Raw genomic sequence first — 461373 nt, forward strand, 5'->3', positions numbered from 1 at the left:
GCCGGCAACTGGCGGGCGTTCAGCCCCGTGAAGTATGTGCGCATTGTCGCAATGGCAATGGGAAAGCGCATTGTAGTGCGCGTCCGTAGCGGGCGAAGCAAAACATGCTTCGCCATGATGCATCGATGCCCGGCCACGATCTGCCTGCGGCAGGCGTTCCGCAAACAATGATCATCGGCCAGCATCCCGCTTCCGTCGCGGGCGTGGGCACGCGTGGATCAAGCGGCTCAGGCGGCTGACCGCTCCGCGGCGGCCAGTTGCCGTCCCAGCCGCCGGCCCAGGCACAGCAGCGTGAGCGTGGGCGGCAAGCCCCAGGGCGCCGGCAGCACGGCGGCGTCGCACACATACAGGCCCGGCGTGCGGGTTTGCAGGCCGGTGTCGACCACGGTGCCGATCGGCGCGGTGCCGCCCGGGTGCGCGGCGAAGTGATGGCTGCTGAACACGTGCTTCGCACCGGCATGCCGCAGGACGTCGCGCGCGATGTCCACGCCGCGGCGCAGCTTTGCCTTGTCGGCCGCCGTCAGCGTCTTGTCCACCCAGCGCGGGCCCACGGCACCGCCGGCATCGTCGGCGATCTTGACCATGATCGACAGCGTGCGCGCGTGGGCGTGCAGCCGGTCGATACGGCCGACCTGCGCGGCAAAGGCGCTGTACATGGGCCGCGGCAGCGTGAGGTCGGCGAACGCGATGCCTTCGCCTGGCAGGGCCATCCCGGCGGCCATCGGCACTTCGGCGCCACCATCGAGATCGCCCACGCTGCCCATCACGGCCACCACCGGATCGCTGAAGAACGGCATCGTTTGCGGCGCCAGCCCCGAGTTGTGCAGCAGGCGCGGACTGCCGATGCCACCCGCGGCCAGCACCACGACCGGCGCGCGCACCGTGTGCGCCACGCCATCCACCGTGACTTCCACGCCGGCGGCGCTGCCCTGTTCCACGAGTACCCGTTCCACGCGGGCGTCCGCCACCATGTGCGCACCGTGCCGGCAGGCTTCGTCCAGGAAGTCGCGCGCGGTCCACTTGGCGCCGAACGGGCAGCCATACACGCAACGCCAGCAACCGGTGCGGCAGATGGCCGGCCGGATCATCTTGTCCAGCTTGTGCCAGCCCAGGCCGGCGCCCAGCGCGGCCGCCATGATGCGCTGCGCCATCGGCCCGATGAGCTCGTCGGGCAGGGGGCCGAGCGGCAACTCGGCGCGCAGTGCCCGTTCATCGTCGGCCAGGTCGATGCCGAGCTGGGCGATCGATGGGGGCGGCGACGCGGCGGTGGCGAAGTTGATCGTGGAACTGCCGCCCGCCGTGATGCCGCGCACCAGCAGCGATGCGTCGCGATGGAAGAACGCGCCCTTGCCGGGAACGGCCGCCATCGCCGCCATCTGCGTGAGCGTGCCGGCGACGGGCGCGGCGCCACCCCGTTCCAGAATCAGCACGCGCGCCCCGGCCGCGGCGAGCGTGCGCGCCGTGCTGGCGCCGCCGGGGCCGCTGCCGACGACGATTGCATCACAGCTTGCAGGTATGGTGGGAGGCATGGAGGGGTCCGGGAAAAGGACCGTCATGGTAGCACCCGCTGATAATGGTGGCTATTACCACAACGGCAATTTAAATTTCCTGTTGGTATATGATGGCGCCTGACAGGAGCAGCCCCATCATGAACCAGACCCTTCCGTTTCTGCAGCGGCTCGGCGTGGACGCCACGACCGACGAGCGTGCCATTCGCCGTGCCTATGCACGCGCACTGAAGCAGATCGACCAGGAACGCGATATCGAAGGATTCCAGCAATTACGCGAATCCTACGAGGCCGCGCTGGATTGGATCCGGCAGCCACATACCGCGCCCGAAGCACCAGACCCGTCTGTCCGGCCCAGTTACGGGCCGGTGCCGGTCGCCGTCGTCCAGCGCATGCCGCAGTCCGCCGCGCCGGATGAGGTACCGGCTGCGCTGTCATGCTTCGATACCGCTTTCGACCGCCTGTGCGCGGCCGGCATGCCGGTGCTCGAGGCCGTCGTCGACCTGTTGCGCGGCAGCCTCGCGGACGAGGCGCTTGAAAGCCTGGCGGCGCGCGATCGCTTCGAAGGGCACATGGTGCGCCGGCTGGCGGCAGGCTGGCAGTCCGGCCATGAAGTGTTGTTCCCCGCCGCGTGCACGGTGTTCGGCTGGTCCGGCGATCCCGGCCGGCTGCGCCAGTTCGGAAACGAGGGACGTTTCCTGGATCAGGCCATCGAACAGCGCATGGCGTTCGACACACAGGATACGGTGGCCATTCGCACCCAGCGCCAGCTCATCGCGCGCATGCGCGAGCCTGGGTTGCCGGACAAGACCGATATGCTGCATTTCTTCGCCAGCTTCGAGCGCCTGTCGTTCTATCTGCCAGCGTGGCTGCATATCGTGGCACCGCGCGACAGCGTGCCGCGCTGGCGTCAGTGTTACGACAGCCTGGGCAGGGAGCCTGGCAGCTCGTTCGCCATCGAACCGCGTATCGATGGCGTCAAGAAGAGCAGTTTCAGCTGGCTGTGGCTGCTGCTGGTGCCGGTACTGATCAAGATATTCATGGGGATGCTGGCGCCGGAGAGATACGAGGCACCGTTCGCCGCGCCGCCGTTCGCCGCGTCGGGCACCCGGTCGGACACCCGGCTGGACGACGATTTCAGGGAGCGGATCCGCCAGCGCATCGATTACCACGTGCGGCCCGGTACGGTGCCGGTGTCCTTCGACGTCCACCTCGATGGCTTGGGCCGGGTGCGCAGGATCAGCATCATCCAGGCATCGGGCGATCCCGGATTCGACCACGCCGCCGAACAGGCGATCCACGATACGCCGCCATTCCCTGCCGGCGTCGCATCACCCGCCTACGTGTTCCTGGAGCCTCCAGCGCCCGTCCGGGGCAAACGGCCCGGTGGGTGACGCGGGCTCGGGCGCCTGCTAATATCCGCGTTCCCGCCCGCCATCCGACCGGCGTTCCCGCAACGAAGCCGGCGACGATCTCGCCGGCGGCGACCGGTTATTCGAAAGAGGATATGACCCCACCACGAATGCTCGTTCTCGCGGCCAGCCTTGCGCTGGCCCTCATCCCCGCAGTGCACGCCGCGCCGGCCGCGCAAGCCGCCGCTCCCGAGGTGACCACGATGAATCCCCTGCTCAAAGCCAGCACGCTGCCGCTGCACTATCCACGGTTCGACCAGATCCGCAACGAGCATTTCCTGCCCGCGTTCCAGGCCGGCATGGCCGAACAGTTGAAGGAAATCGACCGCATCGCCGGCAACAAGGCGGCCCCCACGTTCGAGAACACGATCGTGGCGATGGAAAAGAGCGGCCAGCTGCTGCACCGCGTGCACAGCACGTTCTCGAACCTGGTGGGTGCGAACACGAACGACACGCTCGATGCCGTCGACCGCGAAATGTCACCGAAACTGGCCGCGCACAGCGATGCGATCCACCTGAACCCGCAACTGTTCAAGCGTGTCGACACCCTGTACGCGCAGCGCGGCAAGCTGGGCCTGGACGCCGAATCGACCTACCTGGTCGAGCGCTATCACGAGGACTTCGTGCTGGCCGGCGCGAAGCTGTCGGCGCAGGACAAGGAAAAACTGAAACGCCTGAATGGCGAGATCGCCTCGTTGCAGACAACGTTCACGCAGAACGTGCTGAAGGAAATCAACGCTTCCGCACTGGTGGTCGATACGCGCGAGGAACTGGCGGGCATGTCGGAAGCGGCCATCAATGCCGCCGCCAAGGCCGCTGAAGAGAAGGGCCACAAGGGCAAATTCCTGCTGGCGCTGCAGAACACCACCGGCCAGGCGCAACTGGCCGAGCTGACGAATCCGCAAGTGCGCGCACGCCTGATGGCGGCATCGCTGGCGCGCGGCAGCCGCGGCGGCGAGTTCGACAACCGCGAAGTCGTCAAGAAACTGGCCCGCCTGCGCGCCGAACAGGCCCGCCTGCTGGGCTATGAGAACTTTGCCGCCTATTCGCTGGCGAACCAGACGGCCAAGAACACGGCCAACGTCAACAAGCTGCTGGCCGAGCTGGCGAAACCGGCCGTCGACAACGCGCGCCGCGAAGGCGCCGACCTGGCGGCGATCGCCGGCACGTCCGTCACTGCCGCCGACTGGGATTTCTATACCGATAAAGTGCGCGCCCAGCGCTTTGCCTTCGACGAAAAACAGCTCAAGCCCTATTTCGAGCTGAACAGCGTGCTGGTCAACGGCGTGTTCCATGCGGCCACGAAGCTGTATGGCATCACGTTCAAGGAACGCAAGGACCTGCCCGTATATGACCCGGACGTGCGCGTGTTCGACGTGATCGATGCCGACGGCAAGCCGCTGGCGATCTTCCTGGCCGACCTGTATGCCCGCCCCAACAAGCAGGGTGGCGCTTGGATGAACGAATACGTGTCGCAATCGTCGCTGCTGGGCGAAAAGCCGGTGGTGGGCAACCACCAGAGCATTCCCAAGCCGCCGGCCGGCGAACCGACGCTGCTGACGTTCGACGAAGTAACGACGCTGTTCCACGAATTCGGCCATGCGCTGCACGGCATGTTCTCGAACGTGAAATACCCGCGCTTCTCGGGCACCAGCGTGCCGCGCGACTTCGTCGAATACCCGTCGCAGGTCAACGAGATGTGGGCCGTGTGGCCGGAAATCCTGGCCAACTACGCGAAGCACCACGAGACCGGCGCGGCGATGCCGAAGCAATTGCTGGACAAGATCACCGCGTCGCGCAAGTTCAACAAGGGCTTTGCCACCACCGAATACCTGGCCGCTTCGCTGCTGGACCAGAAATGGCACCAGTTGCAGCCCGACCAGGTGCCGGACGACGTGCTTGCGTTCGAAGCGGCCGCGCTGAAGGAAGCCGGCGTCGATTACGCCCTGGTCCCGCCGCGCTACCGCACCACCTACTTCTCGCACAGCTTCTCCGGCGGTTATTCGGCCGGCTACTACGCCTACCTTTGGGCCGAAAAGCTCGATGCCGAAAGCGTGTTGTGGTTCAAGGAAAACGGTGGCCTGCTGCGCAAGAACGGCGACTGGTTCCGCAAGACGCTGCTGTCGCGCGGCGGTACCGCCGATGCGATGGAACTGTTCCGTAACTTCCGCGGCCGCGATGCCGCCATCGGCCCGCTGCTGGAACGCCGCGGCCTGAATGTCCAGCCAACCAAGGAATGATGTTGAACTATCCGAAAATGATGATCTTGGCTGCGAGCCTCGCGGTCGCCGGCCTGGCACAGGCCGCGCTGCCTGCCACGAACCCGTTCGCCGCACCGAGCCCGCTGCCGCTGCATTACCCGCCATTCGACAGGATCGGCGACGCCGACTACGCGCCGGCGTTCGACGAGGGCATGAAGGAGCAGGCCGCCGAGATCGAAAGGATCGCCAGCAACAAGGCCGCGCCCACGTTCGAGAACACGATCGTGGCGATGGAGCGCACCGGCCGCCTGCTCAATCGCGTGTCGACCGTGTTCTACAGCCTGAACGGCGCGAACACGAACGACACGCTGCAGGCACTGGACCGTACGCTGGCACCGAAGCTTGCCGCCCACAGCGACGCAATGCTGTTGAACGCGAGAATGTACGCGCGCATCAAGGCGCTGTACGACAAGCGCGACAAGCTGAAACTCGACCCGGAATCGAAGTACCTGCTCGAGCGTTACCACACCGACTATGTGCGCGCCGGCGCGAAACTGTCGGCGGCGGACAAGGAAAAGCTCAAGGCGTACAACGCGAAGCTGGCCGGACTGCAGACGGCGTTTGCCCAGAACGTGCTGAAGGAAATGAACGCTTCCGCGCTCGTCGTCGACACGAAGGAAGAGCTGGACGGCATGTCCGACGCGGCCATCGTCAAGGCGGCCAATGACGCGAAGGCGCGCGGACTGGAAGGCAAGTACGCGATCCCGGTCGTGAACACCACCGGCCAGGCGCCGCTGTCGGTGCTGAAGAACCGCACCACGCGCGAGCGCCTGCTGGCCGCGTCGATGGCGCGCGGCAGCCGCGGCGGCGATTTCGACAACCGCGACCTGGTGCTGCAACTGGCGAAACTGCGCGCCGAACGGGCCGCGCTGCTGGGCTACGCCAGCCATGCCGCCTACCACCTGGAAGACCAGACGGCCAAGGACACCACGGCCGTGAATGCGCTGCTGGCCGAGTTCGCGCAGCCGGCGGTGCGCAACGCGCGCCGCGAAGCGGCCGACATCCAGAAGGTGATCGACGCTGAGCAGAAAGATAAGGACGGAGGCGGGTTCCAGCTGGCCGCGCACGACTGGCAGTTCTACGCGGACAAGGTCAGCAAGGAGCGCTATGCCTTCGACCAGAACGAGCTGAAACCGTATTTCGAGTTGAACAGCGTGCTGGAAAACGGCGTGTTCTTTGCCGCCAACAAGGTGTTCGGGCTGACGTTCAAGGAACGCAAGGACCTGCCCGTGTACCAGGCGGACGTGCGCGTGTGGGACGTGTTCGATGCCGACGGCAAGCAGCTCGCCATCTTCATCGGCGACTTCTATGCCCGCGGCAACAAACGCGGCGGCGCATGGATGAATGCCTATGTGGGCCAGAACAAGCTGCTCGGCACGCAGCCGGTCGTGGCCAACCACCTGAACATTCCCAAGCCGGCCAATGGCGAACCCACGCTGCTCACGTACGACGAGGTGCGCACGGCGTTCCATGAATTCGGCCACGCGCTGCATGGCATGTTCTCGAACGTGAAATACCCGCGCTTCTCGGGCACCCGCGTGCCGCGCGACTTCGTGGAATTCCCGTCGCAGGTCAACGAGATGTGGGCCACCTGGCCGGACATCCTGAACAACTACGCGCGGCACTACCAGAGCGGCGCGCCGATGCCGAAGGAATTGCTGGACAAGGTGCTGGCGGCGCAGAAGTTCAACGAAGGCCACCGCACCACCGAGTACCTGGCGGCTGCGATCCTCGACCAGAAATGGCACCAGCTGCAAGCCGGCCAGGTGCCCGCCGACGTGCTGGCGTTCGAAGCCCAGGCGCTCAAGGATGCCGGCGTCGACTTCGCCCCGGTGCCGCCGCGCTACCGTACCACGTACTTCTCGCACGTGTTCTCGGGCGGCTATTCGGCCGGCTACTACGGCTACCTGTGGGCCGAAAAGCTCGACGCCGACACCGTGAACTGGTTCAAGGAAAACGGCGGCCTGTCGCGCAAGAACGGCGACTGGTTCCGCCAGAAGCTGCTGTCGAAAGGCGGCACCATGGACGCGATGCAGATGTTCCGCGAATTCCGCGGCCGCGACGCGAAAGTCGAGCCGCTGCTCGAACGGCGCGGCCTGAACGACTAATCCCCAACGAAAACCGCGCCTCTCCAGCGCGGTTTTTTACGTCCTCTGCAACTGCTGAGCTGGTCGCTTTACAACACCTGTCAACCCAGGGACTGTCCCCTTTTTTGGGCAACTTTTCCCGGAAACGAGAGGCGCTCAATGCCGCGTGCCTTATCGCAGCACCAGACCATCTCATTTTCGGGAAGTGTTGCCAAAAAACGGGGACAGTCCCCGAATTTTGGCAACACCGAACTTCGGCAACACTTATGGGCCGGTGTCAGCCGGCCACGATCTTCCGGTTCGCGGCGCCCGGCAGCATGCGCAGGACCTTGCCGACCGATGCCGAATATGTCTTCGACTTGATGGTGTCGACGTAGCGGTATTCGGCGCGGGTTTCGGTGGGCGTGACCGTCAGTACCACGAAGCCGCGCGAGGCCGTTTCGGCGTATTGCAATGGGCCGATCAGCTGTTCCATGCCGGCGGCCACCATGGCCGGGGCGGCGGTGGGGAAGTAGCCCTCGAAGCCCGGCGACGTGACGGATGGCACGCCGAATTCCACGCCGACCGCCTGGCCGGTTGCATCGGCCAGGTCGCTGGCCCAGGCGTTGTGCGTGTCGCCAGCCAGCACGACAAGGTTCTTGTTCAGCGACCGCGCCATGTTCAATACGGTTTCGCGCGCGGCAGCGTAGCCGTCCCACGCGTCGAGGTTGTAGGGTACCGGCGCGGCGGCGAGCTGCTGCTGTTCCGTTTCGGAGAGCGCCACGCCGGCCTGCACCTTGGCTGCGATGGCGAAGTAGGCGGCGTAGCCCACGGTGCCCAGCACCATCGGGGCCGGCAGCATCATCCGCGCCATCAGCACCTGCTGGCCGAGGATTTGCCAGGTCGCCGTCGATTTCGACAGCTGGCCCTGCAGCCACGCGGTCTGCTCGGTGCCCATCAGCTGGCGCGCCGGATTCGTCACGTCCGCCGTGAACGCGGCACTGTTGAAGCTGCGGTCGGTGCCCACGTAGCCGGCATAGGCCAGCTGCTTGTCGCGGCCGATCACGCGCGTGTCGAGCATGTGCAGCGACAGCAGGTTGCCGAAGTCGAACGAGCGGTAGATGCGCTCGGGCCGTGCCGCGTCCGGCTGGCGGATCGGCATCCACTCGTGGTAAGCCTGGATCGCCATCTGGCGCCGCGCGGCCCACAGGCCCTCGGTGGCCGGATCGTGGTTTTCCGCACCGTCGCGCCACGTGTCGTTGGTCAGCTCATGGTCGTCCCACACGGTGATGAAGGGCATCTGCGCGTGCACGGCCTGCAGGTCCGGATCGGTGCGGTATTGCTGGTAGCGGCGGCGGTAATCGGTGAGGGTGATGATCTCGGTGGCCGGCTGCGACACGCGGCCCATCGCGGCGGCGTTCTGCGACGCATAACCGCCGGCCGCGTATTCGTAGATGTAGTCGCCCAGGTGCAGCCCCACGTCGATGTCGTCGAACTTCGCCGCGTCGCCGTAGACGTTGAAATAGCCGGCCGGGTAGTTCGAGCAGCTGAACACGGCGAATCGCGCCTGCGTGACGGAACCGGTCGGCAGCGTCTTCGTGCGGCCCACCGGCGAATCGATGCCCTGGCAGCGGAAGCGATAGTAATAGCGGCGGTTGGCGGACAGGCCTGTCGCGTCCACTTTCACCGTGAAGTCGCGCGCCGCGCCAGTGCGCGCGGTGCCGGACGCCACGACCTTCGCGAAGTCGCTGTCTTCCGCCACGGTCCAGCCCACGTCCAGGTCGTCCGCGCCGGCAGGCGCCGAGATACGCGTCCACAGGATCACGCGGTCGGTCAGCGGATCGCCGCTGGCCACGCCATGCGCATAGGTAATGCCCTCATGGGACGGATCGTCGTCGCCGCCACAGGCGCTCAGCGGGATGGCGGACAGGGCAATGGAGAAATTGCGGATGAACTTGCGACGTGCATTCGATTGGGTCATGGATGGCCATTGCCGAAAGTGAAAGACGGCGCATCTTAATTTGACAACATTACCCTCTCATGACATGCGATGTGCATGGCGGTGCGTACGGCTGAGCGGACGGTGTAGCGGCGGAAGAGCGAAACAGTGTATAAGTTCGCATCAGCGTCATTCGAGGAGAGAGGCATGGACAACAACCTGAAAGCATCGCTGCGCGAAGTGCATGCGGCCCTGGCAAGCGGGGCACCGGTGGACGAGGAGTTGCAGGACTTGCTGCGCCAGCTCGACGGCGATATCGAGCGCGTGCTGGAACAGCGCGCGGCGGACGGCGCCGTCAGCGACGAAGGCACTACCACCTACGGCCTGGCCGAGCGCACGCAGGAAATTTCGGCGAAGTTCGCGGCACGACACCCGGCGCTCGAGCCGACATTGCGCGAGCTCGGCCGTATCCTGGGCAATATGGGGATCTGACGGATCGACGGGGGATGAAACCCGGGCCCACTAGTGGGCCCGGGCAGGCAACGTTACGGAAACGCCACCATGGGCGGCTCTTCGCCGCCAAAATTGAAGTCGGGGTGCCGGTCGGCGATCATCGCTTCGACTTCGCGCACGCGCCGCACGGGCACGTCGACGATCATGAGCACCTGCCCCTGCTGCACGCGGTCCGTGAACTGTTCCAGGCGCTTGTTCGGGATCGCGCAACCATTCATGCCGGAAGCCCAGGCGCCGAACAGCGCGCCGCCCAGTGCCATCAGCAGGATCGTGGCCGTTCGCATCGACAATCCTTCCGGGGGCATCAGCACGAGGATGATGCCGGCCACGAGGCCGACGATGCCGCCGATCAGCGTGCCCACCTGCGCACCGTGGACCAGATCGGTTTTCAACATGAAATTGCAGCCGGGCATATCGTCCGGCAAGGCGCCCTCGCGGGCCAGGAAACGGATGTGCCGCTCCTCGATGCGTGCCAGCAGGAGTTCATCGAGCATCGCACGTGCGGATGGCATGTCGGGCAGCATGTAGTAGAGACGTCTTCGCATATTTTTCCTCCTCCTCACTGCTCCTTTCGTTATAGGCCGCTGCGGACGCATTGCAATGGCACACCGGATACTTTCCCGATAATTCCCTCTCTTACAACACAAGTTATTGAATAATAAAAGCTTTTTCAGTTTGAAATAATGGCGTGGTGCGCGCTGCGGCACGCTTTTTGGTACAATCCCGCCTTATGAACGCCCCCATGAACCTCTTCGCGACCGTGCCCAAGCGGTCTGCCCGCGCCCCTGTCGCGCCTTTCCTGCCCATGACCCGCGCCGAAATGGACAAGCTGGGCTGGGACGAGTGCGACGTCATCCTCGTCACGGGCGACGCCTATATCGACCACCCCAGCTTCGGCATGGCCCTGGTTGGCCGGCTGCTGGAAGCCCAGGGATTCCGGGTAGGCATCATCAGCCAGCCGGACTGGCAATCGGCCGATGCGTTCCGCGCGCTGGGCAAGCCACGCCTGTATTTCGGCATCACGGCCGGCAACATGGATTCGATGGTCAACCGCTACACGTCCGACCGCAAGATCCGTTCGGACGACGCGTACACGCCGAATGGCGAGCCGAACAAGCGCCCGGACCGTGCGGTGAGCGTGTATGCGCACCGCGCCCGCGAAGCGTTCCCCGGCACGCCGGTGATCATCGGCAGCATCGAGGCTTCGCTGCGCCGCATCGCCCACTACGACTACTGGTCGGACAAGGTGCGCAAGTCGGTGCTGATCGATTCGAAGGCCGACCTGCTGATCTTCGGTAACGCCGAGCGCGCGCTGGTGGACCTCACGCACCGCATGGCGGCGGGCGAGGACATCAAGTCGATCAAGGACCTGCGCGGCACCGCGTTCCTGGTGCCGCAGGGCTGGCTGCCGTCGGAGGACTGGGGCGTGCACAACTCGACCCGCGTGGACGTGCCCGGCCGGATCGATGCGCATCCCGATCCGTATGCGATGGCCAAGGAAGACAAGGAAGCGTGCGCCACCGAGAACGCGGCGCCCGAACCCACCGTCAAGCCGATCCGCATCATGAGCCGCGAAGAGCGCCAGGCCATGGCGAAGGAAAAGCACAACCGCACCGTGGTGCGGCTGCCGTCGTACGACACCGTGAGCACCGATCCGGTGATGTACGCGCACGCGTCGCGCGTGTTCCACCTGGAGTCGAATCCCGGCAACGCCCGCGCGCTGGTCCAGCAGCACGGCGACCGGGATGTGTGGATCAACCCGCCGCCGCTGCCGCTGGCGATGGACGAAATGGACGGCGTGTACGACATGAACTACGCCCGTGCGCCGCACCCGGCCTACGGCAATGCCCGCATCCCCGCCTGGGAAATGATCCGCTTCTCCGTGAACATCATGCGCGGCTGCTTCGGCGGGTGCACGTTCTGCTCGATCACGGAACACGAAGGCCGCATCATCCAGAGCCGTTCGGAACCGTCGATCCTGCGCGAGATCGAGCACATCCGCGACAAGACCAAGGGCTTCACGGGCACCATTTCCGACCTGGGCGGCCCCACGGCGAACATGTACCGGCTCGCCTGCAAGGAAAAGACGATCGAGGAATCGTGCCGCCGCCTGTCGTGCGTGTATCCGTCGATCTGTTCCAACCTGGGCACCGACCACAGCAAGCTGATCCAGCTGTACCGCAAGGCGCGCGCGATTCCCGGCGTGAAGAAGATCCTGATCGGGTCCGGCCTGCGCTATGACCTGGCCGTGCGCTCGCCCGAATACGTGAAAGAGCTCGTCACGCACCACGTCGGCGGCCTGCTGAAGATCGCGCCGGAGCACACGGAAACGAACGTGCTGTCGAAGATGATGAAGCCGGGCATCGGCGCCTACGACGAATTCAAGGCGATGTTCGAGAAGTTCTCGCTCGAAGCGGGCAAGAAGCAGTACCTGATCCCGTATTTCATCGCTGCCCACCCCGGCACGTCGGACGAGGACATGCTGAACCTGGCGCTGTGGCTGAAGAAGAACAACTTCCGCCTCGACCAGGTGCAGACGTTCATGCCCACGCCGATGGCGATGGCCACCACCATGTACCACAGCCGCCGCAATCCGCTGAAGAAAGTCACCGACACGTCGGAAGTGGTGGAAACGCCGCGCACGGCCAAGGTGCGCAAGGCGCACAAGGCGTTCCTGCGGTATTACGACCCCGCCAACTGGCCGATCCTGCGCGAAACGCTGAAGGCGATGGGCCGCGGCGACCTGATCGGCAATGGCGAAAAGCACCTGATCCCGGCATGGACGCCGGGCGAGGAAAACATGACGGCGGCACCGGAAGGCAAGCGCGCAATGCCCACGCTGGCGCCCGGTGCGCAGCGTGGCGCACGGCCGGGTCAGCCGGGCGCCGGCCGTTCCGCCGCCCCGCGTGGCGGCCGCCCGAATGCGCTCACCGGTTCGATGACGGCGCGCGAAACCGTCGAAACAAAGGCGCGGCCGTCGATCCTCGACACCATCAAGGTCAAGCCGAAGGCCGCCGCGAAGCCGGCACCCAAGGGCCGCCGATAGGCAGCCATCAAGTCGTCGCCGGGTAGTCCTGGTGTAGCCTCTCGCCCGGCCGGCTGGCAGTTCCGACAACTTGTTGTCGGCTCGATCAGCCGGCCGGCGCAATTGCGGCGCGGATACCACACCTGTGCCATCGCGCGCTTGCTCAGCCATGGAGTGCGCGGTCAACGGCGTTACAATCGGGCAGTCCAGCGGCCACGGGCCGCCCCTTGAATGTAGTGCGACTGTACTGCGACCGCCCGTGTTCTCCGCCCTCATCCTGTTCCTTCCTGCCCGTCGCGCCTGTGCCAGCCTTCTGCTGGCGCTGGGTGCCGTCACGCTGGGTCTCGTCACGCCCTTCGTGCAGGCCGAGGACCGGGTGGTGCTCCAGCTGAAGCATACCCACCAGTTCCAGTTTGCCGGCTATTACGCGGCGGTGGAAAAAGGCTATTACCGCGATGCGGGGCTCGACGTGCAGATCGTCGAAGGCAGCGATGGCGAAGCGCCGCTGCGCGAAGTGCTGGCCGGCCGCGCCCAGTACGGCACCGGCAGCAGTTCCCTGCTGCTGGCGCGGCTGTCCGGCAAACCCGTGGTCGTGCTCGGCGTGATCTTCCAGCATTCGCCGTATGCGCTGGCGATGCGGCAGCAGGGCGCCACACCCGATATCCGCCGCCTGGCCGGCAAGCGTGTGATGCTGGGGCCGCTCTCGGCACCGCTGAACCATGCCGATGAACTGTCCGCCTACCTGAAGCGTGAAGGGGTGTTGCCGGACCAGCTGCAACGCGTGGAGCATACCTATGATCCGGGTGACCTGATCAACGGCCGCGTCGAGGCCATGTCGATCCACACGACGAATGAAACGGATTACCTCGACCGCGCCGGCTTCCCGTACGACATCCACAACCCGCGCGCCGCCGGTGTGGATTTCTATGGCGACAACCTGTTCACCAGCGAGCACGAGCTCAACGGCAATCCGGAGCGTGTAAAAGCGTTCCGCGCCGCCAGCCTGCGCGGCTGGCAATACGCGATGAGCCACCAGGAAGAGATCGCCGACCTGATCCTGGCAAAGTATTCACGCCGGCACGACCGCCAGCACCTGCTCTACGAAGCGCGCCAGATGGTGCCGCTCGTGCAGCCGGTGCTGGTCGAGATCGGCTACATGAACCCGGAGCGCTGGCAGCACATTGCCGATGTCTATACCGACCTCGGCTTGCTGCCGAAGGGCGTCACGTTCCATGGTTTCCTGTACAACGCCGAGCCGGGCACCAACCTGGCATGGTTGTACCGCATCGGCGGTGCCGCGGCGGCCCTGCTGCTGCTGGGCGCCGCGATCCACTTCGCGCTGCTGGCGCGCGAACGGCGCCGCTCCGCCGATGCGATCCGTGCCGGCGAGGAACGCTTCCGCACGATGTTCGAAGCCTCGCCGATGGGCATTGCGCTGATCGATGGGGTCAGCGGCGCCTTTTCCGACGTCAATCCGCGCTATCGTGAAATCGCCGGCCGCTCGGAAGATGCGTTCGCCTCGCACAGCTGGCTCGATTTCGTGCACCCCGACGACGTGGCCGGGTGGACGCTGCAAATGGCGCGCCTGGCGGCCGGTGAAGTACCGGAACTGAGCACCACGCTGCGCCTGGTGCGTTCGGACGGCTCGGTCGTGTGGGTGGAGGCGTCCGTGGTGCCCTTGCAGGCCGGCGCGCACCTGAAGCTGTGCATGATCGAGGATGTCACCGACAAGAAGAAGAGCGAGGCGCTGATCTGGCAGCAGGCCAATTTCGATCCGCTCACGCAGTTGCCGAACCGCCGCATGTTCCTCGACCGGCTGCGCCACGACGTGGTCAAGAGCCGGCGCGACGGCAGCCGCATCGCGATCCTGTTCATCGACCTCGACCACTTCAAGGAAGTCAACGACACGCTGGGCCACGACCAGGGCGATGTGCTGCTCGTGGAGGCGGCGCGCCGCATCATCGGCTGCGTGCGCGAATCCGACACGGTGGCACGCCTGGGCGGCGACGAATTCACGGTGATCCTGACCGAGCTGCAACTGACCGACCGGGTCGATGCGATCGCGCAGAACATCATCGACAGCCTGCTGGCGCCATTCCCGCTGGGCCAGGAACAGGCATTCATTTCCGCCAGCATCGGCATCACGCTGTACCCGGACGACGCGGCCAGCGTGGAAGACCTGCTCAAGCACGCCGACCAGGCGATGTACGCGGCGAAGGGCGCCGGCCGCAACCGCTTCAGCTACTTCACGCCGGCGCTGCAGGTGGCGGCGCTGAACCGCATGCGCCTGACGAACGACCTGCGCAGCGCCATCAAGGGCGACCAGCTGAAGCTGTATTTCCAGCCGATCGTGCACCTGAAGACGGGCCGCATCGTCAAGGCCGAGGCGCTGCTGCGCTGGCAGCACCCGCAGCGCGGCCTCGTCAGCCCGCTGGAATTCATTCCACTGGCGGAAAGCTCGGGCCTGATCGTCGACATCGGCCAGTGGGTGTTCAATGAATCGATCCGCTGGGTGCAGCGCTGGCGCCGCGGCGTGCATCCTGAATTCCAGGTGAGCCTGAACCAGTCGCCGGTCGAATTCCAGCGCGAGGGCGGCAGCTACGACGTGTGGCTGCGCGCACTGCGCCAGCTGGACGTGCCGGGCCAGGCCATCGTGGTCGAGATCACCGAAGGCCTGCTGCTCGATGCCAGCACGATGGTCACCGACAAGCTGCTGCAGCTGCGCGACGCGGGCATCCAGGTGGCGCTGGACGATTTCGGCACCGGCTATTCGTCGCTGTCGTACCTGAACAAGTTCGACATCGATTACCTGAAGATCGACCGCAGCTTCGTGCGCAACCTGGCGCCGGATTCAAGCGACATGGCGCTGTCCGAAGCCATCATCGTGATGGCCCACAAGCTGGGCCTGCACGTGATCGCCGAAGGCGTGGAAACGGCGCAGCAGCGCGACCTGCTGGCTGCCGCCGGCTGCGATTACGGCCAGGGCTACCTGTTCGACAAGCCGCTGCCGGCCGAGGAATTCGATGCGCTGCTGCACGCCCGGTCGGCCGTGCTGGCGGTGCAGTAGGCGCGCGCACCTGGCCGACGCAATCGGGTTTTCAGCACGTGCAGCAGGCATGAAGGCAGGATCACTCAAGCCATCCCACGCCGGTAACAAAGCGCATACATGACCCATTCCACTTTCAACCATCATTTCGGACCGAACCAGATCTGGGGAGCCATTGGATTAGGCGCAATCACGGTGTGCAGCGGCGCGGTCATCGGGCTCGAGTCGATGGGGGAAGAGGTAGCATGGATGTCCTTTTATGCTGGCGCAGCCTCGCTGGCTGCCGGTGTCATCGGTATGGGGATCCTGCAAAGCTGGGCACGGCGGCGGGCATTCGTCTATCCACTGCATACGGCCCTCGTCTGGTGCCTCCTCATCGTCACGGTCCCGCTCTCCTTGCTGGGCCCTCTCTTCCTGTGGCCGAGCAGCGGTTCCATCATTGGATGGATACTGCTGGAATATTTCATCGTGGCCTTGGGTTACCAGATGTGGAACACCTGGCGCTTTTTTAATGCCCAGTGGAGCAGCCGCCAGGATGCACTCCTGGCACGATGCTTCGACCCGGACAGGTCAATGCTGGCAGTAACGACATTAGCGCGCGACCTTGACGTGCACGAGTCGTTATTTTTTCCGTACTGGCACGAACGTGCGGTGGCGGGGATGTCGGTTTTGCTGATTGCCGCAATGATTCTGGCCTTCATCCTGTATGGCATCTTTTTCGAGTTTGCCTTGCTGGCCGGGGGGATCGTGACGCTGACTTGTATTACCTATCTCGTCCAGTCCAGTTTCGCTTCGCTGCTGCTTGCCTTCAAGGTCCGCCAGCTGGAGCGTTCGCACGGCTGCCGGATCGGTCTCATGGATGATGCCGGTGTCGATCGTATCAAGGCTGCCCACCGCCGGGCGAAGCGGCGCAGCAAGCGATAACATCCGATGCAGCGGTGCTCCCTGTCCTCTGGTGGCTGACGGGCTCGAACACCCATGGAACCCGATCGATCCTCCTCTACCTTGGTCTGCACCGCGCCATTGCGGTCTAGTCAATCTTCACGATTTGGCAGGAACGACGATAATACCGGGTCTCGTCACGCTGTACCGATAGCTAGATTCAATCGAAAGTATTGGCACAATCAATTTTTCATATAGACGAGATCTCGCTAAACTAGCATCTCATTGATTCACAACCCTCACGAGGAAAACGCAAATGTCTCTGATCAACACCCAAGTCAAACCGTTCAAGGCAACTGCTTACCACAATGGCAAGTTCGTTGATCTGACCGAAGAATCCCTGAAGGGCAAGTGGTCGGTATTCGTGTTCTACCCGGCCGACTTCACCTTCGTCTGCCCGACCGAACTGGAAGACCTGGCTGACAACTACGCAGAATTCTCGAAGCTGGGCGTGGAAGTGTACGGTATCTCCACCGACACCCACTTCGCGCACAAGGCATGGCACGACACGTCGGACGCCATCAAGAAAGTGAACTACCCGCTGATCGGCGACCCGACCGGCCTGCTGTCCCGTAACTTCCAGGTCATGATCGAAGAAGAAGGCCTGGCACTGCGCGGCACCTTCGTGATCAATCCGGAAGGCTTCATCAAGGTGCTGGAAGTCCATGACAACGGCATCGGCCGCGACGCATCGGAACTGCTGCGCAAAGTGAAGGCTGCCCAGTACGTTGCTTCCCACCCGGGCGAAGTGTGCCCGGCCAAGTGGTCCGAAGGCGCCGCAACCCTGACCCCGTCGCTGGACCTGGTCGGCAAAATCTAAGCAGTAAGCAGTCATTGAGCAGTACCGCTGCCGGGCATGTGCCCGGCAGCGAACAAGAAAGGAAAACGTCATGCTGGATGCAAATCTCAAAACCCAACTGAAAGCCTATCTGGAAAAAGTGGTGCAGCCGATTGAGATCGTCGCATCGCTGGATGACTCCGCGAAAGCGCGGGAAATGAAGGAACTGCTCGCCGATATCGATGGCTTGAGCGACAAGATTACCCTGGTCGAGGACAACGCCGCCAACGTGCGCAAGCCGTCGTTCTCGATCAACCGTGCCGGCACCGACATTGGCGTGCGTTTCGCCGGCATCCCGATGGGCCATGAATTCACCTCGCTGGTGCTGGCCCTGCTGCAGGTGGGCGGCCACACGATCAAGCTCGACGAAGCCGTGATCGAACAGATCCGCAACCTGGAAGGCGATTTCGAATTCGAGACCTTCATCTCGCTGTCGTGCCATAACTGCCCGGAAGTGGTGCAGGCACTGAACGCGATGGCGGTCATCAACCCGCGCATCAAGGTCACCACGATCGATGGCGGCGTGTTCCAGAAAGAAGTCGAAGAGCGCCAGATCATGGCGGTACCGATGATGTTCCTGAACGGCCAGCACTTCGGCCAGGGCCGCACGAACGTGGAAGAAATCCTCGCCAAGCTGGACACCAATGCCGGTGCCCGCCAGGCGGCTGAACTGAACAAGAAAGACGTGTTCGACGTGCTCGTCGTCGGTGGTGGCCCCGCCGGTGCGGCGTCGGCGATCTACGCGGCCCGCAAGGGTATCCAGACCGGCGTGCTGGCCGAGCGTTTCGGTGGCCAGGTGCTCGATACGCTGTCGATCGAGAACTTCATCTCGATCAAGGAAACCGACGGCCCGAAATTCGCCGTGGCGCTGGAGCAGCACGTCAAGGAATACGAAGTCGACATCATGAACACCCAGCGCGCCGTGAAACTGGTGCCGGGCAAGCTGACCGAAGTGCATACCGCCACCGGCGCGGTGCTGAAGGCCAAGACCGTGATCCTGTCGACGGGTGCCCGCTGGCGCGAGATCAACGTGCCGGGCGAGAAGGAATACCGGAACCACGGCGTGGCGTACTGCCCGCACTGCGATGGCCCGCTGTTCAAGGGCAAGCGCGTGTCGGTGATCGGTGGCGGCAACTCCGGCGTGGAAGCGGCGATCGACCTGGCCGGCATCGTGCAGCACGTCACGCTGATCGAATTCGGCAATGAACTGCGTGCGGACGCGGTCCTGCAGCGCAAGCTGCGCTCGCTGCCGAACGTGAAGATCATCCTGTCGGCGCAGACGACCGAGATCCATGGCGACGGCAAGAAGGTGAACGGTCTGTCGTACAAGGACCGCAACACGAACGAGCTGCACCGCGTGGACCTGGAAGGCGTGTTCGTGCAGATCGGCCTGGTGCCGAACACGGAGTGGCTGAAGGGCACCGTGGCACTGTCGAAGCATGGCGAGATCGAGATCGATGCGAAGGGCCAGACGTCGGTGCCGGGCGTGTTCGCCGCCGGCGACGTGACCACCGTGCCGTACAAGCAGATCGTGATCGCCGTGGGTGCCGGCGCAACGGCCGCGCTGTCCGCCTTCGACCACCTGATCCGCTCGGGCGACGATGAGGTGGAAGCCGAGCAGGCCGCCATCGCCGCTGTCGCATAAGGCATCGCATCAGCCAACAAGAAAGGGAGCTTCGGCTCCCTTTTTTGTTTCCAGAAAAATCCGGGACGGACCCTGTTTTTGAGGAAATTTCTTTGAAAACAGGGTCCGTCCCTATTTATTTCGTCCCTATTTATTTCAAATCGATGCTGGCCTGTTTGACCCGCAGGGAGCGGGCGTAGCGGTGCCGGGCTTGCAGACGGGCGTCGGTGATCAGCACGCCGATGGTTTCGCCGACCACCATCACCACGCCCAGCAGCGGCAGCACGAGCATCAGGCCGGTCACGCCGGCCAGCGCGCCGCCCACGAACAGCATCACCACCGTGACCAGCGGGTGCATGCGCAGGCTGCGGCCCAGTGTCATCGGCATGAAGATGAAGTCGTCCAGCAGGCGGGCGATGATGAACACGAACATGGCGCTGTAGGCCGCGGCGTTGTTGTCCGGCGCATCGGCCGAGGCTACCAGCACCACCAGCAGGCAGCCGGCGATCGAGCCCACGTAAGGCACCCACGCCAGCATGGCGGCGATGAAGCCGAGCAGCAGCGGCGATGGCAGGCCGATCGCCCACAGGCCGAATGCCAGCACGACGGTATCGATGGCGGTGAGCTTGAGCATGCCGTGGAAGTAGCGGCGCGCGGTCTGGTCGACTTCATGCAGCAGGAACAGCGTTTTTTCAAAGAACGCGTTCGGCACGGCGCGGGCCAGGAAGCGCTTGAAGCGGCGGCCGTCGCGCAGGAAGAAGAAGGCCAGGAACGGCGCCAGCAGCAGCGACGGTACCCAGGCGGCAGTCGTGACCAGCACGCCGCCCAGGTGGCGCTGGAAGAATTCGCGCGAGTACTCGGCCAGGTTCAGGTTCACCGAATCGCCCAGGCGGGCCGGCCGCAGGAACGGGAATTGCCGTTCCAGCGCACTCAGCATGTTGCGCAGGAAGCGTATGCCCGCGTCGAGGTAGCGGGCCGGCATGTCCTGCCAGTCGGTGGCCGGCGCGGGTATCCACACGAAGGCCACCAGGAAGGCAAGCAGCATGCTCAGCACGAACGCGGCGCCGACCAGCATGGCTGCCGTGTTGCGCGTGAAGCCCATGCGCAGCAGGCGCTGGAACGGCGACAGCAGCACGTAATACAGGATGATCGCGAGCAGGAAGGGAATCGACAGCCACAGCACGCGCTGCAACAGGTACAACAGCACGCAGGTCGCGGCGATGATGCCGCACCAGACGATGGGCCCGGACTGCTGCCGGTCGGCCATCACAGTACCTCGACGTGCGGCGAATCGATCGACATCCGCTCGCGCAGCCGGGCGCCGATATGGCGCGCCAGCGCCAGCGAGATCTTGTAGCCGATGACGGCATCCGTTTCCATCAGGCTCATGAAATCGGCGCGGAAGAACACCGCCAGTTCGCAGTCGTCCCAGGCCCGGGCCTGCGCGGTGCGGGGCGAGTTGTCCAGCAGCGCCAGGTCGCCGAAGAATGCGCCGGGGGACAGCTCGGTAATGATCTCGGGCATGCCGTTGATGTTACGGTTGATTTGCACGTGGCCCGATGTGATCAGGTAGAGCGCCTGGCCTTCCTCGCCTTCGTCGAAAATGATCTCGCCCGCCAGGTAGCGCCGTTCATGCATCAGGCCGTCCACGATCTTCAGTTCCAGCGGCGTCAGCGAATTGAGGAGGACGGTTTCGCGCAGCCTGGCCAGGCGTGGCGAGAGGGCGGGCGGCTTCAGAAAACCGAAAATCACGTAGGGCTCCAGGGAAGGGGTGGTTGCGCTGTCATTGTCGCCGGTTTTGTGGGGGCGGTGGTGTTGTGGGACGCACACAGCGGAGAGAAAGCGGAAAAGCGCGGCGGAGCGTGTTTTTTGGGATGCTGCCTGTGCAGATGGGGGAGAGTTGCGCGTGGAGGGGGGATTTCGGCGAAGCGGGGGGCGGAGTAGAAGGGCTGCGGGGATTTCAAGCGAAGCAGCGCTTCGCGCGTGCCGTGCCTTTGCAAGGCACGGCGGAATAATGAGCTGGCAGTGAAAAGCCCGGCGAGCCGGGCCGATTTTCACTGGCAGCTTCGGAGCGGACGGGCTCGCCGACATCCTGCCGGCCGCGGAATCGCTGGTAGGCGATTCCCTTCGATCCCCGCCGTGCTTCCCGCAGGGGAAGCACTCCGCTGCGCCAGCATCAGACGCAAAAAAGCCCGGCAAGCCGGGCTTTTTTACTGATGCTGGCGGAGCGGACGGGGCTCGAACCCGCGACCCCCGGCGTGACAGGCCGGTATTCTAACCAACTGAACTACCGCTCCAATCAGCGCTTGCGTAAGCAAGTACTGAAAAAAACTGCGTCGCTGCTGCGACAAGAAAAAAGCCCGGTATGTCGGGCTCTCTTCAGAATCCTGGCGGAGCGGACGGGGCTCGAACCCGCGACCCCCGGCGTGACAGGCCGGTATTCTAACCAACTGAACTACCGCTCCAGGTCTTCAACATCGACTGCGTGGTGGGCGCTGAGAGGCTCGAACTCCCGACCTAATCCTTGTAAGGGATCCGCTCTACCAACTGAGCTAAGCGCCCTCATCATCACCTTCGATGCTTCGAACGTTTGTCACAACGTTCAGAAGAGGCCGTATTCTACTGCGCAGTTTTGAGATTTCGCAAGGACTTTCGCGAAAATATTTCCAGCCGGCCTCGTCTCGTGGGCACCGGCGATGCTACGCTGCGGTTTTTCCAGCCGGGGAGAGCCGATGAACGCCAGCGCCACTGCGCTCGATGCACTGTATGGGCGCGTCAGCCGCCGCCTGCTGCCGTTCCTGTTCCTGTGCTACGTGGCCGCCTACCTGGACCGCGTCAACGTCGGCTTCGCCAAGCTGCAGATGCAGGCCGACCTGGCACTGTCCGACACGGTCTATGGCATCGGTGCCGGTATCTTCTTCGTCGGTTATTTCCTGTTCGAGGTGCCGTCGAACCTGCTGATGGAACGGGTGGGCGCGCGGCGCTGGATCGCGCGCATCATGATCAGCTGGGGGCTGGTCTCGGCGGCCACCATGTTCGCCACCGGCCCTGTCAGCTTCTACGTGCTGCGCTTCCTGCTCGGGGTGGCCGAGGCAGGCTTCTTTCCGGGCGTGGTGCTGTACCTCACCTACTGGTATCCGGCGCATCGGCGCGCTCGCATCGTGGCGCTGTTCATGAGCGGCGTTGCCGTGGCGGGCGTGCTGGGCGGGCCGCTGTCGGGCGCGATCATGGCGGCGTTCGCCGGCCAGGCGGGGCTGCATGGCTGGCAGTGGCTGTTCCTGCTGGAAGGCATTCCATCCGTCGCGCTCGGCATCTGGACATTGTTCTACCTGGACGACGGCATCCGCGCCGCGCGGTGGCTGGGGGACGCCGACAAGGCGGTGCTGGAACGCGAGCTGGCCGCGGAAGCGGCGTCGAAGCGTCACCTGCCGCTGCGGCAGGTGTTCGCCAGCGGCACCGTATGGCTGCTGGCTCTCGTATACTTCCTGTTCGTGATGGGCCTGTATGGCGTGAGCTTCTGGCTGCCGCAACTGGTGAAGAACAGCGGCGTGCAGGACGTGTTCCATATCGGCCTGCTGACGGCGATCCCGTATGGCGTGGCCGCCGTCGTCATGGTGCTGGCGGCGCGCCATTCGGACCGCACCGGCGAGCGGCGCTGGCATGCGGCCATTGCCGGTTTCGCCGGCGCCGCCGGCCTCGTGGCGGCCACCGTATGGGCGGACGATACCGTGCTGGCCCTGGCCGCGCTGTCCCTCGCCACGGCCGGCATCCTGACCACGTTTCCCATCTTCTGGAGCCTGCCGACGGCGCTGCTGGGCGGCTCCGCAGCGGCGGCGGGCATTGCGCTGATCAACTCGGTCGGCAACCTGGCCGGCTTCGCGAGCCCTTATCTCGTGGGCGCGATCCGCGATGCCACCGGCAGCACGGCCATCGGCATCTCGCTGCTTGCGGCCAGCCTGGTGCTGGGCGGCCTGCTCGTGCTGGCACGCGGGCGATTACCCGCGTAGCGCAGCACCTGGCTTAAAACTCTTCCCAGTCGTCGCCTTCGGGCGCCTTCTTGGCAGGCGGCGTCTTGGACGTGCTCTTGCCAGCGGCTGCCCGCGCCTGCACCGGTGGCTTGCTGGCCAGCTTGGGATAAGGCGGGTGCGCCACGGCGGAAGCCGGCGGGACCGTCGGCCGCACCGGTGGGGAAACGGCGGGCACGGGGAAGGCCGGCGCGATGGCCCGGTCGTCGATGCGGAATGTGGAGATCGCGGCGACCAGGCGCTGCGCCTGCTCGCGCATGCTGGCCGCCGCAGCGGCCGCTTCCTCGACCAGCGCGGCATTCTGCTGCGTGGCGGTATCCATCGTGGTGATCGTGGTGTTCACCTGGGCGATGCCGGAACTCTGTTCCTGGCTGGCGGACGCGATCTCGTTCATGATGTCCGCCACCTGCTGCACCGACGTCACGATGCGGTCCATCGTGGTGCCGGCCTGGTCCACCAGGCGGCTGCCCGCATCGACCTTGTCGACCGAATTGTTGATCAGTTCCTTGATCTCCCGCGCGGCGCTGGCCGAGCGTTGCGCCAGGTTGCGCACCTCCGATGCCACCACCGCGAAACCGCGGCCCTGCTCGCCGGCGCGTGCCGCTTCCACCGCGGCGTTCAGTGCCAGGATATTGGTCTGGAACGCAATGCCGTCGATGACACCGATGATGTCGACGATCTTCGACGAGCTTTCCTTGATCGAGCCCATCGTCTCGACGACCTGGCTGACGACCTGGCCGCCTTCGTTCGCATGGCTGGCGGCCGAGACCACCAGCTGGTTCGCCTGGCGCGCGTTTTCCGCGTTCGCCTGCACGGTGGACGTGAGTTCCTCCATCGACGATGCGGTTTCCTCGAGGCTGGCCGCTTGCTGCTCGGTGCGGTTGGACAGGTCCATGTTGCCGGCGGCAATCTCGGCCGCCGCCGTGTTGATCGTGTCCGTACTGTCGCGCACGGTGCGCACGGTGCCGGTCAGCGCCGTCGTCATGTCGCGCAGGGCGCCCAGCAGGCGGCCCATCTCATCCTTGCGCGTGGTAACGATCTGCGCCGTCAGGTCGCCCGCCGCCACCGTTTCGGCGATCTGCACGGCTTCGCTGACAGGGCCGGTAACGGAGCGCGTGATCAGCCACCCGATCACGGCAGACACGATCGTCGCCACCACCAGCAGCACGATCATCAGCGTGGTCGCCGATTTCGCCGCCGCGGTCGCGTTTTCGGCATCGTTCGCCATCAGTTCGCGCTGTTTCTTCAACAGCTCGTCGAGATGGCGGAAATACACCGTCTGCGCCGGGATGACCTGGCCGAACAAGGCTTGTACGGCACCTTCGCGGTCGCCGCCACGGTATTGCGCGATCGCCTTGTCGAGCAGTTCCTTGTAGGCGTAGTACGCGGTGTTCTGCTGGTCGAACACGGCGCGCACGTCGGGCGTCAGGTCCGATTTATGCATTTTTGCGGCCGATACGCCGCCGGCTTCGTCAGCCGCGGCCATCTGGCGCAGGAATTCCTGCGTCTGCGCCGGGTCCGGCGTCAGCATCGCGTTGCGCACCGCCTGCGCGCCGCGGTTGACCTGGCTGCGCATGTCGTTGAGGAGCGTGACCTTGACGTACCGGTCATTGACGAGCTGGTCGGTACGCGCGGCCACTTCCTGGATGCGGCTGATGCCGACGAGCGACATGATGAACATGATGACGATGGTCACCGCGAAACCGAGGGCGAGACGGGCGCCGATGCGCATATTGGAGAGGTTCACGATCGATTTCCTTCGGTCAGAATGAGTGGCGCACGCCGAGGCCATGGCTCATGGCGGACGGCAGCGTGGTGATGCAGTCGCCATGCAGCGTCGTCGGCGTGATATCGCCGCTGTTTGTCATCGAGCCCACGAAGGCATCGACACCGCCCGTGAGCGTGACCGACGTTTGCGCCGCGGCGGGCAGGGCGCAGGCAAGAAGTGGAACCCAGCAATAAAAACGGAGTTTGGCTGCCATGTTCGCGCAAGTGGTTGAAAGATCCGATGGTACGCGCCTTTCTCTCGCGCACGATACTTGTGCGCTGCTACTGTTGCGTAAAAACGATGGATAAAAAAGCACTAAGTAATTGAAAAATAAAACAATTAATGCAACGCGCCGGGCGCTGGCGGAGCCTGCTGCACACTGGATATAATCACAGTGCCCGCATTTTTTCATTTTGAATACAAGCCTGCCGACAAGCCATGGTTCCGCCGCGCCGCATTGCCCACCTCGACATGGATGCGTTTTTCGCATCGGTGGAATTGCTGCGCTATCCCGAGCTGCGTGGCCTGCCCGTGGTGGTCGGCGGCGGCTCGCGGCACCAGCCGGTGCTGCAGCCGGACGGCACGCGCCGTTTCTCGAAACTGCGCGACTACGCGGGCCGCGGCGTGGTCACCACGTCCACCTACGAAGCGCGCGCACTCGGCGTGTTTTCGGCGATGGGCACGATGAAGGCGGCGGCGCTGGCTCCCGAGGCGATCCTGCTGCCGACCGATTTCGAGTCCTACAAGCGTTATTCACGCCTGTTCAAGGCGGCCGTGGCGGAGATCGTGCCCGACATCGAAGACCGCGGCATCGACGAGATCTACCTCGACCTCACGGACCACCCGGAAGAAACGCGGGCCCTCGGCATGCGGCTGAAGGAGGCCGTGAAGGCGGCGACCGGGCTGACGTGCTCGATCGGCATCGCGCCCAACAAGCTGCTGGCGAAGATCAGCTCGGACCTGGACAAGCCCGATGGCCTCACCATCGTGTCGCTGGAGGACGTGCCGGCGCGTATCTGGCCGCTGTCGGCAAAGAAGATCAACGGAATCGGCCCGAAAGCCTATGCGAAGCTCACGTCGCTCGGCATCGAAACGGTGGGCCAGCTCGCGCAGGCGGACCCGAAGCTGCTGCAGGAACACTTCGGCCTCAATTCCGCCGAGTGGCTGCACCGCGTGGCGCACGGGCATGACGAGCGCGAAGTCGTCACGCGTTCCGATCCGAAAGGCGTGAGCCGCGAAACCACGTTCGAGCGCGACCTGCACGCGAAGCATGACCGCGACACGCTGTCCGAAATCTTCACGCGGCTGTGCACGCGGCTGTCGGAAGACCTGCACCGCAAGCGCTATGCCGGCCGCACCGTGGGTATCAAGCTGCGCTATGCCGACTTCCGTACCGTGACGCGCGACGTCACGCTGCCGTCGCCCACGGCCGATGCCGCCATGATCCGGCGCGCCGCCGGTGAATGCCTGCGGCGCGTGCCGCTGGAGCAGCGCTTGCGCCTGCTGGGCGTGCGGGTCAGCGCGCTGGTGCCGCTTGACGAGGCCGAGCGGTACAGGGCGGGGGAGCAGGGGGAATTGTTCCCGGGGTGAGCCGGCGGCGGATGCGCCGGCTTGCGCCACCGGGCTGTGGTGTTGCACGCCGCAGGGGGGCACTGCCGCGCACAAAAACACGCTCCCCGGCAGGCGCCGTTTCAACAAGATCGCGGTGGCCCGGCTGCTGAGCCGGGTGTAGAATGATGGGCTTTGCAACGCGTAAGAACAAGGGTCTTCCAGCATGTGGTTCAAGAATCTACAGATCTACCGACTGCCCGCGCCATGGGCATTTGCTCCCGAAAAACTCGATGAAGCCCTGCGCCCCGCGGCGTTCACGCCGGCCAGCAGCAACGAGATGCTGCGCCAGGGCTGGGACTCGCCGCGCGGTAACGAATCGCTCGTGCACGTGGTGAACGGGCAGATGCTGCTGCTGCTCGGCACCGAGAAGAAACTGCTGCCGTCGACGGTGGTCAACCAGGTGGCCAAGGCCCGTGCCGCCGAGATGGAAGAACAGCAAGGTTTCGCTCCGGGCAAGAAGGCGATGAAGGAATTGAAGGAGCGCGTGCACGACGAACTGCTGCCACGCGCGTTCACGATCCGCAGCAATGTGTGGACGTGGATCGACCCCGTCAACGGCTGGCTGGTCGTCGACGCGGCCAGCCCGGCCAAGGCGGACGACGTGATCAAGCTGCTGCTGAAGGCGGTCGACCGCATGCCGCTGGAAAGCTTGCGCGTGCAGCGCTCGCCGGTGGGCGTGATGACGGCCTGGCTGCAGGAAGATGAAGCACCGGCCGGCTTCACCGTCGACATGGATACCGAACTGCGCGCCACCGGCGAAAGCAAGGCGGCCGTGCGCTATGTGCGCCACACGCTGGAACCCGAGGAAGTGCGCCGCCACATTGCCGCCGGCAAGCAGTGCACGCGCCTGGCGATGACGTGGGAAAGCAAGATCTCGTTCGTGCTGACCGAATCGCTGGCGATCAAGAGTGTGAAGCCGCTCGACGTGCTGAAGGAAAACGATGCCGTCACCCGTAACGACGACGAACGTTTCGACGGCGACTTCATGCTGATGACGGGCGAGCTGTCGCTGCTGCTGCGGGACATCGTCGAAGCCCTGGGCGGCGAAGCCACCGCCTGATCCTCACGGATCGCCGGCGGCGGAGGGGCGCCAGTATGTGCGGCCCCGTTCCGCCGCGCAGTGACTAACCGACGGCGCCCAGCCGTGCCAGCAGCGGCAATGTCTTGTCGCGGAACTCCAGGGCCCGGCTTACCAGCCTGTCCAGCTGGTGCCCGTCCGTTTCCGCCGGTTTGCCGTCGATCATCAGGCGCTGGCCCTGGCGTACCAGGACCTGGTGCGCGAAGCTGGCCCATGCTTCCGGCTCCCTCGCTCCCCGCATTCGCGCAAGCAGGAACAGCAGGTGGAACCGGTCGGCGGGGAATGCACCGCCGGTGCCTGGCAGTGCCAGCCATTGCAGCTCCGTATTCGACATGGCCAGCTCGCATAGGCGCTGGTTCAGCCTGCGCGCTTGGGGGCCCGCGTGGGCGATCACGGCCTCTTCCTGCAGCGTCGCCACGTGGCCCATCCCCACCAGCATCGTGACCGCCTGGACCACCTGCGGTGACGTCAGGCCATGGCGCTCGCGGGCAACTTCGAGGAACGCACCGATCGTGTGCGCTTCCTGGTCCGCCAGGAAATCGAGCAGCGGTTCATACACTTTCGCCTGCAGCCGCACTTCGCCGGCCCTGCCTGCAGCCTTCATCGGTACGTCGGCGCGCGGCGTCGTCAGGACGATACGCGTGCGCAGCAGCTGTTCATCGCGCTCGATGGCTCCCAGCCGGCGCGCACCCTTCACCCAATAATCGCGCCGGAACGACTGGTTCACCATGTAGTCGCGTACCGTCTGGGCAAACACGGGATCGGCGATCTCGCCCAGCAACTGGCGCTGCTCCGCAGTCAGGTTGATGGGGTCGATGTTGTCCAGGTAATGGGCGGAACACGCGTAGTCGAGCTTGGCCGGTTCCAGCCAGCCGGCCATCTGCGAAAACGAGTAGGGCATCCAGTCGCGGTTGAAGTATTCATGGGCCAGGTAAGCGTGGTTCTGGTCCTTGAGCTTGGCGAAGCGGGAGGCAACGCGCGGGTTCGCCGTGAGGAACGTGGGGGCGGTGGCGAACAGGCGCTCGGCGAATGCGATGCTCTGGCCTACCCTCCCGGCGGAACCGGCGCCGGCCGGCGTCATGGTGGTGGCGTACTCGTTGAGCAGGTCGCGCACCGGTGCCATCGCAGCCCACCCGGGCTGGGTGTTGTAGCTGATGTAGAGCACGCCGCCGACCTTCAGTTTGCGCCGGATGAAGTCGACGACGACGCGGCGGTTTTCGTCCGAGATCCAGCTGAAGATGCCGTGTAGCCCGATGAAGTCGAACTCGGGCAGGTCGGTGCGCGAGCAGAATTGCGCGAAGGCTTCGTCATGCAGGGCCACATCGGCACCGGAAGCGGCGGCCAGTTCCTGGGCGAATCCCGCCTGGGCCGGGTTGAAATCCGTGCCATGCCACGCCACGTTCGAGGCGGCTGCGTGGATGTTGACGGAAAGGCCCTGGCCAAAGCCCAGCTCGCATGCGGTGGTCACCGCCGGCGGTGTCAGCCGCGCCGACAGGAAGGCCAGACGCAGCCGGTGGGGATTCAGTTCGGGGTAGGTTCCGTAGGTATATCCGATGTCGGCGACATAGCCGGCAGACCATTCGGGCATTGACGTTCCTTTCGTTGGTGTTACATCGGTTGGAAGACCCCGGCCGCACGATTCTTCTGCACGTTGTCCCATGCGAAAATCTGGCCGTTCATCGCCACATACACGCCCACCGGCAGCGCCTGTGCGACGCCGCAGGCAAAGCCCAGGTTGAAGAAGGCATCGGAACCGGCGATTTGATAGGGAATCATTGCGCCGGTGAACACGATGGTCTTGTCCAGCGCGGCGGGACCCAGCACGGCGGCCGTTTCCTTCATCGTGTCGGTGCCATGCACGATGACGATGGCGCGCTCCGGTGCCGCCTGGCACGAAGCCAGCACGCGTGCCCGGTCGGCATCCTGCATGTCCAGCGAGTCGAGCAGCGGCAGCAATTCGAGTTCAACGGGCGCGGTCATGCGGGCGCGGGCGATGGCCTCGGGCAGGTGACTTTCGGCAAACCCCAATGTGCCGTTCAGTTCGTTGTAATGCTTGTCGAAGGTGCCGCCCGTGGCGATGATGCGCAAGGTCATGGTGTTTCAGAAAAGGTTGCAGGAATCTTCAATGATAGCCCGCGCCGGCATTGCGCCGTCAACAAAAAACTTTGTTTGCACTCGTCTGGCATGTTGTCACGTCGTTGAGTACACTAGCGAAGCGCTGATGTCTTCGTGGTGGCGATCTTGGCCACGAGAAAAAGCGCTTAGCTGCGTTGCAAATGGCCGTCATGCCCGGTATGGCGGCGACTGCCGCCTTGCTGACCATTTGTCGTGACCGATCTCATCCACCAAATCAGCGCTTCGCCAGGTTTTCTGCCCTTTACGCCATGACCGCGAAAACGCCCGCTCCGGGAACCGTCATCTTCCATCGCCATCGCGGCTATGGGGTGATCACGGCTGTCAACCTGCTGACCGGCTGGATCTCCGCCCGTTTCGGCAGCGAGTCGCGCACGCTCGACCTGAACCTTTCCACCGACGAAGTGCAATACGCCGACGGTGAAGCGATCCTGTTCCGCCGCGCGCCACCGGACCGCATGCCGCATGCGCGGCTGATGGCAATGGTGCGCGCCTTGCACCTGGCCGGCTACCAGAAGCTCTACCTGTATGCATGGCCAAAGCCTTCCGGCCTGCACTGGCGCTGGCACCTGTTCACCGGCCAGCGCGACTGGATGCAGCGTTCCTGGCGCGAGGGGTGGTATGGCTCGGGGGCCGACTACAATGTCAATCCCGTGATGGGGTGGGGCGATTCTCCCGGTGCCACGACCGAGGAACTGATCCACGCGCTGGCGAAATTCGATCCGCAGGGCCTGGCGCAGGCGCTGGGCAAGGATGAAGACCACACGGCCTGGTTCGCCGGCGTGTGCGATGCGCTGTTGCCCGGCTATATGTACAGCCTGGACATGCAGCGCCCGGCCGGCGCGCCGCTGACGGACATGCCGCCAGTGCCCGTCGTCCCCGTGCGTGCCGGGCTCGCGCCTTACAGCGGCCCCGCCATCGGCTGGCCGCCCGGCTGGGCCGGGCTGTGGTCGAAGGTACACGCGATGTCGGCACCGCGCATCAACCTCACCGGCATTCCGGAAGCCTGATTTCTCCAAGGTTCGACCGTAGGGTTCAACCGTAATTGCGCAAGTGATTCCGGTAGTCGGGGTTGAGGATCGTCTTGCACTGCCCATCGAAGAAATCGACGAGGTTCTGGAACGCGTGGCGGAAGTACAGCTCGTAGCTGTCCTTCTCCACGTAGCCCAGGTGCGGCGTGGCCAGCACGTGCGGCATGCGCAGCAGGACGGAGTCGGCCGGGAGAGGTTCGTTTTCAAACACGTCCAATGCCGCGGCGCCGGGGCGTCCAGCCCGGAGTGCTGCCTCCAGCGCCCCCTCGGCCACCAGTTCGGCACGGCTGGTGTTCACGAACAACGCCGTTGGCTGCATCCGCGCCAGGTCTTCCGCGCCAACGATGCCGCGCGTTGCGTCCGCCAGTCGCAGGTGCAGGGTCAGCACGTCCGCCTGCTCGAAGAAGGCTTCGCGTGACGGTGCCGCCGTGTGGCCGTCGGCCACGGCGGCCGCGCGGCTGGCATCGCTGCCCCACACCATGACTTCCATGCCGAACGCCTTGCCATAGCCGGCAACAAGCTTGCCGATCTTGCCGTAGCCCCAGATGGCCAGCGTGCGGCCCCGCAGTACCGTGCCGATCGTATTGAATGGCTGGCTGGTCGACACAGTCTGCCATGTGCCTTCCTTGAGGTTGGCGGCATAGGGCACGATCTTGCGCTGGGCGGCCATGATCAGCGCCCAGGTCAGCTCGGCCGGCGCGACCGGTGACCCCACGCCTTCCGCGATCGCGATGCCCAGGTCCGTGGCGGAGGCCACGTCGATATGCCCGCTCACCTTGCCTGTTTGCGATATCAATTTCAGGTTCGGCAACCTGGCCAGCAAGGCCCGGTTCAGCGACGTGCGTTCGCGGATCAGCACCAGCGCATCGAATGGCGCCAGCCGGGCCGCCAGCTGGCCGAGCCCCCGGGTCGAGTGATTGAATACTTTTACGTCATGACTGTCGATAAGTGAAAAGCAGTCCAGTTCACGTACCGCATCCTGGTAATCGTCGAGTATGGCAATTTTCATGGGAGTTAGATGAAATTCCTTCTTAATTGGTAGCTAGTTAACGAGATTGTGAATATCTCAAATAGCTTACTACTTTAGTCAACCATTTTTCCTACATTTTTGTCGGAAAGCTTTTGGGGCAGGTGTACAATCGGTCAAGCCGTTGAGCGCTGCAGTGCGCTCCAGCAATTACTCGTTCCAACTACTCGTTCCAACTCCTGTTGTAGCGCTCACAATAGCGCCGGGAGCGCGCCCTTGATCTTGCTATCGGGCGCACCGACAGACCGCCGTATCGCCGATGCATTTTCCATGCACTTCCGCGCGCAAGCCAAAAGCTGACGACGATCCTGCCACCCGAACGACACACGGGGCAATGCACGTGAAGACAGCGCGGAACGAGACAGGATTCTTTATTGCATTGGAGGTAGTACCATGAACCAACCCATGATGGAGGGCGTTGCCGCGATGAACGCGCCAGCTTACATCAAACATCAAAAGCTGATCAATTGGGTGGCCGAGGTGGCCGCGTTGACCAAGCCTGATCGCATCTACTGGTGCGATGGCTCGCAGGAAGAGTATGACCGCCTGTGCGCCGAGATGGTGGCAGCCGGCACGATGAAGAAGCTGAACGCGGAAAAGCGCCCGAATTCCTACCTGGCCTGCTCCGACCCCACCGATGTGGCGCGCGTGGAAGACCGCACGTTCATCTGCTCGGCAAAGAAGGAAGAAGCCGGCCCCACCAACAACTGGATCGACCCCACCGAGATGCGCGGCACGTTGAACGGCCTGTTCGACGGCGCCATGGTCGGCCGCACGCTGTACGTGGTGCCGTTCTCGATGGGCCCGCTGGGTTCGCCGATCGCGCACATCGGCGTGGAACTGTCCGACTCGCCGTACGTGGCCGTCAACATGCGCATGATGACGCGCATGGGCAAGGCCGTGTACGACGTGCTGGGCGAGAACGGCGACTTCGTGCCCTGCGTGCATACCGTGGGCGCACCGCTGGCCGCCGGCCAGAACGACGTGCCATGGCCTTGCAACAAGACCAAGTACATCGTGCATTTCCCGGAAACCCGTGAAATCTGGTCCTACGGTTCCGGCTACGGCGGCAATGCGCTGCTGGGCAAGAAGTGCTTTGCGCTGCGCATTGCGTCGAACATGGGTTACCAGGAAGCGCAGCAGGGCGGCGCCGGCTGGCTGGCCGAGCACATGCTGATCCTGGGCGTGGAATCGCCGGAAGGCAAGAAGCACTACGTGGCAGCGGCCTTCCCGTCCGCCTGCGGCAAGACCAACTTCGCCATGCTGATCCCGCCCGCATCGTTCAAGGGCTGGAAGATCACCACGATCGGCGACGACATCGCCTGGATCAAGCCGGGTGCCGATGGCCGCCTGTATGCGATCAACCCGGAAGCGGGCTACTTCGGCGTAGCCCCGGGCACGAACGAAAAAACCAATTCCAACTGCATGGCTTCGCTGAAGGAAAACGTCATCTTCACGAACGTGGCGCTGACCGACGACGGCGACGTGTGGTGGGAAGGCATGACGAAGGAAGCGCCGGCGCACCTGATCGACTGGCAAGGCAAGGACTGGACGCCGACGTCCGGCACCAAGGCCGCGCATCCGAACGCACGCTTCACCGTGTCCGCCGTGCAGAACCCGGTGATCGACCCGGCCTGGGACGATCCGGCCGGCGTGCCGATCTCGGCCTTCATCTTCGGCGGCCGCCGCTCCACCACGGTGCCGCTGGCAACCGAGGCGCGCGACTGGGTCGAAGGCGTGTACATGGCCGCCACGATGGGTTCGGAAACCACCGCTGCCGCCGCAGGCCAGATGGGTGTGGTGCGCCGTGATCCGTTCGCGATGCTGCCGTTCATCGGCTACAACATGAGCGAGTACTTCCAGCACTGGCTGGACTTGGGCAAGAAAGTGCAGGCCGCCAACCCGGCCGCGCTGCCGAAGATCTTCTGCGTCAACTGGTTCCGCACCGACGAGCACGGCCACTTTGTATGGCCTGGCTTCGGCGACAATATGCGCGTGCTGAAGTGGATGCTGGAACGCATCGAAGGGACCGCCGGCGGTATCGAAACGCTGTTCGGCACCACGCCGCGCTACGGCGACCTGCATTGGGACGGCATCCCGTTCTCGCCGGAAGAATTCGAGACGATCACGTCGATCGACAAGGATGCCTGGCGTGAAGAGCTGAAGCTGCACGCCGAACTGTTCGACAAACTGGCCTACCGCCTGCCGCAGGAACTGCTGGCCAACAAGGCCAAGCTGGAGCAGCGCCTGGGCTGATCCGGCTTCGGGTGATAGACAGCAGGCGCGCACCGCAAGGTGCGCGCTTTTTTTACGTCCGGCGCAACTGCCGCCGGCACGGTATGCTGTGGCCTGCCGAACCACAGGAGCATTGCATGAACCATCCCGATCCCAGCCAGCTCGACGACGACACCCTCGCATTCGCCCGCAAGGTCTTCCAGATGGCGCGCGGCGGCGAAACGGACGCGCTGGCCACGCTGCTGGCGCAGGGCATGCCGGCCAACCTGCGCAACGAACGGGGCGACAGTTTGCTGATGCTGGCCAGTTACAACGGGCACCCTGACACGACCAGGGTGCTGCTCGAGCGCGGCGCCGACCCGGAACTGCAGAACGACGCCGGCCAGAGCCCGCTGATGGGCGCCGCGTTCAAGGGCGACCTGGCGATCGCCACGCTGCTGCTCGACCATGGCGCCCAGGCCGACGGCCCGGGCCGCGACGGCAAGACGCCGCTGATGTTCGCCGCCATGTTCAACCGCGTCGACATCGCGCGCCTGCTGATCGCGCGGGGCGCCGACCCCTTCGCCGTCGATGCCGCCGGGGTGTCGATCCTGGAGGCTGCGCGCAGGATGGGCGCTGCCGATACCGCGGCGCTGCTGGAATCGCTGCCGCCGCGCTGATGGCCGGAAGTCTGGGTTCCACCCCTGTCAGGACAGTCAGGCCCCGCCCAGCTTCGACAGCGCGAACGCGGACAGGAAGCCTGCCACGGTGATCAGGCCGGCATAGTCATGCGCTTCCTCGAACGCTTCGGGGATCATCGTGTCGACCAGCATCGCCAGGATCGCGCCGGCCGCCACGGCGGTGGTGGCCGCGATCACGGCTGGTGAAAAGCGCTGGAACAACGAATAACCGACCAGCGCCGCAGCGCCCGATGCCAGCGCGATGCCGCCCCAGATGCCGAAGATATACCGCACCGAACGGCCCGCCCGTTTCATGCCGGCGGCGCTGGAAAGCCCTTCTGGAATATTCGACAGGAAGATCGCCGCCACGGTCACCGTGCTGACGGCACCGCCTTTCAGCAGCGACAGGCCGATGACGATCGATTCCGGTATCCCGTCCATCAACGCGCCGATCGCAAGCGCGGTGCCATTGCCTTCATCGACCTGCCGCCCGCTGGAGCGCTTGCGGTGCTTTGCACCGAATGACGCCAATATCCGGTTGGCCGCCGTGAAGAGGATCGCCCCGCCGAGGAAGCCGATCGCGGTGGCATTGAACCCGCCCTGGCGGAACGCTTCGTCCATCAGGTCGAACGACAGTGCCGAGATCAGCACGCCGCTGCCGAACGCCATGATGGCGGCGATCACGCGCTGCGGCACCGGCATCCAGTAGCCCACGGCCGCGCCCAGCAGCAGGGCCGAACCCGCCACGACACCCCAGAAGCCGGCCTGGGCCCACAATGCAATTCCTCCCATATTCCTCCCTTGCGCCACGCGGCATGGCGCAATTGTCCAGCCATTCAGCCGCAAGTGGCGTCCGCCAGAAAGAACGGGTTCGCGGCCCCGCGCGAAATCGCTTGCTGTTTCGCACACGTGTGCTAAAGTTCGTGCATGAATACCACTGCGAAAAGCGAAACCACCTATGCCACGATCATCGCCGCGGCTATGGACATGGCGGCGGCCGAAGGCATTGGCAAGCTGTCGCTGGGCGAGCTCGCCAAACGCACGGGCATCAGCAAGAGCGGCGTGTTTTCGCGGGTCGGGTCGCTCGAGGCCTTGCAGGGCGCGGTGCTGGACGAGTACGACCGCCGCTTCGCCGACGAGGTATTCATGCCGTCGATGGCGGCGGCGAAAGGCTTGCCGCGGCTCGTGATGCAGGTGAACCTGTGGCTGAAGAAGATCAGCAGCGAGGCGACCCGCGGCGCATGCCTTTACACGGCGGGCGCTTTTGAATTCGACGACCTGGCCGGTCCGCTGCGCGACCGGATCGAACAGGGCGTGGCGCGCTGGCGGGCGTCGTTGCGCAAGACGGTATTGCAGGCGATGGAGGCGGGCCACTTGCGCCCGGATACCGATCCCGAACAGCTCGTCTTCGAAATCTACAGCCTGGTCATCGGCGTGATGCACGACGTGCGCTTCCTGCGCGACGACACGGCGCCGAAGCGGATGGCGCGGGCCTTCAACCGCCTGATCTCGACCTACAAGAGTTTCAACGAAGTGGAATAGCTGCCTGGCGGACGGGCCATGCCCGCCCTTTTTCATTCATATTTCGCACACCTGTGCGAAATTAACCGATCGAGGAGGCTGTCATGGCCGCTTTATGGTTGCTGGTGCTGCCCGTCGCCGGGCTGGCGTGGTATGTCGTGGTCGATGCCCTGCGCGGAATCCCCCGGTGCAACGAGGACTTCACGTTCTACTGAGAAAAACTGGGGACGGACCCCTGTTTCCAGGAAACGTCCAGCGCCGCGAAATCGGAAACATGCCCAGCCGGTGTCTTGCAGGCGCTTTCAGTGCCGGTATTTCTCCTAAACAGGGGTACGTCCCCAGTTTGTTTGCCTGGCAATAGGGGGCGAAAAAAAGCCGGCTCGCTGGAAGCCGGCTCGTGGGGCAGTGCGGAGGATTACTTCTTCAGCAGCGGCACCAGGTATTTACCGGTCACGCTTTCCGGGTTCTTCGCCACATCTTCCGGCGTGCCGGTGGCGATGATGCGCCCGCCACCCGCGCCGCCTTCGGGACCCAGGTCGACGAGCCAGTCGGCGGTCTTGATCACGTCCAGGTTGTGCTCGATGATGACGAGCGTATTGCCCTGGTCGCGCAGTCGGTGGATCACCTTCAGCAGCAGGTCGATGTCGTGGAAGTGCAGGCCTGTCGTCGGTTCATCGAGGATGTACAGCGTGCGGCCCGTGTCGCGCTTGGACAGTTCCAGCGACAGCTTCACGCGCTGCGCCTCGCCACCGGACAGCGTGGTGGCGCTCTGCCCCAGCTTGATGTAGCCGAGACCTACGTCGAGCAGCGTGTGCAGCTTGCGGGCGATCGTCGGCACGGGCTTGAAGAACTCGTGCGCATCTTCCACCGTCATGTCCAGCACTTCGGTGATGCTCTTGCCCTTGTAATGCACTTCCAGCGTTTCGCGGTTGTAGCGCTTGCCATGGCACACGTCGCATGGCACGTACACGTCCGGCAGGAAGTGCATTTCGACTTTCAGCACGCCGTCGCCCTGGCATGCTTCGCAGCGGCCGCCCTTCACGTTGAACGAGAAACGGCCCGCGGTGTAGCCGCGTTCCTTTGCCGTGGGCACCGTGGAGAACAGGTCGCGGATCGGCGTGAACACGCCCGTGTAGGTTGCCGGATTCGAACGCGGCGTGCGGCCGATCGGCGCCTGGTCGACAGAGATGACCTTGTCGAAATGTTCCAGGCCGCTGATCGATTCGTGCTCCGCCGGCTCGCTCTGCGAACCATACAGGTGGCGCGACAGGGCAGGGTACAGCGTGTCGTTGACCAGCGTCGATTTGCCCGAACCGGAAACACCCGTCACGCAGGTCAGCAGGCCCACCGGCACGGACAGGGTCTGGTTCTTCAGGTTGTTGCCCTTGGCGCCCGTGATCACCAGCTGGCGGTTCGGGTCTGCCGGATGGCGTTTCGCCGGCACGGCGATTTTCTTCGTCCCGTTCAGATACTGCGCCGTCAGCGATTCCTTGTTCTTCAGGATATCCTTCAGCGAGCCGGCCGCGATCACGTCGCCGCCATGCACGCCGGCGCCCTTGCCCATGTCGACGATGTAGTCGGCGGTGCGGATCGCATCCTCGTCGTGCTCCACCACCAGCACGCTGTTGCCGATGTCGCGCAGGTGCTTCAGCGTGTCGATCAGGCGGTCGTTGTCGCGCTGGTGCAGGCCGATCGACGGCTCGTCGAGCACGTACATCACGCCCGTCAGGCCGGAACCGATCTGCGACGCCAGGCGGATGCGCTGGGCTTCACCGCCGGACAGCGTGTCGGCGGAACGGTCCAGCGACAGGTAATCGAGGCCCACGTTGTTCAGGAACGAGAGGCGCGACACGATTTCTTTGACGATGCGGTCGGCGATATCGCGCTTGGCACCCTTCAGCTTCAGCTGTTCGAAGAACGACAGCGTGTCGCGCAGCGGCTTCTCGGCGATCTCGTAGATCGCCTTTTCCTGCTTGCCGGTGCCCACTTTCACGTGGCGCGCTTCCACGCGCAGGCGCGCACCTTCGCACGTGGGGCACTTCTTCTCGTTGATGAACTTGGCCAGCTCTTCCTTGACGGCCATCGAATCCGTTTCGCGGTAGCGGCGCGCCAGGTTGTTCACCACGCCTTCGAACGTGTGCTCCTTGACCACGGCGCGGCCACGTTCGTTGACATAGGAGAAGGCGATCTCGGTCTTGCCCGAGCCGTGCAGCACGGCATTCTGCGCGGTGGCGTTCAGTTTCTCGAACGGCGCATCGAGGTCGAAACCATAATGGTTCGCCAGGCTTTGCAGCATCGAGAAATAGAATTGATTGCGGCGGTCCCAGCCCTTCACGGCACCCGAGGCCAGCGACAGGTTCGGGAAGGCCACGATGCGTTTCGGATCGAAGAACTCGATGTGGCCCAGGCCATCGCACTCGGGGCAGGCCCCCATCGGGTTATTGAACGAGAACAGGCGCGGCTCTAGTTCCTGCAGCGAATAGCCGCAGCTGGTGCAGGCGAACTTGTTCGAATACACATGCTCGGTGCCCGCATCCATGTCATAGGCGACCGCGCGGCCATCGGCCAGGCGCAGCGCCGTCTCGAAGCTTTCGGCCAGGCGCTGCTTGATGTCCGGATTCACCTTGATGCGGTCGATGACGACGTCGATCGTGTGCTTTTCCGTTTTCTTCAGCTTCGGCAGGTCGTCCACTTCGTAGATCTTCGCCTCGTGCGTGCCGCTCTGCACGCGGAAGCGCACGAAACCCTGGGCCTGCATCTGCCCGAACAGGTCCACGTGTTCGCCCTTGCGGTTCGCCACCACGGGCGCCATGATCATCAGCTTGGTACCTTCCGGCATGGCCAGTACGGCATCGACCATCTGCGACACCGATTGCGCCGACAGCGCATGGTCCGGGTGGTTGATGCAATACGGCGTGCCAACGCGGGCATACAGCAGGCGCAGGTAATCGTGGATTTCCGTCACCGTGCCAACCGTCGAGCGCGGGTTGTGCGACGTGGCCTTCTGCTCGATCGAGATGGCCGGCGACAGGCCCTCGATCATGTCCACGTCCGGCTTTTCCATCAGCTGCAGGAACTGGCGCGCATACGCCGACAGCGATTCGACGTAGCGGCGCTGGCCTTCGGCGTACAGCGTGTCGAACGCCAGCGACGACTTGCCGGAACCGGACAGCCCGGTGATCACGATCAGCTTGTTGCGGGGCAGGTCGAGGTTGATGTTCTTCAGGTTATGGGTACGCGCGCCGCGAATGCGGATTTCTTCCATGTATGTATGTGCCTTGAGTAAGCGAGGAAACGACAGGAGACGGCCCACCTGGAACGATTGCCCGCTGATGACTGACAATAAAAATGTGCAATAAAATGCGGCGTCCGGAGACCAAACCTAGCCACTATGCTGGCGTTCGATTCGATTTCAAGGTCTGCGGACGATTTTGATACGGATCAGACAGGAACAAACCCTGGTCAGTGAATACTGTATATAATACCAGTATTCAAATTCCGCTGCGCACGTCACGCGGAAAGCCTCAGGAATTGGCATCAAAAATTCGTCAATCGCGTGGTATGTCGTCCACAGGCGCTGTCTTATAATGTTCGTTTGGTAAAAATTCACGCAGGAGTACTACATGGCATCTGTCAACAAAGTCATCATCGTCGGCAACCTGGGCCGCGATCCGGAGATCCGCTACATGCCGAGCGGCGATGCCATCGCCAACATTGCCGTCGCCACGTCGTTCAAGTCGAAGGACCGCAACACGGGCGAGCAAAAGGAAATCACCGAGTGGCACCGCATCTCGTTCTTCGGCCGCCTGGCGGAAATCGTGGGCCAGTACCTGAAGAAGGGTTCGTCGGTCTACGTCGAAGGCCGCCTGCAAACCCGCAAGTACACGGACAAGGATGGCGTTGAAAAATACGCGACCGACATCATCGCGCAGGAAATGCAGATGCTCGGCGGCCGCCAGGGCATGGGTGGCGATGCGATGGGTGGCGATGACATGGGCGGCGGCTACGATGCTCCGCCAAGCCGCCCGGCACCGCGCCCGCAGGCTGCCGCGCCGGCACCGCGCCCGGCACCGAAGCCGGCGCCGAACTTCTCGGACATGGATGACGATATTCCATTCTGATCGTACCGGGAGTCTTGTACTGATCGCAGCCCGCTGTTCGAAAGAACAGCGGGCTTTTTGTTATCGACATGGATCTTTCAGCATCTTCTGATGACGACCAACGCATCTTCTTCCTCGCCGCTCGATGTCCTGCACGCCGCGGGCATCATCACCGCCGAGCATCACAGGCAAGCCCTGGCCCATCCCACTTTTGGCGAATTCTCGCGAAACCCGAGCCTGACCGACCACCTGCTGTGGATGCGAATCGACAACATCATCGATGAAGACGTGCTGGAACAAGCCGAAGCGCACGTGGCAGCCACCTTCACGGGCGATGAGCGGGCGCGCTACCTGGCGGCGATCGAGGGAGCGCTCGGCCTGGTGCTGGAAATCGATGAACTGCACAAGGTCTGCCTTCGCCAGCTGCTGAAGGCGGATTGGATTACCCGGGATGAGTGCGACCGTGCGCTGGCGGCGATCGGGCTCGGGGAATCCAGTGTGACAGGGCCAGGTGGAATGCTCGCATGGATGGCTGGTCAAGGCATCATCGGCCCGGACCGCCTGACAGCGATCCGGGCCGCGGGCAATCCCGCCGGCGATCTGAAGAAGGCTCGCATGCTGGACAACCTGGAATGGGTCCTGGGTCAACCTGCGCGGCAGCGGCGCAAGTGGATCTTCAGGATCGTTGGGCTGCTCGCGGCGGGCCTGGTGGCATGGGCAATGTTTCGGCCGGCACCGATACCCGACTGCTCTACTGGTGGTACCAGGCACACCATCGAGCAGGAGAGGGCCATTCGCTGTGCAGGCCGCCATTCGCCGTAAGTCAACCATCGGCCACAGGCCGCATCGTGCTGATGCCAGCCATTTCCTGACAGTCTCCGAACCACCGTCGTTCGCTGGGCCCCCATTCAGCTGCTGTGCCATAGCCGCATTTTCGACTGTGCACAGAGCGTATTCCTCAAGCGTCCATGCCAGCCTGCTGGGCTCAGTCTTGTTGTCATTATTGACAACAATGTTTATTTCGGTGCAACTCCCTGAAATTTTTTACTTTCCCCTTGAAACCCGCGCCATTACTGGCTTTCAGCACATCCGTGCTGTTCTGGAATATTGCCAAAACATCGAGTTGCCGGCACAACACAGAGGCATCGAAAACAGTTCCCCACGGCAAAAACTCAGATATACTGGCGGTCAAGTTGCCTCACGGCACCATTTTGTTGGCTGCTTAGTATCGATTTCGCGAGCCGAAAAAGTTTACTTAAGCAGCGTGCCCGACTAGTCGCCTTGCCTGTAGGAAAGGGCGACTTGGCCGTCAAGAACAGATGACATGCGGTTCAGGTTGCAAAAAATTCGCTGGCACAACGTCTGAATTTTTCTCGGGGTCTGTCGAAGTTTCCCTAAGTAAACCAGTTTTGTTGTCGTTAAGCATGATATCAGTCCGCACAAAAAGCGGAAAACAGAGAAATACGGCGTCTTGCCAGGGTAGAGAGTTGGAGCCAGGCTCCAGTGTTCCGTCAGTGTGGGCAGTGCCCCTAGGAGAAATAAATGAGTATCGTCACCAGTATGACAACCGCGCAGATCGCTGGTCTGACCACTGCGCAAATCGCAGCGTTGGCCACGGCAGATATTGCCGGACTCAACTCAGATCAGTTCCAGGCGCTGACCACCACGCAGATCGGGGCCTTCACGACCGCGCAGGTGCCGGCATTCACGACGGCCCAGGTGGCGAGCTACATCACGACCAACCAGGTCGTTGCGCTGACGTCGACCCAGGCTGGCGCGCTGACGACGAACCAGGCCGCCAATCTGTCCACCAGCGCGATCGCCGCCCTGGAAACGGCGGATCTCGCCGCCCTGCGCACTTCCAGCATCGCCGCGCTGCGCACCCAGCAGGTCGCCGCGCTGACGACGAACCAGGTCGGCGCGCTCGGCACGCAGCAGGTAGCCGCACTCTCCACGAACAACCTCGCCAACGCGCTGACGACCAACCAGGTCGTGGCGCTGAAGTCGGATCAGCTCGGCGCATTCACGACCGCGCAATTCGGTGCACTGTCCACCAACAGCGTGGCAGCGATCGAAACGGCCGACCTCGGCGGCCTGAAGACGAACGTGATCGCGTCGCTGAAGTCCACGCAAGTCGGCGCCCTGACCACGAACCAGATCGCTGCCCTGGGCACGACCCAGGTAGTCGCGCTGAGCACTGCCGGCCTGCAAGGCCTGACGACGAACCAGATCGTTGCGCTGACGAGCAACCAGGCATCCGTGCTGAGCTCCAGCCAGGTCGGTACCCTGTCCACCACCTCGATCGCCGCCATTGAAACGGCCGACATGGCCGCACTGAAGACGGCCACTGTCGCCGGCCTGAAATCGGCGCAGGTGGCTGCGCTGACGACCAACCAGGTCGTGGCGCTGTCGACCGCGCAAGCCAATGCGCTGAGCTCCGCACAGATTGCCGGCCTGACGACCAATGGCGTCGCCGCCATGGAAACGGCCGACATGGCCGCGTTGAAGACGTCCACCATCGCCGGCCTGTCGACCACGCAAGTCGCCGCAATGACCACCAACCAGGTCGGCAACCTGGCCACGACGCAGATCGCCGCGCTGACCACCAACCAGATGGCCAATGGCCTGACCACGAACCAGGTGGTGGCACTGACGTCGAACCAGCTGGGCGCGCTGTCCACCAACCAGTTCAATGCCCTGTCGACCAACAGCATCGCCGCCATCGAAACGGCTGACATCGGCGGCCTGAAGACCAGTACCATCGCTGCACTGAAATCCACGCAGGTTGGCGCATTGACGACCAACCAGGTCGGTGCCCTGGGCACGAACCAGGTAGCCGTGCTGAGCACCGCCGCCCTGCAAGGCCTGACCACGAACCAGGTCGTCGCCCTGTCGAGCAACCAGGCATCCGTGCTGACCTCGGCACAAGTGTCGAGCCTGTCGACCGCTTCGCTTGCCGCAATGGAAACGGCCGACCTGGCCGCACTGAAGACGTCGAGCATCGCTGGCCTGAAGTCGGCACAGCTGGCCGCCCTGACCACCAACCAGGTCGTGGCACTGTCGACCGCGCAAGCCAACGCGCTGAGCTCGGCCCAGATCGCCGGCCTGTCCACCAGTGGCGTTGCCGCCATGGAAACGGCTGACCTGGCTGCGCTGAAGACCTCGACCATCGCCGGCCTGAGCACCACGCAAGTGGCCGCACTGACCACCAACCAGGCCAGCAGCATTGCCACCACCCAGATCGCGGCACTGACCACGAACCAGATCGCCAACGGCCTGACCACGAACCAGATCGTGGCCCTGTCGTCGAACCAGCTGGGCGCGCTGTCGACCGCGCAATTCGGCGCACTGTCGACCACCTCCGTTGCCGCCATCGAAACGGCCGATATCGTCGGCCTGAAGACGAACGTCATCGCAGCGCTGAAGTCGACCCAGGTCGGCGCGCTGACCACGAACCAGATCGTGGCGCTGACCACCACCCAGGCCAATGCGCTGACCACCGTGCAGATCGCCGGCCTGTCCACCAGCGGCATCGCCGTCATGGAAACGGCTGACCTGGCTGCACTGAAGACGTCGAGCATCGCCGGCCTGAGCACCATGCAAATGGCCGCGCTGACGACGAACCAGGTCGGCAACCTGGCCACCGCGCAGATCGCCGCGCTGTCGACGAACAACCTGGCCAACGGCATCACCACGAACCAGATCGTGGCCATGTCGTCGAACCAGCTCGGTGCCCTGTCCACCACGCAGTTCGGCGCACTGTCGAGCAATGCCATCGCCGCCATCGAAACGGCCGATATCGTTGGCCTGAAGACCAACGTGATCGCTTCGCTGAAGTCGACCCAGGTTGGCGCACTGACGACGAACCAGATCGGTGCCCTGGGCACGAACCAGGTCGTCGCCCTGAGCACCGCCGCACTGCAAGGCCTGACCACGAGCCAGGTCGTCGCCCTGTCGAGCAACCAGGCATCCGTGCTGAGCTCGGCACAAGTGTCGAGCCTGTCGACCGCCGCCGTTGCAGCGATCGAAACGGCCGACCTGGCCGCGCTGAAGACGGCAACGATCGGCGGCCTGAAGTCGGCGCAGCTGGCGGCGCTGACCACCAACCAGGTCGTCGCCCTGACCACCGCGCAAGCCAACGCCCTGAACTCGGCCCAGATCGCCGGCCTGTCCACCAGCGGCATCGCCGCCATGGAAACGGCTGACCTGGCTGCACTGAAGACGTCGAGCATCGCCGGCCTGAGCACCATGCAGATGGCCGCGCTGACGACGAACCAGGTCGGCAACATGGCGACCGCGCAGATCGCCGCGCTGACGACGAACAACCTGGCCAACGGCATCACCACGAACCAGATCGTGGCCCTGTCGTCGAACCAGCTGGGCGCGCTGTCTACCGCGCAGTTCGGTGCACTGTCGACCAGCGGTGTCGCCGCCATCGAAACGGCGGACATCGTCGGCCTGAAAACCAACGTGATCGCTTCGCTGAAGTCGACCCAGGTTGGCGCATTGACCACGAACCAGATCGGCGCACTGGGCACGAACCAGGTCGGCGCGCTGACCACGGCAGCCCTGCAAGGCCTGACCACGAGCCAAGTCGTCGCCCTGTCGAGCAACCAGGCATCCGTGCTGAGCTCGGCACAAGTGTCGAGCCTGTCGACCGCCGCTGTCGCAGCGATCGAAACGGCTGACCTGGCCGCCCTGAAGACGGCAACGATCGGCGGCCTGAAGTCGGCACAGCTGGCCGCGCTGACTACCAACCAGGTTGTCGCCCTGACCACCGCGCAAGCCAACGCCCTGAACTCGGCCCAGATCGCCGGCCTGTCCACCAGCGGCATCGCCGCCATGGAAACGGCTGACCTGGCCGCCCTGAAGACGTCGAGCATCGCCGGCCTGAGCACCATGCAGATGGCGGCGCTGACGACGAACCAGGTCGGTAACATGGCCACTGCGCAGATCGCCGCGCTGACGACGAGCAACCTGGCCTACGGCATCACCACGAACCAGATCGTGGCCCTGTCGTCGAACCAGCTGGGCGCGCTGTCCACCGTGCAGTTCGGTGCACTGTCGACCAGCGGTGTCGCCGCCATTGAAACGGCCGACATCGTTGGCCTGAAGACCAGCGTCATCGCGTCGCTGAAGTCCTCGCAAGTCGGCGCACTGACGACGAACCAGGTCGGCGCCCTCGGCACGAACCAGGTCGGCGCGCTGACCACGGCGGGCCTGCAAGGCCTGACCACGAGCCAGGTCGCCGCCCTGTCGAGCAACCAGGCGTCCGTGCTGAGCTCGGCACAAGTGTCGAGCCTGTCGACCGAAGCGGTCGCTGCCATCGAAACGGCTGACCTGGCCGCACTGAAGACGGCAACGATCGCCGGCCTGAAGTCCTCCCAACTGGCCGCCCTGACGACGAACCAGGTCGTGGCGCTGTCGACCGCGCAAGCCAATGCCCTGAGCTCGGTCCAGATCGCCGGCTTGTCCACCAACGGCATCGCCGCCATGGAAACGGCTGACCTGGCCGCACTGAAGACGTCGAGCATCGCCGGCCTGAGCACCATGCAGATGGCTGCGCTGACGACGAACCAGGTCGGTAACATGGCGACCGCGCAGATCGCCGCGCTGACGACGAACAACCTGGCCAACGGCATCACCACGAACCAGATCGTGGCCCTGTCGTCGAACCAGCTGGGCGCACTGTCCACCGCGCAATTCGGTGCACTGTCGACCAATGCCGTCGCCGCCATCGAAACGGCCGATATCGTCGGCCTGAAGACCAACGTGATCGCTTCGCTGAAGTCGACCCAGGTTGGCGCACTGACGACGAACCAGATCGGCGCCCTGGGCACGAACCAGGTCGGCGCGCTGACCACGGCGGCCCTGCAAGGCCTGACCACGAGCCAGGTCGTCGCCCTGTCGAGCAACCAGGCATCCGTGCTGAGCTCGGCACAAGTGTCGAGCCTGGCGACCGCCTCGCTTGCCGCGATGGAAACGGCCGACCTGGCCGCGCTGAAGACGGCAACGATTGGCGGCCTGAAGTCGGCACAGCTGGCCGCGCTGACCACCAACCAGGTCGTCGCCCTGACCACTGCGCAAGCCAATGCGCTGAGCTCGGCCCAGATCGCCGGCCTGTCCACCAGCGGCATCGCCGCCATGGAAACGGCTGACCTGGCCGCACTGAAGACGTCGAGCATCGCCGGCCTGAGCACCATGCAAATGGCTGCGCTGACGACGAACCAGGTCGGCAACATGGCGACCACGCAGATCGCCGCGTTGACGACGAACAACCTGGCCAACGGCATCACCACGAACCAGATCGTGGCCCTGTCGTCGAACCAGCTGGGCGCACTGTCCACCGCGCAGTTCGGTGCACTGTCGACCAGCGGTGTCGCCGCCATCGAAACGGCCGATATCGTCGGCCTGAAAACCAGCGTGATCGCTTCGCTGAAGTCGACCCAGGTTGGCGCACTGACGACGAACCAGATCGGTGCCCTGGGCACGAACCAGGTAGCCGCCCTGAGCACTGCCGCGCTGCAAGGCCTGACCACGAGCCAGGTTGTCGCCCTGTCGAGCAACCAGGCATCCGTGCTGACTTCGGCACAAGTGTCGAGCCTGGCGACCGCCTCGCTTGCCGCAATGGAAACGGCCGACCTGGCCGCGCTGAAGACGTCGAGCATCGCTGGCCTGAAGTCGGCACAGCTGGCCGCGTTGACCACCAACCAGGTCGTCGCGCTGACCACCACGCAAGCCAACGCGCTGAGCTCGGCCCAGATCGCCGGCCTGTCCACCAGCGGCATCGCCGCCATGGAAACGGCTGACCTGACCGCATTGAAGACGTCGAGCATCGCCGGCCTGAGCACCATGCAGATGGCTGCGCTGACGACGAACCAGATCGGCAACATGGCGACCACGCAGATCGCCGCGCTGACGACGAACAACCTGGCCAACGGCATCACCACGAACCAGATCGTGGCCCTGTCGTCGAACCAGCTGGGCGCACTGTCCACCGCGCAGTTCGGTGCACTGTCGACCAGCGGTGTCGCAGCGATCGAAACGGCCGACATCGGCGGCCTGAAGACCAGTGTCATCGCGGCATTGAAGACGACGCATGTCGCCGCGCTGACGACCGGCCAGCTCGCTGCGCTGGGCACGGGGCAGATCGCCGCCCTGAGCACGGCCAACGTGGCAAACGGCCTGACGACCGCCCAGGTGGCATCGCTGACGACCACCCAGGCCAACGCGCTGACCTCGGCGCAGGTTGGAGCGTTGACGACCAGCCAGATCGTTGCACTGACCACCAACGGCATCGTGGCGTTGAAGACCTCGACGATCTCTGCCCTGAAGAGCGAGCAGGTGGCGGCGCTGTCGACGGCGCAGCTGACGTCGATCGAAACGTCCGACCTGGCCGCGCTGAAGACCGGCGCGATCAAGGGCCTGACCACCACGCAGGTGGCGGCACTGACGACGAACCAGGTCAAGGCACTGACCAGCGCGCAGATCTGCGCCTTGACCTCGACGCAGGTGCAGGCACTGACTTCCTCGCAGATCGGTGCGATGGGCAACCCGGGCTTCTACAGCCCGGTGATCCTGGACCTGAACGGCAACGGCATCGAAACGCTGTCCCAGTCCGCAGGCGTGCAGTTCGACCTGCTGGGCAACGGCGAGACGCTGGACACCGGCTGGGTGGGTGGCGGCGATGGCCTGCTGGTCCTGGACCGTAACGGCGATGGCGCCATCAACGACGGCTCCGAGCTGTTCGGCGAAGGCACCACGCTGTCCAACGGCCAGAAGGCCAGCGACGGCTACCAGGCGATGGCCGAACTGGATACGGATGGCGACGGTGCCCTGACGGCCGGCGACTCCGCGTTCAGCAAGCTGAAGGTGTGGGTGGATGGCAATGCCGACGGTGTCAGCGATGCGGGCGAACTGAAATCGCTGGCCGAGCTGAACATCACGAAGCTGAGCCTGGAGACGCAGGCCACCGCGACGATCAACAACGGCAACATCGTTGGCCTGACGTCGAGCTACGAGACGGCCGATGGCCAGACGCACGCAGCGGCCGACGTGTGGTTTGCGGCAAGCAAGTCCACGACCGGCAACACCAGCCTGTCGGCGGCCATCGCTTCCTACGGCAGCACGTCGCCGGTCCCGGCCAGCGGCGCGACGAAGCTGGACGTGTCGGCGGCAACCAACCTGTCGGCCAGCGTGGCCAGCATGGCGGCATCGCTGAAATCGTTCGATGACGCCACGAAGCTGCGCACCGGCGCCGAATCGATGGCCTCGACCGACGACACGCTGCGCCTGAAGGCCCTGCAGGGCGCCAGCGCACACGGCTTCCTGGCCAGCCCGAACAAGTAATCGGGCACCTCCGACGGCCGGCGATCCCGGCCGAAGTGAGCGAAACGGCAAGACATGCGTCTTGCCGTTTTTTTTTATTGTTCTCCATCCCGACTTTCACCCCGCTGTTCGAGGTTTTGAGTGGCGCCTGAACCGCCATGCCTGGGGTAGAATCCTTTGGCGAAAACATTGCGTCAAAGCACAATGCCCGAAAAATTTGCCCATACCGCCATCCAGTGCCTGACCGCCGTCGCTCAACACCACGGGCTGCAGATCAACCCCGAGCGTTTGATCGACGAGTATGCGCTGGGCGCGGAGGAGCCGAATGACGGGGCGTTGCTGCGCATTGCCGGCGACATCGGCCTGAAAGCAAAGGCGGACAAGCTCACGTGGCAGCGCCTGCTGCACCAGCAGGGCGTGTATCCGCTGCTGGCGCGCCTCGATGAAGGCAATATGGTCATCATCGTCGGCAGCGAAGGCGAAGGTGCAGATGGCAAGGTGGCCGTGCTGAACCCGGCCGCCAACAATGGCCAGGTCGTGCTGGTGGGGCATGACGATTTCATGCGCCACTGGTCGGGCCAGGTGCTGTTCGTCAAGCGCCAGCACAAGATGACGGACCCGGCGCAGCCGTTCGGCCTGAAGTGGTTCATACCCGAACTGCTGAAGCAGAAGACGGCATTCCGCGACATCCTGATCGCCGCCATCGTGATGCAGGTGCTTGCATTGGCGTCGCCGATCTTCTTCCAGCTCGTGATCGACAAGGTGCTGACGCACCAGAGCTATAGCACGCTGTGGGTGCTGACTGCCGGCATCGTGCTGGCCCTCGTGTTCGACGCGCTGTTCGGCTACCTGCGCCAGGTGCTGATCCTGGCGGCCACCAACAAGATCGACATGCGGCTCACGCGCCGCGTGTTCTCGCACCTGCTGTCGCTGCCGATCGATTATTTCGAGACCACCACGGCCGGCATCATCACGCAGCACATGCAGCAGCTGGAAAAGATCCGCAACTTCCTTACCGGCCGGCTGTTCTTCACCGGTCTGGACCTGCTGTCGCTGCTGGTCTTCCTGCCGATCCTGTTCTCTTATTCGTTCAAGCTGACGATGGTCGTGCTGCTGTTCGCGGCGCTGATCGCCGGGGTGGTGATGGCGATGATCCCCACGTTCCAGCGCCGGCTCAAGGCGCTCTACACGGCCGAAGGCATGCGCCAGGCAATGCTGGTGGAGACCATCCACGGCATGCGCACCGTGAAGGCGCTGGCGATCGAACCTTCGCAGCGCCGCGACTGGGACCAGCGCTCGGCCGAGGCGATCACGATGCATTTCCGGGTGGGCCAGATCTCCATCACCGGTAACGCCGTCACGGATTTCCTGGGCAAGCTGCTGCCGGTGGTGCTGATCGTGCTGGGCGCGCAGGGCGTGTTCGACGGCACGCTGACGATCGGCGCGCTGATCGCGTTCCAGATGCTGTCGCAGCGTGTGACCTCGCCACTCATCTCGATCGTGGGCCTGGTCAACGAATACCAGGAAACGGCGCTATCCGTGAAAATGATGGGCGAGGTGATGAACCGCGCGCCGGAAGGCCGCGCGGGCGCGGGCGGCCTGCGCCCCATCCTGGAGGGAGAAATCAAGTTCGAGGATGTCACGTTCCGCTACCCGGGCAGCCAGACCAATGCGCTCGACCGCACCAGCTTCACGATCACGCCCGGCACCGTGGTCGGCATCGTCGGTCGCAGCGGCTCGGGCAAGACCACGCTGACAAAAGTGATCCAGGGCCTGTATGCGGTGCAGGAAGGGATCGTGCGCTTCGACGGCTTCGATGCGCGCGAGATCGAACTGGCGCACCTGCGCCGCCAGATCGGCGTGGTCCTGCAGGAGAACTTCCTGTTCCGCGGCACGATCCGCGAAAACCTGCTGATCACCAAGCCCGACGCCACGTTCGAGGAAATCAACGAAGCGGCCGCCGCCGCTGGCGCCGACGAATTCATCGAGCGCATGCCGATGGGCTATGACACGATGCTGGAAGAGAACGCCTCGAATCTCTCCGGCGGCCAGAAGCAGCGGCTGTCGATCGCCCGTTCGCTGCTGGCCAAGCCGCGCATCCTGATCCTCGACGAAGCCGCTTCCGCGCTCGACCCTGAAAGCGAGGCGATCTTCATCCGCAACCTGTCGAAGATCGCCGTCGGCCGCACGGTCGTGATGATCTCGCACCGCCTGTCCACCCTCGTCAACGCGGATGCGATCCTCGTCATGCAGCGGGGCCGCCTGGTCGACGCCGGCCGCCACGAAGAACTGCTCACGCGCAGCGATACCTACCAGCACCTATGGAACCAGCAAACAAGCCACCTGTGATGGGCGAACGCCGCTCGGCCGCCCGCCGCATGGGCGAGGAGACCGAGGTCGAGTTCCTGCCCGACGCGGACGCGATCGAACGCATGCCGCTGCCGCGCTACATCCGGCTGACGCTGCACCTGCTTGTACTGGCCCTCCTGCTATTCATCCTGTGGGCCAGCTTCTCGAAGATGGAAACGGTCGTCACCGCCCATGGCCGGCTCGTGAATCCCACGGCGAACATCGTCGTGCAGCCGCTGGAAACTTCGATCATCCAGCGTGTCCACGTGCGCGCGGGCCAGGTGGTGAAGCAGGGCGATGTACTCGCCGAGCTGGACCCCACGTTCACGCAGGCCGACGAACAGCAGCTGCGCAATCGCCTGTCCAGCCTGGATACGCAGGTGGCGAGCCTGCAGGCCGAGCTGGCCGGTACGCGCCCGCCGTCCGGTGCCGGCGGCGGTGCCGACAACGCGCTGCAGGCGCAGCTGTCCGGCGAACGCCAGGCCAATCTCGATGCGCAGAAACGCCGGCTGGAAGAAAACGTGCAGCGCCTGCGCGCCACCATCGAAACCAACCGGCGCGACCAGACCGTGCTTGCCGAGCGCCTGAAGTCGCTGCAGCAGATCGAGTCGATGCAGGAGCAACTGGTCGCGGAAAACTTCGGCGCCAAGATGCAGTTGCTGGAAGCACGCGACCGTCGCCTCGAAGTGGAGCGCAGCCTGATCAACGGCCGCAGCCGCGACCTGGAACTGGCCAAGGAACTGGCCGCCGCCGAAGCCGAGCGTGCCGCGCTGAACCGCGGCTGGCGGCAAAAGACACTGGAAGACCTGCTGAACGTGACGCGCGAGCGCGACAGCATCAACGAGCAACTGGCCAAGGCCGACAAGCGGCGCCAGATGGTGCGCGTGGCGGCGCCGGTCGACGCGGTGGTGCTGGAAATGGGCAAGCTCTCGCAAGGCTCGATCGTGCGCGAGGCGGAAGCGATGTTCACACTGGTACCGCTGGGCGCGGAGCTGGAAGCGGAAGTGGAAATCGATTCGGCCGACATCGGCTACATCAAGGCGAATGCGCCCGTGCACCTGAAGCTCGATGCGTTCCCGTTCCAGAAGCACGGCGCCCTGGACGGCAAGCTGCGCACCGTCAGCTCCGATTCGTTCAAGCGCGAGCAGGTAACGCCGGGGCAGGGCACGGATGCGTACTACCTGGCGCGCGTCGACTACGGCAATGCCGGCCTGCGCCGGATGGAGGCAGGCACGCGCCTGCTGCCGGGGATGACGGTGACGGCGGAAATCGTTACCGGCGAGCGCACGATCATGTCTTATCTGCTGTGGCCGCTGACGAAGGCAATGGACGAATCGATCCGCGAGCCGTGAAACCGGCGGCCGGTACCGGGACCGATGACAGGCACCTGTTCATTTGCAACGGATGGTGCTGGCAAACCCATATCTGTGACCGGTTCTGCAAGCGATATTGTGGTCCGGGTCGCAATGAGAAGCGTCATGCGATGGCGCGGTATCCGCTGAGCAGTGACTGGTTGCTCCATAAATAATCCCATTCGCCAAAGCGGCCGCAGGTTGCGATGCCGGCGCCCGCGGCCCAGTCGCGCACGGTGGCGCGGTGCGCTTCCATGCCCCGTTCGAAGATCACGTTGCCGTACGGGAGACGGCGGTGGTCGAGCACGACGATGTCGCCAGGCTGCGCGATGCCCATCTTGCCCAGTGCGTACACCGTGTTGTCCTTCAGCTTTTCCGCATCATGTGCGGTACCGGTGCCGTAGTTGTAGATCTCGAACTGCAGCGAGCTGCAGCCGGGTGGCGCATTGTCGGGCGATTTCACGGAGGGCGAGTAGGCGCGGGCGGCGAGGATGTCTTCGTCGTAGATGTAGAACCACAGGTCCTTCACGATCGGCTTGTCGAAGCCCACCGAGACAAGGTCGATCGACGTGGCGTGCAGCCGCGTGCCGGCTTCGCGCACTTCGCCGGGCGCATCCGCCACCAGTTGCACGAGCACGGGCAGCGGCAGCGTGCTGACCAGCGTGCCATACGCCACCTGCCGGCCGTTCGCGAAATGTACCGTGCGGGAGGTGGTATCGATCGAGGTCACCCTGTGGCCTGTGCGGATGTCGGACTGCGCGATCAGCGGTTCGATGAAGGCCTTGTAGCCGCCTTCGCGCGGGTAGCGCATCTCCTTCGTGTAGTACGTGTTCGGCGTGTCGCCGGTCAGCGCGCCGAACAGGATTTCGTCCAGCTCGGCGCGGCGCATCCGGTTGCCAACCCATTCGGTCGACAGGTGGGAGGCCGGCACGGCCCAGTACTTGACGGTGTAGCGCAACGGATAACGTTCGGCGATCGCGTCGCCATACTGGTGCCGCAGCCAGCTGTCGTAATCGTCGCCGGCCAGCACGTTCGGGCGCGCCAGGAACGACTTGATCAGCGCCACCCGCTCTTCGGGCGGCAGCGGGAACAGGTTGTTCTGCACCGGGTGCTTCAGCCAGTAACCGTTGTCCCAGCAGTAGGAGTCGGCCGGGTGCGTCAGGTAGGGCGTACTGTCGAAGATCGCCCGCACTTCGGGCTCGCTGGCGAACGACAGGTGCACCGCATGGTCGAAGCGGAACCCATCCACGGTGAAGTTGTCCAGCAGGCCGCCGGCGCTGTCGCGCGCCTCGAAGATCACGGCCTGCCGGCCCAGCTCACGGGCCTTCAGGGCCGCGCCCAGGCCGGCGATGCCGCCACCGAGGATGACGATGTCGATGTATTCCATGCTCATTTTCCCGCCGATTCTCCATTGACATGAACGGCGAGTCCCGTCGCCAGGTAGGTGGCGAGACTGTCGCGCCAGTCCGGCATGGGCGGCCAGCCCAGCGTGTCGAATTTCCAGTTCGCCGCCATTTCGTTGTCCGAGACACGTGCCTTGCGGTTGAACGCGGCGGCGCTGGTGGGCTGCACGTCCAGCGGCAGACCGGCGAGGCGCACGATCTCGCTCACGTATTCATGGCGCGAAGCGGTACCGTTATTGACACAGTTGAACGTGCCCGCCAGGCCGGAGGCGGCCAGGTCGAGCATCCGCGCCGCCACGTCGTCGCTCCAGCATGGTATGCCGCGCTGCTGCGTGTTCGAGCCCATGGCCGTGCCGGCGGCCAGCGCGGCACGCGCTTCGTCGATACGGCGCGCCACGAAATTCTTGGGATTCGCAGGCGGTCCCCCGAACAGCCAGCCCGTGCGCACCACGAGGTTGCGCGGGCTGGCGGTAAGCACGCGTTCCTCCGCCAACGCCTTGCTGCGGTGGTGGTGGGTGGTTGGCTGCACGGCATCGTACTCGCAGTAAGGCTCGCTGCCGTGCGCACCATAGACGCCGGTGCTCGAAACGAACAGCATCCTGGCGTTCGCACGCACGGCGCCCGTGGCGATCAGTTCCGTCAACAGCAGGTTGTCGCGGTAGCATGCCGGTGGGTCGGCCTCGCATGCCTCGACATTGGTATTGGCGGCAGCGTGGATGACGAGATCGCATTCGCCGTCGAGCAGGGCGTCCAGCAATGCCGGCAGCTCGGGCAGCGGCGGGCGGGGCATCGGCCGGCATGTCCATCCGCGCGCGGTGGCGGCGGCATTGATGGCGGAGCCCAGCAAACCGCCGGCACCGGTGAGCAGGATCTTCATGGGAGCGGAAAGGTGGACAGGTCCACGTTGCGGGCCTCGGCCGGATCGTGTGCGATGCTGGCCAGGTTGCACACCAGGTTGGTGCCCGCGCCGGTGCCGGTAAACGCCATCCACCAGCCTGGCGGCACCGTCAGGCGCGCATAGTTGCCTTCGCCCAGCGTGTGGCTGGCGGTGCGGCCGGTGCCCGCATCGTGAAGGTGGAACGTGACTTCACCGGCGACCACGACCAGGTTCATCACCATCCGCGTGTGCTGCTTCCATCCCTTCGTCACACCATGGAGCACGGTCGTGAAATAGGCTTCGCCGAAGCCCGCATAACCTTCATCCGTGGCCTTCAGCGCATGGTAGACGTCGCCCTTCGGATGGGCGATGCGTGCCAGCGGTGTCAGCGTGCAGGGCGTCAGCGGGTCCATGCCAGTCCGCGTGCCGCCGCCTGTTCCTCGTACTCGCCGATCTGTGCCATCGTGAGCGCATGCATGTCGGCCTGTTCGCGGTAATAGCGGTAGTACCATTCGCTGACGAGGCGCACACAGTTCGCATAGTCCAGGTTCGCTTCCCAGCGCAGGTGGAACAGTGCCTTGTCGCAGTTCAGCTTCAGCAGGCCCGCTTCATGGAACGGGATGTTCCCGGTCACCTCGTAGGCCTGGTCGGGGCTGGCGAAGTGCCAGTGGCGCGACAGGTCGCCCAGCAGCTCGAGCACGGTGCGGCTCTGCTCCGCACGCGGGCCGAAGTTGAACGCCTCGCCGGACAAGGCGGGATTGCGGGACAGGGCCGCGCCCAGCGTCAGGTAGCCGGACAGCGGCTCGAGCACGTGCTGCCAGGGCCGCGTGGCCTGCGGGCTGCGGATCTCGACCTTCTTTCCCTCCGACCAGTTGCGCATGCAGTCCACCACGATGCGATCCTTCGCCCAGTCGCCACCGCCGATGACGTTGCCGGCGCGCCCGCTGGCCAGGCGCACCTTGCAGTCCGGCGCACGGAAGAACGACCAGTAATACGCATGGATGATGACCTCGGCCGCGCCCTTCGAGCCGCTGTACACGTCGCGGCCGCCGATGTGGTCCGTTTCGCGGTAGCCCCACAGCCATTCGACGTTTTCATAGCACTTGTCGGACGTGATCATCACCGCCACGCATTCGTGGTCCAGCAGGCGCAGCGCCTCGAGCACGTTGGTGGTGCCGATCACGTTCGTCGTGATCGTGTCCACCGGCTCGGCGTACGAGACGGAGACGATCGGCTGCGCCGCCAGGTGGAACACGAAGTCGGGCTGGAACGACGCGATCGCATTCTTGACGGTGTCGAGATCGCGCACGTCGCCGAAATGGTGCTCGATGCGGCCTTCGAGACCGGTCTCCTCGAAGATCGAAGGTTGCGTGGGAATGCAGTCGGACAAGCCTGCCACGCGCGCGCCCAGTCTGAGCAGCCACATCGCCAGCCACGTACCCTTGAACCCCGTATGGCCGGTGACCAGCACCTTCTTGCCGCGGTAGATATCGCCGAACATCGTCACTCCCAGGTTTTCCATGGCGCACGGCCGCTTTTCCACAAATCCTCCAGATGCATCTTGTCGCGCAGTGTATCCATCGGCTGCCAGAAATCGTGGTGGAAAAATGCCTGCATCTGCCCGTCAAGCGCCAGCCGTTCCATGGGCTGCTTTTCCCACGTGGTGGCGTCGCCCTCGACATAGTCGATCGCCTGAGGCGACAGCACGAAGAAGCCGCCATTGATCCAGGCGCCGTCGCCTTGCGGTTTTTCCTGGACGCTGGTGATGCGCTCGCCTTCCAGGTTCAGCGCGCCGAAGCGTCCGGGTGGCTGGATCGCCGTCAGCGTGGCCAGCTTGCCATGCGCGCGGTGGAAGGCGATCAGGTCGGTGATGTTGACGTTCGATACGCCGTCGCCATACGTGAAACAGAAAGCTTCCTCATCCTTGACGTATTCGCGCACGCGCTTCAGGCGCCCGCCGGTCAGCGTTTCGTCGCCGGTGTCGACCAGCGTGACTTTCCATGGCTCGGCGCTGCGCGTATGCACTTCCATGCGGTTGTTCTGCATGTCGAACGTCACGTCGGACGTGTGCAGGAAATAGTTGGCGAAGTACTCCTTGATGACGTAGCCCTTGTAGCCGCAGCAGATCACGAAGTCGTTGACGCCGTGCGCGGAATACCCCTTCAGGATGTGCCACAGGATCGGCTTGCCGCCGATTTCCACCATTGGCTTGGGTTTCAGCGAGGTTTCTTCGCTGATGCGGGTGCCGAGGCCACCCGCGAGGATCACAGCTTTCATGGTTCTTTCCTTAAAGGCGGCCAGTTTCAGTCAGCACGGTCAGTGGGCGCGCGATCACCCGCTCCGGGCCATATGCCAGCACCTTGCGTGTCAGCAGCAGCGAATGCAGCCGTTCACAGCACAGGCCCATGCTGCGTTCGTCATAGCCTTCGCGGCGGATGTAATGGTTGTGCGAGAAGCGTGCAACCACCTTCTCGATGTCGCCCAGGATGTCGACAAACCAGTCGACCGGGATCACCCCCACGTTGCCGGCCGTGATGAACGAATTCCCGCTCAGGAACTGGGCCGCTTCGTCGTTGGTGACCACGCCGCTGTCGATCGCATCGCCGAAGAACATCAGCAGGTCGCGGCCGACCGCGTTGGCGGCATACTGCTGCAGCACCGTGCCGGCGAAGCCGACCGGGACCGAGATGATCGGGGTGGCGCCGTCGGCATAGAAGGCTTCCGGCGCCAGTTGCCGCAGCTGGTCGGGGTGCGCATGGAAATTGAATCCGCGTGCCTCGCCGATTTCCACCGTCAGCGCGTAGCGGCGGTAATGGCAGATGCCGACGAATCCGGTGGCGTGCGCCTCCTCCAGCACACGGCGAATCATGAACAGCGCCGCATACTCTCCCAGCTGATTGTTCTTGAAGGCGAACTGGGGGCAATGGACGCTCATGCCGATGCCGTGTTCCGGCACGTAGCCGCCGGTACCGACGACGGTCATGAACGGCGGCAGCGGCCAGCCGGGATCCTTGTGGCTGATGCAATAGAACGGTGGGGCGGTGGTCATGGTGACTTCCTGTCTGCTTGCCGCGCCGTCAGCGCGGCGCCTCGTTGTAGATTTCCTCGCATTCGGCCTGGATGAAGCGGGCCGTGTCCGCAGCCGGGTCGAATGCCGGCTGGGCCGGGGCTGCCGCGACGGCCGTGCCGTCGTCGGGCGACAGCAGCGTGGCGATCAGGCTGCCCATCACGTGTTCGACGCCACGCTGTGCCACGTCGCGCAGGTCGGACGCCAGATATTGGCCGAACGAAGCGGCGTGGCTGATGATCTCGTACGAAGGGAAATATTGCACATAATCGTAGCGCGGCTCGACGGCGCCGACGGCGGCGCGCAGCACCGATTTCGAATAGCTCGACGCGACCAGCACATTGTCGTTCGTGTACGTCGCCACCAGCGGCACCGGCGATACGGTCAGGATGATCTTCACGGCCAGGTTCACGCCGCGCACCGCCTGCACCAGGGCATCGAGATCGCTCTCGACCTCGGCACAGGTCAGGTTGCGGAACAGGTGGATGGCCGGGTCGAACACGCCTTTCGCGGTGCCCGGGCAGGCCGGATAGGTGTGGCCACCCGCCGCGTGGTACCAGCTTTCGGTCAGTCCCAGCGTAAAGACGAACACTTCGGCCGTCGTGAACATCGTGCGCACGCAGGCCAGGTGAAAGCGCCGGTCGTGCCGCGCTTCGTCCCGTGTGGCGAAGCCGTCCGGCACGGCATTCGGTCGCATCAGGTCGTACCAGCGGCCGTCGTGCTCCGCGTAGTCGTCGATCACGGGCATCTGTCCGAATGCCTGGCGAAACAGTTCGAGCGCCTGGCGCGCCGTGTAGATGTTGCCGTAACGGGCGGTGAACAGTTCGTAGCTAGCCGTTTCGCCGCCGTGCGCCACGGCCAGCGGATGCGGCTGTTCGGCGAGGTAGCGGCCGCAGCCGGCATGGTTCAGGTAGCGCGCGATGTGCTGCGCGAAGCAGCTGCCGGCGGTGGCGATGCGGTCGCTGCGCCGTATCATGAATTTCGGCGTGCCGCACAATTGCAGGTCGCGCCATGGCGTTTTCGCCACGAAGCGGTTCCAGAAGTTCCTGTCGGGCAGGTTGGAATACGGATGCATCATGGCCCCCCGTCGTCGTAAAGCCGTTTCAGCTCGGCGGCCAGCAACGCACCGTATGCGTCGTTGCCGTGCGTCGCGCCGAACGCATATTCCGCCTTCAGTCCGCCGCTGGGCGCCAGCGCCTGGCCCGGCGTTTCCACGAAGTGCACCGACACGCCCATCGCCTGCAGGCCTTCGCGGATGATCCGGTTCGACAAGTGGTAGTACTTCAGCCGCAGCGACAAAGGCGCGATACCGTAGTGGTCGAGGTACTGGCGGAAACCTTCCGGCACGCGGCGGATCTCGTCTTCCGATTCCGTCGGCGGTGGCGCGAACACGTGCACCAGGCGGATCTCCGGCAGCGCCACGCGGGCCAGTGCCAGCGCGGCGACCGTCGATTGCTGGTAGGGGGCGAGCTGGCTGCGGATCACCGCTTCGGCCACCGGCTGCGCACCCTCGATGAAAGGCAGGTCCTCGTGGCCCGGCAGGACAAAGTCGAATGGCTGCGGGTGGCGCACCAGCGACAGCGCCGAATGCGCGCTGCCATGCAGGATCGAGACCAGCATCGCGTCGTGCTGCCGCGGCTGCAATTGCGACAGCAGTTCGATAAAGCCCGGATGGCCCTGCAGCATGCGGCTGCCATCGCCGGCCGGCTGCATCTGGACGATATCGCCCCAGCCCTGGTCCGAAATGATCAGGCTGTTCAGCATGTCGCCTGGCAGCATTCCCGGTTTCGTGGCCACCGGCGTGAAATCGGTGGCCTTGCTGGTGATCCATTCATCCAGCTCAGGTGCCCGGCCCGCGGCGACGGCGCGCAGCAGGCAGACGGTATGGCTCATGCCCATCACGTAAATCATGTCAGTCCTCGTGGGGCGACGTTGGTGGCGGCGCCTCGGCCGGATCCAGGTAGCGGACCAGGCGTGCGGGGTTGCCGGTGACCAGCGCATGCGGCGGCACGTCGCGGGTCACCACGGCGCCCGCACCCACCATCGCATGGTGGCCGATCGTCACGCCCGGCAGGATCACGGCGCCGGCGCCGATCGACGCGTGATGTTCGACCACCGTTTGCGGGAAGGCGTCGGGATACTGCTTCGAGCGCGGATAGCGGTCGTTGGTGAACGTGGCGTTCGGGCCGATGAACACATGGTCGCCTACCCGCAATCCATCCCACAGGTAGACGCCGCACTTGACGGTGACGCTGTCGCCGACGATCACATCGTTCTCGACGAGGCAATGGGCGTTGATGTTGCAGTGGTCGCCGATCACGGCACCCTGCAGCACCACGCAGAATTGCCAGACGGTGGTCGAAGGACCGATCTGCGTGCTGTGCACGTCGGCCAGTGGATGGATTTTCGCCATGGCGTTTCCTACAGCGCCGCCACGGCGGCACGTACGGCCGCGGCCACCTCGTCCACCTGGGCCGGTGTCATGCCGGGCGCGATCGGCAGGCTCAGCACTTCGCGGTGGATCGCCTCGGCGATCGGGAAGGCGCCCTCCTGGTAGCCCAGTTCGGCATATGCCTGCTGCATGTGCGGCGCGATCGGGTAATGGACGATCGTGCCGATACCCGCTTCGGCCAGCTTCGCCGCCAGCGCATCGCGCCGCGCGTGCCGCACCACGTACAGGTGCCACACCGGCTCGGCCCATTCGGGCACGAACGGCAGCGCCAGCCCGTCGATACCGGCCAGCAGTTCGTCGTAGCGTGCGGCGACGGCGCGGCGCGCGGCGTTGTCGGCGTCCAGCGTTGCCAGCTTGACGGACAGGAAGGCCGCCTGCAGCTCGTCCAGCCGCGAGTTGAAGCCCTGCACGAGGTTTTGGTATTTCTTTTGCGAGCCGTAGTTGCGATAAGTGCGCACGATATCGTTCAGTGCCGTATCGTCGGTGACGATGCCACCCCCATCACCCAGCGCGCCCAGGTTCTTGCCCGGATAGAAGCTGAATGCGCCCGCGTGGCCCAGGCTGCCCGTGCGGCGGCCGCGGTAGCGCGCACCGTGCGCCTGCGCGGCATCCTCGATCAGCTTCAGGCCATGCCGGTCGGCCAGTGCGCACAGCGGGTCCATGTCCGCCGGCTGGCCATACAGGTGCACTGCGATGATTGCCCGCGTGCGCGGCGTGATGGCCGCTTCGACCAGTGCCGGATCGAGGTTGTACGTGGCTTCCACGGGTTCGACGGGAATCGGCACGGCGCCGACCTGGCTGACCGCCAGCCAGGTGGCGATGAAGGTATTCGACGGCACGATCACCTCGTCGCCGGGGCCGATGCCGTAACCCTTCAGCACCAGCATGATCGCGTCGAGGCCGTTGGCCACGCCGATGCCGTGCCGCGCCTCGCAGTATGCGGCGAACGATTGTTCGAATTGCTCGACTTCCTTGCCGAGGATGTACCAGCCGGAATCGAGCACGCGCCGGAATGCCGCCTGCAACTGATCGGCATGCGCATGGTTGAGGGCCTTCAGGTCGAGGAATGGAACGCTCATGGCTTGCTTTCCGCTGCGTCGCGACGGCGCACCATCGCCGCAAAATCGTCGTAGTCGTAGTGGTAATCGGCCTTGTCGAACTTGGTCGACGCCAGCACCAGGCACACGCCTCCGGACGAAAAGTTTTCCACTTCGCGCCACATCATCTTCGGAATGTAGAGGCCGTAATAGGACCGGTTCAGGTGGAACTTCTTGCGTTCGTAGCCATCGTCGACGATCACGTCGAAGCTGCCGGACATCGCGATCATCAGCTGCTGCAGCTCGACGTGGCCGTGGCCGGCGCGCGACGAGCCGCCCGGCACGTCATACAGGTAATACACGCGTTCGATGTCGAACGGCACCTGGACGCCGCCTTCGATGACCGACAGGTTGCCGCGCGGGTCGGCGTGCTTCGGCAGGTCGATGATGCGGCAGTGCTCCATCATGCCCATGGTGTCAATCCTTCAACGGTTGGAGATAAGTCTGGTAGCGCTCGTACGAGTCGCCGATCTGGGTGAACACGCCGCGCAGCGATTCCCAGGCGCCGCGCACCTGCTCCTGCGTGGCCAGCAGCTCGTCGTTCGAGATCACACCCGTCGCGTGAGAGGCCAGCAGCAGGTCGAAGTAATCGGAAAAGCAGTAGCCGAAGTTGGGGTTGGCGTTGATGTTCGAATTGGATTGCAGCACCGGGTCGCGGCGGAAATAACTCAGTTCCTCGTCGATATAGAACGCGGTGCCGCCGGCGGCCAGGTTGAAATAGGCGGCCAGGTCGGCCAGGCCGTGCGTGCAGTCGTGCGGGCCGACGACAAACAGTTTGCGGGGGCCGATCTCCCACAACTTGCTGCGGCGGAACAGGATCGTCGAGAACTCGCCGACGAAGTTGCGCATGCCCAGCGTGGAGCTGCGCTGCAGCTCCAGTCCGGTCATGCTGCCGCTGGCCTCGAACGGGCGGCGCGTTTCGGTACGCCCGTTGCGCGCATCGATCACCTGGCTGGCGGAAAACACCAGTTGCACGTCGGGCCGGTCCTGCAGCGCGGCCACCATGCGCTCGATACAGAACGGGTGCAGGATATCGTCGTCGAACAACGGCTTGACCAGTTCGCCCTTGGCGCTGAAGAAGGCCGACAGCACGTTTTCCTCGCGGATCACGCTGTTGCGCTGGTAGATCACGCCGGGAAAACGGGCGCAGATGTCGCGGATCGCCTCGGTCGGGCAATTGTCGCTGACGAGGATCTCCGTGTTCAGGTAAGTCTGCCCGATCGCGGAGCGCAGGCACTGTTCGAAGTGCTCGGCCTTGTACGACGGGATGACGATGGAGACTTTCGGGAATGGCATGCGTTGTCCTCAGACGAGATGGGCCACGATCACGTATTGCCAGGCCAGGGCATCCTGCGCTGCCTGTTCGCCGTCGTTGCCGCTGGCCTGGGCCAGCGCGCGGATCGCGGGCAGGAAGGCATCGCGCCCCGGCTCGTCGCGGATCACCGGCGAGCCGGCCGCGAACTCGAAGCCGGCCTGGCGCAGCGCGTCGAGCACGGTGCCCCGGGTGTACAGGTGCAAGTCGCCGGGCGTCACGATTCCGCCTTCGCGATAGCGCAGGTCGCCGATCGCCAGGCCAGCCTGCACGCTCCAGTGCTGGGCGTTGCGGATCGACAGCACCAGCTTGCCACCGGGGGCGATCAGGCGGCGTATCGTCGCCAGCACGGCGGCCGGGTCGCGGAATTCGCCCAGCACTTCGCCAAGCACCCAGCAATCGGCACCGGCCGCATGGGTCAGCAGCCGTTCGTCGGCCAGTTCCATGTCGGCGTCGAACACGTAGTCACAGTGCGGTCGCGCCAGGTCGGCCTTCGCGCCATCCTTTTCGATGCCGGTATAGCGGCAGATCGGGAAGCGGGCACGGTAGGCTTTCGCGAACGTGCCGTCGCCGCAGCCGATATCGACGATGCGCTGCGCATCCTGCGGCATGAAGTGCAGCAAATGGGCATTCACCTCGCTGCCGGTGGAGGGCAGGTCGTAGTGGTAGCCGCCGGTGCGCAGCACGGTTCCCTGCCATGGGTGCTTGATGTAATGGATCGCTTCGGGCGAATGGAAGTCGTCTTTCACCCAGTCCACGTGGCCGATCAGGTCCCGGTTGCCGCTCTGGTGCAGCGCCAGCATCGTGGTGATCAGCGGCGCGCCGTGCTTGATCGGCAGTGGCCATTGGCGCACCACGTCCATGTTGACCAGCATGCAGGCCGGGTGCAGGTAGGCCACGGGGCCGTCGTCCGGCCGGTCGTAACCCTGTTCGTTGACGAGCTGGATGCCGCCCACGCCCCACATGCCGGGTTGCAGGTGGGACTGCAGCGATTCCAGGAAGCCTGCACGCTTGATTTCCACGTCGGAATCGAGGAACAGGACCTGGCCTTCCAGACCCAGGTTCTCGATCGCCCACGTCATGCCCGGACCGTGGTGGATGTTGTAGCCGAACGGGATGAATTCCACGTTCTCGAAGCGCTGGGTGATGGGGCCGATCTGCGCCGCGATCTCCGGCCGCGAGCCATCGATCACGTACACCTTGTTCGGGTAGAACTGGCGAAACGTGCGCAGCAGCGCCTCGATCAGGTCCGGCGAGTTGTACGACACGGTCACGACCGGAATGTCCTGGACTGGGATGGCGTTGGTTTGCATGATGTGCCTCTTATTTTTACGCGGCGATCGCGCGCACCAGGTATTGATAGGGCAGCGCATCCTGTTCGGCCAGCACCGGATCGGTGCCGGCGGCTTCGGCGAGCTGGCGAATCGCCGCAAGGACCGCGGGCGGTGGCTGGTGCGCATGCACGGCCGTCATTTCGACGACGGCGAACCCGCAATCCTGCAGCAGCGTGGCCACCGAGGCGCGCGTAAACAGGTGCAGGCTGCGGCGGTCCGGCATGCCGCCGGCCTGGTAATGGAAATTGCCGGAGGCGAGCAGCGACTGCACCAGCCAGTTCTGGGCATTGTTCACGCACGCGATCACTTCCACCCGGCCCAGCGCCTCGCGGCGCAGCCGGTGCAGGAAGGCCCATGGGTCGCGCAGCCGCTCGAGCGTTTCCGGGAAGAGCCAGCACTGGGCTGGCGCGGCTTGCTGCCATTGCGCGTCATCCATCGTTTCCGGCTCGGCGCGGATCACGTTCGTGCTCCAGCCGCCGGCTTCAGGGTCCGTCGTGATGGCGGTGAAGTGCGATTTCGCTTCACGCGCGCGCCAGGCCTGGCCCAGCGTGGCGCCGCCCACTTCGACGACGCTGTGCATGCCCGCGCGCATGAGGGCCAGCATGCTGTTCTGCTGCACGCTGAGCTGCCCCGGCGAAGGATCCGGCACCGCGTGGGTACGGATCGGATCCGGTTCGTCCGACAGCGGCAGGCCGGCCGGGCGCTTCACCACCGAGGCCAGCAGGTCTTCATAGTCGCGCACGAAGCGCGGCGTGTCGAACAATGGGCTGGCATCGCGGTTCGCGGCCAGGCGGGCGCGCAGTTGCGCCATCCGTGCCGGATCGGTGGCCAGCGCCACGGCGGTTTCCTCGTAGTCCGCCAGCGAATGCGTGACCAGTTCCGGCAGCCCTACCGCATGCAGCAGGCTGCCCGCCATGCGCGAGCAGAAGGTCTGGCCGGCCCACGTGAGCACCGGCAGGCCGGCCCACAGGGCATCGCTGGCCGTGGTGCCGGCATTGAACGGATTGGTGTCGAGGAACAGGTCCGCCAGGCGGAAGCGGGCCAGGTATTCGGCTGGCGGCACGCGGCCGGCGAACAGCAGGCGGCTGCCATCGACACCGCGGGCTTCGGCTTCGCGCACCAGGTTGTCCCGCGTGGGTTCCGCGTCGGCCACGATCCACAGCACGCTGCCAGGCACCCGCTGCAGGATGCGCATCCACGCGTCGAACACGCTTGGTGTGAACTTGAAGTTGCTGTTGAACGAGCAGAACACGAATGCGCCTTGCGCGCCTTCCGGCAGGCCGCTGGCCGCGCGTTCCGGCGTGGCACCGATGGCGCGCTGGCGGTCGTTGATCTGGAACGTGTGCGGCATGCGCAGCGGCTTTTCGGTGAAGTGCGGCTCGAGCTCGGGCGGCAGCACGAACGCATCCGCCACCACGTAGTCGACGCCGGGGATCGCCGTTGGCCCCGGGAAGCCCAGCCACGTGAGCTGCACGGGCGCCGGCCGCCAGCCGAGGATCCCTGGGCGGGCGCCCAGCGTGAGGCCGTGCAGGTCGACCAGCACGTCGATCTCGTGCGAGCGGATGCAGCGCGCCGCTTCCTCGTCCGTCATGCGGTCGATACGGATGTAGTGGTCCATCGCGCCGACCACGCGGGCGCGCAGCGGCGAATTGTCTTCGCGGCTCCACGAGAAGGCATAGACTTCCACGCGCGAGCGGTCGTGCAACTCATACAGCTCGGCGGTGAGGATCGATACGGCGTGCGAGCACAGGTCCGATGACAGGTAGCCGATGCGCATGCGCTTGTGCGGGTAGCCTTCCGGCGGCGCCAGCGCAGGGCCGGCATCGGCCACCTTCTCGGCGATGAAGTGGCGCGACGCGGCCAGCTGTTCGGCCGGATCGGGCGACGCGCCCAGCATCGCCAGCGCGGAAGTGTGGCGCCGCATCGTCTCCACCGTGATGCCGGCGAACGGCTGGTAGACGGGCCAGCGGCACAGCTTCTGGCGCAGGTGCACCCAGTGCGTGAGCACGTTCGGCTGGTCCGGATTCAGTTCCAGGCTGCGCGCCAGGATCTCCTCGGCTTCCGGCAGGCGCTTGCGGATCTCCAGCAGGCGGCCGAGGTTGTTCAGCGTTTGCACGTGCAGCTTGTGCTGGTCCGCGAGGTCCGGCACTTCGGCCAGCACCGCGTTCCACGTGGCCAGCGCATCGTCCGGCCGCCCCAGGCGTTCGTACAGCGTGCCCAGGTTCAGGCGCGCCTCGATGAAGCGGGGATTCTCGGAAATGGCCTTGATGTAGCCGCGTTCGGCGCTGGTGTCGTTGCCCGTGCCGCTGTAGGCGATCGCCAGGTTGAACCACACCGCATAGGCCAGCGGCGAGCGGGTGTGCTCCAGCCAGGTTTCATAGAGCCGGATCGCCGCATGTGGCGCACCTTCGTCGATCAGCGTTTGCGCCCCCTGGAACAGTTCCCCGAGGGGCAGCACGCCGCGTTCGGCCTGGCGGAACAATGCATCGGGGATCGCGGGTACGCTCATCGGTGGTGGAGTCTCTCGAAGATGTAAGTGAAGCGTAATCATACTCTGTAGACAGTGGCGCCAGCGTGGATTTTGTAGCCTTTGAGCAACTGTGTCGCCTATTCAACGCATGCCGGCGGAACTCGGTAAGATGAGGCACCCGAAGCGCACCGATACCGCCATGCTCCAGACACCCTCCGCATTCACGCCATTGATCGATACCCCGCGCGACGACGCGAAGTCTGCCGCACCGCCGCTGACGTTCATCTTCCATCGCGGCAAGCTCCTGTTGCGCAGTACGGGCCTGGATGGCGCGGAACCGGCGCTGCCCGCCAGCCTTGCCGGGCTGGAGATCCCGCCGGAACGGCTGCACCCGGTCGGCACCTGGCACGGCCGCTATTGCCAGGCCACGTGGGCCGACGATGACGCGCTGCCCGATGGGGACCATGCATGGTACAACCTGCGCGCGCTGTTCGGCATTGCCGACGATGGCTTTCTCGGCCTTGCCGGCCGGGCCAGCCAGATCGCCGAATGGGCGCGCACGCACCGCTATTGCGGCGTGTGCGCGACGCCCATGGCGCGCGCCGCCGGTGAACGCGCCTACAAATGCGCGGCGTGCGGATTGACCGCCTATCCGCAGATCTGCCCGGCCATGATGGTGTTGATCCGCAAGGGCGACCAGGTGCTGCTGGCGCTGCATACCAATACGCCGGTGCGGCGCTACACGGCGCTGGCCGGCTTCCTGGAGGCGGGCGAATCGATCGAGGAAGCGATCCACCGCGAGGTGTACGAGGAAGTGGGACTGCGCGTGCATAACCTGCAGTACTTCAAGAGCCAGTCATGGCCCTTCCCGAATTCGCTGATGATCGCCTTCACCGCCGAGTACCTCGATGGCGAGATCCGCGTCGATCCGGCCGAGATCGAGGACGCCCGCTGGTTCGGGCCGGATGACGAATGGCCGGAGTCGCCGCACGCCGTGTCGATCGCCAGTGCGCTGATGGCGGCGCATCGTCCGGGGCGCCATGGTCGGTGAAAGGTCACTATTTTATGTATACTGGCGGATACCCTTTCATTTGAGCAGCATTCATCATGTCTAAAGACGCATTTTCCGATCACGACTGGCGCCGTTTCCTGACCTCGCTGGGCGAGGACCCGGATCGCCCGGGCCTGGCGGAAACCCCGCACCGCGTGGCCAAGGCCTGGAAGCACTGGACGTCCGGCTATGACCAGGATCCGGTCGAACTGCTGAAGGCGTTCGAGGATGGCGCGGAGGAATACAACGAGCTGATCGTCGTGCGCAACATCCCCGTCTACAGCCATTGCGAACACCACCTGGCGCCGTTCTTCGGCAAGGCCACCGTTGGTTATGTGCCGAATGGCAAGATCGTCGGCCTGTCGAAGCTGACCCGCCTGGTCGACTGCTTCTCCAAGCGGCTGCAGGTGCAGGAGCGCATGACGGTGCAGATCGCCAATACGCTGATGGAAGTGCTGGAACCGAAGGCCGTGGGCGTCGTCGTCAAGTGCCGCCACATGTGCATGGAAAGCCGCGGCATCCGCACGCCGGGCGAGGAAACGATCACGTCGGCCATGCTCGGCGAGCTGCAGCCGAACCTGGCCCTGCGCACCGAGTTCCTGGCGCTGGCCCGGGACTGAGCCAGGATCCGGTATTTTAAGAAATATTGCCGGGAAAATGGGGTACGCCGGAGCGCCGTACCGCCCCATTTTCCCGGCAACTATTTCTCGTTTGCTTCATTGAAGATGATCTGATCGATTTCCGCCCGGAAATCGCCTACCTTCGTTCCCGTTGCCGGTCCTTCCGTGGACACGAGCGAGCATGTCTGTGTCTCCACGTGCCATACCTGGCTGCCGGCGCGCAGCGCCCACTGGTTGTCGCCCTCGCTGAACAGTTCCACGGTCGTGTCTTCCAATGGCAGTTCGGCCAGGTCGATGCGCCGCTGGCACTCCGGCAGGCGCGTAGCCATCAGCACGAAGCGGCCTTCCTCGCTCCAGAAATGGTCTTGCTGGCGCCGCACGGTCAGCGTGTGTTCCTGGGTACTGTCCGCATAGTAGGTGGCGGAATCGTTGTAGCAGCCGGCCAGCAAAAGTGGGGTCAGCAGAATCAGCTTGCGCATCGTGGAGTCCTGGCGGTGGTCGTCTGGTCGATTATAACGAACCACGCACGATTGCCCTGCCGGGCACCACTCGTTGCATTTAGGATAAACTTGTCCTTTTCCCGTCCAGCTCGCGCATATGCCTCACACCCGCATCGACGACCAGAGTTTCCGCCGCATCCTGTTCCGCAACATCACGCTGCCGCTGGCCGCGGGGATCGTCAGCGCCGCCGTTTTCATTGCCGTATTCGCCTACCTGCTCAATGCGCTGACCCTGGTCGAGCATTCCGAGCGGGTGATCGGCAATGCCCAGGAATTGCGCAAGCTGGCCGTGGACATGGAAACCGGCATGCGCGGCTACCTGTTGACCGGCGAGGAATCGTTCCTGGCCCCTTATAAGCTGGCCCGGCCAAAGATCGATACGGCCCTGAACACGCTGACCGAGCTGGTGGAGGACAACCCCGCCCAGGTCGACCGGCTGCGCAATATCCGCGCCCAGCAGAAGCAATGGGAGCGGGCCGCGGAGGAAATGATGAACCTGCGGAAAACCGGCGGCGACTATCTGTCGACGGTGCGGGCACAGCGCGGCAAGATCGAATTCGATGAATTGCGCTCGTTGTTCATTGCGTTCATCTCCACCGAAGAGCGTCTGCGGATGGACCGCAACCGCGATGCGAAGACCGTTACCTACGTCACGGTGGTGGGCTTCCTCACCGTCAGCCTGGTGCTCAGCGGTTTTCTCGCCTGGTTCGGCCGCAAGGAGCTGATGCGCCTTTCCGAAGCCTATAACGAGGCCTTGTCCGAGCAGGGCAAGCATGCCGAACGCGTGCAGCGGCAATCGTGGATGCGTTCCGGCCAGAGCCAGATGGCCGAGCAGGGCATCGGCCAGCTCTCGACCCAGGCCCTGTCGACGACGCTGCTGCATTTCCTGGCCCGTTATCTCGATGTCGTGGTCGGCGCGATGTACGTGCGCGAGCCGGATGGCCTGATGCGTCGCACCGCCGCCTTCGGTTTCTCGGCCGAGGATGAAGAACGCGGGCGCCTGCTGGCACCCGACGAAGGCGTGGTGGGCCAGGCTGCGCAGATGCGCCGCCTGATCCACCTGGAAAACCTGCCGCCGGATTACCTGAAGCTGTCTTCCGCGCTGGGCAGCGCCACGCCCACGCAGGTGCTGGTGCTGCCGGTGGCCAGCGATGGGCGCGTCAATGGCGTGATCGAGCTGGGCTTCCTGCACCCGGTGGGGGAAAAGGAAACGGAATTCCTGAACCTGGTGGCGGACAATATCGGTACCGCGATCGAAGCCACGCTGGCGCGCCAGCGCATGCAGGAGCTGCTGGTGGAAACCCAGCAGCTGAACGAGGAACTGCAGGTGCAGCAGGAAGAGCTGCGCACGGCGAACGAGGAACTGGAAGAGCAGTCGCGCGTGCTGGAGGAATCACAGGCCAGCCTGGAAAACCAGAAGGCGGAACTGGAACAGACCAACGAGCAGCTGGCCGAGCAGGCCGTGGCACTGGACCAGAAAAACACGGCGCTGAACGATGCCCAGTCCCAGCTGGAAGAACGGGCGCGCGACCTGGAACGCGCCAGCCAGTACAAATCGCAGTTCCTGGCCAATATGTCGCACGAGCTGCGCACGCCGCTGAACAGCTCGCTGATCCTGGCCAAGCTGCTGTCCGACAATACGCAGGGCAACCTGAACGAGGAACAGGTGCGTTTCGCGCAAACGATCTACTCGGCCGGCAACGACCTGCTGAACCTGATCAACGACATCCTTGACATCTCGAAAGTGGAAGCCGGCAAGCTGGAGCTCAATCCGGAAGAGCTGCGCCTGCAGCAGGTGATGGAAGGCTTGCGCCGCACGTTCGAACCGCTGGCCCGCCAGAAGGGGCTGGACTTCGCGCTGGTGCTGGCGCCGGGCCTGCCGGACACCGTTTATACGGATTGCCAGCGCCTGGAACAGATCCTGAAGAACCTGCTGTCCAACGCCCTGAAGTTCACCGACGAGGGAGCGGTAACGCTGCGCGTGGAACCGGGATCGAACGGCCAGGTGTGTTTCGCGGTGACGGACACCGGCATCGGCATCCGCGCCGACCAGCACGAGGCGATCTTCGGCGCCTTCCAGCAAGCCGATGGCACCACCAGCCGCAAGTACGGCGGCACGGGCCTGGGCCTGTCGATCTCGCGCGACCTGGCCATGCTGCTGGGCGGTACGATCACGCTGCACAGCACCGTGGGCCAGGGCAGCACCTTCACGCTGACCTTGCCGGTGCAGTGGTCGGCGGCGCCGCACCGCGTGGAATCGTCGCTGGCACCGGCGCCCGCGCCGGCACCGGTGCCCGTACCAGCCACCCCTGCCATGGCCTCGTTCAGCGCAGCACCTGCGGGCGCACCGGCACCTGCGCCCGTGCAGCGTGCATTCGAGGACGACCGCGACCAGCCGGCACCGCCCGAGCGCACCGTGCTCGTGATCGAGGACGAGCCGGCGTTCGCGCGCATCCTGTATGACCTGGCGCACGAGATGGATTACCGCTGCCTGGTCGCGTTCGCGGCGGACGAAGGCCTGCAGATGGCCGAGCAGTACCAGCCGACGGCGATCCTGCTGGACATCCGCCTGCCCGACCGCTCCGGCCTGTCGGTGTTGCAGCTGCTGAAGGATAATCCGCGCACCCGCCACATTCCTGTCCACGTGGTGTCGGCGTCGGACGCGGGCGAGGCGGCGCTGCACATGGGCGCGGTGGGCTTCGCGCTGAAACCCGCTTCGCGCGAGGACCTGCAGGAAGTGTTCGCCCGCCTGGAGCAGAAGTTCACGCAGAAGATCAAGCGCATCCTGCTGGTCGAGGACGACGCGCGCCAGCGCGACAGCGTGGTGCAACTCATTTCGGACGAGGATATCGAGATCGAGGCGGTGGCTTCGGGCGAGGAAGCGCTGGCCCTGCTGCGCACCAATGTCTTCGACTGCATGATCATCGACCTGAAGCTGCCGGACATGCAGGGCAACGAACTGCTGCAGCGCATGTCGCACGAGGAGATCGCCTCGTTCCCGCCGGTCATCGTGTACACGGGTCGCAACCTCACGCGCGCCGAGGAAGCGGACCTGCACAAGTATTCGCGCTCGATCATCATCAAGGGTGCCCGCTCGCCGGAGCGGCTGCTCGACGAGGTGACGCTGTTCCTGCACAAGGTGGAATCCGAGCTGTCGTCCGAGCGGCAGACGATGCTCAAGACGGTGCGCTCGCGCGACCGCGTGTTCGAAGGCCGCCGCATCCTGCTGGTGGACGACGACGTGCGCAACATCTTCGCCCTCACTTCGGCGCTGGAGCAGAAGGGCGCCATCGTGGAGATCGGCCGCAACGGCTTCGAGGCGCTGGAGAAGCTGGAACAGGTGCAGGAGATCGACCTGGTGCTGATGGACGTGATGATGCCGGGCATGGACGGCCTGGAGGCCACCCGCCGCATCCGTGCCGACGGGCGCTGGAACCGGCTGCCGATCATCGCCATCACCGCCAAGGCGATGAAGGATGACCAGGAGCAGTGCCTGGCCGCCGGCGCCAACGATTACCTGGCCAAGCCGATCGACCTGTCGCGCCTGTACTCGCTGCTGCGGGTATGGATGCCGGCCCTGGACCGTATCTGAGATGACGACGATGCAGCCGATCCGTGCCCAGCACAGCGATACCGACATCGAGCTGAAAATGCTGATGGAGGCGATCTACCTGAAATACAGCTACGACTTCCGCGACTACACCGGCGCTTCGCAGAAGCGCCGCGTGGTGCACGCGATGAAGGAGATGCGCTGCGAGACGATCTCGCAGCTGCAATCGCGCGTGCTGCATGAACCGGCTGCGTTTTCCGAGCTGCTGCAATACCTGACGATTCCCGTCACCGAGATGTTCCGCGATCCGACCTACTTTGCCGCGCTGCGCGAGCACGTGATGCCCGTCCTGTCCACCTACCCGTCGCTGAAGATCTGGGTGGCCGGCTGCAGCACCGGCGAGGAAGTGTATTCGCTGGCCATCCTGCTGAAGGAGGAAGGGCTGCTCGAGCGCAGTATCATCTACGCCACGGACATCAATCCGCAGTCGCTGGAAAAGGCAAAAAAGGGGCTGTTCCCGCTGGAGAACATGCGGGCCTACACGGAAAACTACCAGGCCGCGGGCGGGCGGCGCGCCTTCTCGGACTACTACACGGCAGCGTACAATGCCGCTTTGTTCGACCGTTCGCTGGCCGAGAACGTGACGTTCGCGGACCATAGCCTGGCCACCGATGCGGTGTTCGCGGAAACGCAGTTCATCAGCTGCCGCAACGTGATGATCTATTTTAAAAAGAGGCTGCAGGAGCGCGCGCTGGGCTTGTTCCACGAGTCGCTGTGCCATCGCGGTTTCCTGGGCCTGGGCAGCAAGGAGAGTATCGACTTCTCACCCTATGGCCCGTTGTTCGAGCCGATCGTCAAGCGCGAGCGGCTGTTCAGGAAACTGTAATGGATGATGCCACCCTGGCGCTGGCCCTGGCGAAGCGCCGCATCTCCGCGATTGTCATCGGTGCTTCCGCCGGTGGCGTGAATGCGCTGATCGAGATCCTGCCCGGCTTGCCGCGCGCGTTCCCGTACCCGGTGCTGACGGTGCTGCACGTGATGCGCGCGCGCCAGAACCAGCTGGTGGAAGTGTTCAGCCAGCGCCTCGCCTTGCGCGTGGAAGAAGCGGTGGACAAAGGGGAGCCGGTGGCAGGCACGCTGTACTTCGCGCCGGCCGATTACCACCTGTCGATCGAGGCCGATCGCGTGTTTTCGCTGAGCCTCGAACCGCCCGTGCATTTTGCCCGGCCGGCGATCGACATCACGATGGAAACGGCGGCCGACGTGTACGGCCCCGAACTGGTAGGCATCCTGCTCACCGGCGCCAACCACGATGGCGCGGCGGGGCTGGCCGCGATCGGCAGGGCTGGCGGCCTGACGGTGGTGCAGGACCCGGCGGAAGCGCAAGTGAGCGTGATGCCGAATGAAGCGATCCGGCTGCGCGCGCCGGACCTGGTGCTGCCACTGCGGGATATCCGCAGGCTGCTGCAACTGTCGATGGAGAATTTGCAATGAATAATGTGCCCAACAAGGAATGCAGCCTGGGGTTGACGAGCGGCGCACCTGGACACCCCGTCGGCAACGTGACGAAGCTGTTGATTGTCGACGACCTGCCGGAAAACCTGCGCGCGCTGAACGCCATCATCCGGGCGGACAACCGCGCCGTGTACCAGGCGTCGTCCGGCGAGGAAGCGCTGGCGCTGCTGCTCGAACACGATTTCGCGCTGGCCATCCTGGACGTGCAGATGCCGGGCATGGACGGTTTCGAGCTGGCCGAACTGATGCGCGGCACGGACAAGACGCGCCATATCCCGATCGTGTTCGTGAGCGCGGCCGGCAAGGAACTGAATTACGCGTTCAAGGGCTATGAAACGGGGGCCGTCGACTTCCTCTACAAGCCGCTCGATCCCGACGCGGTGCGCAGCAAGGTCAACGTGTTCGTCGACCTGCATTGCCAGCGCATGGAGATCCGCCGCCGGGTCGAAGAGCAGCACACCATGATGAACGAGCTGCGTGCGGCCCAGGAAGAACTGCGCTATGCGCTGCGCGTGCGCGACGAGTTCATGTCGATGGTGGCGCACGAGCTGCGCACGCCGCTGAATACGCTGTTCCTGGGCACGCAGATGCGCAAGATGCAGCTCGAGCGCGGCAACCTCGAAGCGTTCGGCAAGCCGGCGCTGGAAAAGATGGTGGAAGGCGATGGCCGCCAGATCCAGGCCATGATCCGGCTGATCGACGACATGATGGACGTGTCGCGCATCCGCAGCGGCGTGCTGTCGATCCGACCCGCCTGGACCGAATTGCAAGCCATGCTGCGCCGCCTGACGGACGACCTGTCGCGCCAGGCGCAGGATGCCGGCACCACCTTCGAGCTCGAGGCGCCCGAGACCGTGAGCGGCTGGTGGGACGAGTTCCGCATCGAGCAGGTGATCGTCAACCTGCTGACCAATGCGCTGCGCTATGGCGGCGGCAAGCCGGTGCGCATCCGCCTGACGACCAGCGACACGGAGGCGCGGGTGGACGTGATCGACCAGGGCCCCGGGATCGATGAAGCCATGCAGGCGCGCATCTTCCTGCCCTATGAGCGGGTGGCCGGCAACGGCGTGCCTTCCGGGCTGGGCCTGGGCTTGTACATTTCGCGGCAACTGGCCGAGGCGCACCGGGGCACGCTGACGGTGGCCAGCCGGCCAGGCGAGGGTTCCGTGTTTACGCTGGCGCTGCCCCGCCAGGAAAAGCCAGCCGCCTGATCCGCCGGCCGGTTTTCGTGCCATGCTTGCCCGTTTTCCTGCGTTTCGTACAATGCACTGAAGGAGGGCATGCCGTGAAGCGCGATTGGCCCATCGATGGCAGGCGGGAATGGCTGGTGCGGCGCAACTGTTCGCTGACACCACGGCAAACCACGGTCGCATGGGCGGCGTTGCTCTGCCTGTCGCTGGCCATCGGGCTGTTCTTCACCTGGCAGGGCGCCTGGTACGTGCTGGTATTTTCCGCAGTGGAAATGACTGCCGTGACGGCCGCCTTCATCGTCTACAGCCGGCATGCCACCGATAGCGACCGCATCGTGTACGAGGACCATGTCTTGTACGTGCAAAAGGTGCGCGGCGGCCACACCTCCACCATCTCGCTCGACCCCACCTGGCTGCGCATCGTGGCCCCGCAACGGCGCCGCGACCCGATCCTGCTCATCGCGCGCGGCATCACCGTCGACGTCGGCACCTGGCTGCCCGAAGAGCCCCGCCGCGCGCTGGCGCGTGAGCTGCGCAAGGAACTCGCCCAATAACTGCCGGCAAAACTGGGGACGTACCCTGGTTTCCAGGAAATCTTGCCTGAGAACCAGGGTACGTCCCCAGTTTTTCTTTGGCGCATTTGTCTACAGTCGTGATTGGAGCCCTACCTGTACGGCAAAACCTTCTGTAAAAAAATTGATACATGTCCAAAGTTGCCGGGACGAATATAGAAAGGTATAAAACAAGTAATATATTTGCGCTGCGCACCCAAACTCTTCAGGAGACCAGGCATGAAGCTGAACGTGAACGGACAGGTCCGCGAATTCGACGCGGAAGACGATACCCCGCTGCTGTGGGTTCTGCGCGAACAGCTGGGCTTGACCGGCACCAAGTACGGCTGCGGCATCGCCCAGTGCGGCGCCTGCACCGTGCACATCGATGGCGAGGCGATGCGCAGCTGCGTGCGGCCGGTTTCCACGGTGACCGAACAGATGAAGATCGTGACGATCGAGGGCCTGTCGCCGGATGGTTCGCACCCCGTGCAGAAAGCGTGGGCGGCGCTGGACGTGCCGCAATGCGGCTTCTGCCAGAGCGGCATGATCATGGCCGCCACCGCGCTGCTGAAGGAAAAACCAAAACCCACCGATGCCGACATCGACATGGCGATGACGAACATCTGCCGCTGCGGCACCTATAACCGTGTGCGCAAGGCGATCCACGTGGTGGCGCGCGGCGGCGATGCGAAGAGCGCAGGTCTGGCCATCGAACACCGCGAAGGGAGCAAGGCATGAGTAACGTCACCAGCCCGGCGCGCCGCCGTTTCCTGGGCCAGTCCGCCGGCCTCGTCGTCGCGTTCCACATTCCGTTCGCCGCGCAGGCGCAGGCGGCACCAAGCCCCGAAGTCAACGCATGGGTCGTCGTGAAACCGGACGATACCATCGTCATCCGCATCGCGCGCTCCGAGATGGGGCAGGGAACCTTGACGGGCCTGGCGCAGCTGGTGGCGGAAGAGCTGGACGCGGACTGGAGCAAGGTCACCACCGAGTATCCGACTCCGGGCACGAACCTGGCCCGCAAGCGCGTATGGGGCAGTTTTTCCACCGGCGGCAGCAACGGCGTGCGCGGCTCGCATGAGTACGTGCGCAAGGGCGGCGCAGCCGCGCGGATGATGCTGGTGCAGGCCGCGGCGACGCAGTGGGGCGTGCCGGCAACGGAATGCCGCGCCGCGAACAGCGTGATCACGCACGTGCCGAGCGGTCGCACCGTCACGTATGGCAAGGTGGCCGATGCGGCCGGCAAGCTGGAGGCGCCGCAGGAAATCGTGGTAAAGGATCCGAAGGAATGGAAGATCGCCGGCAAGCGCCTCGCGCGCCTCGATACCGTCGACAAGACGACTGGCAAGCAGGTCTACGGCATGGACCTTGCCATGCCCGGCATGCTGAACGCGGCGATCAAGGATTGCCCGGTGTTCGGCGGCAAGGTGAAAAGCTTCAACGCCGACGCGATCAAGGGCAAGCCGGGCGTGAAGAAGGTGCTGCAGGTCGGCGATTCCGCCGTGGCCGTGGTGGCCGATACGTGGTGGCGCGCCAAGACCGCGCTCGATGCGCTGCCGATCGAATGGGACAAGGGGCCGAACGCGAACCTGTCCAGCAAGGACGTGGCGGCAACGCTCAAGGCGGGGCTCGATGCGCCGGAAGCGGCGGTCGGTAACGAGAACGGCGATGTGAAGGCCGCGCTGGCCGGTGCTGCGCGCCGCATCGAGGCCGTATATTCGTATCCGCACCAGAACCACGCGACGATGGAAACGATGAACGCCACCGCGCGCTGGACACCGGAGCGCTGCGAGGTCTGGACGCCCACGCAGAACGGCGAGGCGGCGCTGGCCGCCGCGTCGGAAGCGGCCGGCCTGCCGCAGGATAAATGCGACGTGTACAAGATCCACCTGGGCGGCGGCTTCGGCCGGCGCGGCGCCGTGCACGACTGGGTGCGCCAGACGGTGCAGATCGCCAAGGAAATGCCGGGCACCCCGGTAAAACTGATCTGGACCCGCGAGGAAGACATGTTGCACGGCCGCTATCACCCGGTCACGCAGTGCAAATTGACAGCAGGGCTGGACAAGGCAGGCAATGTGACGGCGCTGCACATGCGCATTTCTGGCCAGTCGATCGTGGCATCGCTCTTCCCCGGCAATATCAAGAACGGCAAGGATGGTGCCGTGTTCCAGGGCCTGAACGCGCCGGGCACGGATGCGTCGATCGGCTATACGGTGCCGAACCTGCTGGTGGACCATGCGATGCGCAACCCGCCCGTGCCGCCGGGCTTCTGGCGCGGCGTGAACCTGAACCAGAATGCCATCTACCTGGAATGCTTCATCGACGAGATCGCGCACGCCACGAAGCAGGACCCGCTGGCCCTGCGCCGCAAGCTGATGAAGGACAGCCCGAAGCACCTGGCGGTGCTGGACGCGGTGGCGGCGCGGATCGGCTGGAACAAGAAGCCGAAGAAGGGCGTCTTCCGAGGCCTGGCGCAAACGCATGGCTTCGGCAGCTACGTGGCCGCGTGTGCCGAAGTCTCCGTGGACAAGGAAGGCAAGCTCAAGATCCACCGCATCGTGGCCGCCACCGACCCGGGCCACGCCGTGAACCCGCAGCAGATCGAGGCGCAGGTGGAAGGCTCTTTCGTCTACGGTCTGTCCGCGGCGCTGTACGGCGAATGCACGGTCAAGGACGGGCAGATGGAGCAATCGAACTTCGACACTTACCAGGTCATGAAGCTGGACGAGATGCCGGCCGTGGAGACGATCATCATTCCATCCGGCGGCTTCTGGGGCGGCGTGGGCGAGCCGACGATCGCCGTCGCGGCACCGGCCGTGCTCAATGCGATCTTCGCCGCCACCGGCAAGCGGATACGCGACCTGCCGCTGAAGAACCACAGCCTGAAAAAGGCTTGAGCAACCATGGCCGGCTGCGAGGGCGGCAGCATAACGATGGCCGAGGGGACTGACCCCGCTACTGTTACCGCTTCCCCGTGGCTGGTAACGGTGGCCAGGGGTCTGTCCCCGGTGATGCTGGCACTGGCATCCCATGCCCATGCGTTCGACGGCATCCCCAACCCGCTCCCCGGCGCCACCGCCGGCGACCCCCAGCGCGGCCGTGCCATCGTGGCCGACCGCCACGTGGGCCTGTGCCTGCTGTGCCACTCGGCCCCGATCACCGAGGAGCGCTTCCAGGGCGACCTGGCGCCAAGCCTGGCCGGCGCCGGCAGTCGCTGGACGATCCCTCAACTGCGCCTGCGCATCGCCGACTCCTCCCGCCTGAATCCGGCCACAATCATGCCGTCGTACTACCGCACCGAAGGGTTGACGCGCGTGGCGCCAGCCCATGCGGGCAAGACGATCCTGAGCGCCCAGCAGATCGAGGATGTCGTAGCCTACCTTGCCACGTTGAAGGACACGCCATGAGTTCGCCGAACCAGCCCCTGAACCACCACTGCCGCCAACTGCTCGCTGCCGGCACACTGCTGGCGCTGGTGCGCCCGGTGGCGGCCACGCCGCAGCAGATGGCGTCCGCGATCTCGGCCTACACCGGCAACCGGCTGCCGCAAACGGGCCGCGTCAAATTCGAGATCGCCCAACTGATCGACAACGGCAATGCCGTGCCCGTGACGATCCGCGTCGAGAGTCCCTTGACCGCCGAAGATCACGTGACCGGTATCGCCATCTTCAACGAGAAGAATCCGGAAACCGATGTGGTGCGCTTCACGCTGGGCCCGCGCGCGGGCAAGGCGGAGGTATCGACCCGCATCCGCCTCGCCACGTCGCAAAAGCTGGTGGCGGTGGCGAAAATGAGCGATGGCAGCTGCTGGCAGCAGACGGTCGACGTGATCGTCACGCTGGCCGCCTGCATCGAGGGAGAGGTGTAATGGCGCGCGCCCTGGTTCACATGCCGAAAACGGCAAAGGCGGGCGAGGTGATCGAGATCCGCGCCCTGATCGCCCACCCGATGGAGTCGGGTTACCGCCCCGGTGCCGATGGCAAGACAGTACCGCAGGACATTATCCGCCAGTTCACGTGCAGCTACGATGGCGAACAGGTGTTTGCCGCCGAGCTGCATCCGGCGATTTCCGCCAACCCGTACATCGCGTTTTTCACCGTGGCAGTAAAAACCGGCACGCTGGAATTCACGTGGGCCGGCGATAACGGTTTTACGCAGACCGAGCGCATGGCGCTCACCATCCTGCCATGAAAGCGGCACTTGCCGGGCTGGTGGTTGTGGCGCTCGCCGCATCGGCGCAGGCACCGGCACCGGCACAATCATCAGCACAAGACATGCGCAAGTCCGGTTCGGCGTTCATGGGCGAATCCACGCGGGCGATGCAGCGCGACGATACGCAAAATCCTGCAATGCTATGGGTAGCGAACGGGGAGGCTGCCTGGCATACGGGGGCGAAAAAAAGCTGCACCGCGTGCCACGGCGATGCAACGAAGAGCATGCGCGGCGTGGCGGCGCGCTTTCCGGCATTCGACAAGAGCGCCGGCAAGGTAATCACGCTCGGCCAGCGCATCGAACAGTGCCGCGTCGGCAAGCAGGGCATGCCGCCATCGAAGCCGGAAGCCGATGAATTGCTGGCGCTGCAGTCCTATATCGCGCTGCAATCGCGCGGCATGCCCGTTGCACCGCCGCGCGATGCCCCGACCAGTGCAGCGGCTGAACGGGGCAGGGCGCTGTTCGCCCAGCGCATCGGGCAATTGAACCTGTCGTGCGCGCAGTGCCATGACGCCAACTGGGGCCGCAAGCTGGCCGGCGCCACGATCCCGCAGGGCCACGCCAATGCCTACCCGATCTACCGGCTCGAATGGCAAGGCATGGGCAGCCTGCAGCGGCGGCTGCGCAATTGCATGACGGGCGTGCGCGCGGCGGTGCCGCCGCCAGATGCGCAAGACCTGATCGATCTCGAAGCATGGCTGGCATTGCGGGCCGAAGGCATGACAATGGAATCTCCGGGAGTTCGTCCATGAAACGCATGACGTTGTCGACGCTGGCGCTGGTACCGGTGCTTGCGCTGGTGTGCACTCCGGCTTTTGCCGCCGAACCGGTCAGTGCCGGCGAGCGCCTGGCCGCCACGTGCACCGCCTGCCACGGCACGCGTGGCAATACCGCCGGCACGGCGCTGCCGCCGCTGGCCGGCCAGTCAAAGGAAACGCTGCTGGCGAACCTGAAGGCGTTCAAGGAGGGCAGCCGTCCCGCCACCATCATGACCCAGCTGGCCAAGGGTTACACGGACGAGCAGCTTGCCCAGATCGCCGCCTGGTTCGCCGCGCAACGCGGAGAAAAGGGAGAAAAGCCATGAAGCGCCGCGACCTGCTGCAAGCGGCCGGCGCGGCAATGGTGCTGGCCGGCTGCGCCGCGGTGGCACCGCGCGCGAAGCCGCACGTGGTCGTCATTGGTGGCGGCTACGGTGGCGCCGCCGCGGCACGCTACGTGCGGCTGTGGAGTGCGGGTGAAGTGGACGTGACACTGGTAGAGCCGAATCCGGCCTTCATCTCGTGCCCGCTGTCGAACCTGGTGCTGGGCGGCTCGCGCCGCATCGGCGACCTGACGCACGGCTACGATGCGCTGGGTACCCGGCATGGCATCCGCATCGTGCGGGACAGCGCTACCGCCATCGATACCGACAAGCGTACGGTGGTGCTGGCAGGCGGTGACCGGCTGGCCTATGACCGCCTGATCGTCTCGCCCGGCATCGAGTTCCTGTTCGGCGAGTTGCCGGGCATGACTGCCGACGGGCCGATCCTGCATGCGTGGAAAGCCGGCGCGCAAACGGTCGCGCTGCGCGCGCAGCTCGAGGCGATGCCGGATGGCGGCGTGTATGCATTGACGGTGCCGCCCGCGCCATACCGCTGCCCGCCCGGCCCCTACGAGCGCGCATGCCAGGTGGCGCACTACTTCAGCCGCCACAAGCCGCGCTCGAAGGTGCTGCTGCTCGATGCCAACGAGGACGTGGTATCGAAGGGGCCGCTGTTCAAGCGGATCTGGAAGGAGCGTTATGACGGCATCGTCGAGTACCGGCCCGGCTTTCGCGCGGTGGAAATCGATACAGCCGGGCGCACTGCGGTGTCGGAACTGGGCGAGAAGGTAAAGGCCGATGTGCTGAACGTGATCCCGCCCCATCGTGCCGGCGCGATCGCCACGAGTGCCGGCCTGGCCAACGTCAACGCGCGCTGGTGCGAGGTCGATTTCATCACGTTCGAATCGAAGCAGGCACCCCATGTGCACGTGATCGGCGACGCGATCCAGACCGCGCCGCTGATGCCCAAGTCAGCCCACATGGCGAACCAGCACGCCAAGGTGTGCGCCGCGGCGGTCGTCGACCTGCTCGCGAACCGCGCACCGAACGCCGCGCCGATGCTGACCAACACGTGCTACAGCTTCGTGTCGGACCGGGACGTGATCCATGTCGCATCGGTGCACGCGTGGGATGCCGCGAAGAAGACACTGCTCGTGGTGCCGGGCTCCGGCGGACTGTCGAAGGAGGCGAATGCGCTGGAGGGGGCGTATGCGCTGAGCTGGGCGGCGACCATCTGGGCCGATACGCTGGGGTGACGGCTTTCATCATCGCGGCCTGGGCATACTTGCCGCTTGCCTGGGTATAATCGCCGGCCGTTTTTCTTTCCCACTTTTCATGTCCATCGACTGGTTCTCGCCGGCGCAATGCGTCGGCTACGTTGCGTTCGTGCTGGGCGTCGGCTCCTTCCTGCAGACCGACGACCGCCGCTTCAAATTGTTCATGGCCGGCGAATGCCTGGCCTACGTGGTGCACTTCACGCTGCTCGGCAACCCGACGGCGGTGGCGAGTTCCACCATGTCCCTGCTGCGCTCCCTGCTCGCGCTGCGCACCCGCTCCGTGTGGGTGGCGCTGGCCGTGGTGGCAATCAATATCTGCCTCGGGCTGTATTTCGCCAAGCAGCCCAGCGACTGGCTGCCGCTCGGCGCATCGTGCCTCGGCACGCTGGCGCTGTTCCTGTTGCAGGGCATTCCCATGCGGCTCGTGATGCTGGTCGGGACCATCTTCTGGATCGCCAACAACGTGATCTCCGGTTCGATCGGTGGCACGGCGCTGGAAGTGGTGATCGCCGTGGTCAATCTGGTGACCATTGCGCGGATGGTGCGGCAAAAGGCGGCGACTCCCACCTGATATCGGGAGATGCTGGTACGGCGTGCCGGATAGTTGTATTTCAGCCCACTTCCATCTCAATACCCTTTCGGGGGACAGTCAAACTGTCCAGCTGGTGCTATTTTTTCCATACCAAGCGAAGCACCCAACCTGAAAGGGCAACGAGTGAAAAACCTGAAACCGGTACGCAGTGTGATGTTCGCCGCCATCGCGGCATGCGCCCTGAGTGGAACCGCCAACGCGGCGGATTTGGTCAAGACGGTCACGCTGTCCGACGTGGCGAGCAACACGTATCTCAGCTGGGAAGGCAATACGATCGTGGAGATCGACCTCGGTGCCAGGGCGCACCTGAACACGATGGCCTGGGATGTAACGCTCACGGCCAACCAGGGCAGCATGCTCAACGAGGCATACATGCAGCTCAGCGACAGCAAGCAGTGGAGCCAGCTCTACTTCCTGCCCAGCTTCCTGGCCGATCCGAACGGGGGCTACCATGCGGGGACCGAGCATTACTCGGGCAGCGTGGACTTCCGTGGCCTGGATACGGATGCGGAGCAAGGGGACTACAGCTTCAGCGTCGGGCCGGACGGCATCCTGCGCCTCGAGTTCGCGGAGAACATCGACAGCCTGCCGGGCGCCGATGCTGTCTGGAATTCGGCCACGTTCACGTTCGGCTATTCGGTTGCCGCCGTGCCGGAGCCGTCCACGTACGCAATGATGCTGCTGGGATTCGGGGCATTGAGTGCCGTGGCGCGCCGTCGCAAGCCTGAAGGCCAGGGGGAGCAATAAAAAAGGGGCCGCAAGGCCCCTTTCGCATTACCAGCGCAAGAACATCAAACGTCGATATTCCCCGCCCGCAGCGCATTCATCTCGATGAAGTTACGACGCGGTTCCACATCGTCACCCATCAGCGTGGTGAAGATCTGGTCTGCCGCGATGGCATCCTCGATCTGCACCTTCAGCAGGCGGCGAACGGTCGGGTCCATCGTGGTTTCCCACAGCTGCTCCGGATTCATCTCGCCCAGCCCTTTGTAGCGCTGCTTCGACACGGTGCGCTCGGCTTCGTCGCGCAGCCATTGCATCGCTTCGTGGAAGTCCCGCACGGCGAATTCCTTGGTGCGCTCGCCTTCGCCACGGCGAATAATGGCACCCTCACCGATCAAACCGGTGAAGGTCGCAGCGGCGGTGGACAAAACGCCGTAATCGGCGCCACTGACGAAGTCCGCGTCGATCGTCGATACGCGCACATTGCCGTGATGGAGGCGCTCGATCCACAGCAGGTGCTTGTCCGACAGGTCGTCCGAGCGCACCGAGACGGTGACTGCCGGATCGTTGACGTTGTCGGCCAGCGCCTGCGCGGAAGCGCGGGCGGCGTCCATCGTGGACAGGTCGAGCTGCACGCCGGTCATGATGGCGGTCAGCGCGGCGCGGTCGATCACGCGGGTCAGGCGCAGCATCACGGCGTTGGCCAGGTTGTACTGGCGGGCCAGTTCGGTCAGCGGCTCGCCGGTGATCGGGTCGGCGCCTTCGCGCGGCGTGAGCACGGCGGTGTTCAGCGCCACCGTCATCATGTAGCTGGCTTCTTCCGTGTCGTCCTTCAGGTAGCGCTCGTCGCGGCCCGACTTCACCTTGTACAGCGGCGGCTGGGCGATGTAGATGTGGCCGCGTTCCACCAGTTGCGGCATCTGGCGGTAGAACAGCGTGAGCAGCAGGGTGCGGATGTGGGCGCCGTCGACGTCCGCGTCGGTCATGATGATGATGCGGTGATAGCGCAGCTTCTCGACGTTGAATTCATCCGGGCCGATCGACGTGCCCAGCGTGGCGATCAGCGTGGTGATCTGCTCGGAGGACAGCATTTTCTCGAAGCGCGCCTTTTCCACGTTCAGCACCTTGCCGCGCAGCGGCAGGATCGCCTGGAACTTGCGGTCGCGGCCCTGCTTGGCGGAGCCGCCTGCGGAGTCACCCTCGACGATGTACAGTTCGGCCAGCGCCGGGTCGCGTTCCTGGCAGTCGGCCAGTTTCGACGACAGGCCCAGGCCATCCATCACGCCCTTGCGGCGCGTCAGGTCGCGGGCCTTGCGGGCCGCTTCGCGGGCGCGTGCCGCTTCCACGATCTTGCCGCAGATGATCTTGGCGTCGTTCGGCTTTTCCGCCAGGAAGTCCGTCAGCGTCTTCGCCACGATTTCCTCGACGGGGCCGCGCACTTCGGAGGACACCAGCTTGTCCTTCGTCTGCGACGAGAACTTCGGTTCCGGCACTTTCACCGACAGCACGCAGGTCAGGCCTTCGCGCATGTCGTCGCCGGAGATTTCCACCTTGGCCTTCTTGGCGAAATCGTGTTCGTCGATGTACTTGTTGATCACGCGCGTCATTGCCGCGCGCAGGCCGGTCAGGTGGGTGCCGCCGTCGCGCTGCGGAATGTTGTTCGTGAAGCAGAGTACCTGTTCATTGAAGGCATCGTTCCACTGCATCGACACGTCCACGGAGATATTCGTGTTCTGGTCGGACATGCGGTCGCCGGTGGCCTGGAACACGGTCGGGTGCAGCACCGTCTTGGCCTTGTTGATGTATTCCACGAAGCCGCGCGTGCCGCCTTCGAACGCGAAAATCTCATCCTTGCCGGTGCGCTGGTCGGACAGCTTGATGTTCACGCCGTTGTTCAGGAACGAAAGTTCGCGAATGCGCTTGGCCAGGATCTCGTAGTGGAATTCCACGTGGCTGAAGATCTCTTCGTCGGCCCAGAAGTGCACGTCGGTGCCGCGCTTGTCGGTTTCGCCGATGACCTTGATCGGGGACACGGCGATGCCGTCGCGGATCTCGATTTCGCGATTCTGCGGCACACCGCGCACGAATTCCATCTGGTGCACCTTGCCGTCGCGGCGCACCGTCACGCGCAGCAGTTTCGACAGCGCGTTCACGCACGACACACCCACGCCGTGCAGGCCGCCGGACACCTTGTACGAGTTCTGGTCGAACTTGCCGCCCGCGTGCAGTTCGGTCAGCACGATCTCGGCGGCGGAGCGCTTCGGTTCGTGCTTGTCGTCCATCTTCAGGCCGACCGGGATGCCGCGGCCGTTGTCGGTGATCGAGATCGAATTGTCCGAGTGGATCGTCACGTGGATTTCGGTGCAGTAGCCGGCCAGCGATTCGTCGATCGAGTTGTCCAGCACTTCGAATACCAGGTGATGCAGGCCGGTGCCGTCCGAGGTGTCACCGATATACATGCCGGGGCGCTTGCGGACTGCTTCCAGGCCTTCCAGGATCTGGATCGAGGAGGCGCCGTAATCCTCGGAGTTGACCTGCACTGGTACTAGGTTTTGGCGTTCGGACATGGACTACTTTCTCAAAAAACGTATTACTGTCGATTTCTCACTGCGTGCGATCGGGCGGGATCAGATCCGCATCGGCATCACGACATACTTGAAGTCGGGATTGTCTGGAATCGAGATCAGGGCGGACGAATTCGAATCGCCCAGCGCCACGTTGACCTGTTCGCATTTCAGGTTGTTCAGCACGTCCAGCAGGTAGGTAACGTTGAAGCCGATGTCGAGGCTGTCGCCGCCGTAGTCGATTTCCAGTTCCTCGACCGCTTCTTCCTGGTCGGCGTTGGTGGACGAGATCTTCAGCGAACCCGGGCTGATGATGCAGCGCACGCCCTTGAACTTGTCGCTGGTCATGATGGCGGCGCGCTGCAGGGAGCGCAGCAGCTCGTCGCGGCCGATCGTGAAGTCGTTCTTGTAGCCCTTCGGGATCACGCGCGTGTAGTCGGGGAACTTGCCCTCGACCAGCTTGGAGATCAGCTCGATGTCGGTGAAGCCCAGTTTGACCTGGTTGGCGGCGATGTCCAGCTGCACCGGTTCATCGTTTTCTTCCAGCAGGCGCTGCAGCTCGATGATGGTCTTGCGCGGGATGATCACTTCCTGGCGCTCGAACGCCTGTTCCGTTTTCACCTGGCAGAAGGCGAGGCGGTGGCCGTCGGTGGCCACGGCGATCACGTTCTCGCCGTCCAGCACCAGCAGCAGGCCGTTCAGGTAGTAGCGGATGTCCTGCTGGGCCATTGAGAAGTGCACCATGTTGAACAGGTGCTTCAGCGTTTTTTGCGGCAGCGTGAACGAGGCGTTGAACGTTTCCGCTTGCTGCACGGTGGGGAATTCCTCGGCGGCCAGCGTTTGCAGTGCAAAGCGCGATTTGCCGCTCTGCACCGTCAGGCGCTTGTTGACCAGCGTGAGCGACACGTCGCCCGATTCCGGCAGCGCGCGCAGGATGTCAAGCAGCTTGCGCGCGGCCACGGTGGTGCCGCTGACTTCGGCGCCGGAGCCGATGTTGGCGTTCGTGGTGATCTGCACTTCCGTATCGGTGGACAGGAACGAAACGGCTTCGCCTTCCTTGCGGATGAGGATATTGGCCAGAATCGGCATCGTATGCCGACGCTCGACAATACCGCTCACGATCTGCAGTGGCCGGAGTAACGTATCTCGGGTGGTTTTGACCAGTTGCATGGATATCCTCGATAAAAGATTAATAACTAGTTTGTAATGCTAAAGGTTGCCGAGCCAGAAGGCAAAGCGGCGCCGCAGGCCGGGTGGTTCGTATTGCAACCAGGGGCGCGCGCCGCATGCCAATACTGGTTCTTCAGCCTTTGAGCGTTTGCTCCAGCACGTGCAACTCATGGTTGCACTCCGGGTTCTTGGTGCGGTCCTGCGCGATCTTGCGCACGGCGTGCAGCACCGTGGTGTGATCGCGGCCGCCGAACAGCTCGCCGATCTCCGGCAGGCTTTTCTGCGTGAGCTCCTTCGCCAGGTACATCGCGATCTGGCGCGGCCGCGCGATGTTGGCCGGGCGGCGCTTCGAATACATGTCGGCGACCTTGATGTTGAAGAAGTCCGCCACCGTTTTCTGGATGTTTTCCACGCTGATCTGGCGGTTCTGCACGGAGAGCAGGTCCTTCAGCGCTTCCTTCACGATGTCGATCGAGATGTCCTTGCCGTGGAAGCGCGAGTAAGCCAGGATCTTGCGCAGCGCGCCTTCCAGCTCGCGCACGTTCGAGCGCAGGTGCTTGGCCACGAAGAAGGCCACGTCGTCGGACAGCGTGACGCCTTCCGACTTCGCCTTCTTCAGCAGGATCGCCACGCGCATTTCCAGTTCCGGCGGCTCGATCGCCACCGTCAGGCCGGAATCGAAGCGGGAGATCAGGCGGTCGTCCATGCCCGTGATCTCTTTCGGATACGTGTCCGACGTGATGATGATCTGCTTCTTCGCGGCGATCAGCGCCTCGAACGCATAGAAGAATTCTTCCTGCGTGCGGCTCTTGCCGCCGAAGAATTGAATATCGTCGATCAGCAGCATGTCCAGCGAGTGGTAGTAATGCTTGAAATCGTCGAAGCCCTTGCGCTGATAGGCGGTCACCACGTCGCGCACGTATTGCTCGGCGTGGATGTAGCGAATGCGCGCTCCCGGTTGATCGGCCATCACCTGGTTGCCGATCGCATGGATCAGGTGGGTTTTACCAAGGCCCACGCCGCCGTAGAAGAACAGCGGGTTGTACGACACGCCCGGATTGTTGGCGACCTGGATCGCGGCGGCGCGCGCCAGCTGGTTGGCCTTACCGGTCACGAAGCTTTCGAACGTGAGGTCGGTGTTGATGCGGCTTTGCTCGCGCCCGCGCTGGTTCGCATATTCATTGCCCGCGGGTGGCGTGACCGGGTCGCCGGTGCGCACGTCCGCCGGATGCATGGCGGGTGCGCCGCCGCCGTTCGGCACACTGGGAACGGTGCTGGTGTTCTCGGTCGGCTTGGCACGCGGCGGGTTCAGCACGGGGTTCAGCACGAACTGCACCTCGGTCGGCGCTTCCCAGTATTGCGATGCCAGGGCGGTGATGCGGCTGGCAAACTGGGATTTCACCCAGTCGAGCTTGAAGCGGTTGGGCGCCGCGATGCGCAGCTTGCCATTCTCGTAATCGAGCGGCACCAGTGGTTTGATCCACGCGCTGAATTGTTGCGGCGTCAGCTCCAGTTCCAGTTGGGCGGAACAGGTCTGCCAGAAATTTTCCATGAATCGTCTATCTGCAAAAGCTTTGGGAGGGCAGCATGTGTCGGCCATGCGGTTCATTGGGAACCGGTTCCAGTGGGAACGGCATGGCAACTGACGCATATGCGCCACACGTAACACGCTATTCTAACTCCGAATCCCACAAGTTATCCACAGGGTTGTGCCGTAAATCGCCGAAAAAACGGCCGGAAAGCGGCTTTGCAAGTCGGTTCCGCTGTTGACAAGGCATGCCTGAATGCTGATAATTCAGGGTTCCCCGCCCGTACTCCGTGTTTTTTCAGTTTACGATCAGCGCGGATCCTTGCGGGCGATGAGATTGGCCAGCTTGTGCCGGACGTGTTGGCATAAGTGCGCGAAATGTCATTGGCACCAATAACTGAAGGGACGAACTGACGCCCGGTCTGACTTGTCAGCGGTGCGGCATCCCGATTTTGCACTTTTTTGCTTCTTTAGCGAGACCAACATGAAACGTACTTACCAACCTTCCGTCGTGCGTCGCAAGCGCACCCACGGTTTCCGTGCACGTATGGCTACCCGTGGTGGCCGTCAAGTTCTGAACGCACGCCGTGCCAAGGGCCGCAAGCGTCTGGCTGTATAAGCCGTCGCTCGTTCGCTGAGCGTGGAAAGCAGTTCCAACGGCTCGACAGGCGAAGGTTCCCACGACTTCGCGCGCGCTCGGCGCATCGTTAAAACGGATGAATTTTCATCCGTTTTTCGTTTGCGCCCGGCCCAGAAAAGCGCGCACTTCGTGCTTTATACCCGCCCGAATCAGCTGCCTCATGCGCGGCTGGGCGTTGTCGTTGCCAAACGCCTCGCACCTCGCGCGGTCACGCGCAATACCATCAAGCGCGTGACGCGCGAACTGTTCCGCACCACGGGCTTGCCGGCCATCGATTGTGTCGTGCGCCTGTCGAAGGCGGTCAACACCAAGGCCGGCCCGGCCACGACTGCAAAGCTGAAGGCCGAGCTGCGCGTCGAGCTGACGCGCCTGTTCGCGGCACAGTCGAAAGAGCGCCGATGAAACCGGCGCTCCTGAAGCTCGTCATGCTCCTGCTGCGTGGCTACCAGATCGTCATCAGCCCGCTGATGCCGCCCAGCTGCCGCTTCTTCCCAAGCTGCTCGAATTACGCGCTCGAAGCGCTGCGCGAGCATGGACCGGCGAAGGGCGGCTGGCTGGCGGTGCGCCGCCTTTGCCGCTGCCACCCGTGGAATGCCGGCGGATTCGATCCCGTTCCGCCAAAGCATTCCTCATCGACCGCTTGCGGTTGCAACCATTCCTGACTTGACCCAATGGATCTCAATAAACGCACAATCCTGTGGATCGTCTTCGCCGTTTCGCTGGTCGCCCTGTGGAACGAGTGGATGATTTACACCGGCCGGCCGTCCATGTTCGCGGCACCGCCGCCGAAGACCGCGCAGGCCGATGCCAAGACCACCCCGGCTGGCGTTCCCGCCGCTGTCGGTACCACCGCCGGCGCTGCCGCCGTGCCGGGTACCGCGGCGCCATTCCAGAGCCAGATCGTGACCATCACCACCGATGTGTTCAAGGTGGACATCGACACGCTGGGTGGCCAGATCAAGCGCCTTGAACTGCTCAAGTTCAAAGACGGCTTCGACCCGACGAAGAACCAGCAGTTGTTCCAGCAGGTGGGCGATCGCGTGTACCTGGCGCAGACCGGCCTGGTGGGCGCGGCCAACCTGCCGAACCACAACACCGGCTTTACGGTTCGCCCGGGCCCGCGTGTGCTCGATAGCGGCAACCAGGTACAACTGGTGATGGATGCGGAGCAGGGCGGCGTGCGCCTGACCAAGACGTTCACCTTCAAGCGCGGCGACTACACGATCGACGTTCGCCACGACGTGACCAATACCGGCACCGCGCCGGTGACACCGGAGCTGTACCTGCAGCTGGTCCACGACGGCAACAAGCCGGAAGGCTCCTCGTGGTTCAACCCGAGCTTCACGGGCCCGACGCTGTACACGGAAGCGGACCACTACCAGAAGCTGTCGTTCGAGAAGGTCGAGAAGGAAGACGTTTCCAAGCGCGAGAACGCAAACTTCGTGCCGGATCATCCGACCAAGGCCGACAATGGCTGGGTGGCGATCTCGCAGCACTTCTTTGTTTCGGCACTGGTGCCGGAACAGAAGCGGATGCACGACATCTTCACGCGCAAGGTTGGTCATAACACCTACTCGATCGGCGTAGTGCAGCCGCTGGGCGCACTGGCGCCGGGCGCCACCGTGTCGAACAGCGCCAAGCTGTATTCCGGCCCGCAGGAAGAAACCGTGCTGGAAAAGCTGTCGCCGGGCCTGGAGCGCGTGAAGGACTACGGCATGCTGACGATCGTCGCCAAGCCGATGTGGTGGGTGATGGAGCATATCCACGCCGCGCTGGGCAACTGGGGCTGGACGATCATCGCCTTCACGATCCTGATCAAGCTGATCTTCTTCCCGCTGTCCGCGGCCAGCTATCGCAGCATGGCGAAGATGAAGCTGGTCACGCCGAAGATGACGTCGATCCGCGAACGCTTCAAAGGCGATCCGACGAAGATGAACCAGGCCATGATGGAGCTGTACAAGACGGAAAAGATCAACCCGCTGGGCGGCTGCCTGCCGATCGTGGTGCAGATGCCGGTCTTCATCGCGCTGTACTGGGTGCTGAACTCGTCCGTCGAAATGCGCGGTGCGCCGTGGCTGGGCTGGATCACCGACCTGACCAAGCCGGATCCGTTCTTCATCCTGCCGGTGCTGTATGCGATCTCGATGTACGTGACGATGAAGCTCAATCCGCAGCCGGCCGATCCGATGCAGGCGAAGATGATGCTGTTCATGCCGCTGGCGTTCTCGGTGATGTTCCTGTTCTTCCCGTCCGGCCTCGTGCTGTACTGGGTCGTCAACAACCTGTTCTCGATTGCCCAGCAGTGGGTGATCACGAAGAAGATGATGCCCGACGCAAAATAAGTGCTAACGGCAGAGCCCGTGTCCACCCTGGGGTCAACCCCATGTTCGGACACGAGCTCGGCAGTGCTAGCGCTTTTTACAGTCGAGCTTGTGTCCGATTTCGGGGTTGACCCCAAGGTGGACACGAACCCGGCAGTAAAAAAACGAAACCCGTGCGCGACACGGGTTTTTTTTCGTTCCATTAAAATCGATCCATGAATCTCGATACCCTCCCCATTGCCGCGATCGCCACCGCCCCGGGCCGCGGCGGCATCGGCGTCGTGCGCGCCTCCGGCAAGAACCTGAAACCGCTGGCGCAGGCGTTGTTCAATGGCGTGGAGCTGAAACCGCGCCATGCCACCTATATCCCATTCAAGCAGGCCGATGGCACGCTGATCGACCAGGGCATCGCGATCTACTTCAAGGGACCCCATTCGTACACGGGTGAGGATGTCCTGGAATTGCAGGGCCATGGCGGCCCCGTGGTGCTGCAGATGCTGCTGCAGCGGGTGCTCGAGGCCGGCCATGATGTCGGCTTGCGCCTGGCCGAGCCGGGCGAGTTCACGCGTCGCGCCTACATGAACGACAAGCTCGACCTGGCCCAGGCCGAAGCAGTGGCCGACCTGATCGACGCGTCCACCGAGGCGGCGGCGAAGTCCGCTTCGCAATCACTGTCCGGCGCATTCTCGCAAGCGATCCACGCGCTGGTCGAACGCGTCACGCACTTGCGGATGCTGGTCGAAGCCACGCTGGACTTTCCGGAAGAGGAGATCGATTTCCTGGAAAAGTCCGATGCCCGCGGCCAGCTGCGTGGCATCGTCGAGTCGGTCGATCACGTGTTCCGGCAAGCGTCCCAGGGTGCGCTGCTGCGCGAAGGGCTGAACGTGGTGCTGGTGGGGCAGCCGAACGTGGGCAAGTCGTCGCTTCTCAATGCGCTGGCAGGGGCGGACGTCGCCATCGTCACGCCGATCGCCGGCACCACGCGCGACAAGGTCAGCGAAACGATCCAGATCGAAGGCATTCCGCTCAATATCATCGACACGGCCGGCATCCGCAGCCATGACGAAGCCGTCGATATCGTCGAGCGCATCGGCATCGAGCGCACGTGGGGCGAAGTAGGCAAGGCGGACGTGATCCTGCACATGCTCGATGCGAACCACGGCCCCACCCGCGCCGACGAATCGATCCTGGCAGCCTTTCCGGCCGGCGTGCCGGTGCTGCGCATCTGGAACAAGATCGACCTTTCCGGCCACAAGCCCTCGATCGATGCGAGCGACGATGCCACGCACATCTATCTGTCGGCACACGATCACACCGGCATCGACCTGCTGCGCAAGGAACTGCTGCGCATCGCTGGCTGGCAGCAGACAGGCGAATCGCTGTACCTGGCTCGCGAGCGGCACCTGATCGCATTGAAGTCCACGGCCCGCCACCTGGATCGCGCCGAAGAGCATGCCGCGCAGACCGACCAGTCGCTCGACCTGTTTGCCGAGGAACTGCGGCTGGCGCAGGTGCAGCTTTCCACGATCACCGGGGCGTTCTCATCGGACGATTTGCTGGGCGTGATCTTCAGCCGGTTCTGTATTGGCAAGTAAGCGGGAAGTAAGCGGGAACTAAGCGGCAAGTAAAGGACCGCATGGATTGCTGGTAACAGGCGGTACATGTCACCGCTTTGATGGCATTGCATGGCGTCGTCCTATCGCCTCGTTCATTTCCATAGAAAAATTTTTAGTCCCTCTTCGCTTTATAGCAACCACGCCGCGATTGACCTCGTTGCGTGCGCTGCCGCACGTAAACGCGCCTGTTGGCCTGTTTTAATGCTGCTATGATTGATTTGAGCAACATAGTCCGGCGCGGCGAGCGACAAGCCTTAAGGTATTGATGTTGGTCACGTCCGCTCACTTCCACTGACGTAATCTTGCTAGCAGTTGATGTGTCTGAAGAGGGGAAGAGCATGGAAACGACCCAGGAACAGGTGGCACCGGATGGCCCGGCGTCGATCTTGCCAACGATGATGCCCGCCATGGCTGCCTCTGCGCAGCTGCGGCGAACCCTGCCGCCGAAGGGTTCCTGCTGGTATTGCGAAAAACCGCTCGACAGCGTGAAGCGCTTCTGCGGCAAGGATTGCGCGTCATCGTTCGACGAAGAAGCCGAATACACCCGTTGATGCACCTGTTTTGGCCGGACAGCTTGCCGTAACCGGCTGTGCCCGGGCATTCACCGCCTGGCGGTTGAACGTGCGCCCTGCAGTGCCACGAGAGCGCGGTCGAAGTCGTAATCCCGCCCCGCTGCCAGGATGGTGTGCCAGGCAGCCGCCCCCAGCGCCTTTTCCAGCACGATTTCATACTTGTCCATGATGTCGATCGCCATGCCGTTGCCCTCGTCGAGCAGCGCGCCAAGGTGGTCGAGCAATTCCTGCACGTCGCGCATCGCGTTCGCCTGCACCGGTTTGATGGGTGTGGCGACTTCCTTCGGCACGGTGACATCGATGCACGCCTGCACACGCTGCAACGCCGCTTCAAGATCGCCCAGCAGTGCATGCACGGTGCTGCCGCTTGCCAGCGCCTTCTCGACTTCCATCGCGATGGCTTGCACTTCGCCGGCGCCCAGCAGCCCGGCCGCCCCCCGCAATGTGTGGACGGTGCGGCAGGCACCGGCATGGTCGCCGGCCGCGATCTGCGCCGTGACAGCGCGTGCGGCACCGAGATGCACGGTGAAGCGCTTCAGGGCGCTGAAATAGATCGTGCTGTTGCCCAGCAATCGCGCGATGCCTGCCTCCACATCGAGTACGGGAATATTCATTCCAGCCGCATGCCCATCATTGCATGGCGAATGGCCAGTTGCGTATTACCGCCGCCACGCCACCACAGTCGGCACGCGCCGCCGCCATCATTCGCGCACGCATGTCAGCCTCCATTTCGTTACCGGCTAGCCCGGCCATTGGGGGATTTTATGCGAAATCGGGTGCCACGAAAGGCCTTGTTACGCCTGTTACCATTCGCGCGGGAACGCGATATGCCCGATGCCGGCGTTACAATAAGGTCTCCCCACCACAGGCCAGCCCAATTGAAAAACACGCGCACCCGGCGCATGCAACGCGCCAAATTTGCCCTGCCCAGTTTCGTGACGCTGCTGTCGATCGGCTGCGGTTTCGGCAGCATCGTGATTTCCGTGGACAATGCGCACATCGGCTTTCCGCAGGATTACCGCCTGGCTGCGGCGTTGCTGGTCCTGGCTGGCATCTTCGATGCGCTCGATGGATTCGTTGCACGCGCCACTGGCACCAGTTCGGAATTCGGCGTGCAGCTCGATTCGATCGCCGATGTGATGAACTTCGGCATCGGGCCGGCGATACTGCTGTATTGCTATGCGTTCGTGCAGATCGGGCCGGCCGATCCCACGCTGCTCCGCGTGGGCGGCCTGGCGGCATTCATCTTCGTGGCCTGCGGCGCGCTGCGCCTGGCCCGCTTCAACGTGAGCGTGGGCCGCACCGATCCGAAATATTTCGTGGGCATGCCGATCACGGCGGGCGCCGCCTGTGTGGCATCGGTGGTGGTGGCGTGGCCGTTCCCGCCGGAGACGAGCCTGCACGGCTGGCTGGTGGTGGGGTTGCTGTTCGTCGTGGGCAGCCTGATGGTGTCCACCATCCGCTTCCCCAGCTCCAAGCAAAAGAAAAGCATGGCCGCGCTGGTGCTGCTGCTGGTGAACGTGGGCTTGCTCGTCTGGCTGCGCTTCTATTATTTCGTGCTGTTCTTCGTGGTGTACATCGCCGGCACGCTGGCACTTAATCTCGCCTGGAAGAGCGGCTGGAAGGGCATTGCCCCGCCGCTCGTCTATGAGGATGAGTGAAACGCGGGACCAGGCCGCGAGAACAATCCCGTAACCGCGATCACGGCACCTCGTGGCCCTGTGCCGCGACCAGGATCTCGAACCATTGGGAGCGCGACAGCTTGAACCGCGTGGCGCGCACCGCCTCTTCGATCGCCTCGATGCGGCCGCTGCCCGTCAGCGGGATCGGTGCCGAAGGCAGCTGCATGATCCAGGCAAAGACCACGCTGCCAAACGGCTGTTCGAGTTCCGCGGCGATGCGCGCGATCGTGGCGCGCAGCGCTTCGGTGGCTGGATCGTCGCGGAACAGGCGGCCGCCGGCCAGCGGCGACCAGATCATCGGCGCCACGCGCAAGTCCTGCAGGCCGTCGAACGTTTCATCGTACAGCGGTGCCGTGTGCAGTGGCGAAAACTCCACCTGGTTGGTGACCAGCGGAATGCGCCGATGCAGGCATTCGAACTGGTGCCGGCTGAAATTCGAGACGCCGAAATGCTTCACCTTGCCCGCCGCGCGCAAGCCCTCGAAGGTTTCGGCGATCTCGTCGAAGTCCATCAGAGGATCGGGGCGATGGATCAGCAGCAGATCAAGGAAATCGGTGTGCAGCGCCTTGAGCGAGTTGTCGACGGAAGCCGTGATGTGCGCCGCCGACGTGTCGTACTGCTTGATCGTGTGCGCCGGGCGTGCCGGCGATACCAGCTGGATGCCGCACTTGCTGATGAGCTGGATCTGCTCGCGCACCGCCGGCCGCAGCGCGAGTGCTTCGCCGAACAGCTCTTCCACGCTGTAATGCCCGTAGATGTCGGCATGGTCGAAGCTCGTCACGCCCAGTTCGATGCAGCGTTCGATCAGCGCCAGTCGCTCCCGTGGCGCCATCTTCCACTCCGCCATGCGCCACATGCCGGCAACGATGCGGGAGAGCGCGGGACCATTTTCGGCAGTACGGACGGCGGGGCAGGAAGTCATGGCGGCCTTCTTTCAATTTGAATGGAACAACGATTATAGAGCCGTGCGGATGAAAAAAGCCCGCCGGGCGGCGGGCTTTTCAAAGGTCAGGAAGCCGGCGAATGGCTTATTTCAGCCACAGGCGCATCGAATCCCATGCGCGGCCGAAGATCGACGCCTGTTCCACCGTTTCCAGCGCAACGACCGGCAGTTCCAGCAGCGGTTTGCCGTCCACCATCATCTTCAGCTTGCCCACGTTGGCGCCCGCAGGCACTGGCGCCACGATAGGATCCTTCCGTTCCAGCACCGGCTTCATCTTGGCAGCCACACCCTTCGGCACGGTCACCAGCACATCCTGGCGGAAGCCGATCTTCATCGTGTTCTGCGCACCCTTCCAGACCTGCAGCGTGTCGACGGCCTGGCCTTTGGCATACAGCTTCACGGTATCGAAATTCTGGAAGCCCCAGTTCAGCAGCTTCTGGCTTTCGGCCGTTCGCGTGGCATCCGAGTTCGTGCCCATCACCACCGAGATCAGGCGGCGTTCCACGTTGCCGCTCGGCCGCTTGGCCGATGCCACCATGCAGTAACCGGCCGATTCCGTGTGGCCGGTCTTCATGCCGTCCACGGTCGGGTCGAGCCACAGCAGGCGGTTGCGGTTCTGCTGCGTGATCTTGTTGTAGGTGAAGCTCTTGACGGAGTCGATCTTGTAGTACTGGGGGAACTCCTGGATCACGTGCTTGGCCAGGATCGACAGGTCGCGCGCGGTGGTGAAGTTGTCCGGGCTGGGCAGGCCGTGCGGATTGGCGAAGCGGGTGTTGGTCATGCCAAGGCGTTTCGCCTCGCGGTTCATCAGCGTGACGAAGGTGGCTTCGTCGCCGGCCACCGCTTCGGCCAGCGCCACGGCGGCGTCGTTGCCCGACTGGACCATCAGGCCGTGCAGCAGGTCGTCGATCGACACCGGCACGGCCGGATCGATGAACATCTTCGAGCTGGAGGAATCGACCTTCCACGCGCGCACGGAAACGTTGACCTTCTGGTTGATGTCGAGCTTCTTGTCGCGCAGTGCCTCGAAGGTGAGGTACGCGGTCATGATCTTGGTCAGCGAAGCCGGCTCGACGCGCATGTTCGGGTCTTGCGCGGCGATCAGCTGGCCACTGGTGGCATCGAGCAGCAGCCAGGACTTGGCGGCGATGGTCGGTGCGGGAATGGTCTGGGCGACGGCGGAAGAAAGTATCAGGACACTGGAAGCCAGTGCCGCGAGCAGTTTTTTCATGGATCTGGAATCTCTATGTGAGGCGCCTAAGAAAGCGTGAAGCTGTGGACCATTTTGTTCAGCAAAAAAATGGCCCGGACATTATAGGCGCTCACGCGTCCTCGGTGTCGTCCCTTTGCTGCGCCTCTTGCGCCCGGCCCAGCCACAATGCGATCACCCAGCTCTTGATGTGATTGAGTTTGCGATGGAAGAAGTGGTCCGCTCCCGGGATCACCAGCACCGGCACGTCCTGCGGCCGGGCCCAGTCGAACACGGCCTGCACGGGGATCGTGTCGTCGTTCTCGCCGTGGATCAGGATCGTGTTCGGCGCGATGTCCGCCATCTGCCACTTGCCGGCCGCGGCGCCCACCAGTACCAGGCCCTCAACGGGTGTGCCGGCGGCGGCGAGGCGCTGGGCGAGCTGCGACTGAACGTAGGTGCCGAACGAGAAGCCGGCCAGCGCCACGGGCAGGTCGGGGAATTTCTCGACCATGTGGCGGTACAGCAGTTCCATGTCGTCCGTCTCGCCGTGGCCGCGGTCATGTTCACCTTCCGACTGGCCTACGCCGCGGAAGTTGATGCGAGCCACCGCATAGTCGAGCGCCACGAAGGCGCGTGCCAGCGTTTGCGTGACCTTGTTTTCCATCGTGCCGCCGTACAGCGGGTGCGGGTGCGCCACCAGCGCGATGCCGCGCGGCTTTTTGCCATCCAGCGGCAGGTCGATCAGGCCTTCCATCAGGCCGGCATTGCCCTGCATGGTGAAGTGCTTGGTGTTCTTGTTCATCATTACTTGATCTTGAGCCTTTCTACCGGTTGGCCACCGACCAGGTGGCTATCGATGATTTCGTCGATGTCGGAAGTGTCCACGTAGGTGTACCACGTGCCTTCGGGGTAAACGACCAGCACGGGACCGTGCTCGCAGCGGTCCAGGCAGCCGGCCTGGTTGATGCGCACGCCGCCCGCGCCATTGATGTCCAGTTGCTTGCAGCGCTTCTTCGCGTGCTTCTGCGCCTGCTCGGCGCCGCGCGGGCCGCAGCTTTCGCGGCCGTCTTCGCGCGCGTTCATGCAGAAGAACACGTGGTGCTTAAAGTAGGGAGTTTCGCTCATGCCTGCCTCGCTGTTGCCTTGCCAATGCTTCGGTTGAAGCCAAGCCGTAATGATACCCGCGATCAGGGTTTGTTGAGTTTATGGGAAGGCAGCCACAGGAACCACAATGCGAAGAAGGGCCACAGCAGCGACAGGAACTGGGCGGCGCCGTTGAAGTTCAGGAATTTTCCTTGCACCCACGTCTGCATTGTGGCGCTGAAGTAGGGATTGACCGGCGTGCTGTTGACCACCAGGATGCCGAGCAGGATGGTGGCGATCGCCAGGCGGCGCTGCGCCACCGGCGGTGCAAAGGCCAGGCCTGCCATCATGATGCCGCCGATGAGGAAACCGCCTTGCGCACCCGGCGTGACCCAGGCGAACGCGTTATCGGGCGTGAACAGCAGGGCCGTGGCCAGTGTTTTCGTCAGCACGGCGGCGGCCAGCAAGACCGCTGCCAGGAGCAGGCGAGGTGCCGGGCGGCGCATGAGGCACAGCAGCGTCAGTGCGCCGCCGACCATGCCGCATGCGGTAATCATCGTTTCGGAGAGCCAGTACTGCTCCACCGTCAGTTCCGGATCGGGGCGCACGTAGGCCAGCAGGTCGATGTCCATTTCCAGCAGGTCGCTCAGCCAGCCCGAGATCGTGGGCAGCACCTGGCCCTGGCCGAACAGGAACGACGTCGGGTAGATCTGTGCCAGTGGCCACAGTGCCACCAGCACCAGGCCCTGGCTCGCATGCAGGGCGAACCAGCGCTGCCGCAACCGGTACAGGTGACTGGTGTCGAGCAGCTTGCGCGCCGTGATCACGCCGATCAGGCCGCCCAGTGCGCAGCCGGCCGTGTTGGTATAGAAATCGAGGTTCGACGAAACGCGGCTGGGCAGGAAGGTCTGCACGGCTTCCATCAGGCCGGACACGAACGCGCCAAGGAAGGCTGTCGCGATGAACGCCAGGATGCCGCGCAATGCCGGGTGCAGCGCATAGGCGATCAGCATGCCGAACGGTACGTAGCCGATCACGTTGATGATGGCGTCGAACTTCGTCCAGTAGCGCGGCATCGCCGTATGCTCGAGGAAGATGAACGGCGACAGCCCCTGGTTGTGCCAGCCGGAGAACGGGTACCAGCTGGCATAGATGATCAGCAGCAGGTAGGCCAGCAGGCTGGCCCGGGACACTGGCGAGCCGCGCTGCGGCCGTGCCTCGGGTGCCGGCCCGCCCTTGGCCGATGCCGGCGCCGGCATGGGTGGCGGAGCAGGCGGCGTGCCCGCTGCTGAACCGGCGCGTTCGTCCCCGCTCATGTTCAGCGCGGCGGCAGCGTGGCCAGCCAGGTGAGGAGATCGGCTGCGATCGCGTCCGACGTGGCGGCCAGCGCACTGGCACCACCGGCCGCGTCGGCACTGGGTGCTTCCGTCGAGCGGGTAAATGTGCGCTGGTCCACGAGCTGGTGGCCGCGGAACAGCGAGGCGCGCAGCGAGATGTTGGCGGTACTTTGCGTGGCGCTGGCAAAGTTTTGCGAGAACTCGTCCATTTCCAGCCGCAGCACCGGCACGCCGCCGGTGGCATCGAGGGTCGACAGCACCTTCACGCCACCCTGCGCGATACGCGCCTTCATCCGCTGGGACAGCAGTTGCAGCGGCGTGGCGGCCCAGCGGTTGTACGCATAGGGCAACGCCTGCTGTGCATTCGCATAGGTGAGGCGGTAGAACATGCGGTCCGTATCGAGCGTGGCCGGTCCGTTCACGTCGGCCACGATCAGCGCGGGAATGGCAGCCGCCGCCGGTGTTGGCGTCACGGGCGCGGCCACCGGGCCGAAATCGAAGCTGGTGGGGGCGGGAGCCTTCGTCGAGGCGCAGCCGGCCAGCAGGGCGGTGCAGGCCGCGACGATGGCGGCGCAGGAGCGGAGGCGGTTGTGGTTCATCGTGTGCTCGTTCATCGGGTGATTGTCACTCGGGCGTCATTTGGCCGGCGCCGCGAAGCCAGGTTCGCCGGGGCCGGGCGCCGCATCCGGTGCGCCGAACAGGATGCTTTGCGGGCGGTCGTTCAGGGTGTTCATCGTGCGGCGCACGGAGCGCATCGACGAGCGTGTTTCGTCGGTCAGCGCCGTGATGCTCGGCAGCGTTTCAAGTTGGGCGCCGGTCGTTACCGCTTCCACGCCGGTTACCGCCCGGTCGACCGAGTCGCCGATGCGGGTCAGCGTGCCCTCCGGGCCGTGCAGGCTTTGCGACAGCGCCGTCACGTCCTGCGCGAGCGTGTTGACGGAATCGATTGCCGTTTCCGCCTTCGCAGCGAGCGCCGGCAGCTTCTCGATCGTGGGGCCCAGCTGGTCCGGCAGTGCCTTGTAACGGTTGACGGTCTCGCTCACGTCCGAGAATGCCGCCAGGATCGTCTTGCGGTTCTCGTCGTTGAGCAGGTCATTGAGTTTTTCCGTTACCTCTTCCGCCTGCGACAGGATCGCGGTGCCGCGCTTTTCCAGCTGGTCGAGCAGGCCGGGGCGCAACGGAATGCGCGCAGGATCATCGGCATTGGTCGTCAGGCGCTGCGAGCCCACCGAGGCATCGTCCAGCTGGATGTAAGCGATGCCGGTCACCCCCTGGTAACCCAGCGTGGCATACGTGGTTTTCGTAATGGGCGTGGCGGGGTCGATCGCCAGGTGGATCAGGATCTGGCCGGCCATCTTCGGATCGAAGTCGATGGCGTCCACCTTGCCCACCTCGAGGCCGCGGTAGCGCACTGCCGCCTGCGGGTTCAGGCCCGGCACGGCGAGCGTGGTGGCCAGCAGGTAGGGATCGTATTCCACGCGGTCGCGATTGAACCAGATGCCGAACAGGACAGCGGCCGTGAGCAGGGCCAGCGTGAAGATGCCGGTCATGAAGGCGTGCGATCGGTTTTCCATGTGTGCTCCTTGTTGTTCCCGGGCCGCTATTGAAGCGCCTCGAGTGCCCGCTTGCCGCGGTCGCCCAGGAAGAATTCCTTGATGAACGGGTGGTCGACGTTGATGACTTCCTTCGTCGGCCCCACCGCGATCACGTGTTTTTCCGCCAGCACGGCGATACGGGTGGACAGCGCGAACAACGTATCGAGGTCGTGCGTGACCATCACCACCGTGAGGCCAAGCTCGCGGTGCAGCGACTTGATCAGCGAAACGAAGCTCTCCGAGCGGTCCGGATCCAGGCCGGCCGTGGGCTCGTCCAGGAACAACAGCTTTGGTTCGAGCGCCAGGGCTCGGGCAAGGGCAACGCGCTTGACCATGCCGCCGGACAGATCGGATGGCATCTTGTTCGCATGCTCCGGCCCCAGGCCCACCATGTTCATCTTCAGCAGCACGGCATCGCGCACCAATGTATCGGGCAGTACGCGCAGTTCCCGCATCGGCTGGGCAATGTTCTCGAACACGGTCAGCGCCGAATACAGTGCGCCTTCCTGGAACAGCATGCCCCAGTGGTTGCGCAGCAGTTGCAGCTGGCCAGGCTTGGCCTGCGTGATGTCCTCGCCAAATATGCGCACGCAGCCTTGCGACGGCCGCTCCAGGCCCAGCATCTGGCGCAGCAGCACCGTCTTGCCGGTGCCGGACCCGCCGACGATGGACATGATCTCGCCGTCCTCGATCGTCAGGTTCAGGTCATTGTGGATGACGGTCTTGCCGAACTTCGTCTGCAGGTTCGAGATCTCGACGACGGGCACGCTGCCGTCCAGCGTCAGTTCGCTTGGCCCGCCGGGGCAACTGCGGTCGATATCCTCGTCCGCCATCAGAACCCTACTCCATTGAAGACGATCGCGAACACGGCATCGGCCAGGATCACGACGGTGATGGCGGTAACGACGGAAGTGGTGGTGCCGCGGCCCAGGCTTTCCGTATTCGGCTGGATGCGCAGGCCGAAGTGGCACGATACGAGTGCGATGAGGATGCCGAACACGGCACCCTTGCCCAGACCGATCATGTAGTTCGCCAGCGGCACCGCGTCCGGCAGCTTCTGGATGAAGTAGCGAGCCGAAAGGTTCAATTCCAGCTTGGCCGATACCATGCCGCCGATCAGGGCCATCGTGTCCGTCCATATCACCAGCAACGGCATTGAAATCGCGAGCGCTACCACTTTTGGCATCACGAGGCGGAAGCCGTGCGAGATACCCATTACAAGCATCGCATCGAGTTCCTCGGTCACCCGCATCACGCCCAGCTGCGCAGTGATCGACGAGCCCGAGCGGCCCGCGACCAGGATCGCCGCCAGCAGCGGGCCGAGTTCGCGGATGATGCTCATGCCGAGCAGGTTGACCAGATAGATGTCGCCGCCGAAGTTGCGCAGCTGCTGCGCCGACAGGAAGGACAGCACCACGCCGATCAGGAAACCCACCAGCGCAGTGATGCCCAGGGCCTGGAACCCGGCGTGGAAGATATTGGCGGAGATTTCTTTCCAGGGACCGCGCTGCGGTGCGGCGATGAAGCGCCACAGGTCCTGCACCACTTGCCCGATCAGGCGCACGAAACCTTGCAGGTGTTCGACGAAATGCAGTACGCCGCCACCGAGCGTGGTAATCCAGTTCATGTGGTGGCCACGGTGGCGAGGCAGCTCCAGCTTGCCCGTGGTTTCCAGCCGCTTGAAGAATTCTTCCTGGCCGGGCGCGAGCTTCAGGGTAGCAGGGCGCTTGTAGCCCCAGGCTTGCCAGAAAAGCTGCGCGCCGATGTGATCCATGCTGTCGATGGCGGAAAGATCCCATTGCGCATCGGGACTGGCGCGATCCAATTGCGTGGAGATGGCCTTGATGGTCTTGCGCTGCGCCAGTGCGTGAACCTGCCATGTGCCATCGGCGGTCACCGTCGCGCCCGACGTGCCGCCGGGGTCAAAACTCAAGGTTGGCTCTTGTGCAATGGGCATGTCGCCAGTGTAAGTGAGATTCGTTTCGTTCGCCACAGCCCCCGGCTCTACCGTGTGTCGGAGGCCGCTTACGCCACCTTATGCCGCAAGGTGCCGGGCCTGGCGCTGCGGCGCCGCCACCGCTGGTGCCGATGCCGTCTTCTGCTTTACCCCATGGCCGTCACGCGCCAGCAATTGGTCCACGCCTTCGATACCTTGCTGACGCAGGTATTTGCCAGCCAGCGCGGCCAGGCGGTCCAGCGCGATACGGTGGGTGGCATCCGTGTTCGCATACAGCCAGTCGGAGAAGGCCATGAAATTCGCGAACGGCCGGGTGCCCAGGAGTACCGGTGTCACGTGCGTGAAGCGGCCCGAATTGGCGACGAGGTCCCAGTAGCGGGCAAAGCGCACCAGCCGCTGCATCGTGGGAAAATCGATGTCCCTGTTCGCCAGGATGGTGTAGGGCGGATGCGGGTCGAACACGAGGCCAAAGGCTTCCGTGTGGCGGATGATCGGTGTGCCGCGCAGGCGTTTCAGGATGCCGAACTGGATTTCGTGCGGGCCCAGGGCCCACAGCTTGTCGAAGCCCTCGGCAAAGCTCTCCACCGTTTCGCCAGGCAGGCCGGCGATCAGGTCCACGTGCATGTGCACGTGCGAATGTTCGCACAGCCAGCGGATGTTGGCGGCGGCCTTCTCGTTATCCTGCTTGCGCGAGATGTTGGCCTGTACTACAGGGTTGAAGCTCTGGATGCCGATTTCGAACTGCAACGCGCCGGGCGGGAATTTGGCGATACCTTCCTTCAGTGCGTCGGGCAGGTGGTCGGGAACCAGTTCGAAATGGGCGTAGACCGGGTCGTCCGGATTCGCCGCCAGCTTGTCGAGGAAGAACTGCATGATCTTCAGGCTGGTCTTGATGTTCAGGTTGAACGTGCGGTCGACGAACTTGAAAACGCGAGCGCCACGCGCATGCAGCCCTTCCATCTCGGCGAGGAAGGTGTCGATGTTGAATGGCCAGGCTGTCTTGTCCAACGCTGACAGGCAGAACTCGCACTTGAACGGACAGCCGCGCGAAGCCTCTACATAGAGTGTGCGGTGGGCGATGTCGTCGTCGCTATACAAGGAATAGGGCAGGTCGATTTCCGCCATGGGTGGCTGCACGCCGGCATGTACTTTCATCAGCGGCTTCGGGCCGCGAAGGATCTCGCCGCACAGCTTGGGGAAAGTGACGTCGCCCCAACCGGTGACGACGTAATCCGCCAGTTGCACGATCTGTTGTTCGTTCGTTTCATGCGACACTTCCGGGCCGCCCAGCACGATCACGATATGCGGCGCCACCCGTTTCAATGTGGCGACCAGTTTCGTGGTTTCTTCCACGTTCCATATATAGACGCCAAAGCCGACGATTTTCGGGGCGTGGGCCAGAATGCGCTCCACCAGCTCGGTTGTCTTCGCACCGATAACGAATTCCTGGATGCGTGTTTCATGCTTGAGCTCGCCCATATTGGCGAGCAGGTAACGCAGGCCCAGCGATGCGTGGGTATAGCGGGCATTGAGGGTGGAAAGCAGGATGGACATGAACTTCTCGGGGCAATCGCTAGGATCGCGCATTTTACCCTTGCGCGACGGCGGGCGTTTCGTTATAGTTCTGTCCCTCGCAGCGAACAACGACGCAGCGAGATGTTGAAAGCGGAGGTGTTGCACACCGAAGCTGACAACTTGGAGGGGTTGACGAGCTGCACGAAACACCGCATAATCTCATCTCTCTGCTGCTGACAAACACAACGATTTGTCGCCGGGTCTGCAAGATCCGCAGCAAGCCTTCAGGGGCAGAATTCTTTAACAATCAACAGTCGATAAGTGTGGGCGTTTGATGCGATGTGCCTCCGGACTTCGGTCCGGAATGCTCAAAATATAGCAACAAACGCTTACACAAGTAATAAACGTAATCATCTTCGGATGATTCGTCAGTTATTTGAGTGAGTGACCATGTCGGAAACGACATAAAACAGAGATTAAACTGAAGAGTTTGATCCTGGCTCAGATTGAACGCTGGCGGCATGCTTTACACATGCAAGTCGAACGGCAGCGCGGGCTTCGGCCTGGCGGCGAGTGGCGAACGGGTGAGTAATATATCGGAACGTGCCCAAGAGTGGGGGATAACGTAGCGAAAGTTACGCTAATACCGCATACGATCTATGGATGAAAGCAGGGGACCGCAAGGCCTTGTGCTCCTGGAGCGGCCGATATCTGATTAGCTAGTTGGTGAGGTAAAGGCTCACCAAGGCGACGATCAGTAGCTGGTCTGAGAGGACGACCAGCCACACTGGAACTGAGACACGGTCCAGACTCCTACGGGAGGCAGCAGTGGGGAATTTTGGACAATGGGGGCAACCCTGATCCAGCAATGCCGCGTGAGTGAAGAAGGCCTTCGGGTTGTAAAGCTCTTTTGTCAGGGAAGAAAAGGGTACGGCTAATATCCGTGCCTCATGACGGTACCTGAAGAATAAGCACCGGCTAACTACGTGCCAGCAGCCGCGGTAATACGTAGGGTGCAAGCGTTAATCGGAATTACTGGGCGTAAAGCGTGCGCAGGCGGTTTTGTAAGTCTGTTGTGAAATCCCCGGGCTTAACCTGGGAATGGCAATGGAGACTGCAAGGCTAGAGTTTGGCAGAGGGGGGTAGAATTCCACGTGTAGCAGTGAAATGCGTAGAGATGTGGAGGAACACCGATGGCGAAGGCAGCCCCCTGGGTCAAGACTGACGCTCATGCACGAAAGCGTGGGGAGCAAACAGGATTAGATACCCTGGTAGTCCACGCCCTAAACGATGTCTACTAGTTGTTGGGTCTTAATTGACTTAGTAACGCAGCTAACGCGTGAAGTAGACCGCCTGGGGAGTACGGTCGCAAGATTAAAACTCAAAGGAATTGACGGGGACCCGCACAAGCGGTGGATGATGTGGATTAATTCGATGCAACGCGAAAAACCTTACCTACCCTTGACATGTCAGGAATCCCGGAGAGATCCGGGAGTGCCCGAAAGGGAACCTGAACACAGGTGCTGCATGGCTGTCGTCAGCTCGTGTCGTGAGATGTTGGGTTAAGTCCCGCAACGAGCGCAACCCTTGTCATTAGTTGCTACGAAAGAGCACTCTAATGAGACTGCCGGTGACAAACCGGAGGAAGGTGGGGATGACGTCAAGTCCTCATGGCCCTTATGGGTAGGGCTTCACACGTCATACAATGGTACATACAGAGGGCCGCCAACCCGCGAGGGGGAGCTAATCCCAGAAAGTGTATCGTAGTCCGGATTGTAGTCTGCAACTCGACTGCATGAAGTTGGAATCGCTAGTAATCGCGGATCAGCATGTCGCGGTGAATACGTTCCCGGGTCTTGTACACACCGCCCGTCACACCATGGGAGCGGGTTTTACCAGAAGTAGGTAGCTTAACCGTAAGGAGGGCGCTTACCACGGTAGGATTCGTGACTGGGGTGAAGTCGTAACAAGGTAGCCGTATCGGAAGGTGCGGCTGGATCACCTCCTTTCTAGAGTCGGCACGGATCGCAAGATCGTGCATCAAACGCTCACACTTATCGACTGTCGAATGAAGAAGAAACAGTAGCACCGCTGGGTACGCAGGTATCAACTACGCGGGTCTGTAGCTCAGCTGGTTAGAGCACCGTGTTGATAACGCGGGGGTCGTTGGTTCGAGCCCAACCAGACCCACCACGTATCAAGCACAAAGTTGTATCCCATGGGGGATTAGCTCAGCTGGGAGAGCACCTGCTTTGCAAGCAGGGGGTCGTCGGTTCGATCCCGTCATCCTCCACCAAAAGCTTAAACGTAAGCGTGACGAGTTCACTTTTATGTTTAGTCTTTTAGAGACTACTGCTGTTTCGTTCTTTAACAATCTGGAAGAAGTAAAGTTTTATTAAGCGTGCGAGACATCGCACACTTAGGGTAGTGTCCGAAAGGACGCATACAAAAAACTCATCAAACACAGTAGTAAATGCTTGTAGCTATAGCCGTCAAGGTTATAGGGACAAGTGAATAAGTGCACATGGTGGATGCCTTGGCGATTACAGGCGATGAAGGACGTAGAAGTCTGCGATAAGCTTCGGGGAGCTGACAAACGAGCATTGATCCGAAGATTTCCGAATGGGGAAACCCGGCCTTATAGGTCATCACTCACTGAATACATAGGTGTGTGAAGCGAACGCGGCGAACTGAAACATCTAAGTAGCTGCAGGAAAAGAAATCAACCGAGATTCCCAAAGTAGTGGCGAGCGAAATGGGAAGAGCCTGCATGTGATAGTCGGACTGGTAGTGGAACGCATTGGAAACTGCGGCCATAGCGGGTGATAGCCCCGTACGCGAAACCAGACCGGTGGTACTAAGCATGCGACAAGTAGGGCGGGACACGAGAAATCCTGTCTGAATATGGGGGGACCATCCTCCAAGGCTAAATACTCGTAATCGACCGATAGTGAACCAGTACCGTGAGGGAAAGGCGAAAAGAACCCCGGGAGGGGAGTGAAATAGATCCTGAAACCGTGTGCATACAAACAGTCGGAGCGGACTTGTTCCGTGACGGCGTACCTTTTGTATAATGGGTCAGCGACTTACATTCAGTAGCGAGGTTAACCATATAGGGGAGCCGCAGAGAAATCGAGTCCGAACAGGGCGCTAGTTGCTGGGTGTAGACCCGAAACCAAGTGATCTATCCATGGCCAGGTTGAAGGTGCGGTAACACGCACTGGAGGACCGAACCCACTAATGTTGAAAAATTAGGGGATGAGCTGTGGATAGGGGTGAAAGGCTAAACAAACTTGGAAATAGCTGGTTCTCTCCGAAAACTATTTAGGTAGTGCCTCAAGTATCACCATCGGGGGTAGAGCACTGTTATGGCTAGGGGGTCATCGCGACTTACCAAACCATTGCAAACTCCGAATACCGATGAGTGCGAGCTTGGGAGACAGACATCGGGTGCTAACGTCCGGTGTCAAGAGGGAAACAACCCAGACCGCCAGCTAAGGTCCCAAAGATTGGCTAAGTGGAAAACGAAGTGGGAAGGCTAAAACAGTCAGGATGTTGGCTTAGAAGCAGCCATCATTTAAAGAAAGCGTAATAGCTCACTGATCGAGTCGTCCTGCGCGGAAGATGTAACGGGGCTAAGCCAGTCACCGAAGCTGCGGATATGCATTTATGCATATGGTAGGAGAGCGTTCTGTAAGCCTGCGAAGGTGTCTTGTAAAGGATGCTGGAGGTATCAGAAGTGCGAATGCTGACATGAGTAGCGATAATGCGGGTGAAAAGCCCGCACGCCGTAAGCCCAAGGTTTCCTGTTCAACGTTCATCGGAGCAGGGTGAGTCGGCCCCTAAGGCGAGGCAGAGATGCGTAGCTGATGGGAAGCAGGTTAATATTCCTGCACCGTCGTATGATGCGATGGGGGGACGGATCGCGGAAGGTTGTCTGACTGTTGGAATAGTCAGTTTCTGGTTCATAGAAAGTGCTTAGGCAAATCCGGGCACATAATTCAAGGGGCTGGGACGAAGGATCATTGATCCTGTAGCAATCGGAAGTGGTTCCAAGAAAAGCCTCTAAGCTTCAGTCATACGAGACCGTACCGCAAACCGACACAGGTGGGCGAGATGAGTATTCTAAGGCGCTTGAGAGAACTCGGGAGAAGGAACTCGGCAAATTGGTACCGTAACTTCGGGAAAAGGTACGCCCCAGTAGCTTGACCACTTTACTGTGGAAGGGTGACAGGGTTGCAATAAAATGGTGGCTGCGACTGTTTAATAAAAACACAGCACTCTGCAAACACGAAAGTGGACGTATAGGGTGTGACGCCTGCCCGGTGCTGGAAGATTAAATGATGGGGTGCAAGCTCTTGATTGAAGTCCCAGTAAACGGCGGCCGTAACTATAACGGTCCTAAGGTAGCGAAATTCCTTGTCGGGTAAGTTCCGACCTGCACGAATGGCGTAACGATGGCCACACTGTCTCCTCCCGAGACTCAGCGAAGTTGAAGTGTTTGTGATGATGCAATCTACCCGCGGCTAGACGGAAAGACCCCATGAACCTTTACTGTAGCTTTGCATTGGACTTTGAACCAATCTGTGTAGGATAGGTGGGAGGCTTTGAAGCGGGGACGCCAGTTCTCGTGGAGCCAACCTTGAAATACCACCCTGGTTTGTTTGAGGTTCTAACCTTGGTCCGTTATCCGGATCGGGGACAGTGCATGGTAGGCAGTTTGACTGGGGCGGTCTCCTCCTAAAGTGTAACGGAGGAGTTCGAAGGTACGCTAGGTACGGTCGGACATCGTGCTAATAGTGCAATGGCATAAGCGTGCTTAACTGCGAGACCGACAAGTCGAGCAGGTACGAAAGTAGGACATAGTGATCCGGTGGTTCTGTATGGAAGGGCCATCGCTCAACGGATAAAAGGTACTCTGGGGATAACAGGCTGATTCCTCCCAAGAGTTCATATCGACGGGGGAGTTTGGCACCTCGATGTCGGCTCATCACATCCTGGGGCTGTAGCCGGTCCCAAGGGTATGGCTGTTCGCCATTTAAAGTGGTACGTGAGCTGGGTTTAAAACGTCGTGAGACAGTTTGGTCCCTATCTGCCGTGGGCGTTGGAAATTTGAAGGGGGCTGCTCCTAGTACGAGAGGACCGGAGTGGACGAACCTCTGGTGTACCGGTTGTCACGCCAGTGGCATTGCCGGGTAGCTAAGTTCGGAAGAGATAACCGCTGAAAGCATCTAAGCGGGAAACTTGCCTTAAGATGAGATTTCCCGGAGCCTTGAGCTCCTTGAAGGGTCGTTCGAGACCAGGACGTTGATAGGTCAGGTGTGGAAGTGCAGTAATGCATTAAGCTAACTGATACTAATTGCCCGTACGGCTTGTCCCTATAACCTTGACGGTTATGAACCAATAATGGTTCCTTGCATTTACTCTTTGATGAGATGTAGTTGAACACTACAACCCAACTTTACTTCTTCCGGATTGAGATCGATTGCTGCTCCATTGAGAGCAATCGATCGTACAAGTCATGCCTGATGACCATAGCAAGTCGGTCCCACCCCTTCCCATCCCGAACAGGACCGTGAAACGACTTTGCGCCGATGATAGTGCTGCAACCAGTGTGAAAGTAGGTTATCGTCAGGCTGTTATTCCGAGAGAAGCCCATTGCGTGAACGCAGTGGGCTTTTTTCATTTGCACTCATGCATTGCAATACGCCGCAGACTTCGCTCCAAGTCCCGGGTTTTTTTGCTCGGCCGGGCACTGCCCGACCTCGCTCCACGAACAGGACCGTGAAACGACTTTGCGCCGATGATAGTGCTGCAACCAGTGTGAAAGTAGGTTATCGTCAGGCTGTTATATAGAAAAACCCCGCTAGCGTGTGCTGGCGGGTTTTTTTGCTTTTGTTGCCATAAAACCGGTGACAGACACCGGTTTTTTGGGAACATTTCTCAAAAACTGGTGCCTATCCCTGATTTCCAGGAAATATTGCCTGAAAATTGGTGCCTGTCACCAGTTTTGAGGTAGCAGCGTCATCGCCTTGTCACGCCACGGCCATAGACTGCCTCTTTTTTCATTCGAAGAGGCCCTCATGAAGCTCCCGCGTCTTTCCCTGTTTTCGCTGGCTGTCATGCTGGCAGCCTGTGGTGGTAGCAACGATCCCCCCGCAGCCACCGTTCCCGCGAAGCCGCAGGTGAGCGGAGTATTGCTCGATGGGGCAGTCGAGGGCGCGGAGTACGTGGCTGGAACGTCTGCGCGGGCGAACACGGGCAGCAAGGGGGAATTTACTTGCGCCCAGGGGGATGCTGTCAACTTCACCCTTGGCGGTATGTCGCTTGGCACTGCGGCGTGCGCCGCGATGATCACGCCGCTGCAACTGGCCGGTACCAATGACATCAAGGACATCAAGGTCATCAACCGCCTGCTCGCGCTGCAGTTGCTGGACGAAGATGGCGATCCTGCGAATGGCATAAGGATCACGGCCACCACCCGAACTGCGCTGGCAGGCAAGAGCCTTGACTTCAATGCCACCACGGCGACCTTCGACAAGTCGCTGGCAACGTTGCTGGCTGCAGCGGGCAAGGAATACGCCGTCCGCACGATCGACGAAACCCGCCGCATGCTGGTACGCGAGCACTTCGAAGACACGCTGGCATCGAAACTCGATGCTCCGGCCGTCGAAAAATTCGCCCAGGGCCCCGTCGAAGTCAGCGTCACCCGCTACCAGATCCAGGCAGACAGCAAGTTCTACATCCCATATGAAGGCAGCAACGGCAAGGTGAAGGGAGACTTCCCGCTCGGCTTCCTGCCGTCATATGGCTCGTCGCTGGCCTTCAAGGGTATCAACGCCAACGGAGACCTGGAATTCTATGGCCTGACCGATCGCGGCCCGAACGGCGATGGACCGAACGTGCCATCGCCCAGCGGTTCAGGAGCGTCAGTCAGCAAGATTTTCCCGTCGCCGTCGTTCGCCCCCTCGATCGGGCTGATCACCGTGGGCAAGTCAGGCGCGGTGCTGAACTCGGCCATGCCGCTCAAGGTTTCCGCCGCAGTCAATGCCACTGGCCTGCCGATTCCGGTAGGCTCGCTCGGCAATTCAGCCGAAACCCCGGTGATGGACGCGATGAAGTTCGATGCCTTCGACAAGGCCAGATTCGATACGAACGGCATCGACAGCGAAGCCGTGGTGTTCGACAAGGCCCGCAATGCACTGTGGATTTCGGACGAGTACGGCCCCTTCATCGTCAAGGTCGATGCGGCCTCCGGCGTCATCCTGAACAAGTATGCCCCTGGCACCGGCTTGCCGAAGATCTTCGCCAAGCGCCGTGCCAATCGGGGAATGGAGGGCTTGACGCTGGATACCGCCACGGACAAGCTGCATGGTTTCCTGCAAAGTCCGCTGACCGATGGCAGCGCCACCTATTCCATCACAGGCAAGAGCGAGCAGGTCGAGCGCTTTGCGCGCTTCAACCGCTGGGTGGAGTTCGACCCGAAAACGGGCGCGACAACGAAGATGTATGCCTACCCGCTCGCTGCCTCCGACTACCAGGATGGCCGTACCGGCAATGCGAAACTGGGCGATGTGGTCGCGCTGGGCAATGGCAAGTTCATCGTCATCGAGCAGGGGGCCGACCATGCGGGCAAGGTCTTCAACAAACTGATGCTGGTTGAAATCGGTACAGCGACCGACATCGCCACCGCCGCGTTCAACGCCGACACGTCCGATCTCGAAAAGAGCTCGATGTCCGGTGCCCCGGTCAACGGCGCGGACTGGTCGAAGGTGGTGCCACTGAAAAAAACGCCGTTGCTCGACCTGAATGCGATCGGCTGGCTGGCCGAGAAGGCCGAAGGTCTTGCGATTGTCGACGGCAACACGCTGGCGATCGCCAACGACAACGACTTCGGCCTGAGAACCCGGATCTTTTCCCCATCCGGCGAAGCCATCGCGGATGCCGATGTCACCAAGTGCAACGTCGATGCTGTCGGCACGATCGTCACCGGCAGCGCACCTGGCTGCAATGCCGCCAATGCGATCCGGGTGGCACGCGGCACCGATGCGGAACGGCCGAGCCGCCTGTGGCTCCTGAAATTCGGCAAGCCGCTCAGCACCTATTAAGCTCGCAGGATACGGCCCGGTGTGTCACCCCGGGCCGTTGCGACCCGGCCGCTGACGCGTCAGGGAAGCACGCTCAGGCTCGGCGCGTTGCCCAGCTGCGTGACAACCACGGTAGTGTCGCCCGCTCTCACCAACGCCATTGGCGTACCTTCGAAGCTCTGCTCTCGCACCAGGTTCAAGTTGGTGTCATACCAGGTGACATTGCTGCGGGCGCCCGTGGCAGCCAGCGTCACCAGCGAACCATCGGCACGCCACTGTGCATCCATGAATGTCTTCCCGAGGTTTTTCACGATCATCAGGTCGACAGGGCTGAGGACGACGCCGCTGCCGATGACGATGCGCCCGCCGCCTCCGGATACCCTGATTGGCCCGCTCGTCCGCAACTCGCCGTGATACGGAGAGTCGCCGGCGCCGGAGATCTGGCCGGTCGCCTGGTCGATGGTTTCGTACATCAAGTCATTCGGCGACGTGTCGTCGCGGAAGAAGTACATCCGGGACTGGTTGGCGTTCCACTCGTAATGCCCCGAGTAGTAGTTCCAGTCTTTCGACGACGCCAGCGTGCCGGCCTTGTCGAACACGTAATGCGTTGCCCATGCGCCGGTTGGATCTTGCGCCAGCAGGTATTTACCGGCTGCCGCCAGGCCACGCACTGCGCCCGCCGTGGAAGCCAGTTTTCTTTCCACGGGATCTCCCGCCAGGTCGACATAGGTGATGCTGCCGGAGTCGTGGCCAAAGTAGAGACGATTGTGATCGGCTGAATAAGCCATCAAGGTCGGGGTTTCCTGCTGCCCCACCACGAGCGGCGCGATATAGGCCTGGCGCGACTTCGACCACCGGTAAACCCGCTTGTTGGCGACGCTCAGCAGGTAGACCGTGTCGCCGTTGTCCGCAAGAACCCGGTCCGGCATATAGGAGGGAATCACTGCCGTGTAATTGCAAGCCGTGCCGTTACCTTCTGCCGCGGCATGGCACGCCGCGTCATGCGGATAGGCGTCCACGGTCAAGCCCGTCGTGCTGTCCGTCGCACCATAGCCATTCAGGAAGGCATCGGGGAACCCATCGTTGTCGCTGTCGACGGCCGCCGTCTTATCCAAAGGGAATTTATCGGCCGTATTCGCATAGCCGTCGCCATCGCTGTCGTTGCTTGGCTTGTAGGCGACGAACGCAAGCTGGTCTGCCAGCCGGGTGACGAGGTAAGTCGTGCCGGCGCTGGCGGCAAGCGCCAGTACTTCGCCGTTGACGGGCAGCTCCTCAAGCTGGGCCAGCGCGCTGTCATAGCGGCGCAGCCGCCGGTCCGCCGTCAGCACCAGCAGTTCGTTATTCCCGATCCAGGCGGCATCGGCGAAAGTCTTGCCGATGTTGGCACTCCAGGTAAGCGATGGCGCGTCGTAGATGTCTCCGGTACCGAGAATGATTTTCGATCCCGCCTCGTTGGCGCGGATGGGGCCCGCGATATCGTATGACCCGTGATACGGCGTCTCGCCAGAGGACGTGATTTTCCCCGTTGCCTGATCGATCACTTCGAACATCAGGTCATTCGGCGTGTGATCCCGGAAGAAATACAGCCGCGCCTGGCCAGGTGCCCACTCGTAATGGCGGGAGTAATAATTCCAGTCCTTGCTGTCGGCCAGGGTGCCACGCTTGTCGAAGCTGGAGTGGGTCGCCCAGGCCCCGCTGCTGTCCTGCACGATCAGGAACTGGCCGGCGGCGGCCATTCCACCGATCGATTCCTTGACGGTGGCGAAGATGGCATTGTCCTGCTGCAGTGACTCGCTGTACGCGCGGATCTTTCCTGCGTCGTCGCCCACATACAGCTTGCCGTGCGCGGGAACGTAGGCATACGCGGCGGGGGTAAATCCTGCCATATCGACACGGCCGAGGAAATGGCGGGTTTTCAAGTCGTAGCTGTAGAGCCGTAGAGCGTCTTCCTCGGCGCTGAAGAATATCTTGCCTTCCGCATTGCCGACGATCCGCAGGCGAGATTTGACCAGTGTTCTCACGTAGCAGACGCCTCCGCTGGCATCCGATGCACTCGCGCATGCGGCATCCGCCGGTGCCACATCGTTTGCGTCCGCCACGCCATCCTTGTCGGTATCGATGATGGGCGCCAAAGGCGGGATAACGGCAGGCGTGCCAGATGCAGTGTCACCGCCCCCGCCGCCGCCACATGCTGCCACCAGGGATATCAAGGCAGCAAGGACGGGAAGTCGAATCAGGTTTTTTCTCATGGACCTAGTTGTGATTTTGTAATGTCATATTTTAAGTTATTGCCAATAAATAATGTTATTTAAGGAAAATTATTGTCTCTTTTCAGAACTTCTTCGCCATTGCAAGCGCATGGGCTGCCTGCATTGAACCGCGTGTGAACTGATCGTGTGCGCCCGTCCTGCGGGATCGCCGATAATGCGGCAGGAGAAAAACCATGATCGACTCGGACTACGACACCATGGACGTGAAGGGCGGCCGCCCCGTCAAGATGTGGACGCACGGCGTGCCGGTGGAGCCAGAGGCAAAGGAGCAGCTGGCGAACACGGCGAAGATGCCCTTTATTTACAAGCACATCGCCGTCATGCCCGATGTCCACCTGGGCAAGGGCTCGACGATCGGCAGCGTCATCCCCACGCTGGGCGCGGTCATTCCCGCCGCCGTGGGCGTCGACATCGGCTGCGGCATGATGGCTGCCAAGACCACGCTGGCCGCCAGTGACCTGCCGGACAACCTGGGCCCGCTGCGCAGTGCGATCGAAAAGGCGATTCCCCACGGCTTGTCGCCGAAGACGCGCGGCTTCAAGGGCCGCGACCAGGGCTCGTGGCAGGACCCGCCCTCCGCGGTGGATGCAGCATGGATGCAGTTGAAGGATGAGTTCGACGTTATCTGCGCCAAGACGCCCAAGCTGCGGCACACCAACAACTACAAGCACCTGGGCACGCTCGGTACCGGTAACCACTTCATTGAGGTCTGCCTCGACGAGGAGGGCGCCGTCTGGCTGATGCTGCACTCCGGTTCGCGCGGCGTAGGCAATGCGATCGGCACGCATTTCATCGAACTGGCGCAGCAGGATATGCGCACCCACCTGGCCAACCTGCCCGATCGCGACCTGGCCTATCTGAAGGAAGGCACGCAGCATTACGACGACTACGTGGAAGCCGTGGGGTGGGCGCAGAAGTTTGCCCGCATGAACCGCGAGGTGATGATGCAGAACCTGGTCAAGGCTGTTCGCACTGTGATCAAAAAGCCGTTCGAGACGCACGTGGAAGCCGTCAATTGCCATCACAACTATGTGCAGAAGGAACGGCACTTCGGCCAGGACGTGCTGGTGACGCGCAAGGGCGCGGTATCGGCCAGGGCCGGCGAACTGGGAATCATCCCCGGGTCGATGGGGGCGCGCAGCTACATCGTGCGCGGCAAGGGCAACGAAGAAAGCTTTACCAGTTGCAGCCACGGGGCTGGCCGTACGATGAGCCGCAGCGAGGCAAAGCGGCGTTTCACGCGCGAAGACCAGGCGCGCGCCACACAGGGTGTCGAGTGCCGCAAGGATGAAGGCGTGGTGGATGAGATCCCGATGGCCTACAAGGATATCGACGCCGTGATGCACGCGCAGCGCGACCTGGTCGAGGTGGTGCATACGTTGAAGCAGGTTGTCTGTGTAAAAGGCTGAGGTGCCACGATGATCGAGCTCGATGGAGGGGCGGGGGAAGGCGGAGGCCAGATCCTGCGGTCGTCGCTGACGCTGTCGATGATCACCGGGCAGCCGTTCAGGATCCGCAATATCCGCGCGAACCGGCCAAAGCCCGGATTGATGCGGCAGCACCTGATGGCGGTGCGCTCCGCCGCCACGATATGCGATGCGGAAGTCACCCACGCTGAAGTCGGCTCCACCGAGCTGGCGTTCACGCCTCGCTGCATCAAGGGAGGCGTCTATGAATTCGCCATCGGCACCGCGGGCAGTGCGACGCTGGTATTGCAGACGCTGATCCCGGCGCTGCTGCATGCGGACGTGCCATCGGTGGTCAAGGTCAGCGGCGGCACCCACAATCCAAAAGCGCCGCCCGCGCACTTTATCGAACATGCCTATGCGCGCATGTTGCGGGAAATGGGCGCCCAGGTCGACTTCGAATTGAAGCGCTTCGGCTTCTATCCGAATGGTGGCGGGGAAGTGTGTGCGGCCATCTGGCCCTGCACGCAATTGCGTCAATTGCATTTGCCCGAGCGCGGCACATTGCGCGAGGGGCGGGCCGAAGCCTACGTTGCCGCGCTCCCGCTATCGGTTGCGCAGCGCGAACTCGAAAGCATCGGCAAGGCGCTGCACTGGCGCGACGACCAGTTGTTCTCGCATCCGCTGGCCAACGATCAGGGGCCGGGCAACGCCGTATTGATCATCCTGGAAAGCGAGCACGTGACGGAAGTGTTTTCATCGGTGGGCGAGAAGCGCCGCCGTGCCGAGGATGTGGCTGGCGACGCGGCGCTGGAGGCCAAGCGTTACCTGGTGTCCGGTGCAGCTGTGGGGGAGCACCTGGGCGACCAGCTGATGCTGCCGCTCGCACTGGCCGGTGGCGGCAGTTATACGGTCGATCATGTGTCGCAGCATGCGATCACCAACGCGGAAGTCATTGCGCAATTCCTGCCTGTGCACGTGACGTTCGAAGCGGCGGAAGGCTACAGCCTGTGCACGATCGCTGCCCGGAAACCACGCTGACCGCGCTTTGCCAGGCTCATGGCCTGCGCCGGATGTCTTCCAGGCCTGTCCCCGGGCCCGCACTATAGCTTGCGCAGCCGGCCAAACGGCGCCCAAGATGCGTGGATGGCTTAGAACAAATACTGGGCGCTGAAGCCGGCCTGCCAATTGCGACCAGGCGCCGCCTCGTAATAGCGCTTGTTCGTGTCCCCGACGATCACTGAACCGACATAGCCCTTGTCGAGCAGGTTGTTCAGGCGGATGAACTCCTTCAAACGCCAGCCGCCGATCGGTTGCATGGCCGTGAAGCGCAGGTTGAGCAAGCCATAGCCCGGTGCCGCTTTTTCCCGGTTCGTGTCTTCGGCATAGACCTTGCCATTGGCGAGTGCTTCGAGCGCCGCGCCATAGCGGCCGCCGTCATCCTTCCAGGCCAGCTCGCCATAAGCCGTGGTGCGTGCGACGCCCGGCAGGCGGCTGCCTTCGGCGACACTGCCGAACGCCTGGTCGTAGACCGCGCGCAAGTTGGTGAGTGCGGCACGGGCCGCGAACCCGCCGGCCCAGGATGCATCGACCGATACTTCGATCCCCTGGCGCAGTGTCTTGCTGGCGTTGCGGTAGCTCGTCCGGCCGCCGCTGGAAGCATCCACCACCACCTCGTCGCGCGTGCGGACTTCGAACAGTGCTACATCCACGCGTGCGTTTTCGGCCAGCCGGATTTTCGTGCCGGCTTCCACGTGCGTGCTGCGCGCGGGGCGCAGGTTGTAGTTGAAGCCGTCGGCTGTGCCGGAGTAGAACAATTCATTCAGCGTTGGCGTTTCAAAACCGCGCGCGGCGCTGACATACACGTTGAGGTCGGGCGTTACCTTGTACAGCGCGCCCAGCACAGGTGTGGTGCGCGTGAACGTGAGGTCGCCGCTGTCATTGCCGTTCGAAAGGTAGCGGTCGTCCACCTCCACTTTTATCTGGCTGTGCCGCACGCCCGCCGTCAGCCGCCATGGGCCGCTCTGCCATTCGGTCTGCACGTATGGATCGACGTTGGAGACCACGTCCTCTTCTTCGCGCCGCAGGGCGCCCTTGACGCCGAACTGGGCGCCCGCAAAGTTCTCATAGCCTTTACGGTCATCCGTCGAGCGGTCGTAATCGAGGCCAATGGTGGTGCGCAGCACGCCCTGGTCGAAACGCCGCACATCGGTCCAGTTGATGGCCGCGCCGTAGAAATCGCGGTCGAAGTCGATGACGCCGCCGGAGTGCGTGGCGGGCGCCTGGAAACCGCGCGAGAAGGATTGGTATTGCACCACTTCGCGATTGCCCCCATATGCCATCAGATGCAGGCGGTTCTCGCCGAAGTACACGTCGTAACTGGCGCCGGCCTGGTTGTGGTCGATGCTTTTGCGGGTGTCGTAGCGCTCCGCATAGGTGCGCTTCGGAGATGCGGTATCGGTCGGGTCGATCTCGCCGGCGCGCGGGTCGCGCTCGTAGGTAGCCCACTGCACGCCGAGCGGATCTTCCGTATCCTTCTGGCGCAGGCTGCTGGCGACCAGTGTCAGCTTGCTGCGGGAATCCGGCGCAACGGTCAGCTTGGCGAATTGCTGGTCGCGGCGCGCGGCACTATGGTCGCGATAGCCGTCGGTATCGAACCGGGAAACATCGACGACATAGCCGATCTGGCCCGCGCGCCCCTGGGTGCTGAGATCGATCTTGCGCTGGCCATCGCTGCCGGCCATCATCGACATCTCGACGGATGCGGGATCGCGGCCTTCTTCGGTGAACAGCTGGATGACGCCACCCGAGTGATTTCCATACAGTGCAGAGAACGGGCCGCGTAGTACTTCGATACGCTGGGCCCGATCCAGGTTGAAGGTGGCTGCCTGACCCTGGCCATCCGGCATGGTTGCTGGAATGCCGTCAGCAATCAGGCGCACCCCACGCACGCCAAATGCGGAACGGGCACCAAAGCCGCGCGAAGAAATCTGCAAATCCTGCGCATAATTCTGACGGTTCTGGACCACCAGTCCCGGTATCGCTACCAGCGATTCGGAAGCGTTGACACGCAATTGGGCATCGCGGATCCGGGCGGCGTCGATGACGTCGATCGCGGCAGGAAGTTCGAAACTGGCATGTTCAATGCGGCTGGCGGTAATGACGACCACGTCGGCCAGCGGTTCGGCCGCGGTAGCGCAGGCGGAATAGGCCGCACACAAGGTGGCGGTGATCTTCAATAAGGAAGGTTTTCGCATGGATGAGCTCGCAATAGTTGTCAGCACTATACCGTGCGGAGAAAAAAAGCGTCGCTGGGCTTGCCGGGCGATTCGCCGTTTGCTATAGTTCTGTCCCTGCCGCAACGTAGAGTGAAAACGAAACGATGCGAAAGGTGGTTTGAATCGCTAGCGAAACATTGCGAAACAAACCGAGGGGTTGACGAGCTGCACGAAACACCGCATAATCTCATCTCTCTGCTGCTGACAAACACAACGATTTGTCGCCGGGTCGAACGAAAGTTCACCGGGTCCGCAGCAAGCCCGAAGTTGAAATACTTGGGCAGAATTCTTTAACAATCAACAGTCGATAAGTGTGGGCGTTTGATGCGATGTGCCTCCGGATTTCGGTCCGGAATGCTCAAAATATAGCAACAAACGCTTACACAAGTAATAAACGTAATCATCTTCGGATGATTCGTCAGTTATTTGAGTGAGTGACCATGTCGGAAACGACATAAAACAGAGATTAAACTGAAGAGTTTGATCCTGGCTCAGATTGAACGCTGGCGGCATGCTTTACACATGCAAGTCGAACGGCAGCACGGGCTTCGGCCTGGTGGCGAGTGGCGAACGGGTGAGTAATATATCGGAACGTGCCCAAGAGTGGGGGATAACGTAGCGAAAGTTACGCTAATACCGCATACGATCTATGGATGAAAGTGGGGGATCGCAAGACCTCATGCTCCTGGAGCGGCCGATATCTGATTAGCTAGTTGGTGAGGTAAAGGCTCACCAAGGCGACGATCAGTAGCTGGTCTGAGAGGACGACCAGCCACACTGGAACTGAGACACGGTCCAGACTCCTACGGGAGGCAGCAGTGGGGAATTTTGGACAATGGGGGCAACCCTGATCCAGCAATGCCGCGTGAGTGAAGAAGGCCTTCGGGTTGTAAAGCTCTTTTGTCAGGGAAGAAAAGGGTACGGCTAATATCCGTGCCTCATGACGGTACCTGAAGAATAAGCACCGGCTAACTACGTGCCAGCAGCCGCGGTAATACGTAGGGTGCAAGCGTTAATCGGAATTACTGGGCGTAAAGCGTGCGCAGGCGGTTTTGTAAGTCTGTTGTGAAATCCCCGGGCTTAACCTGGGAATGGCAATGGAGACTGCAAGGCTAGAGTTTGGCAGAGGGGGGTAGAATTCCACGTGTAGCAGTGAAATGCGTAGAGATGTGGAGGAACACCGATGGCGAAGGCAGCCCCCTGGGTCAAGACTGACGCTCATGCACGAAAGCGTGGGGAGCAAACAGGATTAGATACCCTGGTAGTCCACGCCCTAAACGATGTCTACTAGTTGTTGGGTCTTAATTGACTTAGTAACGCAGCTAACGCGTGAAGTAGACCGCCTGGGGAGTACGGTCGCAAGATTAAAACTCAAAGGAATTGACGGGGACCCGCACAAGCGGTGGATGATGTGGATTAATTCGATGCAACGCGAAAAACCTTACCTACCCTTGACATGTCAGGAATCCTGGAGAGATCCGGGAGTGCCCGAAAGGGAACCTGAACACAGGTGCTGCATGGCTGTCGTCAGCTCGTGTCGTGAGATGTTGGGTTAAGTCCCGCAACGAGCGCAACCCTTGTCATTAGTTGCTACGAAAGAGCACTCTAATGAGACTGCCGGTGACAAACCGGAGGAAGGTGGGGATGACGTCAAGTCCTCATGGCCCTTATGGGTAGGGCTTCACACGTCATACAATGGTACATACAGAGGGCCGCCAACCCGCGAGGGGGAGCTAATCCCAGAAAGTGTATCGTAGTCCGGATTGTAGTCTGCAACTCGACTGCATGAAGTTGGAATCGCTAGTAATCGCGGATCAGCATGTCGCGGTGAATACGTTCCCGGGTCTTGTACACACCGCCCGTCACACCATGGGAGCGGGTTTTACCAGAAGTAGGTAGCTTAACCGCAAGGAGGGCGCTTACCACGGTAGGATTCGTGACTGGGGTGAAGTCGTAACAAGGTAGCCGTATCGGAAGGTGCGGCTGGATCACCTCCTTTCTAGAGTCGGCACGGATCGCAAGATCGTGCATCAAACGCTCACACTTATCGACTGTCGAATGAAGAAGAAACAGTAGCACCGCTAGATACGCAAGTATCAATAATGCGGGTCTGTAGCTCAGCTGGTTAGAGCACCGTGTTGATAACGCGGGGGTCGTTGGTTCGAGCCCAACCAGACCCACCAAGTATCAAGCCCAGGGGGATTAGCTCAGCTGGGAGAGCACCTGCTTTGCAAGCAGGGGGTCGTCGGTTCGATCCCGTCATCCTCCACCAAAAGCTTAAACGTAAGCGTGACGAGTTCACTTTTATGTTTAGTCTTTTAGAGACTACTGCTGTTTCGTTCTTTAACAATCTGGAAGAAGTAAAGTTTTATTAAGCGTGCGAGACATCGCACACTTAGGGTAGTGTCCGAAAGGACGCATACAAAAACTCATCAAACACAGTAGTAAATGCTTGTAGCTATAGCCGTCAAGGTTATAGGGACAAGTGAATAAGTGCACATGGTGGATGCCTTGGCGATTACAGGCGATGAAGGACGTAGAAGTCTGCGATAAGCTTCGGGGAGCTGACAAACGAGCATTGATCCGAAGATTTCCGAATGGGGAAACCCGGCCTTATAGGTCATCACTCACTGAATACATAGGTGTGTGAAGCGAACGCGGCGAACTGAAACATCTAAGTAGCTGCAGGAAAAGAAATCAACCGAGATTCCCAAAGTAGTGGCGAGCGAAATGGGAAGAGCCTGCATGTGATAGTCGGACTGGTAGTGGAACGCATTGGAAACTGCGGCCATAGCGGGTGATAGCCCCGTACGCGAAATCAGACCGGTGGTACTAAGCATGCGACAAGTAGGGCGGGACACGAGAAATCCTGTCTGAATATGGGGGGACCATCCTCCAAGGCTAAATACTCGTAATCGACCGATAGTGAACCAGTACCGTGAGGGAAAGGCGAAAAGAACCCCGGGAGGGGAGTGAAATAGATCCTGAAACCGTGTGCATACAAACAGTCGGAGCGGACTTGTTCCGTGACGGCGTACCTTTTGTATAATGGGTCAGCGACTTACATTCAGTAGCGAGGTTAACCGAATAGGGGAGCCGCAGAGAAATCGAGTCCGAACAGGGCGTTAGTTGCTGGGTGTAGACCCGAAACCAAGTGATCTATCCATGGCCAGGTTGAAGGTGCGGTAACACGCACTGGAGGACCGAACCCACTAATGTTGAAAAATTAGGGGATGAGCTGTGGATAGGGGTGAAAGGCTAAACAAACTTGGAAATAGCTGGTTCTCTCCGAAAACTATTTAGGTAGTGCCTCAAGTATCACCATCGGGGGTAGAGCACTGTTATGGCTAGGGGGTCATCGCGACTTACCAAACCATTGCAAACTCCGAATACCGATGAGTGCGAGCTTGGGAGACAGACATCGGGTGCTAACGTCCGGTGTCAAGAGGGAAACAACCCAGACCGCCAGCTAAGGTCCCAAAGATTGGCTAAGTGGAAAACGAAGTGGGAAGGCTAAAACAGTCAGGATGTTGGCTTAGAAGCAGCCATCATTTAAAGAAAGCGTAATAGCTCACTGATCGAGTCGTCCTGCGCGGAAGATGTAACGGGGCTAAGCCAGTCACCGAAGCTGCGGATATATTTCTCGTAATTTATTACTTGATCTATATGGTAGGAGAGCGTTCTGTAAGCCTGCGAAGGTGTCTTGTAAAGGATGCTGGAGGTATCAGAAGTGCGAATGCTGACATGAGTAGCGATAATGCGGGTGAAAAGCCCGCACGCCGTAAGCCCAAGGTTTCCTGTTCAACGTTCATCGGAGCAGGGTGAGTCGGCCCCTAAGGCGAGGCAGAGATGCGTAGCTGATGGGAAGCAGGTTAATATTCCTGCACCGTCGTATGATGCGATGGGGGGACGGATCGCGGAAGGTTGTCTGACTGTTGGAATAGTCAGTTTCTGGTTCATAGAAGGTGCTTAGGCAAATCCGGGCACATAATTCAAGGGACTGGGACGAAGGATCATTGATCCTGTAGCAATCGGAAGTGGTTCCAAGAAAAGCCTCTAAGCTTCAGTCATACGAGACCGTACCGCAAACCGACACAGGTGGGCGAGATGAGTATTCTAAGGCGCTTGAGAGAACTCGGGAGAAGGAACTCGGCAAATTGGTACCGTAACTTCGGGAAAAGGTACGCCCCAGTAGCTTGACTGCTTTACTGCAGAAGGGTGACAGGGTTGCAATAAAATGGTGGCTGCGACTGTTTAATAAAAACACAGCACTCTGCAAACACGAAAGTGGACGTATAGGGTGTGACGCCTGCCCGGTGCTGGAAGATTAAATGATGGGGTGCAAGCTCTTGATTGAAGTCCCAGTAAACGGCGGCCGTAACTATAACGGTCCTAAGGTAGCGAAATTCCTTGTCGGGTAAGTTCCGACCTGCACGAATGGCGTAACGATGGCCACACTGTCTCCTCCCGAGACTCAGCGAAGTTGAAGTGTTTGTGATGATGCAATCTACCCGCGGCTAGACGGAAAGACCCCATGAACCTTTACTGTAGCTTTGCATTGGACTTTGAACCAATCTGTGTAGGATAGGTGGGAGGCTTTGAAGCGGGGACGCCAGTTCTCGTGGAGCCAACCTTGAAATACCACCCTGGTTTGTTTGAGGTTCTAACCTTGGTCCGTTATCCGGATCGGGGACAGTGCATGGTAGGCAGTTTGACTGGGGCGGTCTCCTCCTAAAGTGTAACGGAGGAGTTCGAAGGTACGCTAGGTACGGTCGGACATCGTGCTAATAGTGCAATGGCATAAGCGTGCTTAACTGCGAGACCGACAAGTCGAGCAGGTACGAAAGTAGGACATAGTGATCCGGTGGTTCTGTATGGAAGGGCCATCGCTCAACGGATAAAAGGTACTCTGGGGATAACAGGCTGATTCCTCCCAAGAGTTCATATCGACGGGGGAGTTTGGCACCTCGATGTCGGCTCATCACATCCTGGGGCTGTAGCCGGTCCCAAGGGTATGGCTGTTCGCCATTTAAAGTGGTACGTGAGCTGGGTTTAAAACGTCGTGAGACAGTTTGGTCCCTATCTGCCGTGGGCGTTGGAAATTTGAAGGGGGCTGCTCCTAGTACGAGAGGACCGGAGTGGACGAACCTCTGGTGTACCGGTTGTCACGCCAGTGGCATTGCCGGGTAGCTAAGTTCGGAAGAGATAACCGCTGAAAGCATCTAAGCGGGAAACTTGCCTTAAGATGAGATTTCCCGGAGCCTTGAGCTCCTTGAAGGGTCGTTCGAGACCAGGACGTTGATAGGTCAGGTGTGGAAGTGCAGTAATGCATTAAGCTAACTGATACTAATTGCCCGTACGGCTTGTCCCTATAACCTTGACGGTTATGAATCAATGATGATTCCTTGCATTTACTCTTTGATGAGATGTAGTTAAACACTACAACCCAACTTTACTTCTTCCGGATTGAGCAGTGGCGTTGCCCCATAGGGAACGGCACTGCGTACAAGTCATGCCTGATGACCATAGCAAGTCGGTCCCACCCCTTCCCATCCCGAACAGGACCGTGAAACGACTTTGCGCCGATGATAGTGCTGCAACCAGTGTGAAAGTAGGTTATCGTCAGGCTGTTATTCCGAGAGAAGCCCATTGCGTGAACGCAGTGGGCTTTTTTCATTTGCGCTCATGCTTTGCAGTACGCCGCAGACTTGGCTCCGGCGCCCTGGTTTTAGTCCTGCGCCGGGCACTGCCAAAGGTAGCGCCGATTGCTCCGCCCAGCACTGCTGGACGTCGCTACTGCATCCAGTGTGAAAGTTGGTTTAATCAGGCTGTTACATAGAAAAACCCCGCTAGCGTGTGCTGGCGGGGTTTTTTGCTTTGGCTGCTCGAAAACACATTACCGATCTGTTGTCGTATTTTTGCCGCCGAACCTTACTTTTCCGCAGATGATGTATAAGATCAATTTCACTGATCTTATTTACGGTAAGCTCTGCTTTTTCCCAAACTGAGGAATCAGCATGGCCCGAAAACTCCTTGCCGCAGCCGCCGCTGTGGTTACATCGTTTGCCTGCGCTGCAGAGTCCACAATGAATGCATCGAGCGCAGGAGTGAAAGGTGCTCTGGAGGCTGAATCCATCGGGCTGTTGTCTGCCGAGAGTATGCTTCTGCGTACCGGAAAATGCGGTGCCTGCACGGTGCCGAAGCAGGGGCTGTGGTATTTCGAAAACGATCTGATTGCCGTACCGGGCAAGGGCGCGGCAGTGTCGGGCTTTAGCCGTGGGGTGGACAGGAAGAGCGATGTCGGCAATTGGGCTGCCGGGCCGGGGGTGGAAAAGCTGGCCTATCCATCATTGGTCTGGATCGGTGCGCCAAGTATCCTCGAGGGGGCGGTGATGCTGCCTGGCGCGGGGCGTGTTCGTACCAATGCCGGCATTGAACTCGACATCAAGCTGGTGCCGAAGATTTCCACGAACCTTTCCTACGCCAACGGTGCTACTGCCGACTATTTTGCAGGGCGCGAGGTGCGCATGCGCGGTGCAATCGAGAGGGCGGGCGAAAAAGAGGTCTTCGTTGCCCGTACGATCTGGCCAAGCGATTTCGCTTTCGAACCAGCCAAACTGCAAAGCAAGCCACTCCGAGAGCCATCGGAGCTGGCTGCGTTCGTGCGTGAACCGATCAAGGAGACACGCGGGATCGAAACGCGCCTGTTATGGGAACGGCATCCCGGCCAGGCTCGCGATTGGAAACAGAAGCCCGTGCTGGGCTTCGTCCTGAATGGTGCCCAGGGCGATGACGATGAATCGCTGGGCGGGCATTTTGCTGTTGCTACCGGCCGTGTCGGTGACCGCGGCGAATGGTCGGACTGGGCCGTCAACAATTTCTATAACCTGGATTCGGTCAGCGAAAAAGGCATCGTGGCGGCAACGCTCCCGATGGACAATTACCTGATGGACCTGAACAGTGGCCAGAAATACTATCGTCCATCCTGGATGCTGGTTGCGGTCCTGAACAACCAGCGTACCGCGGCGGCCTTCCAGGGCGGCGTCCAGCGCGTTTTCAACCAGCTCTACCGCCACGATTTCCTATACCGGCATGCCAGTGCGAACTGTGCCGGTATCAGTGTCGACGTATTTGATTCGCTCGGCTGGAAAATCCCAAAGCGCGGCCCAACGGCACCACTGAAATCGCTTGCGGCCTATGCCTATATCGCGGCCAAGGATGGCAGCTTGCAGAGTGGCCGTAAAATTTACGACTATTTGAATGAGGAGCAAACCCGGCTCTTGCCGGCGGTCGCGTTCGAGGCCGCAGGGCTGGATCTGCTGGAGATCGTTGGCGCCAAAGGTACACAGCGGACCTTGACCGCATACGAGCAGCAACTTCGGAGCGATATCGACGCCATCTTCCTGGTGCGGATTCCGCAAACGCCATCGAGCCGTGTCACCGGTTCAGCGCCGGTATTCTCGTTTGACGAGTTCCAGTCGCGCGTTCCGGAAAACCAGGCCGACTGGAAAATCGTGCCAGTCGCACCCCGCCCATTCCCTGACGCGCTGCGCGACCCCTCCACCGTGGCAGAGCCGGAACCGTCACCAATCCCGTTGCCCATCGCTGCCATTGGCGCTTTCGGCGTACTCGGAACACTCCTCCTGTGGCGGCGCAGGGCAACGTTGAAAGCCGCCCGCAAAAAGGCTGTCCCGGCACCGGAAGAACTGGTGCAATAACTTCCTGTGAAGAACATCGGAAGCATTGACGAGTGAATGTTTCCGATCGGTGGGATTGGCCAGCGCGGTTTCCTGGGGCGTGGTCCAGCCGACAAGAGCGTGCACATCCGCACGAGACGGCTGGCAGTGTGTCCTGCCGGGTTAGATGCTTCGCACAGCATGTACGCGGCGGGAAACTCCGCACATAACTGGCAAGCTCACTCGGCATCGCTGGCTGAAAACTTAAGCCCGCCACGCGGCGCAGCCCGTCCCGATGGCGCGGCGTGAACCTCGACCTGCGCGCAGCCATGCCTTACTGGAATCAGGCCCGCGATCCCGCGCAGTCGCGATACCGCCGCAGGCCAGCTCCTCGAGCCAGGTTTGCAGGTCTGTCAAGCCGGCCGCAATGTTCTCGCCATCCTTCTCCTCGCGCTTGCGTGTCTGCCCGACAATGGCAGCGCGGCTTCCGGTGAACGATCGCTTCTGCCACCCATCGCAGCGCCTCGTCATTGAGGAGCGAGGGCTGGGCTGCGCGCACCAGATAGAACCCCAAGCCATGTTTGCAGGGAACTCATGGTTTGGGCAGGAGCACTCGAAGGCAGGGTTACCAATGTCGATCTGCTCCGGCAGGGCAGCTTGCCGCCGTCTCGGCATTCACCCCCCAGGCGTTGCCGTTCAGGCCGGCCACATCCATTTTGCCGGCCGCAAGTTGCGTCCCTGCTTTGACAGACGCGGCGCCGGAAGAAAGTGCCAGGATCTGTTTGGATTTCAGCGTGAAATGGCTGCACTGTTCTTCGCGCAAGCGGAATCGTTGAGTTGCTCAGCAAAATGTCGTTGAAGAATACCCGCAGTTTTATTGTTAGAAAATCATTCCCATCGATGAACGTAAAATAATCGACCGGGAAGTTCTTGCAGAGCTCGCGGAGCTTTGCTATAGTTCTGTCCCTCGCAGCAACGCGCTGACACGAAAGTGAAGCAAGCAAGTTGAAGCGGGGCAAAAAAGAAGCTTGACGAATCGCACGAAACACTCGATAATCTTGCCTCTCTGCTGCTGACAAACACAACGATTTGTCTACGGGTTGATCCCGAAATGCAGAACCGCTGAAAAGCGAAGAATTCTTTAACAATCAACAGTCGATAAGTGTGGGCGTTTGATGTGATGTGCCTCCCGGACTTCGGTCCGGAATGCTCAAAATATAGCAACAAACGCTTACACAAGAAGTAAACGTAATCATCTTCGGATGATTCGTCAGTATCTTGAGTGAGTGAATTTCTCCCAGTGGGAGGAATTCAAGGCTCCGACCAATTGGTCGGTAAACAGAGATTAAACTGAAGAGTTTGATCCTGGCTCAGATTGAACGCTGGCGGCATGCTTTACACATGCAAGTCGAACGGCAGCACGGGCTTCGGCCTGGTGGCGAGTGGCGAACGGGTGAGTAATATATCGGAACGTGCCCAAGAGTGGGGGATAACGTAGCGAAAGTTACGCTAATACCGCATACGATCTAAGGATGAAAGCAGGGGACCGCAAGGCCTTGTGCTCCTGGAGCGGCCGATATCTGATTAGCTAGTTGGTGAGGTAAAGGCTCACCAAGGCGACGATCAGTAGCTGGTCTGAGAGGACGACCAGCCACACTGGAACTGAGACACGGTCCAGACTCCTACGGGAGGCAGCAGTGGGGAATTTTGGACAATGGGGGCAACCCTGATCCAGCAATGCCGCGTGAGTGAAGAAGGCCTTCGGGTTGTAAAGCTCTTTTGTCAGGGAAGAAAAGGGTACGGCTAATATCCGTGCCTCATGACGGTACCTGAAGAATAAGCACCGGCTAACTACGTGCCAGCAGCCGCGGTAATACGTAGGGTGCAAGCGTTAATCGGAATTACTGGGCGTAAAGCGTGCGCAGGCGGTTTTGTAAGTCTGTTGTGAAATCCCCGGGCTTAACCTGGGAATGGCAATGGAGACTGCAAGGCTAGAGTTTGGCAGAGGGGGGTAGAATTCCACGTGTAGCAGTGAAATGCGTAGAGATGTGGAGGAACACCGATGGCGAAGGCAGCCCCCTGGGTCAAGACTGACGCTCATGCACGAAAGCGTGGGGAGCAAACAGGATTAGATACCCTGGTAGTCCACGCCCTAAACGATGTCTACTAGTTGTTGGGTCTTAATTGACTTAGTAACGCAGCTAACGCGTGAAGTAGACCGCCTGGGGAGTACGGTCGCAAGATTAAAACTCAAAGGAATTGACGGGGACCCGCACAAGCGGTGGATGATGTGGATTAATTCGATGCAACGCGAAAAACCTTACCTACCCTTGACATGTCAGGAATCCCGGAGAGATCTGGGAGTGCCCGAAAGGGAACCTGAACACAGGTGCTGCATGGCTGTCGTCAGCTCGTGTCGTGAGATGTTGGGTTAAGTCCCGCAACGAGCGCAACCCTTGTCATTAGTTGCTACGAAAGAGCACTCTAATGAGACTGCCGGTGACAAACCGGAGGAAGGTGGGGATGACGTCAAGTCCTCATGGCCCTTATGGGTAGGGCTTCACACGTCATACAATGGTACATACAGAGGGCCGCCAACCCGCGAGGGGGAGCTAATCCCAGAAAGTGTATCGTAGTCCGGATTGTAGTCTGCAACTCGACTGCATGAAGTTGGAATCGCTAGTAATCGCGGATCAGCATGTCGCGGTGAATACGTTCCCGGGTCTTGTACACACCGCCCGTCACACCATGGGAGCGGGTTTTACCAGAAGTAGGTAGCTTAACCGCAAGGAGGGCGCTTACCACGGTAGGATTCGTGACTGGGGTGAAGTCGTAACAAGGTAGCCGTATCGGAAGGTGCGGCTGGATCACCTCCTTTCTAGAGTCGGCACGGATCGCAAGATCGTGCATCAAACGCTCACACTTATCGACTGTCGAATGAAGAAGAAACAGTAGCACCGCTAGGTAACAATGCGGGTCTGTAGCTCAGCTGGTTAGAGCACCGTGTTGATAACGCGGGGGTCGTTGGTTCGAGCCCAACCAGACCCACCACGTATCAAGCACAAAGTTGTATCCCATGGGGGATTAGCTCAGCTGGGAGAGCACCTGCTTTGCAAGCAGGGGGTCGTCGGTTCGATCCCGTCATCCTCCACCATAAAGTTTAAACGTAAGCGTGACGAGTTCACTTTTATGTTTAGTCTTTTAGAGACTACTGCTGTTTCGTTCTTTAACAATCTGGAAGAAGTAAAGTTTTATTAAGCGTGCGAGACATCGCACACTTAGGGTAGTGTCCGAAAGGACGCATACAAAAACTCATCAAACACAGTAGTAAATGCTTGTAGCTATAGCCGTCAAGGTTATAGGGACAAGTGAATAAGTGCACATGGTGGATGCCTTGGCGATTACAGGCGATGAAGGACGTAGAAGTCTGCGATAAGCTTCGGGGAGCTGACAAACGAGCATTGATCCGAAGATTTCCGAATGGGGAAACCCGGCCTTATAGGTCATCACTCACTGAATACATAGGTGTGTGAAGCGAACGCGGCGAACTGAAACATCTAAGTAGCTGCAGGAAAAGAAATCAACCGAGATTCCCAAAGTAGTGGCGAGCGAAATGGGAAGAGCCTGCATGTGATAGTCGGACTGGTAGTGGAACGCATTGGAAACTGCGGCCATAGCGGGTGATAGCCCCGTACGCGAAATCAGACCGGTGGTACTAAGCATGCGACAAGTAGGGCGGGACACGAGAAATCCTGTCTGAATATGGGGGGACCATCCTCCAAGGCTAAATACTCGTAATCGACCGATAGTGAACCAGTACCGTGAGGGAAAGGCGAAAAGAACCCCGGGAGGGGAGTGAAATAGATCCTGAAACCGTGTGCATACAAACAGTCGGAGCGGACTTGTTCCGTGACGGCGTACCTTTTGTATAATGGGTCAGCGACTTACATTCAGTAGCGAGGTTAACCATATAGGGGAGCCGCAGAGAAATCGAGTCCGAACAGGGCGCTAGTTGCTGGGTGTAGACCCGAAACCAAGTGATCTATCCATGGCCAGGTTGAAGGTGCGGTAACACGCACTGGAGGACCGAACCCACTAATGTTGAAAAATTAGGGGATGAGCTGTGGATAGGGGTGAAAGGCTAAACAAACTTGGAAATAGCTGGTTCTCTCCGAAAACTATTTAGGTAGTGCCTCAAGTATCACCATCGGGGGTAGAGCACTGTTATGGCTAGGGGGTCATCGCGACTTACCAAACCATTGCAAACTCCGAATACCGATGAGTGCGAGCTTGGGAGACAGACATCGGGTGCTAACGTCCGGTGTCAAGAGGGAAACAACCCAGACCGCCAGCTAAGGTCCCAAAGATTGGCTAAGTGGAAAACGAAGTGGGAAGGCTAAAACAGTCAGGATGTTGGCTTAGAAGCAGCCATCATTTAAAGAAAGCGTAATAGCTCACTGATCGAGTCGTCCTGCGCGGAAGATGTAACGGGGCTAAGCCAGTCACCGAAGCTGCGGATATGCATTTATGCATATGGTAGGAGAGCGTTCTGTAAGCCTGCGAAGGTGTCTTGTAAAGGATGCTGGAGGTATCAGAAGTGCGAATGCTGACATGAGTAGCGATAATGCGGGTGAAAAGCCCGCACGCCGTAAGCCCAAGGTTTCCTGTTCAACGTTCATCGGAGCAGGGTGAGTCGGCCCCTAAGGCGAGGCAGAGATGCGTAGCTGATGGGAAGCAGGTTAATATTCCTGCACCGTCGTATGATGCGATGGGGGGACGGATCGCGGAAGGTTGTCTGACTGTTGGAATAGTCAGTTTCTGGTTCATAGAAAGTGCTTAGGCAAATCCGGGCACATAATTCAAGGGGCTGGGACGAAGGATCATTGATCCTGTAGCAATCGGAAGTGGTTCCAAGAAAAGCCTCTAAGCTTCAGTCATACGAGACCGTACCGCAAACCGACACAGGTGGGCGAGATGAGTATTCTAAGGCGCTTGAGAGAACTCGGGAGAAGGAACTCGGCAAATTGGTACCGTAACTTCGGGAAAAGGTACGCCCCAGTAGCTTGACCACTTTACTGTGGAAGGGTGACAGGGTTGCAATAAAATGGTGGCTGCGACTGTTTAATAAAAACACAGCACTCTGCAAACACGAAAGTGGACGTATAGGGTGTGACGCCTGCCCGGTGCTGGAAGATTAAATGATGGGGTGCAAGCTCTTGATTGAAGTCCCAGTAAACGGCGGCCGTAACTATAACGGTCCTAAGGTAGCGAAATTCCTTGTCGGGTAAGTTCCGACCTGCACGAATGGCGTAACGATGGCCACACTGTCTCCTCCCGAGACTCAGCGAAGTTGAAGTGTTTGTGATGATGCAATCTACCCGCGGCTAGACGGAAAGACCCCATGAACCTTTACTGTAGCTTTGCATTGGACTTTGAACCAATCTGTGTAGGATAGGTGGGAGGCTTTGAAGCGGGGACGCCAGTTCTCGTGGAGCCAACCTTGAAATACCACCCTGGTTTGTTTGAGGTTCTAACCTTGGTCCGTTATCCGGATCGGGGACAGTGCATGGTAGGCAGTTTGACTGGGGCGGTCTCCTCCTAAAGTGTAACGGAGGAGTTCGAAGGTACGCTAGGTACGGTCGGACATCGTGCTAATAGTGCAATGGCATAAGCGTGCTTAACTGCGAGACCGACAAGTCGAGCAGGTACGAAAGTAGGACATAGTGATCCGGTGGTTCTGTATGGAAGGGCCATCGCTCAACGGATAAAAGGTACTCTGGGGATAACAGGCTGATTCCTCCCAAGAGTTCATATCGACGGGGGAGTTTGGCACCTCGATGTCGGCTCATCACATCCTGGGGCTGTAGCCGGTCCCAAGGGTATGGCTGTTCGCCATTTAAAGTGGTACGTGAGCTGGGTTTAAAACGTCGTGAGACAGTTTGGTCCCTATCTGCCGTGGGCGTTGGAAATTTGAAGGGGGCTGCTCCTAGTACGAGAGGACCGGAGTGGACGAACCTCTGGTGTACCGGTTGTCACGCCAGTGGCATTGCCGGGTAGCTAAGTTCGGAAGAGATAACCGCTGAAAGCATCTAAGCGGGAAACTTGCCTTAAGATGAGATTTCCCGGAGCCTTGAGCTCCTTGAAGGGTCGTTCGAGACCAGGACGTTGATAGGTCAGGTGTGGAAGTGCAGTAATGCATTAAGCTAACTGATACTAATTGCCCGTACGGCTTGTCCCTATAACCTTGACGGTTATGAACCAATAATGGTTCCTTGCATTTACTCTTTGATGAGACGTAGTTAAACACTACAACCCAACTTTACTTCTTCCGGATTGAGCAGTGGCGTTGCCCCATAGGGAACGGCACTGCGTACAAGTCATGCCTGATGACCATAGCAAGTCGGTCCCACCCCTTCCCATCCCGAACAGGACCGTGAAACGACTTTGCGCCGATGATAGTGCTGCAACCAGTGTGAAAGTAGGTTATCGTCAGGCTGTTATATAGAAAAACCCCGCTAGCGTGTGCTGGCGGGGTTTTTTGCTTTTGTTGCTCGAAAACCGGTGAAAACCGGTGACAGACACCGGTTTTTTTGAAATATTTCAAAGTAATTGGTGTCTGTCACCGGTTTTGAGGCTCTATAGGTAAAAAACGCTGGCGTGTGCTGGTACGGTTTTTTGCATGGGGCTTCATGCTTGGCAATTAGTCCATCGCCTCTAACGATGGCATACAAGCCAGTGCATGTCTTTATTATAATAAGGCTTGCCATCCATTCTGAGCGATCATGCTCCCCTTCCTGACATCCGGTTCCCAGATCAGCATCGCCATGACGGCGCTGTATGGCCTGCTCGGCATTATCTCCCTGCTTGTGCAGCGCCTGGCGGCGCCCACGGGAACGCTGCGCAACCAGGTCAATGCATGGTGGCGTATCTTCCCGATCGTCACGATCGCACTGCTGTTGTATCCGGCCGGCCCTTGGCTTCTTGCCGGTCTGATCTGCCTGCTCGCAGTCCGTGAACTGGCACCCTATGTTGACGAGCGGCCAGCCGTCTACCGCCGTAACGCGATGCTGGCCATCGCTGCTGTCGCAATCATGGAATGGCTCGTGCCGACACCGCTGCCAGTGCTGATTCCCGCACTCATCGTTGTGCAATTCATCGTCTTTCGAGTCGGGCGCCGTAAATCATCGCTCGTTTATTTGCTCACGTGGTTGACGATTGCGGCGGCCTGGGTGATCGTGCAATTCATCGATATTCCTCCCGGCCCCGCCACCAGCCTTGCATGGCTGTTCTACCTCTTCATCGTTACTGCTCTCAACGATATCGGGCAGTTTGTCGGTGGCAAACTGTTCGGCAATCGCAAGATCGCACCGACGATCAGCCCGAACAAGACATGGCAGGGCCTTGCCGGTGGCGTGATCGTCTCGCAACTGGTTACCCTGGTACTGGCCAGCTACCTCCAGCTTGGATCGCCCGGCACCATGGCCGGATATGCCGTGCTGCTGTCGCTGGGCGGCTTCTTCGGCGACCTCCTGTTTTCGGCGGCAAAACGCTACCTCGGCATCAAGGATTTTTCCCAGCTGATCCCCGGCCACGGCGGTATTCTTGACCGTATCGACAGCCTGGTCGTCACCGCACCGCTGCTGTACATCCTGCTCCTCACCACGGAAGGCATCACCTCATGAAAAGCGAACACCCGGCATCATGGACCACTTCGGAAGCTGGTTTCAACGCCAACGATGGCACCCGGCTGTTCTATCGCGCATGGCAACCAAAGGTGTCGCGCACTGATGGACCGCAGCGTGCACTCGTGTTCCTGCACCGTGGCCACGAACATTCGGGCAGGATCGCGTCGCTGGTCGAGCGCTTCGGCAGCCAGCACGACTGGGCGTTTGCCTATGACTCGCGCGGCCATGGGCATTCGCCGGGGGAACGCGGCGCCGCACCCGGCTTCGCCACGCTGGTCGACGACCTGGATGCCTTCGTCGCCCATGTCGCGCACCGGCATGGCATCGAGCCCCAGAACATAGTGGTGGTCGCGAACAGCGTCGGCGCCGTGGTGGCTGCCACGTGGGTGCATGATTACGCGCCGCGCATCCGGGGGCTCGTCATGGCGGCTGCCGCATTTGCGATCAAGCTCTACGTGCCGCTGGCGAAACCGGCCCTGCGTTTCGCACGCCGCTTCAAGCCCGACCTGTTCGTCACGAGCTATATCCGACCGGGCATGCTCACGCATTCGCGGCAGGAAGCCGATGCCTACGCGGCTGACTCGCTGATTGCAAAGGCCATCTCGGCGCAGATCCTGCTCGAACTTGCCGATACCGCGGAGCGCATCGTGGCCGATGCCGCCGCGATCGACGTGCCCGTGCTGATGCTGGCGGCGGACAAGGATTACGTCGTCCACGAAGGCCCGCAAAAAACCTTCTTCGAGCGGCTGTCGTCGCCGCTGAAACGGTACGTCAGGCTGACCGACTGCTATCACGCCGTGTTCTATGAGCGCGATATCTCCGTCGCGCTGGAGGCGAGCCGCGACTTCATTGCCGCATGCTTTGCCGAGGCACCTCGGTCGCCAGCGTATTACGTGGCGGCAGACAGCAACAGCGCCAGTGCCCGCGCCTACACGGCATTGCAGCGCGACGAATACGGCAGCGCCGTCACGCGCGCATCCCATGCGCTGCAGCGCCGCATGCTCAAGGTGTTCGGGCCACTCAGCGACGGCATGCGCGTGGGCCTGAAACACGGCTTCGATTCGGGGGCATCGCTCGACTACGTCTATCGCAACCAGGCCGGCGGCAAGATGGTGTTCGGCGCAGTGATGGATCGCGGCTACCTCGATGCCGTCGGCTGGCGCGGCATCCGCGTGCGCAAGGTGCAGCTGCAGCAGTTACTGGCCGAGCGCATCGCGGCACATCCGGTACATGAGCCGCTGCGCATCCTCGATATCGCCGCCGGCTCCGCGCGCTATGTGCTTGAAACGGTCAAGCGCTTCCAGGACCGGGACGTCGAAGTCACGCTCTGCGACTATGAGCAGCACAACGTCGACCGGGCGCGCGACCTCGCGGCGCACCTGCAACTGCGGGCGAAAGTGGATTGCCGCCGGCGCGATGCCTTCGATGGCGCCAGCTATGCGGGCGAGGAAGGCAAGTACGATATCGCCATCGTTTCCGGCCTGTATGAGCTGTTCAGCGAAAACGCCATGGTGCTGCGCTCGCTGGAAGGCGTCGTTGCCAGCCTGCGACCGGGCGGGTATCTCATCTACACGGCACAGCCCTGGCATCCCCAGGTGGAGATGATCGCCGGCACGCTGACGAACCACCGCGGCGAACAGTGGCGCATGCGCCCGCGGCCGCAGGCCGAAATGGATGCGCTGGTGCGCGTGGCCGGCGCGGAAAAGAGCGCGACGCTGATCGGTGTCGACGGCATCTTCACCGTGTCGGTGGCGCGGAAAGCCGCAGTGCCTGGCGCAGCCGGTTGAACACCGTCAGCACGCACAGCAGCAGAATCGCCCACAGCAGGCCATTGCTCCATGCCGGCGCGGTGCCGGAACCGATCAGCAAGGCGATCACGCCAAACGCAAAGGCGCGGTCGCTCTTGCCCATCGGTCCGTCGAAACGGCGCGCCACGCCAATGCCCTGGGCAAGCACGCCGGCGAATTCCGCAAGCAGCGCCAGCACTACGACAATGCCGACCAGCGGTGCGGAGATACCGGCCGCCAGCGCGAACGGCAGGTAAAGCACCGCATCGGAGACCTGGTCGCACATCTCGTTGAGCACGGCGCCCAGGCTGGTCTTGTTGCCGGTGGCGGTCGCCAGCATGCCGTCGATGGCGTTCAACGCCATCCGCAGCAGCAGGAATGCCGGCAAGCCGTACCACAGGGCCGCGTTGCCTGGGTCGAGTGCGAGCGCCGCGCCATAAGCGCAGGAAAGGAACATCGCCGCCAGCGTCACCTGGTTCGGCGTGATGCCCGCGCGGGCGAGCGAAGACAGCAAAGGCCGCAGCAGTTGCTGGAAGCGGGGTTTCAATTCGTAGATCGAGAAAGCCATCGTTGGTAATTCCTTGCATGGAGGCGAGCGATGAAACGGCTGCGACTGTAACCCATCGCGCAGTGGATGAAAACGGCACGGCCCTGTTGGCGTTGCGCCGCCACCAGTGCCAGGATGGGCCGTATCTGCGATGGCCGCGGCGCGTGCAGGTCGAGTAACGGCGCATGGTGATAGCGCATGCCTCGCAGGGCAGCGGCTTCGGGCAATTCCGGCGACAGGTCGATCACGCAGCAATCGGCAGGCAGGCGCCGGGCTTCCAGGGCGGACAGGCGACGGCCCACGAACAATCCCGGCGAATGCTGGACGAACGCGTCGCGGCCCCGTTCGCGCACGCGCACCAGCAGCCATGTCAGCCAATAGCCCGCGAGATAAGGCCAGTACAGCAGCCATGCCATGATCGAATGGCGGCCGTCGCGCTTGCCCAGGAACCGGGTATCGCGCCGCGCGTAGGCCAGCGCCACCAGCAGCAGGCATGCCACGGCATACAGGGCGATCCAGCTGCCCAGCACGAACCAGCCCACGTGCAGCGTAACGCCGGCGGCGATCATGTAATAAAAGGCGACCGTCCAGCGCCGGGTTTCACCGGGTTGTACGAGCCACGCCACGGCGGCACCGAGCAGCAGGCCCGCCGCCACGTCGGCCGCATGGTGCTGCCAGGTGAGCAGCGTGCTTGCCGCCACGAGCACCAGCCAGCCCGCCACCAGGATGCGCCGCCAGCCGGCCAGTTGCGCGCGCAAGGCCAGCCAGAACAGCAGGCAGTAGGCCACGTGCAGCGACGGCAGCTGGTTATAGGGCTGGTCCACGATGTCGAGGAAGCCATACGCCGCCGCCAGCAACGGATCATCGAGGGCCGGGCGCGCCAGCGTGAACCGGGCTGGATAGATTGCGAAGATCAATGCCGCCGTCACCGTCGCCAGCATCATGCGCCGGCTCGTCACGCGCAATTGTTCGGCGCCTGGCGCCAGCATGAAGACCAGCACGAAAAAAACCGTCGAGGTGGCATAGGGAACGATCATCCAGGGCCAGAAGGGCACGGCGGCATCGAATGGCAATGCCACGCTGTGCTGCGCCGGCAGGCGCGCGGCGATCACGTGGCTGAGTGGGTAGCACAGGCCGAACACCAGCCAGTTGAGCAGCAGGCGGCCGGCACGGGCCCCGATCGATGGGGCTGTGGCTTGTCGTGGAAATCGCATTTGGGCATTATGCAGGGCATGGAGAACACGCATCAATACGAGCGTTGCCTGGTCATGGCCGGCGGCGGATTCCGCTTCGGCTATTACCTCGGGATCCATGCGGCAGCCGAAGAGACAGGCCATGCGCCGGACCTGCTGCTGGCCAGTTGCGGCGGCGCCGTGGCGGCCGCCGCGATCGCACGCCTGCCGGATGCCCCAGCGCGCAAGGCATGGCTGGCGTCGCGCGAAGTCCACGCGTTCCTCGCCGGCCTGCAATCCACCGCGCGGGCGGCGCCGTTGCCGATGCTGGGCCGCGCGGTGCGGCGCTGGTTGCACCGCGCACCGGTTCCCGCCATTCCCGACCTGTTCGACGATTACCTGTTCGACCTGCCTGCCCGCGCGCCATTGCCGCCCGCATCGGGCCGCCTGGAACCGGCCGTGGCGATCGTCGGCGGCAAGATGCTGTTCGGCCCCGAAGACGTGGGCCAGGCGCGTGGCGCGCGCATGCTGTTCGCGGAAACCGTGTTCGGCGGCGCCCGCGTGGCCAGCCTGCTCGACGGTGCCGCCGCGCCGGCCGCCGATCCGCGCTGGAGCGATGGGGCGATCGCTCCGCTGCTGCAGGTCGACAGTGCGATGCCGCTGGAAGACGCGGTGCGCACTTCGCTGTCGGACATGTTTTATTTCCGCTGCCATCAGCATGCGGGAAGCCATTACACGGGGGGCGTGATCGACCTGTTTCCGATCGAACTGGCGCGGCGCCTGGCCGCCAGCGTGGCAATGGAACGCAAGGGGCATCCCGATCCATGGCTGGTCGCGCCGGCATGGCGCGCGGTGCTGGGTATCGATGGCGCTGCCCGGTTGCGCGCGGTGCACGAGCAGCGCGCCGATGTGTGGATCGATACCTCGGACATGGCACAGGCACTGCGCGGGCAGGGCCTGAAGAAGGCAATCCGCTGGCAGGAAAACCGCCTGTGGCTGGTCGCTCCTTCCAGCTACGACAACTACCGCGCCCAGGTCGACGCGCAGTGGCGGTATGGCTATACGAAAGGCCTTGCCGCCTTCACACAAGGGCAGCGCGCATGAAACGAATCATGATCATCGGCGGCACCCGCGGCATCGGCCTCGCGCTGGCCGAACACTATGCCGGGCAGGGCGCCACACTGGCACTGTGCGGCCGCGATGCGTCGCGCATGGCCGGCCATCCGCTTGCCGGCCACGCGCGGGTGCGCATCGAGGAAGTCGACATCACCGACAGGGCGGCACTCGAACGCGTCATGCGTGACTTCGGTCCGATCGACCTGCTGATCGTCACCGCCGGCCACTACACGGATGCGGCGGCCATCGCCGCCGACCCGGAAGCGACGCTGCCGGTGCTGGGCACGAACGTCGGCGGCCTGTACGACGCGTTCGACATCGGCGGCCGCCACATGCGCCGGCAGGGGCAGGGGCACCTGGTTGCCATCGCTTCCATCGCCGGGCTGCTGAAGGACTATCCCGGCGCCTCGCTGTACAGCGCCAGCAAGCGCGCCGCCATCGCCATCTGCGACACGTTCCGCAAGGCGCTGGCACCGTTCGGCATTGCCGTCACGGTCATCGTGCCCGGTTATGTCGACACGGCCCGCCTGCGCGAACTGAATGGCGGCGATGCGCGCCGCAAGCCATTCCTGCAAACGGAAGCGCAGGCAGTGCGTCACATCGCCGCCGCCATCGCCCGGCGCGATGCGCGCTGCGTCTTCCCGTGGCAACTGCATATGCTGATCCGGCTGTTCAACTGGCTGCCGCGGCCATTGCAAAGCCTGCGCAAAAAATAAAAGCCCGCGCAAGGCGGGCTTCGGCTACGCCGGTAACGGATCAGAACCGGTAGGCCAGTTTCACCACGCCATAATCGACGCCGCTGTTCGGCTTCTTGATGCTGCCATTCGAGAAGTGCTGCATCTTCACCGCCACTTCCCAGTTCTTGTTGAAGACATAGCCCACGCCGATGTGGTCGCCGAACTGGAATGCCGTCGACAGGCGGTCATCGTTGTTGTTATAGGTTTCGGACATCAAGTGCGCGCCAATGCCGATCTCGGCATAGAAACCCAGCTTGTTCTTGTTTTCAAAACGGAAGACCGGGGTGAAGCCGATGTCCACGATGTGCTGCTTGTCGCCCGGCACGTTCTTGTACTGGCGGCCCTGCCAATAGCCGGCGCTCGCGTCCCAATATCCGGTCAGGTGCGTGTTGCCGGAATCGAACCAGCTCCAGTTCGGGTTCCAGTCCTTGGTCACGCCCACGCGCGCCATGCGGATTTTCGAGGCGGTGGCGGCTTCGCCATACACGCCATCGATCAGTTGGCCATCGGCCGCGAATGCGGCTTGCGCCGCCATCAGTGCGGCCACGGCCGCGATCATTTTTTTCATGTTCCTGTTCTCTCAAGTGACATGCTGTATACATAATCGATACGGCAATCCGGCTATTGTAGCGGGCTCGGCAGATTTAAGCTGAAGGGCATCCAAACGGAAAATCGATGTCGGATCGTTATAAAAATGCAAACTACGGAGCAACAATAAACATGGAATTCTTCACGAAAATCGCTTTTCTCGGTATCGGCTTGATGGGAGAGCCCATGGTGCGGCGCCTGCTCGCGGCAGGGCTCCCGGTCAGCGCCTGGAATCGTACCTTCAGCAAGGCCGAGCGGCTTGCATCGGATGGCGCCATTGCCGTGCCGAACCTGGAAGACGCGGTGCGCGACGCCGATATCGTCATCTCGATGCTGGAAGCCGGCCCGGTGGTCGGCGCGGTCATCGATGACGCACTGCCGGCGCTCCGGCAAGGCACGCTGTGGATCGACATGAGTTCCACGCGCCAGTCGGAAGCCCAGGAATTCCATGCCCGCCTGCAGGCGGCCGGCTGCCGCTTCGTCGACGCGCCCGTCTCCGGCGGCGTTGGTGGCGCACAGGCGGGAACGCTGGCGATCATGGCCGGCGGCACCGAGGCCGATATCGAGTATGCCCGGCCCGTGTTCGAAGCGATGGGCCGTGTCACCCGCGTGGGCCCGGCCGGCGCGGGCCAGGTATCGAAGCTGTGCAACCAGCTGATCGTCGGCGGCACGATCAATATCGTGGCGGAGGCGCTGCTGCTGGCGCAGGCCGCGGGTGCCGACCCCACCGCGGTGCGGGCGGCAATCCGAGGCGGTTTTGCCGAGAGCCGCATCCTCGAGGTGCATGGCCAGCGCATGCTCGACCGGAATTTCCTGCCGGGCGGGCAGGTGACGACGCAGTTGAAAGACCAGCACAACATCCTTGCCGCGGCGGCGGCGGCAGGCATCGCGCTGCCCGTCACCAGCCTGGTGACGGAACGCTATGAATCCATCCGGGACGTGTATCCGCAAGCCGATCACTCGGCCGCGCTGCTGGCGCTGGAGCGCCTGAACGACGGCCAGCGCGTGGGCGACGCTCCGGACCAGTTACCGTGAATTTAACGCAAAGGTAACGCCGTTTCCACCAGCCGCACCCAGAAGCTGGCACCGACTGGAAGAAGGTTGTCGTTGAAATCGTAGCTGCCATTGTGCAGCACGCATGGCCCCAGGCCATGGCCGCCCGCGCGGTGGTCGCCATCGCCGTTGCCGATGAAGATGTAACAGCCGGGCTTTTCCTGCAGGAAGAAGGCGAAATCCTCGGCGCCCATCGTCGGCTCGGCGTTGGCATCCACGTTCTGCTCGCCCACCACGGCCTTCATCACGTCGACGGCAAACGCGGTTTCCTTCTCGTGGTTGACGAGCGGCGGATAGTTGCGCTTGAAGTGGAAATCCACTTCGGCCTCGAACGCGGCGGCAATGCCCTCGGCCAGCGTCCGCATGCGCTGCTCGACCAGGTCCAGCACCGGCGTGGTGAACGTGCGCACGGTGCCCACCAGCTGCGCCGTGTCGGGGATCACGTTGGTGGCGCTGCCGGCGTGGATCTGCGTGATCGACAGCACGGCCGTGTCCAGCGGGCTCTTGTTGCGCGTGATGATCGTCTGCCACGCCTGGGCGATCTGTACCGCGATCATCACGGGATCGATGCCCTTGTGCGGCTGGGCCGCATGCGCGCCCTTGCCGCGCACCGTCACGTGGAATTCATTCGACGACGCCATCATTGGCCCCGTGCACACATTCATCGTGCCGGCCGCATAGCCGGGCCAGTTGTGCATGCCGTAGATGGCTTCCATCGGAAAGCGTTCGAACAGGCCGTCCTCGATCATCGCGCGCGCACCGGCACCACCTTCCTCGGCGGGCTGGAACACGAGGTAGACCGTGCCGTCGAAATTGCGCTGCCGCGCCAGGTGCCAGGCCGCGCCCAGCAGCATTGCCGTGTGGCCGTCGTGGCCGCACGCGTGCATCTTGCCGGGGTGGCGCGAGGCGTGCGGGAAGGTGTTCACTTCCTGCATCGGCAGCGCATCCATGTCGGCACGCAGGCCGATCGCGCGGTCCGAGGTGCCGTTCCTGATGATGCCCACGAGGCCCGTCACGCCAAGGCCCCGCACCACGGGGATGCCCCATTCGGCGAGTCTGGCGGCCACCGCGTCGGCGGTGCGCACTTCCTCGTAGGAGAGTTCGGGATGGGCGTGCAGGTCGCGGCGGATTTCCTGCAGCGCGGATTGAAACGCAATGATCGGTTCTACAAGTTTCATTCGGCTCTCCAGTTATTCTTTGCGGCCCCGGGTCGGGGCGTGTACGTCGAAACACGCCAGTAACAAGCCAATGAGCAAAGGAACATTGTAGCCTTTGTAACGGTCCCGCGGCCACCCGTGCGGGGCCGCCGCAAAGGCCCGGCAGATGGTTTACGATAGCGGATTGTTCTTCATTGTCTTGCCTCCCTCCCATGACCGCCACCCAAGTGCGTGCCGCCTGTCCGCACGACTGCCCCGATACCTGCGCCATTCTCGTCACCGTTGAAAACGGCGTCGCCACCGAGATCAAGGGCGATCCCGATCACCCCACCACGGCCGGTGTGCTGTGCACCAAGGTGTCGCGCTATGCCGAACGCACCTATTCGCCGGACCGCCTGCTGTATCCGCTGCGCCGGGTTGGCAAGAAGGGGGAAGGAAAATTCGAGCGCATCAGCTGGAATGACGCCCTGGACGAGATCGCCGCGCGGCTGAAGCCACTGGCGGAGAGCGCGCCGGAAGCCATCCTGCCCTATAGCTATTGCGGCACGATGGGCCTGCTGCAGGGCGAGTCGATGTCGTCGCGCTTCTTCCACCAGCTGGGCGCCTCGCTGCTGGACCGCACGATCTGCGCGATGGCCGGTTTCACCGGTTACAAGTACACGATCGGCGGCTCGATCGGCACCGATCTCGAACAGTTCCAGGATGCGAAAGTGATCCTGATCTGGGGTGGCAACCCGATCGCATCGAACCTGCATTTCTGGATGCGCGCACAGGAAGCAAAGCGGCGCGGCGCGAAACTGGTGGCGATCGATCCCTACCGCTCGCTGACGGCCGAGAAATGCCATCTGCACATCGCGCCGATGCCCGGCACCGATGCCGCGCTGGCGCTGGGCATGATGCACGTGCTGATTGCCGAGAACCTGGTCGACGATGACTACATCGCGCAATACACGCTGGGCTACGAACAGTTGAAGGAGCGCGCAGCCGAGTGGACACCCGCGCGCACGGCGGCCACCTGTGGTATTCCGGAAGAGCAGGTGCTGGAACTGGCGCGCCTGTACGGCCAGACAGCGCGGGCAGGGGAACCGGTGGCGATCCGCGTCAACTACGGCGTGCAGCGGGTGCGCGGCGGCGGCATGGCGGTGCGCAATATCGCCTGCCTGCCGGCGCTCGTTGGCGCATGGCGGCACGCGGCCGGCGGCATCCAGTTGTCCACGTCGGGCTCCTTCCCCACCAACAAGCCGGCGCTCCAGCGCCCGGACCTGCTGAAGAAACTGGTCCGCACGATCAACATGACGACGATCGGCGACGACCTGCTGCGCCCCGCGTCGCCGGCGTTCGGCCCGCGGGTGGATGCCGTCATCGTCTACAACTCGAATCCCGTGGCGGTGGCGCCGGATTCATCGAAAGTCCAGGCGGGTTTCGCGCGTGAAGACCTGTTCACGGTGGTGCTGGAACAGTTCCAGACCGATACCGTGGACTACGCGGACATCGTGCTGCCCGCCACCACGCAACTGGAGCACGCGGACGCCCACCTGGCCTATGGCCACCTGTACATGATGGCCAACAATCCGGCCATCGCGCCGCTGGGCGAGGCAAAGCCGAACACGGAAATCTTCCGCTTGCTGGCCGCCCGCATGGGGTTCACGGACCCCTGCTTTGCCGAGACCGATGATGAATTGGCATCCAAGGCGTTCCGGAAAGATGACGCAAGATCCATTCACTTCGATTGGGAGTCGTTGAAGAAGAAGGGCTGGGAAAAGCTGAACATGCCCGCTGCACCATTTGCCTATGGTAAATTCCCCACACCTTCAGGGAAATGTGAGTTCTTTTCCGCAGCCATGCAGGCAGATGGCCTGGACCCTCTGCCAGCCTATATCGAAAACTACGAATCCGCGTCATCTACCCCTGATCTGGCGGCAAAATACCCGCTGGCGATGATATCTCCACCGGCGCGCAACTTCCTGAACTCCACCTTTGTCAATGTGCAAAGCCTGCGCGCGACGGAGGGGGAACCGCAGCTCGACATCCATCCTGACGATGCAACAACACGTGCCATCAATCACGGCGATATGGTGCGCATCTTCAACGATCGTGGCTCGTTCGTATGCAAGGCCCGGGTCACGGAAAAGGCGCGGAAAGGCCTCGTGGTGGGCCTGTCGATCTGGTGGAAAAAGCTTGCGCGCGATGGCAAGAATGCCAATGAAGTGACCAGCCAGCGCCTGACCGACATGGGCCGCGCGCCGACTTTTTACGATACACTGGTTCAAGTCGAACGTGTCTCATGAGTAGGAAGTATGCGCAAGATTGCCCGTTTAAAAATACGTGCCAAGTACCTCCTGGCAGGGCTTTCGTGTGCGGCCGTGCTGGCCGGTTGCGCCCAGGTCAAGTACTACTTCCAGGCGGCGCAGGGCCAGTATTCGCTCTGGTCCGATTCGCGCTCAGTCGATGACTGGCTGGGCGATCCCAATACCGAACCGAAACTGCGTGCCCGCCTGGAAAAGGCGGTCACGATCCGCAAGTTCGCCGTGCGCGAACTGGGCTTGCCGGATAACGCCAGCTACAAGCAATACGCTGCCCTGAACCGCCCCTTCGTGCTGTGGAACGTGGTTGCCACGCCCGAGCTTTCCCTGCGTCCCATCCAGTGGTGCTTCCCGATCGCCGGCTGCGTGGCCTATCGCGGCTACTACAGCAAGGAAGATGCGATGGCGTATGCCGAAGAACTGCGCAAGGAAGGCGACGACGTGCAGGTCGGCGGCGTTCCCGCCTATTCCACGCTGGGCTGGTTCAGCGATCCGCTGCTGTCCACCTTCATCAATTATTCCGACGCCGAACTGGCCCGCATGGTGTTCCACGAACTGGCCCACCAGGTCGTGTACGTTCCGGGCGATTCCCGCTTCAATGAAGCGTTTGCATCGGCCGTCGAGGAAGCGGGCGTCGACCGCTGGCTCGAGCTGTACGGCAACGAGGCGATGCGCGAAGCGTATGTCCGCTACAGCATGCGCCGCAAGGAATTCCTGGCGCTGCTGGTCAAGCACCGCCAGATGCTCTCCGAGCTGTATGCCAGCAAGGCCAGCACCAAAAAGAAGCGCGAGGAAAAAGCGCGCATCTTTGCCTCCCTGCACAGGGAATATGGCGTGCTCAAGGCGAACTGGGGCGGCTATGCCGGCTACGACCGGTTCTTTGCCGAGAAGCTGACGAATGCCCACCTGGCCGCCGTGGCCACCTATAATGATCTTCTGCCCGGGTTCAAGGCGTTGCTGGCCCAGGAAAAAACGTTCCCGCGCTTTTATGCTGCGGTGCAGCGCATGAGCAACCTGCCATCCGTGGAGCGCAGCGAACGGCTGGCCGAGCTTGCGCGTGCGGCGGCGCCCACTCCGGCCGTGACGGTCGTGGCAGAAAAGCAGGCGGAAACCGCCGGCGGCCACTGACGCCCGTATCCGCTGTAATCCGGCGCACGATGCTGCGCCGCCGCAGGCTGCTTCACCCGTGCGCGGCTTTCCGCGGCCATGGAAAGCCGCAAAAAGCGCTTGCATACGGCCCTGCCTGCCGATAGCATCTTAGCGCGCAGATAGTACGAGCGTTCGTTTTTTGGAAGTCGACACCGCGACAGCCCGCCAGCCCTGTGCAGCCGGCGGCCCATGACAGCGGGGCGAGCCACGATAGCCCTGCAATAAAACGGAGACAAGAGGCACAGCATGGACAAGATCTGGTTGAAGTCGTACCCATCCGGCGTTCCTGCCGAGATCGATCCGAACCAGTACCGCTCGCTGGTACACCTGCTGGAGGAATCGTTCCAGAAGTATGCGGACCGCAAGGCGTTCGTGTGCATGGACAAGCACATCACCTTCGGCGAGCTCGATACGCACTCGAAGCGCATCGGCGCCTGGCTGCAGAGCCGCGGTATGAAGCCGGGCGCGCGCGTGGCGCTGATGATGCCGAACGTGCTGCAATACCCGGTCGCGCTGGCGGCCGTGCTGCGTGCCGGCTATACGGTGGTCAACGTCAATCCGCTGTACACGCCGCGCGAGCTGGAACACCAGTTGGCCGACTCGGGTGCGGAAGCCATCGTCATCCTGGAAAACTTTGCCCACACGCTCGAGCAGGTGGTGGGCCGCACGGCCGTCAAGCACATCATCGTGGCCAGCATGGGCGAGATGCTGGGCATGGCCAAGGGCCTGGTGGTCGATTTCGTCGTGCGCAACGTGAAAAAGCTGGTGCCAGCGTATTCACTGCCGAACGCCGTGCGCTTCAAGGAAGCACTGTCGCACGCATCGGGCATGAAGCTGACGCCGGTGGAAATCACGCATGACGACGTGGCCTTCCTGCAGTACACCGGCGGCACCACCGGTGTCTCGAAAGGCGCCACGCTGACGCACCGGAACGTGATCGCCAACGTGCTGCAGGTGGAGGCGTGGTCGCAACCCGGCCTGGCGAAGGAGCCCCGCGTCGCGGAACTCTCGATCGTGTGCGCGCTGCCGCTGTACCACATCTTCGCGCTGACGGCGTGCGCCATGTGGGGCATGCGCATGGGCGCGCTGAACATCCTGATCCCGAACCCGCGCGACATCGGCGGTTTCATCAAGGAACTGGCCAAGTACAAGTTCAACATGCTGCCGGCCGTGAACACGCTGTACAACGCGCTGGTGAACCATCCCGATTTCCATCATCTCGATTTCTCGGGCCTCAAGATCGCCAACGGCGGTGGCATGGCCGTGCAGCAGGCCGTCAACGACAAGTGGCTGAAGGCGACCGGCGTGGCGATCATCGAGGGCTACGGCCTGTCGGAAACGGCGCCCGTGGCCACCTGCAACCGTTCCGACAGCACCGCGTTTTCCGGCACGATCGGCTTGCCGATTCCGTCGACCGACGTAACGATCCTCGATGACGACGGCAACGAAGTGGCGCTGGGCCAGCCGGGCGAAATCGCCATCCGCGGCCCGCAGGTCATGGTCGGCTACTGGAACCGGCCGGAGGAAACGGCCAAGGTGATGACGGCCGACGGCTACTTCAAATCCGGCGACGTGGGCGTGATGGACGAACGCGGATATGTGAAGATCGTCGACCGCAAGAAGGATATGATCCTGGTCTCGGGCTTCAATGTCTATCCGAACGAGCTCGAAGCCGTGGTGGCCGCGCACCCTGGCGTCCTCGAGGTGGCCTGCGTCGGCGTGCCGGACGCGCACTCCGGCGAGGCGGTCAAGCTGTATGTCGTGCGCAAGGATCCGCAACTGACCGTCGAAGCGCTGATGGCTTATTGCAAGGAAAACCTGACCGGCTACAAGAAGCCGAAATACATCGAGTTCCGCGACGAACTCCCGAAAACGAATGTCGGCAAGATCCTGCGGCGCGTGTTGCGCGACGAGGCCACGGCCGGCACCCGGGAAGTGGCATGACGATGCCCCCGCAAGGCATTCCCGCATAACAAAGACAAGCGAAAGAAGAGGCACCGCATGGAAAAAATCTGGTTGAAATCCTATCCCGAAGGCGTACCCGCCGAGATCGACGTCTCGCAGTACACCTCGGTGACGCATCTGCTGGAGGATTCGTTCCGCAAATACGCCGACGACAAGGCCTACGTCTGCATGGACAAGTTCCTCACCTATGCGCAGGTCGACCAGATGTCCCGCAAGTTCGGCGCCTGGCTGCAGGGCAAGGGGCTGCAGAAGGGCGCCCGCGTGGCGATCATGCTGCCGAACGTGCTGCAGTATCCGGTGGCGATGGCCGGCATCCTGCGCGCCGGCTTCACCGTGGTCAACGTCAATCCGCTGTACACGCCGCGCGAACTGGCGCACCAGCTGAAGGATTCCGGTGCCCAGGCGATCATCGTGCTGGAAAACTTTGCCAACACCGTGCAGCAGGTGCTGCATGAAACGCCGGTCGAGCACGTGATCGTGGCCACGATGGGCGACCTGCTGGGCGCCGTGAAGGGCACGATCGTCAACCTCGTCGTGCGTCACGTGAAGAAGATGGTGCCGGCGTTCTCGCTGCCGCGCGCCGTGCCGTTCAAGCAGGTGCTGGCCGAGGGCGGCCGCATGACGCTGCACCCGGTGAAGATCGGTCACGACGATATCGCCTTCCTGCAATACACGGGCGGCACCACCGGCGTTTCGAAGGGCGCCGTGCTGCTGCACCGGAACGTGGTCGCCAACGTGCTGCAGAACGAGGCATGGCTGCACATGGGGCCGCAGCAGGAGCAGGTGGTGTTCGTGTGCGCGCTGCCGCTGTACCACATCTATTCGCTCACGATCAGCGCCTTCATGGGCATGCGCCTGGGCGGCCTGAACGTGCTGATCCCGAACCCGCGCGACATCCCGGGCTTCGTCAAGGAGCTGGCGAAATACCGCGTGACCGTGCTGCCGGCCGTGAACACGCTGTACAACGCGCTGCTGAACAATCCCGATTTTGCAAAGCTCGACTTCTCCAGCTACAAGGTGTGCAACGGCGGCGGCATGGCCGTGCAGCAAGCCGTGGCCGACAAGTGGCTCAAGCTCACCGGCACGCCGATCATCGAGGGCTACGGCCTGTCCGAAACGTCGCCGGTTGCCACCGCCAACCGCGTGGACATCAAGGAATTCACGGGCACGATCGGCCTGCCGATCCCGTCCACCGAAGTGACGATCCTCGATGACGACGGCAACCCGGTGCCGCTGGGCACCGCCGGCGAAATCGCCATCCGCGGTCCGCAGGTCATGGCCGGCTACTGGCAGCGGCCCGATGAAACGGCCCGCTCGATGACGGCCGACGGTTTCTTCAAGACCGGCGACGTGGGCATCATGGACGAGCGGGGCTACACGAAGATCGTCGACCGCAAGAAGGACATGATCATCGTTTCCGGCTTCAACGTGTACCCGAACGAAGTCGAAGGCGTGGTGGCCGCGCACCCGGGCGTGCTCGAGTGCGCGTGCATCGGCGTGCCGGACAAGAATTCCGGCGAAGCCGTGAAACTGTTCGTGGTGCGCAAGGACCCGAACCTGACCGCGGAATCGCTGATGGAATTCTGCAAGCACGAGCTGACTGCATACAAGAAACCGAAGTACATCGAGTTCCGCGACGACCTGCCGAAAACGAACGTGGGCAAGATCCTGCGGCGGCAGTTGCGGGACGAGAAGCGCGCGGCTTGAGTGTTGGCAAACTTGTTAACCCCACAGGCAACTGCCGGGGTCAGACCGTGGTCTGACCCCAGGGTTACGCCTCTGGGGTAAAGCCTGGAACGTATCTCAGGCGGCAATCACTCCCGCCTTCCCATCCTCCACCGCGAACCTCGCCAGCGTCCGAATCCCGCTGGCCTTGTCCCGCACATCGTCCAATCCCTGGAACAGCACCGAAGTCCGCTCCGGCGTGATCTCCATCAGCATGTAGCCACGCCGGTCGCTGCGCCCATACCTGATGTGCGGGTTCATCTCCACGTACTGCGCGGTGCGTTCCTGCGGCCGTGAGCTCGACGTGATCGAGGTGCCGCAGAACTCCGTGGCCACGACCGGGTTGCCGGCCGCGCGCGGCCGCGTCGGGTCGCGCCGCAGCTCGGCCGCATAGAACGTGTGCACGTCGCCGGACAGCACCAGCGGATTGGCGGCGCCACTCGTGCGTACCGCGTCGAGCAGGCGCTGGCGGGCGGCCGGGTAGCCGTCCCAGCCATCGGTCCAGAAGCGGCCATCGCTGGCGCGGCGGATCGCCACCTGCGACGACTGCGCCATCAGTGTTTGCTGGGCCAGCACGTTCCAGCGCGCCTTCGAGCTCTTCAGTCCTTCGCGCAACCAGGTCTCCTGCGTGGAACCGAGCATCGTGCGCCGGCCGTCGGCCAGCATCGCGCAGGCATTGCGGTAGACGGAATTGGAGCCGCCGCGGTCCGGCCGCGCACAGGCCTGCGGCGAACGGTACTGGCGGTTGTCGAGCACGTGGAATCTCGCCAGCGCGCCCCAGTCGTAACGTCCGTACATGCGCACATCCTCGAATCTGCTCCGGCCTCCTCCAGCCGTGAAGCGCAGCGGCTGGTGCTCGCAATAGGCCTGGTAGGCGGCGGCGCGACGTGCGGCAAAGTCGGGCGTCAGCAATTCGTCCCGCATGCCGCTGTAGTCGTTCGCCACCTCATGGTCGTCCCACGTCATGATCCACGGCGCCGCGTGGTGCGCGGCCTGCAGGTCACGGTCGCTCTTGTACTGCGCGTAACGGGCGCGGTACTGGTCCAGCGTGAAGCTTTCGTCGCGGCGCACGGCCCGCTGCGGATGGTCCAGGCTGTATCGGCCCCACTCGTAGATGTAGTCTCCCAGGAAGGCAACCAGATCGGGTGCGGCTTGCGCGAGGTGGCGCTGGGCGGCGTAATGGCCGAACTCCCAGTGCTGGCACGACGCCACGGCCAGCTTCAGCGCGCGGGGCAGGGTGCCGGGCGCGGGCGCCGTGCGGGTGCGTGCCACGGGGCTCACTGCATTGCCCAGCATGAAGCGGTACCAGTACCAGCGGTCCGGCCGCAAGCCTTTCACGTCGACGTGCACGCTGTGCGCCAGGGCCGGCATGGCGGTGGCCGTGCCGCGGGCGGCAATGGTGCGGAATGCCTCGTCTTCGGCGACTTCCCAGCGCACCGTGAACGCCACTGGCGGCGTGGTGCGGGCATCGAGCGGATCGAACAGGATGCGCGTCCACAGCACCACGCTGTCGGGCAGCGGCGCGCCGGAGGCCACGCCCAGCGTGAAGGGATAGGGCGTGTTGCGCGGCGCGGCCGCGCACGGCAGCACCGGGCCGAGCGCCGCCAGGCCTGCAACCCTGGCACCCGTCAGCAGCAACAGCCGGCGGCCGTGCTCCATCCGCTTACTTGTGCATCAGCGATTCGATCGGCGGTACCGGCCGCGGCTTGCGGTCCGACCCGGTGGCCACGTAGGTCAGCGTGGCTTCCGTGACCTTGACGATGTCCGCCTGCAGGCGGTTGCGTTCCGCATAGACCTCGACGTTGACGGTGATCGACGTGGTGCCCACCCGGACGATATCGGCATAGAACGACAGCAGGTCGCCGACGAACACCGGGTTCTTGAAGACAAAGGAATTGACGGCGATCGTGGCCACGCGCCCATTGGCCCGGCGGGTGGCCGGCAGCGAGCCGGCAATGTCGACCTGGGCCATGATCCAGCCGCCGAACACGTCGCCATACACGTTGGCATCGGCCGGGGCGGGCATCACGCGCAGCTCCGGCATTTTGCCCACAGGCAAGCGATTTGGGGCGAGGGTGGGCGTTACATCGGGCGTAACGGTGGGCGTGGTCATCGTGAAATCTCGTTGAAGGCTACAATTGGGTCCCAGATTCTAACGCCAGCCAGCCCGTCATGCGTCGTTCCGCCTATTCTTCCGAACCGCCCCCGCCCGGCCGCCCTGGCCGCAGCGATCTTGCCACCCTGAAAACGTTGCTCCCTTATTTATGGGTGTACAAGTGGCGGGTCGGCCTTGCCCTGCTGGCGCTGGTCGGCGCCAAGCTGGCCAACGTGGGCGTGCCGATCGTGATGAAGCACCTAGTCGATGCGATGACGCTCAAGCCGGGCGATCCGCGCGCGCTGCTGGTGCTGCCGGTCGGCTTGCTGGTCGTGTACGGCATACTGAGGCTGTCCACCACGCTGTTTACCGAGCTGCGCGAGTTCCTGTTTGCCCGTGTCACGCAGCGCGCCGTGCGCACCATCGCGCTGCAGGTATTCCGGCACCTGCATGCGCTGTCGCTGCGCTTCCACCTGAACCGGCAGACCGGCGGCATGACGCGCGACATCGAGCGGGGCACGCGCGGCGTCGGCTCGCTGATTTCCTACACGCTGTTCAACATCCTGCCAACGCTGGTCGAGATCACGCTGGTGCTGGCCTATCTCGTCACCCACTACGACATCTGGTTCTCGGTGATCACGTTCAGCGCGCTGGTGCTTTATATCGTCTTTACCGTGACCGTCACGAACTGGCGCACGCATTTCCGGCGCACGATGAACGACCTTGACTCGAAGGCCAACACCAAGGCGATCGACTCCTTGCTGAACTATGAGACGGTCAAGTATTTCGGCAACGAGGAATATGAAGCGAAACGCTACGACGAAGGCCTGAAGCACTACGAGTCGGCGGCGGTGCGTTCGCAAACATCGCTGTCCCTGCTGAACACGGGCCAGTCGGCCATCATCGCCACCGCGGTCACGCTGATCATGTGGCGCGCCACGGTCGGCGTGGTCGACGGCACCATGACGCTGGGCGACCTCGTGCTGGTGAACTCCTTCATGATCCAGCTGTATATCCCGCTCAACTTCCTGGGCGTGATCTACCGCGAAATCAAGCAGAGCCTGGCCGACATGGAACGCCTGTTCTCGCTGCTCGATGAAAACCGCGAGGTGGCCGATGCGCCCGATGCGCAGCCGCTGGTCACGCAAGGCGCCCAGGTCAGGTTCTCCCACGTGGAGTTCAGCTACGAGCCGAAGCGGCAGATCCTGTTCGATGTGGACTTCACGATCGCCGCCGGTACCACCACGGCCATCGTCGGCCACAGCGGTTCGGGCAAGTCCACGCTGTCGCGACTGCTGTTCCGCTTCTATGAAGTCGACAGTGGCGCGATCACGATCGACGGCCAGGACCTGCGCGCCGTCACGCAGGACTCGCTGCGCCACGCGATCGGCATCGTGCCGCAGGATACGGTGCTGTTCAACGACACGATCGAGTACAACATCGCCTACGGCAAGCCGGGGGCCACGCATGACGAGATCGTGGCCGTGGCGAAGGCGGCATCGATCCACGAATTCATCGACAGCCTGCCGGACGGCTACCGCACGATGGTGGGAGAGCGCGGGCTGAAACTGTCCGGCGGCGAGAAGCAGCGCGTGGCCATTGCGCGCACCCTGCTGAAGAACCCGGCCATCCTCGTGTTCGACGAGGCCACCTCGGCGCTCGATTCGAAATCCGAGCAGGCGATCCAGGCACAGTTGAAGGAAATCGCCAGGAACCGCACGACGATGGTGATCGCCCACCGCTTGTCCACCGTGGCCGACGCCCACCAGATCCTGGTGCTCGACCATGGCCGCATCGTCGAGCGCGGCAGCCATGCGGCGCTGCTGGCGGCGGACGGCCTGTATGCGCAGATGTGGGCGCGGCAGCAAGCCCGGGCCAATGCACCGGATGAAGCCGCCGCATAAGCGTCGGCATTATTGACAGTATTCCTGTGAATACTGATGACTGCGCAGTAAGCACCTGATACAAAACGGTTTCACTCCCTGGCCCGCAATTTGCCTCCATCAGGACGGGGCCGCAATGCATGCGGCCTGGTCGAGGGAGGTACCGTGCGATCAACACCGGTTGTTGCGCTTGCAGCACTGCTGGCCTGCCTGCCGGCGCGTGCGGTTGACGTCATCGACATCGGCTCCCATGCCCGATTGCCGGCTTATCTGCCGATCCTGCCCATCGGTTTTCCCGCCGAATCATTCGCGCCAGCGCCCATGGTGCTAGCACCCGGCTATTTCCCCGCGCCATTCACCAGCTATTTCCCCGGTTATTTTTCCTATTATTTTCCCGCTGATTTCTCGCCGTATTTCCCTTCTTATCCCCTACCATTCCCGGCCCCGCATCCACCCGTCCACACGCCCGGCGATGAACGGGGCGACGTGCCATCGGCCGCCGCGCTGACCGAGCTGGCCCTGATTGCCGGAGCGCAGGCCGCCACCGCCACGGTTGCCGAGCCCATGCCGGTGCCGGAACCGGTATCGGTGCTGATGCTGGCATGCGGTTTGTTGCTGATGGTCCCTGGCGCCTGGGCCTCGCGCTGGTCGCGCCTGGGCGATACCGATTCATTGCTGCAACGGAGGTTTCCATGAGCGGTTTGACAACCGCCGCGCGCGCGGCACTTGGCGCACCTGGCGTCGACAACGTGGATGGGCAGGTCCACCTGCTGGTGCCCGTGGTGAATGTGGGCGACACGGCCCTGTCCGCACTCGAGGTGCATGGGGTCAAGCTGGGTGGTGCGGTGCGCCTCGGGCCGGTCGCATTTCCTGTCGTGCTGGGCATGCTGGAACGGTGCAGCGCGGCGAGCTTTACCGTGTGCTTCGCCGCCGGCGGACTGGCGCCGGGCCGGCGCTACCTGCTCACGCTGGCGGTCAGGTACGCGGTCGGCGGCGTGGTGCACGGCTTGCAGTTGAACCGCTATGTGCGGATACCGGCACCGACCCCGCGCATGGCCGCGCCGCTGCATGCCCGCGTCACCACCGTGCTGGCGCAAAATACGTGGCGCTACACGCTGCACAACGACGAGGCGCCGGATTCCGGCCTGTACATCGCGTCGCTGGCGCTGATGATTTCCGCGCCGGTGATGATCACGGGCACGCCACCCGGGTGGCGCGGCGAAACGGATGGCATCAGCTATGTCTTCTGGCGCGCCGCCGACTACCTGCTTCCCTATCCGCACCACGTCATGCCCGGGCATGAACTGTCGGGCTTTCGTCTCAACAGCCCGCACACGTCGTCGCAGGCTTCGGCGGCGGCCATATCGAGCTGGAACCACGGCCTCGATGCGATCGGCCCCGTGCTCACCGCCGACGTCGACGCCTGCTACGTGCCCACGCCCTATCGGGGCGCATCCGAACCGGGCCGCAAATAAAAAGGCCGGGCTGTCATGCCCGGCCCCGTTACAGGATTGCGTCGCGGTTCAGGTCGGCGCCATCAAGGTCCGCACCATCAGGCCAGTGGCTCGAGGGCGGGATCCTTATCCTTCGAAGGATGGGTCAATTCGCCTTCCCACTTGGCCACCACGGCGGTCGCGATGCTGTTGCCGATCACGTTCGTGGCGGAACGGGCCATGTCCAGGAAGTGGTCGATCGACAGCAGCAGCACCAATCCCGCCTCCGGGATATTGAACTGCGACAGCGTGGCGGCAATCACCACCAGCGAGGCGCGCGGCACACCGGCCATGCCTTTCGACGTCAGCATCAGCACGGCCATCATCGTCATCTGCGTGCCCAGCGAGAGCTCGATGCCGTAGGCCTGGGCGATGAACACGGCGGCAAACGTGCAGTACATCATCGAGCCATCGAGATTGAACGAGTAGCCGATCGGCAGCACGAACGCGGCGATCCGGTTGCGCACGCCGAAGCGCTCCAGGCCTTCCAGCGTTTTCGGGAATGCCGCCTCGGACGACGCGGTGGAAAACGCGAGGATCGTCGGGCCACGCACTTCGGTCAGCAGCTCGAAGATGCGCTTGCCCAGGAAGACGAAGCCAGCAAGGATCAGCAGGCCCCACAGCACGGCGATGCCGAAGTAGAACTCGGCCATGAAGACACCGTAGGTCTTCAGAACGATCAGGCCTTCCTTGGCGATGATGCCGGAAACGGCGGCGAACACGGCGATCGGCGCGAACTGCATCACGTAGCCCGTGACCTTCAGCATCACGTGGGCCACGCCGTCGATCGCGTCCACCATCGGTTCGGCCTTCTTGCCTACGGCGGCGGCGCCCAGGCCGAAGAACAGCGAGAACACCACGATCTGCAGGATCTCGTTCTTCGCCATGCCATCCACGATCGAGGAGGGGATCAGGTGGGTGATGAAGTCCTTCAGCGTCAGGCTGCTGGTGGCCAGGTTGGTCACGTGGGCCGCAGTGTCCAGCGTGCCTTTCAGCGCGTCGCCGGGGCGGAAGATATTCACGAGCACGAGGCCCAGCGCCAGCGACATCACCGAGGCGCCAAAGAACCAGGCAAGCGACTTGATACCTATGCGGCCAACTTCACTGGCATCACCCATGCGCGCGATGCCCACCACCAGCGTGGAGAACACCAGTGGCGCGATGATCATCTTGATCAGCCGGAGGAACATGGTCGTGATCAGCGACATCGCTTCCGAGTACGATGTCGGCGTCTCCATCGTGGTGTTCAGGATATAGCCAACCACGATCCCCAGTGCCAGTGCCACCAGGATCCAGGTGGTCAGGCGATTCTTTTTCTCCATGAGCGGTGTCTCTCCATGCTGGGCGCGCGGCGGCGGGTTGCGCGCCGGTGCCGGGGTTTGCCGTAAAATGATTAATTATCAGGCATTTGTTAGAAAAGTTTCGCGCAGTATCCTTGGGGCATTCAACACTGTCAAGCAGGCTTTGGGCGCACGAATGGCGATGATCGACATACAAAACATCAGCAAGTGGTACGGGCAGTTCCAGGTGCTCGCCGATTGCACCACGCAGGTGGCAAAGGGCGACGTGATGGTGATCTGCGGCCCGTCCGGCTCCGGCAAATCCACGCTGATCAAGACCGTCAACGGGCTCGAACCGGTCCAGCGCGGCGAGATCGTCGTCGATGGCACCGCGGTCCATGCGCCCGGCACCGACCTGCCGCGCCTGCGCGCCCGCATCGGCATGGTGTTCCAGAATTTCGAGTTGTTTCCCCACTTGTCGGTGCTGCAAAACCTGGCGCTCGGCCAGGTGAAGGTGCTCAAGCGCGCGCGCGACGAGGCCAATGAACGCGGCCTGCAGTACCTCGATCGCGTCGGCCTTCTCGAGCAGCAGGACAAATACCCGAACCAGCTCTCGGGCGGGCAGCAGCAGCGCGTGGCGATCGCCCGCGCACTGGCGATGGACCCGGTGGCGATGTTGTTCGATGAACCCACTTCGGCGCTCGATCCGGAAATGATCAACGAAGTGCTGGACGTGATGGTGGGGCTGGCGCAGGATGGCATGACGATGATGGTCGTCACCCACGAGATGGGTTTTGCGCGCCGCGTGGCCAACCGCGTGGTGTTCATGGATGCGGGCCGCATCGTCGAGGATTGCGGCAAGGATGCGTTCTTTGGCGCGCCCCGGTCGGACCGCGCACGCGAATTCCTGGCCAGGATCATCCACTGACGGACGAGGCGGCAACCCGGTGCCGGCGAGCTCCCGCCGGATGCGGCTTGCAAGGGGGTAGAATATCGCATCCGTTTTTCGAGACTTGCCAATGTCCACCTTCGACGCCCCTTCTTCCCTGACCATCATCCGCCCGGACGACTGGCACCTGCACCTGCGCGACGGCGCCACCATGGCCAGCGTGCTGCCGCACAGCGCGCGCCAGTTCGGCCGCGCCATCGTGATGCCGAACCTGAAGCCGCCCGTGACCACGGTCGCCCAGGCCGCCGCCTACCGCGACCGCATCCTGGCCGCACTGCCGGCCGGGCTGTCGTTCGAACCGCTGATGACGCTTTATCTCACCAACAACACGTCGCCGGACGAGATCCGCCGCGCCGCCGAGTCCGATTTCGTGCATGCCGTGAAGCTGTACCCGGCCGGCGCGACCACCAATTCCGACGCCGGCGTCACCGACCTGGCCAATTGCTACAAGGTGCTCGAAGTGATGCAGGAAACCGGCTTGCCGTTCCTCGTGCACGGCGAAGTCACCGATGGCGACATCGACCTGTTCGACCGCGAAGCCGTGTTCATCGAGCGCGTGATGCGCCCGCTGCGCAAGAATTTCCCGGCGCTGAACGTGGTGTTCGAGCACATCACCACCAAGGACGCCGCGCAGTACGTGGCCGAGGCCGAAGGCCCGATCGCCGCCACGATCACGGCGCACCACTTGCTGTACAACCGCAACGAGATCTTCAAGGGCGGCATCCGCCCCCATTACTACTGCCTGCCCGTGCTCAAGCGCGAGGAACACCGCCTGGCGCTGGTGACGGCCGCCACCAGCGGCGACGAGCGCTTCTTCCTCGGCACCGATTCGGCGCCGCATGCGCAAGGCGCCAAGGAAGCCGCCTGCGGCTGCGCCGGCTGCTACACCGCGCTGCATGCGATGGAGCTGTACACGGAAGCATTCGAACGCGCGGGCGCGCTCGACAAGCTCGAAGCATTCGCCAGCCTGAACGGCCCGGCGTTCTACGGCCTGCCGCCGAACGAAGGCACGATCACGTTGAACCGCGAGCAATGGACGCTCCCGCAAACCCTGCCGCTCGGCGAGCAGGAGGTCGTGCCGCTGAATGCCGGCGAAACCATCAACTGGCGCATGGCGTAATCGGTGCTGCCTCCGGTCGACTGGTCGTGTCCGTGGTATGACGCGGTGCGCCCGGCGGCGCAGTCCGCCGGTGCCACCCATGCGGACGCCGATGTCATCGGTACCTTCAGCGCCCGCGCCGCGGTGCTGGGCCTCGTCAACCACGCCGGCCTGCCGATCCGGTTCGTGCCGCAGGCCGCGCTCCCCGAGGGCGCGGCCTATGAAGAGCACATCGGTGCCACCGGCTGCGTCCCCACGCGCGACAACCTGCACGATTTCTTCAATGGCCTCGTGTGGCTGAGTTTTCCGCTGGTAAAGCGCGAACTGAATGCCCTGCAGGCGGCGCAGATCGCCCGCGACGGCATCCGCGCCGAACGGGGCCCCGCGCGCGATGCGGCCACGCTGTTCGACGAGAACGCCGCGCTGCTCGTGGTACGGGACAATGCGGAAGGCGCGGCGCTGGCCGACGCGCTGCGCAACCACCGCTGGCGCGAGGCGTTCGTCGAGCGCGCCGCCATGTTCGGGGCGCAGGCGCAGGTCTGGCTGTTCGGCCACGCGCTGATGGAAAAGCTGATAGCGCCCTACAAGGCCATCACCGCGCACACCCTGGTCGTGGCCGCGCCGGCAGCGTATTTCGCACTGCCGCGCGGAGAGCAGCAGGCATGGATCGATGCCCATGTTGCTGAGCGGCTGCGCGGGGCAGGGTTGCGCAAGGCCGATTTCACGCCGCTACCGGTACTGGGCATTCCCGGCTGGTGGGCGGCGCAGGACGACGCTTTTTATGACGACACCACCGTGTTCCGTCCCAGGCGGAACGCATCCACTCTGGAGAAACCATGACAGTACGAACGATTCGCTGGGGTATCCTCGGCACGGGCAAGATCGCCAAGGCCTTCGCCACCGCGCTGAAGGAAACGCCGGATGCCGTGCTCGCGGCCGTTGCGTCGCGCAGTGTTGATAGCGCTACCGCGTTTGTCGGCGAACATGGCTCGCACGAATTGACGAAGAGCCACGGCAGCTACCAGGCGCTGGCCGACGATCCGGATGTCGATGCGATCTACATCGCCACACCGCACCCGATGCACCGCGAGAACGCGCTGATGTGCCTGAACGCGGGCAAGCACGTGCTGGTCGAAAAGGCCTTCACCGTGAACCGGCGCGAAGCGCAAGACATCGTGGCGCTGGCGCGTGAGAAAAAACTGTTCGCGATGGAAGCGATGTGGACCCGCTTCCAGCCTGCCGTGCTGGAAGCAAAGCGCATCGTGGCCAGTGGCGAGATCGGCACCGTGGCCACCGTGCAGGGCGATTTCGGTTTCGACGCGCCTGTCGATCCCGAGCACCGCCTGTTCAATCCCGCGCTGGGCGGCGGTTCGCTGCTGGACCTGGGTATCTATCCGCTGTCGATCGCCGCTTACTTCCTCGGCCCCGTGAAGTCGGTACAGGCTGTCGGCCAGCTTGCGCCCACGGGCGTGGATCTGCAATGCACGTTCGCGCTGCAGCACGAGAACGGTGGCCTGGCGGCCTGCACTGCCAGTTTGGCGGCGCGCACCCCGGGCGAATTCACGATCAGCGGCAGCAAGGGCTTCGTGCGCCTGCACGGCCGCTTCCACAACACGGAAGAAGTGACGGTGGAACTCGATGATGGCAATCGCCGCACGGTGCGCAAGCCGCGCATCGGCAATGGCTATGCGCATGAAATCATCGAAGTGAATCGCTGCCTGCGGGCAGGGCTGACGGAAAGCCCGGTGATGCCGCTGGATGAAACGCTGGCGCTGATGGGGGTGCTGGACGAGATCCGGCGGCAGATCGGCGTCGCCTACGACGCCGACCGTTGATCAGCGAACGAGGTTGTCGACGCGGCGCTTGCGGGGCAGCAGCAGGACGCCGGCGCCGACCAGCAGCATCGACCAGCTCGACGTTTCCGTGAGCACTGGTTCGGCCTTGTCGGCGGTCTTCGCGGCCGGGGCGGCAACGCCTTGGCCAACGGAGGCCTCGGTCGATGTGGCGCCCGGTGCCAGGACACTGGTTTGAGCCAATGAACCGGCAACTTCCACCGCGGCGGAAGCCGTCGCGTTTACACCAAATGCAAGAGATGCGATTACGAAATATTTTTTGATATTGATCATGTATTTGCAGAAAAGTCCAGATTGTTTGGCATTCTAATGTTGCTAACGATTCAATACAACGACTTTATTCATTGAAGCTTATACATGTTGCTGCAATGCAGCACATCGCACCTGCGTTACACTGTTCCATCATCCAGAAAGGCCTGCCATGTCCAACCCGGCGCGTACCCTCGACCTGAAAACGATCCTGCTTGCCACCGGTGTCGTCCTGACGCTGGCGATGGGCGTGCGGCACGGTTTCGGTTTCTGGATGCAGCCCATTTCGCAGGCCAACGGCTGGAGCCGCGAAACGTATTCGCTGGCGATGGCGCTGCAAAACCTGTTGTGGGGCGCCTTCGGGCCGTTCGCCGGCATGGTGGCGGACCGCTGGGGCACCATGCGCGTGGTGCTGGTCGGTGCGTTCGCCTACATGGCCGGGCTGGCATGGATGGCCACCGTCACGGACGCCACGCTGTTCATCGCCGGTTCCGGCATCCTGATCGGGCTGGGTCTGGCCTGCACGGGGTTCGGCGCCGTCAGCGGCATCATCGGCCGTGCTGCACCGCCAGAAAAGCGCTCCTGGGCGTTCGGCATTTCCGGCGCCGCCAGCTCGTTTGGCCAGTTCCTGCTGATGCCGATCGAGCAGACGATGATTTCCCAGGCGGGGTGGCAGAACGCGCTGTACCTGCTGGCCGCGATCGTCGTGTTCCTGATGGTGCCGATGGCATTCCGGTTGCGTGAACCGGTGGCCCAGGTGGCCGCCGGCCCGCGGCAGGGCATCCGCGAAGCGCTGGGCGAGGCGCTCGGCAACCGCTCGTTCCTGCTGCTGGTGGCGGGCTACTTCGTGTGCGGCTTCCAGCTCGTGTTCATCGGCGTGCACATGCCGGCTTACCTGAGGGACCAGGGGCTGGCCGATCCCAAGGTGGCCGTCATCGCACTGGCGCTGATCGGCCTGTTCAACATCTTCGGCTCCTACTGGGCGGGCAAGCTGGGCGGCAGGCTGCCGAAGCGCTACCTGCTGTCGGTCATCTACTTTTCCCGCGCGGCCGTGATCGCCCTGTTCCTCGCGGTACCGCTGTCGCCACTGTCGGTGTACCTGTTCGCGGCGGCCATGGGCGTGCTGTGGCTGTCCACGGTGCCGCTGACGAACGGCATCATTGCCGGCGTGTTCGGGCTGTCGCACATGTCGATGCTGGCCGGCGTGGTGTTCTTTTCGCACCAGGTCGGCAGCTTCCTCGGCGTCTGGCTGGCTGGCTACCTGTTCGACCTGCAGGGCAGTTATGACCTCGTGTGGGCCATCGCCATCGGCCTGGGGATCATGGCCGGCCTGGCCAACCTGCCGATCGACGAGCGGGCGCTGGTGCGCCCGCACCTGAAGGTGGCGTAAGGAGGCGGAAATGCGAAACATGCGCTGGCGCCGGTTGCTGCTGTGGTGTCTCGCCGCCCTCGTGCTGGCGGCTTGCTTCGCCGCCTACCTGCGGCCGGATTTCATGTTCGACATGGCGACGCGGATCGTCATGTGCTTCTGACCGGGCCTGCTAGACCTTCAGGAACTCTTCGCGCCCGCCCAGCCACCGTTCCAGGTGCGCTTCGACCACCCGTTCGCTGGCCGGGTCGTGCAGCAGCGCGTGCGCCACGTCGCGCGCCTGGTCGACCAGCCAGCCATCCGTTTCCAGGTCGGCAAAGCGCAGCATCGCCTGGCCGGATTGCCGGGCACCAAGAAATTCACCGGGACCGCGGATTTCCAGGTCGCGCCGGGCGATCTCGAAACCATCGGTGGTCTCGCGCATCGTGGCCAGGCGCTGCTTGGCCACGTGGCCCAGCGGGCTCTGATACAGCAGCAGGCACACGCTGGCCGCCGAGCCGCGCCCCACGCGCCCGCGCAGCTGGTGCAGCTGCGACAGGCCGAAGCGTTCGGCATGCTCGATCACCATCAGCGACGCATTGGGCACGTCCACGCCCACCTCGATCACCGTGGTGGCCACCAGCACGTGCACCCGGGCGGCGGTGAAGGCATCCATCACTTCCTGCTTCTCCGCCGGCTTCATGCGGCCATGCACGAGGCCCACCTGCAGGTCGGGCAACGCCGCGGCCAGTGTTTCGTAGGTTTCCGTGGCGGTCTGCAATTGCAGCGCTTCCGATTCCTCGATCAGCGGGCAGACCCAGTACACCTGGCGGCCATCCAGCGCGGCCGCGTGCACCCGCTCGATCACTTCGTCGCGCCGGTTCTGGTCGATCACGCGCGTGACGATGGGCGTGCGGCCCGGCGGCAGCTCGTCGATCACCGACACTTCCAGGTCGGCGTAATACGTCATCGCCAGCGTGCGGGGGATCGGCGTGGCGGACATCATCAGCTGGTGCGGCACCAGTCCGTCCGCGCCCTTGCCGCGCAGGGTGAGGCGCTGGCCGACACCGAAGCGGTGCTGCTCGTCGACGATGACGAGGCCCAGCCTGGCGAACTGCACGGTGTCCTGGATCAGCGCATGCGTGCCGATCACCAGTTGCGCCTCGCCCGATTCGGCCATGGCCGAAGCGGCCATCTTTTCCTTCTTCTTCAAGCTGCCCGTCAGCCACGCCACCTTCACGCCCAGCGGTTCCATCCACGCGGCGATCTTCCTGAAATGCTGCTCGGCCAGGATTTCGGTGGGCGCCATCAGCGCGGCCTGGAAGCCGCTGTCGATGGCCTGCGTGGCGGCCAGCGCGGCCACCACCGTCTTGCCGCTGCCCACGTCGCCCTGCAGCAGCCGCTGCATCGGGTAAGGCTGGCGCAGGTCGGCGCGCACTTCCTCGAGCACGCGCGCCTGCGCATTCGTGAGCCTGAACGGCAACGCAGCCTGGAATGCCGCGGTCAGCGTGCCCACCGCCTCGAGCGGCGCCGCGCCTTTTTGCCGGCGCGCGTCCTGCGCGCGCTTCAGCGACAGCTGCTGGGCCAGCAGCTCGTCGAACTTCATGCGGATCCACGCCGGATGCGAGCGCTCCGCCAGCGCATGCTCGTCCACCTGTTGCGGCGGATGGTGCAGCAGCTTCACGGCCGGCTCGAAGCCATGCAGCTGCATCTTTTCGACAAGCCTCGGTGGCAACGTGTCGGTCCAGTCCACGCGGCGCATCGCCTCCATGATCGCGCGGCGCAGCACGTGCTGCGACAGGCCTTCGCCGGAAGGGTAGACCGGAGTGAGGGACGTGGGCAGCGGTGCGCCTTCGTTGACCACCTTGTAAGTGGGATGCACCATCTCGGCGCCGAAGAAGCCGTGTTTCAGCTCGCCGCGGGCGCGCACCCGCGTGCCTTCGGCCAGCTGCCTGGTCTGGCTGCCGTAGAAATTCATGAAGCGCAGCATCAGTTCGCCCGTATCGTCGGCGATGTGCACGATCATCTGCTTGCGCGGCTTGTAGGTGATCTCGTTCTTCGTGACGATGCCTTCGACCTGCGATGTCTGCCCGCCGCGCAGGCAGGCCGCGCGGATGTCGGTGACCTCGGTCTCGTCCTCATAGCGCATCGGCAGGTGCAGCACCAGGTCCATGTCGGTGCGCAGCCCGAGCCGGGCCAGCCTGCTTTCGATCGAGGGGGCCGCTTTCTTCACGGGGGGCTTGCTTTGCTTCGTTTCGGCCATGGTCAGGTGATGCTTTTTTTACTCGATTGCGAGCTCTTGTGGGTCGCTCGGCAACTGATCGTGGGTTAAAAGCGTGTATTTCCGCGCCATGCGTCGTTGCAAATGCCCCGGGATAGGTGGCTATCCCGGGGCATTTACGCCTAGCCTGACACGCAAATCCATCGCTTTTACCGCCACGCCGTTGCCGAGCGACCCACTAGCGTACAATAGAAGGTTGCCCAATGCTTTTTCAGCGGAATTGCGCGCACGTCGTCATCCATGCGCGCCACCGCCAGACACACTATGTATTCGCTCTCCGATTTCGATTTTAACTTGCCGCCCGAGCGCATTGCTCAGTTTCCGCTGCCGGACCGCAGCGCGTCCCGCCTGTTGCACGTGGACGGCAGCCGCCTAGTCGACCGAAAATTCACCGATATCCTCGACCTGCTGCAGCCGGGCGACCTGCTGGTGATGAACGACACCCGCGTGCTGAAGGCGCGCTTCTTCGGCATCAAGGACAGCGGCGGCAAGGTCGAGGTACTGGTCGAGCGCGTGCTCGACACGCGCACCGTGCTGGCCCAGGTCCGTGCCTCGAAGTCGCCGGGACCCGGCGTGAAGATCCGCCTGGCCGACGCTTTCGACGTCACGGTGGGCGAGCGCGCCGGCGAATTCTTCACCCTGAAATTCGATGCCGACGTGTTCGACCTGATCGAACAGTACGGCCGCCTGCCGCTGCCGCCGTATATCGAGCACGCGCCCGGCGAGGTGGACGAGACACGCTACCAGACCGTGTTCAACAAGGTGCCGGGCGCCGTGGCGGCCCCCACCGCCGGCCTGCACTTCGATGAAGCGCTGCTGCAAAAGCTGCGCGACAAGGGCGTGAACTTCGCCTATGTCACGCTGCACGTGGGCGCCGGCACGTTCCAGCCGGTGCGCACCGAGAACCTGGCCGAGCACAAGATGCACACCGAGTGGTACACGATGCCACAAGCGACCGTGGATGCGGTGAAGGCCACGCGCGCCGCCGGCCGCGATGTGATCGCCGTCGGCACCACCAGCCTGCGCGCGCTCGAATCGGCGTCCCAGTCGGGCACGATCGAGGCGGGCAGCGCCGACACGGCGCTGTTCATCACGCCGGGCTATGCCTTCAAGTCCGTCACCCGGCTGATCACCAACTTCCACCTGCCGAAGTCCACGCTGCTGATGCTGGTCTCGGCCTTTGCCGGTTTCGACGAGATCCGCGCCGCCTATGCGCACGCGATCGCCAACGAATACCGCTTCTTCAGCTATGGCGATGCCATGCTGCTGACTACGCCCAACCGGGCATAACGGATAACTGACAATGCTGGAATTTAAACTCATCAAGACCGATACGACCGGTCTGACGAAAGCGCGCCGCGGCACGCTGAAACTGAACCATGGCGTGGTGCAGACGCCGATCTTCATGCCTGTCGGTACCTATGGTTCCGTGAAGGCCATGTCGCCGATCGAACTGAAGGAAATCGGCGCCCAGATCATCCTGGGCAATACCTTCCACCTGTGGCTGCGCCCCGGCAATACCGTGATGGCCAAGTTCGGCGGCCTGCACAAGTTCATGGGCTGGGATAAACCCATCCTCACGGATTCCGGCGGTTTCCAGGTATTCTCGCTGGGCGAGATGCGCAAGATCACGGAAGATGGCGTGCATTTCAACTCGCCCATCAACGGCGACAAGCTGTTCCTGTCGCCCGAGATCTCGATGCAGATCCAGCGCGTGCTGAACTCCGACATCGTGATGCAGTTCGACGAGTGCACGCCGTATGAAATCAACGGCCGCCCGGCCACGCTGGAAGAGGCGGCGAAGTCGATGCGCATGTCGCTGCGCTGGGCGCAGCGCTCGATGAACGAATTCAAGGGGGGCGAGAACCCGAATGCGCTGTTCGGCATCGTCCAGGGTGGCATGTTCGAATCGCTGCGCGACGAATCGCTGGCCGGCCTGGAAGAGATCGATTTCCCGGGCCTGGCGATCGGCGGCCTGTCCGTCGGCGAGCCGAAGGAAGACATGATGCGCGTGCTCGAGCACATCGGCCCGCGCCTGCCGGCCAACAAGCCGCACTACCTGATGGGCGTAGGCACACCGGAAGACCTGGTGGCCGGCGTGAGCAACGGCGTGGACATGTTCGACTGCGTGATGCCCACCCGAAATGCCCGCAATGGCTGGATCTTCACCCGCTTCGGCGACATCAAGATCAAGAACGCGCGCTACAAGGAAGACACCGAGCCGTTCGACTCGACCTGCTCGTGCTACGCCTGCCGCAACTTCAGCCGCGCCTACCTGCACCACCTGCACCGCGCGCAGGAAATCCTGGGTGCCCGGCTGAACACGATCCACAACCTGCACTATTACCTGGACATCATGCAGCAGATGCGCGATGCGCTGGATGAAGATCGCTTCCCCGCGTGGGTGAAGCAGTTCCACGCCGACCGTGCCCGCGGAATTTAACTGAGTAAAAACCTGCAGGAACTTCTTGCAATAGTGTAAAAGTCCCCAATCTCTGCGGCTTTGGCCAGTGCTAGAATACAGCGCTGTTTTTTTTAATTACATTGGAGTCACCCGTGTTCATTTCCAACGCTTATGCTCAAACCGCCGGCGCCGCCGATGCGTCGATGATGGGCAACCTGTCGACCTTCGTGCCACTGATCCTGATGTTCGTGGTCATGTATTTCCTGATGATCCGCCCGCAGCAGAAGCGCGCCAAGGAACAGAAAGCCATGATGGACGCGCTCGCCAAGGGCGATGAAGTCGTGACGGTCGGCGGTATCCTGGGCCGGGTGTCCCGCGTGACCGATGCCTTCGTGACGGTGGAAGTGGCACCGAACACGGAAATCGTGGTGCAGAAATCCGCGGTCACCACGCTGCTGCCGAAGGGCACGCTGAAGGGGCTGTAAGACCTCACACAGGAAGCGGGCGGCACCACCGCCCGCTTTTGTTATCGGCCAACCTCGCTGAAGATCATGAATCGTTATCCCATCTGGAAATACATCCTCATTGCCATCGTCGTGCTGCTGGGGGCACTGTACACGGCACCCAACTACATGGGCGAGTCGCCCGCGCTGCAGATCACCAGCGGTAAATCCACGGTGAAGGTGGGTAGCGATATCGTCACCCGCGTCGAGCAATTGCTGGCCGAGGCGAAGCTGCCCACGTCCGGCATCACGTTCGACGCGGGCTCGAGCAGCCCTTCCGTGCGCGCCCGCTTCACCGATATCGACACGCAGTTCAAGGCCAAGCTGGCCCTGGAACGCGGGCTCAATACCGATCCGGAAGATCCCGCCTATATCGTCACCAACAACCTGATGGCCAATACGCCGGCATGGATGCAGAAACTCGGCGCCCACCCGATGTACCTGGGCCTCGACCTGCGCGGTGGCGTCCACTTCCTGATGCAGGTGGATGTCAAGGCCGCGCTGGACAAGCGTATCCAGGGTTTCCAGGCCGCGATCCGCAGCGAACTGCGCGACAAGAACGTGCGCCACGCCGGCATCGAACGCTCGGGCGATGCGATCATCGTGAAATTCCGCGACGACGCCACCCGCCAGGCTGCCCGCAAGGCGCTGGGCGAGATGAACGAACTGCAGTTCGCCGACGGCACCAGCGGCGCCGACCTGACGCTGACCGCGTCGATGAAACCGGCCGCGCTGAAAGCCGCGGTGGACAACGGCGTGAAGCAGAACATCGCCACCCTGTCCAAGCGCGTCAATGAACTGGGTGTCTCCGAACCGATCATCCAGCAGCAGGGCGCGGACCGCATCGTCGTCCAGCTGCCGGGCGTGCAGGACGTGGCACGCGCCAAGTCGATCATCGGCCGTACCGCCACGCTGGAAGTGCGCCTGGTCGACCAGACCGTGCCGCGCGGCACCGAGCTGACGGCCGCGATCCCGTTTGAGTCGGAGCTGTTCACCGCCGGCAAGAACGTCCCGGTCGTCCTGAAGAAGGATGTGATCATCACCGGCGACTTCATCTCGTCCGCTACCGCCACGTTCGACGAGAACCAGCAGCCGGCCGTGTCGCTCGACCTGAACGGCGATGGCGGCCGCCGCATGCGCGAAGCCACCCGCGACAACGTGGGCAAGGGCATGGCCATCGTGCTGTTCGAGAAGAAAAAGCCGGAAGTGCTGTCGGTCGCCACGATCCAGGATGAACTGGGCAGCCGCTTCCGCATCACCGGCATGGGCAGCATCGAGAATTCCACCGAACTGGCGCTGCTGCTGAAGTCCGGCGCGCTGTATGCACCGATGGAAGTCATCGAGGAACGCCTGGTCGGCCCGCAACTGGGCGCCGAGAACATCGCGAAAGGCTTCAATGCCACGATGTACGGTTTCCTCGCGATCGCCGTGTTCATGGTCATCTACTACATGATGTTCGGTGTCTTCTCCGTGCTGGCGCTGGCCGTCAACCTGCTGCTGCTGGTGGCCATCCTGTCGCTGATGGGCATCACGCTGACCTTGCCGGGCATTGCCGCTATCGCGCTGGCGCTGGGCATGGCGATCGATGCGAACGTGCTGATCAACGAGCGGGTGCGCGAGGAGCTGCGCGCCGGCGCTTCGCCGCAGGCCGCGATCTCGGCCGGTTTCGACCGCGCCTGGGCAACCATCTTCGACTCGAACGTGACGACCCTCATCGTGGCGCTGGCGCTGCTGGTGTTCGGTTCGGGCGCCATCCGCGGCTTCGCGATCGTCCACGGCCTGGGCATCCTGACCTCGATGTTCTCCGCCGTCTTCGTGTCGCGCGGCGTGGTCAACCTGTGGTATGGCCGCAAGAAGAAACTGCAGTCGCTGTCGATCGGTACCGTCTGGGTACCGAAAGAAGCGAAGTAACGGCCATCGGTCAATAAGAGGATTTCATGGAATTTTTCCGCATTCATAGAGACATCCCGTTCATGCGCTACGCGACGATCTTCAACGTCGTGTCGGCGCTGACGTTCGTGGCGGCCGTGTTCTTCCTGGCCACCAAGGGCCTGCACCTGTCGATCGAATTCAAGGGCGGCACGCTGGTGGAAGTGAAGTATCCGCAGGCCGCCAACCTGGAACGCATGCGTGAATCGCTGCGCGGCGCGGGCTTCGAGCATCCGGAAGCCAGCACGTTCGGCACCGCCAGCGACGTGCTGATCCGTCTGCCGATCACGGCCGGCACCGGCTCCGACACCACGTCGGTACGTGCCTTCGAAGGCCTGTGCCGCGCCGAGAAGGGCACGGTCAAGCAGTTCGACGAGATATCGCCGCAGGGCGATCACCACGCCCGCACCTCCTGCGTCGACGCGGCCGGCAAGGAGCTCGTGTCGCTGCAGCGCGTGGAATTCGTCGGCCCGATGGTCGGCGAGGAACTGGCGCAGAACGGCATCAACGCGCTGATCATGGTGGTCATCGGCGTGATGATCTACCTGGCCATCCGCTTCGAGTGGAAGTATGCCGTGGCGGCGATCATCGCCAACCTGCACGACGTGATCATCATCATGGGCTTCTTCGCGTTCTTCCAGTGGGAGTTCTCGCTGACGGTGCTGGCGGCGATCCTGGCGGTGCTGGGCTACTCGGTCAACGAATCGGTCGTGATCTTCGACCGGATCCGCGAAAACTTCCGCAAGCAGCGCAAGATGAGCGTGCAGGAAGTGATCGACAACGCCATCACCAGCACGATGTCGCGCACGATCATCACCCACGGCTGCACGGAGATGATGGTGTTGTCGATGCTGTTCTTCGGCGGGCCCACGCTGCACTACTTCGCCGTTGCGCTGACGATCGGCATCCTGTTCGGCATCTACTCCTCCGTGTTCGTCGCGGCCGCCGTCGCCATGAAGCTGGGCGTCAAGCGCGAAGACCTGATCAAGCCGGTCAAGGAAAAGGACGAAACGGACGGCGCCGTCGTTTAATACGGCACTGCTCCCCCAATGCCGCCTCCGGGCGGCATTTTTTTCGCCTCTACAATATTTCCTAAATTCGGGGCCTAACCCTAATCCGTTCAGTTAACGGAATTCGATGCAGTCCGCGACGCCAGCGTACTGGTGTCGGACACCGGCTTTTCGGTGTCGGACACCGGTGTTCGCGTGAACTTGCCGATTTCCTGAGAGGAAAACCAGTGTCCGACACATTTTCCGGATGAAGCGCCCGGAAAAAATGTCCGACACCAGGCACGCAAGCGCCAACTCGAATGGCCACGTCGCCTTAACTGAACGGCATTGGGGTCTGACCCCGGTTTCAGGAAAGATTTCTTAGAATCGGGGTCAGACCCCGGTTTTCGGCAACTTTTCTGCGTCAGACGGGCAGCAGGATGGTGGCGCGCAGGCCGCCGGTGGGGCGGTTCGACAGCGTGACCTTGCCGCCGTGTGCGTCGATGCAGGAGCGGGCGATGGCGAGGCCGAGGCCCGCGCCGCCCAGCTCCGGCTGCCGCGAGGCGTCGAGCCGGTAGAACGGCTTGAACACGTCGTCCAGCCGGGCGGGCGGGATGCCGGGGCCTTCGTCGTCGATCGTGATGCGGATGGCGTCGCGCCCGCCGTCGATCTGCGCGGGCGCCACGTCGAGCCGTGCGCAGCGGCCGTAGCGCACGGCGTTGTCGACGAGGTTCGTCAGCGCGCGGCGGATCGCCAGCGGGCGGCAGCGGCAGGGCAGGGGGGCAAGGCCGGCGGCGCAAGCCAGTGCCACGTCGCGCCCCTGCGCCGCCTGGTCGGCCGCGATCTCGGCCACCAGCGCGCCGACGTCGATGCCGATCGTCGGCTCGTCGTAGGCATCGTCCTTCGAGAAGCGCAGCGTTTCCTCGATCATCGACGCCATGTCGCGCAACGTGCGCTGCATGCCGGTGCGCACTTCGTCGTCGTCGACGAGTTCGGCGCGCAGCCGCAGCGACGTGACCATGGAGCGCAGGTCGTGGCTGATCGAGGCGAGCATGCGCTTGTGGTCTTCCAGGTAGCGCGTCAGCCGCGCCTGCATGATGTTGAACGATGCCGTCACCTCGCGTGCCTCGCGCGGCCCGGTCAGCGCCAGCGGTTCGTATTCCCCGCGGCTCACCCGTTCGGCCCCTTCCGACAGCGCCTTGATCGGCCGCACGATGCGCCGCACGAACACGATGCCGATCACCAGCACCGGCAGCGTGCTGACGGGGATCGAGAAGCGCACCCGCTTCCACCACCACTGGTCGTCGGCAAGCGGCCGCTGGGCGCTGTTGAACCAGCCACCACCCGGCAGGCGCAACGCGATGGCGAGATCGGGGTCCTCGTCAACCCCGGCGCGCAGTGCCAGGGACACGTGCACCGCGTTGGCCGGCAGCTTCAGCTCGCGCTGCAATACCGCCTGCAGCGACCGCTCTTCGTCATCCAGTACGAGGTCGGTTATTGCGCTGCGCGCGCCGATGCGGTGGCGCGACGTGCCGGTGTCCAGCGCGGCCAGCATCGCATTGCCGGACGCGGCATCGCGCTGCACCAGCGCCAGCCGGTAGGCCGACGTGACGTTTTCCATCACGTAGCGGCGCGACATCCGGTGCAGCGTGCCGCTGCCGCTGTTACTGGCCGTAGCCAGCAGCGCGATCAGGTGCGCCGCCAGCAGGCCGCAGATCAGCAGGCCGACCAGCTGGCCCGCCATCGTCTGTGGCAGCAGCCGCGCCAGGAAAGCTTTCACGAAACGGCGAACTGCGTCGCGGGGGAGGCCGTCACGGTGGCGGCAAACAGGTAACCGTTGCCCCATACCGTCTTGAGCAACCCGGGGCGGCGCGGATCGGGTTCCAGCTTCTTGCGCAGGCGGCTCACCTGGCTGTCGATGCTGCGGTCGAACGCCAGCGCGTCGCCGCTGCCGGTCAGGTCCATCAGCCGGTCGCGCGAAAGCACCGTGCCGGGATGCTCGACGAGCACGCGCAGCAGGCGGTACTCGGCGCTCGACAGTGCCGCCGGCTGGCCCTCCGGATCGAACAGTTCGTGCTTGCCCGTGTCGAGGAACCAGCCGTTGAACGCATAACCGTCGGCCGTTGTGACGGCGAACGCGGCAGGGGCGGCGGGGCGGCGCCAGCGGCGCAGCACCGTGCGGATGCGCGCCACCAGTTCCGGCGGGTCGAATGGCTTGACCACGTAATCGTCGGCCCCGCTGTCCAGGCCGGCCACCTTGTCGGCGGACGTGTGCATGGCCGTCAGCAGGATCACCGGCGTGTCGAGCGTGCCGCTGATGCGCCGGCACAGCGACAGGCCATCCTCGCCGGGCATCATCACGTCCAGCACGATCAGGTCGAAGCGTTCCTTCAGCAGCAGCGCGCCGGCCTGGGCGGCATCGGCGGCGGTGCTGACCGCCAGCCCTTGCCGGCGCAGGTAGGCGGCAAGGGAACTGCGGATGTCGGGGTGGTCGTCGACGACGAGGATATGGTCGGCTGCTGTCATCGGGCTGCTCCGTCAATGCGGATGATTCTCATTTACAGGGCGTGATTGTAGCAGCGCCGCCGGCCCCGTGCCATGGCCGGCGAGACCTTACGCCAGCACCCACCCCACTGCGCCCAGCAGCGCCACGGCCGGCGCCGTCCACCGCACTGGCTGCGGCGCATAGGTCATCTGCAATCCGATGGCCAGCGCAGCGAAGGTCAGGAACCCCAGCCAGGCCAGGATGCCGACGGACGTGCCCCACGCCGCGATCGCCGGCACCAGGGCGACGGCCAGCAGCGCCCAGCCGCCGAGCCGCAGCGCCATCGCGGGAAATGCCTTGCCGTACACCTGCTCCTGGTGCCGCGCCATCGACAGCGACACGGCGGCCATTGCCGCATAGCTGAGTGCGAGTACGATCAGCGCTTTCATGGCGTCACCTCCTTCAACGGGGCCGGTACGACCTGCGCAACCGGCCGGTCCTTGCGGACCAGGTGCCGGGCGATCCAGCCGAACAGCGCGGCGATCGCCAGCATCGCGAAATCGAAGCCCACGATGCCGGCCTGGCCGAGCGGAATGCTGGTGAACAGGCCATGCCCGCCTGTGACCGGATTGACGATCGGCAGCAGCACGAACAGCACGACGATCGCGATGCATTGCTCTTTCCACGCCGACCTTGCCGGCCGCAGCGCCGCATGCACGAGCGCAGCCAGCCATGCGAGGAAGAAGCCGTTGATTTCCCACGCGGCCCGTTCCGCCATCTCCACCGGCAGCAGGCGGTTGAGCCAGAAGTAGGCGCCGGTCGCCAGCGCCAGGCCGGTGATGACGCCGATGTTCGTGACTTCCACTACGCGGTGGCCGAACGGCGTGCGGCCCAGTTTCCTGCGCTCCGGCGCCCGCTTGACGACCCACAGCACGAGGCCCGTGGCCACCATCGCGGTACCGACCACGCCGGACAGGAACAGCAGCCAGCGCACGGCGGGTCCGGCGAAGCGGCCCATGTGGGCACTGGCGAACACGTTGCCGACCGCGCTTGCGGCCGATGGCGTCGGCAGCGGCGGGCGTTCCTTGATCTTGCCGGTGGCGGCGTCGAAGACGAGCCGTTCGGAGGCGCCGCGCGTCGTCAGGCTGTCGCTGCCATGCGCGCGCAGCTCCACCGTCGCACCCGGCTTGTTGGGGCGGTTGACCGTGATGCGGCCCACTGCATGCTCCGGCCACGCGTTGCGTGCCTGCGCCATCATCGGGCCGATGGCCGCCGCCAGGTCGACAGGCGCGGCATCGGCGGCACCGCCGCGCGACCGGCCACCGCGGCCTTCACGCCCCTCCTTGCCCTCGCCCTCGCGCTGCTGCTGCGCACCCGCCACCATCCCGCGCCGCTCCATGTTGTAGGCTTGCCGGTCGCCGTCATAGGCGATTTCCGCGCCCCAGGGCATCAGCATCGCCATGAGCAGCAGCAGGCCGGAGAAGGTGATCATGATGTGGAACGGCAGCGCCAGCACGGCCGTCGCATTGTGCGCGTCCAGCCACGAGCGCTGGCCCTTCTTCGGCCGGAACGTGAAGAAATCGGTAAAGATCTTCTTGTGCGTGATGACGCCGCTGATGATCGCCACGAACATGAACATGGTGGCGATGCCCACGATCCAGCGGCCCGTCGCGCGGTCCATGGCGTGCAGCTCGAAGTGGAAGCGGTAGAGGAAATTGCCGCCGCGTGTTTCACGCGCCTCGATCTTTTCGCCGGTGGCGGCATCGAGCTCGGCGCGCTTCGTGCCGGCGCGGCCGGCCGCGGCATTCCTGTCGCGCCAGCTGGCCGACACGGTGGTCTGCCGCTCGTTCGGCATCTCCAGTGTCCACGTATTCGCGGCCGGCGCCAGCTTCTGCATGCCCGCGAGCGCCACCGCCGCCGTCTGCGCGGCATCCGCGCCGGGCACGGAGGCGTGCAGCTCCGGCTTCATCCACAGGTTCACTTCGTCGAGGAAGTAGCTGAGCGTGCCCGTGAAGAACACCGCGTACAGCAGCCAGCCCAGCACGATGCCGGTCCATGTGTGCAGCCACGACATCGACTGGCGGATGCCTTCCGGTTTGCCGTCGGGCCTCATGCCGCACCCCCTGCGCCGGCCCGCGCCAGCCACGTCAATGCCGCCAGCAACGCCGTGGACAACACGATGCCGAGCCACGCACGGCGCGTGCTCGCCACCGCGAATACCCAGAGGGCGGCGCACAGGTGCACCACGAACGACGACATGGTGGCGGTGGTGACGGCGTCCACGCGGGACATGCCGGTCTGTTGCAGCCACAGGCTCATGGACGCGGCCCAGGCGGCCGCCAGCGCATAGCCGCCGAAGATGGCCGCCACGCTGCGCGACGCGACCCGCCACCGGTAGGAGGCGGGCAGGGGAGTGTTCTTGCTCACGATAGTTCTTTCAGGGCGAGGCAGGGTCGATGTGGCATCAGAACGACGAAGTCAGGCTCACGAACAGCGAGCGGCCCGCTTCGTTGTACGAGGCTGCGCCGGACGTGCCATTGGTGCTTTCGCGGAACAGGCGCTCGTCGAACAGGTTGTTGATGCCGGCGCGCAGGCGCAGGTTCTTCGTGAACGCGTAACCGGCGCTCACGCCCCACACGCTGTACGGGTCCAGCGTGTTGAGGGCGTCGCCGGTGGCCGCGGCGCCTTGCGTGGTCAGCTTGCGCGGTTCCTGCTTGCCGTACCAGGTGCCGGTGAACAGCAGCGACACCTTGTCGTTGACCTGCCAGTCGAGCGATGTATTCAATGTGAACTCGGGGATCACCGACAGCGGCTCGCCCGTGGTCTTGTTCTCGTTCTCAATCATGTACGTGAGGTTGTTGATGAACTTCACGCCGCGGCCGAACGGGATCGTCACGTTGCCCTCGACACCCTGCACGACGGCCTTCGGCGCGTTCTCCCACTGGAACAGGCGGCCATTGGCCGACGTGTTGCCGAGCAGGCTGTCCATGCCGCCCACGATCTTGTTGCGGTAATCGTTGTGGAAATAAGTCACGCTGGCACTGTGGCCGGCGTCGCTCCAGCCGATGCCGATTTCCTTGTTGACCGATGTTTCCGCTTCGAGGTTGTCGTTGCCGCGCAGGTAGCAGCCGCCGCCCAAATTCGGGTTGTTGACCGGGCAGCCGTTGCCGCGCGTGTAGTACAGGTAGTTCGGATTCGACTGGTACAGGTTGGGCGCCTTGAACGCCCGCGCGATGCCGCCCTTGATCGTGATGGTCGGCGTCAGCGAGTACGAGGCGTTCAGGCTGGGGCTCCAGTTGGTGCCGAACTGGCTGTGCTTGTCGAAGCGCAGGCCGGGCGTCAGCATCAGGTCATTGGTCACGCCGATATTGTCTTCCACGTACACGGCATAGGTTTCGGCATCGGCCTTGCCGTCGCGGTTCGTCGCGGCGAGGCCGGGGATCGCGGTGGCCGTCTGTGTCATCGAATACGGGTCGTCCAGCTTTTCCTGGCGCACGTCGAAGCCCACCGTCATCATCTGCGACAGGCCGAACAGCTTGCCCGGGATGTTCAGTTCACCGTTCAGGATAGTGTTTTCCAGTTCGGACGTGGACCACGACGTGGCATTTGAAATACTGCCTTCCGGGCCGCCGGCCAGGCCTTCGTTCAGGCGCGTGTTATCGGTATTTTCCCACTGCACCGACAGCTTCGACGTGCCGAAATCCCACTTGCCGCGGTGCGTCAGCGCGGCGGTACGGCGGATCATCACGTTCGTCTCGGCGCCGGCATTGGCCAGTTCGCCCAGCAGCGGCGTGCCCGTGGCATTGACCGCGCGGTCGCCCGCGTAGATATTGCCCTGGCGGGAAAAGCCCGATTCCAGTTCCAGCACCTGCCCCGGCGCCAGGTCCCAGCGCAGCAGGCCGCCCACGTCGCGGTTGCGCACGCCTTCGCGGCCGGCCGGCGGGATCGCGCCATCGGCCGTGTTTTCCGGCGTGGCATTGATCGACAGATCGTCCGCATCGGTCTTGTTCACGTTACCGAACACCCGGAACGAGAACTTGCCGGCCAGCGGACCGGAAAGGTTGAAGCCCAGGCGCTTCGTCGAGCTTTCCTCGCCGTGTTCCGGGGCCAGCGCGTACGCGGTGACGGAGCCGGACAGCTTGTCGCCCGGCGCCTTCGTGATGATGTTGACCACGCCGCCGGCGGCGCCCGAACCGTAGCGCGCGGCGGCCGGGCCGCGCAGCACTTCGATGCGCTCCACCAGTTCGGCCGGCACCCAGTTCGTGTCGCCGCGCGAATTGCGCTCGCCGCTGCGACCCATCCGCACCGAGTTGCGCGACGTGACCGGCTTGCCGTCGACGAGGATCAGCGTGTTTTCCGGGCCCATGCCGCGCAGGTCGATCTGGCGGTTGTTGCCGTACTGGCCCGTCGAGCTGTTGCCGGTGAGATTCACCCCGGGCATCGTGCGGATGATCTCGGAAAGGTCGTTGGCCGGCGGGCGCGCTTCGATATCGGCGGCGGTGATCGTCGATACGCCTGGCGCCTGCTTCAGTTCCTCCTCGGCGGTGGCGGTCACCTGCACTTCGGCCAGTTGCTGTTCGGGAGCAACCTGGGCCGGGGCCGTGCTGGTCGCCCACGCGCATGTTAAAAACGCCACGCGGAGAGCAGTGGCGAGCGGGGTGGGTTGCAGAGTGTGAGTCATTTCCTGGTCCTGTGTTGTAACGGTTCCGCGATCGCTGCCTGCCTCCGAACATGGCTATCGGCAACATCCCGATCGCGCGCAACTGAGAATGATACTCATTTAGTTCCTTAAAAGTTTGTCAAAGTGTGGCAGCCGGCAGGGCAGCGACTGCGGTGCAGTCCGTGCCGTGGCATGGGAAACGTGCCTGGAACGGCTCGGCGGCATTTGGCAATCCCTCGAATGCGGCCGATTTTTTGTTGACTTCGCAAAAAGGCGTGATTACACTATTTGCATCTGTTAGCGCTATCAGAGCCAGGTTGAAAATCACGGGAAACCCGGTCGCGCTGACGAGGACAAGATAACTGTTAGCGCTGCCAGCATGTCCGCGAAGACGGACGACGGCACGATGCAGGAGGAGACGACAATGCTGCACACCAAGCCACCCGCCACCACCGCTGCGGCACGCATGCCGCGCCTGCTGGTGCATCACGCCGGGGCAGCATGACGGAAGGTCCGATGGGCGGACCGGGTTACACTTTCCCGGTCTGTTTTTTCTGTGCGGGTGGACAAATGGTCCGCCCGCGCAGTTTTTTTTCGTGCAGGCCTTCCGAGTGAGAACCCCTTGAACAATCACGTCAACAAGCGCCTGCCCTGGCGCGAAAAGATCAGCTACGGCATCGCCGACATGGGGTTCAATTTCTATTGGACCAATATCGCCACGTTCCTGCTGTTTTTCTATACCGAGGTCTTCGGCATCTCGGCGGCGGCCGCGGCGTCGATGATGTTCTCGATCAAGCTGATCAACGCCTTCACCGATCCGATGATCGGTGCCCTGGCCGACCGCACCACGACCCGCTTCGGCAAGTTCCGGCCTTACCTGGTGTGGATGGCCGTGCCGCTGGGCTGTGCCGCCGTGCTCACCTATACCACGCCCGACCTGGAAGGCAACGGCCGCCTGTATTGGGCCTACGGAACGTATCTGCTGATGATGGTCTGCTACACGGCGATCAACATTCCGTACAACGCGCTGTCCGGCGTCATGTCGGCCGATCCGCAGGAGCGCTCCACCATCAACGGCCTGCGCTTCATCTGCGCGTTCGGCGGCAGCATGCTGGTCACGGCCGCTACCCCGTGGATGGTGGAGGCGTTCGGCAAGGGTAACGACGAGCGGGGCTGGCAGCTGACGATGGCCGCCTGGGCGGTGGCAGCGTGCGTGATGTTCCTGATCGCGTTCTTCAACACGCGCGAACGCATCGCGCCGCCGCCGCAGCAAAAGACCAACGTGATGCAGGATGTGCGCGACCTGTCCCGCAACGGACCCTGGGTGGTGCTGTTCTTCCTGGCGCTGATCATCATGGTCACGATCACGCTGCGCACCACCACCGCCGCCTATTACTTCAAGTATGTCGTGGGCCAGCCGGAGCAGATGGGCACGTTCGTTTCCGTCTACATGTTTGCCGCCGCTGTAGGTGCCGCCGCGTCGCCGCTGATGACACGCTTCATCGACAAGAAGAAGCTGATGATCATCCTGATGAGCACCACGGCCGTGCTGTCCGCCGCCTACTTCTTCATCCCGCCGGACCAGGTGTGGCTGATGTTCGTGCTGCAGGCATGCATGGGCCTCGTGCTGGGGCCGAAATCGCCGCTGGCCTTCTCGATGTATGCCGACACGGCCGACTACAACGAATGGCGCACCGGCCGCCGGGCCACGGCGATGACGTTCGCCGCCGCCACGTTCTCGCAAAAGCTGGGCACGGCGCTGGCCGTGGCCGTGATCGGCGCGCTGTTCACCACGCTGGGCTATGTGCCGAACGCCACGCAAAGCCCCGATTCCACGGCCGGCATCGTGTGGCTGATGTCGCTGATTCCCGCCGCCTTCGCGCTGCTGGCCGTGGGCGTAATGTGCTGCTACCACCTCGACGCGGCCACGCTGCGCACCATCCAGCTTGATCTCGCCGCGCGCAAGCCGGCATCCGATAGTCCAGATTCCGGAGAAGAACCCGATGCATTCCCCACTCCTTCGCCCGTCCGCTGACGGCCAGCGCTACGAACTGCTGTCGCCGACGGCGATGCCGCGCGCGGCGGGCTTCCTGTGGAACCGCAAGATGATGATCCAGGTGAACTGCCGCGGCTATGCCGTGGCCCAGTTCATGCAGCCGGAACCGGCCAAGTACTCGTATGCGCCGAACCTGGAAGCGAAAACGTTCATGCAGCCGGAGCAGGGCTATTACGCGCACCACCCGGGCCGCTTCTTCTACGTGAAGGACGAGGAAACGGGCGAGCTGTTTTCCGCGCCCCACGAACCGGTGCGGGCCGCGCCGGACCGTTTCGAATTCTCGGCCGGGAAGAGCGACATGGCGTGGACGGTCGACGCCCTCGGCATCCGCATCGAACTCGCCATGGGCCTGCCGGTCGACGACGTGGCCGAACTGTGGTCGCTGAAGGTCACGAACCTGTCCGGCCGGCCGCGCCGGCTGTCCGTCTACCCGTACTTCACGATCGGCTACATGAGCTGGATGAACCAGTCGGCCGAGTATCGCGCCGACCTGGGCGGCGTGGTGGCGTCGTGCGTCACGCCCTACCAGAAGGTGGCCGACTACTTCAAGCAGAAGGACTTCAAGGACCGCACGTGCTTCCTGTGCGAGCGGGCGCCCGATGCGTGGGAAGTGGCGCAGGAAGCCTTCGAAGGGGAGGGCGGGCTGCATGCGCCGTCCGCCCTGCAAGGTGAACTGCTGGCCGGCGGCGATGCGCGCTACGAAACGCCGGTGGCCGCCGTGCAGTACCGGCTGGCGCTGGCGGCCGATGCCAGCGAGGAATACCGTTTCCTGTTCGGTCCCGCGTTCGACGATGCGGAAATCGCCGCGTTGCGCGAGCGCTACCTGTCCGCTGCCGGCTTCGCCAGGGCGCGCGGCGAGTATGCGGCCTACATCGCCGCCGGCGCCGGCTGCGTGACGGTATCGACGCCGGACCCGGAGTTCGACAACTTCGTCAACCACTGGCTGCCGCGCCAGGTGTATTACCACGGCGGTTCGAACCGCCTGACGACCGATCCGCAGACGCGCAACTACCTGCAGGACAACATGGGCATGAGCTTCGTGCATCCGCCTGTTGCGCGCGGCGCGTTCGTGCATGCGCTGTCGCAGCAGGAGCCCAGCGGCGCGATGCCGGACGGGATCCTGCTTGTCGAAGGCGCGGAACTGAAATACATCAACCAGGTGCCGCACACCGACCACTGCGTGTGGCTGCCCGTGTGCCTGAAGGCTTACCTGGACGAGACGGCCGACTGGGCGCTGCTCGACGAGGTGGTGACCGACCGCGAAGGGCATGGCCAGACGGTGGCGCAGCGCATTGGCCGCGCGATGGACTGGCTGCTGGCCGAGCGCGACGAACGCGGCCTGTCATACATCGCCCAGGGCGACTGGTGCGACCCGATGAACATGGTCGGCTACAAGGGCAAGGGCGTGTCCGGCTGGCTGACCGTGGCCGCCGCCTATGCGCTGAACCTTTGGGCGGACATGTGCGCGCAGCACAAGGACGAGGAAGGCGCCCGGCACTTCCGCGCGGGCGCCCAGGCGATGAACGATGCGGCCAACGAGCACCTGTGGGATGGCCGCTGGTTCGCCCGCGGCATCACGGACGATGGCGTGGTGTTCGGCGTGGCCGACGACAAGGAGGGGCGCATCTGGCTCAATCCGCAGGCATGGTCGATGCTGTCCGGTGCGGCCAGCGCGGCGCAGCGCGCATCGATGGTCGAGGAAGTGGCGCAGCAGCTGCACACGCCTTATGGCGTGCAGATGTTCGCACCGCCCTTCTCGAAGATGCGCGACGACGTGGGCCGCGTCACGCAGAAGCACCCCGGCTCGGCCGAGAACGGCGCCGTCTACAACCACGCGGCCGCGTTCTACATCTACAGCCTGTACGACGGCGCCGATGGCGAACGGGCATGGGACCTGATGCGCAAGATGATTCCCGGCCCGGACGAAACCGACTACCTGCGGCGCGGCCAGCTGCCCGTGTTCATCCCGAACTACTATCGGGGTGCATGGCGCGAATATCCGCGCACGGCGGGCCGTTCGAGCCACCTGTTCAACACGGGCACCGTGTCGTGGATCTACCGCTGCGTGATCGAGGGCCTGTGCGGCCTGGTGGGCGATGCGGAAGGATTGCGCATCGCGCCCCAGCTGCCAGCCGCGTGGAACGGCATGCGGGCCGTGCGCACGTTCCGTGGCGCGACGTTCGAGGTATCGATCCAGCGTGGCGACGTGCGCGGCGTGCAGGTGCGCTGCGACGGCACGCTGCTGCCAGCGGCGCGCGTTACCGGCATCGAAGCAGGCCGCACCTATCGGCTGGAAGTGACCGTACCCGCGGCGTGACGGTGCCTGCGGCGTGACCTCACGCCGCAGGGAATACGCGCCGCCGCCTCAGGCGGCGTGCGTGATGCGGTCCACCAGTTGCGTCACGCCCTCGGCGATGTCGAGCACGATGCCCGCCTCGTCCGGCTGCAGCGGTTCCAGCGCGGCGAACTGGCTGTCCAGCAGCGACAGTGGCATGTAGTGGCCAACGCGCGCGGACATGCGGGCCTCGATCAGTTCACGGGTGCCGGCCAGGTGCGCGAAACGCAAGCCGGGCACGCCTTCGCGCAGCAGGTCGCGATAGCGGCGCTTCAGCGCCGAGCATGCCACCACGATGCCTTCGCCGCGCGCCATCGCATCGCGGATCTCGCCCTGCAGGCTGGCCAGCCAGTGCAGGCGGTCGCCATCCGTCAGCGGCACGCCGGCGCTCATCTTCGCCACGTTTTCCGGCGAGTGATAGCGGTCGCCTTCCACGTAGCGCACGCCGAGCCGTTCCGCCAGCGCCGCTCCCACCGAACTCTTGCCGCAACCGGCCACACCCATCACCACCCAGCGCGGGGCATCCATATTATTCATCTCGCCCTCTGATAGCGCTAACATAATTTTTCATTGTAATGCACGTGTGAGCGTAGTTCAAGTTCTCCTGCATGAGACCGGATGGCGTCACAGTAATGGCTGGCCGGCGAACACCGGTGTCTGACCGCTGCGGCGGACCGACCATTTTCCAGGGAAAATGGTGTCAGACACCGGTTCTTCACCGCTAACGGCGAGTTCATGCCGCGTCATGCTGCCGGCGTTCGCGCCACTATGCGCTTTCGCGGGCCATCAGCGTAAAGCCCAGGTCGAGGTGGGCATGGGCCGGGCGTTCGCCGCGGATCGTGGCGCGCAGCATCGTGGCGGCCTCGAAGCCGATCTTGTAGCGGGGCGTGCCGACCGTCGTCAATGCCGGCTTCATCCACGCCGAAGCCGGCAGGTCGTTGAAGCCGCAGATGGCCAGCTGCTCGGGCACCGAGATGCCGCGCCGCTGGCACTGGTAGATGGCGCCGTGCGCCAGATCGTCGTTGCAGCAGAAGATCGCGTCGCAATCGGGCACCTGGGCAAGCATGCGGCCCAGCAGTTCGGCGCCCAGCGCGATCGTCGAGGGATCCGGCACCATGATCTCGAGACGCGTATCGGCCAGGCCGGCATCGGCCATGGCCTTGCGGTAGCCTTCGGCACGGCGCAGTGTGCGTTCGTCGAGCTGGGCACCGATGAAGCCAATGCGCTTCTTGCCCTTGCCGATCAGGTAGCGCGTCATCGCCTGGCCGGCCTCCACCTGGGAAAAGCCCACGCACAGCAGGTCCGGATCGGACGACAGGTCCATCATCGACACCACGGGCACGCGCGACGTCTCGAGCATCTGCTGCACGCGAGGACTGTGTGTCAGGCCGGACAGCAGGATACCGTCCGGGTTCGACTGCATGTACACGTTCAGCAGCTTTTCCTCCTCGGCGTCGGAGTAGCGGGTATTGCCGATCAGGAGCTGGTAATTGTCGTCGTCGAGTGCGTCCTGGATCCCCTGCAGGACGGCGGTGAACACGGTATTGGACAGCGAGGGCACGAGCACCACGATGACGTTCGATTGCGCCGAGGCGAGGGCGCGGGCGGCACGGTTCGGCACGTAGCCGAGTTCCTGCACCGCCTGCTCGACGCGCTGGCGCAGCAGCGACGACACGAGGTCGGGCTGGTTGATGGCGCGCGAAGCGGTCATGGGCGCCACGCCGGCACGGGCCGCCACGTCGCTCAGCGTGACGCGGCCGCTGGCGCGGCTGCGGGAAGAGGGGGATTTGCTCATATCTGGAGGGGTTTTTGGGGACCCCGGGAATCCTACTTTGTTTATGTGTTGTTGGGCTGGATTTATCCATAGTTCGGGGATCGATGTCAATCGAAGCTGCGCAGTCGATACCTGGGTGGCATGACCGAAAAGCCCCGGCCGCGGGTCGCCGCCCATGCTAAGCTTGCCGCTTTGGCATCGGAGACCGCATGAGCCGCACCGGCCGCATGTTCCAGCTCATGGATGCGTTGCGTGGCAACCGCCATCCCGTCACGGCGTCCGCGCTGGCCGAAAGGCTGGGCGTATCCGAGCGCACGATCTACCGCGACATCGCGGCACTGGCGGAGCTGGGCGCCCCGGTGCAGGGCTCGGCCGGCGTGGGCTACATGCTCAAGGCCGGTTTTTTCCTGCCGCCGCTGATGTTCTCTGCCGACGAGCTGGAGGCCCTGGTGCTGGGCGCGCGCTGGGTGCGGCGCCAGGGCGACACGGCGCTGGCCGCCGCGGCCGCCAATGCGCTGGCCAAGATCGCCACGGCCACGCCAAAAGACCTGCGCGATGAAATGGCCGAGACCAGCCTGTGGGTACCGATCGCGCCGCCACGGCCGGAAGACGACCTGTTCGTGCGCCCGGCCCGCGAAGCCATCCGGCGCCAGCACAAGCTGCGGATCAGCTACAGCGACGAGCAGGGCCGCCCGTCCGAGCGCACCGTGTGGCCATTCGCCCTGGCCTTCCTCGATGGCTGCCGCCTGCTTGCCGCATGGTGCGAGCTGCGCGCCGCCCAGCGCCATTTTCGTATCGACCGCATTCGCGCCGCCAGCACGCTTGCCGAGCGCTATCCCACGCCGCGGCATGAGCTGATCCGCGACTGGCGCGCCGAGCACGGGATCCGCGACGACTCCTGACAGGAACTGTCAACGCCGGCCAATAACATGCTCTCCATGCAATTTTGCATGTTATGTGAACCAGCGCACAGAACGCAGCAGGGCCGACTAGTACTATGGAACTGTCTCTTTCAGGACATCCCTAGTTTTGGACTTGGCCCGCTTTCGAGCGGGCATTTTTTTTGTCCATCCCCTGCGTGCACTGCGCTCCGCCCAATGGAGCCTTGATGGAGATGGACAACCTGTACGAGATGCTGCTTGGCTGCCCGTGGCCCCCGCAGCAGGCCGATGCCCATGCCACACTAGGCCAGCCCTTCGGCTGGGATGCGGCCGATGGCGCCGGTCCGGACCGCCTGTTCAACCGCTACCGGCGGCTGCGGCTGTCGGCGCGGGACGAACCGGCCGCCGAAGCCGGGCCTACGGCTCGCTGCCCGGCAGCGCCCAGCGCAGGCCGCGCGTGATGACGGCCGGCCCCACGCTCAGGTGGTCTTCCTCGGGAATCACGTCGGCAACGATCTTCAGGCCGGGGTAATTGCGCGACTTCAGCGCCGCCTTGAACGCGCGCACTTCGCGCACCGCGTCGTCGCGCTTGTTGAAGCGGGGGCCCGGCTTGATCGCCTCGTATTCACCCACGGCCAGCAGCACGTTGGCGCGCAGATCCTTGCGGCTGGCCGCGATGGCCTTCTCGCGCTCGAACATCATGCGCCGGCCGAACCACAGCGGCGGGCTGCCCAGCACATAATGCTCGAACATCGGCCGCTCGCCGAACAGCATTTCCAGGCCCAGCAGCGACCCATACGAATGGCCGATGAAGGTCTTGCGGTGCATGTCGGCGCGATAGTGCTTGGTCACGAACGGGAACACGTCGCTGGCGATGAAGCGGGCGAACGCCGCGGCTTCGCCGAACTTCGGTTCGCGGCCCGGCATGTCGGAGCGGATGTCGGCATCGTCGGGCGGGCCCGGCGTGTAATCGCGGCGGCGGCTGTATTCCGGCGTGTCGCCGTTGGCGTACGACAGGCCTACCAGGATGAATTCCTCGATGGCGCGGCCCTTGCGGCCGACGCGGCCGGCGATCGCGCGGGTCAGGGGAAATGCGTAAGTCGCGTCGGTAACGAACACCACCGGATAGCTGCGCCCCGAGCGCGCATACGAGGGCGGCAGGCTCACGTAGATCTGGTAATCGCGCTGCAATTCCCGGGCACGCACGGTGCGCACCTCGGTTCCGTCCAGCACGTACGGCGCACCCTCGAGCGCGATCGAGGCACCCTGGGCCAGCGCGCCGCCGGCCACGAAGCAGCACGCGGCGGCAAGGACGCGGAGATGGTTCTTCATGTTGTCGGCGAAGCAAAAAAATCCGATTATCGCCGAAATGGCCGATCCGGGGGCCGGCATCGGCGCAGTGTCAGCACAGCATGAGCGCGGTACGCAGCGCTTCCACCTCCGCGCGGGATTCGTCGAGGATCGCCTGCAGCGTGCCGTCGCCGACCGCGAAATCGATCGTCCGGGCAGCTTGCGGCGTCGTGGCGCCGGGCCGCGCATGCATCGGGGAGGCAACGGGCGCCAGGTCGTCGGCCAGCAGCAACGTGTCGCCCAGCGTTTCCGGCGGCAGCGCGCGCATGCCGGTCCACATCGCTTCGACGGCGCGCACCACGTGCCCGGGCACCATCAGGGCGCCAAGCACGCTGCGGCCCAGCGTGATTTCCCCATGCGCCAGCCAGTCATCCGGCTCGCCATCGAGCAAGCCGGGAAATTCGCCCGCGCGCGACAGCGCATAGAACGCGCCCACTTCATGCACGATGCCGGCAAACAGCGCCGTGTCGGGATCCACGTGGCTCACGCGGCGGGAAATCACCTGGGCCAGCGCGGCGGTGTGCGCCGTGTGCTCCCACAGCCGTGCCGCCCTTGCGCGCAGGCCCGGGTCGCCCAGCGTGCCACCGAGCTGGCGCACGATCAATGCGGCCACCAGCGATTGCAGCGTGCGTACGCCGAGCCGGTGCACGGCCCCCCGCACGCTGGAAATCGGCGTGCCGGAACGGTTGAAGGCCACGGAGTTGGCGATGGCCACGGTGCGCGCGGCCAGCAGCGGATCGGCGCCGACCAGCCGGGCGGCCAGGTCGACGTGGCAGTCGGGATCGACGAGTGCCTGCTGGAGCCTGACGGAAGCCTCCACGCTGGCGGGAAAAGCAAGCTCGCCGCGGCCGGCCTGGGCCGCGATCATGTTGAAGGCTTCGAATCTGTCCATCGAAAAATTATACCCACAATATTGCCGAGTGGAAATTAAAATCGATGGCGCCGTGCACAGGTGGCGTGCGGCGATGGCGCCCGGACCTTGCGCGACTGCTGCGGTCCGGTTCGTTCGCCGCGATGCGGCTCACTCCTGCCGGAAGATGGCGTCGCAGCCTTCGTGGGTGGTGCCTTCCATGTCCGCCAGTTCGTCCGTCAGCTCCAGGTCTTCCAGCTCCTCGACGGCGTTGGTGAAGCTGTTGTGCTTCGTGGCGCCGATCAGGCGGTAGATGTCGCCATCCTCGTTGCGCACGCCGATCAGGAATTTCTGTGCGCGCACGTCGTCCTCGGGGGCGGTTTCCAGCAGCAGGTTGCCGGAGATCTGGTTGTCAAACTTGGCCGGGGTAAAGCCATCGATCAGGGTAGTTTTCAGCATGTCTTCATTCAGGATGGGGTTGATTCGGGAGAGGCATCGATCACGGACTTCAGGCGCGCAAGCACCCGTTCCAGTTCCGCGTAATCGGCCTCCGTGTAATGGGCGAACACGGCGCCGCCGCGCGAGATCACGCGTGGGAACACGTCGCGAAACGCCTGTTCGCCGCGGGGCGTGAGCCGGATGAACCAGCTGCGCGCATCGAGCGTGCTGCGTTCGCGCATCACCAGGCCCTTTTGCTCCAGGCGTTCGATCACGCCCGTCAGCGTGCCCTTCGTGATCAGCGTCCGCTCGCCCAGCTCCTTGTACGGCATGCCAGGCGTATTGCCCAAAGTGGCGATGATGTCGAACTGGGCATGCGTCAGGCCGCTCTCGCGCACGTGGCGGCCGGACAGACGCTCGAAGGCCTGCATGCATTCCGCCAGCAACCGGATACTTTTCAGATAACGTTCACCCATGGGCGGATTATAGCGGGCGCCTGCCGCGTAGCGTGTCCGCGCAGCTGTTACCATAGCGGGTTCCATTTGTCCTGCTGCACATGCCACCGTCCATGTCCGATGTCCTTCGCTAACCTCGCACGGCTCGGCCGCGAGCAGCCACTGCGCATGCTGCTCGTGAATGCCGGCGATGCCGAGAGCCTGACCTGGTCCGGTCTGGCCCAGCCATTGCGGCTGGCGCAGCGCCTGCTGGGCGATGCCTTCGTGCTCGACATCGGCACGCCAGCCACGGTGGCGGCTGGTGGCGCAGGAGACTGGCACGTGGCGCTGCTGGTCGCGGACGAGCAGCAAGCCGCGCTGCCTTCCCAACTGCTGCACACGGTGCTGGATCGCTGCCGCGGCGCCGCGTGCTGGGGCGGCGTCGGCGCGGCCGTGCTGTGGCTGGCCGCCGCGGGCCACGCCGCCGGCGTGCGCATCGCGCTGCCCTGGGCGCTGTATGGCGACACGGGCGAAATCGCCGAGCAGGCGATCCTCACGCCCCACCTGTTCGAATGCGACGGCCGGCACCTGACCTGCTGCGGCGGGGCGGCCAGCATCGACTTCGCGCTGACCTTGGTCGAACACCTGTTCGGCAGCGGCATCGGCGCCGCCGTCAAGGAAGCGCTGTGCATCGACCGCGTGCGCGGTGCGGATGAACGGCAGCGGGTGGCGCTGCAGGCGCGCTTCGGTGTGCTGCAGCCGAAGCTGTCCGAAGCGGTGACATTGATGGAGGCGAACATAGAGGAACCGCTGACCACCGACGACGTCGCCCAGCTCGTGGGCCTGTCGCGCCGCCAGCTCGAGCGCCTGTTCAAGCAATACCTGGGCAGCCTGCCATCGCGCTACTACCTCGAACTGCGGCTGCAGCGCGCCCGCCAACTGCTGCTGGAAACCAACCATTCGATCGTGCAAGTGGGCCTGATGTGCGGCTTCTCCTCCGGCTCGCACTTTTCCACCGCCTTCGGCGCCCTGTTCGGGAACACGCCCCGCGAAGAGCGGCAACGCAAACTCGCCGCCGCCTGAAAAATTAGGGACGGACCCTGTTTTAGAGGAAATTTCCCAGAAAACAGGGTCCGTCCCTAATTTTGGAAAATTCTTGTCGCTTCTTCAAAAGAGTTTTAGCATGCCCGCTTTTACAATCCGTACTCACCGTGGACTTGCCGCGGCCGTACCTCTTCTTTTCCTGGGGAATGCCAATGAACGCCAAGCTTGATTCGACTGTTACCACTCGCCCTGTCACCAGGCAGACTTACGACGAAGTACTGGTGCCAACCTACGCACCGGCGCAGATGGTACCGGTGCGAGCAGCGGGCCTGGACCTGTGGGACCAGGAAGGCAAGCGCTACCTCGACTTCACGTCCGGCATCGCCGTGGCGGCGCTGGGCCATTGCAACCCCATCGTAGTGGAAGCGCTGGTGCGCCAGGCCAATACGGTCTGGCACCTGGGCAATGGCTACACGAACGAGCCGGTGCTGCGCCTGGGCCTGGCGATCACGGAAGCCACGTTCGCCGACCGCGCGTTCTTCTGCAACTCGGGCGCCGAAGCCAACGAGGCCGCGCTGAAGCTGGCGCGCAAGCATGCGCATGCCAAGTACGGCGAGCACAAGTCGCGCATCGTGTCGTGCCTGAATTCGTTCCACGGCCGCACGCTGTTCACCGTGTCCGTCGGCGGCCAGCCGAAGTACACCGAAGGCTTCGAGCCGCTGCCGCCGTCGATCGACCACATCCCCTACAACGACATCGAAGCGGCGCGTGCCGCGATCGGCGACGACGTGTGCGCGGTGATCGTCGAGCCGGTGCAGGGCGAGGGCGGCGTGATGCCGGGTAACCCGGAATACCTGCAGGAGCTGCGCGCGCTGTGCGACAAGACCGGCGCCCTGCTCATCTTCGACGAAGTGCAGTGCGGCATGGGCCGTACCGGCTCGCTGTTCGCCTACATGGGCTATGGCGTGACGCCGGACGTGCTGACGTCGGCCAAGGCGCTGGGCAACGGCTACCCGGTCGCCGCGATGCTGACGACGGAAGAGCTGGCGAAGAGCCTGGCGGTCGGCACGCACGGCACCACGTACGGCGGCAACCCGCTGGCCGCCACCGTGGCGCTGACCGTGCTGGAAACGATCAACCAGCCGGCCTTCCTGGCGCGTGTGAAGGAAGCGAGCCTGTACCTGATCGGCAAGCTGGAAGAACTGGTGCGCGATTACCCGCAGGTGTTCGGCATCGTGCGCGGCGCCGGCCTGCTGCTGGGTATCGTCGTCACCGACGAGTTCAAGGGCCGCTCGAAGGATATCCAGCGCGCCGTCGAGGCGGAAGGCCTGATGGTGCTCATCGCCGGCCCGGACGTCGTGCGCCTGGCACCGGCGCTGATCGTCACCGACGCGCAGATCGACGAAGCCATGGCGCTGATGCGCAAGGGCCTCGACAAGCTGCTGGCCGCCCGGTAAGCACGTTTCACCAGGCTTCACCGGCGTCGTCTATGCCGCCGGCGCGACACACCCATCGTGCCGGCGGTTTCCATTCAAACCAGGAGTGCCTATGTACGTCGTCCGTCCGGTGGAAACCGCGGATATTCCCGCGCTCGAATCGCTGGCCGCGGTGACGATCCCCGGGTTGCACACGCTGCCGCGCAGCCGCGACAAGATCGTCATGGCCGTCGAGCGCTCGCTGGCGTCGCTGGCGGCCCAGGTCGATATCCCCAGCGAGGAATCGTACCTGTTCGTGCTGGAATCGGTGGAAGAGCGCCGCATCTGCGGCACCGCCGCGATCTTTGCATCCGCCGGTTCCAACGGCACCTATTTCTCGTTCCGTAACGACGTGATCCAGCAGGTCTCGCGCGACCTGAACATCTGCCATAGCGTGCATGCGCTCACGCTGTGCTCGGAGCTCACCGCCTACTCGCAGCTGTCGTCGTTCTACATCGCGCCGGAAGTGCAGCAGGGCCCGGAGGCGGCATTGCTGTCCCGTTCGCGCCTGATGTATGCGGCACAGCACCCGCGGCGCTTCGGCGACCGCTTCTTCGTGCCGCTGGCCGGCGTCACCGACGACGATGGCCAGTCGCCGTTCTGGAATGCCGTGGGCCGCAAGTTCTTCAAGATGGATTTCCTCGATGCCGAGCGCACCATCGGCGGTGCGCGCAACCGCACGCTGATCGTCGAGCTGATGCCGCACTACCCGGTCTACGTGCCGCTGCTGCCGGGCGATGCCCAGGCGGCGATGGGCCAGATCCATCCGTCCGGCGAGCTGGCCTTCAACCTGCTCACGGCCGAAGGCTTCGAGGCCGATGAATACATCGACATCTTCGATGGTGGCCCGATCCTGCAGGCGCACAAGCATGCGCTGCGCACGTTCAACAGCTCGCAGAAGCTGCGCGTGCGCACCGGCGTTGCCCGCACCAGGGAAGGCCCGCTGTTCAACTACGCGGTCGCCAACGGCGACAGCACGGCTTTCCGCGCCGTGACGATTCCCTGCCCGGACCTGGAGGGCTGCGACGCGGTGGCGCTGCCGCCCGAAATCCAGGATATCCTGCGCGTCGCCGAAGGCGACAGCGTGACCTGCGTACGCATCTAGGAGAAGCCCATGCTTGTTGTACGCGCCATCAACGAGGGCGATCTCGGCGGCCTGTTCGACCTGGCTAGCCAGGTCGGCACCGGCATGACCACGCTGAAGCCGGACATGAAGATGCTGGGCGACCGCCTGGCCACCGCCTGCGCCTCGTTCGCCGAAACCATCCCGCCGGAAGAGCGCGATTACCTGTTCGTCATGGAAGACACGGCCAACCACCGGCTGGCCGGCGTCTGCGCGATCAAGGGCGCCGTCGGCCTCACGGAACCGTTCTACAACTACCGGATCGGCACGCTGGTGCATTCGAGCCGCGAGCTGAACGTGTTCACGAAAATGGAAACCCTGTACCTGTCGAACGACCTGACGGGTTCCTCGGAACTGTGTTCGCTGTTCCTGCATCCGGATTACCGGGTCGGCCACAACGGCAAGCTGCTGTCGAAGAGCCGTTTCCTGTTCATCGCCCAGTTCCCGCACCTGTTCACGGAAAAGATCATCGCCGAGATGCGCGGCTACCAGGCAGAGGATGGCAGCTCGCCGTTCTACGAAGGCCTGGGCCGGCATTTCTTCAAGATGGATTTCCACCACGTCGACGACCTGACGGCGCTGGGCAAGAAATCGTTCATCGCCGAGCTGATGCCGCGCCAGCCGCTGTATATCGCCTACCTGCCGCAGGACGCGCAGGATGTCGTCGGCGCCGTGCACAAGTCCACGGCACCGGCACGCCGCCTGCTGGAGCAGGAAGGCATGCACTACGAAGGCTACGTGGACATTTTCGACGCCGGCCCCGTGCTGCAGGCCCGCGTATCGGAACTGCGTGCGCTGCGCGACAGCGAGCTGGCCACCATCGCGCCCGATGAAGACATCGTGCATGCGTGCGCGCCCGCCACCACCGAACCCACGCTCGTCTCGAACACCACGCTGCGCGACTTCCGCATGATCGTCAGCGATGCGGTCAGCGTGAACGGCAGCATCGACCTGTCGTCCGCCGAGCAGCGGCTGCTGCATTGCGGCACCGGCGCCACGGTGCGCACGCTGCCGCTGAACGTCAAGAAAAACCTGTGAGGAACAACATGCCCGACTCCGTACTGTCCAACTTCATCGCAGGCCGCTGGCAAACCGGCAGCGGCGCCGAACTGATCACCGTCGACCCGGCCACCGGCAAGGAAACGTGGCGCGGCAAGGCCGCCGCGCCGGAGGATGTGGCGGCCGCCTGCAGTGCCGCGCGTGCCGCGTTCGAGCCCTGGGCCGAGCGGCCGCTGGAAGAGCGCATCGCCATCGCCAGCCGCTTCCGCGACCTGCTGAAGGAAAACAACGAGGCGCTGGCGGAGCTGATCGCGCAGGAAGTGGGCAAACCCATGTGGGAAGCGCGCACCGAAGTCACGACGATGGCGAACAAGGTCGACATCTCGGTGCAGTCGTACAACGCGCGCACCGGCGAAGTGCACAACAAGGTGGCCGATGGCGCCGCCGTGCTGCGCCACCGCCCGCACGGCGTGTTCGGCGTGTTCGGCCCCTACAACTTCCCTGGCCACCTGCCGAACGGCCATATCGTGCCGGCCCTGATCGCGGGGAACACCGTCGTGTTCAAGCCCAGCGAATACGCGCCGCGCACGGCGATCAAGACCGTGGAACTGTGGGAACAGGCCGGCGTGCCGGCCGGCGTGATCAACCTGGTCAACGGCGGCCGCGACACGGGCGTGGCGCTCGGCCAGAATGCCGACATCGATGGCGTGCTGTTCACCGGCAGCAGCCAGACGGGCGCCGCCCTGCACCGCCAGTTCGGCGGCCAGCCGGGCAAGCTGCTGGCGCTGGAAATGGGCGGCAACAACCCGCTCGTCGTGTGGGACGTGCAGGACATCGACGCCGCCGTGTTCATGGCGATCCAGTCGGCCTTCATCTCGGCTGGCCAGCGCTGCACGTGCGCGCGCCGGCTCGTCGTGCAAAAGGGCGAGAAGGGCGATGCCTTTTTGCGCCGCCTGGTCGACGTGGCCGCGAAGATCCAGGTGGGCGAGTCGCATGCGGAGCCGCAGCCATTCATGGGCCCGGTGGTCTCCGCCGCCGTCGCCGAGAAGCTCTTGCAGGCGCAGGCCGCCATGGTCGCCAAGGGCGGCAAGCTGCTGCTGGAAATGCAGCAGCTGCAGCCGGAAACGGGCTTTGTCTCGGCCGGCATCGTCGACGTGACCGATGCGCAGGGCATCCCCGACGAGGAATGGTTCGGGCCCCTCTTGCAGGTCTACCGCACGGACGATTTCGACACGGCGCTGCGCATCGCCAACAACACCGAGTTCGGCCTGGCCGCGGCCCTGCTGTCGAACGAGGAAGGCCTGTGGAAGAAATTCCAGCTGCGCGCCCGCGCCGGCATCGTCAACTGGAACCGTCCCACGACGGGCGCCGCCAGCACGGCGCCGTTCGGCGGCGTGGGCAAGTCCGGCAACCACCGGCCCAGCGCCTACTACGCGGCCGACTACTGCGCGTATCCAGTCGCATCGATCGAGAACGATGCGCTGGAAATGCCCGCCAAGCTGTCGCCCGGCCTGACGTTCTGAGGATGATCCATGAGTACGCGTGAATTTAACTTCGACGGCCTGGTGGGGCCATCGCACAACTACGCCGGCCTGTCGTTCGGCAACGTGGCTTCGTTCAACAACGTCAAGAGCGCGTCGAACCCGAAGCAGGCCGCCTTGCAGGGCCTGGCCAAGATGCGCGCGCTGGCCGCGCGCGGCTTCGCCCAAGGGATGCTGCCCCCGCAGGCACGGCCGAACTTCCGGCTGCTGCGCAGCCTGGGCTTTACGGGCAGCGATGCCGAGGTGCTGGCGCGGGCATACAAGGAGTCGCCGGTGCTGCTGGCCAGCGCTTACTCCGCGTCGTCGATGTGGACCGCCAACGCGGCCACCGTGAGCCCGTCGCGCGACACGGCGGACGGCAAGGTGCACTTCACGCCGGCCAACCTGAACAACAAGCTGCACCGCTCGCATGAGCACGTGCAGTCGGGCCGTGCGCTGCGCGCCATCTTCCATGACGAGCGCCACTTCGCCGTGCACGAGGCGCTGCCCTCCACGCCGGCCTTCGGCGACGAGGGCGCCGCCAACCATACGCGCCTGTGCCGCGACCACGGGGCGGACGCCGTCGAGCTGTTCGTCTACGGTCGTGTCGAATTCGATCCGGCCGCGCCGGCGCCGGTGCGCTATCCGGCACGGCAAACGCTGGAAGCGTCGGAAGCGGTGGCCCGGTTGCATGGCCTGCAGGAAGCGCGCACCGTGTACGTGCAGCAGAATCCCGCCGTGATCGACCAGGGCGTGTTCCACAACGACGTGATCGCCGTCGGCAATGCCAACGTTCTGTTCTACCACGAGCAGGCCTTCGCCGACGAGCAGGGCACCTTGCTGAAGCTGCGCCAGGCCCTCGATGGCGTCGGGGCGGAGCTGGCGCCGATCCGCGTGGCGACCGGCCAGGTGGCGGTGGCCGACGCGGTGCAGAGCTACCTGTTCAACAGCCAGCTGCTGTCGAAGCCGGACGGCAAGATGGCGCTCGTGATCCCGCGCGAATGCGAGGAAAACGCCGCCGTGGCCAAGTACCTGCAAGGCCTGGTCGCCAGCGGCGGCCCGGTCGACGAGCTGGTGCACTTCGACCTGCGCCAGAGCATGCGCAATGGCGGCGGCCCCGCCTGCCTGCGCCTGCGCGTGGCGCTGACGGACCAGGAAGCGGCGGCGATGCACCAGGGCGTGATCATGACCGAAGCGCTGTACCACACCCTCGTGGCCTGGGTGGACAGGCACTACCGCGACCAGCTCGCGCCGCAGGACCTGGCCGACCCCGCGCTGGCGATCGAGATCGCCGCCGCACTGGAGGAACTCGAGCGGCTTCTCGGGCTGCCCGGGCTGTATGATCTGGGCTAGAACGTAGAGCGTTCTCACGTTTGGCAGATTGAACAATGAGTGGGGCTGGGCGATCCTCGGCCCCATTGCACATTGCGCCAGCCACGAGCCGGCGCGCAGTACCCATCACGCACACTGGAATAACTGGAGAAGCAGATGACAAAGATGCCGCAGCAACTGCGTAGTGAAACCCTGGAACTCGTCAATGGCGGCGTTGCCGGCCATGGCGCCGACGGCACGCCCGTGGGCGCGCTGATCGCGCTCTGGCTGAAGTCCCTCGACGATGAAGACCTGGCCGACACGCTGCCCGCCAGCCTCGCGCCGGTGCTGGTGGAAGGCTTCACCGCCGCGGCCCGCCGCACGGTGCCGGGCGCGCAGATCGCCACGCTGCGCTATGCGGATGGCCGCGGCGGCAATGCCACGGCGCTGCTGATCCTGAACGACGACATGCCCTACCTGGTCGACTCCATCGTGATGGTGCTGCGGCGCCGCAAGGTACAGGTGAACGGCGTGCTCAATGCCGTGCTGCCGGTGACGCGCGACACGAACGGCGCCGTGACGGCGGCCGGCGAACCGGGTGCGAAACTGGAATCCTACGTGCTTTGCCTGCTGGCCGAGGAGCTCGACGACGCCTCGCTGCGCGAGCTGCAAGAAGGCATCGAAACGGTGGCGCGCGATGCCGCCGTCGTCCGGCGCGACCTGCCGACGATGAAGAACCGCTTCACCACCGTGGCCGATTCCGTGCAGGGCCAGGGCGAAGAGGGCGCCGAGGCAGCCGCCTTCCTGCAATGGGCGCGCGACGAAGGCTTTGAAGTGCACGGCTATGCGTACTACCACGTGAAGCCGGGCACGCACGAACTGGAACGCGACCTCCCCAGCCGCATCGGCGTGCTGCAGGATACCGCGCATCCTGTCTACGGCACCTGCCTGGCGAACATCCCGGGCGACCTCGATACGCTGAACCGGCGCGGGCACATCCTCTCGATCGTCAAGGCGGACGTGAGCGGCACGCTGCACCGCGACCAGCAGCTCGATTTCATCGGCGTGCGGGCCGCCGACGCGAGCGGCAACGTGCTGGGCGAGCACTGCTTCATCGGCCTGTTCACGCGCGCCGCGATGCTCACGCCGCTGGCCCGCCTGCCGTTCGCGCGCGGCCGCATCGCCCAGGTCCTGAAGATCGCCAACCTGCGCCAGGAAGGCTTCCGCGCCGAGAAATTCATCGAGATCCTGGAATCGCTGCCGCGCACCGAGGCGCTGGAAGCGGACCCCGAATGGCTGGCCGAAGTCTGCAACGCCGTCGTTTCCCTGTACAAGCAGCCGCGCACCAAGGTGTTCGCGCGGCGCGACGTGTATGCGCGCCACCTGAACGTGCTGGTCTACCTGCCGCGCGAACGCTACAGCGCCAGCGCTGCGCAGGCGCTGGCGCGCGCCCTGCAGGACAGCTCCGGTGCCACGCACGTGAGTTCGCAGACGCTGGTGGCCGATGGCCCGCTGGCGCGCCTGTACCTGATCGCGCACGCCGCACGCTACCCGCTGGACCTGGAAAGCGACGTGCAGCGTCCGCTGCTGTCGATCCTCGATGGCTGGCACGAAGGCTTTTCCGAGCTGGCCGACGCGGTGCCGGACGAACACCGGCGTAACGACCTGCGCCGCCTGTGCGCCACGCTGCCGGTCGACTACGTTGCCGCCACGTCGCCGGCCGTGGCGTTCCATGACCTGGACACGATCCTGCGCAACGGTACGCCGCACCGCGCTACCGTGCGCATCGAGCTGGCTTCGGAGGCCAATCCCGCCACGATCCGCATCTATACGCTGGACAAGACGCCCACGCTGTCGTCGATCCTGCCCGCGCTGCACAATGCCGGCGTGCTGATCGACCGCGAACGCGCGCACACGATCCGCACGGCCGACGGCCAGCGCCACTACGTGACGAGCCTGGCCGTGGATGCCACGTCGGCCGAGAAGCTGGCGCGGCCCGGCGTGGCCGCCGTGGCCGAAGACCTGTTTGCCGCGCTGTTCAACGACGATATCGAGGATGGCCGCCTGAACGGCCTGGTGGTCGAAGGCGGCCTGAATCCGCGGCAGGTGCAACTGGTGCGTGCCTACATGAGCTACTGGCGCCAGACCGGCACGCAGTTCTCGGTGCGCTATATTGCCGAAAGCCTGCGCCGCCAGCCGGCGCTGGTGAAGGAAATCGTCGACGCGTTCGAGCACCGCTTCGATCCGCGGCGCAGCGAGGAAGACCGTGCCGCGGCCCGCGAGCAGCTGGTGGCGCTGAAGGCGCGCGTGCCGCAGGTGAATCACGCCGACCTGGAAGTGATCCTGGCCGCGCTGCTTGACCTGATCCTGGCCACCGTGCGCACCAATTATTTCCAGCCCAGCCCGGAGCTGCAGAATGCCGGCGTGCTCGATGCGCGCGACAAGATCATCTTCAAGTTCGACACCGGCAGGCTGGCGTTCCTGCCGGAGCCGAAACCTTACCGCGAGATCTACGTGTTCTCGCGCCGCTTCGAAGGCGTGCACCTGCGCGGTGGCCCGGTGGCGCGGGGTGGCCTGCGCTGGTCGGACCGCATGGAGGACTACCGCACCGAGGTGCTGGGCCTCGTGAAGGCGCAGATGGTGAAGAACGCGGTCATCGTGCCGGCCGGCGCCAAGGGCGGTTTCGTCTGCAAGCAGATGCCTGCCGGCGCGCCGCGTGAAGTGGTGGCGGCCGAGGGCGAAGCCGTGTACCGCATGTTCATCGCCAGCCTGCTGGAAGTGACGGACAATCGCGTGCTGGGCAAGATCGTGCCGCCGCAGGATACCGTGCGCTACGATGACGACGACCCCTACCTGGTGGTGGCGGCCGACAAGGGCACGGCCTCGTTCTCCGATATCGCCAACAGCATCGCCGTGCAGCGTGGCTTCTGGCTGGGCGACGCGTTCGCCTCCGGCGGTTCGAACGGCTACGACCACAAGAAGCTGGGCATCACCGCCAAGGGCGCGTTCGAAGCCGTCAAGCGCCACTTCTACGAGATGGGCCACGACATGGCCAGCACGCCATTTACCGTGGTCGGCGTGGGTGACATGTCGGGCGACGTGTTCGGCAACGGCATGCTGTTGTCCGACAAGATCCGGCTGCTGGCCGCGTTCGACCACCGCCACATCTTCCTCGACCCGAACCCCGACACCGACCGGTCGTTCGCCGAGCGCCAGCGGCTGTTTGCGCTGCCCCGCTCGTCGTGGGAAGACTACGACAAGGGGCTGATCTCGGAAGGCGGCGGCGTGTATCCGCGCTCGCTGCGCACCATCGAGCTGTCGCCGCAGATCCGCGCGGCGCTCGACATAGCCGAAACCGCGCTGTCGCCCGAGGAACTGATGCACCGCATCCTGCTGGCGCCGGTGGACCTGTTCTACAACGGCGGCATCGGTACCTATATCAAGGCCTCCACGGAAACCAATGCGCAGGTGAAGGACCGCGCCAACGACCAGATCCGCGTCAACGGCAGCGAACTGCGCTGCAAGGTCGTGGGCGAGGGCGGCAACCTGGGTGCCACGCAGGCCGGCCGTATCGAGTTCGCGCTGGCCGGCGGGCGCATCTTCACCGATGCGATCGACAATTCGGCCGGCGTGGATTGCTCCGACCACGAAGTGAATGCCAAGATCTGGCTCGACGTGGAAGTCAACGCGGGCCTGCTGACGGAAGAGCAGCGCAACCGCACGCTGAACGACATGACGGATGATATCGTGCGCCTCGTCCTGCGCGACAACACGCAGCAGACGCGCCTCCTGGTGCGCGAGCTGCAGGCGCAATCGGACATCACGGTGCAGAAGGGCTATGCAGCGCTGATCGCCAGCCTGGAAGAAGAAGGCGCGCTGTCGCGCGAGCTGGAGATGCTGCCTTCCGTGGCCGAACTGGCAAGGCGCAAGGGCGACAACCGCGGGCTGACGACGCCCGAACTGGCTGTCGTCATCGCCAACGTGAAGAACCGCTACAAGCGCCTGCTGGGCGTGTTGCCGCTGACCGAGGAAAGCTGGGCCGAAGCCGTGCTGCGGCCTTACTTCCCCGAACTGCTGGTGGCCACCCGTTCACCGCTGGCGCACCCGCTGGCCAACGCGATCCTGGCCACCGTGCTGGCCAACGAAGCGGTGAACCGCTGCGGCCCGCTGATGCTGCGCAACCTGGCGCAGGAACACGGCGTGGCGGAGACCGACGTGATCCTGGCGTGGGGCCAGGCATGGTCGGCGCTGAACCTGGACCCGGTCTTCAACACGCTCGATGCCGATGCGCTGGCCGTGCCGCGCGAGGTGTCGATGGCCGTCGATGCGCGCAGCCGCTCCGCGCTGCGGGCCGTGCTGGAAGGCGTCCTGGCGGTGCCGAAGGAACAGTTGCGCGGCAGCGGCGGCATCGCCGAACTGGCCCGCCTGTTCGACGAGCCGGACATGGCTGGCCGCCTCGCACCGGACGGCACCACGTTCGAAGCCGACGCAGTGCCCGACACGAAGCCGGAATTCGCCGCGGCGTGGAAGGCACTGGAAGGCATCGAAGGCGTGTCGGCGTTCCTGTTCGCCGCACTGTCGGTGCAGCGGCCGGAAGGCATGGACCTGCCTGCGTTCCTGGCACTGGGCACCACGTTGCGCGCCAGGGCCGGTATCGCCGCGCTAGAGCGTGGCCTGAACCTGCCGGCCACCAGCAAATCGCAGGAACAGTTGCGCAGCTATGCGCAGCAGGCATTGCGGCGTACGCAGCAGCGCCTGCTGGCGCAGGTGCTGGCCCGCGCCGCCGGCCATGGCGCCGGTGCCGTGGATACCGTGATCGCGGCGCTGAACCTGCCAGCGTTCAGCGCACCGGCGGACCTGGAGCAGGCGATGCTGGATGTCTGGACCCTGTCCGAAGCCGTGAACACCGGCGGCTACGGCATGCAGAAGGCGGCCTGAGATGACGCAAGCGTTGCAAGACGGCCTGCCGGCGCCGGTGCGGGCCCTGGCCGAGGCGGATTTCTCGGCCGTCGCGCAGGCATTCGGTGCGGCCGGCTTCGCGGTGGCGGAGCCGGCGGACGGCATCGTGACGATCCGCCGGCCCGGCACGGTCCTGCCGGCGGTGCTGCTGTCGGTCGGCGTGCATGGCGATGAAACGGGCCCGATCGAGCTGACGGCTTACCTGCTCGATGCGCTGGCGCGCGAACCGCAGGCGCTGGCGGTGGATCTGATGGTCTGCGTGGGCAGCATCGGCGCGATCCGGGCCGGCAGGCGCTTCATCGACGCCGACCTGAATCGCATGTTCCGCGCCGAGCGGGGCAGCCTGGCCGGCACCGCCGAAGCGGCGCGGGCGGACGAGATGATCGCCGCCACCGCCGCCTTCTTTGCCGATGCCGGCCCGGAGCGCTGGCATCTCGACCTGCACACGGCCATCCGCGCGTCGCATTACCCCACGTTCGCGATCGTGCCGGAACTGATCGCCACGCCGGCGCGCGAGCGCCTGATCGGCTGGCTGGGCGAAGCGGGCATCGGTGCCGTCATCCTGAACCGGGAAACGGCCGGCACGTACAGCTTCCACACGGCCGAGCACCACGGCGCCGCCGGCAGCACGGTGGAGCTGGGCCGCATCGGCACGCTGGGCCGCAACGACCTGGCGCAATTCGCCGCCGCCTCCGCCGCGCTGGACCGGCTGCTGCGCGGCCAGCCATCGCTGCCCGCCGGGCAGCAACCGCATTTGTTCCGTGTCGCGCAAAACATCCTGAAGCTGTCCGACGGCTTCACCATGGCCTTCGGCAAGGAAACGCAGAACTTCACGCGACTGAAGCAGGGCGACGAGATCGCCCGCGACGGCGACACGGTCTACACGGTGCAGCACCCCGAGGAATTCGTCGTGTTCCCGAATCCCGACGTCCGCATCGGCCTGCGCGCCGGCATGATGGTCGTCCGTCTCGACTGACCACATATGGCACTACAGCTCACCCCGTGTCCACCTTGGGGTCAGGCACAAAAGTGGACACAGCCTCGGCTGTTGAATGGTCGAGCTCGTGTCCGTTTCCGGGCCTGGCCCCAGGGTGGACACGGGCGCGGCTGTGGGGACGTAAAAAAAGCCACCGCGAGGGTGGCTTGTGAGGAGGGAGCTGGTTCAGGCGGAGGCGAACTGCGTGGCCCGCGCCTGGGATTTCTGTTCTCGCACCTTGCGCGTTGCCGGAGCATCCGGCAGGGTGGCCGAGGAGGCTGACGATGCCCGCGCGGTGGCCGGGCCTGGCGGTGTAACGGAAGGTTCACCGGCGCGGCTGTCGTCCGGCAGCCAGCGGACAATCGCCGCGGTCGCCACGACGGAGAGCAGCACGATGCCGGCGGCGGCCACCAGCATCAACGGATCGATGCGCGAAGAAGTGGTCGGGATCTTCTGGTACATCGTCATCTCTTCCTCCTGTCTCGGTGCTATTGGTATGGGACAAGATTAGCCTTATACCAATAGGCGATCTACCCTTTCCCTGTATCAAAAGTAAGCACATGTAACGACGCTCGATAAAAGCAGGATCAGGCGATCTTGGCTACACTCGTCCGTACATCGTTGAAAGGAATTTCATGAGTCAGCTTTTTTCACCGTACACGCTTGGCCAGACGCCCTTGAAGAACCGCATCGCGATCGCGCCGATGTGCCAGTATTCCGCCACCGACGGCCTGCCTGCCGACTGGCACATGATCCACCTCGGCAGCCTGGCCCTGTCCGGCGCCGCGCTGCTGATCCTGGAAGCGACGGCCGTGTCGCCCGAAGGCCGCATTTCGGCGCAGGACCTGGGCCTGTGGTCGGACGAGCACCGCCGGGCGCTGCAACCGATCGTGGCGGCCATCCGCCGGCATTCGCCCATCGTGCTGGCCGTGCAGCTTGCCCATGCCGGCCGCAAGGCATCGTCCGCCGTGCCCTGGGAAGGCGGCGGCAATATCCTTGTGGAAGACGGCGGCTGGCAGACCGTGGCGCCCTCGGCGGTGCCGCATGCCGAAGATGAAACGGTGCCCGTGGCGCTCGATGACGCGGGCCTTGCAAAGGTAAAACAGGATTTCGTCGACGCCGCACGCCGCGTGCATGACCTCGGCATCGAGGCGATCGAACTGCATGGCGCGCACGGCTACCTGCTGCACCAATTCCTCTCGCCGTTGTCCAACCAGCGAACGGACCGCTATGGCGGCTCGCTGGAAAACCGGATGCGTTTCCCGCTTGAAGTCTTTAAAGAAGTGCGTGCCGCGGTACCCCGCAGCGTCGCGGTGGGCATGCGGATCTCGGCATCGGACTGGGTCGAAGGCGGCTGGGATGTGGAACAGAGCGTGGTCTTCGCCAACGAACTGAAAAAGCTCGGCACCGACTTCATGCACGTGTCCAGCGGCGGCTTGTCGCCAAAGCAGAAGATTCCCGTCGGCCCGGGCTACCAGGTCGGTTTTGCCGAGCGCATCCGTCGCGAGACGGGGTTGCCGACCATCGGCGTGGGCCTGATCACCGAGGCGGCGCAGGCCGAAGCCATCGTGGCGCAAGGCCAGGCCGACATGGTGGCACTGGCCCGGGGCATCCTGTACGATCCGCGCTGGCCATGGCATGCGGCCGCGCAACTGGGCGCGCAGGTCGACGCGCCGCCGCAATACTGGCGCTGCCAGCCGCACGACCAGAAACAGCTGTTCGGCGCGCCTCCCGTTACCTCTCGGCTGGGGCAGCGCTGATAACCGAACAAAGGGGAACGATGCGCCATTACGACCTGCTGATCTTTGATTTCGACGGCACGCTGGCCGACAGCTTTCCCTTCTTCCTTGAAGTGTTCGATACCGTGGCGGAAGCGCACAGCTTCCGGCGCCTGGACCCTTCCCGCCTGGACGAACTGCGTGGCGCCGACCTGCCGCAGATCATGCGGCAGCTGGGCATGCCGCGCTGGAAGCTGCTGCCCGTGGCGATGCACTTCCGCACGCTGATGGCGCAAAGCATCGGCCGCATCCGCCTGTTCGACGGCGTGCCCGGCATGCTGCGCAATGCGGCGGCCGATGGCGTGCTGCTGGCCATCGTCAGCTCCAATTCCGAAGCCAACGTGCGTGCCGTGCTGGGCGAGCATGCGCGCCTGTTCTGCCATTTCGAATGCGGCGCGGCGTTGTTCGGCAAGCGCCGCCGCCTGCGCCGCGTGGTGCAGGGCAGCGGGCTGGCCAGCGAGCGCGTGCTGTGCGTGGGCGATGAAGTGCGCGACATCGATGCCGCGCATGCCGAAGGCCTGGATTTCGGCGCGGTAGCCTGGGGCTACGCCAAGCCCGAAGCGCTGCGTGCGCGCGCGCCGAAGCTGATGTTCGGCAGCGTGGCCGACATGGCGGCGCAGCTCGCATGCGGCGAGAAATCGCCCTCCGCAAGTTGAAGTATCTTTATTACCACTTGTTTTTTGCACACAAAATTCTCTTAGGGAAGTCGCGAAACTTGGCCCTATAATCGCGACTTTGCCCGGCGTCACGAGCGCCACGGCCTTGAACACCCTGACAAGGAATCCCCTGTGAGCCAGACGCTGGTCCAGAAAATGACCCGTACCAAACCGGTCGCCGCCACTGCCGACACGAATCCGGAAACAGCCCCTGGCATCGGCATGGAAACGCCACATGCTCCCGGCGGCCTGGCCCGCTCGATGGGCCTGTTCTCGCTGACCATGATCGGCGTTGGCGCCACCATCGGTACCGGCATCTTCTTCACGATGGTCGAGGCGGTGCCGAAGGCCGGCCCCGCCGTGATCCTGTCGTTCCTGCTGGCCGCGCTGACGGCCGGCCTGACGGCGCTGTGCTACGCCGAACTGGCGTTCCGCATCCCCGCCTCCGGTTCCTCTTACTCGTTCGCCTATGCCACGGTCGGCGAATTCCTCGCCTTCATCATGGCCGCCTGCCTGCTGCTCGAATACGGGCTGGCCGCCAGCGCCACGGCGATCGGCTGGTCCGATTACCTGAATAATTTCCTGGGCAATGCCTTCAACTGGCACATACCCACGCTGCTGCGCACGCCGATGATCGTGTCGACACCGGAAGGCGTGGTGTTCAACTGGGGCCACGTCAACCTGCCGCCGATCATCCTGGTGGCGCTGTGCTGCTTCCTGCTTTCGCGCGGCGCCAAGGAATCGGCGCGCACCAATGCCGTCATGGTCATCATCAAGCTGGCGATCCTGCTGTTCTTCGTGGCCATCGCCTTCTCCGGCTTCGATGCCGCCAACTTCACGCCGTTCTTCAAGGGGGAAGGCGAGAAGGGCCTGCTGGGCATGGCCGGCGTGACCGCCGCCGCCGGCACCGTGTTCTTCTCGTTCATCGGACTGGACACCGTGGCCACGGCGGGCGAGGAAGTGCACAACCCGAAGCGCAACGTCCCGCTGGGCATCCTTGCCGCGCTGGGCATCGTCACCGTGTTCTACCTGCTGGTGGCAACGGCCGCGATGGGCGCACAGCCGGCGCACATGTTCGAAGGACAGGAAGCGGGCCTGGCCGTGATCCTGCAGAACGTGACCGGGAAGGCGTGGCCGGCCCTGGTCCTGTCGGCCGGCGCGGTGATTTCCGTGTTTTCCGTGACGCTGGTGACGATCTACGGCCAGACCCGCATCCTGTACGCGATCTCGCGCGACGGCCTGATCTCGAAGGGTTTCCACAAGGTGAACCAGCGCACCGCCACGCCGGTGCTCAACACGATCATCGTCAGCGTCGTGGTGGCTTTCGTGGCCGGCTTCGTCGACGCCACCTTCCTGTGGGACATGGTCAGCATGGGCACGCTGACGGCGTTCATCCTGGTATCCATCGCGGTCCCGGTCATGCGCCGCAAGGAGCGCCGCGCCGGCACCTATACGAAGGGTGGCTTCCGCGTGCCGCTCGGCCCTTACCTCGTGCCCGGCCTGTCGGTCGCGGCATGCCTGTACCTGATGGTGGGCCTGTCGCACACCACACGCGTGATCTTCTCGATCTGGATGGCGGCTGCCGTCGTCACCTATTTCGCCTACGGCATCCGCAACTCCCGCCTCAACAAGATCTGACATGCAACTGAAAGCAATCGCCCTCGCAAGCTTCGTGGCCGCGGCCACCATGTCCGGGGCGGTTGCCCTGGCCGCCGATGCCGCTGCCATGCGCGACTACAAGGCCGTGGCGCTGTCGCCCGCCGGCGAGCGGATCGCCGCGCTGGAATCGGTCGATACCGGCGTGCCGGGCAGGCGGCCGCACGCCATCGTCGTCGTGCGCGATGCCGCCACCGGCAAGATCGTCGATGAGTTCGACCCGTGCAAGGCCTGCGCTTACGACCGCCCGAGCTGGTCGCCGGATGGCAAGAGCGTTGCCTTCATCGGCAGCACGGGCGGCAAGGCCACCTTGTACGTTGGCACGCGCACCCTGGCCAGTGTGGACGGCAATGCCCATTCCGCGCGGTTTTCCCCCGATGGCCGATCGCTGGCGCTGCTGGCCACGGTCGGCGCGCGCAAGGAAACCGGTGCCACCGCGGCCGGTGCCCGCCTCGTGGGCGAGATCGGCGGCAACCACGATGCGCAGCGCATCGCCACTGTGCCGGTTTCCGGCGGCGTCCTGAAACTGCTGTCGCCCGGCGATACCTACATCTACGAATACGACTGGACGCCGGATGGCAAGGGCTTCGTGGCCACGGGCGCGAAGGGCGACGGCGACAACAACTGGTGGGTGGCCAGGCTGGCCTACGTGGACGCGGCCAGCGGCGCGCTTCGCGTGATCGCATCGCCCTCCACCCAATTGAACCTGCCGCGCGTGTCGCCGGACGGAACAACGGTGGCCTACGTGGGCGGCCTGATGAGCGACTTCGGCTCGATCGGCGGCGATGTCTGGACCGTGCCGCTGGCCGGCGGCGAACCGAGGAACATCACACCCGGGTTCCGGGGCACGTTCAACAGCCTCGCCTGGAAGAAGAATGGCCTGGTCGGTTCGGCATTGATGGGCGACCTGCTGGCGGTGCTCACCGTCGATGCGGCGACCGGCCAGGCGAAGAAGCAGTGGTCGGCCCCGGTGACGGCGGCCGGCGGCACGGATGGCCGGCTGTCGTTCAGCGCCGATGGCGCGAAGGTGAGCGGCGCGATCGAGGACTTCACCAGTGCGCCGCGCCTGGTGGCCGGCCCGCTGGCGCAGCCGGCGCAGGTCACCCACGACAACGAGCACATTGGCGCCCAGGTTTCGATGGCGAGCGTGTCGTGGGCAAGCGAAGGGCGAACGATGCAGGGCTGGATCGTCGGGCCGCCGGCCATCGACCCCGGCAAGAAATATCCGACCATCGTCCAGGTGCATGGCGGCCCGGCGTCGGCGGCCACGCCGCGCTTCGTTTCAGGGACGAGCAGCCCGGAAATACTGGCGCTGGTGAAGGCCGGCTACTTGGTCATGATGCCGAATCCCCGCGGCAGCTTCGGCCAGGGCCAGGAATTCGTCCGTGCCAACCGGCGCGATTTCGGCGGCGGCGACCTGCGCGACATTCTCGCCGGCATCGACGTCGCGGCAAGGGTCATGCCGATCGACCTGCGGCGCCTGGGTCTGATGGGTCGTTCGTACGGCGGCTTCATGACGATGTGGGGCGTGACGCACAGCGACCGCTTCAAGGCGGCGGTGGCGGGCGCCGGCGTGGCCAACTGGGTCAGCTACTATGGGCAGAACGGCATCGACCAGTGGATGGTGCCATTCTTCGGCGCCACGATGTACGACGACCCGGACATCTACCGCAAGCTGTCGCCGATCGAATACGTGAAGGCGGCAAAAACGCCGACGCTGATCTATGTGGGCGAGCGCGACGTGGAAACCCCGGCCGCGCAATCGATGGAATTCTGGCACGCGCTGAAAGCGCTGGATGTGCCGACCACGTTCGTGGTGTATGAAGGGGAAGGGCATGCGATCCGCAAGCCGGAACACCAGCAGGACCTGACGAAGCGTATCGTCGACTGGTTCGACAAGTACCTGTGACAGGATGCTGTCAAAACAAAAAAGCCGGCGATGCCGGCTTTTTTTCACAACGTATCGTCAGGCTCAGATTGCGGCGGCACGTGCACGCAGGTTGGCCGCTTCGTGCGGTGCATCCGCTTCGAGTTCGTCGGCCCAGCGCAGCAGGGACATGCGCACGCCGACCTTGTAATACGACGGCACTTCTTCCGGCTGGGACTTGCTGCCCTGGACTTCGGCCAGTGCCGGTGGCGTGGTGCGCAGCATGGAGTGCAGCCAGCCGATCACGGTACGGCCGGTGCTGTCCAGGGAACCTGCGTTGGCGGTAGTAGGGAAGATGGCGGTCGACATGGTGAACTCCTGTGAATTGATCGTTGATGCAGTGCAGTATAGGGCGCGCACAGAAATAAAAAAAATTTTCATTTGTGATGTGGGCCATGCGTGAAACGTATATTGTTGGTTTCCTTGCTACAACTATCTATAACCTGGAACAATATCGGTCCATCACTGAAACGCATAATGGTCGGGCCGGCCATAAAAAAGCCGGCAGTGCCGGCTTGTCTCGAACATGGCGGACGGCCATGCAATCAGTCCAGTTTCCAGGCATAGTCCACGCGGGTCCACGTATCCGCCGGCGCGCCGTCTTTCGTGCCCGGCGCGAACTTGCAGGCGGCGAGCTTGCGCAGCGCGGCATTGTCCAGCACCCGGTAGCCGCTCGACTTGTTGATGCGCGAATCCTTCACCACGCCGCCGGACGACACGAGTACTGACATCGACACAGTGCCTTGTTCCTCGTTGGCGATGGCGGCGCGCGGATAATCCGCCTTGCAGTTGCGGGCGTCCGGTGTGGCGGGCACTTCGATCGCGGATGCGGCTCCCGAGACGAGCAGGGCGGCCAGCAGGCCGAAGCAACGATTTTTTGCGGAGGTATTGATGGACATGGTATTTCCCCTGAAAGTTAATGACAGTTAGCCTTGGCACGCTGCCCAGGCTGTCTCCTGAATTAACGTTGTTGCATGTAGTGTAGGCATGCCGGAGAAATAAACGAACTTTTCATTCGTGATGTGATTCATTCGCCAAGTGAATGATTTATAAGGAAATTCACAGAAATTTACGGAAAATAAAGGTATTTCATCATCCTGGAAAATGACCGGTGCCAGTGGATGATATAAGCCGGAAAACGTGTCGTGAAAATAAAAAAGCCGGCAATGCCGGCTTTTTCATGCGTGTGCGGGAACCGGATCAGTCACGGCCGACCAGGTTGCGCAGTTCCGCGGCCTGGTTCGGCGACGTGATGTCGAAATCCTTGGCGAGGCGCAGGATGGCGCGGCGCTCGCGCAGTGTCGACACTTGCGAAGCACTGCCATGCGATGCGCCGGCGGCGAACGGTGCGAAGGCAAGCATTTTGCCAAAGAAGGCCATGGCGACACGGCCCACGCTGTCCAGATAGCCGCGGGTGGCCGGAGTAGTGATGAGGGCGGTAGACATGTTAGCTCCTGAAATGAGGGTTGTTGCAGTGCAGTATAGGGACGTCCGCATCATAAATAAACTTTTAGTTTGTGATGTCATCCATTCGCAAAACATATAGTTGCTTAAGTGAAAATAGAACCTGTTCGTTTCCGGACAGTAAAAATGTTCGTCTTCGGACGGTTCGCTGACCCCTGCCCGCGGCGCGTATTGGCACAATGCTTGCAGTAGTGACAGCACCAAAATATGGAGGCCCTTATGCACCTGCGTGATTTCCGCATCGGCTGGCGAATGCTGGCCAGGCAGCCCCTGCACACGGCGGCCATGCTGCTCGGCCTGGCGGTCGGACTGGCCGCCGCCTTCCTGCTGCTGGCACTCGTGCATTACTCGTTCAGCTACGACAGTGCCGTGCCGGACAACCGCAACGTCTACGTCTTCAAGCACAAGCTCAAGCTGCTGGCCGAGCCGCTGTGGATCGAGCAGATGCCATTGCCCGCCCGCGACGTGCTGGCCAACAGCGGGCTGCCGCTGACGCTGTGCACCGTGAATCCGCATGCGAGGACGGTCAAGGTGGATGGCCGGCTGCATGAAGTGGTGTTCAACGAGGTCAGCGACACGTTCCCCGCCATGTTCGGCGTGCGCGCCGTGGCGGGCGACCTGGTCGCGACATTGGCCCGGCCGGACGGACTGGCGCTGACACCGCGTGGTGCGCTCGAGCTGTTCGGCACCATGGCGGCGCTGGGGCGCACGCTTGACGTCGACGGCCGCGTGCTGCGCGTGCTGGCGCTGCTGCCCGAGCCGCAGCCCAATACCACGCTGCCCTATACCGCCCTGGTCGGCGAGGGCACGGTGTTGTGGAAGCCGGGCGAGCGCGAACAGCAGCGCCACAACTGGACGGGCCTGGCGGGCAAGCTCTACGCCAGGGCGCCAGGCGTGCAGGCACAGGCGATGGCCGCGCCGGTGCAACTGGAGGCGAATCGCGTGGTGGCGGCAATGCTGGGCGCGAACGAGATGCGCCGTGTCGGCGGCACGATGGTCGAAGTGGCCGTCACGCCACTGGCCGACGCCTATTTCGATACCGACGTCGCGGTCTTCCTCGGCGGCCCGCGTGCGTCGAAGGCGCTCGTGCTGGCGCTGGCCGCGCTGGCATTGCTGATCCTCGCGCTTGCCGCCACCAATTACGTGAACCTGGCCACGGTGCGCGTGCTGGCGCGCGGCCGGGAGATCGCGGTGCGCAAGACGCTGGGCGCCGGTGCCGGCCGGCTGGCGGCGCAGTTCGTGGCCGAATCGGTTGCCGTCGCGCTGGCGGCCGCCAGTCTTGGACTGTTGCTGGCCTGGCTGCTGCTGCCAGTATTCTCGTCGCTGATGGACCGGCCGCTGGCGCACTTCCTGTCGCCGGCATCGCTGCTGGCGGCGCTGGCGATCGGCATCGGAACAGGCCTGGTATGCGGCATCTGGCCGGCCCGGATCGCGCTACGCGTGCTGCCGGCGCGGGCGCTGGCCGGCCGGGCCGGCAGCGAACCGGCCGGCGGCGCATGGCTGCGCCGTGCCTTGACCGTATTCCAGTTCGCCGCCGCGATCAGCCTGTGCGCACTGGCGCTGGCGGTCGGCTGGCAGGCCCGCTTCGCGGCACAGGCCGATCCCGGTTTCGCCGTGGACGAATTCGTGCTGCTGCACCTGCGCCAGGAGGCCAAGGCCGAGACACGGCAGGCGTTCCATGCGGCGCTGGCGCGCGTGCCCGGTGTCGTCGGCGCCACCGCGATCGACCTGCCGTTCGGGCATCCCATGGTGCGCAACAGTACCGCGTTCCGCGGACCGTCCGGCGTGGAGCGGCGTTTTGAAATGACCCTGGTCGACCCCGGCTTTTTCGCGGTGACGGGCATCGCGCCGGTGGCGGGAGTCGGCTTTAACTCGGGCTTTAACTCGGGCTTCAATGCGAGCTTCAATGCGGGCGTCGAAGGCACGCGCCCGTCCGCGCCGCAGAAGAACGACATCATGCTGAACGGGGCCGCCGCGCGGGCCCTCGGCTTCGCTTCCGAAGGCGCCGCCGTGGGCCAGGTGGTCACCATGGGCGACATGTCGCTGCGCGTGGTCGGTATCGCGCCACCGCTGCGGCACCGGGGCTTGCGCTACCCGTCCACGGCCATGGTGTACATGGTGGAGCAGGCCAGGGCGAACGTGATCATGGTGCGCACCACGCTGGATGCCGCGTCGCTGGAACAAACCCTGGCGCCGCTGCTCTCGCGTTATTTCCCGGGGCTGCCGACCAGGGTGCAGCCGGCGCGCGGGGTATTCGAGGAGGGCAGCGCCGACGACTGGCGCATCGCGCGCCTGCTGACCCTGGGGACCGTGGTCGCCACCGGCATCGCCGCGTTCGGCATCTATGTGCTGGCCGCCGGCAGCGTGCAGCGGCGCGGCCGGGAAATCGCGTTGCGCAAGCTGCACGGCGCGGGCCGCCGGGCCATCGGGCTGCTGGTCGGCACCGAGTTCGCCCTGCTGCTGCTCGCGGCGGCGGTGATGGCATTGCCGCCGGCCGGCTTCGTCATCGCCCACTATCTGGCCGGCTTCGCGGTGACGACGACCTACGTCTGGTGGGCGTTGCCGGCAGCGCTGCTCATTGGCGTGCTGACGGCTTGCTGCGCCACGCTGCGCCACGCGATCGCCGCGATGCGGGTGATGCCGGCGGTCGCGTTGCGGCAAGGGGAGTAGGGATGTGGCGGTTCAATCGCAAATGAGAAGTGTTATCATTTACGGTTTGCAAACTTTCCGAGCCGCCCATGTCTTTCCACACCTTCCGCCTGTCCCGCTGCGCCGCCGCCCTCGGCGCCGCCTTTGTCGTTACGCCCGTGCTGGCGCAGGAGGTGGGCGAACCGCTGGAAACGGTCACGGTCACCGGCAACTGGCTCGGCTCGGGCTTGCAGAACAGCGTGAAGAATTTCGCCGGCGCGCGCACCGTCGTGCAGAAGGCAGACATCGACGGTACCGGCGCGGCGAATATCGGCGACGTGCTGCGCCGCATTCCCGGCGTGCAGAGCACGGACAATTCCGGCACCGCCGGCAGTGCCATTTCACTGAACATCGGCGTGCGGGGCCTGTCGGGCCGCTATTCCCCACGCTCCACGGTGCTGCTCGATGGCGTGCCGCTGGCCGTGGCGCCGTATGGCCAGCCGCAGCTGTCGTTTGCGCCGGTCAGCCTGAACAACATCGAAGCGATCGACGTGGTGCGCGGCGGCGGCGCGGTGCGCTATGGTCCGCAGAACGTGGGGGGCATCATCAATTTCACCACCCGCGCCATGCCCGATGCGCCCGGCGTTGCCGGCGACGCGTCGATCCGCTACAACCATTTCGGCGAAGGTGGCCACAGCACGCAGTACAGCGCCTTCCTGGGCAGCCAGCTCGAGAACGGCCTCGGCGTCGCCCTGCTGTATTCGGGCATGGATGGCACGGGCTGGCGCGACGGCAGCGACGAAAAGGTCAACGACTTCGCGCTGAAGTTCCGTTACCTGCTGGGCGCCGGTGCCCAGGTCTACGGCAAGCTGTCGTACTACGACGTGAAGTCGATGACGCCCGGCGGGCTCACCGTGGCACAGTACAACGCCGACCCGTTCCAGAACACGCGGCCCACCGATTACTGGGACGGCGAGCGCAAGGGCATCGACCTCGGTTACCTGAACACGATTTCCGCCACGCAGGAAGCGGAAGTAAAGGTGTATTACAACGAGAGTTCGCGCAGCAGCGCATTGATCAATGCCGGCCGTACTGCGATCACGTACCAGCCGCGCAACTACGAGGTACTGGGCGTGGAGCCGCGCTACACCCAGCGCGTGAAATGGGGGGCCACCACGCATGACGTGACGGCCGGCTACCGCTACCTGCGCGAGCGCGGCGACGACAACAACTACACGGTAACGGTCGCCACCGGCGTGCAGGGGGCCACCGCCACGTTCGACAACGAGACCGATGCGCACGCCTTCTACGTGGACGACCGCATCGCCGTTGGCGCCTGGCGCATCACGCCCGGCGTGCGGTTCGAGAAGATCGATTCGCGGCGCACCGACCGCGCCGGCAGCCGCGCGTTCGACACGTCGAACGACAAGGCGCTGCCGTCGCTGAACGCGGCCTACCTGGTCGATCCGGCGCTCACGGTATTCGCCAACTACGGCACCTCGTTCGGCCCCGTGCAGAACACCCAGCTCAATTCGCAGACGGCGGCCAATCCGTTGAAGCCGGAACTGGCGAAGACCGTGGAGCTGGGCGCGCGCTGGAAGGCGCGCGGCCTGTCGGCCGAAGCCACGCTGTACCGCCTGCGCTTCGACAACCAGATCCTGCAGGTGCCGGGCACCACGCCGGCCACGTTCCGCAACATCGGCGCCACGCGGCACGAAGGCGTCGAATCCGCCGTCGACTACCGCTTCGCCGGGGCGCTGGAAGGCTTGAGCGCCTATGCCAACTGGAACTACACGAAAGCGATCCAGGAATCGGGCGCCACGGCCGGGCTGGACGTGCCGTTCTATGCGCGCCGCACCGGCACGATCGGCGCACGCTACGAGATCGGCGCGTTCTCCGCGGGCCTGTCCGCCACGGCGCAGAGCCGGCAGTTCTCCGACGCGGAAAACACCATGGCCGAAAGCGCCAACGGCGGCGTGGGGAGCATTCCCGGCTTCGGCACCGTCAACGGCCAGCTGGGCTGGAAGCTGGCGGGCAAGCCCGGCGTGCAGCTGCTGGCCGGCGTGAACAACCTGGCCGACAAGCGCTACTACACGCGCAACGTGGACGGCAACCTGGGCCGCATGGTGGGCGCGCCGCGCACCGTGTACGCGCAAGCGCGGATGACTTTCTGATTCGTCGGCGTTCTAACTCGCCAGCGCCGGCTCGGCCAGCGGCGCCAGCCCGTGGGCGCCGCGTGCCTTGGCGCACTCCGGTGTATACGCGGTGAATTCGCGGCACGTGGCCGAGCGCTGCGGATAAATGGTGCACCCGACCTTGCCGCCGACGCTGCCTTCGAGCGCCACGCAGCGCACCGGCGATTGCTCCGTGCCGCGCATGGCGATGCGGTGCGGCGTGATGGGGATGGTCAGGTGGCGCGGCACCGTGCCGCCGGGATGGGCATCGCTTTCACCCCAGTAGAAGGACACGCGGTAGTGTGCGCAGCAGGCACCGCAGTCCTGGCACACGTCGGAAGTGGATTCGGACATCGCTCACGGGTTGGTTGACCGGCCGGATGGTGGCCGGGCCTGGAATGATAGCAAAACGGCCACGGTCCAGCCATGGCCGTCCGCCGCCATCTACACCCGTACCACGTTCCGTTCGATCGCCTCGCTGTGCACGAGGATCTTTTCCGCATCGGCCTGCAGCAGGCGCACCCGGCGCTGCACCACGGGCCAGCCCGGCCAGTCCACGGACCCCGCCGGCGCGATCGTTTCCGACCACGCCAGGTCGTCTTCCAGGCTCGGCACCGGCGCCTTCACGCCGTGCCTGGCCAGCGCATCGGCCAGCGTGCGGCCCACCTGCGCGTGGCTGGCCGCCAGCATCCGGTTCGCTTCGCGCGCCGGGATGTCCTTCACGTGGCGCCGCAGGATCGCGCGCAATGCCGCCACGTGCGCCACCAGCAGGTAGTTCTGCACGATGAACAGGTTGATGTCTTCGGCCGCGCGGCGCTTGCTGGCCGGCTCGTCGAGCATGCGCACCATCGCGGCCGACAGCATCGCCAGCGCGTCCATCAGCCCCTTGCGCTCGATGCGGTAGGGGAAGTCGTTGCGGGACTTGCCCTGCAACAGCTCGAACGCCGCTTCCATGTAGCGCACGTTGGCGGCCAGCACCTGCTGGACCAGCTTGGGCAGGCTCTGGTATTCCCAGCTCGCCAGCACGAAGCTGAACACGGTGGCCACCGCGGCGCCGATGAACGTGTCCACCAGCCGTTCCGTGATCACGTGGATGCTGCCGCCCGCGGCCAGGTTCATCTGCAGCAGGATCATGATCGACACCGCGATCGCCGTGTAGCGGTAGCGCAGGTAGACGAACGTGGGCGTGGCGATCGTGGCCAGCACCAGCGCGGCCAGGATCACGGCCGGGTGGTTGAAGAACAGCAGGATCACGGCCGTGATCACGCAGCCGATCACGGTGCCCACGATGCGGTCGCCGCGGCGCTGCTTCGTCATCGAGAAGCTGGGCCGCAGGATGATCACGATGGTCAGGATGATCCAGTAGCTGTGCGCCGAATAGGGCAGCAGCGTGCCGATGGCCAGGCCCACGGAAATCGCCATCGCCACCCGCAGCGAAAAGCGGAAGATCGGCGAATCCATGCGCAGGTGCGACAGCAGCACGCCCACCTCGTACTTCTGCTGCGACAGGAAGGGCTGCATGTCGGCATCCTGCCAGAACGGCGTGCTGTCGTAGGCCTTCTGGCTGGCGCCATGCAGCTCGCCCACCATGTTGATGATGGCGCGCACCTTGTTGCGCTGCGCGCGCAGCACGGCCAGCGCTTCCTGCGCCGGCTTGCCCGCCGCCACGCGGCGCTGCAGCTCGGCCAGCTCCGCCTCGATGGCGGCCAGCTCCGGCTCGTAGCTGATGGTCTGGAACGATGCCTTCTTGCGCGTGACGGCGTAGGCCACCGATTCGATGTCCCGCGCGCACTTGTAGGCCAGGCCACGCAACGCTTCCAGCGCCGGCGAATCGGCCAAGTGCACGCGCAGCTGCGCGTAGTCGGTATGCGTGGACAGGATCTGCTCGTACAAGTCCAGCATGCACACGTGGATCTGCACCACGATCGCATCCTTGCGGTTCTGGTGCGAACGCAGGATCAGGTCGCGCGAAGCCTGCTGCTTGTCGGCCAGCAGCGCCTGGTGGCGCACCAGGCGGTTGAACTGCTCGGTCAGGTTGTAGCGCGTGTCGTAGAAGTCGGCCTTGATGTCGATGTAGGCGGCCAGCTCGAACAGCGCCTCGGCCAGCACCTGCTGCTTGATGCGGTGGCGCAGCAGCCAGGCGATACCCATCGCGTAGCCGAGGTAGGCGATGCCGCCCAGCGTGAACAGGCCGGCGTGGACCAGCGCCTGCATCGGCGTCAGCAGGTGCTCCATCGACATCGTCATGATGAACAGCGTGGCCAGCTGCAGCGGCATCGACTTCTTGCCGTACACGATCATCATGCTGGCGAAGAACGACAGCAGTATCAGCACCGCGATCAGCAGCCAGAAATGCGGCGCGCACAGGCTCACCAGCAGCGTCACCAGGCTGCACAGCAGGACCGACGCCAGCATCTCGTTGAACTTGTGGCGCAACGGGCTGGGCATGTCCATCAGCGCCGTGCACAGCGCGCCGATGCCGACGGACATGGCCGTCGCCATGTCGGCGAACGCCAGCGTGGCCCACGTGATGCCGATCAGGCCCGCGCCGAAGCGCAGTCCGAGGTGGAAGTAGTGGCTGTGGAAGAAGGTGCGCGGGCTCAGTGCATAATGTAACAAAGGGGACTGGGACATCGGACCCGCCCCCGTTACAGCAGGCCCAGTACCGGATAGCGGCGCCATTCCGGCTCCGCATGCCGCGCGCAGTTGTGCAGGATGAAGTCCAGCACCGCTTCCTGGTTCGCCAGCAAGGCGGGATTGGCCGCCTTCCACGCGTCGAATTTCTCGCGCAGCGCCGGTTCCTCTTCGAGCAGCTGCACGGCCAGGTCCTCGAACACATAGTCGGAGATGGCTTCCTTTTTCTCCAGCACGGAATTGAAGAAGCCCCAGCGGAAGAAGCTGTCGTGTGCCTGCGGTTCCAGCGTTTCGACGGCGTAGCGGGCGTTGTCCTGGTCCAGCGAAACGATCCAGTCGCCCGGGTTCAGCGTGAACGTGCCGGTGCGTGCCTCGACGTCGACCACGTCGTGGAACATGTGGCCTTCGTAGGCGGTGGCGCGGGTCGACAGTTCACCGATCTGGTAGTAACGCGCCTCGACCTGCATCGGCGCGTCGACGCGCGTCATCCGAACGCCGTTCCATTGCAGGCGCTCGACAACTTCACGCCACGCCTGCGGGATGGCATACGCCTTCGGCACCCGCACCACGGTATCGGGCAGGAAGCTGTTGAAGTACGGGATATCCTTCTCGTAGGGCTTGCTGCGGTCGTACGACAGGCGCATGTAGTTGCCCAGCACGCTCGGATGGCGGCGCGCTTCATAGCCCTTGAAGCGGAAGGTGGAGGGCGTGTCCGACATCTTCCACGTGACGGTCCATTCCTGCTGTTCGCGCTGGGCTGCTTTCGCTTCGCGGCGCAGGCGCTGGATCTCGCCGGCATGGCGCACGGTGAATTCACGTGTCACGTCCAGCAGGGTGCGCATCGATTCGTAGCGGTCCTTGAACGGCTTGAGCATGTGCGTCTCCGGCATGAAGCCGATGATGTTGTGCAGCGCCGTGAAACCGGTGGAGAAGCGGGGCACTTCGAGGAATTCGGCGATGCCGTCGTCCGGGGTGTCCTGCACCGGGTTCACGTACGGGCACGTGGGCCAGCCGCGAGTTTCCATCTCCGCGTAGAGATGCGGCAGCATCGTGTCGCGCAGGAAGGGGCCGAGGCCGGAACCCAGCTTGTCGGCCTGGGTATGGATCAGCGTCATCGTGTACGTGTAGTCGGCGCCGTTCGACGTGTGGGTGTCCACCATCACGTCCGGGTCCCATGCGGTGACCAGTTCGTTGAAGAAGCGCGCGTTCAGCGTGTCGCACTTGATGAAGTCGCGGTTCAGGTCCAGGTGGCGGCTGTTGCCGCGAAAGCCGAACAGCTCCGGGCCTTCCTGGTTCGGGCGCGACGTGTTCGTGCGGTTCAGGGCACCGTCCACGTTATAGACCGGCACGAACAGCAGCACGGTGTCGCCCAGCGTGGCCAGTTTCGCGGGGTCGAAGCAGAAGTCGCGCACGATGGCCATGCAGGCATCGATGCCTTCCGGTTCGCCCGGGTGGATGCCGTTGTTGTTGAAGAAAACCGGGCGGCCCGCGGCCTTGATCGCCTCGCGGTCGAACACGCCGTCCGCGCTCACAACACCCACGTGCAGCGGGATGCCGCCATCGGAAACCCCTGCCTGCCCGAAGCGCAATACCTGGGGAAAGCGACGCGCGAGTTCTTCATAGAACGCGATGCAGTCGGTCCACAGCGTGGTCTGGTTCTGGTTGCCTTTTTCATAAGGCGTGGGCATGGGCGTGAGCGATTCGGGGTGCATGGTCTGGATCTCAGGAGCAGTGACGGGAACGGTGGCGCCGGGTAGGCGGCCGCGCCGCGATTGTAGCATCGCAATCCCTGTGGCAAGGGCGCCGCAGCGGCGCGGAAACGTGCGAACGTGACAGCGAAAACCATGCTATCAACGCCCTTTTCTGGAGGGGGCAGCGATGAACCGGATGATGGCTTTTGGCATGAAATTGCTGTGCATCTTGACCCTGGCGCTGGGCGGCGTCGCCACCGCGCAGCAGGCAACCACGGCGCCACGCTTCACCTTGAATATTCCCGCCGCCGCCACGTCGGGCGAGGCCGAACACTCGGTGCAGTTCATCGGCACCGCCACGGTGATGATCCGTTTCGGCGGCATGACGATCCTGACGGACCCGAACTTCCTCCACAAGGGCGACCACGTGCACCTGGGCTATGGCCTCACATCCGAGCGGCAGACGAATCCGGCCATCGAATTCGATGCCTTGCCGCCAATCGACTTCGTGCTGCTGTCCCATTTGCACGACGACCATTTCGACAAGCTGGTGCGCGAAAAGCTGAAGCGCTCCACGCCGATCGTCACCACCGCGTCGGCTTCTGACGACTTGCGCAAGCTGGGCTTCACGTCCGTGATTGGCCTGGGCACCTGGCAGGACGTGCAGGTGACGAAAGGCGACACGACGCTGCGCCTGACGGCGATGCCGGGGCGCCACGGCCCCGTGGCGGCCGCCGCGCTGCTGCCGGCCGTGATGGGATCGATGCTGGACTTCTCGTCCGCCGCCGGCCGCTATCGCATGTATATATCGGGCGATACGATGGTGTACCGCGACATCGAGGAAATCCCGAAGCGCTTCCCGGGCGTGGACCTGGCGCTGCTGCACCTGGGCGGCACGCGCATCCTGGGCATCGTGACGGTGACGATGGATGCCAAGGAGGGCGTCAAGATGCTCAAGCTCATCGCACCGCACCGTGCGATCCCCATCCACTACAACGACTACACCGTGTTCAAGTCGCCACTGTCGGACTTCCAGAAGGCCGTGCAGGAGGCGGGCCTCGCGGAGAAGGTCAGTTACCTGAAGCATGGCGAAACGTACCGCTACGAGCCGAAAAAGTAAGCAGGCAAGGACGATGCACTGACCGCCGGCGATACTTGTCGGCATGGGCCTTTGCGTCAGTTCATCTTTGACTCCGGCGCGGCATGGTAACTGTAGGGTTTCCACGGAGGCCCCATGAAGACGCCGCTCACGCTATGTTCGCCGCTGTTGCCTTTGCTGTTGTCCGCCACGTTGGCCCATGCCGCCGACGTGCCCCGCTACCGGCTCACGATTCCCTCGGGCGCGGCGCGCCAGGATCCCGGCGGCATGGTGCAATTCTTCGGTACCGCCACCGCGCTGCTGCGCGTGCGGGGATTGTCGGTGCTGATCGACCCCGGCACCGATGGTGGCACGCTGCCGCCCGACATGGCCGGTGCCGACCTGGTGCTGCTGTCGAACCCCGACTGGCATGGCGTGGGTGCCGCGGCATGGAGCGCTCGCCCCGTTGTGGCGATGACGGGTACCGCGGAGCGTCTGCGCAGCCACGGCATCCACAGCGTGTATCCGCTCGACACATGGGAAGGCATGACCGTTCGCAAGGGGGACACGCGGCTGCGGGTGACGTCGATGCCCGATCCCGGCGGCACGCGGCCGGCCATGATGGCGGCCATGCTCGATTTCGGGCCATCGTGCCGCGTGCTGGTCAATCACGGCGACCTGTCGGCCTTCGAGATCGGCCTGATCCCGCAGCGATTTCCCGGGGCCCGGCTGGCATTGCTGCGGCAAGCCGGCACGCCGCTGCTGCTGGCAATGGAAAAGAATGGCCGCGAGCCGGTGCCGGAACATCCGGTCGCGCGTGGCGAGCCCTACCGCTTTGGCTCACCGACCTGCCAATAGGCTCGTTTGCCAGCGCTTATTTCTTCGCGTTGGCCTCGACCCACTTCTCGAACGCGGCAACGAACTTGCCGATCAATTCCTTCGTCTGCTCGTTGTTGATGTCGCCGTCCTCGCCCAGGTAGTTGGGCGAGCCGCCGATGTACAGTTCCGGCGCCGGCATGACTGGCACGTTCAGGAACACCACGGCTTGCCGGGTGTTGTGGTTGGCGCCGAAGCCGCCCTGCGCGCCCGGCGACTGCGACACGACGGCGGCCGGCTTGCCATCCCATACGCTCTGGCCCCACGGCCGCGAACCCACGTCGATTGCGTTCTTCAGCGCACCGGAAATCGTGCGGTTGTACTCGGGCGTCAGGAACAGCACGGCGTCGGCGGCCTTCAGCTTGTTGCGGAACGCGGTCCACGCCTCGGCCGGGGTATTGGCATCGTCCAGGTCCTGGTTATACAGCGGCATGTCCAGCTCGACGAGTTCCGCCTCGAGCGACGGCGGCAGCATTTTTGCGATCGCCTGGGCATATTTGCGGGTGATCGATTCCTTGCGCAGGCTGCCGACGAGGACAGCGACTTTCTTTGCCATGCTTTTTCTCCTGAGGTTTGCGGGTTGTTGCGTGTGAAAAAGACAATGTACCGTATGCGGGCGAGATGTGCAGGGAACTTCCCCGTTCGGTACGAACAAGCTTCGCGACGCACATTGCGCAAGGCGGCGCAGGTCCTGGCGCCATTGTGATTCACGGCAGGGGAGAGAGCGAAGATCTTGAATTTGCCTGCCCCGAGAGGCTTTGGGATGCTTCCGCCAGAAGGTAGAAGCAGGAACGCGTGCCGCAGTCGGCCTTGGTGGCATCTTCGCTATCGGTTGGGATACGAGAAGGATTGGAAATCATCTGTCAGCGAATATGGCGGTCATACTGGGGGCGAACCGTTGCTGCGTATGACCGCTTTCGCCTGTGGATTCAACCGGTCGACGCAACATAATCGAAAAAGCGTTGTGCTGGCGTTTCAATTTGACTATCCTCGCCCACCAACTCATGAGCGCCATGTGCTTATCTCAGCTTGAAGAACGGCGAAGATTCAAGGTAAAGAACGAATGAATATAATTTTTCAAAACCCAACATCGGCTTAGGTTTATCCGGTGAAGTCCAGGAGGCAACTACCAGGACCGTTGGCACTCCGCCCAAATCAATACGTTTGAATTGTTCGCGCTAGCTTATCACCAGCAAAAATGGGTAGGTTGCTTCTGTTATTGCTTATGTTTATGTGAAACGCATGGTGGTAGGTTGCATTTTAAGTTGCAAATATGTAACATGTGGCTCTTCTTATAACTAGAGTAGCCATGAAAAAAATAGCACTTATGATTTCGCTTGGGCTTGTATGTTTGCAATCTCAGGCAGCGTTGGTATCGTCCGGAAAAATAGTTGCTAACGGAGCCGAAGTTGCCTACGCGACCGATACAGATACAAATTACCAATGGCTTAGTCTCAACGGCACGCTGGGAATGAGTTACGAATCAGTATTCGCAGCTACCCAGACAGGCGGAATTTTCAGTGGCTTTACGCTTGCGAGTACTGCCCAGGTTCGCCAACTCTTCAATAATGTTGGTGCTAACGTCTGGTACAGCAGCGGCATGGGCGGCTACAGCGATGGTTGCCGAGACTGGACTTGCCATGATTGGTACTCGACATTAGTTGCGGGAATTACCTCTGACGTGGCCGAATTCTCGGGCGTACATCACATAGCGGGAGAGCAATGGGGTTACACCCGCGCTATGGGCTCTTACCATTTTCAAATGTCTGGTAGCCAAAGAGATTCGGAAGGCGACCCAATGCATGGAGCGTTCCTCTTCAGAGACCTGTCTGTCTCACCAGTGCCTGAGCCTGCAACATATGGAATGCTTGGTGCGGGCCTCGCTTTGGTAGGGATGAGGCTGCGCCGTAAGCGCATGTACTGATCAACATCGGTTTTCTTCGTTCCGGGTCTGAATGGTTGTCTGCTTCCAAAAGCAGACGGCCATATTAGCTCGTGTACGCTCTTGTTGCTCTCAGTATAAGCGACCGGTTTTGTCAGCGCTCTTGGCCCTACGGTAAAAAAGCAACCCTCGTAAATCCGGTCCCCCTTTTCCATTGCACGCCCCAGTGCCATGCTCAACGCTAAAACTCAGAAATAAAAAAAGCCACGCCCCTCACGGAACGTGGCTTTTCGATGGAAGCGTAACGCTTACTCGGCGCCCATCTCCTTCAGCAGGTTATCCGCCTTGTCCACATGCTTCATGTTCCACAGCATGTAGCGCAAATCGACCTGGATGTCGCGGGTGTTGGCCTTGTTGAAGTCCCAGTCCGAAATGATCGAATCGAGCGTGCCGTCGAACGCCAGGCCCACCAGTTCGCCCTTCGCGTTCAGCGCGGCCGAACCCGAGTTGCCGCCGGTGATGTCCAGCGTGGCCAGGAAGTTCACCGGTACCGATTTCAGCTTCGGATCGACGTACTTGCCGAAGTCCTTGGCCTTGATCGCGTCCAGCTGCGCTTTCGGCGCATCGAATTCACCCGTGCCGGTGTGCTTGGCCTGCACGCCCTTGACGGTGGTGAACGCGGTCCAGGTGGTGCCGTCGGCACCATGGGCGCGGCCGGCGATGTTGCCGTATGTGACGCGCAGCGTGCTGTTCGCGTCCGGGTACACGGCCTGGCCCTTCGACTTCATGTAGGCGATCTTGGCCTTCATGTAGCTGCCGTAGGCCTGCTGGAGCTTGCCGGCCAGTTCTTCTTCTTCCGCCTCGGCCTTCATGTCGGCTTCGTAGAGGGCGACGGCGGCCTTGACGAAGGCATCGTCGCTGGCCTTGAAGTCGGCTGGCTTCTTGTCCAGCCAGGCGTCGCGCGCCGCGGCGTCGGTCAGCTTCGTGCCGGCGTACAGCTTGTCCAGTGCCGCGGACAATTCCGCATCGCTCATGCCGGCGCGAATGCCCAGTGCCGCATTGAACGCCGTTTTCTGCTCGGCGGCTGGTTGCGCCAGGTAGTTCTTCAGGTGGTGCATGGCGATCGCCTTGTCTACCTTCGGATCGAACGTGCGCACCAGCGATGCCACGCCGGACTTGATGCGCGGCAGGTCGCGCACCTGGTAGCCGGACTTGCGGTCGGCATCCGGCTTTTGCGTTTCATTCGCCAGGCGGTACAGCATGCGTGCCGTCGTCAGCAGGCGCGGCTGGGCATAGCTGTAGTTGAAATCGCGCTTGGCTTCCGCGTCGCGCTCGGCGATCAGGTGCTCGACCTTCGTGATGTCGTTGGCGTATTCGGCCTTGCGCTTGGCATCGGCATCGATCCACTTCTTCAGCTGCTCGTGCTCGGCCGTCTTGCGCTGCAGGAAATCGCTTCCGGCATACGAGTCGATCATGCCCTGGCGGTTCTTGTAGTAGTTGTTGATGCTGGCGACCTGGCCCGCGTATTTCAGCGTCAGGTCCTTGTTGCCCTTGGTCTCGCGGTCGATAATCGCCAGCGTTTCGCCGGATGCCTTGACGAAGGCCGGGTACGAATGGTCGAACGTGAACTGTACTTCGGATGGCAGGCGGTGGCGGTTGGTACGGCCCGGGTAGCCCATGGCCATCACGAAGTCGCCTTCCTTGACGCCTTCCTTGGCCAGCTTCAGGACATGGTTCGGCACATACGGCACGTTGTCCTTGCTGTAGTCGGCGGCCTTGCCGTCCTTGCTCACGTAGGCGCGGTAGAAACCATAGTCGCCCGTGTGGCGCGGCCACATCCAGTTGTCGGTATCGCCGCCGAACTTGCCCACGCCGGCCGGCGGCGCGTGCACCAGGCGCACGTCGCGGATTTCCAGCTGCTTGATCTGGTAGAACTCCAGGCTGCCGTAGAACGACGGCACGGAGCAGCGGTGGCCGGCATCCTGCTCGCAGGCCGCCACCAGTGCCTTCTGGTTCTTCTCGATCGCATCGCTGCGTGCCTTGCCGGACAGCTTGGCCACTTCCGGCGTGACGACCTTGTCGGTCACGTTCAGCACTTCCTTCGTCACGAACACGCGCGTGCCCGGTGCGGCCGGCAATTCCTCGCCCAGCGAGCGGGCCACGAAGCCGTTGGCCAGCAGGTCGCGTTCCGGCGTGGAAGCCTGCGCCACGCTGTTGTAGATGCAGTGGTGGTTGGTGACGACGAGGCCCTGTGGCGATACGAACGACGCCGAGCAGCCGCCCAGGCTGACGATGGCGCCGGCCGGGAATTCGGTCAGCCGCGTCAGGCTGTTCGGATCGAGTTTCAGGCCGGCGGCTTTCAGTTGCTTGGCGATCTGCGGCAGCTGTTGCGGCATCCACATGCCTTCATCGGCATGGGCGGATGTGATGCTCATGATGGCGAGCGCGAGAAGTGATTTTTTCATGCGATGGTATAGGAGTAGTTGTAGGCGTCCCGATCTTTGCCGCGGGTTACGTGGCGCGTGCAAGTATCCGCATCGCATTGCGATTCGTCAATCAGGAATTTCAATGCCAAAACCGCATGAAATTTGGTTTTGGGGAATGAATCCGGGCATGAAAAAAGCCGACCCTTGGGCCGGCTTTCATTGCTATGCCATGTGCTACATGACGTGCCAGATGCGCGGTTAGCGTGCTCGGCCGCGGAAGACCAGGTTGACGATGGCCAGCAGGATCACGGCGCCCAGGAACGAGACCAGCAGCGAAAGTGGGCTGAAGTCGTCGGAATTGATGGTACCAGTGCCGAACAGCGGCGAGAGCAGCCAGCCACCGAGCAATGCCCCGATGATACCGACCACAACGTTGAGGAACATCCCTTGTTGGGCGTCCGTTTTCATGACGAGGCTGGCGAGCCAGCCAATGATGCCGCCGATAACGATCCAGATGATGAAGTTCATGCTCGTTCCCCTATATATCGTTGAGAAAAGAGACCGGGCCGTTTCAGCCCTGCCGTGATCAAAAGTGTAAGAGGGCGGAAGCTGCGCGGTCCGTGCGCCAGCGTACGTTCCCGCGAGGTCGGTGCGCAAACACCGTCTTGGTGCGGAAACGTACAGAGAGGTGGGAGCGGGGAGCATATTGTGGAGCGGTACATCGACTCATATCAAAAGGAGACCCACATGAGCCAATCGAATCAGAATTCCCGCCTTGTCACCGGCCTGTTCAACGATCGCGACAGCGCCGAGCGCGCCTATCAGCATGCGACTTCGCGCGGCTACGGCAAGGATGACATCAATGTGTTGATGTCCGATGAAACCCGCAAACGCTATTTCAGCGGCGATCAGATTGAAACCGAACTGGGCAGCAAGGCTGCCGAAGGCGCGGGCATCGGTGCCGGCGTGGGCGGCGCAATCGGCGCTGCACTGGCGGCCGTGGCGGCCGTGGGCACCACGCTCGTGCTGCCGGGCCTGGGCGTCGTCATCGCCGGCCCGCTGGCAGCTGCGCTGGCCGGCGCCGGCGCGGGCGGCCTGACGGGCGGCCTGCTGGGCGCGCTGATCGGTGCCGGTATCCCGGAAGAGCGCGTGCAGCACTATGAAGAAGGCCTGAAGGGCGGCGGCATCGTGATGGGCGTCAATGCACGCTCCGATGAAGATGCGGCGCATATCGAATCGAGCTGGAAAGATAGTGCTGGCCAGCACGTGATCGGCACGGGCTTGGGCGCGGCGGGTGGCGCGGCGGCAGGTCTGGCAGCCGGTACGCCGGGCGGCCCGATCGGCATGGCGGCTGGAGCTGTTGTCGGCGGCATCGCCGGTGGCCTGGCAGGCAAGGGCGCGGCCGAAGTGGTGAACCCGAAATCGGGCGACGACCTGAGCGACCACCACCTGGCAACGGGCGTGGGAGCCGGTGGCGGCGCAATGGCCGGCATGGCGCTGGGTGCTGCTGCCGGTCCGGTCGGCATGGCGGCCGGTGGTGCGATCGGCGCACTGGCTGGCGGCATGACGGGCAAGGGTGTCGGCGGCCTGGTCAACCCGGCCGAGGAAAAAACCTATTGGGAACAGCAGCACCGCAACGAGTCGTACTACAACCCCGCTTACCAGTACGACGACTACGATCCCGCTTACTCGCTGGGCTACAACGGCCGTGCCAACTACCGCGGCGACTGGAACACCAACGAGTCGAGCCTGCAAACCGACTGGGAACGCACGAAGGGCAATTCCCGCCTGTCGTGGAACGAAGCGAAGAGCGCCACCCGCTCCGCCTGGGACCGTGTCGAGCGTAAGCTGCCGGGCGACTGGGATAAAGACGGCAAATAAGTGAAGTAAACAAGATCGCCATCGCGCGATCTCGATAAAAAGGCCGGGTTTCCCGGCCTTTTCATGTGCCCACGCTGGCGGCTGCCACCCTGCGCCGCGCATTCTTCCATCGCAGCATCGGCTGCTCCACGAGATAGCAGCTCAGCACACTGATGGGCAGCACGATCGCGCATGCAAGGCCCAATTTCAGCCACGGCGACACCGGCGGCAGGTACGCGACCAGCAGCGTCTGCACCGGCCAGCCGTACAGGTAGACGCCATAGGAAATGTCCGGCAGCTTGTTGAACGATTCCGTCAGCCACATCGGGCGGAACGCAAAATAGAACAGCAGGTAGCCGCCGAACGTGGCAAGCCCCAGTTCGACGTAACGGCGTGAAAACATCAATGCCAGCACCACCACGGCTGCGACCAGTGCGCCGCGGCGCGTGAAGCGGTAGCAGTCGCGGTACAGGTAAAAGCAGCCGCCGGCAAAGAACAGTGAACCGAGCCGCACGATGGGGTCGTTCAACAGCAGGCCCAGCGGCGCCCACGGCAGCGGCAGGCCAAAGGAGGCATACAGGTAGGCGGCGAAACCCGCCACCGTCAGCGCCAGCCACACGCCGCGATGCCGGACGCCCCCGGACACGCCTAGCAACAGTACCGCCAGGTAGCAGGCGAATTCCCGCATGATCGTCCACATCGAGCCGTTCACCTGCGGTTCGGGCAGGCCCTCGAACACGGGCGGCGTGATGGGGCCGTGCAGCACGGCGAGGCACAGGGCCACCGTGGTCGTGGACAGTTCCCTGAAGTAGCGCGTGGCATCCGCACCGAGCGGCGCGACGATGTAGACACAGACGAGACTGGCAACGATGAAACCAGGATAGATGCGCAGCACGCGCTTGCGCAGGAATTGCGCCGGCACGGGATCGAGATCCCAGCTTTGCACGATCAGGTAGCCACTCAGCAGGAAAAAGCCATCCACCGCGAGTTCGCCGAACGACAGCGTGTGGAACAGCTGTGTCAGCAACTCGCGGTGGCGGTCGCCATCCTGCAGCTCGGGTGCGTGCGACAGCAGCACAAGCAGTGCAAGCAGCAGGCGCAGCAGGTTGAAATTGTTTTGATGCCGGGCCATCCCCATGAATCCCTCGTAAATTTTAGTTATGGAATTTATATGCCATTTTTATAACCAAATGTACGACGGTAGCGGTTGCCAGGCAAGGCTGGGCAGCGGGGATTGCAACATGAAACAACAAACAGTGACAAAACCGGTGACAAACACCGGTTTTTTCGTAATACACGTTCCATCGAAATCGGTGTCTGTCACCGGTTTTACCGATTTTCCGGCAATTTTTTCCGGCGGCCTGCGCTGATGGCGTTGTAAATGGCCGGGTAAAAGGTCTCTCTAGGCAGCGTGGCGCGACGCCGAGGCAATTTCGGCACGGGCGGCGGCGGCCAGCACCGCGGCATCGGTACCGATCGCCTTCAACGCGCGTGCCGCCGTGCCCTGCGGCCCCGAAGCGACGACCGCCGCCACGTGCGCGCCCGTCAATGCTTCGCCTGCCTCGCGCGGCCAATCCGCCAGCGCCCGCATCACGGCTTCCATCGAGCCCTTCGACCCGTAGACGCCTTTTTTGGGAGATACCGGCGCCTCCCCGGCCACAAGGCCGGGATCGGCACCAACCGCCGCGAGCGCGGCGCCATGGGCGGAGGTGATACCGGCCCGCAACCGGGATGGATCGGCCCCGGCCGTGGCAAAGGCGCGTCGCGCCAGGCCGTCCGGCAGGTCGAGTGCCGCCAGCAGGAAGTGTTCCGGGCCCGGCTCCGTTTCGCCCATCGTGTTCGCGTGCCGCTCGGCGCCCTCGCAAAGGGCCTTGATGGTGCGCATGTCGGCGATGCGCTGTTTCAGTCGCTGCAGCATGATGTTCCTTTCTAGGATTGGATCAATGGGGCCAGGCGCTTGTGCGCCGCCTGTTTCGACACGCCCAGCGCATCGGCCACCTGGCTCCAGGACCAGCCCTGGGCAATGGCGGCCGCCACGGCCGTGCGTTCTAACTTGTCTGCGGCCAGGCGCAGTGCAACGACCGCCGCCAGCGCTTCGGCGGGATCGTCGGGACGGGGGAGGGAGTTCATATCGATCATGCGTCAATATTAGTTGACGACGTCGATATCGTCAACAAAAGATGACGACAGGCGTGATGTTTCCAAAAACCGGGGTCTGACCCCGATTTTAGGAAATATTTCCTCGATTCGGGGTCAGACCCCGGTTTCAGGCAACAAAAAGCCCCGCGCGCGGCGGGGCTGGTGAGGGGAGGTGCAGGGGATTACTCGGCCGCGATCGCCTCGACCTGGATCGCCAGCTTCACTTCGGGGGCAAAGTTCGGGATGCCGAAGTTGATGCCGAAGTCGGTGCGCTTGAACTCGGCGGTGGCGTTGGCGCCGCACACTTCGCGCTTCAGCCGCGCATCCTGCACGCACTTGAAGCGGTCCACCTTCAGTTCCACCGGTTTCGTCACGCCGTTCAGCGTCAGTTCACCGTCCACGCTGGCCAGCTGGTCGCCGTTGAACTTGAACGACTTGCCCTTGTACGTGGCGGTCGGGAATTTTTCGACGTTGAAGATGTCTGGCGCCTTCGCGTGCGTATTCATCTTCTCGTGGCCGAAGTCGATCGACGTCGTGTCGATCGTGATGTCCATGCTGCCGGTCTTGGCGGCGCGGTCCATCGTGATCGTGCCTTTCGTGTTGTTGAACTTGCCGCGCCACAGCGACAGGCCCTTGTGGTCGGCCTCGAAGCTCGGATAGGTGTGGCTCGGGTCGATGTTGTAGGTGGCGGCGTTGGCCAGGCCAGCCATGGCGAGCAGTGCAGCGAACAGCGTGGATTTCATGCGGTCTCCGTCAGGTGGAAAAATGCGGCAAAGGTCATTGGGATACGACGTGGAACTTGATCGTCACTTCATCGGCCACCATGCTCGTGTCCTTCCACTCGCCTTCGCCGATGTTGTAGGCGAGGCGCTTGATCGGCACCGCGCCGTCGAACACCTGCTTGCCGCCTTCCGTCTTCACGGTGACGGGGAAGGTGACGTCGGTGGCCTTGCCCTTGATGGTCAGCTTGCCGGTGACATTGAGCTTGCCGGCGCCGGCGCTCTTGATGGCGGTGGAGACAAAGGTGGCTTTCGGGAACTGGGCGGAATTGAACCATTCCTTCTTGGCCACTTCCTTGTTGTATTCCGGGTCGCCCATGTCCAGGCTGGCCGTTTCCACTTCCACCGTGGCTTTCGAGGCATCGGGCTTCGCGGCGTCGTAGTCGATCACCACGCTGTGCTTCTTGAACTTCGATTCGACCGGCACGTTCATTTGCTTGAACGTGGCCGATACGGAAGTCTTGGCGGGATCGGTCTTCAGCACGGCAGCGCCAGCCGTCAGCGACAGGCCGACGAGGGATGCAATCAGAAGGTGTTTCATATTTGTTTTCATGGACGAGGTCTCTCGGTCAGTTAGGGAAGCATGCGTTTCAGGATATCGTCCCGATCGACGAAATGGTGTTTCAGTGCGGCGGCCACGTGCATGACCACGAGGGCGGCGAGCGCCATGGTCAGCCAGTAGTGCACGGGCTTCAGCGTGGCTTTCAGCGCCGTGTCGGCCTCGAACGCGGCGGGAATCTGCCACAGCCCCAGGTAGACGACAGGCACGCCGGCCGCAGTCGTGTACAGGTAGCCGGACAGCGGCACGGCGAACATCAGGATGTACAGCAGCACGTGCGTCACGTCCGCGGCCCTGGACTGCCATGGCGCGATGCCGGCGACGGGGGCGGGCGGCCGGTTCCGGTGGCGCCACAGCAGGCGCAGCGCGGCCAGCGCCAGCACGGTCACGCCCAGCCACTTGTGCCATGAAAAGTACTTCAGCTTGGTCGGCGTAAAGCCGGGAATATCGACCATCACCAGGCCCATCGTGAAGGCCGCGATGATCAGCAGCGCGATCAGCCAGTGCAGCACCATCGCGGTTCTTGTGTAGCGTTCCATCCTGGGCACCCCTGTTATTTAGTACGTATTAGGACTAACAACTCGTCACTGTAGCAAAGAAACGAAGACGCCGCTGGCAGATGCAAGAACGGCAGCCCTTACCCTACAGGATAAGGAGCTGCCGTCATAGAGGCCGATGATGAGAGGATACTTAAAAGCTTAGATCGCCTTGGCCAGTTGCGCCGCGACGCCCGTGTAGTTCGCCGGGGTCATCGCCAGCAGCAGGTCTTTCGCTTCCTGCGGGATGGCCAGCTTGCCGATGAATTCCTGCAGCGCTTCCTTCGTGATGCCCTTGCCGCGCGTGAGTTCCTTCAGCTGTTCATACGGGTTCTCGATGCCGTAGCGGCGCATCACCGTCTGCACCGGCTCGGCCAGCACTTCCCAGCTCGCGTCCAGGTCGGCGGCCAGGCGGGCCGGGTTCACTTCCAGCTTGTTCAGGCCACGCAGGCAGCTGTCGTAGGCCAGCAGCGTGTAGCCCAGGCCCACGCCGATATTGCGCAGCACGGTGGAATCGGTCAGGTCGCGCTGCATGCGCGAGACCGGCAGCTTTTCGGACAGGTGCTTCAGCACGGCATTGGCCAGGCCCAGGTTGCCTTCCGAGTTCTCGAAGTCGATCGGGTTGACCTTGTGCGGCATCGTCGACGAACCGATCTCGCCGGCCTTCAGCTTCTGCTTGAAGTAGCCCAGCGATACGTAGGTCCAGATATCGCGGTTCAGGTCCAGCAGGATCGTATTGGCGCGCGCGAAGGCGTCGAACAGCTCGGCCATGTAGTCGTGCGGCTCGATCTGGATCGTGTACGGGTTGAACGTCAGGCCCAGGCGCTGCTCGATCACGTTCTTCGAGAACGCCGGCCAGTCGAACGACGGGTAGGCCGACAGATGCGCGTTGTAGTTGCCCACGGCGCCGTTCATCTTGCCCAGGATTTCCACATTGGCGATGCGCACCATGGCACGTTCCAGGCGCGCGATCACGTTGGCGAATTCCTTGCCCAGCGTGGTCGGGCTGGCGGTCTGGCCGTGCGTGCGCGACAGCATCGGCAGCTCGGCGTTGGCGTGGGCGATGTCCTTCAGCTTCGCCACCAGGCCGTTCAGGGCCGGCACCATCACGCCATCGCGCGCGGCCTTGAGCATCATGCCGTGCGACGTGTTGTTGATGTCTTCGGACGTGCAGGCGAAGTGGATGAATTCGGACGCGGCCACCAGTTCCGGCACATCCTTCACCTGTTCCTTCAGCCAGTATTCGACGGCCTTCACGTCATGGTTCGTGACGGCTTCGATTTCCTTGATGCGCGCGGCATCGGCTTCCGAGAAGTCGGCGGCCAGCTTGTCGAGCAGCGCCGTGGCGCTGGCCGGGAATGGCTTGATCTCGGCAAAGCCGGCCTGCGACAGCGCCTGCAGCCACGCGATCTCGACCTTCACGCGGTGGTGCATGAAGCCGGCTTCGGACAGGATCGGGCGCAGCTTGTCGGTCTTGGACGCGTAGCGGCCATCGAGCGGGGAAAGGGCCGACAACGTGGAATATGGAGTGGTCATGGTGAAGAGGGAGGCAGGAAAAAGAGCGATTTTACCATCGTCGTGCCCTTTTTTTGACCACCGGCTTGCCCGGGTGCCTGCCGCCGGGCGGCGCAGAAGGACCACAGGACCACAGGGCCACAGGGCCACAGGGCCACAGGGCCGCGGGACCCGATGCTATACTGGGCCACACTCCCACCCGGTGCCTGCCATGAAACTGATCGGTTCTCTCGCCAGTCCCTATGTGCGCAAGGTGCGCGTCGTGCTTGCGGAAAAAAAGCTCGATTACCAGATGCAGCTCGAGAACGTGTGGGCTGCGGACACCGACATCCATCTCGTCAACCCGCTCGGCAAGGTGCCGTGCCTGGTCATGGAAGACGGCTATGTGATGTACGACTCGCGCGTCATCGTCGAATACCTCGATACGCTCACGCCGGTCTGCAAGCTGCTGCCGCCGAACGGCCGCGAGCGGGCAGACGTGAAGAACTGGGAAGCGCTGGCCGATGGCGTGACCGATGCCGGCGCGGCCGTGCGTGCCGAGCGCACGCAGCGCCCGGCCGAACTGCAAAGCGAGGCGGCGATCGAGCGCCAGATGTCGAAGCTCACGCGCGGCCTGGCATCGCTGTCGGAGCGCCTGGCCGACGCGCCCTGGTGCACCGGCAACCACTATTCGCTGGCGGACGTGGCCGTGGGCTGTACGCTGGGCTGGCTGAGTTTCCGCTTCCCCGAGATCGACTGGCGCGGCACGCATCCGAACCTGGGCCGGCTGGCCAGCAAGCTCCACGAACGGCCATCGTTCCGGGACACGCAACCCCAGGCCTGAGGGCAGCGCTCATCCTCCATGCGCCATGCGCGCGCGTCGGCCCCCAATGCATTGCGCTACACTGTGGCGTCACGATAGAGCGGGGCGGCCATGGATCAACCTGTAGCGATTTTCGGCGAAGCACTGGTGGACGATTTCAGCACCCAGCGGGTGGTTGGCGGCGCGCCGTTCAACCTGGCCCGGCACCTCGCCGGTTTCGGCCTGCCCGTCACGATGGTCACCCGCATCGGCGCCGACGATAACGGCGCGCTGGTCCGCAACGAATTCACGCGCTTCGGCCTGTCCGATACGGGCCTGCAAACGGGCGCCGGCGAGGCCACCGGCAGCGTGCACGTGGAAGTGGGCTCCGACGGCAGCCACCGCTTCACCATCGTGCCCGACCAGGCCTACGACCATATCGACGGCACCGCCGCGCTGGCCGCCGTGCAGGCCGCCCGCCCCGGCATCTTCTGTTTCGGCACGCTGGCCCAGCGCGATCCGGTTTCGCGGGCCGCCCTGCACGGCCTGCTCGAGCAGACGGAAGCGGTGCGCTTCCTCGACCTGAACCTGCGCCCCGGCCACGTGGACGAAGCCATCGTGTTCGATTCGCTGCAGCAGGCCGACATAGTGAAAGTCAACGAAGAGGAATTGCAGCAGCTGTTCAAGTGGTACTGCCACACCTGCCCGGACACGGTGAACATGGAATGCATCTCGGTCGATACGGAATGCCGCGCGATGATGCACAATTTTTCGCTGTCCGCGCTGCTGGTCACGATGGGGGCGCGCGGCGCGCTGTACCTGTCGGCCGATGGCGCGCACCTGGCCGATCACGGCACGGGCAGCAGCGCATGCTTCGTCGATTCGGTGGGGGCGGGGGATGCGTTCAACGCGGTGTTCCTGCTGGGCCGGCTGCGCGGCTGGACGATGGAACGGACACTGGCACGCGCGAATGCGTTCGCGGCGGCTTCCTGCGGCCATGCGGGCGCGGTGCCGCAGGAGCTGTCGAGCTACGCCCGCTGGCTGGAACAGTGGGCGGGCGAGCCCGAGGGGACTTGAAGACCGGCCCAGGCGCCGCCCGGGCCATGCGCGATCAGTGCGCTTCGTCCGCAGGCGCCATCTGCGTCTGCAGGTAGTTCTGGATGCCGACCTTGCCGATCAGGTCCAGCTGCGTTTCCAGGAAGTCGATGTGTTCCTCGGTGTCTTCCAGGATCGTCAACAGCAGGTCGCGCGACACGTAGTCGCCCACTTTTTCCGCCTGGGCGATGCCTTCCACCACGGTCACGTGGGCGCCGCGCTCCAGTTTCAGGTCGGCTTCCAGCATTTCCTGGGTGTTTTCACCGATCAGCAGCTTGTGCAGCGCCTGCAGGTTCGGCAGGCCGTCCAGCATCAGGATGCGGTCGATCAGCTTGTCGGCGTGCTTCATTTCGCCGATCGATTCCTCGTATTCCTTTTTCGCCAGCTTGGCCAGGCCCCAGTGCTTGTACATCCGTGCGTGCAGGAAGTACTGGTTGATCGCGGTGAGTTCGTTCGTCAGCTGTGCGTTCAGCAAACGGATGACGTCTTTATCGCCCTTCATGGGAAAGCCTTTTCTTGATGTTTGTCGATCGTGGCATTTTCTCACACAAAGACAACATCCCCAAGCCAAACCCCTTGCATCCGTGGTCAAAATGGTGTAATGGCGTTGCGAAAGCAAATGAAAACTATTATCATTCACGTTTTATGCCAACGCTACAACAAGGAAAACATGTCGTTCATCAAGAGCCGCAAGCATTCGCCAGCCACGCTCGCCGCACTCGCCACCCTGGCGATGCCGCTCGCCTTGCACGCTGAAACCCGTACCGATCCCGTTGCCCAGCAGGGTGACAACAAGATGCCGGAAGTGACCGTCACCGGCCGCGCCGTCAACAACGAATTCCAGATTCCGCAGCGTTCCGCGTCCGACAAGTTCACGGCGCCGCTGCTCGACACCCCGAAATCGGTGACCGTCGTGCCAAGCGAAGTGATCGCACAGACCGGCGCCACGTCGCTGGTCGACGCGCTGCGCACGGTGCCCGGCATCACGATGGGCGCGGCCGAAGGCGGCAATCCGGTGGGCGACAACCTGTTCATCCGCGGCTACAACGCCCAGACCGACACCTATATCGACGGCATCCGCGACAGTGGTTCGCAATCGCGCGAAGTGTTCGCGATCGAGCAGGTCGAAGTCGTCAAGGGCCCGAACTCCGCCTACGGCGGTCGTTCCTCGGCCGGCGGCGGCGTCAACATCGTCAGCAAGACGGCCAAGCTGGACAACTTCTACAACGGCTCCGTGGGCTTCGGCACCGACAACTACAAGCGCGTGACGGCCGACGTCAACCGCCAGATCGGCACCGATTCCGCGTTCCGCATTGCCGTGATGGGCCATGAGAACGACGTGGCGGGCCGCGGCCCCGTGGGCGGCGACCGCTGGGGCATCGCGCCGACGATCGGCTTTGGCCTGTCGGGTCCGACCCAGGTTAACCTGTCGTACTACCACATGGAGTCGAGCGAGCTGCCCGATACCGGCATCCCGTTCAACAACCCGTTCAGCACTGGTCCCAACGTGGCGAAGAACGGCAACGGCACGCCGCTGTCCGTGCCGCGCGACAGCTTCTGGGGTTTGACGAACCGCGATTTCCGCGACACCGAAACCGATATCGCCACCGTCGACGTCAAGCACGACTTCGGCAACGGCCTGACGCTGCGCAACGTGACGCGCTACGGCAAGACGAGCCAGGATTACGTGTGGACGCAGCCGGACGATTCGAAAGGCAACGTGGTCCTGTACGGCACCGTGTGGCGCCGCGCCAACACGCGCGTGACGGAAACGGAAACGCTGGCCAACAACACCGCGCTGTCCGGCGAAGTGCGCACCGGCACCCTGAAGCACAACTTCAGCACCGGCATCGAGTTCTCGCGCGAGCAGACCGACCGCGGCACCTACCTCTTCACGCCGGGCACTAACAACCCGCTGACGAGGACGTTCACGTGCCCGACCTCGGGCGCCGAGACGCTGTACAACTGCGCCCCGCTGGTCGGCGCCAACCCGGACGACCCATGGGCCTACAACCGCGCGCTGTCGCCGGCAAAAACGGCCGTGCGCACCAACACCCGCGCCGCGTACGCGATCGACACGATCGAGTTCACGCCGCAGTGGCTGCTGAACGTGGGCGTGCGCTGGGACGATTACCGCTCCGTGCTCGATACGCCGCAATACACGCTGAACGGCACCACGACCGCCGCCACGCATGCCGAGGCGAATGCCACGTTCACCAACTACCAGGCCGGCGTGGTGTACAAGCCTGCCGCGAACAGCAGCGTGTACCTGTCGTACGGCACGTCGTCCACGCCACCGGGCAATGATGCCGGCGATGGCCTGGACGGCCTGACCGCCGCCATCCAGTACCTGAAGCCGCAGGAAAGCCGCAACTTCGAGCTGGGCACCAAGTGGGAAGTGCTGGCACGCCGCCTGTCGCTGTCCGCCGCGATCTTCAAGAGCGACATGAACAACGCCCGCGTGACGGCGCCGGACGGCACCACGCAGAACGTGGGCAAGAAGAGCGTGCGCGGCTTCGAGCTGGGCGCCTCGGGCAGCATCACCACCGCCTGGCAGGTGTTCGGCGGCTACACGTGGCTCGACGGCAAGGTCGACGACAATGGCTTCGTCAACACGGGCACCGCCGCCGCGCCGGTCTGGTCGGCTTCGCCGTTCAACGGCAACGTGTTCCCGACCACGCCAAAGCACAGCGCTTCGCTGTGGACCACGTACAAGGTGCTGCCGAACCTGACGGTGGGCGGTGGCCTGAACTCGATGTCGAAGGTGTACGCCAACGTCAACAACAACAAGTGGGCGCCGGGCTACACCCGTTTCGATGCGATGGCGAACTACATCGTCAATCCCAACATCAGCTTGCAGCTGAACGTGCAGAACCTGTCGGACAAGCTGTATTACGACAAGGTCTCCTCGCCGCACTACGCGGGTGTGGCGGCCGGCCGCAGCGCATCGCTGACCGCCAGCTTCAAGTACTGAGGAACCCGGCGTGATCCTGCACATCCCCGGCGTGCTGACGCCCGAGCAGATCCGGCAGTTCCGTGAACGCCTCGCGCAGGCGGACTGGATCGACGGGCGCGCCAGCGTCGGCTCGCAGGGGGCGGCAGTCAAGCGCAATCGCCAACTGGCGGAAGGTTCGCCGCTGGCCGTCGAGCTGGGCGGCATCGTTGCCCGCGCCCTGACGGCCAACCCGCTGTTCTTCGCGGCGGCGCTGCCGCTGCGGATCCTGCCGCCGTACTTCAACGGTTATGCCGGCGGCGAAACGTATGGTGACCACATCGACGGCGCCATCCGCGTGGCGTCGCCCGGCGCGGCACCGCTGCGCGCCGACGTGTCCACCACGGTCTTCCTGTCCGAGCCGGACGAGTACGACGGCGGCGAGCTGATCGTCACCGATGCCTACGGTACGCACGAAGTGAAACTGCCGGCTGGCGACGCGATCCTGTATCCGTCGACAACGGTACACCGGGTAGAACCGGTCACGCGCGGCGAACGCCTCGCCTCGTTCCTGTGGACGCAAAGCATGGTCCGCGACGACTGGCAACGCACGATGCTGTTCGAGCTGGACCAGAACATCCAGTCCGTGCGCGCCGCCCACGGCGACAGCCCGGCCACCGTCGGGCTGACCGGTCACTATCACAACCTGCTGCGGATGTGGGCGGAGACATGAGGGGTCTGGTGTCTGACATTTTTTCTGGGCGCATCATCCAGAAAAAGTGTCAGACACCGGTTTTCTCGTGCTGCAACAATGCAGCGGCCGAACACCGGTGTCCGACACATTTTCTGAACAGCCCAGAAAATATGTCCGACACCAGGCGTGCAGGCGTTACGGAATAAAAAAAGACAGGCCAAAGCCTGTCTTTTTTTTCGTCTGCCGGCCCGTTACGACAGCTTGAAGTTGATCGGCACCAGCACGTACACCGGCACCGGCTTGCCATCTTCCATATAAGGCTTGAACAGGCTGCGCAGCGCGGCCTGGCGGCCGGCTTCGTCCAGGTTCTGGGAACCGGACGTCTTTTGCACCGTCGCCTGTTCCGGCGTGCCTTTCTCGCTGATCAGCACGCGCAGGGTGACGACACCCGTTTCGCCCAGCCGCCGCGAAATCGACGGGTAGACCGGCTGCGGCTGCCGCACGTATTCGACGCCCGTGACCAGTTTCGGCGAAGCGGGCGCCGGCGGGGCGGCGACTGGCGGGGCCGGTGGCGCCGGCGCGGCGGCCACCATGGGCGCAGGCTCGGCCGGCTTGACCGGTGCCGGCGGCACGGTGATCGTGTTTTCGATGACGATCGGCAGTTGCGGGATCACCGGCGTGAAGACGGGCGGCGGCTTGATGGCCACTTCGACCACCTTGGGCGGCGCAGGCGGTGCCGGCGGCGCGGGCGGTGCCACGAACGTCACGTCGACGACCTGCGGCAGCTTTTTCACGGCATCGACCACCATGCTGTTCTGCATGGCCCAGAAACCCACCAGGTGGAGGGCAACGATGGCGGCGATCTTGCCGGACTTGTTGCGGCCACTGCCGAGGGTGAAATCGGGGGGCGCTGAATTGGCCGCCTCAACAGGTGCGGCGGAAGGTTTGGACGTGGATCGGGGCAGGCTCAGAGAATTCAGCCCGAGCCGCGACACGCCTGGCCGGGGAAGGCCGGGCAGCGTTTGCATGGAATTTTTCTCAGGTAGTGAGGGTGGGGCGCTTCAGAACCGTTTCCTGGATCGGCGCGGCCACGTGTTCGTTCAGCACATCAACGGCATAGTCCAGGCAATTGCCGCAGCAGGTGGAAACACCCAGTGCTTCGCGCAGCCCGTCCATGGTGCTGATACCAAGGTCGATGGCTTGACGGATTTCTCGATCGGAGATGTTGTTGCAAACGCAAACGATCATTGAAACACCTTCTGGCTAATAAGACAGGAAAACCGCACAGGGCGGACTCATTACGAGAAAGTTGCCGGGAGCCTGCATTCGCTTCGGGACAGTCCCGAAAAACTTATGGCAAAGCTGCCAACCTTACGACTTTCTTAATGAGAATCATTATCATTACGTTTCCTATTCTGCCGCAACACCGCGTACAATGCAAGCGATACCTGCAAATACAAACCATTCGCATTTGCCTCTATAATGACCAGATTGATTTCCGCGAGAGAATTGCCATGACCGTTGCTCCCTCCTCCATCAGCCTTGACGCGCTTGCAGTCGGCAAAAGCGGCACGGTGGTGCGCGTGGCGCCCGGCAATTCCCCCGATACGGAAGATGGCGCCGACCTCGCGCGCCGCCTGATGGAGCTGGGTTTCGTGCCCGGCGAAAAAATCCGCATGCTCAAGCGCGGCATGCCCGGCGGCGAGCCGCTGGCGATCCGGGTCGGCAACTCGACCTTTGCATTGCGCCGTTTCGAAGCGGCCCTGGTCGCGATCCAGCCTGAATAAAACGAGGTCTTACATAGCATGGGTGTTACCGAGAAAGTGGCGCAGGCCGTGAGCCGTGCGCCGATGATTGCTTTGCTGGGCAATCCGAACTGCGGCAAGACGGCGCTGTTCAACCGCCTGACGGGCGCGCGCCAGAAAGTGGCCAATTACGCGGGCGTGACGATCGACCGCAAGGAAGGCCATTTCACGTCGCCCGCAGGGCATGCGTTCAAGGTGCTGGACCTGCCGGGCGCCTACAGCCTGAAGGCGCACACGCCGGATGAAGAGATCACGCGCGACGTGGTGGCCGGCCTGCGCGCGGGCGAAACCGCGCCCGACCTGGTGGTGTGCGTGGTCGATGCCACCAACCTGCGCCTGAACCTGCGCCTCGCGCTGGAAGTGCAGCGCCTCGGCCTGCCGATGATCCTGTGCCTGAACATGGTGGACGTGGCCCGCAAGCGCGGCATCGAGATCGACGCCGACAGGCTGGCCCGCGAACTGGGCATGACCGTGGTGGAGACGGTGGCGGTGCAAAGCGGCGGCGAAAAATCGCTGCTGCGCGCGCTGGACGAACTGGGCCCGCTGGCGCCCGTGAAGGCGCGGCCACTGGCTGCCATCGACACCGTTTCGGTCGAGGACACGCAGCGCGAGGTGCGCCGCATCCTCTCCGTGGCGACCAACAATATCCAGGGCAGCGAAACGGGCACCGACAAGATCGACAACGTGGTGCTGCACCCCGTCGTCGGCCCGGTGATCCTGGCGGTGCTGATGTTCCTGATCTTCCAGGCCGTGTTCAGCTGGGCCGAAGCACCGATGGAACTGATCGAGGGCACGTTCGGCGCGATCGGCGAAGCCGTGCAGGGCGTGATGGCCGAAGGCGTGCTGCGCAGCCTGCTGGTCGATGGCGTGATCGCCGGCGTTGGTGGTGTGATCGTGTTCCTGCCGCAGATCCTGATCCTGTTCTTCTTCATCCTCGTGCTCGAGGATTGCGGCTACCTGCCGCGCGCCGCCTTCCTGCTCGACCGCCTGATGGGCGGCGTGGGCCTGTCGGGCCGCGCGTTCATTCCGCTGCTGTCGTCGTTCGCCTGCGCGATTCCCGGCGTGATGGCCGCGCGCACGATCCAGAACCCGCGCGACCGCCTGGTGACGATCATGATCGCGCCGCTGATGACATGCTCGGCGCGCCTGCCCGTGTATGCGCTGCTGATCGCCGCGTTCATCCCGGACCGCGAAGTCGGCGGCATCTTCAACCTGCAAGGCCTGGTGCTGTTCGTGCTGTACTTCGCCGGCATCATCTCGGCGATGATCGTGGCCTGGGTCATGAAGCGCACGATGGGCGCGAAGCGCCGCCATGCGCTGATGCTGGAACTGCCGAACTACCACGTGCCGAACCTGCGCAACCTGGCCATCGGCCTGTGGGAGCGCGCCAAGATCTTCCTGCTGCGCGTCGGCACGCTGATCCTCACGCTGACGATCCTGCTGTGGGCGCTGTCGAGCTTCCCCGGCGCGCCGGAAGGCGCTATCCATCCGCCGATCTACTACAGCGTGGCGGGCATTATCGGCCGCGCGCTGGAATTCGTGTTCGCGCCGATCGGCTTCAACTGGCAGATCTGCATCGCGCTGGTACCGGGCATGGCCGCGCGCGAAGTGGCCGTGGGCGCCCTGGGCACCGTGTACGCGCTGTCGCAGACCGGCGACGAAGTGGCCACCGCGCTGGCGCCGCTGCTGGCCAGCACGTGGTCGATGGCCACGGCGCTGTCGCTGCTCACGTGGTACGTGTATGCGCCGCAATGCCTGGCCACGCTGTCGGTGGTCAAGCGCGAAACGGGCCACACCCGCTATGCGCTGATGATGGCCGGCTACATGTTCGGCCTGGCCTACGCCGCCTCGTTCATCGTTTACCAGACCGCCCGCCTGCTGGGGGCTTGAGGAGTTCGCCATGTGGCAGGAACTGATCGTAGCGCTCATCGTCATCGCCGCCCTCGCGCAGGCGTGCCGGAAATTCCTGCCCGCCACGCTGCGGCAGCGGATGGTCTACGCGCTGTCGAAAAAAGGCTTCGACCAGGACAAGCTGGCGAAGCTGTTCAAGGTGCAGTCCGACTGCGGCAGCGGCTGCGGTTCCTGCGGCTCGTGCGACACGACGCCGGCACCCATCGATACCGCGGAAGACAGCGGCACCAAACGGCGCGTGATCATGCTGAACGTGCAGCGCTGACCGCACCATCGTCAAAATAATAGGGACGGACCCTGTTTTTCAGGAAATTTCTTGAAAAACAGGGTCCGTCCCTAATGCCGTTCAGTTAAGCCGACGTGGCCATTCAAGGTGCCGCTAGCGTGCTTGGTGTCGGACATTTTTTCCGGGCGCTTTATCCGGAAAATGTGTCGGACACCGGTTTTCCGCTCCGAAAGTCGGCGACATACGCGAAAACCGGTGTCCGACACCAAGATGCCGGTGTCCGACACCAATACGCTAGCGTCGCGGAGTGCATCGAATTCCGTTAACTGAACGGCATTAGGGTCCGTCCCTATTTTTGCAGCGGTGGCGGTTCCTGCGATTCGTGTGAGGCGACACCAGCCCAACACCGTAGTGCCACCAACGCTCTGGTTGGCGAAGAAGCGGTCAACGAACCCGGGCTTGCCCCGGGTTTTGTTTTGGGTGCACCAGTAGCGATTCGACACCCCACGCGAGCATGAGAACGCCGCCTATCCAGGCTCCATTCGTTCGCAGCAGCGGCCAGGAAGCCATCGCCGCGATGCTGGCGGCCATCACGCACTTGATTATCGTGTCGTTCGAGATGCCGAAAATGCTGTCCGAACCGGGCTCCATGGCGGCGATGCGCCACTCGAACAGCAGGCCGGCAAGGCTGTTGGTGAGGTGCATGAACAGGCCACCGGCCGTCAGCGCCCGCAGGTCGCTGTCCACCGGCAGGAAGAGCAGCGCGGCGATCAGGGCTGCTTCGGCCAGGTAAAACAGGGCACGCTTGCGGGACGTTTTCATCGGCGGCGCCTTCGTGGTGGATTGGTCTTTCATTCCAGCCCCGGTTCGCCGAACCCGGCGCAGATGCGTTCGGACGCCATGGCCCGGTAATCGGCCAGCGGCGGCAACTGCATGCCGGCCCGCCGCGCATCGACTTCCTCAGGCACGCGCAGCGGATGCGGCTCCCATCGAAGCCGTGCCACGCAGCGCCCCTGCGTGCCGTAGAGCTGCGCTTCCCCGGCGCCCACCGCCACACGGTCGGACAGATACGCAAAGCTTTGCGGCACCACTTCGTTTGCCGCCACGAGCGGCTCCATCGCCCGCAGGACGGTGCGCTGCCAGGCGCGATCCTCGTCAGCATGCTGCACCAGCAGCCATGCCGCCTGGCTGGCATCCTTGCCCACCATCGCGATCGTCGGCCAGCCATGCCGGGCGAACACCGATTTCAGTTCCGCCGTGTGACGCCGCTGCACGACCGCCACCATGCCCGGCGATGCGTCGCCCTTCAGTACTGCCTGGTCGATTTCCTGCCAGCGCAGCAGGTCGGCGCGCAAGGCCGGCAAGGCCACGTCGGCCGCATTGGCGGTGGTGGACAGCAGCACAAGTGGCAGCAGCAGGCGCATGGGTCTCCCGTCGAGAAAGCAGCATTGTAGAAGCGGGAACGGCCATGAAATCTCGCCAATGTCCACAGCGCCAAAAAAAAACGCCACCCGAAGGTGGCGCGAAGTCTGAAGGATAAAGCGATGAAACTCTTTACAAGCCTTAGAAGCGGAAGTTCGCCGTCAGGCTGGCCGAGCGCGGGGTGCCCGGCGTGTAGCGGTAGCCGCTCTTGTTGATCGCGGCAACGTATTCCTCATCCGCCAGGTTGTACACGTTCAGGCGCAGGTCGACGTTTTTCGTGAGGGCATACGAAGCCATTGCGTCGGCCACCCAGTAGCTCTTCGCGTAAGCCGGGGTGCCCACGGCGCCATCGGTGCCGCGCAGCAGCTTGCCGTTGTAGCGCACGCCGCCCCCGACCGTCAGGCCGAACGGGAAGCTGTACGTGGTCCAGCTGGTGAACGCATCCTTCGGCGTGTACGTCAGGGCATTCTCGGCGTTGGCGGTCACCAGGCGACCCGCTTCCACGCTGGTCTTCATGTGCGTGTAGCCAGCACTGATCATCCAGTTCGGCGTGATCTGGCCCTGCACGCCCAGCTCGATGCCTTCGACACGTTTCTTGCCGGTCTGGTAGTAACGCGTGGCGTCGGTCGGATCGGCCTCGACTTCGTTTTTCACGTCGGTGATGTAGTAGGCGGCGGTGACGGCCAGTTTCTGGTCCACCAGGTCCCACTTGGTGCCGATTTCCTTGGTCAGCGTTTCCTGCGGATCGAACGCCGCATTGGCCGCACTGCTGGCCGACGTGGACAGGCTGAACGACGCGCCGCCCGGCGGCTGCTTCGAGTTGGCGATGGTGGCGTAGACGCTGCTGTTGGCGGTCGGCTTGTACAGCACCGACAGCTTGCCGGTGGTCAGCGTGTCGCTGTCGGACAGCACGGTCGGCACGAACACGTTGTTGGTCAGCGCGGTGGCGAAGTAGTCGAGGTCATAGTGATCGACGCGCACGCCGCCGTTGACGATCCACTTGTCGCCGATCTTCACGGTATCGAACAGGTACAGCGCCTGCGTATCGGTGCTGCCCTGGGCTCCGGCGCCGGTGCGCACGTTGTTCAGGCCAGTAAGCGTGATGTTGGCCTTCGGCGTATACAGCAGCGTTTCGGTCAGCGTGCCGGCGCCCGTACGGGCATACGTGTTCTGTTTTTCGCTGATGAATTCCAGGCCGCCCACGACGGTGTGCTGCAGCGTGCCAGTCGTCACATCCCACGTCACCGCGGTCTGGTTGGCGACGATGCGGTTTTCCTGATCCTTCAGCGTGCGGGTGGCACGGCGCAGCATCCACGTCGATGGATCGGCCGGGTTCGGCGTGATCAGGGTGGAGGGCGTGACCACGCCCGTAGTGGCATTCGTGCTGGTAGGGCCCATCATGAACGCGGTCAGCAGGTATTGCTGGCTGGTCTTGCCATAGCGCGAGGTGTTCTGCAGGCGCAGGTTCGGCGAGAAATCATGGTCGATGCGGACGGTGGCCATGTCGGCCTTCACGTCGTCGTGATCGCTCACGTGGCCATAGAAGCCTCGCGGGTCGACCATCGGTGCGTTGTTCAGGAATTCGCGGCGCAGGGCAGGGTTCGGATTGCGGCTGTCCGGGCTCGTGTAGCCGGGCAGGCCGATGGTCGGCACGCCGCCGTCGGGGATGTTGTCCTGCTTGATGTGCAGGTAGGACAGGTGCGCACGGGTCTTGCCGCCCAGGCCGAAGGCGATCGTCGGCGCCACGCCCCAGCGCTTGTTCTTCACCACGTCACGCGATGCGCTTTCCGAATCCTGTGCCATCACGTTCAGGCGGAAGGCAATGCCGCTCTCGGCGTTCAGCACGCGATTGATGTCGGCGGTGGCGCGCTTCTGGCTGCCGCTGCCACCGGTGATCGAACCCGAGATCGCGTTTTCCAGGTTGGCCTGCTTCGATTGCAGGTTGACCGAGCCGGTTGGTGCGCCGCGCCCCGTATCGGTGCCGGCCGGGCCTTTCAGCACGTCGATCTGTTCAATGTTGAACACGTCGCGCGAGATCGAGCCGATGTCGCGCACGCCATCCACGTGAATGCTGCCGGACGTGTCGAAGCCGCGCAGGAAGATCGCGTCACCCGTATTGGTGTTGCCGTTTTCACCCAGGAAGAACGTGCCCACGCCCGGCGAATTGCGCAGCGCCTCGGTCAGCGTGGTGGCGTTCTGCTGCTCGAACAGTTCCTTCTTGATCACGGTGATCGTCTGGGCCGTGTTCACCAGCTTTTCCGTGTACTTCGGCGACGATGCGCGTTCCGCCTTGAATTCATTTTCCTTCGTTGCCTCGGCAACGACTTCGGACATCTGCTTTTCCTGCGGCTCGGCTGCGTGCACGGCGGCGGCCGGCAACAGCAGCGTGGCCAGCACGGTGCTCATCTGCAAACGGGTAGGGTGCTTACGACTCTTAATCTGGGTCATTTCTTAACAACTTCCGTGTAAGTTTGTGTAAAGACAGCCACTGTAGCAATTGTGGCAAAGTATGTAAACGAGAATTGTTATCATTCGCATTCTTGGTAGCGCTATTCATCGCCATCTGTGGTAGTCGTGTCACGATAGGGAAGTGCTAAGCTGCGGTTTTCACCAACTTGCGGGTAACCAGGCACCACATGATCACCGTCCATCACTTGAACAATTCCCGTTCGCAGCGCGTGCTGTGGCTGCTGGAAGAATTGGGCCTGCCCTACCAGGTCGTGCGCTACGAGCGCGACAAGCGCACGATGCTGGCGCCGCCCGAGCTGAAGGCCGTGCACCCGCTGGGCAAATCGCCGGTCATCGTGGATGGCGACTGCACCGTGGCCGAATCCGGTGCGATCATCGAATACCTGCTGGATCACTATGACCAGATCGGATTGCGGCCGCCCGTGCGCACGCCGGAAAAACGCCGCTGGACGTATTTCCTGCATTACGCGGAAGGATCGATGATGCCGCCGCTGCTGATGAAGCTGATCTTCGACCGCGTGGAAACGGCGCCGGCGCCTTTCTTCGTGAAGCCGATCGCGCGCGGCATCGCGCAGAAGGTGAAGGCCAATTACATCCTGCCGCAGATCCGCCAGCACCTCGATTACCTGGAAGGAGAACTGGGCCGGCACGCATGGTTCGCCGGCGACGCGTTCAGCGCGGCCGATATCCAGATGAGCTTTCCGCTGGAAGCGGCCGCGTCGCGCGGCGGCCTCGATGCGGCCAGTCATCCGAAGCTGGCGGCCTTCCTGGAACGCATCCATGCGCGGCCGGCCTATGCGCGCGCGCTGGAACAGGGCGGGCCTTACGAACTGCTGCGCTAGGTGCCCGGGCGTGCGGTAGAATCGGCATTTTTGCCATGGGACGCCTGCTAGCCATCGACGGCCTGAACATCGTGCGGCGCGTGTATGAAGCGAGCCCCGAGCCTGACTCGGACCTGAAGGCCGAGATCGCACTGCGCCATGCGCTCAACTCCTTCCGCACGCTGATCAACGGCCATGAACCCACGCACGTGCTGCCCGCCTTCGACTATGGCGGCACGACGTGGCGCCACGCGCTGTACGGTGGCTATCGCGAATCGCGCGCGCCCATGCCGGCACCGTTGCGCGCGGCATTGCCGGGCTTCTACGCAAAGCTGGAAACGTTCGGCCTGCGCCCCGTTTCGCTGCCCGGGGTGGAAGCGGACGACGTGATCGGCACCGTCGTCATGCGCTGGCTGAAACAGGAACGGGGCGAAGCCGTCGTGGCCACCACGGACAAGGACCTGCATTGCCTGATCGCCCATGGCGCCCGCGTGTGGGACCACTTCAAGAGCGAATGGCATGACCAGGCATGGGTCGAGAACAAGTGGGGCGTGCCGGCCGCCCAGCTGCCCGACCTGCTGGCGCTGATGGGCGACGCCACCGACAGCATCCCCGGCGTTTCCAAGGTGGGCCTGAAGACGGCGGCAAAGCTGCTGCGCACCTACGGCTCGCTGGACGCGATCATGGCCGGCGCCGGCATCCTGAAGGACACGGTTGGCGAGGCACTACGAAAAGAGCGGGAGATGCTGTATCTTTCCCGTCAGCTGGTGGAACTGAAGACGGACGTCACGGTGGGCGTGAGCTGGAACATGCTGGCCTGGGAGCGTTGAAGGAGACGCTGTGGGCGCGGCAATGAGGAAAGAACAACGATGCTGAAGGCAGTGATCATCGACGGCAGCGCAGTGGCGCGCGGCCTGCTCAATACGGTGCTGATGGATGGCGGCTACGACGTCGTCGGCCAGGCGCACACCTGCGCGGCCGGCACGGCGCTGCTGATCAAGTTCAACCCGCAGATCGTCTGCATCAACCGCGACCAGCTGGAGCAGGACATCCCCGGCGTCGAGGCGATGCGCCGGCAATGGCCGAAGGCGCTGATCTTCATGGTTTCCAGCGAATTCGACGCCGCCACCGTGCAAAAGGGCCACGCGATGGGCATCAACGGCTACATCGTCAAGCCATTCAACGCGGGCACCGTGCTGAAGACGATCCGCAATACCGTGATCGCGATGGTGAAGCGGCAACAGAAGGCGCTGGAGGATGCGGGCGGCCAGGCGCCGGCGGGGGAAGAATGAAAAAGTAGGCGCCGCTGGTGTCGTACACTTTTTCGAGCCCTGCTCGAAAAGGTGTACGACACCGGTTTTCCGCGAGCCCGGTCGGAAAATCGGGAAAACCGGTGGCTAAAACCGGTGTCAGACACCTTTTTCCGGAAGAAGCGCCCGGAAAAAGGTGTCTGACACCAAGCATGCGGTCTCGGCTACACCCGCTTAGAGCTTAACCCGCGGAGCGTGGCCCGGCGATGATGCCGCCGCCCAGGCACACGTCGCCGTCGTACAGCACGGCCGACTGCCCCGGCGTCACGGCCCACTGCGGGTCCATGAACGACAGCGCGAATTCGCTGGTGCCGGCGGGCGCCACGTCGCAGGCCACGTCGGCCTGGCGGTAGCGCGTCTTGGCGGCGATGCGGCCCGCTTCGGGCGGCACGCCGGCGATCCAGCTGGCCTGGTCGGCGGCCAGGTCCGGCGACAGCAGCCATGGGTGGTCGTGGCCCTGCACCACCCACAGCGTGTTCGTGGCCACGTCCTTGCGCGCCACGTACCACGCGTCGCTGCTGCCGTCTTCCTTCTGGTAGCTCTTCACGCCGCCGATGCCGATGCCCTTGCGCTGGCCCAGCGTGTAGAACGACAGCCCCACGTGTTCGCCGACGGTTTTCCCGTCCGGCGTCTTCATCGGCCCCGGCTTGTACGACAGGTAGCGGTTCAGGAATTCGCGGAACGGCCGCTCGCCGATGAAGCAGATGCCCGTCGAATCCTTTTTCGCGGCATTCGGCAGCTTGAGCTTCTCGGCGATCTTGCGCACTTCCGTCTTCGGGATCTCGCCCAGCGGGAACAGCGTCTTGGACAACTGCGCCTGGTTCAGGCGGTGCAGGAAATAGCTCTGGTCCTTCGTGTGGTCGACGGCCTTGAGCAGTTCGTGCGTGCCGGTCACGGCATTGTGGCGCACGCGCGCATAATGGCCGGTGGCGATCAGGTCGGCGCCCAGCACCATCGCATGGTCGAGGAAGGCCTTGAACTTGATCTCGGCGTTGCACAGCACGTCCGGGTTCGGCGTGCGGCCGGCCTGGTATTCGCGCAGGAATTCGGCGAATACGCGGTCCTTGTATTCGGCGGCGAAGTTCACCGCTTCGATATCCACGCCCACCACGTCGGCCACGCTGGCCGCGTCGATCCAGTCCTGGCGCGTGGAACAGTATTCGGAATCGTCGTCGTCTTCCCAGTTCTTCATGAACAGGCCAACCACTTCATAGCCCTGTTCCTTCAGCAGCCATGCCGACACCGAAGAGTCCACGCCGCCGGACATGCCGATCACGACTTTTTTCTTGCTCATTTCATCAATCCGTGTTGTTCACACTTCCTCGTAGACCGAGACGTGCGTATGCAGCAGTTCAAGCGGCGCGCGCTTGCCTGCCAGGTATTCGTCGACGCACGTCATCAGCAGCGGGCTGCGGTGACGCTCGCGGCACGCGGCGATTTCGTCGCGCGTCAGCCACATCGTGCGCAGGATGCCGTCGTCCAGCGGGCGCTCCGGGTGAAATTCTCCCGGCACGCCGCAGAAGGCAAAGCGCAGGTAAGTCACCAGTTCGCCGGTGCGCGCCGAGCGGTAGCGCGACATGTACATGCCCACCAGCGCCGTCGGCGTGAAGTCGTAGCCGGTTTCCTCCAGCGTTTCGCGCACCACGGCTTCTTCGAGCGATTCGAGTGGGTCGAGGTGGCCGGCCGGCTGGTTCAGGCGGATGCCATCGCTGGTTTCTTCTTCGATCAGCAGGAACTTGCCGTCGCGCTCGATGACGGCGGCAACGGTCACATTGGGTTTCCAGGTACGCGGCATGAAGGTCATCCTTGAAAGAGCCGGTATTTTAGCCTGTTCCGCCCGGACACATGTGACTGCCGCGTGACACCACACATCACTTGTTGTCAGCAAGTCGACGTTGACTTATGAAAAAGATTATTCGACAAGATTTCCGTGCTAGTGTTGAGTCAGTCTCAATTCAACCCTGCAGTCGGTTTCGCACTCTCACTCGATCAATAACATCGGAGGCGTTTCATGAGGATAGGAATACCGGTCGAAACGCGGCCGGGCGAAACACGCGTCGCCGCAACGCCCGAAACAGTCAAGAAACTCGCGGGCAAGCACCAGCTGATTGTGCAATCCGGGGCCGGCATGGCCGCCTCCATTCCCGACGATGCCTATGCCGCCGCCGGCGCCACGATCGCCGGCGCGGCAGAAGCCTATGGCAGCGACATCGTGCTGAAGGTGCGCGCGCCGGATGCCGGGGAGCGCGCACAGATGAAGGCGGGCACGGTGCTGATCGGGATGCTCAACCCGTTCGATAACGACAACATTGCCGCGATGGCCACGGCCGGGCTGTCCGCCTTTGCGCTGGAAGCCGTGCCCCGCATCACGCGGGCGCAATCGATGGACGTGCTGTCGTCCCAGGCCAATATCGCCGGCTACAAGGCCGTGATGGTGGCCGCCAATACTTACCAGCGCTTCATGCCCATGCTGATGACGGCCGCCGGCACCGTGAAGGCGGCGCGCGTGCTGATCATGGGTGTCGGCGTGGCTGGCCTGCAGGCGATCGCCACCGCCAAGCGGCTCGGCGCCGTGATCGAGGCGTCCGACGTGCGACCGCCCGTGAAGGAGCAGGTCGAGTCGCTGGGCGCCAAGTTCATCGACGTGCCGTTCCTCACCGACGAAGAAAAGGAAATCGCCCAGGGCACGGGCGGTTATGCGCGGCCGATGCCCGCGGACTGGATGCGCCGCCAGGCGGAGCTGGTGCACGAGCGGGCGAAACAGGCCGACATCGTCATCACCACCGCGCTGATACCGGGCCGGAAGGCACCGGTGCTGATCTCGGAAGACACCGTGCGGGCCATGAAGCCGGGGTCCGTGATCGTCGACCTGGCAGTGGAGCAGGGCGGCAACTGCCCGCTTTCCGAGCTTGGCCGCACGGTGGTGAAGCACGGCGTCCACATCGTCGGCGAGCCGAACCTCGCTTGCCACGTGGCGGCCGATGCCTCGGCGCTGTATGCCCGCAATGTGCTCGATTTCCTCAAGCTGATCCTCGACAAGGAAGACAAGCTGGTCATCGACCGCGAGGACGAGATCATCAAGGCCACACTGGTGGCGCACGGCGGAGACGCATTAAGAAAGTAAGCCGGAAAACAAGGAGAGCTTCATGAAAGTGAGCCAGACCATCATCGAAACAAGGAGAGCGTTGTGGAAGTGAGTCACACCATCATCAATCTCATCATCTTCGTGCTGGCCATCTATGTGGGCTATCACGTGGTCTGGAACGTGACGCCGGCGCTGCACACGCCGCTGATGGCCGTCACCAACGCCATTTCCGCCATCGTCATCGTCGGTGCCATGCTGGCCGCCGGCCTGACCGAAGGCCTCATCGGCCAGGTCGCCGGTACCGTGGCGGTGGCGCTGGCTGCCGTCAACGTGTTCGGCGGCTTCCTCGTCACGCGCCGCATGCTGGAAATGTTCAGGAAGAAGGAAAAGAAAGAGGGAGGCAAGTGATGGCCTTCATCTCGATGAACCTGGTGACGATGCTGTATCTCGTTGCCTCCGTATGCTTCATCCAGGCGCTGAAGGGCCTGTCGTCGCCGGCCAGCGCGAGGCGCGGCAACGCCTTCGGCATGGCCGGCATGGCGATCGCGGTGGTGACGACGATCGCGCTGATCGCGAAATTGCAGGCCGACAGTGCCAGTACCGGCGCCAGCGGCCACGGCATGGGCTTCGGTCTCGTTGCATTCGGCGTGATCGTCGGCGGCGCCATCGGCGCCTATCTCGCGAAGACCGTCGAGATGACGAAGATGCCCGAGCTGGTGGCGGCCATGCACTCGCTGATCGGCCTTGCCGCCGTCTGCATCGCCGTGGCCGCGGTATCGGAACCGCAGGCGTTCGGCATCGCCGCGCCGGGCGAGCCGCTGCCGCTGGGGAACCGCATCGAGCTGTTCATCGGCACGTTCGTCGGCGCGATCACGTTCTCCGGTTCCGTCATCGCGTTCGGCAAGCTGGCCGGCAAGTACAAATTCCGGCTGTTCCAGGGCGCGCCCGTGGTATTCGCCGGCCAGCACGTGCTGAACCTCGTGCTGGCGCTGGTGATGATCGCGCTGGGGCTGGTATTCGTGTTCGCCGACGGGGTGGCACCGGCCTGGACGCCCTTCGTCGTCATGACCGCGATCGCCTTCGTGCTGGGCGTGCTGATCATCATTCCGATCGGCGGCGCGGACATGCCGGTGGTGGTCTCCATGCTGAACAGCTACTCCGGCTGGGCGGCCGCCGGTATCGGCTTCTCGCTGAACAACTCCATGCTGATCATCGCCGGTTCGCTCGTGGGGTCGTCGGGCGCGATCCTGTCGTACATCATGTGCAAGGCGATGAACCGCTCGTTCTTCAACGTGATCCTGGGCGGCTTTGGCGGCGACGCGGCAGCGGCGGCCACCGGCGGCGCCCAGGTCGCGCGGCCGGTGAAATCCGGCTCGGCCGACGATGCGGCGTTCCTGATGAGTAATGCCGAAACCGTGATCATCGTGCCCGGCTACGGCCTGGCCGTGGCACGCGCCCAGCACGCGCTGAAGGAACTCGTGGAAAAACTCACGGAGCACGGCGTCACCGTCAAGTATGCGATCCACCCGGTGGCGGGCCGCATGCCGGGCCACATGAACGTGCTGCTGGCCGAAGCGGAAGTGCCCTATGACCAGGTGTTCGAGATGGAAGACGTCAACGGCGAGTTCGCGCAAGCCGACGTGGCGCTGATCCTGGGCGCAAACGACGTGGTCAACCCCGCCGCCAAGGACCCGAAATCGCCGATCGCCGGCATGCCGATCCTGGAGGCCTACAAGGCCAAGACGGTCATCGTCAACAAGCGCTCGATGGCATCCGGCTACGCGGGCCTGGACAACGAGCTGTTCTACATGGACAAGACGATGATGGTGTTCGGCGACGCCAAGAAGATCATCGAAGAGATGGTCAAGGCGGTCGACTAGCCATCCCGGCATTAGAAGCGGCCAATACGGCCCAGCTTGTGTCCACTTTGAGGCCTGACCCCAAGGTGGACACAAGCTGGGCCGTCGTCATTTTTCTGCGCCAAAATTTTTCGTGCCAGTTGTCGAATTCCTGTATCATTTCCCGAAAATGGTAACGTTTCCATCGGCATGCCGCCGGGCGGGAACAAGTCAGGAGACAGGCATGGCAGGTTCAGGTTCGGGGCGCTGGCTGGTGGTGTCACTGCTGGCGCCGTTGCTGGCGCTGGGCACCGGTGGCGCAGTGGCGCAGACGGTGCAGGCGTGGGTCACCAGCGGCGACCAGTCGCGGCTGATGCAGCGGGGCGACGATGCGCGGTTCGGGGCCGCCGGCAGCGAGCCCACCATCATCGACGTCGACCCAACCCGCCGCTACCAGCAGATGACGGGCTTCGGCGCCTCGATCACCGATGCCTCCGCCTGGCTGATCCAGCACAGGATGACGGATTCGCAGCGTGAAGCCTTGCTCAACGAGCTGTTCGGCGCGCCGCCCGCCGGTCTGGGCCTGTCGTTCACGCGCCTGACCATCGGCGCCTCCGATTTTTCGCGCACGCACTACAGCTTCGACGACATGCCGCCCGGCGCGACCGATCCGGACCTCGCACACTTCTCGATCGAGCCGAACCGCGCGGACGTGCTGCCTGTGACGAAAGCGGCGCTGGCGATCAACCCGCAACTGAAGGTGATGGCCTCGCCCTGGAGCGCACCTGGCTGGATGAAAAGCACCGACAGCCTCATCCAGGGCACGCTGAAGCCGGAAGCGTTCGCGCCGTTCGCCGCCTACCTGTCGAAATACGTCGCCGCCTACAAGGCCGAGGGCGTGCCGATCTTCGCGCTCACGCTGCAGAACGAGCCCCACTTCGAGCCGAAGAACTATCCCGGCATGCGTGTCGATCCGGGCAAGCGCGCGGCCTTCATCGGCGGCCACCTCGGGCCGCTGCTGGCGAAGGAACATCCCGGCGTGCGCATCCTGGACTGGGACCACAACTGGGACGAACCGGGTTCGCCGGCGGCCGTGCTGCGCGATCCCGCCGCGAACCGCTACGTGGCCGGCGTGGCCTGGCACTGCTACGGCGGCGACGTGCGTGTGCAGGCCGCGCTGCACGATACCTGGCCGGACAAGGAGACGTGGTTCACCGAATGCTCCGGTGGCGGCTGGGCGCCGGGCTGGGCAAACAACCTGCTGTATTTCACGCGCACGCTGGTGATCGGCACCACGCGCGGCTGGGCGAAGGGCGTGCTGCTGTGGAACCTGGCACTGGACGAAAACGGCGGCCCGCACCTGGGCGGCTGCGACAACTGCCGGGGCGTCGTCACCATCGACTCGCGCACCGGCGAGGTCACGCGCAACGTCGAATACTACGCACTGGCCCATGCCAGCCGTTTCGTGCGGCCCGGCGCGCACCGTGTCTGGTCCAGCAGCGGCTATGCGGACCTGGACACGGTGGCTTTCCGCAATACCGACGGCACGCTGGCGCTGCTCGTCACCAATGCGGCCGATGCGCCGCGCCGTTTCGCCGTGCGCCTGGGCGGGCGTGCCTTTACCTACGCGCTGCCGCCGAAGAGCGTGGCAACCTTCGCCTGGAAGTGAGCACTGTGAGCAGGGGCGGCCGATACAGTATGCTTGCGTCATTACAGCACGATAGGAAAACGTAGTGGCAACCATCAAGGACGTGGCCCGGCTGGCGGGCGTGGGACTCGGCACCGCATCGCGCGTGGTCAGCGGCAAGGGCGCGGTGTCGCCGGCCACGCAGGCCAAGGTGCGCGCGGCGATCGACGAGCTGGGGTTCCGGCCATCGCATGCGGCGCGGGCCCTGCTGTCCGGCTATTCGAAGATGATCGGCGTGTACATCCCGATCCTGAAGGGCACGTTCTATACGCCGATCCTGCAGATGATCGACCTCGAGCTGCGCGCCAACGGCCTGCACATGGTGGTGGCGTTCGGCGTGGGCCGGGGCGATGCGCTGCGCCAGGCCGTCGAAGGCATCGAATTCCTGATGGAGCGCGGCTGCGACGGCATCATCTCGATGAGTAACATCCTCGGCGACGAGGATATCGCCGCGCTGGGCGCGCGCGGCGCCAACATCGTGGTCGTCAACAATGCCACCAGCGGCCTTGGCGAGCAGGCCTTCCAGGTCGATCACCGCAAGGGTGGCGCGCTGGCGGCGGACACGCTGCTGGAGCAGGGCCACCGCCAGATTGCCGTGATCGCCGGCCCGTCCGATGCGCCGGACAACGTGGAGCGGGTCGACGGCTTCCTCAAGGCATTAAAGAAGGGCGGCATCGATACCGCCAGCCTGTGGATCGCCGAGAGCGACTTTTCGCCGGAAGGCGGCTTCGCGTGCGCGAAGGAATTGCTGGCCTCGAATTACGGATTCACCGCGCTGTTCTGCGCCAATGACGAAATGGCCGTCGGCGCGCTGTCGCATTTCCAGGAGGCCGGCATTGCCGTGCCGCGCGACGTGTCGGTGCTCGGCTACGACGACACGCCCAGCGCCGAGTTCTCGGCACCGCGCCTCACGTCCGTGCACATTCCCTGGCGCGACGTGGTCAAGGCTGGCCTGAACGCGCTGCTGAACCGCTGCTATGGCGGCGAACGGGCCGTGGCGCGGCGCTATCCGCTCAGCGTCACGCACCGGGCGTCACTGGGCCCCGTATCGGTGGCGAAGGCCCGCAAGCGCGGCAAGTAGCAGTGCAGCGGCGTGCCTGCGGGCGCGCCATTTTTTCGTGGCATAATGGAAAGCTTTCCAGTGCGTTGAGAAACGGAGGAGACGGATGCGGAAACGAATGATGGCGGCATTGATCGCCACGGCCACGCTGATGCAGGCCACGCCTGGTGCCCTGGCGCAGGCACCGCTGCCCATGCTGCATACGGAAGGCACGCGGTGGGTGGACGCCGGTGGCCGGCAGGCGATCCTGCGCGGCACCAACCTGGGAAACTGGCTGATCAACGAATTCTGGATGATGGAGCTCGACAAGGTCAGCGGGGTGGAGGACCAGTGCCAGCTCGAGGCATTGCTCGACCGGCGCTTCGGTCACGCGGAACGGGAGCGGCTGTTCAAGGTATTTCGTGACAACTGGATCACCACGCGCGACTGGGACCTGATGCGGCGGCATGGATTGAACGTGGTGCGGCTGCCGTTCATCCACACCGTCATCGAGGACGAGAAGAAGCCGCGCACGCTGCGCGCCGATGCGTGGCGCTACCTCGACGACGCCATCGACCAAGCCGAGAAGCGTGGCATGTATGTGGTGCTCGACCTGCATGGCGCCGCCGGCAGCCAGGGTGTCGAACACCACAGCGGCTGTGCCAACCGCAACGCCTACTGGTCCGAGCCGGACAACCAGGCACGCACCGAGTGGTTATGGCGGCAGGTCGCTTCGCGCTACAAGGATCGCGGCGCCGTGGCCGGCTACAGCGTGCTGAACGAACCATGGGGCACCGATCCGGACACGATGGCCGCCAATGTGCGCAAGCTGTACCAGGCCATCCGCGCCGTCGATGCGAACCACGTGATCATCCTGCCCGGCCACAGCAAAAACGGCATCGATGCCTATGGCAGGCCGGCGGACCACGGCATGACGAACGTGGCATTCGAGATGCACCCGTATCCCGGCCACTTCGGCTGGGGCAAGCCCGGGCTGAAGGTGCACAGGGACTGGCTCGCTTGTGCACCTGAAGGGGAAAAGACTGAGGGTGACACGGTATGCAAATGGGACGAACGCCTGCGCCGGCTCGATACCGCCTTCTTCGTCGGCGAAATGCAGCCCTGGGCGATGATGGGCCTGGAGCTGGGCGGGCAGGTCGCACGCGCGTCGTTCGATACCTATGCGCGGTACGGCTGGGCCGCCACCGCCTGGTCGTGGAAGGTCGTCACGCGGCAGGGCGGCCAGGGCACCGGGAAATGGGGCATGGTCACGAATGCTGAAAACCTGGCTCCGACAGGCAAGGTGCCGTCCATCGATTTCGCCACCGCGCCGAAGGCCGACATCGAGGCCCTGTTCCGGTCGTTCGGCACGCAGCCCTACGCCTTGCACGAGCCGCTGCTGCGCTGGCTCACTACCCGCCATCCCGTCGACATCCGCAACATCCGAGAGATCCATGACCAATAACGCACCCGATACCGCGCTGTCGCGCGATGGCTTCCCCGCCGGCTTCACCTGGGGCACCTCCACGTCGTCGTACCAGATCGAAGGCGCCCGCCACGAGGATGGCCGCGTCGATTCGATCTGGGACACGTTCAGCGCAAGGCCCGGCCGCATCCGCGACGGTTCGAGCGGCGCCATCGCCTGCGACCACTACCACCGCTGGCCTGGCGACCTGGACATCGCCCGCGCGCTCGGCACCAACGCCTACCGCTTTTCGATCGCCTGGCCGCGCATCTTCGGCGACGGCGTGACGGCGAACGCGAAGGGCCTCGACTTCTATGAACGGCTGGTCGACGGCATGCTGGAGCGCGACCTGCAGCCCTGGCCCACGCTGTACCACTGGGACCTGCCGCAGGCGCTGCAGGACCGCGGCGGCTGGATGGCGCGCGATATCGTCCACCGCTTCACCGACTACGTGGATGCCGTCACGCGCCGGCTGGGCGACCGCGTGGCGCAATGGATCACGCACAATGAACCGTGGTGCACGGCGATGCACGGCCACATGGATGGCATGCACGCGCCGGGCATCCGCGATGTGGCGTCGGCGCTGCAGGCCAGCCACCACGTGCTGCTGTCGCACGGTCTCGCCGTGCCGGTCATCCGCGCCAATGTGCCGGGCGCGCGCGTCGGCGCGGCGCTCAGCCTGCATCCGATCCGTCCCGCCTCCGACAGCCCGGCCGATACCGCCGCCGCGCACCGGCATGACGGGCTGCGCAACCGCTGGTTCCTCGACCCGCTGTTCGGCAAGGGTTACCCGGTCGACGTGCTGGACGCGGTGCGCGATGCCGCGCCGCGTATCGAAGCGGGCGACCTCGAGGCGATCGCCGTGCGAACCGACTTCACGGGCCTCAACTACTACTTCCCCGAAGTGATCGCGGCCGCGCCGGGCGAGGGGCCGCTGCATGCGCGCGTGGTGCATCGCGAAGGCGTGGAACGCACGGCGTTCGGCTGGGAAGTGGCCCCGGAAGGCATGGCGCAGCTGCTCGAGCGCATCCATGCGCAATACGGGCCGCCGGCCATCTATGTGACCGAGAACGGCTCGTGCTACGACGATGTCGTGCAGGACGGCCGGGTGCACGATGCGCAGCGCACGTCCTACCTCGTGCGCCATCTCGCGGCCCTGCGGGACACCATCGAACGGGGCGTGCCGGTGGCCGGCTATTTCGCGTGGAGCCTGCTGGACAACTTCGAGTGGGCCGAAGGCTACACGCGCCGCTTCGGCCTCACGCACGTCGATTTCTCCACGCAGGAGCGCATCCTCAAGGACAGCGGCAAGTGGTACCAGGCCTTCCTCGGCGGCCCGGCGGGCGTGTCGAAATTCCCACAGGTGTGAAGTCCCGTTGACAAAAAAATCAGCCAGTTGCCATAATTGCGGCACAAATTGGTAACGTTTCCAATCGCGCAGCGACATGCGGTTTAAAAACGATATAAACCAATTCCGAAGGCCGCACGGCCGACCGGCCGATAACACAATGGAGACGATGAGATGACACACTTCCCGCAACGGCAGGCGCTCTGCCTGACACCGATCGCCGCGGCAGCGGCACTGCTGTTCGCCACCGGCGCAGGGGCCCAGCAGGCCGAATCCACCGCAGCAGCCGACACTGCGGCGGAGGCCGTGGTGCCGTCAGTGATCGTGACCGGCATGCGCCGCAGCATCGAGAACTCGATCGCCATCAAGCGCGATGCCGATTCGATCGTCGAAGCCGTGACGGCGGAAGACATCGGCAAGCTGCCGGACATGTCGATTGCCGAGTCGATCGCCCGGCTGGCCGGCCTCACCGCCCAGCGTGTGGAAGGCCGTGCGCAGGTGATCTCGATCCGCGGCCTGGCGCCGGACTTTTCCGGCACGCTGCTCAATGGCCGCGAGCAGGTCTCCACCAGCAACAACCGCGGCGCCGAGTATGACCAGTATCCGTCGGAGCTGATCAACGGCGTCACCGTGTACAAGACGCCGGACGTGTCGCTGATGGGGCAGGGCCTGTCCGGCACGGTGGACCTGCAGACGGTGCGCCCGCTGGACATGCCGGGCCGCACGATCGCCATCAACGTGCGCGCCGAAAAGAACTCGAACGGCAAGCTCAACGAAGGCGTATCGGACCGCGGCGGGCGCCTGTCGATTTCCTACGTCGACCAGTTCCTCGGCAATACGGTGGGCGTGGCCGTCGGCTTCGCGCACCTCGATGCGCCGGGCCAGCAGAAGGAGTACAAGTCGTGGTGGTGGGGCGCCGAGAACAACCTGGGGCCGGCCAACCAGGACGTGATCGCGCTGAAAGGCGCCGAGGTCACGGCCACGTCGCGCGAGATGGTGCGCGATGGCCTGATGGCCGTGCTGGAATACAGGCCGGACCGGAACTTCCGTTCCGCGCTGGACCTGTACTACTCGCAGTTCGACCAGAAGACCACGATGCGCGGCGCCATGTGGAACTCGCACCAGTGGAGCAATATCGCCTACCGCGATCCCGTCATCGACACCATCGGCGGTACGCGGCTGCTGACCGGCGGCACGCTGGTGAACCTGGAACCGATCCTGCGCAACGACTACAACGAACGCAAGGACAAGCTGGCCGCCTTCGGCTGGAACAACAAGTACAAGCTGGACCAGTGGTCGTTCGAGGGCGATCTGTCGTACTCGCACGCGAAGCGCCGCGAGCAGGTGCTGGAAACGTACGCGGGCCTTGGTCCGGCCAACTCGGGCATCACCGACAACAATTTCGGGTTCAGCATCCCCGTCGGCGCGGGGCTGCCCGTGTTCACGCCATCCGTCGACTTCACGAACGCGAACCTGATGCGGCTGGCGGACGTGGGCGGCTGGGGCAAGGATGCGGACCTGCACCAGCCGCGCGTGGAGGACAAGCTGGGCGCACTGAAACTGGGCGCGAAGCGCGACCTGGAAGGCTTGCTGCGCTATGTGGAAGGCGGCCTTTACTTCAGCAAGCGGGAAAAGGAACACGGCGACACGAACCACTACTACTTCCTGAAGAATGGCCGTGCGCCGGCCTTCGTGTCGCAAGAGCTGCTGCGGCCGTCGACGTCGCTGGCGTTCGGCGGCATTCCCGCCGTGATCAGCTACGACGTGATGGGCGTGCTGGCGAAGTACTACGACCAGCAGCCGGCACGGCCGGACGACCAGGCCCTGCAGGACTGGGGCGTGACCGAGAAAACGTCGACCGGCTTTGCCAGGGTCGGCATCGATACGGACCTGGGGCCGGTGCCGCTGCGCGGCAATGTCGGCGTGCAGGCCGTGCACGTGAACCAGGAATCGCGCGGCGTTGCCGTCGTGGGCGGGCAGCTCAAGGAGATCAGCGGCGGCGCCAGCTACACGGACTACCTGCCCAGCATGAACCTGATCTTCGACCTGGGCCGCTGGAGCGATGCGTGGACCGTGCGCTTCGGCGCCGCGAAGACACTGGCGCGGCCGCAGATGTCGGACATGCGCGCCGGCGTGGCCGGCGGCGTCAGCCAGACCACGTTCGAGTGGAGCGGCAGCGGCGGCAATCCGCAACTGGAACCGTGGCGCGCCAATTCCTACGACCTGTCGATGGAAAAATACTTCGGCAAGCGCAGCTACATTGCCGGCGCCTACTTCTACAAGAAACTGAAGACGTATATCTACAACCAGCAGACGGCGCATGATTTCACGGGCTTCCCGAACCCGTCCACCGTGGAACCGATCACGAACATCGGCACGCTGAACCGGCCGGCCAACGGCAACGGCGGCATGGTGCGCGGCGTGGAACTTTCCGGTTCGCTGGAAGGCGGCATGTTCTGGGACCCGCTCGATGGCATCGGGCTGATCGCCAGCGTGTCGGGCACGGAAAGCTCGATCCACCCGAACGGCCCGGGTACGAAGGAAAAGCTGCCCGGCCTGTCCGGCGTGGTGCGCAACATCACGCTGTACTACGAAAAGCACGGTTTCTCGACGCGCGTGAGCCAGCGCTACCGTTCCGCCTACCGCGGCGAAGTCACCGGCTTGTTCGCGCAACGGTCGTTCAGTGAGATCCTGGCCGAAAAGCAGATCGACTTCCAGCTCGGCTACGCAATCGAGCAGGGCCCCTACAAGGGCCTGTCCTTCCTGCTTCAGGTGAATAACCTGAACAACGAACCCTACCAGACCCGCCAGGGCGACCCGTTCGCCAGCGGCGCCTATGCGCCGGAACGCTACACCACGTATGGCCGGCAGATGCTGCTTGGCCTGAACTACAAGCTTTGATTTTTTGAAGAACGATACGGAGATCCGATGAAACGACGTTTGACCTTGCTGGCTGCCGCGGCGCAGCTGCTGGCCTTCAATGCCATGGCCGCCCAACTGACCGACTGGCCGCAGCTGAAAAGCGCCGTGGCGCCCGACGCGCAGCTGGAAGCGCGGGTAAAGGAAATCGTGGCCGGCATGACGCTGGAACAGAAGGTCGGCCAGATGACGCAATCCGAGATCAAGACCACGAAACCGGAGGACGTGCGCAAGTACTACCTCGGGTCCGTGCTGAACGGTGGCGGCAGCTGGCCGAAGGGCAGCAAGTACGCCACGCCGGCCGACTGGGTGAAACTGGCCGATGCGTTCTACGACGCGTCGATGTCGACCGACATGAAGCACAAGGTTCCCGTCATCTGGGGCATCGATGCGATGCACGGCAACAGCAACGTGCTGGGCGCCACGCTGTTCCCCCATAACATCGGCCTGGGCGCCGCGCGCGATGCGAAGCGCGTGGGCGAGATGGCCGCGGCGGTCGGCAAGGCCGTGCGTGCCACGGGCATCAACTGGGTGTTCGCACCCACGCTGGCGGTCGTGCGCGATGACCGGTGGGGCCGCACCTACGAAAGCTTCTCGGAAGATCCGAAGATCGTCGCCGACTATGCCGGCGAGTATGTGAAGGGCTTGCAAGGCTCGCTGAAGGATGACGCCGATGTCGTCGCCACCGCCAAGCACTACGTGGGCGATGGCGGTACCGACCAGGGCAAGGACCGCGGCGTCAACCAGTCGACGAAGTCCGAGATGATGAACATCCACATGGCCGGTTACTACCCGGCGCTGGAAGCCGGCGCGCAAACGGTGATGGCCTCCTACAACAGCTGGACCGATGTCGCGGCCGGGAAAACCTACGGCAAGATGCACGGCAACAAGGAGCTGCTGACGGATGTGCTGAAGACCAGGATGGGCTTCGACGGCTTTGTCGTCACCGACTGGAACGGCATCGCCGAAGTGCCGGGCTGCCGCAACGACAGCTGCCCGCAGGCGATCAATGCCGGCATCGACATGGTGATGGTGCCGGACGACTGGAAGAGCTTCATCGCCAATACCGTGCAGCAGGTGAAAGATGGCACGATCCCGATGGCGCGCATCGATGACGCGGTGACCCGCATCCTGCGAGTAAAACTGCGCGCCAACCTGCAAAAGCCTTCCGCCTCAAGCCATGCCGGCAAGATGGAATCGATGCAGGCGCGCGAGCTGGCCCGCAAGCTGGTGCAGGAATCGCTGGTGCTGCTGAAGAACGATGGCAACGTGCTGCCGCTGGCCCGCGACAGGAAGATCCTCGTGGTGGGCAAGAGCGCCGACAACATGGCCAACCAGAGCGGGGGCTGGACGCTGACGTGGCAGGGCACGGACAACAAAAACAGCGATTTCCCGAACGGCGACACGATCCTGGCCGGCCTGAAGGAAGCGGCGCCGAACGTCACGTTCAGCGCCGACGCGGCCGGCGTGAACGTGGCCGACTACGACGTGGTGGTGGCCGTGATCGGCGAAGGGCCTTATGCGGAAGGCGATGGCGACATCGGCCCGGCCGGCAACCTGCGCCACAGTGGCCGCTACCCGGAAGACTTGGCCGTGCTCAAGGCGGTGGCCGGCAAGGGCAAGCCGGTGGTGACCGTGTTCGTCACCGGCCGGCCGCTGTATGCGAACGACCTGCTCAATTTGTCGGACAGCTTCGTGGCCGCGTGGCTGCCGGGCTCCGAGGGCAAGGGCGTGGCGGACGTGCTGCTGCGCGGCGCCGACGGCAAGGTCAACGCGCCATTCTCCGGCAAGCTGTCGTTCTCGTGGCCGAAGAGCCCGTGCCAGGCGCCGCTGAACGTGGGCGACAGGAACTATGCGCCGCTGTTCGCCTACGGCTACGGCCTCGAATACGGCAAGGCGAAGAAGGTGGGCCGGCTGCCGGTCGACGCCAGCACGGCGCCGTGCGGCAAGACCAATGCGTTCCCCGTCTTCAACCAGTCCGACCGCGCCACGTTCCCCCTTTACGTGCAAGGCGGCGGCGAACGCAAGGCATTGGGCGCGGACCTGAACATGACGCACACGCTGCCGACGCTGAAGGTGGAAGTCGCCCAGGTGAACACGCAGCAGGATGCCAGGAAAGTGACGTGGACCGGGCCGGGCACCCTCGAAGCCCGCGCCGCCGCGCCCCGCGCGCTGCCGGCCTACGCGACGAAGGATGGCGCGCTGGTGTTCGACACAATCGTCACGGCCGCGCCGCAGGGGCCGGTGCAGGTGGCGGTCGGCACCGCGTCGGTCAATCTCGGCGCCGAGTTCACGCGGCTGGCGGGGCAGGGCAAGAAGACCGTCAAGATCCCGCTGGCGTGCTTCAAGGGGGCCGACCTGGCGAAGGTGGACACGCCGTTCCGGGTGACGGCGCAGGGCGGGCTGGTTGCGGCGTTCACCAACATCCAGGTCATCGGCGGCGCGGGTGCCGACGCGGATGCCGTGGCTTGCGTAAAATAGACGCCCTTTTCAAAGGGAACACCCGAAGGAGCTGACATGCAACATCATTCCCAGGCGGCGCTCGCGCCCGACACCGGCGGCGCGAACGCCGCCGGCAACAATACGGGGCCGCTGGTCATCGTCACGATCCTGTTCTTCATGTGGGGCCTGCTGACGTCGATGAACGACGTGCTGATCCCCCACCTGAAGGCGGTCTACACACTGACCTATGTGCAGGCGATGCTGGTGCAGTTCTGCTTCTTCGGCGCCTACCTGCTCGTTTCCGTGCCGGCCGGGATGCTGATCCGCCGGCTCGGCTACCAGCGTGGCGCCGTGGCAGGCCTCGTCGTGGCGGCCATCGGCTGCGCGCTGTTCTATCCGGCCGCAACGTCCGGCTATGGCGTGTTCCTGTTCGCGTTCTTCATCCTGGCCGGCGGTATCACGGTGCTGCAGGTGGCCGCGAATCCCTACGTGACGGTGCTGGGCGACCCGCGCACGGCGTCCAGCCGCCTGACGCTGACGCAGGCGTTCAACTCGCTGGGAACCACGGTGGCGCCGCTGCTGGGCGGCATGCTGATCCTGTCCGGCGGCATGCTGGGCGCGGAGCAGCTCGCGGCGCTGCCGGCTGCCGAACAGCTGGCGTACCGCGCCCAGGAAGCGGCCAGCGTGCAAGGGCCGTATCTCGTGCTGGCTGGCGCGCTGCTGCTGCTGGCAGTGCTATTCGCCATGGCGCGGCTGCCGAAGATCGTCGACACTTCGGCCGATGCGGCTGCCGGCGACACGCAGCACGGCCGCTTCCGCGACCTGTTCGCGCACAGGCACCTGATGCTCGGCACACTCGGCATCTTCCTGTACGTGGGTGGCGAGGTGTCGATCGGCAGCTTCCTGATCAACTTCCTGGAAGACCCGAAGATCGGCGGCATGACGGCCGCGCAGGCGGCGCACTACGTGAGCCTGTACTGGGGCGGCGCCATGGTGGGCCGCTTCATCGGCTTCGCCGTGATGCGCAAGGTCAGCCCCGGCAAGGCGCTGGCGTTCAACGCCGCCGCCAGCATCGCGCTGATCGCCATCGCCGTGCTCGGCGGCGGCAAGGTCGCGATGTATGCCATCCTCGCCGTGGGGCTGTGCAACTCGATCATGTTCCCGACGATCTTCAGCATGGCGCTGCACGGGTTGGGCAAGCAGACCGGCCAGGCCTCCGGCCTGCTGTGCATGGCGATCGTCGGCGGCGCGCTCGTGCCCTTCGCACAGGGCGCACTGGCCGATGCGATGGGCGTACAGCTGTCGTTCGTGGTGCCGGCGGCCTGCTATGCGTTCATCCTGTACTTCGGCATGAAGTACGCGAACCTGCACCGTCAATAAGGTAACCCGGAAGCGTAACACTGGGGTCAGACCCGGCGGGTCTGACCCCGGCATCTGCCGTTGGGGTTGATTCTGTCAGCGGCGGCCGTACATCATCAGCTGGGCCAGCACGGAGCGCGCGGGGCTGAGCAGGTCGATGGCGGCCAGCGACAGGCCGAGCGCCGGCTGCAGTGGCGACGTGTTGGCGAAGATGCGGGCCATCGTGTCCGTCAGCCGCACGGTAACGTCGCGGTCCTGCCGGCGCAGCGTGGCGAATTCGGCGAGGGTGTCGGTCGTGGCGTCGCGCGCCAGCAGCCGGGCCAGCACGGTGGCGTCGCGCAGGCCAAGGTTCAGGCCCTGGCCCGCCACGGGGTGCAGCGTTTGCGCCGCGTTGCCGATCGCGGTGGTGCGCGCCGTGCCGGCCACGCCGGCGTTCAGGCCGAGCGGGAACGCGAGGCGGCGCGTGGCGTGCGTGAAGCGGCCCAGCCGTTCGCCGAACGTGGCGTTCAGCCGCGCCAGGAAGGCGGCATCGGCCAGCGACAGCAGTTCCTGCGCGGTTTCCGGCCGCACGCACCAGACCATCGAATAGCCATCGCCCTGCGGCAGCATCGCCAGCGGGCCTTCGTCCGTGAAGCGTTCATAGGCACGGTGCGCGATCGGGGCGCTGGCTTCCACCTGGGCGATGATCGCCGTCTGGCCGTAGTCGCGCGTGGTGTGCTTGTCCGTTTGCGCGCCGAACAGGCCGCCCTCGGCCTGCACGGCGATCGCGGCCGACAATGTCCGGCCATCGTCCAGCGTGAGCCGCACGGCGCTGGCGGTTTCCTCCAGCCCGGTGACGCGCGCGGGTCGCAGCGAGGCGATGCCGAGGCGTTCGGTCACGCCGGCCAGCACGGTCACGAGATCGCCGTAGCGTGTCACGTAGCCCAGCGCCGGCACGCGGTGCTCGTCGCGCGTGATCATGCTGCGGCCGAACGCGCCCTTGCGCGATACGTGGATTTCATGGATGTCGGTGGCGGGCACCGGCCAGGCGCCGACCTGGTCGAGGATCTGGCGGCTGCCCCACGAGAGCGCCAGCGTGCGCGGGTCGTCGCGCGCGGCGTCCAGCGGCTTTGCGTCGATCAGCGCGATGCGTGCGGGTGCCATGCCGCGTTGCACGAGCAGGGCGGCCAGCGCCATGCCGGCCGGGCCGGCGCCGCAAATGGCGACGCTGTAGTCAGTTTCGATGTTGTCGTTCATCGTTCCTCCGCCATCAGCCGTTCGATGTCGTCCACGGTACTCGGCACGTCGTCCGTCAGCACGCGCGGTGCGCCGCCGGCAACGACCACGTCATCCTCGATGCGGATGCCGATGTTCCAGTACTGCTCCGGCGCGCCGGCGCCAGGGCGCACGTAGATGCCCGGTTCCACCGTCAGCACCATGCCTTCGGCCAACGGGCGCGATGGCTTGTCCGGGTGTTCGGTGATGCGGTAGGCGCCCGTGTCGTGCACGTCCATGCCCAGCCAGTGGCTGGTGCCGTGCATGTAGAACGCCGTGTAGGCTTTATTGGCGATCACATCGTCCAGGCTGCCCGCCGTATCGCGGTTCAGCAGGCCCGTATCGAGCATGCCTTGCGCCAGCACGCGCACGGCGGCGTCGTGTGCCGCATGGAACGTGTTCCCCGGCCGGATCGCCTCGAACGCGGCCGCCTGCGCGGCCAGCACGATCTCGTACAGTTCCCGCTGCGGCGCCGTGAAGCGGCCGTTGACGGGGAAGGTGCGCGTGATGTCGGATGCGTAGCCATCGAGTTCGCAGCCGGCATCGATCAGCACCAGGTCGCCGTCGTGCGTTTGCCGGGCATTGGTGTTGTAGTGCAGGATGCAGCTGTTCGCGCCGGAAGCGACGATCGGCGTGTAGGCCGGGAATTGCGCGCCGCTCTTGCGAAACTCGTACAGCAGTTCCGCTTCCAGCTCGTATTCGAACATGCCGGCCCGCGCGGCCCGCATCGCGCGACGGTGCGCCGCCGCCGAGATCTGCCCGGCGCGCAGCATGGTGGCCTGTTCGCCGGCATCCTTGACGACGCGCATTTCCTCGACCAGCGGCATGAGGTCGCGCAGCGCCGGTGGCGCCGTGATGCCGGTGCGGCCCTTGGCCCGCACGGCGTTGAACCAGCGGCGCAACTGCTGGTCCAGTTCCTCGTCGCGAGCCAGGCGGCAGTACAGGACGGGGGCGCCGGCCAGCAGCTCCGCCATCTTTTCATCGAGCAGGCCGACCGGATATGCGGCATCGACGCCGAATCCGGCCTGCGCCGCTTCCGGACCGTGGCGCAGGCCATCCCAGATTTCGCGTTCCGCGTTCTTCTCGCGGCAGAACAGGATGGCGCGCGCCGGCTGCTCGCCGTTCGCGGCCACCAGCACAAGCGCGCTTTCCGGTTCCGGGAAACCCGTCAGGTAATAAAAGCTGCTGTCGTGGCGGTACGGATATTCGCTGTCGCCATTGCGCACGCTTTCCGGCGCCGTCGCCAGGAACGCCACGCTGCCCGGCTCCATGCGCGCAAGTAGGGCGGTACGGCGTGCGGAGAATGACGTGACAGCGGCGTTCATGACAGCTTCGCTCCAAAGGGCGCGTTCAGTTGCTCGAGCTGCGCGGGCGTGCCCACGTTGTCCCAGTCGCCTTCGTAGACTTCGCCGCCCAGCTGGCCCTTGGCGGCAAATTCACGCAGCAGCGGTCCCAGGGCGGCGCGCTCGCCAGGCTGGATGCCGTCGAACATTTCGGCACGATAGACGCCGATGTTCGCGAACGTCCACATCGGGTCGCCGGTATTGGACACGGTGTACAGGTTCAGGCCGAAGTCGCCCTTCGGGTGGAACGACGGGTTTTTCACGAGCCAGATCCAGGCGATGTCGCGCTGCTCGACCGGGTGGGCATTGCCCCACAGGTCCTTGTCGTGCAGGACATCCTTTACTTCGCTGAAATCGAAGTGCGGGCAATAGATGTCGCCGGAGATCGCCAGGAACGGTTCCTCGCCCAGCAGGTGCCGGGCGTTGGCGATGCCGCCCGCCGTTTCCAGCGCCTCTTTCTCGGCCGAGTAGCGGATCGTGGCGCCGAAGCGGCCGCCATCGCCCAGGTGCACCTCGATCATGTGGCCGAGGTGCGCATGGTTGATGACGATCTCCGTGATGCCCGCGCGCACCAGGTTCAGCACGTGCCACTCGATCAGCGGCCGGCCGCGCACCTTCAGCAGCGGCTTGGGGCAGGTGTCCGTCAGCGGGCGCATACGCTCGCCGCGGCCGGCGGCGAAGATCATGGCTTTCATGGCGACCTCAGAACGTGTAGCCGACGGCGGGCTGGCGGTTTTCCAGCGCATCGAGCAACTTGACCAGGGGCTTGAGCTCGCGGTAGCGGTTGGCCGTGCGGCGCACGTACTCCATCACCGTGGGCAGGTCGCCCAGGTACAGCGGCTTGCCGTCGCGATAGTTCAGGCGGCAGAACAGGCCGAGGATCTTCAGGTGGCGCTGCAGGGCCATGTACTCGAAATCCTTGTAGAACGCGTCGAAATCCTTGTTGACGGGCAGGCCGGCGGCTTTCGCGTGCTGCCAGTAGCGGATGATCCAGTCCAGCACCAGTTCCTCGTCCCACGACACGTAGGCATCGCGCAGCAGCGAGGCCGCATCGTAGGTGATGGGGCCGTAGACGGCATCCTGGAAATCGAGGATGCCGGGATTCTTCTCGTCCATCCACATCAGGTTGCGCGAATGGAAGTCGCGGTGCATGAACACCTGCGGCTGCGCCATGCACGTGGCGATGATGTGGTCGAACACCTTTTGCAGTTCGGCCGACTGGGCATCGGTGAGCGTGGTGGCGAGATGCTTGCCGATGTACCACTCGGGGAAGATGTCGAGTTCGCGCTGCATGAAGGCGCGGTCGAACTCGGGCAGCACGCCGGGCTGGCTGCGCAGCTGGATGTTGACGAGCGCGGACAGGGCCTCGGCATACAGCGTGGCGGCATTGTCGTGGTTCAGTGCCTGCAGGTAGGTGGTGGTGCCCAGGTCGGACAGCAGCAGGAAGCCCTGTTCCAGGTCCTGCGCATGGATCGCGGGAACGGAAACGCCGGCTTCGGCCAGCAGTGCGTCCACCTTCACGAACGCTGCGGTATTCTCGCGCTCCGGTGGCGCGTCCATGGCCACCAGGGTGGCACCGTATTGTGCCTGGGCGGCCGGCAATACGTCGACCCGGAAGTAGCGGCGGAAGCTGGCGTCGGCCGACGCGGGGCGCGCCGAGGCGGCGTCCACGATGCCCAGGCCCTGCAGCCAGGTTTTCAATTGAAGCAGGCGCGCGTCGCCGTCGGAAGATAAAGTGTGCAATAAAGACATGAGGGACAGCCCGAGCAAACCGGATGTTGACAAAGGAATCCCATATAATAAGGGATTCAAATCAAAAAATCGCCTGCATGGTGTTCTTTATAGTGCTTCGCGTATCCTCCCTTCCATGAGCCTGGCCCCACCCTTCAAGAAACGTTGGGCGTATGCCATCTCCGCCCTGATCGCCGCCTGCGCGGCACCGACCCATGCCCAGACCCAGAACGGTACCGGCGCGGGTGCGCCCCGTGCCGACGATCCGGATGCGCCGGTCACGATCCGCGCGGAGGAAATCAGCGGGCGGCCCGAGCGGGAACTGATCCTCACCCGCGACGTGGAAGTGGTGCAGGACAAGATGCGCGTGACGGCCGATGCCGCCTGTTACCGCCAGGTGGAATCCGAGCTGGAAGCACAGAGCAACGTGCGCCTGTGGCGCTTCGGCGATTACTACACGGCCGACGAGTTCAAGATCAACACCGAGACCGGCGTGGGCTACATGCTGCAGCCCACCTACAAGCTGGAATTGAACAATGCGCAGGGCAAGGCGCAGCGCATCGACTTTCTTTCCGAAGACCGGGCCAAGGTTGTCAACGGCACCTACAGCACCTGCGAAGGGCCGAACCCGGACTGGTACGTGCGATCGAGCACGCTGACCCTGGACCAGGGCCGCGACGTGGGCGTGGCCGGCGGTACCGTCGTCTATTTCAAGGACGTGCCGCTGATCGGCACGCCGGGCATTTCCTTCTCGCTGTCCGGCGCGCGCCGCTCCGGCTGGCTGCCGGCGGTGCCGGGCTTCTCGTCGCGCGGCGGTGCCGAACTGACGGTGCCGTATTACTTCAATATCGCACCTAACCGGGACCTGACCGTCTCGCCGCACTACATCAGCCGGCGCGGCCTGCAGATGGGGGCAGTGGGGCGCTACATCGGCGAGACGGCGGCCGGCAGCTATGAAGGCCGCACGTGGATCGAGTACCTGCACAACGACAAGGAAAAGGGCATCGACCGCTGGCAGATCCAGTCCTCGCACTCGCAGGCGCTGGCCAAGGACTGGTCGTATGGCTGGAACGTGCGCGCCGCGTCGGACGAGGATTATCCGACCGATTTCTCGAAAACGGTGGCCGGCAGCGCCGAGCGCCAGCTGCTGAAGGAAGCGCGCACCGACTACCGTGGCGAGATCTGGAGCCTGACGGCGCGCGTGCAGAAGTACCAGGTGCTGCAGGATCCGGATACGACGACGGTCACGCCGCGCCCGTACGACCGCCTGCCGGCCGTGAACTTCCACGCCGGCCAATATGACATCGGCGGCTTCGACTGGTCGGTGGACGCCGAGGCGACCCGTTTCCACTACGCGACCGAGACGATCTGCCCCGGTGCCAACATCGGCGGCACCGCCTGCGTCAACGACGCCAGGATCAACGGCGACCGGATCGTGGTGCAGCCGCAGATCAGCTACCCGATCATCAGTCCGAGCTACTTCATCACGCCGAAGCTGATGCTCAATGCGAGCGCCTACCAGCTCGACAGGTTCGGCACCGAGGAAAGCCGTTCGGTCACGAAGGCGATTCCCACGTTCTCGCTGGATTCGGGCCTGGAATTCGAGCGTAGCACCAAGCTGTTCGGCCGTGCCGTCACGCAGACGCTGGAACCGCGCCTGTTCTACGTGTACACGCCTTACCGCGACCAGACCGACATTCCCGTGTTCGACACGGCCGATGCCACGTTCAACTTCACCCAGCTGTTCTCCGAGAACCGCTTCGTGGGTTCGGACCGCGTGGGCGATGCGAACCAGGTGACGGCGGCGATCGTGTCGCGCTTCCTCGAGGAATCCGGCGCCGAACGCCTGCGCCTGGCATTCGGCCAGCGCTTCTACTTCAACGACCAGCGCGTGCAACTGACGAACTCGGAACCGGTCAGCACCGGCCGCTCCGACCTGCTGCTGGCGGCCACCGGCCGCATTTCCGAGTCGTGGGGCGTGGACAGCGCGGTGCAGTACAACCAGGGCGACAAGCGCGTGGTCAGCTCGAACCTGAACGTGCAGTTCCAGCCGGGCCAGCGCAAGGTGTTCAACGCCGGCTACCGCTTCCTGCGCGACAGCTTCAAGAACGTGGACTTTTCCACGCAGTGGCCGATCTCGGACCGCTGGTTCGGCGTGGGGCGCATGAGCTACTCGCTGCAGGACCACCGCATCCTGGAAAGCCTGATCGGCCTCGAGTACAACTGCGACTGCTGGGTGTTCCGCATGGGCGCGCAGCGCTTCGTGACGACCACCAATAAAACGTCGACACAGGTGTTCTTCCAGCTCGAGCTGAACGGCCTGTCCAAGTTCGGCATCGGCAACCCGCTGGAAGTGCTGAAGAACAGCATTCCGGGTTACCAGCAGCTCAACGCGGGATATCGCCGCTGAGGGCTGGTGCCGCCGGCGGCGACGCGAGCGTCACTGCCGGCGGCCTAGGGGCCGCTGACGGCAACCTGTGGACCGTCGTCACTTGCTGTTACACTTTCCGCGCCGCGCACCTGCTATCCTTCATCATTTTCCACCTGACCTGAAAAGCGTTTGCAATATGTTCAGTAAGCATCCGATCACCCTCGCAGCCCTGCTGCTGTGCGCCATGACTGCCGGCGGCGTGGCCGTGGCGCAGGACGCCAAGCCCGCTGCTTCCGCCACTGCACCGGCCGCCGCGCCGGCGCAGCCGAAGGGCTTCACGCCGCCGGGTCAGTCCAAGAATCCCGAAATCGATTCGATCGCCGTCGTCGTCAACGACGACGTGATCACGCGCCGCGAACTGACCGAGCGCGTCGCCGTCATCATGCAGCGGATGAAGCAGCAGAACGTGCAGTTGCCGGATGCCGCCGCGCTGCAGCGCCAGATCCTGGAGCGCATGATCGTCGAACGCGCCCAGCTGCAGATGGCCAAGGAAATGGGCGTGCGCGTGGACGACACGATGCTCGACCGCGCGATTGCCCGTATCGCCGAACAGCAGAAGCTGTCGGTGCAGCAGCTGCGCGACCAGATCGAGAAGGATGGCACGTCGTTCGCCAGCTTCCGCGAGGAGATCCGCGAGGAGATCATCACCACGCGCCTGCGCGAGCACGAAGTCGATGCCAAGATCCAGATTTCGGAAGCGGAAGTGGACAGCTTCCTGGCCGCGCAGGAAGCGGCGGCCGCCGAGCAGCAGGAAGTGAACATTTCGCAGATCCTCGTGCGCATTCCCGAGAATGCCACGCCGGACGTGATCGCCCAGCGCCAGCAGCGCGCCGAGGACGTGATGCGCCAGCTGCGCACCGGTGGCGACTTCGCCAAGGTGGCGGCCACGTATTCCGACGCGGCCGATGCGCTGCAGGGCGGCGCCGTGGGCTGGCGCCCGAGCGACCGCATTCCGCCGGTCTTCGCCGAAGCGCTGAACAAGATCCAGCCGGGCCAGGTCACGCCGATCATCAAGAGCGTGACGGGCTTCCACATCCTGAAACTGGTGGACAAGCGCTCGCTGGCCCAGGCGCAGGCCGAGGCGGCCGTGGAGCAGACGCACGCGCGCCACATCCTGCTGAAGGTGACGCCGTCGACGAGCGCCGCGGATGCCAAGCGCAAGCTGGCCGACATGAAGGCTAAGCTGGACAGCAAGACTTCCTCGTTCGAGGAACTGGCGCGGCTGTACTCGAACGACGAATCGGGCAAGAAGGGCGGCGACCTGGGCTGGCTGTACCCGGGCGACACGCTGCCGGAATTCGAAAAGGCGATGAACGAGCTGAAGCCGGGCGAAACGAGCGGCCCGATCGAGACGGCGTTCGGCTACCACCTGATCCAGGTGGTGGAGCGCAAGTCGGAAGACATGTCGAAGGAAAAGAAGCGCAACGAAGCGCGGATGGCGCTGCGCGAGCGCAAGATGGTGGAAGCGGCGGAAGACTTCCAGCGCGAGGTGCGTGACCGCGCCTACGTGGAATTCCGCAGCGAAGAGCTGCGTCCCGACGCGGTCAAGTAAGGCCCATGAACGAGCGTAACCCTGTGAGCGTCAACCCCGTGAGTGTTACCCCGTGAGCACGTCCCCGCCTGCACGCCGCCCGGGCGTTCGCCCGGCGATCGCCATCACCACGGGCGAACCGGCCGGTATCGGCCCCGAGATTTCGCTGCGCGCCGCATGGGCGATGCGCGAGCGCGTTAACTGCGTGCTGCTGGGCGACGCCGCCTTCCTGGCGATGACGGCGCAGGCGATCGATCCGGCCATCCGTGTCAGCGCGCTGTCGCTGATGGCCGTGCGCAACGGCGGCCTGCCGCACTTCGGGCCGGACCGGCTGTCCGTGATCGATATCCCGCTGGCCGCGCACGTGGTGCCGGGCCAGCTCGACAGCGAGAATGGCCGCGCCGTACTGGCCACGCTCGATGCGTCGATCGAAGGCATCCGGGCCGGCTGGTTCGAGGCGGTGGCCACGGCGCCGCTGCAGAAAAGCACGATCAACGATGCTGGCGTGGCGTTTTCCGGCCATACCGAGTACTTCGCCGACCGTACCGGCACCGCGCAGGTGGTGATGATGCTGGCCGGTGAACTGAATAATGTCGATGCGGGTGTGGAAGGCGTGCCGCAATTGCGCGTGGCCCTGGCAACCACGCACCTGCCGCTGAAGGACGTGCCTGCGGCGCTGACGGTCGATGGCCTGGGCACGACGCTGGACATCATCCACCGCGACCTGCAAACGAAATTCGGCATCGCCGCCCCGCGCATCCTCGTCACCGGCCTGAACCCGCATGCGGGCGAGAATGGCTACCTGGGGCGCGAAGAGATCGACGTCATCACGCCCGCGCTGGAAGCCGCGCGGGCCCGCGGCATCGACGCGCGCGGCCCGTATCCGGCCGACACGCTGTTCCAGCCGAAATACCTGCGCGATGCCGACTGCGTGCTGGCCATGTACCACGACCAGGGCTTGCCGGTGCTGAAATTCGCCACGTTCGGCCGCGGCATCAACGTCACGCTGGGCCTGCCGCTGATCCGCACCTCGGTCGACCACGGCACCGCGCTGGACCTGGCCGCCCGCGGCCCCGGCCACGCCGACTGCGGCAGCATGGAACAAGCGATCTCCGCCGCCCTCGGCATGGCCAACGCCAGCCGCCAGAGCAACTAATTTCCAAAAACCGGGGTCAGACCCCGGTTTTTGGCAACTATTTCCAAAATTCGGGGTCAGACCCCGGTTTTTGGCAACTATTTCTCGATTACATGAAACACATAGCCCGCAAGCGCTTCGGCCAGAACTTTTTGCACGATGACAGTGTCCTCGGCGACATCATCACGGCCATCGCGCCGGCTCCCGGCGATACGATGGTGGAGATCGGCCCTGGCCTGGCGGCGATGACGGACCTGCTGCTGAAATCGCTGCCGCACATGCACGTGGTGGAGCTCGATCGCGACCTGGTAGCACGCCTGGAAAAGCGCTTCCCACGCGAGAAGCTGACGATCCATTCCGGCGATGCGCTCAAGTTCGACTTTGGCGCCATTCCCGTGCCGGAAGGCCGCAAGCTGCGCGTCGTCGGCAACCTGCCGTACAACATCTCCAGCCCGCTGCTGTTCCACCTCGCCGAGTTCGCGCCGCAGATCGAGGACCAGCACTTCATGCTGCAGAAGGAGGTGGTCGAGCGCATGGTGGCCGAGCCGGGCACCAAGGCCTTCGGACGCCTGTCGGTGATGCTGCAGTGGCGCTACCGGATGGCGCTGATGTTCGTCGTGCCGCCCGAAGCGTTCGATCCGCCGCCGAAGGTGGATTCGGCGATCGTGCGGATGATCCCCATCGCCGACCCGCTGCCCTGCGATGCCGCCACGCTGGAGGCGGTGGTGGCCAAGGCGTTCTCGCAGCGCCGCAAGGTGATCCGCAACTGCCTGGCCGGCATGTTCACGGAACAGCAGATCATCGACGCCGGCATCGACCCAAGCATGCGTCCGGAAACGGTGGCGATGGAAGCCTACGTGGCATTGGCGAACAGCCTGAAAACCGCGGGCCAGTAACCGGAAGACAAGCTGCGTTGCGTTTTCGTTACAACGGCGCAACGCATCACCTGCCATAATCCACCTGCCAAGATAACGTTGCGTCATGCTATTTTCTTGTCGATACAAGGCCTTAGCTGCAATCCTCCGCGACGTATATCGTTTTCATATAAGTCATCCGTAATGTTTCATTGGCTGACAAGCATTTCAGCCGCATAAAATTTTTATCAAGAAGTTGATCGATTGGCATACACCGCGCATGCCGACGGCCACTTTGGATAAAAATCACACGGAGACCCCATGAAGCCCACCCCCATCAGCGCACTGGTACGCGCGCTGTTTTTCGTTCCTGCGCTCTTTCCCGCCGCAGCGCTTGCCCAGCAAGCCGCCCAGCAACCGGAAGCCCCTGTGGCCGGCGATACCGCCGTGCAGCAGGTAACGGTGACCGGTATCCGCGCCTCGGTGCGCAGCGCGCTGTCCGTCAAGGAAAACTCGAACAGCATCGTCGAAGTCGTGTCGTCGGAAGACATCGGCAAGCTGCCCGATACGACGATCGCCGAATCGCTGGCCCGGCTGCCGGGCCTGGCCGCAGGCCTGGACCGCGGCAACGCCAGCCAGATCGTGGCGCGGGGCATGGGCGAGCGCTTCATCGGGGCCACGCTGAACGGGCGCGAACTGGCGTCGTCCGAGCCGAACCGCGCGGTGCGGTTCGAGCAGTTCCCGTCCGAGTCGCTGTCCGGCGCAGTGGTCTACAAGACGCAGAACGCCGACCTGGTCGAAGGTGGCGTCGCCACGTCGATCGACCTGCAGACGGTGCAGCCGCTGAAGTACAAGGGCCGCCAGATTTCCGTCAAGGCCGATGCGCTGTACTACCCGCTGGCCAACGACGTCGACGCGAAGGCGTGGCGGCCGCGCCTGGGCGGCATCTACATCGACCAGCTGGCCGGCGGCAGCGTCGGCGTGGCGCTGGCGGCCAGCTACCAGAAGCAGCCATCGATCGAGAAGCGCAAGAACCACTGGGGCTTCAACGAAAACAATTCGGTGGACATGACCGGCGACGGCCGCGTCGACAAGACCCCGTGGGGCTTCGAGGACGAGGTCAAGCGCGGCACCAACGAGCGCGCCAGCGTGCTGGGCAAGGTTGAATGGAAACTGAGCCCGGATGCGCAGATCACGGCGGACTTGTATTACGCGAAAAACAAGATTTACGAACCGAGCGTGCAGCACTGGACGGGCGACATCGGCAACTGGGATGGCTGGCAGACGCCGAACTTCTCGAACCTCGACATCCGCGACGGCTACGTGGTGGGTGCCACCGTGCGCGACGTGACGGTGTCGACGCACAGCACGCGCTGGTTCCAGAACATGAGCAACTTCGCCGGTGGCCTGAACGGCAAGTTCAACGTGGGCGAGTGGAAGATCGATGCCGACGTGGCCACCTCCCGCGCCGATCGCGACAGCCAGTGGGCCGACGTGCGCCAGACCAGCGCGCCCGGCACGCTGAGCTGGGCGTTCACCGGCAATGATCACCAGTCTTACTCGTTCACGCAGGATACCGGCAATCCGGCGATTTTCGGTGCGCCGGCACTGTACATCGATGCCGATGGCCACGTCGACGACAAGCTGAACTCGGCCCAGCTGTCGGCCTGGCGCCCGGTCGAACTGGGCCCGGTCAGCCGCATCAAGTTCGGCGCGCGGTTCTCCGACCGCGACAAATCGTTCCACCAGACCACGTGGAACCTGGCCACAACGGCCACGTCGCTGCCTGCATCGGCGTTCGAGACGATCCGCTCGGACGGTTATTTCCCGGCGCTGATGCTGAACGACTTCAACGGCACCGTGGGTTCGCTGTTCGGTGCCGGCGCGCTGTCGCCGGATGGCCGCACGCAGACGACCACCGACCTGCTGGCTGGCTGGCGCGTGAAGGAGCGCACGAGCGCCGTGTATGCGCAGGGCGACCTGGAAGGCGAGATGCTCGGCCTGAAATACCGCGGCAACGTGGGCTTGCGCGTGGTGCACACGAAGCAGACCGGCTACGGCATGGAGTCGCGCAATGGCGCCGCACCGACGGCGACGGAAGGGGGCGCGTCGTACACGAAGGCGCTGCCGAGCGCCAACCTGATCCTGAACCTGGATGAGGCGCAGGAACACCAGCTGCGCTTCTCGCTGGCCCGCGCCATGTCGCGCGCGCCGATGGATGAAATGCGCGCATCGCGCCAGCTGGCCATCGATACGGGATCGAGCCAGCCCGCCACGGGCAGCGCCGGCAACCCGGCCTTGCTGCCAATGATGGCGAACCAGGCCGACCTGTCGTACCAGTGGTATTTCGACCAGGGCGGGCTGCTGTCGGCCGGCATGTTCTACAAGAAGGTGGGCAGCTACATCGGCATCACCAGCGATACCACGACGATCGACGGCCGGCCGGCCACGCTCACACGCTCGATCAACGGTGAGGGCGGCTATGTGCGCGGCCTGGAGTTCGCCTACCAGCAGGCGTTCACGATGCTGCCCGCGCCGTTCGACGGCCTGGGCATGGCGGCGAACTTCTCGTACAACGAAAGCAGCATCCGGGAATTCACCGGCGACTTACCGATGGTGGGCCTGATGCGGCGTAATGGCGGGGTCACGCTGTGGTACGAGAAAAACGGCTTCGAGGCGCGGTTGCAGGCGAACTACCACAGCCCGTTCGTGCGCATGCCACGCTGGACGGCCGGCTACCTGGTGGAAAACGACGAGGAAACGTACGTCTCGGCCAACATCTCGAAATACCTCACGCCGCAGCTGCAGCTGCACGTGGGCCTGGACAACATCACGAACCAGCGGGTGATCCACAAGCAGGCCGGCAACCCGTACATCCAGAACGTGATGGAATACGGCCGCCGCTACAACATCGGGCTGGCGTACAAGTTCTGATCGCTAGCTGACCGCGAAAGCCGCCGGCGCCGCAAGGCCCCGGCGGCTTTTTAACGACCACGAGGATTGCAAAAAAACCGGTGACAGACACCGGTATCGTGGTATTTCCTGAAACCGGGGTCTGACCCCGGTTTCAGGAAATATTGCGAGCAAAAAAAAGCCGGCTCTGGGAGCCGGCTGAATCCATTTCTCAGAAAGAAGTGGAGGAGACGGGAGTGATTATGATGCGCTGCCGCATATTGATCCAATTTATCTTCATGATTCCCATCATTCCACTTGTGAATATCACGGATTCTTGACGCAGTTGACGACCGCATCGGCGCGATCGGCGTCGCCCATGATGCCGGAGCCGTTCGTGATCGTGCAGGTCTGGTTGAGCGGCTGCTGGAAGATCGTGATGCCGTAGGCCGTGCCGACCGGGATGCTCCCGAAGCTTGCCACGGGTGAGGCGGCCGTCACTTCAACCACACTGGAGCCATTGATCAGCTGTAGCCGGGCGTCGGTGGCAGCCGCCTCCGTGAGACCCTTGACCGTGACCCCGACCGCGTACTTGTTCTGCTGGCAGCGCAGGGCGATGTTGATCGACTCGTTGCGGCCGGCGGTGCCTGGCGTGCTCGTTGGATCGCACGTCATGTGCTGCGGCTGGGTCTTGACCACGACATTGAAGGCATTGCCGTATTCGATCGTTTTCGGGAAGCTGAACCGGGTGGTGCCGACGGGGACGGCGATCTCGTCGTCGCCGTTGGCCAATACCAGGCCCGGGTTGCTCAACGGCTCGAGGTTGCCGTTCGCGTCATAGAAACCACCGTTGATCGTGAATTCCGACTTGCCGCCGCATGCGGCCAGCGCCAGTGCCAGCACCGCCATGCCGATAGTATTTGCTTTCATTACATTCTCCAGGAAGGCGGTGTTCAGGACGCGCGCGGAACGCACGAAACCGCGAGGTTCAGCCGGTCGCCCGACGGCATGGTGCCGGTGGGGTTCTCCACGGTGCAGGTCAGGCCTTCGGGCTGCTGCAGCACGGTCACGCCATAGGCGAAGCCGTCGTACACCGAGCCGGGGAACTCGAAGCTCGAGCCGGTTTCCGGGCGGATCGTCACGGTATTGCTGCCCAAGGTCAGCACCAGCTGGTCCTGCGTCAGGCCGGTCACGGTGCCGCCCAGCTTGTAGCTGTTGGTCACGCACGTGACGGACGTGCGCAGCGCAGTGTAGTAGTTGGCCTTGATGTTGGTGGAGGTCGCCTTGTCCACCGAGCACACCGTGGCGGTAGCGTCCGTCACGATCTCGATATTGATCGTGGAATCTTCCGCGATCAGGTTCGGGAAATACACCTCGTTCGCCCCGGCGGGCACGGACACGGTCTGGTCGCCGTTCTTCAGGACCAGGCCCGGCTTGAGCAGGCCTTGGACGCCCACCCTCAGGGTCAGGTTGCCGTTGTCGCTGCCGCCGCAGCCGGCCAGCAGCGCAGCGCACAACGCGCCGGCGGTTGCGCACGCATACATACTCTTCATAACAATAACAATCTCCAAATTGATCGGGGCGAATGCCGGACGGCGCTGGGCCGGAAGCGGTGCGTTGCCGTCCGTAAGCGGCGGCTGAGCCGGAAACGGGCCTTATTTTAGTGCATTTGGCAAGGCCTGGTTCGCTAAATGCTTGTAACGACATGTGTCTTTCCAAGGTTTCACGGCACGCGCCCGATGGTGCAGGGCGACTGCCGCCCCGGCAGCCAGCAGCGCTTGCGTCTTCCGGGCCGGGCCATGCGACAATGGCAGCATGAACGACATTGCCCGACCCAAAGCCATTCTGTTCGACCTGGACGATACGCTGTGGCCGATCGGCCCCGTGATCGCCGAAGCGGAACGCGCGCTGCATGCGTGGCTGGCCGAACACGCGCCGAAAGTGGCGCAAACCTTCACGATCGAAGAATTGCGGGCACGCCGCATGGCGCTGCTGGCCGAAAAGCCGGAACACCACCTCGACCTGATCGGCCTGCGCCGCGCGGGGCTGGAAGCGGCGTTCCAGCACGTGGGCGAAGACCTGGCCCGGCTCGACGAAGCCATCAAGCTGTTCGCGGCCGCGCGCAACACCGTCGAGCTTTACCACGACGTGCTGCCCGGGCTGCAGCGCCTGGCGGAAAAAGTCACGCTGGGCTCGATCTCCAACGGCAATGCCGACCTTGAAGTCATCGGCCTCGCCCACCATTTCAAGGTATCGCTGGCGGCCAGCCGGTTCGGCAAGGCGAAACCCGATCCAGAAATCTTCCTGGCGGCATGTGAAGCGCTCGGCGTGGCGCCGCATGAAACCGTGTACGTGGGCGACGACCTGCGCCTGGACGTGGAAGGGGCGCAAAAGGCGGGCCTGAAAGCCGTGTGGATGAACCGCACCGGCAGCACGGCCCACCTGGAAGCGGGCATCGTGCCCGACGCGATTTGCCGCGACGTGGGCGAGCTGATTGCGTGGCTGGAACAACAGTTAGCCGATTGAATTCCTGGTGCGCTCCCGGCGGTGCATAATGACTGCTTAGCCTGTGAACCGATCATGCAACTCGATACCCGTGCCCAAACCCTGCTCAAAGCCCTCGTAGAGCGCTATATTGCCGACGGCCAGCCCGTCGGCTCGCGCGCGCTGTCGAAGATTTCCGGCCTTGACCTGTCGCCGGCCACGATCCGCAACATCATGGCCGATCTCGAAGAACTCGGTTATGTCTCGAGCCCCCACACGTCGGCCGGCCGCGTGCCCACGCCGCGTGGCTACCGCATTTTCGTCGACACGCTGCTGACCGTGCAGCCAATGGATGAAAGTGCCGTCGAATCGCGGCTGCGCCCGCAGGCGCATCCGCCGCAAAAGCTGATCGCCAACGCGGCGCAGATGCTGTCGTCGCTGTCGCAGTTCGCCGGCGTGGTCATGAGCCCGCGCCGCGAATCGGCGTTCCGGCAGATCGAATTCCTGCGCCTGGGCGAAAAGCGGATCCTGCTGGTGATCGTTGCCCCCGGTGGCGACGTGCAGAACCGCCTGCTGCTGACGGACGTCGATTACACCCCGTCCCAGTTGCAGCAATCGGCCAACTTCATCAACCAGCACTACAGCGGCCTGGCGTTCGACGAAGTGCGCACCCGCATGCAGGGTGAACTGCGCCAGCTGCGCGACGACATGGGCCGCCTGATGCAGGCCGCCGTGGAGGCGGGCACCGAGGCAATGGCCGATACGGGCGATGACATGGTGATTTCCGGCGAGCGCAACCTGCTGTCGGTGAGCGACCTGTCCTCGAACATGACGTCGCTGCGCCAGATGTTCGACATGTTCGAGCAGAAAACGGGGCTGATGCAATTGCTCGACGTGTCGTCGAAGGCGTCCGGCGTGCAGATCTTCATCGGCGGCGAATCGAACCTCGTGCCGCTGGACGACATGAGCGTCGTCACCGCGCCCTACGAGGTGAACGGCAGGATCGTCGGCACGCTCGGCGTGATCGGCCCCACGCGCATGGCCTACGAGCGCGTGATCCCGATCGTGGACATCACGTCGCGCCTGCTATCGAACGCGCTCAGCCACGGCTGAATGTTGCTCGTAAAATGGGGTACGTCCCCATTTTACGAGCAACATTTCCGGAAAGTGGGGACGTACCGCTTCGGCGGACCGCCCATTTTTCAAGCAACATTGCAAATAAAAAACGGCCTGTGAAGGCCGTTTTTACTTGTATTCAAGCGTTCAATGCCGGTGCGGGCAGTTGTCCTTGATGCAACTGCCATAGATCGCCAGCGCATGCTCGGCGATCTTGAAGCCGCGTTCGACGGCGATGCGCTGCTGGCGGGCTTCGATTTCCTCGTCGACGAATTCCTCCACGCGGCCGCAATCGAGGCACACGAGGTGGTCGTGGTGGGAACCCTGGTTCAGTTCGAAGATCGCCTTGCCGCTTTCGAAGTGATTGCGGTTCAACAGGCCAGCCTGTTCGAACTGCGTCAGCACGCGGTAAACGGTGGCGAGACCGACGTCCATATTGTCGGCCAGGAGGATCTTGTAGACATCTTCGGCCGTCAGGTGACGCACGGAACTGTTCTGGAAGATGTCGAGAATCTTCAGGCGCGGCAGGGTGGCCTTCAGGCCGCTGGCCTTCAGGTCGGTTGGGCTGTTACTCATGTTCGGTAGTCGGTTTTTGCTGGAGTGCTTTATGATATAGCGTTTCGGCACTTCCGCTCAATCGATTTGAGGTCACTTATGCGCGTCACCCAAGCGTCACCGTCGTCCGTCCTGCCTGCTGCCCCGTTCGCGGTCTTGCCAGTAATGAAACCGCGGACATCCCGCCTGCCCCTGCTTGCGGCGGCGGCCTGCGTGGCAGTCGCACTGGGTGGCTGCGCCGGCAAGACCGTGCTGGGGCCGAAGGAAGGCGCGCAGGTGGCGCAGCAGGCCAACCCGGTCGTCGACCCGGCGCAGGGCGCCGTCACCACGAAGGCATCGCAGATCCAGCGCTTCATGTGGTTCTTCTCGCCATATCGCCCGGATATTCAGCAAGGCAACTTCGTATCGAAGGAAATGCTCGCTCAACTGAAAACCGGCATGACGCGCGACCAGGTGCGCTTCATCATGGGTTCGCCGCTGCTGAACGATATCTTCCACGAGAACCGCTGGGACTACCCGTTCCGCTTCGCGCGCGGCGACGGCGAGCTGACCACGAGCAGCGTCGTCGTGTACTTCGACAAGGAAGGCAAGGTCGAGCGCTTCGAAGGCGGCGAACTGCCCACCGAGCGTGAATACATTGCCCGCATCGCCGGCCCGATCCGCCAGTTCAAGAAGGACGAAAAGCGCAACAGCGAAAACCAGCCGGCCGCGCAGCGCGCGCCACTGCCGAGCGGGCAGGATGCCGGCAACCGCAATCCGGTCGAGGTCACCACGTCGCCAGGCGGGCAGTAAGCACCAATAAGCGCCAATTAGCGCCAACAAGCAGTCGATTACATCACAAGAACAACATCAGGAACTACACATGAGCACTCTGAACATCGCCATCGCCGGCGCCGGCGGCCGCATGGGCCGCATGCTGGTGGAAGCCGTACTGAACGCGGATGACCTGCGCCTGTCCGGCGCCCTCGGCATCGCCGGCAGCGACGGCCTCGGCCAGGATGCCGGCGCGTTTCTCGGCAAGGCATCCGGTGCGATCGTCACGTCCGACCTGGCCGAAGGCCTGAAGGGTGCCGACGTGCTGATCGACTTCACCCGCCCCGAAGGCACGCTGCAGCACGCCGAATACTGCGCCGCGCACGGCATCAAGCTGGTGATCGGCACCACCGGTTTCGACGATGCGGGCAAGGCCGCGCTGAAGGCCGCCGCCGAAAAAACGGCCATCGTGTTCGCGCCGAACATGAGCGTGGGTGTGAACGTCACGCTCAAGCTGCTGGAGCTGGCCGCGAAAAGCCTGTCCACCGGCTACGACATCGAGATCATCGAAGCGCACCACCGCCACAAGGTCGATGCGCCGTCCGGTACCGCGCTGAAGATGGGCGAAGTGATCGCCGACGCGCTGGGCCGCGACCTGAAGGAATGCGCCGTGTACGGCCGCGAAGGCGTGACGGGCGAGCGCGATCCGTCGACGATCGGCTTTGCCACGATCCGCGGCGGCGACATCATCGGCGACCACACAGTGCTGTTCGCCGGCACCGGCGAGCGCATCGAGATCAGCCACAAGTCCAGCAGCCGCGCCGGCTATGCGCAAGGCTCCCTGCGGGCATCGCGCTTCCTGGCCGACAAGAGCACCGGCCTGTTCGACATGTACGACGTGCTGGGCCTGAACCAGTAAGACATGGAGCACTTTACGTTCGCCGGCTACTGGGAGCGGGGCGACGCGATCAGCCATGCTGTCGCGTACTTCCTGCTGGCCATGTCGCTGGCGAGCTGGTTCTTCATCCTGTCGAAAGGGCTGATGGCATGGCGCGTGCGCCGCAGCGCGCGCGTGGTGCAGCGCTTCTGGGATGCGCCCACGCTGGCCGATGGCGTGGCCGTCGTGTCGGCGGGCGATCCCGAAGGCATCTATCTCGCGCTCGCCGAGCAGGGCACCGTGGCGGCCCCCGCGGGCAAGGGCCATTCGCTCGGCACCTCGGTGGGCCGCTCCGAACAGGTCACGCGGCTGCTGCGCGATGCGATCCACCGTTCCACCGTGCGGCTCGAATCGGGCCTCACGCTGCTGGCGTCGATCGCTTCCACCGCGCCATTCGTGGGCCTGCTGGGTACCGTGTGGGGCATCTACCATGCGCTGGCCGCCGTGTCGTCGTCCGGCACCGTGGAGATCGACAAGGTGGCCGGCCCCGTTGGCGAAGCGCTGATCATGACCGGCGTGGGCCTGATGGTGGCGATTCCCGCCGTGCTGGCCTATAACGGTTTCAATCGCATCAACCGGCTCACGCTGTCCGAGCTCGACGCGTTCGCCCACGACCTGCACGCCTACCTGACGAAGGATTGAGCGACCATGGCATTTGGCGCGTTCAACCATCACCGGCAAAAGGAAGCGATGGCCGACATCAACGTGACGCCGATGGTGGACGTGATGCTGGTGCTGCTGGTGATCTTCATCCTGTCCGCGCCGATGTTCACGCATGCCGTGAAGCTCGACCTGCCGAAAGCGCAGGCTGCGAACGCGCCGCAGCCTGCCGATGCGGTGAAGATCTCGATCGATGCCGAAGGCACCGTGTACTGGAACGATGAGGTGGTAAAGCCCGCCGAACTGCAGCCGCGCCTGGCCTCGGCCGCGCGGCGCGAACCGCAACCCGAACTGCAATTGCGCGCCGACCGCGCCACCCGCTACGAAGCGGTGGCGCAACTGATGGCGGCGGCGCAGCAGGAAGGCTTGACGAAGCTGGTCTTCGTCACCGACCCGAAGGAAAAGAAACAATGACAACCATCACCCTGGATGGCGCGGCGATCCGCGACGAAGCGGCTTTTCATGCCGCCAGCCGCGCGGCATTCGGTTTCAACGACCACGTGGCACCCACGATGGATTCGTGGATCGATGCGCTTTCCTACCTGCGCGACGACGAGGGCATGACGAAGTTCCGGCTCAAGCCGAACGAGGTACTGGAAATCGTGGTCACGAACGCCGCCGCCATGAAGGCCGCGGTGCCCGACCTGCTGGAAGAAATCGCCTTCTGCATCGGCGGCATCAACGAGCGCTACGAGGATTACGGCGAGAAGCCGGCACTGAAGCTCGTATTGAAATAGAGGTGCAGGCCGGTCCAGGGCCTGGTGTCAGGGAGGAGTGATGGCTTGCACAGGGCCTGGTGTCAGACACCTTTTCGCTTGCGAAAAGGTGTCTGACACCGGTTCTCCCCAGAAGCACAGTTATTGCGCCTTTTCCCCCGGCGCCAGCGTCAGCACATCGAACCCGGTCGCCGTCACGGCCACCATGTGCTCCCACTGCGCGGACAGCGACCTGTCCGCCGTCACCACGGTCCAGCCATCCGGCAGCGAGCGCGTCTGGTGCTTGCCGGCGTTGATCATCGGCTCGATCGTGAAGATCATGCCCGGCTCCAGCGTGAGACCGAGGCCGGGGCGGCCATAATGCAGCACCTGCGGGTCTTCGTGGTACACCATGCCGATGCCGTGGCCGCAGTAGTCGCGCACGACGGAGAAGCCGGCATTCTCGGCCAGCGACTGGATCGCATGGCCGACGTCGCCCAGCGTGGCACCCGGTCTTACGGCGCGGATACCGGCCCACATGGCGTCATACGTCACTTCGCAAAGCTTGCGCGCGGCCTTGCCCACGTTGCCCACGTAGTACATGCGGCTCGTGTCGCCGAACCAGCCATCCTTGATGACGGCCACGTCGATGTTGATGATGTCGCCATCCTTCAGCACCTTCTTCGGCGAGGGAATGCCGTGGCACACCACTTCGTTGACGGACGTGCACACCGTCTTCGTGAAGCCGGCATAGCCCACGTTGGCGGGAATGACCTGCAGCACATTGACGATGTACTCGTTGCACAGCTTGTCGAGATACTCGGTGGTGACGCCGGGTTGCACGTGCGGGCCGATCATGGTCAGCACGTCCGACGCCAGCTGGCCGGCGATGCGCGACAATTCGACCTGTTCGGGCGACTTGACGAGGATGGCGTTGCTGTTCTTCTTACGCATCGTGCAGCGCCTCCCCCTTCACGGGCGTCAGCCGCAGTGGCCCCTGGCCCGTCTCGCCGCGCAGCAGCAGCTGGCACAGTTCGCTGTAGTTCAGGTCGGGATTGGTTTCGGCCAGCAGGCCGATGCGCAGCCAGTGCTCGGCCTGCGCATTGATCGAGCGGCTCAGTGCGCCGCTCGCGATGCGCAGGTTTTCATGCATCTGGTCGGAGATTTTTACGATGCCCATGATGGTCTCACTAGTACAGATAAACGGTTTGTATATGAACCGTATATTAGCACAAGGCATCCCGCCGCGCTCCCCCTCAGGCTGCGTGCTCGCCCGGTGCCAGGGTGAGCACGTCGAATCCGCTCGGCGTCACCGCAACCATGTGTTCCCACTGGGCTGACAGCGAGCGGTCTTCCGTCACCACGGTCCAGCCATCGGCCAGCGTGCGCGTGGGGTAGTGGCCGGCATTGACCATCGGTTCGATCGTGAAGATCATGCCGGGCTGCAGCGTCAATCCTGTGCCGGGGCGGCCAAAGTGGCGCACCTGCAGATCTTCGTGGTACTCGGTGCCGATGCCATGGCCGCAGAAGTTGCGCACGACGGAGTAACCGGCGTTCTCGGCCAGTGACTGGATCGCGTGGCCCACGTCACCCAGCGTGGCACCCGGCCGCACGGCGCGGATGCCGGCCCACATGGCCTCATACGTCACTTCGCACAGCCGGCGTGCTGCCCGGCTGGGCTTGCCCACGTGGACCATGCGGCTCGTGTCGCCGAACCAGCCATCCTTGATGACGGCCACGTCGATGTTGACGATGTCGCCATCCTTCAGGATCGTCTTCGGCGACGGGATGCCATGGCAGACGACGTCGTTGACAGAGGTGAGGATGGTCTTTGTATAGCCGTGATAGCCCACGTTGGCCGGAATAACCTTCAGAACGTCGACGATGTACCGGTGGCACAGCTCATCCAGGTATGCGGTGCTGACCCCGGGCCTGACATGCGGGCCGATCATCGTCAGCACGTCCGCCGCCAACTGGCCGGCGGTACGCGATAGTTCGATCTGTTCCGCGGTCTTGATGTTTACGATGCCCATGATTTCCTTGATATACGATCCATATACGGATCGTATATTAGCATGGGCGGAGGCGGCGATTATACGTTTCGTATATCGAACGTATTGCCCAGGTCAGCGCACGGCCGCGGCATCGAAATGCGGGTTATGGATGAGGCCCAGCACATTGCCGAACGGGTCCGCCAGCTCGGCCACCTTGATGCCGTCGCCCACGTCCTGGATGGCCGAGTGGATTTCCGCGCCCAGCGCGGTGATTCGGCCTACCTCGGCTTCGATATCGTCCACGCCCCAGTAGACCAGCGTGCCCGTCTTGCCGGGTTGGCCGTCCGGCTGCAGGCCCAGTTCGAAGCCGCCGATATTGAAGCCCACGTGGAACGGCTGGTCGAAATAGGGCGCAGTGCCGAACACGTCGGTGTACCACGCCTTCGCCGCGGGCAGGTCCTTCACGGGGTAGATGGCGGTGCGCAAGCCCTTGATCATGATGTCCTCCTGTCGTTGTGATGGGAGCATCATGCCATTCGGGCGGGGTGCCGGATTGGAAAAATGGAAGGTGATCACGATGCCGCGATACCCCACATGGCGGCGATCGGAACCCTCGCCCCGGCGACGAACCGGTGGCCGGCGGAACCGCCGGCGCCGCGCCCTGCGTTCATCTGGTGCCGATGTGCCTTGCAAGGAAGTCTTCGATGCGCTGCCACAGGTCGATGCGATTTTTCCGGGTCTTCCAGTCATCGACCGTCGAGGTATATTCGAGCCACTCCGCCTGCGCATTCCCGGCCCTGGGCTCCTTGTAGAAGCGCAGCCCTTCCTTGTAACCCACGGCTTCGTCGCCGGTGCCGTAGGCCAGCAGTACAGGACGCGTGATGTTCTTCAGCTTTGCATCTTCCGGATTCTTTTCAAAGCTCGTCATGCCGGACCAGCTGATGCCGCACCGGAAGGTGTCCGCATCCCTGAGCAGGGCCATCATGGCTGCGTAGCCGCCATAGCCCGTTCCGGCGATGCATACCCGCGCCGGGTCCGTATAGCCGTTCGCCACTGCCCATTTGACTGCGTCGGCAATGTCATCCTGGACGGCGCGGCCCCATTGACCGATGCCTGCTTCGGCATGTGCGCGCCCAAACCCCTTCACGCCGCGCGGCTCGGGCTGCAGCACGGCATAGCCGCGCGAAGCGAGGAACTGCACTTCGGCATCCCACAGCCATTTGGCGCTGCGCCGCCGCGGCTCGGCGCCCACCAGCACCACGGTCGGCAGCCGCTTCTGCACTGCGCCTTTCGGCAGTGTCATGAAGACAGGGATCTGCCTGCCGTCGCGGGCCTTGTAGCGATCGAGCGTCATGTCGGCCATTCTTGCCGGGTCGATTTTCGGCGTGGCACCGCCCAGCAAAACCTGCTTCTTTGTATCGGTGTCGTAGAGCGTATAGGTGTGGTTGCGGATATCGGAATAACTGTCGACCACCACATAAGGCGTCTCGCTGGCGCGGCCACGCGAGATATTGTTCACCGTGCCAGGCAGCAGCGCGTCAACTTCCTGCTGGATCGCTTTCATTCGTTCGTCGTACCACACGGTGGCATCCGCATCGGTCGCGAACCGGAATCCCAGCAGTTTCGTGTCGCTGACGATGGCATCAGCAACGGTGTCGAAGCCGGGAGCGCTGACCAGCGGCGTTGCTTCCAGGGTGTTTTTTGCCAGGTCGAAGCGGTAGATGCCTGCTTCGTCGGTGCCGTTCCGCGCGCTGACATAGAGTGTGCCGTCCACGTACAGCAGCGGTTCGAAGCTCGAGGCATCGCGTTCGTCGCGGCTGTCGATCTGGCGCCAGTTGTCTTTGTCAGAGAAGAACGTCACGCTGCGGCCACCGCGCCGGGCGGTGGCAATGCGGGTCTTGCCGTCGGCATCGACCAGCCAGCCATAGGTGCCGAATGGCGCGTTGACCTTGCGGCGCAAGCGGGACCGGGTGTTGAGGTTCACCAGCGCCTCGGCGCCGTCGGTGACTTCGATCACCTGCATGGTTTCCTCTTTCGTGAAGGGGAAGCCATGGACGGTTGCCTGCGACACCCGGGCAGCGCCCCCATCTCCTTCCGCGAAGGAACGCTTGCCGACCAGGGTTTGCGACACCGCGGTCTGGCGCTTGCCGTCGCGGTCGATGGCGTACAGTCCGGGCTTGCCGATGTCCTTGCCGTGATCGACGTTAATGACGGTGAACGTCAGCCGCTGGTCGCTGAGCCAGCGAACCAGGTCGACATCGGCATTGCTGAAATTGGCGACCGCCGTCGATTTCTGCTCGTTGATGTCGTACACGATCAGCATGGTGCGGCCTTGCGGCGACAGCGTTCTGATGGCAACGAATCGTCCATTCGGCGACAACTGCGCGCCAGTGGTGTCTGGCCGCTGGAAGAAGCTCGAGGCCGGGATGGGGGCGGTGGTGTCGTCTGCCACTGCGATGGCCGGCAGGAGCAGGCTGCCGGCTATTGCCAGGGCACGCAAGGTTTCTTTCATTAATGCATAGTTGTAATTTGAAAAGAACTGAACGATAGCGCAGGTTGATGCTCTCACAAAATTTATGTGGCTAAATATTTAACTTTTCAACTTTTCAGCAACGCTTTGCCTGGCGCCATGTCGGCGAAGTCGCGGAAATCGCGGATCAGGTGCGACTGGTCGAAATAGCCGCACTCGGCGGCCAGCCCGGCCAGGTCGCCATCGCGGGAACGGTCGCGCAGCAGCGCGAGCGCCCGGCGAAAGCGGCAGATGCGGGCGAACAGTTTCGGCGTGATTCCCACCTGCTGGCGAAACCGCAGGGCCAGGTGCTGGCGCGAGACATGCAGCGTATCCGCCAGCGTTTCAACCGATACGGCGCCGTGCGCCGCCTCGATCGTCGCCACGGCGCGAACGCCCAGCGCCCCGGATCGCGCATCCTGTGCCATTGCCAGGCGCCGCAGCAATTCCCGCTCGACCAGCGCGATCCGCTGCCGATTGGTCAGTTCCTTTGCCCACAAGGCGTCGTCGAGCCGGTTCGCCACCGAAAGGCCCCACATGTCGGGTAATTCGGCCCGCCCATCGTCCTGCCACAGGATATCGATGCAATTGTCCGGCAGCACGCGGTGCAGGTGCGGCGCCGCGGCGGATACCGGTGCCGTCACGCGCGCCGTCCACAGGCATGCCACGTGTGCCCGCAAGGCCGGATGCGGCGGATACTCGCGGTAGATCATGGGGTTGCGCGGGCCGCGAACACGGCGATCGTGAACTTATGCACACTGGCCTTGTATAATGTCCGGTTCATATCCATTCACCGCTCTCCTCATTCTGCATCCATCATGCAAGACAAATATAGTCCCGCCGACGTTGAAAAAGCCGCGCAAGCGCACTGGAAAGCCATCGACGCCTATAAAGCCGTCGAAAACGACCCGCGTTTCCCGAAAGGCAAGTACTACGCCTGCTCGATGCTGCCTTACCCGTCCGGCAAGCTGCACATGGGCCACGTGCGCAACTATACGATCAACGATGTGATGTACCGCTACCTGCGGATGAACGGCTACAACGTGCTCATGCCGATGGGCTGGGATGCGTTCGGCATGCCGGCCGAAAACGCGGCCATGGCGAACAACGTGCCGCCGGCGCAATGGACATATTCGAACATCGCCCACATGCGCTCGCAGATGGAAATGATGGGCCTGGCCATCGACTGGTCGCGTGAAATGACGGCCTGCAAGCCCGAATACTACAAGTGGAACCAGTGGATGTTCCTGAAGATGCTCGAGAAGGGCATCATCTACAAGAAGACCGGCACCGTGAACTGGGACCCGGTCGACCAGACCGTGCTGGCCAACGAGCAGGTGGTCGATGGCCGCGGCTGGCGTTCCGGCGCGCTGATCGAAAAGCGCGAGATCCCGATGTACTACGCGCGCATCACCGACTACGCCGAGGAGCTGCTCGACCACGTCGACAACAAGCTGGCGGGCTGGCCCGAGCGCGTGCGCATCATGCAGTCGAACTGGATCGGCAAGTCCACCGGCGTGCGTTTCGCGTTCCCGCACACGATCGCGGGTGACGACGGCCAGCTGATCGGCGACGGCAAGATGTACGTGTTCACCACGCGCCCGGACACAATCATTGGCGTCACCTTCTGCGCGGTCGCTGCCGAACACCCGCTGGCCAGTCATGCAGCAAAAAGCAACAGCGAACTCCAGGCCTTTATAGCGGAGTGCAAGATGGGTTCCGTGATCGAGGCCGACATGGCCACGATGGAAAAGAAGGGCATGCCCACGGGTCTGTTCGTCACGCACCCGATCACCAACGAGCAGATCGAAGTCTGGGTCGGCAACTACGTGCTGATCACCTACGGCGACGGCGCCGTGATGGGCGTGCCGGCGCACGACGAGCGCGATTTCGCGTTCGCCAACAAGTACAGCCTGCCCATCAAGCAGGTCATTACGACCGCGGACAATCACGAGTACTCGACCGCCGAATGGCAGGAATGGTATGGCGACAAGGCCATCTCCATCGTCACCAACTCCGGCAAGTACGACGGTCTGAAATACGCCGAAGCCGTCGATGCCGTGGCCGCCGACCTGGCCGCGCTGGGCCTGGGCGAAAAGAAAGTCACGTTCCGCCTGCGCGACTGGGGCATTTCGCGCCAGCGCTACTGGGGCACGCCGATCCCGATGATCAACTGCGCCGATTGCGGCGCGGTGCCGGTGCCGGAAAAGGACCTGCCGGTCGTGCTGCCCGAAGACTGCGTGCCGGACGGCACGGGCAACCCGCTGAACAAGCACGAAGCCTTCCTCAAGTGCGACTGCCCGCAGTGCGGCAAGCCGGCGCGCCGCGAGACGGACACGATGGACACGTTCGTCGATTCGAGCTGGTACTACATGAAATATACGTCGCCGGGTTCGGAGTCGATGGTCGATGCGCGCAACGACTACTGGATGCCGATGGACCAGTACATCGGCGGCATCGAGCACGCCGTGCTGCACCTGCTGTACGCGCGCTTCTGGACGAAAGTCATGCGCGACCTGGGCCTCGTGAAATTCGACGAGCCGTTCGTCAACCTGCTGACCCAAGGCATGGTGCTGAACGAAACCTACTACCGTGAAGAAGAAAACGGCAAGAAGACGTGGTTCAACCCGGCCGACGTGGAACTGACCACCGACGACAAGGGCCGCCCGCTTTCCGCGCTGCTGAAGGCGGACGGCCAGCCGGTGTCGATCGGCGGCACGGAAAAGATGTCGAAGTCGAAGAACAACGGCATCGACCCGCAGGCGCAGATCGAGCAGTACGGCGCCGACACGGCCCGCCTGTTCACGATGTTCGCCTCGCCGCCGGAACAGACGCTGGAATGGTCGGGTAGCGGCGTGGAAGGCGCGAACCGCTTCCTGCGCCGCGTCTGGGCGTATGCGTACGCGCAGAAGGATCGCGTGGCCGCCGCCAATGCCGTGCTGACCGCAACGGCCACGACGGACGCCGGCAAGACGCTGCGCCGCGAACTGCACAAGGTGCTGCAGCAGGCCGACTACGACCTGAAGCGCATCCAGTACAACACCGTGGTGTCGGCCTGCATGAAGATGCTGAACACGCTGGAATCCGCGAAGCTGGACGATTCCGCTGAATCGTCGGCCGTGATCTCGGAAGGCCTGTCGATCTTCCTGCGCCTGCTGAACCCCGTGGCGCCGCACATCACGCACGCGCTGTGGGCGGAACTGGGCTATGCGGCCGCCGGCAAGGACATCCTCGACGCGGCCTGGCCGCAGGTCGACCCGGCCGCGCTGGAACAGTCCGAGATCGAGATGATGATCCAGGTGAACGGCAAGCTGCGCGGGTCCGTGAAGGTGCCGAAGGGCGCCGACAAGGCCGCCATCGAAGCCGCCGCGCTGGCCGAGGAAAGCGTGCAGAAGTTCATCGAAGGCACGCCGAAGAAGGTCATCGTGGTGCCGGGCAAGCTGGTCAACATCGTGGTGTAAAGCATATGACGACTCTGAAAGGTCTTATCCGTAATACCGTGCTGGTCGCCGCGCTGGCCGGCACAGGGTTGTCAATGAGCGGCTGCGGCTTCCACCTGCGCGGCTCGGGCGGCAACTACACGCTGCCGTTCGCGTCGATGTATGTGGGCCTGCCGGAGTCGTCGCCGCTGGCCATCGACCTGAAGCGCAATATCCGCGTCAACGGCAATACCGTGGTGTCCAGCGATCCGCAAACGGCCGACGCGACCATCGAGGTGATCACCGACCCGGAAAAGACGCGCAGCAAGTCGATCCTGTCGCTGAACAGCGCCGGCCGCGTCAGCGAATACCTGCTGGCCTATAACATCGTGTTCCGCGTGAAGGACAAGGCTGGCCGCGAACTGCTGGGCCCCACGCAGATCACGCTGACCCGCCCGATCACGTTCAGCGAAACGCAGCTGCTGGCGAAGGAGCAGGAAGAAGCGCAGCTGTACCGCGACATGCAGAAAGACCTGGTGCAGCAGATGATGCGCCGCATGGCGGCGATCAAGCCGTCGAGCCCGAATGCCACGCCAACGAGCACCGTCAGCCCGCTGACCTTGCCGGGTGTGGTGTCGCCGGGATCGGTGGCCATGCCGGGCACCACGTCCACGGCACCGACGACAGTACAGCCATCGTCTGCGCCGGCGGAGAAGGCGACGGAACCCGTCACCGAGCCGGCACTGCCGACGCGCCAGGAATAGCATGCAACTGCGGGCTGACGCGCTGGACGGCCACCTGGCCAAGTCCCTGGCGCCGTTGTACGTGATCACGAGCGACGAGCACCTGCTGGCGCTCGAAGCGGCGGACAAGATCCGCCGCACCGCGCGCGCGCAGGGGTTCACCGAGCGCGACGTGCTCACGGTGGAACGCAGCTTCAAGTGGGGCGAGCTGCTGGCGGCCAACCAGGAACTCTCGCTGTTCGGCGACAAGAAACTGATCGAGCTGCGCATCCCCACCGGCAAGCCGGGCAAGGATGGCGGCGCCGCGCTGCAGGCTTACGTGAAGAACTTGTCGCCGGACAATCTCACCATGATCACGCTGCCCAAGCTCGACTGGCAGACCGCGAAGGCGGCATGGGTGACGGCGCTGCAGTCGGCGGCCATGTACATCGAAATCCCTAACGTGGAGCGCGCCCAGCTGCCGAACTGGATTTCGCTGCGCCTGTCCATGCAAGGGCAAAGCGCGGACCGGCAAAGCCTGGATTTCATCGCCGACCGCGTCGAGGGCAACCTGCTGGCGGCGCACCAGGAAATCCAGAAACTCGGCTTGCTGCACGAGCCGGGCAAGCTGACGTTCGAGCAGGTGCACGACGCCGTGCTGAACGTGGCGCGCTACGACGTGTTCAAGCTGTCGGAGGCCATGCTGGGCGGCGACGCGGCCCGGCTGGCGCGCATGCTGGAGGGCCTGAAAGGCGAGGGCGAGGCGCTGCCGCTGGTGCTGTGGGCCGTCTCGGAAGAAATCCGTACGCTGCTAAAATTGAAGGCAGGGATGGCGCAGGGCCGGCCGCTGTCGGCACTGCTGAAGGAATACCGTATCTGGGGGCCGCGCGAGCGGATGATGGAACCGGCATTGCGCCGCGTTTCGATGGCAACGCTGGAAGATGCGCTGCGGCAGGCCGCCCAGGTCGACAGGATGGTCAAGGGCTTGCGCGCCAAGGCGTATGCCGGTGACCAGTGGGACGCCATGCTGCAACTGGCGCTGAAGGTAGCACGAGGATAGTACGAGGATAAGCACATGAGCACCGACGTCAAAGAATACATGGAAGCGCTGGGCCAGCGTGCCCGCGCCGCCTCGCGCGCGATGGCGCGTGCCGACAGCGCCACCCGCAACAAGGCGCTGTCGCTGATCGCCGATGCGATCGAACGCGAAGCCGAAGCGCTGCGCGCCGCCAACCAGCAAGACCTGGAAGCGGCCCGCGCCAACGGCCTGGCGCCGGCGATGGTCGACCGCCTCACGCTGTCGGACAAGGCAATCGGCACGATGGTCGAGGGCCTGCGCCAGATCGTCGCGCTGCCGGATCCGGTGGGCGAGATCTCGAACATGAAAACGCGCCCGACCGGCATCCAGGTGGGGCAGATGCGCGTGCCGCTGGGCGTCATCGGCATCATCTATGAGGCGCGCCCGAACGTGACCGTGGATGCGGCCGGCCTGTGCATCAAGAGCGGCAACGCCACGATCCTGCGCGGCGGCTCCGAGGCGATCCACTGCAACCGCGCGCTGGCGAAGATCGTGAAGCAGGGCCTGATCGACGCCGGCCTGCCGGAAGACGGCGTTCAGGTGGTGGATACCACCGACCGCGCCGCCGTGGGCGCGCTGATCACGATGCCGCAGTACGTGGACGTGATCGTGCCGCGCGGCGGCAAGGGCCTGATCGCCCGCCTGATGGAAGAAGCCACCGTACCGATGATCAAGCACCTGGACGGTATCTGCCACGTGTACATCGACGCCAAGGCCGACCTGCGGAAGGCGCTGGACATCGGCTTCAACGCCAAGTGCCACCGCTACGGCACCTGCAACACGATGGAAACGCTGCTGGTCGAGCGCTCCATCGCTCCGGCCGTGCTGCCGGAACTGGCGCAGCGCTACCTGGCCGAAAACGTCGAACTGCGCGCCGATGACGAAGCGTTCGCGATCTTGTCGGCTGCACAGTATCCGCACCTGGCGCGAGCCACGGAACAGGACTGGGCCACCGAATACCTGGCGCCGATCCTGGCCGTGCGCGTCGTCGACGGCATCGATGCGGCGATGGACCACATCAACACCTGGTCGTCCAAGCATACCGAGGCGATCGTCACCGAGGACTACAGCGCCGCGATGCGGTTCCTGCGCGAAGTGGACAGCGCATCGGTGATGGTCAACGCGTCGACCCGCTTCGCGGACGGCTTCGAGTACGGGCTGGGTGCCGAGATCGGCATCTCGAACGACAAGTTGCACGCGCGCGGCCCGGTGGGGCTCGAAGGGTTGACGTCGCTGAAGTACGTGGTCTTTGGCCACGGCGAAATTCGCAAGTAACCTCAAACTCAAGGACTGCCATGCTGTGGGTTAAAGCGCTGCACATCGTCTTCATCACGTCCTGGTTCGCCGGGCTGTTCTACCTGCCGCGCATCTTCGTCAACCTGGCGCAGGAAACGCCGGGCCCGACGACCGAGCGCCTGCTGCTGATGGCCCGCAAGCTGTACCGGTTCATGACGATGCTGGCCGTGCCGGCCATCGTGTTCGGCCTGGTCCTCACGTGGCTGCAGTACCACTCGCCGGAAGGCATGAAGCTGCCCGGCTGGCTGCACGCGAAGCTGACCTTCGTCGTGCTGGCGCTGGGCTACCACCACGCCTGCGGCTCGCTGCTGAAGAAATTCGAGCGCGGCGTGAACAAGCGCGGCCACGTGTTCTACCGCTGGTTCAACGAAGTGCCCGTGCTGCTGCTGCTGGCCATCGTGATCCTGGTGGTCGTGAAGCCGTTTTAAAATCGACATCGCCGGCATGTGAAGCATCTGGTGTCAGACACTATTTTCCGCAGGAAAATAGTATCTGACACCGGTTTTCTTTGACGAAGCCGGTCAGTAAAAAACCGGTGTCAGACACCTTTTCCGGGTAAGTCATCCGGAAAAAATGTCAGACACCAAGCAACCCCAACGGACAAAGGTACACCGATGACCACTTCTTATTTCTGCCCATGCCCGCGCGGCATGGAAGCGGCGCTGGCCGAGGAACTCCTCGAGATCGCGCAAACCACGAAAAGCCCCACGCTGAAGGTGCACAACCAGGTGCCCGGTGGCGTGCACTGCTCGGGCGACCTGTATGACGCCTACCGCATCAACCTGCATTCGCGCATCGCCTCGCGCGTGCTGATGCGCATGGGCGTATGCCATTACCAGAACGAAAACGACATCTACGACCTCGTGCTCGCGCAGCCGTGGGAAGAATGGTTCGGCGTGGAGCACACGATCCGCGTGGACGTCACCGCGATCAAGTCGCCGCTGAAAAGCATCGAGTTCACCACGCTGAAGATCAAGGATGCCGTGTGCGACCGCTTCCGCGACATGTACAACAAGCGCCCTTCGGTCAACACGCGCGAGCCGGACATGCGCATTGCCGGCTTCCTCGACCAGCGCCAGTTCACCATCTATCTCGATACGTCCGGCGAGGCGCTGTTCAAGCGCGGCTGGCGCACCGAGACGGGCGATGCGCCGCTGCGCGAGAACCTGGCGGCGGGCCTGCTGCGCGTGTCCGGCTGGAAGCCGGGCATGCCGCTGTTCGACCCGATGTGCGGCTCGGGCACGATCCTGTGCGAAGCGGCGCAGATGGTGCAGGGCGTGCCGCCCGGCGCGCGCCGCCGCTTTGCCTTTGAAAACTTCCACGATTTCGATCCGGCGCCGTGGCAGGAGATGAAGGCGGCCATCAAGCCGAACCCGTTGCCCACGGAGCCGACGATCTTCGGCTCCGACATTTCCGGCGACATGGTGGCAATGACGCGACACAACCTGAAGAGTGCCGGTATCCTGTTCGAAGTACCGCTGAAGCAGATCGAGGCGCAGCAGGTGCAGGCGCCCGTGGCCATCGAAGCCGGCAGCCCGGCCATCCTGCTAACGAATCCACCGTATGGCGAGCGGATCGGCGTGCGGGGCGACAGCACGATGCCCGAAGATGAACTGGCGAAATCGTTCTATGCCGACCTGTCGAAGACGCTGAAGCAGCGCTTTGCCGGCTGGACGGCTTACCTGTTCACGGCCGACCTGAACCTGCCGAAGCTGCTGCGCCTGAAGGAATCGCGCAAGACGCCATTCTTCAACGGCGCGCTCGAATGCCGGCTGTTCCGCTTCGACATGGTGGCCGGCTTCAACCGGCGCGAAGAAGCGATTCCCGGTAAAGTCGTAAAACCCGACGAACCGAAAAGCGCAGAATGACGGGCGGCGATGGTGCCGGACCGCATTCGAGAACAACACAACGACCGACATGCTGCCCGACACCCCCGCCAACCTCCCACCCGACCCGGTCCCGCCCGCACCGCCGCGCAAGAAGCCGCACACCCGCCCGCTGAGCCATGCCGGCCTGGCCATGGTGCTGGCTGCGCTGTCGATGCTGGGGCCGTTCTGCATCGATGCCTACTTGCCCGCCTTCCCCGAGATCGGGCAGTCGCTGGGCGCCACCTCCATCGAGGTGCAGCAAAGCCTTACCGCCTACATGCTGGCCTTCGCGGGCATGGTGCTGTGGCACGGCGCGCTGTCCGATGCCTTCGGGCGCCGCAACGTGGTGCTCGTATCGCTGATCCTGTTCGCGATCGGCACGGTCGGCTGCGCCGCCGTCCACAGCGTGCAATACCTGTGGTTCTTCCGCATATTGCAGGGTGTATCGGCCGGCGCCGGCGTCGTGGTCGGGCGGGCGATCATCCGCGACCTGTACCACGATGCCGAGGCGGCCCGGCTGCTGTCGCTGGTCACGATGATTTTTGCCATCGCGCCCGCGCTGGCGCCGATCATGGGGGGCTTCATCGTCAAGTACTTCGACTGGCGCGCGATCTTCCTGGTGCTGTTCGTGTTTTCGATCGGGCTGTTCATCGTGTGCTGGCGCCGCCTGCCGGAAACGCTGCCGCTGCACAAGCGCCAGCCGTTCAACCCGCGCTTCCTGTGGGGCAGCTACAAGCAGATCCTCGGGTCCCCGCTGTTCCACCTGAAGTCCCTGATCGTGGCACTGAACTTCGCCGGCCTGTTCGTGTTCATCACGGCCGCGCCGGAATTCCTGCCGAAGCAGCTGCACCTGGGTCCGGACCAGTTCGGGTGGCTGTTCATTCCTTCCGTGTCCGGCATTTTTACCGGTGCGCTGTTCGCCAACCGGCTGGCCGGCAAGATCACGTTCGAACGCCAGATCGCCATCGGCTTCACGTTCCTGATCGCGGCTGCCGGCGTCAACGTGCTGTATCACATGTTCATGCCGCCATCGGTGCCGTGGAGCGTGCTGCCGCTGTTCTTCTACACGTTCGGCATGTCGGTGGTGGGGCCGGCCGCCACGCTGATGGCGCTGGACCTGTTCCCGCACATCCGCGGCACCGTGGCTTCCTGCCAGTCGTTTGAAACCACGCTGGCCGGCGCGATCGTGGCCGGCGTCGTGGCACCGGCGCTGGCCGGCTCGGTACTGTGGCTGGCCATCGGCCAGCTGGCGTTCACCGGATCGGCGCTGGCGTTGTGGCTGGTGGCGCGGGTAGTCCGTCGGACGCTCGTCCCCGCTGCTGTTGAGCAACAGTAACGGGGCAAAAAGGGAAGCGAACGGTCGTTTGGTAGTTGTTTTCATGCAAGTCAGTGGTAATGTATGCTACGATTAACCGATGTTGCATTTGGTAAATATTTTATAACGTAATTGACAACAACATAAAACTACAGGGTGGCATGCCGTTTCCGGGCAAGACCGCCTTTCCCGGGAAGAAGTTCACTGCGGCACTGCACGATGCATCAACCAGACCACGACATACGCAACCGCCTGCTGATGGCGCGGCTGCCGGCCATGCCGCAGATCCTGCTCAAGCTGATCGAGCTGCTGCAGGCGGACGACGCCGGCATGCCCGAGCTGGCCGCGCTCATCGCCAAGGATGCCGGCATGACGGGCAAGATCCTCGCGGTCGCGAACAGTTCCGCCTACCATCGCGCCAGCCGCACGCCTGCGCTGGAGCCGGCCCTCATGGCGCTCGGCACGGACATGATCAAGACCCTCGTGATCAGCGAATCCGTGTTCCAGACATTCAACAGCTTCCCCCATTCCGGCAGCACGGACCTGCGTGCGTTCTGGAAGCATGCGCTGGGTGCCGCCGTGGTCGCGCGCGACATTGCCCGCGCCACCGCCTATCCGCAGGTGGAAGAAGCCTACCTGGCCGGCCTGCTGCACAACGTGGGCCGGCTGGCGCTGCTGGCGGCCGCACCGCGCGAATACGGCGTGAATTTCATGGCGCGTGACGACGACGACCTGTGCGCCGTCGAACAGCGCACGCTGCAGATCACGCACACCGAAGCGGGTGCGTGGCTGATCGAGCGGTGGAACCTGGATTCGTTCCTGGCCGACAGCGTGCTGTATCACCACGAACCGGTCGCGCGGCTGGCACCGGCGCATCCGCTGATCCGTATCGTGCGGCTGGCGCACCTGCTCGTCCACCAGCCCGACGCGGCCGATGCAATCGCCGCCATGGCCGGTTACTGCGGCATCGCCGCGCGCGACCTGGAAGCGATCCTGGGCGGGGCGGCGCGCCAGGTGCAGAAGGCGGCCGACTACCTGGGCATCGACCTGGCCGGTGCGGACGACGTGGCCGCGCTGCCGGCGGCGATGCCGGCCACGCCCCCCGCGTCGCTGGACCCGGTGCAGGCGCGCCTGCAGGAAGAAATGCGCAACATGATGCTGGCCGCCGAGATGGGCCAGGCGTTCTCGCGGCAGCAGGGGCAGGCGGCATTGCTGGAATCGGTCACGCGCTCGGCGCGCATCCTGTTCGACCTGGGCACGACCGTCGTGCTGCTGCAGGATCCCGCAGGCGAGGCACTGGTGGGCGTGGCAGCGGGCGAGCAGCAGGGGCGCCTCGCGGGCTTTTCCATTCCGCTGGGGCGGGGCGGCGCGATCGCCGGCGCCGCCGCGGCCCGCCAGGTGGCATTGCTGGCGCGTGGCGCGCCCGCGCTGGGCATCGCCGAAGAGCAGCTGTTCCGCATCCTCGGCAGCGAAGCGATGGTTTGCGTGCCGCTGGTGACCGGCCAGCGCTGCGCCGGCGTGCTGCTGGGGGGCGTGGCCGCGTGGCAGTTGCCATTCGTGCAGAAACGCGAGCGCTTCCTGTTGGCGTTCGGTGGCCAGGCCGCGACGGCGCTGGAGGCGGCCGGCATGGAACAGGGCGAGGCGCAACGCCAGGTCGCGCACGTCACGCAGCAATACCACGAGGCGTCGCGGCGGGTCGTGCACGAAGTGAACAACCCGCTGTCGATCATCAAGAATTACCTGTCCGTGCTCGATGACAAGCTGGCGCGCCGCGAACCCGTGGTGGCCGAGCTGTCGGTGCTCAACGAGGAGATCGACCGGGTGGGGCAATTGGTCAGCGGCCTGACGGAAGTGCAGCCCGCCACCGGCAACGGCGTGACGAGCATCGCGCGCGTGGTGGATGACGTGCTGCGGGTTTTCCGCGCCACCGGCTTCATTCCCGCCGCGGTGCAGGTCCTGGTGCGCATGCGCGACGATCCGGACGAGATCGATGGCGATGCGGATGCCCTCAGGCAGATCCTCATCAACCTCGTCAAGAATGCCGTCGAGGCCATGCCGGGCGGCGGGCGGATCGAGATCGTCAACCGCGGCCACGTGGTGCGCGAGCGCACGCTGTACGTGGAGCTTGTGGTGGCCGACACCGGACCGGGCCTCGCGCCCGAAGTGCTGGCCAACCTGTTCGCGGAGGTGAAGAGTGCCAAGCAGGGCCCGAACCATGGGCTGGGCCTGTCGATCGTGCATGGCCTCGTGCAGAAACTGGACGGCCTGATCGCCTGCCGCAGCAGCAGGGATGGCACCAGCTTTGAAATCCTGCTGCCGGCGCGCGGCAGCAACACCCGGCCGGCGGCACTGCCCGCAGGCTCAATGAACGCCAATACGGACGCAACGCAAGGATGAACCTGAACGACGACCTGGGCCCGGCCGACGCCCCCGCCTGCCTGCCGCGCCTGCTGCTCGTCGACGACGAGCCGCGCCTGCTGTCCTCCCTCCATGACCTGCTGCGCGATCGCGGCTATCGCCTGCTGACCGCCACCAGCGGCCGCGAGGCGCTGGCACACCTGGACGCCATGCGCTTCGACCTGGTGCTGCTGGACCTGCGGCTGCCCGATATCGGCGGCCACGACATCATGGACATGATCAAGGCCCGCGGCTACGACTGCGACGTGATCGTGATGAGCGGCGAAGTGGGCATCGATGCCGCGATCGGCGCGCTCAAGCGCGGTGCCTATGACTACCTGCGCAAGCCGTACAGCCGCGAGGAACTGCTGAAGACGGTGGACAATGCGCTGCAGAAGCGCCGGCTCGCCGTCGACAACCAGCGCATTGCAGGCAAGCTGGCCACTTCCGAGAAGATGTACCGCTACCTGGTGGACAGTTCGCCGGACATCATCTACACGCTCGACCACCAGGGCCGCTTCACGTTCGTCAACGACCGCGCCTTCCAGCTGCTGGGCTTTACCCGCGAGGAACTGATCGGCCGGCATTACTCGTTCGTGGTGCATGATGAAGACCTCGACCGCGCCCGCTACGTGTTCAACGAGCGCCGCGTGGACGAGCGCGCGTCGCGCAACGTGGAGTTGCGCCTGAAGTGCAATACGGCGCACGGCGCCGCCAACGGCGAGCGCACGTTCAACAACACCCTGATGACGATCTCGCTGAATGCGATCGGCATGCATGTACCCGATGGCGGCGCCGGCATCCGCCACGGGCGCGAGTTCTTCGGCACCTATGGCGTGGCGCGCGACATCACGGACCGCAAGCGCGCCGAGGAAATGATCTCGTACCAGGCCTACCACGACATCCTTACCGACCTGCCGAACCGCATGCTGTTCAAGGACCGCCTCGGCCTGGCCGTGATCCAGGCCAGGCGCAAGCTGACGGAACTGGCCGTGATGTTCATCGACCTGGACCGCTTCAAGCTGGTCAACGACACGCTGGGCCACGTGAAGGGCGACGAGCTGCTGCAGCAGGCCGCGAAGCGGCTGAAAGGCTGCCTGCGCCGCGGCGACACGCTGGCGCGCCAGGGCGGCGACGAATTCACGATCGTGCTGCCCGAGCTGCGCGACCGCACCGACGCCAAGGCGGTCGCGGAAAAATTCCTCGATGCGCTGCAAAAGCCGTTCGACCTCGATGGCCACGTGGTGCATATCTCGGCGTCCATCGGCATCGCGATCTATCCGAACGATGGCGAAACGATCGACGAGCTGCTGCGCCATGCCGATATCGCGATGTACCAGGTGAAGGCGCTGGGCAAGAACGGCCACAGTTTCTATGACCCGTCGATGCTGGACATGTCGCGCCAGAAGATCGCGCTGGAGCGGGCGCTGCGCCGTGCGCTCGAGAACGGCGAGCTGGAGATGTATTACCAGCCGCAGGTGGACGTGACCACCGGCCGCATCGTCGGCGCCGAAGGGCTGATGCGGTGGAACCACCCCGAGCGCGGCCTGCTGTCGGCCGGCGAGTTCCTGCCGTTCGCGGAAGAAAACGGCCTGATGCTGCCGCTGTCGGACTGGATGCTGGACGCGCTGTGCCGCGACCTGCTGGCATGGAACATGGCCGGCGGCGACGCGCTGCGGCTGTCGCTGAACCTGTCGCCGCAATACCTGGACCGCGGCGACTTCTTTGAAAAGATGCGCGGCGCGCTGACGCGCTATGGCATCTCGCCGGCGCAGATCGAAGTGGAAATCACCGAGAACATCTGCATCCGCAATCCGCAGTACGCGATCGAGCAGCTCAACAAGCTGTGCCAGCTGGGCGTGTCGGTGGCGATCGACGATTTCGGCACCGGCTACTCGTCGCTCGCCTACCTGCACCGGTTCCCGATCCACACGATCAAGATCGACCAGAGCTTCGTCAAGGAGATCCACGACGAGGCAGGGCATTACCCGGTGATCCTGGCGATCATTTCGATCGCGCGCGGCCTCGGCCTGCACCTGGTGGCCGAAGGCGTGGAAACCGACGTGCAGGCGCGCTACCTGCAGGCCAACGGCTGCGCCACGATGCAGGGCTACCTGTATTACCGGCCGGTGTCGCTGGATTCGTTCCTCGACGTGCTCGCGGCGCAGCAGCGCCTGGCGTACGACGACGCACTGCCACTCGCCTTCCGGGCCTGACCGCGGATGGCCGACCGGGAACCGCATGCCGACGTGGCGCGCATCCGCGCGCTGGCCGAGAACGGTGCGACGCATGCGCAGCACGCGCTGGGCTTCCGGTACTTCAACGGCGATGGCGTGCCGCAAAGCTTCGAGATGGCGCTGGCCTGGTACCGGCAAGCCGCCAACGGCGGGCTCGCGCAAGCCCAATACAACCTGGGCGTGATGTACCAGAAAGGCCAGGGCATCGGGACCGACCTGGCGGAAGCCGCGCACTGGTACCGGCTCGCGGCAGAACAGGGCTACCCGCCCGCGCAATACAACCTGGGGTGGCTGTATGCCAAGGGCCACGGCGTGGCCATGAATGCCGACGAGGCGCGCCACTGGTTCGGCAAGGCGGCCGAGCAGGGCGATGCCGGCGCGCAGAACAACCTGGGCATGATGTACGACACGGGCAAGGGCGTGCCGCAGGATCATGCCCAGGCGATCGCCTGGTACCGCAAGGCCGCCGGCCAGGGCCATGCCCGCGCGCAGTTCAACCTGGGCCAGCGCTACGAGAGCGGGCAGGGCGTGGCGCGCGACGTGCGGGAAGCGGTCGCCTGGTACCGCAAGGCGGCCGAACAGGGCCACGCGCCGGCACAGTTCAACCTCGCGCTGCGCCATGAGAAAGGCGACGGCGTTCCACAGGACAGCGGCGCGGCTGTGCGCTGGTACCGCGCGGCGGCGGAGCAGGACCATGTCAGTGCACAGTTCAACCTGGCCCTCCTCCACGACAGCGGCCTGGGTGTGCCGCGCGACGAACGGCAGGCATTGGACTGGTACCGGCGTGCCGCGGCGCTGGGCCATGCCGCCGCGCAGGACAACCTGGGCCAGCGCTACGAGGCCGGGCAGGGCGTGTCGCGCGACCTGGCCGAGGCTGCGCACTGGTACCGCAAGGCGGCGGAGCAGGGATTCCCGGCGGCGCAGTACCACCTCGGCCAGCTCTACGACAATGGCGGCGGCATGCCGCGCGACGCCGGCGCGGCGATCGACTGGTACCGCAAGGCCGCCCACCAGGGCCACGTGCGTGCCCAGTTCGACCTTGGCCTGCGCCATGAGACGGGACAGGATGTGCCGCGGGACCTGGCCGAGGCGATGCACTGGTACAGCCGCGCGGCCGAACAGGAATACGCGGCCGCCCAGTACCACCTGGCCCTGCTGCACGACCGCGACGACGGCCCCGCGCCGGACGTGCTGCGGGCCGGCGACTGGTATGGCAAGGCCGCCGAGCAGGGCCACGTGCAGGCCCAGTTCGCACTGGCGCTGCGCCACGACAATGGCCAGGGCGTGCCGCGCGACTTCACGCTTGCTTTCGGCTGGTATCGCCAGGCCGCCTTGCAGGGCCATGCGCGCGCCCAGTTGAACGTGGGCCTGATGTACTTTTCCGGCCAGGGCACCGGCGCCGACATGGCCCAGGCGCTGCAATGGTTCGAGCTCGCCGAACGCAATGGCGAACCCGGCGCCGCACGCTATGCCCGCGAAGCCACCTTGCGTCTGCACGCGTCAAACTCCCCGGCTACCGAGCTCGTATCTTTGGCGCCAGGTTCGGGGACAGAAACTTGGCCATGAACTGCCTGTGTGCATGCCAGGCACCGTGACACGAGCCCGGCAATAAATGTGATGCTCCGTGACAATTGGTGATGAAGTTTTCCATTTCCATGCCGTAATTGATGAGTAGAGGAAATTTCCCTTTCTCATGAATAAAGAATGCCGGCATGGCAATGATCTTGAACACCAACGTGGATTCGCTGTTCGTCCAGCGGGCGCTCGCGCGCTCGACGGCCGACATGAACACGGCGCTGCAGCGCCTGTCCAGCGGGCTGCGGATCAATTCGGCAAAGGACGATTCGGCCGGCCTGGCCATCGCCGACCGCATGTCGGCATCACTGCGCGGGCTCAGCCAGGCAGGCCGCAACCTCAACGACGGTATCTCGGTGGCACAGACCGCCGAGGGGGCGGTTGGCGAGCTCGGCAACAATTACCAGCGCATCCGCGAACTGGCCGTGCAGGCGGCTAACGACACCAACAACGCCAGCGACCGCCAGGCGATCCAGATCGAGGTCAACGCGCTGATCCTGGAAAACCGGCGCATCGTGGCCGACACGCGTTTCAATGGCATCGCACTGCTGGATGGCTCGTTTTCCGGGGCGGTGCAGGCCAGCGACCGCGCGGGCGACACGATCGACTTCGCGATCGGGGCCATGGCCACCCGCGAGGATGCCGACATCGACATGAGCAGCCATGCCGGCGCCACCGAAGCCCTGAAGTTCCTCGATAAAAAACTCGAATTCCTCAACACGCAGCGCGCCAGCCTGGGCGCCATGCAGAACCGCTTCACCTACGCGTACGGCAACGCGATGATGGCGTCCGAAAACCTGGCCGCCGCCCGCTCGCGCATCATGGATACCGATTACGCCGCCGAGGCCTCGAAGCTGACGCGCGCCCAGATCCTGCAGCAGGCCGGCTTCGCGATGCTGGCCCAGGCGAACTCGATGCCGAAGATGATCCTGCAGCTGCTGCGCTGAAGAGGAAAGCGTGAAACGGGCCAGGCCTAGGGCTTGCCGAACTGCCGGTCCAGCCAGTCATACGCATAATCCTGCGCTTCCTTTGGAAATTCGTGGCCACCCGGCCGCACGATCGCCTCGAACCGGTCTGCGGCGCCATGGGCCTGCCATACCTTCGCCATCTTCGCGTAGGCCGCCCGCACCGAGGCGACGGGGAACAGCTTGTCCGTTTCACCCGCGAAGAACAGCGTGGGCTTCGGCGCGGCCAGGCTGGCCACGTCCGGATGATCGAGGTAGCGCAGTAAGCCGGGGTGCATCATCTGGAACGACGACGAGCCGCGCAGCTGGTTGCTGCCCGGGACCATCAGCCCTTCCGTCGTGGCCATCCAGTTCGATGCGATGACGGCCGTGACCGAATCGGACAGCGCACCCACCTGCCAGGCGCGGAAGGCGCCCATCGAGAAGCCCAGCGCCGCCACCCGTTTCGTGTCCACTTCCGGCAGCGATGCAAGGAACTGCGCCGCGCGCGCATCCTCGAGCGCCATATTGCCGGCCATCGAGCTGCCCAGGTTGAAGAAGTTCGAGGCCAGCGCCTGCTGCTGTTCACCCGTCAGCGGGCCACGGTCGCCCCAGCCCACGGCATCCGCGCACAGCACGACATAGCCGCGCGCGGCCAGCGCATCGCCGGGCCAGCGGCCGGAAAAATGCTTGTCGGCCCAGGCCTTCGCCGAAGCGTGCTTCGCCGCGTCGGCCGCATTGTCCATACCAAAAGGCTCGATCATCTTTTCCTTGCCGATGTCGAATTTGCCGCCATGGTCGTGCAGCATCAGCGTGGCCGGATGCTTGCCGGGAGACTTGGGCACCAGCAGCAGCGCGCGCACGCGGCTCATGCCGGTCAGGTTGAACACCACCTGCCGCGCCACATAGCTGCCGCGGTCTTCCTCGGCGATCACCTCCGCCTTGAACGGCGTGTTGTCGGGCTGCTGCAGCGTGGCTTCCCACACCTTGGCGCGGCCCTTCTCACGCCACGCCTTCAAGTCTTTTACTTCCGGCGACCAGGCCATCGGATAGGTCATCTTCGCCTTCAGCGCGGGCGCGAAGATCGGCATGTTGTGTTCAGTGCCAGGGGCTTCGTAATCCTGCGAGTGGGCGGTCAGCGGGAACAGCAGGGCGGCAGCCAGGGCGGCAAAGGGGGCGAAAGGGGCGGTGCGGCGGCGATTGGTCATGCGGTCTCCATGTTGTGCCCCGATTTTGCCATGTATCGGGTGATGGATTCCTTCGCGATGGTGCAAGACGCTGATTGAATGGCGCGGCATGGAGGCCGGATATCCATCCGTACCGTTTCTGGCGCCGATGCAAAAAGACCCTGCAGACCATGAGCCTGCAGGGCCAAAACCGGCACTATTCCGCCGGCGTCCTTGGAAACAAGGTCAGAACTTGTAGTTCACACCGAACAGCACGGTGCGGCCATATTTGGCATATTCCAGCTGGCGATCCTTGCGGTTCGCATAGGTCTCATACGCGGCATTGTTCAGGTTGTTCACCTGCAGCAGCACGCCCAGGCCCTTGTAGCGGCCGTCATCGAACGTGTAGCCCACCTGCGCATCGACCGTTGGCGCATCGTGCACGAAGCGCAGCTGGCGGTCGCCGGCGAAGTTGCCGATCTCGCCCACGTAGTCGGAGCGGCGGCGGCCGCTGACACGCGTCGAGAAGCCCGCCTTTTCATAGTAGAGCGTGATGTTCGAGACATTGCGGGACAGGCCCGGCAGCTGGATCTTGCCGATCGCGGAATTGACTTCCTTGATGTCGATGCCGCTTTCCGTGTACGAGGTGCTGGCCAGCGCGCCAAAGCCCTCCAGCGCCGGTGCCAGCAGCTCCAGCGGAACCGATACCGTCAGTTCGGCACCCTTCAGGATGCCGCCATCGCCGTTGTACGACGTGGTGTATTGCCCGAAGTTGGAAATCGCATTCGTGCCGGGCGTGAATTGCGAGAAGTCGCGTGTTTCCGAGAAGGTGTAGATATACGTGTCCAGCTTCTTGTAGAAACCGGCCAACGCGATGTAGCCCTTCTTGCCAAAGTACTTTTCATATGAAACGTCGAATGCCTTGGCGCGCCATGGATCGAGCTTGCTGTTGCCGCCGCTGCCGTTCGGCAACCGGGTACCGCTGGCAACGCTGAAATTGAAGCCCGCGTTGAGCTGGTCCACGCGGGGGCGGGCGATCTGCTTCGCCAGCGAGAAGCGCAAGGTCTGGCTGTCGTCCAGGCCGATGGCCAGGTTCATGCTCGGCAGCACGTCGGTGTACTTCTTGCCACTCTCGATCGGGTGGGCCACGCCAGCCGCATCGGCGTACAGCGATTCCGACGACTGGTCGGTGCGGATGATCTGCGCGCCGATATTGCCGCGCACAGAATAGCCGCCGATCTCGCTGTCGATATTGGCGCGGGCGAAGGCTGTCGTGATTTTTTCCGTGACGTCCCACGCGCGGCTGATCGTGCCGGCATTGTTTGCCAGGCTGTAGTTGATCGGGTCGAAGTACCTGGCGATCACCGCCGGCACGTTCCAGGATGGCACGATGCCGGCGCCGGCAAATCCCAGGTCGACCGGTGCATACAGCAGGTCGCTGGAAATCGTCGGCGTGCCTTTCGCGAACAGCTGGCCTTCGGGCTGGCGCTTGGTCTTGGTGCGGTCGCTGTGGTTGACGCCGACGTCGAAGCCGGCGAGGTAGTTTTCGATGGCCGCCGGCGCCGGCAGGTTTGCCGCCACCTTCAGGCTCGCCAGCCTGTCTTTCAAGTGCGGCGAGTAGGTCTTGCCATAGCCATAGATCGAATTGCCCGTATGCAGGGTGGCCGGATTGCTGTAGTCGAGCTGGCCGGACAGGTGTGCGAAGTGGCCGGTCTGCCAGCCAACCGTCATTAGCGGGTCGTTGAATGCGCCACCGCTGGCGGTCTGCAATTGCAGGTTGTTCTCCAGGTAGGTCTCGTCGCGCTTGGCCTGCGAATAGTTGGCATCCACGACCAGCGACCAGTCGCCGAAATTGAACCGGTTCGCCCAGCCGGCGGTGCGGATCTGGTCTTCACGGTGGTTGTGCTGGCCGCGCACCAGCGGATACGCGCCCGTGGCGGTACCGCCGATCAGCGTGCCGTCGACGATATTGGTCGAGCTGTAGTTGAAGCCGAGCGGGTTGTTGCTGCCGTTGTAGCCGCCCAGGTTGACTTCGAACTGGTTGTTCGTGTCGACCTGCTTGAAGTTCGACGCGAAGACATCGAGGGTACTGGTCCACATGCGGCTCGGGCGATATTCCAGCACGCCGATCACGCCGGTGCGGGTCAGCCGGCCGCTCTTCGCCAGTGCCTTCACCCCGGCCGTCACATAGGTTCCGGCCGGCACGCCGGAAATGCGGGTCTGGTCGAACGGTTCGTAGGTGCCGGTTTCATTGTCCAGGATCGGCGATTCCATGTTCGCCACGCCCAGTGCCATGCCGATGGTGCGGTTGGCGAACTGGTCGATGTAGCTGGCGCTCACGCGGTGGCCGTGGTCCTTGGCATTGGCGATCTTGCCCAGCGAGTTCTTCTCGCCCCGCACGTTGAACGAGATGGTGCGCCCGGGGAACGACAGGGGCCGCACGGTCTGCATGTCGATGGTGCCGGACAGGCCCTGGCCCACGAGGCCCGCATCCGGTGTCTTGTGCACGGTGACCGCGCTCAGCAGCTCGGAGGGGTACTGGTCGAATTCCACGCTGCGGTTGTCGCCCGTGCTCACCTGCTCGCGGCCGTTCAGCAGCGTGGTGGCGAAGTCGGGCGACAACCCGCGCACGCTGATCACTTGTGCCCGCCCGGCCACGCGTTGGGCGGCCAGGCCGGGCAGCCGCGCGATGGATTCCGCGATGCTCGTGTCGGGCAGCTTGCCGATGTCTTCGGCGGAAATCGATTCCACGATCGACGTGGCGTCCTTCTTCACGGAGATGGCGTCTTCGATGCCACGGCGGATGCCGGATACCGTCACCTGGGCGATGCCGCCTTGCGCCGTACTCGTGGTGCTGGCGGCAGGATTCGGCGCATCGGCCGTGCTCTGGGCCATTGCCGGGGCGCCCAGTACCGACAGCAACACCGCGCAGGCGGTAGCGATGGGATGCAACGGGAAGGATGACTGCGAACTGCGTGGAAATGCCTGGACGTGCATTGTTGTCTCCATGGTTTGCGAAAGTGCTGGCTTGGCCACGCTCATCGACGTTTTGGCCTTTTTGTATTAAAACTAGATATCAATTTCGAAGAACTTTAGCAAAAATACATTGCCTGCATAGAGCAAGGCCAGAAGATTTAGCACGAAATCGCCAGATGGTTGTATCTACACTACAGTAATGCGACGTCGAATGTACTTCGGCTACATGCTCGGCAGTGTCGGTCGCTGCAGCGCTGTTGATGAGTGTCGAGCCCGTGTCCACCTTGGGGCACCTTGGGGTCAACCCTCGAAACGGACACGAACTGAGCTGTAGTGCTGTCCGTTAATGCCGAGCTCGTGTCCGAAAACGGGCTTGACCCCATGGTGGACACGAGCCCGACCAGGAATGAAGGTCGCATCAGCCTGGTGACTTGCAAAGTGCAGGTAATTCGGCGTTCCCGGTGCGCCATCAAGGGACATGTCGATACAGCGTCGAATACTGGATTCCTTTGCGAAATTGCAATACGATGGCCCAGCTTTCGCCTTGTGACGAAAGCGCCCGGGTAGCCAATAAAAGACCAAGGAGTCCTCGATGTCCCGCCGTTTCGTATCCACCGCCGTTCCCGTACTGTGTCTGTCGTTGCTGGCGTCTTCCGCCTGGGCGCAGACCGAGCCGCCGCAGCCGGCCGCCGCCATCGAAGCCACTAGCGAGGTCGCCACCGAAGCTGCGCCGGAGCAGATCCTCGTGGTGGGGCAACGGCCCGGCCCCGGTCTGTGGAAGGTGTCCAGGGGCGACCATGTGCTGTGGGTATTCGGTACCTATGGCCCCCTGCCGAAAGGCATGGAATGGCGCTCGCAGCGCGTGGAATCGATCATCGCCCAGTCGGAGGAATTCATCGCTGAGCCCTCTGCGCAACTGGGCGTGGGCTGGCTGCGCGGCCTGACCGTACTGCCGTTCATGATCGGCATGGAAAATAACCCGGAGGACAAGGTGCTGAGCGACCTCGTACCGCCGGAAACGCACGAGCGCTGGCTGGCACTGCGCAAGAAATACCTGGAGGATGACGACGGCTTCGAGCGCAAGCGCCCGCTGTTCGCGGCCCAGGCACTGTCGGCCAAGGCGACCGACGCGGCGGGGCTGTCGAGGAAGAAGGACCTGAGCGACAAGCTGACGCAGATCGCCAAGCAGAACAAGGTCAAGATCACGTCCACCCATGTCGACATGCGCGTGGACAGCCCGGTCAAGGCCGTGCGCGAATTCAAGAAGACGCCGCTGCAGGACGTGGCCTGCTTCACGAAAACGATCGACCGCCTGAATACCGATGTGGACGCACTGCGCGTCCGCGCCAATGCCTGGGCGAAGGGCGATATCGAAGCGATCAACGCGCTCGATTTCTCGGAGCAGGAAGCGGCTTGCCTGGACGCGGTACAGAACAACAAGATCATGCAGGAACAGGGCTTCGGCAACATCGACACGAAGATGCGCGCCGCCTGGCTTGGCGCCGCCGAGAAGGCGCTGGTGGCGAACAAGGTCACGTTCGCCGTGCTGCCGATCAAGCTCATTCTTGGCAAGCAGCCCTTGCTGGCGGAGCTGCAGATCAAGGGATATGCGGTGGAGCAGCCGGAGTAAAGGTACAAGATGGCGGGTGTATGCTAAGAGGGGCGCACCCGAGCAGCGGCTTGCGTTAAGCCTGCAATATTGTCAGCGCCCATCAATCGCGCGTAGAATGCGAGGCACGCGGGTGTAGCTCAATGGTAGAGCAGGAGCTTCCCAAGCTTAAGACGAGGGTTCGATCCCCTTCACCCGCTCCAGATTCCCGGTTGTAGTCGGTACGCAGAAAATTCGCAGCAGGTTTGCAGCCAATCCGCAGCCAATTCGCAGCCAGTCCCGTCACGGGCCAGCCATCCAAAGCCTCTCCCGCACAGCCGCATGTCCCCCCGCGTATTTGTCCAACTGCTGCTCTCCCTGCTGTTGCTGGTCTCCCAGCAACTGGCACTGGCGCACGGCTATACGCACGTCCAGCGCACGGTCACGGAGCAGTTGCGCGACAGGGATGGCGGCGCGCCGCTGACGGCCGCGGACCACCTGTGCGCCCAATGCCTCTCCGCCGACCAATTTGCGTACGCACTCGGCGTCCCGTCGTATCACTTCAAGATCGCCGGCAATGGCTATCTGCCGATCAAGGAATTTTCCGCGCAAGTGGCCGGCAGCAAGGCCGTCCGCGCGTTCCAGCCGCGTGCCCCGCCCAGGGCCTGACCAGCACAAGCAAGTCGCAACTTGAGCCGCCGCGCAGGCATTGCGCGGCGGCGGCTCGTCATTCCCTATTCGAGGTACGCAACACATGAACACGCAAAAAACACTGCTGGCCAGCGCCATCCTGGCCGCCCTGTCTTCCATCGCATCGTCCACCGCATTCGCCGAGACCGCGAGCGCCAGCGCCGATATGCAGGGTGCCGACCCGCAGGGCGCCGGCCAGGTCCAGCAAGTCATCGTCACCGCCAATCCATTCCGCAGCGGGGAGGGCGACCAGATCCTCACGCCGGCCAAGGTGCTGCAGGGCGACGAGCTGCGCGACAAGGCCGGCAGCTCGCTGGGCGAAACGCTGTCGCAGGAGCTGGGCGTGTCCGCCTCCGCGTTCGGCGCCGGCGCGTCGCGGCCCATCATCCGCGGCATGGAAGGCCCGCGTGTAAAAATGCTGGAAAACGGCATGGCCGTGTCCGACGTCTCCGGCCTGTCGAACGATCACGCGGTGGCGGCCGAAGGCGCCGTCGCGCGCCAGATCGAGATCCTGCGCGGCCCGGCTGCGCTGCTCTATGGTTCGGGCGCGATCGGTGGCCTCGTCAACGTCGTCAACGAACGCATCCCGACAACGCTGGAGCCGAAGCTGACCGGCCAGGCGGAGGCGCGCTACAGCACCGTGGATACCGGCAAGAACGCCTCCGGCACGATCGATGGTGCCATTGGCAAGTTCGCACTGCATGCGGACGGTAACTGGCGCAACGCGGACGACTACAGGATTCCCGGCACGCGCATCATCGGCGATCCGGCATCCGGTTCCGGCCGGCTTGCGAACTCCTTTACACGCGAGCGCAACGTTGGCATCGGCAGTTCGTATGTCGACGATTGGGGCCATGTCGGCGCGTCGGTGTCGCACCTGACGAACCTGTACGGCATCCCCAGCGCCGAAGGCTCGCGCATCGACCAGGAACAGACGCGCTACGACATCGAAGGCTTGATCCGTGCGCCGTTCGCCGGCTTCGAGAACCTGAAGTTCAAGGCCGGCCACACCAGCTACAACCATGCGGAGCTGGGCGAAGACGACGCGCCCGAAGTCGTCTTCGACAACCGCTCGACCGAAACGCGCCTGGAGCTGTCGCACCTTCCAGTGGCCGGCTGGCGCGGCACGTTCGGCATCCAGACGGAGAACACGCACTTCTCCGCGCTGTCGGCCGAAGGCGGGCCGGATACGGTGCCGGTCACGCGGTCGACGTCGCAAGCCGGCTTCCTCGTCGAGGAAAAAGACCTTGGGCCGGTGCGCCTGTCGGTCGGCGGACGGCTCGAGCACGTGAAGCGCCAGCCCAAGACGGGAATAACTGCGGGCGTTGACCGTTCGTTTAACCTGAAATCGGGCTCCGTGGGTGCGCAGTGGCCGTTCATGCAGGGTTATGCCGCCGGTCTCACGTTCTCGTATGCGCAGCGCGCACCGGCCACCGAAGAGCTGTATTCGCATGGCCCGCACGATGCCACCGTCACGTTCGACATCGGCAATCCGGACTTCGCCAAGGAAGTGTCGCGCAACGTCGAGCTGTCGGTGCAAAAGACGAGTGGCCTGGTGCGGTGGAAGGCGAACCTTTACCGCAACAAGGTTGATGATTTTATCTATGGCAATGTGACCGGCGCGCTCGTGGATGAAGAGGGCAACCCCGGCGAGGAACTGCGCGAGCGCATCTTCGAGCAGGGCAATGCCACGATCCGCGGCGCCGAGGCCGAGCTGACGGTCAACGAGCATGGCGCGGGCTGGTCGGGCCGCGTCTTTGCCGATACCTCGCGCGGCAAGCCCGATGCCGGCGGCAGCCTGCCGCTGCAACCGGCGGATCGCATCGGCGCTTCGCTTGCCTACAAGATGGATGCGCTGCGCGCCGGGCTGTCGCTCGTGCATGCGCGCGGGCAGGACCGGCTTGCATCGTTCGAGAGCACGCCCACGGACAGCTACAACCAGCTCAATGCGAATCTCTCGTACACGCAGAAGGCGGGGGCCTACGACCTCACGTACTTCCTGCTGGCGAAAAACCTGCTCGATGACGAGATCCGCACGTCGACGTCGGTGCTGAAGGATATCGCGCCGCTGGCCGGGCGCGGCATCGTGTTCGGCATCCGTGCGAAGTTCTGACGCTTCCCGACACTCGGTTACCGGCTGCGCATTTCTGTTCGTCACAACACGGCCGCCACGGCGGCCGTGCGCGCCATCCTGCCCGTTTCGCTAAGATTATTCGTCATTAAAGCGTTCGTCATCACAGCGTTCGGCATCGAGGCGGGAGGATCAATCGTGGACCCGGCATATCTCTACAAATACCGGCCATTCACCAGCGAGTGCGATATCGAGTTCACGCGGCAGATCGTGTGCGACAACACGATCTACTTTGCGCCGCCGTGCACGTTCAACGATCCGTTCGATTCGCGGCCCGCGTTTTCCTTCGATGCGCCGTTCGACGAGATGAAGGCTTACTACCGCCGGATGTGCAGCAAGCAGATGCCGGAGCTCACCGAGCGGGCATGCGAGGAAGAGCTGGAAAAGATCCTGGCCGATCCCGCCACCGACCTTCGCACGCCGCAGGGGCAGCAAAAGATCCAGCAGCTGCATTCGCGGATCCTGGCCGAGGAAGTGGGCGTGCTGTGCCTGTCCTCGGAGCGCGACCATATCTTGATGTGGTCGCACTATGCCGATTGCCACAAGGGCGTTTGCCTGCGCTTCGATCCGCGCGCGGCATTCCTGCGCGATGCGCGGCCGATCGGCTATGAGTCGCGGCGCGAACTGGTCAACCCGTTCCGCGACGGCGACGAGGACATGGCGGCCAAGACCTTCCTGATGAAGAGCCGGCACTGGTTGTATGAAGGCGAATGGCGGGCCATCCGCTACGAGGGGCCGGGCCCGGTGGCGTTCGAGCCGGAAGCGCTGACGGGCATCGTGCTGGGCGCGAACGCATCGTAGGAGGCCGAAGAGCTCGTGCGTGAATGGGCGAGCCGCCGGCGCGCGCCGCTGGAGTTGCTGCGTGCTTATCCGGACCAGCAGGAATTCCGGCTGCATATCCGCCCGCTCGACGACTGAGATACGCGACCGATCTTGCCGCAAGGTGCGTCAGCTAACCGACCGGCAATGCACCGGGCGCGATCCTTTCATGAACGACGTTTGTCGTGTCGAGTCTTTTGCCTCGGATTATCGATCAAGGAGAACATCATGTCGGACAATCTGCAAGAACGCGGCCCGCAGGATCGCAGCCGAATCAATGTCAACGAAGAGTGGGAACTGCGTTACTGGACCAAGGAGCTGGGCCTGTCGCCGGACGAATTGCGCAAGGCCGTGCAGGAAGCGGGAACCAGTGCGAAAGCCGTGCGCGAACATCTTGGCAAGGCCCATTGATGTTCCTGTAGGAACGGCTTACCGCCAGGGCGGCAAGCGTGCGCGCGGCCCCGGTCGCGCGTGCTAGCATCCGCGCTTTCACATTGCCGAAGTAGCATGACCGAAGATATCTGGGTAAAGGGTTACGTCTACAGCGTCGAGGTGGCGGAGGAATCCGGGCGCTATCGGGGCTGCATTCACATCAAGGCACACCGCTATACGGGCCGTGCGTTCGAGCCGCCCATCGTGATCGAAACGCCGGCATTGTTCAAGCGCGAGCATGCGGCCGAGATCGAGGCGCGTGCGCTGGCGCGCGAACTGATCGATGGCGGGCAGCTCGAAGAACGCATTCTCGCCATTCGGCACGAGTCAGCATTGCCGGCAGCTCAGCCGGTCAGCGATACATCCAGCCACACCGAATAAGCAAGGCGCTTGCCTTCCCACGTGCCGCCGCCGCGCACCGCGGCGTCCGTCGACGTCGGCTTGCCGTCGATCTCGTGGCGCGCCAGCATCTGGCGGAACGCCAGCGCATCCTTTGGCGCCAGGTAGCCCACCATGCGGCCGGACAGGAATACGGCCACGGCCTTGTCCTCGTAGGGATTGGCATCGTCCGGCAGCAGCAGGGCGGGGTGGCGGGCGTCCGCCTTGCCTTCGCCGTGGTCACCTGCCAGTGCCTGGATCGTGTCGCGGTAGCGCGATTCACCCACCACCTCGAGCTCGAAGCGGCCGCCGTCGGACCAGTGCCGGACCGGTTCGCCGTCCGGCGCCGGCGTGTAGGAACCGCCGGCAGGGTGGCCCTGCCATGGCGCGGGCTTCGGCCGGCCCTTCAGCAGGAAATACAGCGCCAGCAGCGCCACGATGATGATTGCGATGAGAACAAGTTGCACGAGTCGATCCGGGAATGGCGGGGCTGCTATTATCGCAGCCCGGCCGGCGCCGAATACGTGAATTCGGTGTGGCGATGCTGCGATACCGCGCTCAGCGTGCCGCCGTGGGCATGGGCGATTTCGGATGCGATGTACAGGCCCAGGCCAAGGCCGCGCCGCGGCTGGCCGTCATCGTCGCGCCAGTAGGGCTGGAACAGCTTGCCGAGTTTTTCCGGCGCGATCGTTTCGCCCTCGTTGGCCACGCAGAGCTTGAACGTGCCGTCCTCCACTTTGGCGCTCACGTGGACGGGCGTGCCGGCTTCGCCATAGCGCAGCGCATTTGCCAGCAGGTTCGACAGCAGTTGCGTCACGCGGTCGCGGTTGCACCACACGGTGCCGGGAATGGCAATATCGCTGACGATCGCGCGTTGTGAATGCTCGCTCTTGCACTCGACGACCACCTGCGCCAGCGCTTCGGCCAGGTCGTCCACCGCTTCCAGCTCCGTGGCGATGCCGCCGCCCAGCCGGCCGCGGGCGAAATCGAGCACGTCGTCGATCATGCGGGCGATGCGCTGGCTGCTGCGCTGGATCGTGCGGGCGATCGTCAGCGTGGTCTCGTCGACGCCGCGCCGCTGCAGGAGCTGGGCGCCGTGCAGGATCGACGACAGCGGCGTGCGGATATCGTGCCCCAGCACCGCGATGAACTGTTCGCGCAATTGCGACGTGACGCGTTCGTTGCTCAGCTCGGACACATGGTCGGCATGGCGCTTTTCCGCCTCGAGCTGCTTGGAAATGAGTTGCGCGAACAGTTCCAGCGATTTCACCGTCTTCGATCCCGACAGCGTGATCGGCCGTGGGTCCAGCCCGCACAGCGTGCCGAAGAAGCTGCCCTGGCTGTCATAGATGGGAATCGAGATATAGCTTTCGAAACCGTACTGGCGCGGGCAGGGGTGGTTGTTGAACAGGTCGTCCTGGCTCACATGGTCGATCACGATTGGCGCGTCGATCTGGCGCACGCTGTTGCACAGCGTGGTGCGCACGTCGAGCGGGTCGCCCGGCTGCAGGCCGAAGCCGATCTGGTCCAGCACGGCGCAGGTGGTCCAGCTGGTGGGGGTCACGTGGGCCACGCAGACGAAGCGCAAGCCCGTCATCTCGGCCATCACGGAAAGGATGTCCGGTACGCATGGAAGGGCCTGTACTGCCTGCACGGGATGTGGCCAGGCTTGCGTCATGTTCGGTTCCAGGATGGTGGGATGAGGCAAGTGTAGCAGACCGGAAGGCGCTGCTGGCGCTGGGGCAACTGCTATAATCGCCGTTTTTTTCAGCAAAGTTCCATGTCTTCCGAAACTCCACCGAAGGGCCCCGCGCGGTCCATGCTGTACGACCCGACCGAACGCCGCATCAAGAGCTTCGTCACCCGCGCCGGCCGCCTGTCCACCGCGCAGGAGCGGGCGCTGAACGACCTGGGGCCGCAATACATGATCGAGTACGCCAAGGCGCCGCTGGACACGGCGGCGGCGTTCGGCCGCACCGCGCCGGTCGTCCTGGAGATCGGCTTCGGCATGGGCCAGACCACGGCCCACATCGCCAAGCACATGCCGGAGAAGGATTTCATCGGCGTCGAAGTGCACACGCCGGGCGTGGGCAGCCTGCTGAAACTGATCGGCGAAGAAGGGCTGACGAACCTGCGCGTGATCCAGCACGATGCGGTCGAGGTGCTGAACAACATGATCCCGGCCGGCACCCTGGCCGGCGTGCACGTGTTCTTCCCGGATCCATGGCACAAGGCTCGCCACAACAAGCGCCGCCTGATCCAGGCGCCGTTCGTGAAGCTGCTGGTCGACCGGCTGGCAACGGGCGGCTACCTGCACCTGGCCACCGACTGGGAAGACTACGCGGTACAGATGCTGGAAGTGCTGTCCGCCGAAGAAGGGCTGCAAAACACGGCGCAAGGCTATGCGCCGCAGCCGGCCTACCGCCCGCTGACCAAGTTCGAGAACCGCGGCCTGAAGCTGGGCCACGGTGTGTGGGACCTGGTGTTCACGAAGAAGTAGTCTTCATCGCCGTCATGAACGCGCCGGCGCCGCCACCGCGGCCGCCGGCGCTTTTGCTTTCACGGGCAGGAAGGCCAGCAGGTTGCCGGCGATGACGAGCGCCAGCCCGCCGAACGCGGCGGCGCTCCAGTGGTAATCCTCGTAGACCGACGATACCGTCAGCGCCACCACCGGGAACAGCACCGTGCAATAGGCCGCGCGGTCCGGCCCCATCCGCCCGACCAGCAGCAGGTAGGCCGTGAAGCCGATCACCGACCCGGGGATCGCCAGGTACAGCAGCGAACCCACGTATTGCGTGGTCGGCTCGATGCGGAACGGCATGCCGAGCGCCAGCGCGCCAAGCGTCAGGATGGCGGCGCCGATGAACATGGCCCACGTGTTCGTCAGCCACGGTGTCAGTCCCAGCGCCTGCATGCGCGACGACAGCAGGTTCCCCGCCGAGAAGCACAGCGTGCCCAGCAGTGCCAGCGCCAGGCCGACAAGCAGGTTCGCGTCAGTCCAGTGGCCCTGCATCTGCGGCAGGAACAGCAGGCCGATGCCGGCCAGGCCGAGCGCCGCGCCCCCCATCACCGATCCCCGGATCGGCCGGCCCATGAACAGCCGGCCGTTGATCGCATTCCACACCGGCGCCGTGGAAAACACCACGGCCACGAGGCCGCTCGGCACATGCGCGCTGGCATAGTAAAAGCACAGGAAATTGCAACAGAACAGCGCCGTGCCCTGCGCCACCAGATAGCGCCATGCCCGGCGCGGCGGCCACACGGGCTTTTTCGTCACCACCAGGATCGCCAGCAGCACCGCCGCCGCCAGCCAGAACCGCCACGCGATCGACACCGGCGCCGGCACGTCGCCCAGCTGGAGCTTGATGGCGATCCACGTCGTGCCCCAGATCAGCACGGTAATCGCATAGAGAAGAGCATTCATTTCATTCCCGATCGCAAGCTGTTGTAAAAAGTTCGGGGACTGTCCCTCCGGGCGGGACTGTCCCCATGTTGTAAAACCACCAAAACTCGGATGTCCGTTTTTGGAGATTTTGTGCGGTGGGAACATTGCCTGGTTGTCTGGTCTTGCGCATTTCGCGGGCGGGGCCGTTGGCGGAGCGGTGGAGGGTGCTAGACTTTTCGCCATGAACACCAACTCTCCTTCCAACCCGATTCCCGACGAGCGCATGACCCCGGCGGCCCGTGCGGCACTGGCGGCGGCGCCGGCCGATGCGATGGGCCACGCGGTGTTTCGCACGATGAGCGGCACCGAGGCCACGCTGGAGCGCTTTGCATGGTTGGGCGATGGCCTGGCGGCGGCCGTGTGGGAGCGCCATACGGACGAGCAGGAAACCATCTACAGCCAGCCCGGCCACCACACGCTGTCGTGCTACCTGGGGGGCGGCTATCGCGTGGAGCGCAATGGCTCGCCGGGGCAGTTCGGCGGCCCGCACCGCCTGTGCTCATTGCCGGACTGGCACGAGTCGCGCTGGATGGTGCGCGATTCGCTGCGGCTGATGCACATCTATTTCATGCCCGAACACTTCACGCGCCGCGCCGTGGTGGAACTGGACCGCGAGCCGCGCGAGCTGATGCTGCAGGACCGCACCTATTTCGACAATCCGCAACTGGCCGCGATGTGCCAGTCGCTGCTGCAGGTGCCCTGGCTCGGTACCGACGGCCTGTTGCGCGCCAACGAGATCACGCACGAGGCGCTGTCGCACCTGTTGCACGACCAGGCGGCGCTGCGCCCGGACTTGCGGCTGAAAGGCGGATTGGCGCCCTACCTGCGCCGGAGGCTGGCCGAGTGGATCGAGGCGCACCTGCACGAGGCCATCACGCTGGGCAGGCTGGCCGAGGTGGCCTGCCTGTCGGAATTCCACCTGGCGCGCATGTTCCGCACGTCGTTCGGCATGCCGCCGTCGGCATGGATCGCGGCGCGGCGCATCGACCGCGCCCGGGCGCTGCTGAAGACTGGCGCGCTGCCCTTGCAGCAGGTGGCCGACGCGTGCGGCTATGCGGACCTGTCCCACTTCAGCCACCGCTTCCGCGCGGCGACGGGCGTGCCGCCGGGGCAGTGGCGAACGGCGATCAGGGGATGAAAGCCGGAGCGATCAGGTGAGGTCGCGGATCAGGCGCACGATGTCGTCGCCGTAGGACGCCAGCTTCTTCTCGCCCACGCCGGAAACGCCGCGCAACTGGTCCAGCGACGTGGGCTTGGCCTTGGCGATCTCGCGCAGCGTGGCGTCGACGAAGATCACGTAGGCCGGCACGTTGTGCTCGCGCGCGGCACCCATCCGCCAGGTGCGCAGGCGCTCGAAGATCGACTGTTCTTCCGGAGCGAGGTCGGTTTCCACATAGCCCTTCGGCGTGGAGCCGCGCTTGACCTTGACCGGTTTCTGGTACTGGCGCAGCTGCACCTTCTGGCCGCCCTTGAGCACGGGGCGCGCGGCATCGGTCAGTTTCAGCGACATGTACTGGTCGTGGTCGACCGTGACGAGGCCCAGCGCGATCACCTGGCGCAGTATCGCGCGCCATTCCTGTTCGCTGCGGTCGGCCCCCACGCCAAAGACCGATAGCGCGTCGTGGCGCCACGTCTTGATGCGCTCGGTCTCCTGGCCGCGCAGCACTTCGATCACGTGGGTGGCGGCAAAGCGCTGGTCGACGCGGTAGATGGTCGACAGCAGCTTCTGCACCGGCACCGTGCCGTCGAACGACACCGGCGGGAACAGGCACGTATCGCAGTTGCCGCACGGGGAAGACGCCTCGCCGAAATAATCGAGCAGCCGCACGCGCCGGCACGACAGCGTTTCGCACAGGCCCAGCATCGCATCGAGCTTCGATCCAAGCACGCGCTTGAAGTCTTCGTCGGCCTCGGATTCGTCGATCATCCGGCGTTGCAGCACCACGTCCTGCAGGCCATAGGCCATCCAGGCACTGGCCGGCATGCCGTCGCGGCCGCCACGGCCCGTCTCCTGGTAGTAGCCCTCGATGCTTTTTGGCAGGTCAAGGTGGGCCACGAAGCGAACATCGGGCTTGTCGATGCCCATGCCGAAGGCGATCGTGGCCACCATCACGATGTTTTCCTCGCGCAGGAAGCGGGCCTGGTTGGCCGCGCGTTTCGCGTGGTCCATGCCGGCATGGTAGGGCAGCGCGCGAATGCCATTCTCGTTGAGCATCTCGGCCGTTTCCTCGACCTTCTTGCGCGACAGGCAGTACACGATGCCCGAATCACCGGCATGTTCGCCGCTGATGAAGTCCAGCAGCTGCTTGCGGCCGTTGGTCTTTTCGACAATGGAATAGCGGATGTTCGGGCGGTCGAACGATGAAACGAACTGCGCGGCGTTCGTGAGATCGAGGCGGTGCGCGATCTCGGCACGGGTCTGCTGGTCCGCCGTGGCCGTGAGCGCGATGCGCGGCACGCCCGGGAACTGCTCGTGCAGCACCGACAGCTTGATGTATTCAGGCCGGAAGTCGTGGCCCCATTGCGAGACGCAGTGTGCCTCGTCGATCGCGAACAGCGCGATCTGCGAATCCTGCAGCAGGTCGAAGCAGCGCTGCGTCATCAGCCGCTCGGGCGCCACGTACACCAGGTCGAGCTGGCCCGTGCGCACCATGCGCTCGATGCGGGCAGTTTCTTCCCACGTTTGCGTGGAATTGAGGAAAGCGGCGCGCACGCCCACTTCGGCGAGCGCATCGACCTGGTCCTGCATCAGGGCGATCAGCGGCGAAATCACGACGCCCACGCCATCGCGCAGCAGTGCCGGAATCTGGTAGCACAGCGATTTGCCGCCGCCCGTGGGCATCAGCACCAGCGCATCGCCGCCATTGGCGACCTGTTCGACGATTTCTGCCTGCTGGCCACGGAAGGCCGAGTAACCGAAGACCGATTCGAGCAGGTGCAGGGCGCGTTGGGAGATGTCCAGTTGATCCATTGATATGCTTTAAAACCCGGGGATGAGGTTCGGCCCGGGTTTGCTGCGCCAGGATCGAGTCGACCCAGGCAACCGCGCCGGTGCAGGCCGTGGCGAAACCACGGTGCCGAACACTATACGGTACCACGCGACGATGGTGAAGTCATGCGTGCTGATATAACGCAGCAGCAACCCGGCGCACAGGAAAGTGGAAAGAACGCGGAAATGGCCTTGCGCCGAGCCGTCGGTAGAAGCGGGCAACATGACCCGTTGCTGTTCCCGCGCATTCGGTCAACCGTGGAAGTGCTAAAAATCAATCAATAAAGTTTCCTTTTGGACAAAAATTACCTTCCATCTCCAGGAGGTAATGATGAAAAATTACACCAAGACCGCGCGTGCCCATTTCATTTTCGCCACAGCCTATGCGCTGCCATGCCTCGCCTTGCTCACCGCCGGATCGCTGCTCGGCAAGGAAATTGCCTGGCAACTGCCTGCCGGCGTTGCCGCGCTGTCGGCAGCGCATGGCTTGTTGGGGTGGGGCGCATCGCTGGCGAAGAACTGGGCCCGGATCCTGACCCTGGCGCTGGCGCTGCCGGCATTGCTGGCCGTGCCGCTCGGCACGCTGGTGGCGATCCAGCTGATTTCATATTGTTGGCTGGAATGGAACGATCGTGACGCATTTCGCGCCTTGCACGGTATCCCGGCAACCGCCAAATGACGGGATATGGCACACGGTCGCGTTGGCGCGCGATCGTGTGTATTTTTTGCTTTGACTTTCAGCACTGTCCCGCTTACTATTTTCACAAAAATTGGTAGCGGTACCAGCAGCGCGTTCCGTGCCAAAAAAGCGTAAAAATACAATAACGGAGACAAGATGCTGAACCGCTTTTCCGCTGAAGCCATGGCTGTGGCCGCGCTGGCATGGCATTGCGCGGCGCTCGCCGACCCCGCGCTGCAAAATATCCAGGGACGCACGCACCAGAACCTCGACGGCCGCTGGCACTACATCGTCGACCCGTATGAAACGGGCTATTACGATTACCGCCGCAAGCCCTACGACCAATCCGACAAAGGGACCGGCGGTTATTACGACGACCGCCAGCCGAAGGACAAGGGCGACGTGGTCGAATACAGCTTCGACGGTTCGCCCACGCTGGCCATTCCCGGCGACTGGAATTCGCAGGATGCCAAGCTGGAATTCTACGAAGGCACCGTCTGGATGCGGCAGAAATTCAATGCCGCGCCGAAGGACGGCAAGCGCTATGTCCTCTACTTCGGCGCCGTCAACTATGAGGCGCACGTCTACCTGAACGGGAAAAAGCTGGGCAGCCACAAGGGCGGTTTCACGCCGTTCCAGTTCGAAGTGACCGGCAAGCTGGCCGCCGGGTCGAACACCGTGGTCGTCAAGGCCGACAACAAGCGCCACCAGGACGCGATCCCGACGGTCTCCACCGACTGGTGGAACTACGGCGGTATCACGCGCGACGTGCTGCTGGCCGAAGTGCCCGCCACCTATATCGCCGACTACAAGGTGCAGCTGGCGAAAGGCGATGCGCGCCGCATCGAGGGCTACGTGCAGCTCGATGGCACGCAAAAGGACCAGGAAATCACCGTCGCGATTCCCGAGGCGAACCTGTCGACAAAGGTGCGCACCGATGCGAACGGTCGCGCCGCCATCCGCATCCCGGTCAGCAAATTGAAGTACTGGTCGCCGGAAGACCCCAAGCTGTACGGCGTGACGATCGCCGCCGGCAGCGACAAGGTCAGCGACCGCATCGGCTTCCGCACCATCGAAACCAGAGGCAAGGACATCCTCCTGAATGGCAAATCCACGTTCTGGCGCGGCGTCTCGATCCACGATGAAAACCCGCTGATCCCGGGGCGCCTGCGCGGTGCCGGCGACATGCGCATGCTGCTGCAGTGGGCCAAGGACATGAACTGCAACTACGTGCGGCTGGCGCATTACCCGCACAGCGAGGAAATGATACGGCTGGCGGACGAGATGGGGCTGATGGTCTGGGCCGAAGTGCCGGTCTACTGGACGATCTCGTGGGAAAACCCGGCAACCCTGCAGAACGCGCAGGCGCAGCTGACGGACCTGATTGTGCGCGACAAGAACCGCGCCAGCGTCGTCGTCTGGTCGATCGGGAACGAGACGCCCGTCAGCCCACCGCGCAACGCCTTCATGTTCAAGCTGGCCGACACGGTGCGCGCGCTGGACGACACGCGCCTCGTTGGCGCCGCGCTGGAAGTGCACCGCAACGGCAAGGAAGTCACGGTGGAAGATCCGCTGGCCGAAAAACTCGATCTCGCCAGCTTCAACGAATATGCCGGCTGGTACTGGGCCAGCAACAAGGACATGCTGGACTTCCACTTCAATATCCCGTACGACAAACCGGTGATGATCACCGAGTTCGGCGCTGATGCGCTGGGCGGCTTCCATGGCGATGCCGACACGCGCTGGACCGAGGAATACCAGGACCAGCTCTACAAGAACCAGTTCAGGATGCTCGAAGCGATTCCCGGGCTGCGCGGCATCACGCCGTGGGTGCTGGTGGACTTCCGCTCGCCGCGCCGACCACACCCGTATTACCAGGATTTCTGGAACCGCAAGGGCCTGATCTCGCAAAGCGGCAAACGCAAGCAGGCGTTCCACACGCTGAAGGCGTACTACGACAAGAAGCAGCAACAATACAAATAAGGAGACACGTCGATGACGTTACGACCCATCGCGCTGGCCGCATCGCTGATCGCGCTGCCGGCATTCGCACTCGCCCAGGATGCGATCGACCGCAAGGTCGATGCCCTGCTCAAGCAGATGACCCTGCAGGAGAAGGTGGGCCAGTTGCACCAGCTGGCCGGCGCCGAGGCGACCGGGCCGCAGGCGGCCAAGCGCGCCAGCCAGATGTCGGAAATCAAGGCCGGCAACGTGGGCTCGGTGCTCAACATCAAGGGCGCGAAGGAAACGCGCGAAGCCCAGGCGCTGGCGCTGCAGTCGCGGCTGAAGATTCCGCTGCTGTTCGGGCTGGACGTGATCCATGGCTACAAGACCGTGTTCCCGGTGCCGATCGGCGAAGCCGCATCGTGGGACCTCGAAGCGATCGAGCAATCGGCGCAGGTGGCCGCGCGCGAAGCCGCATCGGCCGGCATCCACTGGACGTTCGCGCCGATGGTCGACATCGGCCGCGATCCGCGCTGGGGCAGGGTGATGGAGGGCGCCGGCGAGGACACGTATCTCGGCTCGAAGATCGCCGCCGCCCGCGTGCGCGGTTTCCAGGGTGCGAAGCTGGGCGCCACCGACCGCGTGATGGCCACCGCCAAGCACTTCGCGGCCTACGGCGCCGCCGTCGCCGGGCGTGACTACAACGCGGTGGACATGAGCCTGCAGCAGCTGCATGAGGTGTACCTGCCGCCGTTCAAGGCATCGGTCGATGCGGGCGTCGCCACGTTCATGAATTCGTTCAACACGCTGAACGGCGTACCGGCCACCGGCAGCGCCTTCCTGCAGCGCGACATCTTGAAGGGCGCGTGGAAATACAAGGGCTTCGTCGTTTCCGACTGGGCGTCGGTCAAGGAAATGGTCGTGCATGGCTACGCGAAGGACCTGTCCGACGCGGCCGTGAAGGCGATCAATGCCGGCAGCGACATGGATATGGAAGGGGAGGCGTTCATCGCCCACCTGGCGCAGGCCGTCAAGGATGGCAAGGTGCCGCAAAAGAACGTCGATGACGCCGTGCGCCGCATCCTGCGCAAGAAATTCGAGATGGGGCTGTTCGACGATCCGTATCGCTTCTCCGATGCGCAGCGCGAGCAGGCGGTGCTGGCCGATCCGCAGCACCGCGCCATCGCGCGCGACGTGGCCCGAAAATCGCTGGTGCTGCTGAAGAACAACCGCAATATCCTGCCGCTGGCGAAAAACGCGAAGAGCATCGCCGTCATCGGCCCGCTGGCCGATTCGCGCCGCGATATGGAAGGCGGCTGGGTGGTGTCCGACGTACGCGGCGAAGTGGTCAGCATCGTCGACGGCATCCGCAATCATGCGCAGGGCGCGCAGATCAGCCATGCGGCGGCCTGCACGCCGGGCTGCGCCACTGCCGACGGATTCGATGCGGCCATTGCCGCCGCCAGCAAGGCCGACGTGATCGTGCTGGCCATCGGCGAAACGTGGGACATGAGCGGCGAAGCGAAGTCGCGCACCGATATCGGCCTGCCGGGCCGGCAAACGGAACTGTGCCAGCGCCTGAAGGCCACGGGCAAGCCCGTCGTCGCCGTGCTGTTCGCCGGCCGGCCGATGATCTTCAACGAAATCGCCGACAACGCCGATGCCATCCTGTACGCATGGTTCCCCGGCTCCGAAGGCGGCAACGCGGTGGCCGACGTGCTGTTCGGCGACTACAACCCGTCGGGCAAGCTGCCGGCCACGTTCCCCCGCAACCTGGGCCAGATCCCGATCTCGTACGCGCAATACAACACGGGCCGCCCCGTCACGGACGAGAAGGACATTGTCTACCGCTCGGCCTACATCGATTCGCCGAACACGCCGCGCTATGCGTTCGGCCACGGCAAGAGCTATACGACATTCGGCTATTCGGGCGTGCAGCTGGACCGCACGATCCTGCGGCCGGGGCAATCGGCCACGCTGTCGTTCGACCTGGAAAACAAGGGCAAGGTCGCCGGCACCGAAATCGCGCAGTTGTACATCCGCGATATGGTCGCATCGGTCGTCCGCCCCGTGAAGGAACTGAAAGGTTTTACGAAAGTCCACCTGCAGCCGGGCGAGCGCCGCCGCGTCACCTTCACGATCGACCGCGACACGCTGGCGTTCTTCAACAGCGACCTGAAATGGGGCGCCGAGCCGGGCGAATTCAAGCTGATGGTCGGCAGCGCCTCCGACGACATCCGAGCGGAAACCACCCTGCATCTGCAATGAAAGAGAACATGAGCGATACCCCAGTCATCACCTCCGTCCGCGTCGTTCCTGTGGCGGGGCGCGACAGCATGCTGCTGAACCTCTCCGGCGCCCACGCGCCATTCTTCACCCGCAACCTGCTGATCCTCACGGACAGCTCGGGGCGGCAGGGCGTGGGCGAAGTGCCGGGCGGCGAAGCGATCCGCAAGACGCTGCAGGATGCGGAAGGCCTGATCGCCGGCCGCGCGATCGGCGACTACAACGCCGTGCTGAACTCGGCCCGCACCGCGTTCGCCAACCGCGATGCGGGCGGGCGCGGCGTGCAGACATTCGACCTGCGCGTGGCGATCCACGCGGTGACGGCAATCGAATGCGCGATGCTCGATTTGCTGGGCCAGTTCCTTGGCGTGCCCGTGGCAGCGCTGCTGGGCGAAGGCCAGCAGCGCGACCAGGTACCGATCCTCGGTTACCTGTTCTACATCGGCGACAAAGGCAAAACCGACCTGCCGTATGCCAGCGAACCGGATGCGCCGGATGCATGGAGCCGGCTGCGCCACGAGGAAGCCTTGAGCCCGGAAGCGGTGGTCGCGCTGGCCGAAGCGGCCTATGAGCGCTACGGCTTCCGCGACTTCAAGCTGAAGGGCGGCGTGCTGCGCGGCGAAGAGGAGATCGAGGCGGTGACGGCGCTGGCCGAGCGCTTCCCCGAAGCGCGCATCACGCTGGACCCGAATGGCGGCTGGCTGCTGGACGATGCGATCCGCCTGTGCCGCGACAAGGGCGACGTGCTGGCCTACGCGGAAGACCCGTGCGGCCCGGAAAACGGCTACTCGGGCCGCGAGGTGATGGCCGAGTTCCGCCGTGCCACCGGCCTGCCGACGGCCACGAACATGATCGCCACGGACTGGCGCGAGATGAGCCATGCCATCGCGCTCCAATCGGTGACGATCCCGCTGGCCGACCCGCACTTCTGGACGATGCAGGGTTCCGTGCGCGTGGCCCAGTTGTGCCAGGCGTTCGGCCTCACGTGGGGATCGCACTCGAACAACCACTTCGACGTGTCGCTGGCGATGTTCACGCACGTCGCTGCGGCGGCACCGGGCAACATCACCGCGATCGACACGCACTGGATCTGGCAGGATGGCCAGCGCCTCACGAAACAGCCGCTGCAAATCGTCGGCGGCCTCGTCGACGTGCCGAAGAAGCCCGGCCTGGGCGTGGAGCTGGACATGGATGAAGTGGATGCCGCGCACCAGCGCTACCTGGGCATGGGCCTGGGCGCGCGCAACGACGCGGCCGCGATGCAGTTCCTGATCCCCGGCTGGCAGTTCGACAGCAAACGCCCGTGCCTGGTGCGCTGATGGCGGACGACAACGCCGATAACGCGGCCGGCAAGCGCCGGCGCCGCAAGGGCCTGGGGCTCACGCTGCGCGACGTGGCGCGCCTGGCCAACGTTGCGCCGATCACCGCATCGCGCGCGCTGAACACACCCGATGCGGTGTCCGACGAAATCCTGCAACGCGTGAAGGATGCCGTCGAACGCACCGGCTACGTGCCGAACCTGCTGGCCGGCGGCCTCGCATCGCGCCGCTCCCGGCTGGTGGCCGCCGTGGTGCCGACGATTACCGGTTCCGTGTTCCTGGAAACGGTGCAGGCATTGACGGAAACGCTGGCCGCCAACGGCTACCAGATGATGCTGGGCCAGTCCGGCTACTACGGCTCGCGCGAGGATGCGCTGCTGGAAACGATCATCGGCCGCCGCCCGGATGGCGTGATCCTCACCGGCATCATGCACTCCACGCTGGCCCGGCGCCGCCTGATCGCCAGCGGCATTCCCGTCGTGGAGACATGGGACCTGACGCCCACGCCGGTCGACATGCTGGTCGGCTTCTCGCACGACAAGGTGGGCACGGCGGTCGCGCAATTCCTGCATGCGCGCGGCCGGCGCCGCATGGCCTGCATCAGCGCCGACGACGAACGCGCCATCCGGCGCAACAACGCCTTCGCCAACGCCGCCCAGGCGCTGGGCGCGAACGTGGTGCCGACCCACATGGTGCCCGCGCCGAGTTCCGTCGCCAGCGGCCGCGAAGGCCTGCGGGCGCTGCTCGCGAAAGATCCGTCGCTCGACGCGATCTTCTGCAGCTCCGACATGGTGGCACTCGGCGTGCTGACGGAAGCGCAGGCGCAGGGCATCAGGGTGCCCGAGCAATTGGCCATCATCGGCCTGGGCGACCTGGCCATGTCGCGCGAACTGCACCCCGCGCTCACGTCCGTGCGCGTCGACGGCACGCTGATCGGCCATACGGCCGCGCAGTACATCATGCAGCGGGCCGACGGGCTGACGGTGGCCGAACCGGTGTGCGACGTGGGGTTTACGATCGTGGAGCGGGCGACGACGTGATCAGGTTCAAGCCGGGGCGGTCAGCCGCTCCAGCTCCGCCAGCCACACCATCGCCTGCTCGCGGGTTTCGCCGCACATCTCGGCCGAAGGCTGCAAGCCGCCGCAAAACGCCGGCCGCTCCGGTTTGCCGAACACGCGGCAGCGGTTGTCGTCGTCGAGCTGCACGCAGCGCACGCCGGCCGGTTTGCCATTCGGCATGCCGGGAATCGGGCTGGTGATCGAAGGGGCGGTGCAGCAGGCACCGCAATGGTCGCGGCAGTTCATGGGCGGGCAACAGTGCGGGGGAAAGCCGGCTATTGTACCCCGCTCAATGCCCGCCCAGCACCAGTGAGATGGCATACAGCAGCACGCCCACCACACCGCCGACCAGCGTGCCGTTGATGCGGATGAACTGCAAATCACTGCCCACCTGTGTTTCCAGCTTTGCCGAGATCGTCTCCGCATCCCACTTGTCGATCACCTTCCGCACCACGGCCACGATCAGGCTGCGCCGTTCAACAATCGCCTCGGTGGCGAAACTTTTCAGCCACTCGTTCAGTTTCGTCCTTACCGTGTCGTTCTTTTCAAGCGCCGTGCTGAAGATGCGCAGCGCGCCCTGCGTGCGCAGCAGCAGGCGCGATTCGGGCGATTCGCTGGCGGCCAGGAGCCGGCCACGGATGTCCGCCCACACGCCGGCCACATACTCTCGGAACAGCGGGTGCGTGATGCCCCGGGCCAGCAAGCCGCGCAGCCGGGCCTCGTACTCGGGCGATTCCTCCAGCTTTTCGATCAGCTCCATGATCGCCGTGTGGAAACGCTCGCGCCATGCGCCGTTTTCGTCGGCCATGTCGTCGAGAATGCTCTGGATGCCATCCATCAGCCGTTCATAGAATTTTTCATCGACCATCTTCGGCATCCATTTCGGGCTGTGGTCATGCACCTTTTGCCGGATGTAGCCGCGGTTTTCTTCCAGCGCGCTGCCCACGAGTCCCAGCACCTTCTGCAGCAGCCGGATGTGCTGGCCATTCGCCACCAGTACCGACAGCACTTGCCCCGTCAACGGCGCCAGCTTCACGTCCTTCATGCCCGACGCCAGCGTGCCGCCGAAAAAAGCGGCGGCATCGCGGTCTTCGATCATGTTCAGCACGGCGGGGATGGTGCCGACGATGCGTTCGGCCACGGCGCGGTTGTTGGCGTCGTCCGCCAGCCAGCGCGCGCCGATGCCGGCCAGGTCCACATCCTTCAGTTCATTACGCACCACGTCGGGGGTGATGAAGTTATGTTCGAGGAATTCGGCGATGTTGGCGCCGATACGATCCTTGTTGCGGGGGATGATCGCCGTATGGGGGATCGGCAGGCCGAGCGGGTGGCGGAACAGGGCGGTGACGGCGAACCAGTCGGCCAGGCCGCCCACCATGGCCGCTTCGGCGAACGCGGCCACGAAGCCCAGCCACGGGTAATCCGGCTGCAGCAGCCTCGCGGCAACGAACACGGCGGCCATCGCGGCCAACAGGCTGGTGGCGATGCGGCGGATGCGGCGCAGCCGCACGAGCGGATCCCTGGACGGCAAAGCGATTCTCCCGGTAAAGACTAGCCCGATGATACGTCGGTGGCGCCCGGCAATACCGTTCGGTACGTCACGATGCGGGCGGCTGGATTAGCATGAGGCACCCAGGCGAAATGCCACGAACGGAGGAGATGAGCATGGATCGCGAACGACCGAAAGCGGGCGACGTGGTGCGGCCGATCGGCTGGCACCAGCAGATGATCGTCATCGGCACGCGCGGCGACGATATCCGCTGCCGCTGGAACGATGACGATGGCGAACACGAACAGGCGTTCCCCTCCGGGCAACTGGAAACCGTGCACCGCGGCGCCGAGTATTCGGCCACGCCGGAGCGCAGCCGGGTCACCCATCGCCCATGAGGGAGGGCGTGCGCGCCTTGACGTTGCTATAGGGCAGGTCTATTATTTGCTGACCCGCGAGTAAGTAAGCAGGTAAGCAAGTAGGCAAGCAAGTAACACGCAACGCGTCATACGCACTACGTCACAACCCTCATATGCAATCCGACACGAAACCGCGCTGGGAGCGCCGCAAAGACGCCCGGCCGCAGGAACTGCTGGCCGCCGCGCTGGACCTGTTCGTGGACCGCGGCTATGCCGCCACCCGCCTGGAAGACGTGGCCCGCCGCGCCGGCGTGTCGAAAGGCACGCTATACCTGTATTTCGAAAACAAGGAAGAGCTGTTCAAGGCTGTTGTCCGCGACAACATCGTGGCCGTGATCGGCCGGGCGGAAATCGATGTCGCCGCCGCCGACAGCACGTCGTGTAATGAATTGCTGCGCGCGATGCTGCGCCGGTGGTGGGCGGACGTCGCCTCCACGCGCGCTTCCGGCCTGGCCAAGCTGATGGTGGCCGAAGCGGGGAACTTTCCTGAAATCGCCCGCTTCTATAACGAGGAAGTCATCTCGCGCGGCCATGCGCTGATCGGCTCGATCGTGCGGCGCGGCGTGGAGCGGGGCGAATTCATGCCTGTCGATCCCGAGATGATGACACGCGTGCTGACCGCCCCGGTCACGATGCTGATGTTGTGGGCGCACAGCTTCGACCCCTGCTGCGGGCCGGTGGACGCCGAAGCCTTCCTGGATACCTGGCTGGGCCTCGTCGAACGCGGCATGGCACGTCCTGTCTGAAACACAACGATTTCGCGGGTTCAACCCCGTGAAACTGCAGGCTGTCGCAATTTTCCGCCTTATACCGTCGTTATCGTTAATATCCCTTCCAGACCAGTTCAACGATAAAATGACGGATTCTTATTCCTTCACTAAAGTCTAAAAGATGAATATCGAACAAGCCCGATTCAACATGATCGAACAGCAGATTCGTCCCTGGGACGTGCTGGACACCGATATCCTCGATCTGTTGATGGTCGTCAAACGCGAGAATTTCGTGCCGGAAGCCTACCGGAAGCTGGCTTTTGTCGACACGTCGATTCCGCTGCCGGGCGGCGCATCGATGCTGAACCCGAAGATCGAAGCGCGCATCGTGCAGGACGTGCACGTGAAGAAGCATGAGAACGTGCTGCTGGTCGGTGCCGGCAGCGGCTACGTGGCCGCACTGCTGGCGCACCTGGCCCGCCATGTCACCGTGGTCGAGATCGACCCAACGCTGAAGGAAATGGCGCAGAAGAACCTGGCCGCCAACGGCGTCACCAACGTCACCGTGGAACTGGGCAACGGCGCACAGGGCTGGGCCAACGGCGCGCCGTTCGACGTGATCGTGTTTGCCGGCGCGCTGCCTGTGCTGCCGGAAACGGTGCTGCAGCAAGTGAAGCCGGCCGGCCGCATCCTGGCGATCATCGGCGAATCGCCCGTCATGTCCGCGCACCTGATCACCCGCACCGGCGACAGCGGCTACGCTACAAAGAAGCTGTTTGAAACCGACGTGCAGCCGCTGCAGGCCGCCGTCACGCCGTCGCACTTCACGTTCTGAGGCCGGCGATGCAGCAGATTACCGCTCCGGAGCTGGCCGCCTGGCTGGCCGATGAAAAACGCACGCGCCCGTTCCTGCTGGACGTGCGCGAGAACTGGGAATACGACACCTGCCATATCGAAGGTGCCACCCTGATGCCGATGCAGACCATCCCGGCCCGCATCGACGACCTCGACGAAGAAGCGGAAATCGTCTGCATCTGCCACCACGGTGCGCGCAGCCTGCAGGTGGCGGCGTTCCTGGAGCGGCATGGCTTCGGCAAGGTCACCAACCTGACGGGCGGCGTGCATGCCTGGGCACTGCAGGTGGACGAATCGATGCCGAAGTACTAGTGAGGCTTCGGCAGGCGCGGCCGGGAAAACAAGAAAACAACTGTCCAAACTTTACGAGTCCAACGGAGAACGCAATGCAGAGACCCCTTATCGCCGTGTTGATCGCCAGCGCGATCTCGATGGCCGCACCCGCGGCACAGGCGGCCGATCTGATCCAGGTTTACCAGCAGGCGCTGGCGAACGATGCCACGTACGCCAGCGCACGCAATGCGCTGACGGCGGGGCAGGAGCGGAGCACCCAGGGGCGTTCTCAGTTGCTGCCGGGTATTTCGCTGCAGGGCAGCCATTCGCGCTTCTATGGTTCGAGCACGCCGCCGGTTGGCGTGAAGGTCGATAACGACACCCACCAGAACGTCTATACGCTGGCGCTGTCGCAGCCGCTGTTCGATTATGCCGCCTGGCAGTCCTACCAGCAGAGCAAGCTGTCGCAGGCGCAGGCCGAAGTACAGTTCGCGCAGGCGCAGCAGGACGTCCTCTTGCGCGTGGCGCAAGCCTATTTCGACGTACTGACGGCGCAGGACAACCTGTCCTCGATCCAGGCCCAGAAGTCGGCCACCACCGAGCAGCTGGCATCGGCCAAGCGCAATTTCGAGGTGGGCACGCAGACGATCACGGACACGCACGAGGCGCAGGCCGCCTATGACCTGGTGGTGGCGCAGGAATTCGCCGCCATCAATGCACTGGAGGTGGCCCGCACCGCGCTCCAGCAGATCATCGGCACGGCCCCGGCAACGTTGTCAACGCTGCGCGCCGGCGTGACGATCGCGCCGCCGCAGCCGGCCAATATCGAGCCATGGATCTCGGCCGCCGAAGCCGACAACTTCAACGTGGCGCTGCAGCGGCTGAACGTGGAAATCGCCAAGCGGGAAATCGCCCGCAACCGCGCCGGCCACCTGCCGACCGTGGACTTCACGGCCAATTCGACCCGCAACAGCCAGCCGGCCGTGGGCATTGCCCGCGGCACGACGGTGGGCGTGACGTGGACGGTACCGATCTTCAACGGCTTCGCCGTCACCAGCAAGGTGCGTGAAACGATTGCGCTGGAAGAGAAGGCCCGTAACGACCTGGAGGCGAACCGGCGCGCCGCCTCGCAAAGCGCCCGCCAGGCTTACCTGGGCGTGAACAGCGGCCTGGCCCAGGTGAAGGCGCTGGAAGCGGCGGAAGTATCGAGCCAGTCCGCGCTGGAATCGAACAAGCTGGGGTACCAGGTGGGCGTGCGGATCAACATCGACGTGCTGAACGCGCAGCGCCAGCTGTACTCCACGCAGCGCGACCTTTCAAAGGCGCGCTACGACACGATCATGAATGGCCTGCGACTGAAGGCTGCGGCCGGCACGCTGAAGGAAGACGATCTCGTGCCGATCAATGCGTTGCTGACGAATTGACGGGGGCTTGAAAAAAACGCCGGCCCGTGCATTGCACGGCCGGCGTTTTTCATTGGGCCCCGTGGGATTACCGCAGGCCGCCGCCTTCGGCATCGAACGAGCGCTCGATCAGTTCGACCTTGTAGCCATCCGGATCCGTGATGAACGCGATCACCGTGGTGCCGCCCTTCACCGGGCCCGGTTCGCGGGTCACGTTGCCGCCACTGTCCTTCGCGGCATTGCAGGCCTCGACGATGTTCTCGGTCGAGATCGCGATGTGGCCGTAGGCATTGCCCAGGTCATAGCTGTCGACGCCGTAGTTGTACGTCAGCTCCAGTTCCGCGTGGTCCGGGTTGTTGCCGTAGCCGACGAAGGCCAGCGTGTACTTGTACTCCGGATTGTCGCTGGTGCGCAGCAGTTTCATGCCGAGCACCTTGGTGTAGAAGTCGATGGAGCGCTGCAGGTCACCGACCCGCAGCATGGTGTGCAGGATGCGCATGGTAAATCTCTCGTATCGTGTGCGAAAAGCGCGATTGTAGGCGTTTTCGGCCAGGTTCGCTGGACACGCACGCGCATGGGGTCATAACGGCGGGACCGTATTCGTGCCTTCGTGCAGCCGGTACCTGCCATTGCCGAAGACATAGCGCGCAGTGCCGGCGAGCGAGCGTTTTTCGACCGCAGTCGCAGGCCCTGTCTGATCCGGCGTCGCATCTTCCGCATCTTCCGCATCTTCTGCATCTTCCGCATCTTCCGCCTCGCCATTCGAACGTCGCGATTCCTCGCCGCTGATCTCCAGCACGAGATCGTCGTAGGCCGCGTTACGGGCGTTGCCCGATCCAGGGTCGATGCGCCACTTCGCTTCAGCCGACCAGCAATGTTCCTCGCAATCGCCGTCGTTGGTCGACTTGATCAACAGGCTGTCGCCATCGTCGGCCAGGTCGGTCATCTTCTCGCTGGCCGGGTCGAACAGGGCCAGCCACGTGCCCATGTAACCCCGGCCCATATAGTTGGTCAGCACGGCCAGCCCCGGCTTGCCGTGGCCCAGCGAGATCCAGCGCATCTCGGTTGGAAGGCGGTTTTGTTCCGCGAAGTTCTCGTGCCTGCGCGTGACATGCCATGTACCGCCCTGCCGGCGTAGCAGGTACAGGTGAATGGGCGCGCCCTGGACTTCCCCGAGCATCGCGTCGTCCGCAGGGCGCCGGAAGCTGCCTTCGACCACGAGCGCCGTGTCGCCGGAGGGCAGCACCATGCTCGTGGCGGCGGTCAGGATCAGCGGCAGTCCGTCGACCGGCGCCTCGGCCGCAGCACCACCTTCGATCGCATAGCCTTTCGCGGGCAGGTAGTCGTCGCCGAAGATGGCGCGCATCAGGGGCGCATGCGGATCCTTGCTGGCGGCGGGCGCCTCGGCTTTCGGCTGCGCCGGCGTTGCTGCCTCGGGCACCTGGGCATCGTCCCGCGAGCAGCTGGCCAGGCCGGTGGCAAGCACCAGCAGTGCGCCGCACAGTGCAGACTTGTTCATGGTTCCTGCTTTATAAAAAAGCAGGAATATAGCCCATATACCGTTGGCCGGGCACCGCGGCTCGGCAGGGCTGCACCTGATTTATCTGGCTGCCGGCACCACGCGCCAGATCGTGTTGCCCACGTCATCGGCCACCAGCAGGGCGCCATCCTTCGCAACCGCCACGCCGACCGGGCGGCCCTTGGCACGTTCTTCCTTGCTGAGGAAGCCGGTGAGGATATCCTGCGGCGGGCCGGAGGGCTTGCCGTCGGCGAACGGCACGAACACCACCTTGTAGCCGCTGTGAGGCTTGCGGTTCCATGAACCGTGCTGGCCGATGAACGCGCCACCCTGGTAGCTGGCAGGGAACAGTTTGCCCTGGTAGAACTCCAGGCCCAGGGAGGCCGTGTGCGCGCCGAGCGCGTAGTCCGGCACAATGGCCTTTGCCACCAGGTCGGGCCGCTGTTCCTTGACGCGGGTATCGACATGCTGGCCGAACCAGCTGTAGGGCCAGCCGTAGAAGCCGCCATCCTTCACGGACGTGAGGTAATCCGGCACCAGGTCATTGCCCAGTTCATCGCGCTCGTTGACGACGGTCCACAGCGTTTTTGTCCTGGGTTCCCACGCCATGCCGTTCGGGTTGCGCAGGCCCGTGGCGAACAGCCGCGACTTGCCGGTGGCGCGTTCCAGCTCCCAGATCGCGGCGCGGCCTTCTTCCTTGTCGATGCCGTTTTCCGCCACGTTCGAGTTCGAGCCGACCGTCATGTACAGGAACTTGCCGTCCGGGCTGGCGGTGATGTTCTTGGTCCAGTGATGGTTCAGCGGGCCGGCCGGCAGGCTCATCACTTTTACGCCCGTGGCGGCGATCGAAGTCTTGCCTTCCTCGTAGGGGAAGCGCACCACGGCATCGGAGTTCGCCACATAGAAGTCCTTGTCGACCAGGACCATGCCGAACGGCGAACTGAGGTTCTTCAGGAAGACGTGGCGCTGCTGCGCCGCGCCGTTCGCATCCACGCCGCGCAGCAGCGTGATGCGGTTTGCCGACGGCGTCACGGCGCCCGCCTTCTTCTGCATGTGCTTCATGATGGCGCCCTTGACACCCTTGCTGTCTTCGGGCTTGGGCGGCGCGTTCGTTTCGGCCACCAGCACATCGCCATTCGGCAGCACGTGGAGCCAGCGCGGATGGTCGAGATTGCGCGCATAGGCCGTGACCGTGAAGCCGGCCGCGGCCACCGGTTTTTCGTCGCCTTTCCACACGTCGGTGGAGGCCACGTTCACGGTGGGGATCAGCGATTTTTCCGGTGCCGGCAACTGGGGATTCGGGCCCCAGCCCACCGGATACTGCGCATTCTGGGCCAGCGCGGCACCACCAGCCAGCAGGGCGCCAAGGACGAGGATCGGTTTCATGATTTTCTGGTCGACGTTGAGAGGAAATCGGTCGCGCCTGTCCGGCCGCGCTTGTTCAGACGTGCTTGTTCAGACGTGCAGAAGCGATCCTGCCTGATCGATGCTGCGTGATCAGGCCCGCTGGATCAGTCCCGCTTGATCACCGGCAGCGGGTCCGCTTCCGCCGTTTCGCCGGCCGGCACGGGTTTCTGGATGCCGGCATCGCGCCCGTAATTGTCCGTGTCGACGAGGCCCTGTTCGATGTCGCGCCCGGCCTGCTCGATGCGCGTGCGCTCCTTCTGGTGCTCCGCGCCCTCGGGCGACTGGTCGCGCTCGTGCGGCAGGCGCTTGCCGGCCGTGTCGTCGATGTGCACGTTGGTGTTGACCTGGCGGTCCTTCGAGTTCGGTTCCCGTGATTCGTTCATGATGCTTTTCTCCAATACTTAACTGAATCTCATCATATCGGCTACTTTCAATCACAGTCGCCCGCTTGGATCGCCCGCCATCGTGTTGCAAATTGCTATTATTCTTGTGCATTTTTGGCAAGGAATCGGTAGCATGGATGGCTGGAGCCGCCACCGAGAGGCATTGCGTGAAACCCGTCCTCAACCATGCACCCGACCACCACGCCATGCCGGCGAATTGCCGAAACTGCGGCAGCGCCGCCAGCGGAAACTACTGCGCGCAATGCGGCCAGGAAACACGGCTGCACATGCCCAGTTTCACCGAGTTCGCCCATGAATTCATCACCCACTACGTGGCGCTGGAAGGCAAACTGTGGGGCACCTTCGCCCGGCTGCTGTTCCGGCCTGGCGCGCTGACGAACGAATACCTGGCGGGCCGGCGCCGGCGCTACGTGGAACCGCTGCGTGTGTACCTGACGCTGTCGATCCTGTTCTTTGCGCTGGTCAAGTTTTCAGGCGTCGACATTTACCGCGAAAACGATGCTGCCGTTGCCGGCAGCGCGGCACATGGCACGGCGGCGCACACGGTGGCAAGCGAAAACCGCGTGCGACTCGGCGCCGCGCTGGCGCCGGACGTGTCACGCTGGGCGCCCGGCGTGCGGGCGGCGGCCGACCGGTTCGACGCCCTCGACAGCGAAGCCAAGGGGAGGGTGCTGAAGGATGGCTTCTTCCGTTACGCGCCCTACGCGATGTTCTGCCTGATGCCGGTGTTTGCGCTGTACCTGAAAGGCTTGTACGCCGGCACCGGCCGGCGCTATGGCGAGCACCTGCTGTTCGCGCTGCACAGCAATGCGTTTGCCTTTGCGATGTTTTCCGCCTTCCTGCTGGTGCCGGATGGATTCTTCAAGTTCGTGCTGTTCTGCTGGCTGATCGGCTACCTGCCGTGGGCCATGCAGCGCGTGTACCGCAAGGGCCTGTTCGGCACCGCCTGGCGCTGGGCGGTGCTGATGGCGCTGCATCTGATGTCGATGGCGCTTGCGATCCTTGGCGCGGCGTTCCTCGGCGTCGCACTGGCGCACTGATCTTGCACAACCGTTCATCGCCGCTTATACTGTTTAAATATACAGTAATCGTGAGCGTACTTTGTTGGCAAAGGAGCGGCAGGCTGCTTGCATGAAACAGCGGGTGCATGGCGAAACGGCATCGAAATGGGTTACCCTTCGCCGTGCACGCAGCTGAAGTAAACCGATAAGCAACCAATGAACCACGCAGATGAACGACCAGCGTGCATGAACCGGTCCCGTTTGCCCGTCAAAGAGCTCCCTATGCCTGCCACTCCTGCCATGTACAACACGATCGCGCTGGTCGTCCGGCCCAATACGGCCGGCATCGAAGATTCCGTGCGCGACGTGCTCGCCTTCCTGCACGAGGGTGGTTACAGCGTTGTGTTCGATACCGACACGGCGGATCACCTGAACATGCCCGAGATTCCCGCCATGAGCGCGCAGGGCATCGGCGAGAAATGCGACTGCGCGATCGTGATGGGGGGCGATGGCACGATGCTGGGCATCGCCCGCCAGCTGGCGCCGTTCGAGGTGCCGCTGATCGGCATCAACCAGGGCCGGCTGGGCTTCATGACCGATATCCCGCGCGACGGCATGCTGCCCGTGCTGGCGCGCATCCTGGCCGGCACGCACAAGGCCGAGCGCCGCACCCTGCTCGAAGGGCGTGTGCTGCGTGAAGGCAAGGCGATCCACGTCGGCCTGGCCGTCAACGACGTGGTCGTGGCGCGCGGCGCCGGTTCCGGCATGGTGGAACTGCGCGTCGATGTCGACGATCACTTCATGTACAACCAGCGTTCCGATGGCCTGATCGTTTCCACGCCCACCGGCTCCACGGCCTATGCGCTGTCGGCCGGCGGTCCGCTGCTGCACCCCACGCTGGGCGGCATCGTGATGGTGCCGATCGCGCCGCACGCGCTGTCGAACCGCCCGATCGTGCTGCCCGATTCGAGCGAGATCGTCATCGAGATCAACCGCGGGCGCGACATCACGGTGAACTTCGACATGCAGACGTTCGCCAGCCTGATGCCGCAAGACCGCATCCACATCCGCCGTTCACCGCACGCGATGACCTTCCTGCATCCGGAAGGCTGGAGCTACTACAACACGCTGCGCGAGAAACTGCACTGGAACGAGTATCCGTCCACGGACGGAAGAATCTAACAAGAAGGCCTTCAAGCGAGACCTATGCTGCGTACATTGTCCATCCGCGATTTCGTCATTGTCGATTCCATCGAACTGGAGTTTTCCGCCGGCTTCACGGTGTTCACAGGCGAAACGGGCGCCGGCAAGTCGATCCTGATCGATGCCCTGACACTGGCGCTGGGCGGGCGGGGCGATGCGAGCGTGGTGCGCGAAGGCGCGGCCAAGGCCGACATCACGGCCGATTTCGCGATCACTGAAGCGGCGCGCCAATGGCTCGAGGCGAACGAGTGCGCCTCCGAGGATGGCGGTGCGCTGCTGCGCCGCGTGATCGACAACGCCGGCCGCTCCAAGGCCTACATCAACGGTATCGCCGCCACCGCCGCCCAGCTGCGCGAACTGGGCGACCTGCTGGTGGACATCCATGGCCAGCACGCCCATCAGTCGCTGCTGAAGGCGGATGCGCAGCGCGAACTGCTCGACAGCCAGGCCGGCGCGAACGGCAAGGAAGTGACGGTCGCCTACAAGGCCTGGCGCGCGCTGGCCAAGCAGCTGGAGGAATTCGAAACCAATGCCGCCAACGTGCTGCTCGAACGCGAGCGCCTGGAGTGGCAGGTGAGCGAGCTCGACAAGCTGGCGCCGAAGCCGGGCGAGTGGGCCGAGATCGGCAACGAGCACAGCCGGCTGTCGCATGCGGCCAGCCTGCTCGAAGGCGCGCAGGAGGCGCTGTCCGTGATTTCCGAATCGGACGAGCAGCCGATCGTGTCGCAGCTGTCGTCGCTGAACCAGAAGCTCGCCAAGCTCGTGTCGGTGGATACGGAATTGCAGCCGGTCGTCGACCTGATCGAATCGGCGCGCATCCAGCTGCAGGAATCGGCGTATGCGCTGAACACCTACCTGGATCGCGTGGAGCTCGACCCGGAACGCCTGCGCGTAGTCGATGCGCGCATGGAAGCGCTGCATTCATCGGCGCGCAAATACCGCGTCGACCCCGACGACCTGCCGGCCGAACATGCACGGCTGGTCGCGCAACTGGCCCAGCTGGCCGATGCCACGGATATCGAAGGCTTGCGCAAGCAGGAAGCAAAACTGAAGGATGATTACCTGGCGGTGGCGCGCAAGCTGTCCGCCACGCGCGCCACGGCGGCGCGCGCGTTGAGCGACGCCGTCACGAAGGCGATGCAGGACCTGAACATGACGGGCGGCCGCTTCGAGGTGGCGCTGCATCCATGCGAGCCTTCCGCCAAGGGGCTCGAACAGGTGGAATTCCTGGTGGCCGGCCACGCCGGCGTGGCGCCGCGGCCGCTGGCCAAGGTGGCTTCCGGTGGTGAACTGGCGCGCATCTCGCTGGCCATTTCCGTCATCACGTCGAACGCCACCACCGTGCCCACGCTGATCTTCGACGAGGTCGACAGCGGCATCGGCGGCGGCGTCGCCGAAGTGGTGGGGCGGCTGCTCAAGCGCCTGGGCCAGGAGCGCCAGGTGCTGTGCGTGACCCACCTGCCGCAGGTGGCCAGCCAGGGCAACAGCCACTTCCAGGTGGCGAAAAGCACGCTGGCTAACGGCAAGACCGCTTCGCGCATCGAAGTCCTCGATGCCAAGGCCCGCGTCGAGGAAGTGGCCCGCATGCTGGGCGGCCTCGAGATCACCGCCACCACCCGCAAGCACGCCCGCGAATTGCTGGCTTCCTGATCCCCACAGTCATCCCGTCACGGTACAGCTCGTGTCCACCTTGGGGTCAACCCCAGAATTGGACACGAGCACGGCCTTTAACGCTGATGGAACCCTGATACCAGGCACAAGCACACGAAGCCATCGCACAGTAGAGGCCGTGTCCGATTTCAGGCCTGACCCCACGGTGGACACGAACTCGGCAGTAGCGGCACGGGAGCCGCAGCGGCACGGCGGCGAGCCGCATATAATCTACGTCTACCTCCAATGATGACAAAGATTCCATGGCTTTCGCGAAAGAACCTCCTCACCAGCACGGCACCGTCAGCGGCAGCGCGATCGTGCTGGTCAATCTCGGCACGCCCGATGCGCCCACGCGTGGCGCCGTGCGCCGCTATCTGAAGCAGTTCCTGTCCGACCCGCGCGTGGTCGAGATCCCGCGAGCGGTGTGGTGGTTCATCCTGCACGGCGTGATCCTGCCGTTCCGTTCCGGCCAGTCGGCGAAGAAATATGCGTCGATCTGGACGGAAGACGGCTCGCCGCTGCGCGTCCACACGCAGAACCAGGCAATGCTGCTGCACGAGGCGCTGCAGGCGCGTGGCCACCAGGATGTGACGGTGGCGATGGCCATGCGCTACGGCACGCCGGCGCTGCCGGACGTGCTGGCCCGCCTGAAGGCCGACGGCTGCGACCGTATCGTCGTGCTGCCGGCCTATCCGCAATATTCCGGCACCACCACCGGTTCGATCTGGGATGCCGTGTTCAAGCATTACCGGAAAATCCGCAATATTCCTGAACTGCGGCTGGTCAAGAACTACCACGACCACGAAGCCTATATCGAGGCGCTGCGCCAGAACGTGCTGGCACATTGGGAACAACATGGCCGCGCGAAAAAGCTCGTGATGAGTTTCCACGGCGTGCCGAAGCGCACGCTGCTGCTGGGCGACCCGTACCACTGCGAGTGCCACAAGACGGCGCGCCTGCTGGCCGCCGCGCTGAAGCTGCGCGACGAAGATTACATCGTCACGTTCCAGTCCCGCTTCGGCAAGGCCGAATGGCTGCAGCCCTACACGGCCCCCACCGTGCAGAAGCTGGCGCAGGAGGGCGTGCGCAGCATCGACGTGATCTGCCCGGGCTTTACCAGCGACTGCCTGGAAACGCTGGAGGAAATCGCCATGGAAGTGCGCCACGATTTCCTCACGGCTGGCGGCAAGGAATTCCACTACATCCCCTGCCTGAACGAGAGCCCGGCATGGATTGCCGCGCTGGCGGAAATTGCCGAGCAGCACATGATCGGCTGGCCGGCGATGGTGTCGCCATCACAGCGCGCCATGCGCCAGCACGACGCCGCCCGCGGCCGCGAGCGCGCGATCGCGCTTGGCGCAGCCGACTGAGCCCGGTCGCGGCGAGTTCGCAACATAAGCATCCTGATACGTTGTTAGCACTTGCCGTCGGTGAGTGCTAGCCTGTTAAAATAACAGGTTGTCGGGCCACGCCCGGCCATGATTTGCCAGCCGTTTGTCAAGCGCTGTCCGAACAAAGGGTTTGTTTCAACGCCATAAATCCCTTGAAATAGTAGGGGATAGCCCCAGATTCGGCCAGTGCAGCAAGGGCAATGTCAAACAAACACGATTTTCAGGAGTCAAACGATGCAAGACCAGGAAAACCAGGCCAGCCAGAATCCCGAGGAATTGCAACAGGATGCCCAAGCGCAGCAACAGGCGTCGCAGCAGCAGCCTTCGCAGCAGGCTCCTTTCGAGTCCGCAGCCAATCCGAGCCTGGAAGAGCAACTGTCCGCCGCGGAAGCCAAGCTGGCTGAAATGCATGACGCCTTCATGCGCGCCAAGGCCGAGGGCGACAATATCCGCCGCCGTGCCCAGGATGACGTGGCCAAGGCCCACAAGTTCGCCGTCGAGAGCTTCGCCGAGGCGCTGCTGCCGGTGAAGGACAGCCTGGAAATGGCACTGAAGGTGGAAGCGCCATCCATCGAGTCGCTGAAGGAAGGCGTGGAAATGACGCTCAAGCAGCTGACCTCCGCGTTTGAACGCAACAAGCTGCTCGAAGTGGTGCCTGCCGCCGGCGACAAGCTGGACCCGAACCGTCACCAGGCCGTGGCCATGGTGCCGGCCGAGCAGGAAGCCAATACCGTCGTTGCCGTACTGCAAAAGGGTTACACGATCGCGGACCGCCTGTTGCGCCCCGCCATCGTCACGGCTGCCCAGCCGAAGTGATCGCAAGCACTTGAAAAGCAAGAGCTTTTCCGCATATAAGACTTATTCAGAAACTAATCCGTTACGAGGAAGAACAAACCATGGGCAAAATGATCGGTATCGACCTGGGCACCACCAACTCCTGCGTCGCCATCATGGAAAATGGCCAGCCGAAGGTCATTGAAAACGCCGAAGGCGCGCGCACCACGCCTTCCATCATCGCTTACCAGGAAGACGGCGAGATCCTGGTCGGTGCGCCGGCCAAGCGCCAGGCAGTCACCAACCCGAAGAACACGCTGTTCGCCGTGAAGCGCCTGATCGGCCGCAAGTACGAAGAGAAAGAAGTGCAGAAGGACATCGCGCTGATGCCTTACACGATCAACAAGGCTGACAACGGCGATGCCTGGATCAGCGTGCGCGACAAGAAACTGGCGCCGCCGCAGATCTCCGCCGAAGTGCTGCGCAAGATGAAGAAGACCGCCGAGGACTACCTGGGCGAGGAAGTCACGGAAGCCGTGATCACCGTGCCGGCCTACTTCAACGACTCGCAGCGCCAGGCCACCAAGGACGCCGGCCGTATCGCCGGCCTGGACGTGAAGCGCATCATCAACGAGCCGACCGCGGCCGCGCTGGCGTTCGGCCTGGACAAGACCGAAAAGGGCGATCGCAAGATCGCCGTGTATGACCTGGGTGGCGGCACGTTCGACGTGTCGATCATCGAGATCGCCGACGTGGATGGCGAAAAGCAGTTCGAAGTGCTGTCGACCAACGGCGACACGTTCCTGGGCGGCGAAGACTTCGACCAGCGCGTGATCGACTACATCATCGAAGAGTTCAAGAAGATCAACGGCCTGGACCTGAAGAAGGACCCGATCGCCCTGCAGCGCATCAAGGCTTCGGCCGAGCGCGCGAAGATCGAACTGTCGTCGGCGCAGCAGACCGAGATCAACGAGCCGTACATCGCCATGGCGAACGGCGCGCCGGTCCACCTGAACCTGAAGATCACCCGCGCCAAGCTGGAATCGCTGGTCGAGGAACTGGTCGCCAAGACGATCGAACCGTGCCGCATCGCCATCAAGGATGCGGGCGTGAAGGTCTCCGACATCGACGACATCATCCTGGTCGGCGGCATGACCCGCATGCCGAAGGTGCAGGAAAAGGTGAAGGAGTTCTTCGGCAAGGATCCGCGCAAGGACGTCAACCCGGATGAAGCCGTGGCCGTGGGCGCCGCGATCCAGGGCTCCGTGCTGTCGGGCGAGCGCAAGGACCTGCTGCTGCTGGACGTGACCCCGCTGTCCCTGGGTATCGAAACCCTGGGCGGCGTGATGACGAAGATGATCCACAAGAACACCACGATCCCGACCAAGTTCGCGCAAGTGTTCTCGACGGCCGACGACAACCAGCCCGCGGTGACCATCAAGGTCTACCAGGGCGAGCGTGAGATCGCCGCCGGCAACAAGGCGCTGGGCGAGTTCAACCTGGAAGGCATCCCGCCGGCATCGCGCGGTACGCCGCAGATCGAAGTGACCTTCGACATCGACGCCAACGGCATCCTGCACGTGGGCGCGAAAGACAAGGCCACCGGCAAGGAAAACAAGATCACCATCAAGGCCAACTCCGGTCTGTCGGAAGAGGAAATCCAGAAGATGGTGAAGGATGCCGAACTGAATGCCGAAGAAGACAAGAAGGTGAAGGAGCTGGCCGAGTCCCGCAACCAGGCCGACGCGCTGGTGCACTCCACCAAGAAGTCGCTGACCGAGTATGGCGACAAGCTGGGTGCCGACGAGAAGGCCAAGATCGAAGCCGCGATCACCGACCTGGAAGGCGAGATCAAGTCCGGCGACAAGGCCACGATCGACTCCAAGGTTGCCGCGCTGACCGAAGCCGCGCAGAAGCTGGGCGAGAAGATGTACGCCGACATGCAGGCGCAGCAGGCTGCGGCCGGCGGCGGCGCGGATGCGGGTGCTGGCCAGCAGGCTGGCGGCGCGGACAACCGCGCGCAGCAGGACGATGTTGTCGATGCCGACTTCAAGGAAGTCAAAGACAACAAGTAATCCGGCGCGTGCCGTCAAGACCGGCCAGGAGCATCCGGCGCATCCAAGCGCCGGGCGCTCCCGGTCCCGCCGAGCGGAGCGGCCGTAGCACGGTGCCCGCTCGGCGTTTTTGCATAATCGGCAGGGTTTTGAGGTTGTTTCACAACGCCAATGTTGCCCGGATCGTCGGGCGGTGGCGGCAGTGGCGGCCGCAGGTAGCGACAACCCCGTCGTCCTGCTACAGTCTCCCTTCTATACAGTTCAGTTAGGTGCCTGCATATGGCAAAGCGTGATTTTTACGAGATTCTCGGCCTGGCAAAAAATGCCTCGGAAGACGAGATCAAGAAGGCTTATCGCAAGCTTGCGATGAAGTACCACCCGGATCGCAACCCGGACAACAAAGAGGCGGAAGAGAAGTTCAAGGAAGTCAAGGAAGCCTACGAGATGCTGACCAATCCGGAAAAGCGCGAGGCGTATGACCGCTATGGTCACGCCGGCGTGGATCCGAACATGGGCGGCGGCGGCTTTGGCGGCGCCGGTGGCTTTGGCGATGCCTTCGGCGACATCTTCGGCGATATCTTCGGCGGTGGCGGTGGCCGGCGCGGCGGTGGCCCGCAGGTGTACCGCGGCGCCGACCTGCGCTACAACCTCGAGATCACGCTGGAGCAGGCCGCGCACGGCTTCGACACGACGATCCGCGTGCCGGCCTGGGACAAGTGCGATTCGTGCCACGGCTCGGGCGCCAAGCCGGGCACGTCGCCGGTCACCTGCTCGACTTGCGGCGGCCATGGCCAGGTGCGCATGCAGCAGGGCTTCTTCAGCATCCAGCAAACCTGCCCGAAGTGCCACGGCACCGGCAAGATCATTCCGGAACCGTGCCCTGCGTGCTCGGGCGCTGGCCGCATCAAGCGCAACAAGACGCTGGAAGTGAAGATCCCGGCGGGCATCGACAACGGCATGCGCATCCGCTCGTCCGGCAACGGCGAGCCGGGAACGAATGGCGGGCCGCCGGGCGACCTGTATGTGGAAATCCACATCAAGGCGCACCCGGTGTTCCAGCGCGAAGGCGACGACCTGCACTGCGAAATGCCGATCTCGTTCGCGAAAGCGGCACTGGGCGGTGAAATCGAAGTGCCCACGCTGTCCGGCAAGGTGTCGTTCACCGTGCCCGAAGGAACGCAGTCCGGCAAGACGTTCCGCCTGAAGGGCAAGGGCGTGAAAGGCGTGCGCTCCGGCTACCCGGGCGACCTGTTCTGCCACGTGGCCGTTGAAACGCCGGTCAAGCTGACCGACAAGCAGAAGGAACTGCTGCGTGAATTCGAACGTGCCACGGTCGAAGGTGGGTCCAAGCACAGTCCGCAATCGAAGGGCTGGATGGACAAGGTGAAGGATTTTTTTGAATAAGCTTTTGGGAGCGGGCGAAAGCCTGCGCCAAGAGACCGCTACCAAAAAAGTACGTTCGGCCGACAGCACCCGGATCGGGTAAACTGGCAGCTGATTCTACGGCCGCCGCGTTGCAAGGCAGCAACCGGCGGCCTTGTTACGTCTGAAAGGAGCATCATGAACGATACCAAGCCCTCCGACCTGCGGGAACTCCTCAACAACAACCGCCGCTGGGCCGACTCGATGGTCCAGCGCGACCCCGAGTTTTTCCACCGCCTCGCCAACCAGGCGTCGCCGGAATACCTGTGGATCGGCTGTTCGGACAGCCGCGTCCCCGCAAACGAACTGCTCGGCCTGCTGCCGGGCGATGTGTTCGTGCACCGTAACATCGCCAACGTCGTTGTCCACTCCGACCTGAACTGCCTCTCCGTGCTGCAGTTCGCGATCGAAGTGCTAAAGGTGAAACACGTGATCATCGTGGGCCACTATGGCTGCAAGGGCGTGCATGCCGCGCTGACCGGCGCCCGCGTGGGCCTCGTCGACAACTGGCTGCGCCACGTGCAGGACGTGAGCCAGAAGCACGAGCGCTACCTGGGCAGCGTGCTCGACGAGCGCGTGCGCAGCGAAAAGCTCGTGGAGCTGAACGTGGTGGAGCAGGTCGTCAACGTGTGCTCGACGACCATCGTGCAGGACGCCTGGGACCGCGGCCAGCAATTGTCCGTGCATGGCTGGGTCTACGGCATCAATGACGGCCACCTGCTCGACCTGGAAATGACGATCAGCGAACTGCCCCAGCTGCAAACCAGGCTGAAAGACCGGCTGGCCAACCGCTACAGCGCCGCCTGAAGAAAAGCCAGCGTCAAAAATTGGGGACGGACCCTGTTTTCCAGGAAATTTCTTGGAAAACAGGGTCCGTCCCTATTTTTGTATTTGTGAGCCCGCACACGCTATGTGCTCGGCAATATTGCCCGGAAAATGGAGACGTACCCCATTTTCCGGGCAACTTTTGCCTGAACCGCGGCTGACCCGCTAATCACCGCTGCTTGTACCGTGTCCTGAACAGGCTTCCGTTATACTGTATATCTGTACAGTTGGGTGCCAATGATGGAGCTGAACGACAAGCTGGAAATCCTCGCCGATGCGGCGAAATACGATGCCTCCTGCGCCAGCAGCGGTGCGCCGAAGCGTTCGTCCGAGGGCAAGGATGGGCTGGGCGCCACCAATGGCATGGGCATCTGCCACAGCTATACGCCGGATGGCCGTTGCGTCTCGCTGCTGAAGATCCTGCTGACGAATTTCTGCGTCTACGATTGCCAGTATTGCGTCAACCGCCGCACGTCGAACGTGCCGCGGGCCCGTTTCACCGTGCAGGAAGTGGTGAAGCTCACCGTCGATTTTTACCTGCGTAACTACATCGATGGCCTGTTCCTCAGTTCGGGCATCATCCAGTCCGCCGACTACACGATGGAGCAGCTGGTCGCCGTGGCGCGCGAATTGCGCGAGGTGCACCAGTTCCGCGGCTACATCCATTTAAAAACGATTCCCGATGCCGACCCGGCCCTGATCGAAGCGGCCGGCCGCTATGCCGACCGCCTTTCCGTCAACATCGAATTGCCCACGCAGGACAGCGTGCAAAGGCTGGCGCCGGAAAAGAACGTCCACACGATCAAGCTGGCGATGGGCAATATCCGCCTGAAGCTGGACGAGAAGGAAAACGAGCCGAAGGCACCGAAGTTCGCGCCGGCCGGCCAGAGCACGCAGATGATCGTGGGCGCCGATGCCAGCGACGATGCGCGCATCCTCACCACGGCCGAAACGCTGTACGGCAGCTACAAGCTCAAGCGCGTCTACTACAGCGCGTTCAGTCCGATTCCCGAAAGCCCGAAGAGCGTGCCGCTGGCACCGCCGCCGCTGCTGCGCGAGCATCGGCTGTACCAGGCCGACTTCCTGTTGCGCAGCTATGGCTTCCAGGCGAAGGAACTGTTGCCGGATTCCGGCAACCTGCCACTCGACATCGACCCGAAGCTGGCCTGGGCACTGACCCATCGCGAGCATTTTCCGATGGACCTGAACCGCGCCGAGCCCCAGATGATCGCGCGCATTCCGGGCATCGGCATCCGCAACGCGCAGCGCATCGTCGAGTTGCGCCGCATGCGGCAGGTGCGGTGGGCCGATCTCGCGCGCCTGCGTTGCAGCATGAAGAAGGTGGCGCCGTTCATCGTCACCGCCGACTACCGCCCGGCGCAGGACACCACGCCATCGGACACACTGCGCAAAGCCATGGCCGACGTGCCGCAGCAGATGGCGCTGTTCCCCGAGCTGCAGGCGGCATGACGAACCAGCGGGACGTGGGGGCGCAGGTACTGTCCGGCCAGCCCGTGGTGGTCACGTCGTTCGGCGAGTGGCGGGCCGCCGCGCGGGATCTGATCGTGCGCCGCATCCCGCCCGAATACGTACAATGGGTCATGCAGGATGGCGGCGGAGACCTGCTGAGTGCAATGCCTCCAACGGCTGTAGGTGAGCTGGTGAATGACTCGGGAAGCAAGGTAGTAAAGGAAGTTGAAGTAGCAAGTGCAGTTGAAGTAGCAAGTGCAGTTGAAGTTGAAGTTGAAGTTGAAGTTGAAGTTGAAGCAGCAAGTGCAGTTGAAGTAGCAAGTGAAGCAGGAAGCAAGGCAGTAACCGAGTCAGCAAGTGAAACAGCAAGTAAGTTGGCCAGTGAGGAAACTCATAACCCCGATGAGCGATCGGACCCGCCGCCCTCGAATTTCCAGCCAGGCGCGCAGCCGCGTATCTCCCGCAAGCTGATGGAGATGCTGCAAGGCGCCGCCTGCTATCGCGCCCACGACCGCTGGGCCTTTCTGTACCGCGTGCTGTGGCGCTGGCACAGTGGCGAACACGACGTCATCTCGATGGCCGACGTCGATGGCACCCGCCTGCACCACATGGTTCGCGCGGCGCGGCACGAGGAACACGACATGCATGCCTACCTGCGCTTTCGCGAGCGCCCCGAGGAAGCGGGCGCGCCCCGTTTCGTTGCCTGGTTTGAACCTGCGCATGATGTGCTGCCGCAGGTTGCCCAGCATTTCGCAAAACGCATGGGCAAGACAAGCTGGATGATCGCCACGCCCGAAGCCACCGTGCTGTGGGACGGCGCCAGGCTGCATACCGGCGAAGCGCTGGCGCGCAGCGCGGCGGACTTCGACGATGCCGGCGAATCGTTGTGGCTCACCTACTATCGCAGCATCTTCAATCCCGCTCGCCTGAATGCGGACATCATGCACGGCCATATCCGCCAGCGGTTCTGGAAGAACCTGCCCGAAGCGGCGGTGGTGCCGCACATGGTCACGCAGGCCGCGGCCGGCGCGCGCAAGGTGGGGCAGCTCGATACCGTCGGCAAGCGTGGCGGCACCACCATTCCAATTTCTTCCGAAAAGGCGGCGCCCGAGCGCCAGCAACCGAGTTCGCTCGACGAGTGCCGCCGCTGCGACCTGTGGCAGAACGCCACGCAGGCCGTGGCGGGGCAGGGCGCCCGCCGCGCGAAGATCATGCTGGTGGGCGAACAGCCGGGCGACCAGGAAGACCTGGCCGGCAAACCATTCGTGGGCCCGGCCGGCGACCTGCTCGACAAGGCGATGGATGAAGCGGCACTCGACCGCCGCACGGTGTATGTGACCAACGCCGTCAAGCACTTCAAATGGGAACCGCGCGGCAAGCGCCGCCTGCACAAGACGCCCGCGCAAAAGGAAGTGATGGCCTGCCGCTACTGGCTCGAAACGGAACTGGAAACCGTGGCGCCCGATGTTCTCGTGGCACTCGGGAGCACGGCGCTGAAATCGATCCTGCAGACCGGCAGCGTGACGATGAAGGACTACATGGGCGCGCCGTTCGAGCATGAAGGGCGCTGGGTCGTGGTCACGTATCACCCCGCCTACGCGCTGCGGGTGCCCGACCGCGAGTCGCGCCAGGCGGCGTTCGCGGCGATCGTCGAGGCATTGAAAACGGCGCAGCAACTGGCCAGCGGCGGCACCGCGCCAGGCTTGTAAAAACCGCATATCGATATCAAAAAGCATTCGTTTTCATCATGATGCGCGAGGCCTAGACTGGCTTCACTCGTTCGATACCGTGGCCGTGGAAAGCGCGGTGCCGGGCGAGCTTCCGACCCCGTCAGCTGGAGCGCATCACATGTCCGCAGTATTGAGTGCTGTTGTAGAGAATGCAGTTTCCCCGGATGGCACCCTGCGCATTCGCCCGTTCGAAGGCCCCGTTGGCGCTGAAGTGATTGGCCTCGGCCTGGCACAGCCGCTCTCCCGCAAAGCCCTGTTGCAACTGCATGCCGCCCACCTCGAACACCATGTACTGGTGTTCCGGGACCAGCGCATCACGCCGCAACAGCAGGTGAATTTTTCCCGCCTGTTCGGTCCCTTGCAAATTCATGTGCTGAGAAATTTCCAGCTGGCGGGGCACCCGGAAGTCCTCGTCGTGTCGAACGTCGTTGAAGACGGCAAGCCGATCGGTCTCGGCGACGCCGGCCATTTCTGGCACTCCGACCTGTCGTACAAGGAAAAGCCCAGCCTGGGCTCGATGCTGCACGCGCAGGAATTGCCGGCGCAAGGCGGCGACACGCTGTTCGCCAACATGCACCTGGCCTGGGACACGCTGCCCGAGGCGGTAAAAAGCCAGGTCCGCTACGCCAGGGCGGAACACAGCTACCTGAAGCAGTATTCCGAACTCCAGCGCCGCAGCCCCTGGCGCCCGAACCTCACGCAGGCGCAGATCGATGAAGTGAAACCGGTCGTGCATCCGGTGGTGCGCACGCACCCTGAAACGGGGCGCCAGGCGCTGTTCGTCAGCGAGCATTTCACCACGCGGATCGTCGGCATTCCCGAAGATGAAAGCGCCTCGCTGCTCAAGGAGCTGTTCGCGCACAGCGTGCGGCCCGAGCATGTGTACCGCCACCAGTGGCAGCCGCACGACATGGTGTTCTGGGATAACCGCTCGCTGATGCACCTGGCCGCCGGCTGCCCGGCCGACCAGCGCCGCAAGCTGTATCGCACCACCATCGAAGGCGACGTGCCTTACTGACACCTACCAGAACAGAGACAATGAAACCACTGAAGATCGCCGCAGGCGCGCTTGCGCTCGTCCTCGCCACGGGCGCCCATGCCGAAGGCACCATCCGCATCGCCCAGCAATTCGGCATTCCGTTCCTGATACTGAACATCGCCCAGGAGCAGAAGCTCATCGAAAAATACGCCAAGCAGAACGGCGTGGACGTGAAGGTCGAATGGACGCAGCTCTCGGGCGGCGCGGCCATCAACGATGCGCTGCTGGCAGGCAGCGTCGACATCGCCGGCGCCGGCGTCGGTCCGCTGATCACCGTCTGGGACCGTACGAAGGGGCGCCAGAACGTGAAGGGCGTGGCATCGCTGGGCAGCTTCCCGTACTACCTGGTCACCAACAACCCGAAAGTAAAATCGATCGCGGACTTCACCGAGAAGGACCGCATCGCACTGCCTGCCGTCACGGTCTCCGTGCAATCGCGCATCCTGCAACTGGCGGCGGCGCAGAAATGGGGCGACAAGGAATTCGCCCGGCTGGACAAGTTCACGCAGACGCTGCCGCACCCCGATGCCGCCGCGGCCATCATTTCAAATGGCACCGAGATCACGACCCACTTCGCCACGCCACCGTTCCAGGAGCAGGAACTGGCCCAGAACCCGAATGCCCGCGTGATCCTGAAATCGTATGAAGTGCTGGGCGGTCCGTCATCGGCCACGCTGCTGTACGCCACCGAGAAATACCGCAAGCAGAACCCGAAGACGCTGCGCTCCTTCGTGCAGGCACTGGCCGAGGCGGCCGACTACGCGGCAAAGAACCCGGAAGGCGCGGCCGACATCTACCTGAAGGCGAACAAGAGCAGTATCGATCGCGCCCTGCTCGTGAAGATCTTCAGGAACCCCGAAGTGCAGTTCAACATCGCGCCACAGAACACGCTGAAGATCGCGCAGTTCATGCACCGCGTGGGCGCCGTGAAGAACAAGCCGGCCACGTGGCGCGATTACTTCTTTGAAGAGCCGCTGGTGGCGAAGGGGAGCTGACATGGCACCGCTGCAGGTCGTTCGCCCTTCCTCGCCCCCGGGCGCGCTGCTGAGCGCCCGCGGCGTCACCCTCGAATACCGCAGCGGCGGCAATGCCGTGCGTGCCACGCAAGGCGTCGACTTCGACGTGTTCGCCGGTGACCGCTTCGTGCTGCTGGGGCCTTCCGGCTGCGGCAAGTCGTCGCTGCTCAAGGCCGTCGGCGGCTTCATCGAACCCGCCGCGGGCACGATCACGCTGAACGGCCAGGCCATCACGAAGCCGGGGCCGGACCGCATCTGCGTCTTCCAGGAATTCGACCAGCTGCCGCCATGGAAGACGGTGCTGGAAAACGTGATGTTCCCGCTGCTGGCGTCGAAAAGCTGCGGCCGCGCCGAAGCCCGGGAACGCGCGCGCCACTGGATCGCCCGCGTGGGACTGGACCGTTTCGAGAACGCGTACCCGCACACGCTGTCCGGCGGCATGAAGCAGCGCGTGGCCATTGCCCGCGCGCTGGCGATGCAACCGGCCGTGCTGCTGATGGACGAGCCCTTCGCCGCGCTCGACGCCCTCACGCGTCGCACGATGCAGGAAGAGCTGACGAAACTGTGGGAGGAATCGCCGTTCACGCTGCTGTTCGTCACCCACTCGATCGAGGAAGCGCTGGTGGTCGGCAACCGCATCCTGCTGCTGTCGCCGCATCCGGGCCGCGTGCGCGCGGAGCTGAACAGCCACCAGTTCGGCTTGCACAGCGGTGGCGGCGCCGAATTCCAGCAGGCCGCGCAGCGCATCCACCAGCTGCTGTTCGGCCAATCCCCGGCGGCGCAGCCCGCCCATGACGATGAAAGGATCGCCCTGTGAGCAATCTGGCCCCACCGATCCGGCAAGAGTTTCAATATGACCTGGCGCCCGCCGCGCCGGCATCGCTGCAGCGGCGGCTCCCGCTGGTGCAGCGCCTGTGGCAGCAGGGCTGGCTGCGCAAGACCGTGGTGCTCGCGGTGCTGGCGCTGCTGTGGGAACTGGCCGCGCGCTGGCAGGACAACGACCTGCTGTTGCCCACGTTCGTGCAGACGGCGCGCGCTTTCTTCGAAGGCCTCGCCAACGGCGAGCTGGTCGAGAAAATCCACGTTTCGCTGACCGTGCTGGTGCAGGGCTACGTGGCCGGCATCGCCCTGGCGTTCGTGCTGACCGCGCTGGCCGTCTCCACGCGCCTGGGTCGCGACCTGCTGGAAACGCTCGTCGCCATGTTCAATCCGCTGCCGGCCATCGCGCTGCTGCCACTGGCCATGTTGTGGCTGGGCCTCGGCAACGCCAGCCTCGTGTTCGTCATCGTGCATGCGGTGCTCTGGCCGCTCGCGCTGGGCACCTACGCCGGCTTCCAGTCCGTGCCGGCCACGCTGCGCATGGCGGGCCGCAATTATGGGCTCGGCGGGCTGCCGTTCGTCATCCAGATCCTGGTGCCCGCTGCGCTGCCGGCGATCGTGTCCGGACTGAAGATCGGCTGGGCCTTTGCTTGGCGCACGCTGATCGCCGCGGAACTTGTGTTCGGCGCCTCGTCCGGCAAGGGTGGCCTGGGCTGGTACATCTTCCAGAACCGCAACGAGCTGTATACGGACAAGGTCTTTGCCGGCCTGGCGGCCGTGATCCTGATCGGGCTCGCCGTCGAACACCTGCTGTTCGCCGCGCTCGAGCGCACTACCGTGCAGAAGTGGGGCATGCGTTCAAATAGTTGAGGGTCTGTTCCTAATGCCGTTCGGTTAGCGGAATTCGACCTAGCTCGCGACGCTAGCGTATTGGTGGCTTCACAGGGGTTTCGTGGAGCCTGCTCCACGCCTGGGAAGCGGTGATGGCATGCATGCCATCACTCCTCCCGGACACCGGTTTATGGTGTCGGACCGCTGCGGCGGACCGACCGGTTTTCGCATGATGTCGCCGATTTCCTGAACGGAAAACCGGTGTCCGACACATTTTCCGGATAAAGCGCCCGGAAAAAATGTCCGACACCAAGCATGCTAGTGCCAACCCAAATGGTCACGTCGCTTTAACTGAACGGCATTAGGAACTGTCCCGGGTTTTGCTCACCACTCTGGCACATTTATTGCTCTGCAATAGGGCATGAGCCGTCATCTCCGCATCGTCGTAGTTCACCCTCCTCACGAAAGTGATGCGTCGCTGCGTGCCGCCGCGCTGCACGAAGGCCTTCACGAGGCCGGATACGAGCTGGTGGCATCGCTGCCGGCCGATTTTCATCTGCCCGAGGAGATCGCCCGCCTGCAGCCGGACATGATCATCGTCGATGCCGAGTCCGATGCGCGCGACGTGCTGGAACACATCGTCGTGGCCACCCGCGACGAGCGCCGCCCCATCGTCATGTTCACAGAGGACGACAAGCAGTCGTCGATGGACGCGGCGATGGAGGCGGGCGTCTCGGCCTACATCGTCGCCGGCCTGAAGCCGGAGCGCATCAAGCCGGTGCTCAGCGTGGCGCTGGCGCGCTTTCGCAAGGAGCAGAAGCTGCTGGACGAGCTGCAGGACACGAAACTCAAGCTGGCCGAGCGCAAGGTCGTCGACCGTGCCAAGGGCCTCCTGATGAGCCGCCACGGCATGACGGAGGAGCAGGCCTACCAGCGCCTGCGGACGATGGCGATGAACAAGAACCTGAAGCTGGCCGAGATCGCCCAGCGGATACTGGATGTGGAGGACTTGCTGGGTTGACGCGCTGTCAATGCGCACCTGGCCGGAGCAGTCATGCAAATCGAAAAAACAACCGTCAACATAGGCTTCAACCCGCTGACCGACTGCGCCTCGGTCGTCATGGCATCGATGCTGGGCTTCGACGAGAAGCACGGCATCCGCATCGTGCTGTCCCGCGAAACGTCGTGGGCCGGCGTGCGCGACAAGCTGATGACCGGCGAACTCGATGCCGCGCACGCCCTGTATGGCCTTGTCTACGGCACCCAGCTGGGCATCGGCGCGCAGCCGCGCGACATGGCCGTGCTGATGAACCTGAACCGCAACGGGCAGGCCATCACGCTGTCGCGCCGCCTGGCGGAGCAGGGCGCCACCGATGGCGCGTCGCTGGCCACGTTGATGGCCAGGGACGTTGGCGAGCCCCGGCGCAAGTATGTCTTTGCCCAGACTTTCCCGACCGGCACGCATGCGATGTGGCTGTATTACTGGCTCGCCGCCCATGGCATCCATCCCATGCAGGACGTGCGGGCGATCACCGTGCCGCCATCGCAGATGGTCTACAACCTGGCCGAGGGCCATATGGACGGCTTCTGCGCCGGCGATCCCTGGGGCCACCAGGCCGTCATCGACGGCGTCGGCGTCACCGCCGCGGCCAGCCAGGAGATCTGGCCCGACCACCCCGAGAAAGTGCTGGGTGCCTCCCTCGACTTCGTCCAGGCGCACCCGAACACGTGCCGCGCGCTGATCGCCGCCGTGCTGGAGGCCAGCCGGTGGATCGACGCGAGCGATGAAAACCGCCGCGCCACGGCCGAAATCATCGCCGCCGTGCCGTTCGTGAACACCGACAAGGCGGCGATCCTGCCCCGCATGCTGGGCCGCTACGACAATGGCATCGGCCGCGAGTGGCAAGACGAGCACCCCATGTGCTTCCACCAGGATGGCCAGGCGAACTACCCGTGGCTGTCGGACGGCATGTGGTTCATGACCCAGTTCCGCCGCTGGGGGCTGCTGAAAACCGACCCGGATTACCAGGCGGTGGCGCAGTCCGTCACCCAGCTGCGGCTGTACCGCGAGGCGGCCGAATTGGCCGGCGTGGCAGTGCCGGCCGGCGTGCTGCGCAGCTCGACGCTGGTCGATGGCCACACCTGGGATGGCACGGACCCGGCCCGCTACGCGGCCTCCTTTGCCATCCACCAGCGCTGAACGCTGCATTGCACCATAAGCGGGCGGCGCTGCACCGCAAACTTGCACGCCGCTCCCCATTTGCCTCCCCAATCCCCCGCGTCGCTGCGTCGCTCCCTCTGTAACGAGCTGATAAGACAGCTGGCACGCCTCTTGCAAAGTACAGGGCAAGAGGTCAATGACGATCTCCCGAACATTGCATGGCCGTCCCAATGGCGGGGCGGCATCAGGACAACGGCGTCCGAGCAGTACTCACGAAACATGTTTTCGCGGGACTGCCCGGGCGCCTTTTTTTTTGCTTTGTAGCCTACAACAACAGGGATCACAAAATGACCAGCGACCTGACCCGCAAAGCTGACAGCATCAAGCTCTTCTCGCTTGCCACGCCGCAGATGCGTGCATTCCACCTGGCGTGGCTGGCGTTCTTCGCCTGCTTCTTCGCCTGGTTCGCCTGCGCCCCGCTGATGCCGGTGATCAAAGGCGAATTCGGCCTGACGGCCGCACAAATCGCCAACATCAACATCGCCGCAGTGGCGATCACGATCGTGGTGCGCATGATCATCGGTCCGATGTGCGACCGTTACGGCCCACGCAAGGCCCACACCGCGCTGCTGATCTTCGGCTCGATCCCCGTGTTTGGCGTGGCCGCATCGCAAAGCTACGAGAGCTTCCTGTTCTTCCGCATGCTGATCGGTGCGATCGGCGCCAGCTTCGTCATCACCCAGTACCACACGTCGGTGATGTTCGGCCCGCGCGTGGTGGGTACCGCCAACGCGGCCACCGCGGGCTGGGGCAATGCGGGCGGCGGTGTCACGCAAGCCACCATGCCGCTGATCCTGGCCGCGATCCTGATGCTGGGCGTGTCGGAAACGATGGGCTGGCGCCTCGCGCTGATCGTGCCGGGCGTGCTGATGATCGTCGTGGGCGCGCTGTACTGGAAGTTCACGCAGGATTGCCCGCAAGGTAACTACGCCGAGCTGCGCAAGGCGGGCATCGAACTTGAAGGCGGCAAGAAGGGCGGCTGGGAAAGCTTCAAGCTGGCCGCCGCGAACTATCGCGTCTGGCTGCTGTTCATCACGTATGGCGCCTGCTTCGGCGTGGAACTGTTCATCCACAACGTGGCCGCCACCTACTACGTCGACCAGTTCGACATGTCGCTGAAACAGGCCGGCCTGGCCGCCGGCAGCTTCGGCCTGCTGGCACTGTTTGCCCGTGCCCTGGGCGGCATCGTGTCCGACAAGATGGCCCTGCGCGGCAGCCTGAATGCCCGCGTCACGCTGCTGTTCATCCTGATGCTGGGCGAAGGCGCTGGCCTGATCTGGTTCGCCAAGGCCGATACCGCCACGGTCGCCATCTTCGCCATGCTGTCCTTCGGCATGTGCGTGCACATGGCCTGCGGCGCCACCTACGCGCTGGTGCCGTTCATCGACAAGCGGGCGCTGGGTGGTGTCACCGGCATCATCGGCGCGGGCGGCAATGTGGGTGCCGTCGCCGCCGGCTTCCTGATGAAGGGCGTGGGCAGCACGCAGCAGACGCTGTCGATCCTGGGCTTCCTGGTGCTGATCTCGGCCGCCTGCGCCATCGCGCTGCGGTTCTCGGCCGCCACCAACGAAGAACATGCGCTGGCCCGCGCCGCCGCCTGATTTGAACATTGAATACTGATTACTGAGTCCCGGAGCACAAAATGAAAATCGTCGTCATCGGTCATGGCATGGTTGGCCACAAATTCCTCGAAAGCCTGGCGGACAATCCCGTCGCCGACATGCATGTCACGGTGCTGTGCGAAGAACCACGGCCGGCCTACGACCGCGTGCACCTGTCGGAATTCTTCAGCGGCAAGAGCGCGGACGACCTGTCGCTGGTGAAGCCGGGCTTCTTCGATCGTTCCGACATGGTGCTGCGCCTGAATGCGCGCGCCGAGTCGATCGACCTGCAAGGCAAGACGGTGACCGCCAGCACCGGCGAAGTGCTCCCTTACGACAAGCTCGTCATGGCCACCGGGTCCTTCCCGTTCGTGCCGCCGATCGAAGGCCGCGACCGCAAGGACTGCTTCGTCTACCGCACCATCGAAGACCTGGAAGGCATGGCCGAAGCGGGCGCGCGCCTGAAGACGGGTGTCGTCATCGGCGGTGGCCTGCTGGGCCTGGAATGCGCGAAAGCGCTGCGCGACCTGGGCCTGATCACGCACGTGGTCGAATTCGCGCCGCGCCTGATGGCCGTGCAGGTCGACGATGGCGGTGGCCGCATCCTGCGCAACAAGATCGCCGAACTGGGCGTAACCGTCCACACGGGCAAGAACACCACCGCCATCGTCGATGGCGAAGAGGGCGCCCACCGCATGCAGTTCGCCGACGGCACGCACCTGGACGTGGACATGATCGTGTTCTCCGCCGGCATTCGCCCGCGCGACCAGCTGGCCAAGGAAGCCGGCCTGGCCGTGGGCCCGCGCGGCGGCATCACGATCGACAACCAGTGCCGCACCTCCGATCCGGATGTGTACGCGATCGGCGAATGCGCGCTGTGGAACGGCATGATCTACGGCCTCGTCGCGCCGGGCTACGACATGGCCCGCGTGGTGGCGAAGCAGCTGTCTGGCCAGGCCGCCGAATTCGCCGGCGCCGACATGAGCACGAAGCTGAAGCTGATGGGCGTGGACGTGGCCTCGATCGGCGACCCGCACGGCAAGGTGGAAGGCGCGCGCAGCTACCAGTTCACCGACGAGCGCAAGCAGGTCTACAAGAAGATCGTCGTGTCCGATTGCGGCAAGTACCTGCTGGGCGGCGTGATGGTCGGCGACGCCGGCGAATACGGCACGCTGCTGCAGATGATGCTGAACCGGATCGAGCTGCCCGAGTCGCCCGAATTCCTGATCCTGCCGCAATCCGATGGCAAGGCGAAACCGGGCCTGGGCGTGGATTCGCTGCCGGACGCCGCGCAGATCTGCTCGTGCAACAACGTGACCAAGGGCGCGATCTGCGCCGCGGTGGCAGACGGCGCCACGTCGATCGGTGCGCTGAAGAGCTGCACCAACGCCGGCACCTCGTGCGGCGGCTGCGTGCCGCTGGTCACGCAGGTCATGAAGGCCGAGATGAAGAAGCAGGGCATGGATGTCAACAACCATGTCTGCGAACACTTCCCGCACTCGCGCCAGGAACTGTTCCACATCATCCGCGCCGGCAATATCAAGACCTTCGACGAACTGCTGGCCCAGCATGGCAAGGGCCTCGGTTGCGACGTTTGCAAGCCGCTGGCCGGCTCGATCCTGGCCACGTGCTGGAACGATTTCGTGCTGAAGAAGGAACACGCCAGCCTGCAGGACACGAACGACTACTACCTGGGCAACATCCAGAAGGATGGCACGTACTCGGTGGTGCCGCGCATGCCGGGTGGCGAAGTGACGCCCGACGGCCTGATCGCCGTGGGCCAGGTGGCCAAGAAATATGGCCTGTACACCAAGATCACGGGCGGCCAGCGCGTCGACCTGTTCGGTGCCCGCGTCGATGAACTGCCATCGATCTGGGAAGAGCTGATCGCCGCCGGCTTCGAGACCGGTCACGCCTACGGCAAGTCGCTGCGCACCGTGAAGTCGTGCGTGGGTTCCACCTGGTGCCGCTATGGCGTGGACGACAGCGTGGGCCTGGCGATCGAACTGGAGAACCGCTACAAGGGCCTGCGCACGCCGCACAAGATCAAGTTCGGCGTATCGGGTTGCACCCGCGAGTGCGCCGAGGCGCAAGGCAAGGACGTGGGCATCATCGCCACCGAAAAGGGCTGGAACCTGTACGTGTGCGGCAACGGCGGCATGAAGCCGCGCCACGCCGAACTGTTCGCCTCCGACCTGGACAAGGAAACGCTGATCAAGTACGTCGACCGCTTCCTGATGTTCTACAGCCGCACGGCCGACCGCCTGCAGCGCACCAGCACGTGGCGCGACAACCTGGAAGGCGGCCTGGAATACCTGCAGGACGTGGTCATCAACGACAAGCTCGAACTGGCTGCCGAACTGGAAGCGGACATGCAGCGCGTGGTCGATACCTACCTCTGCGAGTGGAAGGAAGCCGTGAACAATCCGGAAACGCGCGCCCGCTTCCGTCACTTCGTCAACAGCGAGAAGAAGGACGAGAACGTGGTGTTCATCGAGGAGCGTGGCCAGATCCGGCCCGCCACCGTGCAGGAAAAGAAGCGCGTCATTCCCATCAAAGCCGCTTGATCGAGTTGTCGAAATCAAACCTGAACAGCTGACTAGGAGCCATCATGAAACGTGAAAACGAAGCCGCCAACTGGACCGCGATCTGCGGCGTGGAAGACATCGTGCCGAACACCGGCGTGTGCGCCCTGCTGAACAACGAGCAGGTGGCCGTGTTCCGCCTGCATGACGGCACCGACACGCGTGTGTTCGCCATCGGGAACTACGATCCGAACTCGGAAGCGTCCGTGCTGTCGCGCGGCCTGGTGGGCAGCCTGGGCGAGCGCCTCGTCGTGGCTTCGCCGATCTACAAGCACCATTTTGACCTGCAGACGGGCGAATGCCTGGAAGCGCCGGAAAACTCGGTACCCACCTGGCCGGCACGGATCGAAGCCGGCAAGGTATGGGTCGGGGCCTGAGGCAGACATCATGAAACCCGCCCTGGTCGTCATCGGCAACGGCATGGCCGGCATGCGCACGGTCGAGGAGCTGCTCGCGCTGGCCCCCGACCTGTACGAGATCACCGTGTTCGGCGCCGAACCGCACGGCAACTACAACCGAATCCTGCTGTCACCCGTGCTGGCCGGCGAAAAGTCGGTCGACGACATCATGCTCAACACGCGCGAATGGTATGACGCGAACGGCATCACGCTGCACGCCGGCGACCCGGTGGTGCACATCGACCGCCGCCGCCGCATCGTGCGTGCGCAGTCCGGCCATGAAGTGCGCTATGACCGGCTGCTGATTGCGACCGGGTCGAAGCCGTTCATCATTCCCGTGCCGGGCCACGAGCTGCCCGGCGTGCTGGCGTTTCGCGATATCGCCGACGTCGAGGGCATGATGGCCGCCGCGCGCGACCACAAGCACGCCGTCGTCATCGGCGGTGGCCTGCTGGGGCTGGAGGCCGCCAACGGCCTGCTGAAGCAGGGCATGGCGGTCACGGTGGTGCACGTGACTGATGCGCTGATGAACCAGCAGCTCGACAAGCCGGCCGCGCAACTGCTGCAGCGCGCGCTCGAGGCACGCGGCCTCACATTCATGCTGGAAGCGCAGACCGCCGAGATCGTCGGCCCCGACCGCGTCACAGCCGTGCGCTTCAAGGATGGCACCGAAATCCCGGCGGACCTGGTGGTGATGACGGCCGGCGTACGCCCGAACATCGAGCTGGCGAAATCGGCCGGCCTGCATTGCGAGCGGGCCATCGTGGTCGACGACACGCTGCAATCGTACGATCCGCGCGTGTACGCGGTGGGCGAGTGCGTGCAGCACCGCCGTGCCACGTTCGGCCTCGTCGCGCCGATCTGGGAGCAGGCCAAGGTCTGCGCCGCCCACCTGGCCGGCGCCGGCCACCGCCGCTATGTGCAGCAGGCGTCGCCCACGCGGCTGAAAGTGACCGGCATCGAGCTGTATTCGGTGGGCGACTTCATCGGCGCCGAAGGCAGCGAAGACCTGGTGCTGCGCGACGCCCGCCGCGGCGTCTATAAACGGCTGGTGCTGGATGGTCCGTGCCTGGTGGGCGCCGTGCTGTATGGCGACGTGCAGGACGGGCCGTGGTATTTCGACCTGATCCAGCGCGGCGCCGACATCAGCGCGATGCGCCACCAGCTGCTGTTCGGCCCCGCGCTCGCCGCATAAAATCTCAAGTATTGGAACCATCGTGAACCTGTCCCAGCAACATCTGTCCATCGCCACCACCTGTCCCTATTGCGGCGTCGGCTGCGGCGTCAAGGCCGTGCCGCAGGGGCCGCAGGCGGCCACCGTGTCCGGCGATCCCGACCACCCGGCGAACTTCGGCCGGCTGTGCGTGAAGGGATCGGCGCTCGGCGAAACGCTGGGCCTCGATGGGCGGCTGCTGCATCCACAGGTCCGTGAAGATGGCCAACTGCGGCAGGTGTCGTGGGACGAAGCGCTGGACCGGGCCGCCGGCCAATGGCGCGCGATCGTCGACGAGCACGGGCCCGACGCGGTGGCGCTGTATGTGTCCGGCCAGTTGCTGACGGAAGATTATTACGTCGCCAACAAGCTGATGAAGGGCTATGTCGGCAGCGCCAACATCGACACCAACTCGCGGCTGTGCATGTCGTCCGCCGTGGCGGGGCACAAGCGGGCATTCGGCGAAGACATGGTGCCGGTGAACTACGACGACCTGGAAAGCGCCGACATGATCGTGCTGGTCGGCTCGAACCTCGCATGGTGCCACCCGATCCTGTTCCAGCGCATCACGCGCGCGAAGGAAGCCCGGCCGGAGATGAAGCTGGTCGTCATCGATCCGCGCCGCACCGCCACGTGCGAACTGGCCGACCAGCACCTGCCGGTGAAGCCGGGCACTGACGTCTGGCTGTTCAATGGCTTGCTGGCCTACCTGTCGCGCGGCGATGCGGTCGATGCGGCATTCATCGCCAACCACACGCGCGGCCTGAACGAAGCCCTGGAAGCGGCCGACCTCACGCCCGAAGCGGTGGCCAAGGCGTGCCGGCTGCCGCTGGAAGACGTGCTGGCGTTCTATGAATCGTTCGCCGCCACGCCGAAAGCGATCACCGGCTTTTCAATGGGCGTGAACCAGTCGTCCGCCGGTACCGACAAGGTCAACGCGATCATCAACTGCCACCTCGTCACGGGCCGGATCGGCAAGCCGGGCATGGGGCCGTTCTCGATCACGGGCCAGCCGAACGCGATGGGCGGCCGCGAGGTCGGGGGGCTTGCCAATATGCTGGCGGCCCACCTGGACCTGGACAAACCCGAACACCGCACCGCCGTGCGCGAGTTCTGGGATTCGCCGCGCATCGCCGACAAGCCGGGCCTGAAGGCCGTGGACCTGTTCCAGGCTATCGAATCCGGTAAAGTCAAAGCGGTGTGGGTGATCGCCACCAATCCGATGGTCAGCCTGCCGGATGCCGACCAGGTACGCCGCGCGCTGTCCAAAGCCGAGCTGGTGATCGCCAGCGACGTGGTGCAGGAGACCGACACGAACGCCTTCGCCCACGTGCTGCTGCCGGCGTTGGCCTGGGCCGAAAAGGATGGCACGGTCACCAATTCCGAGCGCCGCATCTCGCGCCAGCGCGCCTTCCTGCCGGCGCCGGGCGAGGCGAAGGGCGACTGGCAGATCCTGTGCGAGTTTGCGCAGCGCCTCGGCTACGCCGGCTTCGATTTCAAACACCAGTCCGAGATCTTTGCGGAACATGCGCGGCTGTCGGCATGGCGCAATACGCAGGAAGAGCTGCCGCGCCTGTTCGACATCGGCGCGCTGGCCACGCTCGACCGTGCCGGCTACGACAGCCTGCAGCCGGTGCAGTGGCCGCTGGGCCGCCGCGTCTTCGCCGACCACCGCTTCTCGTTCCCGGACGGGCGCGCCCGCTTCGTGCCCACGGTGCCGCGCCTGCCCGTCAATACGGCCGGCGGCGAATATCCGCTGGTGCTGAACACGGGCCGCGTGCGCGACCAGTGGCACACCATGACGCGTACTGGCCGCGCGCCCAAGCTGGCCGAGCACACACCGGAATCGTTCGTCGACCTGCACCCGCAGGATGCGCTGCTGTGCGGCGTGCGCGACGGCGAGCTGGCGCGCATCTCGTCGCAGTGGGGCAGCATGGTGGCGCGCGTGCGCCATGGCGGCGGCATTGCCCGCGGCAGCGTGTTCGTGCCGATCCACTGGAACGGGCAGACGGCGTCGGACGCGCGCGTGGGCGCCGTCGTGAACCCGGTCGTCGATCCCGTGTCGGGCGAGCCGGAATTCAAGCACACGCCGGTGGTGGTCGACCGCTTCCCCGTGCAGTGGCACGGCTTCGTGCTGTCGCGTACAGCGCTCGACCTGGACAAGGTGGCGTACTGGACCCGCGCCCAGGGCGCCGGTTTTACCCGCTATGAAATGGCGGGCCGCAACCGCATTGCCGATTTCGGCACCTGGGCACGCGAACTGCTGGGCGTCGACGACGACGATGCCGACTGGCTCGAATACGCCGACCGCAGCGCCGGCGTGTACCGCGCCGTGCACATCGTCGACGACCGCATTGCGAAGTGTATCTTCGTGTCGCCACGGCCCGACCTGCCCGAGCGGGCCTGGCTGGCCGGCCTGTTCTCGAACGCGGCACTGGCCGATGCCGAGCGCGCCGGCGTGCTGGCCGGCCGCCCGCTGGCGCAGGGCGCCGATACCGGGCCGACCGTGTGCTCGTGCTTCGGCGTGGGCCGCAACACGATCTGCAACGCGATCCGCGACAAGGACCTCAAGACGACCGCCGAGGTCACCGCCTGCGTGAAGGCGGGCGGCAATTGCGGCTCGTGCGTGCCGGAGATCCGGCAGTTGCTGGCCGAGGTGCGGGTGCCGGCGTAAGGCGCTGGCAAGGTTAGCGGACTGGCCGCCGACCCGACTGTGATCGGCACCGGTCTTTGCCGGGAATCCGCAATCAACGACACCAGCATCGAGCTGGCTGGCGCCGACGCCTAGCCCGGTGCCGCGGATTGCTGCTGGCGTGGATGGTTCCGGACCACCATATGCGGCCCCGTGCGTCGATGCCGAAACCACTCCTGCAGTTCTGGAAAGAGGCCCAGCAGTTCATCCACGACGCAGGCCGCCGAACGCGGCTTCTGTCGAAGCACGACGCGACGAAAAAAGGAGTGGTCCTGGGAAAACCAGCAATGCGTTCCAGAGCCTTTTCTCGGTTGCAAGCGGCCAGAAGAAGATCCCATATAGGAAAGCACCTTGTCGGGCGGAACCCGTTCACCGTAGTGAATCACACCGCTTGCTGAACAATGCCCGAAGTTCACCACAAAGCGCGGTGTGCCGTGTTTTTCCCACTGCAGGTCGAAGACATCGATACCGTCGGCCGTGATGCGGCGGAAGTCGACGCTGAACGGGCTATGCGCCGTGTCGATCTGAAATCCTTGCAGGACGACAAACGGATAGAAGCGCTTCTTCAATTCCCTGCGCAGGTCCGTCGTCTTACCCATGGCGGGGACGTCCTCCCGCGGAATACCCCAAAATTGCTGGCAAAGTTTTTGTCTCCGATAGAAAGATGGTGAACTTTCGCTGGCGCCTGCGGGCCAAGCGACGACGAGCGCCTCCGTTGAATGTTCAGGGGCAGACGACTGTGAAAACGTCAGAGCGGGTTCCGCAACGTTACGCTGCCTCGTCAGGCGGTTTGAACCCTTTGCTGTAATAACCGGACGGGTCGAAACAGCAAACCCGCTTCTTGCCGGCAGCAAGCATGTCGCACGCACCGGCGATGCGGCTCAGGCGGGTTTTTTCCTGCTTGGCCGACACGATCCAGTGGATCCAGTCGATGCGGGCGATGGTCGTGGTGGCAGCCCAGGTCGCCCTCGCTTCCGGCGAAGCTGCAAGCGCTGCGCGGAAGTCCGGTGGCAGTTGCGGTTCCAGTTCGTTCGCCAGCGGCTGGACCTCGAGTGCAACAGGGCTTCCTGCCTCGGCGCCTGAACTTTCCAGCAGGGCGCGGGGAATCTTGAGCCAATGGCTTAACTGCCCGTCGGGCTCGAGCACGGCCTGGAATGGATGACCGTTGATCGTGCCTTCCACACTCGTCCTGCCCCGCCTCGGCAGCTTGTCGCTTTCCGACTTTGGCAGGATGGCGAAGGCCCAGGGCTCCTCGCCCTGCATGTCGGCGGGGCGGCGTAATTCGACCTGGAAGCATGCGTTGGCAAGGTCTGGCTTCATCTGTGCTCCGTTCAGTGAAGTGGCGGTGTTCAAACGCTGTGTGCAGGGGGGCCGTGGCCTTCCTCATGCATGCAGGCGGGTTGTTTCAGGTCCTTCCGCTGCCAGCCCGATTGCGGGCATCAGCCAGCGCAGTGTACGAGGCCAGTTGTCCCGATGGCAAGCACTGGCCTTTACCAAGCGTTCCGGGCCGGCATCGCGATCCTCCCGTGTCGCAGCATCTTCACTTGCACGGCTAGAATTGTCGGCATCGAAATGCAATCGAGGAATCGCGATCATGGAGAACTGCCCAGAATGCGGCGCATCGGACCTGGTGCATGACACGCATGGCGTGTCGTACACCTACAAGCACCGCCACACCACGATCCCGGCCGTTTCCGGTTATCACTGCGCGCAGTGCGGCGGCGTCGCGCTGGACCGTGCCGCCATCGACCGCTATGACGAGCTGGTGAGCCAGTTCCATCGCCGCGTCGATCACGAGCTTGTCGAGCCCGCATACATCCGGGCCGTGCGCAAGAAACTGCGGCTGGACCCGCGCGAGGCCGATGAGCTGATCGGCAGCGGCGGCAATGAATTCGCCTGCTATGAAGCGGGCAGGGTGCAACCGCATCCATCCACTGTGAAGCTGCTCAGGCTGCTCGACCGGCATCCGGATCTGCTGGCGGAATTGCGGCTGGACGAAAACGCGTAAGCCGCGTCAACGGCTGAGTTCGCCGCAGTTATGTACGCGACCGAACAGTCGAATATTTCGCTTTGTGTTACATTAAAAACATCGGTCACCAACGTTCATGGAGCCGCCTTATGCGCCGTCCTATCGTCCTCGTACCAGCGTGCACCCGGCAGATCGGGCATTTCCCGAATCATGCCGCCCAGAACAAGTATGTGAACGCCGTCGTTCTCGGCGCGCGCTGCATGCCCCTGGTATTGCCCGCGCTGGCCGAACTGACGGACATGGAAGCGGTGCTGCACGTGGCGGACGGGATCATGCTGACCGGGTCGGCATCGAACGTGCATTCCGACCTGTATGGCCAGCCGATCCGTAATCCTTCACTGCCGCTGGATGCGGCGCGCGATGCCACCACGTTGCCGCTGATCCGCGCGGCCGTGAAGCGGGGCATTCCGATCCTGGGCATCTGCCGCGGCTTCCAGGAAATCAACGTGGCGCTCGGCGGCACGCTGCACCAGGCCGTGCAGGAACTGCCGGGCATGATGGACCACCGCGACCGTGAAGACGATTCGCTCGAAGTGCAGTACGGCCCGGCCCACCCGATCTACCTCACGAAAGGGGGCAAGTTCGCGGAAATGCTGGGCAACCCGGAGGAAATTACCGTCAATTCCCTGCACGGCCAGGGGATCGACGTGCTGGCTCCCGGCCTCACCGTGGAAGCGGTGGCGCACGACGGGCTGGTGGAAGCTTATACCGTGGATGCCGCGCACGGTTTCACGCTGGCGGTGCAGTGGCACCCCGAGTGGCGCATCACGGAAAACCCCGACTCCATGAAGATGTTCCTGGCCTTCGGCAATGCCTGCCGCGAATACCAGGCGCGCCGACAGGAGCGGGGTTGATGACTACCTACGAGGCCTGGTCGGGCGGAATCCCATAGCTGTTCTTCCATGTGAAGTTCGAGGGACGCGGCCCGCACCCGGCTGCGCACATTGACTTACTTGGAGCAAAGCATGGCAATCCGCGAAAATTTCACCTACACCGACATGGACGAGTGGCTCAATGAAAAACGGGTCACTGAAATCGAATGCCTGGTGCCCGACCTGACCGGCGTCGCCCGTGGCAAGATCCTGCCCCGCGGGAAGTTCACGCAGGAGCGCGGCATGCGCATCCCCGAGGCAGTGCTGGGCATGACCGTGACCGGCAATTCCCCCACCGACGACCCGGCCTACGACCGCGCAATCTCGCAGACCGACCGTGACATGATCCTGAAGGCGGACCCCGGCACGATCACGATGGTGCCATGGGCCACCGACCCCACCGCGCAAGTCATCCACGACTGCTATTTCGCCGACGGGCGGCTGGTGGACTTCGCGCCGCGTTCCGTGCTGCGCCGCGTGCTGAAGCTGTACGAGGACAAGGGCTGGAAACCGGTGGTGGCACCCGAGCTGGAGTTTTATCTCACCGCCAAGATCTCCGATCCCGACCTGCCGCTGAAGGCGCCGGTGGGCCGCAGCGGCCGTGCCGAAACGTCGCGCCAGGTGTACAGCATCGATGCCGTCAACGAGTTTGATCCGCTGTTCGAAGACATCTACGACTATTGCGACCTGATGGGGCTGGACGTGGACACGCTGATCCACGAGATCGGCGCCGGCCAGATGGAAATCAACTTCCTGCACGGCGAGCCGCTCGGCCTGGCCGACAAGGTGTTCTTCTTCAAGCGCACCTTGCGCGAGGCGGCGCTGAAACACAATATGTACGCCACCTTCATGGCCAAGCCGATGGCCGGCGAGCCCGGCTCGGCAATGCACATCCACCAGAGCATCGTCGATTCGAAAACGGGCTGGAACATCTTCTCGAACGAGGACGGCTCGCCGTCGCAGCTGTTCAAGCACTACATCGGCGGCCTGCAGCGCTACATGCCCTGCGCGCTGGCGATCGTGGCGCCATACGTGAATTCGTATCGCCGCCTGGTGCGCCACACCGCGGCACCGATCAATATCCAGTGGGGCGTGGACAACCGCACCGTGGGCTTCCGCGTGCCGGAATCGGGCATCCAGGACCGCCGCGTGGAAAACCGCATCATCGGCTCGGATGCCAACCCCTACCTGGCACTGGCCGTCACGCTGGCGTGCGGCTACCTGGGCATGACCGAACATCTCGAACCCACCGAAATCACGCACGGCAGCGCCTACGAAATGAAGTACGAGCTGCCGCAAGGGCTGCCGGAAGCATTGGGCCTGCTGCGCCGCGAAGAAAAGCTGCGCGGGGTGCTGGGCGAGCGCTTCATCGACGTGTATGCTGCCATCAAGGACCTCGAACACCAGGAATTCATGACCGTCATCAGCCCCTGGGAACGCGAGCACCTGTTATTGCACGTATAATTGCACGTATAAACGGTTTATACTGATTCTATGAGCTGAACCCTTTGCCGGCCGGTGGCCGGCTGTCGCGTGGCCCGCGTGACCGCGCCTTCACCAGGAGGCAACCATGACCACCACCCCGATCGTGCCGGAACTGCCGGACACCAAGGGCTTGCAGCGGCTCGATGCCGCGCACTACCTGCACCCGTTCACGGACCACGCGGCGCTGGCGCGACAGGGCGCGCGCGTGATGGTGCGCGGCGACGGCATCTACCTGTGGGATTCGGACGGGCGAAAGGTGCTCGATGCGATGTCGGGCCTGTGGTGCGTGAACGTGGGTTATGGCCGGCGCAGCATTACCGAGGCGGTGGCGCGGCAGATGGATACGCTGCCGTTCTACAACAGCTTCTTCAATACCACCACGATTCCCGCCGTGCAGCTCGCCGCGAAGCTGGCGAAGATCGCGCCCGCCGGCTTCAACCACGTGTTCTTCACCGGTTCCGGTTCGGAAGCAAACGATACCAACGTGCGCATGGTGCGCCGCTACTGGGACCTGGCCGGCCAGCCCGAGCGCACGGTCATCATCAGCCGCCATAACGCCTACCACGGCAGCACCATGGCCGGGGCGTCGCTCGGCGGCATGAGCGGCATGCACGTGCAGGGCGGCCTGCCGATTCCCGGCATCGTCCACATCGGCCAGCCGCACTATGCCGACCACGGCGTGGGCATGACGCCGGACGAATTCGGCATCCACGCGGCCGGCTGGCTGGAAGAGCGGATCAAGGAACTGGGGCCGGGCAAGGTGGCCGCGTTCATTGGCGAGCCCATCCAGGGCGCCGGCGGCGTGATCATTCCACCGGCCACCTACTGGCCGGAAATCCGCCGCATCTGCGACAAGTACGACGTGCTGCTGATCGCGGATGAAGTGATCACCGGCTTCGGCCGGCTGGGCACCTGGTTCGCATCGGAACTCTATGGCATGCGGCCTGACCTGATCACGTTCGCGAAAGGCGTCACCTCGGGCTACGTGCCGCTGGGCGGCGTGCTGGTGGGAGAGCGCGTGGCCGATGTGCTGGTCCGGGGCGGCGACTTCAATCACGGCTTCACGTATTCCGGGCACCCGGTGGCCTGCGCCGCGGCGCTGGAAAACATCCGCATCCTCGAGGAAGAGGGCGTGGTGGAACAGGTGGCGCACGATACCGGGCCCTACCTGAAACAGCGCTTTGCCAGCCTGTCCGCCCACCCGCTGGTCGGCACGGCCGACAGCTTCGGCTTCGTGGCCGGGCTGTCGCTGGTGCGGCGCAAGGCCGCCAACGTGCATTACCAGGTGCGCTTCGACCCGGCGCTGGGCGTGGGCATGGTGTGCCGCGCGCACATGTTCGAGAACGGCATCATCATGCGCGCGGTGGGCGACAGGATGATCATCGCGCCGCCGCTGGTGACGACGCGCGACCAGGTCGACGAGATGATCCAGAAGATCCGCCTGTGCCTCGACCTGACGCTGGCCGATGTCACGGCACGGGGCTGGCTCGGCTGACCAGGCGCCTGCCGCCCGGTCCCGGGCGCCTTGCTTTCCGCTTCTCTTCTTGTTTTATGCCTTGGCGCCCGCGACGTGCGCCGGCTGCTCCTGCCGGTTCTTCAGCACCTGCGGTGCCAGCGAACCGACGATCATGCCGGCCAGCGCGGCCAGCAGGCCGGCCAGCTGGCCCGGGAACGCTTCGCCCAGGTCGCTGATCTGCGGGAAGAACAGCACCCACACGAGAATGCCGGCGCCGATCGACAGCACCGCGCCCTGCGTGGTGGCGCGCCGCCAGTACAGGCCCATCACCAGGGGGATGAACGCCCCCACGAGCGTTACCTGGTAGGCGGACGACACCAGTTCATAGATCGACGTGCCCTGCATCACGATCGCATACACCAGCACCAGCGCGGCGAAGATCACGATCGTCACGCGCATCGCCAGCAGTTGCTGGCGGTCCGTCATGCCCGGGCGCATGTTCTTCAGGATGTTCTCGACAAAGCTCGTCGATGGCGCCAGCAGGGTGGCCGACGACGTGCTCTTGATGGCCGAGAGCAGCGCGCCGAAGAACAGGATCTGCATGACGAGGGGCATCTTCGTCATCACGAACGTGGGCAGCAGGCGCTGGTAATCGTTCTTGGCCAGTTCCATCGCGCTGTCGCCCATCACGACGACCGCGGCGGCCACGATGAACATCGGCACGAAGCCGAAGATGATGTAGCTGGCGCCGCCGATCACGGCGCCGGTGCGGGCCGTGGGCGCATCCTTGGCGGACATCACGCGCTGGAACACGTCCTGCTGCGGAATGCTGCCGAACATCATCGTGATGGCGGCGGCAAAGAAGAACATGATGTCGGTGAACGTGGGTTCGGGCCACAGGCGCCACAGGTCGGCACGCTGCGCCATGTCCAGCACGTTGCCGGCGCCGCCCGCCAGGTCGGCCGCGAAGAATGCGATGACCGTCATGCCCACCACCAGCACGATCATCTGGATGAAGTCGGTGATCGCCACGGCCAGGAACCCGCCCACCACCACGTAGATCAGCACGGCGAGCGTGCCGATCACCATGCCCGCGGCCGGTGCCAGCGCGCCATTCGTCAGCACCGCGAAGACCAGCCCCAGCGCGGTGATCTGCGCGGCCACCCAGCCCAGGTAGCTGAGGATGATCGCCACCGAGCAAAACACTTCGATGCCCTTGCCGTAGCGCTGGCGGTAGTAGTCGCCGATCGTCAGCAGGTTCAATTTATACAGTTTCGTCGCGAAGAACAGGCCAACGAGGATCAGGCAGGTGCCGGCGCCGAACGGGTCTTCGATCACGGCATTCAGGCCGCCCTGCACGAATCTCGCGGGTACCCCCATCACGGTTTCGGCGCCGAACCAGGTGGCAAACGTTGTCGTGATGACCATGATCAGCGGCAGGCTCCGGCCCGCAACGGCGAAGTCGCTGGTGTTCTTGACCCGCGTGCCCGCCCACATGCCGAGGCCCAGCGTTCCCAGAAGATAGAGCGCGACGAAAATGATCAGGGTGTTGTTCATGCAAGCTTTCGGGAGCGGAAATGAGCGGGCGGAAAATTCCGGATTATAAAGGCTGGATGCGGCCCCGGGCGCAACTTGCCGGCGATTTGTCGCCGGATGTTGCATGCCGGGACGGCCCATGGTCGGCGGCCGGCCGTCGGGAAACTTGACGTGCCATGCAAGATGCCAGTGCCATGCGGGGCGTCGTGGGCGTGGCATGGGTTATGCGAGATCAACCTGTAGAAATCAGCGCGGTTGCGCCAGCGGCCCGCTGGCCGTCCAGTCATTTCCCAAGGAGCCCGTCATGGAACGATTCTCGCAGTTGATCAGGGCAACGATCCTGTCGTTTGCCGTGGTGGCCAGCGCGCAGGCGTTACCGCTGTCCACGCTGCTCGCCGGCGGCACTCTGGGCGCAGGCGGCCTCGCGTTCACCCACTTCAGCGCCAGCTACGCCACGTCGGACCCGTTGCGGGTTTTCAATGCCGGGAATATCGACGTGACCGCCATTCCCGACGGGTCGCCGTTTGGCGCGGGACTGCGATTCATGGTGAGGGAAGGCGAACTGACGGTGCAGGGCGCGGGCGCCCATGCCTTCATCGACCTGCGGATGGGTTTTCGCGTGGCGGCGCTCGATCCGGCATCGCCCGCGTCGGGGGTGGCGCTGACGATGACCAGCAACGGGATCGACATGCGGCAGCAGGACCATGGCGTCACCATTGCGCATCATGTGCGCGGTGGCCCCGGCATGGCCGGCTTCCTGTCGCAGCCCGAGCTGTGGGTCGCCAGCGACTTGCTGGTGTGGGCGGCCGACCGGGGCGATACGGCCGCGCTGATCGTGTTTTCGCAGCATTACGACCTGGAAGTGCCGGAGCCCGGCAGCCTGCCATTGCTGGCGGTTGCCGGGCTCGCGGCGATGGCCGTGCTCGGAAAGAGGCGACCCACGTCGTGATGCCTCGACGTGGGCGGCGCCGAGCGAGTCAAGCCGTGCCAGGCAAGCCCGGCCCGGCATGTGGTGCCTTGCGCTTACTCCTTCAGCGCGGCGGCCAGGTCGGCCACCTTTGCACCATCGGCACCCACTGCCTTGACGAGGCGCTTGCCGTAGTCGGCATCGGCCCGGTAGAAGTGCGACAGCATCGTGTACAGGCTGACCTGGTTCTTCACGCGCTTCAGGTCACCGGACAGGTTGGCGATCAGGTCATCCTTGTCCTGCGCCGACAGGGCGCGGTAGTAGTCGCCGGCCTGCTGGAAATTCAGCGTCCTGGCGATGCGCTGCTGCTGCGTGGTACCGGCCAGCGGCAGGTTGCTGCTACGGGCGTTCGGATCCTCGGCCAGGTTCGCGATGCGGCTCGGCTGGTAGTTCACGTGACCCTTGCGGCCATCGATGTTCATCGCGCCATCCTGCTGGTGGTTGCGCACGGGGACCACGGGCTTGTTGATCGGCAGCGACTGGAAATTGGCACCCAGGCGGTGGAACTGCGTGTCCACATAGGAGAACAGGCGGCCCTGCAGCATGCGGTCTTCCGACGCTTCGATGCCCGGCACGAGGTTGCCCGGTGCCATCGCAACCTGCTCGGTCGCTTCGAAGAAGTTCTCCGGCACCTTGTTCAGCACCATCGTTCCCACCTTGCGCTCGGGGACATCCGGCCAGATCTTGGTGGCGTCCAGCGGGTCGAAGGCGAACTTGTCGAGCTCTTGCGGTTTCAGGATCTGCACCGTCAGGTCCCAGGTCGGGAACTTGCCGGCATTGATCGATTCATACAGGTCCACCGTGGCGTGGCTGGTGCTCTTGCCCTGGATGACCGGGATTTCCTGCGGGCGCAGGTTGCGTTCGCCCTGGCGCGATTTCCACGCGAACTTCGCGTACACATACTCGCCCTTGGCGTTGACCAGCTTCAGCGCGTGCACGCTGCTGCCGTTCATCTGGCGATAGTTGGCCGGCGTGCCCCAGTTCGAATACACGCGGGTCAGCATCGCCGTGGCTTCCGGCACGTGGGAGAAGAAGTCGAACACGCGCTCCGGTTCCTGCACATTGGTCACCGGGTCCGGCTTGAGCGCGTGGATCATGTCGGGGAACTTGATCGCATCGCGGATGAAGAAGATCGGCAGGTTGTTGCCGACCAGGTCCCAGTTGCCTTCCTGCGTATAGAACTTGGTGGCGAAGCCGCGCGGATCGCGCGTGGTTTCCGCGCCGGAGCGGCTCGGGATCACGGTGGAGAAGCGCACGAAGACCGGCGTGACGGTGCCCTTGGCGAACAGCTTTGCCTTCGTCAGGTCGGACAGGTCGTCGGTCGTGGTGAACGTGCCGTGCGCGCCGGTGCCGGTCGCATGCACCACGCGCTCGGGAATGCGCTCGCGGTCGAAGCGCTGCAGCTTCTGCACCAGGTGCACGTCCTGCAGCAGTGTCGGGCCGCCGGGGCCGGCGGTCTGGCTGTTCTGGTTGTCGCCAACAGGGGCGCCGTTATCCTTGGTCAGGGTCTGGGCATAGGCGCCGGTCGACATCGACGTCAGCGCGGATACGATGGCCATTGCGCACAACAGCGCGCGGCCCGGCTTCGAAGCCATAAACTCCATATACTCTACCTATCAAGTTAAGTGTTTAAGAAAGGCTTATGCTATCGATCGCGCTGCTATTATGGAAATTCATTGTAACTATCGTTTCGATAGGTGATTCCTAATCGACAAGCCGGCGGTAGAATCGGCTGAAACCATCCGGAGACAGCCATGAACGATTTCGCCAGCTGGCATGAGCGCGCCCGCGCGTTGTCCATCGACGGCCGCGCCGTCATCGACGGCAAGCGCGTGCCGTCCCGCACGGGGCAGCAATTCGACAACCGCTCACCGGTCGATGGCCGGGAGCTCGGCCCCGTCGCGCGCTGCGGCCCGGAAGACGTGGAGGTGGCCGTCGCCAATGCCCGCGCCGCGTTCGACGATGGCCGCTGGGCCAGCCTGGCGCCGGCGAAGCGCAAGCGCATCCTCATAAAATTCGCCGACCTGATGGAGCAGCACCGCGATGAACTGGCGCTGCTTGAAACGCTCGACATGGGCAAGCCAATCAAGTACAGCCTGGCCGTGGACGTGGCCGGCGCGGCGAACTGCATCCGCTGGTATGGCGAGGCGATCGACAAGGTGTATGGCGAAATCGCGCCCACGCCCGCCGACAGCCTGGCATTGATCACGCGCGAGGCGGTGGGCGTCGTCGGCGCCATCGTGCCGTGGAATTACCCGATGCTGATGGCGTCGTGGAAGATCGGCCCCGCGCTCGCGGCGGGCAACAGCGTGGTACTCAAGCCTTCGGAAAAATCGCCATTGAGCGCGCTGCGGCTGGCCGACCTGGCGCTGGAGGCGGGCATTCCGCCCGGCGTGTTCAACGTGCTGCCCGGCTACGGCAACGAAGCGGGCAGCGCGCTGGCGCTGCACATGGATGTCGACTGCATCGCGTTCACGGGGTCCACGCGCGTGGGCAAGCAGATCGTGCAGATGGCGGGGCAGTCGAATCTGAAGCGGGCGTGGACGGAACTGGGCGGCAAGTCGGCCAACATCGTGTGCGCCGATTGCCCCGACCTCGATGCGGCGGTGGCGGCATCGATCGGCTCGATCTTCTTCAACCAGGGCGAGAGCTGCAATGCGCCATCACGCCTGTTCGTGGAAGAATTGATCCGCGAACGATTCATCGAGAAAGCGCTGGCCATGGTGCCCGCTTTCGCGCCGGGCGATCCGCTCGATGCGGGCACGGTGATGGGCGCGATCGTCGACGACATCCAGCTGGCCACGGTGATGAAGTACATCGGCGAAGGCAAGGCCGCGGGCGCGCGGCTGCTGGCCGGCGGCGAACGCGTGCGGCTCGACACCGGTGGCTACTACGTGGCGCCGACGATCTTCGATGGCGTCGATGCCGGCATGTCGATCGCCCGCGAGGAAATCTTCGGGCCCGTGCTGTCGGTGCTGAGTTTCACGTCGCTCGACGAAGCGGTGCGCCAGGCCAACGCCACGCCGTATGGCCTGCACGCGGCCGTGTGGACGGCCGACCTGTCGAAAGCCATCCGCACATCCCGCGCGCTGCGCGCCGGTACCGTGCACGTGAACCAGTACGACAACGACGACATCACGGTGCCATTCGGCGGCTACAAGCAATCCGGCAACGGCCGCGACAAGTCGCTGCACGCGTTCGACAAGTACACGGAACTGAAGACGACCTGGATCCAGGTGTGAGGGGAAAAAACTGGGGACAGACCGGAACGCCGGACCGCCTGTTTTCCAGGAAATTTCCTGGAAACAGTGCGGTCCGGCGCATAGGGGTACCCGATATTGAAGCAATATTTCTCGAAAAATGGGGACGTACCCCATTTTTCAAGCAACTTTTTTTAGAAGCAGTGCTCGATGGCGGGGAAGCTGCCGTCCTTGACGGCGGCGACGTAGGCGGTAAAGGCTGCCTCGATGGTGGGCTGGCCATCCATGAAGTTCCGCACGAAGCGCGCCTTGCGGCCGGGGAAGACGCCCAGCAGGTCGTGCATGACGAGCACCTGGCCGGAGCAGTCGGGGCCGGCGCCGATGCCGATGGTGGGGATGGCCAGCGCTTCGGTGACGGCCTTGCCGACGGTCGAGGGTACCGCTTCGAGCAGCACGATCGACGCGCCGGCGGCTTGCAGCTTGAGCGCATCGGCCTTCAAGGCGTCGGCGCTTTCCACGGTCTTGCCCTGCACCTTGTAGCCGCCCAGCTGGTGGACGAACTGCGGCGTCAGGCCGATGTGGGCGCACACGGGCACGCCGCGCTCGACGAGGAAGCGCACCGTGTCCGCCAGCCAGCCGGCGCCTTCGATCTTGACGATGTGGGCGCCGGCCTGCATCAGCTGCACGCAGCTGGCCAGCGCCTGTTCCGGCGTGCCGTAGCTGCCGAACGGCAGGTCGGCCATGATCATCGCGGACTTGGCGCCGCGCGCCACGGCGGCCGTGTGGTAGGCCACTTCCTGCACGGTGACGGGCAGCGTGGACGAATGGCCATTGCACACCATGCCCAGCGAATCGCCGATCAGCAGGATTTCAACGCCGCTCTTGTCCATCAGCGCGGCAAAGCTGGCGTCGTAGCACGTCAGCATGGAGATCTTTTCGCCGGCCGCGCGCAGCGCGCTCAGCGAAGGAATCGTGACGGCCTTGCTCGCCACCGCTTTTGCCGGTGCCGGCGTGCCGCTCGTCGCTTTTGCAACGCCCTGTGTGGCGCCGGACATATCACTACCCTGCAGATAACCAGACATGGAAGTCCTCTAATAAAATCGTTACGGCGCGTATTCTAAACCCCGCCGCACGACCGTGCAGAAATGTCGGTGGCCAGCCGGCGCTTCAGGAACGGAAGATGAAGTACACCGCCCCGACGAGGCACAGCCCCGCCCAGATGAAATCGGTCTTGAACGGCTGGTTCATGTAGATCATCGCGAACGGCACGAAGACGACAAGCGTGATCACTTCCTGCATGATCTTCAGCTGCGCCAGGCTGTATTGCGTGTAGCCGATCCGGTTGGCCGGCACCTGCAGCAGGTATTCGAACAGCGCGATGCCCCAGCTGGCGAATGCCGCCACATACCACGCCTTGGTGGAGAAATTCTTCAGGTGGCCATACCAGGCCACGGTCATGAACACATTGGACAGGGTGAGAAGCCCAACGGTCTGCACGATGACAGGGATCTGCATGCCTTATCCGATGGATTCGATGCGTTCGATGCGCTGGTCGGCCACGCCCGGCGCGAACGATGCAGCGGCGCCGAGGCCCGGCACGGTGATGGCCGGCGCGATCTCCAGCAGCGGCGCCAGCACGAACGCGCGCTGCGTCATGCGCGGATGCGGCACCGTCAGCGTGGGCGTGGCGATGATGTCCGCGCCATACAGCAGCAGGTCGAGATCGAGCGTGCGTGGCGCGTTGCGATACGGGCGTTCACGGCCGTGCTCCTGCTCGATCGCGAACAAGGCCTGCAGCAGCGCCTGCGCATCGAGCGTGGTGTCGATGCGGGCGACGGCATTGATGTAGTCGTCGCCGGATGAATCGATCGGCGCCGTGCGGTACAGGCTTGAAACGCCGGTCACCGCGATGCCGGGCACGCGCCGCAGGCGCACCACGGCATCGAGCGCATTGGCGCGTGCGTCGCCGAGATTGGCGCCAATGGCGACGAACGCTTCCATCAGTCGACGGTCGGCGTGGTCGGGGCGCTGTCCGGCGTGCCGCCTTCGTCGCTGCGCTTGCGGCGCGGGCCGCGGCGCCGGCGTTTCGGTGGCTCCGGCATTGCCGCGTCGTCGCCGTCCGCATGCATTTCCTCGCCGTCGAACTCGTCGTCGGCCGCGGATTCGCCTGGGAATTCGCTTGAGGATTCACCGGTTTCGTCATGGCGCGTACCGCGGCGAGGCGGGCGCTTGCGCTTGCCCGCGGCACCGCCGCTGGAAATGGCCGTCACCATCTCGGCGCGGACCGTTTCGTCGGCTTCGTAGAACGCGCTCCACCAATCGCCCAGTTCCTGCTCGGTCTCGCCGGAAGCACAGCGCAACAGCAGGAAATCGTAGCCGGCGCGGAAGCGCACGTGCTCCAGCAGCTTGTACGGGTTCTTGCCGTTGCGGCGCTCGAAGCGCGGCTGCATGGCCCAGATGTCGCGCATGTCCGAACCGATCTTGCGCTGCAGCGCCAGCTTTTCGGTCTGCGATTCCAGCACCTCGTCCGCCGCCAGGTGCAGTGCCGGGATCGGGAATTCGCCGGACGCCTGGTAGGCATTCCACTTTTCCAGCACCTGGTGCCACAGCAGCGAGGCGAACAGGAAGCCCGGCGATACGGTCTTGCCCGAAGCGATGCGCTTGTCGGTGGCCTCCAGCGCCAGCGTCACGAACTTGAAGCCCAGCGGCTGCTCGAGCACCACGTCCAGCAGCGGCAGCAGGCCATGGTGCAGGCCGGCCTTGCGCAGTTGCAGCAGGCAGGCGAGGGCGCTGCCGCTCATCAGCAGCTTGAGCATCTCGTCGAACACGCGGGCGGCCGGCACGTTGTTGATCAGCGGCGCCATCACGGCAATCGGCGCGGCCGTGGTGGGCTCGATCTCGAACTTCAGCTTGGCGGCAAAGCGCACCACGCGCAGCATGCGCACCGGATCTTCCCGGTAGCGCGTTTCCGGCTGGCCGATGATGCGCAGCAGCTTCGCGCGCATGTCGCGCATGCCGCCGTGGTAATCGAGCACCTGCTGGTTCGCCGGGTTGTAGTACATGGCGTTGATGGTGAAGTCGCGGCGTTCCGCGTCCTCGGCCTGGCTGCCGAACGTGTTATCGCGCAGCACGCGGCCGTGTTCATCCTTGGGCGCGTTGTCGGTGGCCGTGCCACGGAACGTGGTGACTTCGAGCAGGTCCTGGCCGAACATCACGTGCACGATCTGGAAGCGGCGGCCGATGATGAACGCGCGGCGGAACAGCTTCTTCACCTGCTCGGGCGTGGCATTGGTGGCGATGTCGAAATCCTTCGGCTTCACGCCCAGCAGCAGGTCGCGCACCGCGCCACCCACCACGAAGGCTTCGAAGCCTGCTTCCTGCAGGGAGGAGGTCACGCGGATTGCGTTCGACGACACCAGTTTCGGGTCGATGCCATGCTGCTCCGGGCCCAGGATTTCGGGTTCGTTGCTGGTGGGGGCGTCCTTGACGCCCAGGATCTTGCGAATGAATTTCTTAATCATTGAATAGTTGGAGTAAAGCCCAGCCGCGCTCGTTGGCATGGCGGGTCAGGACGGCATTCGGGTTGGTGGCGACGGGATGCGAGACGATCGACAGCAGCGGCAGGTCGTTGTGCGAGTCGCTGTAGAAGTACACGTTGTCGAAGTGCTCGAGCGTTTTCCCCATCTGTTCCAGCCAGGCCTTCGTATGCAGGATCTTGCCTTCGCCCTGCGTGGGCTTGCCGCCCAGCCGCCCGGTGATGCGGCCATCCACGATTTCCGGCATCGCCGCGATCAGGTGGTCCACGCCGAATGCTTTCGCGATCGGCGCGGTGACGAAGTGGTTCGTCGCGGTCACGATGGCCACCATGTCGCCGGCGTCCAGGTGCCGTTGCAGCAGGGCGCGCGCCACGGGCTTGATATTCGGTTCGATCACCTCGGCCATGAACTGCTGCTGCAGCGCGGCCAGGTGTTCGGGCTCGAAGGTGGCCAGCGTGCCGAGCGCGAATTCCAGGTATTCCACCGGGTCCAGCGTGCCGGCCTGGTACTGGGCAAAGAACTGGTCGTTGCGGCGCGCGAAGGCGGCGGCATCGACGGCACCCTGGCGGCACAGGAACTGCCCCCACTCATAGTCGGAATCGATGGGCAGCAGGGTGTGGTCGAGGTCGAACAGGGCCAGGTTCATGGGGTTTTCAATTCGCTTCTAATCTTTTGCCGCCTGAAGCCACTCGCGCAGCAGCGGCAGGGTGATCGGGCGTTGGGTTTCCAGGGAATATTGGTCGAGCGAGTCCAGCATCGAGGACAGCGAGCGCATGTCGCGCCTGAAATGGGACAATAAATAGGGTAACACGCCGGGCGACAAGGTCAAACCGCGGCTCGCGGCAGCCTGGGACAGCGCCGCCACTTTCTCGTCGTCCGACAGGCCGTGCAACTGGTAGATCAGGCCCCAGCCCATGCGCGTGCGCAAGTCCTCGCGCACCGGCAGCACGGCCGGCGCCACGGCGCCGCTGCACACCATCCAGGCGCCGCTGGCGCGGATTTCATTGAACAGCGCGAACGCATCGATCTGTGCCACCGGCGAGAGCTTTTCGCAATCGTCGAGCAGGTACAGGTCCACGTCGGGGGAGTACACGAATTCGGATTCGATCGAGAACGGCGAGATGTAGCGCGCCCGGTCCGTGCATGCCAGGGCTTTCAGCAGGTGGGTCTTGCCGGCGCCCATCTCGCCCCACAGGTAGGCGAAGTGTTCGCGCGAGCTGCGGCCGGCGAACTGGCGCATCAGCGCCGCCACCTCGGCATTGCGGCCCACCTCGAACGATTCGAGCGTGTGGACCGGCTCGGCCCCGAGGTCCAGCACCAGCTGTTTCATGGCTGCCGCCCCGCATTGCTGGTCATTTCGATATCGTTTTCGCTCATCACAATGCGCATTATATAAAAGTGCATTGCGGTCAATGGTTCCGGCCATGCTGCCGCCCTGGATACCGTTTGTGCTCGTCGTGCGGTCAGGGGAGGGAACATGGAGGCGAAATTTGGGGATTTGGCGGGGCTGTTTTGCTAAAATAGCGGACTTGCTGGCAAAAATGCAGCAATCCTCTTCTATTCTACCGCCTCCGCCGCGAAATACACCATGAGCCAACCTTCCAACGTTTCCCTGTCCTATCGTGACGCCGGCGTCGACATCGACGCAGGCGATGCCTTAGTCGAAGCCATCAAGCCGTTCGCCAAGCGCACCCTGCGTGAAGGCGTGATGGGCGGCATCGGCGGTTTCGGCGCGCTGTTCGAGATCAGCAAGAAGTACAAGGAACCGGTGCTGGTGTCCGGCACCGATGGCGTGGGCACGAAGCTGAAGCTGGCGTTCGAGCTGAACCGCCACGACACGGTGGGCATCGACCTGGTGGCCATGAGCGTCAACGATATCCTCGTGCAGGGCGCCGAGCCGCTGTTCTTCCTCGACTATTTCGCCTGCGGCAAGCTGGACGTGCCGACCGCGACCGACGTCATCAAGGGCATCGCCCAGGGCTGCGAACAGGCCGGCTGCGCGCTGATCGGCGGTGAAACGGCCGAAATGCCGAGCATGTACCCGGCCGGCGAATACGACCTGGCCGGCTTCGCCGTGGGCGCCGTGGAAAAGTCGAAGCTGATCGACGGCACGAAGATCGCCCCGGGTGACGTGGTGCTGGGCCTGGCCTCGTCGGGCGCGCACTCGAACGGTTATTCGCTGGTGCGCAAGATCATCGAAGTGGCCAAGCCGGACCTGGAAGCCGACTTCCACGGCCGCAAGCTGGCCGACGTGCTGATGGCGCCAACCCGCATCTACGTCAAGCCGCTGCTGGCGCTGATGGAATCGATGGAAGTGAAGGGCCTGGTGCACATCACCGGTGGCGGCCTCGTGGAAAACATCCCGCGCGTGCTGCAGGATCACCTGACGGCCGAGCTGGATGGCAAATCGTGGACGATGCCGCCGCTGTTCCAGTGGCTGCAGCAGCACGGCGGCGTGGCCGACGCGGAAATGCACCGCGTGTTCAACTGCGGCATCGGCATGACCGTAATCGTTTCCGCCGAGAACGCGGATGCGGCGATCGCCCAGCTGACCGCTGCCGGCGAGACCGTCTCGCGCATCGGCACGATCCGCGCCCGCGCGGAAGGCGAGCACCAGACCATCGTCGTTTAAGCCTGACGGCCTGCCGCGCGCCGCAGCAGGCGGCTTCTGAGCAATAAGCAAAGCCGGTACCTGTGACCGGCTTTGTCATATTGAAAGCCGGTGACAGTCACCGGTTTTTTTGCAACAGGTGTTCCGGAATAATCGGTGTCTGTCACCGGTTCTCGGGTTTCAGGATCTTGGCCACGCGCGCACAGCGCAGCCGGAACGCATCCGGCATGCCGGAGCCCAGCAAGGGCCGCAGGTAAAGCCGGAACGCATCGGTGACATCGGTGCCGGAAGGGGCGATGAATTCATCCTCCATCGTGCGCGTTTTACCGGCCACGTCGGAAAGGGGCAGCAGCGCATAGTCGGCCGAATAGAAGCCGGTGCGGCGGATCGCCACGGAGCCGTCGCGATCGCCCCAGAATGCATACTGCACTGCCTTTTCGCCCACCTCGCGCGCCTCACGCTGGTCCACGTCGGACACGCAGCCGATGAACGAGCGTTGCAGGTAGCCGAACGTGTCGCCGCGCACGCGCTTGATGCCGAGCTTCGCGCGGATCTCGTCGCACAGCAGGTCGGCCAGCGCGCCGGTGCCGGACAGCTGCACGTTGCCGTGCGCATCCCGCTCTATCTCCCGTGTCGCTTCCTTGGCCAATAGCGTGGCGATCGGCTCGCCGCTCGCGTCGTGGATGCCCTCCGAGACGGCGATCACGCAGCGGCCATGCCGCTCGTACGTGGCCTTCACGTCCGCCAGGAAGGATTCGATCGAGAAGGTGCGCTCGGGCAGGTAGATCAGGTGCGGGCCGTCGTCCGGAAACTTCTTGCCCAGCGCCGATGCGGCGGTGAGGAAGCCCGCGTGGCGGCCCATCACCACGCCCACGTACACGCCGGGCAGCGAGGCGTTATCGAGGTTCGCACCGGCGAACGCCTGCGCCACGAAGCGTGCGGCCGAGGGAAAACCGGGCGTGTGGTCGCTGCCCACCAGGTCGTTGTCGATGGTTTTCGGGATATGGATCGCGCGCAGCGGATAGCCGGCCGCGCGGGCCTGTTCGCTGACGATGCGCACCGTGTCCGAGGAATCGTTGCCGCCGATGTAGAAGAAATGTTCGATCTCGTGGGCGCGCAGCACGTTGAAGATCTCGGCGCAGTATTTTTCGTCCGGCTTGTCGCGCGTGGAGCCGAGCGCCGAGGACGGCGTGGCCGCCACCAGCTCCAGGTTATGGCTGGTTTCCTGCGTGAGGTCGATGAATTCCTCGTTCACGATGCCGCGCACGCCGTGCAGCGCGCCATACACCCGCGTCACGTCGCGAAAGCGCCGCGCCTCGAGCGCCACGCCCACCAGCGACTGGTTGATGACGGCGGTCGGGCCGCCTCCCTGTGCCACCAGAATCTTGCCGGAACCCATACGAAACCTCCTGTCGGACGTTGAGCGGATGCGTGCCAGCTTACTCCTCCTGTTTCCTTTCGGGGCTACTTCGTGCTCACCAGCCCTTGTCCTTTGAGCGATCACTGGGCGGAGGAACCTTATACATGTTTCCTCGGGCCTCTTGTTGCAAGGCTACGCAACGTGGTTCCTCGCTCCTGCGTTCTTCGGAAAGCGGGCGGCACAGATTTACTGCCTCCTGGCGTGCCTGCTCGTCCTTGGCATTTTCGGCCATGTGCCGCTGTACTTTCTTGCCGAAGTCTTCGTTATTGTCCCCGCATCCGGCAATGAGGCATGAGGCCAGCATGATTGTCATCAGTTTCATTCAACGCTCCTTTTTATGCCAGGCGGCGGCAACCCCGTGCCGCCACTATATTGATCGCCGCTATTGATTCGCCTGTTCTTGCACGACCGCGTCAGGACCGATATGCCGGTCCAGGAATTTCTCCACCCGCGTCCAGAAATCGATGCGGTTCTTCGGCAGCCGCCAGCCATGGCCTTCTTCCGGATACTCGATCCACTCGACGTTCCTGTTGGTGGCGCTGACCGCATCGCGGAAACGCGTGCCGTGCGCGCGCGGCACGCGGCGGTCCGCGCCGCCGTAGGCCATCAGCAGCGGCTGGCGCAGGCGGGCGGCCTGCTCGACGGGCGATACGGCCATCAATTGCTCCGCTTCGGTCTCCAGGTCGCCGATCAGCCGCGGCATGCCGTAGCGGATGTACTGCGCCGGCAGGTCGGATGTGTGGAACCAGCTGCCGCCGTACATCAGCTTGATGTCGGTGACGCCCACCCAGTTGACGCCGCAGCGGTACAGCTCCGGTTCCCGGATCAACCCCATCAGCGTGGCATAGCCGCCGTAGCTGGCGCCGGCAATGCAGATGCGCTTCGGATCGGCCACGCCCTGTTCGATCGCCCAGCGCGTGCCGTCGGTCACGTCGTCCTGCATGGCGCGCCCCCATTGCCTGAAGCCGGCGGTCAGGTGTTTCGCACCGTGGCCGGTGCTGCCGCGGAAATCCGGTTCCAGCACCGCATAGCCGCGCGAGGCCAGGAACTGCGTATCGGCCGACCATTCCCAGACGGCGCCGCGCACCCACGGCCCGCCGTGCACCAGCACCACCATCGGCAGCTTGTCGGTGGCTTTCGCGCCATGCGGCAGCGTCAGGAGGGCAGGGATCGGCATGCCATCGCGCGCCGGGTAGGTAACGAGCTGCTGCCGGCCCATCTTCGTGGCATCGAGCTTCGGCTGCGACTGGCCGAGCAGGTTCAGGTTGCCGGTGTCGCGGTTGTAGACGAAGTAGGTGCGCGGCTGCATGTCCGAGTACGTGGTCACCAGCACGAACGGCGATTCGGGCCGGCGCGGCAGCGAGATCAGGTTCACCAGGCCGGGCAGCTGCGCGTCCACTTTTTCCTGCAGCGCCTTCATGTCCGGATCGAGCCATTCGGTGGCGTAGGTGTCGCCCAGGTAGCGCACGCCCACCAGCCGGTCGCCGCTGCGGATCAGGCGGCCCGAGAAATCGTAGCGCTGGATGGAAAAGCGGGGCACGGGATCGACCTTGCCGGCAACCAGGTCGAACGTGTGGATGGCGGTCTTGTCGCTGCCGTGGCGTGCCATCACGTAGAGGCGGCCGTCGGCGTCGAAGTCCAGCGGCGAAAAATCGTCCGTGCTGGATATCCACGCATCGAACGTGGTGATGGCGCGCCACTTGTCATTCTCGCGAAGCCAGATCGTGCTCTTGCCGTCTTCCAGCGTGGTGGCCATGCGCGGTTCGCCGCGCGCATCGAGCACCCAGCGTCGCACGTTGCCCGGCATCGGCACGCCCGTGCTGCGGCCCGTGCGCGTGTCGAGCCGCAACAACTGCTCCGAACGCACGCTGCCGCGCGGCTCGAAGCTCAGGCTGCGCACGTAGACGGCATCCGAATCCTGCGCGCCCCGCTGCCCGAGCATGTAGGTATGCCAGGGCAGCAGGCGTGCCACGGCCGGCGTGGTGATGAAATTGGAACGCCGCTGCGCGAGCTGGCGGAAGTTCTTGCCGTCGCGGTCCACCGCGAACAGGCCCGGCGCGGCATTGATGTCGCCCACGCCCACGTCCTTGTCGGTGCTGTCGAACAGCAGCCTCCCGTCATTGACCCACTGGAAGTCGCCAATGTCGGCATCCGAGAATTCGGCCACCGCCTGGGCCTTCGACGTGGCCAGCTCCACCACGACGAGCCGGTCGCGCCCGCTCTGGCCAGGCACCTTGGCCGCCACGTACTGGCCATTCGGCGACAGCTGCGCGCCGCCGAACGAGGAGGGGCCGAAGAAATCGGCCACCGGCGGTGGCGCTGCGTGGGCGGCGCCCAGCATGCCGGCGGCCAGCATGAGCAGGGAAAACAGCGGGGCAAGGCGGGTGCGCAGGAACATGATGCGTGGGGAAGTGGACAAGACCATCAACTTAGCATGGCGGCCCGTGTCACTTTCTCTCGGAATGTCACCGGCGGATCATTTCACGGCGCCTGTGCCGATGTGCCGGTCGAGGAATTTTTCGACCCGCGTCCAGAAATCGAATCGGTTCTTCGGCAGCGTCCAGCCATGACCCTCGTCTTCGTATTCCACCCACTCGACCTGCTTGTTGGTGGCGCCGACCGCGTCGCGGAAGCGCACGCCGTGGGCGCGGGGCACACGCCGGTCCGCGCTGCCGTGGGCCAGCAGCAGCGGCTGGCGCAGCCTGGCCGCCTGTTCGACGGGCGACGTGGCCGTCAATTGCGCGGCATCCTTTTCCAGGTCGCCGATCAGTTGCGGCATCCCGTAGCGCATGTACTGCTTGGGAAAATCGGAGCCATGCAGCCAGCTGCCATACATCAGCCGCAGGTCGGCCACGCCGGCCCATGCCACGCCACAGCGGTACAGCTCCGGATCGCGGATCAGGCCCATCAGCGTGGCGTAGCCGCCATAGCTGGCGCCGGCGATGCAGATGCGCTCCGGGTCGGCGATGCCCTGCGCGATCGCCCAGCGCGTGCCGTCGGCCACGTCGTCCTGCATCGCCAGGCCCCACTGTTTCAGGCCCGCGCCGAAGTGGCGCGCGCCGTAGCCGGTGCTGCCGCGAAACTCCGGCTCCAGCACCGCGTAGCCGCGCGAGGCAAGGAACTGCGAATCCGCCGACCAGCCCCACGCGGTGCCGCGCACCCATGGCCCGCCGTGCACCAGCACGACCATGGGCAGCTTGCCGGTGCGGCTCGCGCCGGCGGGCAGCGTCAGCAGTGCGGGAACCGGCAGCCCGTCGCGTGCCGTGTACACCACGTTTTCCTGCGTGCCCATCTGCCGTGCCAGGATGCGGGGATGGGACTTGCCAACCTGGCTGAACTTGCCTGTGTCGCGGTTGTACAGCATGAAGACCTTCGGTTGCCGGTCCGAGTAGGTGGTCACGAGCACGAACGGCGTTTCCGGCCGGCGCGGCACTTCGATGAGGTTGACGTTGCCGGGCAGCTTCTCGTCGATGGCCGCCTGCAGCGCCTTCATGTCGGGATCGAGCCACACCGTATCTTCCGAGTCTCCCTTGTAGCGGATACCGGCCAGCTTGCCGCGCAGCTGGATCAGGTGGCCGGAAAAATCATGGCGCTGCAGCGAGAACACCGGCGTGTCGCCGACCTTGCCCGTGGCCGGGTCGAAGACGTGGACGGAACGCAGGTCGCCTTTGCGCTGGGCCGCCACGTACAGCCGGCCATCGGCGGCGAATTCCAGCGGCTCGAAGCCGTTCGCCGAATCGACATAGCCGTCGAACGTGGTGACGGCGCGCCATTTGTCATTCTCGAGCAGCCAGATGGTGTGCTTGCCATTTTCCAGCGTGATCGCCATGCGCGGTTCGCCGCGCGCATCGAGTACCCAATGCAGCACGTGGCCCGGCTCCGATACCTGGGTGGTGCGGCCGGTGCGCGTGTCGAGGCGCAGCAGTTCGATCGCCAGCACGGCGCCACCCGTTTCGAAATGCACGCTGCGCACATAGGCGCTGTCGGAATCCTGGGCACCGGGCTGCGGCAGCATGTAGGTATGCCACGGCAGCAGGTTTGCCGAATCGCCGTTGCGCACGAAGCGGCCACGCCGTTCCGCCAGTGCCCGGAAGTTCTTGCCGTCGCGGTCCACGGCGTACAGGCCGGGCGCGGCGTTCACCTCGCCCGGCGCCAGGTCCTTGTCGGTGCTGTCGAACAGCAGGCGGTTGTCGCTGACCCACTGGAAATGGCCGATGTCGCCATCCGCGAACGCCGCCACCACTTTCGCGTCCAGCGTGGCCAGTTCGAGCACGGCCAGCCGGTCGCGTCCACCCTGCGCCCCGGTGACCTTGGCCGCCAGGTAGCGCCCGCTGGGGGACAGTATCGCGCCGCCGAATTCGGCATTGTCGAAGAAATCCTGCACGGGCGGCGGGGCAGTATCGGCACGGCCCGGCAGCAGCAGGGTCGCGGCCAGCAGGGCAGCGGTCAGGAAAGTGGAGATCGGCATGGCAGTGATGGAAATCGGCAAGGGCGCGAACTTATCACGCGTCGCGCCCCAGCTTTCTCACCAAATGTCACAAGATCAATGTTTATTTAATTTCGTTAATTTCTGGCGAGCGGATATGGCGCATCAGGGCCGCCTGGCGGGGCCCCGGCGGGGGCGTCATCAGGCTGACTAGGACCAGGGCGGCCAGTCCGGCCGGCACGCCGAACACGGCGGCGGAAATGGGCGCGATGTCGAACCATTGCGCGGCGGAGCTGCCGCCCAGCGTGGGATTGGTGCGCACCATGTAGAACTGGCAGACGAGAAAGCCGGTGGCCATGCCGGCAAGCGCCCCCCAATGATTGGCGCGGCGCCAGAACACGCCCATCACCAGCACGGGGAACAGCGTGGACGCGGCCAGCGAGAACGCGGCACCGACCAGGGAAAGGATGTCGCCCGGCTTCGACGATGCCGAGTACGCGGCCACGAACGCCACGCCGAGCAGGATCAGCTTCGAGATCGTCACGCGCTTTTGCGTGGAAGCCTTCGGGTCGACGATCTTGTAGTACACGTCGTGCGACAGCGCATTCGAGATAGCCAGCAGCAGGCCGTCCGCCGTGGACAGCGCAGCCGCCAGCCCCCGGCCGCCACCAGGCCGGAGATCACGTAGGGCAGGCCGGCGATTTCCGGCGTGGCCAGCACCAGCACGTCGCCATCGATCGCGATCTCGGCCAGCTGCACGATGCCGTCGCCGTTGATGTCGGTGATGCTGATCAGCGGATTGGCCCGGTCCACGCTGGCCCAGTAGGACACCCACGTGGGCAGCTCGGAGAAATGGCTGCCGGCCAGCGCGCTGTAGATGTCGTATTTGACGAGCACCGCCAGCGCGGGAATCGTCAGGTAGATCAGCAGGATGAAGAACAGCGTCCAGAATACGGAAACGCGGGTTTCGTCGACCGATGGCGTGGTGTAGGAACGCATCAGGATGTGCGGCAGCGCGGCGGTGCCCAGCATCAGGCAGAACGCCAGCGCAATGAAGTTGCGGCGCTTGATGTCCGACTGCTCCTCGGTGGCGCCGGGGAAGGGCACCGCGTGCGGCGTGATGGGCCGCGCGCGCCGCAGGTTGTCGTCGCGCGCGGCGCGCCACGTGGCCACGGCATCCTCCGCGTTTTTCGGATAGGCGATCAATGCGCGTTCGGCGGCGCGGATTTCCAGCAGCGAGGCATTGCGCCGCCGGACGTTGTCCAGGTAGTGCTGGAGCTCGGCGCGGCCGGTTTCCCACGACGTGGGCAGGCCGTCCAGTCGCTGCTGGTATTGCGCGGCGCGTGCGCGGAACACGTCGCGCACGGCCGTTTCCCTGGGATCGTCCGCCAGCGCCGCTTCACGGGCCGACAGTTGCGGCAGCAGCTTGCCATAGGCCACCTGCGGGATCGGGTTGCCGCTGTGCTTCGCGGACAGCCACATGGCCGGGATCAGGAACGCCACGACGACGATGATGTACTGCGCCACCTGCGTCCACGTGATCGCGCGCATGCCACCCAGGAACGAGCTGACGAGGATGCTGGCGAGGCCGAGGAAGATGCCGACCGAGAAATCGACGCCCGTGAAGCGCGAGGCGATCAGCCCCACCGCGTAGATCTGCGCCACCACGTAGGTAAACGACACGAGGATCGTGGCGGCCACCGCGCACAGCCGCACGGCGCGGCCGTTGGCCGGGCCGCCATAGCGCTCGGCGAGGAAGTCGGGAATCGTGTACTGGCCGAACCGGCGCAGGTAGGGCGCGATCAGCAGCGCCACGAGGCAGTAGCCGCCGGTCCAGCCCATCACGAAGGCCAGCCCGTCGAAACCGTTCAGGTAGAGCGTGCCCGCGAGGCTGATGAAGCTGGCGGCCGAGATCCAGTCCGCCGCCGTGGCCATGCCGTTGAACACGGCCGGCACGCGGCGCCCGGCCACGTAGTATTCCGCCACGTTCGACGTGCGCGACGCCAGCCCGATCGACGCATACAGCACGATGGTGGCGAACAGGAACATGTAGCCGATCCACACGCGCGGCATGCCTTCGCTTTCCAGCACCGCCAGCGACAGCAGGAACGCGGCAAAGCATGACGTGAAGACGAGGTAGTAGCGCGCCAGGCGCTGCTTGTAGGTGCGTTTCAATCCCGCTCCTGGTATTGGCGGTCGAGCCGGCGCATGCGCCAGGCATGGATACCGATGATGGCGAGATAGGCCAGCGATGCGCCCTGCGCCGCCAAGTAGAACGACAGCGGCCAGCCGAAGATCGTCAGGTTGGCCAGTTCGCGGGCGAAGAACACGGCGAGAAAGCCGGTGGCGATCCAGGCCAGCAGCAGGATCGCGGTCAGGCGGCGCGTGCTGCGCCAGTAGCCTTCATGGTCAGCCATAGTGCGGCGGGTCCTGTTCGTCGGCCGCGGCCGGGGGCCGCGCGGGGAAGGTCAGCCGGAACAGGCTGCCGGGATATTTCGGGTTCGTGGCATGCGGGTTGCTGAAGATGTCGACCTCGGCGCCGTGCTGCTGGGCGATCTCGCGCACGATGGCCAGCCCCAGGCCGCTGCCCTCGGCGCTGCTGCCCAGGATCCGGTAGAAGCGCTCGAACACGTGCAGCCGCTCGGCCGGCGGGATGCCCGGGCCGGTATCCTCCACTTCGAGTGCCGGCGATTCGCCGGCGCGCAGGCGCACCGTCACGCTGCCACCCTGCGGCGTGTAGCGCAGCGCATTGTCGACGAGGTTCGACAGCAGTTCGCGCAGCATCACGGCGTTGCCGTCGACGAGCACCGGCGCATCCGGCCCTTCGTAGCCGAGATCGATGCGGTAGTTGAACGAGGCCGGCACCCAGTCGCGTACGGCGTTGCGGGCCACTTCGGCCAGGTCGAGCGTTACAAAGGCGTTGCCGGACTGCGGCTGGTTTTCCGCCCGCGCCAGGGCCAGCAGCTGGTTGACGAGGCGGGTGGCGGCCTCGGAACTCTTCGCCAGCTGCTCGAGCGAGCGGTGGATCTCATGCTGGTCCGTCTGGCGCAGCGCCAGCTCCGACTGCATGCGCATGCCCGCCAGCGGCGTCTTCATCTGGTGCGCCGCGTCGGCGATGAAGCGCTTCTGCATGTCGATCGATTGCGACAGCCGCGCCAGCATCTCGTTCAGCGAGCGGACCAGCGGCGTGATCTCTTCCGGCACCTGGTTCGGCGCGATGGGCGACAGGTCGTCGATCGGGCGGGCGCGGATGCGCTCCTGCAGTTCGGCCAGCGGCAGCAGCCCCCGCGACAGGGCGAACCACACGAGCGCCAGCACCACCGGCAGGATGATGAACTGGGGCAGGATCACGCCCTTGATGATTTCATTGGCGAGCCGTGCGCGCTTTTCCAGCGTTTCCGCCACCTGCACCAGCGCCAGGCGGGGCGGCCGTTCGCCGTGCTCTTCCAGGTTGACATAGGCGTAGGCCACGCGGATGGGCGTGCCGTGCAGGTTGACGTTGCGGAAACTGACGGCGCCCGGGCGCACGATGTCGTCCTCGGGCTGCAGATCGGGGCGGGGCAGGTCGCGGTCGCCGTCGAGATGGCGGCCCTGCGGACCGAGGATCTGGAAGTAGACGCTGTCGACGTCATCGGCGCGCAGGATGTCGCGCGCCGCACCGGGCAGGCGATGTTCCGCGGTGCCGTTCACATCGCGCACCTGTTGCGTCAGCACGGTGACGGCGTCTTCCAGCGCGTGGTCGAACGGCTGGTTGGCGATCGACTTGGCCACCAGGTAAGTGATGGCGATACTCATCGGCCACAGCAGCAGCAGCGGGGCCAGCATCCAGTCGAGGATCTCCCCGAACAGCGAATGCTGGATTTCTTCTTCTTCCTCGAGGGCGGGGCTCCACGCCGCGTCGGACCGGTCCGCCGGCGAATTCACTTGGTCTCGGCCGCGGCGGCGCTGGAGAATTTCTCGAGACAGTAGCCGAGGCCGCGCACGGTGGCGATGCGCACGCCGCCGACCTCGATCTTCTTGCGCAGGCGGTGCACATAGACTTCGATGGCGTTGTTGCTGACTTCCTCGCCCCATTCACACAGGTGGTCGACCAGCTGTTCCTTCGACACGAGGCGGCCGGTGCGGGCCAGCAGCACTTCCAGCAGGCCCAGCTCGCGCGCCGACAGGTCGAGCATCTGGTCGTTGATGTAGGCGCTGCGGCCCACCTGGTCATAGGTGAGCGGGCCGTGCTTGACGATGGTGGAGCCGCCGCCCTGGCCGCGGCGCGTGAGCGCCCGCACGCGCGCTTCCAGCTCGGACAGCGCGAACGGCTTGGCCATGTAGTCGTCGGCACCCAGGTCGAGGCCGGTCACGCGCTGCTCGACCGAATCGGCCGCCGTGAGGATCAGCACCGGCAGCAGCGAGCCGCGCGAACGCAGCCGGCGCAGCACTTCGAGCCCGGGCAGCTTCGGCAGGCCGAGATCCAGGATCAGCAGGTCGAATTCCTGCGTGGACAGGGCCGTGTCGGCTTCCTGCCCGTTCTTCACGCAGTCGATGGCATAGCCGGACTGGCGCAGCGAGCGCGTGAGTCCGTCCGCCAGGACACTGTCATCTTCGGCTAGTAAAATACGCATGTTGGCATTCCGGCATTGAGGCAATTTCATTGTACTCAATGTGCGACGCGCCTTGGAAAAGCGCTGTAAAAACACTGGATTGCGCTTGCAAAAACCACTGGATACATATACAGTACTACTTGTGCCGGATCGGTACACAAGGAATATTCGGAATCACTAAACAGTTAAAGGTTAAGAGAGATCATGGACGACAAGAAAGCGGCAGTACCTGCCTCCGAAAAAGCCAAAGCGCTTGCCGCGGCGCTGGCTCAGATTGAAAAGCAGTTCGGCAAGGGTTCCGTCATGCGGATGGACGCAAGCGCCCCGCTGGAAGAAGTCCAGACCGTCTCCACCGGCTCGCTGGGCCTGGATATCGCGCTCGGCGTCGGCGGCCTGCCACGCGGCCGAGTGGTCGAGATCTACGGTCCGGAATCGTCGGGTAAAACCACGCTGACGCTGCAGACGATCGCCGAAATGCAAAAGATCGGCGGCACCTGCGCCTTCATCGACGCGGAACACGCGCTCGACGTGACCTATGCGCAAAAGCTGGGCGTGAACCTGCACGAACTGCTGATTTCGCAGCCGGACACGGGCGAACAGGCGCTGGAAATCTGCGATGCGCTGGTGCGCTCCGGTTCCGTCGACATGATCGTCATCGACTCGGTGGCGGCACTGACGCCACGCGCCGAGATCGAAGGCGATATGGGCGACTCGCTGCCTGGCCTGCAGGCCCGCCTGATGTCCCAGGCGCTGCGCAAGCTGACCGGCACGATCAACCGCACCAACACGCTGGTCATCTTCATCAACCAGATCCGCATGAAGATCGGTGTGATGTTCGGTTCGCCGGAAACCACCACGGGCGGTAACGCGCTGAAGTTCTACGCCTCCGTGCGCCTGGATATCCGCCGCACCGGCTCGATCAAGTCCGGCGACGAGGTGATCGGTAACGAAACGAAGGTCAAGGTCGTCAAGAACAAGATCGCGCCGCCGTTCAAGGAAGCCCACTTCGACATCCTGTATGGCGAAGGCACTTCCCGCGAAGGCGAGATCATCGACCTGGGCGTGGAAGCGAAGATCGTCGAGAAGTCCGGCTCGTGGTACAGCTATGGCGGCGAGCGCATCGGCCAGGGCAAGGACAATGCCCGTACGTTCCTGCGCGAACGTCCAGCACTGGCCCGCGAGATCGAGAACAAGGTCCGCACTTCGCTGGGCGTGCGCGAACTGCCACCGGCCGAAGGCGATGCACCGGCACCGAAACTGAAGGCTGTCGACTGATTGCAGACGGTCGGCTGATGGTGGCCGGCTGGAGACTACAGTCTCCGGTTCGGCCCTTACAGTCCACTCCTTGCAGTCCACTCAATGATCCTGGGCTTTGTAAAAGCTCTTCATCGCCACCGGCCGCTTTGCGGCGGTGGCGATGTTTTTTTATACTGTCCACTTTCCTGTTTCCACTGATCGATCACGCCCGATGCGAGCTCCCCCGCCCAGCCTGAAAGCCCGTGCCCTGCGTCTGCTGTCCACCCGCGAGCACAGCCGCCTCGAGCTGGCTCGCAAGCTGGGGCGCCACGCGGAAGAGGGCGATGACATCAATGCGCTCCTGGACTGGCTGGAAAAGAACAAATGGCTGTCGGAAGAGCGTTTTTCCGAATCGCTGATCCACCGCCGCTCCGCGCGCTATGGCAACAGCCGCATCCTGGCCGAGCTGCAAAGCCATGGCGTGAAGGGCGAAGCGCTGCAGGAACTGAAGGCCGGCCTCGTCGAAGACGAAGTGGCCCGCTGCTGCGACGTCTGGCGGCGCAAATACCATGGCAAGGTGGCCGAGGACGCCGAAGGGCGCGCCAAGCAGATGCGCTTCCTGATCGGCCGGGGTTTTTCCCAGAAAGCCGTGCGCGCGGCGATGAAGGGCTACGACCCGGATGACGAGTTTGGAAATATCTGATATTCACGCGGTTTAGATCAGCCTTCGGGCTGCTTTTTTGTTGCCTGTCACCGGTTCCCACCTCCAATGCTCCGGCGTGGCGCCCCCCGACGGCTCGAAGTTGTACGATCACGTTGCTATCCAGTGCCTGATCGGTGTGCTACACTTTTGTGGTTTTATGCAGCACCGCGGGTGCGGTGGTTGTCCGTAGAAGCTGCGGCAACGTACGAATCAGTACAAGGCTGCTTACTAATTAGGCCGCGCAAGCGGCATCGGTGTTATGTCTCTGTCAAATCCTTTGGAGTGTGCGCTTTCCCCCATGCGCGCCATGAATATCCAGGCGTCCATGCCTGGCGACGCACCACGGAATTTGTACACGCATCCTGCCGACATCAAAGTCAATGACATCCTGCTGGCTTCCACGATATCGGTTGCCGCCAGCGCCGCGCACCCGCACAGAAACCGTACCAACCCGACAACTGTCACGCTGTCCCCCCCGGATGACGCGCCAATTGGCCGGTCTCGACCCACGCTGGGCGGTTCGTTCCGCCACCACAGCCCAGGTGCCGCACGACTGAAGTAGCAGCAACTTTTAAACCCCATTTCATATTCAGCATCAGAAGGGAAGCCAGCATGAAAATCCATGAGTATCAAGGCAAAGAAATCCTCCGGAAGTTCGGAGTGACGGTTCCGCGCGGCATTCCGTGCATGTCCGTGGAAGAAGCAGTGAAAGCTGCCGAAACGCTGGGCGGCCCGGTTTGGGTGGTCAAGGCGCAGATCCACGCCGGTGGCCGTGGCAAAGGCGGCGGCGTGAAAGTCGCCAAGTCGCTGGAGCAGGTCAAGGAATACTCCGAGCAGATCATGGGCATGCAGCTGGTGACCCACCAGACTGGCCCGGAAGGCCAGAAAGTCCGTCGCCTGATGATCGAAGAAGGCGCCGACATCAAGAAGGAACTGTACGTTTCGCTGGTGACCGACCGCGTTTCGCAGCGCGTGGTGCTGATGGCTTCCTCCGAAGGCGGCATGGACATTGAAGAAGTGGCCGAATCGCATCCGGAAAAGATCCACAACGTGATCATCGACCCGGCCGTGGGCCTGACCGATGCGGATGCCGACGATGTCGCCCGCAAGATCGGCGTGCCGGAAGGCTCGATCGCCGATGCCCGCGCCAACCTGCAAGGCCTGTACAAAGCCTACTGGGATACCGATGCATCGCTGGCTGAAATCAACCCGCTGATCCTGACCGGCGAAGGCAAAGTCATCGCCCTGGACGCGAAGTTCAACTTCGACTCCAACGCGCTGTTCCGCCACCCGGAAATCGTCGCCTACCGCGACCTGGACGAAGAAGATCCGGCTGAAGTCGAAGCGTCGAAGTTCGACCTGGCTTACATCTCCCTGGACGGCAACATCGGCTGCCTGGTGAACGGCGCCGGTCTGGCCATGGCCACGATGGACACGATCAAGCTGTTCGGCGGCGAGCCGGCCAACTTCCTGGACGTGGGCGGTGGTGCAACGGCCGAGAAAGTGACCGAAGCATTCAAGATCATGCTGAAGAACCCGGGCCTGAAGGCGATCCTGGTGAACATCTTCGGCGGCATCATGCGCTGCGACGTGATCGCCGAAGGCGTGATCACCGCATCGAAGGCCGTGCAGCTGCAGGTGCCGCTGGTTGTCCGCATGAAGGGCACCAACGAAGACTTGGGCAAGAAGATGCTGGCCGATTCCGGCCTGCCGATCATCGCCGCCGACACCATGGAAGACGCAGCGAAGAGCGTTGTTGCCGCTGCTGCCGGTCAAGCTTAATTAAGGAACCAACATGTCTATTCTGATCAATAAAGACACCAAAGTCATCACCCAGGGCATCACCGGCAAGACCGGCCAGTTCCACACCCGCATGTGCCGCGAGTACGCGAACGGCAAGAACGCCTTCGTGGCAGGCGTGAACCCGAAGAAGGCCGGCGAAGACTTCGAAGGCATTCCTATCTTTGGTTCCGTGAAGGAAGCGGCTTCGGAAACCGGTGCAACCGTTTCCGTGATCTACGTGCCGCCGGCAGGCGCCGCCGCCGCGATCTGGGAAGCCGTGGAAGCCGAGCTGGAACTGGCGATTTGCATCACCGAAGGCATTCCTGTCCGCGACATGATGGAAATCAAGGATCGCATGGCCAAGGCCGGTTCGAAGACCCTGCTGCTGGGCCCGAACTGCCCAGGCCTGATCACGCCGGACGAAATCAAGATCGGCATCATGCCGGGCCACATTCACAAGAAAGGCCGCATCGGCGTCGTGTCCCGTTCGGGCACGCTGACGTACGAAGCCGTTGGCCAGCTGACCGCACTGGGCCTGGGCCAGTCGTCGGCCGTGGGCATCGGCGGTGACCCGATCAACGGCCTGAAGCACATCGACGTGATGCGCATGTTCAACGACGATCCGGACACCGACGCGGTCATCATGATCGGCGAAATCGGCGGTCCTGACGAAGCCAACGCAGCGCGTTGGATCAAGGACAACATGAAGAAGCCGGTCGTCGGCTTCATCGCTGGCGTCACCGCGCCTCCGGGCAAGCGCATGGGCCACGCCGGCGCGCTGATCTCCGGCGGTGCCGATACCGCCGAAGCCAAGCTGGCAATCATGGAAGAGTGCGGCATCACCGTGACGAAGAACCCGTCCGAGATGGCCAAGCTGCTGAAGGCAATGCTGTAATAACGGCAATGTGCTCCGCTTTTGCGGAATAATGACGGGGGCTTCGGCCCCCGTTTGTTTTGGTGAACCGACACCAACCATGCTCCTACAGCTGGGCTGGTTGCTTAACAACGTCGGGGACAGTCCCCGAATTTTTACAACAGTCTGTGGAGGCGATGCGTTGGCGAAGATTTTGATTTCCCGCGATGGCGTGCTGGAAAAAACCGTGCAGCTGACGAAAGAGCGCATGACGATCGGCCGCCACCCTCACAACGACATCGTGCTCGAACACCAGACCGTGAGTGGCGAACATGCGGCGATCACGACGATCCTCGACGATTCCTTCCTGGAAGACCTGTATTCGACGAACGGCACGTTCGTCAACGGCCACCGCGTCGGCAAGCATCACCTGCAGCATGGCGACACGCTCAAGCTGGCCAAATACAGCATCGACTTCGTGGCGGATGGCATCCGCCCGATCAGCGGCATTCCCGCCATGCCCCTGGTATTGCCGCCGGCCCGCATCGAAGTGTTGAACGGCAGCAATGCCGGCCGCACGCTGGAATTGAACAAGCCCCAAACCACCCTCGGCCGCGCAGGCGTGCAGGTGGTCGTCATCACGCGCACCGAAGCCGGCTTCGCCGCTGTCCATGCCGAAGGCGATCGGATTCCGCTGCTGAACGACGCGCCACTCGGTAAGCTGCCGCATCCCCTTGTGGACGGCGACGTGCTCGATCTTTCCGGTACGCGCATGGCATTCCGGCTGGGCTGACAAAATTCGTCAGGTGACGGCGCGGGAGCCTGACAATCTACGGACATGAAAGTGACGGAATTTGTCACTATTTCCAGCGAGAACTATCATAAGTGGCCTTTTTCGGCATGGAAATAGATCAAGCCGGGCTGGCACGGTGATTGCTCTACTTCAATCATCCCAACCCGTTTCGTTTTTTACCTGAAGGAGCAACACCATGAAATCCATGAACCAGAAAGCCCAAGCCGGTTTCACCCTGATCGAACTGATGATCGTCGTGGCCATTATCGGTATCCTGGCTGCCGTGGCGATTCCTGCCTACAGCGACTACACCGTGAAGGCCAAGATGGCCAACGCCGTGTCCGCAGCCGACTCGCTGAAGACCGCCGTTGCCGTGTGCGCCCAGGAAGCCGGCGGTTCCCTCGATGATTGCGATAACGGCAGCGGCGGCATCCCGGCAGCCAACGCCTTCACCGCCACCAAGGAAGTTGCTTCCGCTACCGTGACCAACGGCGCCGTCGCGCTGACCCTGGCTGCTACCGGCCTGGGCACCAACGTCGATGGTCGATTGATCACGTTCACGCCGGCACTGGCGGCAAACGGTTCGGCCATGACCTGGGCGATCACTACCACGGTGACGAACACCGCGGCAGCCGCAGCCATCACGAAGAACAGCGTGACCCCGCCGGCGAACTAATCAAACCAGCAGCAAACCAAAACCGGGCAACAGCCCGGTTTTTTTATGTCTGACAACCTCGTCATTCGCTTGGCAGTCAGCGCTTGCACGCCTTGTCGATGCCCGAAGAAAGTACGACCAGCCTGTCAAAAAACAGGTTAATCTGTCTTTGTCTTGCATATTGCGGCGATCGATACCAAACCCGGCAGTACAAGCGAAAGGTGCCCGCTGGCAGCCATGGCGGGGCTCACCGAACCCAGCCATCCTTGAAAGGGTTGCCATGCGTGCGCTATTGATTGCGGCAGGGACGGGACCGGATGCAAAAAACCTCCAGCGGGTCGGCATTCATCTGCGGGGCAGCATTTATGCCGGCGATGCGATGGTATTCAAGACGGTCGTGGTGCCAAGCCCGACCTCTCCACCGAGTGCATTCGTTGGATTCCTGCCCATCACCAGCCCGCCCAAAGGGCGCACCAGCACCGACTTCTACGAGTACCTGGCGGAAGCCAAAACTTTCATCTGCATCGCACACAACGGTGCACTCGACGGTCCCATTCTTTCCGACGAATTCAGCTCGTTCAAGGAGATGCAACCGTGGCATACCGACACCACGGGGACGACGCTGTGGGATGGCGGCGCGCTGTTCTGGAAGACCGTGGGATGGGCGCCGAACACCCGGAGAATTCTCCTCCTGGGCTGCAACTCGGCAAATCACTATGCCAAATGCGTCAACGACGTGGCCGGGATACCTGTCTTCGGCTTCATGAACAGTTGCGCGGCAGCCGATAACGCAACAATGGAGAGACACGTCGGCAGTATCGAAACGACCGGGAAAAGTTTCGGCATGGCCCGGGTGCCGCCAGCCTGATGGGCCGGGGAATCAGCTCAAACCGTCGCCGACCAGTCCCCCGACTTGCCGCCGTGCTTCTCGCGCACGCGGATCTCGCTCATCACCATTCCCCGGTCCACGGCCTTGCACATGTCGTAAATGGTCAGCAGCCCCACCTGTACGGCCGTCAGCGCCTCCATCTCGACCCCCGTTTTCCCGTAAGTCTCGACCTGCGCCCGGCAGTGCACCGAGGAAGCGGCCATGCTTAGAAACGATTCTTGGCCCACAAATGGGACAAAAATGGGACAGAGTCCCTGGTATAAGTGTAGCACTTGGCTACGTGGTTGTGCTGATGACGTTACCGGCTTTTATACCCGTTCATCTCGTAGTGTCTTTGCTGCTCAACAAGCAGTAGAATATTTATGGGCCCTTACATTAGGGATCGGAACATGTTGTACGAGGAAGATCGTGGCACGTAAAAACCGGATTTCACACGCTTTGTACTTGAAGGACTGGGACTTCAAGAAAAAGGATATTGCTACTTTAGAAGAAACAGCAGAGGCCATTGCACCTGGAGATTACTTGCAGGAAATGAAAGATGGTATATTCTGTCCAACTTGCTATACTCCACTTTTCCGCTCTCCATCTGATAAGCCCTTTTTCTCGAACAGACGCAATGCTCGATATAATCATTACGAATCCTTCTTGCATGTGCCTTGTCCACTTCGGGCTCCCAAGGCAATTGCGTTAAAATACGACTCGGAAGAGCTTGCGCGACAGGCAGTAGAAAATGGTGAGCTTGCTGTAGTACATTCTTTTCAAACGGCAGCGCCAGATGTAGATGCACAACAAGTTGGTGCCGGTGGTGTGGGTTATTACCAGGATGCTGATGGGCCCGTTGGCTCTTATCCAATATCACGGCACAAGGGAGAAAGTTTTAGGCTCCCAACAAAAATATCGGCCGTATCAAGTATATGTCGAAGGTTTGACTTAAATCTAAATAAGTACTATCTATTGCCGGGTCGAGCTGTTGCACTACCCTTGACAGAAGAATTGCTAGACCTTGCAACTATAACTGAAGAGGACCCGAATCCCAGATTGTATTTCGCTAAGATTTTGCATTCCGATAGAATGGGGGCGAATGATGTTGTTCATTTGAGGATGACTTACTTCAAGTGCAATCCGAAAGTAAAAGATTTCTGTTTGAAAGCAACGATTGCTGAGCAACGAGAAAAAGGTATTGACGATGAGGTACGTCATCGCTATGTTCTCATTTGGGGCGCTGTCACGGCTAGCGGGATAGGACTGTGTATAAATAGACCTAAATGGGGTGAGTATGCACTTCTCCCGCAAAAATACGAACCGCTTTTGCCAATTGCGGAAGAATCCTCTATGTGAGGGATAAGACCATCAGTAACTTAACCACTTGATTTATATCTTTAGTGCCCTCTGCTCTAAAGGCACATGCATCCCAAGCTGGGATGAGAAGAGAGCCCAAAGCCGGAGACCCTGCTGGCATTCGCTTCTAATACCTCATTTTATGAAGGGTGAAGCTACCGTCAAACGGTAGAGTGTAGACCAGCCTGAGCCGGGATCGGCTGCGAAATAGCAAGAAGGTTCAAATTACATAAATGATTCTCGCACTTGCCTTCCTCGGGTCGCCGTCCGACGGTAACTAACCGGGGCTCTTGATCCTTTCAAAATATAACCTAAACGCCACTTGAGGTATCGCAAATCTGTCCCGAATCCCCGTCCTATGATGATGATGACAGGAGGGGACCTGGACGATATCGAACGGCTGAAGGCAGCAGCGATGGAGCACGCGTTCTTTGCTCTAGTTGTCGAGCTAGACCGAGCGCATACGGCCCCATTCACACATTGTTTCATCGCTGAGTATGGGAAGCCCATACAGGATGTGCTTGCCCGAGTCGGAGAGTCCATAACCGCCGATCACGGTACCCAAGACAAATTCGCTACCGGCTTCCCTTTCCTTGTCCGCGACTGACGGTACGGTCGAGCGGGAAATGCCGGTACTCGTCCGTGTGTAGCACGCGATATATGAGATGTGGAGCTATTCCGGCAGAGCGGAGGTACGCCTCAGCCTCTTTAACTCCGAGCATCTGCTTGTAGACCATCCCAACCTGGATATATTGGGCCGTGAGTTCGTCAGTTCGAGAATTCATGGTGTTGCCTCGTTGCTAACAAATTCGACAGCTTAGCGATTTCGACTAGAAACTGGCGTACGTTTGCACCCGTTCATCGGAACTTGGTCGACGGCAATGTCGGATTGGTCTCTGCCCCGAAAACCTACAAAAAAAATCCGGCCTCGTGTCTAGTTGATGCCATTGTCTTTGCCTATCAGAAATTTATCGACGGAATAGCCGCAATAACGGTTGCGTTATCGAATAGGGTTTCCTGGCTATCGCGAATAGCCCTGGGAGTTGGTGAAATACCCCTGCAAGCGTTTTATTGATGAGTTAATGGGGAGTTAGCAAGAATCTGCTATAGAGCCTCCAAAGGCCATTTGGAGGCTCTGTAGGGATTCGCAATAACGATTGCGTAGTTGAATAGGGTTTCCTAGCCGTGGCAACGTGGGTTATCTTGCTGCGAAAATATCGATGGGGCGTTGGTTGGCGGGAGAGACGGAGAGCGCCGCGTCGCGTGGGACCGTTGCTGGTGGACAGCGTTAGGAGCAACTAGACAGCCTGTCGGGCGATGACATATGCTAGGGCATCGTTACTGGAGAAGCTATGGCAACCCGTTCGTTCAAGTCAATTAGTCCGCAGGAACTAGAAGCTGCTATTGCATCCGCTGTCGCTTCAATCACAGGCACGGACGTAAAAGCGGCCATTTCCGGTTGGAGAGAACTAGGGCTTGATATGTCGCTGTTCAGCGGCACCGATAAATTTGAGCTTCAGCTTTCGCTTACTGTCGGTCAATCTTACGGCGAATCTAGAGCCCCATCAGGTGCCCAGAGAGCAACTGGCGCTGGCGGCTTCTCCCCGAAGAGCGGCGATGATGACTTCGAGCTTGATGAAGATGGTCAGATAAAATTCTAGCTTGGTCCGAGCTACTACACTGTGTCAAAAAGAGCCACCCGAAGATGGCTCATGCTACTTACCGCTTCGGTGGTTTTGGGACAGGAATACGCTCTTTCACCGATTCGCGGGGATTGCGGTCCGCTTGCTTCTTAGTGATGAACTGGCCGTCAACAGCGCTACGGTGGGCCACGCGGGTTGGGGTCTTGCTGGTTGCCATGATGTGTCCTTTCTTGGACAAGTAACCCGTTTGCCGCTTCCGATATGTAACAGACCTTGCGGAATTGGTTTCCGAAGAGCCATAATAGCGGGCTTCTGACAGCATGCTTCAAACGGGTATGCTACAAAGTTCCCAGCACGCTAATGCCGGGGGCTGTTCCACTTGGCATCTTGTGATTCCAGGTGGATATGCCTATTCTACCACTGGTTGCATATCCAGTGCTACGCTGATGCGTAAATTTATTGCATTGAATCACATAGGCCGGTTTAAGCGGCTTGCTGAGCCTTCAGCAGTTCTGCCTGCTTAGCCACTGTGCCACGGCTGCACCCTACAAGTTCCATGATTTCCTTCCAGCTAGACTGACCAGCTTTCAAGTGGCGTTGTATCAGCGCGTTGCGCTCGGTATCTTCCTTGCGGCCCTTGTACTTACCTGCTGCCTTGGCCTTCTCTACCCCTTGTGCCGCACGTTCTCGACGTGTCACGTAATCTTTGCGTGCCACGGCGGCAAGCATGTCAAGCATCATGTCATTGAACGAGCGAAACATGCGGTTCATGGTTTCGTCAGTTGTCACGGTGGTCATTATCCAACTTGTCGGCAGGTCCAAGGCTACTACCTTGATGTGCTTCGTATCCAGTGCAAGCTTCAGAGCCTTCCAGTCAGCTTCATCCAACCGTGACAGGCGATCTACCTGTTCAATTAGCAGAATATCGCCTTGGGTAGCGTCCTCGATGAGTTCAAATAGCTTAGGCCGCTTCAGTGAAGCACCAGATTCGTTCTCGATGTAGAACGCAGCAATCTTCAAGCTCTTCTCAGCAGCAAACGCTTCGAGTTGGGACTTGGCACGGGTGGCGTCTTGTTCTTTCGTGGAAGCCCGAAGGTAAGCGCGTACAAACATTTGTTGTTCCTTTCAGTCTGTTGTGTCGATGGTCTATTATACGCAGTCTATTAATTATGGTCTATTTTAAGTGGTGCATTTGACTTGGCTGCCCTTGAGCTACCTGATCGCTGGCGGTCTATCTGAGGCATAGTTAAAATAGATCGCTCCTCATTTTCTTGACTAGGCGTGCACCGACGTATCCTTAAACTCACTCAATAGGAGAGAACAATGGCAAAGCAGACGAAAACAGTCGACGGGTCAAAGTACAGTCCGTGGCAGCTATTGGAAGCGGCGAACGCCTACTACGCACTTTCTAACGTTCTTACGAGCGAGCTGGCGGATACAATGGCAATGGCTGAGAGCATCAAGCCGGATTTAGGCGATGCCGCTGCGTCAGCTACGAATCGCGTCTTGGCCGTGGAGTTGTATTTCAAGGCGTTGTTTGTGGGTGCGGAGCTGCCAGTTCCTCTTACACATGACCTTGTGACGTTGTTCGATACACTGCCTCCTGATATACGTGAGCCAATTGAGCAAAACTATGCGAACGTGTGTGCAGATGCTGACCCGAATCTGCCGTGGGAGGTAGCTCTGTACTTCCAACTAGGGAAGGCGCCTAAGAAAATGATCGTGCCAAAGACCAATCCGTCTGATGGTGCATTGAAGGCGTTTCTTGAGCGGAATCGTGGTGGATTTGTTCTTACACGCTACCTCTTCGAGCAAGGAACGCACGACAACGTATCGCACTATCGATACGAATACAGACGGTTAGGCATCTTATGCCGCATACTGTGCGGCATGCTGGAAATGTGGCTACAGAATCCGCTTCCCGGCTATAAGCGAGGCTTCAACTTCTAAGTTTTTAATTTGAGATTTCTTGTTGGGAATGATCATGAACCACGATGCTATTCATGCCCTGCTCGGGCGCTTTGTACTGACGTTCCAGGCTGTAGAGGCTGCCATGGTCGAACTAACTGTCAAAATTGTGGACGGTGACCCAGAGTACGTGGCAACGCTAACGACGGAGTTGGATTTCAATGCGAAAGCACGGGCGCTTGATGTTATCTATACACGCCATGCCCAAATTCATGGTCTGTCGAGCAAGGCGCCGCATCCGGATTTTCACAAATTGATGGCAAGAATTCAAAAGCTTGCAACGCGCCGCAACGATTTGGTGCATTCGTTCTACAAGCTCTTGACTACAATCGACGGTGAAGCGGCTTTGGAGCGGACTCCCACACGACTAAAGCCAAGCGAGGGTATTAGAGAGCAAGACGGTGAAGACATCCTTCCGGTAAAGCTTGACGCAGAGATTGCAGAAATGAATTCAATCTTGCAAGAACTGGAATTTTATCGCCTGGAGGCAATTGACATCATGTATCCAGTCCATTGAGTCAAGGCGATACGGATGCGGCTGTTCGGTCCGTTCTAATTCTCTCGACCGTGTTTACAGCTTTACGAAAACAAGGATGAATTTGAACTTCTTCGAATAATGGTTCATGTCGATCTGAATAAGCATAACACGTCTTGCTACCGCCTTGCCCACCTTGGACAAAATCGCCAATAAAACCAATTTCGTAAAGCACCCGTAAAAACAGGGTTATATCGAGTTCGTCTACGATCTTATTAAACCATTCTGCATTCAACTCAACCTCAGCAGCAATTCGCAGAAGCATTTCTTCGATCTCAGTTCTTTTAAGATGGTACTTTTGCCGAAAGAACTTTGTTTTCCAGAAAGAGAAAATAGAGATTAGGCCCGGATATTGATTGGAGTACTCCGTGCAAAGGTCATCTAGTTTCCATGATGAATAAGCTTGCTCACAAGCTTTTAATTTCTCTGCGTCAGGCGATTTATCTTCTACCGACTCACTGTAGTACCTTGCCAACTGAATTAATTCACGCGGCCGACCTAAAGTGCGCTCGATCATCCAGTTATCTGTATTGCTCGTGCCAATGGTATTAGGGAAAACTGTCGGAAACGGGTCAGGAATATTATCAAGCAGAAAATTTTTCCGGTTAAAATTTATTCGTTTATTAAGAATCTTTAGAAGATTATCATGCGTCCAACGCAGTGCCTCGATATTTCGATACTTATCTGAGTGCTGTGTTTTAGTAATTAGTATTGAGTACACATCCTCTCGCAAAAATACGCAAACATAAATGTTTCTCGATAGTGCGGTGAGCGCGCTGGTAGCACTCAGCAGACCAAGTAAAAGGTTATTAGCAACTGGAGAGTTGTCCCATCCGAGATCAAGATCATCAACCAATATGACGAATTTGGCTCCGCTGTTGGCAATAGATGCAACGTGGTGTTGTAGCGAGTCTACCTGTGCGACGTTTCGCAATTCCTTCTCCAGGGTAAGCCCATACTCGCCGAGGGAGCCAGCCTTAACCTTTAATTTCGATAGGATATCTGCTACATTCTCGACGAAATCTTTTGATGTCCTATTAAGTTCTACCGCCACTTTTCGCGCAAATTCAAGGCTTTCGGTTACATACTGGCCTTTTGCGTCGTTCCCAACTTGGCACAAGCAGTCCAAATAAACCTGACGAAGCCATGTGTGTTGAAAGAAAATTTCTTGCCCGAACCCGCCCTCAGTTATATCTTTATCGTTAAGAATATTCCGAATAGAATTAAAAGATGGCGAAAGATTTATAACATAATTATTATTATCCTGAGCGAATGCTTGCTCAAGTTTTTTTCGAAGCGCACTTTTGCCAGAACCTTTTCTTCCGACAACAATGCTTTTTGACTTGCTGTTCAGGCGATTAAATGCGTCGGAAGTTATGAAATAATCTAGAAGGCATGGGTCACGCTCAGCACTATCGTCACCCCAATTAATTTCTGATATTCGCATGTAATTCGCCTCTGGCTACTGTGATATATAATATGGACTTTAGTGTAGGCACGTCTGGTCGTGACGGAAAATAGCAACTTTAAGGTTTCTTCACATAGCGTCATAAAAAGTACACAAACGTTTTCACTGACTTAACACAGTTTCACTTACTGCGTTTCCCGACACCAGTCTTTAGTAACTCAAGTTGTCATCTTTGGCGGGGGGCGACAGATCCGTACCAAGGTCCGTTAGCTGCGTCAGCAGCCTGTGCTCTAAGCGATGGCAGTTTGCACATAAGCATTGCAGCATGTCAAGAGTGGTTCGATGCTCTGGCGTCATTGCTTGAACTTGTACTGTTCGGTGATGAACCTCAATTACTGACTCGGCATGCTCTGTACCATAATGCTCAACCGGACATAGCCCACATTTCTCACAGAACAGCTTTCCGTGCTTCTGCTTGAACTGGCTCTTCTTCGCTTTCGTAGCAGCGGGCGAGCGCTCCCGCTTCCTATGTGTAACAAGCTTTGTACGGCCTTCTGACCAGAATTGCTCATCCAGGTCAGCCAATGAAATTGACAGTGCCGGCTCGTCCTTCGACACTATTTTGTACCCGGCATTCTCAATAATGCGGAAGCATGGTGACGAGACTCCAGCAGTGAAATGGTAAGGGCCGACACTAAAGCCGAGCGCATTTGTAGCTGCTATTCCGAACACGGCCTTAGGTGGCAATCGCTTGCCGTCTTCCGTCACTACATCGTAATCAGTAGATGGGTAGAACGGGTGGTTTTTGAACCCGCCTAGCAATGCCTCTACGGCCTCCCAAACGTGTTCTGGGCGTACCTTGCTGAGTTCCTCTACTGGCAGGCGACGAATTGCTTCTAGCCCGGTTTCAATCGAATTGTGAGCGTTAAGCTTCCATCGGACTCGAACTGGAATCTCATCGGTGGTCTCTACTGCTGCACCTAGCCCGGCGTAAGTGAACAGGTCACGACCACCAGCACGCCAAAAGACATGAACTACTGCACCAGGTCTGGTCATACGTACGATAGACGCGTGGTGGCGAGTGCTACCATTCCTACCACGCCAAACCAGGTCAGGACCATCGAAGAAATTATCGTAATCGTGTCCCGTTTGGCCGGGATTGCCAACATTAGCAAAAATGAACGTTACTCCGTCTTTCGATGGATACCCTGTTGCCCAGTTGCCGCCGATATCACCGCCGTCACCAGCTATTTGGCTAACCTGTTCTCGCTTGTACTTCTGACCGACAGTGAAGCTAAACTTGCTCATCTGATACTCCGTAGTTGATCCAGCATTATGTACTAGGATCGTCACCATCTGCACCAACGGCAAGAAAGTTGTAGCGCTTCCTCCCGGTACAGCAGTAATAAGATCAGATATGCATCACCTACCATGTCTTCGCTGGAAATGGTGGCGTACATCAACGCTACCCGTGAACCCGGCAAGGCCGAGCTTCGCCACGATAACTTTATGGCAAAGGTATCGTCCGTACTGGGCGTAGGAGATGCCCTAAAATTTCAGGGCATGTATAAAGATGCATATAACCGGGACAAACCATGCTACAACTTCCCTAAGCGGGAAGCCTGCCTGATGGCTATGTCGTACAGCTACGAACTCCAGGCCAAGGTGTTCGATGCCTGGGTAGCCGCCGAAGAGAAGCTGCTGGCGAAGCCCGTAGCAGCCATTCCCAACTTCGATGACCCCATTGCTGCTGCCCGTGCTTGGATCGAAGCCAGGTAGGTGCACGGTCGGGACAGCTCGGCTGGACGAGATTGACCTTCACAGCCGCCAGAAGCCTATATGGCGGAGTTATGTTGTACCGATATGGCGCTAGCCATGTGATATCACGGAGCTGTTCACTGAACCAGAGAATTCAATGTACTTTGGCAGGGCTCCGCCTGACGATTCCATCGTCTCCCGACTCTTTCGGTACTCTCGGCTTCGTGTACAGACTATGGCGCCAGCCATGTTATAGCGCTACAGTATATTATTTGGTATATACCTGCTAGGTTCTCTCCTTTAAGGGGAGAGGAGCAAGATGTACTTATGTCTATATTATGGCGAAGTCATGTGATAAAGCATGGCTCAGCCATGTTATATCGCTACTTCCTGTAAGTTCGCCTCGCTAACGCACGGCTTGGTGATGAGGTAATCACTATCCCCGCCTGACTACTCCTGTACGCTAGCCTCGCTTCCGCACGGCTATTTATAGGTGTCCTTTAATCGATCCCCGTTCAGTACGCCTAGCCTCGCTGTCGCAAGGCTTCTTATAGGTGTCCTTTAATCGAAACTAGAAGGCTAGCACATCGTCGCCAAAGTGCATCGCTAGGGGGCCATTTGCTAAAGGAATGGCTGGGCAATCATCTGTCAAGGCGGGAGACTGATCGAACACACTTGCGTACTTGCCGAGTTGCCAGTTCGAGCATACCGAGCATAATGGATTGCCGCACGGAGTAATGCCAATTGCTAGACTACTACCCTCTAGCTCTTGTAATGAATCAAGAGCGGGCCAAACAGTGTTAGACAGTTTCGTGGCGGCGTTTTCGATAACTCGGAGACAGAGCGCAATCCTCTTGGCGTGTCGATTACTGCATTCCTGGAGGGTGGACTCCATGTATGCTTCCACATTTGCGGTGGAGATGGTATCAAGGCTCCGGAGCATTGAAAGTACGAGCTTCTTGCTAAACGGTCTGGTATTGCCGCCGTGATCAAGATTCACAGCACCGGTCACGATAGCATCCAATTGCGGGAGGCTGTGCAGGGCGTAACCTGGAGCGCTGAAGCACGACAGATACGGTTTAATTCGGTTAAGTTGAATCTTAGCAGGCCTTCCCTTCCGCTTGCTGTCACTTGGAGCGTGCTCGTCTAGTGTAGGAGCTGTGTATTCCTTGACGTAAGAAGGGTGGTGCGGGGCGGGCTGAAGTGCCGCCATAAAACTATAGGATGTAAAAGAGCTGGCGCTGCTATTGTTTGCTGTGAGGGCGGCGATTTGGGTCATGTGTATCCTTTCGAGAAGGGCCTACGAAGGCGCTGAATTTCCTATGCATGGCAAGGTCCGTTGATAGTTGATAGATATATAAGTGGCCGGTCATCCGCGTTAGCTGTTCTGCCGCCCGGATTTGCGTTCACAATGAAATGATGACACGGCCTTACTGACGAGTCAAATAATTCTTGACTTCTCGTTTGGGGTGTGCATATAAAGCTGAAGGGTTCGTTACAGATTTATACGGGACAGCGTTCCGGCGATGTCTACCACATGAAGAACCGGGGGAATTCCAGGCTGATTCGCGCACATAGCTAAGCAAAGTCGGTTTATTTCAGTGTCGAAACAGAGCCGACAATCCAGTAAAGCATGCTGCTAAGGAAGCCAAGAGGGCACCCATGCATCTTCCCATCTACCCGAAGAAGGGTAGCCCCTCGCTAGCCAAGCTTCTGTGCCATCGCCTCTGCCTTCGGGTGATAGTATCTTTTCAACATCTGGATTGTTTGGTGGCCTGTGACCGCAGCAAGCTCGATTACGTTTGGAAGTTTCTCTGCTAGCCGACTCGTGGCTGTATGTCGGAGGTCATGGAACCGAAGATTTGCTATCCCAGCCCTCTTGCATGCTGCAACAAAACAGTTGTGCATAGTCATATGAGAGGTAGGGAAAACGACGCCACTTTCGCTGTAGCTCGGCAGTTCCTTCAATATTGCGACTGCTTTTCTTGAGAGCGGAACCGTACGCGCTGTGCCGTTCTTTGTAAGGGGAAGGTACGCTGTCTGGGCCGTGAGGTTGATGTGCTCCCACCGAAGCGACAGTAACTCACCCCTACGCATTGCGGACTCCAATGCCAACGTGACCAAAGGAACCATCCACGAGCTTCTACGGCGGATGGGCCGGAGTTCAGCTAGCAGTCGAGCCTCTTCTTCTGAGGTGAGCAGTCTGGTACGCCCCGGTGGCGTTTGTGGCTTGCGTACAAGGGCACACGGATTTGCAGTCGGTAGGCCCCACTCCTTCCGGGCATGACTGATGATGCCTGACAGGATGCTTAGCTCGCGGATAATGGTTCCTGCACCGACTGTTCTCAGCCGTTCATCTCGATATGCGGCTACGACGCCAGGCGTAAGATTCAACATGCTGTAGCTGGCGATCTTCTGACGAAGCATGAACTGGATGCCTTCGGCTTCGCGTTGTGCTCCACGCTTAGAGGGCGTCACCTCGTTCCTGTACCGCTGAAGTATGTCGGAAAGCAAAACATCTTTTGCAGCTTGGATGCTCTGATGCGATCCATGTTCCATAGCGGATTCAATGGATCGAGCCCATGTCTGGGCTTCAGTTTTCGTTTTGAAGGAGGCTACCTCGTCTGGGTAGCCTTTGCGTCGTACACGGGCTTGCCATGTACCTGATCGTTGTCGGATTGATGCCATACGCCTTCCTATTGGGACAAGCGTGGGACAAGAATCAATTTTCTTCGCTTCGCCGGATGGATGCTGGCGTTAGAAGCCAACAAGGCGGAGTTGGATGATGACTGCGAGGATAAGAGGATTTACTTATACGAATCAACTAGTTATCAAACCGTCGCCGACCAGTCCCCCGACTTGCCGCCATGCTTCTCGCGCACGCGGATCTCGCTCATCACCATTCCCCGGTCCACGGCCTTGCACATGTCGTAAATGGTCAGCAGCCCCACCTGCACGGCCGTCAGCGCCTCCATCTCGACTCCTGTCTTGCCATAAGTCTCCACCTGCGCCCGGCAATGAACGGAGGAAGCCTCTTCGTCCGTCTCGAAATCCACGGTCACGCGGGTCAGTGCCAGCGGGTGGCACAGCGGCACCAGGTCGCTCGTGCGCTTGGCGCCCATGATGGCGGCGATGCGGGCGATGCCGAGTACGTCACCCTTCTTGGCAGTTCCCGATAGAATGATGGCCAGCGTTTCCGGTTTCATCCGGATAGTGCCGGTGGCAACGGCGATGCGGTGGGTTTCGGCCTTGGCGCCGACGTCGACCATGTGGGCCTGGCCGGTGGTATCGAAATGGGTGAGTTCGGACATGTGGAAAAAACTAAGTTACTGAATGAAAAGGTATCATAGCACCGTGAACGCCATCCGATTTCCCCGCCGCGCGCTGCTGTCCTTCGCCATTTCCCTTGCCGTTTCGCTCCCCGTGCAGCAGGCCCATGCGCAATCGCCGACGAACGTGCCGAGCCTGCCCAGCCTGGGCGACACGTCGCGCGAGGCGCTGTCGCCCGTCATCGAGCGCAAGCTGGGCGAGGAGATCATGCGCGATATCCGCTTCAACCGCGATTATCTCGACGATCCGCCCATCAGCGATTACCTGAACAACCTGGGCAACACGCTGGTCGCGGCGCGCCCCGGAGCGCGCGGCGAGGCGAACTACGATTACGCGTTCTTTGCCGTCCGCGACCCGATGCTGAACGCGTTCGCGTTGCCGGGCGGTTTTATCGGCGTGCATTCGGCGCTGCTGCTGGCCGCGCAGTCGGAATCCGAGCTGGCATCCGTGCTGTCGCACGAGATCGGGCACGTGGCGCAGCGCCACATCGCCCGGCAACTGGGCGAGCAAAAGACCGATGCGCTGATCCCGCTGGCGGCGATGATCCTGGCGGCCCTCGTCGCCAAGGACAGCCCCGATGCGGCGATGGGCGTGATGATGGGCGGGCAGGGCGTGGCGATCCAGCGCCAGCTCAATTTCGGCCGCGACGCAGAGCGCGAGGCGGACCGCGTGGGCTTCCAGATCATGGGCGCGGCCGGCTACGAAACCACGGGGATGGTGGCCTTCTTCCAGCGCATGCAGAATGCCACCAAGATGTATGACACGTCGATGCCCTGGCTGATGAGCCACCCGCTGACCACGGAGCGCATCGCCGACATCCAGGCTCGCATCCGCGAAGCGCCTTACCGGCAGCGGGTCGATGCGCTGGACTTCTTCCTCGTGCGCTCGCGTGCCCGCGTGCTGCAGGACCCGTCCACGAAGGGCTATGCGCAGTCGGAGGAGTTCTTCCGCAACCAGATGGCGCAGCAAAGCCGCCACGACATCGCGGCCGGCCAGTACGGCATGGCCTTCCTGGCCTTGAAGCGCAGCGACTACAAGGGCGCGCAAAGCTGGCTCGACAAGGCTCGTGCCACGGTCGAACGCCCGCCCGCGGCCGGCGCGTTCAGCTCGCCGCTGCCGAAGGGCGTCTCGGAAAGCATCCTCGCGTACACGTCGCTGGAGATCAAGGTCGACCAGGAAAAGAACCCCGAGGTGCTGGCCCAGGCCATCGCCGAAGGGCAGGAAGCGCATGCGAAATTCCCGCTGTCGCGCGGCATCGCCTGGCAATATGCCGATGCGCTGATCAAGGGCGGCAAGCCGGAGCAGGCCGAGCGCTTCCTGCGCGACCAGATCCAGCAATACCGCAGCGAAGCGGAATTGCAGGATCTGCTGGCGCAGGCGTATTCGAAGATGGGCAAGATTTCGCTGCAGCACATCGCGCTGGCCGAATCGTATGCGCTGCTGGGCGGCACGATGGCGGCGCTCGACCAGTTGCAGCTGGCGCGCAAATCGTCCGACGCATCGTTCTACGAGCATGCCGTGATCGATGCGCGTGAACGAGAATGGCAGGCCAAGCGGCGCGAGGCGATGGGCGAGAAGGCCAAGGACAAGGACTACAGCGGCGCGTCGTTCAGCGTCAGCGCCGGCACAGGTAATGGAACAAGCGCCGCCAAGGACGATCCTTTCGGTCGCCTGCACCAAGCGGACAAGGACTGTGCCGACGTTACCCGGCCGGCGTGGGAACCTTCCGGAAGCCGAAGCGATCCTCTGCGTCGCCGCGACCTGTCCGCTGCAACGGCAGCACACTGCCGCTGAACTTCAGCATGGGGGCGGCCGGAGCGCCGCCACCTTCGAGCCAGGCCAGCAGCGCTTCGTCGCTGGCCGATTCTCCATTCATTTCGACTGCACCCAGAACCTGGGCCACGTCGCGGTCGTCCAGCTGGGCGACGATATCGCCGGCTTGCAGGATCAGTTCGCCAGTCTCGGTGATGAACGCGGCGTCGATGTGCGCCAGCGGCGCGCCCGTGTGCAGCACGAAGCCGTGCGCGGGATCCGTGCGGGCGATGAACGGCGTGGCTTCCAGCGTCACGTACACGCGCTGCGGGCCGTTCTGGAAATACCAGCAGCCGCGCTCGTCGCGCCCGTAATTGCGCGCGATGAATCCGACCAGCGCGGCATTGGTCAGCTTGTCGCCCGGCAGGCCGAGGCGCTGCGCGTTGTCGTCGCGCATGCGCCAGTTGCCACGCGCATCGAGGGCGAGCCAGCCGTAGCAGTAAGGCACGTTCGGCCACTTGGCCATGGCCTGTTTGACGATGTCATCCATGGATCAAGCTTCGCATAACGGCGTCGTTTGCGGCGCGCCGATGTGATGGGCGCCTTCGAGGAAGGCCAGCATCCGGCGCGGCAGCCACATCAGCGTGCCTGGCAGGCGGCCCGTGGCAAAGCCCACATGCCCGCCTTCGTCCGGGTAATCCAGCACCACGTGGGGCGACGCATGGCGCGGCAAGTGGACGCCGGGCAGGAAAGGATCGTTCAAGGCGTTCAGCACGAGGGTGGGCACGGTGATGTCGCCCAATACGTGCTTTGCGCTGGCGCGGTTCCAGTAATCGTCCGTGTCGCGGTAGCCGTGCAGCGGGGCGGTCACCACGTTGTCGAACGTGTAGAGGTCGTTCGCAGCGTGCATCGCCGCCTGGTCGAACAGGCCGGGGAACTGCGCCAGCTTGGCGGCGCATTTCGGTTTCAGCGTCTGCAGGAACATGCGCTGGTACAGGCGGTTGAAGCCGCGCCCCAGCGCTTCGCCGCCGCGGGCCAGGTCGAGCGGCGCGGACACGGCCACGGCGGCCTCCACGAATTCGGCCGCGTGCTGCGATTCGCCCAGCCAGCGCAGCAAGGCATTGCCGCCCAGCGACACGCCACAGGCGTAGAACTTGCCGGTCGCGCGCGGATGCAGGCGGCGCAGCACCCAGTCCACTTCGGCCGCGTCGCCGGAATGGTAGAAGCGGGGGGCCAGGTTCGCTTCGCCCGAGCAGCCGCGAAAGTGCGGGATGGCGCCGGACCAGCCGCGGTCCGCCAGCCCCTTGCCGAGCGCGCGGCAGTAATGGCTGTCCGACGAACCCTCCAGGCCATGGAACAGCACGACGAACGGCTTGCCCGGTTCGCCATCGACGAAATCGACGTCGATGAAATCGCCATCGGGCGTATTCCAGCGCTCGCGGCGAAAGGGCACCGCCGGCTTGGGAAGGCACGTGGCCGGATAGATCGTCTGGAAATGGCCGTTGGGGAGCCAGAGGGGCGCGGAGTATGTCATTTCTTCAAAACTGGGGACGTACCCCTGTTTGAAGGAAATTTCCTCTAAACAGGGGTACGTCCCCAGTTTATTCTTTGGAAAAATTCCTGGAAAACAGGGTCTGTCCCTATTTTTAGTGCAATACCTGGCTGGGGGAGTCGGCCGGCACGGGGCCTGGAGCAATCGACACGTGGTGGACGGCGATGCGCCAGCCCTTCGGTGTTTTCAGGTAGACGTTGGTGGCCACCAGGTGCTGCGGCTCGCCGGAGGCGGCGGTGGTGCCTTCGACCACGGTGTGCACGGAGCTCATCAGGTTGTGCATTTCATGCAGTTGCGAGGGCATGATGTGCAGGCCGCCATGTTCCAGCAACACTTCCCAGGAGCCGCGGATCGCGCGGTGGCCGATCAGCCGGGTGCCGTTCGGGTGGACGCAGACGATTTCCTCGTCGTCCGCCCACAGCGCCATCAATGCGTCCACGTCGGCACGGTTCAATGCGTCGTAAAAGGCCGCTTCGACTTCGGCGGGGCTGCCGTTATGCTGCTTCTTCTTCATGACGCCTCCGCCAGGGTGGAACACATAGTGGGAATCGGCCCGTACATCATCGGCCCGAACATCATCGGTTCGAACATCATCGGTTCGAACATTCAATGCACTGTACTGCAGTATCGGGCCGATTCCCTTTCTGGATCAATGGTGGCCGACCACGGTGCCCGGCTTCAGGCGGTAGGTGGTACCGCAGTACGGGCATTTCGCTTCCTGGTTCTTGGCGAAATCCAGGAACACGCGCGGGTGCGAGGACCACAGCGGCATGGCCGGGTTCGGGCAGTAGGCCGGCAGGTCCTTCCCTTCGAGTTCGACTGGCGTGGTGGCTTGGGTCATCTTCTGGTGCTCCGGGTTCAAAAAGCACGATTTTAACGGATTCGGGCATCGTGGAAGAATCGCCAGTACAATGTCGCGCTCATCCACCGACTCCACCAACGCCCGGCCGCCAGCAAGTTTGCGATGTGTGGCAACCACACCACATGAGCAACCAAGACCTTGCCACCCACGATCCCGCAGCCTGGCGCGACGGTTTCCGCACCGGCCTGCCCACGCTGTTCGGCATCGGCGCCTGGGGCGTGGTGGTGGGCGTGGCGATGATCAAGTCGGGGCTGACGGTGCCGCAGGCGCTGGGCATGACCCTGCTGGTGTTTGCCGGCTCCGCCCAGTTGGCCGCGCTGCCGCTCATTGCCGCCAACGCGCCGGTCTGGGTGATCTTCGTCACCGCGCTCGTCATCAACCTGCGCTTTGTCATCTTCTCGGTGCTGCTCGCCCCCCATTTCGCCTCGCTGCCGTGGCACAAGCGCCTGGGCCTCGGCTTCGTGTCGGGGGATATTTCCGTGGCGCTGTACCTGCAGCGCTATCCCGATCCGGCGCCGGCGCCCGGCAAGGTCTCGTTCCTGAAGGGCCTGCTGTACCCCAATTGCGCAGCATGGCAGATCGGCTCGATCATCGGCATTTTCCTTGGCAATGCCGTGCCCACCGACTGGGGGCTGGGCTTTGCCGGCACGCTGGCCATCGTCTGCATCCTGGTGCCGATGGTGGCCAGCAAGCCGGCGCTGTGCGGCGTGCTGGTGGCCGCCGTCGTGTCCGTGCTGGCGGCCGATCTGCCTTACAAGCTGGGCTTGCTGGCTGCCGTAGTGGTCGGGATGGTCACGGCGATGATCGTCGAGGAAACCGGCGACAAGTGGCGCGCGAGACGGGAACAAGACAGTAAGGCGACCCATGTCTGACCTGGAAATCTGGATCGTCATCATTGCGCTGGCGATCGCCACCGCGCTCACGCGCAGCAGCTTCTGGCTGGTGGGCCACAAGGTCACGATTCCGCCGCGCGTGCAGGAAATGCTGCGTTATGCGCCTTCGTGCGCGCTGGCGGCGATCATCGCCCCCGACCTGCTGCTCGATGGCGCGGGCACCGTCCATCTCGACCTGGGCAATGCCCGGCTGATCGCGGGCATTGCATCGGTTGCCTGGTTCGCCTGGCGCCGCCGCATGCTGGAGACGATCATCTTCGGCATGCTGATCTTCACCGCTTTACGGTTGTTGCATTTATACCAATAAGGGTAAAAGGCCGGAGCGCCGCGGGCATGCGGTAAAATAGTGATCTTTCTACCACTTGTCCCTTTCAAACCCATGTCCTTCATTCGTCTCCAGGATCTGATCGCGCAAAACGCGCTGCAAGGCAAGCGGGTGTTCATCCGCGCCGACCTCAACGTGCCGCAGGATGATGCCGGCAATATCACCGAAGATACGCGCATCCGCGCTTCCGTCCCGGCGATCCAGGCCGCCGTCAAGGCGGGCGCGAAGGTCATGGTCACGTCCCACCTCGGTCGCCCGACCGAAGGCGAGTTCAAGCAGGAAGACAGCCTGGCGCCCGTCGCCGCGCGCCTGGCCGAACTGCTGGGCCAGCCGGTCGAACTGAAACAGGGGTGGGTCGACGGTGCCGGCCTGGACAACCTGCAGGATGGCCAGGTCGTGCTGCTGGAAAACGTGCGCGTCAACAAGGGCGAAAAGAAGAACGCCGACGAACTGGCGCAGAAGATGGCCAAACTGTGCGATGTGTACGTCAACGACGCGTTCGGCACCGCCCACCGCGCCGAAGCCTCCACGCACGGCATCGCCAAGTTCGCCCCGGTGGCCGCCGCCGGTCCGTTGCTGGCCGCCGAGCTCGACGCGCTGGGCAAGGCGCTGGGTGCGCCGGCCCGTCCGCTGCTGGCGATCGTCGCCGGCTCGAAGGTGTCGTCCAAGCTGTCGATCCTGAAATCGCTGGCAGACAAGGTGGACAACCTGGTCGTGGGCGGCGGTATCGCCAACACGTTCATGCTGGCCGCTGGCCTGAAGATCGGCAAGTCGCTGGCCGAACCCGACCTGGTGGAAGAAGCCAAGGCCATCATCGACATGATGTCCCAGCGCGGCGCCCAGGTGCCGATCCCCGTGGACGTGGTCTGCGCCAAGGAGTTCTCGCCGACCGCCGCCGCCACCGTCAAGGATGTGGCGGACGTGGCCGACGACGACATGATCCTCGATATCGGCCCGAAAACGGCCCAGATGCTGGCGCAGCAGATCGCCGCGGCCGGCACCATCGTGTGGAACGGCCCGGTCGGCGTGTTTGAATTCGACCAGTTCGGCGAAGGCACGAAAACGCTGGCGCTGGCCATTGCCGGCTCCAGTGCATTCTCTATTGCTGGGGGTGGCGATACTTTGGCGGCGATTGCAAAATACGCCATAACCGATAAAATCGGTTATATCTCCACCGGCGGTGGCGCCTTCCTGGAGTTCCTCGAAGGCAAAACCCTCCCGGCGGTGGAAGTGCTGGAGTCGCGCTCAACGGAGCGTAGCGCTACCTGACCGAAAAAGCGCAGCGCACAGTCGCTGCGCTTTTCTCTTTGAACGATCTAAACTTGAACCACCCAAACTTCGAGGAACCCTCAATGTCCCGTGGCACCAAAATCGTCGCAACCATTGGCCCCGCTTCCACCGACCTGAACGTGCTGATCCGGATGATCCGGGCAGGCGTGGACGTGGTGCGGCTGAATTTCTCGCACGGCAAGGCGCAGGACCACATCGATCGCGCCAACCTCGTGCGGCAGGCGGCGGCGGAGTGCGGGCGGGAAGTGGCGATCATGGCCGACATGCAGGGTCCGAAGATCCGCGTCGGCAAGTTCGAAAGCGGCAAAGTCGACCTGGTCAAGGGCGACAAGTTCATCCTCGATGCGAAGTGGGGTGAAAACGGCGAGCTGGGCAACCAGGAACGCGTGGGCCTGGACTACAAGGCGCTGCCGAACGACCTGCGCGGCAACGACGTGCTGCTGCTGAACGATGGCCTGATCGTGCTGGTCGTGGACCGCATCAGCGGCCACGAAATCCACACCACGGTGAAGATCGGCGGCGAACTGTCCAACAACAAGGGCATCAACCGCCAGGGTGGCGGCCTGACGGCGCCGGCGCTGACGGCGAAGGACATGGAAGACATCAAGACGGCGATGAGCTTCCAGGCCGACTACCTGGCGATCTCGTTCCCGAAAAGCGCCACCGACATGGCCATGGCGCGCCAGCTGGCCAATATCGCCGGCGAGCCGTATGGCCACAAGCCGCAGATGATCGCCAAGATCGAACGCGCGGAAGCGATTCCCGCGCTGCAGGAAATCCTCAATGCCTCCGACGGCATCATGGTCGCCCGCGGCGACCTGGCCGTGGAAGTGGGCAATGCCGCCGTGCCGGCGCTGCAGAAGCGCATGATCCGCATGGCGCGCGAATCGAACAAGTTCGCCATCACCGCCACGCAGATGATGGAATCGATGATCTTCAATGCCGTGCCGACCCGCGCCGAAGTGTCCGACGTGGCCAACGCCGTGCTGGATGGCACCGATGCCGTGATGACGTCCGCCGAAACCGCCTCGGGCCGCTACCCGATCGAGACCGTCGAGATGATGGCCGCCGTCTGCGTGGAAGCCGAGCAGTCCGAGTACAACAAGCTCGATGCCGATTTCCTGAACGCGCGCTTCACCCGCATCGACCAGTCGATCGCCTATGGCGCGCTGTTCACGGCGCACCACCTGCACGTGAAGGCCATCGTGGCGCTGACCGAGTCGGGCTCCACCGCACTGTGGATGAGCCGCCACAACATCGACACGCCGATCTTCGCCCTGACGCCGAGCGTTCTCACGCAGCGCAAGGTGTCGATCTACCGCAACGTGAGCGCCCACTACCTGCTGCAGCAGGGCACCAGCCGCGATGTGCTGAAGCAGGCCGAAGACCTGCTGGTCGCACACGGCATCGCCAAGAAGGGCGACATGATCGTCGTCACGTGGGGCGAGCCGATGGGGCAGGTGGGCGGCACGAATGCACTGAAGATCGTTAAAGTAGGAGAATTCTCCTAAAAGAATTCAGGAGAGATGCCAGGCCGCAGCCCCAGCATATGAGCTCGAGCATATAGCGAGGCTTGTCGTCCCGTCTCTCCGCACAGGTTTTTATTTGTTTGGAGTATTACCATGTCTCTCGTATCCATGCGTCAGCTGCTGGACCATGCCGCCGAAAACGGCTATGGCCTGCCGGCATTCAACGTCAACAACCTGGAACAGGTGCAGGCCATCATGGTTGCCGCCGACGCCGTCAACAGCCCGGTGATCATGCAGGCTTCGGCCGGCGCCCGTAAATATGCCGGCGAAGCGTTCCTGCGCCACCTGATCGATGCGGCGATCGAAGCCTATCCGCACATCCCGGTGGTGATGCACCAGGATCACGGCCAGTCGCCGGCCGTGTGCATGGCCGCGATCCGTTCCGGCTTCTCGTCCGTGATGATGGACGGTTCGCTGGAAGCCGACGGCAAATCGGTCGCATCCTACGAATACAACGTGGATGTGTCCCGTGAAGTCGTCAAGTTCGCCCACTCGATCGGCGTGACCGTCGAAGCGGAGCTGGGCGTGCTGGGCTCCCTTGAAACCATGAAAGGCGACAAGGAAGACGGCCACGGCGCGGATGGCACGATGACCCGCGAACAGCTGCTGACGGACGTGGCGCAAGCCGCCGACTTCGTGGAGCGCACCCAGTGCGACGCGCTGGCCATCGCCATCGGCACCTCGCACGGCGCCTACAAGTTCACCCGCAAGCCCACCGGCGACATCCTGGCGATCGACCGCATCAAGGAAATCCACGCGCGCATTCCGAATACGCACCTGGTGATGCACGGTTCGTCGTCGGTGCCGCAGGAACTGCTGGCGATCATCCGCGAATTCGGCGGCGACATGAAGGAAACTTACGGCGTGCCCGTCGAGGAAATCCAGGAAGGCATCCGCCACGGTGTTCGCAAGATCAACATCGACACGGACATCCGCCTGGCCATGACGGCGGCGATCCGCAAGTTCATGTTCCAGAACCCGTCCAAGTTCGATCCGCGTGACTACCTGAAGCCGGCACGCCTGGCGGCGGAAGAAGTCGTGAAGGCCCGTTTCCTGTCGTTCGGCTGCGAAGGCCGCGCCTCGCAAATCAAGCCAATCCCGCTGGAAAAGATGGCGGAACGCTACAAGGCCGGTGAACTCGCGCAAATAGTGAAGTAAAATCCTGTCCTTCGAAGCATTCGCTTCGAAGACTCTCGATCGGCGGGCGGGAGATTTCTCCTCCCCGCCGGTTTCGCTTTATAGCTTATTGATTGCCGGTTACTTGGCAATTATTCAAGATCGCCCCTATGAAAAGCCTTTACCAGACCTCCATTTCCTCCCTGCCATTGCTCGGCCACGGCAAGGTCCGCGATAACTATGCCGTCGGCGACGACAAGATCCTGATCGTCACCACCGACCGCCTGTCCGCCTTCGACGTCGTGATGAACGAGCCGATCCCCGGCAAGGGCATGGTATTGAACCAGATGAGCGATTTCTGGTTCGAGAAACTCGGCCACATCGTGCCGAACCACCTGACCGGCGTGGCGCCGGAATCGGTGGTGGTCCCGGAGGAAGTGGAGCAGGTGAAAGGCCGTGCCGTCGTGGCCAAGCGCCTGAAGCCGATCCTGGTGGAAGCCGTGGTGCGCGGCTACATCATCGGATCGGGCTGGAAGGATTACCAGGCCACCGGCAGCGTTTGCGGCATCGAACTGCCGGCCGGCCTGCGCCAGGCGGACAAGCTGGCCGAGCCGCTGTTCACGCCGGCCGCCAAGGCGGACCTGGGCGAGCACGATGAAAACATCAGCTTTGCCGAGATGGAAGAGCGCATCGGCGCCGAACTGGCCGCGAAAATGCGCGACATCTCCATCGAACTGTACAAGACGGCTGCCGATTACGCGGCAACGCGCGGCATCATCATCGCCGACACCAAGTTCGAGTTCGGCCTGGACGACAACGGCGTGCTGCACCTGATGGATGAAGTGCTGACGGCCGATTCGTCGCGCTTCTGGCCGGCCGATTCGTATGCGCCGGGCATGTCGCCGCCATCGTACGACAAGCAGTTCGTGCGCGATTACCTGGAAACGCTGACGGAGTGGAAGAAAACCCCGCCGGCGCCCGCGCTGCCGGCCGACGTGATCGAGAAGACGCAAGCGAAATATTTCGAAGCGATCGAACGCCTGACGGGCGAGAAGCTGAAGGCCTGAACATGACTGACCCGAATCAACAGCCGGACTCTAAGCCACTCGTCGGCGTCATCATGGGCTCGTCGTCCGACTGGGACGTGATGCAGCATGCCGTGTCGATGCTCAAGCAATTCAATATTCCGTTCGAAGCGCAGGTGATTTCCGCGCACCGCATGCCGGACGAGATGTTCACGTATGCCGAAACGGCACGCTCGCGCGGCCTGCGCGCGATCATCGCCGGTGCCGGTGGCGCCGCGCACCTGCCGGGCATGGTGGCCGCGAAAACCGTGGTGCCGGTGCTGGGCGTGCCCGTGCCGTCGAAGTACCTGCGCGGCGAGGATTCGCTGCTGTCGATCGTGCAGATGCCGAAAGGCGTGCCCGTGTCGACGTTTGCCATCGGCGAGGCGGGTGCCGCCAATGCCGCCCTGACCGCCATCGCCATCATCGCCACGGTCGACGATGCCCTGGCCGCCCAGCTGGAAGCGTTCCGCACCCAGCAGACGGCCGCCGCGAAAGCCATGATCCTGCCCATCAATGAGTAATGTGAAGTCCTTGAATAGTCCTTTCCTTCCCGGCGCGGACCCGCAGTCCTGGCTGGGCGTGATGGGCGGCGGCCAGCTCGGCCGCATGTTTGCCCAGGCGGCCCAGAGCATGGGCTACCAGGTGGCGGTGCTGGAGCCGTCCGATGACTGCCCCGCCGGGCAGGTTGCCCAGCGGCTGGTCAATGCGCCGTACGAGGATGCCGCCGGCCTCGATGCGCTGGCCGCGCAATGCGTGGCCGTCACCACCGAGTTCGAGAACGTGCCGGCCGACAGCCTGTCGCGCCTGGCGCAAGCCGTGTTCGTGGCACCGAACGCCCATGGCGTTTCCGTTGCTCAGGACCGCGTGGCCGAAAAAGCGTTTTTTGTCGCGTGCGCGCCGAAGTCCGGCGTCATGCCGGCGCCGCACAAGGTGATCGCTTCCTTCGACGACGTCGATGCGATCGGCGACGACCTGCTGCCGGGCATCCTGAAAACCGTGCGCATGGGCTACGACGGCAAGGGCCAGGTACGCGTGAAGACGCGGGAAGAAGTCCGCGTGGCCTTCGAGGGCATGGGTGAAGTCACCTGCCTGCTCGAGAAGATGCTGCCGCTCGCGTATGAAGTCTCGGTGCTCACGGCGCGCGGCGCGGACGGGCAGTCCGTGGTCTACCCGATCGCCGAAAACGTGCACCGCGACGGCATCCTGTTCACGACAACCGTGCCGGGGCCGAATGTGTCCGCCGATAGCGCTCGCAAGGCGCAGGACGCGGCGCGCGCGATCGTGGCCGAACTGGGCTACGTGGGCGTGCTGTGCATCGAGTTCTTCGTGCTCACGGATGGCACCCTCGTCGTCAACGAAATGGCGCCACGGCCGCACAACAGCGGTCACTACACGATCGATGCGTGCGTCACCAGCCAGTTCGCGCAGCAGGTGCGGGCGATGGCGAAACTGCCGCTGGGCGATGTGCGCCAGCATTCGCCGGCCGTGATGCTGAACATCCTCGGCGACGTGTGGTTCGATGGCGAGTCCATGAGCGAACCGCCGTGGGACCGGGTTGTCGCGCTGCCGGGTGCCTGCCTGCACCTGTACGGCAAGGACGATCCGCGCCCGGGCCGCAAGATGGGCCACGTCACGTTCGTCGCGCCCACGCTGGCCGAAGCGCAGCAGCACCTGGCTGCCGCCTGCGCCATCCTGGGTATCGCGCCGTGACGGAACAGGCGATCCTCGACGCCGCCGCCCGGCTGGAAGCGGGCGCGCTGGTGGCCTTTCCCACCGAGACCGTCTACGGCCTCGGCGCGGATGCGGAAAACCCGGCCGCCGTCGCCGCCATCTACGCGGCCAAGGGCCGGCCGCAGGATCACCCGGTGATCGTGCACGTGGCGCCCGGCGCCGACCTCGATTACTGGGCGGCGGATGTGCCGGACGAAGCGCGCAAGCTGGCGCAGGCCTTCTGGCCCGGGCCGCTGACGATGATCGTCAAACGCCATGCGCACATTCCCGATGCCGTGTCCGGCGGGCAGGATACGGTGGGCATCCGCTGCCCGTCGCACCCGGTGGCGATGGCGCTGCTGGCCGCCTTCAAGGGCGGCAAGGGGGGCGTGGCCGCGCCATCGGCCAACAAGTTCGGCAATGTCAGCCCCACCACCGCGCAGCACGTGCAGGACGAGTTCGATGAGGAATTCGGCGCCGGGGACATCACGGTACTCGATGGCGGTTCGAGCCAGGTCGGCATCGAATCGACGATCGTCGACCTGTCGCGGCTGGCCACGCATGGCCCCGTGCTGCTGCGGCCCGGCCATATCGGTGCCGCCGAGATCGCCGCCGTCATCGGCGCCATGCCCGCTGCGCCGGATGCCGCCGCGCCCCGCGCATCGGGCACGCTGGAATCGCACTATGCGCCGAAGGCGCCCGTGGCGCTGGCCGATACCGCCCGCCTGCCGGGCCTGCTGACGACGCTGGCCGGCCGCGGTCGCCGCGTGGCCGTCATCCGCTATTCGCCGATGCTGGTACAGGCCAGCGCGCAGGAACTGCTGCCGAACGACCCCGCCGGCTATGCCTTCGGCCTGTATGCCGCGCTGCGCACGATGGACCGCGCCGACGTGGAACTGATCCTCGTCGAAACACCGCCGCAACACGATACCTGGCTCGGCATCAACGACCGCCTGCGTCGCGCCGCCTTCGGCTCGGCCGGCATCATCGACCGCTTCCTGGCCAACTGATCCGCCACCGCAAGCCACTCGCCGGCTACCTGCCATATCGTCGTCACACTGGGGGCTGGCGGCCCGCCCTGCATTGCAGGGCAACAGTGTTGTATTCGGCGATTTTCCCTTGTGCAGCGACCGGCAAGGCTGGCATATTAGCTGGGTTGTAATTAGTACACACGTGCTATTAAAACAATAACATCTACCCAGGAGACACCATGCGTTACACCAAACTCGCTCTTGCCGTGATGGCCGGGGCCATCCTCGCCGCTTGCGGGGGCAACAGCGGCGATCCGCAGCCCGGCGCACAGGTCAACAAGGTCAAGTTCGCATCGCAGGTGAGCTTCGGCGACAGCCTGTCCGACCTCGGCACCTACAACGTGGGCACCGTGAAGGCGCTCGGCGGCGGCAAGTTTACGATCAATGGCAATAACGCGGCGGTCAATCCGGCCCTGACCGGCACGAACTGGACCGAACTGATGGCGGCGCAATTCGCCCTGCCGGCACCGTGCCCGGCTCAGACCGGCCTCGACGGCGATGCCAAGCTCGGCTTCTCGGTACCCGTCACCGACCATGCCGGCTGCCTCAGCTATGCGCAGGGCGGGGCGCGCGTCACGAACCCGATCGGCGCCGGCCACAAGCTGACCGGCAGCCCGGTGGGCGCGCTGACCGTACCCGTCGTCACGCAGGTGAAGAACCACCTGGCGAGAACCGGTGGCAAGTTCAAGGGCGACGAAGTGGTCTTCGTGATGGCCGGCGGGAACGACGTGCTGGTAAACCTCGCGCAGTTGCAGGCGGGCGCCACGGCGGCTGGCACGGCCGCGGGCCAGGCAGCCTACGCGGACAGCCTGGCCCGGCAACTGGCGGCCGAGGCCCGCGATCCGGCGGCGGCGCTGGTGGCGATCCGGGCGGCCATCGCGGCCGAAAGCGCTAGGCCTGGCAGCACGCAGGAGTCGATCACGCGTGCCGCCGCCGGTGCAGCGTGGAATGCGGGCAACTCGTTGTACACGTTCTATTTCGACACGATCCTTCGCAATGCCACATTCGAAGCCAAGGAGCAGGCCGCCAAGGCGGGCGCCGACTACGTAACCGCGCAAGCCCCGGGCCTGGTCGCTGCGCTGGCCACCGCGGGTGCCGAACTGGCCGCGCTGGTCAAGTCGCAGCTCATCGGCAACGGCGCCAACTATGTCGTCGTCAATAACCTGCCGGATGTGGCCAGCACGCCGGCCGGCCTTTCGCGCGACGCGAATACCCGGGCGCTGATCGACAAGATGGTGCAGGCGTTCAATGCCCAGCTGAACTCCGCGCTGGCATCGGAGAGCAAGGTGGTGATCGTCGACGTGTATGCGGTCAGCCATGACCAGGCCACCAATCCCGGCCCGTATGGCCTGACCAACGTCTCCGAGCCGGCATGCGACCTGGCTTCGCCGAAGAACCCGCTGGCCAGCGCGCTGGGCTGCACGGCGGCAAGCCTGAAGGCGGGCGACGTCAGTCATTACTCGTATGCCGATGAAGTCCACCCCACGCCGTTCAACAACCTGCTGCTGGCACGCTTCGTGTCGAAGGCGCTGGTAACCAAGGGCTGGCTGTGAGCACACAAGGAAAAGGAAATCACATGAAAAACACTTCGATCGTGAAAGTGCTCGCCGTGGTCGCCATCCTCGGTACCGCGACGGGCGCCGCGGCGCAGGCAAAGGGTGACTGGACCGTGAAGGTCGGCGTCAACAAGATCACGCCGAAAGTGGAAAGCGGCAACGTGTCCGCGCCGGCGCTGCCGAACACCAAGGCTGACGTGGGCCCGGATACGAAGCCGATCCTGAACCTCGCCTACTTCGTCACCGACAATATCGTGGCCGAGCTGGACCTGGGCGCGCCGTACCGCCACAAGCTGTTCGGCGCCGATGCGATCGCCGGCACGGGCGAACTGGGCACGGCGGATGTGCTGCCGCCCACGCTGTTCGCGCAATACCGGTTCTTCGGGCCGGATGCCGTGTTCCGCCCCTATGTGGGCCTGGGTGTCACGTATGCGTATTTCCGCCGCGAGCGGGGCTCCGCGCAGCTGACGGCGATCCTAAACACGGGCGGCCCGGCCTCGACGTTCTCGCTGGAAGCAAAATGGGCCGCCAGCGCCCAGCTCGGCGCCAGCGTCCGCCTGAACGAGCGGTGGTCGATCGACGGCGGCGTGATCAAGACACGCCTGCGCACCACGGCCTCCTATTCGACGGGCCAGACGCAGGCGATGAAGCTGGACCCGGTGGCCGTCAACCTGGGTGTCACGTTCAAGTTCTGACCCGGCCATGCCCCTGAAAAGCCGGCCGCGTGCCGGCTTTTTGCATTCCAGAACGGCGGCGCCGCGTGGCAATGCCTTTCGCTATACTCGGCATGACCGAACGAACAGGAGATCACCCGGCATGCCCCGACACCGCGCAGCATTTCTGACCGAGGGCGGTGCCGTGGGCGCATTGATGCGCGGGCATGACTGGGCGACATCACCACTGGGGCCACCGGAGCGCTGGCCGCCGGCGCTGCGCACCGTGGTCGGGCTGATGCTCAACTCGGCGTTCCCCATGTTTGCCGCGTGGGGCCCGGAACTGGCATTCCTGTACAACGACGCCTACGTGGACGTCCTCGGCCGCAAGCATCCGCATGCGCTGGGCAAGCCGTTCCGCGAAGTGTGGGCCGATATCTGGCACGATATCTCGCCGATCGTCGACAAGGCGATGGCGGGCAGGGCGTCATACCACGAAAACCTGCCGCTGACGATGCACCGCAACGGCTACGACGAGGAAACCTGGTTCACGTTTTCATACTCGCCGATGCGCGACGAGGCCGGCGACGTGGCCGGCGTGTTCTGCGCCTGCACGGAGACCACCGAGCAGGTCCTGGCAGAGCGCCACCGCGCCGAGGAAATCGGGCGCATGCGGCTGCTGTTCCAGCAGGCGCCCGGCATTCTCGCGGTGGTGCTCAGTCCGGAGCATGTGTTCGAGATCGCCAACGATGCCTACCTGCGCCTGGTCGGGCGCGATGACATCGTCGGCAGGGCGGTGGCCGAGGTGCTGCCGGAAGTGCGCGACCAGGGATTCATCGCGCTGCTGGACGAGGTGTACCGCACCGGCGAGCCCCATGTCGGCCACGAGATGCCGGTATTGCTGCGCCGCGGTCCGGAGTCCGAGCTGGAGGAGCGCTTCGTCAATTTCATCTACCAGCCGATCCGCGACCATCGCGGCGCCGTGTACGGCATCTTCGTCGAAGGCAGCGACGTGACCGAGGCCGTGCTGGCCATGCGTGCGCTGCAGGAAGCCAATGCACGCAAGGATGAATTCCTGGCGATGCTGGCGCACGAACTGCGCAATCCGCTGGCCCCGATTGCCGCCGCGGCCGAACTGCTGCGGCTGGGCACCCCGGATGCGGCACGGATCCAGAAGACCAGTGCTGTCATCACGCGGCAGGTCGAGCACATGACGAAGCTGGTCGATGACTTGCTGGACGTGTCGCGCGTGACGCGCGGCCTGGTCACGCTGCGGCGCGAAACGCTCGACTTCAACGGCGTGGTCGGCGAGGCCGTCGAACAGGCCGCCGCGCTGATGCACGCCAAGCGGCACCGGGTAACCGTCGAGCTGCCGGACGAGCGCCTGTGGGTCAACGGCGACCGCACGCGCCTGATCCAGGTGGTGTCGAACCTGCTCAACAACGCGGCGCGCTACACGCCCGATGGCGGCAGCGTGACCGTGCGGGTAACGGCGGACGAGCGCAATGTGCACGCCACCGTCGAGGACAACGGCATCGGCATGCTGCCCGGCCTGCTGCCGCACGTGTTCGACCTGTTCACGCAGGCCGAACGCTCGCCGGACCGGTCGCAGGGTGGCCTGGGCCTGGGGCTGGCGCTGGTCAAGACGCTCATCGAACTGCAGGGCGGCACCGTGCGCGCGCACAGCACGGGCGCGGGGCAGGGCAGCTGTTTCACGATCTGCCTGCCGCGCGTGACGCAGCCGATAGCGCTTGCGTCAGGCAGCGGTGAGGGCGAGGAAGCGCGCGGCGCCAGGCGGCGCCACCTGATGGTGGTGGACGACAATGCCGATGCGGCCCAGATGCTCGCGCTGCTGCTGGAAACGGCCGGGCACTCGGTGGCCGTGTGCGGCGATGCGGCGCAGGCGCTGCGCGCCGTGGTGGCCAGCCCGCCGGCGCTGCTGTTCGTCGATATCGGCTTGCCGGGCATGGATGGCTATGCACTGGTGCGCCGCCTGCGGCAACTGCCTGAAACGGCCGGGGCCCGCATCGTGGCCATCACCGGATACGGCACGCCGCAAGACCGGGAGCGTGCGCTGGAAGCGGGCTTCGACGAGCACCTCGTCAAGCCGGTGAACCCCAAGGCGCTGTACGGGATCCTGGCGCGGCTGTCCGCGCACTAGTGGGTTCAGGCAAAAACAGGTCAGCCGGGCATGTGCAGGCCGCCGAGCTTACCGCCGTGGAACACGAGCGGCTCGCGCGGATGGACTTCGCAATGCTCCACTTCACCGACGAAGATCACGTGGTCGCCTTCCGGGTAGCGGCTGCGGTTGTGGCACTCGAACCAGGCCGTGCAACCCTTCAGTACCGGATGGCCGGTGCGCGACAGCTCGAACTCGACCTGGCCGAACGGATCCTCGGTACGCGTGGAAAACAGCCTGGCCAGATGCGCCTGGTCGGCCGCCAGGATATTGATCACGTAATGCGAATTGCCCGAAAAGACAGGCATGCTGGACGCCTGCGACTTCAGGCTCCACAGCACCAGCGGCGGATCGAGCGACACCGAGTTGAACGAGCTCGCGGTGAGGCCGCGATAGGTGCCGTCCGCCAGCCGGGTGGTGATGACGGTGACGCCGGTGGCGAATTGCGACAGCGCCTGCCGGAAATGCCCGCTGTCGAAAGCGGGCGTGGCGGCGCGGGGGGAACTGGTATTCATGCGGGCATTATGCCAAAGTTTGCACGAGCCGAGCGCGGCACCGGAAAAACAGGACCCGACCGGAAATATTTCCGCTGGACGACACCGTTTTCTTGATTGCGTTACAGTAGGTCCAATGAATGACAGTGAGGATCGTATGGCGCAGACCGAGATCGCCGTGCTGGGCGGCGGGTGTTTCTGGTGCACGGAAGCCGTGTACCTCGAAGTGAAGGGTGTCACCAGGGTGGAGTCGGGCTACACGGGCGGCCAGCAGCCGGATCCGACCTATGAGCAGATCTGTACCGGCACGACCGGTCACGCGGAAGTGGTGCGCCTGGAATTCGATCCCGATGTGATCAGCTACCGCGATATCCTGGAAATCTTTTTCACGATCCACGATCCCACCACGCTGAACCGCCAGGGCAACGACGAGGGCACGCAGTACCGCTCGGTGATCTATTACCAGTCGCCGGAGCAGGAAGCCACCGCGCGCAAGGTAATGGCGGAAATGGCGCACGTGTGGGATGCGCCGATCGTGACGGAAATCTCGCCGGCACAGCCTTACTACAAGGCCGAGGACTATCACCAGAATTACTTTGCCCAGCATCCGCTGCAGAGCTATTGCGCGTTCATCGTGGCCCCGAAGGTCAGCAAGTTCCGCAAGATGTACAGCGCGCGCCTGAAGTAATCAGGTTCATTGCGCGGCCCGGGCCGGCCGCCGGCGATACGGCCGCGCCGTGGACATCAAGGCTGGAGACGTTCCTTCGTCCAGCTGCCGTCCGCCTGCAGCACATACACGATCCGGTCGTGGAAGCGCGAGGCGCGCCCCTGCCAGAACTCGACACGGTCGGGCACCAGGCGGTAGCCGCCCCAGTGTTCGGGCCGCAGCGGCTTGCCGCCGGCCGCCGGGCCATGGCGTTCTTCCACGGCCGCATAATTGGCTTCCATTTCGGCCCGGCCGCCGATCGGCGCGCTCTGGGCCGAAGCGATCGCGCCCAGTTGGCTCTTCAAGGGGCGGCTGTAGAAATAGGCATCGCTTTCCGCGGCCGACGTTTGTTCCACGCGCCCTTCGATGCGCACCTGCCGCTCCAGTTCGGGCCAGAAGAACAGCAGGGCGGCATGCGGGTTTTGCGCGAGCTGGCGGCCTTTCTGGCTGCCGTAGTTCGTGTACCAGGTAAAACCGCGCGCATCGAACTGCTTGACCAGGACGATGCGGGACGACGGCCTGCCATCGCCGCCCACCGTGGCCACGCTCATCGCGTTCGGCTCGTTGACCTGCGCCTTCATCGCCTCGTCGAACCACTTCGTGAACTGGGCCACCGGGCTGGCCAGCGTGTCTTCCTCGGACAGGCTGGCGCGCCCGTAATCCAGGCGCAGGTCGGCGAGGGCGATGCCGCCCACCGTGGTGCCAGCGCCAGCGCTGGCATCGCCGGCAGCCGCTTCCGGCGCGATACCGCGCCGTCGCCCCATCGCCTCGCCCAGCAGCGACATCTGGGCCGGGTTGAACAGGCGCTTTGCCATCGGCGCGATATGGCCTTCTTCCATCTCCATGTGCGCCGTGTACATCTGCACGAAGGTGTTCACCGCCTCGGTCGACAGGTCGCTGGCGGAGCCGTTGGCAACCTTGTCGAGCTGTCCATCGATGATGTGCCACGCGTCGTCCATCTGCTTGTGCTGCGCAAGGATTTCCGGGCGCAGGCGGCGCACCGTTTCCAGGTCGGCGCCGGTGGCCGTCGCGTCCAGCATCGGCAGCAGGTCCACTTCCTCGTCGGCATGGTGCAGGTGGGCGGCCGTGTTGAAATATTTCTGCACCGCCTGCGCCGCCTGTTGCGCCGCCGCGTCCGCCCCGTGTTGCGGCAAGTGTTCCAGCAGCTTTTGCAGCGTGGTCAGCTGCTTGCGGATCTTGTCGTGGCAATGCTTGAGCATGGCAATCGGCTGGTCGAAGCCGGGGGCGGGGGCGAGGAGGGAATCTGTCATGGCGGCATCCTGGAATCTTGTTCGACGGATTGTAGAATAATCCTTCGGGCCGTGTCCGTTAAAATGGCCGGATGAACGAGATTACCCCATCCCTGCAAGGCGCCGGCGAACACAAGGTCGACGAACACGACGTCGACTTCGACCGCCGCTTCGGCGGCATCGCCCGGCTATACGGTGCCGCGGCGCTGGAACGCTATCGCACCGCGCACGTCTGCGTGATCGGTGTCGGCGGCGTCGGCTCCTGGATCGTCGAGGCGCTGGCGCGCAGCGCGGTCGGCCGCCTCATGCTGATCGATCTGGACAACGTGGCCGAATCGAACATCAACCGGCAGATCCAGGCGCTGACCGATACGGTGGGCATGGCCAAGGTGACGGCGCTGCGCCAGCGCATCGCCCAGATCAACCCGTATTGCCAGGTGACCGAGATCGAGGATTTCGTCACGCCGGACAATCTCGACGAGATGATCGGCGGCCACGACTACGACTACGTGATCGATGCGATGGACAGCGCGCGCGCCAAGACGGCACTGGTGCACTACTGCCGCACGCGCGGTATCCGCCTGATCATGATCGGCAGCGCCGGCGGCAAGACGGACCCCACGAAGATCGAGGTGCGCGACCTGGCCAGGACCGAGCAGGAACCGCTGCTGAAGAAGGTGCGCCGGCGCCTGCGCAGCGAGTTCAACTACCCGCCGAACGGCAAGAACAAGCTGGGGGTGGATGCCGTGTTCTCGATGGAGCCGTTGAAATACCCGGAAACGGGCGACGTGTGCGAGGTCGATCCTGACGACGCGCCGCCCGCGAAGGCCGGCCTTACCGGCATCAACTGCGCGGGCTTCGGCTCGGCGGTGGTGGTGACGGCCACGTTCGGCATGGTGGCCGCGGGGCATGTGCTGATGAAGCTGGCGGAGGAAGTCGCGCCGCAATAACGGTGGAGAGCTGTCGTCGGACACGAATTCCGTGCAGGCGAGCGAAACCCGAAGGCAGATGCCGGGGTCAGACCCGACGGGTCTGACCCCAGGGTTGCGCCTTGGGTTCACGCAGGCTGTGCATTGCGCTCGACCGGCACATATCTGCCGTCCGGTAGCGACTCCACCAGCACGGTCTCGTCCACGTCCCACATCACGGAGACCGCCGGGGCCGCGGGCGGCGCCTGTTTCGCTTCCCGCGCCAGCGTGACGTGCGGCTTGAAGGAACCATGCGTGGCGGCAGAAAAGCCCGCCGCGGCAAGCTGCCGTACAAGGTCTTCATGCAGCGCCACCAGTTCGGCGGGCACGTGCGTCATGCCGGCCCACGCGATGCGCGGCCGCGTGAAATAGCCGTAGCAGTCGATGGCGAGCCGCAGTGGCGGCACGGCGAGCCGGTCGCGGATATCCAGCAGGGCCGGCACGGCATCGGCCGGCACGTGCCCGAGGAAGGCCAGTGTCAGGTGCAGCTTGGCGGGCGCCGTGAGCCGCCCGGCGACGGGCGCCTGCAGGGCGGCCAGCGCGGCGCGCGTGGCATCGTCCGGCCACAGCGCAAAGAAAAGCTTGCGCTGCGGCTGGGTGCCTGGCCCGTCATTTGGCTGTCCTTCAGGTTCATTTGCTATCATGTTGCCGCCTCAAAACCAGTACAGAAAGAAACCATGATGACCCGTCTGTCCGCTCCAGTGCTGTCCCTCCTGCTGTGCGCCACCGCGTTCGCGCACGCCCAGACCCCGGCCGCCGGCCAGGAAGCATCGGCCCAGCCCGCCCAGCCGGCCCAGCCAGCCGCCACGCAGGAAGCGCCCGCCGCCCAGGAAGCGCCGGCCGCACCCGTGGTGCCCGGCTCGGCCACGATCGGCCCCGCCGCCGAGCAGCTGATCGTCAACGACACCAAGGCCGGCACCGGCCGCGAAGCCGTGACCGGCGGCACGGTGTCCGTGCATTACACGGGCTGGCTGTACCGCCCGATGGCGAAGGGCCACAAGGGCCGCAAGTTCGACTCGTCGCGCGACCGCGGCGAACCGCTCGAATTCCGCCTCGGCGCCGGCCAGGTCATCAAGGGCTGGGAGCAGGGCGTGGCCGGCATGAAGATCGGCGGCAAGCGCACGCTGATCATACCGTCGAATCTCGCTTACGGCTCGCGCGCCATGCCAGGCATCCCGGCCAACTCGGCACTGATCTTCGACGTCGAACTGCTCGACGTGAAGTAAGCGGCGGCGTTACACTGGGCTCCCATTCATCCTGCGGAGACCCAGATGAACGTAGCGAACGATGTGACGGCGCTGATCGGCAATACGCCGCTGGTGCGCATAAATCGATTGACTCAAGGCGGATTGACCCAGGGTGGGCCCGCTCCCGCGCAGATCCTGGCCAAGCTGGAGTTCTACAATCCGGCCCACAGCGTGAAGGACCGCATCGGGCTGTCGATGATCATGGCGGCCGAACAGGCCGGCCTGATCAAGCCCGACACGATCATCCTCGAACCCACCAGCGGCAATACCGGCATCGCGCTCGCGATGGTGTGCGCGGCGCGCGGCTACAAGTGCACGCTGGTGATGCCCGAGACGATGAGCCGCGAACGGCGCACGCTGCTGCGCGCCTATGGCGCCGACCTGGTGCTCACGCCCGGCAGCGAAGGCATGGTGGGCGCCATCCGCCGCGCCGAGGAAATGGCGCAATCCGACAGCCGCTACCTGATGCCGCAGCAGTTCAACAACCCCGCCAATCCCGAGATCCACCGCCGCACCACCGCCGAGGAAATTTGGCGCGATACGGACGGCCGGGCCGATATCCTCGTGGCCGGCGTGGGCACCGGCGGCACGATCACCGGCGTGGGCGAGGTGCTCCGCGAGCGCAAGCCTTCGTTCCAGTGCATCGCCGTGGAACCGGAAGCGTCGCCGATCCTGTCGAAAGGCACGAAGGGGCCGCACCCGCTGCAGGGCATCGGCGCCGGCTTCGTGCCGGCCGTGCTGAACACGCATGTCTACAACGAAGTGGTCGCCGTGAAGAACGACGATGCGTTCGACTATGCGCGCCGGGCCGCGCGCGAGGAAGGGCTGCTGGTCGGGATCTCGGCCGGCGCCGCCTTGTGGGCGGCCGTGCAGGTGGCGCGCCGGCCGGAAAACGAGGGCAAGCTGATCGTGACGATCATCCCCTCGTTCGGCGAACGCTACCTGAGCACGCAGCTGTTCGCGGGGCTGGCCGATCAGTGATGGCAGGCATGGCGATCGCACGCCCGCTTCACGCGGCGTCGTCTCCCGCCATGTCGCCGGTTGCCGTTACTGGAGGTGGGCGTAGCAAACCCAGCGTCCATTCAAGGCAAGCGCCGTGCAGTTCTGGTACAAGCATTTTTCTCCCGTGAAGCCGCGGTGGGCAAGCACTGTCAGGAACATCCATTGCGCTTTCACTTCAGGAGATTGCCGGGTCATCGTGCCTGACGCATTCCTTTACCGCGAATACCGCATAGGTCGTTTCTTCCGCTGCGCATTCCACATACCATTTCTGCAGGCAGGTACCGCACTGGTAGTTTGCAAGGCCGTAACGAAGTGCCGGCGAAAAATCGTCGGTATCGAGGTCCACGAAATAGCTGGAGAATTCCCCAGCGCCCCTGAAGTCGAAGCCGCGGTCCAGATAGCCGAGATCGGCGATTGCCATCGGAACATCGTTGCAGTTGCACATGACTGTCGCTGACGTCAGTGAGGGTGCGCATGGCCATGATGGCCATGGTCATGCTTATGGTCGTGGTCGTGGTCGTGGTCATGAGCATCGTGCCCATGCGCCTGGCCGCGCTCTTGTTCGTTCCCTTGCCCATCCCCTCCCAGGCAGCACGCATGCTCCGTCGTCCCCAGCTCCGTCTGCAGGGTGCTGTGGTGGATCGAGAATTCTTCGCGCAAGCCGCGCGCGATGTCGTCCATCGCGACATCGCCCGGGTAACCGCCCGGCATGACCAGATGGGCCGTCAGCGCCGTTTCCGTCGTGCTCATCGACCAGATGTGCAGGTCGTGCACGTCCGTCACGCCTGGGCGTGCGCGCAGGAACTGCTCCACGTTGCGTGAATCCACGTTGTCCGGCACGGCCGCCATCATCATGCGCAGCGATTCCTTCAGCAGCGACCAGGTGCCCGCCACGATCATCACCACGATGCCCAGGCTCACGAGCGGGTCGAGGCGGATCCAGCCGGTGAACATCACGGCAAGGCCGGAAATCAACACGCCCAGCGAAATCGCGGCATCGGCCGCCAGGTGCAGGTAGGCGCCGCGGATGTTCAGGTCGTCCTTGCTGCCTTTCATGAACAGCCATGCCGAGATGCCGTTGACGAGGATGCCGATGCCGGCCACCACCGACACGGTCGGACCGTGCACCGGCACGGGATCGATCAGCTGCAGCACCGCTTCCCAGGCGATGGCGCCGCAGGCCACCATCAGCAGCATGCCGTTGAACAGCGCGGCCAGCATCGAGCTGCTGCGCAGGCCGTAAGTATAGCGGCGCGACGGTTGCCGCTTGGCCAGGATCGCCGCGCCCCATGCCAGCATCAGGCCCAGCACGTCGGAAAGGTTGTGCCCCGCGTCGGCCATCAGTGCCGTGGAGTTGGCAAGGAAGCCATATCCGAACTCGACGGCGACGAAGATCGCGTTCAGCGTGATCGCGATCGCGAACGCGCGGCCATGGTCGGCCGGGTCGCCATGATGATGATGATGCCCATGCCCATGCCCGTGGTCATGGTGGTGATGGTGGCCGCTCATACTTCGACTCCAAGGGAGGGTTCGGCGATATGCTCGAGCATGTCGCGCAGGACACCGCTGATGTGGGCATCGGCGGTCGAATAAAACACTTGCTTGCCTTGCCGCTCGGCTTTCACGATGCGGGCCGCGCGCAGCAGGCGCAGGTGGTGGCTGACCAGTGAACTGGAAAGCTCGAGCGTGGCGGCGATGTCGCTGACGGCGATCGGCGCGGCCACGCACGCAAGCACGATGCGCAGGCGGGTGGGATCGCCCAGCAGGTGGAACAGGTCGGCCAGCTGGGCTACCGACTCTTCGTGCACGGAGGCGAGGTTCATCTCATGGATAACATTTGAATAGATGTTCATATATTAGTCGCATGCGCACAACGGCGCAAGCCGCCAAAGTGTTTCCGTAGCGCAAAAGTGTTATGATCGGCGATCCCTCGAATCACCTGATCGAAAAGCCTATGCAGTCCAGCGGAAACAATGCCATCGACGCGCTCGCCTACAGGAGCTGGAATGCCGGGCCGGGGATGGCGCTGACGCTGACCTATTCCTTCCTGGCGACGCCGCCGGCCAACGCCAGCGCGATGGATATATTCGGCTTTGTACCGATGAGCGCCGCGCAGCAGGGCGCCGCGCGCGTGGCGATGGCCACCTGGTCCGCGGCGGCGAACATCACGTTTACCGAAGTGGCCGGCGGCGGCCAACTGCTGATGGGCGTGAACGACCAGGGCAGCAAGAGTGGCGCGTATGCCTACTATCCGAACCCTGCCGGCTCGTCGGCCCTGTACCTGAACGACGAGGGCTACAACACGGTCTTCACGCCGGGCAGCTTCGGGGCGCACGTACTGATCCATGAACTGGGCCACACGCTGGGGTTGAAGCACCCGGGCAACTACAACGCGACCGGCGGCGGCGCGCCAGGGCCCTTTTTGCCCGTCGATACGGACAATGCCGACTACACGCTGATGTCGTACTACGGCGGCCGCAGTGAAGCGATCAACGGCAAGTATCCGGTGTCGCCGATGGTGTACGACGTGCTGGCGATCCAGTATCTGTACGGTGCCAACCTGCAGTACCGCACCGGCGACGACGTCTACGCCTTCGGCAACGCCGCTGCGCCATCGTGCATCTGGGATGCGGGAGGCATCAACACGTTCGACTTTTCCGCCTGCGTGGGCACCACGCTGATCAACCTGAACGAAGGTGCGTTCAGCGAGACGGCCAGCAAGTTGCGCAACGTGTCCATCGCCTATGGCGTGGAGGTGCGGCGCGCGTTGGCCGGCAATGGCGGCTCAACGATCGTCGCCAATGACCTGGGCAATACAATCACCGGCGGGGCCGGCATCGACGACGTTTTCGGCGGCGCCGGACACGACAGCATCACGGGCGGCGCCGGCGACGATACGCTGCGTGGCGATGGCGGCAACGACAGCCTGCAGGGCGGGGTCGGCAACGACCGGCTCGACGGCGGCGCCGGCAACGACACCATCGATGGCGGCAGCGGCACCGATACGGCCGTGCTGGCATACCGCTTCGAAGACACCACGCGCGTGTGGCTCAATGCCACCGATCTGCAGGTGACGGACAATGCCACCGGCATCACCGTCACGTTGCGCGGCATCGAAACGATCGTGTTCGACGGCGTGACCATGGCGTTGGACGAGACGGTGGGCTCTTGGAGCCCGACGGGCACGCGCATGGCGGACCTGCTGACCGGTACCGGCGCAGCCGACATCCTGGCAGGGCTGGCGGGCAACGACACGCTTGCCGCGCTGGGCGGCGACGACAGCCTCGATGGCGGCACCGGCAACGACAGCCTCGCCGGCGGCGAGGGCAACGATACGCTGGTGGCCGCCACCGGCCGCGACACGCTTGCCGGCGGCGCTGGCGACGACCTCTATGTGATCGGCACCGCCACGGCCACGCTGCTTGAAGAAGCAATGGGCGGCCACGACGCCGCCCGGACGACGCTGGCCACCTGGACCCTGGCGCAGGGTGTGGAAGACCTGGCCGGCACGCAGGCCGGGCGCGCCTACCGCTTCACCGGCAATGCGCTGGACAATGCCATCCACGGCAATAGCGGCAACGACGTGCTTTCCGGCGGTGCCGGCAACGATACCTTGCGCGGCGCCGCCGGCAGGGACAGCCTGGCCGGCGGCGATGGCGACGACCATCTCGAAGGCGGCACCGGTAACGACACGCTCGATGGCGGCGCCGGCAATGACACCGCGGTATTCGCGCAGGCGCTGGCCAGCTACACCCGCTCGCGGCCCACGGCCGGCGACCTGAAGCTGGTGGACACGGTATCGAAAGAAGTCATCGTGGTGCGCAACACGGAAACTCTTGTGTTTGCCGGCATGTCGTATTCACTGGACGACTTGCGGCTTGGCCTTGTCAGCACCGGCGACGACATGCTGACGGGCACCACGGGTGCCGACACGATCGACGGCCTGGCCGGCAACGACACGATGACGGGGCTGGCCGGCAACGATACCTATGTGATCGGCGCGGCGGGCGATGCGATCGTCGAGGAGACCGGTGGCGGCATCGACATGGCGAGGATCGCCATTGCCGGCACCGGGTTCACCCATGCGCTGGCCGAAAACGTGGAGAACGCAACGATCGTGTCGAGGGTGGCCGGCAGCGTCACCGGCAACGCGGCGGACAATGCGTTGACCGGCAACGCCGCCGCGAACACGCTGGCCGGCGCGGCGGGCAATGACAGCCTCGAAGGCGGCGCCGGCAACGACTGGTTGCTGGGCGGGGAGGGCGACGATACGCTGGCCGGCGGCACCGGCAGCGACACACTGGAAGGCGGCGATGGCGACGACGTCCATATCGTCGATGCCGCCGGCGACAAGGTGGTGGAGGCCGCCGATGGCGGTGTCGACACGGTGCGCACGGCGCTGGCGCGCTGGACGATGGCGGCGGAAGTGGAACGCCTCGAATACACCGGCAAGAGCGGATTCACCGGTACTGGCAACGCGCTGGATAACCGGATCGGTGGCGGCGGCGGTGCCGACCGGCTGCTGGGCGGCGATGGCGACGATACGCTGGCCGGCGGCGCGGGCAACGATCTGCTGACCGGTGGCACCGGCAGCGATGCGTTCGTGCTGCGCTTCGATGCGGGGAGCGACACGGTGGCCGATTTCGTCACCGGCATCGATCATGTCCTGGTCGATGTGTCGGTGCGCGGTATCGGCAATGGCGATGCGGTTGTCAACGGTGCCGTGACCATCATGGCGCCTGGCGGATTCGGCACGGATGCGGAACTCGTCATCGTGACCGGCGGCGCCGGCACGCTGACGACCGCCAGGGGCGCAGCCCTGATCGGCTCGGCCGATGCCGCCTACGCGAAGGGGGACAGCGCGCTGTTCGCGATCGATAACGGCACGTCGACGGTGCTGTACCGCTTTGTATCCGCGCAGGCGGATGCGATCGTTTCCGCCGGCGAGCTGACGCAGATCGCGCAGCTGACCGGCGTGGCCGATGCCGCCAGCGTGGAGATCGGCTTTACGCGCTAGCGCCGGGCACCGGCTTCAGTTGATGAAGCGCATCAGCCCCTGCAGCGCATGGATCACGGTCTGTTCGCGCACCGCGCGGCGGTCGCCGGAAAACACCAGGCGCTCGGTATGCACCGTGTCGCCATTGGCCCAGCCGAAACAGACCGTGCCGACCGGCTTGCCGGGCACCGCGCCGGTGGGGCCGGCGATGCCGGTGGTGGACACCGCGATGTGCGCATTGCTGTTGGCCAGCGCGCCCTGCGCCATCGCCGCGGCCACTTCCTCGCTGACGCTGCCGAACTGGGCAATCAGCGCGGCCGGCACTTCCAGCAACTCCGTCTTCGATGCATTCGAATAACAGACGAAACCGCAATCGAACCAGCCGGTCGAGCCGGCGATCTCCGTGATCGCCTGCGATACGCCGCCCCCGGTACAGGATTCGGCAGTAACCAGTAGCAATTCCTTGTCCTGCAAGGCGCGGCCCGCCTGGGCGGCCAGTTCGTTGATGTCCGTACTCACTTGTGTCTCCTTCGGCAAAGAATGTCCGGTTCCATTCTAGCGCGCGACACCGGACACAGGCCACGCACGCGGGAAAAAATTGTCGGGTCCGCGCGCGCGCCGCAATATTGCGGCGCGCACTTGCACTGAACGATAGAATAAGTCATTCAGTCAACGCGAGCCCGGCAACGTGGAATCTGCAAAGCTCACCCCAAGGCAATGGCCGGCTCCTGCCCGTGCCAGGGTGCCGGCGCGTGCGTTCGCAGGTGCCGGAGCGGCGCCATGATCAGGCTGCGCTCGCTGCGTCACAAGCTGCTCGGCGTGATCGCGCTCGTGATGCTGCCGGCCGTGCTGGTCTCGATCGGCACCATCGTCGTCTACGACCTGCACATCTATGAACAGACGATCACCGACGACATGACCACCCAGGCCGAGCTGGTCGGCCACATGAGCGCGCCGGCGCTGTCGTTCGACGACGACCGGCTGGCCCATGAAAACCTGGCGCTGCTGCGGCTGCGGCCGAAGGTGGAGGCCGGCGCCATCTACAATGCGCGCGGCCGGCTGGTGGCCCGGTATGCGGCACAGGGCGAACAGGGCGAACAGGGCGGTGTGCCGCCCGCGCCGGGGCCGCAAGGTTTCCACATCGAGGATGGCAAGCTGTACCTGTTCAGGCCCATCGTCGACAATAACGAGGTGCTGGGTACCGTCTACCTGCGCGCCGACTATGAAGTGCTGGCCCGCTTCCTGGACTATGTCGTGATCGGCATCGTGGCCGCGCTGCTGGCGCTGCTGTGCGCGTGGCTCGTCACCCGGCGGCTGAACGACGTGATCACGCGGCCGATCCTGTCCATCGCGCACGTGGCGCGCGATGTGATCGCCACCGGCGACGTGTCGCGCCGCGCCGAGCGGCTGGGCGAGGACGAAGTGGCCGAGCTGGCCGGCTCGTTCAACAAGATGCTGGCCGATATCGAGATCCGCAAGCGCGAGCTGGAAACGTCGAACCGCGAAATCGCCCGCGAATCGGAGCGTCGGCGCGAGGCGCAGCAGGAAGTGATGCGGCTGAACCAGGAACTGGAACAGCGCGTGCACGAACGCACGCTGCAGCTGGAAATGGCGAACCGCGAACTGGCGATGGCGATGGAAGAGGCGAAGAGCGCCAACCAGGCCAAGTCGGCGTTCCTGTCGTCGATGAGCCACGAATTGCGCACGCCGCTCAATGCGATCCTGGGCTTCGCGCAGATCCTCACGTCCGACAAGCTGCCGTCGACGCTGGCGCAAAAGAAGGAATTCGCCCAGCACATCCTGAAATCGGGCCGGCACCTGCTCACGCTGATCAACGAGATCCTCGACCTGGCCAAGATCGAATCCGGCGCGGTGGCGCTGTCGATGGAACCGGTGGCGCTGCCGGACATGCTGCAGGAATGCGAGGCGATGATGGCGCCGCTGGCCACCGCGCGCGGCATCCGGCTGCTGTTCCCGGAGCGTTGCACGACGAACGTGACGGCCGATCGCACGCGGCTCAAGCAGGTGTTGCTGAACCTGCTGTCGAACGCGATCAAGTACAACCGCGAGGGCGGTGCGGTGGTGATCGATTGCACACCGTCCGGCGCCGGATTGATGCGCGTGTCGGTACAGGATACCGGCATGGGCCTGCGGCCCGAGCAGGTGCGCATGCTGTTCCAGCCGTTCAACCGGCTGGGCCAGGAGGCGGGCGTGGAAGAGGGCACCGGCATCGGCCTCGTCGTCACCAAGCGCCTCGTCGAACTGATGGGTGGCACGATCGGCGTGACCAGCAGCCCCGGCGTGGGCAGCATGTTCTGGATCGAGCTGAAGACAACCGAACCGGTGCCGGTGCCGCCGGTGCAGGCCATGACGCCCCCGGCGCCAGGCGTGTCGGCGCCCGCGCGCGACAGCATCACGCTGCTGTACGTGGAAGACAACCCGGCCAACCTGAAGCTGGTGCAGGAAATCATCCGCTTCCGGCCCGAGCTGCGCCTGCTGTCGGCACCGGATGGCCAGCTGGGGCTGGAACTGGCGCGGGCCCACCTGCCGGACGTGGTCCTGCTCGACATTAACCTGCCGGGCATGAGCGGCTTCGATGTGCTGCGCCAGTTGCGCGCCGAGCCGCGCACCGCCGGCATCCCGGCCATCGCGCTGACGGCCAACGCAATGCCGCGCGACGTGGAACGGGGAATTGCGGCAGGATTCTTCCGTTACCTGATCAAGCCGATCAATATCGACGAGTTCACGGAAGCGATCAACAGTACAATCGACATGATCGGCAGTCCTGGCAACCCCGGCAGCGATGACCGTGACGGCGCGGGCGGGGAAAGCGACCATGGCGATACCACCGGCAAGCGGCAGGCCCAGCTGCTTGCGGAGAAGAAGGAGGAGTCATGATCAGCCGGGCCGATATCCAGGGCGCGAGCATCCTGATCGTCGACGACCAGCCCGTCAACGTGCAATTGCTGGAATACCTGTTGCAATCGACAGGCTACACGCATGTGAGTTCCACCACCGACCCGCGCGTGGTGGCGGCCTGGCATGAGCAATACAACTACGACATCATCATCCTCGACCTGCAGATGCCCGGCATGGATGGCTTCGCAGTGATGCAGGCCCTGCGCCCCCTCGAGCCGGACGGGTACCTGCCGGTGCTGGTGGTCACCGCCGAGCCGGACAAGAAACAGGCGGCGCTGGACGCCGGTGCGCGCGATTTCGTGAGCAAGCCATTCGATCCGGTCGAGGTGCTGACCCGGATCCGCAACCTGATCGAGGTGCGGCTGATGCAGCGCGAAGCGAAGTTCCACAATATCGTCCTGGAACGCACGGTGCGCGAGCGCACCGCCGACCTGCAGCGCTTCCGCACGGCAATGGATGCGACGGCCGATGCGATCTTCCTGATCGACCCGCAAACGATGCGCTTCGTCGACGTCAACGACGGCGCGGCCCGCATGCTGGGCTACTCGCGCATGCAGTTGCTGACGCAGGAGCCGGCGCGCATCGGCCTGGGCAGCCAGGAATCGCTGCGGCACCACGCCGAGGCGGCCCATGCCGCGGACGCGGATGCGCGCGCGCCCGTGCTGGCCGAAACCGAATTGCTGCGGCACGACCATGCCACCGTGCCCGTGGAAGTCTACTGGCAGCTGCAGCATGGCACGCAGCTGCCGCAGGAGGGCGCGCAGCCGCCCGCGCAATCCGCCGATGCGCAGCGCACGCTGATCTGCGTGGCGCGCGACATTTCCGAGCGCCGCCAGGCCGAGGAGCGGCTGCGGCACATGGCGTCATACGACAGCCTCACCGGCCTGCCCAACCGCACGCTGTTCTACCGCACGCTGGGCGATGCGATCGACCTGGCGCGCGACAAGGAGTGGCGCATCGTCGTGCTGTTCATCGGCCTGGACCGCTTCAAGAACATCAACGATTCGCTGGGCGCCGCGATGGGCGACGAGCTGCTGCGCGAATTCTCCGGCCGGCTCGTGCAGTCGGCCCGCATCCGCGACACGGTGGGGCGGCTGGGCGGCGACGAATTCGGGCTGATCCTGACGATGACGCGCGACCAGCAGGATGCGGTGCTGGTGGCGAATGAAGTGCGCGAAGCGCTGCGCACGCCGTTCGAGCTCGGCGGGCAGCAGGCCATGATGACGGCGTCGATCGGTATCGCCGTCTACCCGGACGACGCGGCCGATCCCGAAACCCTCGTCAAGTACGCCAACACGGCGATGAGCCAGGCCAAGGAAGCGGGCAGCGATGCCTACCGCTTCTTCACGGCGGGGATGAACGTGCAGGTGCTGGCGCGGCTCGACCTGGAAATGGCGCTGCGCCGCGCGCTCGACCAGGATGAGCTGGAGCTGCATTACCAGCCGAAAGTGAACCTGCTGACGGGACGGGTGTCCGGCGCCGAGGCGCTGCTGCGCTGGAACCGCCCCGGGCATGGCACCGTGTACCCGGCCGAATTCGTCGGCGTGCTCGAAGATACGGGGCTGATCGTCCGCACGGGCAACTGGATCGTCGATGCGGCATGCCGCCAGATCGCCGCGTGGATGGCCTCGCCGGTGGGGCCGGTGCACGTGGCCGTCAACGTCGCGTCGCGCCAGTTCATCGAGGGCGACCTGGAAGCGGAAGTGAAGCAGGCGCTCGAACGCCACAACGTGCCGCCCGACCTGCTCGAGCTGGAACTGACGGAAACGGCGCTGATGTCGAATGCCGAGCGCACGATCGACGTGCTGACCAAGCTGCGGCTGCTGGGCGTGAAGGTGGCGATCGACGATTTCGGCACCGGCTATTCATCGCTGGCCTACCTGCAGCGCTTCCCGATCGACAAGCTCAAGATCGACATCGCCTTCGTGCGCAACATCGTCACCAACCCGAACGACGCGGCGATCGCGCTGGCCATCATCAGCATGGCGCACAGCCTGAAACTGCGCGTGGTGGCCGAGGGCGTGGAAACGCGGCCGCAGCTTGAATTCCTGCGCCGCAACCGCTGCGACGAAGTGCAGGGCTTCTTCTTCAGCCGGCCGTTGAACGCGGAGGCCTTCGGGCAACTGGCGGCCAGCGGCAAGGCGCTGCCGCCGGACCCGAACCTGGCGACCGAACCGCCACAGACGCTGCTGATCGTGGACGACGACGTCAACGTGCTGTCGTCGCTGCACCGGCTGTTCCGGCGCGACGGCTACCGGATCCTCACGGCATCGTCGCCGACCGAAGGCTTCGACCTGCTGGCGCTGCACCCCGTGCAGGTGATCGTGTGCGACCAGCGCATGCCGGTGATGAGCGGCACGGAATTCCTCAGCAAGGTGAAGGACATGTACCCGGATACGATCCGCATCATCCTGTCCGGCTACACGGGGCTGGAGGCGATGCTCGATTCGATCAACCGCGGTGCGATCTACCGCTTCTACACAAAGCCGTGGGACGACGTGCAACTGCGCGACAATATCCGACTGGCATTCCACCACTACTGGCTGATGCACGGCAGCGGCAAGCAGGCCGGCCAGCCGGGCGAGGACCATACGGCGCTGCCGGGGCGCTGACCCGGCGCGACGATCAGGGCGTTCCGTTGCCGAAGTGGTCGAAGCCGGCCAGCCGCAACTCCAGCGGCGAACCCTGCCCATCCGTCAATTGCAGGCCCGGTGCCGCATCGATGCGGCCCACGCGCGTGACCGGGGTGCCGCAGGCGTCGCCCGCGGCCAGGATCGCCGCACGCTGCGCGGGCGCCGCGGTGAAGCACAGCTCGTAGTCGTCGCCGCCGGCCGCCGTGAACGCGCGGCGCAATTCGGGGTCGTACCCGGCCAGCACGGGGCCGGCGGGCAGCGCGTCCACGTCGAGCGTGGCGCCGACGCGGGAGCGCTCGAGAATGTGTTCGAGATCGCCCACCAGGCCGTCGGAAATGTCGATCGCGGCGCGTGCCAGTCCGCGTTCGGCCAGCAGCAGGCCCAGGGCAACGCGCGGCGTGGGCAGGTGCAGGCGCTGTTCGGCCTGTCGCTGCGCATCGCCCGCCACGACGACTTCGCCGCGGATGCCGGCCAGCGCCAGCCGCGCATCGCCCAGCGTGCCGGAAATCCAGATATCGTCGCCCGGCTGTGCCGCGTCGCGCCGCAGTGCCTGGCCCGATACCACTTCGCCGAACACGGTGATGCAGATGTTGAGGGGCCCCTTCGTCGTGTCGCCGCCGATCAGTTCGCAGTCATGCGCATCGGCCAGCGCGAACAGTCCGGTGGAAAAGCCGGCCAGCCAGTCGCGGTCGGCGGCGGGCAGTGCCAGCGCCAGTGTGAAGCCGGCCGGGCGCGCACCCATCGCCGCCAGGTCGGACAGGTTCACGGCCAGGCTTTTATGGCCGAGGCGGCGCGGGTCTTCGCCGGCAAAGAAATGGCGGCCTTCGACCAGCATGTCGGAAGAAATCGCCAGCGACCGGCCGGGCGCAACGCCCAGCAGGGCGCAATCGTCGCCAATGCCCAGTTGTGCCTTCGAGGCATGTGCCGGGCGAACGAAATACTGTTTGATCAGGTCGAATTCGGAGAGCATGCCTTCATTGTAAGGCCATCGCCGGGCCGCCGGGCGGCCAGGCAGCTCAACGCACCAACGCCTCAGCGGCGGCGCATGGCCCGCGCCATGATGCGGCGCGGCCGATCGCGCGCATAAATCCACGCGCAGCCCGCGGTGACGGCGGTGGCCGACAGGGCCAATTCCCATTCCGCTTTGTGCGGGGTGAAAAACAGGGCTACCGTGGTGACCGGAAATACCACGCCCGTCACGCGGGAGCACGTACGCCAGAAGATGGCCCGCATGCCTGACCCTTTCCAGGTATTGAAATGCCGCCAGTCTAGAAGAACATTTTCCTTAAGTAAAGATTTTTGTTAAATAATTGTTAATTACGAGTTGATAGTTTGCGACTCGCCGGCAAAGATCGGCAGGGAGTACCGTCTGAACTACAGGTATTTACTGAGCGTACTTCGTGTAAATCCGAAGCTGCCACGGCGTCGTTAGCACGGGCATACCAATAGGAAAGGTTATTTCGCATATAGGCGCCATACAAAATTCGGTCTTGACGGAAGCGTTGGTAAAAATACCTACTTTGGCCTGGAATGCGGTCTGCTAGAATCAAAGGATTTCAGACAGCACAGGAAGGCAGCAGGCATGGATTCGTCATCTGACAAGAAAGAGGAATTGCGGCAACAACTGCGTCTGGCGGCGCTCGAGTATCACGAGTTTCCGCGGCCGGGCAAGATCAGCGTAACCCCGACCAAGACACTGACGAACCAGCGCGACCTGGCCCTGGCGTATTCGCCGGGCGTGGCCGCGCCCTGCGAGGAAATCGTCGTCGACCCGTCGGCCGCCTATAAATATACGGCGCGCGGCAACCTGGTGGCCGTGATCTCGAACGGCACCGCCGTGCTGGGCCTGGGCAATATCGGCGCCCTGGCATCGAAGCCTGTGATGGAAGGCAAGGGCGTGCTGTTCAAGAAGTTCGCCGGCATCGATGTGTTCGACATCGAAATCAACGAACAGGATCCGGACAAGCTGATCGACATCATTGCGGCGCTGGAACCCACGTTCGGCGGCGTGAACCTGGAAGACATCAAGGCGCCCGAGTGCTTCTACATCGAGCGCGAGCTGCGCAAGCGCATGAAGATCCCTGTCTTCCACGACGATCAGCACGGCACCGCGATCATCGTGGGCGCCGCAATCCTGAACGGTATTTCGCTGGTCGGCAAGAACATCAAGGAATGCAAGCTGGTCGTTTCCGGCGCCGGCGCGGCCGCGCTGGCCTGCCTGGACCTGATCGTCGACCTCGGCTTCCCGATCGAAAACATCTTCGTCACCGACCTGGCCGGCGTGGTCTACCAGGGCCGCACCGAACTGATGGATCCGGACAAGGAGCGCTTCGCCCGCGACACCACGGCGCGCACGCTGGGTGAAGTGATCGCCGGCGCGGACATCTTCCTGGGCCTGTCCGCCGGCGGCGTGCTCAAACAGCACATGGTGCAGCAGATGGCGGCGCGCCCGATCATCCTGGCGCTGGCCAACCCGAACCCGGAAATCCTGCCGGAAGACGTGAAGGCCGTGCGCGACGACGCCGTCATCTGTACCGGCCGTTCGGATTACCCGAACCAGGTCAACAACGTGCTGTGCTTCCCGTACATCTTCCGCGGCGCGCTCGATTGCGGCGCCAGCACGATCACGCGTGAGATGGAAATCGCCGTCGTGCACGCGATCGCCGACCTGGCGCATGCCGAGCAGTCCGACGTGGTGGCCACCACCTACGGTTTCACGAACCTCTCGTTCGGGCCCGAGTACCTGATCCCGATGCCGTTCGATCCGCGCCTGCTGATCAAGATCGCGCCTGCCGTGGCCAAGGCGGCCGAGGACTCCGGTGTCGCCACGCGTCCGATCAAGGACCTGGAAGCGTATGCCGACAGCTTGCAGCAGTTCGTCTACCGCAGCGGCACGTTCATGAAGCCGCTGTTCGCGCAGGCCAAGATCACGAGCCCGGACACCAAGCGCATCGTCTACGCCGAGGGCGAAGAAGAACGCGTGCTGCGTGCCGTGCAGGTGGTGGTCGACGAACGCCTGGCGCGTCCGATCCTGGTCGGCCGCCCGGCCGTGCTGGAATCGCGCATCCAGAAGTTCGGCCTGCGCCTGAAGCAGGGCGTGGACTTCGACGTGATCAACCCGGATTACGACGACCGCTACCGCGATTACTGGACGTCGTACTACAACCTTGCCAAGCGCAAGGGCGTGACCGAGGAATACGCCAAGCTGGAAATGCGTCGCCGCCACAGCCTGATCGGCGCGATGATGATCAAGAAGGGCGATGCGGACGGCATGATCTGCGGCACCTTCGGCACGACCCAGCTGCACCTGCACTACATCGACCAGGTGCTGGGCAAGCGCCCGGGCGCCAATGTGTACGCGGCGATGAACGTGCTGGTGCTGCCGGAGCGGCAACTGGTGATGGTGGATACCCACGTCAACGAAAACCCGACCGCCGAGCAGCTGGCCGAGATCACGATCATGGCCGCCGAAGAGATGCGCCGCTTCGGCCTGCAGCCGTCGGCCGCGCTGCTGTCGCATTCGAACTTCGGCTCGTCCAACAACGAATCCGCGCAGAAGATGCGCGCCGCGCTGGCGCTGATCCGCGAGCGCGCGCCGGACCTGGAAGTCGATGGCGAAATGCACGGCGACACCGCGCTCGATTCGAAGCTGCGCAAGAAGCTGATGCCGGATTCCACCCTGCAGCGCGATGCGAACCTGCTGGTGGCGCCGAACATCGAATCCGCCAACATCGCCTACAACCTGGTGAAAACGGCCGCCGGCAACGGCATCGCGATCGGCCCGATCCTGCTGGGCTGCGCCGCGCCGGTGCACATCCTCACCCCATCGGCCACCGTGCGCCGCATCGTCAACATGACGGCGCTGTGCGTCGTCGACGTGGTCGCCCAGCGCAACAACTGATCGCCGCACCGCTCCATGAAAGCCGCCGCAAGGCGGCTTTTTTTCGTCCGATATTTCCTGAAAACCGGTGACAGACACCGGTTTTCGTGGAATATTCCAGACCATGACCGACCTCATCCTTGCCATCGTCCACCACCTGATCGTGTTCGGCATTGCCGCCGTGCTGGCGGCGGAACTGGCGCTGCTGCGGCCCACGTCGATGTCGCCGCACACGGTGAAATTGCTGGGAAGGTTCGATGCGTTCTACGGTGTGCTGGCGCTGGCGATCCTGGTCGTCGGCTTCGGCCGCGTATTCCATGGGGCGAAGGGCGCGGACTTTTACCTGGACAATCCTGTCTTCTGGGCCAAGGTCGGTGCGTTCGGCATCGTCGGCATCCTGTCGATCAAGCCGACGATGCAGATCGTCGCCTGGCAAAAATCGCTGAAGACCGATGCGGGGTTTACGCCATCCGCCGAGGAATTGAAAGGTGTGCGCCGGCGCAAACTGGCCGAAATCCACGTCTTCACGCTGATCCCGGTCGCCGCTGCGGCGATGGCGCGCGGTATCGGTCTTGGCTGAAAGTTGCCTGGAAAATAGGGTCCGTCCCCATTTTTCAAGCAACACTGCATCTCCAAAAGTTTCGCTGTAACAAGATGTAATTGATGTAAGTCCTGCTCACCCTGGAGGCGGCTCAATGTCATGCCTCTGTTACAATATCGGGCTTTTTCGTCAACCCTTCTAGAGACCCGATCACTATGCAAAACACGAAACGCGCCCTGGTCACGGGCATTTCCGGTCAGGATGGCGCCTATCTGGCGCAGTTGCTGCTCGAGAAGGGTTACGAAGTCACCGGCACGTTCCGTCGCACCAGTTCCGTCAATTTCTGGCGCATCGAGGAACTGGGCATCCAGGATCACCCGAACCTGAACCTGGTCGAACACGACCTGACCGACCTGTCGTCGTCGATCCGCCTGCTGCAGAAGGGCCAGTTCCACGAGATCTACAACCTGGCGGCGCAAAGCTTCGTGGGCGTGTCGTTCGAACAGCCGGTGACGACGGCCGAGATCACCGGCATCGGCGCCGTCAACCTGCTCGAGGCGATCCGCATCGTCGACCCGAAGATCCGCTTCTACCAGGCGTCCACGTCGGAAATGTTCGGCAAGGTGCAGGCAATCCCGCAAAAGGAAGACACACCGTTCTATCCGCGCAGCCCGTATGGCGTGGCCAAGCTGTATGCGCACTGGATGACCGTGAACTACCGCGAGTCGTATGGCATCTTTGGTTCGTCCGGCATCCTGTTCAACCACGAGTCGCCGCTGCGCGGCCGCGAATTCGTGACACGCAAGATCACCGACTCGGTCGCCAAGATCAAGCTGGGCAAGCTGGAAGTGCTCGAGCTGGGCAACCTGGACGCCAAGCGCGACTGGGGCTTCGCCAAGGAATACGTGGAAGGCATGTGGCGCATCCTGCAGGCCGACCAGCCGGATACCTACGTGCTGGCGACGAACCGCACCGAGACCGTGCGCGATTTCGTGACGATGGCGTTCAAGGCCGTCGATATCGCGATCGAATGGCAGGGCAGCGGCGAAACCGAAACGGGTCACGACGCGCAGACCGGCAAGACGCTGGTGCGCATCAGCCCGAAATTCTACCGGCCGGCCGAAGTGGACCTGCTGATCGGCGACGCCACCAAGGCAAGAACGCAGCTGGGCTGGGAGCCGAAGACCACGCTGGAAGAGCTGTGCCAGATGATGGTCGAGGCCGACCTGCGCCGCAACACCGCCGGCTTCTCCTTCTGACATGGCCGCGGCCTTGCAGCTGTTGTCGCCGGCACGCGAAGGCGCCGGCAAGCGCGCGCTGGTAACCGGCATCGCCGGTTTCACGGGGCGCTACGTTGCGCAGGAGCTGCGCGCCGCCGGCTACGAAGTATCCGGCCTGGCCACCCCGGGGAGCGATTGCGGCCCCGAAACGGTGGCGGTCGACCTGACCGATCGCGCCGCGCTGACCGCCGCGGTGCATGCACTGCAACCGGACGTGGTGATCCACCTGGCGGCGATCGCGTTCGTTGCCCACAGCGACGTCGAACAGATCTATCGCGTCAACGTGACCGGCACCCGCAACCTGCTCGAAGCCCTGGCGACATCGCCGAAGAAACCGTCGGCCGTGCTCCTCGCATCGTCCGCCAACATCTATGGCAACACCGATGCCGGCACGATCGGCGAAGACGTGCCGGCCGCTCCCGCCAACGACTACGCCGTCAGCAAGCTGGCCATGGAATACATGGCGCGGCTGTGGACGGACCGGCTGCCCCTGATCATCGTGCGGCCGTTCAACTACACCGGCGTGGGCCAGGCCGAGAACTTCCTGCTGCCGAAGATCGTGGCGCACTTCAGGCGGCGCGAGGCGCGCATCGAACTGGGCAACCTGCACGTGTGGCGTGATTTTTCCGACGTGCGCGTGGTGGCCGCCAGCTACCGCCACCTGGTCGCTGCCGGCCCCGCCGCCATCGGCAAGACGTTCAACGTCTGCTCCGGCAAGGCCTATTCACTGGGCGAGGCGCTCGACATGATGGGCACGATCGCGGGCTACCGGATCGATGTGCATGTCAACCCCGCCTTCGTGCGCGCCAACGAAGTGGTGCGCCTGACCGGCGACAACACGCGCCTGCAAGCCGCCGTCGGCACGCTGGCCCCGCCGCCGCTGGAGCAGACCTTGCGCTGGATGTACGAGGCGTGACACTGAAAGTCGGCGTCTCCGCCACCACGACTGAACCCGGCCTCACCGGCGGCCATCTCGACGGGATCGGCGTGTACAGCCGCGCGCTGCTGCGCGAACTGCCGCGGGAGGGCGTTACCGTCGACGCCCGCTCGTTCGGCCCCGCCGCGCAACTCACCGTTGGCCGCCCGATGCCGCGTTCGTTCCCGCTGGCGACGATGCGCGACCTCGTGTTGCCCGGCGCGTTGCCCGGTGCCCGGGAACACCTGGACGTGGACCTGTTCCACGCCACCGATTACCGCATCGTCAGGATGGACCGGCCCATCGTGGCCACGCTGCACGACGCGCTGCCCATCGCCCATCCCGAGTGGTGCAACCCCAGGCTGCGCGGGCTGAAGAACTGGCTGCAGGCCCGGGCCGCGCGCAAGGCCGATCACGTGATCGCCCATACCCGCTTCACCATCGCCGAACTGGTGCAGTGCTTCGGTGTCGACGAGCGCCGCATCAGCGTGGTGCCGTGCGGCGTGGACGAGGAATGGCTCGATGCGCCCGACGCCGCGCAGGTCGGCGCCACGCTGGCGCAGCACGGCCTGCGGCCTGGTTATTTCCTTACCGTCGGCACGCTGCAGCCGCGCAAGAACATCGGCGCGCTGCTGCAGGCCTATCTCGGCCTGCCGGCCAGCGTGCGCGCGCAGCGCCAGCTCGTGATCGTGGGCGCGGCCGGTGCGCGCAGCGAAGAACTCGTGGCGCGCATCAAGGCCGCGCAGCAGAACGGCGAGAACGTGGTGTGGCTCAGCCGCCTGACCAGCAGCGAGGCGCTGCGCCACGTGTACGCGGGCGCCGGCGTGTTCGTGTTCCCCACGCTGTATGAAGGCTTCGGCATCCCGGTGGTGGAGGCCTTTGCCTCCGGCGTGCCGGTGGTGGCGTCGAACGCCACCTCGGTGCCGGAAGTATCGGGCGGCGCGGCGATCGAAGTCGACCCGATGTCGAGCGCCGCCATCGGCGCGGCCATGCTGGAACTGGCGCGCGACGAGGCGCTGCGCGATCGCTGCATCGCCGCCGGCAAGGCGCGCGCGGCGGGACTGACATGGCGCGATACCGCGCGCAAGACCGCGGCTGTCTATGAAGCCGTGCTGAAAAACTGAACAGAATGCGCGTCCTTCATTTCTACAAGACGTATTACCCCGACTCATGGGGCGGCGTGGAACAGGCGATCCGCCAGATCTGCATGGGCACCGCACGCCTGGGCATCACCAACGAAGTGTTGACGCTGACCCGCAATGGCGGCCCGGCGCGCATGGAGATCGACGGCCACGTGGTGCACCGCGTGCCGCTGGATATCGAGATCGCATCGAACGCGATGTCGTTCGCGTCGATCCGCGCGCTGGCGCGGCTGGCCCGCTCGGCGGACGTGGTGCATTACCACTTCCCCTGGCCGTTCGGCGACCTGGCGCATTTTCTCGCCCGCGTGAAGAAACCATCGGTCGTCACCTATCACTCGGACATCGTGCGGCAGAAGGCGCTGCTCAAGCTGTATTCGCCGCTGATGCATCGTTTCCTCGCCAACGTGGACGGCATCGTTGCCACGTCGCCGAACTACTTTGCATCGTCCGACGTGCTGCGGCGCTACGGCGAGAAGGTGCGCGCGATCCCGTTCGGGCTGGACCGGAACACGTATCCGCAGCCGACGCCGGAGCGGCTGGCGCACTGGCGCGCCGAGGCGGGCGAGCGCTTCTTCCTGTTCGTCGGCGTGCTGCGCTACTACAAGGGCTTGCACATCCTGCTCGATGCGCTGGCACGTTGCGAATACCCGGTGGTGATCGTTGGCGCCGGGCCGATCGAGAACGAGCTGAAGGAGCATGCCCGCCGTCTGGGGTTGAAGCATGTCCGCTTCGTCGGCGCCGTCGACGAACACGACAAGGTGGCGCTGCTGACGCTGTGCTATGCGATGGCATTCCCGTCCCACCTGCGCTCCGAGGCATTCGGCATTTCGCTGCTGGAAGGGGCGATGTATGGCAAGCCGATGATCTCGAGCGAGATCGGCACCGGCACCAGCTACATCAATATCGATGGCGATACGGGCATCGTGGTGCCGCCCAGCGACCCGGCGGCATTCGGCAACGCGATGCGCACGCTGTGGGAAGACCCGGCCCTCGCCCAGGCAATGGGGCAGCGGGCCGGCGAGCGTTACCGTGCCCTGTTCACCTCGGAAAAGATGGCGGCGGATTACGCGGCGTTGTATTGTGAAGTTGCAAAGAGTTCCGCGTAAGCTTGCATGTCTTGACTTATATCAAGGCACCGACCTGATGCGTCGCTAAGATGGATACCGGACTCCCTGCCGTCGTCACGGTCTGCAAATTCCCGAACGTGCAGCGCAACAACGGGGCGACGGTGAGAGTCCACCAGTTTCGACATGCCCAGGCATTCGATAGCAAACAGCAAGTTTGTTGTGAGAATTATATCGGGTGACTACAATGAAAGGATTTGCCAGCGCCCCGTTCGGGGTGCGGCTTTCCAACCATTGGAGCAGCATGAGTTCCTGGACTCTCACCATCGCCGATCCACGCAAGCTGCTGGATGCGGCCACCGTTTCCCTCATCGATACCGACGTTGCATTCGTCCTTGGCTACCTCGACCGGTTCCTCGACTGGCAGGGCACACTCGACGTGCAAGTCAACATCAAGACTTATGCCGATCTGAAGAGTGAATTGGGATGGGATATCGACGGTATCTTTGCTGCCACGGAAATGGGGTGGTATGCGCGCGATGGCAAGTTATTCAAGAGCAACCTGGTCGAGATGGCCGGTGGCGCCGACCCGAACGGCACTGCTCCCGATGCCGGTTTCACGATCTATCTCGGCAAGGACGGCACGATGCGCAGTTACGGCACGCCGGTCTGGCTCGATCCCGACCCGGCCTTCCACGCCGGGCCGTCCGTACCGGCGGGAGGACACGACCTCGTGTCCATCGCCCTGCATGAAATGCTGCATACGCTGGCATTCGACCAGGCGGACTTTGCCACCGGCACGCTCGGCAGCAAGGTCACGTTCCTCGATGGCGCCTACTGGTTCAGCGGCGAGGCCACCGTCGCGCTGCTGGGCGGACCGCTCCCGTTCGATGCCAGCGGCCACATCATCAGCTCGCGCACGCCGCACTACGGCGTCAGCGGGGTGAACAGCGATTGGGGCAATTACGACCAGAACCGCTGGGATATCGGGCGGATCGAACTGGCGGTCCTGCAGGATCTCGGGTTCGACGTCCAGCTGCCGCCGGACGGCCTGCCCTATGCCGACCTGGACGACAAGGCGCCACGCCTTGCCGGCACCGCGGGGGACGATCTGCTGTACGGCGACTACCAGGCCAACGAGCTGCGTGGCGGCACGGGCAACGACCTGCTGGAAGGTGGCGCGGGCAACGATACCCTGGACGGCGGAACGGGCCTGGACACGGCGCTGTATGCGGGCGCCGCCGCCGGGTTCGACGTGCGGCAGCACAGTGGCGTCACCACGGTTATCGACAAGGCCGGCGCGGAAGGCCGCGACCTCCTGGCCGGTATCGAACGCATCCAGTTCGACGACAGCGCCCGGGCCTTCGACACCGCGGGCACTGCCGGCATGGCGTACCGCATCTACCAGGCTGCCTTCGACCGCGCGCCGGATCACGCCGGCCTCGGTTACTGGATCGACCGGATGGACCATGGCGCGACATTGGACGAGCTGGCGACGAACTTCATCCTGAGCACCGAGTTCCGCGACCTGTACGGCGCGGATCTGGCAGCCGGCGCATACATCACCCAGCTGTACGACAACGTGCTGCATCGCGCGCCGGACAGCACCGGCTACGATTTCTGGCTGTCCGCGCTCATCGGCAACGGTAACGGCAACGATACGCTGGCCACCCGCGCCGGCATCCTGGCCCGGTTCAGTGAAAGCCCCGAAAACGTGGGCCAGGTGGCCGAAGCGATCGGCGCCGGCATTGCGTACCTGCCGTGGGGCGCCTGACCCGAAGGTGGCGGGCGATGAGGGGGGGGATCAGGCCGCGGTTGCCAGCGGGGTTTCCGCCCATTTTTCCTTGATGGCGCAAATCGCCGGCAACAGGCCCACGAACAGGTCCACCAGTTGCGGATCGAATTGCACGCCGCGCTGCTTCTGCAGCAAGTCCACCGCTTCCTGCACCGGCCACGCCTTCTTGTACGGGCGTTCCGATGTCAGCGCGTCGAACACGTCGGCGATCGCGCAAATGCGGCCTTCGAGCGGGATCGCCTCGCCGGCCAGGCCGTTCGGATAGCCGCTGCCGTCCCATTTCTCGTGGTGCGTCAGCGCGATGTTGCGCGCCAGCTTCAGCATGCCGTGCGCGTGTTCGCCGATGATGTCGGCGCCGATCGTGGCATGGGTTTTCATGACGGCCCACTCGTCCGGGTCCAGCGGGCCGGGTTTCTGCAGGATACGGTCGGGAATGCCGATCTTGCCCACGTCGTGCATCGGCGCCGCATGCAGCAGGTCGTCCGCCTCGGCCTCGTTCATGCCCGCGGCCACGCCCAGCAGGCGTGCGTAATGGCTCATGCGGATCACGTGCATGCCGGTTTCGTTGTCCTTGTATTCCGACGCCAGGCCCAGGCGCTGCACGATTTCCAGCCGGCTGTCCTTCAGCTCGTCCATCCGCACCAGCGACAGGTGGGTGCGCACGCGGGCGCGCACGATCGGCGCGCTGACCGGCTTCGTGATGTAGTCCACGGCGCCGGCATCGAAGCCGCGCACCTCGTCTTCCGGATCGGTCAGCGCGGTCACGAAGATCACCGGGATCGACGCCGTGGCGGGATCGGCCTTCAGCGTGCGGCATACCTCGTGGCCCGTCATGCCGGGCATCATGACGTCGAGCAGGATCAGCGAAGGGTGCTCCTGGCGCGCCAGGTCCAGCGCCCGTGCGCCATCCTTTGCGAACAGCAGCCGGTAGTGGTCCTGCAGGATCTGGCGCAGCAGCTGCAGGTTGCTGGCCTCGTCATCCACGACGAGCACCAGCGGCAGGGGGGAATTCTGTTTCATGGGGAGGGTTCCATCTCGGTGCCAAGGACCGTCTGCAGCATCGTCGCCAGCCTGGTCTCGGCCAATGTAAAGTCGAAGTCGTCGATCGCCATCTGCAATGGCGCCAGCGTGGCCGGCGGCACGTGGCCGTGCAGCGCCTGCGACAGGCTGGCCAGGGCGGCATCGTCGAGCGCGCCCCGGGCCAGGGAGTGCTGCAGCGCCTCGGCAGCCGCGCGCACGGCGGCGGTGTCGAGCAGCGCCGCCGGCACGGGCTGCCCGGCGCCGCCGGGTTCCGCCACCGGTTCCAGGCACGGCTGCGCGCGCACCGCCGCCAGCGCCGCATCGAGCTCGCCGGCATGGCGTGCCAGCAGCGCGGGTAATGCGTTACGGTCGTTCGTGGCCGCCTTCTCGATCCCCGCCAGCGTTTCGGCCAGCTGTTCGAAGCCCAGGTTGGCGGCCACCCCGCGCACCCGGTGCGCCTGGGCCTGCAGCCCGACGCCGTCACCGGTTTCATGCAGCGCCGCCAGTTGGCGCGCGCTGGCTCCATGGTCCGCATCGAAGCGGCACAGCGCCTGCTGGTGTTCCGTGCCGCCGCCCCAGCGCAGTGCGCCGGCGGCGCGGTTCAGCACCTGCGCCTTGCCCGGCTGGCCGGCGGGAGCGACCGCGCAGACCGCATGCAAGCCGAGCACGCGGGCGATTTCATGCGACAGCGCATACCAGTCCACCGGCTTGGACGCAAAGCCGTCCATGCCTGCCGCGGTGCTGGCCTTGCGGTGCGCTTCCAGCACGCTGGCCGTCATCGCCAGCACCGGCACGCGCGGGCGGCCATTGCGGGCGGCTTCCTCGCGGATCATCCGGGTGGCCGACAGGCCGTCGACGATCGGCATCTGCACGTCCATCAGGATCACGTCGAAGTCGTGCTGCGCCGCGAGTTCGGCCGCGCGGGCACCGTCGTGGGCCGGTGTCAGCGTGTGGCCGCGCTTGCCCATCAACAGCCCCAGCAGCTCAAGATTCTGCGCCACGTCGTCCGCGGCCAGCACGCGCAGCGGCGGCAGTTCGTAGGCCGCGCCCTGGCGCTGGCGCGGCATGAGCGCCTGCTCCGGCGCGAGGGCCGGCACCAGCGGCAGCACCACGTGGAAGGTGGTGCCTTCGCCCGGCGTGCTTTCGGCCCAGATGCGGCCGCCCATCAGTTCCACCAGCTGCTTGCTGATCGTGGTGCCCAGGCCCGTGCCGCCGAAGCGCCGCGTCATCGACGCGTCGGCCTGCGTGAATGGATCGAAGATCGCGGCCAGCCGGTCCGGCGCAATGCCGATACCGGTATCGCGCACGGCGATCGCCAGTTCCTCACCCACCCGGGAAACGGACAGCGTGACGCTGCCGACGGCCGTGAACTTGATCGCGTTGTCCACGAGGTTGGTCAGTACCTGGCGCATGCGCAGTTCATCGCCGTGCAGCCAGGGCGAGAGGTCCGGCGCGAACGCGATGTTCAGCGCCAGCCCCTTGGCACGCGCCGTCGTGTTATACGTCGACGACAGCTCGTCGATCAGCGCCAGCAGGCTGTAGTCGTCCAGCTCCAGCTCCACCGCGCCTTTTTCCAGCTTGGCGGTATCGAGGATCTCGTTCAGCAGGCGCAGCAGGGACCGGCCGGCATGGCGCACCGTGTCCAGGTGGGCGCGCTGGTCGGGCTTCAGTTCGGTATCGAGCAGCACGTCGGTGAAGCCGAGGATCGAATTCATCGGCGTGCGGATTTCGTGGCTCATGTTGGCCACGAAACTGGCACGCGCCGCCGATGCCTGTTCCGCCTTTTCCTTGGCATCGCGCAGGTCTTCTTCCATCTGGCGCCGCTCGGTGGTGTCGAGGATCACGCCGTCGAACCAGCGCGGCTTGCCGTCGTCGCCCCGGACCATCGTGCCGTGTTCCCAGACCCAGCGCGAGCTGCCGTCCGCATGGCGGATGCGATACTCGACCGTGTACGGCAGGCCGTTCTCGGCGCACAGCTTGCAGACGGCCATCACGCGCGGCATGTCGACCGGCAGTATCAAGTCGTTCAGGCTGCGGAAACTGGCGGTGCCGACGAAGTCCGATACCGGGTGGCCGGTGACCCATTCGACGCCATCGCTGATGAATTCGAGCGGATAGTCGTTTTCGGCGCGGCAGCGGAATGCAATGCCGGGAATGCTGCCGATCAGCGAGCGGAATTGCAGTTCACTGTCGCGCAGGGCCGTGGTGATCTTGCGCCGCTCGCTGATGTCGGTGATGAACAGCACGTATACATTGCTGTCGATGAGCTTTGCATGGCCGAGCGCCTTGCGGATCGGTACCTCGGAACCGTCCTTGCGGCGGCCCAT

The 461373-nt window shown here is 63.7% G+C and carries 377 protein-coding genes, 10 tRNA genes, 9 rRNA genes and 3 pseudogenes (1 of these 399 cut by a window edge); 240 read left to right on the plus strand and 159 right to left on the minus strand.

Annotated elements, in window-relative coordinates; genetic code table 11:
• Positions 1-227: 227 nt before the first annotated feature.
• The gene (locus EWM63_RS14100; RefSeq protein ID WP_130187105.1) at positions 228-1529 is read right to left on the minus strand and encodes a GMC family oxidoreductase N-terminal domain-containing protein; all 1302 of its coding nucleotides are present in this window, start codon (positions 1527-1529) and stop codon (positions 228-230) included.
• A gap of 119 nt (positions 1530-1648) precedes the next feature.
• Between EWM63_RS14100 and EWM63_RS14105 the strand changes: the two genes are divergently transcribed.
• The 3 genes from EWM63_RS14105 (at position 1649) to EWM63_RS14115 (ending at position 7289) form a co-directional block, all read left to right on the plus strand.
• Positions 1649-2902 carry an energy transducer TonB family protein gene (locus EWM63_RS14105; protein ID WP_130187106.1) on the plus strand — a complete coding sequence of 418 codons (1254 nt, stop codon included), beginning with the start codon at positions 1649-1651 and terminating at the stop codon, positions 2900-2902.
• Positions 2903-3015: 113 nt separating this feature from the next.
• On the plus strand, positions 3016-5160 hold the full coding sequence (locus EWM63_RS14110; protein ID WP_229487889.1) for a M3 family metallopeptidase: 2145 nt from the start codon (positions 3016-3018) through the stop codon (positions 5158-5160).
• 17 nt (positions 5161-5177) lie between these two features.
• Complete coding sequence (locus tag EWM63_RS14115) at positions 5178-7289, plus strand: M3 family metallopeptidase (RefSeq protein ID WP_130187107.1); 2112 nt, start codon at positions 5178-5180, stop codon at positions 7287-7289.
• A 256-nt stretch (positions 7290-7545) separates the two neighbouring features.
• Here EWM63_RS14115 and EWM63_RS14120 read toward each other — a convergent pair whose 3' ends face one another.
• Positions 7546-9228, minus strand: coding sequence for an alkaline phosphatase D family protein (locus EWM63_RS14120; protein ID WP_130187108.1), 1683 nt, complete (start codon positions 9226-9228; stop codon positions 7546-7548).
• 165 nt (positions 9229-9393) lie between these two features.
• On the opposite strand from EWM63_RS14120, the gene EWM63_RS14125 reads away from it, so the two are divergent.
• Positions 9394-9678, plus strand: coding sequence for a DUF4404 family protein (locus EWM63_RS14125; protein WP_130187109.1), 285 nt, complete (start codon positions 9394-9396; stop codon positions 9676-9678).
• 53 nt (positions 9679-9731) lie between these two features.
• On the opposite strand, the gene EWM63_RS14130 is transcribed toward EWM63_RS14125, so the two are convergent.
• Positions 9732-10244: a DUF1269 domain-containing protein gene (locus EWM63_RS14130; protein WP_229487890.1), complete on the minus strand. Its 513-nt coding sequence runs from the start codon at positions 10242-10244 to the stop codon at positions 9732-9734.
• Positions 10245-10429: 185 nt separating this feature from the next.
• Between EWM63_RS14130 and EWM63_RS14135 the strand changes: the two genes are divergently transcribed.
• The 5 genes from EWM63_RS14135 to ahpF all read left to right on the plus strand — a co-directional run bounded on the left by EWM63_RS14135 (position 10430) and on the right by ahpF (position 19195).
• A complete protein-coding gene (locus EWM63_RS14135) occupies positions 10430-12745 on the plus strand; it encodes a YgiQ family radical SAM protein (RefSeq protein ID WP_130187110.1) in 2316 nt (771 codons plus the stop codon).
• Positions 12746-12983: 238 nt separating this feature from the next.
• Positions 12984-15791 (plus strand): EAL domain-containing protein, encoded by a 2808-nt coding sequence (locus EWM63_RS14140; protein WP_229487892.1) that lies wholly within the window; start codon positions 12984-12986, stop codon positions 15789-15791.
• 99 nt (positions 15792-15890) lie between these two features.
• A complete protein-coding gene (locus tag EWM63_RS14145; protein WP_130187112.1) occupies positions 15891-16694 on the plus strand; it encodes a hypothetical protein in 804 nt (267 codons plus the stop codon).
• Positions 16695-16968: 274 nt separating this feature from the next.
• Entirely contained in the window at positions 16969-17532 is a 564-nt protein-coding gene (ahpC, locus tag EWM63_RS14150) for an alkyl hydroperoxide reductase subunit C (RefSeq protein ID WP_130187113.1), read from the plus strand.
• 70 nt (positions 17533-17602) lie between these two features.
• On the plus strand, positions 17603-19195 hold the full coding sequence (ahpF, locus tag EWM63_RS14155) for an alkyl hydroperoxide reductase subunit F (protein WP_130187114.1): 1593 nt from the start codon (positions 17603-17605) through the stop codon (positions 19193-19195).
• A gap of 130 nt (positions 19196-19325) precedes the next feature.
• Here ahpF and EWM63_RS14160 read toward each other — a convergent pair whose 3' ends face one another.
• The 5 genes from EWM63_RS14160 to EWM63_RS14180 form a co-directional block, all read right to left on the minus strand.
• A complete protein-coding gene (locus tag EWM63_RS14160; protein ID WP_130187115.1) occupies positions 19326-20441 on the minus strand; it encodes an AI-2E family transporter in 1116 nt (371 codons plus the stop codon).
• A complete protein-coding gene (locus EWM63_RS14165) occupies positions 20441-20926 on the minus strand; it encodes a cyclic nucleotide-binding domain-containing protein (RefSeq protein WP_130187116.1) in 486 nt (161 codons plus the stop codon). Before EWM63_RS14165 ends, EWM63_RS14160 begins: the two co-directional genes overlap by 1 nt.
• A 468-nt stretch (positions 20927-21394) precedes the next feature.
• Positions 21395-21471: transfer RNA gene (locus tag EWM63_RS14170), tRNA-Asp, on the minus strand.
• A 91-nt stretch (positions 21472-21562) separates the two neighbouring features.
• Positions 21563-21639: transfer RNA gene (locus EWM63_RS14175), tRNA-Asp, on the minus strand.
• 21 nt (positions 21640-21660) lie between these two features.
• Positions 21661-21736, minus strand: a tRNA-Val gene (locus tag EWM63_RS14180).
• A gap of 170 nt (positions 21737-21906) precedes the next feature.
• Between EWM63_RS14180 and EWM63_RS14185 the strand changes: the two genes are divergently transcribed.
• On the plus strand, positions 21907-23181 hold the full coding sequence (locus EWM63_RS14185) for an MFS transporter (protein ID WP_130187117.1): 1275 nt from the start codon (positions 21907-21909) through the stop codon (positions 23179-23181).
• Positions 23182-23194: 13 nt separating this feature from the next.
• Here EWM63_RS14185 and EWM63_RS14190 read toward each other — a convergent pair whose 3' ends face one another.
• Together EWM63_RS14190 and EWM63_RS14195 are read right to left on the minus strand one after the other, a co-directional pair.
• On the minus strand, positions 23195-24946 hold the full coding sequence (locus EWM63_RS14190) for a methyl-accepting chemotaxis protein (RefSeq protein ID WP_130187118.1): 1752 nt from the start codon (positions 24944-24946) through the stop codon (positions 23195-23197).
• Positions 24947-24962: 16 nt separating this feature from the next.
• The gene (locus EWM63_RS14195; protein ID WP_130187119.1) at positions 24963-25181 is read right to left on the minus strand and encodes a hypothetical protein; all 219 of its coding nucleotides are present in this window, start codon (positions 25179-25181) and stop codon (positions 24963-24965) included.
• Between the two features lie 224 nt (positions 25182-25405).
• Between EWM63_RS14195 and dinB the strand changes: the two genes are divergently transcribed.
• Together dinB and EWM63_RS14205 are read left to right on the plus strand one after the other, a co-directional pair.
• Positions 25406-26557, plus strand: a complete 1152-nt coding sequence (gene dinB, locus EWM63_RS14200) for a DNA polymerase IV (RefSeq protein ID WP_130187120.1) — start codon at positions 25406-25408, stop codon at positions 26555-26557.
• A gap of 184 nt (positions 26558-26741) precedes the next feature.
• Positions 26742-27638: a recombination-associated protein RdgC gene (locus EWM63_RS14205; RefSeq protein ID WP_130187121.1), complete on the plus strand. Its 897-nt coding sequence runs from the start codon at positions 26742-26744 to the stop codon at positions 27636-27638.
• A 64-nt stretch (positions 27639-27702) separates the two neighbouring features.
• Here EWM63_RS14205 and EWM63_RS14210 read toward each other — a convergent pair whose 3' ends face one another.
• Together EWM63_RS14210 and EWM63_RS14215 are read right to left on the minus strand one after the other, a co-directional pair.
• A complete protein-coding gene (locus EWM63_RS14210; RefSeq protein ID WP_130187122.1) occupies positions 27703-29244 on the minus strand; it encodes a class I SAM-dependent methyltransferase in 1542 nt (513 codons plus the stop codon).
• A 20-nt stretch (positions 29245-29264) separates the two neighbouring features.
• Positions 29265-29750, minus strand: coding sequence for an asparaginase domain-containing protein (locus EWM63_RS14215; RefSeq protein WP_130187123.1), 486 nt, complete (start codon positions 29748-29750; stop codon positions 29265-29267).
• Between the two features lie 290 nt (positions 29751-30040).
• Between EWM63_RS14215 and EWM63_RS14220 the strand changes: the two genes are divergently transcribed.
• A complete protein-coding gene (locus EWM63_RS14220) occupies positions 30041-30799 on the plus strand; it encodes an L-asparaginase (protein ID WP_130187124.1) in 759 nt (252 codons plus the stop codon).
• A 25-nt stretch (positions 30800-30824) separates the two neighbouring features.
• Here EWM63_RS14220 and EWM63_RS14225 read toward each other — a convergent pair whose 3' ends face one another.
• Positions 30825-31829, minus strand: coding sequence for a D-2-hydroxyacid dehydrogenase family protein (locus EWM63_RS14225; protein ID WP_130187125.1), 1005 nt, complete (start codon positions 31827-31829; stop codon positions 30825-30827).
• A gap of 411 nt (positions 31830-32240) precedes the next feature.
• Between EWM63_RS14225 and EWM63_RS14230 the strand changes: the two genes are divergently transcribed.
• Both EWM63_RS14230 and EWM63_RS14235 read left to right on the plus strand, forming a co-directional pair.
• Complete coding sequence (locus tag EWM63_RS14230; RefSeq protein ID WP_130187126.1) at positions 32241-34103, plus strand: phosphoenolpyruvate carboxykinase (GTP); 1863 nt, start codon at positions 32241-32243, stop codon at positions 34101-34103.
• 116 nt (positions 34104-34219) lie between these two features.
• Positions 34220-34741, plus strand: a complete 522-nt coding sequence (locus EWM63_RS14235) for an ankyrin repeat domain-containing protein (protein ID WP_130187127.1) — start codon at positions 34220-34222, stop codon at positions 34739-34741.
• A 36-nt stretch (positions 34742-34777) separates the two neighbouring features.
• Here the strand turns inward: EWM63_RS14235 and EWM63_RS14240 are convergent, their stop codons facing one another.
• Complete coding sequence (locus EWM63_RS14240) at positions 34778-35533, minus strand: ZIP family metal transporter (protein ID WP_130187128.1); 756 nt, start codon at positions 35531-35533, stop codon at positions 34778-34780.
• Positions 35534-35668: 135 nt separating this feature from the next.
• Here EWM63_RS14240 and EWM63_RS14245 point away from each other — a divergent pair, with 135 nt between their 5' ends.
• Positions 35669-36283 (plus strand): TetR/AcrR family transcriptional regulator, encoded by a 615-nt coding sequence (locus tag EWM63_RS14245; RefSeq protein ID WP_130187129.1) that lies wholly within the window; start codon positions 35669-35671, stop codon positions 36281-36283.
• A gap of 394 nt (positions 36284-36677) precedes the next feature.
• On the opposite strand, the gene uvrA is transcribed toward EWM63_RS14245, so the two are convergent.
• Positions 36678-39527 (minus strand): excinuclease ABC subunit UvrA, encoded by a 2850-nt coding sequence (uvrA, locus tag EWM63_RS14250; RefSeq protein WP_130187130.1) that lies wholly within the window; start codon positions 39525-39527, stop codon positions 36678-36680.
• Between the two features lie 358 nt (positions 39528-39885).
• Between uvrA and ssb the strand changes: the two genes are divergently transcribed.
• From ssb to EWM63_RS14275, 5 genes are all read left to right on the plus strand, one after another.
• A complete protein-coding gene (ssb, locus tag EWM63_RS14255) occupies positions 39886-40383 on the plus strand; it encodes a single-stranded DNA-binding protein (protein WP_130187131.1) in 498 nt (165 codons plus the stop codon).
• Between the two features lie 90 nt (positions 40384-40473).
• Entirely contained in the window at positions 40474-41184 is a 711-nt protein-coding gene (locus tag EWM63_RS14260; RefSeq protein WP_130187132.1) for a hypothetical protein, read from the plus strand.
• Between the two features lie 720 nt (positions 41185-41904).
• Entirely contained in the window at positions 41905-48711 is a 6807-nt protein-coding gene (locus EWM63_RS32055) for a beta strand repeat-containing protein (RefSeq protein ID WP_207221286.1), read from the plus strand.
• 183 nt (positions 48712-48894) lie between these two features.
• Entirely contained in the window at positions 48895-51039 is a 2145-nt protein-coding gene (locus tag EWM63_RS14270; RefSeq protein WP_130187133.1) for a peptidase domain-containing ABC transporter, read from the plus strand.
• Positions 51012-52391, plus strand: a complete 1380-nt coding sequence (locus EWM63_RS14275; RefSeq protein ID WP_130187134.1) for an HlyD family type I secretion periplasmic adaptor subunit — start codon at positions 51012-51014, stop codon at positions 52389-52391. The genes EWM63_RS14270 and EWM63_RS14275 overlap by 28 nt, the downstream gene beginning before the upstream one ends.
• 124 nt (positions 52392-52515) lie before the next feature.
• Here EWM63_RS14275 and EWM63_RS14280 read toward each other — a convergent pair whose 3' ends face one another.
• The 14 genes from EWM63_RS14280 to EWM63_RS14340 are packed head-to-tail and all read right to left on the minus strand — an operon-like array spanning position 52516 to position 66442.
• On the minus strand, positions 52516-53778 hold the full coding sequence (locus tag EWM63_RS14280) for a protoporphyrinogen/coproporphyrinogen oxidase (RefSeq protein WP_207221287.1): 1263 nt from the start codon (positions 53776-53778) through the stop codon (positions 52516-52518).
• 2 nt (positions 53779-53780) lie between these two features.
• Positions 53781-54671: an SDR family oxidoreductase gene (locus tag EWM63_RS14285; protein WP_130187136.1), complete on the minus strand. Its 891-nt coding sequence runs from the start codon at positions 54669-54671 to the stop codon at positions 53781-53783.
• Positions 54668-55084, minus strand: coding sequence for a cupin domain-containing protein (locus EWM63_RS14290; protein WP_130187137.1), 417 nt, complete (start codon positions 55082-55084; stop codon positions 54668-54670). The genes EWM63_RS14285 and EWM63_RS14290 overlap by 4 nt, the downstream gene beginning before the upstream one ends.
• Positions 55072-56193, minus strand: a complete 1122-nt coding sequence (gene rfbG / locus EWM63_RS14295) for a CDP-glucose 4,6-dehydratase (RefSeq protein ID WP_229487893.1) — start codon at positions 56191-56193, stop codon at positions 55072-55074. Before rfbG ends, EWM63_RS14290 begins: the two co-directional genes overlap by 13 nt.
• The gene (gene rfbF / locus EWM63_RS14300; RefSeq protein WP_130187138.1) at positions 56175-56948 is read right to left on the minus strand and encodes a glucose-1-phosphate cytidylyltransferase; all 774 of its coding nucleotides are present in this window, start codon (positions 56946-56948) and stop codon (positions 56175-56177) included. Before rfbF ends, rfbG begins: the two co-directional genes overlap by 19 nt.
• 10 nt (positions 56949-56958) lie before the next feature.
• Complete coding sequence (locus tag EWM63_RS14305) at positions 56959-57720, minus strand: hypothetical protein (RefSeq protein WP_130187139.1); 762 nt, start codon at positions 57718-57720, stop codon at positions 56959-56961.
• Between the two features lie 28 nt (positions 57721-57748).
• Positions 57749-58816, minus strand: a complete 1068-nt coding sequence (locus EWM63_RS31805) for a GSCFA domain-containing protein (protein WP_165390828.1) — start codon at positions 58814-58816, stop codon at positions 57749-57751.
• The gene (locus EWM63_RS31810; RefSeq protein ID WP_165390829.1) at positions 58813-59649 is read right to left on the minus strand and encodes a hypothetical protein; all 837 of its coding nucleotides are present in this window, start codon (positions 59647-59649) and stop codon (positions 58813-58815) included. Before EWM63_RS31810 ends, EWM63_RS31805 begins: the two co-directional genes overlap by 4 nt.
• 1 nt (position 59650) lies before the next feature.
• Positions 59651-60151, minus strand: coding sequence for an acyltransferase (locus tag EWM63_RS32820; RefSeq protein WP_130187141.1), 501 nt, complete (start codon positions 60149-60151; stop codon positions 59651-59653).
• A gap of 8 nt (positions 60152-60159) precedes the next feature.
• Positions 60160-61269, minus strand: a complete 1110-nt coding sequence (locus EWM63_RS14320) for a DegT/DnrJ/EryC1/StrS family aminotransferase (RefSeq protein WP_130187142.1) — start codon at positions 61267-61269, stop codon at positions 60160-60162.
• Positions 61266-61694: a sugar 3,4-ketoisomerase gene (locus tag EWM63_RS14325; protein WP_371861245.1), complete on the minus strand. Its 429-nt coding sequence runs from the start codon at positions 61692-61694 to the stop codon at positions 61266-61268. The genes EWM63_RS14320 and EWM63_RS14325 overlap by 4 nt, the downstream gene beginning before the upstream one ends.
• Before the next feature lie 10 nt (positions 61695-61704).
• Entirely contained in the window at positions 61705-62583 is an 879-nt protein-coding gene (locus EWM63_RS14330; protein ID WP_130187144.1) for a glycosyltransferase family 2 protein, read from the minus strand.
• 9 nt (positions 62584-62592) lie between these two features.
• Positions 62593-63912 carry a bifunctional glycosyltransferase/class I SAM-dependent methyltransferase gene (locus EWM63_RS14335; RefSeq protein WP_229487894.1) on the minus strand — a complete coding sequence of 440 codons (1320 nt, stop codon included), beginning with the start codon at positions 63910-63912 and terminating at the stop codon, positions 62593-62595.
• 16 nt (positions 63913-63928) lie between these two features.
• Positions 63929-66442 (minus strand): O-linked N-acetylglucosamine transferase, SPINDLY family protein, encoded by a 2514-nt coding sequence (locus tag EWM63_RS14340; protein ID WP_130187146.1) that lies wholly within the window; start codon positions 66440-66442, stop codon positions 63929-63931.
• A gap of 160 nt (positions 66443-66602) precedes the next feature.
• Between EWM63_RS14340 and nudC the strand changes: the two genes are divergently transcribed.
• Both nudC and folE read left to right on the plus strand, forming a co-directional pair.
• Positions 66603-67454: an NAD(+) diphosphatase gene (nudC, locus tag EWM63_RS14345; RefSeq protein WP_130190378.1), complete on the plus strand. Its 852-nt coding sequence runs from the start codon at positions 66603-66605 to the stop codon at positions 67452-67454.
• Between the two features lie 56 nt (positions 67455-67510).
• Positions 67511-68074, plus strand: a complete 564-nt coding sequence (gene folE, locus EWM63_RS14350; RefSeq protein ID WP_130187147.1) for a GTP cyclohydrolase I FolE — start codon at positions 67511-67513, stop codon at positions 68072-68074.
• A gap of 80 nt (positions 68075-68154) precedes the next feature.
• Here the strand turns inward: folE and EWM63_RS14355 are convergent, their stop codons facing one another.
• The gene (locus tag EWM63_RS14355; RefSeq protein WP_130187148.1) at positions 68155-68553 is read right to left on the minus strand and encodes a hypothetical protein; all 399 of its coding nucleotides are present in this window, start codon (positions 68551-68553) and stop codon (positions 68155-68157) included.
• Between the two features lie 118 nt (positions 68554-68671).
• On the opposite strand from EWM63_RS14355, the gene EWM63_RS14360 reads away from it, so the two are divergent.
• The 15 genes from EWM63_RS14360 (at position 68672) to EWM63_RS14430 (ending at position 83292) form a co-directional block, all read left to right on the plus strand.
• Entirely contained in the window at positions 68672-72166 is a 3495-nt protein-coding gene (locus tag EWM63_RS14360) for a response regulator (RefSeq protein ID WP_130187149.1), read from the plus strand.
• Between the two features lies 1 nt (position 72167).
• A complete protein-coding gene (locus EWM63_RS14365; protein ID WP_229487895.1) occupies positions 72168-73010 on the plus strand; it encodes a CheR family methyltransferase in 843 nt (280 codons plus the stop codon).
• The gene (locus EWM63_RS14370) at positions 73010-73618 is read left to right on the plus strand and encodes a chemotaxis protein CheB (protein WP_130187150.1); all 609 of its coding nucleotides are present in this window, start codon (positions 73010-73012) and stop codon (positions 73616-73618) included. Before EWM63_RS14365 ends, EWM63_RS14370 begins: the two co-directional genes overlap by 1 nt.
• Positions 73615-74850 carry a hybrid sensor histidine kinase/response regulator gene (locus EWM63_RS14375; RefSeq protein WP_130187151.1) on the plus strand — a complete coding sequence of 412 codons (1236 nt, stop codon included), beginning with the start codon at positions 73615-73617 and terminating at the stop codon, positions 74848-74850. The genes EWM63_RS14370 and EWM63_RS14375 overlap by 4 nt, the downstream gene beginning before the upstream one ends.
• A gap of 74 nt (positions 74851-74924) precedes the next feature.
• On the plus strand, positions 74925-75383 hold the full coding sequence (locus EWM63_RS14380) for a DUF2244 domain-containing protein (protein WP_165390830.1): 459 nt from the start codon (positions 74925-74927) through the stop codon (positions 75381-75383).
• Positions 75384-75620: 237 nt separating this feature from the next.
• A complete protein-coding gene (locus EWM63_RS14385; RefSeq protein WP_130187153.1) occupies positions 75621-76121 on the plus strand; it encodes a (2Fe-2S)-binding protein in 501 nt (166 codons plus the stop codon).
• Complete coding sequence (locus EWM63_RS14390; RefSeq protein WP_130187154.1) at positions 76118-78280, plus strand: xanthine dehydrogenase family protein molybdopterin-binding subunit; 2163 nt, start codon at positions 76118-76120, stop codon at positions 78278-78280. Before EWM63_RS14385 ends, EWM63_RS14390 begins: the two co-directional genes overlap by 4 nt.
• Before the next feature lie 36 nt (positions 78281-78316).
• A complete protein-coding gene (gene soxX, locus EWM63_RS14395) occupies positions 78317-78790 on the plus strand; it encodes a sulfur oxidation c-type cytochrome SoxX (RefSeq protein ID WP_229487896.1) in 474 nt (157 codons plus the stop codon).
• Positions 78787-79251, plus strand: coding sequence for a SoxY-related AACIE arm protein (locus tag EWM63_RS14400; RefSeq protein WP_130187155.1), 465 nt, complete (start codon positions 78787-78789; stop codon positions 79249-79251). Before soxX ends, EWM63_RS14400 begins: the two co-directional genes overlap by 4 nt.
• A complete protein-coding gene (soxZ, locus tag EWM63_RS14405) occupies positions 79251-79574 on the plus strand; it encodes a thiosulfate oxidation carrier complex protein SoxZ (RefSeq protein ID WP_130187156.1) in 324 nt (107 codons plus the stop codon). The genes EWM63_RS14400 and soxZ overlap by 1 nt, the downstream gene beginning before the upstream one ends.
• Entirely contained in the window at positions 79571-80347 is a 777-nt protein-coding gene (soxA, locus tag EWM63_RS14410) for a sulfur oxidation c-type cytochrome SoxA (protein ID WP_130187157.1), read from the plus strand. The genes soxZ and soxA overlap by 4 nt, the downstream gene beginning before the upstream one ends.
• Positions 80344-80679, plus strand: coding sequence for a c-type cytochrome (locus EWM63_RS14415; protein ID WP_207221288.1), 336 nt, complete (start codon positions 80344-80346; stop codon positions 80677-80679). Before soxA ends, EWM63_RS14415 begins: the two co-directional genes overlap by 4 nt.
• Positions 80676-81932: an NAD(P)/FAD-dependent oxidoreductase gene (locus EWM63_RS14420; protein WP_130187158.1), complete on the plus strand. Its 1257-nt coding sequence runs from the start codon at positions 80676-80678 to the stop codon at positions 81930-81932. The genes EWM63_RS14415 and EWM63_RS14420 overlap by 4 nt, the downstream gene beginning before the upstream one ends.
• Before the next feature lie 79 nt (positions 81933-82011).
• Entirely contained in the window at positions 82012-82524 is a 513-nt protein-coding gene (locus tag EWM63_RS14425; RefSeq protein ID WP_207221289.1) for a YgjV family protein, read from the plus strand.
• Between the two features lie 144 nt (positions 82525-82668).
• Complete coding sequence (locus EWM63_RS14430; protein WP_130187159.1) at positions 82669-83292, plus strand: PEPxxWA-CTERM sorting domain-containing protein; 624 nt, start codon at positions 82669-82671, stop codon at positions 83290-83292.
• Positions 83293-83336: 44 nt separating this feature from the next.
• Here EWM63_RS14430 and gyrB read toward each other — a convergent pair whose 3' ends face one another.
• The 3 genes from gyrB to dnaA all read right to left on the minus strand — a co-directional run bounded on the left by gyrB (position 83337) and on the right by dnaA (position 88554).
• A complete protein-coding gene (gene gyrB / locus EWM63_RS14435) occupies positions 83337-85835 on the minus strand; it encodes a DNA topoisomerase (ATP-hydrolyzing) subunit B (RefSeq protein WP_130187160.1) in 2499 nt (832 codons plus the stop codon).
• 60 nt (positions 85836-85895) lie between these two features.
• Positions 85896-87002, minus strand: coding sequence for a DNA polymerase III subunit beta (dnaN, locus tag EWM63_RS14440; RefSeq protein ID WP_130187161.1), 1107 nt, complete (start codon positions 87000-87002; stop codon positions 85896-85898).
• Positions 87003-87135: 133 nt separating this feature from the next.
• The gene (gene dnaA, locus EWM63_RS14445; RefSeq protein WP_130187162.1) at positions 87136-88554 is read right to left on the minus strand and encodes a chromosomal replication initiator protein DnaA; all 1419 of its coding nucleotides are present in this window, start codon (positions 88552-88554) and stop codon (positions 87136-87138) included.
• Between the two features lie 460 nt (positions 88555-89014).
• Here dnaA and rpmH point away from each other — a divergent pair, with 460 nt between their 5' ends.
• The 6 genes from rpmH to EWM63_RS14475 all read left to right on the plus strand — a co-directional run bounded on the left by rpmH (position 89015) and on the right by EWM63_RS14475 (position 93658).
• Entirely contained in the window at positions 89015-89149 is a 135-nt protein-coding gene (gene rpmH / locus EWM63_RS14450; RefSeq protein WP_040378179.1) for a 50S ribosomal protein L34, read from the plus strand.
• Between the two features lie 21 nt (positions 89150-89170).
• Complete coding sequence (rnpA, locus tag EWM63_RS14455) at positions 89171-89572, plus strand: ribonuclease P protein component (protein WP_130187163.1); 402 nt, start codon at positions 89171-89173, stop codon at positions 89570-89572.
• Positions 89569-89832, plus strand: a complete 264-nt coding sequence (gene yidD / locus EWM63_RS14460; RefSeq protein ID WP_130187164.1) for a membrane protein insertion efficiency factor YidD — start codon at positions 89569-89571, stop codon at positions 89830-89832. Before rnpA ends, yidD begins: the two co-directional genes overlap by 4 nt.
• A gap of 9 nt (positions 89833-89841) precedes the next feature.
• Positions 89842-91512, plus strand: coding sequence for a membrane protein insertase YidC (yidC, locus tag EWM63_RS14465; RefSeq protein ID WP_130187165.1), 1671 nt, complete (start codon positions 89842-89844; stop codon positions 91510-91512).
• Between the two features lie 194 nt (positions 91513-91706).
• On the plus strand, positions 91707-93086 hold the full coding sequence (gene mnmE / locus EWM63_RS14470) for a tRNA uridine-5-carboxymethylaminomethyl(34) synthesis GTPase MnmE (RefSeq protein WP_130187166.1): 1380 nt from the start codon (positions 91707-91709) through the stop codon (positions 93084-93086).
• Positions 93087-93445: 359 nt separating this feature from the next.
• The gene (locus EWM63_RS14475; protein ID WP_130187167.1) at positions 93446-93658 is read left to right on the plus strand and encodes a hypothetical protein; all 213 of its coding nucleotides are present in this window, start codon (positions 93446-93448) and stop codon (positions 93656-93658) included.
• A 50-nt stretch (positions 93659-93708) separates the two neighbouring features.
• Here the strand turns inward: EWM63_RS14475 and EWM63_RS14480 are convergent, their stop codons facing one another.
• Positions 93709-94293: an Hpt domain-containing protein gene (locus EWM63_RS14480; RefSeq protein ID WP_130187168.1), complete on the minus strand. Its 585-nt coding sequence runs from the start codon at positions 94291-94293 to the stop codon at positions 93709-93711.
• Between the two features lie 288 nt (positions 94294-94581).
• Between EWM63_RS14480 and pssA the strand changes: the two genes are divergently transcribed.
• Complete coding sequence (pssA, locus tag EWM63_RS14485; protein WP_130187169.1) at positions 94582-95340, plus strand: CDP-diacylglycerol--serine O-phosphatidyltransferase; 759 nt, start codon at positions 94582-94584, stop codon at positions 95338-95340.
• A 40-nt stretch (positions 95341-95380) separates the two neighbouring features.
• Here the strand turns inward: pssA and EWM63_RS14490 are convergent, their stop codons facing one another.
• The 10 genes from EWM63_RS14490 to EWM63_RS14535 all read right to left on the minus strand — a co-directional run bounded on the left by EWM63_RS14490 (position 95381) and on the right by EWM63_RS14535 (position 105022).
• A complete protein-coding gene (locus EWM63_RS14490) occupies positions 95381-96283 on the minus strand; it encodes an aldo/keto reductase (RefSeq protein WP_229487897.1) in 903 nt (300 codons plus the stop codon).
• A 106-nt stretch (positions 96284-96389) separates the two neighbouring features.
• Positions 96390-97535, minus strand: a complete 1146-nt coding sequence (locus EWM63_RS14495; protein WP_130187170.1) for a D-alanyl-D-alanine carboxypeptidase family protein — start codon at positions 97533-97535, stop codon at positions 96390-96392.
• 91 nt (positions 97536-97626) lie between these two features.
• Positions 97627-98298 carry an alpha/beta hydrolase gene (locus EWM63_RS14500; RefSeq protein ID WP_130190384.1) on the minus strand — a complete coding sequence of 224 codons (672 nt, stop codon included), beginning with the start codon at positions 98296-98298 and terminating at the stop codon, positions 97627-97629.
• Positions 98299-98300: 2 nt separating this feature from the next.
• Complete coding sequence (locus EWM63_RS14505; protein WP_130187171.1) at positions 98301-98621, minus strand: (2Fe-2S) ferredoxin domain-containing protein; 321 nt, start codon at positions 98619-98621, stop codon at positions 98301-98303.
• A gap of 62 nt (positions 98622-98683) precedes the next feature.
• Entirely contained in the window at positions 98684-99838 is a 1155-nt protein-coding gene (locus EWM63_RS14510; RefSeq protein ID WP_130190385.1) for a VanZ family protein, read from the minus strand.
• A gap of 59 nt (positions 99839-99897) precedes the next feature.
• Complete coding sequence (locus EWM63_RS14515) at positions 99898-100515, minus strand: ABC-type transport auxiliary lipoprotein family protein (protein WP_130187172.1); 618 nt, start codon at positions 100513-100515, stop codon at positions 99898-99900.
• Positions 100516-100551: 36 nt separating this feature from the next.
• On the minus strand, positions 100552-101490 hold the full coding sequence (locus EWM63_RS14520; RefSeq protein WP_130187173.1) for an MlaD family protein: 939 nt from the start codon (positions 101488-101490) through the stop codon (positions 100552-100554).
• A gap of 26 nt (positions 101491-101516) precedes the next feature.
• Positions 101517-102344, minus strand: a complete 828-nt coding sequence (locus EWM63_RS14525; RefSeq protein ID WP_130187174.1) for an ABC transporter ATP-binding protein — start codon at positions 102342-102344, stop codon at positions 101517-101519.
• Positions 102344-103468 (minus strand): MlaE family ABC transporter permease, encoded by a 1125-nt coding sequence (locus tag EWM63_RS14530; protein ID WP_130187175.1) that lies wholly within the window; start codon positions 103466-103468, stop codon positions 102344-102346. Before EWM63_RS14530 ends, EWM63_RS14525 begins: the two co-directional genes overlap by 1 nt.
• A gap of 78 nt (positions 103469-103546) precedes the next feature.
• Positions 103547-105022: a B12-binding domain-containing radical SAM protein gene (locus EWM63_RS14535; RefSeq protein ID WP_130187176.1), complete on the minus strand. Its 1476-nt coding sequence runs from the start codon at positions 105020-105022 to the stop codon at positions 103547-103549.
• Between the two features lie 439 nt (positions 105023-105461).
• Here EWM63_RS14535 and EWM63_RS14540 point away from each other — a divergent pair.
• The 6 genes from EWM63_RS14540 to EWM63_RS14565 all read left to right on the plus strand — a co-directional run bounded on the left by EWM63_RS14540 (position 105462) and on the right by EWM63_RS14565 (position 113091).
• Positions 105462-106992: ribosomal RNA gene (locus EWM63_RS14540) — 16S ribosomal RNA — on the plus strand.
• A gap of 107 nt (positions 106993-107099) precedes the next feature.
• Positions 107100-107176 (plus strand) — tRNA-Ile (locus EWM63_RS14545).
• A gap of 27 nt (positions 107177-107203) precedes the next feature.
• Positions 107204-107279, plus strand: a tRNA-Ala gene (locus tag EWM63_RS14550).
• Between the two features lie 208 nt (positions 107280-107487).
• Positions 107488-110363: ribosomal RNA gene (locus EWM63_RS14555) — 23S ribosomal RNA — on the plus strand.
• Between the two features lie 144 nt (positions 110364-110507).
• Positions 110508-110620: ribosomal RNA gene (gene rrf, locus EWM63_RS14560) — 5S ribosomal RNA — on the plus strand.
• Together the 16S, 23S and 5S rRNA genes with 2 tRNA genes alongside form the textbook arrangement of a ribosomal RNA operon.
• A 446-nt stretch (positions 110621-111066) precedes the next feature.
• Entirely contained in the window at positions 111067-113091 is a 2025-nt protein-coding gene (locus tag EWM63_RS14565; protein ID WP_130187177.1) for an esterase-like activity of phytase family protein, read from the plus strand.
• Between the two features lie 59 nt (positions 113092-113150).
• On the opposite strand, the gene EWM63_RS14570 is transcribed toward EWM63_RS14565, so the two are convergent.
• Positions 113151-115319, minus strand: coding sequence for a hypothetical protein (locus EWM63_RS14570; protein WP_130187178.1), 2169 nt, complete (start codon positions 115317-115319; stop codon positions 113151-113153).
• A 194-nt stretch (positions 115320-115513) separates the two neighbouring features.
• On the opposite strand from EWM63_RS14570, the gene EWM63_RS14575 reads away from it, so the two are divergent.
• Together EWM63_RS14575 and rtcA are read left to right on the plus strand one after the other, a co-directional pair.
• A complete protein-coding gene (locus tag EWM63_RS14575) occupies positions 115514-116749 on the plus strand; it encodes an RtcB family protein (protein ID WP_207221290.1) in 1236 nt (411 codons plus the stop codon).
• Between the two features lie 9 nt (positions 116750-116758).
• On the plus strand, positions 116759-117787 hold the full coding sequence (rtcA, locus tag EWM63_RS14580; RefSeq protein ID WP_130187179.1) for an RNA 3'-terminal phosphate cyclase: 1029 nt from the start codon (positions 116759-116761) through the stop codon (positions 117785-117787).
• 110 nt (positions 117788-117897) lie between these two features.
• Here rtcA and EWM63_RS14585 read toward each other — a convergent pair whose 3' ends face one another.
• Positions 117898-120003 (minus strand): TonB-dependent receptor family protein, encoded by a 2106-nt coding sequence (locus tag EWM63_RS14585; protein WP_130187180.1) that lies wholly within the window; start codon positions 120001-120003, stop codon positions 117898-117900.
• A gap of 489 nt (positions 120004-120492) precedes the next feature.
• Here EWM63_RS14585 and EWM63_RS14590 point away from each other — a divergent pair.
• The 6 genes from EWM63_RS14590 (at position 120493) to EWM63_RS14615 (ending at position 127742) form a co-directional block, all read left to right on the plus strand.
• A 16S ribosomal RNA gene (locus EWM63_RS14590) occupies positions 120493-122023 on the plus strand.
• Between the two features lie 107 nt (positions 122024-122130).
• Positions 122131-122207: transfer RNA gene (locus EWM63_RS14595), tRNA-Ile, on the plus strand.
• A gap of 13 nt (positions 122208-122220) precedes the next feature.
• Positions 122221-122296 (plus strand) — tRNA-Ala (locus EWM63_RS14600).
• A gap of 207 nt (positions 122297-122503) precedes the next feature.
• Positions 122504-125395: ribosomal RNA gene (locus EWM63_RS14605) — 23S ribosomal RNA — on the plus strand.
• Between the two features lie 144 nt (positions 125396-125539).
• A 5S ribosomal RNA gene (gene rrf, locus EWM63_RS14610) occupies positions 125540-125652 on the plus strand.
• Between the two features lie 389 nt (positions 125653-126041).
• Positions 126042-127742, plus strand: coding sequence for a hypothetical protein (locus EWM63_RS14615; protein WP_130187181.1), 1701 nt, complete (start codon positions 126042-126044; stop codon positions 127740-127742).
• A 583-nt stretch (positions 127743-128325) separates the two neighbouring features.
• Here EWM63_RS14615 and EWM63_RS14620 read toward each other — a convergent pair.
• Positions 128326-128523, minus strand: coding sequence for a hypothetical protein (locus tag EWM63_RS14620; RefSeq protein WP_130187182.1), 198 nt, complete (start codon positions 128521-128523; stop codon positions 128326-128328).
• A 524-nt stretch (positions 128524-129047) separates the two neighbouring features.
• Here EWM63_RS14620 and EWM63_RS14625 point away from each other — a divergent pair.
• The 7 genes from EWM63_RS14625 to EWM63_RS14655 all read left to right on the plus strand — a co-directional run bounded on the left by EWM63_RS14625 (position 129048) and on the right by EWM63_RS14655 (position 137172).
• Positions 129048-130578: ribosomal RNA gene (locus EWM63_RS14625) — 16S ribosomal RNA — on the plus strand.
• Between the two features lie 96 nt (positions 130579-130674).
• Positions 130675-130751: transfer RNA gene (locus EWM63_RS14630), tRNA-Ile, on the plus strand.
• A 27-nt stretch (positions 130752-130778) separates the two neighbouring features.
• Positions 130779-130854 (plus strand) — tRNA-Ala (locus EWM63_RS14635).
• Positions 130855-131062: 208 nt separating this feature from the next.
• Positions 131063-133938 (plus strand): 23S ribosomal RNA (locus EWM63_RS14640).
• A gap of 144 nt (positions 133939-134082) precedes the next feature.
• A 5S ribosomal RNA gene (gene rrf / locus EWM63_RS14645) occupies positions 134083-134195 on the plus strand.
• A gap of 287 nt (positions 134196-134482) precedes the next feature.
• Positions 134483-135382, plus strand: a complete 900-nt coding sequence (locus EWM63_RS14650) for a phosphatidate cytidylyltransferase (protein WP_130187183.1) — start codon at positions 134483-134485, stop codon at positions 135380-135382.
• Positions 135379-137172, plus strand: a complete 1794-nt coding sequence (locus tag EWM63_RS14655) for a bifunctional alpha/beta hydrolase/class I SAM-dependent methyltransferase (protein ID WP_130187184.1) — start codon at positions 135379-135381, stop codon at positions 137170-137172. The genes EWM63_RS14650 and EWM63_RS14655 overlap by 4 nt, the downstream gene beginning before the upstream one ends.
• Here EWM63_RS14655 and EWM63_RS14660 read toward each other — a convergent pair.
• Both EWM63_RS14660 and EWM63_RS14665 read right to left on the minus strand, forming a co-directional pair.
• Positions 137123-137740, minus strand: a complete 618-nt coding sequence (locus tag EWM63_RS14660; RefSeq protein ID WP_130187185.1) for a CDP-alcohol phosphatidyltransferase family protein — start codon at positions 137738-137740, stop codon at positions 137123-137125. The genes EWM63_RS14655 and EWM63_RS14660 overlap by 50 nt on opposite strands.
• On the minus strand, positions 137716-138933 hold the full coding sequence (locus tag EWM63_RS14665) for a phosphatase PAP2/dual specificity phosphatase family protein (protein ID WP_165390831.1): 1218 nt from the start codon (positions 138931-138933) through the stop codon (positions 137716-137718). Before EWM63_RS14665 ends, EWM63_RS14660 begins: the two co-directional genes overlap by 25 nt.
• An 18-nt stretch (positions 138934-138951) precedes the next feature.
• On the opposite strand from EWM63_RS14665, the gene EWM63_RS31815 reads away from it, so the two are divergent.
• Positions 138952-139995, plus strand: coding sequence for a patatin-like phospholipase family protein (locus tag EWM63_RS31815; RefSeq protein WP_165390832.1), 1044 nt, complete (start codon positions 138952-138954; stop codon positions 139993-139995).
• Positions 139992-140723, plus strand: a complete 732-nt coding sequence (locus EWM63_RS31820; RefSeq protein ID WP_165390833.1) for an SDR family NAD(P)-dependent oxidoreductase — start codon at positions 139992-139994, stop codon at positions 140721-140723. The genes EWM63_RS31815 and EWM63_RS31820 overlap by 4 nt, the downstream gene beginning before the upstream one ends.
• A 40-nt stretch (positions 140724-140763) precedes the next feature.
• Here EWM63_RS31820 and EWM63_RS14675 read toward each other — a convergent pair whose 3' ends face one another.
• A complete protein-coding gene (locus EWM63_RS14675) occupies positions 140764-141312 on the minus strand; it encodes an acyloxyacyl hydrolase (protein WP_229487898.1) in 549 nt (182 codons plus the stop codon).
• 152 nt (positions 141313-141464) lie between these two features.
• On the opposite strand from EWM63_RS14675, the gene EWM63_RS14680 reads away from it, so the two are divergent.
• Entirely contained in the window at positions 141465-142367 is a 903-nt protein-coding gene (locus EWM63_RS14680; RefSeq protein WP_130187187.1) for an NAD(P)-dependent oxidoreductase, read from the plus strand.
• A 2-nt stretch (positions 142368-142369) separates the two neighbouring features.
• Here the strand turns inward: EWM63_RS14680 and EWM63_RS14685 are convergent, their stop codons facing one another.
• Positions 142370-143563 carry a M20 aminoacylase family protein gene (locus tag EWM63_RS14685; protein WP_130187188.1) on the minus strand — a complete coding sequence of 398 codons (1194 nt, stop codon included), beginning with the start codon at positions 143561-143563 and terminating at the stop codon, positions 142370-142372.
• A gap of 191 nt (positions 143564-143754) precedes the next feature.
• Here EWM63_RS14685 and EWM63_RS14690 point away from each other — a divergent pair, with 191 nt between their 5' ends.
• The 4 genes from EWM63_RS14690 (at position 143755) to EWM63_RS14705 (ending at position 150666) form a co-directional block, all read left to right on the plus strand.
• On the plus strand, positions 143755-145830 hold the full coding sequence (locus EWM63_RS14690; RefSeq protein WP_130187189.1) for a molybdopterin-containing oxidoreductase family protein: 2076 nt from the start codon (positions 143755-143757) through the stop codon (positions 145828-145830).
• A gap of 9 nt (positions 145831-145839) precedes the next feature.
• On the plus strand, positions 145840-146973 hold the full coding sequence (locus tag EWM63_RS14695; RefSeq protein ID WP_130187190.1) for an aminopeptidase: 1134 nt from the start codon (positions 145840-145842) through the stop codon (positions 146971-146973).
• A 267-nt stretch (positions 146974-147240) separates the two neighbouring features.
• Positions 147241-148938, plus strand: a complete 1698-nt coding sequence (locus EWM63_RS14700; protein WP_130187191.1) for a long-chain fatty acid--CoA ligase — start codon at positions 147241-147243, stop codon at positions 148936-148938.
• A gap of 57 nt (positions 148939-148995) precedes the next feature.
• Positions 148996-150666, plus strand: coding sequence for a long-chain-fatty-acid--CoA ligase (locus EWM63_RS14705; protein ID WP_130187192.1), 1671 nt, complete (start codon positions 148996-148998; stop codon positions 150664-150666).
• A 96-nt stretch (positions 150667-150762) separates the two neighbouring features.
• Here EWM63_RS14705 and EWM63_RS14710 read toward each other — a convergent pair whose 3' ends face one another.
• A complete protein-coding gene (locus EWM63_RS14710) occupies positions 150763-152343 on the minus strand; it encodes an alkaline phosphatase D family protein (RefSeq protein WP_130187193.1) in 1581 nt (526 codons plus the stop codon).
• 4 nt (positions 152344-152347) lie between these two features.
• The gene (locus EWM63_RS14715) at positions 152348-152797 is read right to left on the minus strand and encodes an acyl-CoA thioesterase (protein WP_130187194.1); all 450 of its coding nucleotides are present in this window, start codon (positions 152795-152797) and stop codon (positions 152348-152350) included.
• A 59-nt stretch (positions 152798-152856) separates the two neighbouring features.
• Here EWM63_RS14715 and EWM63_RS14720 point away from each other — a divergent pair, with 59 nt between their 5' ends.
• From EWM63_RS14720 to EWM63_RS14730, 3 genes are all read left to right on the plus strand, one after another.
• Complete coding sequence (locus EWM63_RS14720) at positions 152857-154683, plus strand: ABCB family ABC transporter ATP-binding protein/permease (RefSeq protein WP_130187195.1); 1827 nt, start codon at positions 152857-152859, stop codon at positions 154681-154683.
• Positions 154684-154827: 144 nt separating this feature from the next.
• Positions 154828-155358 carry a hypothetical protein gene (locus EWM63_RS14725; protein ID WP_130187196.1) on the plus strand — a complete coding sequence of 177 codons (531 nt, stop codon included), beginning with the start codon at positions 154828-154830 and terminating at the stop codon, positions 155356-155358.
• The gene (locus tag EWM63_RS14730; protein ID WP_130187197.1) at positions 155355-156137 is read left to right on the plus strand and encodes a hypothetical protein; all 783 of its coding nucleotides are present in this window, start codon (positions 155355-155357) and stop codon (positions 156135-156137) included. Before EWM63_RS14725 ends, EWM63_RS14730 begins: the two co-directional genes overlap by 4 nt.
• Before the next feature lie 77 nt (positions 156138-156214).
• Here the strand turns inward: EWM63_RS14730 and EWM63_RS14735 are convergent, their stop codons facing one another.
• The gene (locus EWM63_RS14735) at positions 156215-157477 is read right to left on the minus strand and encodes a dicarboxylate/amino acid:cation symporter (RefSeq protein WP_130187198.1); all 1263 of its coding nucleotides are present in this window, start codon (positions 157475-157477) and stop codon (positions 156215-156217) included.
• A gap of 160 nt (positions 157478-157637) precedes the next feature.
• Between EWM63_RS14735 and EWM63_RS14740 the strand changes: the two genes are divergently transcribed.
• The 4 genes from EWM63_RS14740 (at position 157638) to EWM63_RS14755 (ending at position 161318) form a co-directional block, all read left to right on the plus strand.
• Entirely contained in the window at positions 157638-158363 is a 726-nt protein-coding gene (locus tag EWM63_RS14740; protein WP_130187199.1) for an amino acid ABC transporter ATP-binding protein, read from the plus strand.
• 91 nt (positions 158364-158454) lie between these two features.
• Positions 158455-159504, plus strand: coding sequence for a dihydroorotase (gene pyrC, locus EWM63_RS14745; RefSeq protein WP_130187200.1), 1050 nt, complete (start codon positions 158455-158457; stop codon positions 159502-159504).
• A 3-nt stretch (positions 159505-159507) separates the two neighbouring features.
• A complete protein-coding gene (locus EWM63_RS14750) occupies positions 159508-160323 on the plus strand; it encodes a DUF3025 domain-containing protein (protein ID WP_130187201.1) in 816 nt (271 codons plus the stop codon).
• Complete coding sequence (locus EWM63_RS14755) at positions 160320-161318, plus strand: Gfo/Idh/MocA family protein (RefSeq protein ID WP_130187202.1); 999 nt, start codon at positions 160320-160322, stop codon at positions 161316-161318. Before EWM63_RS14750 ends, EWM63_RS14755 begins: the two co-directional genes overlap by 4 nt.
• On the opposite strand, the gene EWM63_RS14760 is transcribed toward EWM63_RS14755, so the two are convergent.
• Positions 161319-161609 (minus strand): hypothetical protein, encoded by a 291-nt coding sequence (locus tag EWM63_RS14760; RefSeq protein WP_130187203.1) that lies wholly within the window; start codon positions 161607-161609, stop codon positions 161319-161321.
• Positions 161610-161757: 148 nt separating this feature from the next.
• Here EWM63_RS14760 and EWM63_RS14765 point away from each other — a divergent pair, with 148 nt between their 5' ends.
• On the plus strand, positions 161758-162975 hold the full coding sequence (locus EWM63_RS14765; RefSeq protein WP_130187204.1) for an MFS transporter: 1218 nt from the start codon (positions 161758-161760) through the stop codon (positions 162973-162975).
• A gap of 10 nt (positions 162976-162985) precedes the next feature.
• Positions 162986-163117 carry a hypothetical protein gene (locus tag EWM63_RS32825; RefSeq protein ID WP_259772507.1) on the plus strand — a complete coding sequence of 44 codons (132 nt, stop codon included), beginning with the start codon at positions 162986-162988 and terminating at the stop codon, positions 163115-163117.
• A 9-nt stretch (positions 163118-163126) separates the two neighbouring features.
• Here the strand turns inward: EWM63_RS32825 and recG are convergent, their stop codons facing one another.
• The gene (recG, locus tag EWM63_RS14770) at positions 163127-165196 is read right to left on the minus strand and encodes an ATP-dependent DNA helicase RecG (RefSeq protein WP_130187205.1); all 2070 of its coding nucleotides are present in this window, start codon (positions 165194-165196) and stop codon (positions 163127-163129) included.
• Positions 165197-165478: 282 nt separating this feature from the next.
• Here recG and queA point away from each other — a divergent pair, with 282 nt between their 5' ends.
• The 5 genes from queA (at position 165479) to secF (ending at position 171081) form a co-directional block, all read left to right on the plus strand.
• A complete protein-coding gene (queA, locus tag EWM63_RS14775) occupies positions 165479-166504 on the plus strand; it encodes a tRNA preQ1(34) S-adenosylmethionine ribosyltransferase-isomerase QueA (protein ID WP_130187206.1) in 1026 nt (341 codons plus the stop codon).
• Between the two features lie 13 nt (positions 166505-166517).
• Entirely contained in the window at positions 166518-167657 is a 1140-nt protein-coding gene (tgt, locus tag EWM63_RS14780) for a tRNA guanosine(34) transglycosylase Tgt (protein ID WP_130187207.1), read from the plus strand.
• Positions 167658-167770: 113 nt separating this feature from the next.
• On the plus strand, positions 167771-168103 hold the full coding sequence (yajC, locus tag EWM63_RS14785) for a preprotein translocase subunit YajC (protein ID WP_130187208.1): 333 nt from the start codon (positions 167771-167773) through the stop codon (positions 168101-168103).
• A 66-nt stretch (positions 168104-168169) separates the two neighbouring features.
• Complete coding sequence (secD, locus tag EWM63_RS14790; RefSeq protein WP_130187209.1) at positions 168170-170032, plus strand: protein translocase subunit SecD; 1863 nt, start codon at positions 168170-168172, stop codon at positions 170030-170032.
• A gap of 26 nt (positions 170033-170058) precedes the next feature.
• On the plus strand, positions 170059-171081 hold the full coding sequence (gene secF / locus EWM63_RS14795; protein ID WP_130187210.1) for a protein translocase subunit SecF: 1023 nt from the start codon (positions 170059-170061) through the stop codon (positions 171079-171081).
• 382 nt (positions 171082-171463) lie between these two features.
• Here the strand turns inward: secF and EWM63_RS14800 are convergent, their stop codons facing one another.
• The 6 genes from EWM63_RS14800 to EWM63_RS14825 all read right to left on the minus strand — a co-directional run bounded on the left by EWM63_RS14800 (position 171464) and on the right by EWM63_RS14825 (position 178205).
• A complete protein-coding gene (locus tag EWM63_RS14800) occupies positions 171464-172819 on the minus strand; it encodes an ATP-binding protein (RefSeq protein ID WP_229487899.1) in 1356 nt (451 codons plus the stop codon).
• On the minus strand, positions 172816-173565 hold the full coding sequence (locus EWM63_RS14805; protein WP_130187211.1) for a response regulator: 750 nt from the start codon (positions 173563-173565) through the stop codon (positions 172816-172818). Before EWM63_RS14805 ends, EWM63_RS14800 begins: the two co-directional genes overlap by 4 nt.
• Before the next feature lie 87 nt (positions 173566-173652).
• Positions 173653-173973 carry a DUF3325 domain-containing protein gene (locus EWM63_RS14810; RefSeq protein ID WP_130187212.1) on the minus strand — a complete coding sequence of 107 codons (321 nt, stop codon included), beginning with the start codon at positions 173971-173973 and terminating at the stop codon, positions 173653-173655.
• Positions 173970-175637, minus strand: coding sequence for a PepSY-associated TM helix domain-containing protein (locus EWM63_RS14815; protein WP_130187213.1), 1668 nt, complete (start codon positions 175635-175637; stop codon positions 173970-173972). The genes EWM63_RS14810 and EWM63_RS14815 overlap by 4 nt, the downstream gene beginning before the upstream one ends.
• Positions 175634-175951, minus strand: coding sequence for a DUF3649 domain-containing protein (locus tag EWM63_RS14820; protein ID WP_229487900.1), 318 nt, complete (start codon positions 175949-175951; stop codon positions 175634-175636). Before EWM63_RS14820 ends, EWM63_RS14815 begins: the two co-directional genes overlap by 4 nt.
• A gap of 37 nt (positions 175952-175988) precedes the next feature.
• A complete protein-coding gene (locus EWM63_RS14825) occupies positions 175989-178205 on the minus strand; it encodes a TonB-dependent siderophore receptor (RefSeq protein WP_130187214.1) in 2217 nt (738 codons plus the stop codon).
• A 358-nt stretch (positions 178206-178563) separates the two neighbouring features.
• Between EWM63_RS14825 and EWM63_RS32830 the strand changes: the two genes are divergently transcribed.
• The 3 genes from EWM63_RS32830 to EWM63_RS14835 all read left to right on the plus strand — a co-directional run bounded on the left by EWM63_RS32830 (position 178564) and on the right by EWM63_RS14835 (position 182557).
• Positions 178564-178689: a hypothetical protein gene (locus EWM63_RS32830; RefSeq protein ID WP_259772508.1), complete on the plus strand. Its 126-nt coding sequence runs from the start codon at positions 178564-178566 to the stop codon at positions 178687-178689.
• A 117-nt stretch (positions 178690-178806) separates the two neighbouring features.
• Positions 178807-180219, plus strand: a complete 1413-nt coding sequence (locus tag EWM63_RS14830; protein ID WP_229487901.1) for an MFS transporter — start codon at positions 178807-178809, stop codon at positions 180217-180219.
• The gene (locus EWM63_RS14835) at positions 180188-182557 is read left to right on the plus strand and encodes a GH36-type glycosyl hydrolase domain-containing protein (protein ID WP_130187215.1); all 2370 of its coding nucleotides are present in this window, start codon (positions 180188-180190) and stop codon (positions 182555-182557) included. The genes EWM63_RS14830 and EWM63_RS14835 overlap by 32 nt, the downstream gene beginning before the upstream one ends.
• A gap of 48 nt (positions 182558-182605) precedes the next feature.
• Here the strand turns inward: EWM63_RS14835 and EWM63_RS14840 are convergent, their stop codons facing one another.
• Complete coding sequence (locus tag EWM63_RS14840) at positions 182606-183103, minus strand: gluconokinase (RefSeq protein WP_229487952.1); 498 nt, start codon at positions 183101-183103, stop codon at positions 182606-182608.
• Positions 183104-183341: 238 nt separating this feature from the next.
• On the minus strand, positions 183342-184370 hold the full coding sequence (gene gntR, locus EWM63_RS14845; RefSeq protein ID WP_130187216.1) for an HTH-type transcriptional regulator GntR: 1029 nt from the start codon (positions 184368-184370) through the stop codon (positions 183342-183344).
• A gap of 188 nt (positions 184371-184558) precedes the next feature.
• Here gntR and EWM63_RS14850 point away from each other — a divergent pair, with 188 nt between their 5' ends.
• Positions 184559-185251: a helix-turn-helix transcriptional regulator gene (locus EWM63_RS14850; protein ID WP_130187217.1), complete on the plus strand. Its 693-nt coding sequence runs from the start codon at positions 184559-184561 to the stop codon at positions 185249-185251.
• Positions 185252-185454: 203 nt separating this feature from the next.
• Positions 185455-185691, plus strand: a complete 237-nt coding sequence (locus EWM63_RS14855) for a hypothetical protein (RefSeq protein WP_130187218.1) — start codon at positions 185455-185457, stop codon at positions 185689-185691.
• On the opposite strand, the gene EWM63_RS14860 is transcribed toward EWM63_RS14855, so the two are convergent.
• The 4 genes from EWM63_RS14860 to EWM63_RS14875 form a co-directional block, all read right to left on the minus strand.
• Positions 185648-186562, minus strand: coding sequence for an alpha/beta hydrolase (locus tag EWM63_RS14860; protein WP_130187219.1), 915 nt, complete (start codon positions 186560-186562; stop codon positions 185648-185650). The genes EWM63_RS14855 and EWM63_RS14860 overlap by 44 nt on opposite strands.
• A gap of 70 nt (positions 186563-186632) precedes the next feature.
• Positions 186633-187472 carry an HDOD domain-containing protein gene (locus tag EWM63_RS14865; protein WP_130187220.1) on the minus strand — a complete coding sequence of 280 codons (840 nt, stop codon included), beginning with the start codon at positions 187470-187472 and terminating at the stop codon, positions 186633-186635.
• 129 nt (positions 187473-187601) lie between these two features.
• Positions 187602-187889, minus strand: coding sequence for a hypothetical protein (locus EWM63_RS14870; protein ID WP_307720859.1), 288 nt, complete (start codon positions 187887-187889; stop codon positions 187602-187604).
• An 8-nt stretch (positions 187890-187897) separates the two neighbouring features.
• Complete coding sequence (locus EWM63_RS14875; protein ID WP_130187221.1) at positions 187898-188344, minus strand: MarR family winged helix-turn-helix transcriptional regulator; 447 nt, start codon at positions 188342-188344, stop codon at positions 187898-187900.
• Between the two features lie 99 nt (positions 188345-188443).
• On the opposite strand from EWM63_RS14875, the gene EWM63_RS14880 reads away from it, so the two are divergent.
• The 8 genes from EWM63_RS14880 to EWM63_RS14915 all read left to right on the plus strand — a co-directional run bounded on the left by EWM63_RS14880 (position 188444) and on the right by EWM63_RS14915 (position 201709).
• Positions 188444-189385, plus strand: a complete 942-nt coding sequence (locus EWM63_RS14880) for a GlxA family transcriptional regulator (RefSeq protein ID WP_130187222.1) — start codon at positions 188444-188446, stop codon at positions 189383-189385.
• A 173-nt stretch (positions 189386-189558) separates the two neighbouring features.
• A complete protein-coding gene (gene astC, locus EWM63_RS14885; RefSeq protein WP_130187223.1) occupies positions 189559-190803 on the plus strand; it encodes an acetylornithine/succinylornithine family transaminase in 1245 nt (414 codons plus the stop codon).
• A 91-nt stretch (positions 190804-190894) separates the two neighbouring features.
• Positions 190895-191926 (plus strand): arginine N-succinyltransferase, encoded by a 1032-nt coding sequence (locus EWM63_RS14890; RefSeq protein ID WP_130187224.1) that lies wholly within the window; start codon positions 190895-190897, stop codon positions 191924-191926.
• 9 nt (positions 191927-191935) lie between these two features.
• Positions 191936-192982: an arginine N-succinyltransferase gene (gene astA, locus EWM63_RS14895; RefSeq protein WP_130187225.1), complete on the plus strand. Its 1047-nt coding sequence runs from the start codon at positions 191936-191938 to the stop codon at positions 192980-192982.
• A gap of 8 nt (positions 192983-192990) precedes the next feature.
• Positions 192991-194466, plus strand: a complete 1476-nt coding sequence (astD, locus tag EWM63_RS14900; RefSeq protein WP_130187226.1) for a succinylglutamate-semialdehyde dehydrogenase — start codon at positions 192991-192993, stop codon at positions 194464-194466.
• A gap of 9 nt (positions 194467-194475) precedes the next feature.
• Entirely contained in the window at positions 194476-195816 is a 1341-nt protein-coding gene (gene astB, locus EWM63_RS14905) for an N-succinylarginine dihydrolase (RefSeq protein WP_130187227.1), read from the plus strand.
• Positions 195817-195951: 135 nt separating this feature from the next.
• Positions 195952-200712, plus strand: a complete 4761-nt coding sequence (locus EWM63_RS14910) for an NAD-glutamate dehydrogenase domain-containing protein (protein WP_130187228.1) — start codon at positions 195952-195954, stop codon at positions 200710-200712.
• Position 200713: 1 nt separating this feature from the next.
• The gene (locus tag EWM63_RS14915) at positions 200714-201709 is read left to right on the plus strand and encodes a succinylglutamate desuccinylase (protein ID WP_130187229.1); all 996 of its coding nucleotides are present in this window, start codon (positions 200714-200716) and stop codon (positions 201707-201709) included.
• 186 nt (positions 201710-201895) lie between these two features.
• Here the strand turns inward: EWM63_RS14915 and EWM63_RS14920 are convergent, their stop codons facing one another.
• Entirely contained in the window at positions 201896-202177 is a 282-nt protein-coding gene (locus EWM63_RS14920) for a hypothetical protein (protein ID WP_130187230.1), read from the minus strand.
• 167 nt (positions 202178-202344) lie between these two features.
• Between EWM63_RS14920 and EWM63_RS14925 the strand changes: the two genes are divergently transcribed.
• The 4 genes from EWM63_RS14925 (at position 202345) to EWM63_RS14940 (ending at position 207708) form a co-directional block, all read left to right on the plus strand.
• Positions 202345-203469 carry an NADH:flavin oxidoreductase/NADH oxidase gene (locus tag EWM63_RS14925; protein WP_130187231.1) on the plus strand — a complete coding sequence of 375 codons (1125 nt, stop codon included), beginning with the start codon at positions 202345-202347 and terminating at the stop codon, positions 203467-203469.
• Positions 203470-203489: 20 nt separating this feature from the next.
• The gene (locus EWM63_RS14930) at positions 203490-204143 is read left to right on the plus strand and encodes an HAD hydrolase-like protein (RefSeq protein ID WP_130187232.1); all 654 of its coding nucleotides are present in this window, start codon (positions 203490-203492) and stop codon (positions 204141-204143) included.
• 132 nt (positions 204144-204275) lie between these two features.
• Positions 204276-205781, plus strand: a complete 1506-nt coding sequence (locus tag EWM63_RS14935) for an APC family permease (protein WP_130187233.1) — start codon at positions 204276-204278, stop codon at positions 205779-205781.
• Position 205782: 1 nt separating this feature from the next.
• Positions 205783-207708, plus strand: coding sequence for a S9 family peptidase (locus EWM63_RS14940; RefSeq protein ID WP_130187234.1), 1926 nt, complete (start codon positions 205783-205785; stop codon positions 207706-207708).
• 63 nt (positions 207709-207771) lie between these two features.
• On the opposite strand, the gene EWM63_RS14945 is transcribed toward EWM63_RS14940, so the two are convergent.
• The 3 genes from EWM63_RS14945 to EWM63_RS14955 form a co-directional block, all read right to left on the minus strand.
• Positions 207772-208035: a hypothetical protein gene (locus EWM63_RS14945; protein WP_130187235.1), complete on the minus strand. Its 264-nt coding sequence runs from the start codon at positions 208033-208035 to the stop codon at positions 207772-207774.
• A 236-nt stretch (positions 208036-208271) separates the two neighbouring features.
• Entirely contained in the window at positions 208272-208625 is a 354-nt protein-coding gene (locus EWM63_RS14950) for an energy transducer TonB (protein ID WP_130187236.1), read from the minus strand.
• A gap of 301 nt (positions 208626-208926) precedes the next feature.
• Positions 208927-209172, minus strand: a complete 246-nt coding sequence (locus EWM63_RS14955) for a hypothetical protein (RefSeq protein WP_130187237.1) — start codon at positions 209170-209172, stop codon at positions 208927-208929.
• Between the two features lie 237 nt (positions 209173-209409).
• Here EWM63_RS14955 and EWM63_RS14960 point away from each other — a divergent pair, with 237 nt between their 5' ends.
• Both EWM63_RS14960 and EWM63_RS14965 read left to right on the plus strand, forming a co-directional pair.
• The gene (locus EWM63_RS14960) at positions 209410-211860 is read left to right on the plus strand and encodes an FtsX-like permease family protein (protein ID WP_165390834.1); all 2451 of its coding nucleotides are present in this window, start codon (positions 209410-209412) and stop codon (positions 211858-211860) included.
• 68 nt (positions 211861-211928) lie between these two features.
• Positions 211929-213992, plus strand: a complete 2064-nt coding sequence (locus tag EWM63_RS14965; protein ID WP_130187239.1) for a TonB-dependent receptor family protein — start codon at positions 211929-211931, stop codon at positions 213990-213992.
• 12 nt (positions 213993-214004) lie between these two features.
• Here EWM63_RS14965 and EWM63_RS14970 read toward each other — a convergent pair whose 3' ends face one another.
• The 3 genes from EWM63_RS14970 to EWM63_RS14980 all read right to left on the minus strand — a co-directional run bounded on the left by EWM63_RS14970 (position 214005) and on the right by EWM63_RS14980 (position 218338).
• Positions 214005-214346, minus strand: a complete 342-nt coding sequence (locus EWM63_RS14970; RefSeq protein WP_130187240.1) for a YkgJ family cysteine cluster protein — start codon at positions 214344-214346, stop codon at positions 214005-214007.
• A 90-nt stretch (positions 214347-214436) separates the two neighbouring features.
• The gene (locus EWM63_RS14975) at positions 214437-216626 is read right to left on the minus strand and encodes an FUSC family protein (RefSeq protein WP_130187241.1); all 2190 of its coding nucleotides are present in this window, start codon (positions 216624-216626) and stop codon (positions 214437-214439) included.
• Positions 216627-216640: 14 nt separating this feature from the next.
• Entirely contained in the window at positions 216641-218338 is a 1698-nt protein-coding gene (locus EWM63_RS14980) for a M14 family zinc carboxypeptidase (RefSeq protein ID WP_130187242.1), read from the minus strand.
• 190 nt (positions 218339-218528) lie between these two features.
• Here EWM63_RS14980 and EWM63_RS14985 point away from each other — a divergent pair, with 190 nt between their 5' ends.
• Both EWM63_RS14985 and EWM63_RS14990 read left to right on the plus strand, forming a co-directional pair.
• Positions 218529-219437 carry an MBL fold metallo-hydrolase gene (locus EWM63_RS14985; RefSeq protein ID WP_165390835.1) on the plus strand — a complete coding sequence of 303 codons (909 nt, stop codon included), beginning with the start codon at positions 218529-218531 and terminating at the stop codon, positions 219435-219437.
• Positions 219438-219551: 114 nt separating this feature from the next.
• Positions 219552-220253: an MBL fold metallo-hydrolase gene (locus EWM63_RS14990; protein WP_130187244.1), complete on the plus strand. Its 702-nt coding sequence runs from the start codon at positions 219552-219554 to the stop codon at positions 220251-220253.
• 16 nt (positions 220254-220269) lie between these two features.
• Here the strand turns inward: EWM63_RS14990 and EWM63_RS14995 are convergent, their stop codons facing one another.
• Entirely contained in the window at positions 220270-220827 is a 558-nt protein-coding gene (locus EWM63_RS14995; RefSeq protein WP_130187245.1) for an NADPH-dependent FMN reductase, read from the minus strand.
• A gap of 753 nt (positions 220828-221580) precedes the next feature.
• Between EWM63_RS14995 and EWM63_RS15000 the strand changes: the two genes are divergently transcribed.
• On the plus strand, positions 221581-222195 hold the full coding sequence (locus EWM63_RS15000; RefSeq protein WP_229487902.1) for a PEP-CTERM sorting domain-containing protein: 615 nt from the start codon (positions 221581-221583) through the stop codon (positions 222193-222195).
• A gap of 266 nt (positions 222196-222461) precedes the next feature.
• On the opposite strand, the gene EWM63_RS15005 is transcribed toward EWM63_RS15000, so the two are convergent.
• Positions 222462-224618 (minus strand): S46 family peptidase, encoded by a 2157-nt coding sequence (locus EWM63_RS15005; protein ID WP_130187246.1) that lies wholly within the window; start codon positions 224616-224618, stop codon positions 222462-222464.
• Between the two features lie 219 nt (positions 224619-224837).
• The gene (locus EWM63_RS15010) at positions 224838-225107 is read right to left on the minus strand and encodes a GlsB/YeaQ/YmgE family stress response membrane protein (protein ID WP_130187247.1); all 270 of its coding nucleotides are present in this window, start codon (positions 225105-225107) and stop codon (positions 224838-224840) included.
• A 219-nt stretch (positions 225108-225326) separates the two neighbouring features.
• Between EWM63_RS15010 and EWM63_RS15015 the strand changes: the two genes are divergently transcribed.
• Positions 225327-226460 carry a hypothetical protein gene (locus EWM63_RS15015; protein ID WP_130187248.1) on the plus strand — a complete coding sequence of 378 codons (1134 nt, stop codon included), beginning with the start codon at positions 225327-225329 and terminating at the stop codon, positions 226458-226460.
• A 61-nt stretch (positions 226461-226521) separates the two neighbouring features.
• Here EWM63_RS15015 and EWM63_RS15020 read toward each other — a convergent pair whose 3' ends face one another.
• Entirely contained in the window at positions 226522-227571 is a 1050-nt protein-coding gene (locus EWM63_RS15020; RefSeq protein ID WP_165390836.1) for an acyltransferase family protein, read from the minus strand.
• Positions 227572-227680: 109 nt separating this feature from the next.
• Here EWM63_RS15020 and EWM63_RS32835 point away from each other — a divergent pair, with 109 nt between their 5' ends.
• A complete protein-coding gene (locus EWM63_RS32835; protein ID WP_259772509.1) occupies positions 227681-227809 on the plus strand; it encodes a hypothetical protein in 129 nt (42 codons plus the stop codon).
• A gap of 32 nt (positions 227810-227841) precedes the next feature.
• Here EWM63_RS32835 and EWM63_RS15025 read toward each other — a convergent pair whose 3' ends face one another.
• The 6 genes from EWM63_RS15025 to purB all read right to left on the minus strand — a co-directional run bounded on the left by EWM63_RS15025 (position 227842) and on the right by purB (position 231988).
• Entirely contained in the window at positions 227842-228357 is a 516-nt protein-coding gene (locus tag EWM63_RS15025; protein ID WP_130187250.1) for a Clp protease N-terminal domain-containing protein, read from the minus strand.
• An 11-nt stretch (positions 228358-228368) separates the two neighbouring features.
• Complete coding sequence (locus tag EWM63_RS15030) at positions 228369-228569, minus strand: helix-turn-helix domain-containing protein (protein ID WP_229487903.1); 201 nt, start codon at positions 228567-228569, stop codon at positions 228369-228371.
• 191 nt (positions 228570-228760) lie between these two features.
• Complete coding sequence (locus EWM63_RS15035; protein WP_130187252.1) at positions 228761-229321, minus strand: YceI family protein; 561 nt, start codon at positions 229319-229321, stop codon at positions 228761-228763.
• 34 nt (positions 229322-229355) lie between these two features.
• Positions 229356-229898, minus strand: coding sequence for a YceI family protein (locus EWM63_RS15040; protein ID WP_371861226.1), 543 nt, complete (start codon positions 229896-229898; stop codon positions 229356-229358).
• A 32-nt stretch (positions 229899-229930) separates the two neighbouring features.
• Positions 229931-230455, minus strand: a complete 525-nt coding sequence (locus EWM63_RS15045) for a cytochrome b (protein ID WP_130187254.1) — start codon at positions 230453-230455, stop codon at positions 229931-229933.
• Between the two features lie 159 nt (positions 230456-230614).
• Positions 230615-231988, minus strand: coding sequence for an adenylosuccinate lyase (gene purB / locus EWM63_RS15050; protein ID WP_130187255.1), 1374 nt, complete (start codon positions 231986-231988; stop codon positions 230615-230617).
• 190 nt (positions 231989-232178) lie between these two features.
• On the opposite strand from purB, the gene EWM63_RS15055 reads away from it, so the two are divergent.
• On the plus strand, positions 232179-232790 hold the full coding sequence (locus EWM63_RS15055; protein WP_130187256.1) for a glutathione S-transferase N-terminal domain-containing protein: 612 nt from the start codon (positions 232179-232181) through the stop codon (positions 232788-232790).
• A 90-nt stretch (positions 232791-232880) separates the two neighbouring features.
• Complete coding sequence (locus EWM63_RS15060; protein WP_130187257.1) at positions 232881-233825, plus strand: PfkB family carbohydrate kinase; 945 nt, start codon at positions 232881-232883, stop codon at positions 233823-233825.
• 34 nt (positions 233826-233859) lie between these two features.
• Here the strand turns inward: EWM63_RS15060 and bfr are convergent, their stop codons facing one another.
• Positions 233860-234345 (minus strand): bacterioferritin, encoded by a 486-nt coding sequence (gene bfr, locus EWM63_RS15065; RefSeq protein WP_130187258.1) that lies wholly within the window; start codon positions 234343-234345, stop codon positions 233860-233862.
• A gap of 168 nt (positions 234346-234513) precedes the next feature.
• Between bfr and EWM63_RS15070 the strand changes: the two genes are divergently transcribed.
• Together EWM63_RS15070 and EWM63_RS15075 are read left to right on the plus strand one after the other, a co-directional pair.
• Positions 234514-236817 (plus strand): TonB-dependent receptor, encoded by a 2304-nt coding sequence (locus EWM63_RS15070; RefSeq protein WP_130187259.1) that lies wholly within the window; start codon positions 234514-234516, stop codon positions 236815-236817.
• A 10-nt stretch (positions 236818-236827) separates the two neighbouring features.
• A complete protein-coding gene (locus tag EWM63_RS15075; protein ID WP_130187260.1) occupies positions 236828-237508 on the plus strand; it encodes a Fe2+-dependent dioxygenase in 681 nt (226 codons plus the stop codon).
• A gap of 212 nt (positions 237509-237720) precedes the next feature.
• Here the strand turns inward: EWM63_RS15075 and EWM63_RS15080 are convergent, their stop codons facing one another.
• Together EWM63_RS15080 and EWM63_RS15085 are read right to left on the minus strand one after the other, a co-directional pair.
• Complete coding sequence (locus tag EWM63_RS15080; protein ID WP_229487905.1) at positions 237721-238497, minus strand: energy transducer TonB; 777 nt, start codon at positions 238495-238497, stop codon at positions 237721-237723.
• A gap of 10 nt (positions 238498-238507) precedes the next feature.
• Positions 238508-238717, minus strand: a complete 210-nt coding sequence (locus EWM63_RS15085; protein ID WP_130187261.1) for a (2Fe-2S)-binding protein — start codon at positions 238715-238717, stop codon at positions 238508-238510.
• A 137-nt stretch (positions 238718-238854) separates the two neighbouring features.
• Here EWM63_RS15085 and EWM63_RS15090 point away from each other — a divergent pair, with 137 nt between their 5' ends.
• Genes EWM63_RS15090 through EWM63_RS15100 form a run of 3 tightly spaced genes read left to right on the plus strand, consistent with a single transcriptional unit; the run spans position 238855 to position 241450 of the window.
• The gene (locus EWM63_RS15090; RefSeq protein ID WP_307720860.1) at positions 238855-239256 is read left to right on the plus strand and encodes a FeoA family protein; all 402 of its coding nucleotides are present in this window, start codon (positions 238855-238857) and stop codon (positions 239254-239256) included.
• An 18-nt stretch (positions 239257-239274) separates the two neighbouring features.
• Entirely contained in the window at positions 239275-241164 is a 1890-nt protein-coding gene (feoB, locus tag EWM63_RS15095; RefSeq protein ID WP_130187262.1) for a ferrous iron transporter B, read from the plus strand.
• Positions 241165-241174: 10 nt separating this feature from the next.
• Positions 241175-241450: a DUF6587 family protein gene (locus EWM63_RS15100; RefSeq protein WP_130187263.1), complete on the plus strand. Its 276-nt coding sequence runs from the start codon at positions 241175-241177 to the stop codon at positions 241448-241450.
• Positions 241451-241855: 405 nt separating this feature from the next.
• Here the strand turns inward: EWM63_RS15100 and EWM63_RS15105 are convergent, their stop codons facing one another.
• The 3 genes from EWM63_RS15105 to EWM63_RS15115 form a co-directional block, all read right to left on the minus strand.
• The gene (locus EWM63_RS15105) at positions 241856-242233 is read right to left on the minus strand and encodes a hypothetical protein (RefSeq protein ID WP_130187264.1); all 378 of its coding nucleotides are present in this window, start codon (positions 242231-242233) and stop codon (positions 241856-241858) included.
• A gap of 29 nt (positions 242234-242262) precedes the next feature.
• Positions 242263-242835, minus strand: coding sequence for a DUF6624 domain-containing protein (locus EWM63_RS15110; RefSeq protein WP_130187265.1), 573 nt, complete (start codon positions 242833-242835; stop codon positions 242263-242265).
• A gap of 139 nt (positions 242836-242974) precedes the next feature.
• Positions 242975-245281, minus strand: coding sequence for a catecholate siderophore receptor Fiu (locus EWM63_RS15115; RefSeq protein ID WP_130187266.1), 2307 nt, complete (start codon positions 245279-245281; stop codon positions 242975-242977).
• Between the two features lie 188 nt (positions 245282-245469).
• Here EWM63_RS15115 and EWM63_RS15120 point away from each other — a divergent pair, with 188 nt between their 5' ends.
• The 3 genes from EWM63_RS15120 to EWM63_RS15130 are packed head-to-tail and all read left to right on the plus strand — an operon-like array spanning position 245470 to position 247415.
• The gene (locus EWM63_RS15120) at positions 245470-246144 is read left to right on the plus strand and encodes a glutathione S-transferase family protein (protein ID WP_130187267.1); all 675 of its coding nucleotides are present in this window, start codon (positions 245470-245472) and stop codon (positions 246142-246144) included.
• 35 nt (positions 246145-246179) lie between these two features.
• On the plus strand, positions 246180-246953 hold the full coding sequence (locus EWM63_RS15125) for a 5'-3' exonuclease (RefSeq protein WP_130187268.1): 774 nt from the start codon (positions 246180-246182) through the stop codon (positions 246951-246953).
• 39 nt (positions 246954-246992) lie between these two features.
• On the plus strand, positions 246993-247415 hold the full coding sequence (locus tag EWM63_RS15130) for a response regulator (protein ID WP_130187269.1): 423 nt from the start codon (positions 246993-246995) through the stop codon (positions 247413-247415).
• A gap of 199 nt (positions 247416-247614) precedes the next feature.
• Here the strand turns inward: EWM63_RS15130 and mnmA are convergent, their stop codons facing one another.
• Positions 247615-248727 (minus strand): tRNA 2-thiouridine(34) synthase MnmA, encoded by a 1113-nt coding sequence (gene mnmA, locus EWM63_RS15135; protein WP_130187270.1) that lies wholly within the window; start codon positions 248725-248727, stop codon positions 247615-247617.
• A gap of 18 nt (positions 248728-248745) precedes the next feature.
• Positions 248746-249228 (minus strand): NUDIX hydrolase, encoded by a 483-nt coding sequence (locus EWM63_RS15140; RefSeq protein WP_130187271.1) that lies wholly within the window; start codon positions 249226-249228, stop codon positions 248746-248748.
• A gap of 216 nt (positions 249229-249444) precedes the next feature.
• On the opposite strand from EWM63_RS15140, the gene EWM63_RS15145 reads away from it, so the two are divergent.
• The 10 genes from EWM63_RS15145 (at position 249445) to EWM63_RS15190 (ending at position 264636) form a co-directional block, all read left to right on the plus strand.
• Complete coding sequence (locus EWM63_RS15145; protein WP_130187272.1) at positions 249445-250557, plus strand: Re/Si-specific NAD(P)(+) transhydrogenase subunit alpha; 1113 nt, start codon at positions 249445-249447, stop codon at positions 250555-250557.
• 63 nt (positions 250558-250620) lie between these two features.
• Complete coding sequence (locus tag EWM63_RS15150; protein WP_130187273.1) at positions 250621-250926, plus strand: proton-translocating transhydrogenase family protein; 306 nt, start codon at positions 250621-250623, stop codon at positions 250924-250926.
• On the plus strand, positions 250926-252398 hold the full coding sequence (locus EWM63_RS15155; protein ID WP_130187274.1) for an NAD(P)(+) transhydrogenase (Re/Si-specific) subunit beta: 1473 nt from the start codon (positions 250926-250928) through the stop codon (positions 252396-252398). The genes EWM63_RS15150 and EWM63_RS15155 overlap by 1 nt, the downstream gene beginning before the upstream one ends.
• 202 nt (positions 252399-252600) lie before the next feature.
• Complete coding sequence (locus tag EWM63_RS15160) at positions 252601-254025, plus strand: glycoside hydrolase family 30 protein (RefSeq protein WP_130187275.1); 1425 nt, start codon at positions 252601-252603, stop codon at positions 254023-254025.
• Positions 254026-254089: 64 nt separating this feature from the next.
• Positions 254090-255124 (plus strand): LacI family DNA-binding transcriptional regulator, encoded by a 1035-nt coding sequence (locus EWM63_RS15165; protein ID WP_130187276.1) that lies wholly within the window; start codon positions 254090-254092, stop codon positions 255122-255124.
• Positions 255125-255209: 85 nt separating this feature from the next.
• Positions 255210-256547 carry a glycoside hydrolase family 5 protein gene (locus EWM63_RS15170; RefSeq protein ID WP_130187277.1) on the plus strand — a complete coding sequence of 446 codons (1338 nt, stop codon included), beginning with the start codon at positions 255210-255212 and terminating at the stop codon, positions 256545-256547.
• Entirely contained in the window at positions 256537-257916 is a 1380-nt protein-coding gene (locus tag EWM63_RS15175) for a GH1 family beta-glucosidase (RefSeq protein WP_130187278.1), read from the plus strand. Before EWM63_RS15170 ends, EWM63_RS15175 begins: the two co-directional genes overlap by 11 nt.
• A 153-nt stretch (positions 257917-258069) precedes the next feature.
• On the plus strand, positions 258070-260796 hold the full coding sequence (locus tag EWM63_RS15180) for a TonB-dependent receptor (RefSeq protein WP_130187279.1): 2727 nt from the start codon (positions 258070-258072) through the stop codon (positions 260794-260796).
• A 27-nt stretch (positions 260797-260823) separates the two neighbouring features.
• Entirely contained in the window at positions 260824-263295 is a 2472-nt protein-coding gene (locus EWM63_RS15185) for a glycoside hydrolase family 3 protein (RefSeq protein WP_130187280.1), read from the plus strand.
• Positions 263296-263331: 36 nt separating this feature from the next.
• Positions 263332-264636: a sugar MFS transporter gene (locus EWM63_RS15190; protein WP_130187281.1), complete on the plus strand. Its 1305-nt coding sequence runs from the start codon at positions 263332-263334 to the stop codon at positions 264634-264636.
• 75 nt (positions 264637-264711) lie between these two features.
• On the opposite strand, the gene EWM63_RS15195 is transcribed toward EWM63_RS15190, so the two are convergent.
• The 4 genes from EWM63_RS15195 to EWM63_RS15210 are packed head-to-tail and all read right to left on the minus strand — an operon-like array spanning position 264712 to position 268964.
• A complete protein-coding gene (locus EWM63_RS15195; protein ID WP_130187282.1) occupies positions 264712-265851 on the minus strand; it encodes an FAD-dependent monooxygenase in 1140 nt (379 codons plus the stop codon).
• Complete coding sequence (pepP, locus tag EWM63_RS15200) at positions 265848-267194, minus strand: Xaa-Pro aminopeptidase (RefSeq protein WP_130187283.1); 1347 nt, start codon at positions 267192-267194, stop codon at positions 265848-265850. Before pepP ends, EWM63_RS15195 begins: the two co-directional genes overlap by 4 nt.
• Positions 267191-267907: an N-acetylmuramate alpha-1-phosphate uridylyltransferase MurU gene (gene murU / locus EWM63_RS15205; RefSeq protein WP_130187284.1), complete on the minus strand. Its 717-nt coding sequence runs from the start codon at positions 267905-267907 to the stop codon at positions 267191-267193. The genes pepP and murU overlap by 4 nt, the downstream gene beginning before the upstream one ends.
• A gap of 7 nt (positions 267908-267914) precedes the next feature.
• The gene (locus EWM63_RS15210; protein WP_130187285.1) at positions 267915-268964 is read right to left on the minus strand and encodes an aminoglycoside phosphotransferase family protein; all 1050 of its coding nucleotides are present in this window, start codon (positions 268962-268964) and stop codon (positions 267915-267917) included.
• Positions 268965-269079: 115 nt separating this feature from the next.
• On the opposite strand from EWM63_RS15210, the gene EWM63_RS15215 reads away from it, so the two are divergent.
• From EWM63_RS15215 to EWM63_RS15235, 5 genes are all read left to right on the plus strand, one after another.
• The gene (locus EWM63_RS15215) at positions 269080-271353 is read left to right on the plus strand and encodes an LPS-assembly protein LptD (protein ID WP_130187286.1); all 2274 of its coding nucleotides are present in this window, start codon (positions 269080-269082) and stop codon (positions 271351-271353) included.
• Positions 271354-271510: 157 nt separating this feature from the next.
• The gene (locus tag EWM63_RS15220) at positions 271511-272926 is read left to right on the plus strand and encodes a peptidylprolyl isomerase (RefSeq protein ID WP_130187287.1); all 1416 of its coding nucleotides are present in this window, start codon (positions 271511-271513) and stop codon (positions 272924-272926) included.
• 52 nt (positions 272927-272978) lie between these two features.
• Positions 272979-274061, plus strand: coding sequence for a 4-hydroxythreonine-4-phosphate dehydrogenase PdxA (pdxA, locus tag EWM63_RS15225; RefSeq protein ID WP_130187288.1), 1083 nt, complete (start codon positions 272979-272981; stop codon positions 274059-274061).
• 92 nt (positions 274062-274153) lie between these two features.
• A complete protein-coding gene (gene rsmA, locus EWM63_RS15230) occupies positions 274154-274936 on the plus strand; it encodes a 16S rRNA (adenine(1518)-N(6)/adenine(1519)-N(6))-dimethyltransferase RsmA (RefSeq protein WP_130187289.1) in 783 nt (260 codons plus the stop codon).
• A 279-nt stretch (positions 274937-275215) separates the two neighbouring features.
• Positions 275216-277828: a TonB-dependent receptor gene (locus tag EWM63_RS15235; RefSeq protein ID WP_130187290.1), complete on the plus strand. Its 2613-nt coding sequence runs from the start codon at positions 275216-275218 to the stop codon at positions 277826-277828.
• A gap of 285 nt (positions 277829-278113) precedes the next feature.
• On the opposite strand, the gene EWM63_RS15240 is transcribed toward EWM63_RS15235, so the two are convergent.
• Positions 278114-278716: a hypothetical protein gene (locus tag EWM63_RS15240; RefSeq protein WP_130187291.1), complete on the minus strand. Its 603-nt coding sequence runs from the start codon at positions 278714-278716 to the stop codon at positions 278114-278116.
• A 23-nt stretch (positions 278717-278739) separates the two neighbouring features.
• Entirely contained in the window at positions 278740-279339 is a 600-nt protein-coding gene (locus tag EWM63_RS15245; RefSeq protein ID WP_130187292.1) for a hypothetical protein, read from the minus strand.
• 262 nt (positions 279340-279601) lie between these two features.
• On the opposite strand from EWM63_RS15245, the gene EWM63_RS15250 reads away from it, so the two are divergent.
• Together EWM63_RS15250 and hrcA are read left to right on the plus strand one after the other, a co-directional pair.
• Complete coding sequence (locus tag EWM63_RS15250; RefSeq protein ID WP_130187293.1) at positions 279602-280312, plus strand: HAD family hydrolase; 711 nt, start codon at positions 279602-279604, stop codon at positions 280310-280312.
• Positions 280313-280366: 54 nt separating this feature from the next.
• Positions 280367-281383, plus strand: a complete 1017-nt coding sequence (gene hrcA / locus EWM63_RS15255) for a heat-inducible transcriptional repressor HrcA (protein WP_130187294.1) — start codon at positions 280367-280369, stop codon at positions 281381-281383.
• A 150-nt stretch (positions 281384-281533) separates the two neighbouring features.
• On the opposite strand, the gene fur is transcribed toward hrcA, so the two are convergent.
• Positions 281534-281962: a ferric iron uptake transcriptional regulator gene (fur, locus tag EWM63_RS15260; protein ID WP_130187295.1), complete on the minus strand. Its 429-nt coding sequence runs from the start codon at positions 281960-281962 to the stop codon at positions 281534-281536.
• A gap of 192 nt (positions 281963-282154) precedes the next feature.
• Here fur and EWM63_RS15265 point away from each other — a divergent pair, with 192 nt between their 5' ends.
• From EWM63_RS15265 to EWM63_RS15285, 5 genes are all read left to right on the plus strand, one after another.
• Positions 282155-282733: an outer membrane protein assembly factor BamE gene (locus EWM63_RS15265; protein ID WP_307720861.1), complete on the plus strand. Its 579-nt coding sequence runs from the start codon at positions 282155-282157 to the stop codon at positions 282731-282733.
• A 70-nt stretch (positions 282734-282803) separates the two neighbouring features.
• Complete coding sequence (dapB, locus tag EWM63_RS15270; RefSeq protein WP_130187297.1) at positions 282804-283613, plus strand: 4-hydroxy-tetrahydrodipicolinate reductase; 810 nt, start codon at positions 282804-282806, stop codon at positions 283611-283613.
• 3 nt (positions 283614-283616) lie between these two features.
• Positions 283617-284273, plus strand: coding sequence for a MotA/TolQ/ExbB proton channel family protein (locus tag EWM63_RS15275; RefSeq protein WP_130187298.1), 657 nt, complete (start codon positions 283617-283619; stop codon positions 284271-284273).
• 6 nt (positions 284274-284279) lie between these two features.
• On the plus strand, positions 284280-284705 hold the full coding sequence (locus tag EWM63_RS15280; protein WP_130187299.1) for an ExbD/TolR family protein: 426 nt from the start codon (positions 284280-284282) through the stop codon (positions 284703-284705).
• Positions 284702-285028: a barstar family protein gene (locus tag EWM63_RS15285; RefSeq protein ID WP_130187300.1), complete on the plus strand. Its 327-nt coding sequence runs from the start codon at positions 284702-284704 to the stop codon at positions 285026-285028. Before EWM63_RS15280 ends, EWM63_RS15285 begins: the two co-directional genes overlap by 4 nt.
• 120 nt (positions 285029-285148) lie before the next feature.
• Here the strand turns inward: EWM63_RS15285 and map (EWM63_RS15290) are convergent, their stop codons facing one another.
• The 6 genes from map (EWM63_RS15290) to EWM63_RS15315 all read right to left on the minus strand — a co-directional run bounded on the left by map (EWM63_RS15290) (position 285149) and on the right by EWM63_RS15315 (position 290202).
• Positions 285149-285940, minus strand: coding sequence for a type I methionyl aminopeptidase (map, locus tag EWM63_RS15290; protein ID WP_130187301.1), 792 nt, complete (start codon positions 285938-285940; stop codon positions 285149-285151).
• A complete protein-coding gene (locus tag EWM63_RS15295; RefSeq protein ID WP_130187302.1) occupies positions 285933-286166 on the minus strand; it encodes a ParD-like family protein in 234 nt (77 codons plus the stop codon). Before EWM63_RS15295 ends, map (EWM63_RS15290) begins: the two co-directional genes overlap by 8 nt.
• Positions 286167-286242: 76 nt before the next feature.
• Positions 286243-287019: a type I methionyl aminopeptidase gene (gene map, locus EWM63_RS15300; protein WP_130187303.1), complete on the minus strand. Its 777-nt coding sequence runs from the start codon at positions 287017-287019 to the stop codon at positions 286243-286245.
• Between the two features lie 93 nt (positions 287020-287112).
• On the minus strand, positions 287113-287478 hold the full coding sequence (locus tag EWM63_RS15305) for a VOC family protein (RefSeq protein WP_130187304.1): 366 nt from the start codon (positions 287476-287478) through the stop codon (positions 287113-287115).
• A 169-nt stretch (positions 287479-287647) separates the two neighbouring features.
• Positions 287648-289549 carry an alpha/beta hydrolase family protein gene (locus EWM63_RS15310; RefSeq protein WP_130187305.1) on the minus strand — a complete coding sequence of 634 codons (1902 nt, stop codon included), beginning with the start codon at positions 289547-289549 and terminating at the stop codon, positions 287648-287650.
• A gap of 29 nt (positions 289550-289578) precedes the next feature.
• Entirely contained in the window at positions 289579-290202 is a 624-nt protein-coding gene (locus EWM63_RS15315; protein ID WP_130187306.1) for a helix-turn-helix transcriptional regulator, read from the minus strand.
• Positions 290203-290307: 105 nt separating this feature from the next.
• Here EWM63_RS15315 and leuS point away from each other — a divergent pair, with 105 nt between their 5' ends.
• The 11 genes from leuS to EWM63_RS15370 all read left to right on the plus strand — a co-directional run bounded on the left by leuS (position 290308) and on the right by EWM63_RS15370 (position 306343).
• Positions 290308-292950 carry a leucine--tRNA ligase gene (leuS, locus tag EWM63_RS15320; protein ID WP_130187307.1) on the plus strand — a complete coding sequence of 881 codons (2643 nt, stop codon included), beginning with the start codon at positions 290308-290310 and terminating at the stop codon, positions 292948-292950.
• 5 nt (positions 292951-292955) lie between these two features.
• Positions 292956-293672, plus strand: coding sequence for an LPS-assembly lipoprotein LptE (locus EWM63_RS32930; protein WP_130187308.1), 717 nt, complete (start codon positions 292956-292958; stop codon positions 293670-293672).
• Between the two features lies 1 nt (position 293673).
• Entirely contained in the window at positions 293674-294690 is a 1017-nt protein-coding gene (gene holA / locus EWM63_RS15330; RefSeq protein WP_130187309.1) for a DNA polymerase III subunit delta, read from the plus strand.
• A gap of 15 nt (positions 294691-294705) precedes the next feature.
• Entirely contained in the window at positions 294706-295983 is a 1278-nt protein-coding gene (locus EWM63_RS15335) for a glutamate-5-semialdehyde dehydrogenase (protein WP_229487906.1), read from the plus strand.
• Positions 295984-296003: 20 nt separating this feature from the next.
• Positions 296004-296432, plus strand: coding sequence for a CopD family protein (locus EWM63_RS15340; RefSeq protein ID WP_130187310.1), 429 nt, complete (start codon positions 296004-296006; stop codon positions 296430-296432).
• Between the two features lie 186 nt (positions 296433-296618).
• The gene (locus EWM63_RS15345) at positions 296619-297872 is read left to right on the plus strand and encodes a THUMP domain-containing class I SAM-dependent RNA methyltransferase (protein ID WP_371861227.1); all 1254 of its coding nucleotides are present in this window, start codon (positions 296619-296621) and stop codon (positions 297870-297872) included.
• Between the two features lie 49 nt (positions 297873-297921).
• On the plus strand, positions 297922-299208 hold the full coding sequence (locus EWM63_RS15350) for a multidrug effflux MFS transporter (RefSeq protein ID WP_130187311.1): 1287 nt from the start codon (positions 297922-297924) through the stop codon (positions 299206-299208).
• A gap of 198 nt (positions 299209-299406) precedes the next feature.
• Positions 299407-301584, plus strand: coding sequence for an HDOD domain-containing protein (locus tag EWM63_RS15355; RefSeq protein WP_229487907.1), 2178 nt, complete (start codon positions 299407-299409; stop codon positions 301582-301584).
• Positions 301581-303800, plus strand: coding sequence for an EAL domain-containing response regulator (locus tag EWM63_RS15360; RefSeq protein ID WP_130187312.1), 2220 nt, complete (start codon positions 301581-301583; stop codon positions 303798-303800). Before EWM63_RS15355 ends, EWM63_RS15360 begins: the two co-directional genes overlap by 4 nt.
• Before the next feature lie 6 nt (positions 303801-303806).
• Positions 303807-305387 carry a tetratricopeptide repeat protein gene (locus EWM63_RS15365; protein ID WP_130187313.1) on the plus strand — a complete coding sequence of 527 codons (1581 nt, stop codon included), beginning with the start codon at positions 303807-303809 and terminating at the stop codon, positions 305385-305387.
• A gap of 146 nt (positions 305388-305533) precedes the next feature.
• Complete coding sequence (locus EWM63_RS15370) at positions 305534-306343, plus strand: flagellin N-terminal helical domain-containing protein (RefSeq protein WP_130187314.1); 810 nt, start codon at positions 305534-305536, stop codon at positions 306341-306343.
• Positions 306344-306369: 26 nt separating this feature from the next.
• Here the strand turns inward: EWM63_RS15370 and EWM63_RS15375 are convergent, their stop codons facing one another.
• Positions 306370-307548: a dienelactone hydrolase family protein gene (locus tag EWM63_RS15375; RefSeq protein ID WP_130187315.1), complete on the minus strand. Its 1179-nt coding sequence runs from the start codon at positions 307546-307548 to the stop codon at positions 306370-306372.
• 204 nt (positions 307549-307752) lie between these two features.
• Positions 307753-310503 carry a TonB-dependent receptor gene (locus tag EWM63_RS15380; protein ID WP_130187316.1) on the minus strand — a complete coding sequence of 917 codons (2751 nt, stop codon included), beginning with the start codon at positions 310501-310503 and terminating at the stop codon, positions 307753-307755.
• Positions 310504-311074: 571 nt separating this feature from the next.
• On the opposite strand from EWM63_RS15380, the gene EWM63_RS15385 reads away from it, so the two are divergent.
• The 7 genes from EWM63_RS15385 (at position 311075) to EWM63_RS15415 (ending at position 316523) form a co-directional block, all read left to right on the plus strand.
• Entirely contained in the window at positions 311075-312112 is a 1038-nt protein-coding gene (locus tag EWM63_RS15385) for a TraB/GumN family protein (RefSeq protein WP_130187317.1), read from the plus strand.
• Between the two features lie 108 nt (positions 312113-312220).
• Positions 312221-312294, plus strand: a tRNA-Gly gene (locus EWM63_RS15390).
• 118 nt (positions 312295-312412) lie between these two features.
• Positions 312413-312739: a hypothetical protein gene (locus tag EWM63_RS15395; protein WP_130187318.1), complete on the plus strand. Its 327-nt coding sequence runs from the start codon at positions 312413-312415 to the stop codon at positions 312737-312739.
• 85 nt (positions 312740-312824) lie between these two features.
• Positions 312825-314873, plus strand: a complete 2049-nt coding sequence (locus tag EWM63_RS15400) for a TonB-dependent receptor (protein ID WP_130187319.1) — start codon at positions 312825-312827, stop codon at positions 314871-314873.
• Between the two features lie 156 nt (positions 314874-315029).
• Positions 315030-315692, plus strand: a complete 663-nt coding sequence (locus EWM63_RS15405) for a DUF2971 domain-containing protein (RefSeq protein ID WP_130187320.1) — start codon at positions 315030-315032, stop codon at positions 315690-315692.
• Positions 315693-315938: 246 nt separating this feature from the next.
• Positions 315939-316121: a DUF3606 domain-containing protein gene (locus EWM63_RS15410; protein ID WP_130187321.1), complete on the plus strand. Its 183-nt coding sequence runs from the start codon at positions 315939-315941 to the stop codon at positions 316119-316121.
• Between the two features lie 96 nt (positions 316122-316217).
• The gene (locus EWM63_RS15415; RefSeq protein WP_130187322.1) at positions 316218-316523 is read left to right on the plus strand and encodes a hypothetical protein; all 306 of its coding nucleotides are present in this window, start codon (positions 316218-316220) and stop codon (positions 316521-316523) included.
• Here EWM63_RS15415 and EWM63_RS15420 read toward each other — a convergent pair.
• Positions 316487-316987: a hypothetical protein gene (locus EWM63_RS15420; RefSeq protein ID WP_229487908.1), complete on the minus strand. Its 501-nt coding sequence runs from the start codon at positions 316985-316987 to the stop codon at positions 316487-316489. The two genes, EWM63_RS15415 and EWM63_RS15420, sit on opposite strands and share 37 nt — an antisense overlap.
• A gap of 29 nt (positions 316988-317016) precedes the next feature.
• Complete coding sequence (locus EWM63_RS15425; RefSeq protein ID WP_130187324.1) at positions 317017-318198, minus strand: GAF domain-containing sensor histidine kinase; 1182 nt, start codon at positions 318196-318198, stop codon at positions 317017-317019.
• 141 nt (positions 318199-318339) lie between these two features.
• On the opposite strand from EWM63_RS15425, the gene trmB reads away from it, so the two are divergent.
• Positions 318340-319020 carry a tRNA (guanosine(46)-N7)-methyltransferase TrmB gene (gene trmB / locus EWM63_RS15430; RefSeq protein ID WP_130190400.1) on the plus strand — a complete coding sequence of 227 codons (681 nt, stop codon included), beginning with the start codon at positions 318340-318342 and terminating at the stop codon, positions 319018-319020.
• Positions 319021-319032: 12 nt separating this feature from the next.
• On the opposite strand, the gene EWM63_RS15435 is transcribed toward trmB, so the two are convergent.
• A complete protein-coding gene (locus EWM63_RS15435) occupies positions 319033-319944 on the minus strand; it encodes a DMT family transporter (protein WP_130187325.1) in 912 nt (303 codons plus the stop codon).
• A 202-nt stretch (positions 319945-320146) separates the two neighbouring features.
• Here EWM63_RS15435 and EWM63_RS15440 point away from each other — a divergent pair, with 202 nt between their 5' ends.
• The gene (locus EWM63_RS15440) at positions 320147-321103 is read left to right on the plus strand and encodes an AraC family transcriptional regulator (RefSeq protein ID WP_130187326.1); all 957 of its coding nucleotides are present in this window, start codon (positions 320147-320149) and stop codon (positions 321101-321103) included.
• Positions 321104-321115: 12 nt separating this feature from the next.
• Here EWM63_RS15440 and recQ read toward each other — a convergent pair whose 3' ends face one another.
• Both recQ and EWM63_RS15450 read right to left on the minus strand, forming a co-directional pair.
• Positions 321116-322936: a DNA helicase RecQ gene (recQ, locus tag EWM63_RS15445; protein WP_130187327.1), complete on the minus strand. Its 1821-nt coding sequence runs from the start codon at positions 322934-322936 to the stop codon at positions 321116-321118.
• A 58-nt stretch (positions 322937-322994) separates the two neighbouring features.
• Positions 322995-323131: pseudogene (locus tag EWM63_RS15450) on the minus strand (undecaprenyl-diphosphate phosphatase); the annotation flags it as partial.
• A gap of 151 nt (positions 323132-323282) precedes the next feature.
• Here EWM63_RS15450 and EWM63_RS15455 point away from each other — a divergent pair.
• From EWM63_RS15455 to EWM63_RS15475, 5 genes are all read left to right on the plus strand, one after another.
• Positions 323283-323633 carry a hypothetical protein gene (locus tag EWM63_RS15455; RefSeq protein ID WP_130187328.1) on the plus strand — a complete coding sequence of 117 codons (351 nt, stop codon included), beginning with the start codon at positions 323283-323285 and terminating at the stop codon, positions 323631-323633.
• 156 nt (positions 323634-323789) lie between these two features.
• Entirely contained in the window at positions 323790-325616 is a 1827-nt protein-coding gene (locus tag EWM63_RS15460; RefSeq protein WP_130187329.1) for a glycoside hydrolase family 2 protein, read from the plus strand.
• Between the two features lie 12 nt (positions 325617-325628).
• Positions 325629-327845: a glycoside hydrolase family 3 N-terminal domain-containing protein gene (locus tag EWM63_RS15465; protein WP_130187330.1), complete on the plus strand. Its 2217-nt coding sequence runs from the start codon at positions 325629-325631 to the stop codon at positions 327843-327845.
• Between the two features lie 8 nt (positions 327846-327853).
• Positions 327854-329182 carry a glucarate dehydratase gene (gudD, locus tag EWM63_RS15470; protein WP_229487909.1) on the plus strand — a complete coding sequence of 443 codons (1329 nt, stop codon included), beginning with the start codon at positions 327854-327856 and terminating at the stop codon, positions 329180-329182.
• Positions 329182-330222: a LacI family DNA-binding transcriptional regulator gene (locus tag EWM63_RS15475; RefSeq protein WP_130187332.1), complete on the plus strand. Its 1041-nt coding sequence runs from the start codon at positions 329182-329184 to the stop codon at positions 330220-330222. The genes gudD and EWM63_RS15475 overlap by 1 nt, the downstream gene beginning before the upstream one ends.
• Positions 330223-330228: 6 nt before the next feature.
• On the opposite strand, the gene EWM63_RS15480 is transcribed toward EWM63_RS15475, so the two are convergent.
• Complete coding sequence (locus EWM63_RS15480; protein WP_130187333.1) at positions 330229-330486, minus strand: YkgJ family cysteine cluster protein; 258 nt, start codon at positions 330484-330486, stop codon at positions 330229-330231.
• Positions 330487-330529: 43 nt separating this feature from the next.
• The gene (locus EWM63_RS15485; RefSeq protein ID WP_229487910.1) at positions 330530-331771 is read right to left on the minus strand and encodes a DUF445 domain-containing protein; all 1242 of its coding nucleotides are present in this window, start codon (positions 331769-331771) and stop codon (positions 330530-330532) included.
• A gap of 134 nt (positions 331772-331905) precedes the next feature.
• Here EWM63_RS15485 and EWM63_RS15490 point away from each other — a divergent pair, with 134 nt between their 5' ends.
• From EWM63_RS15490 to EWM63_RS15510, 5 genes are all read left to right on the plus strand, one after another.
• On the plus strand, positions 331906-332127 hold the full coding sequence (locus EWM63_RS15490) for a hypothetical protein (RefSeq protein ID WP_130187334.1): 222 nt from the start codon (positions 331906-331908) through the stop codon (positions 332125-332127).
• A gap of 134 nt (positions 332128-332261) precedes the next feature.
• The gene (locus tag EWM63_RS15495) at positions 332262-332894 is read left to right on the plus strand and encodes a TetR/AcrR family transcriptional regulator (protein WP_130187335.1); all 633 of its coding nucleotides are present in this window, start codon (positions 332262-332264) and stop codon (positions 332892-332894) included.
• A 145-nt stretch (positions 332895-333039) separates the two neighbouring features.
• Entirely contained in the window at positions 333040-333693 is a 654-nt protein-coding gene (locus EWM63_RS15500; protein ID WP_130187336.1) for a protein-L-isoaspartate O-methyltransferase family protein, read from the plus strand.
• 8 nt (positions 333694-333701) lie between these two features.
• On the plus strand, positions 333702-334025 hold the full coding sequence (locus EWM63_RS15505; protein ID WP_130187337.1) for a rhodanese-like domain-containing protein: 324 nt from the start codon (positions 333702-333704) through the stop codon (positions 334023-334025).
• A 74-nt stretch (positions 334026-334099) separates the two neighbouring features.
• On the plus strand, positions 334100-335410 hold the full coding sequence (locus tag EWM63_RS15510) for a TolC family outer membrane protein (RefSeq protein WP_130187338.1): 1311 nt from the start codon (positions 334100-334102) through the stop codon (positions 335408-335410).
• A 67-nt stretch (positions 335411-335477) separates the two neighbouring features.
• Here the strand turns inward: EWM63_RS15510 and gloA are convergent, their stop codons facing one another.
• The 4 genes from gloA to EWM63_RS15530 form a co-directional block, all read right to left on the minus strand.
• Positions 335478-335888 carry a lactoylglutathione lyase gene (gene gloA / locus EWM63_RS15515; RefSeq protein ID WP_130187339.1) on the minus strand — a complete coding sequence of 137 codons (411 nt, stop codon included), beginning with the start codon at positions 335886-335888 and terminating at the stop codon, positions 335478-335480.
• 81 nt (positions 335889-335969) lie between these two features.
• Positions 335970-336908 carry a hypothetical protein gene (locus tag EWM63_RS15520; protein ID WP_130187340.1) on the minus strand — a complete coding sequence of 313 codons (939 nt, stop codon included), beginning with the start codon at positions 336906-336908 and terminating at the stop codon, positions 335970-335972.
• 81 nt (positions 336909-336989) lie between these two features.
• Positions 336990-338294: a PQQ-dependent sugar dehydrogenase gene (locus EWM63_RS15525; RefSeq protein ID WP_207221291.1), complete on the minus strand. Its 1305-nt coding sequence runs from the start codon at positions 338292-338294 to the stop codon at positions 336990-336992.
• A gap of 125 nt (positions 338295-338419) precedes the next feature.
• Positions 338420-338698 (minus strand): hypothetical protein, encoded by a 279-nt coding sequence (locus tag EWM63_RS15530; RefSeq protein WP_130187342.1) that lies wholly within the window; start codon positions 338696-338698, stop codon positions 338420-338422.
• Positions 338699-338985: 287 nt separating this feature from the next.
• Between EWM63_RS15530 and EWM63_RS15535 the strand changes: the two genes are divergently transcribed.
• The 21 genes from EWM63_RS15535 (at position 338986) to EWM63_RS15635 (ending at position 366639) form a co-directional block, all read left to right on the plus strand.
• A complete protein-coding gene (locus tag EWM63_RS15535; RefSeq protein WP_229487911.1) occupies positions 338986-339759 on the plus strand; it encodes a DUF3667 domain-containing protein in 774 nt (257 codons plus the stop codon).
• A gap of 243 nt (positions 339760-340002) precedes the next feature.
• Entirely contained in the window at positions 340003-340902 is a 900-nt protein-coding gene (locus tag EWM63_RS15540; protein WP_130187344.1) for an NAD kinase, read from the plus strand.
• A gap of 24 nt (positions 340903-340926) precedes the next feature.
• On the plus strand, positions 340927-342573 hold the full coding sequence (gene recN, locus EWM63_RS15545; protein ID WP_130187345.1) for a DNA repair protein RecN: 1647 nt from the start codon (positions 340927-340929) through the stop codon (positions 342571-342573).
• A gap of 263 nt (positions 342574-342836) precedes the next feature.
• Complete coding sequence (gene hemH, locus EWM63_RS15550; RefSeq protein WP_130187346.1) at positions 342837-343946, plus strand: ferrochelatase; 1110 nt, start codon at positions 342837-342839, stop codon at positions 343944-343946.
• A gap of 255 nt (positions 343947-344201) precedes the next feature.
• Positions 344202-344783, plus strand: a complete 582-nt coding sequence (gene grpE / locus EWM63_RS15555) for a nucleotide exchange factor GrpE (protein ID WP_130187347.1) — start codon at positions 344202-344204, stop codon at positions 344781-344783.
• An 80-nt stretch (positions 344784-344863) separates the two neighbouring features.
• Positions 344864-346816, plus strand: a complete 1953-nt coding sequence (dnaK, locus tag EWM63_RS15560) for a molecular chaperone DnaK (RefSeq protein WP_130187348.1) — start codon at positions 344864-344866, stop codon at positions 346814-346816.
• Between the two features lie 258 nt (positions 346817-347074).
• Positions 347075-348199, plus strand: a complete 1125-nt coding sequence (gene dnaJ, locus EWM63_RS15565) for a molecular chaperone DnaJ (RefSeq protein WP_130187349.1) — start codon at positions 347075-347077, stop codon at positions 348197-348199.
• Between the two features lie 156 nt (positions 348200-348355).
• The gene (can, locus tag EWM63_RS15570) at positions 348356-349024 is read left to right on the plus strand and encodes a carbonate dehydratase (RefSeq protein WP_130187350.1); all 669 of its coding nucleotides are present in this window, start codon (positions 348356-348358) and stop codon (positions 349022-349024) included.
• Positions 349025-349282: 258 nt separating this feature from the next.
• Positions 349283-350512, plus strand: a complete 1230-nt coding sequence (locus EWM63_RS15575; protein ID WP_130190402.1) for a putative DNA modification/repair radical SAM protein — start codon at positions 349283-349285, stop codon at positions 350510-350512.
• Positions 350513-350676: 164 nt separating this feature from the next.
• Positions 350677-352221, plus strand: coding sequence for a UdgX family uracil-DNA binding protein (locus EWM63_RS15580; RefSeq protein ID WP_130190403.1), 1545 nt, complete (start codon positions 350677-350679; stop codon positions 352219-352221).
• Between the two features lie 139 nt (positions 352222-352360).
• Positions 352361-353260, plus strand: a complete 900-nt coding sequence (locus EWM63_RS15585; protein WP_130187351.1) for a TauD/TfdA dioxygenase family protein — start codon at positions 352361-352363, stop codon at positions 353258-353260.
• Positions 353261-353280: 20 nt separating this feature from the next.
• Positions 353281-354276, plus strand: a complete 996-nt coding sequence (locus tag EWM63_RS15590; RefSeq protein WP_130187352.1) for an ABC transporter substrate-binding protein — start codon at positions 353281-353283, stop codon at positions 354274-354276.
• A gap of 1 nt (position 354277) precedes the next feature.
• Positions 354278-355114 (plus strand): ABC transporter ATP-binding protein, encoded by an 837-nt coding sequence (locus EWM63_RS15595; protein WP_130187353.1) that lies wholly within the window; start codon positions 354278-354280, stop codon positions 355112-355114.
• The gene (locus tag EWM63_RS15600; protein WP_130187354.1) at positions 355111-355986 is read left to right on the plus strand and encodes an ABC transporter permease; all 876 of its coding nucleotides are present in this window, start codon (positions 355111-355113) and stop codon (positions 355984-355986) included. The genes EWM63_RS15595 and EWM63_RS15600 overlap by 4 nt, the downstream gene beginning before the upstream one ends.
• Positions 355987-356368: 382 nt before the next feature.
• Entirely contained in the window at positions 356369-356968 is a 600-nt protein-coding gene (locus EWM63_RS15605; protein WP_130187355.1) for an ANTAR domain-containing response regulator, read from the plus strand.
• 33 nt (positions 356969-357001) lie between these two features.
• Positions 357002-358147, plus strand: a complete 1146-nt coding sequence (locus EWM63_RS15610) for a CmpA/NrtA family ABC transporter substrate-binding protein (protein ID WP_130187356.1) — start codon at positions 357002-357004, stop codon at positions 358145-358147.
• 308 nt (positions 358148-358455) lie between these two features.
• A complete protein-coding gene (locus EWM63_RS15615; RefSeq protein ID WP_130187357.1) occupies positions 358456-359769 on the plus strand; it encodes an MFS transporter in 1314 nt (437 codons plus the stop codon).
• A 41-nt stretch (positions 359770-359810) separates the two neighbouring features.
• Complete coding sequence (gene nirB / locus EWM63_RS15620) at positions 359811-362336, plus strand: nitrite reductase large subunit NirB (protein WP_130187358.1); 2526 nt, start codon at positions 359811-359813, stop codon at positions 362334-362336.
• A 44-nt stretch (positions 362337-362380) separates the two neighbouring features.
• Positions 362381-362731: a nitrite reductase small subunit NirD gene (nirD, locus tag EWM63_RS15625; protein WP_130187359.1), complete on the plus strand. Its 351-nt coding sequence runs from the start codon at positions 362381-362383 to the stop codon at positions 362729-362731.
• A gap of 10 nt (positions 362732-362741) precedes the next feature.
• Positions 362742-363947: an NAD(P)/FAD-dependent oxidoreductase gene (locus tag EWM63_RS15630; RefSeq protein WP_130187360.1), complete on the plus strand. Its 1206-nt coding sequence runs from the start codon at positions 362742-362744 to the stop codon at positions 363945-363947.
• A 22-nt stretch (positions 363948-363969) separates the two neighbouring features.
• On the plus strand, positions 363970-366639 hold the full coding sequence (locus EWM63_RS15635) for a nitrate reductase (RefSeq protein WP_130187361.1): 2670 nt from the start codon (positions 363970-363972) through the stop codon (positions 366637-366639).
• Between the two features lie 110 nt (positions 366640-366749).
• On the opposite strand, the gene EWM63_RS15640 is transcribed toward EWM63_RS15635, so the two are convergent.
• Positions 366750-367256, minus strand: a complete 507-nt coding sequence (locus EWM63_RS15640) for a hypothetical protein (protein ID WP_130187362.1) — start codon at positions 367254-367256, stop codon at positions 366750-366752.
• A gap of 169 nt (positions 367257-367425) precedes the next feature.
• On the minus strand, positions 367426-367977 hold the full coding sequence (locus EWM63_RS15645) for a YdeI/OmpD-associated family protein (RefSeq protein WP_130187363.1): 552 nt from the start codon (positions 367975-367977) through the stop codon (positions 367426-367428).
• Positions 367978-368251: 274 nt separating this feature from the next.
• Here EWM63_RS15645 and EWM63_RS15650 point away from each other — a divergent pair, with 274 nt between their 5' ends.
• From EWM63_RS15650 to EWM63_RS15665, 4 genes are all read left to right on the plus strand, one after another.
• The gene (locus EWM63_RS15650; RefSeq protein ID WP_130187364.1) at positions 368252-368665 is read left to right on the plus strand and encodes a type II TA system antitoxin MqsA family protein; all 414 of its coding nucleotides are present in this window, start codon (positions 368252-368254) and stop codon (positions 368663-368665) included.
• Positions 368666-368775: 110 nt separating this feature from the next.
• Positions 368776-369540 carry a gamma-glutamyl-gamma-aminobutyrate hydrolase family protein gene (locus EWM63_RS15655; protein ID WP_130187365.1) on the plus strand — a complete coding sequence of 255 codons (765 nt, stop codon included), beginning with the start codon at positions 368776-368778 and terminating at the stop codon, positions 369538-369540.
• 111 nt (positions 369541-369651) lie between these two features.
• The gene (locus EWM63_RS15660) at positions 369652-371022 is read left to right on the plus strand and encodes a glutamine synthetase family protein (protein ID WP_130187366.1); all 1371 of its coding nucleotides are present in this window, start codon (positions 369652-369654) and stop codon (positions 371020-371022) included.
• Between the two features lie 106 nt (positions 371023-371128).
• On the plus strand, positions 371129-372538 hold the full coding sequence (locus EWM63_RS15665) for an aspartate aminotransferase family protein (protein ID WP_130187367.1): 1410 nt from the start codon (positions 371129-371131) through the stop codon (positions 372536-372538).
• Positions 372539-372592: 54 nt separating this feature from the next.
• Here the strand turns inward: EWM63_RS15665 and EWM63_RS15670 are convergent, their stop codons facing one another.
• The gene (locus tag EWM63_RS15670; RefSeq protein ID WP_130187368.1) at positions 372593-374056 is read right to left on the minus strand and encodes a high affinity choline transporter 1; all 1464 of its coding nucleotides are present in this window, start codon (positions 374054-374056) and stop codon (positions 372593-372595) included.
• Positions 374057-374339: 283 nt separating this feature from the next.
• Here EWM63_RS15670 and EWM63_RS15675 point away from each other — a divergent pair, with 283 nt between their 5' ends.
• A complete protein-coding gene (locus EWM63_RS15675) occupies positions 374340-374984 on the plus strand; it encodes a PEP-CTERM sorting domain-containing protein (protein ID WP_165390837.1) in 645 nt (214 codons plus the stop codon).
• 74 nt (positions 374985-375058) lie between these two features.
• Here the strand turns inward: EWM63_RS15675 and EWM63_RS15680 are convergent, their stop codons facing one another.
• Positions 375059-376597 (minus strand): catalase, encoded by a 1539-nt coding sequence (locus EWM63_RS15680; RefSeq protein WP_371861228.1) that lies wholly within the window; start codon positions 376595-376597, stop codon positions 375059-375061.
• Between the two features lie 159 nt (positions 376598-376756).
• Here EWM63_RS15680 and EWM63_RS15685 point away from each other — a divergent pair, with 159 nt between their 5' ends.
• Entirely contained in the window at positions 376757-378244 is a 1488-nt protein-coding gene (locus tag EWM63_RS15685; protein WP_130187370.1) for an aldehyde dehydrogenase, read from the plus strand.
• A gap of 152 nt (positions 378245-378396) precedes the next feature.
• Here the strand turns inward: EWM63_RS15685 and panB are convergent, their stop codons facing one another.
• From panB to hda, 6 genes are all read right to left on the minus strand, one after another.
• Positions 378397-379257, minus strand: coding sequence for a 3-methyl-2-oxobutanoate hydroxymethyltransferase (gene panB / locus EWM63_RS15690; RefSeq protein WP_229487912.1), 861 nt, complete (start codon positions 379255-379257; stop codon positions 378397-378399).
• Between the two features lie 112 nt (positions 379258-379369).
• On the minus strand, positions 379370-379717 hold the full coding sequence (locus EWM63_RS15695) for a DMT family protein (RefSeq protein ID WP_130187372.1): 348 nt from the start codon (positions 379715-379717) through the stop codon (positions 379370-379372).
• A 3-nt stretch (positions 379718-379720) separates the two neighbouring features.
• Positions 379721-380203: a 2-amino-4-hydroxy-6-hydroxymethyldihydropteridine diphosphokinase gene (gene folK / locus EWM63_RS15700; protein WP_130187373.1), complete on the minus strand. Its 483-nt coding sequence runs from the start codon at positions 380201-380203 to the stop codon at positions 379721-379723.
• Complete coding sequence (gene pcnB / locus EWM63_RS15705; RefSeq protein WP_130187374.1) at positions 380203-381723, minus strand: polynucleotide adenylyltransferase PcnB; 1521 nt, start codon at positions 381721-381723, stop codon at positions 380203-380205. The genes folK and pcnB overlap by 1 nt, the downstream gene beginning before the upstream one ends.
• Positions 381716-382384 carry a histidinol-phosphatase gene (locus EWM63_RS15710; RefSeq protein ID WP_130187375.1) on the minus strand — a complete coding sequence of 223 codons (669 nt, stop codon included), beginning with the start codon at positions 382382-382384 and terminating at the stop codon, positions 381716-381718. Before EWM63_RS15710 ends, pcnB begins: the two co-directional genes overlap by 8 nt.
• Positions 382385-382402: 18 nt before the next feature.
• A complete protein-coding gene (hda, locus tag EWM63_RS15715; RefSeq protein ID WP_130187376.1) occupies positions 382403-383068 on the minus strand; it encodes a DnaA regulatory inactivator Hda in 666 nt (221 codons plus the stop codon).
• Positions 383069-383326: 258 nt separating this feature from the next.
• Here hda and purM point away from each other — a divergent pair, with 258 nt between their 5' ends.
• Complete coding sequence (gene purM / locus EWM63_RS15720) at positions 383327-384370, plus strand: phosphoribosylformylglycinamidine cyclo-ligase (protein ID WP_130187377.1); 1044 nt, start codon at positions 383327-383329, stop codon at positions 384368-384370.
• Positions 384371-384512: 142 nt separating this feature from the next.
• Here purM and EWM63_RS15725 read toward each other — a convergent pair whose 3' ends face one another.
• From EWM63_RS15725 to EWM63_RS15760, 8 genes and pseudogenes are all read right to left on the minus strand, one after another.
• Positions 384513-385748, minus strand: a complete 1236-nt coding sequence (locus EWM63_RS15725) for a 6-phosphofructokinase (protein ID WP_130187378.1) — start codon at positions 385746-385748, stop codon at positions 384513-384515.
• Between the two features lie 76 nt (positions 385749-385824).
• Positions 385825-386091 (minus strand): hypothetical protein, encoded by a 267-nt coding sequence (locus EWM63_RS15730; protein ID WP_130187379.1) that lies wholly within the window; start codon positions 386089-386091, stop codon positions 385825-385827.
• Positions 386092-386151: 60 nt separating this feature from the next.
• Positions 386152-388188 carry an alpha/beta hydrolase family protein gene (locus EWM63_RS15735; protein ID WP_229487914.1) on the minus strand — a complete coding sequence of 679 codons (2037 nt, stop codon included), beginning with the start codon at positions 388186-388188 and terminating at the stop codon, positions 386152-386154.
• Between the two features lie 57 nt (positions 388189-388245).
• Positions 388246-390237, minus strand: a complete 1992-nt coding sequence (locus EWM63_RS15740; RefSeq protein ID WP_130187380.1) for a S9 family peptidase — start codon at positions 390235-390237, stop codon at positions 388246-388248.
• An 82-nt stretch (positions 390238-390319) separates the two neighbouring features.
• A pseudogene (locus tag EWM63_RS15745) lies at positions 390320-392370 on the minus strand (sodium:solute symporter family protein).
• Positions 392367-392612, minus strand: a complete 246-nt coding sequence (locus EWM63_RS15750; protein ID WP_130187381.1) for a DUF4212 domain-containing protein — start codon at positions 392610-392612, stop codon at positions 392367-392369. Before EWM63_RS15750 ends, EWM63_RS15745 begins: the two are co-directional and overlap by 4 nt.
• Positions 392605-394119: a sensor histidine kinase gene (locus EWM63_RS15755; protein ID WP_229487915.1), complete on the minus strand. Its 1515-nt coding sequence runs from the start codon at positions 394117-394119 to the stop codon at positions 392605-392607. The genes EWM63_RS15750 and EWM63_RS15755 overlap by 8 nt, the downstream gene beginning before the upstream one ends.
• Positions 394116-394808 (minus strand): response regulator, encoded by a 693-nt coding sequence (locus EWM63_RS15760; protein ID WP_130187382.1) that lies wholly within the window; start codon positions 394806-394808, stop codon positions 394116-394118. Before EWM63_RS15760 ends, EWM63_RS15755 begins: the two co-directional genes overlap by 4 nt.
• A gap of 183 nt (positions 394809-394991) precedes the next feature.
• Between EWM63_RS15760 and recA the strand changes: the two genes are divergently transcribed.
• The 7 genes from recA (at position 394992) to EWM63_RS15795 (ending at position 401677) form a co-directional block, all read left to right on the plus strand.
• The gene (gene recA / locus EWM63_RS15765) at positions 394992-396062 is read left to right on the plus strand and encodes a recombinase RecA (protein WP_130187383.1); all 1071 of its coding nucleotides are present in this window, start codon (positions 394992-394994) and stop codon (positions 396060-396062) included.
• 193 nt (positions 396063-396255) lie between these two features.
• Positions 396256-396726, plus strand: coding sequence for a recombination regulator RecX (recX, locus tag EWM63_RS15770; protein ID WP_130187384.1), 471 nt, complete (start codon positions 396256-396258; stop codon positions 396724-396726).
• 612 nt (positions 396727-397338) lie between these two features.
• Entirely contained in the window at positions 397339-398508 is a 1170-nt protein-coding gene (gene sucC / locus EWM63_RS15775) for an ADP-forming succinate--CoA ligase subunit beta (RefSeq protein WP_130187385.1), read from the plus strand.
• A 13-nt stretch (positions 398509-398521) separates the two neighbouring features.
• The gene (gene sucD, locus EWM63_RS15780; RefSeq protein WP_130187386.1) at positions 398522-399403 is read left to right on the plus strand and encodes a succinate--CoA ligase subunit alpha; all 882 of its coding nucleotides are present in this window, start codon (positions 398522-398524) and stop codon (positions 399401-399403) included.
• Positions 399404-399563: 160 nt separating this feature from the next.
• Positions 399564-400154: an FHA domain-containing protein gene (locus EWM63_RS15785; RefSeq protein WP_130187387.1), complete on the plus strand. Its 591-nt coding sequence runs from the start codon at positions 399564-399566 to the stop codon at positions 400152-400154.
• Between the two features lie 196 nt (positions 400155-400350).
• Positions 400351-400830, plus strand: a complete 480-nt coding sequence (locus EWM63_RS15790; RefSeq protein WP_130187388.1) for a pilin — start codon at positions 400351-400353, stop codon at positions 400828-400830.
• Positions 400831-401089: 259 nt separating this feature from the next.
• Positions 401090-401677, plus strand: coding sequence for a hypothetical protein (locus EWM63_RS15795; RefSeq protein ID WP_130187389.1), 588 nt, complete (start codon positions 401090-401092; stop codon positions 401675-401677).
• Positions 401678-401694: 17 nt separating this feature from the next.
• Here the strand turns inward: EWM63_RS15795 and EWM63_RS15800 are convergent.
• A pseudogene (locus EWM63_RS15800) lies at positions 401695-401898 on the minus strand (cyclic pyranopterin monophosphate synthase MoaC); the annotation flags it as partial.
• A gap of 208 nt (positions 401899-402106) precedes the next feature.
• Between EWM63_RS15800 and EWM63_RS15805 the strand changes: the two are divergent.
• Both EWM63_RS15805 and EWM63_RS15810 read left to right on the plus strand, forming a co-directional pair.
• Positions 402107-403036 carry a hypothetical protein gene (locus EWM63_RS15805; RefSeq protein WP_130187390.1) on the plus strand — a complete coding sequence of 310 codons (930 nt, stop codon included), beginning with the start codon at positions 402107-402109 and terminating at the stop codon, positions 403034-403036.
• 1352 nt (positions 403037-404388) lie between these two features.
• On the plus strand, positions 404389-404697 hold the full coding sequence (locus EWM63_RS15810) for a hypothetical protein (RefSeq protein WP_130187391.1): 309 nt from the start codon (positions 404389-404391) through the stop codon (positions 404695-404697).
• A gap of 465 nt (positions 404698-405162) precedes the next feature.
• Here the strand turns inward: EWM63_RS15810 and EWM63_RS15820 are convergent, their stop codons facing one another.
• Positions 405163-405792: a recombinase family protein gene (locus tag EWM63_RS15820; RefSeq protein ID WP_130187393.1), complete on the minus strand. Its 630-nt coding sequence runs from the start codon at positions 405790-405792 to the stop codon at positions 405163-405165.
• A 210-nt stretch (positions 405793-406002) separates the two neighbouring features.
• Between EWM63_RS15820 and EWM63_RS15825 the strand changes: the two genes are divergently transcribed.
• Positions 406003-406629: a HEPN domain-containing protein gene (locus tag EWM63_RS15825; RefSeq protein WP_130187394.1), complete on the plus strand. Its 627-nt coding sequence runs from the start codon at positions 406003-406005 to the stop codon at positions 406627-406629.
• A gap of 34 nt (positions 406630-406663) precedes the next feature.
• Positions 406664-407164, plus strand: a complete 501-nt coding sequence (locus EWM63_RS15830; RefSeq protein WP_130187395.1) for a hypothetical protein — start codon at positions 406664-406666, stop codon at positions 407162-407164.
• Position 407165: 1 nt separating this feature from the next.
• Here EWM63_RS15830 and EWM63_RS15835 read toward each other — a convergent pair whose 3' ends face one another.
• Together EWM63_RS15835 and EWM63_RS15840 are read right to left on the minus strand one after the other, a co-directional pair.
• Positions 407166-408629, minus strand: a complete 1464-nt coding sequence (locus EWM63_RS15835; RefSeq protein WP_130187396.1) for a P-loop ATPase, Sll1717 family — start codon at positions 408627-408629, stop codon at positions 407166-407168.
• A gap of 171 nt (positions 408630-408800) precedes the next feature.
• Positions 408801-409898, minus strand: coding sequence for an HNH endonuclease (locus EWM63_RS15840; protein ID WP_130187397.1), 1098 nt, complete (start codon positions 409896-409898; stop codon positions 408801-408803).
• A gap of 123 nt (positions 409899-410021) precedes the next feature.
• Here EWM63_RS15840 and EWM63_RS15845 point away from each other — a divergent pair, with 123 nt between their 5' ends.
• Positions 410022-410369 (plus strand): hypothetical protein, encoded by a 348-nt coding sequence (locus EWM63_RS15845; RefSeq protein ID WP_130187398.1) that lies wholly within the window; start codon positions 410022-410024, stop codon positions 410367-410369.
• A 550-nt stretch (positions 410370-410919) separates the two neighbouring features.
• Here EWM63_RS15845 and EWM63_RS15850 read toward each other — a convergent pair.
• The 3 genes from EWM63_RS15850 to moaC form a co-directional block, all read right to left on the minus strand.
• The gene (locus EWM63_RS15850; protein WP_130187399.1) at positions 410920-411627 is read right to left on the minus strand and encodes a hypothetical protein; all 708 of its coding nucleotides are present in this window, start codon (positions 411625-411627) and stop codon (positions 410920-410922) included.
• 422 nt (positions 411628-412049) lie between these two features.
• On the minus strand, positions 412050-413036 hold the full coding sequence (locus tag EWM63_RS15855; RefSeq protein ID WP_130187400.1) for a tyrosine-type recombinase/integrase: 987 nt from the start codon (positions 413034-413036) through the stop codon (positions 412050-412052).
• A gap of 143 nt (positions 413037-413179) precedes the next feature.
• Complete coding sequence (moaC, locus tag EWM63_RS15860) at positions 413180-413659, minus strand: cyclic pyranopterin monophosphate synthase MoaC (protein ID WP_130187401.1); 480 nt, start codon at positions 413657-413659, stop codon at positions 413180-413182.
• 22 nt (positions 413660-413681) lie between these two features.
• Here moaC and EWM63_RS15865 point away from each other — a divergent pair, with 22 nt between their 5' ends.
• On the plus strand, positions 413682-415472 hold the full coding sequence (locus EWM63_RS15865) for a beta-barrel assembly-enhancing protease (protein WP_130187402.1): 1791 nt from the start codon (positions 413682-413684) through the stop codon (positions 415470-415472).
• Here the strand turns inward: EWM63_RS15865 and EWM63_RS15870 are convergent.
• From EWM63_RS15870 to EWM63_RS15885, 4 genes are all read right to left on the minus strand, one after another.
• Positions 415381-415980, minus strand: coding sequence for a DUF2946 family protein (locus EWM63_RS15870; RefSeq protein ID WP_130187403.1), 600 nt, complete (start codon positions 415978-415980; stop codon positions 415381-415383). The genes EWM63_RS15865 and EWM63_RS15870 overlap by 92 nt on opposite strands.
• 3 nt (positions 415981-415983) lie before the next feature.
• Positions 415984-416964, minus strand: coding sequence for a YheT family hydrolase (locus EWM63_RS15875; RefSeq protein WP_130187404.1), 981 nt, complete (start codon positions 416962-416964; stop codon positions 415984-415986).
• Between the two features lie 112 nt (positions 416965-417076).
• Positions 417077-417496, minus strand: coding sequence for a YybH family protein (locus EWM63_RS15880; RefSeq protein WP_130187405.1), 420 nt, complete (start codon positions 417494-417496; stop codon positions 417077-417079).
• Positions 417497-417631: 135 nt separating this feature from the next.
• Positions 417632-417823: a zinc-finger domain-containing protein gene (locus EWM63_RS15885; protein ID WP_130187406.1), complete on the minus strand. Its 192-nt coding sequence runs from the start codon at positions 417821-417823 to the stop codon at positions 417632-417634.
• 143 nt (positions 417824-417966) lie between these two features.
• Here EWM63_RS15885 and EWM63_RS15890 point away from each other — a divergent pair, with 143 nt between their 5' ends.
• The 12 genes from EWM63_RS15890 to EWM63_RS15945 all read left to right on the plus strand — a co-directional run bounded on the left by EWM63_RS15890 (position 417967) and on the right by EWM63_RS15945 (position 431175).
• Positions 417967-418716 (plus strand): AzlC family ABC transporter permease, encoded by a 750-nt coding sequence (locus tag EWM63_RS15890; protein ID WP_130187407.1) that lies wholly within the window; start codon positions 417967-417969, stop codon positions 418714-418716.
• Positions 418709-419044, plus strand: a complete 336-nt coding sequence (locus EWM63_RS15895; protein WP_130187408.1) for an AzlD domain-containing protein — start codon at positions 418709-418711, stop codon at positions 419042-419044. The genes EWM63_RS15890 and EWM63_RS15895 overlap by 8 nt, the downstream gene beginning before the upstream one ends.
• Before the next feature lie 72 nt (positions 419045-419116).
• Complete coding sequence (locus EWM63_RS15900) at positions 419117-420331, plus strand: phosphoglycerate kinase (RefSeq protein ID WP_130187409.1); 1215 nt, start codon at positions 419117-419119, stop codon at positions 420329-420331.
• Between the two features lie 83 nt (positions 420332-420414).
• Entirely contained in the window at positions 420415-421863 is a 1449-nt protein-coding gene (gene pyk / locus EWM63_RS15905) for a pyruvate kinase (protein WP_130187410.1), read from the plus strand.
• Positions 421864-421974: 111 nt separating this feature from the next.
• Complete coding sequence (gene fba / locus EWM63_RS15910; RefSeq protein WP_130187411.1) at positions 421975-423039, plus strand: class II fructose-bisphosphate aldolase; 1065 nt, start codon at positions 421975-421977, stop codon at positions 423037-423039.
• 128 nt (positions 423040-423167) lie between these two features.
• Positions 423168-424064, plus strand: a complete 897-nt coding sequence (locus tag EWM63_RS15915) for a phosphoribosylaminoimidazolesuccinocarboxamide synthase (RefSeq protein WP_130187412.1) — start codon at positions 423168-423170, stop codon at positions 424062-424064.
• A 2-nt stretch (positions 424065-424066) separates the two neighbouring features.
• Complete coding sequence (gene purE, locus EWM63_RS15920) at positions 424067-424585, plus strand: 5-(carboxyamino)imidazole ribonucleotide mutase (RefSeq protein ID WP_130187413.1); 519 nt, start codon at positions 424067-424069, stop codon at positions 424583-424585.
• A complete protein-coding gene (locus EWM63_RS15925; protein WP_130187414.1) occupies positions 424578-425774 on the plus strand; it encodes a 5-(carboxyamino)imidazole ribonucleotide synthase in 1197 nt (398 codons plus the stop codon). The genes purE and EWM63_RS15925 overlap by 8 nt, the downstream gene beginning before the upstream one ends.
• A complete protein-coding gene (locus EWM63_RS15930) occupies positions 425771-426784 on the plus strand; it encodes an L-threonylcarbamoyladenylate synthase (RefSeq protein ID WP_130187415.1) in 1014 nt (337 codons plus the stop codon). Before EWM63_RS15925 ends, EWM63_RS15930 begins: the two co-directional genes overlap by 4 nt.
• Positions 426785-426984: 200 nt before the next feature.
• Entirely contained in the window at positions 426985-428358 is a 1374-nt protein-coding gene (locus EWM63_RS15935) for an SGNH/GDSL hydrolase family protein (RefSeq protein WP_130187416.1), read from the plus strand.
• A gap of 23 nt (positions 428359-428381) precedes the next feature.
• Positions 428382-429056 carry an OmpW/AlkL family protein gene (locus EWM63_RS15940; RefSeq protein WP_130187417.1) on the plus strand — a complete coding sequence of 225 codons (675 nt, stop codon included), beginning with the start codon at positions 428382-428384 and terminating at the stop codon, positions 429054-429056.
• 121 nt (positions 429057-429177) lie between these two features.
• Positions 429178-431175 carry a PAS domain-containing hybrid sensor histidine kinase/response regulator gene (locus EWM63_RS15945; protein WP_165390838.1) on the plus strand — a complete coding sequence of 666 codons (1998 nt, stop codon included), beginning with the start codon at positions 429178-429180 and terminating at the stop codon, positions 431173-431175.
• A 20-nt stretch (positions 431176-431195) separates the two neighbouring features.
• Here the strand turns inward: EWM63_RS15945 and EWM63_RS15950 are convergent, their stop codons facing one another.
• The gene (locus EWM63_RS15950; protein WP_130187419.1) at positions 431196-431708 is read right to left on the minus strand and encodes a flavin reductase family protein; all 513 of its coding nucleotides are present in this window, start codon (positions 431706-431708) and stop codon (positions 431196-431198) included.
• Between the two features lie 115 nt (positions 431709-431823).
• Here EWM63_RS15950 and msrA point away from each other — a divergent pair, with 115 nt between their 5' ends.
• Positions 431824-432375, plus strand: a complete 552-nt coding sequence (gene msrA / locus EWM63_RS15955) for a peptide-methionine (S)-S-oxide reductase MsrA (protein ID WP_229487301.1) — start codon at positions 431824-431826, stop codon at positions 432373-432375.
• A gap of 56 nt (positions 432376-432431) precedes the next feature.
• On the opposite strand, the gene pdxH is transcribed toward msrA, so the two are convergent.
• Entirely contained in the window at positions 432432-433664 is a 1233-nt protein-coding gene (pdxH, locus tag EWM63_RS15960) for a pyridoxamine 5'-phosphate oxidase (protein WP_130187420.1), read from the minus strand.
• Positions 433665-433735: 71 nt separating this feature from the next.
• Between pdxH and tcdA the strand changes: the two genes are divergently transcribed.
• Positions 433736-434593, plus strand: a complete 858-nt coding sequence (gene tcdA / locus EWM63_RS15965) for a tRNA cyclic N6-threonylcarbamoyladenosine(37) synthase TcdA (protein WP_130187421.1) — start codon at positions 433736-433738, stop codon at positions 434591-434593.
• 107 nt (positions 434594-434700) lie between these two features.
• Here tcdA and thpR read toward each other — a convergent pair whose 3' ends face one another.
• Complete coding sequence (gene thpR, locus EWM63_RS15970; protein ID WP_130187422.1) at positions 434701-435255, minus strand: RNA 2',3'-cyclic phosphodiesterase; 555 nt, start codon at positions 435253-435255, stop codon at positions 434701-434703.
• 33 nt (positions 435256-435288) lie between these two features.
• Here thpR and EWM63_RS15975 point away from each other — a divergent pair, with 33 nt between their 5' ends.
• Together EWM63_RS15975 and cysK are read left to right on the plus strand one after the other, a co-directional pair.
• The gene (locus EWM63_RS15975; RefSeq protein ID WP_371861095.1) at positions 435289-435837 is read left to right on the plus strand and encodes an FKBP-type peptidyl-prolyl cis-trans isomerase; all 549 of its coding nucleotides are present in this window, start codon (positions 435289-435291) and stop codon (positions 435835-435837) included.
• A 45-nt stretch (positions 435838-435882) separates the two neighbouring features.
• Entirely contained in the window at positions 435883-436839 is a 957-nt protein-coding gene (gene cysK, locus EWM63_RS15980; protein ID WP_130187423.1) for a cysteine synthase A, read from the plus strand.
• 196 nt (positions 436840-437035) lie between these two features.
• On the opposite strand, the gene EWM63_RS15985 is transcribed toward cysK, so the two are convergent.
• Genes EWM63_RS15985 through EWM63_RS15995 form a run of 3 tightly spaced genes read right to left on the minus strand, consistent with a single transcriptional unit; the run spans position 437036 to position 438683 of the window.
• A complete protein-coding gene (locus tag EWM63_RS15985) occupies positions 437036-437281 on the minus strand; it encodes a hypothetical protein (protein WP_130187424.1) in 246 nt (81 codons plus the stop codon).
• Between the two features lie 38 nt (positions 437282-437319).
• Positions 437320-438369 carry a cation diffusion facilitator family transporter gene (locus EWM63_RS15990; protein ID WP_130187425.1) on the minus strand — a complete coding sequence of 350 codons (1050 nt, stop codon included), beginning with the start codon at positions 438367-438369 and terminating at the stop codon, positions 437320-437322.
• Positions 438366-438683 (minus strand): ArsR/SmtB family transcription factor, encoded by a 318-nt coding sequence (locus tag EWM63_RS15995; RefSeq protein ID WP_130187426.1) that lies wholly within the window; start codon positions 438681-438683, stop codon positions 438366-438368. Before EWM63_RS15995 ends, EWM63_RS15990 begins: the two co-directional genes overlap by 4 nt.
• Positions 438684-438814: 131 nt before the next feature.
• Between EWM63_RS15995 and EWM63_RS16000 the strand changes: the two genes are divergently transcribed.
• The gene (locus tag EWM63_RS16000; protein ID WP_165390839.1) at positions 438815-441877 is read left to right on the plus strand and encodes a M10 family metallopeptidase C-terminal domain-containing protein; all 3063 of its coding nucleotides are present in this window, start codon (positions 438815-438817) and stop codon (positions 441875-441877) included.
• 15 nt (positions 441878-441892) lie between these two features.
• Here the strand turns inward: EWM63_RS16000 and EWM63_RS16005 are convergent, their stop codons facing one another.
• Positions 441893-442375 carry a CinA family protein gene (locus EWM63_RS16005; protein ID WP_130187428.1) on the minus strand — a complete coding sequence of 161 codons (483 nt, stop codon included), beginning with the start codon at positions 442373-442375 and terminating at the stop codon, positions 441893-441895.
• Between the two features lie 261 nt (positions 442376-442636).
• Between EWM63_RS16005 and EWM63_RS16010 the strand changes: the two genes are divergently transcribed.
• Together EWM63_RS16010 and EWM63_RS16015 are read left to right on the plus strand one after the other, a co-directional pair.
• Complete coding sequence (locus EWM63_RS16010; RefSeq protein ID WP_130187429.1) at positions 442637-444754, plus strand: sensor histidine kinase, YfiR-like protein-associated; 2118 nt, start codon at positions 442637-442639, stop codon at positions 444752-444754.
• Entirely contained in the window at positions 444751-447387 is a 2637-nt protein-coding gene (locus tag EWM63_RS16015) for an EAL domain-containing protein (protein ID WP_130187430.1), read from the plus strand. The genes EWM63_RS16010 and EWM63_RS16015 overlap by 4 nt, the downstream gene beginning before the upstream one ends.
• Positions 447388-447400: 13 nt before the next feature.
• Here EWM63_RS16015 and thiL read toward each other — a convergent pair whose 3' ends face one another.
• Together thiL and EWM63_RS16025 are read right to left on the minus strand one after the other, a co-directional pair.
• The gene (gene thiL / locus EWM63_RS16020) at positions 447401-448378 is read right to left on the minus strand and encodes a thiamine-phosphate kinase (protein ID WP_130187431.1); all 978 of its coding nucleotides are present in this window, start codon (positions 448376-448378) and stop codon (positions 447401-447403) included.
• 62 nt (positions 448379-448440) lie between these two features.
• Positions 448441-448641 carry a hypothetical protein gene (locus tag EWM63_RS16025; RefSeq protein ID WP_130187432.1) on the minus strand — a complete coding sequence of 67 codons (201 nt, stop codon included), beginning with the start codon at positions 448639-448641 and terminating at the stop codon, positions 448441-448443.
• 349 nt (positions 448642-448990) lie between these two features.
• On the opposite strand from EWM63_RS16025, the gene EWM63_RS16030 reads away from it, so the two are divergent.
• The 7 genes from EWM63_RS16030 to EWM63_RS32935 all read left to right on the plus strand — a co-directional run bounded on the left by EWM63_RS16030 (position 448991) and on the right by EWM63_RS32935 (position 458005).
• The gene (locus EWM63_RS16030; protein ID WP_130187433.1) at positions 448991-451309 is read left to right on the plus strand and encodes an NADP-dependent malic enzyme; all 2319 of its coding nucleotides are present in this window, start codon (positions 448991-448993) and stop codon (positions 451307-451309) included.
• 103 nt (positions 451310-451412) lie between these two features.
• Positions 451413-451868, plus strand: coding sequence for a DUF2214 family protein (locus tag EWM63_RS16035; protein WP_130187434.1), 456 nt, complete (start codon positions 451413-451415; stop codon positions 451866-451868).
• 176 nt (positions 451869-452044) lie between these two features.
• Positions 452045-453088 carry a GDP-mannose 4,6-dehydratase gene (gmd, locus tag EWM63_RS16040; protein WP_130187435.1) on the plus strand — a complete coding sequence of 348 codons (1044 nt, stop codon included), beginning with the start codon at positions 452045-452047 and terminating at the stop codon, positions 453086-453088.
• Position 453089: 1 nt separating this feature from the next.
• The gene (locus tag EWM63_RS16045) at positions 453090-454025 is read left to right on the plus strand and encodes an NAD-dependent epimerase/dehydratase family protein (protein WP_130187436.1); all 936 of its coding nucleotides are present in this window, start codon (positions 453090-453092) and stop codon (positions 454023-454025) included.
• Positions 454022-455149, plus strand: coding sequence for a glycosyltransferase family 4 protein (locus EWM63_RS16050; protein WP_229487304.1), 1128 nt, complete (start codon positions 454022-454024; stop codon positions 455147-455149). The genes EWM63_RS16045 and EWM63_RS16050 overlap by 4 nt, the downstream gene beginning before the upstream one ends.
• A 5-nt stretch (positions 455150-455154) precedes the next feature.
• A complete protein-coding gene (locus tag EWM63_RS16055) occupies positions 455155-456273 on the plus strand; it encodes a glycosyltransferase family 4 protein (protein ID WP_130187438.1) in 1119 nt (372 codons plus the stop codon).
• Between the two features lie 262 nt (positions 456274-456535).
• A complete protein-coding gene (locus EWM63_RS32935; protein ID WP_130187439.1) occupies positions 456536-458005 on the plus strand; it encodes a DUF4214 domain-containing protein in 1470 nt (489 codons plus the stop codon).
• Positions 458006-458035: 30 nt separating this feature from the next.
• On the opposite strand, the gene EWM63_RS16065 is transcribed toward EWM63_RS32935, so the two are convergent.
• Both EWM63_RS16065 and EWM63_RS16070 read right to left on the minus strand, forming a co-directional pair.
• Positions 458036-459046, minus strand: coding sequence for a response regulator (locus EWM63_RS16065; protein ID WP_130187440.1), 1011 nt, complete (start codon positions 459044-459046; stop codon positions 458036-458038).
• Positions 459043-461373 carry the 3' portion of an MHYT domain-containing protein gene (locus EWM63_RS16070; RefSeq protein ID WP_130187441.1) on the minus strand. 1047 nt of this gene lie beyond the right edge of the window, so the window shows 2331 of its 3378 coding nt (coding positions 1048-3378); its start codon lies off the right edge, out of view; its stop codon occupies positions 459043-459045. Before EWM63_RS16070 ends, EWM63_RS16065 begins: the two co-directional genes overlap by 4 nt.

Origin of the sequence: Pseudoduganella lutea, assembly GCF_004209755.1 — a bacterium.
GTDB lineage: Bacteria > Pseudomonadota > Gammaproteobacteria > Burkholderiales > Burkholderiaceae_D > Rugamonas > Rugamonas lutea.

Coding starts and splice junctions, on each gene's coding strand:
- EWM63_RS14100 (WP_130187105.1), bottom strand. CDS start 1,529: ATGCCTCCCACCATACCTGCAAGCTGTGATGCAATCGTCGTCGGCAGC.
- EWM63_RS14105 (WP_130187106.1), top strand. CDS start 1,649: ATGAACCAGACCCTTCCGTTTCTGCAGCGGCTCGGCGTGGACGCCACG.
- EWM63_RS14110 (WP_229487889.1), top strand. CDS start 3,016: ATGACCCCACCACGAATGCTCGTTCTCGCGGCCAGCCTTGCGCTGGCC.
- EWM63_RS14115 (WP_130187107.1), top strand. CDS start 5,178: ATGATGATCTTGGCTGCGAGCCTCGCGGTCGCCGGCCTGGCACAGGCC.
- EWM63_RS14120 (WP_130187108.1), bottom strand. CDS start 9,228: ATGACCCAATCGAATGCACGTCGCAAGTTCATCCGCAATTTCTCCATT.
- EWM63_RS14125 (WP_130187109.1), top strand. CDS start 9,394: ATGGACAACAACCTGAAAGCATCGCTGCGCGAAGTGCATGCGGCCCTG.
- EWM63_RS14130 (WP_229487890.1), bottom strand. CDS start 10,244: ATGCGAAGACGTCTCTACTACATGCTGCCCGACATGCCATCCGCACGT.
- EWM63_RS14135 (WP_130187110.1), top strand. CDS start 10,430: ATGAACGCCCCCATGAACCTCTTCGCGACCGTGCCCAAGCGGTCTGCC.
- EWM63_RS14145 (WP_130187112.1), top strand. CDS start 15,891: ATGACCCATTCCACTTTCAACCATCATTTCGGACCGAACCAGATCTGG.
- ahpC (WP_130187113.1), top strand. CDS start 16,969: ATGTCTCTGATCAACACCCAAGTCAAACCGTTCAAGGCAACTGCTTAC.
- ahpF (WP_130187114.1), top strand. CDS start 17,603: ATGCTGGATGCAAATCTCAAAACCCAACTGAAAGCCTATCTGGAAAAA.
- EWM63_RS14160 (WP_130187115.1), bottom strand. CDS start 20,441: ATGGCCGACCGGCAGCAGTCCGGGCCCATCGTCTGGTGCGGCATCATC.
- EWM63_RS14185 (WP_130187117.1), top strand. CDS start 21,907: ATGAACGCCAGCGCCACTGCGCTCGATGCACTGTATGGGCGCGTCAGC.
- EWM63_RS14195 (WP_130187119.1), bottom strand. CDS start 25,181: ATGGCAGCCAAACTCCGTTTTTATTGCTGGGTTCCACTTCTTGCCTGC.
- dinB (WP_130187120.1), top strand. CDS start 25,406: ATGGTTCCGCCGCGCCGCATTGCCCACCTCGACATGGATGCGTTTTTC.
- EWM63_RS14205 (WP_130187121.1), top strand. CDS start 26,742: ATGTGGTTCAAGAATCTACAGATCTACCGACTGCCCGCGCCATGGGCA.
- EWM63_RS14210 (WP_130187122.1), bottom strand. CDS start 29,244: ATGCCCGAATGGTCTGCCGGCTATGTCGCCGACATCGGATATACCTAC.
- EWM63_RS14215 (WP_130187123.1), bottom strand. CDS start 29,750: ATGACCTTGCGCATCATCGCCACGGGCGGCACCTTCGACAAGCATTAC.
- EWM63_RS14220 (WP_130187124.1), top strand. CDS start 30,041: ATGACCGCGAAAACGCCCGCTCCGGGAACCGTCATCTTCCATCGCCAT.
- EWM63_RS14225 (WP_130187125.1), bottom strand. CDS start 31,829: ATGAAAATTGCCATACTCGACGATTACCAGGATGCGGTACGTGAACTG.
- EWM63_RS14230 (WP_130187126.1), top strand. CDS start 32,241: ATGAACCAACCCATGATGGAGGGCGTTGCCGCGATGAACGCGCCAGCT.
- EWM63_RS14235 (WP_130187127.1), top strand. CDS start 34,220: ATGAACCATCCCGATCCCAGCCAGCTCGACGACGACACCCTCGCATTC.
- EWM63_RS14240 (WP_130187128.1), bottom strand. CDS start 35,533: ATGGGAGGAATTGCATTGTGGGCCCAGGCCGGCTTCTGGGGTGTCGTG.
- EWM63_RS14245 (WP_130187129.1), top strand. CDS start 35,669: ATGAATACCACTGCGAAAAGCGAAACCACCTATGCCACGATCATCGCC.
- uvrA (WP_130187130.1), bottom strand. CDS start 39,527: ATGGAAGAAATCCGCATTCGCGGCGCGCGTACCCATAACCTGAAGAAC.
- ssb (WP_130187131.1), top strand. CDS start 39,886: ATGGCATCTGTCAACAAAGTCATCATCGTCGGCAACCTGGGCCGCGAT.
- EWM63_RS14260 (WP_130187132.1), top strand. CDS start 40,474: ATGACGACCAACGCATCTTCTTCCTCGCCGCTCGATGTCCTGCACGCC.
- EWM63_RS32055 (WP_207221286.1), top strand. CDS start 41,905: ATGAGTATCGTCACCAGTATGACAACCGCGCAGATCGCTGGTCTGACC.
- EWM63_RS14270 (WP_130187133.1), top strand. CDS start 48,895: ATGCCCGAAAAATTTGCCCATACCGCCATCCAGTGCCTGACCGCCGTC.
- EWM63_RS14275 (WP_130187134.1), top strand. CDS start 51,012: ATGGAACCAGCAAACAAGCCACCTGTGATGGGCGAACGCCGCTCGGCC.
- EWM63_RS14280 (WP_207221287.1), bottom strand. CDS start 53,778: ATGGAATACATCGACATCGTCATCCTCGGTGGCGGCATCGCCGGCCTG.
- EWM63_RS14285 (WP_130187136.1), bottom strand. CDS start 54,671: ATGAAGATCCTGCTCACCGGTGCCGGCGGTTTGCTGGGCTCCGCCATC.
- EWM63_RS14290 (WP_130187137.1), bottom strand. CDS start 55,084: ATGGACCCGCTGACGCCCTGCACGCTGACACCGCTGGCACGCATCGCC.
- rfbG (WP_229487893.1), bottom strand. CDS start 56,193: ATGGAAAACCTGGGAGTGACGATGTTCGGCGATATCTACCGCGGCAAG.
- rfbF (WP_130187138.1), bottom strand. CDS start 56,948: ATGAAAGCTGTGATCCTCGCGGGTGGCCTCGGCACCCGCATCAGCGAA.
- EWM63_RS14305 (WP_130187139.1), bottom strand. CDS start 57,720: ATGACCACCGCCCCACCGTTCTATTGCATCAGCCACAAGGATCCCGGC.
- EWM63_RS31805 (WP_165390828.1), bottom strand. CDS start 58,816: ATGATGCATCCGTATTCCAACCTGCCCGACAGGAACTTCTGGAACCGC.
- EWM63_RS31810 (WP_165390829.1), bottom strand. CDS start 59,649: ATGATTTACGTGATGGGCATGAGCCATACCGTCTGCCTGCTGCGCGCC.
- EWM63_RS32820 (WP_130187141.1), bottom strand. CDS start 60,151: ATGGCGAAAATCCATCCACTGGCCGACGTGCACAGCACGCAGATCGGT.
- EWM63_RS14320 (WP_130187142.1), bottom strand. CDS start 61,269: ATGAGCGTTCCATTCCTCGACCTGAAGGCCCTCAACCATGCGCATGCC.
- EWM63_RS14325 (WP_371861245.1), bottom strand. CDS start 61,694: ATGATGGAGCACTGCCGCATCATCGACCTGCCGAAGCACGCCGACCCG.
- EWM63_RS14330 (WP_130187144.1), bottom strand. CDS start 62,583: ATGCCATTCCCGAAAGTCTCCATCGTCATCCCGTCGTACAAGGCCGAG.
- EWM63_RS14335 (WP_229487894.1), bottom strand. CDS start 63,912: ATGCAAACCAACGCCATCCCAGTCCAGGACATTCCGGTCGTGACCGTG.
- EWM63_RS14340 (WP_130187146.1), bottom strand. CDS start 66,442: ATGAGCGTACCCGCGATCCCCGATGCATTGTTCCGCCAGGCCGAACGC.
- nudC (WP_130190378.1), top strand. CDS start 66,603: ATGCTCCAGACACCCTCCGCATTCACGCCATTGATCGATACCCCGCGC.
- folE (WP_130187147.1), top strand. CDS start 67,511: ATGTCTAAAGACGCATTTTCCGATCACGACTGGCGCCGTTTCCTGACC.
- EWM63_RS14355 (WP_130187148.1), bottom strand. CDS start 68,553: ATGCGCAAGCTGATTCTGCTGACCCCACTTTTGCTGGCCGGCTGCTAC.
- EWM63_RS14360 (WP_130187149.1), top strand. CDS start 68,672: ATGCCTCACACCCGCATCGACGACCAGAGTTTCCGCCGCATCCTGTTC.
- EWM63_RS14365 (WP_229487895.1), top strand. CDS start 72,168: ATGACGACGATGCAGCCGATCCGTGCCCAGCACAGCGATACCGACATC.
- EWM63_RS14370 (WP_130187150.1), top strand. CDS start 73,010: ATGGATGATGCCACCCTGGCGCTGGCCCTGGCGAAGCGCCGCATCTCC.
- EWM63_RS14375 (WP_130187151.1), top strand. CDS start 73,615: ATGAATAATGTGCCCAACAAGGAATGCAGCCTGGGGTTGACGAGCGGC.
- EWM63_RS14385 (WP_130187153.1), top strand. CDS start 75,621: ATGAAGCTGAACGTGAACGGACAGGTCCGCGAATTCGACGCGGAAGAC.
- EWM63_RS14390 (WP_130187154.1), top strand. CDS start 76,118: ATGAGTAACGTCACCAGCCCGGCGCGCCGCCGTTTCCTGGGCCAGTCC.
- soxX (WP_229487896.1), top strand. CDS start 78,317: ATGGCCGAGGGGACTGACCCCGCTACTGTTACCGCTTCCCCGTGGCTG.
- EWM63_RS14400 (WP_130187155.1), top strand. CDS start 78,787: ATGAGTTCGCCGAACCAGCCCCTGAACCACCACTGCCGCCAACTGCTC.
- soxZ (WP_130187156.1), top strand. CDS start 79,251: ATGGCGCGCGCCCTGGTTCACATGCCGAAAACGGCAAAGGCGGGCGAG.
- soxA (WP_130187157.1), top strand. CDS start 79,571: ATGAAAGCGGCACTTGCCGGGCTGGTGGTTGTGGCGCTCGCCGCATCG.
- EWM63_RS14415 (WP_207221288.1), top strand. CDS start 80,344: ATGAAACGCATGACGTTGTCGACGCTGGCGCTGGTACCGGTGCTTGCG.
- EWM63_RS14420 (WP_130187158.1), top strand. CDS start 80,676: ATGAAGCGCCGCGACCTGCTGCAAGCGGCCGGCGCGGCAATGGTGCTG.
- EWM63_RS14425 (WP_207221289.1), top strand. CDS start 82,012: ATGTCCATCGACTGGTTCTCGCCGGCGCAATGCGTCGGCTACGTTGCG.
- gyrB (WP_130187160.1), bottom strand. CDS start 85,835: ATGTCCGAACGCCAAAACCTAGTACCAGTGCAGGTCAACTCCGAGGAT.
- dnaN (WP_130187161.1), bottom strand. CDS start 87,002: ATGCAACTGGTCAAAACCACCCGAGATACGTTACTCCGGCCACTGCAG.
- dnaA (WP_130187162.1), bottom strand. CDS start 88,554: ATGGAAAATTTCTGGCAGACCTGTTCCGCCCAACTGGAACTGGAGCTG.
- rpmH (WP_040378179.1), top strand. CDS start 89,015: ATGAAACGTACTTACCAACCTTCCGTCGTGCGTCGCAAGCGCACCCAC.
- yidD (WP_130187164.1), top strand. CDS start 89,569: ATGAAACCGGCGCTCCTGAAGCTCGTCATGCTCCTGCTGCGTGGCTAC.
- yidC (WP_130187165.1), top strand. CDS start 89,842: ATGGATCTCAATAAACGCACAATCCTGTGGATCGTCTTCGCCGTTTCG.
- mnmE (WP_130187166.1), top strand. CDS start 91,707: ATGAATCTCGATACCCTCCCCATTGCCGCGATCGCCACCGCCCCGGGC.
- EWM63_RS14475 (WP_130187167.1), top strand. CDS start 93,446: ATGGAAACGACCCAGGAACAGGTGGCACCGGATGGCCCGGCGTCGATC.
- EWM63_RS14480 (WP_130187168.1), bottom strand. CDS start 94,293: ATGAATATTCCCGTACTCGATGTGGAGGCAGGCATCGCGCGATTGCTG.
- pssA (WP_130187169.1), top strand. CDS start 94,582: ATGCAACGCGCCAAATTTGCCCTGCCCAGTTTCGTGACGCTGCTGTCG.
- EWM63_RS14490 (WP_229487897.1), bottom strand. CDS start 96,283: ATGACTTCCTGCCCCGCCGTCCGTACTGCCGAAAATGGTCCCGCGCTC.
- EWM63_RS14495 (WP_130187170.1), bottom strand. CDS start 97,535: ATGAAAAAACTGCTCGCGGCACTGGCTTCCAGTGTCCTGATACTTTCT.
- EWM63_RS14500 (WP_130190384.1), bottom strand. CDS start 98,298: ATGAACAAGAACACCAAGCACTTCACCATGCAGGGCAATGCCGGCCTG.
- EWM63_RS14505 (WP_130187171.1), bottom strand. CDS start 98,621: ATGAGCGAAACTCCCTACTTTAAGCACCACGTGTTCTTCTGCATGAAC.
- EWM63_RS14510 (WP_130190385.1), bottom strand. CDS start 99,838: ATGCCGGCGCCGGCATCGGCCAAGGGCGGGCCGGCACCCGAGGCACGG.
- EWM63_RS14515 (WP_130187172.1), bottom strand. CDS start 100,515: ATGAACCACAACCGCCTCCGCTCCTGCGCCGCCATCGTCGCGGCCTGC.
- EWM63_RS14520 (WP_130187173.1), bottom strand. CDS start 101,490: ATGGAAAACCGATCGCACGCCTTCATGACCGGCATCTTCACGCTGGCC.
- EWM63_RS14525 (WP_130187174.1), bottom strand. CDS start 102,344: ATGGCGGACGAGGATATCGACCGCAGTTGCCCCGGCGGGCCAAGCGAA.
- EWM63_RS14530 (WP_130187175.1), bottom strand. CDS start 103,468: ATGCCCATTGCACAAGAGCCAACCTTGAGTTTTGACCCCGGCGGCACG.
- EWM63_RS14535 (WP_130187176.1), bottom strand. CDS start 105,022: ATGTCCATCCTGCTTTCCACCCTCAATGCCCGCTATACCCACGCATCG.
- EWM63_RS14565 (WP_130187177.1), top strand. CDS start 111,067: ATGAAGCTCCCGCGTCTTTCCCTGTTTTCGCTGGCTGTCATGCTGGCA.
- EWM63_RS14570 (WP_130187178.1), bottom strand. CDS start 115,319: ATGAGAAAAAACCTGATTCGACTTCCCGTCCTTGCTGCCTTGATATCC.
- EWM63_RS14575 (WP_207221290.1), top strand. CDS start 115,514: ATGATCGACTCGGACTACGACACCATGGACGTGAAGGGCGGCCGCCCC.
- rtcA (WP_130187179.1), top strand. CDS start 116,759: ATGATCGAGCTCGATGGAGGGGCGGGGGAAGGCGGAGGCCAGATCCTG.
- EWM63_RS14585 (WP_130187180.1), bottom strand. CDS start 120,003: ATGCGAAAACCTTCCTTATTGAAGATCACCGCCACCTTGTGTGCGGCC.
- EWM63_RS14615 (WP_130187181.1), top strand. CDS start 126,042: ATGGCCCGAAAACTCCTTGCCGCAGCCGCCGCTGTGGTTACATCGTTT.
- EWM63_RS14650 (WP_130187183.1), top strand. CDS start 134,483: ATGCTCCCCTTCCTGACATCCGGTTCCCAGATCAGCATCGCCATGACG.
- EWM63_RS14655 (WP_130187184.1), top strand. CDS start 135,379: ATGAAAAGCGAACACCCGGCATCATGGACCACTTCGGAAGCTGGTTTC.
- EWM63_RS14660 (WP_130187185.1), bottom strand. CDS start 137,740: ATGGCTTTCTCGATCTACGAATTGAAACCCCGCTTCCAGCAACTGCTG.
- EWM63_RS14665 (WP_165390831.1), bottom strand. CDS start 138,933: ATGCGATTTCCACGACAAGCCACAGCCCCATCGATCGGGGCCCGTGCC.
- EWM63_RS31815 (WP_165390832.1), top strand. CDS start 138,952: ATGGAGAACACGCATCAATACGAGCGTTGCCTGGTCATGGCCGGCGGC.
- EWM63_RS31820 (WP_165390833.1), top strand. CDS start 139,992: ATGAAACGAATCATGATCATCGGCGGCACCCGCGGCATCGGCCTCGCG.
- EWM63_RS14675 (WP_229487898.1), bottom strand. CDS start 141,312: ATGAAAAAAATGATCGCGGCCGTGGCCGCACTGATGGCGGCGCAAGCC.
- EWM63_RS14680 (WP_130187187.1), top strand. CDS start 141,465: ATGGAATTCTTCACGAAAATCGCTTTTCTCGGTATCGGCTTGATGGGA.
- EWM63_RS14685 (WP_130187188.1), bottom strand. CDS start 143,563: ATGAAACTTGTAGAACCGATCATTGCGTTTCAATCCGCGCTGCAGGAA.
- EWM63_RS14690 (WP_130187189.1), top strand. CDS start 143,755: ATGACCGCCACCCAAGTGCGTGCCGCCTGTCCGCACGACTGCCCCGAT.
- EWM63_RS14695 (WP_130187190.1), top strand. CDS start 145,840: ATGCGCAAGATTGCCCGTTTAAAAATACGTGCCAAGTACCTCCTGGCA.
- EWM63_RS14700 (WP_130187191.1), top strand. CDS start 147,241: ATGGACAAGATCTGGTTGAAGTCGTACCCATCCGGCGTTCCTGCCGAG.
- EWM63_RS14705 (WP_130187192.1), top strand. CDS start 148,996: ATGGAAAAAATCTGGTTGAAATCCTATCCCGAAGGCGTACCCGCCGAG.
- EWM63_RS14710 (WP_130187193.1), bottom strand. CDS start 152,343: ATGGAGCACGGCCGCCGGCTGTTGCTGCTGACGGGTGCCAGGGTTGCA.
- EWM63_RS14715 (WP_130187194.1), bottom strand. CDS start 152,797: ATGACCACGCCCACCGTTACGCCCGATGTAACGCCCACCCTCGCCCCA.
- EWM63_RS14720 (WP_130187195.1), top strand. CDS start 152,857: ATGCGTCGTTCCGCCTATTCTTCCGAACCGCCCCCGCCCGGCCGCCCT.
- EWM63_RS14730 (WP_130187197.1), top strand. CDS start 155,355: ATGAGCGGTTTGACAACCGCCGCGCGCGCGGCACTTGGCGCACCTGGC.
- EWM63_RS14735 (WP_130187198.1), bottom strand. CDS start 157,477: ATGGAGAAAAAGAATCGCCTGACCACCTGGATCCTGGTGGCACTGGCA.
- EWM63_RS14740 (WP_130187199.1), top strand. CDS start 157,638: ATGATCGACATACAAAACATCAGCAAGTGGTACGGGCAGTTCCAGGTG.
- pyrC (WP_130187200.1), top strand. CDS start 158,455: ATGTCCACCTTCGACGCCCCTTCTTCCCTGACCATCATCCGCCCGGAC.
- EWM63_RS14755 (WP_130187202.1), top strand. CDS start 160,320: ATGACAGTACGAACGATTCGCTGGGGTATCCTCGGCACGGGCAAGATC.
- EWM63_RS14760 (WP_130187203.1), bottom strand. CDS start 161,609: ATGATCAATATCAAAAAATATTTCGTAATCGCATCTCTTGCATTTGGT.
- EWM63_RS14765 (WP_130187204.1), top strand. CDS start 161,758: ATGTCCAACCCGGCGCGTACCCTCGACCTGAAAACGATCCTGCTTGCC.
- EWM63_RS32825 (WP_259772507.1), top strand. CDS start 162,986: ATGCGAAACATGCGCTGGCGCCGGTTGCTGCTGTGGTGTCTCGCCGCC.
- recG (WP_130187205.1), bottom strand. CDS start 165,196: ATGGCCGAAACGAAGCAAAGCAAGCCCCCCGTGAAGAAAGCGGCCCCC.
- queA (WP_130187206.1), top strand. CDS start 165,479: ATGTATTCGCTCTCCGATTTCGATTTTAACTTGCCGCCCGAGCGCATT.
- tgt (WP_130187207.1), top strand. CDS start 166,518: ATGCTGGAATTTAAACTCATCAAGACCGATACGACCGGTCTGACGAAA.
- secD (WP_130187209.1), top strand. CDS start 168,170: ATGAATCGTTATCCCATCTGGAAATACATCCTCATTGCCATCGTCGTG.
- secF (WP_130187210.1), top strand. CDS start 170,059: ATGGAATTTTTCCGCATTCATAGAGACATCCCGTTCATGCGCTACGCG.
- EWM63_RS14805 (WP_130187211.1), bottom strand. CDS start 173,565: ATGACAGCAGCCGACCATATCCTCGTCGTCGACGACCACCCCGACATC.
- EWM63_RS14810 (WP_130187212.1), bottom strand. CDS start 173,973: ATGAAAGCGCTGATCGTACTCGCACTCAGCTATGCGGCAATGGCCGCC.
- EWM63_RS14815 (WP_130187213.1), bottom strand. CDS start 175,637: ATGAGGCCCGACGGCAAACCGGAAGGCATCCGCCAGTCGATGTCGTGG.
- EWM63_RS14825 (WP_130187214.1), bottom strand. CDS start 178,205: ATGACTCACACTCTGCAACCCACCCCGCTCGCCACTGCTCTCCGCGTG.
- EWM63_RS32830 (WP_259772508.1), top strand. CDS start 178,564: ATGTCCGCGAAGACGGACGACGGCACGATGCAGGAGGAGACGACAATG.
- EWM63_RS14835 (WP_130187215.1), top strand. CDS start 180,188: ATGCATTCCCCACTCCTTCGCCCGTCCGCTGACGGCCAGCGCTACGAA.
- EWM63_RS14840 (WP_229487952.1), bottom strand. CDS start 183,103: ATGGATGCCCCGCGCTGGGTGGTGATGGGTGTGGCCGGTTGCGGCAAG.
- gntR (WP_130187216.1), bottom strand. CDS start 184,370: ATGAGCAAATCCCCCTCTTCCCGCAGCCGCGCCAGCGGCCGCGTCACG.
- EWM63_RS14850 (WP_130187217.1), top strand. CDS start 184,559: ATGAGCCGCACCGGCCGCATGTTCCAGCTCATGGATGCGTTGCGTGGC.
- EWM63_RS14860 (WP_130187219.1), bottom strand. CDS start 186,562: ATGAAGAACCATCTCCGCGTCCTTGCCGCCGCGTGCTGCTTCGTGGCC.
- EWM63_RS14865 (WP_130187220.1), bottom strand. CDS start 187,472: ATGGACAGATTCGAAGCCTTCAACATGATCGCGGCCCAGGCCGGCCGC.
- EWM63_RS14870 (WP_307720859.1), bottom strand. CDS start 187,889: ATGCTGAAAACTACCCTGATCGATGGCTTTACCCCGGCCAAGTTTGAC.
- EWM63_RS14875 (WP_130187221.1), bottom strand. CDS start 188,344: ATGGGTGAACGTTATCTGAAAAGTATCCGGTTGCTGGCGGAATGCATG.
- EWM63_RS14880 (WP_130187222.1), top strand. CDS start 188,444: ATGTCCTTCGCTAACCTCGCACGGCTCGGCCGCGAGCAGCCACTGCGC.
- astC (WP_130187223.1), top strand. CDS start 189,559: ATGAACGCCAAGCTTGATTCGACTGTTACCACTCGCCCTGTCACCAGG.
- EWM63_RS14890 (WP_130187224.1), top strand. CDS start 190,895: ATGTACGTCGTCCGTCCGGTGGAAACCGCGGATATTCCCGCGCTCGAA.
- astA (WP_130187225.1), top strand. CDS start 191,936: ATGCTTGTTGTACGCGCCATCAACGAGGGCGATCTCGGCGGCCTGTTC.
- astD (WP_130187226.1), top strand. CDS start 192,991: ATGCCCGACTCCGTACTGTCCAACTTCATCGCAGGCCGCTGGCAAACC.
- astB (WP_130187227.1), top strand. CDS start 194,476: ATGAGTACGCGTGAATTTAACTTCGACGGCCTGGTGGGGCCATCGCAC.
- EWM63_RS14910 (WP_130187228.1), top strand. CDS start 195,952: ATGACAAAGATGCCGCAGCAACTGCGTAGTGAAACCCTGGAACTCGTC.
- EWM63_RS14915 (WP_130187229.1), top strand. CDS start 200,714: ATGACGCAAGCGTTGCAAGACGGCCTGCCGGCGCCGGTGCGGGCCCTG.
- EWM63_RS14920 (WP_130187230.1), bottom strand. CDS start 202,177: ATGACGATGTACCAGAAGATCCCGACCACTTCTTCGCGCATCGATCCG.
- EWM63_RS14925 (WP_130187231.1), top strand. CDS start 202,345: ATGAGTCAGCTTTTTTCACCGTACACGCTTGGCCAGACGCCCTTGAAG.
- EWM63_RS14930 (WP_130187232.1), top strand. CDS start 203,490: ATGCGCCATTACGACCTGCTGATCTTTGATTTCGACGGCACGCTGGCC.
- EWM63_RS14940 (WP_130187234.1), top strand. CDS start 205,783: ATGCAACTGAAAGCAATCGCCCTCGCAAGCTTCGTGGCCGCGGCCACC.
- EWM63_RS14945 (WP_130187235.1), bottom strand. CDS start 208,035: ATGTCGACCGCCATCTTCCCTACTACCGCCAACGCAGGTTCCCTGGAC.
- EWM63_RS14950 (WP_130187236.1), bottom strand. CDS start 208,625: ATGTCCATCAATACCTCCGCAAAAAATCGTTGCTTCGGCCTGCTGGCC.
- EWM63_RS14955 (WP_130187237.1), bottom strand. CDS start 209,172: ATGTCTACCGCCCTCATCACTACTCCGGCCACCCGCGGCTATCTGGAC.
- EWM63_RS14960 (WP_165390834.1), top strand. CDS start 209,410: ATGCACCTGCGTGATTTCCGCATCGGCTGGCGAATGCTGGCCAGGCAG.
- EWM63_RS14965 (WP_130187239.1), top strand. CDS start 211,929: ATGTCTTTCCACACCTTCCGCCTGTCCCGCTGCGCCGCCGCCCTCGGC.
- EWM63_RS14970 (WP_130187240.1), bottom strand. CDS start 214,346: ATGTCCGAATCCACTTCCGACGTGTGCCAGGACTGCGGTGCCTGCTGC.
- EWM63_RS14975 (WP_130187241.1), bottom strand. CDS start 216,626: ATGTCCCAGTCCCCTTTGTTACATTATGCACTGAGCCCGCGCACCTTC.
- EWM63_RS14980 (WP_130187242.1), bottom strand. CDS start 218,338: ATGCACCCCGAATCGCTCACGCCCATGCCCACGCCTTATGAAAAAGGC.
- EWM63_RS14985 (WP_165390835.1), top strand. CDS start 218,529: ATGAAATTGCTGTGCATCTTGACCCTGGCGCTGGGCGGCGTCGCCACC.
- EWM63_RS14990 (WP_130187244.1), top strand. CDS start 219,552: ATGAAGACGCCGCTCACGCTATGTTCGCCGCTGTTGCCTTTGCTGTTG.
- EWM63_RS14995 (WP_130187245.1), bottom strand. CDS start 220,827: ATGGCAAAGAAAGTCGCTGTCCTCGTCGGCAGCCTGCGCAAGGAATCG.
- EWM63_RS15000 (WP_229487902.1), top strand. CDS start 221,581: ATGAAAAAAATAGCACTTATGATTTCGCTTGGGCTTGTATGTTTGCAA.
- EWM63_RS15005 (WP_130187246.1), bottom strand. CDS start 224,618: ATGAAAAAATCACTTCTCGCGCTCGCCATCATGAGCATCACATCCGCC.
- EWM63_RS15010 (WP_130187247.1), bottom strand. CDS start 225,107: ATGAACTTCATCATCTGGATCGTTATCGGCGGCATCATTGGCTGGCTC.
- EWM63_RS15015 (WP_130187248.1), top strand. CDS start 225,327: ATGAGCCAATCGAATCAGAATTCCCGCCTTGTCACCGGCCTGTTCAAC.
- EWM63_RS15020 (WP_165390836.1), bottom strand. CDS start 227,571: ATGGCCCGGCATCAAAACAATTTCAACCTGCTGCGCCTGCTGCTTGCA.
- EWM63_RS32835 (WP_259772509.1), top strand. CDS start 227,681: ATGAAACAACAAACAGTGACAAAACCGGTGACAAACACCGGTTTTTTC.
- EWM63_RS15025 (WP_130187250.1), bottom strand. CDS start 228,357: ATGCTGCAGCGACTGAAACAGCGCATCGCCGACATGCGCACCATCAAG.
- EWM63_RS15030 (WP_229487903.1), bottom strand. CDS start 228,569: ATGAACTCCCTCCCCCGTCCCGACGATCCCGCCGAAGCGCTGGCGGCG.
- EWM63_RS15035 (WP_130187252.1), bottom strand. CDS start 229,321: ATGAAATCCACGCTGTTCGCTGCACTGCTCGCCATGGCTGGCCTGGCC.
- EWM63_RS15040 (WP_371861226.1), bottom strand. CDS start 229,898: ATGAAACACCTTCTGATTGCATCCCTCGTCGGCCTGTCGCTGACGGCT.
- EWM63_RS15045 (WP_130187254.1), bottom strand. CDS start 230,455: ATGGAACGCTACACAAGAACCGCGATGGTGCTGCACTGGCTGATCGCG.
- purB (WP_130187255.1), bottom strand. CDS start 231,988: ATGACCACTCCATATTCCACGTTGTCGGCCCTTTCCCCGCTCGATGGC.
- EWM63_RS15055 (WP_130187256.1), top strand. CDS start 232,179: ATGAAACTGATCGGTTCTCTCGCCAGTCCCTATGTGCGCAAGGTGCGC.
- EWM63_RS15060 (WP_130187257.1), top strand. CDS start 232,881: ATGGATCAACCTGTAGCGATTTTCGGCGAAGCACTGGTGGACGATTTC.
- bfr (WP_130187258.1), bottom strand. CDS start 234,345: ATGAAGGGCGATAAAGACGTCATCCGTTTGCTGAACGCACAGCTGACG.
- EWM63_RS15070 (WP_130187259.1), top strand. CDS start 234,514: ATGTCGTTCATCAAGAGCCGCAAGCATTCGCCAGCCACGCTCGCCGCA.
- EWM63_RS15080 (WP_229487905.1), bottom strand. CDS start 238,497: ATGCAAACGCTGCCCGGCCTTCCCCGGCCAGGCGTGTCGCGGCTCGGG.
- EWM63_RS15085 (WP_130187261.1), bottom strand. CDS start 238,717: ATGATCGTTTGCGTTTGCAACAACATCTCCGATCGAGAAATCCGTCAA.
- EWM63_RS15090 (WP_307720860.1), top strand. CDS start 238,855: ATGAGAATCATTATCATTACGTTTCCTATTCTGCCGCAACACCGCGTA.
- feoB (WP_130187262.1), top strand. CDS start 239,275: ATGGGTGTTACCGAGAAAGTGGCGCAGGCCGTGAGCCGTGCGCCGATG.
- EWM63_RS15100 (WP_130187263.1), top strand. CDS start 241,175: ATGTGGCAGGAACTGATCGTAGCGCTCATCGTCATCGCCGCCCTCGCG.
- EWM63_RS15105 (WP_130187264.1), bottom strand. CDS start 242,233: ATGAAAACGTCCCGCAAGCGTGCCCTGTTTTACCTGGCCGAAGCAGCC.
- EWM63_RS15110 (WP_130187265.1), bottom strand. CDS start 242,835: ATGCGCCTGCTGCTGCCACTTGTGCTGCTGTCCACCACCGCCAATGCG.
- EWM63_RS15115 (WP_130187266.1), bottom strand. CDS start 245,281: ATGACCCAGATTAAGAGTCGTAAGCACCCTACCCGTTTGCAGATGAGC.
- EWM63_RS15120 (WP_130187267.1), top strand. CDS start 245,470: ATGATCACCGTCCATCACTTGAACAATTCCCGTTCGCAGCGCGTGCTG.
- EWM63_RS15125 (WP_130187268.1), top strand. CDS start 246,180: ATGGGACGCCTGCTAGCCATCGACGGCCTGAACATCGTGCGGCGCGTG.
- EWM63_RS15130 (WP_130187269.1), top strand. CDS start 246,993: ATGCTGAAGGCAGTGATCATCGACGGCAGCGCAGTGGCGCGCGGCCTG.
- mnmA (WP_130187270.1), bottom strand. CDS start 248,727: ATGAGCAAGAAAAAAGTCGTGATCGGCATGTCCGGCGGCGTGGACTCT.
- EWM63_RS15140 (WP_130187271.1), bottom strand. CDS start 249,228: ATGCCGCGTACCTGGAAACCCAATGTGACCGTTGCCGCCGTCATCGAG.
- EWM63_RS15145 (WP_130187272.1), top strand. CDS start 249,445: ATGAGGATAGGAATACCGGTCGAAACGCGGCCGGGCGAAACACGCGTC.
- EWM63_RS15155 (WP_130187274.1), top strand. CDS start 250,926: ATGGCCTTCATCTCGATGAACCTGGTGACGATGCTGTATCTCGTTGCC.
- EWM63_RS15160 (WP_130187275.1), top strand. CDS start 252,601: ATGGCAGGTTCAGGTTCGGGGCGCTGGCTGGTGGTGTCACTGCTGGCG.
- EWM63_RS15170 (WP_130187277.1), top strand. CDS start 255,210: ATGCGGAAACGAATGATGGCGGCATTGATCGCCACGGCCACGCTGATG.
- EWM63_RS15175 (WP_130187278.1), top strand. CDS start 256,537: ATGACCAATAACGCACCCGATACCGCGCTGTCGCGCGATGGCTTCCCC.
- EWM63_RS15180 (WP_130187279.1), top strand. CDS start 258,070: ATGACACACTTCCCGCAACGGCAGGCGCTCTGCCTGACACCGATCGCC.
- EWM63_RS15185 (WP_130187280.1), top strand. CDS start 260,824: ATGAAACGACGTTTGACCTTGCTGGCTGCCGCGGCGCAGCTGCTGGCC.
- EWM63_RS15190 (WP_130187281.1), top strand. CDS start 263,332: ATGCAACATCATTCCCAGGCGGCGCTCGCGCCCGACACCGGCGGCGCG.
- EWM63_RS15195 (WP_130187282.1), bottom strand. CDS start 265,851: ATGAACGACAACATCGAAACTGACTACAGCGTCGCCATTTGCGGCGCC.
- pepP (WP_130187283.1), bottom strand. CDS start 267,194: ATGAACGCCGCTGTCACGTCATTCTCCGCACGCCGTACCGCCCTACTT.
- murU (WP_130187284.1), bottom strand. CDS start 267,907: ATGAAAGCCATGATCTTCGCCGCCGGCCGCGGCGAGCGTATGCGCCCG.
- EWM63_RS15210 (WP_130187285.1), bottom strand. CDS start 268,964: ATGTCTTTATTGCACACTTTATCTTCCGACGGCGACGCGCGCCTGCTT.
- EWM63_RS15215 (WP_130187286.1), top strand. CDS start 269,080: ATGAGCCTGGCCCCACCCTTCAAGAAACGTTGGGCGTATGCCATCTCC.
- EWM63_RS15220 (WP_130187287.1), top strand. CDS start 271,511: ATGTTCAGTAAGCATCCGATCACCCTCGCAGCCCTGCTGCTGTGCGCC.
- rsmA (WP_130187289.1), top strand. CDS start 274,154: ATGAAACACATAGCCCGCAAGCGCTTCGGCCAGAACTTTTTGCACGAT.
- EWM63_RS15235 (WP_130187290.1), top strand. CDS start 275,216: ATGAAGCCCACCCCCATCAGCGCACTGGTACGCGCGCTGTTTTTCGTT.
- EWM63_RS15240 (WP_130187291.1), bottom strand. CDS start 278,716: ATGAAAGCAAATACTATCGGCATGGCGGTGCTGGCACTGGCGCTGGCC.
- EWM63_RS15245 (WP_130187292.1), bottom strand. CDS start 279,339: ATGAAGAGTATGTATGCGTGCGCAACCGCCGGCGCGTTGTGCGCTGCG.
- EWM63_RS15250 (WP_130187293.1), top strand. CDS start 279,602: ATGAACGACATTGCCCGACCCAAAGCCATTCTGTTCGACCTGGACGAT.
- hrcA (WP_130187294.1), top strand. CDS start 280,367: ATGCAACTCGATACCCGTGCCCAAACCCTGCTCAAAGCCCTCGTAGAG.
- fur (WP_130187295.1), bottom strand. CDS start 281,962: ATGAGTAACAGCCCAACCGACCTGAAGGCCAGCGGCCTGAAGGCCACC.
- dapB (WP_130187297.1), top strand. CDS start 282,804: ATGAGCACTCTGAACATCGCCATCGCCGGCGCCGGCGGCCGCATGGGC.
- EWM63_RS15275 (WP_130187298.1), top strand. CDS start 283,617: ATGGAGCACTTTACGTTCGCCGGCTACTGGGAGCGGGGCGACGCGATC.
- EWM63_RS15280 (WP_130187299.1), top strand. CDS start 284,280: ATGGCATTTGGCGCGTTCAACCATCACCGGCAAAAGGAAGCGATGGCC.
- EWM63_RS15285 (WP_130187300.1), top strand. CDS start 284,702: ATGACAACCATCACCCTGGATGGCGCGGCGATCCGCGACGAAGCGGCT.
- map (WP_130187301.1), bottom strand. CDS start 285,940: ATGCGTAAGAAGAACAGCAACGCCATCCTCGTCAAGTCGCCCGAACAG.
- EWM63_RS15295 (WP_130187302.1), bottom strand. CDS start 286,166: ATGGGCATCGTAAAAATCTCCGACCAGATGCATGAAAACCTGCGCATC.
- map (WP_130187303.1), bottom strand. CDS start 287,019: ATGGGCATCGTAAACATCAAGACCGCGGAACAGATCGAACTATCGCGT.
- EWM63_RS15305 (WP_130187304.1), bottom strand. CDS start 287,478: ATGATCAAGGGCTTGCGCACCGCCATCTACCCCGTGAAGGACCTGCCC.
- EWM63_RS15315 (WP_130187306.1), bottom strand. CDS start 290,202: ATGATCTACCGCGAGTATCCGCCGCATCCGGCCTTGCGGGCACACGTG.
- leuS (WP_130187307.1), top strand. CDS start 290,308: ATGCAAGACAAATATAGTCCCGCCGACGTTGAAAAAGCCGCGCAAGCG.
- EWM63_RS32930 (WP_130187308.1), top strand. CDS start 292,956: ATGACGACTCTGAAAGGTCTTATCCGTAATACCGTGCTGGTCGCCGCG.
- holA (WP_130187309.1), top strand. CDS start 293,674: ATGCAACTGCGGGCTGACGCGCTGGACGGCCACCTGGCCAAGTCCCTG.
- EWM63_RS15335 (WP_229487906.1), top strand. CDS start 294,706: ATGAGCACCGACGTCAAAGAATACATGGAAGCGCTGGGCCAGCGTGCC.
- EWM63_RS15340 (WP_130187310.1), top strand. CDS start 296,004: ATGCTGTGGGTTAAAGCGCTGCACATCGTCTTCATCACGTCCTGGTTC.
- EWM63_RS15345 (WP_371861227.1), top strand. CDS start 296,619: ATGACCACTTCTTATTTCTGCCCATGCCCGCGCGGCATGGAAGCGGCG.
- EWM63_RS15350 (WP_130187311.1), top strand. CDS start 297,922: ATGCTGCCCGACACCCCCGCCAACCTCCCACCCGACCCGGTCCCGCCC.
- EWM63_RS15355 (WP_229487907.1), top strand. CDS start 299,407: ATGCATCAACCAGACCACGACATACGCAACCGCCTGCTGATGGCGCGG.
- EWM63_RS15360 (WP_130187312.1), top strand. CDS start 301,581: ATGAACCTGAACGACGACCTGGGCCCGGCCGACGCCCCCGCCTGCCTG.
- EWM63_RS15365 (WP_130187313.1), top strand. CDS start 303,807: ATGGCCGACCGGGAACCGCATGCCGACGTGGCGCGCATCCGCGCGCTG.
- EWM63_RS15370 (WP_130187314.1), top strand. CDS start 305,534: ATGGCAATGATCTTGAACACCAACGTGGATTCGCTGTTCGTCCAGCGG.
- EWM63_RS15375 (WP_130187315.1), bottom strand. CDS start 307,548: ATGACCAATCGCCGCCGCACCGCCCCTTTCGCCCCCTTTGCCGCCCTG.
- EWM63_RS15380 (WP_130187316.1), bottom strand. CDS start 310,503: ATGCACGTCCAGGCATTTCCACGCAGTTCGCAGTCATCCTTCCCGTTG.
- EWM63_RS15385 (WP_130187317.1), top strand. CDS start 311,075: ATGTCCCGCCGTTTCGTATCCACCGCCGTTCCCGTACTGTGTCTGTCG.
- EWM63_RS15395 (WP_130187318.1), top strand. CDS start 312,413: ATGTCCCCCCGCGTATTTGTCCAACTGCTGCTCTCCCTGCTGTTGCTG.
- EWM63_RS15400 (WP_130187319.1), top strand. CDS start 312,825: ATGAACACGCAAAAAACACTGCTGGCCAGCGCCATCCTGGCCGCCCTG.
- EWM63_RS15410 (WP_130187321.1), top strand. CDS start 315,939: ATGTCGGACAATCTGCAAGAACGCGGCCCGCAGGATCGCAGCCGAATC.
- EWM63_RS15415 (WP_130187322.1), top strand. CDS start 316,218: ATGACCGAAGATATCTGGGTAAAGGGTTACGTCTACAGCGTCGAGGTG.
- EWM63_RS15425 (WP_130187324.1), bottom strand. CDS start 318,198: ATGACGCAAGCCTGGCCACATCCCGTGCAGGCAGTACAGGCCCTTCCA.
- trmB (WP_130190400.1), top strand. CDS start 318,340: ATGCTGTACGACCCGACCGAACGCCGCATCAAGAGCTTCGTCACCCGC.
- EWM63_RS15435 (WP_130187325.1), bottom strand. CDS start 319,944: ATGAATGCTCTTCTCTATGCGATTACCGTGCTGATCTGGGGCACGACG.
- EWM63_RS15440 (WP_130187326.1), top strand. CDS start 320,147: ATGAACACCAACTCTCCTTCCAACCCGATTCCCGACGAGCGCATGACC.
- recQ (WP_130187327.1), bottom strand. CDS start 322,936: ATGGATCAACTGGACATCTCCCAACGCGCCCTGCACCTGCTCGAATCG.
- EWM63_RS15455 (WP_130187328.1), top strand. CDS start 323,283: ATGATGAAAAATTACACCAAGACCGCGCGTGCCCATTTCATTTTCGCC.
- EWM63_RS15460 (WP_130187329.1), top strand. CDS start 323,790: ATGCTGAACCGCTTTTCCGCTGAAGCCATGGCTGTGGCCGCGCTGGCA.
- EWM63_RS15465 (WP_130187330.1), top strand. CDS start 325,629: ATGACGTTACGACCCATCGCGCTGGCCGCATCGCTGATCGCGCTGCCG.
- gudD (WP_229487909.1), top strand. CDS start 327,854: ATGAGCGATACCCCAGTCATCACCTCCGTCCGCGTCGTTCCTGTGGCG.
- EWM63_RS15475 (WP_130187332.1), top strand. CDS start 329,182: ATGGCGGACGACAACGCCGATAACGCGGCCGGCAAGCGCCGGCGCCGC.
- EWM63_RS15480 (WP_130187333.1), bottom strand. CDS start 330,486: ATGAACTGCCGCGACCATTGCGGTGCCTGCTGCACCGCCCCTTCGATC.
- EWM63_RS15490 (WP_130187334.1), top strand. CDS start 331,906: ATGGATCGCGAACGACCGAAAGCGGGCGACGTGGTGCGGCCGATCGGC.
- EWM63_RS15495 (WP_130187335.1), top strand. CDS start 332,262: ATGCAATCCGACACGAAACCGCGCTGGGAGCGCCGCAAAGACGCCCGG.
- EWM63_RS15500 (WP_130187336.1), top strand. CDS start 333,040: ATGAATATCGAACAAGCCCGATTCAACATGATCGAACAGCAGATTCGT.
- EWM63_RS15505 (WP_130187337.1), top strand. CDS start 333,702: ATGCAGCAGATTACCGCTCCGGAGCTGGCCGCCTGGCTGGCCGATGAA.
- EWM63_RS15510 (WP_130187338.1), top strand. CDS start 334,100: ATGCAGAGACCCCTTATCGCCGTGTTGATCGCCAGCGCGATCTCGATG.
- gloA (WP_130187339.1), bottom strand. CDS start 335,888: ATGCGCATCCTGCACACCATGCTGCGGGTCGGTGACCTGCAGCGCTCC.
- EWM63_RS15520 (WP_130187340.1), bottom strand. CDS start 336,908: ATGAACAAGTCTGCACTGTGCGGCGCACTGCTGGTGCTTGCCACCGGC.
- EWM63_RS15525 (WP_207221291.1), bottom strand. CDS start 338,294: ATGAAACCGATCCTCGTCCTTGGCGCCCTGCTGGCTGGTGGTGCCGCG.
- EWM63_RS15530 (WP_130187342.1), bottom strand. CDS start 338,698: ATGAACGAATCACGGGAACCGAACTCGAAGGACCGCCAGGTCAACACC.
- EWM63_RS15535 (WP_229487911.1), top strand. CDS start 338,986: ATGCCCAGTTTCACCGAGTTCGCCCATGAATTCATCACCCACTACGTG.
- EWM63_RS15540 (WP_130187344.1), top strand. CDS start 340,003: ATGCCTGCCACTCCTGCCATGTACAACACGATCGCGCTGGTCGTCCGG.
- recN (WP_130187345.1), top strand. CDS start 340,927: ATGCTGCGTACATTGTCCATCCGCGATTTCGTCATTGTCGATTCCATC.
- hemH (WP_130187346.1), top strand. CDS start 342,837: ATGGCTTTCGCGAAAGAACCTCCTCACCAGCACGGCACCGTCAGCGGC.
- grpE (WP_130187347.1), top strand. CDS start 344,202: ATGCAAGACCAGGAAAACCAGGCCAGCCAGAATCCCGAGGAATTGCAA.
- dnaK (WP_130187348.1), top strand. CDS start 344,864: ATGGGCAAAATGATCGGTATCGACCTGGGCACCACCAACTCCTGCGTC.
- dnaJ (WP_130187349.1), top strand. CDS start 347,075: ATGGCAAAGCGTGATTTTTACGAGATTCTCGGCCTGGCAAAAAATGCC.
- can (WP_130187350.1), top strand. CDS start 348,356: ATGAACGATACCAAGCCCTCCGACCTGCGGGAACTCCTCAACAACAAC.
- EWM63_RS15575 (WP_130190402.1), top strand. CDS start 349,283: ATGGAGCTGAACGACAAGCTGGAAATCCTCGCCGATGCGGCGAAATAC.
- EWM63_RS15580 (WP_130190403.1), top strand. CDS start 350,677: ATGCCTCCAACGGCTGTAGGTGAGCTGGTGAATGACTCGGGAAGCAAG.
- EWM63_RS15585 (WP_130187351.1), top strand. CDS start 352,361: ATGTCCGCAGTATTGAGTGCTGTTGTAGAGAATGCAGTTTCCCCGGAT.
- EWM63_RS15590 (WP_130187352.1), top strand. CDS start 353,281: ATGAAACCACTGAAGATCGCCGCAGGCGCGCTTGCGCTCGTCCTCGCC.
- EWM63_RS15595 (WP_130187353.1), top strand. CDS start 354,278: ATGGCACCGCTGCAGGTCGTTCGCCCTTCCTCGCCCCCGGGCGCGCTG.
- EWM63_RS15605 (WP_130187355.1), top strand. CDS start 356,369: ATGAGCCGTCATCTCCGCATCGTCGTAGTTCACCCTCCTCACGAAAGT.
- EWM63_RS15610 (WP_130187356.1), top strand. CDS start 357,002: ATGCAAATCGAAAAAACAACCGTCAACATAGGCTTCAACCCGCTGACC.
- EWM63_RS15615 (WP_130187357.1), top strand. CDS start 358,456: ATGACCAGCGACCTGACCCGCAAAGCTGACAGCATCAAGCTCTTCTCG.
- nirB (WP_130187358.1), top strand. CDS start 359,811: ATGAAAATCGTCGTCATCGGTCATGGCATGGTTGGCCACAAATTCCTC.
- nirD (WP_130187359.1), top strand. CDS start 362,381: ATGAAACGTGAAAACGAAGCCGCCAACTGGACCGCGATCTGCGGCGTG.
- EWM63_RS15630 (WP_130187360.1), top strand. CDS start 362,742: ATGAAACCCGCCCTGGTCGTCATCGGCAACGGCATGGCCGGCATGCGC.
- EWM63_RS15640 (WP_130187362.1), bottom strand. CDS start 367,256: ATGGGTAAGACGACGGACCTGCGCAGGGAATTGAAGAAGCGCTTCTAT.
- EWM63_RS15645 (WP_130187363.1), bottom strand. CDS start 367,977: ATGAAGCCAGACCTTGCCAACGCATGCTTCCAGGTCGAATTACGCCGC.
- EWM63_RS15650 (WP_130187364.1), top strand. CDS start 368,252: ATGGAGAACTGCCCAGAATGCGGCGCATCGGACCTGGTGCATGACACG.
- EWM63_RS15655 (WP_130187365.1), top strand. CDS start 368,776: ATGCGCCGTCCTATCGTCCTCGTACCAGCGTGCACCCGGCAGATCGGG.
- EWM63_RS15660 (WP_130187366.1), top strand. CDS start 369,652: ATGGCAATCCGCGAAAATTTCACCTACACCGACATGGACGAGTGGCTC.
- EWM63_RS15665 (WP_130187367.1), top strand. CDS start 371,129: ATGACCACCACCCCGATCGTGCCGGAACTGCCGGACACCAAGGGCTTG.
- EWM63_RS15670 (WP_130187368.1), bottom strand. CDS start 374,056: ATGAACAACACCCTGATCATTTTCGTCGCGCTCTATCTTCTGGGAACG.
- EWM63_RS15675 (WP_165390837.1), top strand. CDS start 374,340: ATGGAACGATTCTCGCAGTTGATCAGGGCAACGATCCTGTCGTTTGCC.
- EWM63_RS15680 (WP_371861228.1), bottom strand. CDS start 376,597: ATGGCTTCGAAGCCGGGCCGCGCGCTGTTGTGCGCAATGGCCATCGTA.
- EWM63_RS15685 (WP_130187370.1), top strand. CDS start 376,757: ATGAACGATTTCGCCAGCTGGCATGAGCGCGCCCGCGCGTTGTCCATC.
- panB (WP_229487912.1), bottom strand. CDS start 379,257: ATGTCCGGCGCCACACAGGGCGTTGCAAAAGCGACGAGCGGCACGCCG.
- EWM63_RS15695 (WP_130187372.1), bottom strand. CDS start 379,717: ATGCAGATCCCTGTCATCGTGCAGACCGTTGGGCTTCTCACCCTGTCC.
- folK (WP_130187373.1), bottom strand. CDS start 380,203: ATGGAAGCGTTCGTCGCCATTGGCGCCAATCTCGGCGACGCACGCGCC.
- pcnB (WP_130187374.1), bottom strand. CDS start 381,723: ATGATTAAGAAATTCATTCGCAAGATCCTGGGCGTCAAGGACGCCCCC.
- EWM63_RS15710 (WP_130187375.1), bottom strand. CDS start 382,384: ATGAACCTGGCCCTGTTCGACCTCGACCACACCCTGCTGCCCATCGAT.
- hda (WP_130187376.1), bottom strand. CDS start 383,068: ATGAAACAGCTGGTGCTGGACCTCGGGGCCGAGCCGGTCCACACGCTC.
- purM (WP_130187377.1), top strand. CDS start 383,327: ATGAGCCAACCTTCCAACGTTTCCCTGTCCTATCGTGACGCCGGCGTC.
- EWM63_RS15725 (WP_130187378.1), bottom strand. CDS start 385,748: ATGGGTTCCGGCAAGATTCTGGTGGCACAGGGAGGCGGCCCGACCGCC.
- EWM63_RS15730 (WP_130187379.1), bottom strand. CDS start 386,091: ATGAAACTGATGACAATCATGCTGGCCTCATGCCTCATTGCCGGATGC.
- EWM63_RS15740 (WP_130187380.1), bottom strand. CDS start 390,237: ATGCCGATCTCCACTTTCCTGACCGCTGCCCTGCTGGCCGCGACCCTG.
- EWM63_RS15750 (WP_130187381.1), bottom strand. CDS start 392,612: ATGGCTGACCATGAAGGCTACTGGCGCAGCACGCGCCGCCTGACCGCG.
- EWM63_RS15760 (WP_130187382.1), bottom strand. CDS start 394,808: ATGCGTATTTTACTAGCCGAAGATGACAGTGTCCTGGCGGACGGACTC.
- recA (WP_130187383.1), top strand. CDS start 394,992: ATGGACGACAAGAAAGCGGCAGTACCTGCCTCCGAAAAAGCCAAAGCG.
- recX (WP_130187384.1), top strand. CDS start 396,256: ATGCGAGCTCCCCCGCCCAGCCTGAAAGCCCGTGCCCTGCGTCTGCTG.
- sucC (WP_130187385.1), top strand. CDS start 397,339: ATGAAAATCCATGAGTATCAAGGCAAAGAAATCCTCCGGAAGTTCGGA.
- sucD (WP_130187386.1), top strand. CDS start 398,522: ATGTCTATTCTGATCAATAAAGACACCAAAGTCATCACCCAGGGCATC.
- EWM63_RS15790 (WP_130187388.1), top strand. CDS start 400,351: ATGAAATCCATGAACCAGAAAGCCCAAGCCGGTTTCACCCTGATCGAA.
- EWM63_RS15795 (WP_130187389.1), top strand. CDS start 401,090: ATGCGTGCGCTATTGATTGCGGCAGGGACGGGACCGGATGCAAAAAAC.
- EWM63_RS15810 (WP_130187391.1), top strand. CDS start 404,389: ATGGCAACCCGTTCGTTCAAGTCAATTAGTCCGCAGGAACTAGAAGCT.
- EWM63_RS15820 (WP_130187393.1), bottom strand. CDS start 405,792: ATGTTTGTACGCGCTTACCTTCGGGCTTCCACGAAAGAACAAGACGCC.
- EWM63_RS15825 (WP_130187394.1), top strand. CDS start 406,003: ATGGCAAAGCAGACGAAAACAGTCGACGGGTCAAAGTACAGTCCGTGG.
- EWM63_RS15830 (WP_130187395.1), top strand. CDS start 406,664: ATGAACCACGATGCTATTCATGCCCTGCTCGGGCGCTTTGTACTGACG.
- EWM63_RS15835 (WP_130187396.1), bottom strand. CDS start 408,629: ATGCGAATATCAGAAATTAATTGGGGTGACGATAGTGCTGAGCGTGAC.
- EWM63_RS15840 (WP_130187397.1), bottom strand. CDS start 409,898: ATGAGCAAGTTTAGCTTCACTGTCGGTCAGAAGTACAAGCGAGAACAG.
- EWM63_RS15845 (WP_130187398.1), top strand. CDS start 410,022: ATGTCTTCGCTGGAAATGGTGGCGTACATCAACGCTACCCGTGAACCC.
- EWM63_RS15850 (WP_130187399.1), bottom strand. CDS start 411,627: ATGACCCAAATCGCCGCCCTCACAGCAAACAATAGCAGCGCCAGCTCT.
- EWM63_RS15855 (WP_130187400.1), bottom strand. CDS start 413,036: ATGGCATCAATCCGACAACGATCAGGTACATGGCAAGCCCGTGTACGA.
- moaC (WP_130187401.1), bottom strand. CDS start 413,659: ATGTCCGAACTCACCCATTTCGATACCACCGGCCAGGCCCACATGGTC.
- EWM63_RS15865 (WP_130187402.1), top strand. CDS start 413,682: ATGAAAAGGTATCATAGCACCGTGAACGCCATCCGATTTCCCCGCCGC.
- EWM63_RS15870 (WP_130187403.1), bottom strand. CDS start 415,980: ATGGATGACATCGTCAAACAGGCCATGGCCAAGTGGCCGAACGTGCCT.
- EWM63_RS15875 (WP_130187404.1), bottom strand. CDS start 416,964: ATGACATACTCCGCGCCCCTCTGGCTCCCCAACGGCCATTTCCAGACG.
- EWM63_RS15880 (WP_130187405.1), bottom strand. CDS start 417,496: ATGAAGAAGAAGCAGCATAACGGCAGCCCCGCCGAAGTCGAAGCGGCC.
- EWM63_RS15885 (WP_130187406.1), bottom strand. CDS start 417,823: ATGACCCAAGCCACCACGCCAGTCGAACTCGAAGGGAAGGACCTGCCG.
- EWM63_RS15890 (WP_130187407.1), top strand. CDS start 417,967: ATGAGCAACCAAGACCTTGCCACCCACGATCCCGCAGCCTGGCGCGAC.
- EWM63_RS15895 (WP_130187408.1), top strand. CDS start 418,709: ATGTCTGACCTGGAAATCTGGATCGTCATCATTGCGCTGGCGATCGCC.
- EWM63_RS15900 (WP_130187409.1), top strand. CDS start 419,117: ATGTCCTTCATTCGTCTCCAGGATCTGATCGCGCAAAACGCGCTGCAA.
- pyk (WP_130187410.1), top strand. CDS start 420,415: ATGTCCCGTGGCACCAAAATCGTCGCAACCATTGGCCCCGCTTCCACC.
- fba (WP_130187411.1), top strand. CDS start 421,975: ATGTCTCTCGTATCCATGCGTCAGCTGCTGGACCATGCCGCCGAAAAC.
- EWM63_RS15915 (WP_130187412.1), top strand. CDS start 423,168: ATGAAAAGCCTTTACCAGACCTCCATTTCCTCCCTGCCATTGCTCGGC.
- purE (WP_130187413.1), top strand. CDS start 424,067: ATGACTGACCCGAATCAACAGCCGGACTCTAAGCCACTCGTCGGCGTC.
- EWM63_RS15925 (WP_130187414.1), top strand. CDS start 424,578: ATGAGTAATGTGAAGTCCTTGAATAGTCCTTTCCTTCCCGGCGCGGAC.
- EWM63_RS15935 (WP_130187416.1), top strand. CDS start 426,985: ATGCGTTACACCAAACTCGCTCTTGCCGTGATGGCCGGGGCCATCCTC.
- EWM63_RS15940 (WP_130187417.1), top strand. CDS start 428,382: ATGAAAAACACTTCGATCGTGAAAGTGCTCGCCGTGGTCGCCATCCTC.
- EWM63_RS15945 (WP_165390838.1), top strand. CDS start 429,178: ATGCCCCGACACCGCGCAGCATTTCTGACCGAGGGCGGTGCCGTGGGC.
- EWM63_RS15950 (WP_130187419.1), bottom strand. CDS start 431,708: ATGAATACCAGTTCCCCCCGCGCCGCCACGCCCGCTTTCGACAGCGGG.
- msrA (WP_229487301.1), top strand. CDS start 431,824: ATGAATGACAGTGAGGATCGTATGGCGCAGACCGAGATCGCCGTGCTG.
- pdxH (WP_130187420.1), bottom strand. CDS start 433,664: ATGACAGATTCCCTCCTCGCCCCCGCCCCCGGCTTCGACCAGCCGATT.
- tcdA (WP_130187421.1), top strand. CDS start 433,736: ATGAACGAGATTACCCCATCCCTGCAAGGCGCCGGCGAACACAAGGTC.
- thpR (WP_130187422.1), bottom strand. CDS start 435,255: ATGATAGCAAATGAACCTGAAGGACAGCCAAATGACGGGCCAGGCACC.
- EWM63_RS15975 (WP_371861095.1), top strand. CDS start 435,289: ATGATGACCCGTCTGTCCGCTCCAGTGCTGTCCCTCCTGCTGTGCGCC.
- cysK (WP_130187423.1), top strand. CDS start 435,883: ATGAACGTAGCGAACGATGTGACGGCGCTGATCGGCAATACGCCGCTG.
- EWM63_RS15985 (WP_130187424.1), bottom strand. CDS start 437,281: ATGGCAATCGCCGATCTCGGCTATCTGGACCGCGGCTTCGACTTCAGG.
- EWM63_RS15990 (WP_130187425.1), bottom strand. CDS start 438,369: ATGAGCGGCCACCATCACCACCATGACCACGGGCATGGGCATGGGCAT.
- EWM63_RS15995 (WP_130187426.1), bottom strand. CDS start 438,683: ATGAACCTCGCCTCCGTGCACGAAGAGTCGGTAGCCCAGCTGGCCGAC.
- EWM63_RS16000 (WP_165390839.1), top strand. CDS start 438,815: ATGCAGTCCAGCGGAAACAATGCCATCGACGCGCTCGCCTACAGGAGC.
- EWM63_RS16010 (WP_130187429.1), top strand. CDS start 442,637: ATGATCAGGCTGCGCTCGCTGCGTCACAAGCTGCTCGGCGTGATCGCG.
- EWM63_RS16015 (WP_130187430.1), top strand. CDS start 444,751: ATGATCAGCCGGGCCGATATCCAGGGCGCGAGCATCCTGATCGTCGAC.
- thiL (WP_130187431.1), bottom strand. CDS start 448,378: ATGCTCTCCGAATTCGACCTGATCAAACAGTATTTCGTTCGCCCGGCA.
- EWM63_RS16025 (WP_130187432.1), bottom strand. CDS start 448,641: ATGCGGGCCATCTTCTGGCGTACGTGCTCCCGCGTGACGGGCGTGGTA.
- EWM63_RS16030 (WP_130187433.1), top strand. CDS start 448,991: ATGGATTCGTCATCTGACAAGAAAGAGGAATTGCGGCAACAACTGCGT.
- EWM63_RS16035 (WP_130187434.1), top strand. CDS start 451,413: ATGACCGACCTCATCCTTGCCATCGTCCACCACCTGATCGTGTTCGGC.
- gmd (WP_130187435.1), top strand. CDS start 452,045: ATGCAAAACACGAAACGCGCCCTGGTCACGGGCATTTCCGGTCAGGAT.
- EWM63_RS16045 (WP_130187436.1), top strand. CDS start 453,090: ATGGCCGCGGCCTTGCAGCTGTTGTCGCCGGCACGCGAAGGCGCCGGC.
- EWM63_RS16055 (WP_130187438.1), top strand. CDS start 455,155: ATGCGCGTCCTTCATTTCTACAAGACGTATTACCCCGACTCATGGGGC.
- EWM63_RS32935 (WP_130187439.1), top strand. CDS start 456,536: ATGAGTTCCTGGACTCTCACCATCGCCGATCCACGCAAGCTGCTGGAT.
- EWM63_RS16065 (WP_130187440.1), bottom strand. CDS start 459,046: ATGAAACAGAATTCCCCCCTGCCGCTGGTGCTCGTCGTGGATGACGAG.